The following is a 452,830-nucleotide window of genomic DNA, read 5'->3' on the forward strand; positions in this document are numbered from 1 at the left end:
GGTCACCGACCGTGAGCGCGACTATCTGTGGAACTACTACGCCGAAGACCGCCGTGCCCGCATCAACCTCGGCATCCGCCGGCGTCTGGCGCCGCTGTTGCAGCGTGATCGCCGGCGCATCGAGCTGCTCACCAGTCTGCTGCTGTCGATGCCCGGTACGCCGACCCTGTATTACGGCGATGAGCTGGGCATGGGCGACAACATCTACCTGGGCGACCGCGATGGAGTGCGCACGCCCATGCAGTGGTCGCCGGACCGCAACGGCGGGTTCTCCCGCGCCGACCCGCAGCGCCTGGTGTTGCCGCCGATCATGGACCCGCTCTACGGCTACCAGACCGTCAACGTCGAGGCCCAGTCCCACGACCCGCACTCGCTGCTCAATTGGAACCGCCGCCTGCTGGCCGTGCGCAAGCAGCAAAAGGCCTTTGGTCGCGGCACCCTGAAGATGCTCACCCCCAGCAATCGACGCATTCTCGCTTACTTGCGCGAGTACACCGATGCCGAGGGCAACAGCGAAATCGTCCTGTGCGTGGCCAACGTCTCGCGTGCCGCCCAGGCCGCCGAGCTGGAGCTGTCCGCTTACGCCGACAAGGTGCCGGTGGAGATGCTCGGCGGCAGCGCCTTCCCGCCCATCGGCCAGTTGCCGTTCCTGCTCACGTTGCCACCCTATGGCTTCTATTGGTTCTTGCTGGCCTCGCGGGATCGCATGCCCAGTTGGCATATCGAGCCAAGCGAAGGCCTACCGGAGTTGACGACCCTGGTGCTGCGTAAACGCATGGAAGAGCTGCTCGACGCACCGTCCAGCGACACCCTTGAAACCACCATCCTGCCCCAGTACCTGCCCAAGCGGCGCTGGTTCGCCGGCAAGCAAGGGCCGATCGACCAGGTGCGCCTGAGCTACGGCGTGCGCCTGGCCACGGCCACCACGCCTGTGCTGCTCAGTGAGCTGCAGGTTCACAGCGACGGCGCCGTGCAGCATTACCAGTTGCCGTTCGGCCTGCTGCCCGAGGAGCAAATCAACAGCGCCTTGCCCCAGCAACTGGCGCTCTCGCGGGTGCGCCGTGGCCGGCAGGTGGGGCTTATCACCGATGCCTTCGTGCTCGAGCCGTTCATCCGCGCCGTGCTCAGCAATTGCCAGTCTCGCACCCGTCTGCCGTGTGGTGTGGGTGAGCTGCATTTCGACTGCACCGAGCAACTGGCCAGCCTTGCACTCAATGAAGAAAGCGAAGTGCGTTATCTGAGCGCCGAGCAATCCAACAGCTCGGTGGTGGTGGGCGGCAGCCTGGTGCTCAAGCTGATCCGCCGGGTCAATCCAGGCATTCACCCAGAGCTTGAAATGAGCGCCTACCTCACCGCCGCCGGCTTTGCCAACATCTCTCCGTTGCTGGGCTGGGTCAGCCGGGTTGACGATCAAGGCACGCCGCACCTGTTGATGATTGCCCAGGGCTATCTGAACAACCAGGGCGACGCCTGGGACTGGACCCAGAACACGCTGGAGCGCGCCGTGCGCGACGAGATGGAGCCGGCCAGCGTCGAGCCCGAGGCGCACACCGACGCTTTGGTGGAGCTCACCGGCTTCGCCGCCTTGCTTGGCCAGCGCCTGGGCGAGATGCACCTGCTGCTGGCAGCACCCAGTGATGACGTGGCGTTCGTCCCACAGCCGAGCACTGCCGAGGACTGCGCCCGCTGGAGCACGCAGATCAGCGCGCAACTGGACCATGCCTTGGACCTGCTGACCCGGCACCGCGACAGCCTCGACCGCGACAGCCAGGCCTTGGTCGACGACCTGGCGCAACAACGTGACGGCCTGGCCCAGCACATCGACACCCTGGCCCATCAGGCCCAGGGCGGCCTGCTGATGCGTGTGCATGGCGACCTGCATCTGGGCCAGGTGCTGGTGGTGCAGGGCGATGCCTACCTGATCGATTTCGAAGGCGAGCCTGCGCGGCCGCTGCAGGAGCGCAGGGCCAAGCACAGCCCCTACAAGGATGTCAGCGGCGTGTTGCGCTCCTTCGACTATGCTGCTGCGATGATCTTGCGCAGCGCTTCGGCGGTAGACCTCTCCGACGTTGCTCGCCAGGCTCGGCAGCGAGTCGCCCGGCAGTACTTGCACCAGTCGCGTCATGCCTTCGTCGAAGCCTATGGCCTGGCCACCGCCGCCATGCCCCACGCCTGGGAGCAGGCCGAGGGCGAGCGCGCCGCACTGGAGCTGTTCTGCCTGGAAAAAGCCGCCTACGAAATCACTTACGAAGCCGAGAACCGACCAGGCTGGTTGGCTGTGCCTTTGCATGGGCTACATGGGCTGATCAGTACTTGGGGGGAGGGCTAAGCCTCTTTTGCAGGTGGTAGTCGTCCTCTGTGGGAGCGGTTTTTTATTTCAAACATCAACGGATAGGGGCAGTGAGATGAATGCAACCACGCGTGATAACGGCGGCCTTCGGCAACGGGACCTGGATGCCCTGGCCCGCGCCGAGCACGCCAATCCCTTTGCGGTGCTCGGCCCCCACGCCGATGGCGCAGGCGGGCTGTCCATCCGCGCCTTCCTGCCCAATGCCCTGAGCGTCCATGTGCTGGCGCGCCATGACGGACGTGTGCTGGCCGAAATGGTGCAGGGTAGCCTGCCCGGGCTGTTCACCGCGCACCTGGACGAAGCCCACCCCTACCTGCTGCGCATCGGCTGGGCCGGAGGAGAGCAGATCACCGAAGACCCCTACAGCTTCGGCCCTCAACTGGGTGAGATGGACCTTTACCTGTTCGCCGAAGGCAACCACCGGGATCTTTCAGGGCGTTTCGGCGCCCAGCCGATGCGCGCCGATGGCATCGAGGGGGTGTGCTTCTCGGTGTGGGCGCCCAATGCCCGGCGCGTGTCGGTGGTGGGCGACTTCAACAATTGGGACGGACGCCGCCACCCCATGCGCCTGCGCCATGACGCCGGCGTGTGGGAGCTGTTCGTGCCGCGCCTGGGCGTGGGCGAGGCCTACAAGTTCGAGGTGCTGGGCCATGACGGGGTGCTGCCGCTCAAGGCCGACCCCCTGGCCCGCGCCACCGAGTTGCCACCGAGTACAGCGTCCAAGGTGTCCGGCCCCCTCGCGTACGCCTGGCAGGACCATGACTGGATGCAGCAGCGCGCCGCGCGCCACGCCTACAGCGCGCCGCTGTCGATCTACGAGCTGCACGCCGGCTCCTGGCGCTGCGAGCTGGACGACGCTGGTGAGGTGTCGCGGTTCTACAACTGGCGCGAACTGGCCGAGCGCCTGGTGCCCTATGTCCAGGAACTGGGGTTCACCCACATCGAGCTGCTACCGATCATGGAGCACCCGTTCGGAGGCTCCTGGGGCTATCAGCCACTGTCGTTGTTCGCGCCGACCTCGCGCTACGGCAGTGCAGAAGACTTCGCTGCCTTCGTCGATGCCTGCCACCAAGGGGGCATCGGTGTGCTCCTGGACTGGGTGCCGGCGCATTTCCCCACCGATGAACACGGCCTGGCGCGTTTCGATGGCACCGCCCTGTACGAGTACGACAATCCGCTGGAAGGCTTCCACCAGGACTGGAACACGCTGATCTACAACCTGGGTCGCAATGAAGTGCGCGGTTTCATGATGGCCTCGGCATTGCACTGGCTCAAACACTTCCACATCGATGGCCTGCGGGTCGATGCCGTGGCCTCGATGCTCTATCGCGACTACTCGCGCAAGGCCGGCGAGTGGGTGCCCAATCGCCATGGCGGGCGCGAGAACCTCGAAGCCATCGATTTCATCCGCCATCTCAACGCGGTGGCGGCCGTCGAGGCACCAGGGGCCTTGATCATCGCCGAGGAGTCCACCGCCTGGCCTGGCGTCAGCCAGCCGGTGCAGCAGGGCGGGTTGGGCTTTGCCTACAAATGGAACATGGGCTGGATGCACGACACGCTGCACTACATCCAGAACGATCCAGTGCACCGCGCCTATCACCACAACGAGATGAGCTTCGGTCTGATCTATGCCTACTCCGAGCATTTCATCCTGCCGATTTCCCACGACGAAGTGGTGCATGGCAAGCATTCGCTGATCGACAAGATGCCGGGTGATCGTTGGCAGAAGTTCGCCAACCTGCGCGCCTACCTTACCTTCATGTGGACTCACCCCGGCAAGAAGCTGTTGTTCATGGGCTGCGAGTTCGGCCAGTGGCGCGAGTGGAACCACGATCACCAGCTGGACTGGTACCTGCTGCAGTACCCCGAGCACCAAGGCGTGCAGCGCCTGGTGAGCGACCTCAACCGCCTGTACCGCGAGCTGCCCTCGCTGCACGAACAGGACTGCCAGCCCCAGGGCTTCCAGTGGCTGATCGGTGATGATGCACACAACAGCGTGTATGCCTGGCTGCGCTGGAGCAGCGCCGGGGAGCCGCTGTTGGTGGTGGCCAACTTCACCCCGGTGCCGCGCGAGGGCTACCGCATCGGCGTGCCGTTCGGCGAGCGCTGGCAGGAACTGCTCAACAGCGATGCCGAGCTGTATGCCGGGTCGAACGTGGGCAACCTGGGGGTGGTGACCAGCGAGCAGGTGGCCAGCCATGGGCAGCCGTTGTCGCTGGCCCTGAACCTGCCGCCGTTGGGGGTTCTTGTGATGAAACCGGCCTGAAGCCTGGGGGCTAGCGTTTGAGGGCTTGGGGCTGCTTTGCAGCCCATCGCAGGCTTCGTCAGCTGCCACGAGGCCTGCGATCTGAGGCCTACCGTGCCACCCTTTTCGCAGGTAACCCCCCTCCCACAAGAGCACCGCCGTATCTGCGGGAGCGGGTTCACCCGCGAAGAAGGCCATGCGAATCCGGCCCCTTGCTCTGCGCCAACTGCTGGACCCTGGGGTTGCAAGGCACCCCCGGAGTCTCACCAGCGCATTCTCACGCCCAGGCTGCCGATCAGGCCATTGAGGTCATTGCCGTCCACATCGCTGCTGTAGTCGGCACTGACGAACAGCGCGACTTTCGGCGTCACTCGCGCCACCAATCCCAACCCCAGGTCTACGGTGGTCGAGTACCGTGAGCTGGAGATCTTGTCGACCTGGTCCAGCTTCACCGTGTCCGAGTCGGTGAAGTCGTACCACACGTTGGTGCGCACATAGGGCTCGATGGGCATCCCCCGAACGTTGTAGCGTCCCGACAATTTGGCACCGACCCGGCCGCTCCAACTCGGCTGGCTGTCGAATGCCTGCAAGGTTTCTTCCTGTGCCCGGTTGCCGGGGAAGAACTGCTGGTTGATCAATTGCGCCTGGGGCTCGATCACCCAGCCACCGCCCAGACCGATGGGATAGCCACCTTCTACCGAAAAGGTCATCGCATGGCCGCTGTCGTCCAGGCGCTGGCCGCTCTCCCCACGGCCATTGACGTCGATGCGGGTGCCCATGGCCACGGCATCGACGTGCCAGCCTTGTTCATGGGTCATGCTCCAGTACACCCCCAGGCTCTCGCCGCTGAGGTTGACGGCGTTTTTCTGCTTGTCGCCGAGCAGCCGGCGCATACCGTTGAAGCTGCTTTGCAGGTTGTTGTGACCCACGAAAATCCCCGCCCGATGCACGTTGCCATCGCTGGTTTCACGCACGAACAGGTCCGGGCCGATCGTCAATTGCTGGCTGGGCGCCTCCAGTTGCGCCGGCACCTGGGCGCCGGGTCTCGTGCCGCCAGGGAAGAACTGCGCCCACTGGCTGGCGACCAGATCCGGGGCCGCCTGGTCATGGCGCTCGCTCATGCGTTCGGAGAAGGCGTTGAGGGTACCCAGGCTCAAGCCGCTGGCGCTCACCGGGTCCAGGGAGAGCTGCGGCACGGCCGGCGGCTGCAGCAGGCCGGCGAACGGGGCCTGTTCCTGCAGTTCGAACGCAAAGGTTTCCACCGGGGTTGCCAGGAGCAGCGACGTGGAAACCGCACAGAAAATCGCGTCGAAGCGCCAAGGGTTCGAGGTTCTTTTCATGGCGGATCTCCTCTGTTGTGTTGTTGTGTGTTGGTACAGCCCAAGGACCTGGCCTGATGTCACGAGCTGTACGGCACAAAAACAGAGGGCGACCCAAACCAGCACGCCTAGGCTCGCAGGTACGCACAAAGGTGCGCGCTAGAGGCCCGGCGCGAATTTTTTTCGATGCGTTGTAGAGTTCAGCTAAGGAGACGTCGCCGCTTGCGTCAAGAAAGCGTGAAAGACTTGTCGGTGGATTGGTAAGGCTTGTAACGAATTGATTTTAATGAAAATCAAACTACTCATATCAAGGTTCGTTCTTTGCCGGCGGCGGGCTATGCCGAATCATTGCTAGAGACGCACTTCCACCGCCAGGGGCAGGTGATCGGACAGGTGCGTCCAGGGCTTGTGCCCCAGGATCTGCGGCGCGTGACTCTCGGCGTTGCGCAGGTAGATGCGGTCCAGGCGCAGCAGTGGCAGGCGGGCCGGATAGGTGCGGGCGAGCAGGCCGTGGTGGCGCTCGAACGCTTCGTGCAGGTCACGCTGATCGCCCAGGGTGCGGTTGCCGCGCAACTGCCAGTCGTTGAAGTCGCCCGCGATGATCACCGGGGCGTCGGCCGGCAGGCTGTCGAGCAATCGGCGCAACAGCTGCAGTTGCTGTTGTCGGTGGCTTTCAAGCAACGACAAGTGCACGCAGATGGCATGTACCTGGCGTTGTCCGGGCACGTCGAGAATGCAGTGCAACAGCCCCCGGCGCTCGGGGCCGGTGATGGATACGTCGAGATTGCGGTGTTCGAGAATCGGATACTTCGACAGCAGCGCATTGCCATGGTGGCCATCTGGGTAGACCGCGTTGCGACCATAGGCGAAGTCGCTCCACATGCTGTCGGCGAGGAATTCGTACTGGGATGTCTGTGGCCAGCCGGGGTAACGTGCGGCGTGGCGGTCATGGCTGCCGAGCACTTCCTGGAGAAAAACGATATCGGCCTGGGTACTGCGCACCGCCTCGCGCAACTCCGGCAGGATGAAGCGCCGGTTGAAGGCGGTGAAGCCTTTGTGGGTGTTGACCGTCAGCACCCGCAACCGGTGCACGGCCGGGGCTTGGCTGACGCTGGCGAAACCTGGACTGCCGGCTTCGGGGCTCACGGTCTCTCCTGCTCCGTTGGCTTGCCTGCTCTGCACAGCGTGGTACACCGGCTGTGCCTGTGGGCTTTGTCTTGCACTGGGCCGCAAGGCGGCCCCTGTGCGTCGGTTACAGTCTAGGACCGAACAGCCCGACGCGGGTTCACTCTTCCTCGCGTTGCAACGCCATCAGCAACAACGAGCGCCCCTTGACCTCGAACACGGTATCGAACGCCAGGTGCTGGGCCTTGCGCATCTGTGGCCGGTCGGTGTCGACCAGGCAACTCCAGTAGTCGCCTTCGGGCACCGAAGGGAGCTGGAAAGGTACCGTGTCGTGGTAGGCGTTGACGATCAGCAGCAAGGTCGCCTCGCCGCCGGGGCGGGCGATGCCGCTGACCTGGGCGCGGCCGTCCATGAGCATCCCCAGGCAGCGACCATGGGGGTCTTCCCATTGCTCTACGCTCATCTCGCTGCCGTCCGGTGCCAGCCAGGTGACATCCTTGACCCCGATCGCCTCGTTGTAATCGCCCACCAGGAACCGCGAACGGCGCAGCACCGGATAGGCCAGGCGAAGGCGGGTCAGGCGCTTGACGAAGGCCAACAGCTCGGCGCCTTCCTGGTCCAGGTCCCAATTGATCCAGCCGATCTCGCTGTCCTGGCAGTAGGCGTTGTTGTTGCCGTGCTGGGTGCGGCTGAACTCGTCGCCGGCGACGATCATCGGCGTGCCCTGGGCCAGCAGCAGGGTGGCGAAGAAGTTGCGCATCTGGCGCATGCGCAGGGCATTGACCTGAGGATCGTCCGTGGGGCCCTCGGCACCGCAGTTCCAGGACAGGTTGTTGTCAGTCCCGTCCTGGTTGTTCTCGTCATTGTCCTCGTTATGTTTGTCGTTGTACGACACCAGGTCGCGCAAAGTGAAACCATCGTGGGCGGTGACGAAGTTGACCGAGGCATAGGGCCGCCGGCCCCGGTTGTTGAACAGGTCGCCCGACGCGGTCATGCGTGAGGCGAAGTCCGCCAGTTGGCCTTCATCGCCTTTCCAGAACGCGCGCACGGTGTCGCGAAAACGGTCGTTCCACTCGGCCCAGCCCGGGGCGAAGTTGCCCACCTGGTAGCCGCCGGGGCCGCAGTCCCAGGGCTCGGCGATCAGCTTGACCTGACTGAGCAGCGGGTCCTGGCGGCAGGCCACCAGGAAACTGTGACGCTCGCTGTAGCCATCGTGGTAGCGGCCCAGAATGGTCGCAAGGTCGAAGCGAAAACCATCGACATGCATCTCGCCTGCCCAATAGCGCAGCGAGTCGGTGACCAGTTGCAGCACGCAGGGGTGGCTCAGGTCCAGGGTGTTGCCGGTGCCGGAGTCGTTGATGTAGTAGCGCTTGTCGTCAGGCATCAGCCGGTAGTAGGAGGCGTTGTCGATGCCGCGCATGGACAGCGTCGGCCCCAGCTCGTTGCCCTCAGCGGTGTGGTTGTAGACCACGTCCAGGATCAGCTCCAGGCCGGCATCGTGCAGGTGCGCGACCATTTCCTTGAATTCGGCGATCTTGCCGCTGGCCAGGTACTTGGGGTGAGGCGCGAAGAAAGCAATGCTGTTATAGCCCCAGTAGTTGTTCAGGCCCTTGTGCAGCAGGTGTTGGTCGTTGACGAAGGCGTGGATCGGCAGCAGCTCGATGGACGACACGCCCAGGTCCTTGATGTGCTTGAGCAGCTCGTCGTTGGCCAGGCCCGCGAAGGTGCCGCGCAGGGCTTGCGGCACGCCCGGGTGGCGCATGCTGATACCCCGGGTGTGGGCTTCGTAGAGAATGGTGCGCTCCCAGGGAATCTGCACCCGCTGGTCGCGGCCCCAGGTGAAGGCCGGATCGATGACTTTGCACTTGGGCACAAAGGGCGCGCTGTCGCGCTCATCGAAGGACAGGTCGCCATCGGGGTGGCCGATGGTGTAGCCGAACAGCGCCTCGGACCACTTCAGCCCGCCCACCAGTTGCTTGGCGTAAGGGTCGATCAGCAGCTTGTTGGGGTTGAAGCGGTGGCCATTCTCCGGCGCGTACGGGCCATGGACACGGTAGCCATAGACCAGCCCGGGATGCGCGTCGGGCAGGTAGCCGTGGTAGATCTCGTCGGTGTATTCGGGCAACTCGATGCGTTCGAGCTCATGCTCGCCGCTGGAGTCGAACAGGCACAGCTCGACCTTGGTGGCGTTGGCCGAGAACAGCGCGAAGTTGACGCCCAGGCCGTCCCAGGTGGCACCGAGAGGGAAGGGCATGCCCTCGCGGATGCGTGACGGGGCGACGGAGCGGGTTTTCTTCGGGGTGCGGGGGCTCATGGCTGTCCTCATTGGCCGGATGAAAGGGCGTACCGATGTTTCTGTGCTGGGTTTCTGTGCTGGCCCCTTGGCGAGTAAACCCGTCCCACCTGCTCCGCAACGCCGCTTGGGGGCGGTTTACCCGCGAAGGGGCCCGTCAGGGCTCAGCCAGCGGTCGGCTTCTTCGCGGTTCTTGGCTTCTTGGCCGCAGCCGGCTTGACCCCAGGCAAGGCGGCCACTTTCGGCTCGGCAGGGGCTTTGGGCTCAGCGGACGTCTTGGCGTCAGCCGCGGCCTTGGGCTTGGCGGCTGGCTTCTTGCGCGGTGTTACCTTGGGGGCCAGCGCCTCGGCTTCGGCCAGTTTGCGCGCCATCTCCCAGTGGCGTTCTTCCTGGCCTACGGGTTTTCCCTCCGATTCCCAGATCTGATAGGCGAATTCGCGAATACGTTTTTCATCGGCACTCATCATGACGCTCCTGATGTTCAAGATTGTTGTATCAGCAGGTTGACCGGAAACTCCGCCAGCACAGTGTTCAAATACAGCTCCTTTGAAGGGCTGACAGCGGCACCGGAAAAAAGTCCCACACAAGTGGCAGGCGACAAGGCAAACGGCAGGATCAGCCGGGTATCGTCCCAGTTCTGCGCTGGGATCAACGGGGTAGAGGCCTCGCCAAGCAGGGTGCTGCACAGGCGCGGCACTACCACGATGGCCCGGGCATCCTCGCCCAGGCGGGCGAAGGCCAGCACCTTGTCGGCATGTCGGCCATGCACGGTCAACGGCAGGTAGGCGCCGCGCTGGAATAGCTGCGGATGGGCCTGACGGGCGTCCAGAACCCGGGCGATCAGTGCCTGCTTGATACGGCCATCACGCCAATGCGCCAGCAATTCGGCCAGCGGCACACTGTCATCCAGGCTCGCCCGGCGCGCGGCGTAGTCCACCGGGCGACGGTTGTCCGGGTCGACCAGGCTCAAGTCCCAGTACTCATTGCCTTGATAGAGATCGGGCACACCGGGGGTGGTCATGCGCAGCAGGCATTGGACCAGGCCGTTTAGTGCGCCAGGGCAGGCGATGCGTTGCGCAGCGTCGTGAAGGGAGCGGCGCAACTGTTGGTTCTGTGGCCTGAGCAACAGCTCGTCGAGATAGGTCGCGCAGGCTTGCTCATAGGCTTCGTTCGGCGCGTTCCAACTGCTGCGTAGCTTGGCCTCGCGCAGCGCCTTCTGTTGCCACTGGCGTACACGCTCGGCATAGCGGCCCAAGGCGGTGATGTCCTTCACGTCCAGGTCCAGCGGCCAACTGCCGAGCAGGGTCTGATACAGAAGCAGCTCGTCCCCGGGGCTCGGCGCCAGGCCATCGTTCAACATTTGCAGCAGTGGCGCGGCGAGCTCGCGCCAGTGCTCAACGCGGCTGGCAAGCCACGGGGCGTGTTCGCTCAGCACTGCCAGCCGCGCGCGGCAATCCTCGCCGCGCTTGTGATCGTGGGTGGCAGTGGCCAGCAGGTTGTCCGGAAAGTCCCGCAGGCGCTGCTGGGCCTCGTTGTGGAACCACGCTGCATCGGCGCTGAACCGTTCGGCCTCGAAGCCCACATCATTGCGCGAGAGCAGGCGTCCCGAGCGATAGAACGCGGTGTCCTCCACCGCCTTGGCCGCGCTCGGCGCCGTCAATTGCTGGAAGCGCACGCAGGCATGTCGCAGGTGCTTGCGTGGCAGGCCGCGTGGCAGTTGGCGCCAAGGTTGGCCGCCCAGCCAGTGCCGCAGGTGCTCCAGCAGCGGCCAGTCGGCTTCCGCCAGGCTCTGCCGGGCGCCGGCCAGGGCTTGTTGGAAGAACGCCTCGTCGTCGGCCGGGCGGCCGCAGGCATTGATGTAGGTGCGGTACACCGGGTAGTGCTCGACCAACGCCTGCAACGCACGCCGAATCGCGCCGAGGGTCAGGTCGCGGGTCATCAAATCGCCACGGGCCACCTGCAACAAGGCTTGGGCCACGGACTCGCAGTCGCCGGCCAGGCTGGCATTGAGCACCAGGTGTCGGGCCTGACGTACTTCCTCGGAAAAGTCCGGACGTTCGCTGATGCTGCTCCACAGTTCGGTCAAAGGTGCTTCACCGGCCGGATCGTGCTGTACCAGCGAGACCTGATTCATGAACTCGTAACCGGTGGTGCCGTCGGTGCGCCAGTCCAGATGCAGGCGCTCGCCCGCCCCGAGGATTTTCTCCACATAGATCGGAAAATGCGCCACGGCCGCCTGCACAGGGCGGCGTGCGAGCAGGCCGTCCACCCGTCTTCGCAGCTTGCGGCAGTACTGGCGAGGATCGGCCAGGCCATCGATATGGTCGATGCGCAGACCGTCCACCAGGCCGCGTTCGATCAGCTCGAACAACTTGGCGTGGGTCGCCTCGAACACCACCGCACGTTCCACGCGCAGCCCGCCCAGCTCGTTGATATCGAAAAACCGCCGCCAGTTGATGTCATCGGCAGCGGTGCGCCAGCTGGCCAGACGATAGGTCTGATGCTCCAATAGCAGGTGCAGGCGCTTAAGGCCCGCTTCGGTGCGGCTGTCGAAGGCGGCCAGGGCGTCGTCGAGGCTCGCGCCTTCGCCGACCAGACGGGCCAGCTCGGCCTGCAGGGGCAACGCCTCGGTCACCGGATCGGCGGCCTCGCGCAGGGTACTGAAGCGCTGCGCCAGCGCCCGCACTTGCGGGTGTGCGCTCTGGCCGAGGATGTGCCCGTAGTCCAGCGGGCAGATGGGGAAACGGTGCTCGTAGTGGGCGACTTGCAGCAAACCCTGGTCGCCCGCGAACGTCAGAGGAATCTCACCGTTGTGCAATGCCACGCCGTAGTCATTGCCCAGGAACGGCAGCAGCAGTTGCCCGGCCAGCAGCGGGTCGCTGGAATGCCACTGGATGTCGAAGAATTCTGCATAAGGACTGCGCCGGCCCCAGGCCAGCAGGCTCTGCCACCAGGGGTTGTCGGCACCGCCCACGGCCATGTGATTGGACACCGTGTCCAGAATCAGGCCCATGCCGTGCAGGCGCAGCGCGGCGACCAGGCGTTCGAGCGCCGCTTCCCCGCCCAGCTCCGGGTTGACCTGGGTCGGATCGACCACGTCGTAGCCGTGGCGTGAACCTGCACGGGCCTTGAGGATGGGCGATGCATACAGGTGGCTGACCCCCAGGCGGGCGAAGTAGGGCACGAGCGGCACTGCGTCGTCGAGGGTGAAATCACTGTGCAGTTGCAGGCGCACCGTGGCAGTCAACGGTTTCATCGGTCACGCTCCCAGGCTTGTTCGCGGGCTTGGGCCAACAGCTCCAGGCGCCGGGCGGCGTCCTCGTCGTCGAGCAGCTCGCGCACGGGGCGGGCGAAGCGACGACGCCAGTTGGGGTGGCCGTCGGTGGTGCCGGGCAGGTTGGGTTGCTCGTCGCAGCCCAGCAGATCCTCCAGCGGCACGAGCACCAGCGGGGCGCGTGTATGGCCGACGTAGCGGATCGCCGCATCGATCACCGCGTCGTCGTCGGCCAGGGCGCCGTAGTTGTGCTCCAGCGTGCGGCGCAGGCCATCGCGCTCCAGTTGTCGGGTGTGGCGCCAATGCAATTCGGTGGCCGCGTCCACCCGTTGCAGGCGGTGGCTCCAGTCGATGTCGCGGGCTTGCAGCCAGCCGGCCAGGGGGGCCAGGTCATGGGTGCCGGTGGTGGCCAGGGCGTTGTCCGGCCAGTCGAGGATCGGCCTGAAATGCCCGGGCGGCTGCTGCTCGAACGGCAGCACCCGCATGCCCAGCACGGCCTTGGCCGCCAGGGTTTCGCGCAGGCCGTCGGGCACCGTGCCCAGGTCTTCGCCGAGGATCACGGCCTGGTGGCGCACCGACTCCAGGGCCAGCAGCCGCAGCAGGTCGTCTAGCGGATAGTTCAGGTAGGCACCCTCGCTGGGGCGGGCTCCCCGTGGGATCAACCATAACCTGCGCAGGCCCATGACGTGGTCGATGCGCAAACCGCCGGCATGGGCGAGGTTGGCTCGCAGCATTTCGATGAACGCGCGGTAGCCATTACGTTTGAGACCTTCCGGGGAGAACGCGCAGATGCCCCAGTCCTGGCCATGGTGGTTGAGGATATCGGGCGGCGCGCCGACGTTCAGGTCGGCCAGCAGTTCGTCCTGGCGGCTCCAGGCCTGGCTGCCGGCGCCGTCGGCGCCCACGGCCAGGTCGGCGATCAAGCCCACGGCCATCCCATTGCCGCGCGCGGCTTCCTGGGCGCGCTGTAGGCTGCGCTCGGTGAGCCACTGGCAGAAGGCGTGGAACTCCACCTGGGCCGGATAGGCGCTGGTAAAGGCTTCCACCTCCGGGTGATAGGGGTCGTGCCAGGCTGCTGGCCAGTTGCGCCAGTCCGCGTCGAGGCCTCGGGCCATCGCCTCGGCTTGCAGCAACTGGAACCGGCAGTGGTGCAGCAGGGCCTGGCCACCGGCCTCACGGTAGCTGTCGAAGTCCTTTTGCAGCGGGTGAGCGCCTCGGCTGAAATCCTTGTACAGCGCCTGCAACAGCCGGTGCCGGGCTTCTGCGGCGCGGGGCCAGTCCACCAGCGGCAGTTGTTCCAGCTCATCGAGCAGCGGCTGCAACTGGCACGCCTCGATCGCCATGCGCACCTCCCGTTCGCCCAGCAGTGCGGCAGGGCTGGCGTACAGGGTATTGAGCAGCAGGCGGCTGGAGGGGGAATAAGGGCTGTAGTGGCGCTGGTCTATGGCCGACAAGGCATGGATCGGGCTGATCGCCAGGGCGTCGGCGCCCCGTTCTGCAGCGGCGCGGGCCAGTTGCTCCAGGGCCAGGCAGTCGCCGTAGCCGCCGTCACCGGGGCGGCGCAGGCTATACAGCTGGACTGCCAGCCCCCAGCAGCGGGGCGGTGATTGCTCGGTCGCGTCGTCCAAGGCATGGCAGCGTGGGGGCGCGACTGCCAGTGTGAATGGGCGATCGTCGATGGTCAGTTGGTGATAGCCCAAGGGCAGCTGACCCGGCAACTGCGCCTGGTCATCAAGGGCGAGGGTCAGCGGGTCGCCGTTTTCGAGGGTGCACTGCACCGGGCTGCCGGGCGTGAAGTAACGCGCCAGGTCCAGCGGCACGCCCACGTCGGCAGTGAGCAACGGCGGCAGGTGATCGACATCATCGGCTTCATCGAGCGCCTGCAGGCTGGCGACGATGGCGGTTTCGTCTTCGGCGGGGTGGCCAAGGCCGGCCAGCACATGGCGCAGCACATCATCGCTGACCTGCTGGGGGCGGGCATTGGCGTCGACCCAGTCGCGGGCAAGGCCCACCCGTGCGGCCAGTCGATGCAACGGCAATTCGCTCATGGAGCCTCCTGGTCGGGTGGCAGCAGGCTGACCACGCAACTGTGCGCGGGCAGGGTGGTGTCGAGGTGGGCCGTGTCGCTGCTGTCGAACAACCAGCGCTCGACCGGAGGCAGCGCCGCCGATTGCGGCTCATTGGCCAGGTTGAGGTCGACCCGCAGCTCGCTGCCATCGCCCAGGCGCCAGCGTGCGCTCAGGGCCCGCTCGCCGAGTACCGTGGCGCCCAGGGCGCGGGTGCCTGGCAGGTGGGGGATGACATGCAGCCGGCGCAGGGTCAGCAGACGCTGATACAGCCCGTGCCAGCCGGCCACCACCTCCTGGGCCGCGAGCTGCGAGGCATCGAAGGTGGCCTGGGCGTTGGGATCGGGGATGCGCTCGCGCTGCGCGGGGTCGGCGAATGCGGCGAAATGGGCGAACTCGGCGCGGCGTCCTTCGCGCACCGCGTCGGCCAGCGCATCGTGGTGATCGGTGAAGAACAGAAACGGTCGGCGACTGCCTTCTTCATCGCCCATGAACAGCAATGGGATCATCGGCGCCAGCAGCAGCAAGCCGGTGGCCGCGCGCAGGGCCGGGGGCGGGCAGAGGCGGGTCAGACGTTCGCCCAGGGCGCGATTGCCGATCTGGTCGTGGTTCTGCAGAAACAGCACGAACGCGCTGGGCGCCAGGTGGCCGCTGGGCTCGCCCCGTGGTGTGCCATGGCGGTTGGCCTGGCCCTGGAAGACAAAACCCTCGCCCAGGCTGCGGGCCAGTTTTTCGATCGGGCGGTCCTTGTAGTCGGCGTAGTAGCCTTCTGTTTCGCCGGTCAGCAAGACGTGCAGGGCGTTGTGGCCGTCGTCGTTCCACTGGGCGTCGAAGCCTTGCTCAAGCAGCGAGGCCTGGTTGTGTTCGTTTTCCAGCACCAGCCATACCTGACGACCTGGTGCCACGGCGGCGCGTACGCGCTGGGCCAGCTCGACGAGAAAGTCCGGCTGGTCGATGGCATGCACCGCGTCCAGGCGCAGGCCGTCGAAACGGTAGTCGCACAGCCACATCAGGGCGTTCTGGATGAAATACTCGCGGACCTGGGGCTGGCGAAAATCGATGGCGGCGCCCCAGGGAGTCTGCCGGTCTTCGCGAAAGAACGTGCTGGCGTACTGGTGCAGGTAGTTGCCGTCGGGGCCGAAGTGGTTGTAGACCACATCGAGCAATACCATCAGGCCATGGCCATGGGCCTCGTCGATCAAGCGACACAGCTCGGCCGGACTGCCATAGGTATGTTGTGGGGCGAACGGCAACACACCGTCGTAGCCCCAGTTACGTGTCCCTGGAAACTGCCCCAGCGGCATCAGCTCGATGGCCGTGATGCCCAGCTCGGCCAGACGCGGCAGTTCGTGTATGACCCCGGCATAGCCGCCCAGCAAGCCGACATGCAGCTCCTGGATCACGGCCTCGTGCCAGGGGCGCCCCTGCCACGGGTGGCGCCAGGGGTAGCCGGATATGTCCACTACCTGGCTGGGCCCTTGCACGCCCTCGGGCTGGTAGCGCGACGCAGGGTCAGGCACCTGCAGGGTGCCGTCGATTCGATAACGATAGCGGTCACCGGCCCGGCAAGGTGCCAGGCCGGTGAACCAGCCACCGGCTTCAGGCAGTAGTTCGACCGCGGGTTGTTGCTCCAGCTGCAAGCTCACGCTGCGCGCATCGGGCGCCCAGAGGGCGAAGCGCGCCGACGTGGCGTCCAGCAAGTGTGCGCCATGCCTTTGCATCTTCGGTGCCCTCGCTCAGTAGTGGCCGGCGTGGGCCTGGCAGACCAGTTCCTCGTACAGCTTGGCGTAGGGTTCCACCGCTTGGCACCAGTTGAACGGTTGGGTCATGGACAGGCAGCGCATGGCGTTGAGCAGGTCTTTCTTGCCGTGCACATAGAACGCCCGGGCGAGCGCGGTGCGGTAGCTCTCGACCGTCGATTCGTCGAACAGGAAACCGGTGACACCGTCCTCGATGGTGTCGGCCAGCCCTCCGGTGTTGCGCGCCACCGGCAGCGAGCCGAAGCGCTGCGCGTACATCTGGCTCAGGCCGCAAGGCTCGTAGCGCGACGGCATGAGGAGGAAGTCGCTGCCGGCGAACATGCGTCTTGCATCGGTTTCGTTGAAGCCGATGCGCACGCCGATCCGCCCCGGATAGCGCAGGGCCAGCTCGCGCATGGCCTGTTCTTCCTCGGGTTCGCCCCGGCCGATGATGGCGATCTGGCCGCCCTGTTGGACGATGTAGTCGGCCACCCCGAGGGTCAGGTCCAGGCCTTTTTGATAGACCAGGCGTGAGACCACGGCGAACAACGGCCCGTCCGATGCATCGAGTTGGAACAGCGTGCGCACTTCTTGTGCATTGCGCGCCTTGCCGTCCCAGTCGTTGAGGCTGAAATTGTGCTGCAGGTGCTTGTCGGTGGCCGAATCCCAGCTCTCGTCGATGCCGTTGGGAATGCCGCCAAGCAGACCTTGCTGGGCTTTGCTCGCCAAGAAGCCATCCAGACCGCAGCCGAATTCGGGCGTGGTGATCTCCCGGGCGTAGGTGGCACTCACCGTGGTGATATGGCTGGAGTAGGCCAGGCCCGCCTTGAGGAACGACAATTTGCCGTAGAACTCCATGCCTTCTTGTTGCAAGGCATGGTCGGGGATGGCCAGTTCCGGGCAGCAGCCCCGGCTGAATACGCCCTGGTAGGCGAGGTTGTGGATGGTGAACAAGGTCGGGGTGTTCAGGCCGCGCCAGTGCATGTAGGCCGGAGCCAGGCCTGCCGGCCAGTCATGGGCGTGCACCAGGTCGGGGCGCCAGTGGATCATACCTTCGCCGGCGGCGATTTCCGCAGCGGCCAGGCCCAGGCGGGCGAAGCGGATGTGGTTGTCCGGCCAGTCGCGGCCATTGTTGGCGCCGTAGGGCGTGCCGTCGCGCTCGTACAGTTCGGGGCAGAGCAGGACATAGATGACCAGGCCATCGGCCAGGTCCATGCGCCCGATCTTGCAGGGCGGTAGCGCCGCGTGCCCGCCCAGTTCGCCGACGATATGGATGGGGTTGTCGCTGTCGACCACCTGGCGGTAGCCAGGAATCAGCACTCGGACATCGTGCAGATGGGACAGGGCGCGGGGCAGGGCCGAGGACACATCGCCCAAACCCCCGGTCTTGACCAGGTCGGCGATCTCCGAGGTGACGAACAGGATCTTGCGCTTGTGCTGACTGTGACGGCGCTGGGCGCCAGGTGCCTTGGCTGTCGTGGCGAACGCTGGTGGCAGCGATTCGCGGTTGTCCGGGGTGAATGTGTCTACGTGAGGTTCGACAGCGGCACTGATCATACTTCTCTCCGTCCCTTGTGTCGGGTGGCTGGCACCCTTTGGCGTTATGTCGTGTTGGTTCTCTCTAATTCATATCTTCGTCGTGCGGTCCATGCCCCAGGGTCGTGCGCACAAGCACCGTGCAATCAGCGTTCCAGCCGAAGGCAGTTGAGCTGTTTGGGGTGTGGGTGGGCCGAAGCGGGGAGGTCCCCTGTGCATTGGCCTACTTAGTTCCTGACTCGCCGATTTGTAGGAAAGTTTCTTTTTTTTTCCGTCTGGTTAGCCAGGCGGTTTGGCGGACAGAATCCCGAGTGTAGGGGAGGTTGCGTTACATTTGTGACCCGCTGGTCATTTAAATGATGACCCTGGCATCGCGCAAACGTTGGCGGGTTGTCACAGATGTAAATGTGCGCAATAGAGAGGCCGCCAAGCGCGCGGCCTCAGGACGCGAAAAGGGCGTGATACGCCCTGAGCGATCAATCGATCGGCAAAAGCGACGAATGATGCTGGCTGATCAACCAGCGCTCGCCGTCCCAGCGATAGGTGAAGGTGTAGCGTGCCGCCACCTGCTGGCCGCTGGCAGCGAAATCAAAGGTGTACAACCCTGCCAGGGTCGCCTCGTTGCAGCTTTGGCGCATGTGGTGAGTATCGAGCTTGCCGCTGGGGCGCTTGGCCAGGAATTGCTCGAAGTAATCGATGCGTGCTGCACGGGTCTGGCGAGGCGTCTTGGAAACGGTAGGCAACAGCAGGGCGTCGTCCAGGTAGAGGTTGGCGACTTGATGCGGATCCCCGCTTTTGAGGCTGTCGTTCCATTGTGCGAACAACCCCAGGATTTCATTTTCGCTGGCGGTCTTGCAGGTATTTGCGGTGGCTTGGCTCGACAGGCAGGTAAGCCCGATGAATGTCAGAAACAACCCGTACGTGGGTAAGGTCATGGCAGATCTCCGCTGAAAGCAGGCAACACACGCCTGCGACGCAGCCCACTGTAAAAATGGCGGCAGCAGCGAACCATCAGAATTCGGTACGGGGTGCGAAGGAGGGATCTTGCCGAGTGGGAGCCATTAGCTCCCACGAAGAGCGACGGGGGATCAGAGGCGGATGGATTTGTCGTTGTCGCAGCGGGCCTGTTCGAGCAACTGGTTCAGCTGGGCGACCTGCTGGCGCAGTTGATCGCGTTCATCCTTCAGGCGGCGCAGCTCGTCACGGCGCACGGTGACATAGAGGGTCTGGGTGGGGGTGGCAGGCATCAGGGTACCCATGGAAACACCTCGCGTTTCTGGCTGGTGACAATTTCAAGCGTAGACGCTTGGCGCGGCGGCATTCTGAATTCTTTTCCTGGCCTTGGGAACTTTTTTGTTTATCGTTGTCGCCCCGTTCGTCGGTGAACCCTCGAGCGGGACGCTGGACTAATCTGAAAACCTGAACCGCGTTGTCATCCATTTCATAAGGGGAGCATCGACACATGCAACTGGGAATTGTCGGGCTGGGCCGCATGGGCGGCAACATCGCGAGGCGTCTGATGCTCGCAGGGCATCGGACCGTGGTCCACGACCGCAATCGCGACGCGGTGATGGCGCTGGAAGGCGAGGGCGCCCAAGGGGCCCACGACCTCGGTGCATTGGTACAGAAGCTCAAGGCGCCTCGCGCGGTATGGGTCATGCTGCCCGCCGGCGAACCGACCGAGCAGACCATCGCCCAGCTGGCCGAGCTGCTGGAGCCGGGCGACGCGATCATCGATGGTGGCAACACCTTCTATAAAGACGACATGCGCCGGGCCACCGAGCTGGCCAAGCTTGGCCTGCATTATCTGGACGTCGGCACCTCGGGTGGTGTCTGGGGGCTGGAGCGCGGCTACTGCATGATGATCGGTGGCGAGAAGGACGTGTTCGAACGCCTCGAACCGCTGTTCAAGGCCCTGGCCCCCGGCGTGGGCGATATCCCCCGCACCCAGGGCCGCGAAGGCGAACATGGCCGCGCCGAGCACGGCTACATCCACGCCGGTCCCGCTGGCGCCGGGCACTACGTGAAGATGGTGCACAACGGTATCGAGTACGGCCTGATGCAGGCCTACGCCGAAGGCTTCGACCTGCTGCGTAGCAAAGGCGGCAACGAACTGCCCGAAGACCAGCGCTTTGACCTGGACGTGGCCGAGATCGCCGAAGTGTGGCGTCGGGGCAGTGTGGTCACTTCCTGGCTGCTGGACCTGACCGCCGATGCCCTGGTGGCCGATCCGCAACTGGCCCAGTTCAGTGGCTCGGTATCCGACAGCGGCGAAGGCCGCTGGACCATCGATGCCGCCGTTGAGCAGGCCGTCCCGGTACCGGTGCTTTCCAGTGCACTGTTCGCCCGTTTCCGCTCGCGCCAGCAGCAAGGCACCTATGGCGACAAGATCCTCTCGGCCATGCGCCTGGGCTTTGGCGGCCACGTCGAGAAAGGCAAATGACGACGCAACGCATACCTGCCGCGCCGCCCTGCACGCTGTTCCTGTTCGGCGCCAATGGCGATCTGGTCAAGCGCCTGCTGATGCCGGCGCTGTACAACCTCAGTCGCGATGGTCTGCTGGACCGCAACCTGCGCATCGTCGGCGTCGACCACAATCCAGCCACGGCCGAGGCATTCGCCGAGCGCCTGCATGCCTTCATGGTCGAGCGCGACAAGGGCGGGGAGGGCAGCAACAAGTGCCTGGACGACAAGGTCTGGGCCCGCCTGGCAAAGCGTCTGGACTACCAGACCGGTGACTTCCTGAGCCCGGCCACCTACGAGGCCATCGGCAAGCGCATCGACAAGACCGCCCATGGCAATGCCATCTTCTACCTGGCCACCTCGCCGCGCTTCTTCCCGGAAGTGGCGCAGCGCCTGGGCGATGCCGGCCTGCTCGATGAGTCCGGCGGCGGTTTTCGCCGGGTGGTGGTGGAAAAACCCTTCGGCACCGACCTTGCCAGCGCCGAGGCCCTCAACGCCTGCCTGCTGGGAGTGATGAGCGAGCGGCAGATCTACCGGATCGACCATTACCTGGGCAAGGAGACGGTGCAGAACATCTTGGTCAGCCGGTTCTCCAATGGGCTGTTCGAGTCGTTCTGGAACAACCATTACATCGACCACGTGCAGATCACCGCCGCCGAGACCGTCGGTGTCGAAACCCGGGGTGCCTTCTACGACAACACCGGCGCACTGCGCGACATGGTCCCCAATCATCTGTTCCAACTGCTGGCGATGGTCGCCATGGAGCCACCGGCAGCCTTTGCCGCCGACGCCGTGCGCAGCGAGAAGGCCAAGGTGATCGGCGCCATCCGCCCCTGGTCGCAGAAGATGGCGCTCAAGCACTCCGTGCGCGGCCAGTACGTGGCCGGCAAGCAGGGGCGCAAGCGCCTGGCCGGGTATCGCCAGGAGCCCAACGTCAGCCCTGATAGCCGCACCGAAACCTATGTCGCCCTCAAGGTGATGATCGACAACTGGCGCTGGGCCGGCGTGCCGTTCTACCTGCGCACCGGCAAGCGTATGAGCGTGCGCGACACCGAGATCGCCATCTGCTTCAAGCCCGCGCCTTATGCGCAGTTCCGCGAGTCGGAGCTGGAGCGACCCAAACCCAACTACCTGAAGATCCAGATCCAGCCCAACGAAGGCATGTGGTTCGACCTGCAGGCCAAGCGGCCTGGGCCTGAGCTGGTGATGGAAAACGTCGAGTTCGGTTTTGCCTACAAGGACTTCTTCAAGATGACCCCGGCGACCGGTTACGAGACCTTGATCTACGACTGTCTCACCGGCGACCAGACCCTGTTCCAGCGCGCTGACAACATCGAGAACGGTTGGCGCGCAGTGCAACCGTTCCTGGATGCCTGGGCCAGCGGCGCAGAGGTGCATGAATACCCCGCCGGCGAAGACGGCCCCGCGGCGGGCGATGAGCTGCTCACGCGTGACAAGCGGGAGTGGCACACCTTGGGATGAAAGGCTGCTGCCCAGCCTATCGCAGGCTTCGCCAGCTCCTACAGCGTCGGCGGTGACGCCTGCGACAGGGCGTAAAACAGCCCCAAACCTACAGTCTTGCAGAGGAGCCCCCATGCCAGCCCCGATCGAAGACTACGCCCTGCTCGGCAACTGCCGCAGCGCTGCCCTGGTCAGCCGCGATGGCTCCCTGGACTGGCTGTGCGTCCCACGTTTCGATGCCCCGGCGGTGTTCGCCGCACTGCTGGGCAACGAGGAAAACGGCCGCTGGCGCCTGGCACCCAGCGACCCGGTCGAAACCGTCAGCCGCCGCTACCTCGATGACACTCTGGTGCTCGAAACCACCTACACCACCGCCAGCGGCCGGGCCCGCGTCATCGACTGCATGCCCCTGGGCGAACACAACGCCGTGGTCCGCATCGTCGAAGGTCTGGCCGGCGAAACCGCCTTCGAGATGGACCTGGTGTTGCGTTTCGACTATGGGCGCAGTGTCCCTTGGGTGGAGAGGCTCGATCCGTGCACCCTCAGCGCGGTCGCCGGCCCCGACCGGATGATCCTGCGCAGCACGGAGCCGGTGCACTCGCGCGACTACCACAGCGTCAGCCGATTTCGTGTCTTGGCTGGTCAGCGTCAGGTGTTCAGCCTGCGCCATCAACTTTCTCACCTGCCGCCACAACCGGCCTTCGATGTCGAGCAAGCCCTGGAAAAGACCATCACGCAATGGCAGGCCTTCGCGGCCCGTTGCCCGGATGTGGGCCCCTGGACGCCCTTGGTCCGCCGTTCCTTGCTCACCCTCAAGGCCCTGACCTATGCGCCCACTGGCGGCATGGTCGCCGCCGCGACCACCTCGTTGCCTGAGCGCGTGGGTGGCGAGCGCAACTGGGACTACCGCTATTGCTGGCTGCGCGATGCCACCATGACGCTGCTGGCGCTGATGAACCTCGGCTACTTCGACGAAGCCCAGGCCTGGCGTGAATGGCTGCTGCGCTCGGTGGCGGGCAACCCCGAGCAGATGCAGATCATGTACGGCCTGGCCGGTGAGCGCGACTTGCAGGAGTTCACCCTGCCGTGGCTCAGCGGCTACGAACACTCCCGCCCCGTGCGCATCGGCAACGCCGCCTCGGCGCAACTGCAACTGGATATCTATGGCGAACTCGCCGACGCCATGACCCAGGCCATCCGCGGTGGTCTGCCCCGGCACCCGCGCAGCTCGGCCATTGCCCGCGCGATCCTGCCGTACCTGGAGCGTATCTGGCGCGAGCCGGACGAGGGCATCTGGGAAGTGCGCGGCGGGCGCCAGCATTTCGTGCATTCCAAGGTCATGGCCTGGGTCGCCTTCGACCGGGCTGCAAGCCTGGCCGAAACCACCGAAGAAGACCGCGAACGGAGCCGGCACTACCGGCAAGTGGCCGACCAGATCCATCGCGAAGTCTGCGAACAAGGGCTCGACTCCACGCGCCAATACTTCGTCCAGGCCTATGGATCCCGCGAGATGGATGCAAGCCTGCTGCAGATCGCCCTGACCGGTTTCCTGCCCGCCGACGATCCGCGATTCCTGCGTACCTTGGCCCAGATCGAAAAGCGCCTGCTGCGCAATGGTTTGCTGCTGCGCTATGACAGCGACCGCTGCAGCGACGGCCTGACGCCGGGAGAGGGAACGTTCCTGGTGTGTTCGTTCTGGCTGGCGGACGTGTATGTGCTGCTCGGGCGGCAGCAAGAGGCACAGGCCTTGTATGAACAGTTGGTGGGGCTCTGCAATGACGTGGGCTTGCTGGCCGAGCAATACGACCCGGTGGGCAAGCGGATGCTGGGGAACTTCCCCCAGGCGTTCAGCCATATCGGGATTATCAATACGGCGTTGAATCTGCACCGGGCGCAGTGTCCGGTCAGGGATCGGGCGAGTGGATTGCAGTGAAGTGTCGGTAGAGCACAACGGGTCTTCGCATGACGCCGAAGCGTTCCTTATGCCTGGCACTTACAGTGCATAGGCTTTTAGGGAAATCGGGCAGTGGAAACGCTATGAGTGCGAGGGAACAGTGGTACAGCGTCAGGACGGCACCAAGCTTGAAGTCTTTGTTCCTGACCAGGGGTGTGACAATGGACTCTGGTTCAACGCTGGGGCTGAATGGGCTTATATGGGAGTGATCACGCCGAGAGTTAGGCCCTGTGTCGCAATGGGCTGCAGGGCAGCCCACTTCGATTCACATGGACCGATCAACGCTTCAATCGTGATGCTTGTGCTTCTTGTGCTTGTGTTTCTTGCCGGAGTTGTGGCTGCTGTGGTGGTGATCGTCATCGGCCATGCTGTTGCCGATGGCGCTGCCCGCTGCGCCGCCCAGGCCGGCACCGATGGCACCGCCGGTGGAGCCGCCGACCTTGTTGCCCAATACCTGGCCGCCGGCTGCGCCCAGGCCGCCGCCGATGGCGGCTTCGGTTTTCTTGCCGTCTTTGGCCGACACCGCACCACCTGCCGCGCCGCCGACACCGGCGCCGATCGCGGCACCTGTGCTACCACCGATGGCCTGACCGACCACACTCCCCAGTGCACCGCCGACACCGCCGCCAACAGCGGTGTTGGTGGTTTCGCCAGCGATGGCGTACGAGCTGGCCATCAGGGTGAAGAGTGCGATTACAGGAAATGACTTGCGCATGTTTTACAGATCTCAGGATGAATCAAGAGCGCGAAGTCTGCGGCCCGGCGTGGGCACGGTCAACGAAAAACCGATGGGCTCTGGACCCAGGTCAAGCATTCGATGACAGGCATGGCCGTTGGTCGGCGTGATTCATGCCAGGCGCCCATCGCGCGCCATGTGATAGCGGCGCAAATCCTGCGCCAGGATCAGGTTGCCGCTGTAATGCGCCTGTGCCTCCTGGCGCACATCTTCGATCGATGGGCTGCGCTGCGGGTTGGGTTGGTAGCGGGCGCTGAAGTGGGTGAGCACCAGGTTCTTCACGCCTGCCTGCTCGGCGAAGCGGGCGACTTCAGCGGCGGTGCTGTGACCAAAGGTCATCTGGGTGCGCTCGACGATCGGCTGGGTGAAGGTCGCCTCGTGTACTAATGCATCAGCGCCTTGGGCGACGTTCGCGAGCAGCGAGGGGGTATCGTTATCGCCGCAGACGATGATGCGCCGGGGCGGGCGGGACGGACGCAGGTAGTCCTGGGGGTTGAGTTCACGCCCGTCATGGATGACCGGGATGCCTTGGGCCAGCTCGCCCCACAGCGGGCCGCGGGGAATGCCATCGGCCTCCAGCCTTGGGATGTCCAATCGTGGTTCGGGGTTGATCTCGGTGAACACGTAACCATGGCTGGGCACGCGGTGTGACATCTGCACGGTGCTCACCTGGATATTGTCGTTGTGCCATTTGCCGAGGGTTTCGACTGCCAACAGGCGCAGTTCGAAGCTCAGGTAGGTCTCGCTGACAGCGAGGCTCAGGCGCAGCCAGTCGTGCAGCACGGCGGGCATGATCAGGTCCAAGGGGCGTGTGCGGCCAGACATACCGGCGCTGGCCAACAGGCCCGGCAGGCCGAAGCAGTGGTCGCCATGCACATGGGTGATGAACACGCCGCGCAGGTCGCGGATTGACAGCGACGTGTGCAGCAACTGGTGCTGGGTGGCTTCGCCGCAGTCGACCAGGTACCAGTGGCTACCGGTGGCCTCGATGACGGCGGTGCCGGTGACATTGCGCGCCTTGGTGGGCACACCGGCAGAGGTGCCCAGGAACTGCAGGTCCATTGACTGGCTCCAGTGGAGGGGTACCTGCATTGTCAGTGTGGGCCGTGTTGCGGGGCAAGCCCGTGGCTGGATGTGGGAGCGACTGTCTTGCTCCGTGGCGATCCCTTCGCGGGTAAACCCGCTCCCACAGGGATTGCGTCAGTAAGGCAATTTGAGCTTCTCCAGCACCATGGCATTTCCCACAGGGTTGGCGGTGACTCTCCATCTCTGGGTTGGCCCGCAGCCACAGGGTTGGTGCTGAACCTTGTGGGAGCGGGTTTACCCGCGAATGCGTCAGTACGGCCACCCTCCATTTCGGGGCGAGCCCTCTCTCACCGGCACAGGAGTATGTTCAAGCGCAACACAGAACCTGTGGGTTTACCCGAGAGAGAGGGCGCTGCGCTCCCCGTGAGTTTTAGCCCAGCACTTTCCCTGCCACCTCATCGACCGCCGCCTTGGTGATGGCCACGATGCGCTCGGCATCCTGCTTGTCCAGCACCAGCGGTGGCGCGAAGCCGAGGATGTCGCCATGGGGCATGGCCCGGGCGATCATGCCGCGCTCCAGGCACGCCGCCGAGACCTGCGGGCCGACCTTGAGGGCGGGGTCGAAGGCGGTGCGGGCTTCGCGGTCGGCCATGAACTCCACCGCGCAGAGCATGCCGTCGCCGCGCACTTCGCCCACCAGCGGATGCCCTTCGAGGGTCTCGCGCATGCGTTGGTTGAGGTAGGCGCCCACCACGTCGGCGTTGCCGGTCAGGTTCTCTCGCTCGAGGATGTCGAGGTTGGCCAGCGCCGCGGCCGCGCAGATCGGGTGACCGGAATAGGTCCAGCCATGGCCCATGGGGCCGGCCTTGCGCGAGCCTTCTTCGATCACGTTCCACACTTTCTCACCGACGATCACCGCCGACAGTGGCGCATAGGCGCTGGTCAGGCCCTTGGCGGTGGTGATCAGGTCCGGGCGGATGCCGTAGCGCTGGCTGCCCATCTTCGAACCCAGGCGGCCGAAGGCGCAGACGACTTCGTCGGCGATCAGCAGCACGTCGTAGCGGTCCAGCACGGCCTGGATCGCTGCCCAGTAACCCTTGGGTGGAACGATGATGCCGCCAGTGCCCATCAATGGCTCGCCGATGAAGGCCGCCACGGTCTCCGGGCCTTCGGCGAGGATCAGCTTCTCCAGCTCATCGGCGCAGTACTGCACGAAGGCCTGCTCGTCCATGCCGGCCGGGGCCTTGCGGTACCAGTGCGGGCAGACGGTGTGCCTGACGCCTTCGACCGGCAGGTCGAAGTGCTGATGGAAGCTGGGCAGGCCGGTGAGGCTGCCGGTCATGATGCCCGAGCCGTGATAGCCGCGATCGCGGGAAATGATCTTCTTCTTGTTGGGGCGCCCGAGGATGTTGTTGTAGTAGCGCACCAGCTTGACCTGAGTCTCGTTGGCGTCGGAGCCGGAGAGGCCGTAGTAGACCTTCTTCATGCCCGCCGGCGCCCAGTCGATGATGCGGCTGGAGAGCTCGATGATGGCCTCGGTCGAGTGGCCCACATAGGTGTGGTAGTACGCCAGCTCCTTGGCCTGGCGGTGGATCGCGTCGGCCACCTCGGTGCGCCCGTAGCCGATGTTCACGCAGTACAGGCCGGCGAAGGCATCGATCAGTTCGCTCCCTTCGTGGTCGCGCAGGCGAATGCCTTCGGCACCGGTGATGATCCGCCCCTTGAGCGCGCCGCTGGCATGGTCATGGGCGTGGGTCGAGGGGTGCATGAAGTGGGCACGGTCTTGCTCGAACAGCTGGTTGTATTCTGGGTTCATGGCAAACACTCCTTAGAGTTGACCTTGGTGGTGCAGGCAAAAGTATTTGGTTTCGACGAAGGGCTCGAAGCCTTCGCTGCCGCCTTCGCGGCCCAGGCCCGAGGCCTTCATGCCGCCAAAGGGGATGGGGTGGCCGGTGAATTTCACGCCGTTGACCGCGACCATGGCGTGGTCCAGCCGGCGAATCAGCGGGTGTACTACGTCCAGGCGGTTGGAGCAGATGTACGCGGCCAGTCCGTATTCGGTGTCGTTGGCCATCTCGATGGCCTGCTCCAGGGTGTCGAAGGGCATCACGCCGGCAATCGGTGCGAAGTTCTCTTCCTGGTAGATACGCATGCTTGGGGTCACGTCGGCCAGCACCGTGGGCTGGTAGAACCAGCCGCCCAAGGCGTGGGTTTCACCGCCCACCAGGCGGCGGGCGCCCTGGGTAATGGCATCTTCGACTCGTGCCACCGTGGCGTCGAACGCGCCCTGGTGCATCAGTGGGCCGACGTCGGCCGGGTTTTCCTGGCCGTCGACCATCGCTGGCCCCACCCGCAGCGCCCGCACGGCCTCGGCGAAGCGCGCCAGGAAGGCCTCGTACAACGGGCGCTGGACCATGATCCGGTTGGCCGCGCAGCAATCCTGCCCGGAGGTCTGGAATTTCGCGGCCACGGCCACCTTCACTGCCAGGTCCAGGTCGGTATCGGCGCAGACGATGAACGGGGCATTGCCGCCCAGCTCCAGGGCGACCTTCTTCACATCCTGCGCCGCCGCCTGCAGCACCAGCTTGCCGACCCGGGTGGAGCCGGTGAAGCTGACCGAGCGCACCCGTGGGTCGCGCACCAGTGTCTCCATGGTCATCTGCGGCTCGCCGATCACCACGTTGAACACCCCCGCTGGGAAGCCAGCCGCCTCGGCCAGCTCGGCCAGGGCCAGCGCCGAGTAGGGCGTCTCGTGGGCGGGTTTGACCACCACGGTGCAGCCGGCCGCCAGGGCGGCTGCAGCCTTGCGGGTGATCATCGCGCTGGGGAAGTTCCAAGGGGTGAGCAGGGCGCACACGCCCACCGGCTCCTTCACCGTGCCCAGGTCCGCGCCCGGGATGTGGCTGGGGATGGTCTGGCCATACAGGCGGCGCGCTTCTTCGGCGAACCAGGGGATGAAGCTGGCGGCATAGGCGATCTCACCGCGCGCTTCGGCCAGCGGTTTGCCTTGCTCCTGGCTGAGGATCCGGGCCAGGGCCTCCTGGTGCTCCAGAATCAGCTCGCCCCAGCGGCGCAGCAGAGCCGCACGCTCTTCCAGGCGCAGCGTGCGCCAGGGTTTGAAGGCGCGCTGGGCGGCGTCCACCGCCGCGACGATCTGTTCGTGGTCGAGCAGCGGGACATGGCCGAGGGTCTGGCGGTTGGCCGGATCGAGTACAGCGATGCTGTTGCCACTGGTGCTGTGCAGCCATTGGCCGTCCACGTAGCACAGCGACTTGAATGGGTATTCGTCTGACATGATGTTCTCCCATACCTCTTGTTGTCGTAGCGTGCGCGCCGCCTAGGCCAGCACGTCGGCGATCACCGCCAGGGTGTCGCCGCATTGCACCAGCCCCGGGAAATGCCGGGCGGCCAGCAGGCCGTCGCGACGGGCGCGGTACTCCACCGGCGCGCAGCCGGTGCGGCGGATGTCGTGGATGCGGGCGATCACATCGCCCTGGCGGACCTGCTCGCCGAGGTCGTGGCACATCTCCAGCAGGCCGTCATGCTCGCTGGCGATGAAACAGTCACCGTCGGGCATATCGAGCATGATCGACGCGCCAGGCGTGAGCTCACCCTTGAGAATGCCGGCGTGCACCAGCAGGTTGCGCACGCCGCGCTCGGCCAGGGCCACGCTGCGTGCCGTGGCGGTGCCGCCACCGCCCAGTTCGGTGGTGACGAACACCTTGCCCTGGGCCTCGGCGGCCGTGTCGTACATGGCCTGGGCATCGAGTTCGAGCATGCGCATGGCATAGGGTGCGGCGAACGCCCGCATACCCGCTTCGCAGCGCGCCTGCTGGGCCTTGTCGGGCAGCACGTGGCAGGCGGCGAAGGGCAGGAAGTCCAGGGTGCGGCCACCGGAGTGAATGTCCAGCACCACATCGGCCAACGGCAGCAGGGTACGCCGGAAGTAATCGGCGATCTTCTGCGTGACCGTGCCGTCGGGCCTGCCCGGGAAGCTGCGGTTGAGGTTGCCTTGGTCGATCGGTGAGGTGCGGGTGCCGGCATGAAACGCGGGGGTGTTCATGAACGGCACGATGATCACCCGGCCGCTGACCTCATCGGCGCGCAGTTGCTGGGCCAGCTTGCTCAGCGCCACGGGCCCTTCGTATTCGTCGCCATGGTTGCCGCCGGTGAGCAGCGCGGTCGGGCCGTCGCCGTGCTTGATCACGGTGATCGGGATCATCACCGCGCCCCAGGCCGAGTCGTCGCGCGAATGGGGCAGCTTGAGAAAACCGTGCTGCACGCCATCGCGGGTGAAGTCCACCGTGCTGCTGATCGGGTTGGCCACTTCGGTGTCTGTGAATGCGTTCATGGCATCAATCCTTGACAAACAGCTGGCGTGGCACGTCGCACAGGGTCTGGACCCCGGTCTCGGTGATCAGGATGCTTTCGGTGATCTCCAGGCCCCAGTCGTCCATCCACAGCCCCGGCATGAAGTGGAAGGTCATGCCCGGTTGTAGCACGCTGGTGTCGCTCGGGCGCAGGCTCATGGTGCGCTCGCCCCAATCCGGCGGATAACTGATGCCGATCGGGTAGCCGCAACGGCTGTCCTTGTGGATGCCGAACTTCTCCAGCACCTTGAAGAAGGCCCGGGCGATGTCGCCGGTGGTGTTGCCGGGGCGGGCGGCTTCAAGGCCGGCGGCGATGCCCTCGACCACGGCCTTTTCGCCGTCGAGAAAGTGCTGTGGTGGTTTGCCCAGGTACACCGTGCGTGACAGTGGGCAGTGGTAGCGCTTGTAGCAGCCGGCGATCTCGAAGAAGGTGCCCGCGCCCTGGGTGAAGGGGGAGTCGTCCCAGGTCAGGTGCGGGGCGCTGGCGTCGGCGCCGGTCGGCAGCAGGGGCACGATGGCCGGGTAATCTCCGCCATGGCCGTCCACGCCAAGAATGCCGCTGCTGTAGATCTCAGCCACCAGTTCGTTCTTGCGCATGCCAGGCTCGATGCGTTCGAGGATGCGCGCATGCATCTTCTCGACGATACGGGCGGCGATGCGCATGTACTCGATTTCCTGCGGGGACTTCACCGCCCGCTGCCAGTTGACCAGCCCGGCGGCATCGCTGAAGGTCGCCTGCGGCAAATGGCGGCACAGGGCCTGGTAGGCGGCGGCGCTGAAGTAGTAGTTGTCCATCTCCACGCCGATGCGTAGGGCGCCCCAGCCCTTGGCCAGGATCACCTCCTGGCACAGGTAGTCCATCGGGTGACGCTCGCGCGACTGCACGTAGATGTCCGGGTAGCCGACGATGTTGTCGTGGCCCATGAACACCGTGCGCTTGGCGCCGTTGGCGTCCTGGCCACGGCCGAACCAGATCGGTTCGCCGTCCAGCGCCAGCAACACGCACTGGTGCACGTAGAACGACCAGCCGTCATAGCCGGTGAGCCAGGCCATGTTCGACGGATCGGTGACCAGCAACAGTTCCAGGCCCTGCGCCTGCATGGCGACGCGGGTCTTGGCCAGGCGCTGGGCGTATTCCTGCCGGCTGAACGGCAGGTTGACCACTGACTGAGACATTGCAATGCCCTCTGATGAGTGGGGTGGGTTCAGCTGTTGAATGCCAGGCCTTTGCCTGCGGCGCGTGCGCGCTCGAAGGCGAGGTTGGCGATGGCGGTGTCCTGGGCGCCGGTGCCGGTCAGGTCGCACAGGGTGATTTGCTCGGCACGGGTGCGGCCGGGTTGTTGCCCGGCGATGACCTGGCCGAGTTCGCAGAAGCGGCTCTCGTCTTTCACCACGCCGGCGCGCAGGGCGTGGTGCAGCTCGCCGAGCAGGCGGGTCTGGCCAAGGCGGTCGGCGACGTAGCGCTCGACCTGCGCGAATACGTGAGGGGCGATCTCGTTCTTGTGCTCGGCGTCCGAGCCCATGGCGGTGATGTGCAGGCCTGGGTGGAGGTGCTTGGGGTGGATCAACGGCTCGCGGCTGGGCGTGCAGGTAACGGCGATGTCCGCCCCTTGCATGGCCTGGTCGACGTTGTCGCAGACCACGACCTGCAGCTGGCCGTCGCGGCCCAGCTCATCGCCCAGCGCAGCGGCCTTGGCCGCATCGCGTGCCCACAGCTGCACCCGTTCGATCGGTCGTACCAGGCGCAGTGCCTGCAATTGCAGGCGGGCCTGTTCGCCGCTGCCGATCAGGGCCACGCAGCGGCTGTCTTCGCGGGCCAGCCAGCGCGCCGCCACCGCGCCGGCGGCGGCGGTGCGCACGGCGGTGAGGTAGCCGTTGTCCAGCAACAGCGCATCGAGCAGGCCGGTGCGGGCCGAGAGCAGCATCATCATGCCGTTGAGGCTGGGCAGCCCGAGGCTGGGGTTGTCGAAGAACCCCGGGCTGACCTTGATCGCGAAGCGCTCGATGCCCGGTAGATAGGCGGTTTTCACGTCCACCTCGCCGTTGTGCTCGGGCACGTCCAGCCGCAGGATCGGCGGCATGGCCACTTGGGCCGTGGCCAGCAGGGCGAATGCCTGCTCGACGGTATCGACCGCGGCGTGGTCGAGGGTGATGCAGTCTCGCAGGTCGGCTTCGTTGAGCAAGGTAATGGCAGGCATCGGTGAACCTCCAGTGAGCGAAAAGAACGAATTCAGGCGTTGGCGCCGCTCATCACCCGCAGGTGCTGGGCGGTGTCGACATTGCGTCCGCTGACCACCACCACGATCGGTCCGCGGGCCGGCACCTGCCCCTCGAGCAGGGCGGCGATGCCCACCGCAGCGGCGCCTTCGAGCACCAGGCGTTCCTGCTGGTAGGCGTGGCGCAGGCCATTGGCGATGGCGGCTTCGTCGAGCAGATGGATCTGGTCGAGCAGGCGCTGGGTGAGGGCGAAGGTGTGACGGTTGTCCAGGCCGATGCCGCCGCCGAGGGAGTCGGCCAGGGTCGGCCGTTCTTCCACCTCGACCGGCTGCCCGGCCTGCAGGCTGGCGTGCATGGCAGCGCCGCGACGCATGCTGATGCCATGGGTGGTGATGGCCGGGTTGATGCTCTTGACGGCCAAGGCGACGCCGGCGAACAGGCCGCCACCGGAGAGCGGGATCAGCACCTGGCTGACGTCGGGCAGTTGTTCGAGAATCTCCAACCCCAGGGTGCCTTGGCCGGCGATCACCGCTGGATGGTCGAATGGCGGGATCAGTGACGCACCCAGCTCTTGAGCGTGGCGCAGGGCGGCGTGCTGGGCATCGTCCTGGGACTGGCCGACGATGCACACTTCGGCGCCCAGGTCGCGGATGGCCTGGACCTTGTTGGCGGGCACCAGATGGGACAGGTAGACGGTCGCCGGCACGCCCAGTTGCGAGGCGGCGTAGGCCAGTGCCCGGCCATGGTTGCCGGTGGACGCGGTGACTACCCCCCGGGCCCGTTGTGTCTCAGTCAGGCAGGCGATCGCGTTGCTGGCGCCACGCAGCTTGAAACTGCCGGTGAGCTGCTGGGACTCGAGCTTGAGGTAGACCGGCACGCCAACGTGGCGGCTCAGGGCAGGGGAGTGCTCCAGCGGCGTGCGACGTACGCGCCCCTGGATGCGCTGGTGGGCAAGGTAGATAGCGTGAAGCGAAAGCGCTGACATGACCGTATCCCAACGAGTGACCGTGTGTTGGGCGGAGTCTAAGAGCGGCAAATTGTCGTGATGAATGTACTAGGTCAATTTGCCGGACATTTTTTTGGGCCCCGGTCGAGGCTGCGGTCGCACTACCCTGTGGGCGGGTTTATCGGGTTGTCGGACCGCTGCGAAGCAGACTCCGTGGTGGATGGCACCGGCTTTGCCGGTGTTCGCGGGTGGACCCGCCCCCACAAGGAGCACGTGCTATCGGTATGAGTGGGATTAGCGGCCCCGATTCAGAGTTCGTGGATCTGCGGGTACTGCCCGAACAGCTCATGCATGTCGGCCAGGGCCTGGCGCATCTTGGTGTCCGAGCACTCGGCCCCGACACACAACCTGACCGCCCGTGGCCGCGGCGTGCCGCGCACCAGGAACGGCTCCGGCGGTGTCACGGCGATATGCCGGTGACGCAGGGCCCTGACCAGGCTGTCGACTTCCCAGTGCGCGGGTATTCCCAGCCAGGCCCCCAGCGCCTGCGCCGGATTGCCCAGCAGGTAGTCGCCCAGGTGTTCGCGCACCATCGCTTGGCGGGCGCTGATCAGCTTGCGCTGCAACTCGACCAGGTGCGCCGCACGGCCGTCGTTGATCCAGCGGGTGGCGATCTCCGCCACCAGCGGGGTGGCCATCCAGCTGTTGACCCGCAGGATGCTCTCGGTCCGCAGCGCCAGGCGCTTGGGCATCGCCAGGTAGCCAACCCGCAGCCCGGTGAGCACCGACTTGGTCATGCTGGTGCAATAGAACGACAGCTCCGGTGCGTAGTGGCTGATCGGGCGCGCATGCCGCTCGCCCAGCAGCGGGCCATACACATCGTCCTCGATGATGTGCACGCCAAAGCGCCGGGCGATGGCGGCGATCTCCCGGCGCCGGGCGTCGGGCATCAGGCTGGTGGTGGGGTTGTTGAGGTTGGGCGTGCACACCAGGGCGGTGACTCGCTCGTTGCTGCACAGGTCCTCGAAGTGCTCCGGGTCGATGCCGTCGCGGTCCATCTCCAGGCCCTTGAGGGTGAAGCCCAGCACCTGCGAGTTGCCAATCACGCCGTGGTCGGTCAGCCCCTCGCAGAGCACCACATCGTCGGGCCCGGCCAGCGACGCCAGGGCCAGGAAGATGCCATGGGCCGCCCCGTTGGTGACCAGCACATCGTCGCGCTCCACGTTCATGCCGAGCCCGGCCAGCCAGCGCACCGCCGCCTCGCGGTGGCTCTGGAAACCGGCGATCGGGCGGTAGGCGTGGATCCAGGGTTGATCCTCCTCCAGGCTGAGCTCGGCGCAGGTGTCGCGCCAGATGCGCTCGTGTTCCTGGGTGTGCAGGATGCGCGTGATGGAGAAGTCCACCAGGGTGCGCTCGGGCAGGTCGATGATGTCATCGGCCACCCGGTCGCTCATGCGCCGGCTGACGAAGCTGCCCCGGCCGATCTCGCAACGCACCAGGCCCTGGCGCTCCAGCTCCTTGTAGGCATTGGTCACCGTCTGCACGCTTATCCCCAGAGCATCGGCGACTTGGCGCTGCGGCGGCAGGCGCTGGTCATGCACCAGCTCGCCGCGCTCGATCTCCCCGGCGATGGCCTGCACCAGCAGCTTGTACTTGGACTCGCCGATGCGCGCGGAGTCGAGGACGTTCTTCCAGTTCTTCATGGGTATCGCTTCGCTGACCGGGACTGCGCACAGCATCGCCCGTGCAGGATCTTCGGGCAATTGTCCTAGTGCAATCCCATCGGCTTCGGGGCTTTTGTATGCTCCGGCCCAAGGTCGACACCCGTAAGCAAACAAGACTACGTCGGCCCGCCGGAACGCTCGGGCTGTGCACAGATCGAACGACACACCCGGCCTTCGCTGTTTTGCTCCACTGCCTCCTAAACACAGAGCCGTCGCCGACGGTTTGATAACAAAACAGGAGATTCATTGATGAGCCAGCCTTCCCCCTACGCGGTCTCTCCCTTCAAACGCCTGCTGGTGGCCTGTGCGGCCATTGGTCTGGCGGCCAGCGCCCAGGCGACGACCCTGGACACCATCAAGGAAAACAGCCGTATCCGCATCGGCTATGCCAACGAAACCCCGTTCGCCTTCACCGAGACCGATGGTCGGGTGACGGGTGAGTCGCCGGAGATCGCCAAGGTCATCTTCCAGAAGATGGGCATCAAGCAAGTCGATGGCGTGCTGACCGAATGGGGCTCACTGATCCCCGGCCTGCGAGCGGGGCGTTTCGATGTGATCGCCGCGGGGATGTACATCACCCCGGCGCGCTGCAAGCAGGTGATCTTCACCGACCCACAGTACGCCTTGCCCGATACCTTGCTCGTGGCCGCCGGCAACCCGAAAGGCCTGCACAGCTATGCCGACATCGCCAAGAATCCCGACGTGAAGCTGGCGATCATGGCCGGCACCGTCAACCTCGCCTATGCCCGGGAATCCGGGGTCAAGGACGAGCAGATCCTCCAGGTGCCCGACACCACGGCGCAGTTGCAGGCAGTACGTGCCGGTCGCGCGGACGCTGCCGTGGGTACCCAGCTGACCATGAAGGGCCTGGCGAAGAAGGGCGGCGACAAGGTCCAGGCCATCAGCGACTTCACTGACGACCCAGCCCATACCGGCTACGGCGCCCTGGCGTTTCGCCCCGAGGACAAGGACCTGCGCGATGCGGTCAACGCCGAGCTCAAGCGCTGGCTGGGCAGCGAGGAGCACCTCAAGACCGTGGCTCCGTTCGGTTTCGACCGCGCCAACGTGACCGACAAGACCGCCGCCGAGCTCTGTGCCCAGCAATGAATCGAGGTGGCATGGCGCTTGCCATGCCGTTCCCTGCGTAATCCGATTATTCAGGTCGAACCATGGGTGAATTGATACCGCTGTTACTGCAAGGCGCCTGGATCACGATCCAGGTCACATTCTTCGGCTCGCTGTTGGCCATCGTCGCCGCCATTCTCGCGGCCCTGGGCAGGCGCTCGTCCTGGCGACCCTTGAGCTGGTTCTGCGTGGCATACATCGAACTGTTTCGCGGCACGTCGCTGCTGGTGCAACTGTTCTGGCTGTTCTTCGTCCTGCCGCTGCCGCCGTTCAACCTGGAACTGAGCTCCTACACCGTGGCCATCGTCGGCCTGGGGCTGCACATCGGTGCCTATGGCGCCGAAGTGATGCGCGGGGCCATCGGCTCGGTGGCCAAGGGGCAATATGAAGCCTGCGTCGCCCTGAACATGCCGCCGGCCACGCGTTTTCGCCGGATCATCTTGCCCCAGGCTCTGCTGGCGGCGATCGCACCGGGCACCAACCTGTTGATCGAGCTGCTCAAGAACACCTCGCTGGTGTCGTTGATCACCTTGTCGGACCTGAGCTTTCGTGCCCGCCAACTGGACCAGGCGACCTTCCAGACCCTGGAGATCTTCAGCCTGACCTTGCTGCTGTACTTCGTCCTGGCGCAGGTTATCAACTTCACCATGCGCCGCGTTGAGCGGCGTCTGGGCCGTGGTCGCCTGCGGGGGAGCCTGTCATGAACGTCTGGGACTGGAACTACGTCGCGCAGATCCTGCCGCAGTTGCTGCAGGCTTCGCTCAAGACCCTGGGCATCACCTTGGTGGGCTTTCTGATCGCGATCGTCCTGGGGTTGTTCCTGGCCATCGGCCGGCGCAGTCGGCACAGGGTCATCGCTTGGCCGGTGACCCTGTTGATCGAGTTCATCCGCAGCACGCCGCTGTTGATCCAGGTGTACTTCCTGTACTACGTGCTGCCCAACTATGGCGTGAACATGAGCGCGATGCAGGCGGGCATCCTCGGTATCGGCCTGCACTACGCCTGCTACCTCGCCGAGGTCTATCGCGGTGGCCTGGACGCCGTGCCGCGCAGCCAGTGGGAGGCAGTGGTGGCGCTGAACTTCGCGCCCTGGACGGCCTACCGCACGATCATCCTGCCCCAGGCGGTGCGCCCGATCCTGCCGCCTTTGGGCAACTACCTGATCGCCATGCTCAAGGACACCCCGGTGCTGTCCGCCATCACCGTGGTGGAAATCATGCAGCAGGCCAAGAACGTCGGCTCCGAAAGCTTCCGCTACCTGGAGCCGATCACCCTGGTCGGTCTGTTCTTCCTGGCCTTGAGCGTCGCTCTGGCCTATCTGGTTCGGCGCCTCGAAGTGCGCCTGGAGTTACGCTAATGATCGCGCCTGTCTCGAACCTCGCCACCCTCACCACCAGCCCTCTGCAGCAGGACCACGCCATGCCGGAACCGGCCATCGCCCAGCCGATCGTCGCCTTTCGCGACGTGACCAAGCGCTACGGCAACTTCACCGTGCTCGACGGCCTGAACCTGGAAGTCGCGCCTGGCGAAAAGGTGGCGATCATCGGCCCCAGCGGCTCGGGCAAGTCGACCTTGCTGCGGGTGCTCATGACCCTGGAGGGCATCGACCAGGGCATGATCGATGTGGACGGTGAGTCGCTGACCCACATGCCGGGGCGCAACGGCACTCTGGTGAGCGCCAGTGAGCGCCATGTGCGTCGGGTCCGCTCGAAGATTGGCATGGTGTTCCAGAGCTTCAACCTGTTCCCGCACATGAGTGCCTTGCAGAACGTCATCGAAGCGCCGGTGCAGGTGCTGGGCATCAAGCCTGCCGAAGCCCGCGAGCGCGCCGCCGAATTGTTGGAAATGGTCGGGCTGGGCAACAAGTTCGACCATTACCCCTCGCAGCTTTCCGGTGGTCAGCAACAACGCGTGGCGATCGCCCGGGCCCTGGCCATGCGGCCCAAGGTGATGCTGTTCGACGAAGTGACCTCGGCGCTGGACCCGGAGCTGTGTGGTGAAGTGCTCAATGTCATCCGAAGGCTCGGCAGCGAGCACAACCTGACCATGCTCATGGTCACCCACCAGATGGGCTTTGCCCGCGAGTTCGCGGATCGGGTGTGTTTCTTCTACAAGGGACAGATCCACGAACAGGGCGCGCCCGCCCAGCTGTACGAGCACCCTCAGCAGGAGCGGACCCGGGCGTTCCTGAGCGCGGTCAGGGAAGCCAACTGAGGGCCATCCTGCGCCATTTTCCATGGCCCGTTCGCGGCGTCGAACCGCCGCGAAGCTGGCGGCGCGGTGGAGCAGGGCAATCCGCTCTCACACGCACCGCGCAAGGTGGCTTCAGGTCTCCGTGGCCTGCGCCTCGGCGTGGGTACGTTTGACGGCGGATTTCTTTTCCTGGACGACGATATAGAACTCCTCGCCATGCTTGACCGCGCCATACAGCACGGCCTTTTCGATCAGCTCGGTGCCGCGCAGGTGACGCAGCATCATCGGATCCCGGCGCAGGTCGCGGTACAGCGCCAGGCACAGCAGCACCATCACGATCACGAACGGCAATGCCACGACGATGGTGAGGTTCTGCAGCCCGGTCAGGGCCTCGCCCGGGTTGCCCGGGTCACCGATCGCCAGCATGATCGCCGCCACCGTACCGGTCAGCGTGCCCCAGAAGATCACCGTGGCACGGGACGGCTGCGTGGTGCCGTGCTCCGACAGCGTGCCCATCACCAGGGAGGCGGCATCGGCGCCGGAGACGAAGAAGATGCCCACCAGGATCATGATCAACACCGAGGTCACCGATGCCCACGGGTAGCTTTCCAGCAGCTCGTAGAGGGCGTGGTTGCTGTTCACGGCGCCGTTGACCAGGGTGAAGGTGCCTTCCTGCAGGGCATCGATACCGGCGCCGCCGAAGATGGTGAACCAGATCAGGCTCACCAGGCTCGGCACCAGCAATACACCGGTGACGAACTGGCGAATGGTGCGCCCGCGGCTGATGCGCGCGATGAACATGCCGACGAAGGGCGTCCAGGAGATCCACCAGGCCCAGTAGAACACGGTCCAGCCGGCCAGCCAGTTGTCCATCTGCTCGCCACCGCTGGCGCTGGTGCGCGCCATCATTTCAGGCAGCATCTTGATGTACACGCCGATCGAGGTCGGCAGCAGGTTGAGCATCAGCAGCGTCGGCCCGACCATGAAGGTGAACAGCGCCAGCACCAGGGCCAGCACCATGTTGGTGTTGGACAGCCACTGGATGCCCTTGCCGATGCCGGATACCGCCGAGGCGACGAAGGCTACGGTCAGCAGGGTGATGATCGAGATGTAGAAGATCTTTCCCGGGTGCTCGATCCAGCCGTTGTACTCCAGGCCGCCTGCGATCTGCAGAGCGCCCAGGCCCAGGGAGGCGGCGGAGCCGAACAGGGTGGCGAAGATCGCCATCATATCGATCACACGGCCGATGGGGCCATTGGCGTGGCGGCCGATCAGCGGCCGGAACGCCGTGGAAATCAGCTGCGAGCGCCCGCGGCGGAAGGTGCCGTAGGCGATCACCAGGCCGACGATGGCGTACATGGCCCACGGGTGCAGCGTCCAGTGGAACAAGGTGGTCGCCATGGCCACCTGCATCGCCTCGCTGGTCTGTGCGGTGGCGGTTCCCGGAGGCGGGGAAACATAGTGCGACAGGGGTTCGGCAACGCCGAAGAACATAAGCCCGATGCCCATGCCGGCGCTGAACATCATCGCCACCCAGGACACGGTACGAAACTCGGGCGCTTCGCCGTCCCGCCCCAGCGGGACCTTGCCGTAGCGGCTAGCGGCCAGCCACAGCACGAAAACCACGAACAAGGTCGAGGTGAGAACGAAGAACCAGCCGAAATGGACGATGACCCAGGACTGGGCCGTGGAGGCGCTTTGGGCGAGGCTCGCCTGGCTGACGAAGCCCCAGATGACGAATGCGATTGCGAAGATGCTGGTAATGCCGAAGACAATCCAGTCGACCTTGCCTTCGAGGTGACGATCCTTTTTGGCTTCTTCGGTTTGCGAAGGATCTGTCACGCCAAGGGCGAGTGTTTCAACGTTCTCTTCCTTTGCCATGTGTCGTTATGCCCCTTTTTGGGTGCCTGGCCGCTGCAGGTTTGTTGTTGTTGTGCTTGCCGCTGTGCGACGACGTGCAACCCGAGGTCAGGCCGAGCCGCCAAGGCGCGATTATCCTGCCGAAAAAAGGGGGCTTCCTATTCCCAGACCGTCCTGTCGCGTCCTTGAAACGACCCCCGCTGGGGCTCGGGCGCCGCTTCGCGCTCATCCCGCCGCCTGGATTTTCAGACGGCCTGTCGATTTCGCCCTGCGCCGTTCGACCATGGGGTAGGGAAGGCGTACAGGCCTTTCAATGACTGGAGAACCGATCCATGCGCAAGCTCATCGTCGCGGCTTTCATCTCCCTCGATGGCGTCATGCAGGCCCCGGGCGGGCCGAACGAGGACACCCATGGCGGGTTTCGTTACGGCGGCTGGGTGGTGCCCTATGCCGACGAAGCGTCTGGCCAGGCCATGCAGGTGCTGTTTTCGCAGCCGTTCGAGTTGCTGCTGGGGCGGCGTACCTACGAGATCTTTGCCGGGTACTGGCCACACGTGAATGCAGGGCATCCGATTGCCGACCTGTTCAATGCAGTGCCCAAGCATGTGGCCACGCATCACCCCGAGACCCTCGCCTGGCAGAACAGCCATGGGCTGGGAGGTGACGTGGTGGAGGCGGTCAAGGCACTCAAGCGCCAGGAGGGTGCCGATCTGCTGACCCAGGGCAGTGGCGAACTGGTGCGCCAGTTGCTGGCAGCGGGGTTGGTGGATGAGTTGCGCTTGATGATGCATCCGATCCTGCTCGGCACCGGCACGCGGCTGTTCGGTGACGATGCGCAGGCGGCGGCCTTCAGGCTGGCGAGCTCGACGAGTACGCCAGCGGGGGTGGTGATCGCCCATTATGTGCGCGAGGGTGAAGTGCGCACGGGGACGTTCGAGAACGTGTGCTAGTCAGGGGGTGAGTCCAGTGGGCATGGTCCTGCACCGCATCGCCTGCTTCGCGGCGGTTCGACGCCTCGATAAACCCGCTCCCTCAGGGCCGGTGGTGCCCGGTAGGCATGGCTTGGTCCAGCCGGTGAGCCGTGTGGGAGTGGGTTTACCCGCGAAAAGGCCGGGGCAGTCCAAGATGACTGCCCTGGTGATGACCTGGCTCAGAGCCAGTAGGTCACCGCCCACCAGCCCAGCCCGCCCATGACCACGGTATATGGCAAGGCCATCCACACCATGCGCCCATAGGACAACCGCACCAGCGGCGCGATCGCCGAGGTCAGCAGAAACAGGAACGCCGCCTGCCCATTGGGCGTGGCCACGCTGGGCAGGTTGGTGCCGGTGTTGATCGCCACCGCCAGGGCCTCGAAATGCTCGCGGCTCATGGCACCGTTGAGAAACGCCTGTTTCACCTCGGTGATGTAGATCGTGGCGACGAACACGTTGTCGCTGATCGCCGACAGCAAGCCGTTGGCCAGGTACAGCATGCCCGGCTGCTGGTCGGCCGGCAGGGCCAGGACCCACGTGATCAGCGGGCTGAACAGCTGCTGCTGATGGATCACCGCGACCACCGCGAAGAACACCACCAGCAGCGCAGTGAACGGCATGGCGTCCTGGAACGCACGGCCCAGGCGATGCTCATCGGTGATGCCGGTGAAGGCGGTGATCAGCACGATCACCAGCAGGCCGATCAGGCCGACTTCGGCAACGTGCAGACCCAAGCAGACAATCAGGATCAGCGCGGCGATCCCCTGTACCAGCAAGGCGGCGCGCTGGGCCGAGGTACGCGCGGCGTCGTCCTCGGCCGCGTAGCCGGCCAGCACCTGGCGCACGCGCTCCGGCATCAGTGTGCCGTAACCGAACAACCGTAGCTTTTCCAGCAACATGCAGGTCACCAGGCCTGCCGCCAGCACCGGCATCGACACCGGCGCCACCTTGTGGAAGAAGTCGGCGAAGTGCCAGCCCATTTCGTGGCCGATCAACAGGTTCTGCGGCTCGCCCACCAGGGTGCACACACCGCCCAGGGCAGTGCCCACTGCGCCATGCATCAGCAGGCTGCGCAAGAAGGCGCGGAACTGGTCCAGGTCCTCACGGTGCAATTGCGGCACCTGATTGTCGCTATCGAGCTCGGACTCCTCGCGCGGGTTGGCGCCGGAAGCGACGCGGTGGTAGACCGCGTAGAAACCCACCGCCGCGCTGATGATCACCGCCGTGACGGTCAACGCATCGAGAAACGCCGAAAGAAACGCCGACAGCACGCAGAACAGCAGCGCCAGGATGGCTTTAGAGCGCACCCCCAGGAGGATCTTGGAGAACAGGAACAGCAGCAGTTCCTTCATGAAGTGAATGCCGGCGACCATGAACATCAGCAGCAAGATCACTGGAAAATTGTGCTGCAGCTCTTCGTACAGGGCCTGGGGCGTGGTCATCTCCAGCAACAGTGCCTCGATCAGCAGCAAGCCGCCTGGCATCAATGGATAGCACTTGAGCGCCATCCCCAAGGTGAAGATGAACTCGATCACCAGCACCCAGCCGGTGACCACCGGGCCGAGGGTTGCCAGCAGCAAAGGGTTGAGCACAAGGAACAGGCAGATGACGGCCTTGTACCAGAGCGGCGACTGGCCCAGGAAATTGTGAGCGAGGGCGCCGGTCAGGGAACGGGACATGAATTTGTATCCTTTTGATTCAGCAGTGGCGCAAAGTGCCCGATGCGAGCGCCAGGTGCAAGGCGTTCAGTCCCGCTTTTGGCACAAGCACGGCCTTGAGGGTGCGATATAGTCCGGCGCGTGAACCTTTTACCTACAGGAGTACCGCCCGTGACCGAGTACCGCGCATTCAAGGTTGAACTGACCAATAACATCGCCCATGTGCAGATCAACCGCCCGGAAAAGCTCAACGCCATGAACGGCGACTTCTGGAAGGAAATCATCGATATCTTCCAGTGGGCCGACGACACCGACGCGGTGCGCGTGGTGGTGCTCAGTGCCGCGGGACAGCACTTCAGCGCAGGCATCGACCTGGCCATGCTGGCCCAGTTGGCCGGACAGATGGGCAAAGACGTGGGCCGCAACGCGCGCCTGCTGCGGCGCACCATCCTCGGGCTGCAGGCCTCCTTCAATGCCGTGGACAACTGCCGCAAGCCGGTGCTGGCGGCGATCCAGGGCTATTGCCTGGGCGGCGCGATCGACCTGGTCTCGGCCTGTGACATGCGCTACTGCAGTGCGGACGCGCAATTCTCGATCAAGGAAATCGACATGGGCATGGCCGCCGATGTCGGGACCTTGCAACGTTTGCCGCGTATCATCGGCGACGGTGTGATGCGCGAAATGGCCTACACCGGCCGCCACGTCGCGGCGGACGAGGCCCAGCGTATCGGTCTGGTCAACCAGGTGTTCGACGACCAGGCCGCGCTGCTCGAAGGAGTCTTTGCCTTGGCAGCGCAAATCGCGCAAAAATCGCCGATTGCGGTGAGCGGTACCAAAGAGATGCTCAACTACATGCGCGACCATCGCATCGATGATGGCCTGGAGTACATCGCCACCTGGAACGCCGCCATGTTGCAGTCCGAAGACCTGCGGGTCGCCATGGCGGCCCACATGAGCAAACAGAAACCGACCTTCGCCGACTGACCGGGGCGGGGGGACGCGCTTTTAAGGATCCCGAAATGTCAGCACGTTGGACTACCGCAGTACTCGACCCGCAGATCACTGGTGGCCTGGCCGTCGCCCGTGGCCCGGAAGGGTTCCTGATGGATGACAACGGCGCGCTGTTCCCCCGCGATTGGCTCAAGCGCCAGGACCTGGACGTGCTCTGCGAGCACGGCATCGGGCACCTGGACGGCCAGCCGGTGTTCCTGCTCGAGCTGCGTGGCAGCGCCGACGTGCCCGGCTGCAGTTGGCGCGGCCTGCGTCAGTTCATGCTCGAAGGCGACATGCTGACCTACACGGTCCTGGGCTATGCCGCGCAGATCGGCACCTGGGCCCGCGAGCATCGCTTCTGCGGCAGTTGCGGCCAGCCGATGACCCAGATCCGCTGGGAGCGGGCCATGTACTGCCAGCCGTGCGACCTGCGCAGCTACCCGCGCATCTCACCGAGCATGATCGTGCTGATCACCCGGGGGGATGACGTGCTGCTGGCGCGCTCGCCGCGCTTCGTCACCGGCGTCTACAGCACCCTGGCCGGTTTTGCCGAGCCGGGCGAATCGGCCGAGGACTGCCTGGTGCGCGAGGTGCGCGAGGAAGTGGCGGTGGAGGTGAAGAACATCCAGTACGTGGGCAGCCAGTGCTGGCCGTTCCCGCACTCGATGATGTTGGGCTTCCATGCCGAGTACGCGGGCGGCGAAATCGTCATGCAACCGGACGAGATCGAGGATGCCCAATGGTTCAACGTGCACGATCTGCCACCGTTGCCCGCCGGGCGCTCCATCGCCCGTTACCTGATCGACCTCTATGTGGCGCGTCGCCTGGGTCTACCCGACCCAGTGCTGCCACACTAGGCGCACGGTCAGCGCCAGCACCACGGCGATGAACACCGGGCGGATGAACTTGCTGCCGCCACTGATCGCCGTGCGTGCGCCGAAGAAGGCGCCGACCATCACCGACAGGCCCATGCACAGGCCTACGATGTAATCCACCTGCCCGGAAATGATGAACACCGTCAGCGCCGCGATGTTGCTGACGAAGTTCATGCTGCGCGCCACGCCGCTGGCGCGGACCAGATCGATGGGGTAGAGCAGCAGTGTGCTGACCGTCCAGAACGCCCCGGTGCCCGGGCCGGCCACGCCGTCATAGAAGCCCAGGCCAAAGCCCTGGGGGAGCTGCCACTTCTTCTTGATCGGCACGTCGGCGTCCAAAGGTGCCTTGGGCGTGCCGCCGAACAGCAGATAGACGCCACAGGCGAAGACGATCACCGGCAGCATCTTGTTCAGCCAATCGGCTGGCATGTAGTGGGCGGCCACGGCCCCCAGCAGCGCGCCGACCAAGGTGCCGACCAAGGCCCGGCGCCACTGCGCGGGATGGAACAACTTGCGCCGGTAGTAGGTGAAGCTGGCGGTGGCCGAGCCGAAGGTGGAACTGAGCTTGTTGGTGCCGAGCACCAAGTGAGGTGGCATGCCTGCAGTGAGCAACGCCGGGGTGGTGAGCAGGCCGCCGCCGCCAGCGATGGCATCGATGAAACCGGCGACGAAGGCGACCAGGGCGAGAATGAGTAGGGTGAGCGGTTCTACGGTGAGTTCGAAGGGCATGGGGTTCTGGCAGGCTGGAAGGCGAGGTGCGGGAAAAAGGCCGCGCTACAGGCCGTACATGGTAATCCTCGGCGGGAGGGCGTACCAGTCATGCCTTTGGGAGCAACGGTCTTGTCTCGATCTCCAGGCTTACGCCGGCGCTTTTGGGAGCGGTTTTACCCGCGAACACGGGCCAAGCCCGTGCCATCCACCGCGTTGCCTGCTTCGCGGGTAAACCCACAAGGATCGCCGCAAGCGCTCAACGACATCCATGCCTGGCGCTAGACATAGTCGCGCAACCGGTACCAGGCTTTCGCCGCCGCCTCCAAGGGCGCGGCCATCAGCTCGCCGCCGGGGAAGCGGCCATTGTCGATGCCTTGGTACAGCCCCAGCAGGTCATCGTCGCCGAGGATCGCATCGCTCACCGCCCGGGCCGCGGCCAGGGTCGGCAGCACGCCATGCCCGGAGAAGCCTTGCAGCCAATAGCGTTGGCCCTGGCGGCCGATGTCGGGGGTGCGCTGGATGCTGCAATCCAGATGACCGCCCCAGGCGTAGTCCAGACCCACCCCGGTGAGCTGTGGGAACACGCGCTCCAGGTAAGGACGCGTGGCGCTGGCGACGTCCTTGGGGATACCGCCGAGGTAGGTGCAGCCGCCACCGAACAGCAGGCGATGGTCAGGCGTGAGGCGGAAGTAATCGGGGACGAACTGGTTGTCGATCACACAGCTGTTGCGCGGCAGTAGCGACTGGGCCAAACCCGGGTCCAGGGGCGCGGTGGCGACCTGGTAGGACCCGACCGGCAGCAAGCGGCGTGCAAGATCGCGGTCGAGGCGGTCGATGTAGGCGTTGCACGCCAGCACCAGCACCTGGCTGCGCACTTCGCCAAGGCGTGTGCGGGCGACGAAGCCGCTTGGGCTTTCGTGGTAGTCGAGCACGTGGCTTTGCTCGAAGATCCGTCCGCCAGCGGCCTCGATGGCGGCGGCCAGACCCTGGGCCAGCTTGAGGGGATTGAGGTGGGCGCCGTTGGGATCATACAGAGCGGCCTGGTAGCGGGGGCTGTCGATCCAGTCGGGCAGCTCATCGCGGCCGATCAGGCGCAGGCAGTCGTAGCCCCATTTCTGTTCGGCTTCGTGCTTGGCCTCTTCGAGTATCTTCACGCGGCGAGGCATCACCGCGGTCCACAGGCTGCCGACCCGGTAGTCCACCTCGAAGCCATGGCGCCCGGGCAACTCGCGCATTTCTTCGGCGGCCCAGCGCATGCTGTCCCAGAGGCGGCGGGCGCGTTCCACACCCAGGGCCTTTTCCAGCGGCGGCATGTCGCAGGACCAGCCCAGCAGCGCCTGGCCACCGTTGCGCCCGGAGGCGGCCCATGCCACCCGGCTGGCCTCCAGCACGACCACACGTTTGCCGGCCAGAGCCAGGCGCAGTGCCGTGTGCAAGCCGCTGAAGCCGGCGCCGATGATCAACACGTCGGTGTCCAAGGCGTCTTGCAGGGCAGGGCGCAGGGGGATCGCGGTGGGGTAGGTCTGGGCGTAGTAGCTGGCAATGTGCTGGGCGGATTGCTTGAACATGCGGACCTCGTGAAATTTGTTGTTATTAATTTCATGAAAAAATAACAGAAAAAATTCACGACGCCAGCCCCTTCAGAGGTAAAGGCTTAACGGGAGCTTGAAAATGCCCTATATGATTCGGCTCCGATCATCTCGACCCGCGGAAATACCTCCATGCGCCGCCTGCCTTCCCTGACTGCTTTGCGCACGTTCGAATGCGCCGCCCGCCATGGCCATTTTGGTCGGGCCGCCGCCGAGCTGTGCGTGACCGACAGTGCGGTCAGCCACCAGATTCGCCAACTGGAAGACCAGCTTGGCGTGGCCCTGTTCGAGCGGGCGGGCCGCCAGGTGCGGCCGACCACCGAAGCCGAGCGCCTGTTGCATCACCTGCAGCAGGCCTTCGAGCTGATCGGCAAGGCCTGTGACGAGCTGCGCGACCCTGCCTCCCAGGCTGTGCTGCGGGTCGCGGTCACGGCGGAGTTGGCGCAGAAATGGCTGGTCGCGCGGCTGGCCGACTTCAGCAGCCGATACCCGCACATCACCCTGCATCTGCACGAACAGCCCATCAACGCCGGTGCCCCGGCCCTGGATATCGACATCGCCATCACCTACGGCACCAGCGCGCTGGACGCCAGCACCCACTTCGTGCGCCCTTTGCCGCTGCTGCAGTTCTTCCCCGTGTGCAGCCCAGGACTGTTCAACCAATGTGGGCTCAAGCGCCCGCGGGACCTGGTGCGCCATTGCCTGCTGCACGATGACCAGGACGGGCGCACCTGGACCACCTGGCTGGCCACCCATGCCGAGGACGCCTTGCCCACCCGCCAGTTGTACTTCCCCCACGCCGCGCTGGCTCTGGAAGCGGCGGTGCTGGGGCAGGGGGTGGCGATGGGCGACAACCTGACTTGCCAGGCCGACCTGCAAAGTGGCCGCCTGGTGCGCCCCTTTACCGCTAGCGTGACCGCTCAGGGCCAGTACGCGCTGGTCTGTGAGCGCTTGCGTCTGGAGCGGGGTGCGGTGGCCGAATTCATCGACTGGTTCACCGAACAGATCACCGAACCTTGAATTGAATTCAGCTATTGGCAAGTTTTCATCGTTGGAAGCCTGGACGCGTGCGGCGTAGCGTGCAGTCATCACTCACCGATGACGAGGTTGACCCATGGCACGTTCGCTCACCACCACCCCCAAGGCCGATGGTTTCCGCCTGCCTGGCGAATTCGAGCGCAAGACGCGCTGCTGGCTCGGCTGGCCGGAGCGTCCGGATGTGTGGCGCAATGGCGGCAAGCCTGCGCAGAAGGTCTGGGTCGACATCGTCACCGCCATCGCCTCCAGCGAACCGGTGACCGTCTGCGCCTCCGCTGCCCAGTACGCCAATGCCAGGCGTTTGCTGCCAGCCCATGTGCGGGTGGTGGAAATGACCTGCAACGACACCTGGTTCCGCGACAGCGGCGCGTGCTTCGTGGTCAATGACGGCACCGGCGAGGTGCGTGGCGTGGACTTCGAGTTCAATGCCTACGGTGGCTTGGACGGCGGCCTGTACTACCCCTGGGACAAAGACGACCAGATCGCCCAGAAGATGCTCGAGATCGAAGGCCTGGACCGCTACCGCGCGCCGCTGATCGCCGAACTGGGCGGTATCCAGAGCGATGGCCAGGGCAGCCTGCTGACCACCGAGCAGTGCCTGCTCAACCGCAACCGCAACGCCCACCTGGGCAAGGACGAAGTCACCCGCCGACTTGAGGACTACCTGGGCGCCGAGCAGGTGATCTGGCTGCCGCGTGGTTGCAAGTTCGACGAGACCGATGGCCACGTCGATGACCTGGCCTGCTTCGTGCGGCCAGGGGAGGTGGTGCTGCAATGGACCGATGATCGCAACGATCCGCAGTGGGAAATCTACCAGGAGGCCTACGACATCCTGCGCAGCACCCGTGACAGCCGTGGTCGCGAACTGAAGGTGCACAAACTGCCGCAACCCCAGGTGCTGGAGTGGACCGCCGAGGAAGCGGCCGGGCTGGACCAGGTCGACGGCACCCACCTGCGCCAGGCGGGCACCCGCATCTGCGCGTCCTACATCAACTATTACGCCGGTAACTCGGCGATCGTCGTGCCGCTGTTCGGTGATCGCAACGACAGCGTGGCCCAGGCGACCCTGGCCGAGCTGTTCCCCGACCACCGCATCATCGGCATCGAGAATTCGCGGGAGATCCTGCTCGGCGGTGGTAACGTCGCCTGCATCACCATGCCGCAATACGCTGCGGGAGGTCGCTGATGAAACTCGCCCCGCTGGCCCTGGCGGTCGCCCTGGGTTGCGCAGCGTCGGCGGCCCAGGCAGCCGACGCACAACAGCCGACCGTCAATCTGTACATCTGGGGCGAATACCTCGCCCCGGACACCCTGACCAATTTCGAGAAGCAGACCGGCATCCGCGTGGTGGCCGACCACTTCGACTCGCTGGAAACCGCCGAGACCAAGCTGCTTACCGGCGGCAGTGGCTACGACGTGGTGCTCAGCGCCGGCCAGCACTTGAGCCGGGCGATCGCCAGCGGTGCCCTGCAGCCGCTGGACAAGGACAAACTGCCGCACCTGGCGGGCATCGGCGAGGAGTTTCGCCAGCACATGGCGGTGTTCGACCCCGGTAACCGCTATGCCGGCACCTACGCCTGGGGTACCACGGGCGTTGGCTATCAGCAGCAGGCGGTGGCGGCACGGCTCAAGGAGGCGCCGCGCGACAGCTGGGCGATGCTGCTCGATCCGCAGGTGGTGGCAAAGTTCGCCGATTGCGGTGTGAGCTTCCTCAATGATCCCAACGAGGTGTTCGCCGCGACGATGCGTTACCTGGGGCTGGACATCAACCAGCAGCGCCTGGAGGACCTCAAGACCGCTGAAGCGCACCTGCGCAAGGTCCGTCCGTACATCCGCTACTTTGACAATGACCGCAACATCAATGACCTGGCCAATGGCGAGACCTGCGTGGCCATGTCGTGGAACGGCAACGTGGCCATCGCCCAGGCCCAGGCCGAGCAGGCGGGCAAACCGTTCAGCCTGGACTACAGCATTCCCAAGGAAGGCACGTTGATCTGGCTCGATGCGCTGGTGGTGCCCAAGGATGCGCCGCATCCGGAGGCGGCGTGGAAATTGATGGACTACCTGATGCAGCCGGAGGTGATCGCGCCGATCACCGACACCATTCACTACGCCAACGCGATCACGGCGGCCGACGGATTGGTGGACCCGAAGATCCGCAACGCCCCAGGGACCTATCCGCCAGCCGAGGTGAGGGCGCGGTTGTACAGCAAGAACGACAACGCCAAGGCCTTCAACCGGGAGCTGACCCGGGCGTTCAGCCGGCTCAAGAGCGGGACCTGACAGGAGGGGGCGTTTGCCTGTGTTGGCCCTTTCGCGGGTATAGGTGCTCTTGAAAGCACCGGACGTCCTTGGGAGGGGGTTACCCGCTCAGGTATTCCGATGTTCTTGAGTCCACCGAAGAAACCTGTGGGAGCGGGTTTACCCGCGAAAAGGCCGGCACAGGCGATGCATTAACGGGAGGTCTTGCGCCGTGGTTGCCTCGGCTTGCTGCCTGTTGTTTTGGCGCTGTCGTCAGAAGCCTTGCCTTTTGCGGTACTGCGCCGTTTCTTCTTCCATGGCGCGCCCTTGCCCCCAGCCGGCACAGGCGGTCCGCTGATGGTCAGGCGCATGCCGCTGCAGCGCTGCACCAGCTTGCCCATCCAGGCCGATTGCCGGGCGACGAATTCTTCCAGGCTCATCTCGCCGCTCTGCACCATGTCCAGTGCCTGCTCCCAGATGGCGGTGGTGCCGGGGTCGGCGATAGCGCGGGGCACGGCGTCGATCAGGCTGAAGGCCGCAGGCGTGGCGGACAGGGCCTTGCCGTTCTTGACCAGGTAACCGCGGTCGAGCAGGCCTTGAATGATGCTGGCGCGGGTGGCCTCGGTGCCGATGCCGGTGGTTTCCTTGAGCTTCTGCTTGAGCAGTGGGTCGTCCACCAGCTTGGCGACATTCTTCATCGCCTTGATCAGATCACCCTCGGTGAAGGGTTTGGGGGGCTGGGTCCACAGGTCCTTGAGTTGCAGGTCATGCACCGCGCAGGCCTGGCCTTGGCTCAGCGACGGCAATACCTGAGGAGGTGGCGCTTCGCGGCCTTTGGCCGGGGTCAGCGCCTCGGGCAGGGCGCGGCGCCAGCCAGGTTCGACGATCTGCTTGCCCACCGCGCGCAGGGCATGGCCGGCGCAGTCGAACTCGGCCTGTGTGCGATCGTACTCGTGGTTGGACAGGAACTGCGCCAGGTAGCGGGCGCGGATCAATGTATAGACGGCCTTGTACTTGGGCGGCAGGCGCGAAGGGTCGTTGGCGGCGGCGGTGGGGATGATGCCGTGGTGGGCGCTGACCTTGGCGTCGTTCCAGGCCCGTGAGCGGCGCTGGGGCTCCAGGTGCGGTTGCAAAGGCGCGAGACTGGTGTCGGCACGTTGCAAGGCGGCCAGGATCGCCGGCGCTTCGCCGTGCTGGCTGAGCGGCAGGTAACCGCAGTCGCTGCGCGGGTAGGTGATCAGCTTGTGGGTTTCGTACAGGGCCTGAGCGATATCCAAGGTCTCCTGTGCGCCAAGGCCGAGCTTCTTGGAGCAGACTTCCTGCAGGGTGCCCAGGTCGAAGGGCAGGGGCGCCGCTTCGCGCACGCGTTCGGTGGCCACCTTGGTCACCTGGGCGCTTGCGGTCGCCCTCATGTCGGCGGCAGCCTGCTGGGCCAAGGCCGGGTTCAGGCAACGACCTTGGTCGTCACAGGCATCTTCGGGCGCGCGCCATTGGGCGGTGAAGACGCTACCGCTGCTCTGTAGGTGCACGTCGATGGCCCAATAGGGCACCGGCACGAAGTCGGCGATGCTGCGGTCGCGGTCGACCACCAAGCGCAGGGTCGGCGTCTGTACCCGGCCGACCGGCAGCACGCCTTGGTAGCCGGATTGGCGGCCCAGCAAGGTGAACAGGCGGCTCATGTTCATGCCGATCAGCCAGTCGGCGCGGGAGCGACCGAGGGCCGAATGGTACAGGCTGAAGGTTTCCTGGCCCGGCAGCAGGCGAGCCAGGGCCTTGCGGATCGAGGCGTCGTCCAGCGCCGAGAGCCACAGGCGCTGGATCGGGCCGTGGTAGCGACAGTGTTCCACCAGCTCGCGGGCGATCATCTCGCCCTCGCGATCGGCGTCAGTGGCGATCACCAGCTCCCGGGCTTGGCCAAGCAGGCGTTTGACGGCCTTGAACTGGCTGGCGGTCTTGGGCTTGACCAGCATCTTCCATTTTTCCGGAATGATCGGCAGGTCAGCGAGGTTCCAGCGCTTGTAGCGCTCGTCGTAGCTGTCGGGTGGGGCGGTTTCGAGCAGGTGGCCGATGCACCACGTCACGCAGACGTCGGTGCCTTGCCAGCAGCCGTCGGCCTTGCGGGTGGCACCGAGGACTTTGGCGATGTCCTTGGCCTGGGAGGGTTTTTCGCAGAGGAACAGGCGCATGGCCGGGAACGCTTCATCGCAAATGAGGGCGTTAGGATGCGCAAGCCTGGGCGCGGAAGCAAGCTTTGCCTGGATGGATATACAGCATTTTGTCAGGGTGCGTTTCAGCGTCGTCCCTGACGGTTCGCGGGTAAACCCGCTTCCACAGGTGCATCGCTGAGGCCTGTGGGAGCGGGTTTACCCGCGAATGGGTCCGTCGAATCAGCCTAATTTGTGGGTCAGGCCGGTTCGCAGGAGTCGCGCACCATGTCCACGTGCGGGATGCCGGCTTCGAGGAATTCCTCGCTGACCACCCGGAATCCCAGGCGCTCGTAGAACGGCGTGGCGTGTACCTGGGCGCTGAGCATCTGCTGCTTGAGGTCGCGGTTCTGCGCCTCGACGATCACCGCACGCACCAGGGTGTCGCCGACTTTCAAACCGCGCCAGTCCTTGAGCACCGAGATCCGGCCAATGGTGCCGTCGGGCAGCAGGCGGGCGGTACCGATCGGGTAGTCGCCCTCCAGGGCCAGGAAGTGCAGGGCATCCTGGTCCTCGGCGTCGAACTCTAACTCCGGCGGAATGTGCTGCTCGGCCACGAACACCGCTTCGCGGATGCGGCGGATATCGGCGTTGTCTTTATGCCAGTCGGCGAGGCGAACGCTGATCTTATTCATTGGCAAATCCCAGGCTTCCTTGTTTGACCAGTTGGCACAGCAATGTCAGGCCTTCTTCGTCTTCCAGCCACTGTACAAGGTTTTCGATGTGCAGTGCGTCGGCGGCGCAGACCAGTTTCAGCAGTTCGCGCAGGTGGCCCGAGAGCAGACGGCTCTGGCCGCTGGCGAACAGCAGCAGGTTGTCGTCGACTTCCGACCAGGCCATGCGCGCACTCGGGTTGCGGATCAAAATGGCGCCTTGCTCCAGGCTGTCGATCAGGTCTTCCTCGCTCAGCTCTTCACCGGACACCAGCTCCGGGTAGCGCGGCTCGGTCATGAACTGGCCGAACCAGGTGAGCAGCAGGCGCTCATCGCCCATGTGCTCGGCCAGCAGGGACTTGAGGCGGTCCAGGGCATCGTGCTGGATCTGGTGCGGGTCGGCGGCAGGCTGGGCGTCGGCGTCGCTGTAGCGCTCCTCATCTGGCAGGAACTGGCTGAGGAAGTCGGTGAAGTGGGTCAGCACTTCAGCAGCGCTCGGGGCGCGGAAGCCTACCGAATAGGTCAGGCAGTCGTCTTCGGCCACGCCATAGTGGGCCAGGCGCGGCGGCAGGTAGAGCATGTCGCCGGGCTCCAGGGTCCATTCGCCGCTCTGCTCGAATTCTGCGAGGATGCGCAGGTCGGTGTGCTCCAGCAACGGGCTGTCGCTGTCGCACATCTGGCCGACTTTCCAGTTGCGCTTGCCGTGGCCTTGAAGCAGGAACACGTCATAGTTGTCGAAGTGTGGGCCGACGCTGCCGCCAGGCGCTGCGAAGCTGACCATCACATCATCGATACGCCAGCTCGGCAGGAAGCGGAAGTGCTCCAGCAGCTCGGCCACTTCCGGGACGAACTGGTCCACTGCCTGGACCAGCAGGGTCCAGTCGCGCTCGGGCAGCGTGGCGAAGGTGTCCTCGGCGAAGGGGCCGCGACGCAGCTCCCACGGACGCTCGCCATGCTCGAGCACCAGGCGCGACTCGACTTCCTCTTCCAGGGCAAGGCCGGCCAGCTCGTCAGGGTCGATCGGGCTTTCGAAATCCGGGAAGGCCTGGCGCACCAGCAGGGGCTTCTTCTGCCAGTAGTCGCGAAGGAATTCACGGGCCGTCAGGCCGCCCAGCAGCTGCAGTGGAGTATCAGGATTCATGTTCAACCTATTGAAAAAACGTAATTTTCATCCGGGAATAAAAACGCCCGGCCAGGCCGGGCGTCGATCACGGGGCGCAGGTCAGATGCGTTTGGCCTGGGCCGCCGCGTTGCCGATGTAGGTAGCCGGAGTCAGCTGCTTGAGCTCGGCCTTGGCTTCGGCTGGCATGTCCAGCCCATCGATGAACGCCTGCAGTGCGTCAGGGCTGATGCCCTTGCCGCGGGTGAGCTCCTTGAGCTTCTCGTAGGGGTTCTCGATGTTGTAGCGGCGCATGACGGTCTGGATCGGCTCGGCCAGGACTTCCCAGCAGGCGTCCAGGTCTTCGGCGATGCGGGCGACGTTCACTTCCAGCTTGCCGATGCCCTTGAGGCTGGCTTCATAGGCGATGACGCTATGAGCGAAGCCCACGCCCAGGTTGCGCAGCACGGTGGAGTCGGTCAGGTCACGCTGCCAGCGGGAGATTGGCAGCTTGCTGGCCAGGTGCTGGAACAGCGCATTAGCGATACCCAGGTTGCCTTCGGAGTTCTCGAAATCGATCGGGTTGACCTTGTGCGGCATGGTCGAGGAGCCGATCTCGCCAGCGACGGTCTTCTGCTTGAAGTAGCCCAGGGAGATGTAGCCCCAGACGTCGCGGTCGAAGTCGATGAGGATGGTGTTGAAGCGAGCAATGGCGTCGAACAGCTCGGCGATGTAGTCGTGCGGCTCGATCTGGGTGGTGTAGGGGTTGAACTGCAGGCCCAGCTCGTCTTCGATGAAGGCGCGGGCGTTGGCTTCCCAGTCGATCTGCGAGTAGGCCGACAGGTGGGCGTTGTAGTTGCCCACGGCGCCGTTGATCTTGCCCAGTAGCGGCACGGCGGCGACTTGGGCGATCTGGCGCTCCAGGCGATAGACCACGTTGGCCAGCTCTTTGCCCAGGGTGGTCGGCGAAGCCGGCTGACCGTGGGTGCGCGACAGCATCGGCACGTCGGCATGGGCGTGGGCCAGGGCGCGGATGGCCTGGGCGATCTGACGCATCAGCGGCAGCAGGACTTCGTCACGGCCGGCGCGCAGCATCAGGGCGTGGGACAGGTTGTTGATGTCCTCGCTGGTGCAGGCGAAGTGGATGAACTCGCTGACCTTGGCCAGTTCCGGCAGGGTCGCGGCCTGCTCCTTGAGCAGGTATTCGATGGCCTTGACGTCGTGGTTGGTGGTGCGCTCGATTTCCTTGACGCGCTCGGCGTGCTCGAGCTTGAAGTCGGTGGCCAGGGTGTCCAGCAGGGCGTTGGCTTCGGCGGAGAATGCCGGCACTTCGCCGATCTGCGGGTGGGCGGCCAGACGCTGGAGCCAGCGTACCTCGACCAAGGCGCGGAAACGGATCAGGCCGTACTCGCTGAAGATAGGGCGCAAGGCCTGGGTTTTGCCGGCGTAGCGGCCGTCTACAGGGGAAACCGCAGTGAGCGAGGAGAGCTGCATGGGGTGTTCTCGGACAGTCAGGCTTTTGGAAGGGCGCATATCATACATGAAAAATGCGCCGGAGTCGGGTGGCTGACCAAAGGTCGGGCCTATAACATGGTCGGGTCAAAAAAAGCGTGAAGCGATCCCTGTGGGGGCGGGTTATCCGCGGACAAGGGTGAACCCCTTGCCATGCCTCGCGGTGTTATTTTCGCGGGTAAACCCGCACCCGTAGGGCATGTCGCCGATTTTGGAGTCAGGTACGCATCATGTCGTACAGCTCGTTGAGCAATTTGCGACGGCTGAAAACCAACTGCCAGCGGTGTCCGCCCAACTGGCGCCACAGGCGAGCAGCGCGGATGCCGGAGAGCAGCAGGGCGCGAATCTTCGAGGCGTTGCCGGCCTGCTGAAGGAAGCGCATGTCGCCATGTACCTGGATGCGCTGGCGCAAGGTGCTCAGGGTATCCTGATACAAGGCTCCACTGGAGGCGATGACATTATCGTGAACCAGGCCGAAATGATCGGCCTGGGCCTGGATCTGGGGTAGACGCTTGCCGATGGTGTCGAGCATGTCGTCCCGCTTGGCCAGCTGGCGCTCCAGGCCGAGCATCGACAGGGCATAGCGCAACGGCTCGCGCTGCAGGCTGCTGGGGTCACGCTCCAGGGCGCCGACAAGGGCGCGGTAGCCGTCGCGCAGGTTCAGGTCGTCGCCGCCGAACACCTCCAGGGTGTCCTTGGGGTCGCGTACCAGCAGGCTGCCGAGCATGCAGCCGATATTCGCCTCGCTGGCCTGGCCGGTGCGGGCGATGCGATCGACCAGCACCGCGGCCTGGAACACGCCGCCCAGGGCGACCAGTTGCTCCTGGATGGTATTCATTGACGGGGGCTCCAGGGCTCGGCGGTCTCGATCACGCCGCCGCCAAGGCACACTTCGCCGTCATAGAACACCACCGACTGGCCCGGTGTGACCGCGCGTTGCGGTTCGTCGAACACCGCGCGATAGCCGTGTTCAGTGCGCTCCAGGGTGCACTGCTGGTCGCTCTGGCGGTAGCGCACCTTGGCGGTGAGCCTGCGTGGGCTGCTCAGGTCGATCGGGTTGACCCAGAAGATGTCCGAGGCGAGCAGCGCGCGGGAGAACAGCCAAGGGTGTTCGTTGCCCTGACCGACCACCAGCACGTTGCGGGTCAGGTCCTTGTGCAGCACATACCACGGCTCGTCGCCGGCGTCCTTCAGGCCGCCGATCCCCAGGCCCTGGCGCTGGCCGATGGTGTGGTACATCAGGCCGTGGTGACGGCCGATGACTTCACCGTCGGTGGTCTCGATGTCGCCCGGCTGGGCTGGCAGGTACTGCTTGAGGAAGTCGCTGAAGCGGCGCTCGCCGATGAAGCAGATGCCGGTGGAGTCCTTCTTCTTGGCTGTGGCCAGGCCGTGCTTCTCGGCAATGGCGCGCACTTCGGGCTTTTCCAGCTCGCCGACCGGGAACAGGGTGCGGGCGATTTCCTTGCCGCCGACGGCATGCAGGAAGTAGCTCTGGTCCTTGTTCGGGTCCAGGCCCTTGAGCAGCTCGGTGAGCTCGCCGGTGTCGCGACGACGCACATAGTGGCCGGTGGCGATCAGGTCGGCGCCCAGGGACAGCGCATAGTCGAGGAAGGCTTTGAACTTGATCTCGCGGTTGCAGAGGATGTCCGGGTTCGGCGTGCGGCCGGCCTTGTATTCCTCGAGGAAGTGCTCGAACACGTTGTCCCAGTATTCGGCCGCGAAATTGGCGGTGTGCAGCTTGATGCCGATGCGGTCGCACACGGCCTGGGCGTCGGCCAGGTCTTCGCGAGCGGTGCAGTATTCGGTGCCGTCGTCCTCTTCCCAGTTCTTCATGAACAGACCTTCCACCTGGTAGCCCTGTTCCATGAGCAGAAGGGCGGAGACGGAAGAGTCCACGCCGCCGGACATGCCGACGATAACGCGGGTCTTGGCGGGGTCTTTGAGTGCTGGGCTGGTCATGGCTACCGGTGTGTATCTGGAGGAAAAATTCCGATTCTATCAGGCCCCACGCTGTACGTCAGTCGCGCAGCAGGGCGAGGCTGTGCAAAGGGCCAGCCAGGTAATCGTCGATGCAGCGCGGCACCAGCTCGCTGCGCCAGCGCGCAGGCTCTGTCAGCAGTTGCTCGCGGGTCAGCCAGACGGCACGGACGATGTCGCTGTCCAGCGCTCGGTCGGCATGGTGGCGCACGGGGCGCGCGGCGAAGCAGATGCGCTGGTAGGTCACGCCGTTGCTCGGGGCCGTATAGAGGTAGATGCCGACCACGCCGGTGAGCTCGACCTCCCAGGCGGTTTCCTCCAGGGTTTCGCGCAGGGCGGCCTGGGACAGGGTCTCGTTGGGCTCCAGATGGCCGGCGGGTTGGTTGAAGACATGCTGGCCGGCCTTGAACTCTTCGACGAAGAGGAACTTGCCCTCGTGTTCGACGATGGTGGCGACGGTGATGTGGGGGTGCCAGGTCATGAACAGCTCCGTAAGGGGTAACGCGGGCCCGCTCGCACAGAGGGCGTTGGCCGCCAGAAACAATATCCAGAAAGCACAAACCCCGGTGCGTGGCCGGGGTTTGTGGTGTTACTTCAAGCGAACCTTACAGTGCGGCAATGGCGCTGTTGAGGGTCTGGCTTGGGCGCATGACCTTGGCGGTCAGCTCGGCATCCGGAGCGTAGTAGCCACCGATGTCGGCCGGCTTGCCTTGAACGGCAGCCAGTTCGGCAACGATGGTCGCTTCGTTCTCGGCCAGGGTCTTGGCCAGCGGTGCGAAGCGCGCCTGCAGGGCCGCGTCGTCGCTCTGGGCGGCCAGGGCTTCAGCCCAGTACAGGGTCAGGTAGAAGTGGCTGCCGCGGTTGTCGATACCGCCGACTTTGCGCGATGGCGACTTGTTGGTGTCGAGGAACTTGCCGGTGGCTTGGTCAAGGGTGTTGGCCAGGACCTTGGCGCGCGGGTTGTCGTAGGTGTTGCCCAGGTGCTCCAGGGAAGCGGCCAGGGCCAGGAACTCACCCAGCGAGTCCCAACGCAGGAAGTTCTCTTCGACCAGTTGCTGTACGTGCTTTGGCGCCGAGCCACCGGCACCGGTCTCGAACAGACCGCCGCCGTTCATCAGCGGGACGATCGACAGCATCTTCGCGCTGGTGCCCAGTTCCATGATCGGGAACAGGTCGGTCAGGTAGTCGCGCAGGACGTTGCCGGTCACCGAGATGGTGTCCTTGCCTTCGCGGATGCGAGCCAGGGAGAACTTGATGGCATCGACCGGGGCCAGGATACGGATGTCCAGGCCGCTGGTGTCGTGATCCTTCAGGTACTTCTGAACCTTCTCGATCATTACGCCGTCGTGGGCGCGGGCAGGGTCGAGCCAGAACACCGCCGGGGTGTTGCTCAGGCGGGCACGGTTGACGGCCAGCTTGACCCAATCCTGGATCGGCGCGTCCTTGGTCTGGCACATGCGGAAGATGTCGCCGGCTTCGACGCTCTGCTCCAGCAGCACCTTGCCTTTGCCATCGACCACGCGCACGACGCCGTCGGCCTTGATCTGGAAGGTCTTGTCGTGAGAACCGTACTCTTCGGCTTTCTGAGCCATCAGGCCGACGTTCGGGACGCTGCCCATGGTGGTCGGGTCGAAGGCGCCATTGGCCTTGCAGTCCTCGATCACGGCTTGGTAGATACCGGCATAGCAGCGGTCTGGAATGACGGCCTTGGCATCTTGCAGTTCACCAGCGGTGTTCCACATCTTGCCCGAGTCACGGATCATCGCAGGCATCGAGGCGTCGACGATGACGTCGCTCGGTACGTGCAGGTTGGTGATGCCTTTGTCGGAGTTGACCATGGCCAGGGCCGGGCGAACGGCGTACAGGGCCTGGATGTCGGCTTCGATCTCGGCCTGCTTGTCGGCTGGCAGGTCCTTGATGCGGGCGTACAGGTCGCCGATGCCGTTGTTGGCATTGAAGCCGACTTCGGCCAAGGCGGCGGCGTGCTTGGCCAGCACGTCGTTATAGAACTCTTCGACGATGACGCCGAACATGATCGGGTCGGAGACCTTCATCATGGTGGCTTTCAGGTGGACCGACAGCAGTACGCCGGAGGCCTTGGCATCGGCGATCTGCTCGGCGATGAAAGCTTTGAGGGCCTTGCGGCTCATGGTGGCGCAGTCGATCACCTCAGCGGCTTTGACGGCGGTCTTTTCTTTCAGGACGGTGGTGGAGCCGTCTTTGCCGACCAGCTCGATGCGCAGGCTGTCATCGCCTTCGATCAGTGCGGCTTTTTCGCTGCCGTAGAAGTCGCCTTGGGTCATGTGGGCGACGTGCGACTTGGAGTCGCTGGTCCAGGCACCCATCTTGTGCGGGTGCTTGCGTGCGTAGTTCTTGACCGACAGCGGAGCGCGACGATCGGAGTTGCCTTCGCGCAGGACCGGGTTGACGGCGCTGCCCTTGATGCGGTCGTAGCGGGCGCGGGATTCTTTTTCTTCCGCGGTGCTTGGCTCGTCAGCGTAGTCAGGGATGTTGAAGCCCTTGCCTTGCAGTTCCTTGATCGCGGCCTTGAGCTGCGGTACCGAGGCACTGATGTTCGGCAGCTTGATGATGTTGGCTTCCGGGGTGGTGGCCAGCTGGCCCAGTTCCGCCAGGTGATCGCCTACGCGCTTCTCGGCACCCAGTTGCTCCGGGAACGCCGCGAGGATACGGCCAGCCAGGGAGATGTCGCGGGTTTCGACGGCGATGTCGGCCGAAGCGGTGAAGGCTTCGATGATCGGCAGCAGGGAATAGGTGGCGAGGGCGGGAGCTTCGTCGGTGAAGGTATAGATGATCTTGGAACGGGTGGGCATGCGGGTTAACTCTCTGTTTTGCTGAGCGTGCTCGAAGTCTCGAGATGCGCAGGGTAGGCGCTACGCCCTGGCAGCGCCATGGGCAATTGGTCGAGAGGCTTGCGAGCGGTGATGGTGGATGCATCAGTCGAGCGTCAAACGGCTGGGCGGCGGTAACAGCCCAGGCTTTTTGGCCTTTCTTGGCCGAGGGCGAGCCGCATTTTCCAAGGGTTCGCCCCAATGACCCTACGGTCAGGGCCGGAGTATACCAAACCCTGTGGGCTATGTGATATCGGGCCGCCTATAAGACGAAAGGCGTAAGGGCAATGTGGCGCGATGCCGCAGGTTGCGCCTATGCGTGGCTGGATTTAATGAGGGCTGGTCAATGGCCGCCGCCGATCGGCTTGCAACTTGGTGCTCGAAGCTTGCAGCTCAGGAAAGCTGGTTTAGGCTCATTGGATCGCAGGATGTCCAATCACACCTGGAAAAGCGGAGTAGTGCAGCATGGGATACCAGAAAATCAAGGTTCCGGCAGGCGGCGCCAAGATCACCGTCAATGCAGACCATTCGCTCAACGTTCCCGACAACCCCATCATCCCGTACATAGAGGGCGACGGTATCGGTGTCGATGTTTCGCCGGTGATGATCAAGGTAGTGGATGCCGCCGTGCAGAAGGCCTATGGCGGCAAACGCAAGATCGCCTGGATGGAGGTGTATGCTGGCGAGAAATCCACCCAGGTGTATGACCAGGACACCTGGCTGCCCCAGGAAACCCTCGATGCGGTGCGCGACTACGTGGTGTCGATCAAAGGCCCGCTGACCACGCCGGTCGGTGGTGGCATCCGCTCCTTGAACGTGGCCTTGCGCCAGCAATTGGACCTGTACGTCTGCCTGCGTCCGGTGCTGTGGTTCCAGGGCGTGCCGAGCCCGGTGAAAAAGCCTGGCGACGTAGACATGGTGATCTTCCGTGAGAACTCCGAAGACATCTATGCCGGTATCGAGTGGAAGGCCGGCTCCCCGGAGGCCGACAAGGTGATCAAGTTCCTCAAGGAGGAAATGGGCGTCACCAAGATCCGCTTCGACCAGGATTGCGGCATCGGTGTGAAACCGGTATCCCGGGAAGGTACCAAGCGCCTCGTGCGCAAAGCCTTGCAATACGTGGTGGACAACGACCGCGAGTCGCTGACCCTGGTGCACAAGGGCAACATCATGAAGTTCACCGAGGGGGCCTTCAAAGATTGGGGGTACGAGGTGGCGCGTGACGAGTTCGGCGCCGAGCTGCTCGACGGCGGCCCCTGGATGAAGTTCAAGAACCCCAAGAGCGGTCGCGAAGTCATCGTCAAGGACGCCATCGCCGATGCCATGCTCCAACAGATTCTGCTGCGCCCGGCCGAATACGATGTGATCGCCACCCTCAACCTCAACGGTGACTACCTTTCCGACGCCCTGGCGGCAGAGGTCGGGGGGATCGGCATCGCCCCTGGCGCCAACCTGTCCGATACCGTGGCGATGTTCGAGGCGACCCATGGCACGGCGCCCAAGTATGCGGGGCAAGACAAGGTCAATCCGGGGTCGGTGATTCTGTCGGCGGAAATGATGCTGCGCCACATGGGCTGGACCGAGGCGGCCGACCTGATCATCAAGGGCACCAACGGCGCCATCGCGGCCAAGACCGTGACCTACGACTTCGAGCGTCTGATGGAAGGCGCCAAGCTGGTCAGCAGCTCCGGGTTCGGCGATGAGATGATTAAGCACATGTGAGGGCAATGAAAACCGGCCAGTCCTTGCGGGGCTGGCCGGTTGCTGATGTGCCTGCAGAAGGTAGGGGGAGAATCAGGCCTGGACCGTGCTCTCGACCGGCTGGGCATCGATCTTTGCTGCCGTGGCGCCCGCGCCGCAGATATTGACGGCGTGCAGCCCCTTGGGTCCTTGGACGATGTCGAAGGTCACGGACTGGCCAGCCTTGAGTGTCTTGTAGCCGTCCATCTGGATATGCGAATAATGGGCGAACAGGTCTTCGCTCTTGCCCTCCTCATTGACGAATCCATAGCCCTTGGCATTGTTGAACCACTTGACTTTACCGCTCGCCATCCTCATGTCCCTCTGCAAAGGACTCCATCACTGGAGTATCATCCACGTCATCCGCATACGAACCATGCGAAAAAATCTGGTTGACTGCGCGGATCTTTATCGACCACGGTGGGTTCTTATTGGTTGTAACACCGTTTTGCCGATAGTCAAGGTCAGGCGGCCCCCGCGCCGGCAGCGGCCTACGCGGTCAAACCATCACCTTAACTTGTCGTTATGATGAAATTCTTTCCATGCAACCACTCAGCCAGATTCGACTAACATTCAATCAGGATCGCCCGCAATCTAACGAGGACGACGGCTCCGGTCTGGCGGTACAGGAAGCCAAGCCGATCCTGCAGGCGCCACCGATGTACAAGGTGGTTTTGTTCAACGATGACTACACGCCAATGGATTTCGTCGTCGAAGTGCTCGAGACGTTCTTCAATCTGAACCGCGAGCTGGCGACCAAGATCATGCTGACCGTCCATACCGAAGGGCGGGCAGTGTGCGGATTGTTTACCCGTGACATCGCCGAGACAAAGGCCATGCAGGTCAACCAATACGCCAGGGAAAGCCAGCATCCGCTACTCTGTGAAATCGAGAAGGACGGTTAATCGCCGACCACTTGGGTATGAGGTGAAGCTATGTTAAACCGCGAGCTCGAAGTCACCCTCAATCTGGCCTTCAAGGAGGCTCGTTCGAAGCGTCATGAGTTCATGACCGTCGAGCACCTGCTGCTTGCACTCCTTGACAATGAGGCCGCCGCGACCGTTCTGCGCGCCTGTGGCGCCAATCTCGACAAGCTCAAGCACGACCTGCAAGAGTTCATCGATTCCACCACGCCGCTGATTCCTGTTCATGACGAGGACCGCGAGACCCAGCCGACCCTGGGCTTCCAGCGCGTGCTGCAGCGTGCCGTGTTCCATGTGCAAAGTTCCGGCAAGCGCGAAGTCACCGGCGCCAACGTGTTGGTGGCGATCTTCAGCGAACAGGAAAGCCAGGCCGTGTTCCTGCTCAAGCAGCAGAGCGTGGCGCGTATCGATGTGGTCAACTACATCGCCCATGGCATCTCCAAGGTGCCGGGCCACGGGTCGCACAGCGAAAGCGACCAGGACATGCAGGACGAGGAGGGTGGCGAATCCGCATCCTCGAGCAATCCACTGGATGCCTATGCCAGCAACCTGAACGAGCTGGCTCGCCTGGGTCGTATCGATCCGCTGGTGGGTCGTGAGCAGGAAGTCGAGCGCGTGGCGCAGATTCTTGCCCGTCGGCGCAAGAACAACCCGCTGCTGGTTGGCGAGGCTGGCGTGGGCAAGACTGCCATCGCCGAGGGCCTGGCCAAGCGCATCGTCGACGGCCAAGTGCCAGACCTGCTGGCCCAGAGCGTGGTGTACTCCCTGGACCTCGGCGCATTGCTGGCCGGTACCAAGTACCGCGGCGACTTCGAGAAGCGCTTCAAGGCGCTGCTCGGTGAGCTGCGCAAGCGTCCGCAGGCCATTCTGTTCATCGATGAGATCCACACCATCATCGGCGCGGGTGCTGCATCGGGTGGGGTGATGGACGCCTCCAACCTGCTCAAGCCGCTGCTGTCGTCGGGCGACATCCGCTGCATCGGCTCGACCACGTTCCAGGAGTTTCGTGGCATCTTCGAGAAGGATCGCGCCCTGGCGCGGCGCTTCCAGAAGGTCGACGTCACCGAGCCGTCGGTGGAAGACACCGTGGGCATCCTGCGGGGCCTGAAGGGGCGCTTCGAGAGTCATCACAATATCGAGTACAGCGACGAAGCCCTGCGCGCCGCCGCCGAACTCGCTGCACGCTACATCAATGACCGGCACATGCCGGACAAGGCCATCGACGTAATCGACGAAGCAGGCGCATACCAGCGCCTGCAGCCTGAGGCCAGTCGCGTCAAGCGCATCGATGTGCCACAGGTCGAGGATATCGTCGCCAAGATCGCGCGTATTCCGCCTAAGCACGTCACCAGTTCCGACAAAGAGCTGCTGCGCAACCTCGAACGCGATCTCAAGCTGACCGTGTTCGGTCAGGATGCCGCCATCGATTCGCTGGCCACCGCCATCAAACTGTCCCGTGCCGGGCTCAAGTCGCCGGACAAACCGGTTGGCTCGTTCCTGTTCGCAGGCCCCACCGGCGTGGGCAAGACCGAAGCCGCTCGGCAGTTGGCCAAGGCGCTGGGCGTGGAGTTGGTGCGCTTCGACATGTCCGAGTACATGGAGCGGCATACCGTATCGCGCCTGATCGGTGCGCCTCCAGGCTATGTCGGGTTCGATCAGGGCGGTCTGCTGACCGAGGCGATCACCAAGCAACCGCACTGTGTGCTGTTGCTCGACGAGATCGAGAAGGCCCATCCGGAGGTCTTCAACCTGCTGCTGCAGGTGATGGATCACGGGACCCTGACCGACAACAACGGGCGTAAAGCGGACTTCCGCAACGTGATTCTGATCATGACCACCAACGCCGGTGCCGAAACCGCCGCGCGGGCCTCGATCGGCTTCACTCAGCAGGACCACACCTCCGACGCCATGGAAGTGATCCGCAAGAGCTTCACGCCGGAGTTCCGCAACCGTCTGGACACCATCATCCAGTTCGGCCGCCTGAGTCACGAAACCATCAAGAGCATCGTCGACAAGTTCCTCATCGAACTGCAGGCGCAACTGGAAGACAAGCGCGTGCTGCTGGAGGTCAGTGATGACGCTCGCGGTTGGCTGGCGGCTTCTGGTTATGACGTGCAGATGGGCGCGCGGCCGATGGCGCGGCTCATTCAGGATAAGATCAAGCGGCCGCTGGCCGAGGAGATCCTGTTCGGTGAGTTGTCCGAGCACGGTGGCGTGGTGCACGTCGATCTGCGCGACGGCGAGTTGGTGTTCGACTTCGAGACCACGGCTGAGGTCGCATGACGGTAGGGCTGCTGCGCAGCCCTTTCGTGGTACAAGGCCGCTCCTGCAAGAGGGCGAGTTCCCTCCTGTAGAAGCGGCCTTGTGCTGCGAAAAATCAGCAAGGCGGCGTTCTGCGCATTATGAGCGAGCATAAAAAAGCCCGGCACATTGGCCGGGCTTTTTCATTGGCTGAGACTCAGCGGGCGCGGTAGGTGATGCGGCCCTTGCTCAGGTCATACGGCGTCAGTTCGACGCGGACCTTGTCGCCAGTGAGAATACGGATGTAGTTCTTGCGCATCTTTCCGGAGATGTGCGCGGTTACGACGTGCCCGTTTTCCAACTCCACGCGGAACATGGTGTTGGGCAGGGTGTCGACGACAGTACCTTCCATTTCGAAGCTGTCTTCTTTCGACATGCAGTAAAGCCCTCGGTATCCAGTGATTGGCCCGATACACAACTGCACCGGGCAAAAAAGTGGCGTGGATTATGCCGGAAAACTGTGTTTCAAGCCAATGCTTTCAATTGAGGGTGACCCAGCGCTGATTGATCAACAGTTCGATAGGCCGGTACTGAGTCTTGTAGTTCATTTTCTTGCAGTTCTTGATCCAGTAACCGAGGTAGACCGCGTCGAGGTTTTGGCGCAGGGCTTCGGTGATCTGCCAGAGGATGGCATAGCGCCCGAGGCTGCGGCGCTCCTGCTCGGGTTCGTAGAAGGTATAGACCGCCGAGAGGCCGTTGGGCAGCAGGTCGCTCACGGCCACCGCCACCAGTTTGCCTTCCAGGCGGAACTCATAGAACCAGCAGAACGGCAGGTCGCGTACCAGGAAGGTGGAGAACTGGTCACGGCTTGGTGGATACATGTCACCGTCGGCATGACGTTGCTCGATATAGCGTCGGTAGAGGTCGAAATATTCTTCGCGAAACGTCGGGCGGGCGGCGGTGACGGTCAGGTCGGCATTGCGTTTGAGGATGCGCCGTTGCTGACGGTTAGGAATGAAGCGTGCAGCCGGAATACGCGCAGGCACGCACGCGTTGCAATTCTGACAATGAGGGCGGTACAGGTGATCGCCACTGCGCCGGAAGCCCATTTCCGACAGGTCGGCATACACATGCACATCCATCGGTTGGCTAGGGTCCAGGAACAGCGTAGTGGCCTGTTCCTCCGGCAGGTAGCTGCAGGAGTGGGGTTGAGTGGCATAGAACTTCAACCGCGCCAGCTCTGTCATGATCAACCCCTCGGTAAGACTTTGACTTAAGTGTAAGCCAGCTGGCAGAACTCGCCTAGCGAGCCCAGGTGGCTGTATTGGGGGCGTCGAGATAGCGTGTCAAATGCTCTGCGAAACGGGCTCGGCTGATGGCGCGGGCCCCGAGGCTATGCAGGTGATTGGTCGGCATCTGGCAGTCGATCAGCACGAAGCCGGCAGCCTTCAAATGCTCGACCAAGGCCACGAAGCCAACCTTGGAGGCGTTGTCGGCGCGGCTGAACATCGACTCGCCGAAAAACAGTCGGCCCATGGCCAGGCCATAGAGCCCGCCCACCAGTTCGCCATCCCGACGCACCTCAACGGAGTGGGCGATGCCGCGGCGATGCAGTTCGCAGTAGGCCGCCTGCATGTTGTCGGTGATCCAGGTGCCGTCGGCATAGTCGCGTGGTGCGGCGCAGGCGGCGATGACGGCGGGGAAGTCAGTGTCGAAGCTGACTTGGTAATGGCCCTGGCGGATGAACTTGGCCAGCGAGCGCGACACATGCAGCTCCTGCGGGAACAGCACGGTGCGTGGGTCCGGTGACCACCACAGGATCGGTTGGCCATCCTGGTACCACGGGAAGCAGCCATGGCGATACGCCTGTATCAAGCGCTCAGGCGTCAGGTCGCCGCCCGCGGCCAGCAGACCGTTGGGGTCGTGCAGGGCTTTTTCCAGGGGCGGGAAAGTCAATGAGTCGCGGTTTAGCCAGGTGAGCATGGTCTCTCGGCGGTGGGGGAGGGGAGGGCAATCAGCATGGCGCGGTGCTGGTTTGAGGTCAATGTGTGGCCTTGTGGTGTCAGTTGGCGGCGTATGCAGCGGGCTGTTTAAGGGGCTGACGGCATCCTCTTCGCAGGTAAGCCCACTACTGCTATAGAAACGGGGCTGGCGCTTTGCGAGGTAATTTCCTACACATTCAGGTGTTCATCGGCACCATCCGGCGCATTTGCTGTCATACCTGTGCAAAAACACAGCATAAGCCTTTGTCACAAAAGAAAATGCATGCTCAAATTGCACCCATAGGAAATCCGCGCCGCTCCAGCCTCACCTGGCGTGCCGCCATGGCGGCTGGCGGGCAGTAATGTTAAAAGTAGTGGTTCATTGACCGGACACCGGGTCGATCACTACTGGACGCGCAGCAAGCGCAGGAATAGACGCGTTTTGAAGAAATCCACCGCAACCCCGCCCCCTTTGCCCGTGCCCCTGTGGCGGCAGCAGCTGCACTACCGCCTCAAGGAAGGTGCGCTGATCGCTGTCGGCGCCCTGTGCCTGTACCTATGGATGGCACTGCTGACCTACGACACGTCCGATCCAGGCTTCAGTCACACCAGCAATGCCGAGCAGGTGCAGAACGCCGCTGGCCGCGCCGGTGCCTACTTCGCCGATGTCCTGTTCATGGTGCTGGGCTACTTCGCCTATATCTTCCCGTTGCTGCTGGCGATCAAGACCTGGCAGATCTTCCGCGAGCGTCACCAGCCCTGGCAGTGGAGCGGCTGGCTGTTTTCCTGGCGGCTGATCGGGCTGGTATTCCTAGTGCTGTCGGGCGCGGCGCTGGCGCATATCCATTTCCATCCCCCGGCGAGCATGCCGTTCTCCGCGGGCGGAGCCCTGGGCGAGAGCCTGGGCGATCTCGCCCGCAACCTGCTGAATGTGCAGGGCAGCACCTTGATGTTCATCGCCTTGTTCCTGTTCGGGCTGACCGTCTTCACCGATTTGTCCTGGTTCAAGGTGATGGACATGACCGGCAAGATCACGCTCGATCTGTTCGAGCTAGTGCAAGGTGCGGCCAACCGCTGGTGGGAGGCGCGCAATGAACGCAAGCGTCTGGTGGCGCAACTGCGTGAGGTCGATGAGCCGATCCTCGACGTGGCGCCGATGGCCGCCGAGAAGCGCGAGCCGATCAAGCCGCAACCACGTGAGCGCATCAACGAGCGCGACGAAGCGCCAGCCCGGCCGGTCGTGCAGCGTGAACCGGTGGTGCCACGCGAGCAACCGGTCGCACCGGTGATCATGCCGCCAGCTCCGGTCAAGACGCCTGAGCCGAGCAAGCGCGTGATGAAGGAAAAGCAGGCGCCGCTGTTCGTCGACAGCGCCGTGGAAGGCACCTTGCCCTCGATTTCCATTCTCGACCCGGCCGAGCAGAAGAAGATCGAGTACTCGCCAGAATCCCTGGCCGGGGTCGGTCAGTTGCTGGAGATCAAACTCAAGGAATTCGGCGTTGAAGTCGCGGTGGACTCGATCCACCCGGGCCCTGTGATCACCCGCTACGAAATCCAACCGGCCGCCGGTGTGAAGGTCAGCCGCATCGCCAACCTGGCCAAGGACCTGGCGCGCTCCCTGGCGGTGACCAGTGTGCGTGTGGTGGAAGTCATCCCGGGCAAGACCACCGTCGGTATCGAGATTCCCAACGAAAACAGGCAGATGGTGCGCTTCTCCGAGGTCCTGTCCACGCCGCAGTACGATGAGCAGAAATCCCCGGTCACCCTGGCCCTCGGTCACGACATCGGCGGCAAGCCGGTGATCACCGACCTCGCCAAGATGCCGCACCTGCTGGTGGCCGGTACCACCGGTTCCGGTAAGTCGGTGGGCGTCAATGCCATGATTCTGTCGATCCTGTTCAAGTCGAGCCCTGAAGACGCGCGGCTGATCATGATCGACCCGAAAATGCTCGAGCTGTCGATCTACGAGGGTATTCCGCACCTGCTCTGCCCGGTGGTCACCGACATGAAGGACGCCGCCAATGCCCTGCGCTGGAGCGTGGCCGAGATGGAGCGTCGCTACAAGCTGATGGCCGCCATGGGCGTGCGAAACCTGGCGGGCTTCAACCGCAAGATCAAGGATGCCCAGGAGGCCGGCGAGGTCATCCACGACCCGCTGTACCGCCGTGAGAGCATGGACGACGAGCCGCCGGCGCTGAAGACGCTGCCGACCATCGTGGTGGTCGTCGACGAGTTCGCGGACATGATGATGATCGTCGGCAAGAAGGTCGAAGAACTGATCGCCCGTATCGCCCAGAAGGCGCGGGCCGCCGGTATTCACCTGATTCTTGCTACCCAGCGTCCGTCGGTGGATGTGATCACCGGTCTGATCAAGGCCAACATTCCGACCCGCATGGCGTTCCAGGTATCCAGCAAGATCGACTCGCGAACCATCATCGACCAGGGTGGCGCCGAGCAGTTGCTCGGTCACGGCGACATGCTCTACATGCCACCAGGCACCAGCCTGCCGATTCGTGTGCACGGGGCGTTCGTTTCCGACGATGAAGTGCACCGGGTGGTCGAAGCCTGGAAGCTGCGCGGCGCGCCGGACTACAACGACGACATCCTCAACGGTGTCGAGGAAGCCGGCAGTGGCTTCGAGGGCGGCGGTGGCGGTGGCGGCGATGGCGACGACCCGGAAGCCGATGCGCTGTACGACGAAGCCGTGCAGTTCGTCCTGGAAAGCCGTCGGGCGTCCATTTCCGCGGTACAGCGCAAGCTGAAGATCGGCTACAACCGCGCCGCGCGGATGATCGAGGCAATGGAGATGGCCGGTGTGGTCACCCCCATGAACAGCAACGGCTCGCGGGAAGTGATTGCCCCGGGCGGCCCACGCGATTGATGATCACCTTGCCCGGCGCCGAAGGCGGCGCCTGGCCCATTCACTGTTCAACGAGGATTCCCATGCGCGCGATTCGCATGCTGTTGGTTTCTGCCCTGGCCCTGGGCGCTGTGTCGGCCCAGGCCGATGAGAAGGACGTTGCACGCTTGACCCAGTTGCTGGAGAAGTCGCAGACCATCTCCGCCCGCTTCTCCCAGCTCACCCTCGATGCCGGCGGCACGAGCCTGCAGGAGACCAGCGGCGAGATGTCGGTCAAGCGTCCGGGCCTGTTCTACTGGCACACCGATGCACCCCAGGAGCAGGTGGTGGTGTCCGATGGCCAGAAGGTCACCCTGTGGGACCCTGACCTGGAGCAGGCCACCATCAAGAAGCTCGATGTGCGTTTGAACCAGACCCCGGCGCTGCTGTTGTCCGGTGATGTGTCCAAGATCAGCCAGAGCTTCGATATCACTTCCAAGGAGCAGGGCGAAGTCATGGACTTCACCTTGAAGCCCAAGACCAAGGACACCTTGTTCGACTCCCTGCGGGTGTCGTTCCGTCGCGGTCTGATCAACGACATGCAACTGGTCGACAGCGTGGGCCAGCGCACCAATATCCTGTTCAACGGGGTCAAGGCCAACGAGGCGATCCCGGCGAGCAAGTTCCAGTTCAAGATCCCGGAAGGCGCCGACGTCATCCAGGAGTAACGAGAGCGCATCATGGACCTGTTTCGAAGCGAACCTGTCGCCCAGCCCCTGGCCGCCCGACTGCGCCCGTCCAACCTGGACGAGTACGTCGGCCAGGAGCACCTGCTGGCGCGCGGCAAGCCGCTGCGTGAAGCGCTGGAGCAGGGTGCGCTGCACTCGATGATCTTCTGGGGGCCGCCAGGGGTGGGCAAGACCACTCTGGCGCGGCTGTTGGCGCAGTTCTGCGATGCACACTTCGAGACGGTGTCGGCGGTGCTGGCCGGGGTCAAGGAGATCCGCCAAGCGGTGGAGGTGGCCAAGCAGCAGGCCGGCCAGTATGGCCGCCGGACCATCCTGTTCGTCGACGAGGTGCACCGCTTCAACAAGTCCCAGCAGGATGCCTTCCTGCCGTATGTGGAAGACGGCACGCTGATCTTCATCGGTGCCACCACCGAGAACCCCTCGTTCGAACTGAACAACGCCTTGCTGTCGCGGGCTCGGGTATACGTGCTCAAGAGCCTGGACGAAGCGGCCCTGCGCAAACTGGTCAATCGCGCCCTGACCGAGGAGCGGGGCCTGGGCACGCGTCAGCTGAGTGTCGGCGATGAAGCCTTCAAGATGTTGATGGCGGCGGCCGACGGCGATGGCCGGCGCATGCTCAATTTGCTCGAGAATGCCTCGGACCTTGCCGAGGATGGCGGTGAGATCGGCGTCGATCTGTTGCAGAGCCTGCTTGGCGACAGCCGTCGGCGCTTCGACAAGGGGGGTGAGGCCTTCTACGACCAGATCTCGGCATTGCACAAGTCAGTGCGCGGCTCCAACCCCGATGCGGCCCTGTACTGGTATGCGCGCATGCTCGATGGTGGCTGCGACCCGCTGTACATCGCTCGCCGGGTGGTGCGCATGGCCAGCGAGGACATCGGCAATGCCGACCCGCGCGCCTTGAGCCTGTGCCTGGCGGCCTGGGATGTTCAGGAGCGCTTGGGCAGCCCCGAGGGTGAGTTGGCGGTGGCCCAGGCCATCACCTACATCGCCTGCGCACCGAAGAGCAATGCCGTGTACGTGGGCTTCAAGGCCGCCATGCGCGAGGCTGCCGAGCATGGTTCGCTGGAGGTGCCGCTGCACCTGCGCAACGCCCCCACCAAGCTGATGAAGCAACTGGGGTATGGCGAGGAGTACCGCTACGCCCACGACGAGCCCGATGCTTATGCTGCCGGCGAGGATTACTTCCCTGAAGCGCTCGAACCGCGCCAGTACTACCAGCCCGTGCCGCGAGGCCTGGAGCTGAAGATCGGCGAGAAGCTGCGCCACCTGGCCGAGCTCGACCGCAACAGCCCCCGCCAGCGGAGAAAACCATGATTGCCCTGATTGCCGCGGTCAGCGCGGGTGGTATCGCCGGGACCTTGTTGCGCTTCGCCACCTCGAACTGGGTCGCGGCCCACTGGCCACGGCACTTCTATCTGGGTACGCTGGCGGTCAACCTGGTTGGCTGCCTGCTGATCGGCCTGCTGTACGGCCTGTTCCTGCACAAACCGCTGGCGCCGGTCGAACTGCGCGCCGGCCTGATCGTCGGCTTCCTTGGCGGCCTGACGACGTTTTCCTCCTTCTCGCTCGATACCGTGCGCCTGATGGAAAGTGGGCAAGTGCCCCTCGCCTTGGGCTATACCAGTATCAGCGTGGTGGGCGGGCTTCTGGCCACCTGGGCCGGCCTGTCCCTGACCCGTTTCTGAACCAACACCTACACATAACGAGAGAACGATATGCTCGATTCCAAACTGTTACGCGGCCAACTTCAGGAAGTGGCGGATCGCCTGGCCTCCCGTGGCTTCAGCCTGGATGTCGCGCGCATCGAATCACTGGAAGAGCGCCGCAAGGCGGTGCAGACCCGCACCGAGCAGCTGCAGGCCGAGCGTAATGCCCGTTCCAAGTCGATCGGCCAGGCCAAGGCCAAGGGCGAAGACATCGCCCCGCTGATGGCTGACGTCGAGCGCATGGCCAATGAACTGGCTGCCGGCAAGAGCGAACTGGACGGTATCCAGGCCGAACTGGACAGCATCCTGCTGACCATCCCCAACCTGCCGGACGCCAGCGTGCCGGTCGGTGCCAGCGAAGACGACAACGTCGAAGTGCGCCGCTGGGGCACGCCGACTGCCTTCGATTTCGAGATCAAGGACCACGTCGCCCTGGGCGAAATCAGCGGTGGCCTGGACTTCGAAGCCGCAGCCAAGTTGTCCGGTGCGCGCTTTGCCGTGCTGCGTGGGCCTATCGCCCGCCTGCACCGCGCCCTGGCGCAGTTCATGATCAACCTGCACACCGGCGAGCACGGCTACGAGGAGCACTACACCCCGTACCTGGTACAGGCCCCGGCCCTGCAGGGCACCGGCCAGCTGCCGAAGTTCGAGGAAGATCTGTTCAAGATCACCCGCGAAGGCGAAGCCGACTTCTACCTGATCCCGACGGCCGAAGTGTCGCTGACCAACCTGGTCGCCGAGCAGATCCTCGACGCCAAGCAGCTGCCGCTCAAACTGGTCGCCCACACCCCGTGCTTCCGTAGCGAAGCCGGTGCCTCGGGCCGTGACACCCGCGGCATGATCCGCCAGCACCAGTTCGACAAGGTCGAGATGGTGCAGATTGTCGAGCCGTCCAAGTCGATGGAAGCCCTCGAAGGCCTGACTGCCAACGCCGAACGCGTCCTGCAGGCCCTGGAGCTGCCGTACCGTGTCCTGGCCCTGTGCACCGGTGACATGGGCTTCAGCGCCGTGAAGACCTACGACCTCGAAGTCTGGGTGCCGAGCCAGGGCAAGTACCGCGAGATCAGCTCCTGCTCGAACTGCGGTGACTTCCAGGCCCGCCGCATGCAGGCCCGCTGGCGCAATCCGGAAACCGGTAAGCCTGAGCTGGTGCACACCCTCAACGGTTCCGGCCTGGCCGTAGGCCGTACCCTGGTTGCGGTGCTGGAGAACTACCAGCAGGCCGATGGCTCGATTCGCGTGCCGGACGTGCTCAAGCCCTATATGGGTGGCGTCGAGGTCATCCGCTAAATGGATTACCTGCCGCTGTTCCACAAGCTGCAGGGTGCTCGGGTACTGGTCGTCGGTGGCGGTGAAATCGCCCTGCGCAAGGCGCGTCTGCTGGCCGATGCCGGCGCCGCGCTGCAGGTGGTGGCGCCGGAGGTCGATGGCCAGTTGGCCGCGCTGGCCCGTGAGGGGCGCGGTGAGGTCCTGGTGCGCGGTTACCAGCCTGGCGACCTGGACGGTTGCCGCCTTGTGATCGCCGCCACCGACGACTCTGTGCTCAATGCCCAGGTCTCTGCCGATGCACAGGCGCGCAGTCTGCCGGTCAATGTGGTGGATGCGCCGGCCCTGTGTACGGTGATCTTCCCCGCGATCGTCGACCGTTCGCCCTTGGTGGTGGCCGTCTCCAGCGGCGGTGATGCACCGGTGTTGGCGCGGCTGATCCGGGCGCGTCTTGAGGCCTGGATTCCGGCTGCCTACGGCGAGTTGGCCGGCCTGGCCGCGCGTTTTCGCGACAAGGTCAAGGCGCTGTATCCGGACGTCAACCAACGCCGCGGTTTCTGGGAGGATGTCTTCCAGGGCCCGATCGCCGAACGACAGTTGGCTGGACAGGGCAGTGAAGCCGAGCGCCTGTTGCAGGCCAAGGTCGAGGGCGCGGCGGTGCAGCAAGGGGGAGAGGTGTATCTGGTCGGTGCCGGCCCGGGCGATCCGGATCTGCTGACTTTCCGTGCTTTGCGCCTGATGCAGCAGGCCGATGTGGTGCTGTATGACCGGTTGGTGGCGCCAGCGATCATCGAGATGTGTCGGCGGGATGCCGAGCGCATCTACGTTGGCAAGCGCCGCGCCGATCACGCGGTGCCCCAGGATCAGATCAATCGTCTGCTGGTCGATTTGGCGCGTCAGGGCAAGCGGGTGCTGCGCCTCAAGGGTGGCGATCCGTTCATCTTCGGCCGTGGCGGCGAAGAAATCGAGGAGCTGGCCGAGGAGGGCATCCCGTTCCAGGTGGTGCCGGGCATCACCGCAGCCAGTGGCTGCTCGGCGTATGGCGGTATTCCGCTGACCCACCGGGATTATGCCCAGTCGGTGCGCTTCGTCACTGGGCACCTGAAGGATGGCACCAGCAACCTGCCCTGGGATGATCTGGTAGCGCCTGCTCAGACCCTGGTGTTCTACATGGGGCTGGTCGGCTTGCCGACCATCTGTGCCGAACTGATCCGCCATGGTCGCGCAGCGAGTACCCCGGCGGCCCTGGTGCAGCAGGGGACCACGCGCAATCAGCGGGTATTCACCGGGACCCTGGCGGACCTACCGGAGCTGGTGGCTCGCCATGAAGTGCATGCGCCAACCTTGGTGATCGTCGGGGAAGTGGTGCAACTGCGCGAGAAGCTGAAATGGTTTGAAGGTTCGCAAAACAGCTGAAATCGTTGGCGCCTTTTCGCGGCACAAGGCCGCTCCTACAGTTCAGCGCAAGGCTTGGATCTCGCGTTGTGCATGCAGGAGCGGCCTTGTGCCGCGAAAGGGCTGCAAAGCAGCCCCAGCGTCATCAGCCTTGTCCCCAGATTCCTCGCCCTGGCAACCGCTCCCGGTCATGCGCCAGCCCGAAGTCCTGCAGCGGCCCCTTGGGCACGATGCCGTTCGGGTTGATGGTCTTGTGGCTCATGTAATAGTGCTTCTGGATGTGCTCCATGTTCACGGTCCCGGCCACGCCTGGCCACTGGTACAGCTCGCGTAGCCAGTTGGACAGGTTCGGGTAGTCGGCCAGGCGACGCAGGTTGCACTTGAAGTGGCCGTGGTACACGGCGTCGAAGCGCACCAGGGTGGTGAACAGGCGCACGTCGGCTTCGGTGAGATATTCCCCCGCCAGGAAGCGTTGACGGCCCAACAAGGCTTCGAGGTGGTCCAGCTCGACGAACACTTGGTCGAACGCTGCCTCGTAGGCTTCCTGGGTGGTGGCGAAGCCTGCACGGTACACGCCGTTGTTCACGGCGGGGTAGATGCGTTCGTTGAGTGCATCGATGGTCGCACGCAGCGGCTCGGGATAGAGGTCAAGGCGGTTGCCGGTCAGCTCATCGAATGCGCTGTTGAAGATGCGGATGATCTCTGCTGATTCGTTGTTGACGATGCGCTGTTGCTGTTTGTCCCACAGCACCGGTACTGTCACGCGGCCGGTGTAGTGTGGATCATCCTGGGTATAGCGCTGGTGCAGGTACTGCAGATCGTCCAAGTGGTCGCCCGAGGAGCCGTGTTGCCGATCGAAGGTCCAGCCGTGCTCGCCCATCAGCCAGCTCACCACCGATACATCGATCAGCGGCGCCAGGCCCTTGAGGGCGCGGAAGATCAAGGTGCGATGAGCCCAGGGGCAGGCCAGGGAGACATAGAGGTGGTAGCGCCCGGCTTCGGCCGCTGGCAGCTGATTGCGGCGTTGGGCGTTCTCGCGTTGGAACGCGCCGTCCTTGCTGTTCTGGTACCACTGGTCATGCCAGCGGCCGTCGATCAAAAGGCCCATGGTGAGCTCCTCGGAACAAAGTCGTTTGTCGTTGGAGCTCAGTCTAGGCAAATCTGTTCGAATAAATAGCGCAAAGACTGCGGTGATCAGATCGATTTATTCGATGCTTTTGCGAGTCGCCCAGTAGCTGCGTGCGGTTTCGAAGGCCTGCTCACGGCTGTTGCCAAGTCCGCGCAGGGCCATTGCCATGGTTGCCAGTACGGCGAGTTCGCCGTAGCTGTCCTCGACTTCGCCGCGCCATACCGTCAGCAAGTGCTCAGGTTGCAGGGTGGCCGGTTTGACGTGGCGTTGGGCGCTCAGCGCCGGCCACTCTTCGTCCCAGGCTGCACCGGCGGTGGTGCCGTAGAGATGGCTGATCACATCTGGGTTGACCTCGATTTCCCCACCGTCGCCCTTGATCACCACGGCATGGTCGCCCAGCAGGCGGCTGGCCTCGCGGTGCACCGCCTGGTACCCAGGATGGAAGATGCTTTGCAGGCCGCAGCGGGCCCCCAGCGGATTGAGCACGCGGGCCAGAGAGTGAATCGGTGAGCGCAGCCCCAAGGTGTTACGCAGGTCGATCATCCGTTGCAGTTGCGGGGCCCAGTCCTGCAGCGGTGCGAAAGCCAGGCAGCGCTCGTCCAATGCCTGGGCTACGGCGGGCCAATCGCGGCACAGGGGGATGTCCAGCAGGTCCAGCAATTGTTCGGTATACAGCCGGCCAGCAGTATGCGCACCGCCGCCATGCAGGAGAATGCGCACGCCGTTGCCAGCCAGGCACTTGGCCGCCAGCAGATACCAGGGCAGGTGGCGCTTCTTGCCGGCATAGGTGGGCCAGTCCAGGTCCACGTCGATGGACGGAGCCTGCAGGTGAGCACGCAGGGCTTCGGTGAAGCCGGCAAGTTCCTCGGCGCTTTCTTCCTTGTGTCGCAGCAGCATGAGGAAGGCACCCAACTGGGTGTCCTCGACCTTATCTTCGAGCAGCAGGGTCATGGCCGTGCGAGCTTCTTCACGGGTCAGGCCGCGGGCGCCGCGTTTGCCTTTGCCGAGGATGCGCACGAATTCGGCGAACGGATGTTCGGCCGGGGTTTGCAAGGTAAGTGGGCGAGCGATGGTCATATGCAGTTGGTCGGCTTGGGCAGGCCCGCCAGTTTGGCGGCCAGTTTGGCGGGAGTGCCGTTGAACAGGCGATTGAGGTGCGGGCTGTTGCCTTTTTCCGGGCCCAGCTTGAGGGCGGTGTACTTGATCAGCGGGCGGGTGGCCGGTGACAGTTGATACTCCTCGTAGAACTGGCGCAGCAGCTCTAGCACTTCCCAGTGATCGGCGGTGAGCGGGATGCTTTCGCGCACAGCCAGGGCTTCGGCGACTTCGTGGGACCAGTCTTGCAGGTCGACCAAAAAGCCGTCCTTGTCCAGGGCGATCTGCCGATCGCCGACAGTCAGGTTGCTCATAGCCAGCTGTTGACCTTGTGGTAGTGCAGTGACAGTTCGACGAAGGCCGGGTAGTCCACGGGCTTGGGCAGTGCGCTATCGATGGCGCGGGCCTGCAGATCTTCGGTGAGGGCGTAAAGGCGATTACCCAGGGCGGCGTCTTCAAGCTTACGCTGGGGCTCGCTGCCGGGGCGCAGGGCGTAGACCGCGTCGCCGCACAGCAGCAGGGCGTCGTCTGTGCCCAGCAGGCGCAGGCAGCTGTCCAGGCGGTTGTCGCCGAACGGCGAATGGCTGATTACATGCAAGGTCGTCATCAGAGCGTCACTACCTGGTCAAAACGGGCAATCAGAGCGGTTAGGGCTGCGTCATCCAGCACCTCGACCGGCAGATCCAGCGTGTCGCTGGCCAGACCGCGTTCGGCTAGGCTGTGACCGCAGGCGAACAGTTCCTCAACACCGAACATCGGCAACGCCTGAAGATTGGCGGCGAGATTCTTCTGTTGCAGTGCGCCAGGTTGCTGGCCAGGGGCGAGCTGGAACACGCCGTCATCGAGGAACAGCATGCCCAAGGGCAGGTCGAAGGCGCCGCCGGCGAGGGCGATGTCTAGCGCTTCGCGGGCACCGGGGCCATTCCAGGGCGCCTGGCGGCTGATGATCAGCAGGGACTTGGCCATCTCAATCACCTCCGAAGCAGACCAGGCGGTCGGCGACTTGTGCGGCCTCATGTAACTGGCCGAGGCCCGACAGCTCCCAAGGGGCCGGCAGGTTCACGGCGGGGCGTTGATAGCGGTTGGCTTCGCTTTCATCCAGCACGCCCCGACGCAGGGCTGCGGCGATGCACACCACGGCATCGAGCTGGTGGCTATCGATGAAAGCGCGCCATTGGGCGGCAACGTCCAGCTCATCCTGCGGGGCGACAATATTGGCCGAGGCACTGTGTACCCCGTCCTGGTAGAAGAACAGCCGGGCAATCTCGTGCCCAGCGGCCAGCACTGCCTCGGCGAAGCGCAGGGCGCGACGCGAGGAGGGCGCATGGGCCGGGGAAAAAACCGCGATGGCGAATTTCATGGAAAGCTCGTGCAAGGGAATGGGGCCATGATAAAGCAAAAAAGCCCGCACCTGTCGGTGCGGGCTTTGCGGGCCTACCGTAGCCTGCGTCAGGCCTGGCCCTTGCTCTCCGGCAGGAACCAATTCAGCACCAGGGCGCAGATGCCGCCTGTGGCCACGCCAGACTCCAGTACATTGCGTAGCGCCGCTGGCATGTGCGCCAGGAATTCCGGCACCTGGGCCACACCCAGCCCCAGCGCCAGGGACACCGAGATGATCAGCAGGGCGCGACGGTCCAGGCTGGTGCTGGCCAGGATGTTGATACCCGAGGCGGCCACGGCGCCGAACATCACCATGGCCGCGCCACCAAGCACAGGCTCCGGCACGGCCTGGATCACGCCAGCAACGCTCGGGAACAGACCCAGGAGCACCAGCATCAGGGCAATCCACACGCCGATATGGCGGCTGGCGATGCCGGTCAGCTGAATGACGCCGTTGTTCTGCGCAAAGATCGAGCTGGGGAAGGTGTTGAATACACCGGCCAGCAGCGAGTTGGCACCGTTGACCAGCACGCCACCTTTGATGCGCTGCATCCACAGCGGGCCTTCGACCGGCTGGCGCGAGACCTTGCTGGTGGCTGTGACGTCGCCAATGGCTTCCAACGAAGTCACCAGGTAGATCACCAGCATCGGAATGAACAGTGCCCAAGAGAAGCTAAGGCCAAAGTGCAGTGGCATCGGCACCTGGAACAGCGCGGCCTCATGCATGCCGGTGAAGTCCAGACGGCCGAGGTAGCCGGCCAGGGCATAGCCCACGGCCAGGGCGATGACGATGGCGCAGCTGCGCATCCATACCACTGGAATACGGTTGAGGATCACGATGATCGCCAGCACCACGCCCGACAGCAGCAGGTTCTCGCCATTGGCGAAGGTGCCGTTGCCCATGGCCGTGAAGCCACCGCCCATGCTGATCAGGCCGACCTTGATCAGCGTCAGGCCGATCATCAACACCACGATGCCGGTCACCAGCGGGGTGATCAGGCGTTTGACGAACGGGAGGATGCGCGACACGCCCATTTCTACAAACGAGCCGGCGATTACCACGCCAAAAATGGCGGCCATCACGCTTTCCACTGGCGTGCCTTGCTTGACCATCAGCGCACCGCCGGCGATCAGTGGCCCGACGAAGTTGAAGCTGGTGCCCTGCACGATCAACAGGCCCGCGCCAAACGGCCCGAAGCGCTTGCACTGAACGAAAGTCGCGATGCCGGAAATCACCAGGGACATGGAGACGATCAGGTTGGTATCACGCGGGGAGACCCCCAGTGCCTGACAGATCAGCAGGCCAGGGGTGACGATCGGTACGATGATCGCCAGCAGGTGCTGAAGCGCTGCCAGCAGGCCGATCAGCGGCCGCGGCTTGTCCTCAAGACCGAGGACCAGTTCATTGGCAGGCGCCGCCGCGCCTGGCCCGTGTTCGATGGAACTCATGGGAAGCTGCCCAGGATGAAAAAAGGAGCGCATTCTACGGGGCAAGGCCGGATAGGGGTAGGGGAAAATGCGCGGGGGCAGCGTTGCCGTGCAGGTAGAGTGCACTGCTGGCCGCTCATCGCAGGTCAACGTAGAGCTCACGTATGCGCAAGACCGTGTCGGCGCGGGCTTGTCCCGTGATAGGGGGCGTAGTGGCCCACAAAAAAGCCCGCCGAAGCGGGCTCTTTCTTGTGCCTGTGGCTATCAGTCGTCACGACCCATGATGCCGAACAGCTGCAGCAGGCTGACGAACAGGTTGTAGATCGATACATACAGGCTGATGGTCGCCATGATGTAGTTGCGCTCACCACCGTGGATGATCGCGCTGGTCTGGAACAGGATGCAGACCGACGAGAACAGCACGAAGCCCGCGCTGATCGCCAGTTGCAGGCCGCTGATCTGGAAGAAGAAGCTGGCGACGACAGCGCCCAGCAGCACGAAGAAGCCCGCGGTGATGAAGCCGCTGAGGAAGCTCATGTCCTTGCGGGTGACCAGCACGTAGGCCGACAGACCACCGAATACCAGGGCGGTCATGGCGAAGGCCGAGCTGACCACTTCGGCGCCGCCGCTCATACCCAGATATCGGTTGAGGATCGGGCCGAGGATGAAGCCCATGAAGCCGGTGAGCGCGAAGGTAGAGACCAGGCCCCAGACCGAATCACGCAGTTTGGCGGTGAGGAAGAACAGACCGTAGAAACCGATCAGCACCACGAACACGTTCGGGTAGCCGACCCGCATCTGCTGGGCGATGAACGCCATGATGCCGCTGAAGGCAAGGGTAAGCGCCAGCAGGCTGTAAGTGTTGCGCAGGACGCGGCTGACTTCCTGCTGCTCGGCCTGCTGGCCGTGGTGGACGGCATAATCCTGTTCGCGCATGGCGACACTCCTGTGGTGTGAAACCGATGGTTTCGAAACGAATGGTTGCAATGAGGATACCAGAGCAGCTGCAAGGCGCGACACAGAGAGTTTGACAGCTTGTTTCATTGCGGTATGATTGCCGCCGCAAAATTGATCCTGGAAGCGTGGCCGAGTGGTTTAAGGCAACGGTCTTGAAAACCGTCGATGGGCAACTATCCTAGAGTTCGAATCTCTACGCTTCCGCCATATTTTTTAAGAAAAAGCCCGTCCTAGACGGGCTTTTTCGTTTCTATAGGGCTTTGGTCCCTCATTTCTGTATTGGCTTTGTCGAGCTCTCTGTGGAATTTGACAAGCTCGCAAAAAGCTATAGCGCGATGGTGTCGCTGGCTTGTGTCATGCGGTGTCTACGACACCTTTTTTCAGACAGAACCTAGTCCGCACGGAGATCGCCGCCGGTATCGGCCTTGAAGGACCGAAACGCTGGTTGACGATCGGCTTCACCCGCGATTCGCGGTGGTTGTAGGCTCGAACTCAGCTTTTGACATGTCGATCATGCTCACTGGGCTGCACAGCGCATTGACGACTGATGGCCTGCAGACCGGCCAGGGCAAAATTGTACAAATGGGCGATCAGTTGCTCTTTGGGCATTTGCAAAACCATATGCGCCGGGCCCACCAGGCCGTTACCGGCGACCAACAACATCAGGCATGGCGCCGCTGTGCTGATCAAGCAGCGCAACAGAGCAGGGTCGTTGTTGGCGATGCCGGTTATCTCACTCAGTATTCCCAGGATGACCGAGAGTTTTGGTTGCACCTCTTCGGTGAAGAGCACCTGCATGTTGGACGTCGGGGACAATAGTTCGCGGGCCAATACACCGGAATGCCATCCTCCCCCCGATTGAGCGGCCTCTACCAGGATGGCGAAAAAACCGCGCAGTTTTTCTTCTGCCGGGACGTCGCGCTCGGCAATCTTCAACAGGTCGTTGACATGGATGATGCGCCGGTGCGCTTCGGCAAGCACGGTCTGATAAAGGCCGACGCGACTGCCAAAGTGATAGTTGATCGAGGCCAAGTCCACTTCGGCCTCGATGGCAATAGCCTTGCTGGTCGTTTCCGCGAAGCCGGTCCGGGCGAACAACTTGCCCGCCGTCTCGAGGATACGCGTACGGGTCACTCCGCCGTCGGTTCGACTGCTGCGACTCGATTCGGTCATGGTGCTTCAACTCTTCTGGAACGCTGAGTTGATTTTCACGCGATTCAGATTAAAGTCAATTTAATCTAACCTTTTGGCTGCGCGCTACTGCCTCATTTCTGCTCATGGAATCCGTTCATGAAGAAGCCTGTCATCATCGGTGTACTGGTCGGGGGTGTCATCATCGCTGCGCTGTTGGTGTGGGGCAGCTTTCGTGACGATGACCCGAATACGCTCAAGTTGCATGGCAATGTCGATATTCGCCAGGTGTCGCTGGCCTTCGATGGCAATGGCCGGGTTGCGCAACTGCAGGTCGAAGAAGGCGATGCGGTGAAAGCCGGTCAAGTGCTCGCGCTGATGGACACGCGTACCCTCAGCCTGCAAGCCGAGCAAGCCCGAGCGCAGATCGCCGTGCAGCAAAGCAATCTTTTGCGCATGCGTAATGGATCGCGGCCCGAGGAAATCGCCCAGGCGCGTAGCCGCGTGGCCGCCGCCAATGCTGACATCGCTCTGGCCAGGCAAGACCTGCTGCGTTTGCAGGGCATCGGCGAGAAGACCCAGGGCCGCGGGGTCAGCATGCAGGACCTGGATCGGGCGAAAAGCGCGCTGCAGGTCGCTCGCGCAAAGGGCCGGGAGCAGCAAGAAGCCTTGCGCCTCGCCGAGCTAGGCCCCCGGGCCGAAGATGTCGCCAGCGCCCAGGCACAGCTGCAAGCCTCGCAAGCGCAACTGGCGTTGCTCGAGCATCAGATCGACCTAGGAACATTGATCGCGCCTACCGATGCGGTGGTGCGCTCGCGCCTGCTGGAAGCGGGTGACATGGCCACGCCCCAGCGCCCGGTGTTCGCCCTGGCCTTGACCAAACCCAAGTGGGTCCGGGTGTTCATCGGCGAAGCGGACCTGGGGCGGATCAAACCCGGTATGAGCGCCCAGGTGTTCACCGACAGCCACCCCGATCAACCTGTCGCCGGTAAGGTCGGCTATATCTCCTCCGTCGCGGAGTTCACGCCTAAAGCGGTGCAGACCGAAGAGCTGCGCACCAAGCTGGTCTACGAGGTGCGGGTATGGGTGGAGGACGACAGCGACGTGCTGCGCCTCGGGCAGCCGGCTACCGTCAACCTCACCGTTGGTGATGCGCAGTGAGCGATAGCGGCATCACCGTCAGCGCGCAAGGGCTGAGCAAGTCCTTCCAGGCGCCAGGAGGGAGTCGCTCAACGGCCGTCAACGAGGTGACCTTGACGGTTCGTGCCGGTGAGCTCACGGCGTTGGTTGGCCCGGATGGCGCCGGTAAATCGACCTTGCTACGCATGATGGCGGGCTTGCTGGAGCCGGACGCCGGAAGCCTCTCGGTGCTGGGTGTCGACGTCATTGCCACGCCCCAAGCGGTTCAAGACCGTATCAGCTACATGCCGCAGCGCTTTGGCCTGTATGAAGACCTCAGCGTCCAGGAAAACCTCGATCTCTACGCCGACCTTCACGGCGTGGCCCAGGCCGAGCGCCGTGAGCGTTTCGCCCGCTTGCTGGCAATCACCGACCTGACCCGCTTCACCGATCGGCCCGCCGGAAAGCTTTCCGGTGGTATGAAACAGAAACTTGGTCTGGCCTGCACCTTGGTGCGCTCCCCCGACCTGCTGTTGCTGGATGAACCGAGCGTCGGGGTAGACCCGCTTTCGCGGCGCGACCTGTGGGAAATCGTCCAGCAATTGATCGATGAAGAACACCTGAGCGTGATCGTCAGCACCGCCTACATGGACGAAGCCGAGCGTTGCGCGCAGGTCTACGTCATGAACCAGGGCAGCTTGTTGGCGCAGGGCACACCAGCGTCATTGCGAGCCAAGGCGCGAGGCTTGACCTTCACCGCCAAGCCACCTGCGGGGATGCCTGCGCGTGACTTGCAAGCGCGGTTGATCGATGCCGAGCAACTGATCGTCGACGCGGTACCCAAGGGGGGCGCCGTGCGCTTCATCCTGCAGCCGCGGGAAAGCATCGCATCGGTTGGCGATTTGCTTGGCTCCATCGAGCACCAGTCACGGCCTGAAGAGCTGGAAGACGCGTTCATGATGCTGCTGCGCAAGCATCAGGCGCAGGACAGTCCCGCGTCGGCGGCAACCATGGAGGCTGCAGCACCCGTGGCCACCGACAATGGCCGGGAGCCTGCCATCGTGGTGCATGACCTGGTCAGAAAGTTTGGTGATTTCACGGCGGTCGCCAGCACCTCGTTCGAGGTTGCCAGGGGCGAGATCTTCGGCCTGCTGGGGCCCAATGGTGCGGGCAAGACCACTACCTTTCGCATGCTCTGCGGGTTGCTTCCAGCCACCAGCGGCCAACTGCAGGTCGCCGGCTTGAACCTGCGCCATGCCCGTGCCCAGGCCCGTGCGCGCATTGGCTACGTGTCGCAGAAATTCGCCTTGTACGGCAATCTGAGCGTGCGGGAAAACCTCGAGTTCTTCGGTGGCGCCTATGGTTTGCGCGGGGCGGCGCTGCGGCAGCGGGTGGAGACGGTGCTCGCACAGTTCGAGCTGCAGCCCGCTGCGCGCAGTGGTGAGCTGCCTGCCGGTTACAAACAGCGCTTGGCCATGGCTGCCAGCTTGTTGCACCAGCCGGAAATTCTCTTCCTTGATGAGCCCACCAGCGGTATCGACCCGCTGGCCCGCCGCGCGTTCTGGCGCACCATCACGGCGTTGGCACAAGGCGGTGTGACCATTATCGTCACCACGCATTTCATGGAGGAAGCCGAATACTGTGATCGCATCGCCATCCAGGACGCTGGCCAAATGTTAGCGCTGGGTACGCCGCTGCAGGTGCGTGAACAGGCTGGCGCCGATCATGCCGGGGATATGAACGCGGCGTTCATCGCCATCGTCGAGCATGGCCGGGCCGCCCGCTCGGGCACAGGGGCCGTATCGTGATGGGGACAGGTTTCTCTCGTCGTCTGGTGGCCTTGGTGCGCAAGGAGACCCGGCAGATGCTGCGCGATCGCAGCAACCTGGCGGTGGGGCTTTTGCTGCCGGTGGTGTTGATCCTGCTGTTCGGTTATGGCTTGTCGTTCGACGTGGAGCATGCGCCGGTCGCCGTGGTACTGGAAGATTCTTCACCGCAAGCGCGCGAGCTGCTCGCCGGTATGCAGGATTCGCGCTACCTGGCGCCGCAGTGGGTCACCCACATGCCCGATGCTGAACGGCGCATGCGCCAAGGCGAGGTCAATGCCATCGTCCGCGTGCCGCAGGATTTTTCGCGGCAACTGGCGGCAGGGGAAGGGCGGGTGCAGTTGTTGCTCAATGGCGTCGACTCCAATACCGCCAACGTGGTCGAAAGCTATGTCACCGGCGCGATCGGTACTTGGACGCAGCATCAGCTCGACCGTCAGGGCAACAAGGCCGCGGGTGGTAGCGTGCAGGTCGCACAGCGCATGTGGTTCAACGAAGCGTCGACCAGTACCTGGTATCTGGTCCCAGGGCTGATCGCCTTGGTAATGACCTTGATCGGTGCTTTTCTGACGTCGCTGTTGATCGCCCGGGAGTGGGAGCGTGGCACCCTGGAGGCGCTGTTCGTCACGCCGGTCAGGCCGCTGGAACTGGTCCTGGCGAAGCTTGCGCCCTACATGGTGGTGGGGGCGATCGATCTGGTGTTCTGCCTGCTGGCTGCCAAGTTCCTCTTCGAAGTGCCGATGCGCGGTTCACTGTGGGTGATCATGTTGGCCTCGATGCTGTACTTGACCGTTTCCTTGCTGCTAGGCCTGTTCATCTCCGGCAAGACCCGTAACCAGTTCGAGGCCAGCCAGATGGCGCTGCTGGTCAGTTTCATGCCGGCGATGATGCTGTCGGGCTTCGTCTTCGATCTGCGCAACGTCCCGGTCGTCATCCAGGTAATCAGCCAGCTGTTACCCGCGACCCATTTCATGGGCCTGATCAAGACGCTGTTCATGGCCGGCGATAACTGGCAGATGGCTCTGCGCGACTGTTCGATTCTCTGTCTTTACATCGTCGTGCTCATCGTCGCAGTAAACCGTACGCTAAAGAAGACTCTGGACTGACGCCATGCACGAACTCCGGAACACGCTCCTGGCGATTGGCTTTCTGATCCGCAAGGAGTTGCTCGCCTTGTTCAAGGAACCCTCCAGCCGCATCATCCTGATCGCCCCCGCGTTGATCCAGGCATTGCTGTTTGGCTATGGCGCCACCTACGACCTGACCTACGCGCCCTATGCCGTGCTCGATCAAAGCAAAGGCGCCGGTGCCACCGAATTGTTGGCTCGCATCGACGGCACGGGTGTGTTCAAGCGCGAGCAGGTGTTGCATTCCACCGAGCAAATTGCCGGTGCCATCGATGATGATGGGGTTCTGCTGGTGTTGAGTTTTCCTGCTGATTTCGAGTCGCGCCTGACGGCTGGGCAGGCGGCCCCTTTGCAGGTGATTCTCGACGGCCGCAACTCCTCGACCGCCGGTGCTGCCGCCGGGCAGATCGGCGCCATCGTCGGCGCTTACAACCAGTCTAGGGGCGGTGCGCCGTTGGTGAGTATCGAACGCCGTGCATGGTACAACCCTAACCTGGAGTCGCGCTGGAACTTGATGCCAGCGCTGATCGCCTCGCTCAGTATGCTGCAGACATTGCTGTTGGCCGCCTTGTCGGTCGCGCGGGAACGGGAGCAGGGCACCTTCGATCAACTGCTGGTGACACCGCTGACGCCGATGCAAATCCTGGTGGGCAAGGCGATACCTGCCATTCTGGTCGGGTTGGCGCAGTCCACCATCATCCTGTTGGTGATCCGTTTCTGGTTCCAGATTCCCATGACAGGTTCGCCGGCATTGCTGTACCTGGGGCTTTTCGTGTTCACCGGGGCAGCGGTGGGCATCGGCCTGTCGATCTCGGCGATGTCGCTGAACATGCAGCAGGCGATGCTCTACACCTTCTTGTTGATCATGCCGATGATGCTGCTTTCCGGTCTGCTGACCGCCGTCGACAACATGCCCGAGGCGCTTCGGATCGGCACCTATGTGAACCCACTGCGATTCGCCACTGACCTGGTGCGGCGGGTGTATCTGGAGGGCGCTGGGTTCGAGCAGGTGGCCTTCGACTTCGTGCCCATGCTGCTGGTGGCTGCCGTGACCTTGCCGCTAGCGGCCTGGTTGTTTCGCAATCGACTTTCCTGAGCGTAGGTGCTGGTCATGTTCCCATTTCACAAAGTGAGTCCTCACGCACTGCTCGTGTCGTTCAAGGTCTGCCTGATCAGCTTGGCCGTGGCCGGTTGCGCGGTCGGCCCGGACTTCGAAAAGCCCGAGCCGGCCGCGCCAGCGGACTGGGCCAGCTGGCGCGGTGCAGATGCACAGCTGCAAGTACCTGGCGGCGGCGGTGGGACGCTCCCGGCACAATGGTGGCTGGCGCTCGGAGACCCGGTGCTCGACCAGTTGCAGCGCATGGCCTTCGATACCAGCCCGGATTTGCGCACTGCCGCGTTGCACTATGCCCAGGCTCGCGCGCTACGTAGCACCGTGGCCGCCCAGCGTGGCCCGCAGGTCAACGCGAGTGGAGGTGTCACCCGCCAGCGTCAGAGCGAGTCTGGTTCGGGCACTCGCCTGATCGCCTCCCTTGCCGATAACCCGGATCCATTGGTCAAGGAGTTGAGCGCGCCTTTCGACCTGTACCAAGCCGGCATCGATGTTTCCTGGGAGCTGGACTTGTGGGGCCGTATCGGCCGCTCCATCGAAGCGGCCGATGCCGACATCGATAACCAGCAAGCGCTACTCGATTTGGCGCGCCTGAGCTTGACCTGCGACATCGCCCGTAACTACTTCGAGTTGCGCACTGCGCAACGGCAGATAGCACTCACCCGCGAAGACATCACGGCGCTGGAGGACCGCCTGGGTTTGCTCGAGGCAAGGGTCGAGGGTGGGATGGTTGACCATTTCGACCTAGAGCGTCAGCGTGCCGAGCTCGATGCACTCAAGGCACAGCTCCCGCCGCTGTTGGCCCAGGCAGGCGCGAGCAGCAACCAGCTCACGCTGCTGCTGGGCCAACAGCCAGGCAGCTTGCAGCCCTTGCTCGCCAGCCCGAAGCAGACGATAACCGCAGTGCTGCCTGACCTGCAGTTGGGGCTACCTTCCGAAGTCGCGCTGCGCCGCCCTGATATCCGCGCAGCCGAGGCGCGCCTGCATCGCGCAACCGCCAATATCGGCATCGCCGAAGCTGAGATGTACCCCAGCATCAGTTTGGGCGCTCGATTCGGTTATGAATCCTATCTCAGTGGTGAGTTTTCCGATTGGGGTAGCCGCACCTGGTCCGTTGGCCCCAGCCTCAACTTGCCGCTGTTCGATCGCGGGCGGCGCAAAAGCGTGGTGCAATTACGGGGGGTTGAGCAGCAAGAGGCGGCGGTGAACTATCAGCAAACCGTACTCAGAGCCTGGCAGGAAATCGACGATGCGCTGAGTGCCTACACGGCAGAGCGCCAACGCAATGAAGCGCTCACTGCCAGGGCCCGTAGCACCGAGCAAGCCTATACCTTGGCCCAGGCGCGTTACGAGGGCGGGACCACAGACTTTCTTGCCGTGCTGGATAGCCAGCGTGGCTACTTGCAGGCACGCCGGGATCTGGCCAGCAGCGAGGGGAGTGTTTACGCGCGGTACGTAATGGTCAACAAGGCCATTGGCAACGTTCCGGTGGGGCAACTCTAGGCCCTTACGAAAAGCCTTGATACTCGGTGATGCTGCGTTGAAAACAGCCTCGGAATGCTCATTTACACCCCATAAAGTCGAGCGCAAAAAGTAAATGCCAATTCGCCAAATGGCTAAGTGATATCGTTCGCTATAGCGAACTGAAATATATAACTTTTTTTAGGGGTCAAATACCAAAGGAAGGTGTAGGCTCGAAAGCCGAAGTGTGACATTTATTTCAAAAAAAGGGGCAGTGTGGGTCCGAACCTATCCATTTCAGTGGGGTGGCCGGAGATTTCACATGAACAGTTCCATAACGCCCAGAATGCTGGCGCATGGCGTGATGCTGTCGATTCTTGCGGGTTTCTTTCTTGCTGGCTGTGCACACGATCCTGATATCCGCATGGGGCATGACAATTCCTCGGGCTACACGGGGAAAAATCCATCGGCTTACCTAAGTTGTGTGAAGAGTGAGCTCCCGAGGAGCGCGAAGACCTATACGCAAGAGAATCAAGGCGCGCTTGCGCTCTATGTCGACAGCACCGACCCGAACCTGGCAACAGGTCTAGTCGAAGTTAAAGATTCAGGGCAGCAACATCAGTATTTGGCATATCAGCGAGATGCCTGGTACGACCAGGGTCGGTTACTTGATGCGGCGCTGATGTGTTCAAGAGCCAGCCTTTGAGTATTTTCCTTCTCCTCATCAAGCCCAGCCTGTGCTGGGCTTTTTGTATCGTCCTGCGCAACGTCAGGGCAGTTGCTTTTTCTGAATGAAGAATTTGATGAATATGGCACGTATGCCTTCGACCCCGAGCAGTCCGATCACGCCGCCGAAAAAGGGCGCGGTATCGCTCGTTACGCCAATCAGCGATAGCCCGTGGCTTGCAGCGAGGGCGAGAGCGCCGCACAAAGGGGCTTCGATCAGCACCCGTCGCAGTGAGCCGCCTCCATAGACCACTCGTAACGCTGCGATGATCACGGCCAGTACGCCAGCGTACAGGCCTGGCCAATTGTCTTGAAGCCAGCGTTCGAGCCAGGCCCAGGCCTCAGGTCGGTCAAACATGACGGCGCGCTCCCTCTTGGCAATGCGGTTGTGAGCGATCAAGGGGACCAAGAGCGGCAATGTTGGTTATAAGGGGATTGGCACGGCGGGGCATGGAAGCATCCTTGGTAACGGCGAGATATCGCGTTGATGAAGGCATGGTCTGCAGCAAGATGGAAACCGGCAATCCGCAGATGTTCTAGGACGGGGGCTTCATGGCGCGCTGCACGTCTTTTCGTTTGCCCCCATCGGCGGCACACTCTGCATTCGTTTGCCCTCAGATGAGCCAGCCATGATCGATATTCACAATGTGACCGCCTTCCAGCAGCAGACCCGCGTGCTCGATGGGTTTTCCCTGCACATCGGCGAAGGCGAGAAAGTCGCCATCCTGGGCCCTAACGGTGCCGGCAAGAGCACACTGCTCAAATTGATCACCCGTGAGCTCTATCCGGTAGAGCGTGAAGGCAGCCATTTGCGTTTGTTCGGGAGCGAGACGGTCAACCTATGGGCCTTGCGCAGCCGCATCGGGTTCATCTCCCAGGACCTGCAGGATGATTACACCCCCTATACCCAGGCCCTGGATGTGGTGGTTTCCGGCTTCTTCGGAGCCATCGGCGCCCATGGCCATTTGCAGCCGAGCGATGAGCAGCGCGAGCAGGCGCGTCAGTTGCTGGCAGTGGTCGAGATGGCCGGGTACGAGCAAACCATGTTCCAGCGCCTGTCCACCGGGCAGCGACGCAGGCTTCTGCTGGCGCGGGCATTGGTTCATCGGCCGCGGGCGCTGATTTTAGACGAGCCGGCCAATGGCCTGGACATGGGGGCCAGCCTGGGCATGCTCAAGCTGTTGCGGCGTTTCTGTGGTGAAGACCACGCGATGATCATCACCACCCACCATATCGACGAGATCATTCCGGAGATCGAGCGTGTGGTGTTGCTCGAGAAGGGGCGCATCATCGCCGATGGCCCCAAGGTCGAAGTGCTGACCAGCGAACGCTTGTCCGCGCTCTACCAGACGCAACTGCGCATCAGTGAACAGGATGGCTGGTACCGCTGCTGGCATGCCTGAATCACGCTGACCTATCCTGCCTCGCGCCCTATAGAAGCCGCCCTCTGGCATTCGCTAGAGGGGCGGGGCTTCGCTGCCCCCGTTTTCCCTGTACTCGATAACCGGATAGCCGGTCATTGACTCCCCTGTGCAGAGGACTAATCTCATGGCGTGGGAAATATTCCCACGAAACAAAAAGACGCTGACTGGCTGAGAAAAGGAACGTGCCCAAGTCGCTTGCACTTTCATCACCATGGAGCGGCCGCTGGTTGGCTGGTTGCCCATAGGGCGGCTGGATTCATTGGTTGTTGCGTTCGATTCGAGTATGAAAATGCAATCCTGAAGCGGAGATTCGTCATGCTGCTCAAAAAATGCTTGTTGGCACTGGCCATCGGTGGCGTTCTTTCGGCATCGCTGGTGTTGGTGCCCGACTCGATCAGTGACTTCTCCAGCGCATACGCCAAGGATGGCGGCGGCGGTGGAGGTGGCGGCCATGGTGGAGGCGGTGGTGGTGGTCACGGCGGCGGAGGCGGTGGTCATGGTGGTGGCGGTGGTGGCCACGGCGGCGGCGGTCATGGTGGTGGCGGAGGCGGCCACGGTGGCGGTGGAGGTGGTCATGGCGGTGGCAGCGGCGGTGGCCATGGCGGGAGTGGCGGTGGCGGTCACGGCGGCAGCGGTGGCTCAGGTCACGGAGGTGAGGGTGGCCACAGCGGTAACAGCGGCCATGGCAACTCAGGGCGTGGCAGCGATGATGGTGGCGCCCATGGTCTCGGTCATGGTGCCGATGATGGCGCCAATCATGACGTTGGCGACGATCACGGTGCAGACCGTGGTGCAGATGACGGCCCTGATCATGATGTCGGCGATGATCGTGGCGGTGCCTGACCGCTGAACCTCGGAAGCCGAAACCCGGAGCGATCCGGGTTTCGCGTCGCAGAGGCGGGTAAACTGATCGGCTGTGGTGTGCTGGGCAAGGTGCTGGAATGTGCCGCCCGTGAGCACCGAGCGCTCGCCCCTTGGTTAAGGAAGCTCTGCAATGTCACTGCCCACTTTACCTCCCTCCCTCTTGCCGGCATTGCACGCTGTCATGCGGCCATTGGTGAGATTGATGCTAAGAAAGGGGGTGACCTTCAACAGCTTCGTCAACCTGCTCAAAGAGGTCTTCGTGGAGGTCGCCGAGCGCGAGTTCCGTCTTGACGGAAAATCGCCCAGCGACAGCCGCATCAGCTTGCTGACAGGTGTCCACCGCAAAGATGTCCGGCGTTTGCGGGCCCAGGTGCTGGAGGACGATGCCAGCCTTCCGGAGGCCGTCTCCTTTGGTGCGCACCTGGTGAGCATCTGGCTGAATCACGCACCATTTTGCGAACAACCCGGCCAACCCCGGGCATTGCCACGGCTGGCCAGCGTGGGCGGCGAGCGTTCGTTCGATGCATTGGTTGCGGCGCTGAGCACGGATATTCGCGCCCGGGTCGTGCTGGATGAGTGGCTTCGCCTGGGGGTCGTGAGTGTCGATGAAGAGGATCAGGTCCATTTGCAGACCCGGGCATTCATCCCTCAGCGCGGTTTCGAGGAAAAGATCTCCTATTTCCGGCATAACTTGCATGACCATGCTTGTGCCGCGGTACATAACCTGACCGATGCCGGGGAGCCGTTCTTCGAGCGCAGCGTGCATTACGACCGCTTGTCCCTGGCAGGCGTGCAGCAACTCAGAGACGCCGTGCGGACTGATGGCATGCAAGTACTGCTTGCCATCAACCAACTGGCCGCCGAACTCGAGGAGCGCGATCCACCGTCTGCGGACGCTGGTCAGCGCATGACGGTGGGTCTCTATTTCTACTCTGAACCCAATCCGGCAGAGGCCGCGTCCGCGACCAAGGCCAGTGAACCATGAGCATGACGTCGCGCGTGCTGAGTTCGCTCGCAGCCTTGTGCTGTGCGCTTGTCCTGTCGTCGTCGCTGAGTGCGGCGCCTGCCTGCCTCGAACCGGGTGGTACCGGTGGTACAGGCATGATGGCGCCGGGCGGTGTCGGTGGGACGGGTGCGCCAGGCAATGGCGTCGGCGGGACCGGTGCGCGTCCGGGCGGTGGAGGCATCGGTGGTACCGGTGCACCGCAGGATGAAGGTGGCGTGGGTGGGACCGGCATTGTCGGCACCATCACAGGATTCGGTTCGATCTGCGTCAACGGTGTGGAGGTCCATTTCGATACCAAGGTGGCGCTCAGCGAGAACGGCGTGCCTGCCAGCAGCCAGCGATTGGCGATCGGCCAAGTGGTGGCCGTTGAGGCCCAGCCGTCCCGTCGGGGACTGGAGGCGCGCAGCATCGCCATTCTCCATGCCTATGAAGGGCCTGTGACTGGGCTCGCCTCTGGCGACACGCCGATGCGCGTCATGGGCCAACCGGTGCGTGTGGCGGCAGGCGCCCGGGTGGCGCCGGGCTTGCATATCGGCGAGCCGGTGCGTGTCAGCGGTCTGCGCAATGCACAGGGTGAGGTAGTGGCCAGCCGTGTGGATCGAGCCCCGGGGCTGGCCCAGGCCAGTGCTATCGGCGATATCGGCAAGGCCGGCAATCTGCAGGGCCTGGCCTTGAGCAAGGCGTTACCGGCCACAGGTGAGGTGCTGGTGCGCGGCGCCTGGAATGGCCAGCGACTGAACGTGGCGCAAGCCAGCCGGGATCCGGGCTTCCCCTTCGCTGGGCGGGTGCGCAATGCCTTGGTTGAAGGCCTGGTGCGTGGACAGCAGGGTAATCGCATCGAGGTCGGCGGTTTCACAGCCTTTGTCGACCGCGCCACCCAAGGACAGGCCTCGACGCTTGCCATCGGCCAGCGCATCCGCGTCAGCGGTGTGTTCGACGCTGGGCGCACCATTCACGCGCAGCGGATCGAAGTGGTGCATGAGCATCACGGCGATAGCCACTCCCATGGCATGCGGCCTGCACAATCTCAGGATGACGAGTCTGATGAATCCCGGGAGGTCGAGTCGGGAACATCTGAAGGGGGCGAATCCGGGAAGCGAGGTGGGAGTGGCTCCAGCCATGAGCAAACCCAGACTCGTGAGCGCATTCAAAGCGGCGAAGCCCGGGAAAAGGTAGAGCGTGCAGAGGTCTCCGACTCGGGGGCTGTGGAGCGTCGAGAGCGCATCGAGACGCGCGAATCCGGCGATCGCGTGGAAACCCGCGAGCGCATCGAGTTGTTCGAAAATGGCGTGCGCGTGGAGCGAGTCGAGCGGATCGAGAAGATCGAACGACCAGAGAAAGTCGAGCGTCCTGAGAAGGTGGAGCGGCCGGAAAAAGTCGAGCGCCCTGAGAAGGTGGAGCGCCCTGAAAAGGTCGAGCGACCCGAGAAAGTGGAACGGCCCGAGAAGCCTGAGCGCTCGGAGCATTCGGACTCTCATTAGGCGTCGGTCTGCCAGCGCCCGACTATGCTTCAAGGCATCCAGTCCGGGGGTGTACCGCACCTGATGTGAATGTCCCGATCGCGACGAGGTAGGCATGATTTCGATGCGTGCGCTGTTCCCCTGTCTGATGACCTTGGCCTGGCCTGCGCTGGCGGATGAAGTGACATTGTCCACGGGGGTGGATTACTCACGGGGAGACTACGGCACGGCGGTCACCAGCGAGACTTGGTACGTCCCGGTCATTGGCAAGTATGAAACTGGCCCGATGATCTACAAATTGACCATTCCCTATCTACGTATCACCAATCCTGCGGTTGGGCCGGGTGGTGAACCGTTGGTGGGTGACAACTGCGGCCGCGTCGAGAGCGGGCTTGGTGATACGGTGGCCAGTGCCGATTACGCGCTGCTCGATGGCAGCGACGGCGGCAACCTGCTCGTGGACCTGGTGGGCAAGGTAAAGCTGCCCACCGCCGATGAAGACCATTGCCTGGGTACCGGCAAGACCGATTACTCCGCCCAGATCGACGTGGTGCAGGCATTCGGCGTGGTGAGTGGATTCGCCACGCTGGGTTGGAAGAAGTTCGGCGATCCGGCCGATACGGATTTTCGTGATCCGATCTTCACGTCCATCGGCCTAGTCAGCCGGCTCGCGCCTGCCACTTCGGTAGGGGCGGTATACGACTGGCGGCAGAAAGTGACATCCGACGGCGATGAAATTCAGGAATTCACCCTGTTTCTGACCCAAAAACTCAGCGAGGACTGGAAGGTCCAGCTGTATGCGTTGAAGGGCTTTTCCGATGCGAGCCCCGACTCTGGTGGCGGGCTGCTGCTCAACCATTCGTTTTGATTCGAGGCGGGTGCCACTGCCTCGGGGCTGCTTTCACCTCACGCATCACTGCAGGGTAGGGGTATCCGGCACATCGCGCAGTGTCGCCTCTATGCCAGCGATGGTTCTGGCGAGCTTGTCGGCTTCCTGGTCGCGACCTTGGGATTTGAGCAGGTCGCGCTGTTGGCGCAAATTGAGCAGGGTCTTCTGCAGGGCCAGGGCGGAGGTTCGATAGGGGTCCATGTCGTGCTCGTGCATTCCATGCTGTAGTGGGAGGCCGCGACCGTATCAGCTCGTTCAAGCACGTGAAACTGATGTTTCATACAGCAGCGGCCGGGCTCGTAGTCTCAAGACTACGTGTCAGTCGGAGTACTCCTACATGAAAGGCTGGAGGAGTGTTACAGATGGTGTACCGCCTGTAGCCCTGCACTCAATGTTCATGAGGGTTGCACGGACTGCAGCCCGCTCAGTGCGCCGCTGAGGCGATGCATGGCCAGTGTCGGTCGGCAGAAAAGTTATGTTGCAAATGATGCCGGGTTCGGACTTCGCCCATGGCTTGTCGCTCCAGCCAACTGCGCCATCAGCGCCGCCGCCGATCCCCGCTCGGGGCGCTGGCGAGGTCGGACGGTGGCATCACCCGTTCGGTATAAGGTGCAGGGCGCGGTTGGCACTGACTTGCGCTAGCATGTCCCTCCGTTTTCGTTTTTCGGATTTTGCCCATGAGTACCCCGCTTTTGCGCCAGGCCATCCCTCAGGATGCGGACCGTTGCTACCAGATCGAGATCAGCGCCTATGAAGGCGACGAGGCCGCCACCCGGGAGAAGATCGCCACGCGCATCGCTCAGTACCCGGAAGGATTCCTGGTGCTTGAACTCGATGGGGTGGTGATCGGGTTCATCAACAGTGGCTGTGCCTTTGAGGTGGTGATGTCGGACGAGGCCTTCAAAGAGCTGGTCGGCCATGACGCCCAGGCACCCAATGTGGTGATCATGTCGGTCGTGGTTGACCCGGCATTTCAGGGGCGGGGTTTGGCAGGCTTGCTGATGAGTCACTTTGTCGAGCAGATGCGTCAGCGCGGCAAGGCTACCATTCACCTGATGTGCAAGGATCGGCATGTGGGGCTGTACGAAAAAATGGGGTATCGCTATGTGCAGCCTTCGGCTTCCGACCACGGTGGCATGGCCTGGCATGAAATGGTCATGACGTTGTGATCGTTCGGTGCGGCAGTGCGTTCAGATCTCGTCTGATATGCTTTTTTTACACGAACCTGAATCTGTAACCGTATCAGCTTGGAACAGACAATACCCATCAAGCCCAGCTTTGCGAACCGGCGTGTGCTGGGCAAGCTGCGCTGCACTGCATCAGCACCGGCCAGTCTCGCCGTTTCGTCATTATCTGTAGAGGTTTCGATGGGCAAGCTCGCACTGTTCCTGGGTGGATTCCTGTTGCTGACAATCCTGGTCGGCTTGTTGGGCACCATTCCGCCAAGCTGATGATCTTCGTGGGCCTGCCGATTTCATTTGGCGGGCCTGGCCATTCTTGGGCATGTCCCGCTTACCGACGCTGCAGGGCCTGGCCGTGCAGCGTTGTCGTGCGTGAGATAAGTCGTTCTTTGTGCTGGGAAATCTGTCCACAAAAAACGTGGGTAGGTCTGTGGATAAAATGCTGTAACCCAAGCCGGTGGCGGGCTCTGTTAAATTGAACAGAATTTGAGCAGGGGTGTCTGCGCGGGCGCGGGCGCGAGCGCCAGACAGGGCAGGGATACATTCAGGCAGAGCCTAGCGCTGTGGGCAGGCGTGGCGCACCCTCTGCAGCAACTCGCGCACCCGCACGGGCAGTTCGCCAGCGGGATACACCGCATGCATCTGTGGGTCCTGGCCGGTGCTCGAGGTCAGGCGATAGCTCGTGCATACCCGCACCAGACGCCCACTCTCCACCAAGGGCTCTGCCACCCAGTCGGCCAGGCGGGCAATCCCTGCGCCTGCCAAGGCACTTTGCAGAATCGCGCCTCCAGCGCTCAGACGCAGGCGCGGATGTGGACGCAAGCTGGTGATCTGACCGTCGCGATAAAAATGCCAGGCCTTGAGCACGCGCGGCGCGGTATGCAGGATCAGCGCGTGACCTTCCAATGCCTCGGGGTGTTCGGGTGTGCCCTGGCGGGCCAGGTAGCCTGGGCTGGCGTACAGGTAGCGGCGATAGGGCCACAGGGGATAGCCGATCAGTTCACTGGATTGGGGGAAGGCCCCTCGGATGACGAAGTCGAACTTGCCTTCCAGCGGGTCGAGTGCCTGGTCGCTGAACTGCACATCCAGAGTGACTTGAGGGTACTGCTCAGAGAACGCGGCGAGTACTGCGGGCAGCAGCTGCTGGCCGAGCAGTTCCGGTGCGGCGAAGCGAATCCAGCCTTGGGAGGATCCGCTGAGCGCCGCCAGTTCGTCGACGGCATCCCGTTGCACATCCAGCAAGCGCTCGGCATGGGGCAGCAGGCGTTCACCGGCCTCGGTGAGAGTCACGGTACTGGCGCTTCGGTTGAGCAGCTTGGCCCCGGCGTTGTCTTCCAGCGCCTGCACGGCGCGTGTCACTGCACTGGGCGAGCGGCCCAGGGCGCGGGCGGCGGCCACGAAGCTGCGCTTGTGGGCGACGCTGACGAAGGCCTGGATTTCGCGCAACATGTCCAATGCCATGGAGGGCTCCTGATTGCAGTTTTCGCAACGTCGCATTTCAACATAAGCGCCGTCGTTTGATTAGCCTTGGACGCTCTGCTTTTCGTTCTGGAACTCGCCCCATGATGGACATAGCGCTGCTTTCATTGTTTGCCTTCGCCGCCGGCCTGATCGATGCCGCTGTCGGAGGTGGCGGGTTGATCCAGATTCCAGCGCTGTTCAACGTATTGCCGAACGCGCAACCGGCCGCGCTGCTGGGCAGCAACAAGCTGGCCTCGGTCTGCGGCACCTCGTTCGCTGCGCGTTCGTTCCTGCGCAAGGTACATCTGGATTGGGGGCTGATCGTGCCGGCGGCGGCCAGCGCCTTCGTCATGTCGTTCGCCGGTGCCGCCACGGTTTCGCTGGTGCCGCCCAGTGTGATGCGCCCGGCGGTGTTGGTGCTGATCGTGCTGATGGCCATCTACACCTTCTGCAAGAAGGACTTCGGGACCTTGCACAAACCCGCCCGGATCGGGCGCAGGGAGCAGTGTCTGGCGGTGCTGATCGGCGGCGCGATCGGCTTTTACGATGGCCTGTTCGGTCCGGGTACCGGAAGCTTCCTGATCTTCCTGTTCATTCGCTTCTTCGCTCTGGATTTTCTCCATGCCTCGGCATCGGCCAAGCTTGTGAACATCGCCACCAACCTGGCCGCCCTGGTGTTCTTCATCCCATCGGGCAATGTGCTGTGGGCCATCGCCTTGCCGATGGCTGCCTTCAATATCCTGGGGGCGCTGACGGGCACCTGGCTCGCGGTGCGCAAAGGGGCAGGGTTCGTTCGCGGGTTGTTCCTGGTGCTGTTGTGCGTGCTGATCGCCAAGCTGTCGTGGGACTTGCTGGCCGGTTGACTCAGACGACCTGGCGCTGCGCTTCGGCCTGCTCGACGCGGTTGCGACCTGCGGCCTTGGCGCGGTAGAGCGCCTGGTCTGCCTGGACCAGCAAGCTGTCGAGGCTCGGCGCTAACTGTTGCGCGCGGCAACCGGCCAGGCCAATGCTGACGGTGATCTGCAAGCGCCGCTCGGGTAGCACCACACGAAGGTCCTGCACGGCGCGACGCAGACGCTCGGCAGTGAACGTGGCCTGCTCCGGCGCAAGCCCTGCAACGATGATCACGAACTCTTCTCCTCCGAGGCGGGCGAACAGTTCGCCTTCGTGCAACTGATCCTGGACAGTATGGGAGAACTGACGCAGCACGTGATCGCCCACGGCGTGGCCGTATTGGTCGTTGATGTTCTTGAAATGATCGATGTCCAGCATCATCAAGGTCAGGGGCATGGCTTGGGCATGCTGCTGACGACTCTCGAGCAGGGCATTGGCGCGGCGGGTGAAGGCGCTGCGAGTCAGGGCGCCAGTGAGATGATCGATGGTGGCCTGGTGCGCCAGACGTGCCAGGAGGCTGCGGTTGGCATTGCTCACGCAGGCCACGACCAGCGGGCCGAGCACCAACATGGCAATACCCAGGCGCGCCGACATCAGGGTGTTCACTCCTGGCATGCTTTGCGGAAGACTGAAATGCATGAGGCTCAGCGCCACGGCGACGATCAATGTGGTGCCGATGGTAAAGGTCAGCAGTGACACCATGAACGATGAATACGTCCAGGCGCACCACAGTAGGGCAGCAATGGGGAAGGCGATGGCGCCTGGCCCGCCGAAGGCGATGCTCAGGGCCAAGGACCCGAGCAGGACCAGCAGCGGCATCAGGCGAATCGCCTGACCGCCGCCTCGAATCAACGAGCGCAGGTTCGGTGCAGTGAGCAGCATCGGCAACACCAGCACGTTGGTCGAGAACTGTTCACTGAACCAGGCCAGCCAGGTGGCCTTGAGCGACTCCTGGAACCAGGGCGCGGCCACCACACACGCCATGCTTGCCGCAACGACGGCCCCGGCGGCGCTGGCGCCGAACACGCGCAATACCCCTTGGGGCGTGCGCATGCGACGGTGCACCCGTGGCAAATGCGACAACACCCGCCAGAGGGTGATGATCACGCCCAGGTTGCACAGGTTGAACCACAGCGCAGGCTTCCAGGCGCTACCGGTGGCAAGATCGGCGGTGACCATGGCCAGCCAGACCAGGCCGAACCCTGCGAAGGTGGCCTGGCGTGGATAGCGCAGCAGCACGCCTGCGAGCACCGCATTGACTGGCCAGAACAGCGACAGGGATTCGATCGGCCTGGCGAGAATACCGCCCAGGGTCAGGGCGAGGGACAGGCCGAACAATGCAATAAGAGGAAGCAGGCGCGACTGGGCTGGAAACACCATGGGCTCGACCGGCTAGCGGAGACGGAATCCAGGAAAACGCCTGTAAGCACCTGGGACAAAGAGGCGTCAGTGTGTTTCCTGAACAAGGGGATGTCAATTAGCTGGTGTCTTGGCCGCCTTCAATCTGATAGCGGCCATTTTCGTCGATTTATTGACGGTAGCTACAGGCCGAAGAACCACGGCACCAGGAACACCGTCACCAGCATCACCACCACCGTGAAGGGCACCCCGACTTTGACGAAGTCCGCGAAGCGATACTGGCCAGGGCCGAGGACCAAGGTGTTGACTGGCGAGGACACCGGCGTCATGAAGGCTGCCGAGGCGGCCAGGGCCACCGTCATGGCGAACGGGTAGGGTGACATACCCAGTTGCTGCGCTGTGCTGATCGCCACCGGCGCCATTAAAACCGCCGTGGCGGTGTTGGAAATGAACAGCCCGATCAGCGCGGTGACGGCGAATAGGCAGCCGAGGATCGCATAAGGCCCCGCACCGCCGAGCAGGCTGACCAGGCCGCTCACCGCCAGGTCGATGCCTCCGGTTTTCTGTAGGGCCAGGGCAAAGGGCAGCATGCCCACGATCAGCACCAGGCTTTGCCAGTGGATGGCGCGGTAGGCGCTGTCCATGTCGATGCAGCGCCCGGCGCCCATCAGCACGCAACCGATCAACGCGGCGACGACGTTGGGCACCACACCGCTGACCATCAGGCCGACCATCACCACTAGGCTGATCAATGCGAAGGGAGCTCGGGTCCGGGCGGGTGCCACTTGGTCGATTTCCGCGGGCAGGCTCAGGACCAGAAAGTCCTTCGGCTGGCTTTGCAGTTGGCGTATGGCTTTCCAGGGGCCGACCACCAACAGGGTGTCACCCAGACGGAGTTTTTCTTCTACCAATTGTTCGTCGATGGCGGTCTGTTCTCGGCGCAGGCCGACGACGTTCAAGCCAAAGCGGCTGCGGAACGCCAGCCCCAGGATGCTCTTGCCGAGTAGCTGCGACCCCGGCGGCAGGGAGACTTCCGCCATGCCCAGGTCCTGGGACTGGTCGATGAAGTAGGCAGCTTTGAAGTGCAACGGTTCCAGTTGCATGGTCTGGCACAGGCTGCGCAGGTCGTCGTGGTTGGCGAACAGATCGAGCAGTAGCACATCGCCCTGATGCAGTACGGTGCTCGAATCGGCGACCATGACCCGAGTGGTGAACTTGTGCTGGCGCTCGATGCCGATCACGTTGGCGCCATGGCGGGTACGCAGTTCCAGCTCGCCCAAGGTGTGCCCGATCAGGGGCGAGTGAGGGCGAATGCGCAGGCGACGTTCGCGCCCGTTGAGCTTGTAGTCCAGCACCAGGTCAAGGAGGGTGCGGCGGGTTTCCACGCGGCCATCCTTGCGCACTTCGCCATTGAGCCACTGGCGGGCAAACAACATGTAGCCGATGCCAAGCACCAGTACCACCAGGCCGAACGGGGTGAAGCTGAAGAAGCTGAAGCCCGCCCCGCCATGACGCACCAGTTCGCTGTGCACGACCACGTTCGGCGGCGTTGCCACCAGGCTGAGCATGCCGCTGATCAGGCCGGCGAAGCTCAGCGGCATCATCAGCCGACTTGGGGGTAAGCGAAGGCGTGCAGCGATGCTCAGCACCACCGGGATGAAAATCGCCACCACGCCCGTCGAGCTCATGACCGAGCCCAGACCGGCCACTGAAATCATCAGCAACACCAGCAGACGCGCTTCGCTGTTGCCGGCCCGTTCGCTCATCCATTCGCCGATGCGGTAGGCAATACCGGTGCGTACGAGCCCTTCGCCAATCACGAACAGTGCTGCGATCAGCACCACGTTGGGGTCGCTGAAACCGGCCAGGGCCTGTTCGATGGTGAGAATGCCCGAAAGCGGCAAGGCCAGGATCACCAGCAGGGCGACCACATCCATACGCGGGCGATTGATGACGAAAAGTGTGACGACGATGGCCAGCAGGCCGAGGACCCAGAGCAGCTCATGGTTCATGGGGAGGGGGTGTTCCTTCACTCGAGGGGCACGGTAGAGAGTAGCGCCGAGTGTGGCACCGTGCAGTGAAGGCGGTGTTGATATGTTGCAATGTTTTGATGAACGGAAGGGGCTGCAGGCAGCCCCTGGATGCAGCGGCCCGAATCAGTGGCGGTGACGACGGTGGTGCCTGTGGCCGCCATTGTTGTCGCCCATGTGGTTGCCCAGCGCGCCACCTGCGGCACCGCCCAGGCCTGCGCCAATGGTCGATCCGGTAGAGCCGCCTACCGCGCGGCCCAGGATCGAACCGCCGGCCGAACCCAGACCGCCCCCGATGGCGGCTTCGGTACGATTGCCCTTGCGTGCGCCCACCGCACTGCCGGCCGCGCCGCCCAGGCCTGCGCCGATGGCTGCACCGGTGCCGCCGCCGATCTGTTGGCCAACGATGTTACCAAGGGCGCCACCCAGGCCGCCGCCGATGGCTGCGGTGCCATCGCCGGCAAATGCGCCCTGGCAGAACAGCAGGCCGAGGGCAAGGGAAGGCAGAGTCAGACGCATGATTTGAACCTCAAACGAATCATCAGGGTAAGGTGCCGCGGCACGGGCGGCGGGTCAGGGTTAAAAAGACTTGCTGTGTCAGTCGTCGTCGCGATCACGGTAGTAGCGATCGCGTTGGTGGCGCTCTCGATAGCGATAGCCGTCGTCATCGCGATCGCCACGGTCGCGGTAATAGCGATGGTCCCGGTCACGGTCGCGCCAGCCACCGTCATCGTCGTGGTAGTGGTGGTAGCAGCCACCGAGGGCAAGCACGGTGGCAATCAACGCAAAACTCGCAATGCGCTTCATCACGATATAGGTCCTTGATCCGCAAAGATTTACGGGGTACCTCCTGTGACCTGAAACGCTCGATTTGGTTTCTTGGGCAGGCAAAAATCTGCCGCTCCAGCGATGAGCGGCACGTCGGGCGTTTCTCGATCCGTCTCTTGCATGCGTCGGACAATTCATTTGCCGTGGCCGCAGTGCTAGAGTCGCGTTCTTTTTTGCCTCGAGGATGGAAAAATGCGAGCACTTGTGCCGATGGTCGCCGCTCTGGTGTTGGTCGGTTGCGCCTCAGCGACCATGGATGCTGCACGTAGCAATGCGCCGACCGCGCAGCTCGACTCGCACAAGACCCCGGACATCGTCGCCCAGTGCATTCAGTTCAGTTGGCAGGAAGAGGCGGCATTCGGGGTCGATGCCAGCGGCTATCTGGAACCACGCAAGCAAGGTGGTTTCACCGTCTATACCCGCGAGGCCGAGTCGTTCGCCGACATCTATCCGCAGGCCGGCGGTACGCACGTGGACTACTACGCGCAGAAGAACGACACCATGGCTCTGCGTCGCCGTGCTGCGGCAGCGACCTGCCTGTGATTCAGCGGGGCATGTAGCGAAGCTGCCAGCGCCTGGGAATCTTCAGCGAGGCCAGGCCCAGCAAGGCGGCCAGCAAGGCGCTGGCGAGCAGGGCCGAGCGGTCGAATTGCTGCTCCAGCAATACGCCGGCAATGGCCCCCAGAAACATGCCGAACCAGGGGATCAACTGCACCCGCCAGCCCAGCTTGCGCTGGCCGAGCAGGGCGCGCCCCAGGCCACGGCCGAAGCGCGACAAGGCCCCGGTGACATAGGTCAGGCCGATGGGCAGGCCGTTCACTTCCTCCACCACGGCATTGATCATGCCCATGGCCATGACCGCCGCCAGCAAGGCGGACAGTTGCAGGATCTCGGGCAGCAGGCCAGCCAGGGCCAGCAAGGTGGCGATCAGGCCTAGCAACGGCCAGGGGCGGCGCCCTGTTTTTGCCGCAACGACCACACCCAGGGCATTGCCCAGAATGAAAGCACCGATCACCAAGACCAGGCGCAGCACAGGGCCCAGCTCGGCGCTGCCCAGCGATACCGCCAGGCGTGTGGTGTTGCCACTCATGAACGACACGAAGTCGCCCGTGGCCATGAAGCCGATGGCATCGGTCATGCCGGCCAGCACAGACAGGCCGGCGACGAAATAAAGGCCAACTGTGCCACGGCGCTGCACATGTCGATGGCACCGCCCCTTGGCCGACTGGCTTCCTGGCAGCATCGTCGTCTCCCCAGTTCAGTTCAGACGGGCCTGCAGCCCAGCGATATGGGCTTGCAGGCGCTCATGCTCGTCGCGTTCGGCCGTGATGTCCTCGAACACGCTGATCAGGTGTTCGGGTTGGCCGTCGGGGTGTCGCTGCAGTGAAGTGCGGGCGCGTACCCAGAGGTAGTGGCCGTCCTTGTGACGCACGCGCTTTTCCACTTCGTAGCGGTCGATTTCACCTGCCAGCATGCGGTCGAGCAGTACCAGGTTGTCCGGCAGGTCTTCGGGGTGGGTGAGCTGCTGGAAGGTCATGCCGTACAGCTCCTGCTCGGTGTAGCCGAGCAGTTCGCAGAAGGTGCCGTTGACCCGCTGCCAGCTGCCATCAGGGTCGATGTAGGCCAGGGCGCCCCACGCCAGCTCGAAGATAGTGCGAAAACGCTCCTCGCTCTGGCGCAGCTCCGCTTCGGCGACCTTACGCTCGGTGTCGTCCATGCTGATGCCGACCATCTTCACCGAGCGCCCGGCGCTGTCCTGCAGCACGGTGGCGCGGGATGCGATCCAACGCTGGCTGCCATCCGGGCGGGTGATGCGAAAATCGCACTCGCACGGGGTGCCGGTGGCTACCGCGCGGGTGTACATGGCATGCATCTGCTGGGCGTCTTCGGGAGTCACATGGTCCCAGAAATCCTGATTGCGTCGCACCGGCCAGCCGTACACGGTCTCGACGTTGGGTGAGTAGGTCACCTCGTCACTGACCAGGTTCCACTCCCAGGTGACGATCCGCGCGCCTTCCTGGGCCAGCTTCATGCGCGTCTCGCTCTCCATGATCTCGGCGGTGTAACGCCGGCGCAGGTCGGTCATCGGCAGTTCCACCACCTCGGCGTGCTGCACGCTTTGCAGGGCCTCTTCGCCATAGCGCAGCCAGATCCAGTTGACCTTCAGAAAATTCGCCAGCTTGCGCAGGTTGTCGTAGTCGATCTCGCCGCCACGGGTCCATTTGTGCACGGCCGTTCGCGAAATGCCCAGCGCAGTGCCTACCGCCTGTAACGTCAGTTTGTGGTGTTCGAGCAGTTCCTTGAGGCGAAAGGCGAAGCTGTTTTCCGTCATGTTCAGGGTCCTGGCAGAGACGCGAGCTGCGAGTATACCTGAGCTGTCAACTTGAGGTTGACGCGGTATCGATGGCGAATGGCGCCTGCGCCAAGCGCCGTGGCGCCTACCGCCGAGCTATACCCTGCAGGTGCTCAAATCCTGATCAGGAAAGAAAACCGCCGTCGACGTTGAGCGCGGTACCGGTGGTGTAGCTGGAAGCGTCGCTGGCCAGGTACAGCACTGCTCCGGCCATCTCGCTGGGATCGGCCACGCGCTTGAGGGGTATCTGCTGCAGGGCGGCGTTGCGAATGGCATCGTTCTTGACCAATGCCGAGGCGAACTTGGTATCGGTCAGGCCTGGCAGCAATGCGTTGCAACGGATGCCGAACTGCGCGCACTCCTTGGCAAAGACTTTGGTCATGTTGATCACGGCAGCCTTGGTCACCGAGTAGATGCCTTGGAACAACCCGGGCGACACGCCATTGATCGAGGCGACGTTGATGATGCTGCCGCCACCGTGTTCGCGCATCAGCTTGCCGGCTTCCACCGACATGAAGAAGTAGCCGCGGATGTTCACATCCACTGTTTTCTGGAAAGCGCCTAGGTCGGTGTCCAGGACGTTGCAGAACTGTGGGTTGGTGGCCGCATTGTTGACCAGGATGTCGAGGCGTCCGAACTGTTCACGGATGCTGGCGAACACCTGCTGGATCTGCTCCATTTCACCGATGTGGCAGGCCATGGCGGTGGCCTTGCCGCCTGCGGTGGTGATGGCGTCGGCGACCTGTTGGCAGCCCTCGAGCTTGCGGCTCGAGACGATCACATGGGCACCTTGCTGGGCCAGCAGATGGGCGATGGCCTCGCCGATGCCGCGGCTGGCGCCGGAAACGAAGGCGATCTTGCCGTCGAGGTCGAACAACGTGGTCTTGGACATTGCCGGGTTTTCCTTGTTGTCAGAGTGAGGACTTGTCGATCACTTGCAGGGCCATGTGCTCCAGCAGCCGGTTCATGTGGATGAACTGGGCAAAGCGTTTGTCCTGGGTCTGGCCATGGTGGAAGCGGTAGTAGATCTGCTGGACGATGCCGGCCAGGCGGAACAGGCCATAGCAATAGTAGTAATCGAAGTTGTCCAGGCGGATGCCGGCGCGCTCGGCGTAGTAGTCGACGAACTGGCGGCGAGTCAGCATGCCCGGGGCATTGCTCGGCTGGCGACGCATCAGTTGCACGGGCGGTGGATCGTTGGCTTCGATCCAGTAGGCCAGGCTGTTGCCCAGGTCCATCAAGGGATCGCCCAACGTGGTCATCTCCCAGTCGAGCACACCGATGATGCGCATGGGGTTCTCGGCATCGAGGATGACGTTGTCGAAGCGGTAGTCGTTGTGCACGATGCCAGGGCGCGGGTGGTCGGCGGGCATCTTGTCGTGCAGCCAGGCGATCACTTGTTTCCAGAGCGGTGCATCCGGGGTCAGGGCTTTTTCGTAGCGGCTGGTCCAGCCTTCGATTTGACGTTGCACGTAGCCTTCTGGCTTGCCCAGGTTGCCCAGGCCGCAGGCGGTATAGTCGACTTGGTGCAGTTCCACCAGGCGATCGATGAAACTCTTGCACAGCGCCTCGGTGCGGCTGGCATCCAGACCTAGCGAAGGTGGGATGTCCGAACGCAGGATGATGCCCTTGACCCGCTCCATTACATAGAACTCGCCACCGATCAGCGACTCGTCGGTGCAGTGTGCATAGGCCTTGGGGCAGTACGGGAAGCCGCTGTTGAGTTGATTGAGGATGCGAAACTCCCGACCCATGTCGTGGGCGGACTTGGCCTTGTGGCCGAACGGCGGACGACGCAGGACAAGTTCTCGGTCCGGGTAGGCGACCAGATAGGTGAGGTTCGATGCGCCGCCAGGGAACTGGCTGATTGAGGGCGTCCCCTGCAAGCCTGGAATATGGGCCTTGAGGTAGGGATCGATGACGGCCGGGTCGAGTTCTTCGCCGGGGCGTACCTGGGTGGACTGATCGGTGAGCGTCATGCGTTTTCCTTATTTTCCAGCGCAATCACTATTGGCTAATCTAATTTCGCTAGGTCATTGGCACAAGCGCGCTCAGGGCTTATAGGCAAGGGTGTTGCCGGTGGATCACTCAGCTTGATGGAGCCTTGCGTGAGCGCTGGCAAAAAAAAACCGAAGCCCGTTGGCTTCGGTTTTTCATCGGCAAGCGTTCGAGCCACTCAGGCCGGGAACAGCTCGCTGAGCTTCATCGACAGCATCATGTCACCTTCGACGCGCAGCTTGCCGCTCATGAAGGCCTGCATACCATCAGTGTCACCGCTGACGATGCCTTTGAGGGTTTCGCTGTCCATCACCAGAGTGCAGTTGGCATCCGGGTTCTCGCCTTCCTGCAGGTTGCAGGTACCGTCCTTGACGATCAATGCATAGTGCTTGTCTTCGTCGGTGATGTTGAAACCGAACACCAGGTCCAGGCCGGCGGCAGCGGATGGGTTGAACTTCTCTTGCATCTTCTTGACGGCATCAGCTACGGAGGTCATGGCGCATTCCTTATAGAGTGATATTCACGTCCCCAGTGGGGACAACAGGCCGGGCTCATCGGTAGGTGACAAGCTCCGGCGTCCTCAACAGTTGCACATGGGCTTGACTGTTGAAGGAAGCCAGTGCCACGTCGTCGCCTCGGAACTTCAGGTGGCTGAGCGACGTGTTGATGATCTGCCAGTTCAGCGCGAAGGCTTGGCTGGGGGTGATCCGGGTAATCAGGTGGAGCAGGGCGGCGATGGTGCCGCCGGAGGTAAAGATGGCAATGTTGTCGCATCGGTTCGCGCTTTCGAGCACGCGTGCAAGGCCGTCCTGGACCCGGATAGTGAATGCTTGCCAGGTCTCCAGGCCATCGCTTTGGTGTTCCCCGTCGTACCAGCGTTGCACCATCAGCGCGAACAGGCGTTGGAATTCGCTGCGATGGGTCGTGCCGTTGCGCAGGATATGCAGCGCGTTGGGCTCTTGCGACAGCAGATCAGGAAGCAGTGCACGGATGACGCCGTCGGCATCGAACTCGTTGAACGCGGTGTCGGTCTCAATGGCCGGTGTAGAGCAGCCGTGAGCTTGCATGGCTTGCAGTGTCAGGCGCGCGGTGTCTTGCTGGCGGCGTAGGTCGCCGGCCAGGCACCGATCCAGACGCAGCCCGAGCTGGGCCAGGTGTTCGCCCAGTGCGTGACTCTGGCGCGCGCCCACGGGAGAAAGGACGTCGTAGTCGTCGGCACCGAAGGAGGCTTGGCCATGTCTGATCAGGTAGATATTGCCCACGAAGCGGTCCGGCCCAAGGGAGTTGTTGCGAGGTTAGGATGCGACAGACAGGCTGTCAACGAAAAAACATACAAGCGTTTGAAAAGGTTGTTTGAACTGTGTTGCCAGCGTTTTCCCTGGCTGGCAGCACCACTGGCGCACCGGTATGCTTGGTGCACTTTCGCGCTTTCAGGCGCTGGTCTATCAAGGAGTCAATGTGGAGTTTCTTGCCAACTGTCCTTGATCTCGGGTAAAGCCAAGCAGCACGGGGCTTCCACCCAAAATGACTATCCACACCATTGATTCCAGCGTCACAAATCGTCCCAACGTGTCACAAATCGCAGTGCCCTACGTCTACCGTAGAGCCTCGGGCCGGTATCACCTCCGAGTCCGCCTTAAGGGCTGCCACACATCCTGTACGATCTCGCTCAAGACCACCAATCGACCCGCTGCCATGACCACCGCCAAGCATCTCCTACAGACCCTCAAAGCGTTCCACCTCGACAACCCAGAGGCATCTTGGGAGGAACTACGGGATAACCTTCGGGACATCGCTGAGGAAGCCTTGGGCAATCCTCAAGGGGAAGCCTATGGGCTGGTCCTGTCGGATGTCTCTGAGAACCTCGCTGAGATCGCCGAAACGATGCCCATGAGTCTGCCCCAAGCGCAGGCCGTTCTGATGGCACAGCGAGTCTTGGTGGCTGCGCAGGGTAGACACAGAGGGGACGTGAGGGCGCTGGTCGAGCTGCTTAATGGGGACCTGAAGGCTTCGATAGGTAATGTCAATCAGGATGTCGGCTCCGATAGTCGTGAGCCTGTGCCTGCTTCTATCTGTATTTCGCCCTCAACGGACACCTCAACGACCACCTCCGGTGACACCACCTTCCAGGCCCTCTACGACGCCTTCAAGGCCGAACGGGGCGGGGACAAGTCAGACAACACACTGAAGAACTGGAAGAGCTGCACCAGCACCATCGTCGGGCACCTCAAGGACGCCGATATGGCAAAGCACACGCGGGCAACCTTCGTGGGCCTTCGTGATGCTCTATTGGCCACTGGCGGTAAGGTTGCCTCCGTCAACAAGGTCATTACCCATGCCTCATCTGTCATCGGCTGGGCTGTGGCCACGGGTCTCATTGAACGGGACTTTTCCAAGAAGCTGACCATCACCAAAGGTGCCGAGAGCGACCGCATAGCGTTCTCTCAGGATCACCTCAAGGTTCTACAGGGCTGGGCCGTGAGCAACTTCGGGGAAGACTGGCGAGCCTCTGTCATTGCCCTTGGGGTCGCCACTGGGGCACGCATTGGGGAGGTTCACCAGCTCACCGGCAGCGATATCTACAAGGTCGAGGGTCAATGGGTCGTGGACATCAATGACCGGGACGGCAAGACCTTGAAGAACAAATTCAGTCGTCGCATGGTGCCCTTGCTGGGCATCCCTGAGGACCACCTTGAGAAGCTCTCGCAGACCCAAGGGCGGTTGTTCACTCAGTCCAAGAGTGGTTTCGATCAACTCACCAATCAGATGATCCGAGACCTGCTGGGCACTAAGACTGGGGAAGGGCTGTCGTTCCACTCACTGAGGCATTCGCTGTCATCCGAACTGAAAACCGCTGGCGTGTCGTTGGGCATCCTTCAGGCCATCTTGGGGCACAGCTCTGGGGCGATTGCGTTCGATGTCTATGGGGGCAATGCGGCTGCTTCGAGGGGACTTATGGTCGAGGCGCTGAGGTTGGTCCGCTGAGATTCCTGTGGGCACCGCTGAATCGATCTTGGGACGGGGATGCCGTTGAAGTGGGACGTATGGCCGAGGCTTTGAGTAAAGCGTTCAAGTTTGGATAATCTGACGTTGGAATGTAAATCCAAAGCTCATAACCTCTATAAGGGATCAAGATGGGACAAGTCACAGAGTTACATAAGGCATATCTCGAAGCGTCGTCCAAGTCCGATCATTTTTTGCTGGGTGCGATAGCAGCCGCATGTGCATATCTTGCTCAAAGCAATCCGTATGGGAAAATCGGATTTAATCCAGAAACGCTTTTCCTCATCGACCTTGTAGTGCTTGGGCTGGCAGCGTTCTTTGCTCACAGGCGCATTGAAAATACAATTCAGGTCTTGAAGTTCAATACTACTTTCCTGCAAGGGCGTAATGAGGGCGACCCTGTTTCCTACTACGGAGGTAAGCAGCTCGCAGAGAAGTACGCGAACCGCACTGTATCCAATTACACGTTCAGGAATTTTTTCATGGCCTTGGGATTCATTCTCTATGTCGTGGCAAAGGTCTGGCGAGCCTATTGATACGACAGGGCTACCGTGAAGCTCCAAATTTAGAGCTGGAGAATCGGTGTCGTTAAAAACCCTCACTATGGCTGCACGTTCGCAGCGGCCATTTGAGGACCACTTCCATGACCCTGCTCACCCAACCCGGACCACTGCACCGCCACGTCGATCACGAAACCGGCACCATCCTTCACATTGACCCAATCACTGGCGAGGTCATCCGCCGCAAGGACATGGTCCGACCGGCAACCCTCGAAACCCAGTACCAAGCATGGGCCGCTGAGCGCCGAGCCGATGAGTCCCTCTCCGAGGACCACCAGAAAGCCGCCAAGGGCCTTTCCAGCGAGACCCAAGGGCAACCCCAAGAGACCCCAAGCGATGAGCCTAAGCGAGGCCGTGGACGCCCAAAGACCAGCTTCGCTAACCCTGTCGCAGCCTATATGTACCTCCTTGCGATTCCCGATCCGATGCCATGGGTAGACGACATCGTTACTGGGTCGATCATCACCAGTGCCGGGGTCACCAACGGGAAGATCAACGTCAAAGCCCGAGCGGTCATCGGTGCGTTGTTCCTGTCGGAGATCACAGCGGACGCCTGCAAGACCGATGAGTATTCCTTGAGGACCGCCCAGCGAATCGCTAAGGCTGCCCGACACGCTGCCCATGGGATCGCTTCGTATGTGGAGAGGCACCCTGGCATCAAGGCTGAGATTGTGGCTGAGATAGGCGTAGAGGCTCTATTTCGAGGCTTGGCGACTTAACGCCGGATAATATTAAGATCATCTCCGAGGCCATCGCTTCGCCTGATTGACCAGCTAATCGACCAGCCCAGAGGGAGAGGGGTAATTGTTATTACACCCCTCATCTCTCATTCATCTCAAAGGGCATCTTAGAGAACATCGCAAAGGGGACCTCTCAACATGACCAGCATCATCTGTCCAGCTAACTCACGACTCACCGATCAGGACATAAGCACATTGTCCATGGTCTTCCCTCGACCTGCTCGAATCCAGCTCATCGAACTACGTCGAATCCTCAATGACCACCGTTCAAACTTCAGAACCTATAAGGAAGGACAGGTCACTTTCAACATGGATGGTTTGGCCCAACGGGTCCTCGCTAAGTGTCCCGCCAAGACGCTCGACCGTTTGAACCAGCTACTTGAACAAGGGCTGTGTCTACAAGCTATCGCCTCGACCCATTTGAGGATTCCATTGGGTGGCTCAGAGGGGATCTCACTCATAACTTGAAGGCGTCCGTCAAGCTGTCGTTAAAAACCCTCACTATGGCCAAGACAGGAAGGCCACCAACAAAATTAATTTCCCTCCGTCCTCGCTAACAGCCGTCGCCACGGTTGATCCCTTCGATGCCCTTCAGGCTTGCCATGTCCTGATCCGTCATCAACACCACTCAAATCAAGAACTCATTCGTCAGCCTTGGAAGGTGCCCACGCGGCTCTCTCCTTGCCGTCTTGTCGTGCGCGTCTATGGCGCCAAGGCTGAGCGAATGGGTCGTATACAGGAGACCCACCACCATGAAAATCACTATCACCAAAGTCCTGAAAAACGAAGTGACCATCTGTGGCCAAACCCAGACCCGTGAGTACGTCGAGAACGTAATGCTGCCCTTGCTGATGGCCCAGTGTGGCAAGAACAACGGCGCTAAGTTCAACGTCATCAAAGTCTTCGAGGAAGCGGGCCTGTCCCTCAAGGCCATCCAAGAGGACGCATTGACGTACTTCGAGAGCAAGCGCCGAGAGGCTGAAAAGAAGGCCCGTGAGCAACGCGAAGCCAATGAGCGCGCAGAGCGGTTCCGTGAATGGTCGCCCCGTGAGTTGGCCCAAGCGAAAGCTGAGCGTGATGCCATGTACGCGAAATATCGTGAGCATGGCGACCGTATCCGTGCCACTTCCCGTCGTAACGCTGGTTAAGGCCACCCCACCTACTTTCTAATTCAGGAGATCCATTCAATGAAACCTAACCAATACGAAGTACCGACTACCTCCACCGTTTCGATTATCGATGATGGAACAGAGCACCTCATGGGCTCAATCCAATTCAACGTGTCTGATGTCCGTAAGGATACCCTTGGGGCTACCGATCCAGACGCCTACATTAATGCTCTGGTGAAGGTCACCGATGCTTACCTGAACAGCGACGAGTGGCGTGAGGAAGCCTCTGAGAGAACCCCTTGTGAGTTCCGTCCGGCTGGCTCCGAGGCTACTGGTCAACAGATCATCACCCTGGCTGATCGCACCGTCACCTTCGACCCTCGCAAGAACTGGGACAACCAGACCATTAGCAAAGGCGAAGCACTGGCAGGGTCGGTCATCTTCACCGAGCCAACTGATACCGCTCTGGTCATTAGCCATCGTGTGACCATCCTCGACCACACCATGGTCGCTGGCTTCACTCGGGCGTCTCTGATGCAGACTGCCGACAAGATGATGCGTGACATCGAGCACAGCGCAGCCGGTAAGGTCGCTGCCATCTTGGCGACAGCCCCAAGCACCGAGAGCTTCTCTGAGTCCATGCCAACCGGCAAACCTGTCGAGCAAGCTGAGGACCTCATTGACATCTTGACGACCCACATCAATCAGACCGTGGGTAATGAGCTATCCGACTTCGTGATCCTGCTTCCTGCGAGCCTCATGGCGGTGCTCAACCGTGCCGCTCAACGTGCAGGCGTAGATGACATCGAGGACCTCATTGGGGCCTCCGTGCAGCCTTACACCGGCACCGACCATGGTCTGTTCCTGCTGCCCAAATACTTCACCTCGCTGAGCTACCGTGAGAACCGTGATGGCGACATCTGGAAGGTCCAAGCGACCCGTAACGCTGGCCGTCAAGGCTGGGACTTCGAGGTTGGTACTACCGTGGATATCTTGGCTAACGGTAAGGTCAAGGTAGCTCTCACCGAGGATGGTCTTCAGACCGTTCCTGTGGCGTTCCCGCTGGTCACTCGCATTAGTCTGAGCTGATCGTGATGCACGACTTGACCATCAATTTTGGGGGAGTGACTGCGCCCCCTATCGACTCAACCTTCGGTCTCCCACCAGTCTATTCACTGAGCGCCATTCTGGATGAAGTGCCTGGGGCATCCCTGACACCCGATGCCTATAAGGCGCTGTACTACCCGCCAAAGGTTGTGAGATCCCCAACAGGGTCCCTCATAGAGGCTCTGGGCTACATCAAGATGCTTGTCCCGAATAGCTCCTATGAAGTCATGGATGCGCTTTACGCTGACCTTGAGGCGAAGACCTGGGAGAATTGGGCTGAATGGCAGTCGGAGAACCCCGCCTACTAAGAGATGCCCGTAAGGCCGGACCTGAATAGGGATCGGCAGGGCACCGCTTCAACGGGCTGAGATTTCAGCTTGTTGAGGATTCCCCATATTTGGGGCGTCACCTTTGTGCATGCAGAAATTGCATTCGCAAACCATCCCTGCCCACGCACGGGCATTCAATCCACAGTTCTTCTGTTCGTCCTTTGAGGCCACGCCAGCACCCTTGTCGGGGTCTGTGGGCTGGTCCGTGGGTGCGACTCAGAGGGCGAACAAAAGGAAATCGACAATGAGCATCGCCATCAAACACAAGCATTCCGGCCACGTCATCATCATCGAAGGTCACGCCTTCAAGGCAAACGACCGGGGCCAGTGGGACCTGACTGACATCTGGCGAACCCTGAAGCTGCCCAAGGCGAAAGGTCCGGGCAAGTGGGCAGGTCGCAAAGAGGCTCAGAGATTCATAGCTTCCCAGAAAATGGAAAGCTCGAACGGCACTGGCACATGGGCGACCAAGCAGGCATCCCTGCGCTATGCCGCATGGGTGTCTGAAGGGTTCGAGGATATGGTCTATGACGCCTTCGAGGCGATCCTTGAGATGCCCGAGGTGGCCTCACTGGTAGCCGACAAGATGGCCTCACTGGGCAATGACCATGGCGCAGACATCCTCAAGCGCATGACCTTCAACGACAAGTGCGACTGGAAAGCCCTGAAGGGTCCCCACAAGAACACCCAGAAGGGTCTACGTGCTGCGGTAGCGAAGGGCAACCTGACACCTCAGAGAGCCGCTGAGCTGGGCCTCAAGACCATCTAACCATCATCCCAAGGAGAACCCCATGGACCACCTACAGGCCATCCTCTGGGTCTGTCTGGTCGTCCGTGTGACCCTCTGGCTTTGGTCGCGTGGTCGCCGGTAGTTAGCTGCTCGCCAGCTCACAGCAGGCCCTTTGAGAATCTGACAGAAAAATCTGAATGGTCACCATTACAAGACATCCCGCGCAGGTTCCCCCGTATGCCCTCGCGTGGGTGCCTGTGGGCGCGATAGGGACCCCTCACGGGCAGGCGATAAGGACCCAGAAGGACGCCCGAAAGGTGCGCCGCTGAGCCTGCCTCAAGTGCTTCGGAATGTCACAAGACCGTACCAAAGTGTCACAAGCCATGGTAGCGTAGCCCTTTAATTCCGGGCATTGAGGACTACTGTGGAGTTTCTTGCCGAATACGCAAGCTTTCTCGCCAAAACCGCCACCCTGGTGATCGCCATTCTGGTGGTCCTGTCGGCCATCGCTGGCTTGCGGGGCAAGGGGCGGCGCAAATCGGGCGGGCATTTGCAGGTCACCCGTCTCAATGAGTTTTACAAAGAGTTGCGCGAACGCCTGGAGGCAGGGGTGTTCGACAAGGCCCAGCTCAAAGCCCTGCGCAAGCAGCAGGCCAAGGCGGAAAAACAGCAAAAGAAAGATAAGGCTGACGAGAAGAGCCGCGTGTACGTTCTCGATTTCGACGGCGACATCAAAGCCTCGGCCACCGAGAGCCTGCGCAACGAGATCACCGCACTGTTGAGCCTAGCCACGCCCCGGGACGAGGTCGTGTTGCGCCTCGAGAGCGGTGGTGGCCTGGTGCACAGCTATGGTCTGGCTGCCTCGCAACTGGCGCGCATCCGCCAGGCCGGCATTCCGCTCACCGTCTGCATCGACAAGGTTGCGGCAAGCGGCGGCTACATGATGGCCTGTATCGGCGAGAAGATCGTCAGCGCCCCCTTTGCCGTGCTCGGCTCGATCGGTGTGGTGGCTCAATTGCCCAACGTCAATCGCCTCTTGAAGAAGCACGATATCGATTTTGAAGTGCTCACCGCTGGCGAGTACAAACGCACCCTGACGGTGTTCGGCGAGAACACAGAAAAGGGCAGGGAAAAGTTCCAGGAAGACCTGGATATCACTCACCAGTTGTTCAAGGATTTCGTCTCCCGCTATCGCCCTCAGTTGCACATCGATGAGGTCGCCACCGGCGAGGTCTGGTTGGGTGTTGCCGCGCTGAACCGAAAACTGGTCGATGAACTGCGTACCAGCGATGAATACCTGAGCGAGCGGGCCCGTGACGCGAACCTGTTCCACTTGCGCTTTGCCGAGCGCAAGAGTTTGCAGGAGCGGATCGGCGTGGCGGCCAGCAGTACCGTGGAGAACACGCTGGTCGGTCTCTGGAGCAAACTGGGTCGCCTGCGCTAACACCTTGAGCCCCTTGAAGATTTTTTCTAAACAGGGGGTTGCAAGGAGCAACGAATGTAGACATAATGGCGTCCATCGAAACGCAGCAAGCTTGAAAAGCGCTGAAGTTTCAAGGAGATAGCGAAGCGAAAGCTGCTAGCTCCGAACTTTGAGGCCGAGTAGCAAAGTGGTTATGCTCCGGATTGCAAATCCGTCTACGCCGGTTCGATTCCGACCTCGGCCTCCACCATTCAAAACCCCGCAGATCTAGGTCTGCGGGGTTTTTATTTGTGCGCTGGAAAACCTAATCGTTTCCGCATCAAGCTTCCTACTTGGTCGTATCTGACCGCCGCTCCAGCGCGACGATAAGCGCGCTGTTCAATGCCAGGCCAGCGCCAGGGGTGCCCACCCATCCAGCATGGATGGAAAGCCAGTAGCGACCTCCGTTGGGGCGTAGTACGGTCCGCCTTCAACAAACCACCCGGTTCGTTGCCCAATGCCCACGGACCGGGGCTCTCATGACCTGGGAGGGTCGAATGGAAGTCGCTCGAGAGATCAAACAAGAAGAATTGGATGCAGCCTTGGTGGCGTTTGCCCGCTACAAAATTGGAGAGATCAAGATCTTCGACTTGGAGCAGGCGATGAGCTTCGAAGCAGGCGAAGCTCTATCCAGGAGCGGGCTGGTCCGGTTCGCCATTACGAAGATGGTGTCCGGCCGTTATCGCATCAGTGATGAAGGGGAGAATGCGATCACAGAGGCTGGCCGGGATCGCCTTGAGGTGATCCGAGGATAACGCGGCCTTTCGGCGAATCGCCAGGCAACAAAAAGCCCGCTCAATGGCGGGCTCTCTGCGACGGGTGCTGATCCTTCAGCTTGGTAGGATTGTAGGACGAGTCGGTGACAGAATGCTAGATGAAAAAAAGCCCGCCGTAGCGGGCTGAATGTCCCAACATGAACAAAGCTGACTTTATGGTCAGCTTTGTGAAGAAATCGTGAAAGTTCCCGTTCAAACCTTTTCCAAGAGCCTGCCCTTCGAGCGTGTTCTACCTTCGTGGATTGGTGCCCTTTCGGTGTTGATTGCTAGAATCCATTAGCCACTATGGATCTACTGTAAATGCCTAGATTTCCTATTCTCATCTGCTCAACAGTGTTTGTTGCCTTGGCAGGATGCGCATCGCCAGGTCAGCCGACCGGCAGCAAGCTCACTAGCAAGACGCCTGAAGCCTACGCGGCATGCGTACTGCCCAAATGGCAAGCCATGGCGCCACTTACTACGCAAAAATCCATCTCCAACGGATACCGCATCACAGCACCCAGTGCAGTGACCTCAGATGATGTACTTGAGGTGGTCAAGTATCACGAGGGTAGCCGTGCGACATTCTATAAAGGCAGTTTCTTGTCGACCGACAAGATGCGCACGGCGGCAAGAGAGTGTCTGGATTGATGCGTTAAGCCATAGTCTTACTTTGTGCATCAATACAAAAAAACCGGCGCAGTGCCGGTTTTTCGGTAGACGGGGTCAAGTCCCTTTGACGTGATCAATAATGATCGAGTTGCGTGACGCCAGTATGACAGTGTCTACCCCAATAAGGTCTTCAGACCCTTGTTCATGCTTCATGCTCGCCTGAAGTTTTTCCCCTCGCCCTCAGTGGTTCGGATAACTGACGACGTTTATTCGTGATCTCTCCAGGCAGGTGACTGTTAGCGCCACTCGGGGCCTGCGCGGCCATCCAGTTGGTGCGCCGTGGAGGTGATAGTAAATTAGTGGCATTGCATGGGTTGAAAAAGGAATTTCTAGCAATGCTGAGCAAGCTCATAGCAGCCGGTCTTTGTTTATGGACACTTCAGGCAGCGGCCGCCGACGACAAGACCCGCGTACTGGGAGGCTCGAGGCGTTGGCCCCGCAGAGCGGGTGATCGTGGGCATCAGGGCAGGCGAGTTGGTCAAAGCGCCGCGGAGTCTGGCGAATGCCGCCAGCAATCCGATCTCGGTGATATCTTCTCAAGGCAATGCGCCGCTGCTATGCAGCGTCTATGAATCCATGAGACGAAGCGATGGTGTGACCTACGATGTTTCCGTGGCCCTGACTGCGGAAGGTTTCTATTACAAGGGGCGGTAGTGTATCCGCGCTCGTCCAAAACGGCGTTGACATGGCGCTTGGGGGCTCATGTACGCCAGTACACTGCGCGCGCTAGCCCCCATGTTCGGCTCAGAGCTTCGAAATGTCAGATTTAAGTGCTTCGGCGGGCGTTTCATCTGAGGTCATTGCCTGCGCGGGCAGGTTAGAGAGCGTTACGGCATATTTGCTCAGATCATCTTCCTGACGGCGGAAGTTAATCAATACTTTTTCGCCTTGCCAGGACAGGGTCTCTGTCAGATAAGAGGCGCCCGAGTTCATCTTGATCCAGCGGCTCTCTCTCTGGGTTGGCTGGTCAAACTGGTCGGTCAGCATATCGGTAACCAGATACAGGCTATTGGCATTACCGCTGAAGACCAGCTCTTGCAGTTGTCCGTCCACGAGGTTGGCGACCAGATTGTAGCCAGGAGAAATCGGCAGGTAGGGCAGGCCGTGGATCTCATGGCTATTGGGGTTGCTGGTGGCGACCCGGCAGGGGGTAGCCGGTCTAGCCTCATCGGCGGAGCACTCGGGAACCTGCATTAGGAAGTCACCTTGTAGATCGATACCTAGGAACGAGGTCGGCTCTTGCTCCCAAGCATGGGCAGCCTGGTTGGCGGCCAGGCAAGGAAACGTGGCGAGCAGGCTCACTGAGACAGTCAACAGAGGGAGAAACTTCATGGAGTCCATTCTTCGAAGGAAAGTAAAACTCAGGGCTAGGAGGGAGCTGCGCCTATTGCGCGTTTGATGATGTCAATAGGGTACCACCTGACGTATTAAAGAGGAAATTTCCGAATGAGCCTACTGACAGGATCGGATCGTGACTGAGATCACATCTATGTCGCGAGCGCAGGGCGCCGAAAAAGAAAACCCGCCGGGGTAGGCGGGTTGAAAGAACGTACGAAGCAGTTCCAGTGTGCCCAGTAGATTGTCAGAAATTCGTGAAGCGTCTGTTCACAGAGTGTCGATCGCTCTCAAAGATGGCTCAGTTCCAGGCGGCTGATCACACAAGTCGAACCGTCTTCAGGAGGTGTGGCGTCGGTGAAGTCGATCTGGTTGTACACCCCGCCATGAAAGTTGAAGGTCCGTGTGTTCCACGAGCTCCCCAGCAGAAGTATTGGAGAGCGGCCCGTGCGGCCATTGCAGGTTGCGCCGAGGACAACGGCGCCATTGGATGAGACGTCGATGATGATTTCAAGCACCGAGCCCAGCGGCACATCCGCCAGAAGAGTTGTGGTAGGTGCACTCGCCTGATTGAAGTCTTGGCGAAAGCCGTAGGTGAGCTTGCCCTTGTTCCAGAACACTTTGACCGGTGGGCTGTCGTCGTCCTTCACGTGCAATTGGGAAATCACCACCTTCAGCGCCGAATTGACTTTCTGCAACGTGAACTGCTGATAGTTGCGGTGCACGCTGGCGGCGCCCAAGGCCCAGTAGATGGGTTCTTTCCACTCGCAACGAGTGCGATGGGTGCTTTTGCTGGCGGCGCCTTTGGTGGGGGCGGTCAAGCGGATGGAGCCATCGGGTAGTCGGGCGACAACGTCGCTCAAGGTCGCCAGCGCTACGGCGCCCGTGACTTCCAAGGCCACAGGGTTGGTGTCTGACTTGGGGGCAGGGGTGGTGATGATCAGGTTGTCGATGTTCACGGCCATGCGGGGTCTCTCCTTGTAGAAATGACAGGTCCACACTTGTGCGAGCAACGGAACAGGGGGCAAGGTTCCGACAAAGATGTCGGAGAGGGACGAAGGGGGCATAAAAAGAGCCCGCCGGGATGGGCGGGCAAGAACGTTTGAAGGGAGAGACTCGAGACTAGCGGCTGAGCGGTTAAGCGAGCGTTAAGCGGCCAGCGATTGACCTCAACCGATGATCGGCCTATACAGGCGTGCTTTTACTCTGGGAGCCCAACCATGCACGATGAAGACGACCTGCACGAACCCGAGCACGATCATCTGCTCGACCACGAGTTTCTGGAGGAGGATGTCGATCCGGAAGCTGACGCCCATGGTTTGTTGGACGAAGCCGAGGAAGATGAAGCGTTGCTGGATGATTTCGACGATGAGGAGCATCCCGCCTGGCACGACGACGTCGACGATTGAGTCGCCGCGCCAGCGGCGTGGCTGTCAGCGACGGTCCAGAGAGAAGCGCCCAGCGCCGCTCACCGCCAGCAGCAACAGACCGCCGACGATGCTCATGTTTTTCAGGAACTGGGTCATGTTGGCGCTACGCTCTGGGTCGACCATGTTCCAGAACGGGTGGCCGATCAATGCCGTGCCGAGTACGAACAGGGCGAACAGAAAGGCCAGCGGGCGTGTATAGAAGCCCAGGATCAGTAGGGTGCCCACCGCGAACTCCATGATCACTGCGATCGCGGCCGCGAGCATGGGCGCTGGGGCGCCGAGTGAGTTCATGTAGTTTACCGTTCCCTCGAAGCCGGTCAGTTTGCTCCAGCCGGACAGGATGAACAGAATCATCAGCAGTACGCGGGCAAGCAGGATGATGATGTCGCGTTGGCCTTCGAACAGGGAGTAGCGCATGGTGGTGTTCCAGTGAGCGGGGGACATGTTCCACTGTAGCAGCCGGTACACTTTTTGCCGGGCATGAAAAAAGCGCCGCAAGGGCGCTTTATCAGAAGAAGATGGTGCGAGTGGCGGGACTCGAACCCGCAAGGCTCACGCCGACAGATTTTAAGTCTGCTGTGTATACCAATTCCACCACACTCGCACGCTTGAAAGGGTCGTCACGACCGGCGCGCTTCAAGGCAGAAGGGCCTGACAATCAAGCGCGCTTTATAACCCGCCGTTATAGATAAGTCAACCGCACCTGTCCTTTCAGGGGGTTATCGCCTGGGCGATCTGGCGCAAGGTGCAGGCCGACGATTGCAAGCTCTTGGCATGGCTATCCATCGTCTTGGCCTCGCACCCATGCACGCTGTGGCGAAGGTAACGCGCATGTCCGCAAAGCCCGCGGTAGACGTCTTCCAGCTCGGTGGCGGTACGTTGGAGGTCATCCTGCAGGCGCTGCATGCGCAGATTGGCGAGCATCTTCGTTCCTGGCCGTGAAAAAAACGGGGGCACTATAGGGCAATTGCCAGCTGGCTGTCATTGAGCTACTGCACAGCCGTTTGGGATTCAACGCGTTTCAGCGCCTTGCTATAGGGGAACCAAGATCTGTCCGGGCTTGTCTGTGGCTTACATGGGTGCCGGTCCTTGACTACGCTCAGTGGATGGCCTTGGTAGTGCCTGCGGAGTCTGCATGGTTTCCAATGAGCGTTCCGATCAACCGCAAATGCCGCCCAACCGCTACGAACAGTTGGTTCAGTCGGTGGTGGACTATGCCATCTATATGCTCGACCTTTCAGGCAACGTGGTGTCCTGGAACCCTGGGGCGGAACGGATCAAGGGCTACCGTGCCGAGGAAGTGATCGGTCAGCATTTCTCATTGTTCTTCACCGATCAGGACCGCGCCGAAGGCCGTCCGGAGCGCTTGCTCTGCCAGGCCTTGGAGCAAGGTGTGGCACAAGATGAAGGTTGGCGCGTGCGCAAGGACGGCACGCAGTTCTGGGCCCTGGCAGCGCTGGATGTGGTCCGCGACGAAAAGGGCCAGATCGTCGGATTGGCCAAGGTCACACGGGACATCACCGACCGACGCGAGTCCGCCCTGCAACTGGATGCCATCCGTGCCCAGTTGTTCCAGGCTCAGAAGCTCGAGGCCCTGGGGCAACTCACCGGCGGCCTGGCCCACGACTTCAACAACCTGTTGACCATCATTCTGGGGGCATCCCGGCTCGCCTTGGGCAGCAAGGACCCGCAGCGTATCCGCCGGCTGCTCGAACACATCGTCGATGCCGGCGAACGGGGCACGCAGTTGACCCGGCAACTGCTGACGTTCGCCCGTCATCGTCAATTGAGCGCGACGCGTATCGCGCCCGCTGAACTGATCGAGTCTACCCGTGGTCTTCTGCAGCATGGACTGACCCACACCATCGAGCTTGAGGAGTACCTGCAGCCGGATCTTCCGCCGATCGAAGTGGACGCCGGGCAATTGCAGATGGTGTTGCTCAACCTGCTGTTCAACGCTCGTGATGCCATCGATGGCGAGGGGCTCATTCGCCTGGCTGTCACCTGTGTCGATCTGTCTGGCGAAATAGAGGGGCTGCAGGGGCGTTTCGTGCGGTTCGAGGTGCAGGACACAGGCCAAGGCATCGATCCAGAGGTGATGCCGAGGATCTTCGAACCGTTCTTCACCACCAAGCCCTTCGGCAGAGGCACAGGCTTAGGGCTTAGCCAGGTCTATGGCTTCGCCAGGCAGTGCAACGGCGCTATCTGCGTGGACAGCCGGTTAGGCGAGGGTACCTGCATGAGCCTGTACCTGCCCGCATGCCCGGACGTCACTGAACCCGGGCCACAGTGAGTAACTACCATGGCAGAACCACTCAAGCGGTTGGCGACAGGTATCGACGGACTGGACGTGCTGCTCAAGGGCGGCTTGATCGCTGGGGCTTCGTATATCGTCCAGGGGCCGCCGGGGGCGGGCAAGACCATTCTGGCCAACCAGTTGGCGTGCAATCACGTGCGCAGTGGTGGTCGCGTGCTGGTGGCGACCTTGCTCAGCGAGTCGCATGAAAGGCTGTTTCAATACCTATCGACACTGGAATTTTTCGACCCGGCGTTGGTAGGTGACCCGATCCAGTTCGTCAGCGCCTTCGACACCTTGGAGCAGGAAGGGCTTGATGCGGTGGTCAGGCTGCTGCGCCAGGAAATCGCCCGTCAGCAGGCCAGCCTGCTCATCGTCGATGGGCTGCTCAATGCCCGGGTCCGAGCGGAAACCAGCCTCGATACCAAGAAATTCGTCTCCGAACTGCAAGGGCACGCCGCCTTTGCAGGCTGCACCGTGCTGCTGTTGACCAGCGCCCGGCTGCAGGAAGGCAGCCCGGAGCACACGATGGTCGATGGGGTGATCGAGTTGAGTGAGCAACTGCTGGGCAGTCGGGCTGTGCGGCAGATCCAGTTGCGCAAGACCCGTGGCAGTGGCGCGATGTCCGGATTGCACGAATGCCTGATCGACCAGACCGGTTTGCGGGTGTTTCCTCGCCTTGAGGCGCTGTATAGCCACCCCAGCCAGATGGGCAGCGATACGCTCACGCGGGTCAGCACGGGTATCGTCACGCTGGATGAGATGCTTGGCGGTGGCGTGGCCAAGGGCTCGGTCAGCCTGGTCATGGGGCCTTCCGGGATTGGCAAGACGTCACTGGGCCTGGCGTTTCTCGGGCCGTGCAGCCCCGAGGCACCGGGGCTGCACATTGGTTTCTACGAAACACCGGCCCGCCTGCGCCTGAAGGCGGCCGCGCTGGGGCACGACCTTGGCGAGCGTGAACGAGAAGGCAGCTTGGTGTTCTGTTGGCAGACCACTACCGAAGGCCTGTTGGACCAGCTCGGTGGGCACTTGCTTGAGCGTGTCGAGACCCTCGGCGCCCAGCGGGTGGTGATCGACAGCCTGGGGGCATTCAGTCGCCTGGCGTTTGACCCGGTACGGCTCAATGCCTTCTTCCGTGCCTTGACCGGCGAGTTGCGTGCCCGCGACGTCAGTGTGCTGCTGACCTGGGAGATGCGCGATATCTTCGGCTCGGAAATCACCGCACCCGCACCGGATCTTTCGAGCATCGTCGACAACCTGCTCCTGATGCGTTTCGTCGAACTGGAGTCGCAACTGCGGCGCATGGTGTCGGTGCTCAAGGTGCGCGATAGCCATCACGATCCAGCGCTCCACGAGCTGAGCATCGGCCCTCAGGGGATTGCCTTGCGCAAGGCCTTCGAAGGTGCATGCGGCGTGCTGAGCGGCACGCCCGTGCCCCAGGGGAGCGACTGATGGAATAGGACGATGAACACGATTCTGATCGTCGACGATGAATACCTGATAGCCGATATCCTTGGGTTCGCCCTGGAGGATGAAGGCTTTCTGGTGGAGAAGGCGAGCAATGGCCGCAAGGCGCTGGAGGCGCTCAAGGAAAAGCGGGTGGAGTTGGTGATTACCGACTACATGATGCCGCTGCTCAACGGTGAGGAGCTGGTCAAGGCGATCCGTGATGAATTGCAGCTGCCGGACCTGCCGGTCATTCTCATGAGCGGCGCACAGGCCAACCAGGGACGCATCTGCCCCGAACTGTTCGTCGCGGTCTTCGACAAACCCTTCGACATGGACAGGATGATCGCCAAGGTGCGGGAACTGCTAGACACCTGAGACGTGGCCGCCCGCGTGGGCGGACTGAACGGTCAAGCGCGTCCGTGCGACTTGAAGCAAGGTTGTTCAGTGCTGGTCGTCGTTCTTCTCCGGAGCAGGGTTGCCGGCCTGGATACGCTTGAAGATCTCTTCACGATGAACCTGTACATCCTTTGGCGCATCGATGCCGATCCTCACTTGCATCCCTTTGACTCCCAGAATGGTGACTTTGATGTCATCGTCGATGACGATGCTTTCGCCAACCTTGCGGGTGAGTATCAGCATGTAGTTCTCCTTGGTGATGATGAAATCCGCGCGGCCATTTACCGCAGCGGCGGGAGCTTGTCCCTCTTCCTTCTCATTAAAGACGCTTTCCGCGAAGAGTAATTCCCGCGCAGATAAATTCTGTTATCTGTCTTTAGTCGCAGGTGCCGAAACGACCAAGACGGTCAATCAGCGAAGGTGCTCGGTGGCAAGGATAGGGGGCTTACGCTCAGATGGGAAATTTCTCTGTTTGATAGTTCAAATAGAGACGGGCAATCGTTGATTAATTCCCTATTTCTTGCAGAAAGCGAAGTAAGGCAGCTTCCTCTGCTTCCAGGCCCTGGCGCGCCCTGGCCCTGGGTAGAGCGGCCAGTCGGCCGAGCTGATAATGCTCGAGCACCGCAGGGTGAATGTAGCAGCGCCGGCACACCGCAGGGGTATTGCCCAGGCGCGTGGCGACCTGCCGGACAATGGCGGCAACCTGGCGCCGGGCTTCACTTTCTGGCTGCCAGGCCAGGGGTCGCAACAGATCCAGCGCCAGGGCACTGCCGGCCCAGGTGCGGTAGTCCTTGGCGGTGAAGTCGGCGCCGGTGAGCTGCTGCAGGAATTGATTGACCTCACTCGAACCCACGGCATGTCGCTGGCCCTGCTCGTCCAGGTACTGGAACAGGGTTTGTCCCGGAAGTTCCAGGCAACGCTTGATCAGTCGTGCCAGACGTCGGTCGCGCAGGCTGACGTTATGTTCGACGCCCCGCTTGCCGCGAAACTGAAAGCGCACGGTACTGCCTTCGACCTGTACATGCCGGTTACGCAAGGTGGTCAGGCCGTAGGACTTGTTTTCCCGCAGGTACTGGCGATTGCCGATACGGATCAGCGTGGTGTCGAGCAGGCTGACCACCAAGGCCATGACTTTTTCCCGATCAAGCCCTGGACGCGCCAGATGGCCATCCAGTTGCCGGCGCAATTTGGGCAGCGCCTGGGCAAAGGCCAGCATGCGGTCGTACTTGTGCTGGTCACGCAGTTCGCGCCATTGGGTGTGATAGCGATACTGCTTGCGCCCCCGGCTATCGCGGCCTGTGGCTTGTAGGTGGCCCTGGGGATCGGGGCAGATCCAGACCTCGGTATAGGCAGGGGGGATCACCAGGGCGGCGATACGTGCCAGCGTCTGGGCGTCGCGTATGCGTTTGCCTTCGGTGTCGAAATAATGAAAGCGATCGCGCCAGCGGCGCCGGGTCAGGCCGGGCTGACTGTCGTCGACATAGTGCAGGGCCTGGAGCAGTGGGCAATCGAGCATGGGGCAATGTCCATCGACCGGTCACAGGACAATGGACAACGACCGCCCGGCCAATGCTCAGCTCAGTAGCGCCACTGACTTGATCTGGGCCCACAGGGCCTGGCCTGGATGCAAGTCGAGCTGGTCCGCCGAGTAGCGGGTGATGCGCGCCAGCAACGCATTGCCCGCTGCATCCAGGCTCACCAGCACATGGGCGGGATTGTCGGCGGGGCGCCATTGCAGGACCTGCACCGGCAGGCGGTTGAGGATGCTCGAGGTGCTATCGGCGGTCAGCGCGAGGCTGACATCGCGAGCCTGCACCTTGAGCCTCAGGCTGCTGCCGAGCACCAAGGCAGGGTGGGCGATGCGCAACATAGGGCCGGTATTACCGCTCAGGCGCAGATCGAACAGTTCGTAGTGCGGGTCATGACCGACGACAACTCCCTCGAGCACCACGCCGGCGTCCTCGCCTTGAGCCAGTGGCAGGTCGAGGCGGGTCAGGGTTTCGCTGATCGGGCCGCTGGCAAGTGCCCGGCCCTGTTCGAGCAGTACCAGGTGGTCGGCCAGCCGCGCCACTTCATCCTGAGCGTGGCTGACGTACACCACGGGGATTTCCAGTTCGTCGTGCAAACGCTCCAGGTACGGCAGGATCTCGCGTTTACGTGGGGCATCGAGGGCTGCCAGCGGTTCGTCCATCAATAGCAGGCGCGGGCTGCTGAGCAGGGCGCGGGCGATACCGACCCGTTGGGCCTCGCCACCGGAGAGTGTCGCGGGGCGGCGCTCGAGCAGAGGCGCGATGCCCAGCAGCTCACAGGCGTGCTCCAGGCTGACCCGGCGTTCGGTGTTGAGTATGCGGCGCCAGCCGAACTCCAAGTTGCCGCGCACCGACAGGTGAGGGAACAGGCTGGCCTCCTGGAACACATAACCCACCGGCCGCTTGTGCGCTGCAAGAAAATAGCCTTTGGCGGTGTCCTCCCAGACTTCGCCGTTGACTTCGATGTAGGCATGTCGGGCGCGCTCAAGCCCGGCCAGGCAGCGCAGGCAGGATGTCTTGCCCGAGCCTGAATGGCCGAACAGGGCACTGACGCCGCGACCCGGCAGGTGCAGGTCGACGTCCAGGGTGAACTCGCCGCGCGCCAGGTTCAGGCGCGCCAGGATCGGTGAAGGCATTTCAGCTCCAGCCTGTTTTGCCACGGCGGCCAGCATAGAGCATTAGCAGCACCACGAAGGAGAACACCAGCATGACGCCCGCCAGCCAATGGGCCTGGGGATACGCCATCGCCTCGACATGATCGAAGATCTGCACCGAGACCACGCGCGTCTTGTCGGGAATGTTGCCGCCGATCATCAGCACCACGCCGAACTCTCCGACGGTATGGGCGAAGCCCAGGACACTGGCGGTGACAAAGCCGGGCCGGGCGAGCGGCAATACGACATGAACGAAGGTATCCCAGGGGCTGGCGCGCAAGGTCGCGGCAACTTCCAGCGGACGCTGGCCGATGGCGCTGAAGGCATTTTGCAGCGGCTGGACCACGAAGGGCATGGAATACACCACCGAGCCGATCACCAGCCCGGTGAAGCTGAATACCACGCTGCCCAGCCCCAATGCTTGAGTAGCCTGGCCTATCCAACCGTACGGGCCGAGGACGATCAGCAGGTAGAAGCCGATCACCGTGGGCGGCAGCACCAGCGGCAGGGCTACCACCGCACCGATGGGGCCGCGCAGCCACGAGCGTGTGCGCGCTAACCACCAGGCGATGGGCGTGCCCAACACTAATAGGATCAAGGTGGTCAGGCTGGCCAGCTTGAGGGTCAGCCAGATCGCACCCAGGTCACTGGTGTCCAGTGGCATCAGATTTCGTAACCGTAGGACTTGATCACCGCAGCCGCTTTCGGCCCCTTGAGGTAATCGACCAGGGCCTTGGCGGCAGGGTTGTCCTTGCCTTTTTCGAGGATCACCGCGTCCTGGCGGATCGGTTCGTGCAACTGCGCCGGCACGATCCACGCCGAACCGCTCTGCACCTTGCCATCTTTGTAGATCTGCGACAGGGCGACGAAGCCCAGTTCGGCATTGCCGGTGGAGACGAACTGATAGGCCTGGGTGATGTTCTGGCCTTCGACCCACTTGGCCTGGGTGGCCTCGGTCAGCTTGAGCTTGTCCAGCACTTGGGTGGCGGCCAGGCCATAGGGCGCGGTCTTGGGGTTGGCGATGGCCAGGTGCTGGAAGGTGTTCTGCTTGAGGATCTCGCCTTTGTCGTCGACGTAGCCGGGTTTGGCCGACCACAAGGCCAGGGTGCCGATGGCGTAGGTGAAGCGCGAGCCGGGGACGATGGCCTTTTCCTGTTCGAGCTTGGCCGGTGTGCTGTCGTCGGCGGCGAGGAAGACCTCGAACGGGGCGCCGTTCTTGATCTGCGCGTAGAACTGGCCGGTGGCGCCGTAGGCGGCTACCAGTGTGTGGCCGGTGTCTTTCTCGAAGTCCTGGGCGATGGCCTGGATGGGGGCGGTGAAGTTGGCGGCGACGGCCACCTGGACTTCATCGGCCCAGGCGTTGTTGAGCGTGATCAAGCTGGCCAGGGCGCTGAAGGTCAAGTGAGGCGGGCGGATGCGCATGCAGAAGGGCTCCTCGGGGCAGATTATCGTTATGGTGCTGACTATATAGCGACAAGTGGCCTTACAGGAAGAGCTGGGATGCAGGTGCGGGTATGTCCCGCGATGGCGTCAGTGCGCAAAGCGAAGCGGAACAGCTCAGTGCCCGATCTGTTGCAGTGCCTTGTCGGCAATCTCCCGGGTCAGCTCGCTTGCTGAACGGTGCCGACCCAGGCGTAGCGCCTGCCCGGCCCACAGGTTGCTGAAATCGCTGTTGCCCTGTGGATCGCGAATCGCCCTGAGCGGCATCAAGGCACCGCCTGCGAGCGGAAACCGCGGTGCCAACGGGCTCATCGGCCCCAGTTCGCGCATGATGCGATTGTTGATGCCCCGTGCCGGGCGGCCAGTGAACAGGTTGGTCAGAGCAGTATCGCTGGCTGGCGCGTGGTCCAGTGCCTGGCGATGGGCGGCCGATACCTTGGCCTCCGGGCAGAACAGATAAGCGGTGCCGACCTGCACCGCCGAAGCGCCCAGTGCCAGGGCGGCCACCAGCCCGCGATGATCACCGATGCCGCCTGCGGCGATCACAGGGATGCGCACGGCATCCGCTACCTGGGGCACCAGCGCGAACGTACCGATCTGGCTGGTGATGTCGTCGCTCAGGAACATGCCTCGATGCCCGCCAGCCTCGTAGCCCATGGCGATGATCGCATCGCAGCCGTTGGCCTCGAGCCAGAGGGCTTCTTCTATCGTGGTGGCGCTGGACAGCACCCGGGCACCGGTAGCCTTCACCCGCTGCACCAGCTCGGCCTGGGGCAGGCCGAAATGAAAGCTCACCACCTCGGGACGCAGTTGCTCCACCCACTGGCAACTTTGCTCGTCGAAAGGCGCCCGGTTGGACACTGGTGTCGGCGCCTCGAAGTCCGCCCCGACTTCGTCGTAATAAGGCTTGAGCGCCTGTTTCCAGCGTGCATCGCGCTCCGGGTCAGGCATCGGCGGCTGATGGCAGAAAAAGTTGAGATTCAGTGGGCCCTGGCAACTGGCACGAAAGGCCTGGACTTCGCTGTGGACCTGCTTTGCGGTGAGCATGGCGCAGGGCAGGGCGCCTAGTCCGCCGGCATTGCCGACAGCGATGGCCATGGCCGAGCCGGTGGCTCCGGCCATGGGCGCCTGGAGGATGGGCAACTGGATGCCCAGCAGGTCGAGGATACGACGGTCGGGCCAGGTGCTCATGCGCGACTCCTTGGGCGGTGGGGCGGGGTTACAGGGCCTTGCTGACCTGGATGTCGCTGATCTTCTCGGCGTCGTCGCCGTGGATCCTGCGCAGCGCTTCGAGTGCCTGCTCATGGGAGGCGTCAGGCATCAGGGCGAAGTCCCAACGGCGCTCGCCGTCGAGCTTGTACTTGATCACGTATTTGATGGTTTGGGTCATGACGGGCCTTAGACGAGTTTGGACGACGAGCGGCGGATGATCTTGATCTTGTGGGTGAAGGTCGGCTTGCGTGTTACCGAGATCGGGCGCGGGCTCACGGTGTCGATGGTGATGTTCCAGAAACCGGTGCTGGGTACGGTGATCTTGGCTGGGAACTTGATGAAGTGGCCACCGTGGTAGGTGTGCCGGCCGCCGTTCTTGAAGCTGCGGAAGTTGGCGTCATTCATCAGGCGGATGTTGCAGCGCTGGGAGCAGTCGATGACGACCACGTCGTCCTCGTTCAGGTGCTCGCGCTGGTGTACGAATTTCATGGGGTGCTCCGCAAGGATTGGTTCTGCAAACATGAACGATACCACGATGTCAGGGTAGACTTGCGCGCGAGATGGTCGGGCCCAAGATAAATCTGCCAAAGCAGGGAGCAAATCAGCCTGACGGTGGTCAAAGCGTTTCTCGATGAAGGAAGGGGTAATGCGAATGAAGTGGTTGGTGCCCGCGATGCTGGTGGCATTGGGCGGCTGTGTCAGTGTTTCGGAGCTGGAGCAATCGCGCGAAACCCTGGATGTGATCTCTGGCAAGACGCCGCGCCAATACGCCGATTGCGTCAAGAGCAGGTTGGCCGATAGCCGTGATCCGCTGGTCGAAGAAGCCCGTGGCGATGGCCTGCGTTTGATCGTTCCGCAGAAAGTACCGACAAGTGTCGGTCCTGCCGCGCTGGTGGATATCGACAAGCGTGGCAGTGGCAGCAGCATCAAATTGCATGAGCGGTTGAACAACTTTCCGCTGCGTCTGGGCGATGTGCGTACTGCCGCGACCCAGTGCATCTCCGGCTCTTGATCCAGCTCAGCAAATGAGCAGTTAGCAGGCGCAATGCCATTTTCTTGCCCGGTGAACGTTGTCGGTCCCCGGAGATAGGCCTAGTCTCATTCTAGGCTTATATCGTTTAAGCCTAAGCTTATAACAAGGAAATGGAGCGTCCCGTGAACAAACCGTTGAGTCGTGTCGTGATCGGCAGCCTGCTGATCTTGGCTTGGCCCTCGGCGCATGCCGTCGATGGCCAGAAGATCTTCACCCAAGGCGGGCAGAACCCCGCCGCCATGGCTTGCCTGGGCTGCCATGGCCCGGATGGCAAAGGCATCGCCGCCGCCGGTTTTCCGCGCCTGGCCGGTCTGCCAGCCGGCTACCTCAGCAAGCAACTGATGGATTTTCGCAGTGGCAGCCGCAAGCAGGCGGTCATGGAGCCGCTTGCCAAGGCGTTGGGTGAGGACGAAATCAAAGCTGTCAGCACCTACCTGGCCAGTTTGCCGGCCGACCCCGCCCCAGACCTTCGCCGTCAGCAGATCGCCAACGACCCGGTGTCCCGTCTGGCCCTCTATGGCGACTGGAGCCGGCAGATACCCGGTTGCGTGCAATGCCATGGGCCAGGTGGCGTCGGCGTTGGCGAGCACTTCCCACCGCTGACGGGACAACCCGCCGCCTATCTGACGACACAACTCAATGCCTGGCGTGACGGCAGTCGCAGCAACGACCCCAACCAGTTGATGGTCGGCGTGGCCAAGGCCATGACCGAGGATGAGGTCAAGGCCATCGCCGCATTCTTTGCCCAGCCCGCCCGCCAGGAGGCCAAGCCATGAAGCCGATGATCCCGACTGTGTTGCTGTTGGCCTTAGGCAACGTCCAGGCTGCCCCTATCGCCATGGAAGACCAATCCCAGCTCAAAGTGCCCGGCAGCCAGGCACCTGCGGTGTTCGCGCCGCCCTCAGAGCGTGACCTGCCTGACAACGCGTTCGGCAAGATGGTCCGCGAGGGCCATGCACTGTTCGTCGATACCCGCCGGCTGATGCCTGAAGCGGTCGGTAACGGCATGAACTGCAGCAACTGCCACTTGGACCAAGGGCGTCTGGCGCATTCCGCGCCGCTGTGGGGCGCCTATCCGATGTATCCGGCGTATCGCAAGAAAAACGACAAGGTCAACACCTTCGCCGAACGCATCCAGGGCTGTTTCCAGTTCAGCATGAACGGCACGCCGCCGGCGGCCGACAGCCCACAGATGACCGCCCTCAGCGTGTATGCCTATTGGCTGTCGACCCAGGCGCCGACGGGCGTGGAAACACCAGGGCGTGGTTACCCGGAAGTAGCCCCACCGGCCGGCGGCTATGACTTCAAGCGCGGCGAGCAGGTCTATGGCGAGCAATGTGCGATCTGCCATGGCGAGCAGGGCCAGGGCCAGAAAGTGGCAGGCGAGTATGTGATGCCACCCTTGTGGGGCAAGGACTCCTACAACTGGGGGGCTGGCATGCATCGGATCAATACGGCCGCGTCGTTCATCAAGCACAACATGCCCCTGGGCCGCGCCGGTAGCCTCAGCGACCAACAGGCCTGGGACGTGGCGGCCTGGATCAATCGCCATGAGCGGCCACAGGACCCACGGCTGGTGGACGGCTCGATCGAGAAGACCCGGGTGAAGTTCCATGCCAACGATGGCGTCAACCTGTATGGGCAAAAGGTTGACGGCGTGTTGATTGGGCAGGGCACCGGAGGCTGACACACGCCCCTGTCACACGCGTGACCTCGCGCTGTCACTGCCTTGCAACGGTGCCTGGGGTGCAATGGCCGCAATCTTCGACAAGGGGGCGCGGCCATGGAACTCTGTGTGATCGGAGCGGGGTATGTGGGGTTGGTCACGGCGGCCTGTTTCGCCGAAATGGGCAACCGCGTGGTCTGTCTCGAGCGTGATCAGGCCCGCCTGGCGCAATTACGCCAGGGCCAGTGCCCGATCTACGAGCCCGGCCTGCAAGCGCTGCTGCAGGCCGGCATGGACAGCGGGTCGTTGAGTTTCAGCGACCATTGGGACCAGGCCCTGGCGCGCGCCGAGGTGGTCTTCATCGCCGTCGGTACGCCCAGCCAGGAGGACGGTTCGGCTGACCTGGATTACGTACTGGCGGTTGCCGATAGCCTCGGACGGCACCTTCCGCGCGCGTGCCTGGTGGTGAACAAATCGACGGTCCCGGTGGGCACCGCCGAGCGGGTCGCTCGACACATCGCCAGCGGCTTGCACGCGCGAGGTGCGCGGTTCGGCGTGCAGGTGGCGAGCAATCCGGAGTTTCTCAAGGAAGGCAGCGCCGTCGACGACTTCATGCGTCCGGACCGCGTCATCATCGGCAGCGACAGCGAGCAGGCCAGTCGGTGCCTGCAGCGTCTCTACAGCCCGTTCGTGCGCAACCGCGAGCGCGTGCTGCTGATGTCGCCGCGTGCGGCCGAGTTCAGCAAATATGCGGCAAATGCTTTCCTTGCAACGCGTATTTCATTCATCAACGAACTGGCCGGGCTCTGTGCGCACCTGGATGTGGACATCGAGCAGGTACGCCGTGGTATCGGCAGTGATACGCGTATTGGCAGTCACTTCATCTATGCCGGCTGCGGCTATGGCGGTTCGTGCTTCCCCAAGGACGTGCGCGCCTTGATCCACTGCGCCGAGCAGGCCGGATACCAACCCGCGATCCTGCAGGCAGTGCAGGCGCGTAACGAAGTGCAGAAGACCGTGCTGTTCGAAGCGCTGCATCAGCACTTCGGTGGTTTTCTGCGTGGGCGCACCGTGGCGATCTGGGGGTTGTCCTTCAAGCCCGGTACCGATGATGTGCGCGAGGCGCCCAGCTTGGTGCTGCTCGAGGCATTACTGGCCGCAGGCGTGCGGGTCCAGGCCTGCGACCCGGCGGCGATGGAGAGGGTTGCCGAGCGCTACCGGCACGCGACGGCCAGCGGCCAGTTGCGCCTCACTCAGGACCCCTACGCCTGTGCCGAAGGCGCGGACGCGCTGGTGCTGGTGACGGAATGGAAGCAGTTCCGCCAGCCGGATTTTGCACGTGTGCGAGGGCTGATGCGCATGCCGGTGCTGTTCGATGGCCGCAATATTTACGATCCGTCGGAACTATCTACACTAGGTTATCTCTATCATGGCATCGGTCGGCCAGGGGCAGGGCATTGTAAGGTGACCGCCGCCTGATTAGACTGCGCCGAACTCCACAGGCCCAGCCTTTGTTTAAGGATGTATATGATCAAAAAATGCTTGTTCCCGGCAGCCGGCTACGGCACCCGCTTCCTGCCTGCTACCAAAGCCATGCCCAAGGAAATGCTGCCGGTGGTCAACAAGCCACTGATCCAGTATGGCGTTGAAGAGGCGTTGGATGCAGGTCTGAGCGAGATCTCCATCGTCACCGGCCGCGGCAAGCGCGCCCTGGAAGACCACTTCGACATCAGCTATGAGCTGGAAAACCAGATCAAAGGCACCGACAAGGAAAAATACCTGGTCGGTATCCGCCGCCTGCTGGACGAGTGTTCCTTCTCCTACACCCGTCAGACCGAAATGAAGGGCCTGGGCCACGCCATTCTCACTGGCCGCCCACTGATCGGTGACGAGCCGTTCGCCGTGGTGCTGGCAGACGACCTGTGCGTCAACCCTGAAGGCGACGGCATCCTCACCCAGATGGTCAAGCTGTACAACCAGTTCCGTTGCTCGATCGTCGCCATCCAGGAAGTCGATCCGCAGGAAACCAACAAGTACGGTGTGATCGCGGGCGACATGATTCGCGATGACATCTACCGCGTCACCAACATGGTCGAGAAGCCCAAGCCGGAAGACGCACCGTCCAACCTGGCGATCATCGGTCGCTACATCCTCACCCCGGATATCTTCGACATCATCCAGAGCACCGAGCCAGGCAAAGGCGGCGAAATCCAGATCACCGACGCGCTGATGAAGCAAGCCCAGGACGGCTGCGTGCTGGCCTACAAGTTCAAGGGCAAGCGTTTCGACTGCGGTGGCGCCGAAGGCTACATCGAGGCGACCAACTTCTGCTTCGAGAACTACTACAAGACTGGCAAGGCGTACTGATCCGTCCGTGCTGGTACGAAAGCCACCCCTCGGGGTGGCTTTTTTGTTCCCGGCGAATAACGGCGGTATGCTGGTCGCCAGCCAAGGAGACTGAATACATGGCCTACGATTTTGATCTGTTCGTGATTGGCGCCGGTTCCGGCGGTGTACGCGCGGCGCGTTTCGCCGCAGGCTTCGGTGCCAAGGTGGCCGTGGCCGAAAGTCGCTACCTGGGCGGCACCTGTGTCAACGTCGGTTGCGTACCGAAAAAGCTGCTGGTGTACGGCGCCCATGTGGCCGATGAGCTTGAGCAGGCCGCCGGTTTTGGCTGGACGCTGGAAGAAGGGCACTTCGACTGGGGTACCTTGATCGCCAACAAGAACCGGGAGATCGAGCGCCTCAACGGTATCTACCGCAACCTGCTGGTCAACAGCGGCGTGACCTTGTTGCAAGGGCATGCCTACATCACTGGTGCCCATGAGGTCGAAGTCGAAGGCCAGCGGTACAGCGCCGAACATATTCTCATTGCCACCGGTGGCTGGCCGCAGGTGCCGGACATTCCAGGCAAGGAGCTGGCGATCACCTCCAACGAGGCGTTCTACCTCAAGGAACTGCCGCGTCGCGTGCTGGTGGTCGGCGGCGGCTACATCGCCGTGGAGTTTGCCGGCATCTTCCAAGGCCTGGGCGCCGATACCACGCTGCTGTACCGCGGTGATCTGTTCCTGCGCGGCTTCGATGGCTCGGTGCGTACCCACCTCAAGGAAGAGCTCCAAAAACGTGGCCTGGATCTTCAGTTCAACGCCGATATCCAGCGCATCGACCAGCAGGACGATGGCAGCCTCAAGGCGACCCTCAAGGATGGTCGCGAGCTGATCGCCGATTGCGTGTTCTACGCAACCGGGCGGCGCCCGATGCTGGACAACCTGGGGCTGGAAAACACCGGTGTCGAACTCGATGCCCGTGGCTTCATCCGGGTGGACGAGCAGTACCAGACCACCGAGCCCTCGATCATCGCCATCGGTGATGTGATCGGTCGCGTTCAGCTCACCCCAGTGGCCTTGGCCGAAGGCATGGCGGTGGCACGTCGCCTGTTCAAGCCCGAGCAATACCGAGCGGTGGACTACCAGAACATCCCTACCGCCGTGTTCAGCCAGCCGCCGATCGGCACGGTGGGCCTGACCGAGGAGCAGGCGCTTGAGGCCGGGCACAAGGTTCAGATCTTCGAAAGCCGCTTCCGCGCCATGAAACTGACCCTGACGGACATTCAGGAAAAGACCTTGATGAAACTGGTGGTCGATGCCGAGACCGACAAGGTCCTGGGCTGCCACATGGTCGGGCCGGATGCCGGGGAGATCATCCAAGGCCTGGGTGTGGCCCTGAAAGCCGGCGCAACCAAGCAGCAGTTCGACGAAACCATCGGCGTGCACCCGACGGCCGCCGAAGAGTTCGTGACGATGCGCACGGCAACACGCTGATCGCGCCTTTTCCGTTCCTGCATGGCCTCGCCGCGACGAGGCCATGATTCTTACTTACCAGTTGAGACTTTCATCTACATGACTGGTAAGTCATCCGACATCTTGTTCCTGGGACCTTGCTGATACTGCGCCTACGTCCGGCAACCGGACGCAGCCTGACACGTGTCAGAGCTTTACATCAGCAATCAGAAGGTGATCATGAACAAACTTTCCAAAGCCTTGTGCGCAGCCTGTGGCAGCGCGCTTCTCTATGCCGGCATCGCGCAGGCGGATCACGGCGAAATCAGCTTCAGTGGCCAAGTGCTTGCGCCGACCTGCATCGTCAATGGCGGCAATGGCAACCTGCCGGTCAGCCTGCCGGACGTCAATGCGACGTTGCTCTCTCGGCCTGGGCAGGTGGCCGGGCAAACGTCCTTCCAACTGCGCTTGACCAACTGCGCCCCAACCGTAAGCCGAGTCTCGACCTACTTCGAACCGGGGCCGAGCATCAGTCCTGAAGGCAGGCTCATCGTGGATGCCGGCGGCAGTCGCAATGTCCAGATAGAGCTGCTCAACAGCAGCCTCGCACCGATGGACCTGTTGGCCGCAAAACGCAGCCAGCGCTCCCAGCTGGTGCAGGTCGTCGGTGGCAACGCCACGCTCGACTATCACGCGCGTTACTACGCGACCGGAGCCGCTACGCCAGGGCTGGTTTCCACCCGCGTCCAGTATTCGCTCGATTACCTCTGAGCTTCCTCGGGCAGGCGTCAGCGCCTGCCCTCGCTGCCATTCACAGAAGTAGGCATTCGATGTTCGTTCAACTCAACGCTCTCAGGCGCTGGGCGCTGCTGGCTATATGGCTGTCCTGCGCCGATGCGAGTGCCAGCGTGGTCATTTCCAGTACACGTGTCGTCTATCCGGCCGACCAGACCGAAATCACCCTTAAACTCAGCAATGAAGGGCGCAACCCGTCCCTGGTCCAGGCCTGGATCGATGAGGGGCCTGCCCAGACGGATGCCCAGACGCTACAGGCTCCGTTCAGCCTGGTGCCCTCGCTGTTTCGTCTGGACCCTGGCAAAGGGCAGAGCCTGAGGCTGTTCCATACGGGTGAAACGATGCCCGAGGACCGTGAGAGCCTGTACTGGCTCAATGTGCTCGACGTCCCACCCAAAGGCGCGGGCAACAGTCTTCAGGTTTCCCTACGTACCCGTATCAAGCTGTTCTATCGCCCTACGAAGTTGCCGGGCAATGTCGCAGAAGCGCATCAGACCTTGCGCTGGCGTGTCCTGCGCCATGGGGGCGGCGGGGTATTGCAGGCAGACAACCCCAGCCCGTACTTCGTCAATCTGGCCAAGTTGGAGGTGCACCAGGGGAGTCAGGTGCTCGACCTCGAGCCGGGCCACATAGCCCCTTTCTCGAACACTCGATTCAACGCGCCAGGCTTGAAGGTTGGCGGCGCCGTCGAGGTGCGCTACGCGTTCATCGATGACTACGGTGCGGTTCATGAGCGGCCAGAGGCCGTGAGCCTCGAGTGGACGAACTGAGGTGGGCCCATGAGTCGCGGGACGTTCATCGGCAGCTTGCCCGGGTGCTTGGTTGCCAGCCTGGGGATGGGGCCGGCCACGGCGATCGAGTTTGACGCAGGGTTGCTCAGGCAAGGGTCGTCACTGGACTTGCGCCGTTTCGAGGGGGAAGCCGTCGTTCCGCAAGGGCATTTCACGTTGGATGTTGTACTCAACCAGCAATGGAAAGGTCGGTTACCGGTCTTGTTGAAGAGTCAATCACCCGGTGACCAGGCAACACCTTGCTACAGCGAGGGCTTGTTGGAGCGTCTGGGCCTGGATCTGCAATCCTTGGCCAGCGATACCCTGCAACGCCTCAAGAAGGATGGCGGCTGCCTGGCACTGTCTGAGTTACAAGTGCCCGCCAGCGAGACACTGGATTTTGGCGCATTGCGGTTGGATCTGGTGGTGGCGCAACAGGTTCTAAGCCGTCAATCCGACGGCCACTTTCCTGCGGATCAGTGGGACAGTGGGGTGAGCGCGGGTTTTATCGATTACCGATTCAACCGCTATCAACAGAATGCCTTGCAGCAGGGCGGTCGTACTCGTCAAGAGTTCCTGGGCCTGCGCATGGGGTTGAACACAGGTGATTGGTACTGGCGTCACGAGGGGCGCTGGCAAGGGGGGGACACAGGCGCTTCGTACTACCAGGCGGGTGGATTGTCGGTCAGGCGGGATATCCCAAAGTGGTCGTCGCAAGTGACACTCGGTGATAGCTACAGCCGTGGCGACGTTTTTGATGCCAGTGCGTTACGGGGCGTGTTGTTGAACAATGACGAGCGCATGCTCCCGCACGCCCAGCGCGGTTTTTCCCCCGTGGTCAGCGGTGTGGCCAACAGCACGGCGTTGCTGAGCATCCGCCAGCGCGGTGTGCTGGTGCACGAGTCGACGGTCGCCCCTGGCCCTTTCGAAATCGATGACCTCTACGCCAGCGGTCTGAACGACGATCTTGAGGTCACCCTGCGCGAGGCCGATGGCGATGTGCGTACCTTCTTCGTGCCGAGCCAGGCCGCGCCGCTTGCCTTGCGTCCGGGAAGCAAGCGGTTCGAGTTCGGTGCGGGTGTCTGGCGCGACGAGCTGGGGCAGACAGGGCCAGGTCACCTGCAGGGGAGTTGGCAGCAAGGGCTGAACAATCACCTGAGTCTGCATGGCGGTGGCTGGTTGGCCACCGATTATCTGGCCAGTGCCATGGGGGTCGCGATCAATAGTGGCTTTGGCGCTGTCGGCCTGACCGGCTACCACAGCCGCGTTTCGCTGGACCGGGACGTTGCAGGGCAGGCCTGGCGGATAAGCTGGCGACACAGGCTCGCCGCGTGGGGTACCGACGTTGGCGCGACCTTGATGCAAAGCGAGGGTTACTATCGTTTCGATGATTTTGCTCAGGCGAACCAGGGCCAGTCGCTGGTCTCCGCGCGTCGACGTGTCGGGCTCACCCTCAACCAGCCGCTGGGCTCGCAAGGAGGTCGTCTGGCGCTGACGGCCGGTTGGGGGCAGGGCGCAGACAACCACAACAGCTACAGTCTGGGCTACAACAACCATCTGGGAAAACTCAACTACGGGCTGCGGCTCAGCCGTGAACGGCGACCTTCTGGCCAGGCGCTCGATAGGTTCACGTTCACGGCCAGCCTGCCGCTTGGGGAGCGGCGGCGTGCTTCGTTGAGCAGTGGAATGACGGTGGACTCGCAGGGGCTCGGCCGTTCGAATGTGCGTTGGCGTACAACGGCTGGGGAGCGTGAGCAATGGGGGTATGGCCTGGCCGCCGTGCGTCAGGAAGGGCCTCGGGGTGGGGCGGGGTTCGATGCCAATCTGCTGCATCGTGGCTCGTTTGGCGAACTGAGCGCCTCGTTCGCCGATCGGCACACTCATCGTCAAGCCACGCTGGGCGCCCAAGGGGCGCTGGTTGCCCATCCGGGGGGCTTGTCCCTGGCGCCGCCTTTGGGTGAAAGCTTTGCCATCGTCCATGCGCCGGGCGCGAATGCGGCGCGGCTTCGCCAGCATCCTCAAATACGCCTCGATGAGCGCGGGTTCGCGGTGGTGCCTGCGTTGCTGCCTTATGGCCTGAACACGGTGGAGCTCGACCCGAAGGGTATGTCCACGGATGTCGAACTGCAACTCACTGGCCAGTCGGTGGTGCCTCGGTCAGGTGCGGCGAGTTGGTTGCACTATCCGACCCGTAGCGGTCATCCACTGATGCTGCATGCGCTCAAGGAGGATGGACAGGCACTGCCCTTCGGTGCATTGGTGCTGGATGAGGTAGGCAGTGAGCGAGGCATGGTCGGCCAGGGCAGCCGCCTGCATGTGCGGGGCGACGGGCAGCGAGGCCGGCTCAAGGTGATCTGGGGGGAGGCGAGTGATCAACAGTGCTGGCTGGACTATAGCGCCAATCCCAGTGGGAGGCTCGAAGCGTCGTCATGCGCAACGGTCGGCCCGTCTTAGGAATCAAAGCATCTATTGAGTCCTGAGACTTATAGCCAAAACCAATCACAAGCATGAGGTTTGCCAATGAGCCTTTATCGGAACAGGCGGTTAGGATTCTCTCCGTCAACTGATTTCAACCCATGAAGGAGCGTCTCCATGCCTATCATCAACAGCCAGGTCAAACCGTTCAACGCGACTGCCTACCACAAGGGCGAATTCGTCCAGGTCAGCGAAGCCGACCTCAAAGGCAAGTGGTCTGTCGTGTTCTTCTACCCAGCTGACTTCACTTTCGTTTGCCCGACCGAGCTGGGTGACCTTGCTGACAACTACGCCGAGTTCCAGAAACTGGGCGTGGAAATCTACGGCGTGTCCACCGACACCCACTTCACCCACAAAGCCTGGCACGACACTTCGGACACCATCGGCAAGATCCAGTACCCGCTGATCGGTGACCCGACCCACGTCATCGCCCGCAACTTCGACGTGCTGATCGAAGAAGCCGGTCTGGCTGATCGCGGTACCTTCGTGATCAACCCGGAAGGTCAGATCAAAATCGTCGAAATCAACGACGGCGGCGTAGGCCGTGACGCCAGCGAACTGCTGCGCAAGGTCAAGGCTGCCCAGTACGTCGCTGCTCACCCAGGCGAAGTCTGCCCGGCCAAGTGGAAAGAAGGCGAAGCCACCCTGGCTCCGTCCCTGGACCTGGTCGGCAAGATCTGATTTTCGCCCGATAAGCGCCTGCGCGACGACCATGCTGCGCAGGTACTTCTCGAACGAAAATCCGCCGATGTGCATGTCGTGGGCGGTAGCCAGCCGCCAAAGCTGAAGTAGCAACCGCCCCGTAAAAACGCCCGGGCGCTATCGCCTGGGCGTTTTTGTATCCGAGTTTTGAAAAAGGAATCGCCCGTATGTTGGACGCCACGCTTAAATCGCAACTGAAAACCTACCTGGAGCGGGTCACCCAGCCGATAGAGATCGTTGCTTCCCTCGACGACGGCGCGAAATCCCGCGAATTGCACGACCTGCTGGTGGAAATCGCCGGCTTGTCGAACCTCATTACCTTGCGCGAGGATGGCGCCGACGCCCGTCGCCCCTCGTTCTCGCTCAACCGCCCGGGGGCTGACATCAGCCTGCGCTTCGCCGGCATCCCCATGGGCCACGAATTCACCTCCCTGGTGCTGGCGCTGCTTCAGGTCGGCGGCCATCCCTCCAAGGCCAGCGTCGAGGTAATCGAACAGATCCAGGCTCTGGAAGGCGAATTTACCTTCGAAACCTACTTCTCGCTGTCGTGCCAGAACTGCCCGGACGTCGTCCAGGCTCTGAACCTGATGGCCGTGCTCAACCCCAACGTGCGACATGTGGCTATCGACGGTGCGCTGTTCCAAGATGAAGTCGAATCGCGCAAGGTCATGGCGGTGCCGAGCATCTACCTCAACGGCGAAGTCTTCGGCCAGGGCCGCATGGGCCTGGAGGAAATCCTCGGCAAGATCGACACCAACGCTGGCGCCCGTGAGGCCGAGAAGATCAACGCGAAGGACGCCTTCGATGTGCTAGTGGTTGGCGGTGGTCCCGCAGGCGCTTCGGCAGCCATTTATGCGGCGCGCAAAGGCATCCGTACCGGTGTTGCTGCCGAGCGTTTCGGTGGCCAGGTGCTCGATACCCTGGCGATCGAAAACTTCATTTCCGTACAGGAGACCGAAGGGCCGAAGCTGGCCAGGGCCTTGGAAGAACACGTCAAGCAGTACGATGTGGACATCATGAACCTGCAACGCGGCGAAGCGTTGATCCCGGGCACCAATGGCGCTCTGCACGAGGTGCGTCTGGCCGGCGGCGCCTCGCTCAAGGCCAAGACCGTGATCCTCGCCACGGGTGCCCGCTGGCGCGAAATGAACGTGCCGGGTGAACAGGAGTACCGTGCTCGTGGCGTAGCCTACTGCCCACACTGTGATGGCCCGCTGTTCAAGGGCAAGCGTGTGGCGGTGATCGGAGGGGGCAACTCCGGTGTGGAAGCGGCCATCGACCTGGCCGGCATCGTCGCCCAGGTGACCCTGATCGAGTTCGACAGCCAACTGCGCGCCGATGCCGTGCTGCAACGCAAGCTGCACAGCCTGCCGAACGTGAAGGTCATCACCAGCGCCCTCACCACCGAGGTGCTGGGCAATGGCGAAAAGGTCACGGGCCTGCGCTACAAGGACCGCAACAGCGATGAGCTGCACGACCTGGCGCTTGAAGGCATCTTCGTGCAGATCGGCCTGCTGCCGAACACCGACTGGCTCAAGGGCACGGTCGAGCTGTCGCCGCGTGGTGAGATCATCGTCGACGCCAAGGGGCAGACCAATATTCCCGGCGTGTTCGCTGCCGGCGACGTGACCACGGTGCCGTACAAGCAGATCGTCATCGCCGTGGGCGAAGGGGCCAAGGCTTCACTGGCCGCCTTCGACCACCTGATTCGTACTTCGGCACCGGCCTGAGTCGAACCGTAGCCTGAGAAAACGCCGCCCCCCCTTTGAGAGTGGCGGCGTTTTCATGTGGGGCAGAGCGCTTTGTGGGTACGGGCTTGCTCGCGAACAGGCCGGTACAGGCGGCTCGATACGATCGGTCCTGCAGAGCGCTGCAGCGCAGGTGTCTATTATGAATGACAGATACCTGACGGACCCATGAGCCATGACCCCGATCAGCCGCGAACCCTGGTGGCTAGAGCCACCCAAGCCCGGGCAGAAGGAGCAGGACCTGCACTGGGGTTACCTGGAGATCTACGCCGACGGGCGCACGGTCTTCGTCGACCAGCGCCCCAGCGACCAGGAACTGGCTGAGCGCAAGAGTTGCCGCAACTTCCCTGATGCCGATCAGCCCTGACTCACCCCTCCAATACAGCGAGGCGCGCTTCCAGCGCCGCGACGCGTGCTTCCAGCGCCTCGATCCGCTCATCCGAGACATGGGCGCCGCTGCTGCGTTCGCCGCCACCCTGCTGGCGCGCAGCCAGGATCGCCTCGATTTCCGCTGGGTCGCCCAAAGCGTGGGTGTAGCGGTCTTCGCGTTGACCGGCCTGGCGTGGCAGGTGCAGCGCCAGGCCTCGTGAAATCAGGCGCTCGAGCTGGTGCTGGATCTGGTCGACGTCTTCGAAGTCATGGAGGCGGTTGCTGCGGGTCAGCAGTTCGTTAAGAGTCTGTGGCCCGCGCAGGAACATCAGTCCCATCAGCACCAGTTGTGCTGGCACCAGTTCCAATGCCTTGTCCACCCGTTGCTCCCAGCGATCGGCCCGGCTGCCCATCTGCAGTCGGATCATCTCTTGCCCTTCGAGGGTGCGCAGGGCTTGGCCGACCTGGCCGGGGGAGAGGTTCATCACCGGTTCACGGCTGGTCTTCTGGTTACAGGCCAGCACCAGGGCGTTGAGGGTCAGCGGGTAGGTTTCCGGGCTGGTGGCTTGCTTTTCGATCAGCGAACCGAGCACGCGGATCTCGATGCTGCTGAAACGGCCTTCGCCTGCGGTTTCGTGTTCTGACATGGCCCTGTCTCATTGCGAGGAAAAGGCCACTAGCCTAGGTAAAGCTGCCGCGTTAGGCAATTGGGACCGCTCCCGCAGGAGTATCTGCAGGAGCGATCTTGTGTCACGAAAGGGCCGCATAGCGGCCCCTGCGGACTCAAGCGCTACGACGTTCCTGCCCCAGACACGCCGCCGCGGTGAACAGTACATCGGTCGAGGAGTTGAGCGCGGTCTCGGCTGAATCCTGCAACACCCCAATGATGAAACCGACTGCTACCACCTGCATGGCGATCTCGCTTGGGATCCCGAACAGGCTGCAGGCCAGCGGAATCAACAACAGCGAGCCACCAGCCACGCCTGAGGCGCCGCAGGCGCACACGGCCGCCACCACGCTCAGCAGTACAGCGGTCGGCAGATCCACGGGAATGCCCAGGGTGTGTACGGCGGCCAGGGTCAGCACGGTGATGGTGATCGCCGCGCCCGCCATGTTGATGGTCGCACCCAGTGGGATCGACACCGAATAGGTGTCTTCATGCAACCCAAGCTTCTCCGAGAGCGCCAGGTTGACCGGAATGTTGGCCGCCGAGCTGCGGGTGAAGAACGCTGTGATGCCGCTTTCGCGTAGGCACATGAAGACCAGCGGGTAGGGGTTGCGACGGATTTTCCAGAACACGATCAGCGGATTGACCACCAAGGCCACGAACAGCATGCAGCCGATCAGCACCATCAGCAGATGCAGATAGCCGAGCAGGGCGTCCAGGCCCGACTGGGCCAGGGTCGAGGCGACCAGGCCGAAGATGCCCAAGGGCGCGAAGCGAATGACCACCCGTACGATCAACGTGACGCCGTTGGACAAGTCCTCGACCACGCTGCGGGTGGTTTCTCCAGCATGACGGATGGCTACGCCCAGGCCGATGGCCCACGTCAGAATGCCGATGAAGTTGGCATTGAGCAGTGCATTGACCGGGTTGTCCACGGCGCTCAGGGCCAGGCCTTGCAGCACTTCGCTGATGCCGCCAGGCGCAGTGAGCGAGACATCGCCGGTGCTGAGCACCAGGTTGGACGGGAAGGCCATGCTGGCGACCACTGCCACTACCGAGGCGGCGAAGGTGCCTAGCAGGTACAGCCAGAGGATCGGCCTGATGTGGGTTTCCTGGCCATGTCGGTGGTTGGCGATCGAGGCCATGACCAGGATGAACACCAGCACCGGTGCGACGGCTTTCAGTGCGCTGACGAAGACTTTGCCGAGAAAGGCGAGGTCGCGGGCGATCGCCGGGGCGAGCAGGGCCAGGACAATGCCGGCCACCAGGCCGATGCAGATCTGCGTCACCAGGCCGGTGCGGTTGATGAAACGAAGGACGGGTGTCATGTGCAGCAGAATCTCGTTTTTGTAAAACCGCCAACTTTAACACAGAGCTCTGTAGGCCTGTTCTGAGCTCGGACGTCCGGGCTGCTTCGTCGCCTTCGCAGGTTGCGGCGCCTGCAAGAACGCTGTAGTCACCAATGAAACAGCTCCCGACGCGCCCCTTCGGTAATGGCCACGATGCCCGGGTGGGTCACCTTGCGTTCCACCGAGATGGCATAGAAGGACTCGTTCACCGCCTCGGTCTGCCCGATCAGCTCGACGCCATACTGGCGGCACACTTCTTCGGCGATCACGCTGGGTGCCACGAAAATCCCACTACCGGACTGCCCGAAGGCCTGCATCAAGGCACTGTCATCGAATTCGCCGATGATCCGTGGGTGCAGCTGCTGCTCGGCCAACCAACGTAGCAACCGGCTGCGGACCACGGTCTCCTGGCCCGGGATCAACAGCGGTGCGTCGTCCAGGCAGGCAGGGAACGGTTGGGAATGCTGGCGCGCCAGCGCCGGGGTGGCGAAGAAACTCAGGCCACATTCACCCAGTTTCTGGCTGTAGCCTTTGATGTCCAGGTGGCCGGGCATCGGGCTGTCGGAGATCACCAGGTCGAGGCGCTGGATGGCCAGGTCAGCCAGCAGGCGTTCGAGTTTGTCTTCGCGGCAATTGATGCGCAGCACGTTGTCCAGTTCCATGGTCGGCGCCAGCAGGCGATAGACAATGGACTTGGGCACGACGTCGGCGACACCTACGCGAAACAAGATCTGCTCCTGCGGGCCTGCACGCAGCAGGGCTTCCAGCTCGCTGCCAATCTGGAACATCTGTTCGGCGTAGCCCAGGGTCTGGCGGCCGGTCTCGGTCAGCTCCAGCTGGCGCCCGACACGGTGGAACAGCTCCAGGCCGTAGGTCTGCTCGAGCAGGCTGATCTGCCCGCTGATGGTCTGGGGTGTCAGGTTCAGTTGTTCGCTGGCCCGGGCAATGCTGCCGGTCTTGGCCACCACCCAGAAGTAGTGAAGCTGCCGATAGTTGAGCATGGAAGACGCTTGATATTCGAGAAAACCGAAGTATAACCAGTAAAAATACGAATTTTCCTGAGGTGTCGCGCTCTTTAGAATCGCCACCTATCAGGCGTTACATGCGCCGTCGGAAATTCGAAACAGCGAGGACCCCATGTTGCAACTCAAATCCATCGGCACTCCCTTGGTGCTGGTCTTGGCCCTGTTCAGCCTTGCCGGCTGCGACCAGGCCGAGAAATCTGCCCAGCAGATGCTCGACCAGGCCGCCGAGTCGGCCAAGCAGGCGATCGACAAGACCAACGAAGCTGCTCAGCAGGCCTTGAGCGAGGCCATCGGCTCTGAGGGCGCCAAGCCCAAGGCCGCTGAAGATAAAAGCGGCACCCAGGACATCTGACCAGGACCCGATGCAGGACTAAATCATGGAATATTTGCTGGAACTCGCTGCAAGCCCCGCTGCCTGGGTCGCCCTGGCCACCCTGGTGGCCATGGAGATCGTGCTGGGTATCGACAACCTCATTTTCATCTCGATCCTCACCAACAAGTTACCTGAAGCCTACCGCTCCAAGGCGCGGCGTATCGGTATCAGCATGGCGCTGGTCATGCGTCTGGCGTTGCTCTCGACCGTGGCCTGGATCGTCCAGTTGACCGAGCCTGTGATCGATGTGTTCGGCCACAGCTTCTCCTGGAAAGACATGATTCTCATTGCCGGTGGTCTGTTCCTGCTGTGGAAAGCGACCAAGGAGATCCACGAAAGCGTCGACCCGCATGGCGCCAAGGAAGAAGCCAAGGCTGGCTCGAAGGTGACCCTGGGCTTCGCCGCCGCAATCGGCCAGATCCTGATGCTCGACATCGTCTTCTCGATCGACAGCATCATCACCGCCGTGGGCATGACCGAGCATCTGCCGATCATGATCATCGCTGTGATCAGTGCCGTAGTCGTGATGCTGGTAGCTGCCGACCCGCTGGCCAGGTTCATCAACGACAACCCGACGGTTGTGATGCTGGCGCTGGGCTTCCTGATCATGATCGGCATGACCCTGATCGCCGAAGGCTTCGGTGCCCATGTGCCAAAAGGCTACGTGTACGCCGCGATGGCCTTCTCTACCGCGATCGAAGTGCTCAACATCATGGCGCGCCGGGCGCGGCTCAAGCGCGAAGCTGCCGAGGGCTGATCACTCGGAGCGTAAAGGGAGGGGGCGCAGTGCGCCCCTTCGCTATTCAGGGATCAGGGAAATGGCAGCGAGGGGAGAGCGGTTGCCCTCGCGTGGGCTGCGCCGGCAGGCCTGGGCCGGCCGATCAGTGCGCCTCCAGGTGCCGCCGCGCACGACGCGTCGGCTGGGGCTTGGGCAACGGTTGCGGTGGCAGGTGATGATGAGAGTGCCTGCGCACGATGCGCAGCACCCCCCACAGCATGGCGGCAGCGACGCTCAACCACATCCCCACCAGCATCAGAATCGCCATTGTCAGGCTCATGTGTGCCTCCTTCTCTCAGGCGGACACTGGGCTCGCCTTCCAGACACTGCTTTAGTCTAGCCCGTAGGGCAGGGCGTTCCATTGACCGAAGGTCTATTCCCTTGGGCCGTTTCGTTCCAAGCCAGCGACGGGCTATACCCGAACACGTACCCAGCCTATGATCGGAGCCCAGGGCCGGGCGCTGCCTGCCTGGCGACGGAACAAGCGAGTGCCCATGTTGCAAGAAACCTTCACATCATCGCGCCGGCTGCTGGCTGCGTGCCTGGTCGCGGCCAGCCTGGCCGGTTGCGCCAGTGGTCCGTCGCCGGTCACGAAGGGCCAGGCGCAGCGGGTCGAGATCAGCAGCGTGCCGTTCTATCGCGGCAAGGCCAATCACAGCGGGGCCATGGCACTGGCGGCCCTGCTGTCGCAACAGGGCGTGGTCATCACGCCGGGGTTGCTGGAAAAACCCCTCAATCTGCCACAGGGCGCAGATGCGCTGGACACCGGTATTCCCAAGGTGGCGCGCGAATACGGCATGGTCGTCTATCCCTTGGACAAGCGTCTGGACGCCTTGCTGACCCAGGTGGCGGCAGGCAATCCGGTGCTATTGCGTTACGAAGAAGGTTCGGCCTTTTGGAGTGAGCCGCGCTACGCGGTGCTGATTGGCTATGACAGCTACAAGGGGCGGGTGCTGTTGCGTTCGGGGATGCAGCGTCGGCTGCTGATGGCGTTCGATGATTTCGAGGCCGCCTGGGCGAAGACGGGAAGTTGGGCGGTGCTGGTGCAGCCACCGAAGCAATTGCCGGCGCAGGTGGACCGCCAGCGCTGGCTGCAGGCTGCCGACGAACTGGCTCGGGCAGGCCAGGAGATCGCGGCGAAGCAGGCGGTCCGCAGCCTGGGCCAGTAATGCAATTGCGGGCCAAGCGCGCTCCTGTAGCCGGAAGCGCGCTTGGCCCGCAATAAGGCCGACAAAACCTGGGGCGACGCTTTTGTCGCCCCGGTGCGTCTTAGATGCCCAGGCGGTCGCGCAGGCTGTAGTACCAGGCGCCCAGGGCGCTGAACGGTACGCGCAGCAACTGACCACCCGGGAACGGGTAGTGCGGCAGGCCGGCGAAGGCGTCGAAGCGCTCGGCCTGGCCACGCAGAGCCTCGGCCAGCACCTTGCCCGCCAGGTGGGTGTAGGTCACGCCGTGACCGGAGCAGCCCTGGGAGTAGTAGATGTTGTCGCCGATACGACCCACTTGCGGCAGGCGCGACAGGGTCAGCAGGAAGTTGCCGGTCCAGGCGAAGTCGATCTTCACGTCCTTGAGCTGCGGGAAGGCCTTGAGCATCTTCGGACGGATGATGGCCTCGATGTTGGCCGGGTCGCGAGCACCGTAGACCACGCCACCGCCGAAGATCAGGCGCTTGTCGCTGGTCAGGCGGTAGTAGTCGAGCAGGTAGTTGCAGTCCTCGACGCAGTAGTCTTGTGGCAGCAGGGTACGGGCCAGTTCTTCGCTCAGCGGCTCGGTGGTGATCACCTGGGTGCCGCAGGGCATGGACTTGGCGGCCAGCTCGGGTACCAGGTTGCCCAGGTAGGCGTTACCGGCAACGATGATGAACTTGGCGCGCACCTTGCCTTGCGGGGTGTGCACGACCGGGTTGGCACCGCGCTCGATGCGCACGGCCGGGGTCTGCTCATAGATCACGCCACCCAGCGACTCGACCGCGGCGGCTTCGCCCAGGGCCAGGTTCAGTGGGTGGATGTGGCCGCCGCTCATGTCCAGCATGCCGCCGACATAGTTGTCGCAGGCGACCACTTCGCGGATGCGCTTCTGGTCCATCAGTTCCAGCTGGGTGTGGCCGAAGCGTTCCCACAGGCGCTTTTGCGATTCCAGGTGGCCCATCTGCTTGGCGCTCAGTGCAGCGAACACGCCGCCGTCTTTCAGGTCGCACTGGATGTTGTACTTGGCCACGCGCTCACGAATGATGCGCCCGCCTTCGAAGGCCATCTGACCCAGCAGTTGTGCCTGCTTGGGGCCGACGGTGCGCTCGATGACGTCGATGTCGCGGCTGTAGCTGTTGACGATCTGGCCGCCGTTACGGCCCGATGCGCCGAAGCCGACCTTGGCTGCCTCGACGATGCTCACCTTGAAGCCGTTTTCCAGCAGGAACAGGGCGCTGGAAAGGCCGGTGTAGCCCGCGCCGATGATGCAGATGTCAGTCTCCACCTCACCCTGCAGCGCCGGACGTGGCGGCACCGGGTTGGCCGAGGCGGCGTAGTAGGACTGGGGGTAGGGGGTATTGGCCATGCTCGGGGAACCTCGTGTTTTATATTTTTAACGAATGTACCGATGCTATCAATAATAATAAACACCCGCTAGTCGTCCGTTGAAAATCCTTTACTCCCCCCGTTGTTTCGCTTCGGGTAAATATTTTTAAGATTCAGTGGGTTAGCGCGAAAAAAACAGTTGACAGCGTTTTTGGAGCGCGTAGAATGCGCCCTCATCGACAGGCACATAGCTCAGTTGGTTAGAGCACCACCTTGACATGGTGGGGGTCGTTGGTTCGAGTCCAATTGTGCCTACCAAACAAAAGCCCCGGTTTTCCGGGCACCAAAAAGGGCGATCCGAAAGGGTCGCCCTTTTTGTTTTTGCAAATCGTTTGCAAAATCTCCCACCTGGGTTTTGTCCATTCCGACCTTGCCAGTCATCAGGAGCATGCGCTGCTTTCGAAGCAACCCGCTGCCTGTATGAAATGTGTTCGCGCGCAGGCCAGACAGGGCGAAACGGGGCGAGCCAGCGCAGAGCATCCGCCCCTGAGCCTGCGTGGGAGAAATAGCAATGCTCCCCAGGGGGCAGTCTCGCTGACTGAACATCTAGTCATGTTTGGTATGGGGCGCTGGATGCTGCTCAAGGTTTTTCAGCAGCGACCGGCTGGATAATGGCGGGCTCTGTAGGGGGAAGGCCAGCAGCATGAAGCTTATCGGTAATCTGCTTCGCAAGGGCATGGTACAGAGAAGTCGGAGATATCCATCCAGAAATGGCCGCCGCCATCAGTGTCGCTGCCAGCATGGGAATGGCTAGATCCGGACTGTGTGTCAGCTCAAGCACGATGACCGAGGCGGTCAGTGGGGAGCGGGTTACCCCGGCCAAGTATGCGCCCATTCCGAGCAGTGAGCAGGCTTGCGGGTCAACGTCAGGTAGCATGCTTAAGAGAGGCTCGAATGCCGCGCCGATGCTCAGCGAAGGCGAAAAGAGCCCGCCAGGAATCCCCGAGAGGTACGAGACGACATTGGCCAGAAACTTCCACAGGAGAAAGCTTGAATCCGTGATCGGTTGGCCTTCCAGCAAGGCACGGGTTTCATCGTACCCGGTGCCGAAAACATGATTGCCAGAAACCAGACCCAACGAGGCCAGCAGCAATCCGCAGATCGCAGCAAAACGCACCGGATAGCGCCCGCGTACCGCGCATAGCCGCCCAAGCACGCCCTTGTTAGTGGGCAGTACCAGCTTGGCGTAAAAGCCACCCAGCAGCCCTCCCAGAACTGCGCAGGCAGGTACGATGCTCCAGCCCCAGCCCATCGGCATCCGACCGCTGATTTCTCCAAAATAAGCGTAATGCCCCATCAGCCCCAAGGTGACGACTCCACCAATCAGTACCGCAGTGAGCACCAAGCCGCTGAAGCGTTGCTCGAACGTGCGGCTCAATTCCTCAATGGCAAACACCACCCCCGCCAAAGGTGTGTTGAAGGCCGCCGCGATACCCGCTGCGCCTCCCGCGAGCACCAGGCCCGCAATGGTTCGCCTGCCATGCAGGCCTAAACGCCGGCCAAAGGTATAGAGCACGGCCGCGCCGATGTGGACGGTGGGGCCTTCGCGGCCAACCGAGCCGCCGACCAACAGTGCGCCCAACGTCAGGCTCATGCGTGCCGCAGCCACGGGGAGCGAGAGTAATCGGGCGCGCAGCCGTCGAGAGGGCATTTCCAAGGCGGCTATGACTTGGGGAATGCCGCTGCCCTTGGCATTCTCAAACCATCGCTGCGTCAGATAAGCCAGGAGCGCGAAACCAAGCGGAGTGATGAGCAGAGGTGACCAAGGCGCCCATTCCAGCAAGCGCTTGAACGAAGCGAACGCCGCGTCGGCCAGCCAAGCGAACGCCAGGGCAACGAGCCCCACCAGCAGCGCCCCGACCCAGAATGCCAGTCGCTGACGCCATTCTCGCCAGCGTGAACGGCGAAGGAGGGAAGGTACAGGACGGGTAGGTTCGGACATTGCCCACACATGGCTGACTTGGAAAGCCGTGAGTATGGCGTGTTTTACCGGGCAGGCCTACCCGACACGGGGTGTAGTGGTGCCAGGTGGGGCGATCCACGTGCCCGCTTGCAATGGACCGCCCGTGCGAGGTTGGTGCTAGGTGGTCGAACGTGCCTTGGTAACAGAGGGGGCTTTTCGTATGCTCCACACCCCCCAGACCAAGCCAAGCGCGGCCGCGATCAGCGAAGCGGATAACACGCCTAGTTTGGCTGCCCCTAGCGAGCCTGGGTCGACGAAAGCGAGGTTGGCGATGAAGATTGACATGGTGAATCCGATACCGGCCAGCAGCCCAATCAAGATAATGCCGCGCCAGGTGACCTCGGCGGGAAGCGCGCACCAGCCCAAGCGCACCATCAGCCAACTGACGCTGACGATCCCCAGGGGCTTGCCTGCTACCAGGGCGACAGCGACGGCAAGCATTACCCACTGGGGTGTCTCAGCGGACAGATCGACCCCCGAAAGACTTACCCCAGCATTGGCCAAGGCGAACACCGGCATGATGCCGAAGGCTACCCAGGGGTGCAGGGCACCTTGCATACGTACCACCGGTGGTACCAGTTCGCGCTGCGCCAAGCGCAGTCGTTTCAGAGGGTCCATGAGGTCGCTGGCATCCTGCTCAGGCGCCTTGGCACGCCCTAGCAATTCTCCGGTAAAACGGGTGATTGCATCCAATGGGCGCTCACGCATTGGCATCGCGGTCACAGGTGTCATCAGGCCCAGCACAACGCCTGCGAGGGTCGGGTGGGCTCCGGTCAACAGGATCCCCAGCCAAGTGATCGCGCCAGGAATGACATAGGCGTAGGCAGCACCCACACCGATCTTCTGAAGCCCGATCACCATTAGCAGGCCGATCACCGCAACAACGAAACCGGTGTAATCAAGGCCGCCGGAATAGAAAAACGCGATGATCAGCACTGCGATGATGTCATCAATGATCGCCAGGGCCAGCAGAAACACACGGACGTTCGACGGGATCGACTTGCCGAGCAGCGCCAGTACCCCTACCGCGAAGGCGATATCTGTAGCCGTCGGTACTGCCCAGCCTCGTTGTTCTGCCGACGCGTGACCAAAACTCAGGTAGAGGAGCGCGGGTACCGCTACGCCGCCAATGGCGGCTGCCATGGGTAGCGTGGCTTGGCGCAGACTGGACAGTGCGCCCTCGTGGATCTCGCGACGGATCTCCATGCCTACAACCAGAAAGAAGATGGTCATCAAGCCATCATTGATCCAGAAATGCAGGGATTGCGAATAGATCAGCGAGCCCACGCCGAGCGTCAACGGCGTATGCCAAAGGGCTTCATAACTGTCGGCAGCCGGGGAGTTCGCCCAGATCAGTGCAGCGACAGCGGCAACCAGTAGAACAATGCCGCTGACCGCTTCGATGTGCACAAAGCGTTCAAGGTTGGCGAAGGCGCGCTCGGCCAGTTTGTGGGCGCGAGGCAATTCCTTTGTATGCATAGGCGCAAGTACTCCCGCATGGCGGCCCGACCTGCGCTGTTATTTAACCTGCCTCACTGCGCCGTGCAGCTGGCACCCGTCCGTTAGTCTACCGAACAACCACCCTCAGATGAACGAAAACCATCGAGCCTGGAACTTCACGCCTCAAGCAGTTGGTTTGAGATTTTTTTCTGTGAACGTTACGGTTAGTGGTTCTTTCGAGCATAGAAAGCTTGGCGAACGGGCATTTGTCTGCCTGCTAGCCTTTGGAAATATCGGCGTGCTCCGGCGCGCTGTGCTCATCGCCTTACAAGGAGATCTGCCGCAATGACTGCAGCCCCCAAACCCAGGAGCACCCTCAATCCACCCGTTTTCTTCAGCAGCGCAATACTTATCTTTTTGCTGGTCTTGTACGCCACCGCATTCCAGGAGCATGCCCAGGCGCTGTTCGAGCAAGTCCAGCAATGGATCATCACCAATGCCAGCTGGTTTTATATTCTTGCTGTAGCGCTGGTCTTGATCAGTGTGGTTTTCCTGGCCGTCAGTCGTTACGGCGACATCAAGTTAGGCCCTGACCACAGCGAGCCGGATTATCGAAAGAGCAGCTGGTTCGCCATGCTTTTTTCGGCTGGCATGGGGATCGGCCTCATGTTCTTCGGCGTGGCCGAACCGGTCATGCATTTCACCACCCCGCCCGTAGGCGATCCCGGCACGGTTGTCGCAGCCCGCGAAGCCATGAAAATCACTTTTTTTCATTGGGGCCTACATGCCTGGGCAATCTACGCCATCGTCGCGCTGATCCTGGCCTATTTCAGCTTTCGCCACGGCCTACCGTTAACTTTGCGTTCAGCGCTCTATCCGCTGATCGGTGAACGGATCTATGGCCCAATAGGGCATGCCGTGGATGTGTTCGCCATTCTCGGCACGGTGTTCGGTGTGGCGACCTCGTTGGGGTATGGGGTGCTGCAAATCAACAGTGGTTTTCACCACGTGTTTGGTTTGCCGGTAAATACCACCGTGCAAGTCATCCTCATCGCCGCCACCTGTGCGTTGGCGACGCTTTCGGTGGCTAGCGGCCTGGATAAAGGTATTCGCATCCTGTCCGAGCTTAATCTGAGCCTGGCAGTGATCTTGATGCTGTTCGTGCTGTTACTTGGGCCTACGGTATTTCTGCTGCAGACTTACATACAGAATACTGGCGCCTACCTTTCGGAGATCGTCAATAAAACCTTCAATCTCTATGCATACGAGCCCACTGATTGGATCGGTGGCTGGACCTTGCTGTATTGGGGCTGGTGGTTGTCTTGGTCGCCCTTCGTGGGCCTGTTCATTGCACGTATTTCACGAGGGCGGACCATCCGTGAGTTCGTCTGCGGCGTACTGTTCGTTCCCGCGGGTTTCACTTTGCTGTGGATGACGGTATTCGGCGACTCGGCGATCCATATGATCCTCAACGATGGCGTAAAGGATCTGGCCGCGGTGGTCAATGAAGACAGTTCTCTCGCCTTGTTTGCCTTCCTGGAGCATTTTCCCTTCTCCAGCGTCATTTCGTTGGTCGCGGTGCTCATGGTGGTGGTGTTCTTCGTGACCTCGGCGGACTCTGGTGCGCTGGTGGTGGACATGCTGGCCTCCTCCGGGCAAGGGCATTCACCGCTGTGGCAACGCATCTTCTGGTCAGTCTGCATTGGCGCGGTCGCGATCGCGTTGTTGCTGGCCAACGGTCTCAAGGCGTTGCAGACCGCGACCATTGCGAGCGCTTTGCCGTTCGCCGCCATCCTGCTGATCGCGATTTGGGGTTTGTTCAAGGCGCTTGGTCTTGATGCGACTCGCCGCGGGTTACGTCATCAAGCATTGCCAGGCCTGCGGCATACCCGCCACCCTCATGGCGGTTGGCAGCGGAGATTGCGCAATATCGCAATGATGCCGCGTCGAGCCCATGTGACCCGCTTTATCGCCGAGGTGGTGAAGCCAGCCTGTGAAGAGGTTGCCCTGGAACTGCGTAAGCAAGGCTACGACGTGATGGTGAACGAGCGCGATGATGGGCGGGTATCGCTGGAGCTTTCCCATGCCGGCGAGGGACGTTTCCTCTACGAGGTGCGGCCACGGGCCTTCAATACGCCAAGCTTCATTATGCGTGACACCGAAGACGGTGCTGATGCCCGTAAATATTTCCGTGCGCAAGTGCATCTGCGAGAAGGTGGCCAGGACTATGACATCATGGGGTGGAGTCGTGATGATGTGATTGGCGACATCCTGGATCAGTACGAGCGCCACCTGCATTACTTGCATGTGGTGAGCTGAAAGAGATTCTGTCCAGCCCTTGCACAGTTAGGGCAGGGCGGTTGGCCTGCTGTCCAGGGGCGGGTTTTCACAGGACCAGAAGTCTACTGCAGCAATACGTTCGCTCGGCGGTCCTAACCAATAGGACCGCCCAACTTTGTGGCTGATCTGTTGTGTGACGTCTGGCCTAGAATCGCCAGAAAGCTGGAGAGACGAGTACCAGCACGGTGAGGATTTCGAGCCGTCCAAGCAGCATGCCTACCGTCAGCAGCCATTTCGCAGCGTCCGACAACGAGGCGAAATTACCTGCAGGACCAATAATTCCACCCAGGCCCGGACCAACGTTGCACACGGCGGTGGCGGCCCCGCTCAACGCCGTCGTCCAGTCGAGACCCAGCAGAGAGAGGCCAAGGGCGATGACTGCAATGGTGACCGAGAAAAAGAAGGAAAACGTCAGCAGTGAGCGCACGATCTCTTCATCGATGGGGTGCCCATTGTATTTTTTCGAGATCGTTGCTCTTGGGTGGATCAATTGTTTCAGACTGCTGACTAGCAAGGCCGCAGCTACCTGGAAGCGAAATATCTTCAGACCGCCAGCGGTAGACCCTGAGCAGCCGCCGACAAACGTCAGGTAAAAGAACAGCATGATGGCGAAACTACCCCAGAGCGTGTAATCACCTACGGCAATGCCCGTGGTGGTCACCACCGAGGTCACGTTGACCGCAACGATACGAAACGCATCCCACCAGGAGAGGTCGCTATGCCCGCTCAGCCAGGTCCCGACCGCGACCCACACGAAGACGAGGAAACCCAGGAAGCCGCGGACCTGATGGTCTTTGAGCAGGGCGCGCCGATGGCCACGTAAGGTGGCCACGTATAGGGTGAAGGGCAGGCTGCCGAGGATCATGATGACCACGGCCACCCAATGCACTGCCGGTTGCACCCAATGACCCAGCGAGGCATCCGAAGTGGAGAATCCTCCGGTCGAAATCAGTGACATTGAATGATTGATAGCTTCGAACGGTGTCATGCCGGCAGCCCACAACGCCCATGCTCCCAGCGCTGTAAGGCCCAGATAAACCAGCAGGATCAGCTTGGCCGCCACATGCGAGCGTGGTGTCACTTTGTCGGACCAATCCGAAGACTCGGTCTGGAACAGGCGCATGCCGCCCACGCGCAGCAGTGGGAGGATCGCTACGGCCATGCCGATAAAGCCGATGCCTCCCAGCCAGTGCAGCAGGGAGCGCCAGATCAGTAGCCCCGGCGATGCACTGTCCAGGCCAGTCAGCACCGTCGAGCCGGTGGTGGTGATTCCCGACATGGTTTCGAAGAACGCGTCTGTGTAACTGATGTGTCGAATGAACACCATCGGCAGGGCCGCAAATGCGCACACGATGACCCAGCTCGCCGTCGTGAGGAAATACATGTCCCTGGCCCGCAGTTGCGGTGTGTCGGGTACTCCTCGGGCCACCATGACCAGGCCGGCGCACAGGACGATGAGGCTCGACCAGACGAATGCGCCGAGGTCGTCGCTGCGGTCATGCAGCAGCAGCGTCAGCATCGGGATCACCATGCTGACGGCCAGGGTAATCAGGAATACACCAATAATGAAGGCGATGAAACGCAATGCGGGAAGCGGCATTGAGTGAGCTCGTTTGGACATTGCCGGCAGTATTGCCTGCTGTACGGCAATGTCGAGTAAAAATGGCGTAAAGTCGTGGGAGGGAATTGTCTATCTGATGCGTGCCGCCTATCACACAGGGTTTTCCGCGGCAATCGATGCCGTTATGCTCCCTATTCAAGAGCAGGTTTACCAGGATTGTGAACATGGCTAGACACCTGCTAACGCTGACGGCGGCCTTGCTGTTCTGTACACCGCTATGCGCCCAGCAGATCCAGCGTCAATTGGGTGATTTTGATTTCAAGCTCAGTACCAACGGCTCCCGTTCGATGGCGCAGGGGCTGATTTCTCCCAGTGCGGTCGGCGCCTTCCATGGCGGTGTGGATGTCAGTCATTCCAGTGGTTTGTACCTGGGGCAATACGCACCGAGTTTGGGCCTGTCACCCAACTCGACCCTCAAACTGGACAGTTACTTCGGCTATAAACGCCAATTCGATGACAGCCTGGGCTTCGAAGCCGGGCTTATCCATTACAGCCAGCCGAACCTTGCCAACAGCGACAGCTATGCCCTGTATGGCGGTTTTTCGACTTTCGACAGCCGCTTCGGAGGGGCTTGGAGAAACAACCCCAATAACCGCACAGGCACGTTATTTATCGATTTAGGCCGTTTACCTTTCTTTCAAGTCGACCTCGCGCTGAAAGTTGCGCACCATCGCCTAGGTACCCCTTTTACCATCGGCGATGGTAGCCAGGTGGATCATTTCAATGACTGGTCATTGGCGCTATCTCGCCCATGGCTGGGGGTCGATCTTAACCTCATCTACAGCAGTTCCGACTTGCAGCGCTCCGGCTGCGATGCGTATGCCGGAATTAATAGTTACTGTGAAAGCATGGTGATGTTCAAGGCGCAGCGAAGCTTTTTCTGAATTTCAGCCATCCTTGGCAAAGAGCGCTTAGCCGGCAGTATAAAAAACCTTGAGACCAAGGTCAGGCAAGGCGAAAACAGCCGAGGAACGGTTGGCGCCGCGCTCGGCTTTATGGGTTGCAAATGAGCATTCCGAGGCAGGTTGCGATTGTTGGCCACATTGAAGAGGCTAAACCCAAAGCCACACAGCAGACTCAGTGGGACCAGCATCAGGGCTGAGCCTGTTGTCTGAACCTGTGAAGCGGCGCCGAGCCCGATAGCAAGGCATAGGCCGCCCAACAAACACTGCCCTGTGGTGGGCGCTCGGTCCGCAAGGCGACCCGCGAACGGCGCCGTCAAGGCAACCATCAAGGGCCAGGGCGCCAAGAGTAGCCCCGCCATCCAGGCTCCCAGGCCAAGCGTATGCTGCAGGAAGAACGACAGGGCCACCATGCCTGCCGTTTGGCCCGCGAAGCACAAGATCGAACTGATCACGGACAGGCGCAAGGATCGGCAGGCCAGTAGATCTAACGGGAGCAGTGGTGCTGCCTTGGTCTTTTCTCTTCGCACCAACAGCCACAGTTGAATGAAGGCGCCGGCCAGCAATGCACCCGCAGCCGCCGGGCTGCTGGTGGCGACCCCGGCGGCAGCGATCAGTGCCGCGAAAGCCCCTGCGTTCAACAGCATGCTGATGAAGTCCAGAGCGTGCGATGTGCAGGACGAGTCTGGCAATGCCCTTGAGGCGAACAACACGGCCGCCGCCAGTGGAAGGGGCGCCGCAAAAAGCCAGGGCCACTGCGCAATCGTCAGACGTCCCGCTCCGATCACTGGGCCGGCGGCCGATGACAAGGCAACGGCCAAGGCATTCCAGCCGATGGCGACACCGAGTCGCCGATGCGTGACCACTCGGCGTATTAGCGCCATTCCCAAGGCCATCACCGCAGCCCCGCCCAGACCCTGCAAAAAACGGCCAGCGATGAGGCATGGTAGGGAAGGGGAGAGCGCACAAAGCACGCTGGCGCCGGTGAACAACCACACGCCCCAACCGAATACCCGACGGTAACCAAGACGCTCCCCGAGTGCAGCACAGGGCAGCAGCGCCATCAGCAGCGCTGCCTGGTAGGCGGTCAGTATCCAGGTGGCTCGGGTCAGCCAACTGGTGAACGAGGCCCAGGCGGTCTTGCGCCCGTCTCAGACGCTTGATCTTAAGCGACTGGTTAGAACCTTCACCCTGCGGACCAGCGAGGGCTTCGTGGAGTGTTTCGGACCGGCGCTCATTGCCCGAATTGGCGAGCAAGCCCCCGCTGTGCGCTTGGGCTTGAACGCAAGGTGATGACAATCGTCGGAGGCTTTTCAACCGCAGTGGGGCTAGCCAGGGTGTCCGACCTTATCGCCTGCGTGCCCGAACGCCATACTGCCAACCTACGTCAGGGCATGCACACCTTCACCCTACCAGTACCCACACCAACGTTTACCGTGTCACTGCTCTGGCATCCGCGCTTCGCAGCGGACCCTGCCCACCAGTGGTTGCGCAACGTGTTGCGAGAGATCTGCGCCGAAAACCGTTGAGCGCAGCGTTGTTCCATCTCATCGTGCCTTGGCCAGCGTCAGGTGCGCTGACGGATAAAGCGCAACCGACCCCGTCGTGCAAATACCTTTAACATGGCGCAGGACCGGTCCCCCATCGTTGAAAGAGACTTGTATGGAGTTACGTCAGCTTCGCTATTTCCTGAGTGTATTGGAGTACGGCAGCCTTGGCAGAGCGGCGCTCGAACTCGGGGTCGGCGCTTCTGCATTGAGCCAGCAACTGTCGAAGCTGGAGAGCGAAGTGAGTACGCGGTTGCTGACGCGGTCGAGTACCGGCGTATCGCCGACCGCGGCGGGCCTGGCCTTCGAATACCACGCACGCCTGGCGCTTCGTCAGGCGGAGCATGCGGTCCTTGCGGCGCAAAGTGGTCGTATGAGTGGTTATGCCAGCGTGGGATTGGCGCCGACTACTGCATCGATTCTTGGCCTGGCCTTGATCGACAGGATGCGCGAACGCTATCCCGATATCCGTCTGCATCTGGTGGAAATGCTGTCGGGGTATCTGATGAATCAACTCAATGCCAGGCACCTTGACCTGGCGGTGCTGTTCCAGGCAGAGGCTGGGCCCAGGCTCGATGTCCGGCCGCTTTTGAAGGAGCGGCTGTTCGTCCTGGTTCCCGCCCCGCTGGTCAAAGCCGATTGGGGGGACTCCCTCACGCTGCAACAGATCGCAACGCTTGCGTTGGTGATGCCCAGCACACAGCACGGGTTGCGTACCACATTGCGCTCGATTTTCGAACGTGCCGGGTTGGAGGCCAACATCGTCATGGAAGTCGATGGTCTGTCGCTGTTGATGGATTGTGTCTGTGCAGGTCATGCCGCCACCATTCAGCCTGGCGCGACGGTGGCCCGAGCGCATCAGGCGGGCTTGCGCGTGTTTGCCATCGATCAAGCACAGGCGCAGCGTCGCAATGTGATCGTCAGCCTCGCCGATGACGAACTCTCGCCGGCCGCATTGGCAACGCGCATCGTTCTGCAGGAGGTCGCCCGGGAATTGGTGGAGCAAGGCCAATGGCCTGGCGCCCGGTTGCTGTGAGCCAGGGAGCGGGCCTTCGCCTCAAGCCCCTTTAGAAAAACTGAATGCCTCCCCCCGGCGATCGCGTTTCGCACCCTCCAGCCACTCATTAGAGTCCGTGGTCACGAGGAGCACCCGAACATTCGACTCCTCGTGACCTGGAGGCGAAATGATCGATGTGCTAGTCATCGGAGGGGGCAATGCCGCCCTCTGTGCCGCGCTGATGGCGCGTGAGGCCGGAGCCAGCGTGATGCTGCTCGAGGCTGCACCCCGCGCCTGGCGGGGTGGCAACTCTCAACACACCCGTAACCTGCGGTGCATGCATGATGCCCCGCAAGACGTGCTGGTCGAGGCGTACCCAGAAGAGGAGTTCTGGCAGGACCTGCTGAAGGTCACCGGTGGCCAGACCGACGAAAAGCTCGCGCGGCTGGTAATTCGCGCGTCCTCCAACTGTCGCGGGTGGATGCGTCGCCATGGCGTTCACTTCCAGCCATCGTTATCCGGTGCGCTGCATACCGCCCGAACCAACGCGTTCTTCATGGGTGGCGGCAAGGCGCTGGTCAATGCCTACTTTCGCAGCGCCGAGAACCTGGGCATAAAAATACGCTACGACACCCCCGTCGCCGACATCGAGCTGCAGAACGGACGCTTCGTTGCCGCGCACGTGCCGGCGCGTGAGGTGCAAGGGCGGCACTTGCCCGCCGAGCGCATCGAGGCGCGCAGTTGTGTGCTCGCCGCTGGTGGATTCGAGTCCAACCGTCAGTGGTTGCGCGAGGCTTGGGGGCAGAACGAGCGAGGGGAGTGGCCTTCGGACAACTTCCTGATTCGCGGTACGCGTTTCAATGATGGGGTTTTGTTGCGTCGCATGATCGAACAGGGCGCCGACACGATCGGCGACCCGACACAGGCGCATATGGTGGCGATCGATGCCCGTGCACCGCTGTACGACGGCGGCATCTGTACGCGCATCGATTGTGTGTCGCTGGGCGTAGTGGTCAACCGCGACGCTAAGCGCTTCTACGATGAAGGCGAGGATTTCTGGCCCAAGCGTTATGCCATTTGGGGACGGCTGGTGGCCCAACAGCCCGGGCAGGTGGGCTTCTCGATCATCGACCAGAAAGCCCTTGGCCGCTTCATGCCGCCGGTCTTCCCGGGTGCCACCGCCGATAGTCTGGAAGCCCTGGCCGGCCTTCTCGGCTTACCCGTGCAACCCTTCGTCGACACCGTGCAGGCCTACAACCGAGCCTGTCAGGCGGGCACCTTCGACCACACCCGGCTGGACAACTGCCACACCCTGGGCCTGGAACCTGTGAAAAGTCACTGGGCGCGCCCGATCGATACACCGCCTTACTACGGCTATCCGCTGCGCCCTGGCGTGACCTTCACCTACCTGGGGCTGCGCACCGACGAAACCGCCGCGGTCCATTTCGGTGGACGACCCAGCCCGAACCTGTTCGTCGCCGGCGAGATGATGGCGGGCAATGTGCTGGGCAAGGGCTACACCGCAGGTGTTGGCATGTCCATTGGCACCGCCTTCGGCCGGATCGCCGGGACCAGCGCCGCGGCGGCCACCGGCCATGTATATCCAGAACACGAGAATCGCCATGACTGCGCAACTGCCTGAACCCCGCCAACCTAATGCCGCCCAGCCGGCCCTCGCTCTGATCCCCGTGTTGAACCTTGAGGAACAGGAAGTGGACCGGCAGATGCGCATCTGCAACGCCTGTCGATACTGCGAGGGCTTCTGCGCCGTGTTCCCGGCCATGACCCGCAGGCTGGAGTTCGGCAAGGCCGATATCCATTACTTGGCCAACCTGTGTCACAACTGCGGCGCTTGCCTGCACGCCTGCCAGTATGCCCAACCCCACGAATTCGCCGTCAACGTGCCCCAGGCCATGGCCAAGGTGCGCGGGCAGACCTACGCCGAATACGCCTGGCCGGCCCCCTTCGGGCGGCTGTATCGGCACAACGGCATCTATGTCGCCAGTGCCTTGGCTGTGGCCTTGTCGCTGTTTTTGCTGCTGGCATTGTGGGTCAACGGCACGCTGCAGCCCGGCCGGTTGGCGGGGAATTTCTATGCGGTCTTCCCGCACAACACCTTGGCGCTGATGTTCGGCAGTGTCTTTGCCGCTGCCAGTGTGGCGCTGGCGGTGGCGGTACGTCGTTTCTGGCGCTCGGTCTCGCCTGCTGAAGCGCAGGCGCAACCGGGCAAGGGGGCGGTGCTCGAGGCATCGAGCGCGGCGCTGACCCTGAAGTACCTGGACGGTGGGCATGGCCAGGGCTGCAACAACGCCGACGATCGCTACACCCTCTGGCGCCGGCGCTTCCATCACTTCACCTTCTACGGCTTCATGTTGTGCTTTGCCGCTACGGTGGTCGCCACCGGCTACCACTACCTGCTGGGGTATCCGGCGCCGTACCCACTGCTGAGCGCACCGGTGTTGCTGGGTACCTTGGGTGGACTTGGCTTGATCGTCGGGCCAACTGGGCTGCTGGCGCTGAATTTGCGCAGGGCGCCGGAGCAGGGCGATGTTGCCCAGCGGCCCATGGACCGGGCGTTCATCCTGCTGCTCTTGCTGGTCAGCGCCACGGGTCTTGCACTGCTGGGTCTGCGCGACACCGCTGCGATGGCGATCCTGCTGGCGATCCATTTGGGCACGGTCATGGCGCTGTTCATCACGCTGCCCTACGGCAAGTTCGCCCATGGCCTGTTCCGCAGCGCGGCACTGCTCAAGTTCGCGATCGAAAAGCGCCGGCCCAATGACCTGGGGCTGGGAGGAGAGTGAACCATGAATGCAGCGGGTCTCTCCCCTGTACCGTCTTGCGCGTATCGCTCATCGGTTGGGCCATTTGTCCAACAGGATCGACACGAACTTCTCCGCCGCCGGCGACAGCGACGCCCCTCGGCGATAGACCAACCCCAAGGTGCGAGTCACCTGAGGCTCGATCAGTGGCACGCTGACCAATGTCGGATGGTCCGCGCTGGGCATGGCCAGGCTGGGCATGGCCGACACGCCGAGCCCAGCTTCGACCATGCCCAGCGAGGTGGACAGGTGCTGGACCTCATAGAACCACTTGGGCCGCAGGTTGAGCCCGGACAATGCGTGGTCCAACAGCATCCGGTTGCCGCTCAGGCGGCCTACGCCGATCAGGCGGTAGTCGGCCAGTTCTGTCCAGGTGACGGCATCGCGGTTCGCCAGCTTGTGGTCCCGGCGGCAGGCCAGGACGAATTGCTCCTGCACCAGGGATACGAACTCGATGTCGGGGTGCTGGCCGCTCATCATGTTGATGCCGAAATCGGCCTCGCCCCGCAACACGGCTTCGAGCCCATCGTTGGCGCTGAGGTCCAGCAGGCGAATACGGATCTTCGGGTACTGCTCGTTGTAGTCACGGATCACCGACGGCAGGAAATAGAACGCTGCGGTCGGGATGCAGGCGAGGGTGACCTGGCCGGTCTGTCGTTCGGCGAGTTCTCGAATGCTCAGGATCGAATCCTCGAAGTCATCCAGCAGGCGCCTGGCCTTGGGCAGAAAATCCCTCCCGACGCTGGTGAGGCTGACGCGGCGGGTCGTGCGCTCCAGCAGGGAAGTGCCCAACCCTTCCTCAAGCTTTTTTATCCGCCGGCTCAGGGCAGGCTGCGACAGGTGCAACGCTTCTGCCGCCTCATGGAAACTGCCTAGTTCGGCGATTTTCACGAAAGATCGTATGTCTTGGAGTTCGTATTCCATCTCGAATCGCTCTTTGGCCCAGGCTATGTATTGATTCATCAATCGCAATAATACCTACGATATTTGCATTGGATTGATTTATCTATCCCTGTCAATCTTGTGTCCACAACATCAATGATGTCCATTGATCAACAAGAGTGCGAAATCATGCAACGAATTCCTTGCGTACTCATGCGCGGCGGCACCTCCAAGGGGCCTTTTTTCCACGCATGGGATTTGCCTGCCAATGTGGTCGAACGCGACGAATTGCTGATCAACCTGATGGGTTCCGGGCATGAACTGGAAATCGACGGTATCGGTGGTGGTAGCCCACAAACCAGCAAGGTGGCAATCGTCAGCCCCTCGTTGCATGCCGACGCCGACGTCGACTACCTTTTCGTCCAGGTCATGGTCGCCCAGCGCCGGGTCGATACAGCGCCCAACTGCGGCAACATGTTGTGCGCCGTTGGCCCATTCGCCATCGAGCAGGGGCTGGTCAAGGCCCAGGATGGCAAGACCCTGGTGCGTATCCGTAATTTGAACACCAACACCTTCGTCAATTCGCTGGTGGAAACACCAGGTGGCATTGTGCGTTACGAAGGCCGCACGGCGATCGACGGCGTACCTGGCACCGCTGCTCCGGTGCACCTGACCTTCCTCGACGCTGTGGGCAGCAAGACCGGCAAGCTGTTCCCCACAGGCCAGGCCCAGGACATGATCGATGGCGTGCCGGTGACCTGTATCGACATGGCTATGCCGATGATGATCGTCGAGGCCAGCCAGTTGGGTGTGACCGGCTCCGAGACTCCGGCGCAGCTGGATGCCGACACACGCCTATTGCAGCGTCTGGAGGCTCTGCGCCTGAAGGCCGGCAAGGCGATGGGGTTGGGTGACGTCAGCGGCATGGTGATTCCCAAGCCCGTGCTGGTTTCCCCGCCGTGCTATGACGGCACACTGCAGGTGCGGTACTTCATGCCCCACAACTGTCACCGTGCCCTGGCCATCACCGGTGCGATCGGCCTGGCGACTGCCTGCGTCAGCCCTGGCACCGTGATCATGGACATGCTTGGCGAACAAGCACAGCACCTGGAAGAAGTCCGCCTGGAGCATCCAAGTGGCGGCATCGACGTCGCGCTTTCGCGCAGTGGTCCCGATGGCAAAACGCTCCAGGCCTCTGTGGTGAGAACCGCCCGCCGACTGTTTTCTGGCTTCGTCTACGCCCCAACCTTGCGCAGGCTGGCAGGGTAGGCAGGGCTTGCAGCACATCGGCACCAGCGCATCCGCACAATTTCAACAATGGGTGATGCCTCATGAAACTCGCGAAGTCACTGTATTTCCAGATCCTCTGCGCCGTCCTGCTGGGCGTGGTGGTCGGGCACTTCTGGGCGCAACAGGCCGTTGCGCTCAAGCCACTGGGTGATGCGTTCATCAAACTGATCAAGATGATGATCGCCCCCGTGGTGTTCTGCACCATCGTGACCGGTATCGCCGGCATGACCGACAAGCGCTCTCTGGGGCGGCTGATGAGCAAGACCTTGCTGCTGTTCCTGGTACTGACCGTGATCAGTCTGGTGATCGGCCTGGCTGCGGTGTACCTGTTCCGCCCGGGTGTAGGCATGAACATCGACCCAGCCACCCTTAGCACCGAGGGCCTTGGTCAATACGCCGCGTCTGCGGCGAAGCTCAGCGTGGTCGATTTCTTCATGCACATCATCCCGGACACCTTCATCGGGGCGTTCAACAAAGGTGAAGTGCTGCCGGTACTGTTCATCGCAGTGCTCAGCGGTTTTGCCCTGTCGTCCATGGGCGAAAAGGGCAAGCCGGTACTTGATGTGCTGGAATCGGCCTCGAGCATGGTGTTTCGCATCTTCGGCTATCTGATGCGCTTCGCCCCGGTCGGCGCTTTCGGTGCGCTGGCGTTCACTGTCGGGCAGTACGGCGTGACTTCCCTGGGCGCATTGGCCAAGCTGGTCGGCACGCTCTACATCGCCTGCGCGTTCTTCGTGCTGGTGGTGCTCGGGGGTATCTGCCGTGCGCATGGCTTCAGTCTTTGGAAGCTGCTCCGATATTTCCGCGAGGAGTTTCTGGTGGTGCTCGGCACATCGTCCACCGAGCCCGTTCTGCCGCGCATGCTGGAAAAACTCGAGAAGCTTGGCTGTAAGAAAGGTGTGGTGGGGCTGGTGCTGCCAACCGGCTATTCCTTCAACCTCGACGGTACCGCCATCTACCTGTCGCTGGCAGCGGTTTTCATCGCCCAGACCTGCAACATCGATCTGAGCCTCGGCCAGACGCTGACGATGCTGGCGATCATGCTGTTGTCGTCCAAAGGCGCCGCAGGTGTGACCGGCAGCGGTTTTGTGGCACTGGCCTCGACCCTGACGGTCATTCACGACATCCCCTTGGCCGGCTTGGCCTTGCTGATCGGTATCGATCGCTTCATGTCCGAAGCGCGCGCCCTGACCAGCCTGGCCAGCAATGCCGTGGCCACAGTGGTCATTTCATTGTCGGAAAACGCTTGTGAGCGGGAGACATTGCTGCGCCGCCTGAATGGCGCTCCGGTGGCACCGGACGAGGAGCAAGCGTCTCGGGCGGACTGGTCTGCCGAACCTCGGCATCACAGCTGAAGGTCTCTTTCACTTCCCATTGTTGACTTAGAATCCCACTCGACATCCCAGCGATGTCGAGTGGGGTAGGGGGCCGTCTGCCTTGCCGATGGCCGCAATAGAATAAAAACAAGAGAAATAACCATGCTCGCACTCCTGGGCCTGATCATGGTGGTGACCTTCACCTACCTGATCATGAGTAAACGCCTGTCTCCGATCGTTGCGCTCACCGTGGTACCCATTGCCTTCGCGGTGATCGGTGGTTTTGCCCCCGAGTTGGGCAAGATGATGCTCGATGGCTTGAAGATGGTGGCGCCCTCGGCGGCACTGTTGCTGTTCGCCATTCTGTTCTTTGGCCTGATGATCGATGCCGGTCTGTTCGATCCGCTGATCCGCAAGATCCTCAAGCGTGTCAATGGCGACCCGATCAAGATCGCTATCGGTACGGCACTGCTGTCGCTGCTGGTAGCACTCGACGGTGACGGCACCACCACCTACATGATTACGTGTGCGGCCATGCTGCCGCTGTACAAGCGTATCGGCATGAACCCGATGATCCTGGCCACGGTGTCCATGCTGTCGCTGAGCATCATGAGTGGCATGAGCCCTTGGGGTGGACCGGCAACGCGGGCCATCGCCGCGCTCGGGCTGGACGCGACCGAATATTTCATCCCGATGCTCCCGACTGTGATCGGCGGAGCGGCCTGGGTGGTGTTCACCGCCTACCTGCTGGGCCGCGCCGAGCGTCGGCGCATCGGCAACATCGCCCTGGAGTCTGGTGGCGGCAATTGCTACATCAAGGAAATCCTCGGCGACAACCCGCACAAGCGCCCACGGCTGGCGTACGTGAATCTGGTGCTGGTGATTGCCGTGATGACGGCCTTGGTGATGGGCGTGATGCACTCCGCGCTGTTGTTCATGATCGGTTTCGTCGCAGCGCTGATGATCAACTACCCGCAGCTGGAGCTGCAGAAGGAACGCATCCTCGCCCATTCGGGCAATGCCATGACCGTGGTGTTGCTGGTGTTCGCCGCGGGTATCTTCGCGGGGATCTTCTCCGGCACCAAGATGGTCGATGCCCTGGCGCAGACTCTGGTCGACTGGATTCCCGAGGCCTGGAGCCACTGGTTCCCGCTGGTGGTGGCGCTGACCAGCATGCCGCTGACCTTCGTGCTGTCCAACGACGCCTATTACTTCGGCGTGGTGCCGATCCTGGCCAACGCGGCTGCCGCCTATGGCATCGACCCGGTTGAAATCGCCCGCGCTTCGGTGTTGGGGCAGCCGGTGCACCTGATGAGCCCGTTGGTGGCCTCGACCCTGCTGCTGGTGGGCATGGTCGATCGCGATATCGGCGATTTCCAGAAGGCCACCGTCAAGTGGGCGGTACTGACATCGCTGGTCATCACCGCGCTGGCCTTGGTCACAGGCGCTTTGTCCTTCTTCGTCTGATTTGCATCGGAGCGCTTGCGGCGCCCACCTCTATCCAAGAACAACAACTAGAGTACCGAACATGTCCCGAGCTGTTTTCCGTGGGGCCACCTGTGGCCTGCTCTGCGGCTGGCTGCCTGTGGCCGGCGCTGCCGGATTTATCGACGATGGCAAGCTCAAACTGCAGCTGCGCAACGTCTACTTCAACGAAAACTTCCGCGACGAACAGGGCATGAGCCCCCGTGCCGCCGCCAACGCCAAAAGTGAGCGGGTGGAATGGGCGCAGGGTTTTTTACTCGATTACCAATCAGGGTTTACCCAAGGGCCACTGGGGTTGGGGCTAGATGCCTTGGGGCTCGTAGGCGTTCGGCTCGATTCGGGACGTGGCCGTAGCGGTACCGGCTTGCTGCCGGTCCACGACGATGGCCGTGCCGCAGACGAATTCGCCAGCGCCGGGGTGACGGCCAAGGCGCGCCTGGGGCAGACCGTGGTCAAGCATGGCACCTTGCTGCCCAAGACGCCGGTGCTGGTCTACAACGATGCGCGGTTGTTGCCTCAGACCTACCAGGGCACGCAACTGACCAGTACCGATGTCGAAGGGCTGACCCTGACTGCCGGCCACCTGGATCGCTTCAAGCAGCGGGACTCGTCCGATAGCACGGGCCTGTACCTGGATGGCTATGGTGGCGACGAGTCTGGCGATTTCAGCTTTGCTGGCGCTGACTACGCCATCAACAAGCAACTGCGGGTGAGCTACTTTCACGGCCAGCTCGAACATTTCTACCGCCAGGACTATGCCGGCCTGGTACACGACCTGCCGCTGGCCGGCGGGGTGTTCACCACTGACTTGCGCTACTTCAAAAGCCGCGACAGCGGAGCCGCTTACGGTGGCAAGATCGACAACGACATGTTCAGTGGGCAGGTGTCGTATACCCACTCCGGGCACACCGTCGGTGCCGGTTACCAGGTGCTCGACGGTGATGCTGGGCTGCCATACATCAGCGGTGCGACGGTCTACTCGTTCAGCAACGTGGGCATCGGCAAGTTCATCGAGGAGGAAGAGAAAACCTGGATGGCAAGCTACGCCTACAACTTTGCAGCGGCCGGCATCCCCGGGCTGACCTTCATGGCGCGCTACCTGAGCGGGGACAATGGTCGCTCCGCTGACGCCGAGCTCAACGAATGGGAGCGTGATGTGGAACTCGCCTACGTTGTGCAGTCCGGGCCCGTCAAAGGGTTGGGTGTGAAACTGCGCAACTATGTCTACCGTTCTGATTTCTCCCGCGGTCGCGACAGCAACCGGATCTACCTAACCTACGACATCGCGGTTTGGTGATACAGCGGTGCGAGCAGGCGCGCCTCGGTGCGCGTGCTCGCTCTGGTTCGCCGTTTCGGACTATCCGCCAAAAACGATCTACACGCCGGACGCCTGTGGCTCTTTCTTGCCCAGTCGGATCAGCTCGTTGGAGAAGCACAGCCCAAAGAGAATCAATCCGGCCCCCAGATACAGGGTGTCTGGCGGTACCTCATTGAGCATCACGAACGCCAGCAGTGCAGCGAACAACGGTTCGGTCAGTTCCAGCGCTTGGACCTGCGATGGCTTTAAATACTCGATGGCCTTGGTGGTACAAAAGAAACCCAGGATGGTCGGCAATGCCGCCAACGCCAATAACGCCGTGATCGCCGACAACGACAGTTCGCCCATGATGAAACCATCGGTCGCGGCCGGCATTAGCAGGTAAAGACTTCCGAAAAACAAAAGTTGCCGCGTGAAATGCAGCCCGCCGCAAACCCCCATGCGCTTCATTGCAACCGAAAATGCGCCATAACCGCAGCCGCCAATCGAAGCCAGTATTGCGCCTTGGGGCGTGAAACCTTGGCCCAGGTCTGCGCCGAAAATCACCGCAATACCGGCGATCGTCAAGCCGGCACCTACCGTTGCGTTGACGGTGATGGAGTCACCAAGGACCAGGCGTCCCAGCAGGATCGAGGAAATGGAAGCGCTCGCCATCACAATGACGACCACGCCCGCCGCCGCGTAGTGGCTGTAGGCTGACGTTTCAAAGTGGAACAGCACGAAAATGCCGAGAAAGGCACAAACCGCTGCAGGGATCTACTTGGCCGTGGTCGCGGGCCGCTTGAGCAATAGCAGCATTACCGAGAGCAACAGGCAGCCGAGGACCGTCTTGATCAAGGCGATGCTGCTGGCGCTGAAACCGCTGCTCATCAATACCTTGCTGAGAACGCCGATTGTTGCATTCAGGGCTGCGGCGCCCAGGGCAAAGAGGACGCCTTTGCCGAGATGAGACTGCATGAATACGTTCCTTGTCACGGGGCTTTTGAGTGCCCAAGGCGCTTCTATCGATAGGTACCGGGGCTTGTGGCATGTGCTTGGAGCATGGGCCTACTGTCACAGGTAGTGCTCGGCCCCTCACAACCGGGTTGCCTCAGTGGGGCAAGTAACCTTTGACGTAGCGCACGGTCTTTTCCAGCGTTCGCGCCATGTCGGGGTGTGTGAACTGATACTTGCGCTCCAGATGCTCGCTATGACGCATGTCGAAGCGCTGGGTCTGAATGAAGTCCAACGACTCGGCGCTGATCGCGAGTCGGGCCGCGAGGCCCGGAATCGTCAAAATCCACCTGAGCAGCCCTATCGGTACATGGCGGCGGGGTGCCTTGACCTGCAGCGTTCCTGCGATCTGCGCGAGCATCCCCTGCAGGTTCGGTGTGTGCTCATAGAGCGCCAGGACCTGCCGGTTGGCCATCGAGGGGTCGAACGCCACGCAGGTTATCATCTTCACCAGGTAATCGACGCTGACCAATGGCAGCCAGTGGCTGGCGGAGCCGGGGATCGCTTTGAACCGGCCTTGTGCCAGGTTTCGAATGAGGTCGGCCAGAGGTTGTCCTTGCGGAATATGCCCAGTCTCGCTGTGGCCACATACCGTAGCAGGATGAACGACTGTGTAATCCGCGCCGGCATCCTGCATATAACGGATGACTGCGAAATGGGATTCGATCTTGCTGCCTTCGTAGCCTCCCACACGGGCGTAGACTGCAGGCCAATCTGTGTTTTCAGGGCGCTCGTTATCAACGCCGATACTGGCAAGGTGGGCAAGGTTTTGCAGCATGAAGCCGCCCACCATGAGCAATCGGATGTCCAGGCTCGCCGCAAGCCTGGCGACGCTCAGCGCCCCTTGCACATTCACGGCACGGGCGCGTTCCATCGTCAGTCCCCAGGAAAAATCCGCCGCAAGGTGAAAGACCACCGAGGCCGAAGACACACACTCCTTGTCCGCCTCGCTGAGTCCAAGCTCCTCTAGGCTGATGTCGCCTTGAACGGCATGGACATACGCAGGGTCCCCGCCCAGTCGGCCTACTTGCTCTCTGAGCCGCTCGAGGTTTCCAGGATTGCGCATGAGCACCCAGGTCTTGTGCCCTGTCGCGGTGAGACGAGCCAGCAAATGTTGACCCACAAACCCACTGCCGCCTGTGACGAAGCATTCCACGCTCATGCCTGATTCCTTGTTTGGATGATGGGCGCAGGCTAAGGTGTAGAGCCTGCTCTACAGTCAAGGTTTTTTTACGTGAATATCGGAGAATTGGAGCGCCGAAGTGGGCTGGGCCGCCATGCATTGCGCTATTACGAGCAACTCGGGCTGATCGTCGCCCATCGACAGGCCAACAATTACCGCAGCTACAGCGAGCAGACCGTTATTGACCTGGCGTTCATTCAGAGCGCCCAGGGGGCGGGTTTTTCACTCGCTGAGATTGGGAACATCCTGGCGGCCAAACGGGGTAATTCGATCAACTGCGCGCAAGGCGCAGCCTTGGTCGCCAGCAAGATGGCCGACATTCAAGCGAAGATCGCCACCTTGCAAGCTGCGTATGTTTTTCTGGACGCGGAGCGCGCCAAGCTTGAAGCCAGTGCCATTGCCCAAGGGCTCATGGTTGGGGCGAGCGCGCCCGAGCGACCGTCCGATGCTTGATGGCGTACTCTGCTTGGGTACTGTTTTGAATAGCAGCAGGCATCAGAATGAACAGCCGATAGCCAAAGCGCTTTGCAAGGCAAACCAGAACGTGGCGACGTCGGCGGTATTGTCCAGGGAGCGGCCGCTGATCGCTTCGATACGGCGTACCCGATAGACCAGGGTCTGCTTGTGCACATGCAGGCGTTGCGCGGCGTTGACCCAAGGCCATGGGCCCAGGGGGTGAAGGTATCCAGCGATACCAGGTAGAGGCAGCATTGGATATCTGTCTGAAGGCGCTGGAGCAGCGCGGGTAGCCCCAGGCCCTGAATGCTCAGGCGAGCGCTTTCATAGACTTTGGCCAAGGCCCCGCGCCGTGCGAACTCATCTTGCTGATTGGCATCGATGATCGCGCGGGTCACCGCGGCGAAGGGGACGCCGTATTCGGTGAGGATCACCGGGAACCCCAGCGTTTCGGCCTGCTCGACCAGGGCACTGATGTCCTGCGGAGCCTGCATGTGCTCGCCGATCATCATGCCGGCGATCCCCGCTTGGGCCAGGCGTGTCACATAGGTGTGCTGCTCGGCCGGTACCCGGGGGATGCCCAGGCCGGTGGTCATCAGCACGTCGCCTTCACCCAGCCACTCGGTGGGGTCGGGCAGCTCGCAGACGTGGGCCCAGCGTACCTTGTGGTCCAACCCTTGGGCACCGCTGAGCAGGCGCGAACGAAGTTCCGGTATCGCAATCAGGTCACGAACGCGTTGCAACATGCGCAGGCCGCTCCAGGCGGTGGTCAAGGGTGGGCTCCCATACTGCCTCAAGCGTGCGGCATCACCAACTGGCGGGCAGCATACCCAGCGCCGACAGCACCGCGTACACGCCACTGGAGAGGAAGATCAGCACGATGACGATCTGAATCAGCGGGTGCGCGTACCAGCCACAGGTGAACGCTGGTGCCTGATCGCCTGCCTTGCGTGCCGCGTTGAGCAGCAGGATCGGGATGATGCCCATCAGCACGCCGCCGAAGGTGCCGGCGAAGTACAGCGCGTTAACGAAGCCACTGAAGCCGGAATAGGCCACGAGGATCGGTGGCAGCGTCACCACGGCCAGCACGACTAACCGCTTGCGCTTGTTGCTTTCATCGCCCAGGCGCATCTGGTCGAAAATGTTGGTGAACAGGCATCCGCCCAGCCCCCAATAGGACGTCAGCATGGCCAGCAAGGCAAAGGTATTGGCCACGTAATAGGCCCACTGCCCGAGCGACTTGCCCCAGCTCAAGGTCGCCACTTCGCTCAAATGCTCGGTTCCGACCAGGGCGATGACCGATGCCGGGATGGCCGCCACCAGCACCAGGGTCAGCAGCATGCCGCCGATGATCAGCCCGGGGATGCGCTTGGGCGTTTCCAAGTTGCCCCGCACGATCTCAGGCACCAGGAACTGCGCACCGAACACGAACACCGCCAGGTTGAAGATCGGTACCACGTACTGCCACTGGCTCTGCCACAGGTGGACCAGGGTCGAGTCTTCGTGCAGTACGGTGGCGCCGATCAGCAGGCAGACAATCAGTACCATCCCCGTGCTGATCAGCTTCTCAGCCACACCGAGCGCCTTGAGCCCCAGGTACAGCACCAATGCAGCGGGGATGAAGAACAACAAGCTGCCCTGTTGCCGGCTCAGGCCGTATTGGCCGAAGAAGTCAGCGAGGATATTGCCGCTGCCGCTGATGTAGGCGATGAGTGCGCCATAGCTGTTGGCGGCGACGGCGAAGAAGATCAGCCAGCCGCCGAATGCCCCCAGGTACTTGCGGGACAGGCCACTCAACTGCAGGTTCTGGCGGGTCCGCAGGCAGCTTTCGGCGACGTAGAGCATGGTGATGACGCAGAACAGGCAGGTCACCAGCAGGCAGACCAGCAACGGGATGTAGCCGACCTTGCGGGCGGCGAAGGCCATGCTGAGCACGCCTGCGCCGATGTTGGTGCCAATGATGATGCCAAGCGTTTCGAAGCGCCCCAGTGCATGGGCCTTTAGGCCTGATTCCTGGGGGATCTGTTGTTGTACACCCACTTCTTGTACCTCGTATTGTCTGTGGGAAAGCGTGCGTTAAGTGCGGTCAGTCGAGAATCAGGTAGGTCTTGCGTACGGTCTGGCGGATCACCCAGGTGCCTTGGGTGTTGGCCTCGAAATAGAGCGCGTCGCCTGCCTGGAACTCGATGGCCTCGCCGTGCTCGGGGGTGAAGCTGCCTTCGCCGGCCACGATATAGCTGTATTCGGCCTGGGCGACCTGGCGACGGAAGGTGCCAGGGGTGCACTCCCAGATGCCAGTGGTGCCTTTGCCATCGGGCAGGGCGCGATGCCCAGCGGTTCGCGCCTGGGCGCCATCGTGGCCGAGTGCAGTGAATTCGCTGAAGTCGGGTTGGTCATCCAGACGGATGCGGATCAGGGACATGGGATAACTCCTCAGGCTTTGTCTTCGAGGCCGGCCGGGGCGAACCGGGCCAGGTAACGGTCCAGGATGGCAGGCGGTTGTCCAGCCAGTTCCGAGCGCTCTTTGCGCAATACGGCATTGCGTACCAGCGAGCCGCCCAGATAGCGCACAGGCTCGGGCGGGAAGGTGCGGCAGTTGCGCTCCACCAGTGGGCACTGGCTCCACCGGTCCTGACGACCCAGCGCGAGGCTTGCCAGGATGCGCCCGCCCAGGCGGCTTGGGCCTACGCCGTTGCCGCTCCAGCCGATGCCGTAGTGGATGTTGGCGTGGCCGTCGAGGCGACCGAACACCGGCAGGCTGTCGTAGGTGCGATCGATCGGGCCAGACCAGCGGGCTTCGACGGGAATGCCCTGCAGCATCGGATAGGTCCGGCGCAGGTCGGCTTCGGTCAGTGCAAGGCTCGCATCGTCTTCGCTGAACACCTGGCCGATGCGCGAGCCAAAACTGATGGCCCCGGTGCCCTTGCCAAAGGCGATGCGTCCGTCATGGGTCGTGCGGTAGTAATCGACCATCAGTTGCGAATCGGTGATGGATTCGCCGCCGGTCCAGCCGATTTCGTGCAGGCGCTCAGGCATGGCCCGGGTCGCCACGATCGAACTGTTGACCGGGACGATCAGCTTCGAGAGCGAGGGCAGGGCAGCGGCCCAGGCATTGACCGCCAGCACCACTGAGCGGGCGCGCACGCAGCCTTGGGCCGTCTTCACGCTGGCTGGCTGGCCGGGTTGGATTTGCTGTACCGCCGTGCTTTCATGGATCTCGATACCGCTGGCCAGCGCTACGCGACGCATGCCTTCAACCAGCAGGGCCGGTTGCACGGTGGCATTGCTGCGCTCGAACACGCCCGCCAGGTGGACTGATGAACCCGTGCGCCTGGCGACTTCGCGTGCCTCCAGGCGCTCGAATGGCTGAACGCCCAGCCGCTCGCAAGCGGCCAGCGTCGCGTTCCAGGTATCGACATGCTGCGGCGTGGTGGCCGTCCACAACCAGCCGCTCTGGCGAAAGTGCGCATCGATGCCATGGCGTTCGCAGAAGGTACCGAGCTCCGTGATGGCGTGTTCCGCGCTCTCGCCGAGCATGCGTGCCTGCTCTTCGCTACAGAAGCTGCGCAGGGTACCGATCTTCGGCCACCAGGACATGACGAAGCCACCGTTGCGACCGGATGCGCCACCTCCGCAGACGTGCTGTTCGAGTACCTTCACCCGGGCGTCCGGTTCTTGTTCCTTGAGCGTCAGGGCAGTCCACAGGCCGACGAAGCCGCCACCGATGATCACCACGTCGGCATCGTGGTCGCCTCGCAGCGGCTGCGTGGCCTGTTGCAGCAAGGCGGTCGCCGTCATCCAGTGGCTGGGTTTCAAAGGCGGGGTAGGTGTCAGTTTCATTGTTGGCCCCTGGTGGTTGGTAGAGGGCCTTAGTGTTTCCGCTCACCCACGGGGCGACAATTAGACGCACATAACAATTCGTATTATGGGTTCGTACGTTCGTATGAGGCACTTCACGACATACCGTCGTGGATGACATCAACCTTCAGGCAGGCTTATTCCGCAAACGAAGTCATCCGTGCCCAGGCGGTGCGAGCCATATTCCACGACATAGCCCTCCCCGCGACGCTCGGCCTCGGCCTTGGCGGTTTGCTGGTCGGCATACACATCCACAAAATGCCACGGATGCCGGTCTCTCAGTACACCCCAACCCAGCACACAGCCCGCATTGTCAGGGTCGGCTGGAAGATTCTTGGCCAGACTGCGAATGGTCATATCGCTCTCCTTGAAACGGACACCGCATTCGAGGGCCTGGGGCTGCTGGGCAGCCTATCGCAGGCTTCGCCGGCTCCCACAGGGATTGCGTCGCTCTTAAGACCTACGCAATTCCTGTGGGAGCGGGTTCACCCGCGAACACCGGCAAAGCCGGTGCCATCCACCGCGAAGAAGTCGCCTCAGCCCCGCGCCAAGCGCGCAGAGCGGGATAAGCGAGGGCTAGCCGCGGACAAAGGCCAGCAGGTCAGCATTGATGGTTTCGGCATGGGTGGTTGGCATGCCGTGGGGGAACCCGGCGTAGAGCTTCAGCGTGCTGTTCTGCAGCAACTTCGCCGAGAGCACCCCGGCATTCTCATGGGGCACGATCTGGTCGTCGTCGCCGTGCATGACCAGGACGGGGAGGGTAATGCGCTTGAGGTCCTCGGTGAAATCGGTTTGCGAGAAAGCAACGATGCCATCGTAGTGAGCCTTGGCGCTGCCCATCATGCCTTGGCGCCACCAATTGAGGATGGTGCCTTGCGAGGGCTTCGCGCCCGGGCGGTTGTAGCCATAGAACGGGCCCGAGGGGATGTCGTGGTAGAACTGCGCGCGATTGGCGGCGAGCTGGGCCTGCAGGTCGTCGAAGACCGACTTGGGCAGACCGCCGGGATTGGCATCAGTCTTGACCATCAAGGGCGGCACCGCGCTGATGATGACAGCCTTGGACACGCGATCCTGCCCATGGCGGGCAATGTAGTGCACGACCTCGCCGCCGCCTGTGGAGTGGCCGACATGAACAGCGCCTTGGGTGCCAAGGTGATCGACCACCGCAGCCACATCATCGGCATAATGGTCCATGTCATGGCCATCCCACACCTGGCTCGAGCGCCCATGCCCGCGGCGGTCGTGCGCCACCACACGAAACCCCTGGGCCAGGAAGAAGAGCATCTGGGCATCCCAGTCATCGGCACTGAGCGGCCAGCCATGGTGGAAATGAATGACCTGCGCATCGCGGGGGCCCCAATCCTTGTAGAAGATCTCAACCCCATCTTTGGTGGTGACGTATCCCATGCTCGCATCTCCTGTGTAGGTGAAGTTCGGCACCGCCCATCAACTGTAGGATTAAAATTGAAAGTGAGTTCAACTCATTCGCGGAGGATGCGATGACCATTGATTGGATGGCTTTTACGCCCTGGTCTGCCTTGGCCGGTGGCGCACTGATCGGGCTGGGGGCCGGGCTGTTCGTAGTGGCAAACGGACGCATCGCGGGCATCAGCGGTTTGCTCGGTTCGATGTTTCAGCGCCGTGGTGAGGGGCGTGGCGAGAAACTCGCGTTTCTCCTGGGCCTGCTGGCAGCGCCGCTGTTGTGGATGATGTTTGCCACGCTGCCGCCTGCGCATTTCGCCACCGCCCCTTGGGTGCTCGTGATTGCGGGTCTACTGGTCGGTCTGGGCACGCGTTATGGCAGTGGATGCACCAGTGGCCATGGGGTCTGCGGTATTTCCCGTCTGTCGCCCCGTTCACTGGTGGCCACGCTGTGCTTCATGGCAACGGGGTTTCTCACGGTCTTTGTCGTTCGACACCTTCTTCAAGGAAGCTGACATGTCCCATCTCAGTGGCTTTATCGCAGGGGTTCTGTTCGGCATGGGGTTGTTGCTGGCGGGTATGGCGAATCCTGCCAAGGTGCTTGGGTTTCTCGACCTTGCCGGGCAGTGGGATCCCTCACTGGCGTTGGTGATGGTCGGCGCTATCGGTGTGGCGCTGCTGCCCATGGCCTGGGCGCGCAAGCATGGCGTGGCAGTATTGGGCGGCAAGATGCAACTGCCTGACCGGCGTGATGTGGATCGCCGGCTGGTCGGCGGCAGCCTGCTGTTCGGCATCGGCTGGGGGCTGGCGGGTGTCTGCCCGGGGCCTGCGCTGGTGTTGCTGCCTGCCGGGTATTGGCAGGCTTGGTTGTTCGTGGTTGCGATGCTCGGCGGCATGGCGCTGTTCCAATGGATCGAGGCGCGTCGTGGTAACTGATGACCGGAATGCACCTACACCTTGACCAGAAGGCCCAGCCACATCGCGCCGAGCACCGTCAATTGGCCTGGAGCGAAGTACCGGGTGAAGGGCAGCCCACCGCGGACCAACGCCAGGACGCCTTTGGACAGCGTATTGCCGGTCAGCACCATCATGGCGGGCACCACCAGGCTCGCTATGGTCATTTGGCCGGCTGCCACCAATGATGCAATGGAGGCGGTCGCAGCGTGCGCATCCCCCACACCGCTGATGAAAGCCGCCAGGTTGACGCCCTGTTGGCCCAGGTGCCTCAGCAGGAAGGTGGAAAACAACGCAATGCCGGTAATGGCCAGGGTTATGGCCAGTGCGACCCATAAACTGAAGGCACCATCCGCCAGGTTGGCGGCTGAAGGCGATGACGCCGCATGCCAAGGCGCCAACAGGATGACGCCAGCGCAGAAGGTCGCGACCACCCCCAGGCCGATCGATGGCCAGAACGGGGTTATCAGGCGCGGGTCGACGATGCCAAGGACCAATGCGAACTGGGTGATCGTGGCAAAGTTGGATAGCACAGCCGCTGCCGCGAGCGACCTGGCATTTCGGCTGTCGGTTCGGGCCTGTCGGGCAAGCACTGCGATGGTGGCAGCGCCAGAGGCGAACCCTGAAGCGATGGCGCTTATCGGCAGGCCATAACGAGGCCCCATCACACGCATGGCGATGTGTCCGATCGCTCCGACAGCCATCAACAGCGCTACCAACGTACAGATGACGTGCGGATTCAGTGCGCCATAGGGGCCCATGAACCGATCTGGGGTCAACGGCAGCACGACCAAGCTGATGGTCAGCAAGGTCAACCCGTCCCGAACCTCCGCTTCGCTCAATTGCTGCAGCACGAAATGATGGAGTTCGCGGCGCAGTGTCAACAGTACGGTCAGGACGACCCCCACGGCTGTGGCCAGCCCGGGCTGTTCCAGGCTCAGCGCGCCCAGCACGAGCACCAGCAGCAAGGCCACTTCGCTGGTGATCCCAGGCTCTTTCTCTGCATGCTTGCGGTAGTACATGCACACCAGTAGCGCCAGACAAACGAAGGCGACCGCCGCCAGTAGGGGACCTGCCAGCACCATGCTGAGGTACCCCAGCAACGACGTGATGGCGAAGGTTCTCAGTCCAGCCGCAGTCTGATCCTCGCTACGGGTTTTCTTGCGCTCTCGCTCAAGGCCCACGAGCATGCCGATACCCAGCGCCACCGCGCCATGGGCCAGGGTCGCGGAGTCGAGCATGATGCCTAGGTGACGATGCGACGCTGGGCATCGCCACAGCCCTGTTCCAGGGCCATCAGTGCCGGCATGTCCAGAATCTCGACGAGTCGGCCGTGCAAGTCGACGACACCCTGGGCGCGCAAGCGGGCGACCGAGCGGCAGATGGTTTCCAGGCGCAGTCCCAGGTACGAGGCCATGTCCTCCCGCGACATGCGCAGCATGAAACCGTGGGCTGAATAGCCCCGGCTGACGAAGCGTTTGGACAACCCCAGGAGGAAGCTGGCAAGCCGCTCCTCGGCGGTGAGGTTGCACAGCATCAGTACGCGTTCGTGCTCGCGCACGATTTCCCGGCTCATCAAACGATTCAGGCTTTGCTGCAGGACCGGAAAGTCCCGTGCCAGCGATTGCAACCGCCGATAGGGGATGGGGCAGACTTCGCTGTCTTCCAGGGCGATGGCGTCACAGACATGGAACTCGGTGGCGATCGCGTCGAGCCCCAGCACGTCGCCGGGCATCCAGAAATTGATCACCACGCCCAGGCCTTCGGCATTGTTCAGGCTTGTCTTGAAACTGCCGCAACGCACGGCATACAGGGTATCGAGTGGGGCACTGGCATTGAACAAGGCGGCGCCTTTCTTGATGCGTATGCGCGGCCCCACCAGGCTGCCAAGGCCATTGTCGTCGGCGACCGGCAGACCCGTTGGCAAACACAAGCCACTGACCCGGCACTCCTGGCACGGGGACGCCAGTGGCTTGAGATGGATGGGGGTCGCTTTGCCGGTGGGTTCGGGCTGCTCGAGCATGCGGACACTGATCTGGCTGGTCATCTCAGGCCTCCTTCGCGCATCGCCCGAGCGAAGGCATCGAGTTGTCGGCACGTTGTGCGTTGATGTCAGTCACATGGCCCCAGAGCGAGCAGCTGGCGATCATGTCCAGCGAATGCGGGGCATTGAGCCGAGCGATGAGCCGTTCGACGAACTGCTCGGCCTCATCGGGCGTCCTGAAACCGACCTGCCATTGATCCATGTGTACACACCAGCGGTGCTGGTCGGCGTTTTCCTCGATATAGACGTTCATCGGAACCTCCAGAGCGTGCGTGAGCAAGGACTTGCGTATCGATTCGTCGTGCGCTGGCGTCCTGCCGACGGCCCTGAAGGTCAGGGCGTGATTGCCGCTTTCATGAGCACCATGGCACGCCTGGTTGTTGTCTATGTGGGGGTAGCGTGCGCCGGTAATAGAACGGAGCTTTGATCCGTATCAAGTTTGCGGTTCGTCACCGCAGCCGTTTGTCCGCGGGCTGTTTCAGTTGATAAACATCAAGTCGGGCAGGCGCCGCTGGCAGATGATCAAGGCACGTTTTCCCAACCGCAGAGGTGTGTCATGGACAATCCGCAAAGAATCCTGCTCATCGTGTCGCCCTTGATGCGCCGCTCGCCGGTCTATGACCGGGCAGCCGCGCTGGCCAAGGCCAAGGGCATGCCCCTGCACATCGTGGCCTTCGACTACCTCGAAGGGCTAGCCACGGCCGGGTTGGTCAACGACCAGGCGCTGGCGGTCATGCGCGATGGGTATGTGCAGCAACACCGTGAGTGGCTGGAAACCCAGGCGCTGTCGATGCGGCGTAATGGCGTGACGGTCACCACCGAGGTGGTGTGGGTCCAGAATCCGCTGGATGAGATCCTGGTGCATCTGCGCGAGCAGCCATTCGCCATGCTCATCAAGGCGTTCGAACACGAGCCGTGGTGGGTGCGCGCGATGTTCACCTCACTGGACATCCAGTTGCTGCGCGAAACCAGCATTGCGCTGCACCTGGTGAACAAGGCCAGCCATGCCCTGCCACGCAAGATACTCGCTGCGGTGGACCTGTCCCGGCCAGAAGATCAGATTCAGGGGCTCAACGACCAGATCATCAGTGAAGCCCTCAAGCTGGCCTTGCAATGCAATGCCCAGATCGACCTGTTGTACGTTTATGACCTGGGCTCGATGTATGTCGATGCCGGAGGGGGGCGCGAGCATTCGTTCCTGTTCGACTCGAATCAGCTCAAGACCCTTCACGAAGCCCAGAGCGAGGCGTTTCAAGCCCTGGCCGAGCGCAATGGTATCGCGGTCGAGCACCGTCATATGCGCGTCGGAGACCCGGCCAAAGGCTTGGCGTTGTTCATGGAAAACAACGACATCGACGTACTGGTGATGGGCAGCTATCACCATCATGGTATCGGCTGGTTCATCGGTAGCACCGCCGAGCGGGTGCTGCACCGTCTGGACAGCAGTGTGCTGGTGATCTCGCCAGAACGCTCCCAAGGTTGAAACCAAGGCCCGCAAGGGCCTTGCTTCAAGCGCTGAGGTCCAGCTCGTGGAGGATCTCGCTGACATCGCCCCCCAGGTAACGTGACGTGAAGCCCAGCGCCTTGGTCAGTCGGTGCATGGCGTAGTTGTTTGCCAGGTCCCTGGAAACCATGCAGCGATAGCCATTGCGCCGGGCCGCATCGACAAGGTGCTTGAGCAGCAGCCTGCCCAGGCCCTTGCGTTGCCATTGTTCGCTGACCGCGACCGCGCATTCGCAATTGTGACTGCCGGCGATTCCGGCATAGCGGCTCACCCCGACCTGGCGCAGCTCGCCATCGACATGTGCAAGCGCGACGTATGCCATACGCTGGTGGTAGTCCACCGGCATCAGCCGCGAGTCCAGGTTGGGCAGGCCGCTGCTGAGCCCGGCGATGAAGCGAAAGCGTCGTGATTCATAGGTGATCGTGCTGAGAAAGCGCCTGTCCCGTTCCAGGTCTTCATCGCGCAGCGGACGGATCAGCACCACAGAGTCATCGGCAAGATGCTCTACCCAGTGCTCCTCCACGTCTGGCTGCTTGGCAGGTTGCTTGTTCATGTGGCCTCCGATTGTCCGATCGATACTCTGCGATTCGTTGTACCGCGGCGGCCTGGTTCGGTTCTGACAATCGTCAAGTTCGTGCGGGGCGAGAGATTTTCTGATCTGCATCAAGCGCCGAGCAGGCTGTTCACCGAAGATCGATTGCATCCCCACTCCCGCCGCGCAAGCCCGGAGGTTCGCCATGGGTCAGTATCGACAACTGCTGGTGCTGCTTACCGACATCGATCCGCATTCCTCTGCCTTGCGCAGGGCCCTTGCCCTGGCCCATGTCAGCGGGGCCAGCGTGCATGTGCTGGGGCTGTTCGAGCCCAGCGAAGAGCACTTGCTACGGGAGGAGCGGCTCAACGAGGCGGATATCAAGCGCCAGTTCAACCACTACCGCGAGCGGCTCGTGCAGTTGGTCGACCGGCACCGAGCCAGCGGTGTCGCGCTCACGGTCGACAGCCTTCATGCAGAAGATATTCGCAGCCAGGCCATCGACTACCTCAGAGAAATGCAGCCCGACATGGTCATCAAGGACAGCGAGTCGGCGCCGGCACTGGCACGACTGTTCGGCACGCCGCTGGATTGCGCGCTGATGCGCGGGTTCAACGGAATGGTGCATTACGTGCCTGCGGCGGCGGTGTCGTTGCCCAAACGCATCATGGTCGCCGTGGACACTGCCTTCAGTGATGCCCCTGACGCCCAGGCGCGCTTCAATCACAGGCTAATCCAGGCTGCGCAGGCGTTGGCACTGCAATGCGATGCGCAGTTGCATCTGTTGTCGGCGTACAACCTGGCAGGGGTGTTTGCCTCGGACATGAACGTCACCCAGGCGTGGATCGATGAGATGCTCACGGCCCTGCGCGAGCCGTTCGATAGCCTGGCCGACGCTGAAGGCGTGCCCCTCGATTGCAGGCTTTTCAAGGAGGGTGGGCCGGTGCAGGTCATTCGCGAGCAGGTGGCCGTGCTGGACACTGACGTGGTGGTCATGGGCGTCGTGCAGCCCAAGGGTTTGGACAAGCTGCTGGGCGACACCACCGAGCGCATCGTCAGCCGACCGCCGTGCAGCGTGCTGGCGGTTCACCCCCATGTGATCGAGACCTGGGAGCCGCAGCCATGCAACTGACCTTCCTTGGCGGTACCGGCACGGTGACTGGCAGTAAATTCCTGTTGACCCGCGACAGCACCCGCGTACTGATCGACTGCGGGCTGTTCCAGGGCTACAAGCAATTGCGCCTGCGCAACTGGGAACCGCTGCCCGCACCACTGCGTGCGCTCGATGCGGTGGTGCTGACCCACGCCCACCTTGACCACAGTGGCTACCTGCCGGTGCTGGCACGTGAGGGTTATGCCGGGCCGATCTATGCAACCCCGGCCACCTGCGCCTTGGCTGAAATCCTGTTGCTCGACAGCGCCCGACTGCAGGAAGAACAGGCCGAACATGCCAACCGGCATGGCTATTCCAAGCATTCACCCGCGCGTCCGCTCTACACCGAGGAGGATGCCAAGCGGGCGCTGGCGCTGTTTCGCCCGGTAGAGTTGCACCACAGTACCGTGGTTGCCGAGGGCATGGAGCTTCTGCTGCGTACGGCGGGGCACATACTGGGTGCCGCGACCGTGCAGATCACCGCCGATGGCCAGCGGCTGCTGTTCTCTGGCGACCTTGGGCGCCCGCAGGATCCAATCATGCAGGCGCCCGAACTGGTCAGGACGGCAGACATACTGCTGGTGGAGTCCACCTATGGGGATCGCAAGCATCCTGACGAATCCACCGAACAGTACCTGGCCCAGGTCATCAACCAGACGCTCCTGCGCCATGGCATCACCCTGGTGCCATCCTTCGCCGTAGGCCGTGCCCAGCTGTTGATGTACTACCTGTACAAGCTCAAACGCGATGGGCTGATACCGGACATACCGGTCTACCTCAACAGCCCGATGGCCACCGATGCCACCACCCTGTACCAGCAGTTCAGGAGCGAGCATCGTCTGTCAGCGGCGGAGTGCGCGGCGATATGCAGGGGTACGCACATCATCCGCACCGTCGATGAATCCAGGCACCTGGACCAGTTACGCGAACCGGCGGTGATCATTGCCGCCAGCGGCATGGCCACAGGTGGGCGGGTTCTGCATCACCTCAAGGCGCTGGCGCCCAACCCACGCAACAGCATCCTGTTTTCGGGCTTTCAGGCCGGAGGTACGCGCGGCGCCGATATCGTCGCCGGCGCGCGCAGTGTGCGTGTGCATGGCGAGGATGTCCCCATCCGGGCGCAGGTGTATGCGATGGAGAATCTGTCGGCGCACGCCGATGCCGATGAAATCATGGAGTGGTTGCGCGGCTTCACCCGACCGCCGCGCCAGACCTATGTCATCCATGGTGAGCCGCACGCGGCCGACACCTTGCGCCGGCGTATCAGCATCGAACTCGGATGGCAGGTCTGCGTGCCCGAGCATCAGGAAACCGTTGCCATAGACCCTGTGCGCTAGTCTGGCGCGGGAGGCGGTCGTGGATATACAAGCAAGGGCAAAACTGAAGGCATGGATGCAACGGCCCAGGGGCAGCCTGGGGTGGATCATGGCCATCCTCACCTGGGTGATAGCCGCCTCCGCCTACCAGGCCCTCAGCCCGCCCTGGCGCCTTCCCCTGCGTGATCCCGCTGTCCTGCTGACCTTGCTGGCTTTGAGCATCGCGGTGGGGTGGGCCGTGCAACGCGGCGTGAGACGCACGGTGGGCAAAGCCATTTTCCAGGGGCAGACCACCGGCTGGCAGGCCAGGCTCGCCCTCATCCGCACGGTCGCCCGGGAGTCGAACGTGCTGCTGGGCATGCTGGTGCTCTTGGCCGTGCTCGGCGCCAGCACGCTTTGGCTGGCAGGTCGCTCCGTGGAGCGCATCGTGGATCGGTGCCAGGCCAACCTGCTGGCCCAGGCGCAGGTTCCCGAGGCCGAACCGCTCGCCACGCTGGTGGGCAGGCCCGTGTGCACATGCCTGGCGCAGACCTTTCTGGACCGCAATGGCGTGATTCGACTGGCGATGTTCCAGACGCCGCTGCAGCCAGTGGTTACCTTCCAGGCCTTGACGCCTGCGGACGAACGGCATTGTCTGGCGCAGTTCGACTTGCTGCCGGAAGACGCGGCCTCGACGCGCCCCTGAACGCGCGACGGCCGATCGAATCAACAACCGGTGTCCTGGGTGACGCAGGAGGTTCCTCATGATCCAGAATCTTGCACGGCAGACCACCTTCGCGAACCGCTGCGAAGCAGGTCGAGCCCTGGTGGAGCCGTTGAGCGAATACGCCAACAGGCCTGATGTGATCGTGCTCGCATTACCCCGTGGTGGCGTGCCGGTGGCGTATGAAGTTGCTACGGCCCTCGGGCTTCGCCTGGACCTGCTGGTAGTGCGCAAGCTCGGCGTACCTTCGCATCCGGAGTACGCCATGGGCGCCATTGCCAGCGGGGGCATCAGGATTGTCAATGACGATGCGCTGCAGGCATACCCCATCGACCGCGCCCGTTTCGAGGCCGTGCAGGCCCAGGAAACCCGGGAACTGCTGCGACGGGAAAAGCAGTACCGGGGTAATCGCCCACCCCTGCAGCTCAAGGACCAAGTGGTGATCCTCGTCGACGACGGCCTGGCCACAGGCGCTTCGATGATGGCCGCCGTTCACGCGGTGCGGGCACAGGCGCCTTCGCGCATCGTGGTCGCGGTGCCGGTCTCGCCGCCGGATACGCTCGACGCCTTGTACGCAGAGGTGGAACAGGTCATTTGCCCGCTGGTGCCAGAGCGGATGGTTTCAGTCGGCTATTGGTACCTGGATTTTCCACAGACCACCGACGAAGAAGTCATGGCGCTCATGCACAAGGCAAGCCTAAATGAGGCTGCCTCGGACAGTCCCCGGGAACGTGGAGACGACTGAGCTTTTATCCCGTTCGCTGCCATTGCCGAGTGTCGAACTGCTGGCCGATGTGCGTTCGCCACCCCATGCCCAGGCGTTGGTTGTTTTCGCGCACGGCAGCGGTCGCACAAGCCCACGGGCCCCGTAGATGGCTGATGTCCTCGCGGGGCGTGGGCTGGGTCGCCCATTAAAGGCCTGCAGTCAATCTCAGACACCGAACGGATAGGTGTCGTCCTCTGGCTCCAGGTGTTGTTTTTTCGGTAGAGGCAGTGCAGTGACCGGCTGGGTCTGCTCGATCCAGAGCATGGCATCGAACTGTTCGGCCAGTACCGCCTCGAAGTAATGACTGAGCCGTTCGCTTTGCGGGCGATAGATCACGCCGATCGCCCGTTCCAGCAAGGGTGTGGACAGGACTCTGCGCAGCTCTTTTCGCTGCGGATCTCGCCAGTCGGTCAGGGATGCGGCAACGCCGGCCAAGCGGAACTGATGCTCCCAGCTGTCCGACCGGGCTGGGCGAATGTCCTTGATGTGCATTTCGCCGTCCCAGTCATCGGCGGCGGCCACCTGGCCTCGGTCGGTCGCCATGCCGATCAGCACCGCATCACGACCGAAGGCACCTCGACACAGTTGGCCGATGTTGAACTGGCCTTTCCAGCCCATTTCGGTGGCGCCGGCATTGCCGATATGGGAGTTGTGCGCCCAGACCACGGCCTTGGCGTGCGGTCCCCGGTGTTCGAGCAGTGCGCGCAAGGTATCGAACATGTGCCTGTCACGCAGGTTCCAGGACGCTGTCGCTCCTCGATAGATCGCGCGGTAATACTGCTCGGCTGCGATGATCACTCGAGCGTTCTGGGCGGCATTGAAGAACGCTTCATCCTGGCAGATAAGCCCAGACAGTTGCTCTGCCAGCATGGCATTGAGCTGCTCGACCACTGGCTTTTCGCAAGGCATGACGCCACCGCGCTCCACGAAATGCCCATACAGCGCAGGGTCATCCTGCCAGGGGGTAAGGCAGCCATAGCGTCGCCGGGCTTCAAGGGCCAGGCGCGGGTCTACCCGGTCCAGGTAGGCGAGCACTTCATGAATGGAGTTGCGCAGGCTGTAGACATCCAGGCCACGGAATTCGACGCGACGTTCGGCGCTCAACAGGTGATTGTGCCCGTGTAGCCAGTGAGTGAACGTTTTCACCTCGCTGTTACGCCACATCCAGGTCGGAAATCGGCTGAAGATATGGCGTTTCCAGGCCGAATGCGCCAATCCCCGCACGTATTGATCGACATGACCGGCATCCGGCCAGTCTGCCTCGACGGCGACAATTCTGAATCCATGCTGCTCGATCAATCGTCGGGTAATCGCGGCACGCGCGCGGTAGAACTCGCGGGTGCCATGGCTCGCCTCGCCGATCATCACCACGCGCGCATCGGCAAAGCGATCGAACATTTCAGCGAAGGCGGGGGCGTCCAGGTCCGGCAAAGGTTCGGCGTACTGGCGCAGAACAGGGGCGATATCGGCTCGTTCAACGTGAAACTGCCGGCCGTAGAGTTTTTCCAGCAAGGTGTTCGAAGGTGCGTTCATCAACGTCATCCCTCCAAATGAATAGCCGACGGCGGCCACGGCGGGCCGCCGCGACACACGCTCAAGCCAGCGACAGGCGATGGATGACCTGACTTGCGTCCTCCGGGTCCCGGGTCGTGGTGAAGCCCGTGGCCTTGGCCAGGTCACGCATCGCTACGTTAGAGGCGGCGTCGATCGAATACATCGCCCGCAGGCCTTTAGCGCGGGCGTGGTCGATCAGGTGTTTGAGCAGCAGACGGCCCAAACCGTGGTGTTGCCAGCTGTCGAGGACCGTTACCGCGCATTCGCATTCGTCGTCCTTCGCGCAAGCGGCATAACGGGAAATACCCACTTCCTGCAATTCACCGTCGACGTGGGCAAGCGCGACATAGGCGGCGTGCCGGTCCTGGTCAACATCCATCAGTTGGTTAAGCATTGCCTCGCCAGGCTCCTTGAGCTGGCACAGGAAGCGAAAGTGACGCGATTCTGGCGATAGCCGTTCGATAAAGGCTTTTTCGCGCTGGCGATCCTTGGATTGCAAGGGCCTGATCAGCACATGGGTGCCATTATCGAGTGCTTCGATCCAGTGCTCGCCGGAGGGCACGGGGAACGAGGGGGCGGTGTGCTTAGGGGTCATATCGGCGGTAGCCATGGCAATTTCCTCGGTTGCAAAGCGGGACGATGGAGATTCAGTTTCAACGTTCAGGCTTTGGCCGACTTGATCGTTATCAAGTGCTCGGTTGCCGGTCATCGCAGCTGTTCGACATCCACCTCACGGTCCTTCACGAGCAGGTCCGCCGTTGTTCCCGTGGGAACGATTGCCAGGTGCATGAGGATGACGAGGATTCAAGGGCTTGCCTTGACTTTCCTCAAGTCCTGGCGCGAGGCGGACCCCCCTTGGTCGGCCATGGCGCCAACCCCAGGGGAAGTGGCTAATGTTTATTAATGCCCTGCATGAAAAAGCGGAGGCACCCTCATGTCAGGCTCAGAAGATTTGGGAGCAAGGCCCCAGGTGAAGTGCCTTGCGTGCTCATTGAGTCGGCTTTGCCTGCCCGCCAGCCTCAGCGCTGACGAGGTGGACAAGCTCGAGCGCATCGTGCGCCGGAATCGCCCACTGAAGAAGGGCGAGTACCTGTTCAAGGCCGATGAGCCCATGGATCACGTATTTGCCCTGCGCTCAGGGGCCATCAAGAATTTCCTGCTCGACGCCGAGGGCAACGAGCGGGTCAGCGGATTCATCCTGCCGGGAGAAATGTTGGGCCTGGATGCCATCGGTGCCAGTCATTACCGCAGCTACGCCCTGGCGATGGACGTGTCGTTGGTGTGCTCGATCAAGCTCGATCAACTGGTTGACCTGTCGGGACAGATTCCCGGCTTGCGCTACCAGTTGTTGCACATGCTCAGCCTGGGCATTCAAGGCAAGGATGAACACCTGCGGTGCTGTCATGGGCGTGCCGATCAGCGCCTGGCGATTTTCCTGCTGGGCATGTCGGCTCGCTATCACCAACGGGGCCTGCGCACCGACCTGATCAGGTTGCCCATGTCCCGGAGTGACATCGCCAATTACCTGGACCTCACCCTCGAAACCGTCAGCCGGTTGTTCAGCCGATTCACCCAGGCGGGGCTCATTGAGTGCGTCGGCCGTGAAGTCAGGCTTGTCGACCAACCAGGCCTGGTCAACCTCAGCCGGATGGAGGATGCCGGTTGAGTATCCAGAGCACCCGGTCATAGCGTTGCACCGGCCCCCCCAATGCTGATCGCCAGGCCCCGCCAGGGGGCGCGGCTTGATCCGTACGCAGCCAGATACGCTGTGCAGGTACGCCTTGTTGCCAGCACAGGCGCGCGGCCTGGCGGGCGATTTGCTCCGGCGCGCAGCAGTAGACGGTGTCCGGTCTGAAACGCTCCAGTTGATCCGTAAGTTGTGCCCATCCGCTGCTGTTGCGGGGGAGGGCAGATGACGCTGAGAGCCGGTGAAGGCACTCCGCAGGAAGGCGATCGGAGGGGAAACCCTCATGCGACAGTTGCACGTGCACCCAAGGTAGCCAACAGAGGATCTCATCCAGCGCGCACAGGAGGGCCAGGATCCCTTCGCCCCGGGTGATGGCCAGCAGTCGAGCGCTGTGCAAAGGAATCGGCCAGGCGCTGCCCAGCGGCCCTGAGTAGTCGAGAACATCGCCTGCCTGCCCCAAGGCTTGGGCGCGATGCGTGGTCACGATGAAACGCCTGGCCAGGCCAGGCAGGCTGATGTAGCTGCAGGGCAGGTCCAGTCCGCGGTTGCCCAGCAGGCAGAACTGGCCCGGCATCGCTTCCGTGAGCGGCGAGCCGCACAACTCCAGACGCAAGCACTGCTGGGTGCCTGGGCCCGGTAATGTCTCCAGCAATCGGACACGTCCCCTGTCTTCCCGCCTCATAAGCGCCTCGTGCGTGCGTTTGCATGCTTTCTTCAGGCTAGGCCCCTGCCAGAGGTGCACTTTGATCAGGGTCAAACCGGCACCCGATGGCTTGCTTCTGCCGGTTGATAAAGATCAAGTGCAGCGCCGCCGTGCGGCGGAAGATCAGAGTGTCTCCAAGGGAGGCATCATTCATTCGAGGAGGTCGCCATGTCTGAAGTCGCCAAGAAAGTCCCCGTCACTCCCGTTGCCGCCCAGCCGGCCAAAGCTGCGCCGCCCAGCACAGAGTCGTCCGATCTGTGGCGCCCCTTCCAACAGCTGCGACGCCAGGTCGATAGCCTGTTCGAGGATTTCGGACGGCGGCCACTGCGCATGCCGTTTACCCATACGCCGTTCGACATCGAGCCATTCTGGCGTCGTGAGCTGTTCACCCATGGCATGCCGGCAATGGACATCAGCGAGCTGGCCGACGAGTACCGGATCAGCGCCGAGCTGCCTGGTGTGGACGAGAAGGATATCGAGATCAAACTGGCCAACGGCAACCTGGTGATCCGTGGCGAGAAGCACGAGGAAACTGACGAAAAACGCAAGGAATACCACTTGTCCGAGCGGCACTACGGCAGTTTCGAGCGCGTCTTCCAACTGCCCCGCGAGGTCGACGCTGAAAAGATCAATGCCCAGTTCGCCAAGGGTGTGTTGCTGGTGCGCCTGCCCAAACGCGCCGAGGCGATTCACCCAGAAAAGCTGATCCCGATCAAAAGTGGCAAATGAGTCGAGCCAGCATCAGGAGCAAGGACGCTCCGCCCTCGCTATTTACAGGTAGAACATCATGTCCATTGGTAAATACTGCAACCGGGAGGTCGTCACTGCGCCGCCCACCCTGTCGATCTACGCTGCCGCCCGCAAGATGAGCCAATATCATGTCGGTGACCTGGTACTGGCCGAACCGGTCGACCGCGACCGTTATCGGCCTGTCGGCCTCATCACCGACCGCGACCTTGCGCTCAGGATCATTGCCCGCAATCCTCCCGATCAGGAGGATCTGCAGGCGATCGATGTGGTGCCCCGACCGCTGATCACCGCGAATCAGAACGAAGACCTGTTCGATGTCATTCAGAACATGCGCCGCGCCAACATACGACGGATCCCGGTGGTGGACGATTTCGGTCTGTTGGTCGGGATTGCCACGGCCGATGACCTGGCAGGGTTGTTGATCGACAACCTGCATGAGTTGTCATTGCTGATTCGTCAGCAGAGCCGGCGAGAGGAAGATATCCGCGTCGAGGATCTCTGAACCCATTGGCAGCGGCCGTGCATGTGGTACCGACTGCCGCGCACCGCGAAGCTGGGGACGATCATGAGCGACTTTCCAAGTACCGAAACGCTGGAAGGGCTGGATGCGTATTGGCGCGCTGCCAACTACCTGACCGTGGGGCAGATCTACCTGCAGGCCAACCCGCTGCTCGACAGCCCACTGACGTTGGCCCACATCAAGCCGCGCCTGTTGGGCCATTGGGGAACGTCCCCAGGCCTGAACCTGCTCTATACGCACCTGAACCGCCTCATCCGTGAGCATGACCTGAACATGCTGTTCGTCGCCGGCCCCGGCCATGGAGGGCCGGCCATCGTCGCCCAGACCTACCTGGAGGGTACTTACACCGAACTGTACCCAGCGGTCGAGCGCAATGCGCAGGGCCTGGCCCAGCTGTTCAGGCAGTTTTCCTGGCCTTATGGCATTGGCAGCCATGTCGGGGCCCATGTCCCCGGGTCCATCCATGAAGGTGGCGAGTTGGGTTATGCGTTGGCACATGCGTATGGCGCCGCGCTGGACAACCCGCAGCTCATCGTTGCCTGTGTCATCGGCGACGGTGAGGCGGAAACGGGGGCGCTGGCGGCCAGTTGGCATTGCAACAAGTTCCTCAATCCCGCACGTGACGGCGCGGTACTGCCAATCTTGCACCTCAACGGCTACAAGATCGCCAACCCCACGGTGTTGTCCAGGATCAGCGAGGATGAACTGACCAGCCTGATGTATGGCTACGGCTATGACCCGTACTACGTCGAAGGCGATGAACCCATGGAGGTTCATCGCGCACTGGTCAGGACGCTCGACGTGATCCTTGAAAAGATCCACCAGATCCAGCGTCTGGCCCGGCATGTGGAGGCTGACGAGCCTATCGAGCGGCCACTCTGGCCTGTGCTGGTGCTTCGCACCCCCAAAGGCTGGACGGGGCCGAAGTTCGTCGACGGGCTGCGGGTGGAGGGCACCTGGCGCTCCCATCAATTGCCCCTGGCTGACCTGGATAAGCCACTGCACTTGCAGCAGCTTCAACAATGGCTGGAGAGCTACCGCCCCCATGAACTGTTCGACGCCCAAGGGGCTCTGCTGCCTGAACTGGCCGCGCTGGCACCGCGCGGGCGACGGCGCATGAGTGCCAACCCTCACGCCAACGGGGGCCTGCTGCTGCGTGCGCTGGACCTGCCGCGCTTCGTCGACTACGAAGTGCAGATGGCCGGGCCCGGACGGGTACGTGCGCAGGCGACGCAGGTGCTTGGTCGGTATGTGCGCGATGTAATGAAAAACAGCTTGGTGTCTCGCGACTTCCGGCTCTTCGGACCAGATGAAACCGCCTCCAATCGTCTGGACGCGGTTTTCGAGACGACCGGCAAGGTCTGGCTGGACCCTTGCAGTGTCGATGACAGCCACCTCGCAGCGGATGGCCGGGTCATGGAGATTCTCAGCGAGCAGGTCTGTGAAGGCTGGCTGGAGGGCTACCTGCTGACTGGCCGCCACGGTTTGTTCTCTTGCTATGAAGCCTTCATCCACATCGTCGATTCGATGGTCAACCAGCATGCCAAGTGGCTCAAGACCGCTGCCGAGGTGCCATGGCGCAAGCCGATCGCCTCGCTGAACATCCTGCTCACGTCCCATGTCTGGCGCCAGGATCACAACGGCTTCTCACATCAGGATCCGGGCTTTCTCGACATGCTTGCCAACAAGAAGGCCGATGTGGCGCGCATCTACCTCCCTGCCGATGCCAACTGCCTGTTGTCGGTGGTCGACCATTGCCTGCGCAGCCGCGACTACATCAACGTCATCGTCGCGGGCAAGCAACTGGAGTGGCAATGGCTGGACGGTGAAGCGGCCAACCAGCACTGCCAGGCCGGTATCGGTCGATGGGCTTGGGCCAGCCATGATGACGATGATCCCGATGTGGTCATGGCCTGTGCCGGCGATATACCGACCTTGGAAGTGCTGGCGGCGGTCACGCTGCTTCGCGAGTGCGTCGCCGATTTGCGGGTCAGGGTGGTGAATGTTGTCGACCTGCTGGCGCTGCAGACATCGCATCAGCATCCCCATGGGCTACCCGACAGTGACTTCAATGCGCTGTTCACTCACGAGCGGCCAGTCATCTTTGCGTTCCATGGGTATCCGGCCCTGATTCACCGGCTGATCTACAAGCGCGTGAATCCAGAGCGGTTCCACGTGCGTGGCTTTTGCGAAGAAGGGGCAACCACCACACCGTTCGACATGGCGGTGCTCAACCACCTGGATCGCTATCAGCTGGTACTGGATGTGTTCGAGCGCGTTCCCCGCTTGCAGGGACACGTCGAGCAGGCGCGGTCCCGTTACTGGTCGACCATGGAAAAGCACAAGCTTTATCTGATCGAACATGGCGAGGATCTGCCTGAAGTCGCCCAATGGCACTGGACACCGCCACCAAGCGCCTGACGCCTCGTTACTTGGCTTTCCAGTACTTCTGCATTTCCAGGAACAGGAACGACGCGGTCCAGGTGATCAACACCAGGCCTGTCAGCGCTTGCAGGCCTGTGAGGTACTTGAGGTTGCCGGTGGGGGCGATATCGCCGAAGCCGATGGTGGTGTAGGTGGTGAAGGAGAAGTACACGCAGTCCATGAACGAGCCGTCGAATTGACCAGTGAGCGAGCCCCAGCCCTGGGCATTGTCCATCAGGTAGTAGGCCAGGGCGAAGCACCACACCTCCAGTGCATGGGCCAGCAGCGCCCCGAACACGCCGACCACGATCCGAAAGCGGCTCCATAGCTTGAGCCGTGGCAGCCAGTCGTTCAGGCGCAGAAGGCACTCGTAGTGAATGATCACCACCAGGATCACGACCAGTGTGTTGATCAGCGTGACGGTGAGCATGGCAGGCACCCTGTCTGGAGTCGGGTCATCATTTCGCAGTGCCGACCCACGGGTAGGTCACCGGCTCCTTGAGCTGCGGCTGGAGTGCGGGAAACTCTTCGGGTGTGATGGTTTCTTTGGCCAGCAGCAAGTGCGCGCCAGCGTCCAGGTCTGCGCGGCGTTGTTCGAGCAAGGTCTGGGCTCGCTGGTAGGCCTGTTCGAGCAGCTCACGGATACCGAGATCGATTTCCCGCGCGGTCTGCTCGGAATAGTCCTTGTGTTCCTGACGCAGCAGGGCCTCCCCGAGATAACTGGCCTGCTGGCGCTCCAGCACCGCCTGACCCAACTCCGGGCTCATGCCGAACCGGGTGATCAGTTGTCGGGCGATATCGGTGGCGCGTCCCAGGTCATCGGCGGCCCCGGTGGACACCTGGCCGAATGCCAGGTTTTCGGCCGCGCGTCCGGCCATCAGCACGACGATACGGTCCCTGAGCATCTGCGCGCTGATGAGGAAGCGGTCGTCCGTCGGCCGTTGCAGGGTATAGCCCAGCGAGCCTGCGGCACGGGGGATGATCGACACCTTGTGGACCGGGTCCATCGCCGGCAGGCTGCTGGCAGCCAGGGCATGGCCCATTTCGTGATACGCCACGATCTGGCGTTCGTCTTCACGCAGCACGGTGCTCTTGCGCTCCACGCCGGCGACCAGACGCTCGACCGCTGCGGTGAAGTCCTCCAGCTCGACCCACTGGCTGGCGCGCCGGGTGGCGACGATGGCCGCCTCGTTGACCAGATTGGCCAGGTCGGCGCCGGTCAGGCCTGGGGTGATGTCGGCGATGCGCTCGCAATCCAGGTCGTTCTTGTAGACGATCTTGTGCAGGTGCACTTTCAGGATGGCCAGGCGGCCTTTGCGATCAGGCCGGTCGATCAGGATCTGCCGGTCGAACCGCCCAGCGCGCAGCAACGCCGGGTCCAGGACCTCGGGGCGGTTGGTCGCCGCCAGCAGCACGACGCCTTCGCGAGGATCGAAGCCGTCCAGTTCGGCCAGCAACTGGTTAAGTGTCTGCTCCTTTTCGTCATTGCCGCCCAGGTTGCCGATACCGCGCATCTTGCCCAGGGCGTCCAGTTCATCGATGAAAATGATGCAGGGTGCTGCCTGCCGAGCCTGGTCGAACAGGTCGCGTACCCGGGCGGCGCCTACCCCCACGAACATTTCCACGAACTCTGACCCGGAGATCGAGAAGAAGGGGACGCCCGCTTCCCCGGCGATGGCCTTGGCCACCAGGGTCTTGCCGGTGCCAGGGGGGCCGACCAGCAGTGTGCCTTTGGGGACGTGGGCGCCCAGGCGTGCATACCAAGCCTGGTTTTTCAGGAACGAGACGATTTCGATCAGTTCATCCTTGACGTCATCGATCCCGGCAACGTCGGCGAAGGTGACCTGGATGTCCCGCTGGGCATAGACCCGCGCACGAGACTTGCCGACGCTCATCAAGCCGCCTAGCCCCTGCTTTTCGCCAAACCCTCGGAAGATGAAGAACCAGGCACCGAGCATCACCAGCAGCGGCAGCAACCAGCCCGCCATGTCGGCGATCGTGTTGTCTTCCGCCAGGCCGGTAAAGGCCACGCCGGACTGGCTGAGCTGCGCCGACAGTGCCGGGTCGACGCGCACGGTGGTAAACCGCTCGCGTCCGTCGATGGGCTCCTGCAGCCTGCCCTGGATACGATTGCGCCTGATTTGCAGGTCACTGACTTTCTGCTGTTCGAGCAATTGCAGGAACTGGCTGTAAGGCAGGGTTACGACAGCCGAGCGGTCGAACAGGCTGAACAGCAGGGCGGTGAGCAGCGCCAGCGCGATCGCCAGGTAATACAGTTTCGATGGCTGATCTTTTTTCATGGCCGCAATTCCTCGAGACAAGGGGCTCGGGCCTTCCATTGCTGAGGCGACTTAGGCGCTGTCGATAGGTGCGCAGGCGACATTGCCTTGAGCTGTTTTTACCCGCCAGTGGCCTGGCGCGATTGATAAAGGTCAAGATCGGCGTGCAGCCCCCACGCTACAGGAGCTTGATAAATGTCAGGCCGCTGCCTGCTGCGCTGCGGATACTCAGGCTATCTTCGGCACCTGCGAGGGCATGGACATGCGACGTTATCTGTTTATCGGCTTGTCGAGCGTGCTGGTATTGGTTTCTGGCTGCAGTCCTTGGCGTACCGAGGAACTCGACGCGCGCCTGGAATCGGCCGAGAACAATGCTGCCACTGCGCGGCTGCGCGCCGATCAGGTCTGCTACCGGATCGATCTGGTCGAGCAGACTGCCAACCAGGCGCTGCGTATCGCGACCCAGACCCAGGAAGAGGTCCGACGGTTGCAGCAGGCCAAACAGAAGTAACCGCCATGTCTCGTCGGTGGCTGGACCTGGGCCTGTTGCTCGTCAGTGGCTTGGCCTTGCTGTTCGGCGCAGGTGCCTATGCCGCGCAGCAGCCTGCCTGGGCAGCGCTGATCTGGGCGGGGGGCAGCAGTGTGATGGCCTTGGTGCTGGCGGTGGAAATCGCCAGACGCCTGGTCAGGCGCGAAGCGGGCATCGATCTCATCGCACTGGTGTCGATCCTGGCGGCGCTGTGGCTTGAGCAGATGCTGGTCGGCGCGGTGATCGCGCTGATGCTGGCCACCGGGCGCGCACTGGAAGCACTCAGCCTGCAGCACGCCGAGCGCGAGCTGCGGGCCTTGATCGAGCGGGCACCCCAGCGTGCCTGGATCCAGGAGAACGACGGGCTGCATGAAGTGCCCGTGGACGCGGTTCAGCCCGGTCAAACCGTATTGGTGCGCCTGGGCGAGGTGGTGCCGGTCGACGGTCGCCTGGTCAGCGCTCAGGTGATCCTGGATGAAGCTGCGCTCACCGGTGAATCGCTGCCTGTCACGCGCTACGCGGGCGAACTGCTGCCCAGTGGTGTAACCAACACCGGCGCGCCGGTGCAGGTGTTGGCCATGCGCACGGCGGCGCAGAGTACTTACGCAGGCATCGTGCATCTGGCCGAGGCGGCGCGCCGATCACGCGCGCCTTTCGTTCGATTGGCCGATCGTTACGCCTTGGGCTTCATTGCGCTGACATTGTTGGTCGCAGGGGCCGCCTGGTGGCTCAGTGGTGATATGCAGCGTGTGCTGGCCGTGTTGGTGGTCGCTACACCCTGTCCGCTCATATTGGCGGTGCCCATCGCCATCATTTCTGGTATTTCCAGGGCCGCGCGACGCAATATCCTCATGCGTGATGGCCAGGTTCTGGAAGCGCTCGCCGGGATTCGGCAAGTGTTTCTGGACAAGACCGGCACCTTGACCGGCGGCCACGCCCACGTGCAATCGATCGAGGTCCAGGGCGAGGGTGCGCCGCTGCAAGTCCTGCAATGGGCCGCTTCGTTGGCGCAGGCTTCTTCGCATCCGATCGCTCAGGCCATTGTCCAGGCCGCTCGTGTGCGGGGTGTGTCGCTGATACCGCCGCAGGCTGTAGAGGAGGCTCCCGGGCAGGGGCTTGCCGGCACCGTACAAGGTCATGCCGTGCGCCTGGGCACCGTGGGCTATGTCCAAGATGAAGCACAGACCGATGCCTGGGCTCAGGCGCGTTTGCAGGAACTGGATTACCTGGCCTGCAGTGGCAGCTTCGCCACGATCGACGGCCAGTTGAAGGGGGTGATCAGGCTGGCCGACAACCTGCGTCTGGAGGCGCCCCAGACCCTGCGCTTGCTCCGCGCCCGTGGTATCGAGAAGGTCGCCATGCTCACGGGCGATCGTCTGGAAACCGCGCAGGCGATCGCGCTGACGGCGGGCATCGACGAACTGCATGCTGGCCTGACGCCCGAGGACAAGGTGCGCCTGGTACAGGAAGGCTGCCGTCGTGCGCCGACGTTGATGGTCGGCGATGGCATCAATGATGCGCCCGCCCTGGCCGCCGCCGATGTCGGCGTGGCCATGGGCGCGTCTGGTATCACGGCCTCGGCGCAGGCGGCCGGTGTGGTCCTGCTGGTGGACCGATTCGACCGGCTGGTCGAGGCCTTGGACATTGCCCGACATGCCGTGCACATCGCTCGCCAGGGGGTGTGGGCCGGGATGAGCCTGTCTTTGCTGGCCATGGTCATCGCCGCGGCAGGCTACCTGCCGGCCTTGCTCGGCGCCATCCTGCAGGAAGGGATCGATCTGCTGATCATCGGCAATGCATTGCGCGCGCTAGGGCCCTGGCCTGGTAGACGACGCGCCGGGATCGACGTCGCAGCGATCGACCGGCTCGAGGATGAGCACCGGCAGTTGGATGGGGTGCTGACGGACCTGAGCCAGATGGCCCGGGATTTTTCCAGCCGCCCCCTCGACAAGGCACAGGGCGATTTGCGCAACCTGGTCGCCGCATTGCACAACCTGTTGGAGCGCCACGAGCGCGATGATGAACGCCGGCTCTATCCGCTGCTGAGCCGCTTCATGCCCGGTGAAGATCCGCTGTCGACCATGAGCCATACCCACCGAGAAATCTTTCGGCTCATCCATCTGCTGTCTCGCATGAGCGACGATTTCAGCCAGGCCACACGGCCTCCCAGCGCTGATGAGATACAGCATCAGCTCATTCGCCTGGACACCCTGGCGAAGCTGCATTTCGACCAGGAGGAAGCGCTGTACCGGTATCTGGATCGGCACTGAGCGAGGGGGGCGGACGATTGATGAAAATCGAGCACCCGCGCCCGCGCGGGGCGATGCTGGTCGCAGGAGGAGGTGTGCCCACCCCCGCTCACCGCCCATCATGAGCCATTATCAACGCCTGCTGTTGATCATGCGCCCTGTCCTGCGCCAATCCAGCGCGCCGGATCCCTGCCGTTTTCAAGCAGCAACTCGGCGACCAGAGCGGTCGTGTCGAGGATCTCCAGTTGCCGCTGGCAATGCGCGGGCAGGCGCAAGGGCGGGACACTGTCGGCGACCAGGACACGTTCGAACACGCCGGCCTCGAACAGCTGACCACCGGTGGTGAACAGACCGTGGGTGGCAGCGGCCAATACCCGGCTTGCGCCTGCCTGCAGGCAGGCCTGCCCGGCACGCAGCAGTGTCTGACCGGTACTGATCAGGTCGTCGAAAACGATGACGGTTCTGCCGGCTACGTCACCTACCAGATGCTTGCCCCGCAGCCCTGTCGGGTCACGGTGTTTCTCCATCAAGGCGCCCGATACCGGTTGGGCCAGCAGGCCAGCCAACGCCTCGCGGAAATGTTCGGCACGTTTGGCGCCGCCCAGGTCGGGCGAAACCACTGCAACCGGCTGCTCACCCAGGAGCGTGGCGAAGCGATGGGCGAACACCTGCGTGCATTGCAGGTTCCAGGCTGGGATGCGATAGGCATTGTCGAACGCACTGGGGTTGTGTACATCCAGGGTCACGATCCGATCCACGCCACAGCACTCCATCAGGCGCGCGACATGCCGGGTAATCGTCGAATCCTGGAACTCGACCTTGCGGTCCTTGCGGCCATAACACAGGTAGGGCGCCACCACTGTGACCTGGCATGCACCTGCGTCTTTGAGGGCTGCGCAGAAAAACAGCAGGCGGCACAGCTTGTCATGCGTGCTGCGGTGTTCGTCACCGTACAGCGAGTGGAAGACGACCACCTGGCGACCGTTGGCCGATACGGTTGGCCAGCATTTGTGCTCACCGTCTTCGTAGTCGCGCTCTTCGTGCATTGACACCGTCACGCCTAAACGTCGCGCCACCGCATGGCCATAGGCTTGGCTGCCTTGCAGGGCGAACAACAGTGGACAGGTAGCGTTCATGACCTGCGCTCCGAGCCGGGTTTTCAACTCAACATAAGGGGCGAGCCGCCCCTCGATTTGACCATTGTCAAGTCCAGCATAGGCAGCCCGCAGACACTGGATAGGCCAACGCATGCGCACGCCTGCGATCCTCACACCCTGCACAGCGAGTACGCCAATGGACAAGTATCAGAAAAGCCGCAAGGACAAATTGTTCAAATCGCATCCGCTCGATCCCTATGCCATGCCGCTTCGTCCTGGCGGCAAAGCCCGCTGCCCACAATGCGGCGCTGCCTATCACGATGGCGAGTGGCATTGGCACAGCCCTACCGGGCCAGGGCATGTGGAGTCGACAGTATGTCCAGCATGCCGTCGCATCGAAGACCGTGCCGCAGCCGGCCAAGTCCGGGTTTCGGGCCGGTTCCTGGACAGTCATGAAGATGAGATTCGCCAGCTCATGCAGCACACCGAGCAGCAAGAAAAGCAGACGCACGTGCTCGAGCGCTTGATCGCCATCGACCGTCAACAGAACGAGCTGGTGGCAATGACCACCGGCACCCACTTGGCAAACCGCATCGGCCATGAACTGGAAGCGGCCTACGATGGCCACTGCAGCTACCAGTACAGTGACAGTGAGGTCTACCTGAGCGTCGACTGGCACCGCGACTGAGCGGTGCCGCTGGTCGCCAGGCTGATTCGGGCCCACGCCCGTCCAGTCTGGCGATTCATCGTTCAACTGTGGATGGCCAGAATGCTGGACTGTACTTTGTACAGGGCCTGCTCGGTGGTGCTGCCGACAACCTTGGTGAGCCCTTCATGGTAGAGCGTCCCCATCACCATCACATCGAAGCCGTGCTGATTGGCGTATTCACTGACCACCTTGCTGGCGGGTCCACGCAACAGATGCAAGTGATCTTGTCGGATGCCGTAGTCGGCCCCCAGCTTTGCCATGCGCTCGCGTGCGCGGCCGGTCATTTCCTCGACCAGCGCCTCGGTCCAGGCCACCGGGGCGGCTGCATAGGCAACGAAACTGGGGCTGGGCTCGTATGCCTGAAGCATGTGCAGTTGCGCTTTACAGCGCTGGGCCAGGGCATGGGCCGCTTGCAGGATGCGATCGTTGAGCTTCTGAATCGTCGGGTCGTTCTCGGCCAGTTCCACAGCGGCAATGATGCGTTGCGGCAGTGTGGGCTCGGCATGGGCTACCAGGTGCAGAGGGATCGGGCAACGGCGCAGCAATTGCCAGTCCAGTGGCGTGAGCAAGGCGCGGCTCAAGGCGGTTTCATGCTTGATGTCCTTGATCACCATCTCCACCCGATGCAGTTGGGCCAGGCGGATCAAGTCCTTGAGCGGATCATCCTCGTCCACTGCTTCGGCGTAGGCGGTGATGCCAAGTGCAGCCAACGCCGTGACTTGTTCGGCCAGCCAGGCCTTGCGATGTTCGGCGTCTTGCTTTCGGGCACTGCTGCGCAGCACCTGGTCTAGCGTCGTCAAGCGGTTTGGCAGTTGGCTCAACACCACAAGGTGCAGGGTAGCCCCCATGCCACTGGCCAGGGCTTGCGCGCGGGCCATGGCGGGCGAGGGGTGCAGACCGGGATGGCAGATCAACAGGAGTCGTGAATAGGTAGTCATGATGGCCTCCTCGGCGATGGCTGCCTTGAGCAAGGCGCATCGGTACAGGCCAAGGGTGACCTATCGGGCCTTTCAAGCCTTGATTTTTATCAAGATTGGCCAAGCCCACAGTTCCGATAATGACGGGGCTGCGAGTGTCTACCCTCGCCTCGGGAGGTGACTGATGAGCCCGTACCGTCGGATTCTCGTGATCATGACCAAAACCGAGCCGCGTCCGGCCGCCTTGCGCCGGGCCCTGGCGCTGGCGGACGCGTCGGGTGCTGCGTTGCATGTTCTCGCTGTCCATGAACCCGCTGAGCTGCAATTGCACCATGCGCTGCAGGAACCCGCTGTCTCGACCGCAGCGTTCGCACATTTCAGCGCCGAGCTCAAAGCATTGCTGGACGAGCAGGGCGCCCACCAGACTCGCCCATCGTTCGAGGCCGTTCAGACCCTCGACGCGCGTGATTTCATCCCCGCCTATATCGCGAAGTTCGCACCTGATCTGGTGATCAAGGATTGTCCTGTCAGCTCGATGGTCGACCAGATCGCACAGACCTCCCTCGACTACGCGCTATTGCATGCTGGCCAAGGGGCGTTCCAGTTCGTGCCGGCCAATGCCCCTGCCATGCCGGCTCAGGTGTTGATCGCGGTGGATGTAGCCAGTCCGCAGCCCGCTCAGCAGGCGCTCAACCACCAGTTGGTTGAGGCCGGTCAGCAGCTGGCGCGTCTGTGCAAGGGACAGGCTCACTTGTTGTCGGCCTATGACCTGCCCATGGCCATGCTGGCCAATGCGGCGCTTGCCGAACCATGGGCGCAGGAGGTGCGCGAGTCACTGCGGGTTCCGTTCGATGCCCTGGCCGATGCGCACGGCATTGCCTATTCGCATCGGTACTTCGTCGAGGGGGCACCGCTGCGCACCATCAAGGCACACATCAGCTCGCTGATGATCGATGTGGTCGTGGTGGGGGTGGTGCAGCCCAAACGCTGGGCCAAGCTGATTGGGGACACCACCGACAGACTCCTTGGCAATGCCCCCTGCAGCATTCTGGCGATCAGGCCGAAACCTGCCGGCTGACCGTGGCGGTGCTGTGCGCTTGGCCATGGCGCACCACTTCAATACAAAAGTCGGCTTCATAGGGCGGAACGTGGCACTCGATGATGTCTTGCGCGGCCACCTGCAAATGGACGCCGACAATGTCTGCATGGACTGGTTGGCGGCAGACGTGCCGGTCGACGAGTACGGCGCTCAGTACGCGGCGCGCACCCAACTGAGCCAGGTAGGCACAGGTGCGCAGCAACGAATGCCCTTCATAGAGCACGTCGTCGACCACCAGCAAGGTGGTCTCGGCCAGGTTCAAGGTGTCGAGCGAGGGGTTTTCGATGAGCTGCGTATGGGCATGCAGAAGGGTGAGGTCGTCCGCGTAGCGCTTGACCTTGATAGGGTAAAGCGGCAAGGGAGGCTGCCCGGTCAGTTGCTGGATATGCTCTTGTAGACGACGAGCCAGCGGTTCACCACGGCGCTGTATGCCGATCAGGGCAGCTTGGGACGGCGGCAGGCATGCCGTGGCCTGGCGTGCCATCGCCCGCAGCACGCCCTCGAGGTCGTCTGCATCGTACAGGCGTGTTCTTGAAGGGGCGGGAGAGTTCATCGGGCGTACTCCGAAGCAAAGGGACGTCACGCCTTACCTTAGTCGGCGAAGTCCAGGCTGTTTTGACAAAGGTTAAGTCTTGGGCAGTTCGTCAAACCGGTAGATTGCAGCTGCCAGCGCCCCGGTGTTCACGGAACAGAACGCTGAGGCCCATTTCATCGGGTTCTCGGAGCGTGCCGGTGTGGCGTTGGGCTTGGTGGTTGCGGCGTGCCTGCGTGAAACGGCGCTGGCGCGTTGCGAGCTGAGCGAGCCCGCGCCCACGGAATGGCCTTGATCCCGAGACGCCAGCCTGAAATCGAGCCCGTCACTGCCCCGCACTACCTGCTAGTGCAGGGCAGTGACCCCTTGGGCGTGCCGTGGCAACGCGATTGAAATCAAGGCCGCCAGCAGCACGCAAGCCGAGGAGATCCACAGGCAAGCCACAAGGCCATACGCCTGGAACACCCACCCCGAAAGCAGGGTGCCGACCAGCCGCCCCAGGGCGTTGGACATGTAGTAGAAGCCCACATCCAACGATACGCCGTCCTCCTTGGCATAGCTGACGATCAGGTAGCTGTGCAGCGATGAATTCACCGCGAACAGCACACCGAACAGCATCAAACCGCCGAGTAGCACGGCCTGGGCCGGCACTCCGGCAGTCAGGCCCAAGGCAATCAGTGCGGGCAGCCCGGCCAAGGCAATGGCCCACGTGAAAGCCGCTCGGCCGTCCGGCACATGGCCATGCTTCTTGCCGGTAATGTAGGGGGCAAACGACTGGACGATGCCGTAGCCGATGATCCAGACGGCCAGGAAACCGCCGACCTTCCAGAAATCCCAGCCAAAGGCGGTGCTCAGGTACACCGGTAACGCCACGACGAACCACACATCGCGGGCGCTGAAGAGAAACAAGCGTGCCGCCGAGAGGATGTTGATCGCCCGGCTTTTGGACAGCATGTCGCGGAACTTCGGCTTGGCCTTGGCTTTGCCAAGGTCCTTCTTCAGCAGGACCAGGCTGGCGATCCAGATCAAGGCGAGGACCGCCGCCATGGCCAGCACCGCCAGGGTGAAACCGAGCAGTGCGAGCAGTGCGCCGCCCAGGAAGAAACCCACGCCCTTGAGCGCATTCTTCGAGCCTGTGAGGACGGCCACCCACTTGTAGAGCGTGCCTTGCTGGCTGTCCGGCACCAGAAGCTTGAGGGTGCTTTTGGCACTCATCTTGTTCAGGTCCTTGGCGATGCCGGACAGCGCCTGGGCGGTCATCACCCATGGCACCGTCAGCCAGGCAGCCGGCACCGTGAGCATCAGCAAGGCCAGCACCTGTAGGCCCAGGCCGATGTTCATGGTGCGATTGAGCCCCAGGCGGGCGCCGAGGTAGCCACCCACCAGGTTGGTGATCACGCCGAACACTTCGTAGAACAGGAACAGCGCCGCGATCTGCAGCGGCGTGTAGCCCAGGGTATGGAAATGCAAGACCACCAACATGCGCAGGGCGCCGTCGGTGAGGGTGAAGGCCCAGTAGTTGCCGGTCACCAGCAGGTACTGACGCACTTCCAGAGACAGGGCTGACAGCGCCTTCATGATCGTTGCTTACTCCGCCGCGCCGACCAGCCGTGCCAGTTCCGCTGCGCGGTTGGCGTAGCCCCACTCGTTGTCGTACCAGGCGTAGAGTTTCACCTGGGTACCGTTGACCACCAGGGTGGACAGCGCATCGATGATCGAGGAGCGCGGATCGGTGCGGTAGTCGATGGACACCAGCGGACGCTCTTCGTAGCCCAGGATGTCCTTCAATGGGCCCTCGGCAGCGGCTTTGAGCAGTGCGTTGACCTCTTGGGCCGTGGTCGCACGTTCCACCTCGAACACGCAGTCGGTCAGCGAGGCATTGGCCAGCGGTACGCGCACGGCGTGACCGTTCAGCTTACCGCGCAGTTCGGGGAAGATCTCGGCGATCGCTGTGGCCGAACCGGTGGTGGTCGGGATCAGGCTCATGCCCGAGGCACGGGCGCGGCGCAGGTCCTTGTGCGGCGTGTCGAGAATGCTCTGGGTGTTGGTCAGGTCATGGATGGTGGTGATCGAGCCATGGCGGATGCCCAGGTGCTGGTGAATCACCTTGACCACTGGTGCCAGGCAGTTGGTGGTGCAGGAGGCGGCGGTGACGATGCGGTGCAAGGCCGGGTCGAACAGGTGCTGGTTGACGCCCATCACCACGTTCAGTGCGCCTTTTTCCTTGACCGGGGCACAGACCACCACGCGTTTGACGCCCTGGTCCAGGTAGGCCTGAAGCACGGCCACCGACTTCATCTTGCCGCTGGCTTCGATGACCAGGTCGCAGCCCGACCAATCGGTGTCGGCAATCGCCTTGTTGGCGGTGACCTTGATGCGCTTGCCCTCGATCACCACCGCGTCGCCTTCGGCACTGGCTTCGTGGTGCCAGCGCCCGTGGACCGAGTCGAAGTTGATCAGATGTGCGTGGGTTGCGGCATCACCGGCCGGGTCATTGATCTGGACGAACTCGAATTCTGGCCACGCCCAGGACGCGCGCAGCGCCAGGCGACCGATACGTCCAAAACCATTGATGCCTACTTTGATTGTCATGTGCTTGTGCTCGTAGTGCGGTAAGCCCACCTCCAAGGGAAGTGGGGGAGGTCATGAGGGGCTCAGATAGAACGTTGATTGACGCGCCTGGACAGTTCCTCTGCCGACGCCTTGCGCTCGGAATAGCGCTCGACCAGGTAATCGGCGCGGTCGCGCAGCAGCAGTCCATCAGCAGCAGGAGGCAGCGCGCTGGGGGCGCTCGCCCATGGCATCCAGGCGTCGGGTGCTGGTGCTCAGCCATTCGCGGTTGGCCTCCAGCGTGGTTGCCAGCACTTCACGGACCCAGGTAGGCAATGCGGGATGCAACCGGTAGTAGACCCACTGGCCCTGACGGCGGTCTTCCAGCAGGCCACAGGTGCGAAGTTGCGCCAGGTGGCGTGACACCTTGGGTTGGCTTTCTTCCAAGGCACAGATCAATTCGCACACGCAGAGTTCTTCCTCGCGCGCGATCAGCAGCATCATGCGCACACGGTTCTCGTCGGCGAGGCACTTGAAAACCTGGGTGGGCGACAAGGGGTCAATCATGGCGGCTCTCATGGGCTGATGAGCACAAGTCTCGGTGGATATATGATTTTTTGAATATACGCTTTATCGAATATATCTCAAGCCCCCGCTGATGGAGGGCCACTCAGCGCATGTGCAGGATGATCGGGCTGCTGCTGGCCGGGTCGGTGTGCCCGCGTAGCTTGCCGACCGCCTGAGCCTGCACCGCGCCACCGTGGTTGCCCCAGGCGCTACGCATGAACGTCAGGACATCGGCGATCTGCTGGTCCGACAATTGCTCGCGGAACGCCGGCATCCGGTAGGCGTCCGGTTGGCCTTGGGCGACGACCCGTTGCGAGCCGTTGAGGGTGATGTTGATGGCCGAGGCGTCTTCCTTGGCCAGCGCCGAGGTGGCCCCGGCCAGGGGCGGCATCCATTCGGCCTGGCCCTTGCCATCGAGGCCATGGCAGGAGGCGCAGCGGGTGAGGTAGGTCTGGGCGCCTGGGGAATCCAGGTGCGCCGCGGGCAAGGCCTGGTATTGCCAGGGCGCGCCGTCGCGTTGACGGTCGCCCGGCAAAGACTTCAGATAGCGCGCGATCGCCGTCAGGTCCTCATCGCTCATGAATTGGGTGGAGTTGTTGAAGGCTTCGGTCATCGAGCCGAACACCACGGCATGCGGGTTTCGCCCGGTCTTGAGGAACCGCACGATGTCCGCCTCGCTCCAGCGCCCAAGGCCGGTGTTGTGGTCACCGCGCAGGCTCGGGGCATACCAGCCATCGAGCAGGGCACCGGCCAGGAACGGCGCGCCGCGCTCATCCAGAGCCTTCTCGTTGAAGGCCAGGCCCCGAGGGGTATGGCAACTGCCGCAATGGCCTGGGCCTTGGACGATATAGGCGCCACGGTTCCACAGTGCATCCTGCGCGGGTTTGGCCGCATAGGGGGTGGTGGGCGAGAACAGGCCGTTCCACAGGGCGATGGGCCAGCGCAGGTTCAGCGGCCAGGGAATATCGCTCTGGATGTTGGCCTGGTTGACCGGCTGTACGCCGTGCATGAAGAAGGCATACAGCGCCTTGACGTCGTCGTCGCTGAGCTTGGCGTAGGAAGGGTAGGGCATGGCCGGGTACAACCGTCGGCCTCCCGGGGCGACGCCCTGGCGCACGGCGCGGTCGAAGTCGGCCAGGCTGTAGGAACCGATGCCGGTCTGTCGGTCCGGGGTGATGTTGGTGGCGTGGATCGAGCCCAGCGGCGTGGCCATTTCCAGGCCGCCGGCGAACGGCTTGCCCGTCGGCAGGCTGTGGCACGCGACGCAGTCGCTCAGGCGCGCGACGTACTCGCCACGACTGACCAGCGCTGCGTCGGGCGGCGCCTCGCCGGCCAGGGGCGAGCCGGGCTCACGGGTGACGTACCAGGCCAACAGGCCTGCCGTGACCAGACACGGCAGGGCCAGCCAGCGGGCGGCGGTTGCGAGTCGGCGATTGTGCATGGGTGGCCCCTGCGAGTCAGCTGAAGGTATAGCGACTAAGCGGCATGCTGCGAATGCGCTGGCCGGTCAGCCGCGCCACCGCGTTGGCCACGGCAGGCGCCACCGCCGGTAGCGGTGGCTCGCCGATCCCGCCCATTTTCGCGCCGCTCTCGACGACGCGCACATGCACCCGCGCCATGCGCGAAGGCGGCAGCACCGGATACAGGTCGTAGTTGCGCGCTCGCGGCATGCCGTTGTGCCAGACGGCTTCTTCCAGCAGCACCTGGGACAACCCAAGGGCCACCGCGCCGTTGACCTGGGCTTCGATGATCGCCGGGTTGACGATGCTGCCCGGGTCGATCGCCTGCCAGATGTCGTGCACCTTGACCTGGCCGTTCTCGATCGACACCTCAGCGATCACCGCCGCCTCGGAACCGAACGGCGAGGCCATGGCCACGCCACGGGCGCGCTTACTGCCATCCTCGGCGGTGAAGGGGCCGCGCGTCCAACCGCCGGACAGCTCGCCAACCGCCTGCAGCAGCGTAGTCAGGCGCGCGTTGCCCTGCAGCAGGTGCAGGCGCAACGCGTACGGGTCCTGGCCGCCCTTGTCGGCCAGTTCGTCGAGGAAGGCCTCGTAGAAGAAGTCGTTGAGCGAATTGCCCACCGAGCGCCAGTAGCCGAGCATGGCCGGTCCTTTGACGTAGACCTGGGCGATGCGCGTGTTGGCGATGGCGTAGGCCTTGCCCGACAGCCCTTCGAGTGCGGTGGGGTCCAGTTGCTCGCCCTGCTTGCCGGCGATGGCTTCGGTGGGGCCTTCGGTGGCGCTCACCGCTTCAAGCGCCACCGGCAGGCCTTTGTCATCGAGCCCTGCGCGGAACTTGACCACGGCGACGGGGCGCAGCACATCGCGTAGGAATTCTTCCTCGCGCGTCCAGATCACCTTGACTGGGCGTCCGACCGCCTTGGCCAGCGCGATGGCCTGGGGGTAGGGGTTGGCTGAGTCATAGAGGAAATGCCGGCCGAAGAAGCCGCCGAGCAAGGGCGAATGCAGGGTGATCCTTACAGGGTCGAGCCCGCTGCGCTTGGCGATGTCGTCACGGAACATGTCCGGCGCCTGATTCGGCAGCCACACCTCCAGAGAACCGTCGGGGTTGAAGCGCGCCGTCGCCGATGGCGGTTCCAGTTGGGCATGGTTGAGGTACTGATTGTGGTAGGTGGCCTCGACCGTGGTCTTGGCGCTGGCCAGGGCTGCGGCCACATCGCCGTGCTTTTCGTCATCACGGCCTGGGCCCGGTTGGGCCGCCAGGTGCTCACGCCAGGCATCGCTGGAAAAATCCTTGGGCATGGGCCTTACGGTCGACTCCGGGCCTGGCTCCTGCCAGTCGACCTGAAGTGCCTCCGCCGCGCGCTTGGCGTGCCACCAGCGCTCGGCGACCACCGCGACCGCGCCGGGCAACGTGTGCACCGAATGCACGCCTTTCATGGCCTTGACCTGGTCTTCGTTGCGTAGGGTGCCGACGGTCATCCCCAGGCGTGGTGCATGCTGCACGGCTGCCTGAAGCATGCCGTCGACGTGGGTGTCGATGCTGTACTGGGCCTTGCCGGTGGACTTGTCGTAGGCGTCGACGCGCTTGACGGGCTTGCCGATCCAGCGGAACTGGCTGGGGTCGCGCAGCGTGACGCTGGTCGGGTCCGGCACGGGCAGGTCCATGGCGCGCCCGGCCAGCTCGCCATAGGTGATGCTGCGGCCAGAGGCGCCATGGATGACCTTGCCAGGCTCGGTGGACAGCTCGCCCACCGGAACGCCGAAGTGCTCGGCGCCGGCCTGCAACAGCATGGCGCGGGCCAGGGCTCCGAGGCGGCGCATGGTCGGGTAGCTCATGCGCACCGACATGCTGCCACCGGTGATGCGCATGCCGTTCTCCATCACCACGTAGGCCTCGCCGGGTGGGGCGCTGTCGACCACGAATGTGGCCGGGTCGGCATCCAGTTCCTCGCCGACGATCTGCGCCATGGCGGTGTAGGTGCCTTGGCCACCTTCCATGAACGGGCTGAGCAGGCGCACGGTGTTGTCCGGGCGAATCTCCAGGAAGGCCGGCACCTGGGTGCCGCGCTCAGGGCTGCTGGCGGCGGCCGCCTGGACCCGGGGCGAACCCAGGGGCAGGCCGAACCCCAGCACCAGCGCACCGACGGCGGTGCCGGCGAGAAAGCGCCGACGCGACAGGTTGACGGTTTCGCCGGCCGCCAGGTTGAACAGCTCTTCGGGGGTGTCGAGGGGCGTCTTCATCAGGCTTTACCCCCTTGGGCCAGGTCGTGCATGGCGGCGTGGATGGCGTTGTAGGTGCCGCAGCGGCACAGGTTGACCATCGCCGCGTTGATCTGCTCTTCGCTGGGCTTGGGCGTGTGCTTGAGCAGCGCGGTGGCCGCCATCACCTGGCCGGACTGGCAATAGCCGCACTGGGCCACCTGATGCTCGACCCACGCCGCCACCACGCGCTTGCCCACCTCATCGGCCTCGATCGCCTCGATGGTGGTCACCTCCCGCCCGACCACACCGGCCACCGGCGTGACGCAGGCGCGCACCACGTTGCCGTCTACCAGCACCGAACAGGCGCCGCACTGGGCCAGGCCGCAGCCGTACTTGGTGCCGGTCAGCCCCAAATCGTCGCGGATCACCCACAGCAGCGGCGTGTCGGCTTCGGCATCGACCTGATAGGTCTTTTGGTTGATTTTCAGCTCCATGGCTCACCCGTAATCAGTCGGTTGATGTGTCGATTCTTAGAGGCAGGAGGGCAGGGCACCCAATCAGGAAACGCTAGCACAGACGCAGCGCAGCATAGCCCTACGGCCATCGAAGGCGCTCAAGGTTCACGCCCCATGGCGCACAGGCCGCTGGATTCCAGTCGGCAGTATTAAGCCGATGCCGCATGATCATGAGTCTGATTGCAGGGTAGCCCACCGGTTGTCTGATTCAGTTCTCATTCCTACCCGCTGCGGTTGCTTACCCAGGCGATTTCGATAGGGTGACCCTCTTGGACAGGAGCGTCGCAGGAGGCCGACATGCGTATAAGGGGTAATGTGTTTTGGAACTGGGCGGATGCGACCCTTCATCACCGCACGCACCAGGAAGCGCTCGACGATGGCACCAGTGTCGATGTGCAGGTGAGGTTGTCCCGCACTGGGGCGACGCAATTGTTCGTCGGGGTGTATGCGCGCGGCGGCAAGTCCTTGCACGAAGAGGCCTTCGATGCTCGCCCAGGCGAGACCATGACCCGGGCGCTGGCCTGGGGGGTGGGGCGCGCCAGGTGGATCGCCAGCGAAGGTGTTGCGACACCCGCCTGCGCCAAGTGACCGACGCCACACTTCGCGGCCGGTGCGCTGCCATTTATCGGCCACTGCGAACCGACATCACGGGCGCTGACTCCACACAGGGCAAGTCTTTGTATTCCCATCGACTGATGAGGCCCGACAATGAATGCCATCGAACTGCTGATCCAGGATCATGAAACCGTCAAGAAGCTGCTCGAAGAGCTGTCCGCCACCACCGAGCGCGCCGTGAAAAAGCGCGGGGAACTGCTCGCGCGCATCGAGCACGAGCTGCAGGTCCATACGGCCCTCGAAGAGCAGATCCTCTACCCGGCCATCAAGCAGGCCGGGGGCAAGGAAGAGGAGAAGATGTACTACGAGGCCAAGGAAGAACACCGCACGGTCGATTCGCTGGTCTTGCCCGACTTGCTGCAGACCGACACCGGCACTGTGGAATTCGCAGGCCGGGTCAAGGTGATGAAAGAGCTGCTGGAGCACCATATCGAGGAAGAGGAAGGCGAGCTCTTTCCGACCGCCAAGAAGCTGCTGGGCAAGCAGGCGCTCGAGGAGATGGGCGTCGCCATGCAGGCCCACAAGAAGATGTTAAAGGCCGACCAGAAAGCCGCCTGACGCCCCCTGCGCGACCGGGTAGCCGGTCGCGTCTCATTTTCTCGACAGGAGCGCCATTCATGGCCAGTCATCTGTTTCTGATCAGCTATGAGACCGGATAGTAGTCCGCACCGGCGACCCGCCCGGTCGGCGAGGCGGCGCAGGTCGCGCCAGTTCACGGAAGGGGGGCCAGCGGTCGTTTTCGAGGGCTGGCCACAGTCAGTGAATCTCGAATGAATTTTTTTCCCCTGCGCCTGCTCCATAGGCTTGGAACCACTGAGGAGGCGGGTGATGGCAGGGCAGCAATTGTTTGTGATCGAGTACGAGCTTCATGGCCAATACCGCACGTTCATTATTCGCCTGGAGCGCATGGACAATGCCGAGGCCTGGCACTGGGCCTGTTGCGACGCTGGCGTTGGGATCATCCCGCGGTTCGGCCAGCACACGATCAAGAAGGTCAGCCGGCCCATGGCCGAGCGCTACGGCCTGGCCAACGTGCGTTGGCGTCCAGCGGGGCAGGGGCCCGAGTTCGTCGCCCCGCCCATCGATGTGAAGAAGTTCAACGGCTCGTGAGCCCGAGGGCAAGGATCAATGGCCATCGTCGGACGGATGAGCCGGTATGTGTCCCTTCGCTTGAACGGGGCGTCATGTGTGCAGGTCTTCAGGGAAGAAGCGCCATCCCATGCGCTGCCGATACCCGAACCTTGCCGTCAGAAACGCCGTATGCCTGCAAAGAACACCCGCACAGCCAAAGCCCGCGCCACGATCATCTGTCTACGCAGCGGAAAGGTCCTGCTCGTGCGCAAGAAAGGCGGGAGGTGGAACCTGCCCGGCGGCGTCATCGAGCCGGGCGAGACGCCGGAAGAGGCCGCCATCAGAGAGTTGTGCGAGGAAGCCTCCTTGCGTTGGCAGGGCTTGCATGCGCTATGCATGTTGCCGGTTGGCAATGTGCTTCATCACCTGTTCACGGCTAACCTCGGCGAGCAGGAGCGGGCCATTCCCAGCAACGAAATCGTGGCCTGTAAATGGGTCCGACGCAGCGCGCTGGCTCGCATGGAACTGAGCAGCGCCACTGCAGCCCTGCTGGCCAAGAATCTGCCGGTCTTGTCGGCCACGGTGTGACGGCGGCGATCCACTCATCCGTGCCGAACAAAGCCGTCTGAACTTTGCGCTGCCGCGCGCCTTCCTCTGTTCACACCCTTGGGTTTCTCCAAGCCCGAAAAACGGAGGCGGATATGAGTGATCCTGTCACGTATTTCTGGATCGCCCTGGTGGCGATCATTCTGCTGGTCGATCTCTGGGCCATCGTCAGCGTTTTCCGCAGCGACAAGTCCGACGCCACCAAAGTGCTGTGGTCGTTGCTGCTGGTGCTGTTCCCGGTGATCGGGCTGGCCATCTGGGGCGTTGCCGGGCCGCGCGGCATCAAGCGTGGCACGGGCCCGACCTCGCCTGAACACAGCAAGGGATAGGAGATGACGATGACCGAACCTGTCCGTGAACCCGCCAAGCGCCAGCCCAAAGGTGAGGCCGAGCGCGACAACGATGCCCATCGCCCCGATGGCTCGACCGGCACCGCGCACGACTCCACGGCGCAAAAGGCCGCGCGGGGCAAAGGCAAGCGCCACTGAATCTGGTGATCAGCCGCGGCTAAAGCTCCACCCAGGCCTGGCGCGAGGCCTGCAGCTGGGTCTTGATCCAGTTGGTGAAGGCAAGGACCGCAGGTCGCTCGCATTTCTGCGGATCGGTGACCAGGTAATAGCCCCGGTGGGAATTGATGACGATATCGAAGGGGCGTACCAGCAGGCCCTTGGTCATGGAGTCGCCGCACAACAGGTTGTCCCCCATGGCCACACCTTGGGCCGCGATGCAGGCCGCCTGTGCGCAGTGTGCATCGGAAAACACGATGCCGGTCGCCACGTTGAGCTCCGGGGTGTTCGCTGCCGCCTGCCACACGCGCCAGTCGCTGTAGTCGCTCATGTGCAACAGTGGGAACGCCGCCAGATCCTGCGGCGTCTTGAGCCCGCCCAGGGCGTTGATCAGCCGGGGGCTGCAGACCGGGAAGTAGTTCAGTGCCGCGATCTGCTCGACCTTCATCTCTGGCCAGTCGCCGATGCCGTAGGAAATGAACAGGTCGGCAGTGTGATTGCTGACATCGTCCGCCGACGTCGGCGTGACCATGTGCAGTTGTACCTGGGGATACTCCTTCACGAAGCCGCCGATGTGATGGCACAGCCAGTAGGTCGAAAAGCCTGAGCTGCAACTGACGCACAGCTTGCCGTAGACCTCCTGGTCATCCACTCGTCGCCCGGCATCTTCCAGGTTGGCCAGAAACCGTTGGATTTCCCGCGCGTAGCGTTCACCGCGAAACGTCAGCGAAATGCCCCGGCCCTGGCGCTCGGTCAGGGCGAACCCGAGGGTCTCTTCCATACCGGTGATCTGGTGGCTGATCGCGCTGCGGGTGAGGTTCAGCTCAAGAGCCGCAGCGGTCACGCTGCCCAGTCGGGCAACCGCTTCCAGAGCGCGTAACGCAGGCATCGAGGGCAGACGCATAGGGGGCTCCAAACACTGAATGTTGAACAAATATAAACATTAATGGCGAAATAAATCGATTGTCGTATTTGTGGAGTCAACAATACTAGGCAGGCCCTGCTGGCCTGAGCCGCTCTGCGGGGTCATAAACCAATAAGGAATGCCCTCCATGATCGAGCCCAAGGCTTTTGCCCAGAACTGGGTGGAGCAACAGCACAAGACCCTGTCCGACTGGCACCAGGTGATCTGGCATTACGCCGAGCCGGCCTTTCGTGAATACAAATCCTGCGCCTGGTACGTCGAGTTGCTGCGCAAGGAAGGGTTCGAGGTGGAGCAAGGCAGCGGGGGGATGCCCACGGCGTTCTGCGCGACCTTTCGCAATGGTGACGGCCCGGTGCTGGCGACCTACGCCGAGTACGACGCGGTGCCGGGCAACAACCAGGCGGCGACCACGCGGCGCCAGCCGCGCGAAGGCCTTTCGCGTTTCGCGCCGGGCCATACCGACCCCCATTCGGCGCTCGGCATCAGCGCCCTGGGCGGGCTGTTGGCGGCCAAGGCCGCCATGCTCGAATACGGTATCCAGGGCACGCTGAAGTTCTTCGGGGAGCCTGCGGAAAAGCTGCGCGCCTCCAAGCCTGTGCATGCCGCCAAGGGATACTACGACGACCTGGACGCGGCCATCAGCTTTCATCCCACGTATATGTTGCCGTTGAACAACACCACCACCTGGGACACCCACTGCGGCATCGCCTACGCCTATATCTACACCTTCACCTGCCAGGCGCCGCAGGACTGGATCGCCTCGGACAAGTACAGCCCCATCCCGCAGAACCACCTGGCGGCGCGGGCACCCGGCGCCAACGACGCCCTGGTGCACTTCTACACGCTCAACGAAAGCATGCGTCGCTCCACGCTGCCGTTCACCGGCCTGTGGAGTTTCAACGAGGCGATCCTGACCGCAGGCCAGGCCACGGCCGACAACCTGCCGCCGCATATTGCCCAGATCCAGTACCTGTCCCGTTGCGACTCGATCGAACAGGCAGAAACCATTTCTCAGGTGATGGACAACAATGCCGCCGCCGCAGCGCTGGCCACCGGCTGCCAATGGAAGAAGACCTGGGTGTGCAAGTCCCGTGGCGGGCTGCCCAACCATGTGCTGGCGCAAGCCACCTACGACAATCTGCAGGCCATCGGTGCCCCGACCTGGGACGATGAGGCCATTGCCATTGCCCGGCAAATCCAGGACAACCTAGGGCTCGAGCCCATGGCCCGTCCGTTCTTGCCCGATACCGAAACCTTGATCGACCCGCAGGCCTGCGAGCGCCTGCTGCGCGAGCAGATGCCGGCCTGGCAGAAGCACCTGACCTCCGACGACTACCCCGAATACACCTGGCATTGCCCGACGGTGCGCCTGCTGGTGGCCCGTCCGATGCTCTCGGCGCCGCCTGGCTATACGTACCCGGACTGGGTGCCCAATGCCCTGGGCGGTATCCGCCAGACCATCGACCCGATGATCCAGGTGGCGGCCAAGACCATAGGCGCCACCCTGGTCGAGCTGTTCACGTGCCCCGGTCTGCTGGCCGCCGCCCGCGAAGAATTCATCGAGCGTACTGGCGGCGGCATTGGCGGTACACGCTGGCAAGCCCCGCTGCTGCCCAAGGACTTCAAGGTCCCCCATGACTTCCGTTGGCCCGAATACATCCGCACCGCACGTGGTGAAGAGTGGTGGATTCCCGCTCGGGACGACGAATAGCCGATCGGCGAAGGCGTCTGTGGCGCCTTTTGAACAACGTGGTTTTTTCTTGGACTGGCGCTGATCCCAGCTGCCATAGAAAGGTATTACCTGCAATGAGTGCGATGACCGACTACCGCTCCAGCCATGTGCCTGGCCCCCGTGGCGCCGCCGACCTGGTGTTCCTCAATGGCCGTATCTACACCGTCAATGAAGCCGAGCCCTGGGCTGAGGCCGTGGCCATTCGAAATGGTAGTTTCGTCGCGGTGGGCGCAAACGACGACGTTGCCGAGTTCATCGGGCCTCGCACGCAGGTGGTCGATCTCGATGGCCGTTTCGCTATGCCCGGCATCTATGACATGCACACCCACCCAGACCTGAAGCTTGCGCCCGGCTACTCCGGTTACCTGGAGGTCGGCGTCAGCGACCCGACCCCGGAACAGGTGCGCCAGGCCATCCTCGACTACGCCGCCGAGCACCCAGGCGATGGCTGGGTGTATGGGCAGTACTTCGTGCGTTACACCTTCAAGCAGGCCGGGCTGGTGCCGTCGCGTCAATGGCTGGACAGCGTGCTGCCGGATCGCCCGGTGGCCATCCTCGATCGCTCCTGGGGCTGCATGATGGTCAACTCCCGGGCCCTGGAAATCGCCGGCATCGACGCCGACACTGTCGACCCTCGGCACGGCTACATCGAGCGCGACAGCGTCACCGGCGAGCCGACCGGCATCCTGGTTGACGGCGCCTATGCCCTGATGCACGCCGCCATGCCCCCTACGCCACAGCACGCGTTGAAGCGGGCCTACCGTGAGGGCGTGTGGTTCCAGAGCGGTCATGGTGTGGTCGGCACCAAGTATGTGCATGTGTGCGAGCACCGCTTGAATGCTCTCAAGGCGATCGACCAGGCCGGCGAGCTGTCGGTGCGTGTGGAGGCCGCGATCAGCTGGCAGGACGATATCTTCCCGGTCAAGCGCCGTTGGGAACTGCTGGCCGGGGAGCGTCACTTCTATCGCAGCGCGCGGCTCAACGCCAACGCGGTCAAGTTCCACTTCGACGGCACCCATGAATCGCGCTCCTCCTACCTGTCCACCGCATGGCCGGGCGAGGAGCGTTGGCGCGGCCACCTGAACCTGACCCCCGAGCACATCACCGACATGGTGGTGGACATGGACCGCCGCGGGATCCGCGTCATCGCCCACTGCACCGGCGACGGCGCGTCCGACCTGTTCCTCGATGCCGTGGCCACGGCGCGTCGCAAGAACGGCCCGGATGGCGTGCGCCACCAGTGCGCCCACAGCACCACGTTGCTCGACGGCAACCTGCCGCGCTTCGCCGCGCTCAACGTCACGGCCGAGTTCTCGCCGGTGGGTTGGTTCCCGTCGTCGTTCGCCAATGCCCGTGCGGTGTTCGGCGAGGACCGCATGCAGCGGGCCTACAACTTCAAAGGTGTGTTCGACCACGGCGGCGTTGCGGTAATGGGCACCGACTGGCCGGTCTCGAGCATCAACCCCTGGATCGGTTTCGAAGCGATGGTCACCCGGCAGAACCCGTTCGGCGAGGAGCAGGGCAGCTTCTACGGCGCGCCCATCACGCTGGAACAGGCGATCCGCGTGATGACCATCAATGGCGCCTGGTGCATGGGCATCGAAGACAAGGCCGGGTCCATCGAGACAGGCAAGTCCGCCGACATGATCGTGCTCGATCGCAACCTGTTCGAAGTCGAGCCCAAGGGCAACATCCACAACACCCAAGTGCAGATCACCGTGCTCGAAGGTGAAGTCACCTGGGACCGCAACGGCGAGTTTGACGCCAGTGCCCATGCGGCCACCTGGCGCCGCGAACTCCCCAACTTCTAAAGGCGGGCCGTTTTTCATGAACACGCAGTCTCCCATTCCGGTCACGCTGGTGTCGGGGTTTCTCGGCTCCGGGAAAACCACCTTGCTCAACAAGATCCTCAGCAGCGATCACGGCTTGCGCATGGCGGTGATGGTCAATGACTTCGGTGCGATCAACATCGATAGCGACTTGATCGTCAGCCAGACCCAGACCACGGTCAGCCTGGCCAATGGCTGCATCTGCTGCACGGTCGAAAGCGACTTGATCGAGCAACTGAGTCGCTTGCTGAGCGACCGGCAGAATCGGCCGGAGTACATCCTGATCGAGGCGAGCGGAGTGTCGAGCCCAGGCAAGATCGCCCGCACGCTGAAGTACCCGCAGTTTCGCGAGGCGCTGGCGATCGACAGCATCATCACCGTAGTGGACACCGAGCAATTCGAGCAGCTCGAAGGCGAAATGGCGCAACTGGCCATGGACCAGCTGGATGTAGCGGACATCATCGTGCTGAACAAGGTGGACCGGGTCGAGCCCGACCAGATCGAGGCGCTCAAGCGCCGTTGGCTGTACCCCCGGGCGCGGATTCTCGAATGCCAGTATGGCGACGTTGCGCTGGAACTGATCCTGGGGATAGGGCGGGGCAACCCGCTTGCGCCCTTTACCCAGGTGAAACCGGCATCACCGCTGAGCCTGGACCGAGAGGAGGCGGATCACGCCCGCGTGTTCGAGTCCTGGAGTTTTGCCAGCGACCGGCCGATGGCGCTCGATACCCTGCGCTCGACCTTGGCCCAGTTGCCGACGTCGATCTACCGGGCCAAGGGCACTGTGCACATCGCCGAGGTGCCGGGCACGCGTTTCATCATGCACCTGGTCGGCAGCCGCTGCGAGATCCTGCCCGACCGCGCCTGGGGCGATGACACGCCGCACACTCAACTGGTGTGCATCGGCAAGCGGGGCACCCTGGCCCGTCAGGCGCTCGAGGTGAGCTTCCAGGCCTGTAGGGTCTAGGCAGAATCGCCAATAGCGCGTCAGGGCACATGACGCGCTTCATTCACCTCAGGGGCAATCCCGACCCCGTCCTTCGCGTTCCCCTTCTTGGCGTAGTTGCCGTGCTTTCACGGCACCTGCGCCATCTTCTTCCCCGCCAAGGCCTCTGCGCAGCGAACACACAGGCCTGGTGAATCCTACCTTTCTGACCCTTGGCGACCGCTCTGGCTTGAGCGGTTTCGGCCTGTTAGGTCATTTCACGACTTGATTGGTTTCTGGCGACCTCGGCCGCTCGGGGGAATCGCCTTTTCAGGCGCTTTTGGTATACCGGCGAATGGTGAGCAGATATCAACAATGGGCCAAATTTAATTCGATTGTGGTTGCCCTGCATCTCCTGAAAAATGCCTCGGCGGTCGAGTAAAAATAACAGGAGAAGACCCAATGACCAGTTGTGCTCAGGCGCTCGTCAAACTGCTTGAAGGTTATGGTGTGGACACCGTGTTCGGTATTCCGGGCGTGCACACTGTTGAGTTGTATCGCGGATTGGACGGTAGCCACCTTCGCCACGTCAGCCCCCGCCACGAGCAGGGTGCAGGCTTCATGGCGGATGGATATGCCCGAGCCAGCGGCAAACCGGGTGTGTGCTTTATCATCACAGGGCCCGGCATGACCAACATTCTCACCGCCATGGGCCAGGCCTATGCCGATTCGGTGCCGATGCTGGTGATCTCCACCACCAGCCGGCGCGAGCACCAGCGCCTGGGTCACGGTTACCTGCACGAATTGCCCGACCAGCGGGCGATGATTGCCGGGGTGTGTGCCTTCAGCCATACCCTGCAGCGCCCCCAGGAGTTGCCCGAAGTGATTGCCCGGGCCTTCGCCCTGTTCGGTTGCGCTCGCCCGCGTCCGGTTCATATCGAAATCCCGCTGGATGTGCTCGAGATGCCGGCCGACGGCCTGGACCTGCGCCCACGTGCCCTGCCTTCGGCCAGTGCGCCTGCCGCTTCGGCCATCGAGCAAGCGGCGGCCCTGCTGGGCAAGGCCCGGCGTCCGCTGATCCTTGCCGGCGGCGGCGCGCGAGGTGCCAGTGACGCTCTGCGCACCCTGGCCGAGCGCCTTCAGGCCCCGGTTGCCCTGACCACCAATGCACGTGGGCTGCTGCCGCCGACCCATCCCTTGCTGCTGGACGGCGTCCAGTCCAGCGCCCATGGCCGTGCGCTCTTTGCCCAGGCAGACGTGGTGCTGGCGGTGGGGACCGAGCTGGGTGAGACGGACTACGACTTCTTCGGCCTGGGGCCCTTGGCCCTGGATGTGCCGGTCATTCGCCTGGACATTGACCCGATGCAGATCTTGGGCGTGCAACGCGCGGCCATCGGCCTGCTCGGCGACGCACAGCTTGGGCTGCAAGCCCTGAACGCGGCCCTGCCAGGCACAACCCCTGACAGCGACTGGGCGTCGGTGAGCGTGGCGCAGGTCAATGCCGCCGAGCGGGCCGGTTGGACCGGCAAACAGCAGGCGATGCAAGCAGTGCTGGATACGCTGCGTGACAGCCTGCCTGCGCCGATCCTGGTCGGCGACTCGACGCAACCGGTGTACCAAGGCGCCCTGGGCTATCGCGCCCCTGCGCCTTGCACCTGGTTCAACGCCGGAACCGGTTACGGCACGCTGGGATACGGCTTGCCGGCGGCCATCGGGGCCAAGGTCGCGTTGCCGGAGCGCGCGGTCGTGGCCCTGGTGGGCGATGGTGGCATGCAGTTCTCGAGCGCTGAACTCATCGCGGCCCGGGAGCATGGCATCGGGGTCATCCTGGTGCTGTGGAACAACCAGTGTTATGGCGAGATTCGCGACTACATGACCGCGCGTGAGATCCCGCCCTTGGGCGTGGACATCCTGACGCCGGACTTCGCCGCCTTCGCGCGCTCTTGCCATGTCCAGCATCACACCGCCACCAGCCTGGCTGGCCTACGTGACCTGCTGCAAGGCCTGGACACCCGCGCGCCGCACTTCATCGAACTGAACGCCTCGGACTTCCTGCCCACCTGAGCACACTGCGTGACCCCGCCGCGTGACGCGGCGGCCGCTACTCGGTTGGGTTGATCAACAACAATGGGACATCCAAGAATGATCCACGAAAAAGGGCTGCCAAGCCTGCAGTCCACCCCCGTCGTCGCCATCGATGACCTGCACAAGAGCTATGGCGATCATCATGTCCTGAAAGGGATCTCCCTGCGCGCCCATGAGGGGGACGTGGTGTCCCTGATCGGCTCCAGTGGTTCAGGCAAAAGTACACTGCTGCGCTGCATCAACCTGCTGGAGATCCCCAACGCCGGCACGCTTCGCGTGAATGGCGAAGAGGTCAAGTTCAAGCAAGGGCGCAGTGGCGTGCAGGAGATTGCCGACCTGCGCCAGGTCGAGCGGCTTCGCGCCACCCTGAGCATGGTCTTCCAGAATTTCAATCTGTGGCCCCATCGCACGGTCCTGGAAAACGTGATCGAAGCGCCGGTCCATGTGCTGGGTGAAAAGCGCCAGGATGCGATCGAGCATGCCGAGCAACTGCTGGAGAAGGTCGGGCTTGCGCACAAGCGCCATGACTACCCCTCGTTCCTGTCCGGCGGCCAGCAGCAGCGGGTCGCCATCGCCCGTGCACTGGCGGTGCGTCCGAAGGTGATGCTGTTCGACGAGCCCACCTCGGCGCTGGACCCGGAACTGGTCGGGGAGGTCCTTAAGGTGATCCGTGGCATCGCCGAGGAAGGGCGCACGATGATTCTCGTGACCCATGAGATGGCGTTCGCCCGGGATGTCTCCAGCCAGGTCGTGTATCTGCACCAAGGCCAGATCGAAGAACAGGGCCCGCCCCAGCAGGTGATGCTGAACCCGAACAGCGAGCGTTGCCGACAGTTCGTCATGGCGCAACATAACCGCTGAAAACACACGCATTTCATCCGCCGGGGGCGCGCAGCCCTCGGTATGTCCGCTGCCAAAACCAAACAATAGTTGCAAAAGGACTGTTCAATGAAAAAGACCCTCGTTGCTTTCGTGCAGACATTCATCCTGGCCGGCGCGATCAATGTCGCCCATGCCGACGACAAAGTGGTGTTCGCGATTGCCCAGGAACCCTATCCGCCGTTTTCCTATAAGGACAGCAGCGGCGTCTGGAGTGGTTTCGAGCCTGAGCTGATCACTGAGGTGTGCAAGCGCATGCAGGCCGACTGCACGCTCAAGGAGCTGGCCTGGGACGGCTTGATCCCGGCGCTGCGCTCCAAGCAGGTCGACGTCATCATGAACTCGTTGTCCATCACCCCTGAGCGCGAGCAGGTCGTCGACTTCACCGAGCCCTACATCGAGACCCCGGCATTGTGGGTCGGTGATGCGGCCCTGGCGCTGACGCCAACGCCTGAAGGGCTCGAAGGCAAGACCATCGGCGTCCAGGGTTCGACCAGCCACTCGGCCTACGTGAAGCAGTACTTCGGCAAGACCTCGACCATCCGTTACTACAACGACCAGGACGATCTGCTGGCTGACCTGCGCAGTGGCCGGATCGACATCATGCTCGCCGACAAGATCTCGGTGGAGCCGATGCTGGCGCTGCCCGACAACGCGATGCTCGAAAGCAAGGGCGTCGCCCCGGCCGACCCGCTGTTCGGCAAGGGCATCGGTGCGGCGGTGCGCAAGGGCGACGACGCCCTGCGCGAGAAGCTGAACAAGGCGCTGAAATCCGTGCGTGAAGATGGCACCTACGACGCCATCGGCGCGCGCTATTTCAAGGCCACTGCTTCAGCCTCCCAATGAGACCAGTTGCAATGGACGCGGGTGATCGGGTGCTTGTATGACCATTTCTGATATCTCCAATCTGCTGTTCGCCGAGGGCTGGGTGCAGACCCTGGCCCAAGGCGCGGTCAAAACCCTGGGTATTTCCCTGGGGGCCTTTGCGCTGGGGCTGTGTATCGGCCTGCTGGTCGCGCTGGCCAAGCTCAGGGGGCCGCGCTGGCTGGTCGCCTGCGCCAATTGCTACACCACGCTGTACCGCGCCGTGCCGGAGCTGCTGTTGATCCTGCTGTTGTACTACGCCGGCACCGACCTGCTGAACCTGGCGATGGCTGCCATGGGCCGGCCCAGTGTCGAGGTCAACGGCTTCATGGCGGCGGTCGTGGTGCTGGGGATCGTCCAGGGCGCCTATTCGGGCGAGGTGATTCGCGGAGCGATCGAGGCGATTCCGCCGGGGCTCGTGGAGGCCGGCAGGGCCTACGGTATGTCCCGGCTGAAACTGCTGAGTCGCGTCATCCTGCCGTGCATGTTGCCTTTCGCCATCGCCGGCCTGTCCAACCTGTGGCTGGTGCTGGTCAAGGACAGCGCACTCATCAGCGTGGTGGGCTACAGCGAGCTGTTGACCGCCGGGCGACAGGCTGCCGCCACGACCAAACACTACCTGCTGTTCTACCTGGCGGTCGCGGTGTTCTATTACGTCATCACCTTGGTCTCCAGCATGGTGTTCCGCAAGTTCGAGTCCAGCTTCGAGCGCTGGATGCCCAGGAACGTATAAGGTGACGATCATGGATTTGTCATGGCTGAATAATTTTTCGAGTGAACTGGTGCGGGGCGCCGGCCTGACCGTGCAGTTGCTGCTCTTCTCGGCAGGCTTTGGTTTCCTGTTGGCCATCGCGGTGGCGCTGGGGCGCTTGTCGAACAACCTCGTGCTGTCCAACGCGGCCAGGTTCTTCAGCAGCGTGATCCGCGGCACGCCGCTGCTGGTGCAGATCTACATCCTCTATTACGGGGTGGGCAGTGTCCTGGCCGGGTTCCCGCTGATCAGGGGTGGCGTGTTGTGGCCCTACCTGCGTGAAGGGTTCTGGTATGTCGCCCTGGCCCTGACCCTGAGCGTCGGCGCCTATGTGGGCGAAGTGCTGCGCAGCGGCCTGCGTGCGGTGCCCAAGGGCGAGCTGGAAGCGGCACGGGCCTATGGCATGCGCCGTGGGCAGATCCTGCGCCGGGTCTGGTTGCCGCGTGCCTTGCAGATGGTCCGTCCGACCCTGGCGGGGGAGAGCGTCATGCTGCTGAAGTCCACGGCACTGGCCTCCACCGTTGCGGTGACTGACCTGTTGGGCGCTGCCAACATCGTGCGTTCGCAGACCCTGCGGGTCTATGAGCCGCTGCTGTTGGTGGCAATCACCTACATTGTCCTGGCCCTGGTCATCGAAAAGAGCTTCAAACTGATGGGCAACACCGCCTCGCAGCGTCGAGTCCACTGACTAACGTAATGGCGTGGGTTCGTACGCCAGAAAAGGAATGTTCAATGAAGTATTCATCTTTGGTTCAACGCATCAGCGGCGAGAGCGTGGCCGCCTGGGACATCCACTACGCCGCCTGCCAAGCGCAGGAGCGGGGCGAGAACGCGATCATCCTGAGCATTGGCGATCCGGACTTCGCGACGGACGATGCGATCTGCGAAGCGGCGATCCAGGCCCTCAAGGACGGCGATACCCACTACACGCCCGTGGTGGGTCGGGCCAAGCTGCGCGAAGCCATCGCCGCCAAGCAACGCAAGCTGCTGGGGATGCCGGTGGCCGCCGAGAACATCGCCCTGGTGGCCGGTGCGCAGAACGGCCTGTATGCCGTGGCCATGTGCCTGTTCGAAAGCGGTGACGACGTCCTGGTGCCCGAGCCGATGTACCTCACCTACGCCGCCAGTGTGCAAGCCAGCGGTGCGCGCCTGGTGTGCATCGAGCAGTCTGCCGACAAGGACTTTCGCCTGACCGCCGAAGCGCTCGAGGCCGCGCTGACCCCCAATACCCGGGGCATTGCCCTGGCCACGCCGAACAACCCCACGGGCAACGTCTATACCCGCGAGGAGCTGGAGGCTGTTGCCGAGGTGGCGCGTCGGCACGACCTGTGGGTGATCTCCGACGAGGTCTACTGCCAGCTGACCTATGGCGCACCGCACATCAGCATCGCCAGCATGGACGGCATGGCCGAGCGCACGGTGGTGCTCAACAGCCTGTCGAAATCCCACGCCATGACCGGCTGGCGGGTGGGTTGGATCGTCGCCCCGCAGGATCTGATCCAGCATCTGGACAACCTGCTGCTGTGCATGCTGTACGGCCTGCCGGGGTTCGTGCAGGAGGCGGCGCTCAAGGCCATCGAGCTGGACGACGAAATCGTCGCCTCGGCCCGTGAGGTCTATACCCGTCGACGCAACCTGATCGCCCGCGAGTTGGACGGGGTTCCGTTGATCAAGGGCAAAGTGCCGGAGGCGGGCATGTTCATGCTGCTGGACATTCGTGAAACGGGCTTGTCGGGCGTCGATTTTGCCTGGGCGCTGTTCCGCGAGACCGGTGTTTCGGTGCTCGATGCACAGGCCTTTGGCGCCAGCTGCGCAGGCTTTGTGCGGGTGTCGTTCACCGTCGCCGACAAGGACCTGCTGGACGCTTGCCAGCGGATTCGGCAGTTCATCGAGACGCTGCAGGCCAGCCGCTGAGCCTCGCCTTCGTTCGCGGTGCTTGAAGACCCAGCGCTCGCAAGAGGCTGGGTCTTCAACGTTTCTCATGTCGCTACGTCACTGCGCGCTGCAGGCATTGCAGGGCCGTTGACGCTTGTGGAGTCAATACGATGTTCCATTCTGAATGTTCATCCGAGCTCGTCGCGGGTGTGCTGGTCGGCAACCAATGGCTGGCGGGCGGGCCGCTGCTCGAGGTCTTCAACCCCAGCACCGAGGATCGCCTGGCCACGGTCAGCACCGGTGACAGTCAAACCGTGGACCTTGCCGTGCAAAGCGCCGCGCAGGCCTTCCCGGCGTGGTCGGCCAGCACAGGCGCATTCCGTGGCGCGCTGCTCAGAAGGATCGCCGAAGGCGTTCGGCAGAACAGACAGCAGCTGATGACGCTGCAATCGCGCAACAGCGGCAAGCCCCTGGCCGAGGCCGGGCTCGACGTGGATGACGTGATCGCCACCTTCGAATACTACGCCGACCTGGCCCAGGATCTCGATGCGGCGCAGGACCGTGGCGTTGCGCTGCCCAGCAGCGATTTCGCCGCCCGCTTGCGGCGAGAGCCCTGTGGCGTCGTGGCGCTCATCGTGCCCTGGAACTTCCCCATGGTGACCACCGCCTGGAAGCTGGCGCCGGCCCTGGCGGCTGGCTGCACGGTGGTGCTCAAGCCCTCCGAGGTCACGCCGCTGCCGGAGCTTGCGCTGGCGCGGATCATGCTGGACGCCGGGTTGCCCACCGGAGTGCTGAACGTGGTATGCGGCACGGGCTTGGCCGTGGGCGCGCCGTTGTCGAGCCACCGGCAGGTGGCCAAGATTTCCTTCACTGGCAGCAATGCGGTGGGGGTCCAGGTGATGCAGCGGGCGGCGGAGACCGTGAAGGGTGTGAGCCTGGAGCTTGGCGGCAAGTCCTCGCTCATCGTGCTCGAGGATGCCGATCTTGAGCTTGCCGTGGAGCTGACCTGCGCCGGCGGGTTCTACAACGCAGGCCAGATGTGCTCGGCGACCAGCCGGGTGCTGGTGGCCGAGCACTTGGCCGAGGCCTTCGTGGACAAGGTCAAGGCCCGTGCCCGGGCGATCTGCGTGGGCGACCCCTTCGTCGAAGGCGTGCAGATGGGCCCGTTGGTCAACCGGGCGCAATATGAGCGGGTACTGACCCACATCGCCCGTGGGCTGGCCGCTGGGGCTCGGCTCGAATGCGGCGGTCGGCGGCCCGAGGGGATGGACCGTGGGTTCTACATTGCGCCGACGGTTTTCACCGAGGTCGCCCTGGACAGCAGCGTGTGGAACGAGGAAATCTTCGGCCCGGTGATCTGCATCCGTCGATTCAGCTCAGAGCAAGAAGCCATCGCGCTCGCCAATCAAAGCGACTTTGGTCTGGTGGCGACGGTGGTCAGCAAGGACCATGATGCCGCCAACCGCGTGGCCGACGCCCTGCAGGCTGGCATGGTGTGGATCAACGCGCCGCAGGTGATCTTCCCGCAGACGGCGTGGGGCGGGTACAAGCAAAGCAGTATCGGGCGCGAACTCGGCCCCTGGGGACTGGCCTCGTTCCAGGAGTTGAAGCACGTGGTGCGGGCGGTCTGATCACCCTGGGCCCCAGGATGTACCTGGGGCCTCGGGCTCGCGACCTGCGATAGACGCTACACTTGCATCGTCGAGATAGGCTGGCACGACTGAACCGAGGGCACCCCATGCGCAAGCTTTGTCGACCGATGACCTTGGCACTGGCGTTTTCCCTGCTAGCCCCGACGGCTGCCTGGGCGGCGCAGCCGTGCAAGCGACTGCGGGCAACGGGCAACCCTGAGTACCCGCCCTACTTGTGGCGCGACCCGCAGAACCCGCAACGGCTGATCGGCGCCAACGCCGATCTGCTCAAACGCCTTGGTACCGAACTGGGGCTTGAGATTGAGGTGGTCTATGGCGGGCCCTGGTCGCGTGCGCAGGAGGAGGTCAAGAGCGGGCGGATCGACTTGATCGCCGGTGCCTTTCGGACCGCATTGCGCGAAGTCTCCATGGATTTCATCCCGCCGCCGTTCCTGAACACGCCCAGCGTGGTCTGGGTGCGTCACGACGACCCGTTTTCCTACACCGGCTGGGCCGACCTGCAAGGGCGCAGCGGCGGGACCTTGGTCAACAACAGCTACGGCCAGCAATTTGACGACTACGCCAGTGCCCACCTGAACCTCGAAGCGGTCCCCAGCGCGGCCCAAGCGTTCCGCAAGCTGTTGTTCAAACGCAACGACTACGTCATCTACGAGCTTTACCCCGGTCTGGCGCTGGCCCGGACCCTGGGCATCACCCAGCAGGTCCAGGCCCTGGCCCCTCCGGTTTCCAGTGAGGGGCTGTACCTGACGGTCTCGCATCAATCGCCCTGCAACCAGCCTGAGCTTCGGGCACAACTGGCACAGAAACTGACCGAATTGCTCGACCGTTCCGTGCCCAGGCAACTGCTGGAACAGAACCTCAAGCGCTGGCAGGACCAGCAGCCTCAGCAGGGCGCTGCGGGCAAGCCTTGACGGCGCCTTCACGTGAACCAGTTCAGCGCCCGCGGCTCGCAGTTGAGTAGCACATGTTTGAGTTCGCTGAACTCCTCAAGGCCCGCCGCCGACAGCTCGCGGCCAATGCCGCTGGCCTTGACGCCGCCCCAGGGCGCCTGGGGAAAGGCCAGGTTGTAGTCGTTCACCCACAGTGTCCCGACCCGTAGCCGCCGAGCCAGACGATTGGCACGGCCAAGATCGCAGGTCCAGACGCCGGCCGCCAGGCCATACGGCGTATCGTTGGCAAGCTGCACGGCGTGGTCCTCGTGGGTGAAGCGCTCGACGGTGATCACTGGGCCGAAGATTTCTTCGTGGGCGATGCGCATGTCGGCCTGAACTTCGCTGAGCAGGGTAGGGCGCAGCCAGAACCCCTTGCCCAGGTGCGCTTCTGCGGGGATGTGCCCTCCTGCGCACAGGCGGGCGCCTTCACCCTGCGCCGAGTGAACCAGTGACAGCACGCGATCCCGGTGGGCCGCCGATATCAGCGGCCCCATGCGCGTGCGGCTGTCGAAGCCATCGCCCAGGACGATGGCCTCGATGCGTTCGGCCAAGCGCTCGACGAAGCGGTCATGGATGCTCGCCTCCAGCAACAGGCGCGAGCCGGCCGAGCACACTTGTCCGGCGTTGAAGAACACGGCGTTGAGCGCTTGGTCCAGGGCCACGTCCAGGTCGGCGTCGGCAAACACGATGTTTGGGTTCTTGCCGCCGAGCTCCAGCGCCAGGCGCTTGAAGTTGCCGCTGGCGGCCTGCATGACCTTGGCGCCGGCCATGGCGCCGCCGGTGAAGGACAGCATGTCCACCCGCGCACTGAGCGCCAGGCGATGCCCCACGGCGCCGTCGCCGCAGACGAGGTTGAACACTCCGCGCGGCAGCGCCAGCGTGTCCAAAAGGCCTGCCAGGTGCAGGGCACTGAGCGGCGTCAGTTCGCTGGGCTTGAGAATCACCGTGTTGCCCGCGGCCAGGGCGGGTGCGAGTTTCCAGGCCGTCTGCAGCAGCGGGTAGTTCCACGGCACGATCAGCGCGCAGACGCCTACCGGCTCGTGGCGTGTGACGCTGATGACATGGGCGGGCGCGTGGGGGTGGGCGATATCGGTGCGCGCTTCGAGCAGCCCTGCGTAGTAGCGGAAGGTCGCCACCACGCAGGCCAGGTCGGCCTCGCTTTCGCCGAGGGTCTTGCCCGTGTTGAGGGTTTCCAGGCGGGCCAGGTGGGCGGCCTCGGTTTCGATGGCTGCCGCGATGTGCAGCAGCACTGCGCTGCGCTCACTCGGCGGCAGCTGTGGCCAGGGGCCGTGGTCGAAGGCGTGGCGGGCGGCATCGATCGCGGCCTCGACATCCTCGGTGTTGGCTTCCGGCGCCAGGGCGAGCAGGCTTTCGTCGGCGGGGTTGATGATTTCCCGATAGCGCTTGCTGCGCGGTTCACGCCATTGCCCTGCAATGAAAAGCTGATGGTGCGACATGCTGCGTTTCCTCGTTTGCGTTGGCAATGGCCGCACCATAGCCAGGCGCCTGGGCGCTAACTTGACCGAATGCGACAGACGTCGTCGCGCCGTTCATTCGCGACAAGCCAGGTCGCATCGCATCAAGTCCTCGTTGGCGCGCTCCCTAGACTCGGGAATGTGAATGCGTGCCCGAGGGGCGCGCTCTACGCCTGAGGAGCTGCCATGCACAACCCATCCATCGCCCTGTTAGACGCCCATGCCCAGGGCCGCGTCGAACTCGCCTGCGCGTTTCGCTGGACCGCCCGTCTGGGGATGCACGAGGCCATTGCCAACCATTTCAGCCTGGCCGTGTCCGAGGACGGCCGGCGCTTTCTGATCAATCCCTATGGGCGGCATTTTTCCAGGATCCGCGCCAGTGACCTGCTGCTGCTCGATGCCGATGACCCATCGGCCCTGCAGCGCCCCGGGGCGCCGGACATTACCGCCTGGGCGTTGCACAGCGCCCTGCACCGGCAGCACCCGCACGCGCGCTGCATCCTGCATGTGCATTCCAAGTACGCCACGGCCTTGGCCTGTCTGGCCGATTCACGCCTGCCGCCGATCGAGCAAAACGCCATGCGGTTCTTCGAGCGCGTGGCCATCGACGAGGGCTTCGACGGCATGGGCCTGGGGGATGAAGCGCAGCGGGTGAGCCGTCAGCTGGGCGACAAGCCGATCCTGCTCATGGGCAATCACGGCGTGCTGGTGGCGGCGCCCAGCGTGGCCCAGGCCTTCGACGATCTCTACTACTTCGAGCGCGCCTGCGAGCTTTACCTCACCGCCCTTGCCACTGGGCGCCCGCTGCGCATCGCCAGCGACGCCGTGGCGCGCAAGACCGCCCAGCAATGGCTGGACTACCCGGACTTCGCCGTCCGCCATTTTGCCGCGCTGCAGGACATCCTCGATGAACAGGAACCGGACTACCGCACCTGAAGGGGGCGTCATCGCCCATTGCCATGCCCACCCTCAACCGTTCTGGAGTCGCTCGCATGCCGAAGAAAACAGCCGTATCCGTGCTCGCTGGATCGCTGCTCGCCGCATCCATCGCCACCGCCCAGGCCGGTGAGCCCGCCGCCTGCCAGACCGTGCACTTTGCCGAGGTCGGCTGGGCCGATATTGCCGCCACCACAGGCCTGGCCACCACCGTGCTGCAGGGCCTTGGCTACAAGACCAAGACGCAGATGCTGTCGATTCCGATGGCGTACCAGGCCATGGAAATGAAAACGATCGATGTCTATCTCGGCGCGTGGATGCCCTCGATGGCAGCGATTTCCACGCCGTTTTTGGAAAAAGGCAGCGTCGAGCGGGTGCGCACCAACCTGACCGGTGCCAAATACACCCTGGCGGTGCCCGATTATGCCTACGAGGCCGGGCTCAAGGACTTCAAGGACATCGCCCGGCTCAAGGATTCACTGCAGGGGCGTATCTACGGCATCGAGGCGGGCAACGATGGCAACCAGATCATCCAGGGCCTGATCGACAAGGACCGCTACGGGCTCAAGGATTTTCGCCTGGTCGAATCGAGCGAGGCCGGCATGTTGGTGGAGGTGCGCCGGGCCGTGCGCTCGAAAAAGCCGATCGTGTTCCTGGGCTGGGAGCCGCACCCGATGAATACGCAATTGTCGATGCGCTACCTGAGCGGCGGCGATGCCGACTTCGGGCCCAACTATGGCGCCGCGGTGGTCGATACCCACACCCGAAAAGGTTTTGGCCAGGAGTGCCCGAACGTTGGGGCGCTGTTGTCGCGGATGGAGTTCCAGCTGGGAATGGAGAGCCAGATCATGGGCGCGATCCTCAACGACAAGCAAAAGCCCGCGTTGGCATCGCGTGAGTGGCTCAAGCGCAATCCGCAGGTGTTGGACAGCTGGTTGGCAGGGGTGACGACCTTCGATGGCCAGCCGGGAGCATCGGCGGTACGCAGTTACCTGGGGCTCTAGCGCCAAGCTGCTGGGCCCCCACAGGTACAGCGCCAAGCCGGAGAACGGCGCTGTACCTGTGGGAGCGGATTTACCCGCGAAGAAGGTGCAGCAGCCCCAAAGATCCGCTGCACGCCACGAGACTAGATCGCCAACGGCTGCCGATCATGCCCCAGCGGTTGGCGCATGACCGGTGCGTTCAAGCTTTGCGAACGGTCGTTGCTCGGCGCACAGCCAAACTTGGCGCGGTAGGCGCGGGAGAAGTGCTCCAGCGAGCCGAACCCTGCGCTGGCCGCGACCTGGGCGACGCTCATGCGGGTCTGCTGCAACAGGTTGTGCGCCCGCGCCAGGCGCAGGCTGAGGTAGTACTTCAACGGCGTAAGGCCAGTGTGCTGCATGAATTGGCGCTCCAACTGCCGACGCGACAGCGCCACCCGCTCGGCGATGGCTTCACAGCTCAGAGGCTCTTCCAGGTGCTGCTCCATCAGCTCGATAGCCCGGCCCATCTTGCCCGCCTGGGCATGCAGGCTGCGGCGATAGCCCTCGGCTTGTTGGACCTGCGGTTCGCGTACCTGCTCGATGAGCATGTGCATGGCCACCTCGCGCGCCAGGTTGCCGCCGGCCAGGTTGTCCAGCCAGTTGAGAACCATGTCCAGCACGGCGGTGGCGCCCGCGCAGGTCAGGCGTTTACGCCCCAGCGAGTAGAGTTGCGCGCAGGCCTGGACCTTGGGGTAGCTTTCCTGGAAACCTTGCAGGTTGTCCCAATGCACCGCAGCTGGGTGGCCATCGAGCACACCGGCTGCGGCGAGCAGTTCGGTGCCGGTCTCGATGCCGATCATGATCGCGCCGAACGCGGCCTGGCGCTTGATCCAGGCCTTCAGCGCCGGGTTGCGTGCGTGGCGGTGCACGTCGAAGCTGGCAATCACCGCGCAGGCGTCGAACTCGGTGTGCTCGCCAATGCCGGCCTGGGCGCTGGCCAGCAGGCCGTTGCTGGCGGGCACGGGCTGGCCATCCACCGAGAGCAGGGTCCATTGGAACAGACTACGTTGGGCCAGCCAGTTGGCGATCGAGAGCGGCTCGATCAGCGAGGCCAGGCCGAAGTTGGAGAATGACGGCAACAACAGGATGCCGATGCGCAGGGGAGGGCTGGCAGGGCCCTGCCACTGAAGGCCAAGGGTTTCGGATCGCTTCATGGTTGCACCAGGCTCGACAATGGGCGTCGGCTGCATGGGCCGGCGCCTCGTTCACGGAAAAGGCCCGCTGCGCCTATCCAAGCGCAGCGGGCCGGCTTTGGCAAGCGCGCTTCAGCGCTGACGCTCGCGCCAGTGCGGGTGGATCCATACCGGCGCATCGCTGGCGGGCAACGCGTCATGGCCGCGGATCAGGTCACTGGCCTTCTCGGCGATCATCACCGTGGGCGCATTGGTGTTGCCGCTGACGATCTGCGGCATGATCGAGGCGTCGACCACCCGCAGCCCACGCAGGCCATGCACGCGCAATTGCGGGTCGACCACCGCCTGCGGGTCGTCGGCCGGGCCCATCTTGCACGTGCCGCTGGCGTGATAGCCGGTCTCGGTGACGCGCCGCGCCCAGGCATCGAGCTGCGCATCGCTTACCTGGTCGGCACCGGGGACCAACTCGTCGCCCGCATAGGCACGCATCGCTGGTTGCGCGAGGATCTCGCGCACCAGGCGGGCACCGGCGCGCATGTCGGCGCGGTCGCGTTCCGTGGTGAGGTAGTTGAACAGGATGCGTGGCGGCTGGTGCGGGTCGGCGCTGAGCAGGCTGACGCTGCCCAGGCTGGTGGGACGCATCAGGTCGATGTGCACCTGGAAGGCGTGCTCCGGCACCAGGTCGACGCTGCCTGGCTGTACGGCCAGGGGCATGAACGTCAGCTGCAGGTCGGGAAACTCCACCCCCGCCCGCGAGCGTATGAAGGCGCCGGCTTCGAAATGATTGCTTGCCGCCAGGCCATCGTGGCTGGCGAACCAGCGTGCGCCGATCAGCCATTTGCCCGGCGCCCGCGTCCAGGGGTAGATCGACACCGGCTGCTTGCAGCGGTACTGCACCACGGTGTCGGGATGGTCATTGAGCCGCTGGCCAACCCCGGGCAGGTCGTGCACCACGGGGATGCCCAGGCGCTGCAGATCCTCGGCGGGGCCGACGCCAGAGAGCATCAGCAGTTGGGGTGAGTTGATGGCGCCTGCGCTGAGCAGCACCTCCTGGCGCACGCGCACCTGGTGTACGGCGCCGTCCATTTCGAACTCCACCCCGTAGGCCTGGTCGCCGTCGAAGAGAATCCGCCGGCTCAGCGCCGAGGTGGCGACGGTGACGTTGCCGCCTTGGAGGGCTTCGGCCAGGTAGCCGCGTGCGGTGCTCCAGCGCTTGCCGTCGCGGGTGGTGCGGTCGACCGGACCGAAGCCTTCCTGGCGGTAGCCGTTGAGGTCGGGGCTCGCGCCGTAGCCGGCTTGCAGGCCTGCTTCGATGAAGGCCTGGCACAGCGGTGGCGAGGTGTCGCCGGGGGTCACGTGGAGCAGTCCGGCGCCGCCACGGTAGAGGTCGGCGCCGTCCCGATGGTTTTGCGCACGGATGAAGTACGGCAGCACCTCGCGATAGCTCCAGCCCTGGCAGCCGTGTTCGGCCCAGCCGTCATAGTCGCGGGCATGGCCACGGATGTAGACCATGCCGTTGATCGACGAAGAGCCGCCCAGGGTGCGCCCGCGCGGCGTGCCGATGCGCCGACCGTCCAGGCCCGGCTCCGGTTCGCTGTTGTAGCGCCAGTTGAAACGCGTGCCGCCTACCACGATACCCACGGCCGAGGGCATGTCGATGGTCCAGCTGGCGTCCGGTGGGCCGGACTCCAGCACCAGGATGCGCAGCGCAGGGTTCTCGCCCAGGCGCTTGGCCAACACGCAACCGGCCGAGCCGGCGCCGATGATCACATAATCGTATTCATGCCCGAGCATAAGGCTCTCCCATGACAGCGGTCAGCGGCCTGCGCCGATCCCGTCGAACACCAGCTTGTGGAAGTGATGCACCAGGTGCTCGCTTTCGTTGCTGCGCTCGGCATCGATCATGTAGCGGCCCTGGTCGTAACCCAGCGAGCGCAGGCCTTTCTGCACACTGATGTTGAGCTCGATGTCTTCCGGGCCCAGGTCCTCGTTCATCCACTTCATGCAGGCATGGGAAACCGCCGGGACCTGTTCGTGCGGGCTGTAGTAGCCAAAGCGCAGCAGCGAGCGTTCGGCGTCCAGCGGAATCATGATGAAGGTGCCGAGGAACTCGGAGAACGGGAAGGTATAGAAGGTGTTGTTCGGCCACAGGCCAATGTTGAAGAAACGCTCGTCCGGGTTGCGCGGCCCGCTGAGCTTCACGCCGTAGGCTTCTTCGGCCTGCAGGTTGGCCGGGGCGATGTAGGTCCACCAGTTGTCGCGCTTGGTCAGGCGGTAGCCCTTGAAGTCGATCAGCTTGGCCAGGTCGATGTGGCAAGGACCGGACAGCTTGAAGTGATACCCCTCGATGGAGTTGTCCATGATCACCTTCCAGTTGGCCGGCACGATCACGTCCTGCTCCTCGATCAGGCGCATCTTGCCGAGGTCGGGGAAGACTGCGCGTATCGCTTCGTCGGCGCCGGGGAACAATTCGGCCAGCGAGGGTGCTTCGGCATCGAAGTTGAAGAAGACGAAGCCACCGAGTTCTTCGACGCGGACCTTGGGAATATTGAACTGTTGCTTGTCGAAGGCGATCAGCCGTTCGCTACGTGGAGCGCTGCGCAGGCTGCCGTCCATCTCGTAACACCAGGAGTGGTAGGCGCAGCGCAGCACCCGCGTGTCGCTGCCACGGCGCACGTCCAGCAGGCGATTGCCGCGGTGTTGGCAGACGTTGTGGAAGGCATTGATCTTGCCATCGTTGCCGCAGGCCACCACCACGCTCTGGTCAAAGATGTCGCAAACCACGAATTGCCCGGGCTCTGCGAATTCGTTGCGATGGCCCGCCAGGTGCCAGGCGCTCATGAAGATGCGGTCGCGCTCGGCGGCGAAAATCTGCTCATCGAAGAAGTACCGCGAGGGCAGGGTGAACGCCTGTTCCGCGCGCTGATCGGCCCAATCTGCAACGCAAGTGCTGTGCTTGAACTGTTCGACGGATTGCATGGCTGGTCTCCTCCAGACACTGCCCCTTGGGTTCGGTAAGGGGCTTGCTCGGGAGTTAATCTAGGGGAGGGCACAGGGCTGCTCTTGATGGAAAGCGACAACATTCGCCGATGTTGGCGGGAGCGCTGCACTGACTACCTGGGGCGCTTGTGAGCGCGGTGTTTGCGCGTTGCCTGGCATCGTTCGCAAAGGTTTTGATTTTTTTGAAAAAAACGCTTTACAGGTTGGGGGCGCCCCCTTAATATGCGCGCCACACGACAGGCACATAGCTCAGTTGGTTAGAGCACCACCTTGACATGGTGGGGGTCGTTGGTTCGAGTCCAATTGTGCCTACCAAACAAAGCCCCGGGTTACCGGGCACGAAAAGGGCGATCCGAAAGGGTCGCCCTTTTTCGTTTGCAAAATAGATGCAGAAGCTCTAGGACATCGAAGTGCAGCCGCACGAAAGTCCGAGTCAGCAAATTTCTCTTACCGATCCAGATGTCCGTTCAATGGCCACGAGCCTACCGACTGAGGCAGGCTTCGTAAGTGATGTGGCCGTTGATAGTGGACAAAGACTATGCGCGGAGTCTCTGCGGCACTACGGTGACTGGTGATTCCTTACCGAGTGATGATGCGGAAACTGAAACCAGGCTCGGATACCGAGCTAAATGAAATTACCCGCATGATATCGAGGCTGCCCGCAGGCGGGTAAAATCGCGAAGCACCAATGGACGCTACATCGTCACGACCGAGGACAGCGAGCGCCTGCTTGGTTACGCGCCTTGAGGAAGGCAAGAAACGCCGTACTTCTATGACGGCGCTTCAGTCTCCCGAGTGTTACTTGCGAAACACCACACGAGGAGCTTAGGCATCTCCACGAAATTGAGCGGCGTAGATCTCGCCTAATAAAACCATGGCTTGCGCGAGCTGCGGCAGTTGCGCTTCAAGAGAACGCTGCGGATCTGCCTGCATGGCCACGAAGGCACCATCGAAACCTGCTATGGCAAACTACGTCAGCTGGTCGGCTATGACCTGAGCGACCTCTTGGCCATAAGGGGCGAAGGATGAAGAAATCATCCTGTGCATGTGGGAACGTCCCTCTAGGCGCACCTTGGTTATCAGCGCATCGACACCAGCTGTGGGAAGGACGTTCGCAGGAACAGTTCTATGATGCCGTGCAGTGGTTGTATGGATGGAATATTGATACCTGCCTGAAGCGGTGAGGCAATATCGGCTTCTTCGCGGGTACCTGCGAAGAAGCCGATCCCGCTATCAGCGGAATGCTCATTTACAGTCAGAACCACATCCGAATCCCGGCAACGAAGCGTGCCTCGTCCACATCCCCGTCTTCGTCACGAACCAGGTCTGCGGTCTTGCCATAGGCACGGCTCCAGGTGACGCCGATGTAGGGTGCGAATTGGCGAACGATTTCATAGCGCAGACGCAGACCGACCTCGGTATTGGCAAGACCCGAGCCGACGCCGCGGGCAGGGTCGTTCTTGCCATAGAAGTTGGCCTCGGCGATGGGCTGCAGGATCAGGCGATTGGTCAGCAGAATGTCGTACTCGCCCTCAAGACGCGCGGCCGTTTGACCGTTCTCGCCAATGAACGCAGTGGCTTCGGCTTCGAAGTCGTAGAGCGCCATGCCCTGCACACCGAACGCTGCCCAGGTCTGCGGTGATTCGGGCTTGAAATCCTGGCGAACCCCGGCAACCACGTCCCACCAGGGGCTGATGGCGCGACCGTAGAGCAGTTGCAGCTCGGCATCCTCGGTCACCCCGTTGGTGCGTTCGCCTTCGGAGCGGATCCACAGCCGGTTGATATCACCTCCCATCCACCCCGAGGCATTCCAGGCCAGCGCGCTGCCTTCGTCCGCGTCCTGGTATTCGAGCTGATCCAGCAGGAAGAAGCTGTTGATCGCGCTGTCGTGCATCTTGTGCCCGTCCAGCGGTGGAAACGCAGCCTTGCGGTCGGCGTCGGTGAGGACCGGAATGGGGATTCGACTGGTCGTCCGGGGAGCATCATCGGTGCCAGGGGTCATCGTTGAATGATCCATGGCGCCGTGATCCATCGCCGAATGTTCCATTTCTTCAGCCGCAAAGCTCGGCACCCCGCTCAGTGCGCTGAAGGAGACGGCCAATGCCATGAGCGAGGGCCGTACCCGCCTATTGGCCATCTTGCCCTGCCTTGGCTTTGTCGCTGCCCTGCGATTCCATCATCTTGCGGTGGTCCATGCCTTTCATTGAGTCATGGTTCATGCCTTTCATTGAGTCATGATCCATACCCTTCATCGCGCCGTGGTCCATATCCTTCATGGCATCGTGCTTGCCCGCAGCCTCGGCGGACTTCTGGACCTGCTGCTCAGGGGCATCGCTGGACCATGAGGACGGGGTGTAGGCAGTCAGCAGGCCTGCGAGCGCGGCAGAGAGCACAAAGGCATTTCGTTTCATGGGTTTGCTCATTTCAGATCTCCAGTTCATTCGTCCACACGCACTTCTCGGAACATGCCCCTTTCCATGTGGAACAGCAGGTGACAGTGATAGGCCCAACGGCCCAACGCGTCCGCCGTCACGCGGTAGCTTCGTTTGGCGCCGGGAGGGATATCGATCGTATGTTTTCGGACCATGAAGTTGCCGTGCTCATCCTCCAGGTCGCTCCACATGCCATGCAGGTGGATGGGGTGAGTCATCATGGTGTCGTTGACCAGTGTGATACGAAGCCGCTCGCCATACGTGAGGCGCAGCGGCTCGGCATCGGAGAACTTGATGCCGTCGAAGGACCAGGCGAACTTTTCCATGTGGCCGGTGAGGTGAAGCTCGACGGTTCGCCCCGGCGCTCGACCATCCGGATCGACGAAGGTGCTGCGCAGGTCCGCGTAGGTCAACACGCGGCGGCCGTTGTTGCGCAGGCCAATACCCGGGTCATCGAGCTTTGGTGTCGGCGCCATGGTCTGCATGTCGACCAGGGGGTTGTTGGTTTCCGACGCGGGGTGAGCCTGCATGGCGCCGGCCATTCCGGCCATCGAGCCGTGGTCCATGCCAGCCATGCTGCTGTGGTCCATCCCGGCCATCTGGCTGTGACCCATGCCGCTCATGCTGCCGTGGTCCATGCCCATGTCGCTCATCGAAATGAGCGGGCGGGGATCGACCGCGGGGACGGGCGCCTGCATCCCGTCGCGCACCGCCAAGGTGCCTCTGGCATACCCGGTACGGTCCATGGACTGGGCGAAGAGGGTGTACGCCTGCGCATCCTCGGGCTCGACGATGACATCGTAGGTCTCAGCCACGGCGATGCGGAACTCGTCGACCGAGACGGGATCGACGTACTGACCATCCGCCGCGACCACCGTCATCTTCAAGCCGGGGATCCGCACGTCGAAGTAGGTCATGGCGGAGCCGTTGATGAACCGTAGGCGAATTTTTTCGCCGGGCTTGAAGAGACCGGTCCAGTTACGGTCAGGTGACTGGCCGTTCATGAGGTAGGTGTAGGTGTAGCCGCTCACATCGGCGAGGTCGGTGGGGCTCATCTTCATTTCAGCCCACATCGTGCGATCGGCCATGGTCGCCGACCATCCCATTTCTCTCACGTCGTCGACGAAGTCGCCAACGGTGCGCTTGTGGAAGTTGTAGTAGCCAGACTGTTTCTTGAGCGTGGACAGAACCTGGGCTGGCTCCTCATCGGTCCAATCGCTGAGCATGACCACGTAATCGCGATCATAGGTGAACGGCTCGGGTTCCTTGGCATCGATGACAAGCGCACCGTACACCCCGACCTGCTCCTGCAACCCAGAATGACTGTGGTACCAGTAAGTGCCATTCTGCTGGACCTTGAACCGGTACTCGTACATGCCGTCCGGGGCGATGCCGTGGAAGCTCAACCCCGGTACCCCGTCCATGTTCGCTGGCAGGATGATGCCGTGCCAGTGGATAGAGGTGTCCTGCTTCAAGCGGTTGCGTACACGCAGCGTGACGGTGTCGCCCTCGCGCCAACGAAGCGTGGGGCCGGGCAGTGAGCCGTTGATGGCCATTGCCGTACGTGAGGCCCCTGTGATGTTGACCGGCAGATCGGCGATATACAGATCGAACTCGGTGCCCGTCAGCACGTTGGGTTGGCCGGGGCTGGTCACGGCCCAGACCGGCATGCGCCACATGCCCAAGCCACCCAGCAGTCCGGTCGCGGCCAGGCCTTTGACGAAGGATCGTCTCGTGGTTTTGCTTTGCATGCCGTTGCGTCCAGTCAGTCATATTGTTCGCGGATGGGCAGGCTCTTGGATCCCGTTCTTGGTCCAGATAGCACTCACACACGCGTTATAGGCTTTACGTTAGGCAGACGGCGCTGTCAGAAACCTGAGCTCGGCATTACAGATCTGTCAGGTGTCTGCGAACGGCATCAGGCCCATGCCTGAGGTTGGGTTGGGCCGCTGGACGCGCTGCCACAGGCTGTTGTTCACGATGCATGGGCGTCGTGAGTGAGGCTTGTTCAGCGCATCAACACCCAACACAGCAGACGACCGCGCTGCTGGGGTCATGCTTCCAGCAGGGCGGTCGGGCGGGGATCAAAGTACGAAGAAGGCGATCAGCAGGCTGGCCAAAGCGAGGAGCTCCAGCCGGTGGCCTTGGGTCCGTTTCGCCATCAAGTGGAAGGTCGAACGACCTTCCGGAAGCAACAACCTGTGTTCAAACGGCTTGGGCCTGAAGTGCCGGCACGGACGTTTTCTTGAATTCATCGCCGACGATTTCCTGGACCTTGGAAACGATGTAGGCCCCGATCGGAATGGCTGAGGTGGCCGCCGGGGAGGGCGCATTGCAGACGTTGACGCTACGGGCCGTGTTGACGAACAGGAAGTCATCGATGAGCTTGCCGTCATTGGACACCGCCTGGGCACGCACACCGGCCGGGTAGGGCTTGAGGTGTTTCTTCTCCAGGCTCGGGCAGTACTTTTGCACGGTCTTGAGGTAGGCACCCTTGAGCAGCGAGTTTTTCATCTCGATCAGCCCTGGGCGCAGGTTGTCCTTGAGCACTTTGCGGATGCCCCGGTGCCCCAGCATGCTGCCCAGGTCGCTCAGGGAGACATCGGACTTGCGATAGCCCTCGCGTTTCATGGCCAGCACCGCATTCGGCCCGACCGTGACGGTGCCATCGATCATGCGGGTCAGGTGAACACCCAGGAAGGGCATGGAAGGGTCCGGGATCGGGTAGATCAGGTGGTTGACGATCCGGTTGTGCTCAGGCGGCAGCAGGTAATACTCGCCACGGAACGGGCAGATGGTAAAGCCCGGCTCCACGCCGAGCATGCGCACGACCCGGTCGGCCATCAGGCCGGAGCACGACACCAGGTAGCGGGTCGTGTAGGTGTCTCGGTCAGTCTTGACGACGATCGAGTCCGCCTGTTCGACCAGTCCGGTGACTTCGGTATCGAACTGCAGGGTGCCGCCTTTTTTCTCGAACTGCTTGGCCATCTGGGTGGTCACGGCGGCGTAGTTCACGATGGCGCTGGAGGGCACGAAGATACCGCCCAGGCCAACGATGTTCGGCTCGCGCTCACGCAGCTCGCCAGCCGAGAGCCAGTGGCGCTCCAGGCCATTGGCGGCGGTGCGCTCCCACAAGGCGCGCATGCGCTGCATCTCCAGCTCGTTGGTGGCGACGAGCAGTTTTCCGCAGTTGTCATAGGGAATGGCGTGCTCATCGCAGAAGCGTTTGGTGGCCTTGTTGCCTTCAAGGCAGAACTTTGCCTTCAGGCTGCCGGGGGTGTAGTAGACGCCCGCATGGATCACACCACTGTTATGGCCGGTCTGGTGCTGTGCTGGGCTGCTCTCTTTCTCGAGCAGCAGCAGGCGCGCCCCAGGGTACTGGTCGGCCAGTTGCATGGCCGTCGACATGCCGACGATGCCGCCGCCGATGATCACGAAATCGTACATGAGTCTGTTCCTTGCAGGTGGCCTCGGGCCCTAGGCGCCGAGGCCGCGCTGAGCATCAGTTGGAGGTCTGGCCCCGGTGGTGTTCCATTTTCGGGAAGCTGAAGTAGCCGCGCTGGCGCATCAGCTCCCGACGCAGGCCCGGGTGAGCGACGAAGCGGTCACGGCCATGCAGCCAGAACAGGTTGTTGATCAGCAGGAACGAGCCGACCGGAACCGGAATCGACACCTTGGTGGCGCTGCCTTCGAGCGATTCGCCCAGCTGGAACAGCCAGGTGCCTTCCTCGTAGTTCTCAGGCTGTACGAACTGGTCGATGTAGCGCATGGTCGGGCGGCCCATCGAGTCGGTGTCGAACACGGCATGGAACACATCTTCGCGGGTGTTCTTGCTGGGCGGCGCGGTCCAGCGCATCACGCGACGGGCCAGGGGGTGTTTGTAGAAGGTGTCCAGGTCGGCCCAGTCGTCCAAGTGCTGCAACAGGGAGTTGCCGCCTTCCATGTTCTGCTCATCGATTTTCATCATCAGCACGTAGTCGGTGATCTGGTTCACGAACGTGCCGTCGTTGTGCAGCTCCATCACCCGGTGTGGCTGGCGCAGGTAGCTGTCGGAATTGTCGACGTTCTCGACCACGAAGCGCGCGTAGAACTGGCCGCTCATGGCATCGAAGTTCGAGCGCCCGAGCAGGTGGGCCACTGCGGTGGAGAGTTTCACCATGTCTTCGGCCTGGGTGACGTTGTCCAGGCCTTCGGGGATGACCAACAGGCCGCCGGTGCTGCGATCGAGCAAGGTATTGACGATGACGGGGCGCAAGGTGCCTTGGCACAGGTCGTCGAGGATCTTGCCGAACTGGAAGCGCAGGAACGACTTGTACTCCAGGGCCTGCACCGGCCATTGGGCAACGGCGGCGACGAAGGCATCGACCGTTTCCTTGGCAAAGCGCAGTTCCAGCAGGCGTTCGGACTGGGAGGTCGATTGCAAGGTGAAGCCTTGCAGCAGGGCGGGTTGCTCGAGGGCAGGCATATCGATATGGGCGAGGGCGTTCATGGCGACTCCTTATTGACCGGGCGAATGGTGGAGGACGGATCAGGTCGTGGCGTAAAAATATCGCCGAAATATCAAAATGTCTACATTTTTAACTTTCGTCGTAATTTTCTGTTTTTGTATGCGATCTGCGTGACGTGACGGAGTTCGGTATGATAGGCGCGCCTAGCAAGAGAGCCCTCTGGATGGACCACACAGACCTCGCTGAAACCGCATCAGATGCCGCCTATTCGCGCTTGAAATCCGACATTCTCCGAGGCGTCTTCCGCCCTGGTGAAAAACTCTTGATGAGCGGCTTGAAAGACCGATATGCCGTCGGCGTGGGGCCGATGCGGGAGGTGCTGGCGCGGCTGGTGGGAGAGCGGCTGGTCAGCGCCATCAATCAGAAGGGCTATCGGGTGGCGCCGATGTCGCTGGACGAGATGCTCGACGTCTACACCGCCAGGGCCCATCTGGAGGCCTTGATCGTCGGGCTGGCGGTGGAGAAGGGTGATGAAGCGTGGGAGGCGTCCATCGTGGCGTGCTCGCACACGCTCTCGAAGGTGGTCGAGCTGCACACCCCACAGGAAATGGTCGATATCTGGGATGCCCGGCACAAGGCCTTCCACAATGCCATCGCCAGTGGCTGTGGCTCCAAGAGCCTCCTGCAGGCGCGTGCCTTCCTCCAGGACCAGGCCGAGCGCTACCGACAGATCTGGCTCAAGCGCACAGTGCTGTCCGAAGAGGCGTTGCGGCTCAAGCGTGAAGAGCATGCCGAGCTGGTCAATACCATCCTCGGGCGCGACGCCGCCAAAGCCAGCAAGATGATGTTGGAGCACCTGATGACACCCGTCCCCATCATCACGCGGATCATCGAACGCGAATCCGACGTCTTGTAGCGAAAACAGCAAGCGAGTGCTTCGCACTCGATCGGGCTTCGCCAGCTTCCACAACGCCCGCGTCGAACCGCCGCTCCCACAATGCCGCGTCGATTCGCAAGGCATCGCTGATCTTTCCACGGCCTCAATTCCCTCAGGATGGCCTTGCACCTGGCGTCCCGACCTCATCTGAACATGTCTGCACTTGTGCTGGAGGTAGCAGCCGTTTGCCGCGCTCGGCTTGACGCGTGAAATTTTTCATGTATTTTTTCATGAAAAATAAATCCAATAATTTCACGGCTGCCCCTGAGCGATGAAGATGGACGAAGAAGTTGAAGCCCTGGCGATCCTCATTCATGACCTGCGCAAGTTCAAGAATCTGACGCTGGGCGAACTGGCCGAGCGCATCGACCGTTCGGTTGGTTTTCTTTCCCAGGTGGAACGCGGCGTCTCGCGCCCAACGGTGGCGGACCTTACCGCCATCAGCGAAACACTCGGCGTATCGACCGCGTACTTCTACAACCTGAGCAAACCCCGTGCCGTCAGCTGGGTGACCCGCCCCCATGAGCGGCGCACGCTGTACTTCGGCTCGGGCATCACCGATGTGCTGGCCTCGCCCACGATCTCGGGCGCGTTCTCGATGCTCGACAGCCGCCTCGAGCCTGGCGCGAGCAGTGGCGAACAGCACCTGAGCGATCGTTCGGAGCAGGGCTGCTTCGTGCTCGAGGGCGAACTGACGGTCTGGCTGGAGGACGGCGAGGCCGTGACGCTTCACGCCAACGACAGCTTCCAGCTGCAACCTCACACGAAGTTCCGTTACGCCAACCTGACGGACAGGCTCACCCGCGTGCTCTGGGTCTTCAACTGAATTCGTTTCACCTCACAAGGATAAGAAGATGAGTGTCATCTTTCCGGATCTGCTGACTGAAGTGCGCTCTTTCCGAGCCCAACACCCAGACGTGCGTTACGTCGATCTGATTGCGCTGGATATTCCCGGGCATTTCTATGGCAAGCGCTACCCCATGGACATGCTCGAGAAAGTCGCCGCAGGCGCCCCTTTGAAGCTGCCACAGAACTGTGTGTTGCTGGGTACCCAAGGCGGCCTCTACAAGATTGGTGACTATTGCTTTGCCGATGGTGACCCGGACGCACCGCGACGTTTGGTGCCTGGCACCCTGAAGCCCGTGCGCTGGGAAAAGGAAGTGATCGCCCAGATGATGATCACCTCCGATGGCACCGCCAAGCCGATCGAGTTCGAGCCTCGCGAAGTGCTGGCCCGTGTGCTGCAGCGCCTGGCCAGCCGTGGCATCCGCCCGGTAGTGGCTTTCGAGCTGGAGTTCTACCTGTTCGATCGCACGCTCAAGGACGGCTTGCCACAGTACCCACGCGATACTGCGACCGATGACGAAGACGATCAGCCGAACATGCATATCGAACGGCTGTCGCGGTTCTCGTCCGTGTTGCACGAGATGGTCGATGTGGCGAACGAGCAGGGCGTACCGGCCAACGTCATCACGGCGGAACTTGGCCCTGGTCAATTCGAAATCAACTTCTCCCACAGCGACGATGCGCTGAGCGCGGCGGACTGGTCGGCCTTGTTCTGTCGCAGTACCCGCGGTGTTGCCATGAAACATGGCTATCGCGCCAGCTTCATGAGCAAACCCTACCTGGACGCTCCGGGCAGCGGCATGCATGTGCATGTGAGCCTCTATGATGCGGACGGCAACAACCTTTTGGCCGGTTACGGGCAGCGCAACCTGCGCCATGCCGTGGCCGGTTGCCTGGAGCTGCTGCCCCATTGCATGCCCCTCTTCGCCCCCAACCACAATGCCTATCGTCGCTACGGCGCCATGGTCAACGCCGCGAGCGTGGCGAGTTGGGGCTTCGAGGACCGAGATGCGTGCATTCGCATTCCCGAGTCCGACCCACGCAACCTGCGTATCGAACACCGTCTGGCCGGCGCCGATGCCAACCCCTACCTGGTGCTGGCGGCCATCCTGACCGGGATGGAGCATGGTCTTGATCGCGGCGTCGAACCCATCGCACCGCTCAACGACGACCGCACGAGCGGTATCGACTTCCCCAAGGATGCCCTGAGCGCGCTGGCGGCCATGCGCAATCACCCGGTGGTCAACGAAGGGTTGGGCAGTGAGTTCGTGATGGTCTATTGCGAAAACAAACGCCAGGAACAATTGGATTTCATGAATGCGATCAATGCGCGTGAATATCGCTGGTTCTTGTAAGTTCCAGTCTCACCCGATTGCGCTGCACTTTCTTTCAAAAGTTTGAATATAACTCGCAATAGATTTGCCGGAGGATGATATGCCACGCGTGCCAGTTATCGGCATCACTGCATGCACTCGCATGATTGAACAACATGCGACCCAGACGATCAGTGAGAAGTATGCGCGCGCTGCGGCCAAGGCGGCGTGTGGTTTGCCCATCGTGATTCCCAGTCTCGGTGAGCTGATGGATACCGCCGACATCGTTGACACAGTGGATGGGCTGATCTTCACCGGCTCGCCGTCCAACATCGAACCCTTCCATTACAACGGCCCGGCGAGCGAGCCGGGCACCCATCACGACCCGCTGCGTGATGCCACGACCTTGCCGCTGATGCGTGCGGCGATTGCCGCGGGCGTGCCGGTGCTTGGCATCTGCCGTGGGTTCCAGGAAATGAACGTGGCGCTGGGCGGCACACTGCACCAGAAGGTCCATGAGACCGGCGTGTTCATGGACCACCGCGAAGGCAAGGACGAGCCCGTTGACCAGCAATATGGCCCGCGCCATGCGATGCATATCCAGCCAGGCGGCCTGATGGACCGCATGGGCCTGCCCGCGATCATCGACGTCAACTCCATCCATGGCCAAGGCATCGATGTGCTGGCGCCAGGGCTGAGGGTGGAGGCGCTTGCACCGGACGGGCTGGTGGAAGCGATCTCGGTTGTAGGCAGCAAGAGTTTCGCCTTGGCCGTTCAATGGCATCCGGAGTTTCGGGTACTTGAAAACCCCCATTACCTGACGATCTTCCAATCGTTTGGAAAAGCCTGCCGGCAACGCTCGGTATTGCGTCAGTTGATGCTGAAAACAGCCTGAGCCGTGGCCGTTATTGAAACGTTGAAAGTTTCCCCGCAGCCCGGCTGCGCCTATTAAAGGAGAGCATTAAAAATGAGTGAAAAGAATTCGCAGACGCTTGCCTGGCAAGCCATGAGCCGTGACCATCATCTGGCACCGTTCAGCGACGTCAAGCAACTGGCCGAAAAAGGTCCGCGCATCATTACCTCGGCCAAGGGTGTCTATCTGTGGGACAGCGAAGGCCACAAGATCCTCGATGGCATGGCGGGCCTGTGGTGTGTGGCCGTCGGCTACGGTCGTGACGAGCTGGCCGATGTGGCCGCCCGGCAGATGAAGGAGCTGCCGTACTACAACCTGTTCTTCCAGACCGCGCACCCGCCAGCGCTGGAACTGGCCAAGGCGATCGCCGATGTGGCGCCCGAGGGCATGAACCATGTGTTCTTCACCGGCTCCGGCTCCGAAGGCAACGATACCGTCTTGCGCATGGTTCGCCACTACTGGGCGATCAAGGGCAAGAAGGACAAGAAGGTCATCATCGGCCGCATCAACGGCTACCACGGTTCCACCGTGGCGGGTGCCGGCCTGGGCGGCATGAGCGGTATGCACCAGCAGGGCGGCCAGCTTCCGGATATCGTGCATATCCCGCAGCCGTACTGGTTCGGTGAAGGCGGCGACATGACCGAGGCCGAGTTCGGTGTGTGGGCGGCAGAACAACTGGAGAAGAAGATCCTGGACGTGGGCGAGGACAACGTCGCGGCGTTCATCGCCGAGCCGATCCAGGGCGCGGGCGGTGTGATCATCCCGCCGCAGACCTACTGGCCGAAGATCAAGCAGATCCTGGCCAAGTACGACATTTTGTTCGTGGCCGATGAAGTGATCTGCGGCTTCGGTCGTACCGGCCAGTGGTTCGGTACCGACTACTACGACCTCAAGCCCGACCTGATGACCATCGCCAAGGGCCTGACGTCCGGCTACATCCCCATGGGCGGTGTGATCGTGCGGGACGAAGTGGCCAAGGTGATCAGCGAAGGCGGCGACTTCAACCATGGCTTTACCTACTCCGGCCACCCAGTGGCGGCAGCGGTGGGGCTGGAAAATCTGCGTATTCTGCGCGATGAGAAGATCATCGAGCAGGTGCGCGACGTCACCGCCCCGTACCTGCAGCAGCGTCTGCGTGAGCTGGCCGACCACCCCTTGGTGGGCCAGGTGCGTGGCCTGGGTATGTTGGGCGCGATCGAGCTGGTCAAGGACAAGGCCACGCGGGCCCGCTACGAAGGCAAGGGCATCGGCATGATCTGCCGCCAGCACTGCTTCGACAACGGCCTGATCATGCGTGCCGTGGGCGACACCATGATCATCGCTCCACCGCTGGTGATCAGCATCGAAGAGATCGACGAGCTGGTGGAAAAAGCCCGTAAGTGCCTGGACCTGACCTACCAGGCTGTCCAGTAAGCCCGTGGCCCCTCGGCAGGCTCTCTGCCGAGGGGTGCTTTCTGCCTCCCGCCACCCCAATCCATCCCCTCGATCCTTGATCTTGCCTTGCACGGCCCACTCCAATACCCTCCGTCGACACCATCGCTCCCTACCACCATGACCAAACGATGAAAGTGCACGAAGAAATTGAAGGGCTCGCCATACTCATTCGCGATCTGCGCAAGTTCAAGGGCCTGACCCTGGGCGAGCTCGCGCAACGCATCGGTCGTTCGGTAGGTTTTCTGTCCCAGGTCGAGCGAGGTGTTTCCCGCCCAACCGTGGCGGATCTGACCGCGATCAGCGAGACACTTGGTGTTTCGACGGCCTACTTCTATAGCCTGGAAAAGCCCCGTGCGCTGGACTGGGTCACGCGTCCGGATGAACGCCGCACGCTGCATCTGGGCGGGGGGATTACCGATGTGCTCGTGTCGCCCACCATCGCCGGCGGTTTCTCCATGCTCGACAGCCACCTCGAACCCGGCGCCTCGAGCGGGGAAGAGTATCTGGATGACAGTTCGGAGCAGGGCTGTTTCGTGCTCGAAGGCGAACTGACCGTCTGGCTGGATGAGGGCGATCCGGTGACGCTTTATCCCAATGACAGTTTCCAGCTCCAACCCCATGCCCGTTTCCGTTATGCCAACCTGACGGACAAGCCGACCCGCGTGCTGTGGGTGTTCAACTGAGTTCGCTGCTTCAAGGTACCTGAACCAGGCTGTCAACCAGGCTCTGTTGATCAACTGCGCGTGAAGGCCGGCAGGTCGGCGTCGATGGTTTGCGCGTGGCAATGAACTCCAGCGCGTGATATTTCCGTGCCATCACATTTTACGTACACTCCGCGCACTGACTCGCAAGGGAGTGTGCAACATGCTTCGTGGTGTGCCGTTGGCCGTGATACTGGGGTTGCTGTTCGCGCAGCCCGCGCAGGCGAGTGAGAGCGTCGGCGACCCGCTTTTGGATGCACCGTTGGCTTCCAGCCAGGAGGCAGGGCAAAGCGCCCGTGGCGTCTTGCGGGCGCGTGAGCAAGCGGTACTGTCGAGCGAACTGGCTGGACGTATTGTCGAAATGCCTTACGCCGATGGTGAGGATTTCAAAAAGGGTAGCGTCCTGGCGCGTTTCGACTGCAGCGCCTATCAAGCCCAGCTCAATGCAGCCCAGGCCGCCGTGCGAGCCGCGCGGGAAGAGCTCAATCACAACAAGCAACTGGCCGCACTTAAGTCGGTCGGGCAGTTTGCCGTCTCTTTGGCTGACGCCAAGCAGGCCCAGGCCCAGGCCGAGGCTCAGGTCTATCAGGTCCAGGTCAAGCGCTGTGTCGTCTCCGCGCCATTCGATGGCCGGGTCGTGCAGCGCCGCGCCCAGCCGCATGAGAGTGTCGCCAGCGGTGCGCCGCTGTTGGAAGTGGTGGACAACCGCACGCTGGAAATCCACTTGCTGGTTCCGTCCCGTTGGCTGGGGCAGCTCAAGCCTGGGCAGCCGTTCGTGTTTACCCCCGATGAGACCGGCAAGCCTTTGCAGGCGACGGTCAAGCGTGTGGGGGCGCGGATCGACGAAAGCAGCCAGACGTTGTTGCTGATCGGTGATCTGCCCAAGGACAACCAGGGGCTACTGGCCGGCATGAGTGGCTCGGCCCGCTTTACGGGGCAGCAATGACTGCGGCGGTGAACCACACGGCCGAACACGTTTTCGCGGTGTTCCTGGGGCTGCAGAAACAGGCGCGCGAAGCCGGCACGACATCGCAACTGGCATTTACCATGGTCAATGATGGCCAGGGGCTGTTCGGCTTCCGGCATGCAGCACTGGTGATCGCAGGTAAGGTCAGGGCCCTGACCGGCATCAGCGTGATCGAGGCCCACGCCCCGTTCGTGGCGTTCATCGAACGTGCCGTGGGAGCCTTGCAGGCCAAAGGCGCTCTGTCGTTGCCGGCCAATGTGGAGCCGGCGCAGTTGGATGAACACAGCATCGCCGATTGGCAGGCCTTGTCTGCAGCCCACGCATTCTGGTTGCCGTTGAAGGATCGTCAGGGCGAGGTGTTCGGTGGCCTCTGGGTGGCGCGCGATCAGGTATTCAGCGAGCCTGAACAGGTGCTGTTGGGGCAGCTCGGCGATGCCTATGCGCATGCTTGGTTGGCCTTGAGCCCGCGCAAGCCATGGCGCCTGAGCTGGCCTCGGCGTCGAGTGCTGGCAGTGTCAGCGGCCGCGCTGCTGATGTTGTTGATACCGGTGCGCCAGTCAGTGTTGGCGCCAGCCGAAGTGGTCCCCCTGGGAGGACGGGTGGTCGCCGCACCGTTGGATGGTGTGATTGGTGTGGTACTGGTCAAACCCAACCAGGTGGTCGGGGAGGGTGACGTACTGGTGCGCTTCGACAACACCAGCCTCAAGGCGCAGGCCGACGTGGCTGAGCGTGCCTTGGGTGTGGCAGAGGCTGAGCTCAAGTCCAGCACCCAGCGTGCATTTTCCGATGCCGAGTCCAATGCCCGTTTGGACTTGCTGGCGGCGCGAGTTGAACAGAAGCGTGCTGAACTGGACTATGCCCGCCAACTGCTGGCTCGTAGCGAGGTTCGTGCCGAGCGGGCTGGCATCGCGGTGTTCGCCGATGCCGAACGCTGGACTGGCAAGCCCGTGCAGACCGGGGAGCGTCTGATGCAATTGGCCGACCCGGCTCGGGCGGAGTTGCGCGTCGAGTTACAGGTCGGAGACGCCATTGCCCTGAAGCCTGGTGCTGAAGTCGCACTGTTTCTGGACAGTGATCCGTTACACCGGCATGTCGCGCATCTTGAGCGTTTCGCCTACGAGGCTGAAGCGACGGCGGCAGGGCAATTGGCCTATCGCCTGGACGCCGGCTTCGTCGATGCGCCGCCGCGCATCGGCTTGCGTGGTACTGCAAAGCTCTACGGCGATCGGGTGCCACTGGTCTATTACCTACTGCGCCGGCCATTGGCTGCGGTGCGTCAGGGGCTGGGTTTTTGATGTTGCCGGCGTTGCGCCCGGACCTGCAGTTATCACCGGCGGCACCGGCATTCGATGGCGCCCCCCAATGGACCTTGGCCGACCCGTTGCGTGGTCGCTATTTCAAACTTGGCGCCGGTGCGGTGCGGCTCTTGCGGCACTGGTCATTGGGCGAACCGCAGCAGGTGTTGGCGGCGGCCAATCGTGAACCGGGTGTAGCGCTGGAGCGTTCGTCGCTGGACGCATTGCTGGCATTCTTGCGCGGTCATGACCTGATTGCCGCGAGCGATCGTGAACAACGCGATAGCTACACCCTCAAGGCTGCGGCCAGAGACCAGAGCCTGTGGCAGCGAGTGCTTCATCAATACCTGTTCTTCCGCATTCCCTTATGGCGCCCGGATGCCTTCCTCAATCGCACATGGCCAGTGCTGGCGCGCCATGGGGGCAGGTGGTTGCGTGTGGGGTTGCCGCTGGTATTCGTCCTTGGCCTGTTTCTGGTCATGCGTGACTGGCCTCGTTTCGTCTCGACGTTTCCGCACCTGTTCAGTTTGGGGGGGATGTTGGCCTTTGGCGTGGCATTGACCTTCGCCAAGCTCTGCCATGAATTTGGCCATGCGTTCATGGCCAAACGCGCCGGGTGCCGGGTGCACAGCATGGGCCTGGCCTTCATGGTGTTGCTGCCGATGTTCTACACCGACGTCAGTGACGCCTGGCGGGTCAGCGATCGTCGTTCTCGGTTGCTGATCGATGCCGGCGGTGTGATGGCCGAGCTGGTACTGGCAGTGCTGGCATTGCTGGCCTGGTCGCTGCTGCCTGATGGGCCGGCGCGCACGGCGGCCTTCATGCTGGCCAGTGCCACGTGGATCACTACCTTGCTGATCAATCTCAATCCTTTCATGCGCTTTGACGGTTACTTCCTGGTCAGTGATCTCTGGGGGGTGGAAAACTTGCAGAGCCGTGCCTTTGCCCTGTGTCGATGGCGTTTGCGCGAGGCGCTGTTCGGCTATGGGGAGCCGGCGCCGGAGCCATGGCCTGCGCCGATGCAATGGCGTTTGCTGGTGTGGGGGTATGGCTCGTGGCTCTGGCGGGCGCTGTTGTTCTTCGGTATCGCCTTGGCGGTGTATCACCTGTTCTTCAAGGTGTTGGGCATTTTCCTGATGGGAGTCGAACTGGTGTGGTTCATCGGTATGCCGGTCTGGAAGGAGGCGCGCGAGTGGTGGCGCCGACGTGCGCAGGCCGACTCGCGCAAAATGATGTTCGTGGCCGCAGGCCTGGCGCTGCTGCTGGCCGTGCTGGTGCTGCCTTGGCAGGGGGCGGTGCAGGTGCCTGCAATGCTCGAAGCATCTCGGACGACAGCGTTGCATGCACCGCTGTCGGCTCGAGTGCGGGCGGTGTACGGACGCGATGGTCAAGCGGTGCGTCAGGGCGAGGTGTTACTGGAGCTGGAGTCTCCTGACCTCGATTCGCGGCTGCTAATCGTCCGTCGCGAGATCGACATCCTGCAATTGCTGCTGCGTCGGCAGGCAGGGCGCAGCGAGACCGCAAGCGATGCAGGGGTGCTCGAGCAGCAACTGGCCGAAGCGGTGGCGCAGTTCCGTGGTTTGACGGCCCAACGAGAGCGTCTGCAGGTGCGAGCGCCGCAAAGTGGCGAACTACGGGATTTGCCCATCTACCTGGCGCCGGGGCAATGGGTCAACCCGAGCCAGACCTTGGGGCGTGTAGTGGAGCCTGGGGGGCGTTTGCGGGGCTACCTGGCCGAAGCGTCGCTCTGGCGAGTGCAGGCGGGCAGCGAGGGGCGGTTCATCGCCGACGACCCGGTGCGTGAGGCGATCCCGGTACGCCTCGATCAGGTGGACGCCACGGGGGTCGCCTTTCTGGAGCTGGAAGCCCTGAGTTCCGATCATCATGGCCCGATCGCCATACGCCGTGATGCTCAGTCCCGCGCTGAGCCCGTGCAGGCTCAGTATGGCGTGCGCTTGAGTCCACTGGGCGAGGTTGGCGCTGTCACTCAACCGCTGCGAGGGGTGGTGGTGCTGGAGGGTACCGGGGAGTCGTTGCTCGGCGCCATGTGGCGTCGGTTGGCAGCCCTCGGCGTGCGTGAGAGTGGTTTCTGAACGAGGAATCTCGATGAATGGTCGCGCATTGCCGCTGTGTGCGCGGCTGCCTCATCCTGTCGACCTGCCTGGGTTGCTCCAGGCCCTGGTGCGGATCGACGGTGATGCATGGCAGCCTCATTTCAACCGTGGTTACTACGAAGGCGACTGGAGTGGGGTGGCGCTCGTGGTGGCTGAAGACGCGCCGCTACCCCTCGCGCCCGGGCTGGGGGCGCCCGTGCGTTGTGGCTGGTGGCGGGGAGAGGCCGCCTGGGAGGGCTTGCTGGACAGTTTTCAGGCTGGCGTGCGCGCTGCCAGATTGCTGCGCTTAGGACCAGGAGCACAGATTCACGAACATTGCGACCCCGACCTGGGCCAGCCGGACGGTTGCCTGCGCTTGCATGTGCCATTGTTGAGCCCGCCGGGTGTCGAGTTTCTGGTCGAGGGGTTGCAGGTGCCGATGCAGCCGGGCGAATGCTGGTTCGTCGACCTCTCACGTGCCCATCGGGTGGACAATCCCACCGCGCAGGAACGTATCCACCTCGTGCTCGACTGCGACCCTGCCCCTTGGTTGTTGGCGCTCATCCAGCAAGGGCTGGTGCAGACGCCTGTGTTGCAACAAGGCAAGGCCGAGCGCGCCTTCGCGGCGTTTCGCGAGCATGTGTTGGGCGATCCGATGCTCGCGGCCCATCTCCAAGGTCTGAACGATTCGCGAGCTTTCCAGCGTGAGTCACGACGCCTGGGGGCGCAGCTGGGGTTCGAATTTACCGAGGCGCAGGTTTCAGCCGCCATGCGGCGGGGCAGGCAAGCGTGGAACGATCAATGGCGAACATGATGGACAAGATCGACTTGAACGGCTGGTTGCCTATCCGCGCCTGGCTGCACGAAGGCGACTGGTGGCTGGATTGGTGCTGGTTCGGTACCCAGCGCCTGACCCGGCCCTTCTTACGAAACGATGTCGATGCAGCTTTGCGCCTGCCGTTCAACCAGGCTTTTCGTCACCAGACCCGCTTGCAGACGTTGTTGCAGTGGCACAGCGACAGCCCAGGATTGTCGCCCAATGTGCTGGTGTTCCACGCATCGCGTTGCGGTTCGACGCTGATCGCGCAACTGTTGGCGGGTCTTGAGCGCAACATCGTGTTGTCCGAGCCCCCACCTCTAGACAGCTTGCTGCGAGCCCACCTCTGCGACCCTGGTGCATCTCGTTGGCAGGTCGACGCCGTGGTAGCGCTGCTATCGGCCTATGGCCAGCGGCGGCGGGGCGATGAGCGACAGTTGGTGGTCAAGCTCGACGCCTGGAACGTGTTTGAGGCGCCTATGCTGGCCTCGCTGTATCCCGATACGCCACGCTTGTTTTTGTATCGCGACCCGATAGAGATCGTGGTTTCGCAGTTGCAGCAGGGGGGGATGCAGCGGCTTGCGGGGTTGCTCGGGCCGTCGGTGCTGGATGCGTTGATACCGAACGCCCAAGCAATGCCGGTGCTGGAGTATTGCTGCCGGATGGTCGGGGAGATCCTGCGCGCAGGGCTGGCATTGTGTCGGGATCTGGGCGCGATTGCGGTGAACTACAGCGAGTTGCCCCAGGCGATGTGGGGACGTTTAGGGCCTGTGCTAGGGATCGAGGAGTCGGATAGGTGCCAGTTGCAGGCCATTGCACTGCAAGATGCCAAACACCCGAACATGCCGTTCGCGCAGGATACCCAGCGCAAGCGAGAGGCTGCCACCGAGGCGATGCATGAGGCTGTGCAGCGCTGGGCTTGGGCGCCTTATGCCGCGTTGGAGCGTCTACGTCTGGGCGGTGAGGAATCGGCCGCTACGGGCTTGAAACGCTTGTTTGAATAAATACTTGGGCTTTAGCGTTCTGGGTAGTGGCTATTGGCCTTCAGCTTGCGTTACGCTCTGCCGAATCCCTCATTCGCAGGGAGTTCGCAGCTCCTTTGTCGGAGCCGTTGCAGGGAAGCACTACGCATGCAAACTGTCCAATTGCACCTTCGCCCGATCACGGACACCGACCAGGCCTTCCTGCAACAACTGTATGCCACTACGCGTATCGATGAGTTGGCAGCTGTCCCCTGGGACGAGGCGGCTAAGGTCGCGTTTCTCCTCCAGCAGTTCCAGGCCCAGCACAGTTACTACCAAGCGCATTATCAGGACGCCGACTTTGCGCTGATCTGCCAGGCAGAGCAGCCCATTGGGCGCCTTTATCTGTTCCGTGGCCCCAGCACCTTCAACCTGATCGATATTTCCTTGCTGCCGCCATGGCGTGGGCTTGGTATTGGCAGCGCCTACCTGCGTGAGATCACCCGTGAAGCGGATGCGCAAGGCAAGTCGATTCGCTTGTTCGTCGAGCCGGAAAACCCTGCGCGGCGGTTGTATGAGCGTTTTGGCTTCCAGCAAAGCGGGCGTCGACAACTTTATCTGCAAATGTACCGCGATGCCGGAGCGTGCACCGCGGCGGAGGCTCGAGTATGACGGCGTTTCCAGGTCGCGAGGCCTTTGTGGGGTACCTGCAAAAACCCTGGCAATTGGCGTGGGCCGAAGGAAGCCTTGCCGTTGAGCTGGTGGACGTCAATGAGGGGATCGCGATGAACGCGCGTCATGAGTGTTTCGACCTGGTGTTCGCGTTGCCCAGCGGGTGCCAACTCCCCCAGCACACCTACGACCTGCATGCCCCGGACGGCTGGCATTTGCCTGGCTTGCTGATGACGCCCATCGGGCCTGCAGAGGACGGCGAGCGGCAATTGCTCCAGGCGGTGTTCCATGTGCGCCGCGCCACCCCGAACCCGTGAGTTTGTCCCGCGCAGCGATGCGTAACCTGCCGCACGAAAGCGGCATCTTCGAGGAGCAGTCAAATGAGCGATCCCTTCATTGGTGAGATCCGCATGGTCGGATTCAACTACGCGCCTTACGGCTGGGCGTTTTGCCAGGGCCAGGAGATCAGCATTCAGCAGAACCAGGCGTTGTTTTCCTTGCTGGGTGTGACCTATGGCGGCAATGGCACGACCACATTCAAACTGCCGGACCTGCGCGGGCGCTCGCCTGTAGGGATCGGTGCCGGCAGCCCCTTCACTGCCGTGAACATCGGTGATGTCGGCGGCCAGGAGAGCATGACCCTGACCTCCGCCCAGATGCCTGCGCACACCCATGCCGTGAGCGGTACCTGCAACATGAACGTGGGCGGCACACCCGTGTCGCCTGCCTTGGCGCCCACCAGTGGGAGCAGCGTCCTGGGCGGCTCTCTGAGCGGCTCTGCGCAGGCGGCGGCGATCTGGTCGTCGGAGCTCAAGGACCCGGTACAACTGGGCAACGCGATCACCCCGAACCTTGCGTTGTCCGTCGCCGGTAGCAGCCAGCCCGTCGCTATTCGCAACCCTTTCCTGGGTATCAACTTCGTGATCTCCATGACGGGTGTCTGGCCATCACGTAACTGATAGCCGGTTCGCGGCCGCCCTGCGCTCTGGAGCAAGGCGGCTTTCGACTCCGCAGCAAACGGTACAGGATCAATGTCTGCTCCCCGGTTTCACTTCATTTCCGGCCTGCCGCGCTCAGGTTCCACCCTGCTGGCGGCGCTGTTGCGGCAGAACCCGCGCTTCCATGGTGGCATGACCAGCCCGGTAGGTGGCCTGTTCATGGGCATGCTCAACCAGTTTGGCGCAGGCAGCGAGTTTGGTCCGGTGCTGACGCATGAGCAGCGCAAGCGTTTGCTCTTGGGCTTGTTCCATAGCTATTACGCCGATCAGTTCGACAAAGAGGTGATCTTCGACACCAACCGGCAATGGTGCGCCAAGCTGCCGGCTATCTTGGACCTGTTCCCGAACGCCAAGGTGATCGCCTGTGTGCGCAATGTCGCCTGGGTCATGGACAGCATCGAGCGGCTGTACCGAGGCAATCCCTACGAAACAACCAAGCTGTTCAACGACGAGAGCGAGCGCATTACCGTGTACAGCAGGGTCGATACCCTTGCCCAGCGCAATCGCCTGGTGGGTTACGCCTGGGGGGCGCTCAAGGATGCGTACTACGGTGAGCATGCCCGCGCCTTGCTGGTGATCGACTACGACCTGTTGGTTTCGGCCCCCGAACACGTGTTGCGCCTGGTCTATCAGTTCCTGGGCGAGCCGTGGTTTGAGCACGACTTCGCCCATGTCGAGTACGACGCCCCAGAGTTCGATCAAGGGCTTGGCCTCAAAGGGCTGCACAAGGTGCGCCCGAAAGTCGAGGCCAGCGTGCGCCGCACCGTGCTGCCGCCGGATTTGTTTGAGCAGTACGCGCACCTGGACTTCTGGAAGGACTCGCAGCACAGCGAGGCCAATGTCATCAGGCTCACCCGGCCTGCCCGGAACATCGACAGTGACCGTGCCTGACCCTTTCGGGTCGCGCCAAGAGCAGCATTCAACGAGGAAGAAAGCCATGCGCTGGGGTAAATCCAAGGAAATAGATGCAAGCCAAGGCTTGCCATCGCGGCCGCAGGCACTGATCAGTGCGCTGGAACCTCGCATGATGTTCGACGGCGCCGTGGCGGCGACCGTCGCCAGTGATGTTGCCGTCAGTGAACCGAGTGCTGTTTCCAAGGACCAGCCAGGCCCGACTGCCGAGCACGGGCAGGCCGCGGCGCCCACGCCGGGCAGCGATGCACCCCAGGCTCCGGCCGGGACGTCCGACACTGCCAAGCCTGTCAGTAAGGATGCGGTGGCCGCTCAGCAATTGGCGTTGGCAGGACCGGTCGCCGAGGCGCAAGCGCAGCGCAAGGAGATCGTCTTCGTCGATACCCGTGTGCCGGACTATCAGTCACTGCTCGCCAGCATCGACCCCAGTGCAGAAGTGGTGTTGCTCGCCACTGACCGCGACGGTGTGCAGCAGATTGCCCAAGCCTTGACCGGCCGAACGAACGTCGATGCGATCCATATCATTTCCCATGGGGACGCGGGCGTCCTACTGCTGGGCGATAGCCCGGTCTACCAGGGCAACCTCGCCCAGTACAGCGATCAACTGCAAGCTATTGGTCAGGCACTGACGGCCGAGGGTGATATACAGCTTTATGGTTGTGAAGTCGGGCAAGGCAATGTCGGCAAACAGTTCATCGATCAACTCGCGACCCTGACCGGCGCTGATGTCGCGGCATCGGACGATGTCACCGGCAAAGGGGGCGATTGGGTGCTGGAAATCACCACTGGGGCGATTTCATCCAGTTCGGCCCTGAACCTCTCGCAACTGGCCAATTACGATCACCGGCTGGTGACCACAGCGGTTAGCGACCTGGCAGGGCTCAAGGCCGCTATCAACCTGGGGAACAGCGATGGCGAGGATGACCTGATCACGTTGCTGGGTGATATCACCTTCACGGGCGGTGGCGACACCGTCAGCATCAACGTCACCGATGGCCATACCATGACCATCGTTGGCGGCAACCATACCCTCAATGGCAACAACCAGGCACGTGTGCTGGATGTGGCTACGACTGGCGCGGGTTCCGCAGTGGTCATCGACAGCCTCACCATCAGCAATGGTCTGATCGTTGGCAATGGGGCCAACGAGGGTGCCAGTGCGCAAGACAGCCTGGGCGCTGGCATTCGCAATAGCGGTGTCTTGACCTTGCTCAACAGCACCGTCACCGGTAACAAGGCGTCCGGCGGTGGTGGCGGCGGCGGTGGCGGTGGCTTCTACGGCGGTGGCGGCGGTGGCGGTGGCGGTTTTGGTGGCCACAGCGGTGGTCAGGGCGGGGCCAGCCAAGGGAGCTTGATCGGGGCGACCTCGCCAAACGGCATCATCGGAGGCAATGGCGCGGGGGGGAGTTCCTTGACTGGCGGGCGCGGCGGCGATGCCGTTGGCGGAGCCGGAGGCAGCTACAGCGGTAATGGTGCCAATACCTACGGCTATAGCGCCGGCGGTATGGGCGGCACGGCCAGCAACGGCACGACCAGTATCGGCGGTGGTGGCGGTGGTGTGGGCATCGCCGTGTCCGGTGGCAAGGGCGGCGCCGCGGCAGGCGGCATCTACAACACCGGTACCCTTACGGCCCTGAATAGCAGTATCACCAACAACCTAGGCGCAGGGGGAGGCGGTGGTGGTGGCAGCACGGCGTATGCTCCTGCGTCGCAGCGAGGTGGCGATGGCGGGGCGGGTATCGGCGCGATCTGGAACGCGGGTGGCACCGTGCGCCTGGACAGCAGCACCGCCAGCACCCTTTCAATCGGGAACGCGGGGGCCAGCGGCACAGGTGGCAAGGGGGAAACCATCGGCCTCAACGGCAGTGCGGGGCTTGCCAAGCAGGACTACTACGATACCGGCGGTGGCCAGACCATCCTCGACTACAACCCCAATGCGGCGCCCGTCGTCACGGGCGTGGGCGGCAATACCTTCACTCAAGGGGGCGGGGCGGTTCTGCTCGATCCTACGGGAAGTGCGAGCGTCACCGACAGTGATTCGGCCAATTTCAACGGCGGCAACCTGACCGTATCGATCACGGGCAATGGTGTGACGGGCGAAGACATCCTGTCGATCCGTGACCAGGGTACCGGCGCTGGGCAGGTCGGTATCAACGGCAACAATGTCACGTTCGGCGGTACGGTCATCGGTACTTTCACCGGGGGGAGTCACGGGGCCGCCCTGGTGGTGACGTTCAATGCCAGCGCCACTGCCGCGGCCGCCGAGGCCGTGATACGCAATCTCGCCTACGCCAACAGCAATGTCACGAATGGAATCGGCCAAGCGACCCGCACGATCAGCATCACCGTCAACGATGGCGATGGCGGCACTTCCAATGCTGTGATCGCAAACATTGCCGTGGTGGAGACCATCGCACCGACCTCGACCATCGTCGTGGCCGATAGCGCCTTGCGCGTGGGTGAGACCTCCACGGTGACCATCACGTTCAGCGAGGCGGTGACCGGTTTCGATAACAGCGACCTCACCGTGCAGGGCGGTACCCTGAGCAATGTCTCCAGCAGTGACGGCGGCATCACCTGGACCGCCACCTTCACACCTGCCAGCAATCTACACAGCACCAGCAACGTCATCACGCTCAATGCCAGCGGTGTGACTGACATCGCCGGAAACGCGGGCGTAGGCACCCCGACATCGAACAACTATGCCATCGACACCCAAGCACCGACGGCGAGCATCGTGGTGAGCGACAGCAGCCTGAAGGTGGGCCAAACCTCGACGGTGACCATCACCTTCAGCGAGGCCGTGACAGGCTTCACCACCGCCGACCTGACGGTGGAGAACGGTATGGTGAGCAACCTCAGCAGCGCTGACGGTGGCATCACCTGGACGGCTACCCTCACGCCCTTGGCCAATATCCAGGACAGCAGCAGCGTCATCACCCTGAACAACAGCGGCGTGACCGACCAAGCGGGTAACGTGGTGACGGGCGCTACGGTGTCGAACAACTATGGCGTCGATACCCGGGCGCCGACGGCGACCATCGTGGTGGCCGACAGCAGCTTGAGTGTGGGCGAGACCTCGACGGTGACCATCACCTTCAGTGAGGCGGTGAGCGGTTTCGACAACAGCGACCTGAGTGTGCAGGGCGGCACCCTGAGCCAGGTCACCAGCAGTGATGGCGGCATCACCTGGACCGCCACTTTCACCCCCACGAGCAATCTCCAGAGCACAGGCAACGTCATCACGCTGACCAACAGCGGCGTAACGGACGCTGCCGGCAACAGCGGAGTCGGCACCACAGTGTCGAACAGCATTGCCATCGATACACAGGCGCCGACGGCCACCATCGTCATGAGCGACACCCTCCTGGGTATCGGCCAATCCACCACGGTGACCATCACCTTCAGTGAGGCGGTGAGCGGTTTCGACAACAGCGACCTGGTGGTGCAGGGCGGCAGCCTGAGCCAGGTCACCAGCAGTGACGGTGGCGTCACTTGGACCGCCACCTTCACCCCCACGATCAATCTCCAAAGCACCAGCAACGTCATCACCCTGAACAACAGCGGCGTGATGGACGCTGCTGGCAATGCAGGCAGCAGCACCACCGAATCGAACGCCTATACCGTTGACACCCAGCGCCCTGTCGCGACCATCGTGCTGGACGATATCAGTTTGCGTGCCGGGGAAAGCGCGCAGGTGACCATCACCTTCAGCGAGGCAGTGACCGGTTTCGACTACAGTGACCTCACGGTAAGCAATGGCACCCTGAGCGCACTGAGCAGCAGCGATGGCGGCATCACCTGGACGGCGATCTTCACGCCAGCGGCCAATACCCAGAGCAACAGCAACTTCATCAGCTTGAACAACAGTGGCATCGCCGATGCCGCAGGCAATGCGGGCACAGGCGTCACGCAGTCGGCCAACTATGCCATCGATACCCGGGCGCCGACGTCGACCATCGTAGTGGCCGACAGCAGCCTGAGTGTGGGCGAAACCTCGACGGTGACCATCACCTTCAGCGAGGCGGTGAGCGGTTTCGACAACAGCGACCTGAGTGTACAAGGCGGCACCCTGAGCAATGTCACCAGCAGTGATGGGGGCATCACTTGGACGGCGATCTTCACGCCAACCGCTGCTATCGAGAACACGAGTAACCTCATCACGTTGGACAACAGTGGCGTTACAGGCACGGTCTCCGGCAATGCGGGAGCGGGTACGACAACGTCGAACAGCTATGCCATCGATACCCGGGCACCGACGGCGACCATCGTGGTGACCGACAGCAGCCTGAGTGTGGGCGAAACCTCGACGGTGACCATCACCTTCAACGAGGCGGTGAGCGGTTTCAGTAACAGCGACCTCATCGTGCAGGGCGGTACCCTGAGCAATGTCTCCAGCGGTGACGGCGGCATCACCTGGACTGCCATTTTCACGCCGACTAGCAATTTCCAGGGGACCACCTTCATTACCCTGAACAACAGCGGTGTGACTGACGCTGCCGGTAACACAGGGGCGGGCGCTGCGGTGTCGAACACCATTGCTATCGATACGCAGGCACCGACGGCGAGCGTCGTCGTGGCCGATAGCGCCTTGCGCGTGGGTGAGACCTCCACGGTGACCATCACGTTCAGCGAGGCGGTGACCGGTTTCGATAACAGCGACCTCACCGTGCAGGGCGGTACCCTGAGCAATGTCTCCAGCAGTGACGGCGGCATCACCTGGACCGCCACTTTCACACCTACCAGCAATCTACACAGCACCAGCAACGTCATCACGCTCAATGCCAGCGGTGTGACTGACATCGCCGGAAACGCGGGCGTAGGCACCCCGACATCGAACAGCTATGCCATCGACACCCAAGCACCGACGGCGAGCATCGTGGTGAGCGACAGCAGCCTGAAGGTGGGCCAAACCTCGACGGTGACCATCACCTTCAGCGAGGCCGTGACAGGCTTCACCACCGCCGATCTGACGGTGGAGAACGGTATGCTGAGCAACCTCAGCAGCGCTGACGGTGGCATCACCTGGACGGCCACCCTCACGCCCTTGGCCAATATCCAGGACAGCAGCAGCGTCATCACCCTGAACAACAGCGGCGTGACCGACCAAGCGGGTAACGTGGTGACGGGCGCTACGGTGTCGAACAACTATGGCGTCGATACCCGGGCGCCGACGGCGACCATCGTGGTGGCCGACAGCAGCTTGAGTGTGGGCGAGACCTCGACGGTGACCATCACCTTCAGTGAGGCGGTGAGCGGTTTCGACAACAGCGACCTGAGTGTGCAGGGCGGCACCCTGAGCCAGGTCACCAGCAGTGATGGCGGCATCACCTGGACCGCCACTTTCACCCCCACGAGCAATCTCCAGAGCACAGGCAACGTCATCACGCTGAACAACGGTGGTGTAATCGATGCTGCCGGCAATACGGGAAGCAGTACGACCAACTCGAACACATACACCGTCGACACCCAGGCGCCCACGGCAGCTATCGTGGTGAGCGACGCCAGTCTGCGTGCGGGCCAGACCTCGCAGGTGACCATCACCTTCAGTGAGCCGGTAAGTGGCCTCACGGTCGCCGACCTGATCGTCGAGAACGGAACACTGAGCCACTTGAGCAGCAGTGATGGCGGCATCACCTGGACCGCGACGCTGACACCCAAGGACAACATCTCCGACACCTCGAACGTCATAGAACTGAACGGTCATGGCATTACCGACAGCGCCGGGAATCGGGTAGCCGGTGCGACGATCTCGAACAACTACAGTCTCGATACCCGCCTACCCACTGTCGAGCGTGTCGAGGTACCTGCCGGTGGCCCCTACAAGGTAGGTGAGGTGCTGTCGTTCGTGGTCAGCACCCAGGAAGCTGTGATGGTTCAAGGTGTTCCGCGCCTGGTTCTGGACATCGGCGGGCGTACAGTGTTTGCCAACTACACAACAGGCTCGGGCAGTTCGACGTTGGTGTTCCAGTACACCGTGCAGGCTGGGGACAACGATGCCAACGGCATCGAAGTAGTGGGCCTGACGGCAACCGGTGCAAGCGTCCAGGATGCTGCCGGCAATGCCTTGAACACGACATTGTCGTCGGTTGGTGACACCCGTGAGGTGATCGTCGATACGCATGCCCCGACGATCGAAAGCATCGTGCCCAAGCCATCGAGCACGCCGGGCAGTCTTGGCTTTATCGTGACCTTTGACGAGCGCGTCAATGGCCTGGACTTGTCCGACTTCGACCTGGTGAGCACAGGTAGCGCCAAAGGCAGTCTGCAGTCGCTGATACAAATCGACGCGCGTACTTGGGAAGTCAACGTTACAGGCGTATCGGGGTCAGGTGGTCTGGCGCTTGCGTTCAACGGCTCGGGTGTTAGCGATGTTGCGGGCAATGCCTTTGTCGGCAGCTCCACTGGCCCGGTTCAGGCCCTGGGGTCGAACGATGGCGATCCACAGTTTCGCGTCAGTACACCCGTGTCCGAGCCGCCGCCGCAGAGCACTGTGCAGACGCGGTCACTTTGGTCGGACCCAGCACCTTACCAGTCGCCGCTTGTGCCCCCGCCCTTGTTCGATGTGCCCACCGTGGGCAATGGTATTGCGACCCTCGGCACGATCTTCATCCATAACGGTGCGCTTGCACCGAGCTACATCGCACAGGTCTTCGCCAGAGACCCAGATGCCCTCGGTCATGGCTTCGGTGGTGCCGAGGGGAGCATGTTCGGTAGCAGCAGCCTGGCCAGCATCTTCGCCAAATCGATACCGGACGATGGTGGCCAGTACGAACTCAATGACGGCAAACCTTGGCGCTTGGAGGGGGAGGGCAAGGGGCTGTCAGGGGCGCCGACCCTTGGTCGACAGCTTCAGAGCATCGAAGACAGTAAACAGCGTGAGGCTAGGGATCTTGCAGCAGCGCTTGGGCAGATCATGACGCGAGTACCTCAGGTGTGAGCGAGAACAAAACGAGAACAAACAGTTGTGCCGTACCAAGGGGGCGGCCAGGGATGAGCAAAGCATCTAGGTTTTTTGCGGTAAGTGTTCTGGCATTGGCGGTCACAGGATGTGCGGTCAAGACTCAGCCAATCGACCGGGCTGTCAGCGAGCAGCGTGCGCAGGCGGATCTGTCGAGCATGTTCAAAGGGCAAGAGGCACTGCACGGTCCCCTGACCTTGCACGATGCTATGGCCCGGGCGGTCAAGTACAACCTCGAGGCGCGTCTGAAGGTAATGGAGGAGGCCTTGGCCCAGCGCCAGGTCGACCTGGCCACCTTTGACATGCTGCCACGCATGGCGTTGTCAGCCGGATATGCCGGGCGCAGCAATGTCAGCGCGTCCAGCAGCCAGAGCGTCCTGACCAACACCCAGTCCCTGGAGCCCTCGACCTCCCAGGACCGCGACCGGGATGTGGCGGACCTGACCATGGTCTGGAACGTGCTGGACTTCGGTGTCAGCTATATCAGCGCCAAGCAGCAGGGTGATCAGCGTCTGATCGTCCAGGAGCGTCGTCGCAAGGTCGTTCAGACCATCATCCAGGACGTGCGCTCGGCCTACTGGCGCGCAGTGGCCGCAGAGCGCCTGCTGTCGCAGATCGATGGTCTGATGGCGCGTGTCGACCAGGCCAAACAGAACAGCCAGCGCTTGGGCGAGCAACGTCTAGGTGACCCGATCGAAACCCTGAACTATCAGCGGGCGCTGATCGAAGCCACCCGTCAGTTGGAGGAGCAACGCCGGGCGTTGTCCTTGGCCAAGACAGAGCTGGCCGCGCTGATCAACCTGCCGCCCGGGACAGAGCTCACGCTGGCAGAGAACAATGACTACAGCGTGCCGGAACTCAAGGTAGATATGGGTACACTCGAGCACCAGGCATTGGCCTCGCGCCCTGAGCTACGTGAACAGGACTACCAGGCGCGCATCAGCGCAGCCGAAGTGCGCAAATCCATGTTGCGGATGTTGCCGGGCCTTGAATTTTCCGCTGGTGGGCATTACGACAGCAACAGCTTCCTGACCAACCAGCACTGGGCTGATTATGGCGTGAAGGTCACTTGGAATCTGTTCAACGTCCTTTCGGCCCCTGCATCGATCGACATGGCCAAAGCGGGCGAGCAAGTCGTGGAAGCGCGTCGCCAAGCCATGTCCATGGCCATCCTCGCTCAGTTGTACGTCGCCAACGCCAATTTCAACGAAGCCCGGCGCCAGTTCGCTACCAGCCAGCAACTGGTGTCTCTGGACCAGCAGATCATCGAGCAACTGCGCAACCGCCACCAGGCTCAGGGTATCGGTGAGTTGGAACTGATCCAGGGCGAGTTGAATGCATTGCAAGCCGACCTGCGTCGTGACTTGGCCTACGCCGAGTTGCGCAACAGCTATGGGCAAGTGTTCGCCAGTGCAGGACTGGATCCGCTGCCGAGCAGCTTGCCCTCTGCGCAGTTGTCCGATATCGCCCAGGCATTGGGCAACAACGAGGCGCGCTGGCAGCGGGGCGATATCACCCCAGGCTCCTGATGTGTGACGGGCCTGCTTCGGCAGGCCTTTGCGCTGTGGCGCCCGCGCCTTTGAAAGCGAAGCCCCGGTGCTATCGAGCCGCTGAGGGCGTGGCGGGGCGTAGTGTGCCTGCGTCATGCGTCAGCGGCACGTGTTCTTGCACATAGGCCAACAGCATCGCCGCCGAGGCAGCCAGGGGCATTTGCGTGGTGTCGATCAGAAAATCCGGGTGTGTCGGTGCCTCGTAGGGGGCATCGATCCCGGTAAATGCCTTGATCGCTCCGTTTCGTGCCCGACGATACAACCCCTTGGGGTCACGCGCCTCGCAGGTCGCCAGGTCGGCGTTGACGTGAACCTCATGGAACCCGGCTGCGCAGACCTGTCGTGCGGCGGCACGGTCGGCGCGATAAGGGGAAATGAACGCAACGATGCAGATCATGCCGGCATCGGCGAACAACGCTGCAACATGGCTGGTGCGCCGGACATTCTCACGACGGTCCTCGGGCGAGAATGCCAGATCCGCGTTCAGCCCCGTGCGCAGGACATCGCCATCGAGTACGTAACAGCCATAACCGAGTTCGCGCAGTCGTTGTTCGAGTGCCTTGGCCAGCGAGGATTTGCCAGCGCCAGAAAGGCCCGTCAGCCAGATGACTGCGCCAGTATGGCCTTGGGTCAAGCGGCGTTGCTCGCATCCTGCGTCGTGCATGCGAAGGCTCCTATGAAGAGGTAGCGGGAGTGTACTGTGTCGGAGGCAGGAGCGAACAGAGGGCGGCCTGCAAACACGCACAAGCCCGCACGAGGCGGGCTTGTGCAAGCCTTAGCTGCCTTGTGGCACCTCCCCCTTCGCCAGGCGTGCATTGATGTCGGCGATGACTTCAGGCAGTTCGGCGATGGTGTCGATCAGGTAATGCGGGCGCGAGCCTTCGAACGACTGACCGATGCGCAGGCGTTCCTGTGCCAACCGGTCCGCCGGCAGGGCTTTGTATTGCTCGTAGGTCAGCCCCAGCGCATTGCCCGAGCAGGTGAGGGCGACCGTCCACATGCCGGCACGGCGACCTTCGAGAATGCCCGGCCAGGTGTCGTCGACCTTGACGCACGCCGCGACGTCCTCGATGCCCAGGGCAATCACGTTGGCCAGCGCCTGGGCCGGGTGTGGGCGGCCATTGGGGACTTCATCGGTGGCCACCACATGGTCGGCTTCGTAGCCGTTGGTCTTGGCCAGGGCCACGACCTTTTCCATCACCACCGCCGGATAGCCAGAGCACGAGCCGATCTTCAGGCCTTGCGCGCGCAGCTTCAGGATGGTCTCCAGCGCGCCGGGAATCAGCGCCGAATGCTCGGCGATCTTCTCGATCTGCAACGGCATGAAGCGGTTGTAGATCGCCGTCACGTCCTGGTCAGTTGGGTAGCGGCCGAAGGTCGCGTGATAGCGCGCGGCGATTTGCGGCAGGTCGCACAGGGTGCGGATGTGGTCCCACTTGCCCATGCCCATCGGGCCACGCGCTTCTTCCAGGCTGACCTCGACGCCAAACTCGGCGAACGCCTCGACGAAGATCTGGGTCGGCGCGAAGGAGCCGAAATCGACCACGGTGCCGGCCCAGTCGAGCACGACAGCCTGCAGTTTGCTGGGGATGTGATAGTTCATGGTGTTCTCCAGTGAGTGAAATTCAGGACGAGCGAGGCCAGCCCGCACGCGGCGGGCGGCAAGCAGGACGAAACATCAGTGCGAGTCGAGGGCGGCGCAGACGTCGAACAGTTCGCAGATGATCGGTCGATTGCGGCGAATGCTCAGGCAGCACAGGTAGTAGCTGATGTGGAACGGGTCTTCGACGAAGGCGATCGAGCGCGTGCCGGGGCGGTCGGCGTACTCCACCGCAGAGACGAAGCCAATCCCGATGCCATGGACCACCGCATGCACGATCGCCTCGCGGCTGTTGAGCTGCATCGCACAGTCGAGCGTCACACCATGTGCGTGGCAACCTTCCTCGACCAGCTGGCGCGTGCGAGAGGCCGGCTCGCGCAGCACCACACGTTGGTCGGCGATCTCCTTGACGCTGACCTGCTCGCGGTTGGCCCAAGGATGGTCGTCGCGCACCACCGCAAGGATCGGGCAGGTGCGATACAGCTGCGTACTCAGGCGATGGTCGAACTCCGATAGGGCCAGGATCGCCACGTCGATGTCGAAGTTGTACAGGCGCTCCAGCGTACCGGCTTCGCTGGTGAACGAGGTTTCCAGCTCGATGTCCGGGTACCGCTGCATCAGCGAATAGGTCAGGCTCATGGCAATCGGCGGGGAGACGGCGCCGATGCGCAGCATGCCCTGCTTGCGTTGGGCAAAGCTCTGCAGCAATTGCAGAGCTTCGTCCTCCTGGCCGAACAGTCCCTGCGTGATCTCGTACAACTGCTGGCCGGCAGGGCTGAGCTCGATGAAGCGGCCGCGACGATGGAACAGCTCCACCGAGAAGCGTTTTTCCAGCCCGCTGACCTGCTCGCTGATGGTCGGTTGGCCGATGTTGAGCAGCGTGGCGGCCTGGGTGAAGCTTCCGGTCCTGGCAACGGCATGAAAGGACCGCAACCATTTGTGGTACTGGTACATGGAGCCTCTCGGTCAGGGGCGCGCGGGCAATGACTGGCATGGTCACACCCTCAGCGCCGGATGAACAGGGCCACCAGGGCACTGCAGGCGCAGGCCGTTGTGACGACGATGAAGATCAGCGACGTATTGCCGGTAGTGTCCAGCATACGTCCAATCAACGGTTCGGCCAGGCCCGCGAACAGATAGGACGAGAAATTCATGATGCCCGTGGCGGTGCCAGCACGGCGTGCACCGACCAGGTCCGGGCACAGGGCCCAGAAACTCGACGCTGGGCCATAGACGAAGAACCCGCACAGGAACAGGGCCAGCAGGCCCATCGCGCTATGCGCCGGCAGGCTCCACATCCACAGGCTGGTCAGGGCGCCCAGGACCATGTAGAGCATGATCGCCAGGTAGCGCTTGCTGCCGAACAGCCGGTCCGAGACCCAACCGTTGCTCAATGCCCCCACCGCCATGCCCACCGGCAAGGCGACGGTGATCCACTTCGGGTCGATGAAACTGTCGCCTTTCTGCCAGTTGGCGCCCAGAAAATGCACCGGCACCCAGACGATCAACCCATAGCGCGCAGCATTCTGGAAACCCAGGGACACCGCGGCCACCAGCAGGCGAGGGTTCTTCAATACCGCCAGGTAGCGTTGCCGGGAGGTTTCCTGGTCGGCGTGGTCAGCCTCGTTCCCACGGTCCGCCGCGTTGGCCACGCCGGTGTCCTCCAAGGGCTCGAAGCCCATGTCCTGTGGCCGTTCCCGTGCCACCAGGTAGAACACGATGCCACCGGCCAGCATCAGCAGCACCGGCAGGCGGAAGATCCAGCGCCACTCCAGATGCAGCACATCGATGACCACCACCGAGGTCACATACGACAACACCGAGGCGCATCCCGCGGCGAATACATAGAAGCCGTAGACCTTGCCGCGCTCTCCGGCGCCCCACCAGTTCGACAGCAGACGGCTTCCCGGCGCCCAGCCCAGGGCCTGGAAGTAGCCATTGACGCCCCAGGGCAGGACGAGGCTAAAAAAGCCGCCTGCAAAGCTGGTGACCCAGTTCGCACCGCAAGACAGCACGGCACCCAGGCTCATGATGCGGCGCCCGCCGAACTTGTCGGCGAGATTGCCATTGATGGCTTGGCCGATGGCGTACATCCACAGCATCGCGCTGGAGGCCCAGCCGAGGGTTTCCTTGCTCAGTCCGAACTCGGCCTGGATGCCGGGAATGGCGAAGCCGAAGGTCTGGCGGCCGGTGTAGAAGAACAGGTAGCAGAACATCGCGGCCAACAGCATGCGCCATTGGGCGACGCGAAAAGGCGTGGTAGCGGTCAGCGGGCCAGACAGGGTTTGTGTACGGTTCATGACGGTTTTCCTTCTTGTTCGTAGGCGCCGCCGTGAGGCACGGCGGGTCGGCACTCTTGTTCGGTGCAACAGGGAAGGGCGGTGGATCTGGCCACCGCGGTCTGGACGCGTATCAGGCGGCGTGCGAGCCGATGAAGTTACGGCCGCGTGCGCCCTGCATGGCGAACTCGATCATCGCTTCGGCCTCGGCACCCGTCACGCCGTAATCCTCGAACTCGGTCTTGACCCCGAGGCGATGCAGAAACGTACGCAACCGTTGCTGCGCATCAGCCAGGTCGTTGCCGAACACTTGCTTGAGGGCTTGGTCACGTCCGGCGTCACGCCCCCAGGCAAGACCCAGCACCAAGGGCAAGGTGAAGGAGCAGGCAATGCCATGGGGCAGGCCATGGCGCAGGGTCATTTCATAGGAGATGGAATGGGCCAGGGCAGTCTTGGTGTTGGAGAAGGCCATGCCGGCCTTGAGCGCGGCCAAGGCCATGCGCGCGCGCAGTTCGCGGTTGCCAAGGTCCTGCTGAAGGCGCGGTAGGCACTCGAGGATGTCTTCGATGGCCGAAATGGCGAAGGTGTCGGAAATCGGGTTGGCGTTGTGGTTCCAGATCGACTCCAGCGCGTGGGACAGCGCATCCAGGCCGGTGGAGACTGTCACCGAGGCGGGCACGCTGAGCATCAGGTCAGGGTCGATCAGCGCCACTTTGGGCCAGGTGCACGCCAGGTGCAGCGAGTATTTCTTCTGCGCGCCCGCATCCCATAAGGTCGCCCAAGGGGTCACTTCGCTACCGGTGCCGGCGGTGGTGGGCGCGGCCACCAGAGTCTTGCTGCGTGCCGGGGTGAACGGTTTGCCACTGGCCAGTAGCTCCAGCAGTTCGTCGAAGCGACCCGAGGTGGTACCCACGATCAAGGCCTTGGCCGTGTCGATCGCGCTGCCGCCACCCAACGCAAGCACGGTGTCGCACTCGGCGTTGTCGTGCCAGAAGCGCTCATGGACCGTGCGCAGCCAGGCGACATCCGGGTTGGGCTGGACGTCGTCGATCACACACAGCAGCCGCTCGCCGAGCAGGCCGCGCACGCGTTCGACCAAGCCCAGTTGCGCGGCTTCGGGAAAGGTCACCAGCGCGACCTTGCCAGGGCACAGGGCGGGCAGGCGTTCCAGGCTGCCACTGCCGAACACGGTGGCGACGGGGTTGTGAAAGAGAGCGGGCATGGGCGGTTCCTTGTTTTTGTTGTTGAACGGTGCGCCCATGCTCGGCGGCTTGTGATTTTCGTTCCAATCGATTGATCGCAGGTACCTATCGGGTGGGCCGATAGTGCGTGTATCTCAACGCGGCTCGCGGGTCCCCAATACGTCGCGAATGTTGTCCACGACATTGCTGTCCTTGATCACATCGTTCAGCCAGCCTTCCAGCGGCATGTTGCCCCACTTGATGGCGCGCTCGATCAGGTAGGGGACAGGGCTCTGTGGTTCGCTCTGCTTGAAGAACTGTGCTACGCCCGCCAGCATGGTGAACGCTTCGTCACGGGTCAGGGGCGTGGTGCGCATTGGCGCGGGCACGGCGGGTTGAGCAGGCGTCGTCATGGGGGCACCAGGTTCGGTAGCAGGGGGGATCATGGCACTGGGCTCAGGTATCGCCACGGCGACAGGGTGCAGTTCGACACCACGGTCCTTGAGCAGTTTTTCCGCCAGTTGGCTGGCTCGCGACAGCATGTCGCTGAGGCTGGAAAAGCTCGGCGCCTCGCTGCCGAACAGGCGGTCGGCAGTGGCTTGAAGACGATTGCAGGCCTGAAGGCTGTCAGCAATCTGCAAGGCCTTTGTGCGCAGGTGATCGGTGTCGGTGAGCGCCACCGAACGCTGGAAGATCTCGGCGTTGATCTTGCCTTCGTCCAGCGCGGTCTGCATCGCCTTGGCGTTTTGCAAGGCGAGGTTCTCTACATGGCGTGATTCGTCATAGCGCAGCACGCCAAAATGCTGCCCTTGGGTAATGGGCAATCCACCGGCAATGTCGGTGAGGGTGGTCTTGAGCCAGGACAGTCGCGCCGCGCGCTCGTCCAGGCCGTCTTCGAGCGAGGGGTAGGCTGTGTCCCAGAACGTTTCCAGGATCCGCTCGGCGAGTTCGAGCCCGAAGGTGATGCCCAGGAAATGCTCGCGTTGGGCCAGGCCTTCGCTGAGCCAGGCTACCAGCATCAGGTCCTTGCTCTGGTGTGCAAGCCCTTGGGCCGAGAGGCTGATGGCTTTTTCCCAGTCAGCGGTCTTGAGGTCGGTTTGCCAGTCGCCTTGGGTCAGGTAGTCAGGGTCTGCCCGGCGCGCCTCCTTGATCTGGTCGAACAAGGCGGAGAAGCTCAAGTCTTCGCCGCTGCCACCGTCGATCGGCGCGGCCAGCTCGGCCAGCGAAAGGTCGTTGAGGATTTCAGGCATAAAGCACTCTGATCAGGGAAGGGGGCGTGCCGGCCAGGCCGGCACGCGACGGGACATGGGCCGTTCGCACGGCCCATGACAAGCGAACGCTTAGGCGAACACTTTGTTCGCGGTGCGATCCCAGCCACCGACGATGTTGCCGCCAGCCTGGCCGTCGGTACGGTTCTGCTGGGTGTAGGTGGTCTTGATGCGGGCGAAGTTGAAGCTGATTTCTTCGATCGGCAGGTCGCTGACCGCTTTGTCTTCACCGCCTTGATTGCCACCGGCGACGAAGCGGACCGACGACACCACGACTTCTTCCATGTCGATGGTCAGGTAGGTGACCTTGTCACCCCCGGCGCGGTTGACGTTCAGCTTCAGCTTGGCAATGTGCTTGCCGGTGCAGCAGTGTTCGAACAGCTTGGCCGAGGCCTTGTCGACAGCCTTGCGGATCTTGAAGTCGCTCAGTGCCACGCGCTCGGAGGATGCACCGCCCGAGGAGCTGGCGGTCGCCGAGGTGGCCTGGGTGGCGCCGTACTCGTAGCCCAGCACTTCGATCCAGTCCTTGTGTTTTGCATCCAGCACTTCGCCTGGAATGCCGTCGATTTGGATATACGCGTCAAATGCCATTGTGAAACTCTCCATTTACACCATTTAAAGGGGCGCTCATGCATCCCTTCGTTTTGACCTCCCTGAGCGCGTCAGCAGAGGTAGCTTGCCGCCCCCGAGCCTCCTCCTGTGAGGCCCGGGTGACCGGTTCTTGCGGCGCGGCCTCAGTTGAGACCGCGCACCTCGATTTCCACCCGGCGGTTGGGTTCCAGGCACTTGATCAGCTGTGCCCGCGGTTGCTGCAGGTCGCAGTTGACCAGCGGCTTGCGACTGCCTTCGCCCTGGGCTACCACCAGTTCGGCCGGTACGCCCTTGCCGACCAGGTAGGTGCGGATGGTCTGCGCCCGCTGTTTCGAAACTTGCAGATTGCCTTGGGCGTCACCGAGCTGGTCGGCGTGGCCCGAGATGATGATCTTGCCGATATTGGGGGTGTTCAGCAGTTTGCTGGCGATGGCGCTCAGCTGGCTCTGGCCTTCGTTGCGCAGGCTCTGGAAGTCGGCGCGGCCGAACGCGAACAGGGTGTCGGATTCCAGCGTGATGGTCTCGATCGAGCGCAGCGACTGGGCCTGGAGGCTGTCGATGTAGTTGCGTGAACTGGACGTCAGGAAGGCGTTGTCGAGGATGCGCGGCACATCCGGTTCACGGATCTGGTCGCTGTAGAAGGTGATCTGGCGACTGGCGTACAGGTAGTCCTGGTTGCCGCCGGCATCACCCGCGGTCGCGGCCATGCTCTTGCCCGTATGGCGGGCGATGGCCGGGTACCAGTAGTCCGGCAGGCGTGCCTTGAGAAACCCTGGATCGGCCTTCTCGCGTTGGGCAGGTGAGAGCATCACATAGGTGTCCAGAGCTGCCTTGCCGAAGTTGGCGATCGACTGCGGTCGGTTGTCATGGGGCAACGCCTCGGCCTCGACGCTGTCGACACCGCTCACCGGCTGCAACGTCGTGGTGTTGCGCTGGTAGACCTTGAGTGTGGTCAGCAGGTAGAGGGTACGGGTGAGGTTGTCCGCCGTGGGCTTGAGCATCACCTGCTGCAGGGTGGCGAAGTAGCGGGTGCGCAGCAGTGGCTCCACGGCATGGCCTTGGTACAGCCCCAGGCGCAGTCCCAGCGGCACGCCCTGTTGGTGGTGCTGCTGGTAGTAATGGTCGGTCCAGAAACGCAGGCGGTCGAGGCTGCGCCAGGCGGCGTACTGGCCGCTTGCGCTCCTGTCCTCGGCCTTGGCCTGGGCCAGTTCGCTGGCGAGGGTGTCGAGGGTGCTGCGGTTGTTGAGGTATGACCAGCCCCACAGGCTGCACAGTACCAGGCCCGCCAGGCTGGCGGCGCCCACCCAGGCGGCCTTGCGCCGGCGTTCACGTCGGTTGCTGGTGTACAGCGCCACCAGGTGCTGATCGGGAATGATCACCTTGCGGAACAAACTATTGATGAACAGCGGGGCGGTATGGCTGGCGGTGCCGGTTGTGCCTTGGCCCTGCTCGAGCGCGAAGCGCTCCGCGACATGCTGGCCGTGGCTGCCCCACTGGGCCTCGTCGGCTTCCAGCGCGGCGGTGAAGTAGAACCCGCGCAGCAGTTCGGCGTTCTGGTAGGGATTGGCGCGCAGCAGGCTATCGACGAATTGCTGCAGGCGCGGCTTGAGCGCGGCCAGCTCCAGCGGGAAGCGATAGGCGGCGTTGTTCTGCCGGGTGACCAGGATGTCCTGTTGCACCAATTGCTGGTTCGCCACCTGCTGCCAGTAATCGGTCAGCTCATCCATGGCCTTGCCGAAGCGCTGGCCCCAGTCGGCCTGCTCATAGCCTTTATGGGAGAAGGTCTTGCCCATCACCTCGCCGCGGGCGGCATCGTCCAACTGACGATAGAACGGCGTGAAGCCTGGAATCAGGTCGCACTTGGTGAACACCAGGTAGATAGGCAGGCGCACGTCGAGCAGCGCGCAGCTTTCCTGGATGCGTTCGCGCAGGCGTTTGGCCACCCGCTCGCTGTCTTCGATCGATGTGTTGAGGATGTCGGCGATGCTGACGCTGACGATCAGGCCATTGAGCGGCCTGCGCTGGCGGTGCTGACGCAGCAGTTGCAGGAAGCCGCGCCACTTGCCGGCTTCTTCCGGGCTGTTCATATAGCGCCCTGCGGTATCCAGCAGCACGGCTTCGGAACTGAAGAACCAGTCGCAGTTGCGCGTGCCGCCCAGGCCGGCGACCCGAGCGCCTTCACGTTCGGCATAGGGAAAGTTCAGGCCCGATTGCAGGATCATGGTGCTCTTGCCCGCGGCAGGCTGGCCGATCACCAGATACCAGGGCAGGGCATACAGGGCATCCTTGGCGCAAGTGCCTCGTGGCGTATTGCCGTGCAGGCGCTCGATACTCTGCAACAGACGCTCGCGCAGCAGGCTGACCTCCTCACGGTCCGCCGGTGGGGCGTTGAGCACGGCCTGGTCGGCGTCGTCACGCAATAGCCCTTCGAGGTTGTGGTGCTGGCCGACACCACGGTACAGCAGCAATACATAGCCCGCCGACAGCAGCAGAAACACGCCAATGCCCGCCAGCAAGCTGTGCAATGAAGCGAAGCCCAGGGCACGGCCAATGGCCCAGAGCAGGAAGATCACCAGGAAGAAGGCGACGCCCAGCAGGTAGGGTTGGTAGCGCAGGCAGTAGTATTTGATCTTGTTCATACAGGCGTCGCATCCAGCGCATCGACGAACTGGTCGATGATGTGTTCAAGAGGTCGGTCGTAATCGTGTGAGCGGGTTGCAGCCGCCAAAGGGCTGAGCAGATCCAGATGCTCGCGGCTGTCGGCGCTGGCGCTGAGCAGTCGGTAGGCACTGCCGGCGTGACGTGACGGGAAGCAGTACAGCCGTGGGTGCATGAAGTCATCGGCCAGCAGGCTCACTGCCGGCACGTCGTGGCGGGTGCTCATGCGTGTCAGCCACGTCAGCCACAGGTCGGCGGTGGGGTTCTTCAGGCCTCGTTCGGCAGGCAGGGGCAGTTCGATGCCGCCTTCGAAGTCGCCGTGCAGCGATGCCCAGGCCGCTTGCAGCCGTGCCAGCGCGGTGGCGCTGTCGAACATCGGCCACGAGCCGTGCAGCGCACGCGCCACATCGGCGAAGCTGAAATCATGCAGGAACTTGGCATGCACTCGACGGAACAGGTCCAGGTCCTGGGCTTGCAATGGGCGCAGTGCCTTGATGCGTTCGAACACGCTTGCGCGGTCGGCGCCTTGCACCGCCTGGTGCAGCAAGGGTTTGATCTGCGCGCTGAACAGTTCGCCCAGGGTGAACGGGTTGAGCAGCGCTTCACCGTCCTGGCCCTTGAGCAACTGGAAGATCAAGAACGGGTAGCGCCGTTCGCTGGCATCGCGCGAGCTGAGCAGACCGCCCAGCAGCCAGTTGCCCGTGCGCGCACGGTAACTGAAGAAGCACATCGGCAGCGCGTCGAACAACGCCTGCCAGTCTGCACGGTGGCGCATGGCCGCCAGCGAAGACTGCAGCCAGGCGTCGAACTCGCAGACTTCCTCCGCCGCGCCATGCAGGCTGACGAAATCCGCGCTCGACGGTAGCTTGCCGAAGCAGCCGATCATGGTGCGCCCCTGCCGGTTTCATTGAGGGCGCTCAGTGCCTTGACGTCACCCAGGTCGGTCAGCTTGACCCCGCCGAAGTTGCGTACCACCAGGCTGACCCGGCCATTGGCGGTGTTCCAACTGAACCGCTGCTGGATACCGTCGAGGTCCTCGACCCGGGCGCTTTCGTTCATGCGTAGCAGGCCCCAGCGACCAGGAAAGTCGAACACGGTCACACGCGCACCACTCAGGGTGATCACGTCCAGCCGCGCGCCCGGCGCATTGCTGGTGCCCGGCCAGGCGAAGCGGTTCCAGCTGCTGCGGCCGTTGCGGTAATGCTGCTCCTGGCCATCGAGGGTGAACACGATATCGGTGAAGTTGGCTGAGGGCTCAAGCATGATCTCGAAGCCGTTGTCGCGGTCCGACAGGCTGGCGATCACCTGGCCCACGGAGCTTGCCTTGTCGATGCTTCTGAGCATGCCAGGATTGACCAGGGCCGGCGCCTTGCCGTCGCCCAGGCCCAGGCCTTCACCGCCGGAGAGGTTGCCGATTTCGTTTCGCTTGAACGTTGGCAGCAGGCCGCTATCGGGGTCGACGAAGCGCTGCAGGTCTTTGACCGAGGCCTCGTTGCGACTGCCGGTGGCGATGGGGTAGCGGTGCGCCATGACCTGTTCCCAGGGCTTGGCGATCTGCTGTGCCCAGGCCTTGGCAATCTGCTGGCCAGCCGGGTCGCGCAAGGTTTCCCAGGCGTACTGGATGGGCAGGCTGAACAGCCCCTGCAGCGAGCGCGACAGCCCGTCCTGGCTGGTGTCGACGCTGGTTTCCACGTAGTTGCGTACGGTGGTCACTTCGCTCGGTTGGCCTTCCAGGGTTTCGCTGATCAACTGCTTGCTGCTTTTGCCGACATCCTGGGAGCGCTGGATGTTGTTCATGCGCACCTTGAGCTTGCGCAAGGCTGCCAGGTAGCGGTCCATGATGGTGCTGTCGGCGCCTTCGGCGTTGTTTTCGGCGAATACCCGCGAGACCGGCTCGAAGCGCTTGGCCAGGCTGCCGTCATCGATCGCCGGCAGGACGGGGGCGGCAGTGGCCGGTAGGGCGTCCTTGTCGTCGAACAGGCCGCTGACCTTGCTCCAGAAGCCGTCTTGGCGGGCTATGCCTGGGGTCGGGATCTGCTGCTTGACCGGCAGGTCCCACTGGGTGTTGTCGTTGACCGCCGACAGCAGATTCTTCACGGGCGAGTTCTGCACGTCGCTGAGCAGGCCCAACTGCTGGGTGGCCGAGGGCAGGTCGGCGAAGTGGCGCACGCCGACGCTGCTGACCATCTTGTACCAGGCCTGGGTGTAGTCGCGCTTGTAGCGGGTCATGAACTCACGCACGAAATTGGCTTTCTGCACGATGGCGTCGCCGCCTTCGCCGTCCAATACCCAGTCCGATTCGTTACGCAGGTTGCCCGACACCAGCTTGATCAACTCAGGTTTGACGAAGGTTTCCCAGCCTTGACGGGTGTAGATCGCGGGGACGCCAGCGGAACCGTACAGCAAGGCGCGGCCCGGCTGCGGAACCAAATCGTTGAGGCTCAGTACCGGGAACTGGCGGCTGGCGTCGAGTTGCAGGCGCAGGTATTCGCGGTCAACCAGCGAGCTGGAGATCATGAACGACTTGAGGTTCTGCCGGGTTTCGCTGATCAGTTCTTCATTGCGTGGCAACGATGGCGCCTGACCCTGTTCGAGCAGTTGCACGTACAGCGGGGCGTTTTCTGCGATCACCTCTTCACCTGCCGAGCTGCCTTCACGGGCGGCGTTGGCCCAGGCCTGGGGCAGGCTGGCGGCGATGAAGGCCGGGTCCGGGTGGACCTGGGGCTCGGTCAGCAGCAGGTACAGCTTGAGGGTGTTATAGGCCTCGATGATCGACGCCACCTGCTGTTCGTCCAGGCGTCCGAGCATTTCTTCGGACAGCGACAGCCCCCCGGTGGTCGCGGACAGTTCAGCCGCATCGCTGGCGGTGGCCAGGTCGACCTTGGCCGCATAGGTACCGGCGCGGGTCTTGTTCAGCGCGGCCTGAGCCTTGGCGGCCAGCGCCGGCGCAAGGGCCTTGCCGTTACGGCGCTTTGGCGCCGGTGCCGGGGTGAACGCCAGCGCCTGGTTGACACTGCTGGCAAAGGTATTGAAACCACGCATCTGCACTTGCAGGTTGCGGGCGATCGGCTCCAGAGCCTGGCTGCGCAGTTGGGCCAGGTAGGCGGTACGGGTGACCTGATGGATCGCCTCGCCCTGGTACAGGCCTGCGCCCAATTTCAGAGGCACGCCCTGCAGGCGATGGGTCTCCACGGTCGCCATCTGCTGGCGCAGTACCTCCAGGCCCTTGCCCGCAGCCAACAGTTGTTCGCGGTCGCCCGCTTGCTCGATGCTCGCCAGTTGTGCGCGCAGGCTGTCCAGCCATTGGCGGTTTTGGGTGAACGACAGTGTCTGCCAGGCGACGAACAGCACGCCTGCGGTTGCGGCCAGGCCCAGCAGCAGCGGGCTGAACGCGGCCTGGCGGCCCAGGCGCGACTGGTACAGGGTCAGATCGCGGTCGGGGAAGATCACCCGGCGGAAGGTATCGGTGATGAAGTAGCTGCGGTTGCCTTGTGGCTTGCTCGTGGCCTGGGCGCCTTCGTCGTAGGCGGCCTGCAGGGCGAAGTCCTCGGCGATGGCGTCTTCGTAGACGTGGCCCAGTTGCTGCTCGGTCTGCAGTGCGCTGGTGAAGTACAGGCCGCGCAGCAGCAATGGGGCATTGCCGCGATGGCCGCGGATGAAGTGCTCCAGGAACTGCTCGAGCACCCCGCTGAGTTCGGCGAAGTACTGCGGGAAGTTCAGCAGCGTGCTGTCGGCCTCGGCACCAAGGGCGATCATCTGCGCATCGACGTGCTGGCGAACATGGCTCTGCAGGTTCTTCAGACGGGTTTCGAGCACCTTGTGCAGGCCATTGTTGCGGATCTCGGCCAGGCCGAAGGTCATGCCCAGCGGTTGTTGGCGCTCATGCAGGTCGAGGCCTTCGAACGCCTGGTTGAAGCCCGGCAGTTGGTCGGTCTTGCTCAGCATCAGGTAGACCGGCGGGTTGGCATCCAGGCATTCGGCGTATTCCTCTACCCGCGCCACCAGTTGGGCGGCCAGGGCATCGCGCTCGTCAGCGTTGGCGGCGAGCAGTTCGGGTAGGCTGACCACCAGCACCAGCCCGTTGATCGCAGCCTTGCCGCGCTGTTTGCGCAGCATGCGCAGGAAAGCCGAGAATTCGCTCGCCGACTGGTCGTCGTGCAGGTAGCGGCCGGCGGTGTCGATCATCACAGCGTCGGGGCTGAAGTACCAATCACAGTGCTGGGTGCCGCTTTCGCTGTCGCTGGCCGTGGCGATGCTGGCCGACAGGCCCGAGTGGGTCAGCAGCGAGGTCTTGCCGGCCGCCGACATACCGACGACCAGGTACCACGGCAGGTCGGATAGCGCCGCCTTGCCACCACCGCCGGCGGAGCGGTCGGTACGCAACATGGCGATGGCGTGCTTGAGGCGCTCGCGCAACACCTGTTGGTCACGAAATTCGCCGGTGGCGTTCCACGAGCGGTCGACTTCGATCTGCAGCAGGTTTTCAAGATTGTGCTCGGCGCGGATACGCTGGTATTGGCGCAGGACGATCACCAGCAGGAAACAAGCGCTGATGATAGCCAGCGCCTCCGGAACGTGATTGCGCAGCCATGGCACCCATGGCGCGAACAGCCAGCAGATCAACAGGCTCGTCAGCCACAGCAGTGGCAGGAGAATCCAGAAACTCTTCAACAGACGCAGTATCGTTTTCATGTCTTCCTGACTCGGTTACCTGATGTGTGCTCAGGCACTGAACAGCTGGCGGATTTGTTCGGAAAGGGCGGCGACGTCCTTGTCCAGCAACCAGTCGAGCGTCAGGTACACCCCGACGCAGACCAGTGCGATCAACGCCAGGTACACCCACAGCGGCACCTCGTGGCGCAGCATCTGCGACACCTGGTCCGGCAGGGCCCAGTCCGGCGACAGGGTTTTCGGTGGCTTGCGGTAACGCGAAATGTCCTGGCCCAGCGTGTTGGCCAGGTAGCGCAGTTGGTCTTTCTGGCCGACGCTGAACTTGCCCTCGAAGCCCAGGGCCAGGCACAGGTGATAGACCTCGAGTACGTCGAGGTTCTGTTTGACGTCGGCACGCAGCGCGTCGATTTTCTCGAAGAACCCTTCGCCGGCCAGGTGCACACCGAAGTAGCGGAACTGCAGCGGTTGCAGTTCGAAGTGCCGGCGCAGCTCGTTGTCGCCCGAGCGCAGCACGCTTTCATCGAGGAATGCGCACAGGGCGTATTGGGTGTCCTTGACCTGTTCGACACTGTAATTGGCGGCGCGCGCTTCACGCTCGAGGAGGGTGAAGAAGCGCTCGACGCTGTCCTCGAACGCCTGCACCGACGTGACCTGGCGACCACGGCGCACGATCAGCGCCATGCTGATAAAGTCCCGGACCAGGTCCTTGAGGGTCGACGTGTCGTGGGCGGCCGCGATGGCGCCCTGCTGCAGTACGGCTTCGGTCATTTGAGCACCGCCATCAGTTCGAGCTTGAGGTTGGTAAAGGCGCTGGGCGCATAGAAGCAGACGGTCTGGGCGCTAATCATTCGCTCATAGACAGGGCCGTGTGGCTCGATGGCGAAGTACTGGTTGTCCAGCCGAACCGGAATCGCGTTGGGCAGCCGCGCAGCATGATTGAGGGTGACACCTGGCATGGCACTGTTGACCACCACTTCGATGTCTTCCGGCGAGCCGACCTTGAAGGCTCTGGGCACCAGCTCCAGCAGGCTGGCGCCGGGCATGTCGGCATGCACCGAAATGTAGAAGTCGGCCTCGGCCAGGCGTGGGTCGTGCAGTTGGCCCTGCCAGTAGGACGGCTTGGTCTGGGTGAGGTTGATGACGATGCATTGGTTGGGCACGACGTTGTCGAGCATCACCCGGATCATCTCGTCGAGCTTGACCAGCGAGGCCGCAGGGTCGTGGTGGTCGTACTCGGGGAGGTCGCTGAGTTGGGTGTCCAGGGTAAAGGTCAGCAGGCCGCCGGCCAGATCGGCGAGGAACAGGTACAGGCGCTCGGGGTGCAGGCGTGGATGAGCCAGCAGGTGGGCCAGTTGCGGGTGGGCGCGGTTGACCGTGTTGAGCAGCCAGAACAGGGTGACGTCGCTGGAGCCGAACTCGGCGATCTGGTCGGCACGTTCACGGCGCCGCCCCGACAGCGCCTTGCTCTTGGCCTGCAGAGCTCCGAGCAGGCGTTTGCCGATGCCTGCCAGGGTTTCATGATTGCCCAGGTGCAGGGTCGGGTGGACGAAGTGCGGGTCGAGATTGAAACCGCCCATGCTGTTGCGGGTCAGCTTGGCCAGTGGGCAATGGCTGTAGCCATCGAGGCTGTCGCCATCGACCAGCAGCACCACATTCAGGCGCAGGCTGGTGATTTCGTTTTCCAGCTCGCCTTCGTTGAGGTCGGGCAGGGTGTCGAATTGCTTGCGAAAGCGCCGCGCGGCCTTGTGCTCCTGGCCGTCCTCGACATAGTTGAGGCCGAACGGCTCGGGGAGCTTGAGCGCCGCGTAGACCTTCAGGTCATTGGCCTTGAGCAGGTCCTTGAGGTCGCGGGCTGCCGGCAGCGGGTCGTGCTGCGGCGCGTCGTACAGGCTGCCGTCGGGGAACACCAGCTTCAGGCGCTTGAGTTGCAGCGAGCCGTTGGCCAGGGCGTCCTCGTCCACCTGCAATGCTTGCACGCCCCAGTGGAAGGGGGTGACGCGCAGGGTCGCCTCGGCCAACTGGTGCTGGTGGAACTCATCCTGGTACTGGAAGTGCTGGGGCAGCAGGAACATACCTTCCGACCACATCACCCGGCTCTGCTTGCTCATTTGACGCTATCCACTAAAGAGTTGAAGGTTGAATCCATGGCGTTGCGCGCCGACTGGCCTGCGGCATCGCTGGCCTTGTCGATCACCGCGTCCTGCACTTTGTCGGTAAAGGTCGGTGGTGCGTCCTTGCGCTGCGCGGCGGCCAGTTGCTCGGCAGTGGGCGGTTTGTTCAGCACATCCACGCCACGCATGGCGGTGATCGCGGTGTTGTCCACCAGGATCCGCAGGCCGTCGGAGGAGAACCAGATGCCGTCCTTGCGCAACGAGTTGGCGTCGAAGGCGACCTTCCAGCGGGCGTCTTGTTCATCGCGGAAGAACGCCGCCACGCCCACGTAACGGGCGCTCTTGGCCAGCGGCCACTGGTCGATCTGGCCCATGCCCGGCAGCAGGGTGATCTCGCGGGCCTCCACCAGGGTGTTGCCCAAGGCTTTTCCCGGTGCATCCCAAAGGGTGTCGGCATCGGCCGAGGCGAAGCGTTCGAGGTCGGTCAACTGGTACACGCGCATCACCACCGACAATGGCTTGCCATCGGCACCGGGGTTGAGTTCGTTACCGCCATCGGAGGTCAGGATCACCTTTTCGCTGTCGGCCAGCATGTCGGCTGCCCAGCTGTCCTCCATGCGCTTGCCGATCCGGTCGGTGACCCCGCAGCCAGCGAGCGTCAGCAGCAGGGCCGCGACGGTCAGGCGCTTGAGGGCGGTGTGGTTGTGTTGCATGACGGCTAAACCTCCGGGGACTCGTCAGGCCAGGCGATAGGCAAAATCGCCATCGCTGCCCAGTTCGATCTCGACACGTGTGATCGGCGTGTCCTGGGCCATGCGCTCGAGCACGTGCTGGGCGAGCTCAGGCATCAGGGTTTGGGACAGGATGTTGTCGATGTTGCGCGCACCGCTGTCGACTTCGGTGCAGCGTGCGGCGATGGCCTTGACCAATGCCGGCTCGTAACTGAGCTCGGCCTGATGGTTGCGGGCAATGCGTTTGGCGATGCGGTCGAGCTTGAGGGCGACGATGCGTTCGAGGATCTGGTCCTGCACCGGATAGAACGGCACGATGTTCAGGCGGCCGAGGAACGCGGGCTTGAACACCCGGTTGAGCTCGTCACGCAGGCTGTCGACGATGGCCTCGGGCGTGGGCAACTGCGTGGCGTTCAGGCAGGTCTGCATGATCCGTTCGGTGCCGGTGTTGGAGGTGAGGATGATCACCGTGTTGCGGAAGTTGATCTCGCGGCCTTCACCGTCGTCCAGCACGCCTTTGTCGAACACCTGGAAGAACAGCTCGAGCACGTCGGGGTGGGCTTTTTCCACCTCGTCGAGCAACACCACGCTGTATGGCTTGCGGCGTACGGCCTCGGTCAGCACGCCGCCTTCGCCGTAGCCGACGTAGCCCGGTGGTGAGCCCTTGAGGCTCGAGACGGTGTGGGCTTCCTGGTACTCGGACATATTGATGGTGATCAGGTTGCGCTCACCCCCATACAAGGTATCGGCCAGGGCCAGGGCGGTTTCGGTCTTGCCGACGCCGCTCGGGCCGAGCAGCAGGAACACGCCGATCGGCTTGTTCGGGTCTTCCATGCGTGCCCGGGAGATTTTGATGCGCTTGCCGATCTCCTGCAGGGCGTGATCCTGGCCCAACACGCGCTCACCGAGCAGGGCGGGCAGACGCTGCACGGTGTCGATTTCGTCACGCAGCATCTTGCCCAATGGGATACCGGTCCAGCCGCTGATGACCTGGGCGATGGCGCCGCTGTCGACCAAGGCATGGACCAAGGGCTGGTCGCCTTGCACGCGGACGAGCTCGGCGCGCAGGGCGTTGAGCTGCTGGGCATCGGCGTCGTTGGCGGCATCCAGGGCCTTGAGCTGCTCGACCAGGGCCAGCTCTTGCTGCCACTGCTCGTTCAGTTGTTGTTCGTGTTGCTGCTCGGTCTTGAGTGCGGCCTGCAGCTCGCCCAGGCGGCGGATATGGTCGTGGCCCTTGCCGGCTTCGTGGTCGAGCACGGCGATTTCGGCTTGCAGGTTGTCGATGTGCCGGCGGCAGTCCTCCAGCGCACCGGGCTGCGACGATTGCGCCAGGGCAATACGTGCGCAAGCGGTGTCCAACACGCTGACCGCCTTGTCGGGCAACTGGCGACCAGTGATGTAGCGATTGGACAGGCGCACGGCCTGCACCAGCGCTTCGTCCATCACCGCCACCTTGTGGTGGTCGCGCATCTTGCCAAGCAGGCCACGCAGCATGTGAATGGCTTTGTCTTCGTCAGGCTCTTCGACCTTGACCACCTGGAAGCGGCGGGCGAGGGCGGCGTCTTTTTCGAAGTACTTCTTGTATTCGGCCCAGGTGGTGGCGGCGATGGTACGCAGTTCGCCACGGGCCAATGCTGGCTTGAGCAGGTTGGCGGCGTCGTTCTGTCCGGCCTGGCCACCGGAGCCGATCAGGGTATGGGCTTCGTCGATGAACAGGATGATCGGATGCAAGCTGCGCTTGACCTCCTCGATCACCGCCTTGAGACGGTTCTCGAATTCGCCCTTGACCCCGGCACCGGCCTGCAGCAGGCCCAGGTCGAGGGTGTGCAGGGCGACGTCCTTGAGCACGGCGGGAACGTCACCTTGCGCGATACGCAGGGCCAGGCCTTCGACCACGGCTGTTTTACCGACGCCAGCCTCTCCGGTGAGGATCGGGTTGTTCTGGCGGCGACGGGTGAGGATGTCGACCATCTGCCGCACTTCGAACTCACGGCCCAGCACCGGGTCGATGCGGCCTTCGCGGGCGCTCTGGGTGAGGTTGACGGTGTACTGGTCCAGCGCCGGGGTCTTGCCTGCGGCCTTGGTGCCGCTGCCCACCGGAACTGCCGGGCTGGCCAGTGGGCTGGCCTGCCTGGACTCGGCACTGCCTTCGACCAGGGCAGAGAGGTTCAGACGCAGGTCGTCGGCGTTGATCTTCTCCAGCTCCGGCGCCGAAGCGATGATCACTCGGCGCAGCTCGGCGTCATCGAGCAACGCCTGCAGCAGATGAGCGCTGCGCACCTGGCCGACGCCGTATTCGATCGAGGCGAGCAGCCAGGCCTGTTCGATCATGCGGGTGATATGCGGCGACAGCGCTGGCGTGCGCGTGTTGCCTTTCTTGAACGTGCCCAGGGCGGTGACCAGTTGCGCCTGCAGGCGCTCGGCGACCACGTCGTAGTGACGCAGGATCGGCGCCAGGTCGCTGTCGCTGTTGTCGAGCAATTGCAGCAGCAGGTGCTCCACCTCGACATCATAGTGATGCTCCGACAGGCACAGGGCCGCCGCGCTTTCAGTGGCCATGCGGCTGGTTTCGTTGAGCTTGGCGAACAGAGACTTCAGGTTCACAAGGCGACCCCATCGTAAGGAATGTGGAAGACGGCGCAACGCGAGGGTTCCGCGTCACGGCCAGGGCGTTTGAGCCAGCCCAGCCAGCCCAGGGCGACGTTGCCGCTGCGCCCGAGTTGTGCTCGGGGCACGGCCTCGCGTTTGAGGCGCGGGGCGATTTCGAAGTCGAGCTCGGCACCTATATAGAAGCGCACCAGCTCGACCAGCTTGCGGTAGTCCTCGGTGCCGGGCTGGAAGCGCTGGTAGTCGGCCAATGCCAATGGGCCCAGCTCGATGCGAATGCACGATTGGTAGTCCCACACTCGCTTGCCGGCCACGGCGCTATGGCCCAGTTGCGCATTCTTGCGGCCAAGCTGGGTGCACTGTTCGGGCTGAAGGTTCAGCCAGCGCCCGGCGAACTGCTTGACCTTGATCGGCAACGAGAAATAGAAGCTCAGCATCGCTTCAAGGTTGAGGGCATTGCGTGGTTTCTGGCTGAGCAGCCCGGCGAAGTAGCTGAACAGCTCGCGGCTCAGCGCCGACGGCTGCTGCTCGAACTTCAGTTGCTGCGCCCGTGGGCCCAAGCCCACCAGGTTGAGCAGGTAGCCATCGAAGCCCGATGTACCATTGCGCTCGTGCTCGATATGGAACTTGTATTTTTGCCAGGCCTCGTAGAACAGCGTGGTCATGCGATGCGAGAAGATGTCCAGAAACGCATGGGCGGCATCGTCCCGGTACTGCACGTGACGCTCGAGCAACAGTTCGGTGTAGGGGCGCGGCAACACGCCCGACGGGCCGACCAGGCCCATGAAGGTGACTCGGATTTCCGAAAGCGGCAACCCGGCCGGCGATACCTTGCCGTCGCGCTCGAAGTGCAGGTCGCTGACCTCGCTGGCCGGGAACGCCAGGGACAGCTCGGTACGAAAGCGCAGCGGGTCTTCGTGCGGCCGGGTCGCCAGGTCCATGCGGCCGGTACGGCTGTAATGCAGGCGGAGCAGGCGCACCAATTGAAAGAATTCGAATCGGTGCGGCTCGGCTCTGGCTTGATCGATCAGACCAGGGGCTGATCGCCAGTACGTGCTGGCCATTGGACGACTCTCTTTTCTCGTTGTTGGGTACGCAGGGTCAGTTGGGTGAAGCTGTTCATTGAGCAGTACTGGCCGAAGAAGTGATCCAGCACCATGCCGAACAGGAATACGCCGCTACCGGTGAACTGGCTTTCATCGAAGGTCAGGGTGATGCCGACGCCGCGCACGAAGTTCGGCCGCGGATGACCGATACGGGCGACGACTGGCTCGCTGCTGATGGCCTTGATGCCGTTGATCTGTTTGCGGATGGCCGAGACGTTGCGGTAGTTGTACAGCGACAGCAGCTCGAGCAGCACTTCACGCCCTTGGCTCACCAGCGACAGGTGGTTGAGCGACAAGTGTGCGATCAGACGCCAGATCAGGCCCTTGCCCAGGGGCACGCGCACCGTGGCGGTCGGCTTGCGCAGGCAGCGGATGTCCTTGATCACCGAATTGGCCGGGATGTTGAAGTCCCCGCGTTCGCCGCCGAACGGCAGCATCAGCGGTACATCGCGGTTGCTGCAGGTGAGGCCGATGCTCAGGGTGTCGCTGTTGCCGTCGATCAGCTCCAGGTCGCGGTCGACCACACGTATGCTCATGGCCGTGGCATCACCCTGGTTGCGCCGACGGGCGATCCAGAAACTGGTGTGTGGGTCCTGTTCGCCACGGGGCTCGAAAAATGGCTGGCAGGTGCCGACCTGGTCGATGCCACCGAGCTTGCGCACGCGTCGTACGCGATCGATCGACACCACTTCGGCTGCGTTGTGCAGGCGGATGTCCGGGGTGACCGGGTATTCGTGCTGGGTGTGGGTGAGCTTGATCGGCTCGGCCTGCTGGCGGAACAGGTTGATGATCGGTGTGCAGTTGAGCTTGAAGTTGTTGCGCCCGATGTTCTGGGTCAGCCGCGCCAGGCGCTCGCTCAGGTCGTAATCGGAAAAGTAGAAACTGATCTCGACCTGCTCGACGGCTTTGCCCTGCAGGATGCGCGCAAAACCGCTGAGGTCGAAGAACATGAACTTGTCGGGAAAGGTGAAGTATTCGTGCAGTAGGCGGTAGCCCAGGAACGAGCGCTCGGAGTAGTCCACCAGGCCTTCATCGTGGGCATAGCCCACGGCCTTCAAGGCATCGGCTGGCAGGGTCACTTCGCGGCTGCGGCCTTCGTCCTGAAAACGCAAGGTGGCCTTGGCCAGGTTGTTGAACAGCAGCTCGTAGAGCTGCAGCATCAGGGTCGCTTCACCGTCGAGGAAGAACCGCAGGCGGTCGATTTCCATCTGGCCGAACAGGGCATCGCTGGTGGCTTCCAGGCCGATGCGCAGGCGTGCCACCAAGTCGGCACTGTGGCCGTTGAATGCCGAGCGTTCCATTTCGGCGAACGACGCCTGTTGCACGGCGATCGGCCACAGCTCCACCGGGTAGCAGGTGCGGAACTTGCACACCACGCCTTCCACGGCATTGGCATGCATCTCGGTGTGGCGTGCCACGCGGTAGGCTTCGGTGACTTTCTCCTGCTTGCCCAGGCTCATCTCGGCGATCGACATCGACGGGGTAGGGCGCAGGTAGTGCGGGTACAGCACCTCGAGGAAGGACTCGACGATTTCTGGAAACTCGTCATCGAGTTTTTTGTGCACCCGTGCGGACAGGAACGAGAACGCCTCGATCAGACGCTCGGTGTGCGGGTCTTCGCAGTTGTCGCCTTCGATCAGCAGCCGCGAAGCGATCTTCGGGTACTGCGCGGCGAACTCCTGGCCGAGGAAGCGCAGGTGCGACAGTTCCTTTTCGTAGTAGGGCAGCAATTCGTCGAGCATTAGTTGAGGTTCTGCACTTTGTATTCCTGGGTGTTGACCTGCAGTACGGCGTCGAACGACACCTGCCGGCTGATGTCCTGCAGACGCAACACGGCGTCCACGCGGAAGGTCAACATGCGGTGGCCGTTCTGCTGGGCCAACAGCTGTACACGAACCCGGCGAAAACGTCGGTCGCCGGTAGTGATCGCCCGCTCCAGCTGTTGCTGGATGAGCCGGCGATCATGGGGGTCGAGCACGCTGCGGCTGATGAAGTCGGGCATGCCGTATTCAAGGATGGAACCACCGAGTTGCTTGAAGCCCTCAAGCTCCTCTGCGACCAGGCATTGGCGTGTGTTCACCAGTACTTCAAGATCGCGGACGATGCTCGCCTTGTACTCGGCCAGCGAACAGGTGCGCTGAACGGCTGGCTCGGCCGACTGGTGAGGACGGTCGTCCAGCAGTCGGTCGAGCAGCGAGGGCAGCAGGCGGGCCTGGTTACTCATGTGTCATCCCTGTACACATGGGCTGGTCAGCCGCGGGCGCCTTGCGGCAGCTCGGCGACCAGCCGCAGCGAGGCAGTCAGCTCATCCAGTTGGTAGTGCGGACGCAGGTAGGTCACGGCTTTGTACACGCCTGGCTTGCCAGGGACTTCGAACACCTCGGCGCGGGCTTCGCGTAGCGGGTACTTGGCCTTGGCCTCTTGGCTGGCGGTGTCGTCGAGCAGCACATAGCTGGCCAGCCACTGATTGAGGAAGCGTTCGACGTCCATGCGCGAGGCGAAGCTGCCGATCTTGTCGCGCATGATCGCTTTCATGTAGTGGGCGATGCGCGAGGTGGCGAAGATGTATTGCAGTTGCGCCGACAGACGCGCGTTGGCGTTGGCGATGTCGGTGTTGTACTGCTTCTGCTTCTGGGCCGACTGGGTGCCGAAGAACGCGGCGTAGTCGGTGCCCTTGCAGTGCACCAGCGGGATGAAGCCCAGGTCCGACAGCTCTTTTTCACGGCGGTCGGTGATGGCGATTTCGGTGGGGCACTTGAGGGCGATTTCACCGTCGTCGGTCTTGAAGGTATGGGTCGGCAGGCCTTCGACCAGGCCGCCACCTTCCACGCCGCGAATGGCCACGCACCAGCCATAGCGGGCGAATGCGTCGGTGACACGGGTGCCGAGCGCGTAGGCGGCGTTCATCCACAGGTACTTGTTGTGGTCGCGACCGTCGACGCTTTCGACGAAGTTGAATTCTTCCACCGGGGTCGTGTCCGGACCATAGGGCAGGCGACCGAGCACGTGGGGCAGGGTCAGGCCGACGTAGCGCGAGTCTTCCGAAGCGCGGAACGACTTCCACTTGGCGTACTCGACGGTGTCGAAGATCTTCGCCAGGTCGCGCGGGCCGGACATCTCGGTGAACGAGTCCCAGCCGAACAGTTCGGGCGAAGCCGCTGAAATGAACGGCGCGTGGGCCGCGGCGGCGACGTGCGAGATCTCTTCGAGCAGGTACATGTCTTCGGGGTTGCGCTTGAACTCGTAGTCGCCGATCAGCATGCCGAACGGGGCGCCACCGAAGGTGCCGTACTCTTCTTCGTAGACTTTCTTGAACAGCGCGCTCTGGTCGAACTCGCTGGCGGCCTTGAGGTCGCGCACCAGGTCCTTCTTAGAGGCGTTGAGCAGGTGGATCTTCAGGGTGGTGCTGGTCTCGGTCTGGTCGACCTGGTATTTCAGGCCCCGCCAGGAGGCTTCCAACTGTTGGAATTCGCGGGCGTGCATGATCTCGTTCATCTGCTCGGAGAGCATCGAATCGATTTCGGCGATGCGTGCATCGAGCACGGCGATCAGGTCCTTGCTCGGGGTCATCTCGCCTTCGAGCACCTGGTTGACCAGCTCGCCGATCAGGTCACGGGTGCGGTTGCGCTCGGTGTCGGAGCGGGCCACGCGGCTTTGCGAAATGATGCTGTCGAGCAGGGAGGCCTGAGGGGCGAAGGATTCCACCTCGACCAGGTCGGTATCCTGTTGGGGCAGTGCTTGCTTGTCGGTCATCGTCTGGCTCCTGCTTACTCATTGCCATCGGCGGCGGGGACGGCGGCTTCGCGACCGAATTCCTTGCCCAGTGTTTTCAGCTTCTCGGTGTTTTGCAGCACGTCCATCAGCAATTCTTCGAGTTTGTCGTTGCCGCCCATCTTGTTGCGCAGGTCCGCCAGCTTGTTGCGCACCTCCAGCAGCTTGCGCAGCGGCTCGACCTGCTTGACCACGTTCTGTGGCTCGAAGTCTTCCAGGCTGTTGAAGTTCAGCTCCACGCCCAGTTGGGTGCCGTTCTTGGCCAGGGTGTTGTCGACGCGATAGGTCAGGCGCGGCTTGATGCCTTTGAGCACGCCGTTGAAGTTGTCGCGGTCGATGAACACGAACTTGCGGTCCTTGAGCTTTGGCAGCGGTTCCAGCGGGTTGCCGGAGAAGTCGCCTAGCACGCCGACGACAAAGGGCAGTTCCTTTTTCTCGATCGCATCGCCGATGTCCACGTCATAGGTGATGTGGACCCGAGGCGCGCGAACGCGGTCGAGTTTGTGCTGGGTGCTTTCCTTCTTCGCCATCGTGTTCTCCAATGCGAGCAATTCGCTGCGAATCATTGCGCGGCCCGCGAGCGGGCGCTGCGCGTTACAGTCCTTCGATCGTCAACAGCAGGCGCTGACGGATTTCGTCGTTCATTTCCAGGATGTTGTCGCGGCCCACCAGTTCTTCGAAGCTGGTGTTGCCGGCAATCTGCGTGCTGCTACGGATGACCGAATCGTCGGGAAGTTCCGAGCGCACCGGCGAGCTGATGACGCAGAAGGGCAAATCGCCGAAGCCTTTGAGGCGTTCGAAGCTCAGGCCGTAGCGCAGGCCGTCGAACAACCGCCCCAGGCCAGGCGATTTGCTCAGGCAGTAGAACAACACCAGGTAGTGCACCACGAAGCGGTACAGCTCGGCGCTGCTGCGGTTGGGGTCTTTGATGACGGCGCGAAAACGCGACAGTTCGAACCCCTGGAAGCCAACGATCCAGCGCACAGGGCTGGTGATTCGAATGACCTGGCCGCTCTGCTCGAGGATCTTGTCGTATTCCAGTGGGAAGAGTTCGGGGGTGGTGCTGATCAGGTTGAGCGGCACTTCAAGCTCGCTGACCAGTTGGAATGGGGAGGCCGAGCCGATGCGCTCGTAGAGTTCGATGAGCGACTGGAAGTGGCCTTGGGTTTCGCGCCCGCTGCTGCGTTGCGCCCCCTGCAGGTACTCGCCGAACAGGATCTGTGGACGGATCAAGGGCGTCACGGTGGCGAGGTAATCTGCCGCTTGCGCCCTCAGCGCATCGGAGATCGCTCGCGTCTGGCTACGCAGCTTGATCAGTGCTTCGACATCGAATGTCTGTGTCATCGGTGCATCGTCCATGTGCCTGCTTTTCGTCCTGAACCGCCAATGGCGAGGACCTGAAATCGCGCCTCTCGGCTGCAGCGAAAATACGTGCTGGCACATGAATATCGAGTTGCCAGCAATGCCGAGTAGGGCACCTCGCTGTAAAGGAAGTTCCGGCGAGGGACGGGATTTTTTCCTCGTTTTGTGATGCGCGGTGCGCGTCAAGGTAGTTGTCGTGCCTGGTTTAACCGGTGCGCTTTTGCTCTGGATCTCGCTCGCGATTCAAGTACACATGGTTAGGCAATTTCCAGTTACGGACATCTCGGGCCCATCGTCCTGGATTCTGACGCCGCGCTGCTTCGTATAACTGTTCACGCTGCCTCAGCGAAGCGCCATCTTGACCATGATGTCGCTGCGAGGGGGTGACATATTTGAGCGCGCTATGGCGATGTTCATTGTTGTACCAGGCAGCAAACCGCATTACCCACATACGAGCTTCATCGAGCGATCCAAAAGGCACGCTGGGCCACCGTGAGCAGTACTTAGCTGTTCGAAATAGAGCCTCGGCATAGGCGTTGTCGTTGCTGACCCGCGGGCGGCTGAAAGATGGCAGAACACCAAGGTCACGTAGCGCAGCGAGCATTGTCGCGCCCTTCATCGCACTGCCATTGTCTGAATGAAGCACTAATGTATCCGGGCGAATCCCTTCACGTAGGCAGGCGCGCTCCAGCAGGATACTGGCATGTTCAGCACTTTCTGCCTCGTGTACTTCATTCATGACCAGCTTGCGGCTGTAGATATCTTTGACCATATACCAATAGAAAAAACGTCCTTTGATAGTACTCGGTAACCAAGTGATGTCCCAACACCAAACCTGATTGGGCCCACTCGCCCTATGGGTCGTGAGTGGTCTGGCCTTTGGTCTTCGACTACGCCCACGCCTGTGTGCTTGGCCCGCTGACTTGAGCACTCGATAAAATGTCGATTCCGAGGCTAGGTAGAGGCCTTCATCTGCCAACTTCGGCACGATTTCATGCGGTGTGAGGTCGGCGCAATCAGGGCGATTGGCTGCATCCAAAAGGGCCAAGCGCTCACGTTCGCTGAGCTTGTTGGCTGGCTCAGGGCGGGCTGCGCCAGGCCGCCCATCTTCAGGTTGATGGCGCCATCGTTGCACCGTGCGCTCAGTGAGTCCCAACTCTTCACAGGCAGCACTTTGACGAGCGCCTGCTCTTACAGCGGCGTCAATCAACTGAAGGGCAGTTGTGCGATCTGCAGCACTGGTCATTCGTCCTCGTCCTTGCCCCAGATCGCATCGGCCTTTTTTCGCAGTACCAACAACGCCGCCGTTTCTGCCAAAGCCGCTTCTTTACGCCGTAACTCACGCTCCAGTTGCTCGATACGCTTGACCGACGCGATATCTTTGACGGGTTCTTGCTGGGTTGGAGTATTCGCCTGCTCACAAGCTGTACGCCACAGCACCAGATCCGACGGCAGAATTCCTGCACTTCGGCAGTATTCTGAAATCTCTGCTTCGCTCATTGCAGCCGTCTGAAGCACAGCTCTGAACTTGTCAGCGCTGCTCCAGCGCCCATTGCGTTTACCTGTTCCTGCCATTTGCACTCCCTGGGTCTTGGCTTCATTACGCCAAGCCCGAAGTGTGACAGTAGTAATGCCTGTTTGCTTAGCCAACTCTGTGACCGGACGGCTGAAAGGCGCCGACATTTGCTGCAACGCCCAGGCTTTCTCCTCAGCGGTATAACGGCGTTGTTTCATGAGACAGTCCTACGCCCTCCATCGAATGAGACGGGCGACAACTATCCTGACATGGAGGGTGCGGCGCAATGATGGCTGGTTGCTATCGGGAGGCCCTATGGCGCACGAAAATCAGGGCTTAAGCCCGCTGGGAAAGGGTTTTCGGTGTGCAAGCTGAGCTGAAAATTGGCGTCAAAAAAGTTTTAGAAAAAGTGACCGAGGTCGCATTTTAAGGGGGAAGCCGATATCCCGCCGCCGCTCTGCGGAGCGGGTTTCAATGATGGCAATACGACGGAACATGACGCGCTCGAGCGTGAGCGCGCGAGTAGATTACAGCGGCTTTGCCTCGGCCAAACGACCCTCGAGTGCCCACTCCCTGAGCCACCCGAGCAACGCATGCAGCTCATCGGTGGCCTCCACCGACAGCGCCCCGTTTTCATACAGCATGGCATCGCTGAGCGTGCCCATGCCGCGAGGTATCGCGAAGAAGCACTGGCGAACCTGGTCGGGTTCGTTGTGCAGCCGTAAGTGGTACTCCGTAAATTTTTGCGGCAGTCTTTTTTATTCAATGTTTCGTGAGTACGATTCGCTGTATGTCGGTGTGATTATTTTTGCTATTTCGATATCGATCTATATGGTTTTTTACAGTCGCCATAGTATTGCCTCGCTGCGGGCGCTGAGGCGGCAGGAAGCAAGCGAAGGATGTCGCTATACGTTCATGGATATTGAGGGGATACGGGAAAAGCGCGCAGCGTCTTTGCTCGGAAGGCTCTTCGCGATAAAGCCCAGCCGATAAGGCCTGCCACGTAATAGACGGAAAATGTGCCGGCGACAGCGCTGGTCGGTAACGTCAAGCCGGTGTGCAGTCGGAACGAAAGGGAGGTCAGGACGGGGATGTTGGAGGTTACGATTTTCCTACTGGGTGGAGCAGGGGCTTGCCTGGTTAATTAATTCGGGAGCTGGACTTTCAGGCCGCGGGCCAATTGGATGGCCACGTAATAAGCGCCCTTCAAGGCCCTGGCCAGCTAGGGGGCGTTTTCCTCGAGCATCTTTCGATGCAATGGCACCTCTGTTGAGTTGGTGGAGTTTCGATGTGTCCTGCTCGTGTCCTTCGCATACAGCTTTTATATAGTCGAGCTGGCTAAGTAGCATGGCATAGGGCGGATTGTGAGGGCCGGCCTTGTTCCGCTGTTCTGCGAGGTCGATAGCCTTCTGCACATAGGTGGGGGGTATGGGCCTCATGGCGTCTCCGGTGTTATCAGTTTGTGTATATAGGTGGGGGAACATCGACGACCGATGCAATTGACCCGGAAGTCCCTGTTTGGCTTGAACGTGCTGTCATGGCGTTGGGGCTGGCTAGTGCTTTTGTACTGGCAAGTCCAGTGTTGGTGGTGGCGGGGTTGGCTGGTGGTATTGCGGGCGGAATGGCTGGACATTGGGTAGGCGGCGAGCTATTTGGTGAAGGTTCGGACGGACAGAAACTGATGACATTCGGTGGCGCTCTGCTTGGGGGCAGTATTGGTGCCAAAGGTGGGAAAGCTTTCGATGCACGATATGAGTTTAAGTCTCAGGGGTTTGGCTCTAATCTTGGTAACGTGAAACTTGTAAAAAAACCGGTTCTCCCCCAGAAGTCTGATAAGGTTTCCCCAGAACTATATGGTGAGCTAAGGAGTAAGACTCCCAGTGCTGCAATTCGAAAAGCTGTAAATCAAGATGTTGCTCTTCCCATGAAAGACCCCGCGCTCCCTGGGCTTGAGGTTACGAAGTCTCTACATGCGGATCACGTTGTTCCCATGAAGAAAATTACAGAAATGGAAGGTTTTTCTCGGTTAACTTTCGAAGATCAAGTAAAGGTGTTAAACTACGAGCCAAACTTCCAAGGATTGAGTGAGGTGGCAAATACCTCAAAAGGAGCAAAATCTTTCGCCGAATGGGAGCTGTACAGGAAGGGGAATATTCCTGTTGATCCAGCGTTTCGTTCTGTCATGATGGATAAGGCCTCTAAATTGGACCCGGAATTACAGCAGTATATGAATGGTTTGCTCTCGGGGTATTGAGGTGGTATGAAAATGAATTGGTCTGAGTCTTTAAAGCTGCGTATCGTAAGCGAGCTAAAAGGTTATGATGTATATTTTTCACCTGACGATATCCCTCTTGAGGTCGACTTTCCCGAGCAGTGGCGTGGGTTTGGTTTTCTAGATAGTGAAAAAAAACATATTCCTGCGGAGTGGGCTGATTTTTCTGAGCTTTTGCCTTGGGTGAGCGCGTGGCTCGACAAGTGTGTGTTAGGAACTGTTTTGGCTGTGAGTGATAGGCCATATCTCATGTATGTATATGGCGAGGGTGGCGATTTATATTTCTATATGGGAGGGGCTCCACTAGGTGTTGAAGGGGCGGGCCTCGACGGTTATCCCAGCATTCCTGCGAACCTCAGGCAGTTTTATTCAATATTGCATAATGGGTTTGGGTTTTATATTGGTTGTACTATGGGGCCGTCGAGGTTGGAAGATTTTGTTCCAATCAAGGATTTGTGCGATGAAGATTATCCAGCACTTCCTGATATGCTAGGGATGTTTTCCAGCGGGGCTGGTGATTATTTGGCTTTGGGTGATGGCTCATTCAAAGGCGAGGCTTTTATCTGGTGGCATGAAAAGCCAGAAAGTCCGACAGAAGGAATCGATTTGTGGAGTGTGATGGACTCTTGGATGTCAATTTTTTTGGAGAGCTCCGACTCTAACGAGTATTATCAGGCATGATTTTTTAGTTTTTGTGTGAGAGGATGGGAACGCATATAGTGTATGCGGCTTTTCGCGAAATTTTCAGATCAGGTGACGATTCGAACACTATTTCTCGACTAGCAATTTCCGGTCGATTTCGTTTTCGACATTTTGGCCGCCATAGAGCATGAGGGTGAGCCGGTTATACGGTAACCGCTCGCTAGGTTTCAGTTGTTCATCAATATATTTTTGGCGCCCATGTTGGCGTTTGTCTTGAGTCTGGCTGTCAGCTATAAGCTTTCAAAGCTGGAGCCCCTGTCGTTTTCGCGCTGAGTTGTGTGCCATTTGTTGTCGTTGGCTTTGCTTATGCTATTGCGTGCCACTGGTCGAGTGACCGTCGTGTTCTAAAAATTGTGGGGCCACGTGTTGAGGTGTTGGATGAGGCACCTCCGCACAGCCCATGGCTGGCTTGAGCGCGGCAGTTGGCAGTCTTTTTTATTCAATGTTTCGTGAATACGATTCGCTGTATGTCGGTGTCGAAAGCCCCGGTGACATCTGCATCGACATGATCACCATTTCCCGGTGATTCTGGTCCATCTCCCGGTCCAGTTGGCTGAGTTGGTTCTCACTCACGCTCATGGCGACGCTCCCTGATATTCGGTATGTACTGCCTCACGGCTAAGCGCTGGGAACCTACACCCCGAAAGTCTGCCAGATCAAACCGATGGGCATAAAACATGTCATGGGCGAGGAAACCAGTGAGCAACTGGAGATCGTGCCCATGCAGATTGCAACTTTCACTCGTCCATGTTGATACAAAGTGTTTTGCCATCAACCTGCTTACAGGGCCAGTCGTTTTCCGTGTAGCTGTCTGGCTTGAAGCAGAACCCTGGATGAATGACCCAATAGGTTTGCCAGGCCGAGCCCGACTTTCTAAGTTGAGGGCAACTTGTGTAGTTCAAGGTATTGAGTGCGACAGTGGTAATGACGGCGATCAAAGGGGCAAGCAGGACCAGCACATAAACCGAGGTTTTTATCATGCTCGTCTCGAACCTGGCGAGGCCGGACTTCTTGGGTGGGTTGAATTTTTTCCCCGTCCAGAACGCATAGGCGGCGGCGAGCGAACAACTGAGCATGATGGGCGGCGCCATCAGCAGGCCAAATGCCAGGTAAGGCACTTCGATGGCCGAGGCCCGGCGCCACAGCTGCCCATAAATGGGCAGCACATGAGCGATCAACCAGTAAACGGCGAAAATGCCCACGCCAGCGCAAATAAGAAACGTCAAGCCAGCGCGCAGTCGGAACGAGAGAGCGGTTAGGGCGGGGGGGGTGGAAGTCATCATAGTGCGCTCAAAACTTGGGGAGATTGAAGCTTGGGAGGCGAGGCAGGCTGGGGGCTTTAGGCCAGCTGAAGTCCGTGCCGCGTGGAAGCACCTGGGGGGGCACTTTTTTCAACAGCCATGATTTGGCTTCGTCATAAGCTGTCTCGATAATGGCGTCGGTGAGGCTGTTGATGACGTCATTCTTGTAACGCTCGATGGCGCGTTTATCGATGGATCGGATTTTATCCGTCATCCGCTGAATGTTATCGACGGCATAATTCAAGCTCGCTTTGACCGTTGTTTTTAATTCAAGGTCGCTGTCGATCACGTTCAAGGCAATGCCCACCGCAAAAATGACCGCAGCACCCGCAACCAACGGTGCTGCGGCGCTGGCCGTGACTCCCGCCACGAGCATGGCGGCGGCATAACCAATTGCCGTTCCGATACCCGCTTTCACAAGTTCAACGAAGACACCACCCAAGAGGTCGGCAACCGTGGCTTCGTCGGTAAAAAACCATTCGAGTACTTCGATGGCAACCGCGACATAGCAGGACAACCGAAGGCCGGCGAGGGATGACCCTCTTATTCCGTATTGACCAATCCCTACTTCAACAAGCTGCGCATTACGGATGCCATATCGAGTACCGTTAAGTATTCTTCGAAGTCCAGGGTATCCCGTCAAAATGACATACTGTCGGCCTCTGTAGGTGCTATATCGAATGCGCGTGCCAAAACCGCCAATGTTCCGAAGCAGCATGGTAAGTTGGTAGGTATCGTTCGCGCCCAACAGCGTAGGTACCCCCCAACTGGTATTGACGAAGGGGTGTGCCGTGCTGTTGTACACGGACTGGACTGTACTCCCCCACATGCCATCGAGCATCGAAGTTTGTGAGCGGGTGCACATTTTGGGAGGTTGGCAAGCGCTCTGTTGCATCTCGCCGGTGGCGGTCAGACGCCGTGCGTCCTCAAGGCTCAAGATGACCAATTCAGTTTGATTTTCATCGATTTGCTTATCGATCTGAGCAAGCTGAGAACTATTCAAACTCATCGTCCACTCCCTGTGTAGTCTGCCTTGTTCGGCATGTCTTCCGAGTCGGTAAGGTGCCTTTGGGAAGTCGAAAAGTCAAAAAGGCCTATTGCCATCACTCTCCCGAGCATGCGTGCCCGAAGAATACCGCGACACTATTTTGCGGCAATGACTATAACCGCTCCATTAGGCGTGTGGCGTACTGCCATCATTTGACAGCCCGACGCTGGGACGTTTTCATTGAAAGATTTCCAGCTTGGTGCAGGATGCATTGAATGATTACGGACGCCCTCGAGTCGATACTAATCCAGCATCAACGGCTGATTACCTTCGACTCACCCTTGCCCCCCGAACAAGAGCTGCAATTGCTCAGCTTCGCTGGCCGAGAGGCAATATCTGAGCTGTTCAGTTTCCAGGTAGAGCTCATCTCCCAGGACGCACGCATCGAGCTCAAGAAGCTCATCGGCAAGAAGGTCACGATGGGGATCGCGCTGGCCGATGGCAGCACCAAGTACATCAGCGCGCACGTATCTGACTTTATCCACACAGGTGCCGATGGCGGCATCGCCAACTACACCGCCGAACTCGTGCCTTGGATCTGGATCCTCAGCCGCCGTCGCGACTCGCGCATCTTCCAGGACAAGACCACCGAGCAGATCGTCAAGGAAGTCTTTGCCTACTACCTCACGCTGGCGGACCATGAGTTCCGCCTAAGCCAGCCGCTCAAGCCGATCAGCTATTGCACGCAATACCAGGAATCGGACCTGAACTTCGTGTTGCGCCTGCTGGAGCAGGAAGGGCTGTTCTTCACCTTCCAGCACAGCCAGGAAGGTCATCGCATGATCATCAGCGATGACAGCAGCGTGCTCCCGCAGCTCGAGCGCCAGCCGGTGATCCGTTACCACAGTGCGTCGGTTACCGAGACCGCGGACTCGATCACTGCCTGGTCGTCCAGCCGGCGCTTCCAGCCCACACGGTTGAGCCTGAAGTCGTTCGACTACAAGCAACCCGGCAACCCCCACTTGGTGCAGCTCAACTCGGTCAACCAACAAGGTGAAGTGGGCGAGCTCGAGGTGTTTGAGTACGAGGGGCTGTATGGATATGCCGACGCTGATGAAGGGATGCGCAAGGCGCGTCATCGTCTCGAAGCCATGGAGGTTCAGGGCAAGACGTTCAGTGGCCAGAGCAACTGCCGCGCGATGGAGCCTGGGCATTACTTCGAGCTGTCCCAGCACTACGATCACGACAACGACACGCCTGAAGACCGGCAGTTTCTGCTCCTGTCGGTCAGCCACTGGGGCCGAAACAACTACACCAACGGTGCTGAGGCGGGTTATCAAAACAGCTTCAACTGCATTCGTCGCAAGATCCCCTTCCGGCCTAGCCTGACCACGCCGCGCGGGGTCATCAGCGGGCCACAGACGGCAATTGTCGTCGGCCCGCCAGGCGAGGAGATCTACACCGATGAATTGGGGCGAGTGAAGCTGCAGTTCCATTGGGACCGCAACGGCGAGTTCAATGACCAGAGCTCGTGCTGGGTCCGTAGCGCGCAATCCGGCGCCAGCGGCGGCTTCGGCAGCATCCAGATTCCACGCGTCGGCGACGAAGTGGTGGTGGTGTTCCTCGACGGCAACCCCGACCGCCCGCTGATCATGGGCAGCCTGTACAACAGCACCAATACCCCGCCATGGTCGCTGCCGGCGAACAAGACCCAGAGTGGGTTCCTGACGCGCTCGATGAAAGGCGATGGCGGCACGGCGAATTTCTTCCGCTTCGAAGACAAAGCCGGTGCCGAGCAGGTCATCATGCACGCCGAGCGCAACATGGATACCGAGATCGAGTTGGATGAGACCCACGATGTGGGGAACAACCGGACGATCACGGTGGGGGGCGCGCATACCGAGACGATCAAGAAAGACACCGTCATGAACGTGCAGGAAGGTTCGTTGACGATCCAGGTCGACAACCAGTTCATCCAGGTCAGCGCCAAGCAGCACATCATCCTGCAGGTAGGCGACAGCAGCATTACGCTCACCCCCGAGGGCATCGAGATCAAGGGCAAGGTCATCACCACGACCAGTACCGACACCACGCAGATCACAGGCGCACCCGTGCGGATCAACGATTGAGGTGTTTTCGATGACCAGGACGTCGATCTACGACCGTATTTCCGCCAAGCGTGAAGCGCAGGAGGAAGCCGCCCGCCTCGCAAAACTGGCCGCGGCAGCCAGCGAGCCTGAACCACAGCCCGAACCCGAGCCTGCCGCCTTGCGGGAGACCACCAGCCGCTTCACGTTTGGTGGTTTCGACCTGGTGTTTCCGGACGGTTTTCGTTTTCGCGATATCCAGACCGTCATCGAGCATGAAGGCGAGCCCGTTTCCCTGAGAATCCGTCGCCGTGATGTGCGTGCAAAGCAGTCGCTCGAGCAACTGTTCGACGCTTCGATTCGCGCCTTGCGAGAGACGAGCCCGCAGTTGCGAGTGATCCGCCAACGCGATAGCAGCCTTGCCGGCAATGCTGCGAAGGTTTTGGATTTTCACTTTACGGTGGGTCACGAGCAGCGGCACGGGCGACTGATCGGCGCACTGGTACCGGTCGAGGGCTGTGACGAGGTGCAGTGGCTGGATATTTCATGTGTGATCGACCCCGCCAAACCGAGCCTGAGCCTTTGGCTGGCGGAGTTCGACACCATGCTCGCGGGCCTCATCGGCCATTGATGGCCAACCCCTTTTTGAAATCAGGAATTTTCACCGCATGGACTATCAGTTGCAGGAAGGCGGCATTGCGTTGCCAGAAGGTTTTCAAGATCGCACCGTCAACATGTTCGTATTGGGGGCCAGCATCCCGGCGCCCTTGAGCATCACTGTTTCCAGAGACAACCTGTTGCCCGGCGAGGCGTTGAAGGCCTATGTGGAACGGCAGGTGAAGATGCTATCGTCCAAATTGCGCGGTTACTCGCTGTTGGGCAAAAAAGCGGCGACCTTGTCGGCCACCGCGCCCATCGAAGGCATCCAGATCGATGCCTACTACATGAATGAAGGCCGCCCGTTCTATCAGCGCCAGGCAGCGTTCCTGATGACACCTGAGCGCGCGCTTATTTTCTCCACGACCGCCCAGGCCGACTTCAGCCCCCAGCAGAATCAGGACTGGGAAAGCCTGCTGGCGAGTTTCCAGCCCCGCACCAGCGGTACAGCATCTTCCGAGCCCAGCGAACAGGAGTAACCGCTCATGTTCGAAGCGGCCAGGTTCGAGGACGAGATATCGCACACCAGCGCATTGGGGGGCTTTCTGATTGGCGCCGCCCTGGGGATTGCGCTGGTGGCCACGGTGGCGATTGCCACGTTCACCTGCGGGTTCGGTGTGGCGTTGTTGGCAGGCCTGGCGGCAGGCATTGGCGGGAGTCTGCTGACCGCGGCAGGGGAGGCCATAGGAAGCATGTTTTCCTCCCCCTCAGGGAAGATACGAACCGCATCACCCAATGTCTTCATCAACAGCCGCAAGGCGGCGCGGGTGGAGAAGAGCGTGGCCGAGTGCGACAAGCACCCCGGGCCTGTACAGATCGCAGAAGGCTCGACCAACGTCTTCATCAACAGCTTGGCGGCGACGCGTAAAGGCGACAAGCTGACCTGCGGGGGCAAGATCACCAGCGGCTCGGACAACGTCATCATCGGCGGCGGCACCTACGCTTACCTGCCCGTGGACGATGAAATCCCGGGCTGGTTGCGCACCACGGTCGATGTGCTGATGGCCATTGCCGGCGCGGCGGGCGGTATCGCCCAACTGATCAAGGCCGGTACCCAGGCCGGCATGAAAGCCATCATGCCGTGCGTGGCGAAGTTCACCGCGGGCTTCGTCGCCGGCGAGGTGTCCAGCCGTTATGTGGTCGGGCCGGCCATCGAACGCGCCGTAGGCGGCCTGGTCGGTAACCCGGTTGACCTGACCACCGGCCGCAAGGTCATCCCGGACGAGGTCGATTTCAGCCTTCCGGGCCTGATGCCCATCGAGTGGTCGCGCTTCTACGCCAGTGACCTGAACGTCGATAGCGTGCTCGGCCGCGGCTGGGTGTTGCCCTGGGAGCAGAGCCTGCGCCGCCAGGGTAGCTTCATCTACCTCACCGACAACCAAGGGCGCGAGGTCCCGTTCGTGGCCCTGCAGCCCGGCGAGCGGATCTACAACCCCCACGAGCAGGTCTACCTGGTGTGCACCGAGGGCGGCCATTACCTGCTGCAAACCCTCGACAACCTGTTCTTCTACTTCGGCGAAGTTCCCGACGACAGCAGCGAAACCCCACTGCAACGCATCGAGAACGCCCTCGGCCATTTCCTGCACTTCACCCGCACGCCCGAGGGCACGCTGACCGACATCAGCGCCACCGGTGGCACCCGCGTGCACCTGCATTACGACCACCCGCTGGGCCGTCTGACCGACATCAAGCGCGTGGTGAACAACGAAGCGGTCGAAACGCTCACCCAGTACCGCTATGACGACCATGGCCAGCTGAGCGAGGTGATCAACCGCAACGGCGATTCGGTGCGGCGCTTCAGCTATGCCGAAGGCCTGATGATCAGCCACAGCAACGCCCTGGGCCTGGGCTGCCACTACCGCTGGGAAACCCTGGGCGGCACGCCACGCGTGGTCGAGCACTGGACCAGCGATGGCGAGCATTTCCACTTCCGTTACGACCTGGAGGCCCGCACCAGTTGGGCCACCGATGTGCTGGGCCGTGAGCTGGAGATTCGTTACAACGAAGACCACCGCGTCATCGCCAGCCGCGACTACGGCGGCGAGCGCTACGCCATTGAGTTGGACGAGCACGGCAACATGGTTGGCCTGGGCCTGCCGGACGGCAACCAGCTCGCCTTCAAGTACGACGAGTTCGCCCGCCTGCTCGAAGAAACCGACCCGCTCGGGCGCAAGATCACTTACGAGTACCACCACCTGACCAGGCTGGTGACCCAGGTCACCTACCCGGACGGCAGCACCTGGCAAGCCCGCTACGACGACAAGGGCAACCTGCTCGCCGAAACCGACGCCCTGGGGCAACTGACCGAATACCTCAACAGCGACGACGGCCTGCCGCACACCATCATCGATGCGACCTACAAGTCCAAATATCTGTGGTGGAACACCCTGGCGCAGGTGGAGCGCTACCAGGACTGCTCGGGCAAGAGCACCCACTACCGCTACGACGAACGCCAGCACCTCGTTGCCGTGACCGATGCGCTGAACCAGACCACCACGCTGGAGCGCAAGCCGGATGGCGAAGTGCTGCGCATCAACCACCCGGACGGCACCTCGGAAACGTTCACCTACAACGCCCTCGGCCAAGTGCTCAGCCACACCGACGGCAAAGGCCAGAGCACCCGCCTGCTGCGCACGGCCCGGGGCTTGCCGAGCAGCCGCCAGGACGCCAAAGGCCAGCGGATTCGCTACGAGTACGACCAGGCTATTCGCCTGACGGCGTTGGTCAACGAGAACAATGCCACCTACAGCTTTGCCTACGATGCCTCGGATCGCCTGAGCGAAGAAGTGCGGGTGGATAACCTGACGCGGCGCTTTACCTACAACGAAGGCGGCCATCTCACTCGGCTGCATGAGATCGGTTATGGCGAGCGAGGCGAGCGCCCGGAACGCGAGACGCTGTTTGAACGTGACGCCATCGGCCGCTTGATCGCCAAGATCAACCGCGATGCGAACCAGACCTTTGCGTACGACGACGGCGACCGGCTGCTGAGCATTCAGCGCAGCCCAACCGGTATCGGCAAACAACTTGGGGTAACCGAAGAAAAGCTCGAGTACGCCTACGACCTGTTGGGCCGCCTCACAAAAGAAATCACCCCTGAGGGCATACTCGGCTACGAGTACGACCCGCTCAGCAACCTGACCACGCTGACCCTGCCGGACGGCCGCAAGGTCAACCACCTGTACTACGGCAGCGGCCACCTGCACCAGATCAACCTCGATGGCCAGGTCATCAGCGACATGGAGCGCGATGACCTGCACCGCGAGGTCTACCGGAGCCAGGGCAAACTCACCAGTTGCTTCGGCTACGACGCGATGGGGCGCAAAGCCTGGCAGTTCGCCTCGACGCTGCCAGCGGAAAAACTCTCGCAGGTGCACAACAGCGGCGTTAACACGTCGCTGCTGGTGGACCATGCCTATAACCCGATTCATCGCCGTTATCAGTACGACCCGGCGGGTGAACTGGTCCGCACCCTCGACAAGCTACGTGGCGAGATCAAGTATGAATACGAAGCCAACGGCCAGTTACGCAGCCGCGATACCAGCTCGCTGATTGGGAGCGAAGTATTTCGTTACGACGCGGCGGCCAACCGGCTGGACTTCAACGCGCGGCAGTTCGACAAGGTCAAGGACAACCGGATCAAGCAGTGGCGGGATCAGGAGTATAGCTATGACCCATGGGGTAATTTGATCGAGAAGCGCTCGGGGCATAGCAAGCTGCAGAGCTTTAGCTACGACTGCGAGAACCGGTTGGTCAGGGCGGAAACGCTGGTTAACGGCACGCTGGAGAGTACGGGCGAGTATCGCTACGACAGCCTGGGCCGCCGGGTGGCGAAACAGTCAACCATCAAGAGCGAGGTGGAGCAAAAGCGGTTCCTGTGGCAGGGGTTGCGGATGCTGCGGGAAGAGACGCCCGGGCAGAGCATTCTGTATCTGTACGAGCCGGGGAGTTATGCGCCGCTCGCGCGCGTTGATCGGGCGGAGGGGGAAGGGCAGAAGGTCTACTACTTCCATACTGACCAGATTGGGTCGCCGCTGGAACTGACGGATAGCGAGGGGCAGATCGTTTGGCAGGCGACGTATCGGTCGTGGGGCGAGATAGAACAGCTAACTGTGAATGAAATACAGCAGAATCTACGATTTCAGGGGCAGTATCTAGACTCTGAAACAACTCTGCATTACAACACGTTCAGGTATTACGAGCCGGAATATGGACGATTTATATCTCAAGACCCAATAGGGTTGGAGGGTGGGGTAAATCTCTACAGATATGCACCCAATCCACTTGGCTGGGTAGACCCTAAGGGCCTAGCTAATTTGTTTGAGTTGGGGACTTACGGAAGTCTAAATGGTGAATTGCACGTTGGTGATAGTCTTCAGGCGCATGAGCTGTTGCGGCATGAATACTTAGTGCAGCAAGAGGTGGCAGAGAAGGCTACGCGCCTTTCCGGTAACCCATCCATCGCACTCGATTTAGATCATCATACTCGAGGGCCAGCAAAAGATACACGTGGGGTTGGCGGCGCGCATTGGCATGAGACTCAAATTAGAGCAAGTCAAGGCCTTGGAAAAAATGACTTTGCTCCAAGCCTTAAGCGTGAACTAGATATTACGTCCGGAGCATTGCGAAAAGCTGGGGTTCCAGCAAGCAGGGTAAAAGTTCTGAAGAGACAAGCAAAAAAATTCTATCGCAGCCTTGGAAGTTGCTAAGGGGTATGGCTATGAAAGTCCAGAAAATTGTTTCTGCTTCAGGTGATGAACTACCATTTTACTTTGGTGGTGATAGTGCGCACATTACAAACTGGCCAAAAAATCCAGACGGCCAGGATCTCTTGCTTCTTTTTTCCATTAACTGTAAGGCTGCAAAGCAGCGGCTGGGTCGAACAGATCTCCCAGAGGATGGGGTTATACATGTTTTTTCTACATATGATCAAGACGATTATTTTCTTGATTCGATAACCGTTGACGAACTGCAGCTACAGAGGGGGGCTGCCTCATATACATATGTTGTCCATTCTGAGGGGGTGGACTCAATTAAGTCTCCAAGACCCTCAATCCCTCTTCAAACAGCTGACTTCGAAGAGGTATCCATTGATGAGGGGGAGTTGATAGTCTCCTCGTTAATGTCCCTGACCGCGCCAGCAGGCGCGTTGATCCCTAGGGATCTAGCGACGAACTATAACTTTCTTTGTCAAGTCTACTCGTCTGACTTTCCCTCTCCTTTCCAGGATGTATTGTATATGAGTGACGGTGTAGGCTATCTGTTGATTAGTAAAAAGTTCGGAGGTGAGGAAGTCGACGGTTGCTTTTTTGTGCAGGTTGCGTGAGTTCTATAAAAATAAGTGCGGCCTTCTCCGGTAGGCTCTTTAAAATATTAATATTTTTCGTGGCGGCTAGATTAAAGTCTGGCCGTCTGTTTCTTACTAGACAGTGGTGCGCCATTATTTGCATTTCCTTGATTGGCGTGTTCGCCCTCGTTGTCATAATATTTTTGAAGTCTGCAATTTCGCAGCTGGGATGTTGCAATAAGTGTTTAGATGGATTACGGAGGCGGTCAATTTAGCAGTCTGTCAAAAATTCGTGCCCCCTCTTTCTGATAGTGAGATGCCTCGGATCGCCTGGTCGAAGAAGTGCGGGTAGACAACCTGACGCGGCGGCGGTTTACCTGACCACGCTGACCCTGCCGGACGGCCGCAAGGTCAACCACCTGTACTACGGCAGCGGCCACCTGCACCAGATCAACCTCGATGGCCAGGTCATCAGCGACATGGAGCGCGATGACCTGCACCGCGAGGTCTACCGGAGCCAGGGCAAACTCACCAGTTGCTTCGGCTACGACGCGATGGGGCGTAAAGCCTGGCAGTTCGCCTCGACGCTGCCAGCGGAAAAACTCTCGCAGGTGCACAACAGCGGCGTTAACACGTCGCTGCTGGTGGACCATGCCTATAACCCGATTCATCGCCGTTATCAGTACGACCCGGCGGGTGAACTGGTGCGCACCCTCGACAAGCTACGTGGCGAGATCAAGTACGAATACGAAGCCAACGGCCAGTTACGCAGCCGCGATACCAGCTCGCTGATTGGGAGCGAAGTATTTCGTTACGACGCGGCGGCCAACCGGCTGGACTTCAACGCGCGGCAGTTCGACAAGGTCAAGGACAACCGGATCAAGCAGTGGCGGGATCAGGAGTATAGCTATGACCCATGGGGTAATTTGATCGAGAAGCGCTCGGGGCATAGCAAGCTGCAGAGCTTTAGCTACGACTGCGAGAACCGGTTGGTCAGGGCGGAAACGCTGGTTAACGGCACGCTGGAGAGTACGGGCGAGTATCGCTACGACAGCCTGGGCCGCCGGGTGGCGAAACAGTCAACCATCAAGAGCGAGGTGGAGCAAAAGCGGTTCCTGTGGCAGGGGTTGCGGATGCTGCGGGAAGAGACGCCCGGGCAGAGCATTCTGTATCTGTACGAGCCGGGGAGTTATGCGCCGCTCGCGCGCGTTGATCAGGCGGAGGGGGAAGGGCAGAAGGTCTACTACTTCCATACTGACCAGATCGGTGCGCCGTTGGAGCTGACGGATAGTGAGGGAGCGATCGTTTGGCAGGCAACGTATCGTTCATGGGGTTCAATTGAGCAATTATCTGTCAATAAGATTGAGCAGAACCTGCGCTTTCAAGGTCAGTATTTCGATGGTGAAACAGGGCTTCACTTCAACACCCTGCGGTATTACGACCCCAAAATCGGACGATTCATCACGCAAGACCCCGTAGGTCTGCTGGGTGGTTTCAATCTCTACACTTTTGCAGCAAACCCAGTAAGCTGGAGCGATCCATGGGGTTTGCTTTGCTGGAATACGGCCAGGAAAAATTACTGGAAGAATGAAGCAAAGAGCTCTGTGGCAGGAAAGTATTCTCAACGAAACATTAATAGAATGTTGGCGGGTAAAGCTTCAGTGATGCGAGTGAAAGTCAAGTATAAGGACACAGCTTGGAATAGAGCGCGAGGGCGTGCAGGGCAAGTAGCTGAGATAAATGCACCAATGGAGCTTCATCATCAATATATTCCTCAGCGGATGGGTTCAGGTATCGCTAATGAGAGCTGGAATTTAACAAAGGCTACGCCTTGGGGGCATGCCTCTATGGATGCCTATAGAAACTTGGGGTGGGAGCTTCAAAGTGTCACAAAAACCATTGCGCAATGGTGATTTTTAAAGAGGAATTTATGGCAATTACTGAGTTTAATTATTTTTGTGCTGACGCCATCGCAGTGGCAGAAAAAATCTCTGCCTCGGTAGATGATGAGCAAGCAAGCAAGTTTCTGGAAAGCCTTTACTATGCCTATGAGCAAGAAGGCTCCCCCAAGAATAGGAAAAAGTGGATAGCGGAGAAGATTAAAGATAAGTTTATTTGTATGGCCAGCCCGCCAGTTTGGGTAGGGGAGCCTAGATGGGCGTACTTGGATGATGTGCCTATGGTTTTTCTAAATCAATTTAAAGTTTCAAATATTGAGGGTCGATTGGCTGATCGGTTTAAGTCTGGCGATACTGTTTTTGTTTTTGGAGGGAAAACGCCATCTGTTCCGAAGGAAGGGGACGCATGGAGTGTCGTTTACAAAATGGTTGTTCAAACAGAGGAAGGTGAGGATTTGTATGTCGGTTAATTAATACTTTTCTGCTTGAGGTCTATGAGAGTCTGCCTAAACCAGTCGCTTCTTATGACCTCAGCAATATGCGTGGCCGCAGCTTGGCTTGCCTTGGTCAGGGAATTGCCTAAGGGCGGGAAGGCTTTTGACGCTCGCTATGAAGTCAAAGTTCAAAGTCTAGGATCGGAGCCAGGGCAAACTCACCAGTTGCTTCGGCTACGACGCGATGGGGCGCAAAGCCTGGCAGTTCGCCTCGACGCTGCCAGCGGAAAAACTCTCGCAGGTGCACAACAGCGGCGTTAACACGTCGCTGCTGGTGGACCACGCTTACAACCCGATTCATCGGCGTTATCAGTACGACCCGGCGGGTGAACTGGTCCGCACCCTCGACAAGCTACGTGGCGAGATCAAGTACGAATACGAAGCCAACGGCCAGTTACGCAGCCGCGATACCAGCTCGCTGATTGGGAGCGAAGTATTTCGTTACGACGCGGCGGCCAACCGGCTGGACTTCAACGCGCGGCAGTTCGACTCACTTGGCCGGAGGGGAGCTGTTTGGGGAAGGTTCTGATGGTCAGAAAATTTCCACTCTTGCAGGTGCGCTTATCGGAGGAGGAATTGCAGCTAGGGGCGGGGTTGGATTTGAAAGAAATCATGTCTTTACAAGCAAAGGTCGATGGAGCTGACGACCGGTGTCAATCCAAACTGCGACCGCCGCTTTGCCAATGCCGACAAAGGGTTCCCAGGCGTCGTTGGCAGCTATGAGATGTTCGTCGCCAGGCTGAGCAGGCCTCATGCACCGCCTGATAATCCCGAAATTCATTCAGGAGACGGTCGTGAAGCTGGAAACGCGAAGTATCGAGTTTGTCCCTCACGCTGAACGCTATGGTACACCCAGGCGGTTGTTCACCATCTGGTTCAGCTCCAATTTCCAGGTGACCGCCCTGATGGTCGGCACGTTGGGTGTCGCCTCGGGCTTGAGCTTTGCCTGGACGCTGCTCGGCCTGCTGATCGGTAATCTCATCGGCACCATCTTCATGGCCGCGCATTCGGCCCAAGGGCCGCACCTGGGTGTCCCACAGATGATCCAGAGCCGGGCACAGTTCGGTGTCTACGGCGCGGCGATTCCGTTGCTGGTGATGGTGGTGGCCGCCGTGCTGTTCCTGGCCGCCAGCGGTGTGCTGATGCGCGATGCCCTGAAAGCGCTGCTACCGATCAGCGACGACCAGGCTATCGTCCTGGTCGGTGTACTGACCTTCGTCATCGGCTTCGTCGGCTATGAGCTGATCCACCGCCTGGGCGCCTGGATGAGTTTGCTGTCCACGCTGGTGTTCGGCGGCGCCCTGGTAATGATCCTGCTGCACCCAGGCCAGGCGTCGGCGAATGCCTCGACCACGGGGGCGTTTTCGTGGACGGCCTTCAACCTGGTGGTGGCTCAGGCCGCGTCCTGGACGCTGGGGTATGGCCCCTACGTGGCCGACTACTCGCGCTATCTGCCGGCCAACGTGAACACCCGCACCACGTTCTGGACAACCTACTCGGGCTGCGCGCTGGGCTCTTTCGCCATGATGGCCCTAGGTGCGTTGCTGGCTGTCGCGATACCGGCAGCCCTTGGCCTGAACCCGGCCACTGCGATTGCCACGTTGTTCGGGCCCTGGGCACCGGTGGCGCTGGGTGTGATCGCCCTCGGCGTCATCCAGTACAACGTGCTCTGCCTGTACAGCGCCTACATGTCATCGGTGACGATCTTCGGCGCCTTTGGGGGGCTGCGATATGTCACCCCCGCCGCCAAGGCATTGGTGATGGCGGTGTTGACCCTCGCCGCAACACTGATCGCCATCGCCACCCAGTACCATTTCGATACCTTCTTTGCCGACATCCTGATCGGGCAGCTCTACCTGCTGATCCCTTGGAGCGCGATCAACCTGGCGGACTACTACTGGGTGTGCCGCGGGCACTACGAGGTCGGTGAGCTGTACGACGCCAAGGGCCGCTATGGACGCTTCAATCGCCGGACCCTGGCGGTGTATGCCGTCTCGATCATCGGCACCATTCCGTTCATGAAGCTGTCGTTCTACACAGGCTTCGTCGCGAACTGGCTGGACGCGGACATCAGCTGGGTGGTGGGCCTGGTGCTGGCGGGCGCGCTGTACTGTATGGTCAACAGTCCATCCTCGGCCAGGCAAGGCCAGTTGCAGTCTTCTGTCACTGATTGATGATGCCGCAAACCCTAGGCTTTCAATCGCCATGGACGGCGGACGGTGCTTCAGTTCACCGATGAGCCTCCTGCATCCACTGTCTTCGGCATCAGCGCTGTATGGTGGTTGCCCGCAGCGGATACTTGAAAACGCGGTACTTCCACACACTCGCCCCGCACGCCAACGCCGCAAAGGCCACGCCAGCCCACAGTGCCAGGGACGCGCCCTGGGCTGAATACACCTGGAAGAACCCCGCCACCAGCGCCGCCCCCAGCACCTGCCCGAGCATCCGCATCGTGCTCGACAGCCCGCCTGCACCCCCGCTGCGCTCCGGCGCAATCGACGAAATCATGTCGCGCATGTTGGGCGACTGGAAGAACCCGAACCCCGCGCCGCACACGGCCATGCGCAAGGCGATGTCCCAGGTGGCGGGCGAAGGTGGCAGGGTGCAGAGCAGGACCAGGCCGCTCGCAAGGATGCCCATGCCCACAGCGGTGAGAGTGCCGGTCGCGTATCGGTCCGAGAGCCTCCCGGCGATGGGCGCCATGAGTGCGGCCATGGCCGGCCAGGGCGTGATCAGAAATCCGGTCTCGACTTGGGAGAGCCCCAGCTGGTGCTGCAGCATGAAGGGCAGGGCGACGAACGCCAGGCTCTGCGCCGTGAGGGACGCTGCGGCGCTGGCGGCGGACAGCGCGTAGAGCGGCTGGCGCAACAGGTCCAGGGCAAGGATCGGCGCGGGGTGACCGGCTTGGCGACACAGCAGCAGGCGCAGGCCAAGCCCGGCGAGTATCGCGCTGCCCAGCGTGACGCCCCACGGCGCGCCTTGGGCCAGGCCGTTCACGGCATACACCAGGGCAGCAAGAAACACCGCGCAGAGCCCTGCGGCCACCGCATCGAACGCCCGTGCGCTGGTGGGCGTGGGCGGCAGGGAACGCAGGCCGAGGAACACCCCGAGCAGGCCAACGGGGACATTGATCAGGAACAGCCAATGCCAGCTGGCAAGGCTCAGGATCAGCGAGGCCACGCTCGGTCCGGCGGCCAGTGACGCGCCCACCACCAGTGCATTGACGCCCATGCCACGGCCCAGCATGTGACTGGGGAAGACAAAGCGCGTCATCGCCACCCCCACACCGAGGATCCCGGCGGCGCTCAAGCCTTGCACCAGGCGACCGAGCAGCAGCCACTCGAACGACGGGGCTAGGCCGCACAGCAGCGACGCCAGGATGAACAGCACCAGGCCCGTCATGGAGATGCGCCGATAACCGATGATGTCGCCCAGCGAGGCCAACGGCAGCAGGGCGGCGATCATCGCCAGGTGATAGATGCTCACCACCCAGATCGATTGGGCGTCGGTGGTGCCCAGGTCGGCGGCGATGGTCGGCAGGGCCGTGTTGGCGATCGCCGTTTCCAGGTTGGCCATGGCGATGTTGAGCATGATCGCGATGACGGCGATGAGCCGTTGGGTGCTAGGTACCCCTTCGCCGGGCGGCGACAGGGTGGTCTGCTTGAAGGAGAACACGGCGAGACTCATGGCAGGAGCGGACGGGGAGGCGGCAGAGCGCCTGGCAAATACTAGAAAATGTCACCCTGCGCTAGAAATTAAATATCGGCATCCCTGGCAGTTGGAATTCGAATCGGCCAGGCCTGGAACACGCCTTTGAGCGAGGAGGCACAAGGCTCACCTGGCGTCACTCCAGTGAGCTGATGTCCCGCATTACTCGTTTCAAGTGACCCTCCACGTAGAACGCGGCGGCGTGTTCATCGCCGGTCACGATCGCTTCATAGATCAGCCGATGCTCGGCGGCATACAACTGGATACGTTCGGCGTCGTAGATGCCGTCATCGCGCAGGCGGTTCCAGAGTGGTTGTGCCATTGCCCGTTCGATCTCGTCGGCCATCTTGGCGATCAACGCATCGCCAGTCATCAGCGCAAGGCGGTGGTGGAACTTGCGATCACACTCGCTCCAGAGCGCCTGTTGGCGCGCATCGGTGATGTCCTTCACGCCTGCCATTTGAGCCAGGTGGCGTTCTGCCAGAGGGTCGCGTGTGGCTTTGCGTGCCGCCAGGCGAGCAATCGCCGGCTCCAGCAAGAGCCTGACCTCGAGGGCGCTAATGGGGCTGTAGTCGGCCTCCAATACTGGCGGGGGTAACGGGGGTTGCTCGTCGCCCCGATCGATCACGTAGGTCCCCGAGCCCTGTCGGGTCATGACTCTACCTTCATTCTGAAGGGCGCCGATGGCCTCGCGTACCGCGGGCCGGCTTACCTTCAGTCGATGGGCCAGGTCCCGTTCGGAAGGCAGTCGTGAGCCCGCCGCATAGGTGCCGTTGGCGATACCTTGGCGGATCTGATCGGCTACCTGTTCGTAGATCTGCTTTGGGCGAAATGCAGCTTGTGTGAGGTTTTGGTCTGTCGACATGACCACTGACCTTTGGAAGAGAACAGGCGGGCAGTATACGTCTGGCCTGGATCTGAGGTAACCACTCGCAGTGCTGGTATGGAAAATTGGTCTTTTTTTTAACCGGGTCTTACATTTTTCCGAAAAATCCCATTGTAACCGTGCTTTCTGTGGGCATAGGATCGCTCCTGACTGGGCTATTTTAAGACCAGTTTTTCAAGGTGTCGCCAATTTCTCCAGTCTTTAGTTGGTTGGAGCGTGGCGAGGTGGTCAGTTTCATAACCAAATTTGCCTTGTCCAATGACATCTCAATGCAGAGCCATCCTCTGCGTCACGCCAATGCCCGTGGGAGTCAGACTCGTGAGCGATTCTTCCATCCATCTGCAACCCGTTAGGGTTTGCGATCAAGCCCAAACAGCCGCATTGCTGGATTTCACTGAACTGATCGACGCCATCGCCCGTGCGGCCAAGGAGCTGGACGAGGGAACGCTGCTGAGTCCAGAGCGCATGGTGGTGCCACTCGGCGAGGGCGGTGCATTGCTCAGCATGCCAGCCACTGCCCAGGACATCGCTATCCATAAGCTGGTCAATGTGCAGCCGGGCAACGCTAAGCGCAATCTGCCGACCATCAACGGTACCGTTACAGTCTGCGACGCTGTCACCGGCAAGATCATCTGCCTGCTGGACGGCCCGGAAGTCACCGGACGTCGCACCGCCGCCGTGACACTGCTGGCCATGCGTACCTTTCTCGAACATGCGCCGCAGGACATCCTGTTGGTGGGAACCGGCGCTCAAGCGCGTTACCACGTTCAGGCTATCCATGCACTGTATCCACGCTCGAGGATCTGGGTTCGTGGGCGCGACCTGCCATCCGCTGTCGCGTTCTGCGATTGCAACCGCGCGCTGCACGGCCATCTCGAAGCAGTCGGCGATAGCGCTCCAGATGTCGGCGTTGTCATCACCGTCACCAGCAGTACCGAGCCGGTCTATGACGAGAAGGGCAGGGCCGGCCGTTTGATCATCGGCGTTGGCGCCTTCAAGCCAGAAATGGCGGAGATCGGCAAGGCCACCCTGGATAGCAGTGTCATCTACGTCGACGAGCCTGCAGGCGCCAGGCATGAGGCAGGTGATCTGATCCGTGCCGGTGTCGACGGCTTCAAGGTGAAATCGCTCGCCTGTGCACTCGTGCAGGGTGTCGATACGTCTCGACCTACCGTGTTCAAGAGCGTAGGTACCGCCGCCTGGGATTTGGCTGCCGCCCGTGTTGCCCTCGCAGCCCTGGCCAACAACCCCGCGTGATCGCATTTCGAAGGAGACTCATCCATGCAAGTCACCCGCAGCATCAGCACCGTTGAAGTCCACACTGGTGGCGAGCCGTTCCGTATCGTGACCTCCGGCTTGCCGCGCATGCCGGGCAAAACCATCGTCGAGCGCCGCGCCTGGTTGCTGGAACACGCCGATGACATCCGCCAGGCCTTGATGTTCGAGCCTCGCGGTCATGCCGACATGTATGGCGGCTACCTCACCGAGCCGGTTTCGCCGACGGCGGACTTCGGCATCATCTTCCTGCACAACGAGGGATATAGCGATCACTGTGGTCACGGCACCATCGCACTGGCCACGGCAGCGGTGGAGCTGGGCTGGGTCGAGCGTACCGAGCCGGAAACCCGTGTCGGCATCGATGCGCCTTGCGGCTTCATCGAAGCGTTCGTGAAGTGGGATGGCAAGCACGCCAACGGCGTACGCTTCATCAACGTGCCGTCGTTCATCTACAAGCGCGACGTGACCGTCACCACCCCGAGCTACGGCGATGTCACCGGCGACATCGCCTACGGGGGCGCTTTCTACTTCTACACCAGCGGCGCGCCGTATGGCCTGGAGATCCGCGAGTCCTCGGTGGAGGCGTTGAAGCAGTTCGGCGCCGAGGTGAAGCAGGCGGCCAACGCGGCATTTGCCGTGGCGCATCCGGACATCCCGGAAATCAACCACATCTACGGCACCATCATCGATGGCGCACCGCGTTTCGCGCAATCCACCCAGGCCAACTGTTGCGTCTTCGCCGACCGTGAAGTGGACCGCTCGCCGACCGGCTCCGGTACCAGTGGCCGCATCGCGCAGCTCTACCTGCGCGGGCTGCTGGGCAAGGATGACGTGTTGATCAACGAGTCGGTGATCGGTTCGGTGTTCACCGCCAAGGTCATCAGAGAAACCCTCGTCGGTGACATCCCGGCCGTCGTTCCCGAAGTGTCGGGCAACGCTTACATCTGTGGTTTTTGCAATTGGATCATCGACGATCGCGACCCGCAGAAGCAGGGGTTTCTGGTGCGGTAACGAAAAGGGCCACATTGGCCCCGTGGGGCGTCGAGCCGCTGCTTTCATAGGGGCAGTGGGCTTGCAGCGTGGTAATGTCCAACGCGTCAATCAACAAGGAATCGATCATGGATCTAGGCATCAAGGGCCGCTGGGCCATCGTCTGCGCGGCCAGCCAAGGGCTGGGCAAGGGCTGCGCCGAGGCCTTGGGCGGCGAGGGCGTCAATCTGGTGATCAACGCCCGTACCGCCACCACCCTGGAGCAAACCGCCGTCGAACTGCGCAGCCACTTCCCAGGCATCGAGGTACGCACGGTCGCCGGCGATGTGGCCGAGCCTGCGGTGCGCGAGGCCCTGCTCAGCGCCTGCCCGCAGGTCGATATTCTGGTCAACAACGCCGGCGGCCCGCCGCCGGGTGATTTCCGTAACTGGGGCCGGGAAGACTGGCTCAAGGCCCTGGACGCCAACATGCTCACGCCCATCGAGCTGATCAAGGCGGTGGTCGATGGCATGGCCGAGCGCGGTTTTGGTCGGGTGGTGAACATCACCTCGGGCGCGGTGAAAGCGCCAATAGATATCCTCGGTCTGTCCAATGGTGCGCGCAGCGGGCTGACCGGTTTCATCGCTGGACTCGCCCGTCAGCAGCGTCTGGCCGGGCGCAACGTGACCCTGAACAACCTGCTGCCAGGCGCCTTCGACACCGCTCGCCTGCAAAAGACCTTGCAGGCGGCGAGCCAGGCCAGTGGCGACCTGCAGGCGACCACCCAGGCACGCCGCCAGGCGATTCCCGCGGCTCGGTTCGGCGATGCCAAGGAGTTCGGGGCGTACTGCGCCTTCCTGTGCAGTGCCCACGGCGGGTACATCACCGGGCAGAACCTGCTGATCGACGGCGGTGCCTACCCGGGTACTTTCTGACCGTGCCTGGACGAGGCGGCTGGATCACCCCAGCCGCGTCGGAAATGGCCTGAGGATCGAATAGCGGTAGCTGCGTCCCATGGGCCTGCCTCCCTGGCGGCGACTTTGCTGCCTCGCCCCAAACACAGCCTGTCGCCCGCAACCTGCGGGTATTTGACTAAAGAAATACGGGCTTCGGTCGATCCTGTCGGTACAACAGCGATAAGGATTGCAGATGAACATCAAGCAGAAACTGACCTGGGCCTTCGCCATCATTGCCGGGTTGCCCATCGTTCTGGTGGCCACTTTGGTCGTACTCAACCTGCGCAGTGAGGCCCGTGACGATTTCCTCGACAACAGCAGCCGGGAAATTCGTCAGGTCGGCAATGCCATGAACATCTTCTTCCAGGGCATCGACCAGAACGTGAACTACCTGGCCGCCCAGCCGGTCATCGCAGAGACCGGCGATAACCTCAACAAGTACCTTCAGGCCGATCCCAGCAACGTGTTGGGCGAGCAAGACAAGCAGGTCCTTACCTTTCTTACGCGCCTGGCCGAGACCCATCCGGCCTATGCCTACGTCTCCTACGGCGTAGGCGATGGTGGCTATGTCGGTTGGCCAGCGGGGCAGAAGTTCTCCAACTACGACCCTCGCCAGCGCCCCTGGTACCAACTGGCCATGGCCAACCCTGGGAAGACCGTGCGCACCGGCGCCTACTATTGGGCGGCCGACGATGCGGTGCTGGTCAGTACGGTACGCGCTGTCCCCAACCGTCTGGGCACCACCGGCGGGGTGGTCAACATTGACGTGTCTCTCAATGGCCTCACCGAGATCGTCAAGAAGATCAAGCTGGGCGAAAGCGGCTACCTGATGCTGGTGGAAAGCAACGGCAACGTGATGGTCGACCCACGCGATGCCAGCCATAACTTCAAGCAGCTTTCGAGCTTCGGGGATGGCTATGCCGAGTTGGCCAAGGCTGGCAAGGGTCTGGTCGAAGTGGAGCTGAGCGGCGAGCACTACATGGCCAACGTCTATCCTGACGAGCAGTTGGGCTGGACCTTCATCGGCCTGATCCGCCACGACGAAGTGATGCAAAGCGCCACTCGCCTGAGCTGGCTGATCGGCACCATTGCCTTGGTTCTGGCGGCCGTGTTCGCGGCTGTCGGCACTGCGTTTGCCAAACTGATCGTGCGGCCGATCAACGGTGTCACCAGCGGCCTGGAAGACATCGCCCAAGGCGAGGGCGACCTGACCCGCAGCCTGGAAGTCCGCGGTCGTGATGAAACCGCGCAACTGGCCAACTGGTTCAACCAGTTCCTCGGTGCCATCCGCAGCTTGATCCAGCACATCGGTGCGGCCGCCGGGCAGATCCTGCACACCTCCAGCAGCTCGACCCGTGTCTCCAGCGACATGAGCGAAGCGGCCAGCCGCCAGCGCGAGGCCGTCGACATGGTCTCCACCGCCTTCCACGAAATGGTCGCCACCGCCAACGAAGTGGCCCGCTCCTGCAGCCAGGCCGCGCAGTCGGCCGACAGCGGCCAGCAGCAGGCCCGCGAAGGCCAGCAGCAGATCGATGCGGCGGTGCAGAGCGTGGACCGCCTGAGCCAGGAGATCGAGCAGTCGGCCCAGTCGATCCAGCAGCTGGAGCGCGACAGCAATGCCATCCAGTCGATCCTCGGCACCATCCGCTCGATCGCTGAGCAGACCAACCTGCTGGCCCTGAACGCCGCCATCGAGGCCGCCCGCGCGGGCGAGCAAGGCCGTGGGTTCGCCGTGGTCGCCGACGAAGTCCGCGCCTTGGCCAAACGTACCGCCGACTCCACCGCCGAGATCGATGGCCTGCTCGGCAACCTGGCCTCACGCACCGCTGAGGTCGCCGAGCAGATGCACGCCAGCCTGGAGGTCTCGCAGCAGTCGGTCAGCCGCATCGGCATGGCGCGCGACAGTTTCGGCCAGATCCGCGAGTCGGTGGACATCATTCGCGACATGAACACCCAGATCGCCACCGCAGCCGAAGAGCAGCATCAGGTGGCCGAGGACATCAACCGCCACATCAGCCAGATCCACGGCGATGCCCAGTTGGTGGCCGAGCTGGCTCAGGCCGCGCGTCAGGATTCCGAAAGCCTGGCGGGGCTGTCCAATGAACTGGATGGGCTGGTGCGCAGGTTCCGCACCTGACCGGGCGGGTTGGCTCGCCCGGTTGAGAACGGGCGAGCCCTCGGTGGCCCTCAGAGCTGGGTGCGTACCAGAAGGCTGACAAGTTCTGCCTGGCGCTCGGTATTGGTCTTGTGGAACAGCGCCCGCAATTGGGTGCGCACGGTATTGATCGAGATGTTGAGAGCGTTCGCGCAGTGCTCAGGCGCAAGCCCCTGGGCGAGCAACTCGGCAAGCCGTCGCTCTGCAGGGCTCAATTGAAAAAGCTCCGCCAGCAGATGACTCTGCAAGGTGTTGTCCAGATAGGCGATCAGTACCAGCGGCTTTTGAAACTGATGGTTGAAGGGGGCATCGGCGCTCACCGGTACGATCAAGATCTCTTTGTCCGCGCCTGAAAGACGCAGCCGGCTGGCGTGCCGAGCCTCTGCCTTGCCTGAGGCTTTGTGCCTGTGGTGAACCAGGCGGGCATCATCCCGATGGGCATGCAGGCGGCCGGCGCGCTCATAGAGTTCGAAGGCGCTGGTGCGCATCGCGCGTTCGGCAGCCGCATTGCTGTACAGCACTACGGCCAATTCTCAGCCTCCTAGCTTTGAACCTTCGACGCAAAGTGGCGAGCAAGATCACGTCCAGGCGAAACAAGATCCCTTTGTCTATGCCGAGTCCGTGAACAGCTGTCTTGTCGTGGAAAACAATCCTGCGGGGCCCACACGTCGCAGGGTTCGTAATGCCTGCACCTTCACGATCGATGTGACCTACTGCGATATCACCAACGCGGGGAATGATTGCCAACGGCGTCTTTGGAAACGGGTGATTTTGCGTTCGGGGGCGACGGACCTTGTCTTCGCCACCAACAAGGAGATGAAGTATGTCGCTTGTAGAGAACCGTTCTCCGCAGGCGGAACGATGCGCTATGCGTCAGGGCAGGTCAGTGGCGCCTGCAGAGACGTGCGGTGAGGTGTATGTGCTGTTGACGAACTGGCAGCGTGGGGACGGGAAGTTTGGTAAGGCCGCAGCTCATCGACGCAATGCCGATGATCGCGGCCATACCGGGGGAGAAGTGAATTATGTATACAAGAAATAAAAGTTCTGTTTACATTGCTCCACGCCTACGACATCGGTAATCGCCGGTGCGTATTGCGACGGTCTCAAACCATGCAGCACCCACAACGGCTCGCTCTCCTCGAGCGTCACCCACGAATGTCCTTCAATGCTGACAGTGGCTTCAGCGGCCACCTGAGCGACGCATTCGTCTCTGCTCCATTCGCCCTGCACACCCTCCAGAACATGCCCGACCCCTTGGTACTGGCAGGGGCGGTGTCGACTTCAATGCCCCTGAACATGCGCCGTTGCGCAGGCAGGTCGAGGCCATCCGCCTGGACCGCCGCTGGACGCGCGCGCCGATAGCCCTCCAGACAGCCGTTCTGCGCATGTCGTCCCTTATCAGGACTTCACCGGCATTGAAGCCGGGTGCCTATGAAAACCAAGTTGAATGCAACTCCTAGCGGGAGAGGAACACGTATGCCCAAGACATTGTTGGTCAAGAACGCCGAACTTCTGGTGACGATGGATGGTGAGCGCCGGGAGATCAGGCGCGGCGGCCTTTACATCGAAGACAATGTGATCAAGCAGGTCGGCCCCAGCGAAACGCTGCCGCAGACAGCCGACGAGATTCTGGACATGACCGGAAAAGTGGTCATCCCGGGTTTGGTCAACACCCATCACCACATGTACCAAAGCCTCACCCGCGTGGTCCCGGCGGCGCAGGATGGCGAGCTGTTCAACTGGTTGACCAACCTGTATCCGATCTGGGCGCGGCTGACGCCTGAAATGATCTCGGTGTCCACCCAGACCGCGATGGCGGAGTTGATACTGTCTGGCTGCACCACCTCCAGCGATCACCTGTATATCTATCCCAACGGCTGCAAGCTCGACGACAGCATTCATGCTGCCAAGGAAATCGGTATGCGTTTCCATGCGGCGCGCGGCAGCATGAGCGTGGGGCGCAGCCAGGGGGGCTTGCCGCCCGATTCGGTGGTGGAAAAGGAAAGCGACATCCTCAAGGAGTCCCAGCGCCTGATCGAGGACTACCATGACGCCAGCCATGGTTCGATGCTGCGTGTCGTCGTTGCGCCATGCTCGCCCTTCTCGGTGAGCCGCGACCTGATGCGCGAGGCTGCGGTCCTTGCGCGGGAGTACGGTGTCTCGTTGCACACGCATCTGGCCGAAAACGTCAACGACATCGCCTACAGCCGTGAAAAGTTCGGCATGACTCCCGCCGAGTACGCCGAAGACCTGGGCTGGGTCGGCCACGATGTGTGGCACGCCCACTGCGTCCAGCTCGACCAGCACGGCATAGAGCTGTTCGCCCGTACCGGAACGGGGGTGGCCCATTGCCCTTGTTCGAACATGCGCCTGGCCTCGGGCATCGCGCCGATCCGCAAGATGCGTGATCACGGTGTACCGGTGGGGTTGGGGGTGGACGGTTCGGCATCCAACGATGGCGCCAGCATGATTGGCGAGGTCCGTCAGGCGCTGCTGCTGCAGCGTGTCGGTTTCGGCCCCGATGCGATGACCGCTCGCGAGGCATTGGAAATCGCCACCCTGGGCGGAGCCAAGGTGCTCAACCGTGACGACATCGGCGCCCTGGCGCTCGGGATGTCGGCCGACTTCGTCGCCTTCGACCTCGGCCATGTGGCCTACGCCGGCGCCCTGCACGATCCGCTGGCGGCGCTGGTGTTCTGTACCCCAACCCACGTCGACACCAGCGTGATCAATGGCAAGGTGGTGGTCAAAGATGGCCGTATCACCACCGTCGACCTGCCGCGGGTACTAGAGCGCCACAACCAGCTGGCCCGTCAACTGGTCATTGGTGAATGAGGGTGAGCGATCACCTTGGCTGTTGAGCCGCATGTCAAGAAAAGCCCGCATGATGCGGGCTTTTTCATGCCTGTATTCAGCCCCAGAACGCCTGCCCGCCGTCGAGCGGCAGGGTGGCGCCGGTCAGATACCCCGCCTCGTCGCTGACCAGCCACGCCACGGTTCGACCGATATCGTTTTCGCAATCCCCGACCCGGCGCAGCGGGATGCCCTGCAAGAAGGCCTGGGCTTCTTCCGGGTTGGCCTGCATCCAGCCCTTGAGGCCTGGGGACAAGGCGTGGGGCGCGATCACGTTGACGCGGATGCCCTCGGGCCCCCATTCGCACGCGGCGGCGCGGCTCAGGCAGCGGATGGCTTCCTTGGTTGCTGCGTAGGCCCCATAGCCGCAGGCATCCCAGCGCACCGCGGCGGAGGAGGCCAGGTTGACCACCACGCCACCACCGCGCAGGTACGGGTAGCTGGCACGCATCAGGCGCAGGGTGGCCAGGGGGCCTGAGTCCATGCCTTGTGCGAAGGCTTCGTCGCTGACCTCCAGCAACCGGCCCAGAGGCACGATCTGGGCATTGTTGATCAGGATGTCGAGCCCGCCGAAGGCCTCCACCACCTGAGCCACGCAGCGCTCGATGTCCTGCCGCTGGGTGACGTCGCAGACCACTGCCAGCGCCTCGCCACCGCGTGCGCGGATCTGCGCGCAGGTGGCCTCCAGCGGCGCGAGGGAGCGCCCGGCCACCGCCACGCGGGCGCCTTCGGTGCACAGTGCCAGGGCGATACCTTGGCCTACGCCCTGGCCGCCGCCAGTGACCAAAGCTGTCTTGCCGGTAAGGCGGTTCATGCGTTGTTCTCCGTTCACAGAGGGTATTGGCTGGTGGGCAGCACGCCCAACTGGTCGAAATCGATGAAGCGCTGGCAGCTGTCCATCATCACGGCCAGGTTGTGCTGGAACTTCGCTTCATCGCCCGGTGCATTGAAGAACGCCTGCGGATCGTCCATGGCGGCCGGCGGGAAGCACTCCTCGACGATGGCCGCCAGCGCGATGGCACCGGGAGTGAGCACCTGCACCACCAGGTTCTGCACGTACTGGAAGTTGTCCTGGGTATCGATCGCCACCGGTGTATGGTGGTTCTGCCAGACCTCGAGCCAGGCCTCGTGGGTCAGGCGGGGCGGCCGTTGGAGGAAGGCCAGTTGCGAAAAACCGTAGGTGCGCTGGCCGGGGCGTGCGGGGAATCGTGTGTTGCGCATGGGCACCGACTCGCAGACCAGGTACCCGGCGATGCGCGCGCAGGCCGATTGCAGGGCCTCATCGAAGGGGCGGCGGAACTTGGCGACGGCGCTGTCCAGCCAGAAGCTCAGCACGGCCTGGGGCAGGGGGCCGGCCTGCGCCTGGCGCAAGCCGTTGGCAGCGGCCACATCGGCATCGGCCAGGTTCAGTTGCAGGTGCTGGGCGCCGAGCGTCTGGAGGCGGTCGGCGAGGGGGCCGCTCAAGTGGTGGGAGAATGAGTCGAACGTGTCTTGCTCGGGTTGCCAAAGCAGGTAGATGACTTTCTGCACGGAGCTCTCCTTGACACACGGCGTGGTTGTGGGATGACCTCGGCCATGGTCGATCGCCGCCGCTGCATCGGAATCCTCCAAATGGACTATCTCGTGACCCTGAACAGGCCCGCCTACTTGTTGCCGGGCGAACTTTGCCTATGCTGCGTAGCTAAGGAAGCCAACACGTCACGAGGATCGATACCATGTATTACGTGCAACGCGACGCCGCAGGCCAGTTGTTGCGGGTCGAAGCCGCTCCTTACGCCGACTACACGGAAATACTCCCCGGTGACCATGCCGAGATTCAGGCCTGGTTCGCGGACGATATCGTGGAAAACAGCCTTCGCCAGCTCAAACAGAGCGACCTGGACATGATCCGTGTGCTCGAAGACTTGATCGATGTGCTGACCACCAAAGGCGTGATCAGTATCACGGACCTGCCGCCAGACGCTCAGTCCAAGCTGCTCAACCGTTCCTCGGCGCGCAAGGCGCTCGGCAGCCTGAACAACCTGATCGAGGAAGACGAGGGCGGTGGCCTGATCTGACCCCGTGCGGCATGTCAGCGCCAGGGCGCGGGCTCGCCTACCAGCCGCCCTTGTACGCCCTGCACGCCCATCTCGCGCAATACGTTCAATTCCCCTTCGGACTCGACCCGCTCGGCAATCAGCGGCAGGTCGATGCTGTGTGCCGCCTGCTGGATGGCCTCGATGAACAGGCGTTTGTGCTGCTCCTGGTCGATATGGCGAATGTAGCTACCGTCGATCTTCAGGTAGGCAAGCCCCAGGTTCTCCAGGTTGCCGATCATGCTGAAGCGGCCACCGAAGCGCTGCAGCGCCAGGCCAACGCCCAATGCGCGCAGGCGTCGAGTCAAGTGCTCGAGGGAGGCCTGCCGGGGCAGTTGTTCCTCGCCGATTTCCAGGGTCAGGCGCGCTGCCAGTGCGCTGTGGTGGCCGAGCTGTTCGTAGACTTGGCGCATCGCCCCGTCATCGGCCAGGGTGGCGGCCGAGAGGTTCAGTGCCAGGGAACCATCATGGCGCTCCAGGTGCCCGAGGACCTTCTCCAGCACCAACAGGTCCAGCCGCGGCATCCAGCCAAAACGCTCGAGCCACGGCAGGAAGCGGCCCGCCGCCAGCGGCTCGTCCTGGTCATCGTGCAGGCGCGAAATGACCTTGTAATGCAGGATCCGGCCGGGCGCCTGGCAATCGACCACCGGCTGGAAGAATAGCTCGAACCGCCCTTTGTCCAGGGCCCGATCGAGCCGCGAGTGCCAAGCGTTCTGGCTATCGGGAGCTTGTGTCGCGGCGCCGCGTTGCAGGCACACCCAACCCGGTGAGCCCTGGTGTTCGGCGCGTGCCAGGGCTTCGTCGGCCAGCGTGAGCAGGGTGTCGGGCGCATCGCCTGGTATATAGGGAGCAAGGCCTATGCAGGCCACCGGGGTGACATCGCTGGCCTCGGTCTGGTGCAGGCTGTGCAAGGCGCTCTCCAGGGTGTGCGCCAGATGCTTGGCTTCCTCGAAGTCCAGGCCTGGCGCCAGCACGGCGAACTCACCGCCACGGCTGCGCGCGATCAAGTCGTGGGTCTCGGGATGGCGGTCACAGGCGCGGCGCAGCTGTTCGCCCACGGCCTGGATCAACTGGTCGGTGCGTTGCCCACCCAGGCGCGCGTTGAGGCCGGCAAGGTCCTGGATGCGCAGTAGCAGCAGGTAGCCGGCCCGGCCTTCCTCGATGTTGCTGACCTCGGTGTTGAGCTGCATCTCGAAGTAACGCCGGTTGGCCAACCCCGTGAGGCTGTCCTGATAGGACTCGGCGCGCAACTGCTCGCTGCGCTCGGCCTGTTCGTGAAACAGCGCCTTGAGTTTCTCGACCATCTGGTTCATGGCCTGTACCACGCGGCGCAGCTCAGGCGTGCGCGGTAGATCAGGCAGGCTGAGAAACTCTCGGCGAGCGATGGCATGGGATTGCGCGACCATGTAGTCGAGCGGGCGCAATTGGCGGCGCAGCAGCAGGGCGCCCAACACGGCGCTCAAGGCCCCGCACAGCAGCAGCCAGCCCAGGCTGCCCAAGGCGCCTTGCCATAGCTTGGCCAAGGCGAACATCGGGTGGCTGACCACCTCGACCCGAGCCGCCTGCTGCCAGCCGCGGCTGACGATGGCGTCCCCGCCGGCGGCCTGCAACCCAGCCAGGCGGATGAACCAGGCGGGCACGCCATTGCTGTCGGGTTCGGCGTGGCGCTCCACGAGCACGGCGTTGGACGCCACGTCGATGACCTTGATGCTGGCGTAGTACCCGCTGTCGAACAGCGAACTCACCATCAGCTCGACCATGGCCGGGTCGTCGATGTTTGGCGTCAGCGACAGGGCCAGCGCGGTGGCACCGTCCTGGGCATGGGAGCGCAACTGGTTGACGTACTGGCTACGCGAGCTTTCCAGGCTGACCATGAAGCTGCCGGTGAAGGCCACCACCAGGAACAGGCAAATGGCGAACAGCAATTGTTTGAACAGTGACATCTGCGCTCCTTAGTAGACCGGTTCGGCCGGGAAGCCTTCGGCCTGCATCTTTTTCAGCACGTCCTGCCAGCGCGACAGACGCTTGGTATCGCCGACTTTCTTGTTGCCCGAAGCGCCGGTGAGCCACAGGCCTTCGCCGTTGAAGGCGTAGACCGGCAGCAGGTCGGTGCGCTCGCCCGCCGGCTTGATCGCGTCCATCAGGCTGTCGAGTACCAGCGGCTGAGCCTGCGGGGTCGAATAATAGGTCAGGACCATGTGCGCCCGGTTCTGGCGCAGGGCCTTGACGTAGGTGATGCGCAGTTTTTCGCTGGGAATGCCCATGCGCCGCAGGCTGAAGTACTTGGCGATAGCGTAGTCCTCGCAATCGCCCGCGCCTTTGATCAGTGACTGTATCGGGGTGGCCCAGTAATCGACATCGTGCCACAGGTCGATGTCCTCGACATAGCGCAACTGTTGGTTGAAGAAGAGGTTGACCCGCCGCAGGCGCTCCAGCTCGCTGCCTTGTTTCTGGGTGGCAAGCAGATGCTGCCAGGCATCGATGCGCGCCTGGCCTGGGCCCAGAGGGCCATAGAGCGCCTGGGCACGTCGGCTGATCTGCGAGAAGTCCCAATCGGCCTGCAGGCTGCCCAGCAGCAGAAGTGCCAGCAAAACGGCAAGGCCGAGACGCCACACGACGGTTTCGAGCATCCTGGGTATCGCCACTGCTAAGGCCTATTCAGAACCGATCCATAACAACCGTGGTGCTGTCGTCGGGTGAAAGCGCAGGGCAGGTCACTGCCCGGCGACAACGAGCAGTGTAGATGATCGGCGCCCAGGTATGGCAACGCGCCAGCCAGGGTCTGTATCAGGCCATGAAGTCCGATTCGGCGGGCGGCTCCGCCCGGGCATCCTGTTGCACGGTGTTATGGATAGCAATGCCACACACACCGCACAGGCCAACGCTTGCAAGCATGATGTCGCCCAGGATCATGCCGACGATCAAGAGCAGCAGGCTGGCGCGAAAGAGAGTGGTCATGATTGCCTCCATGGCAATAGACGTGGAGAGAGGGCTAGGGTCTGTACCATAACGTCTTTGGAACCCAGGATGCAGCCAGGTTTTTGGCAGACGGCAGGCTTTGCATCGAAATTGGCAGTTTGGACCTGTCCGGGTGGGCATAGTCCTAACGGCCGATGTCCGTCCAACGCCTGCTGCTGACAATTATTTTCCGGTCGGCCGCACAGGAAACAGCCCCGGAAAGGGCAGTCGTGAACGTCAGATGCAGGGGAGGTACACTGCCAGACAGTTCACGCCCACACCGTGCCAATGCCAACAAGAAAACAGCGGTCATTCCATGCACAACCTCAGTCTCGAGTTGTTCAGTGAGCTCGTCGGCAAGCTTTATCAGGGGCCGCGCGAGCATATTCCCTGGGCCAGTTTCCTCAATCACCTCAATGTGCAGATCAACAGCAAGTACGTCACCTTCATGCTGCGTCCGCCCAGCCATCTGGACCCTGGGCTGATGATCAACACCACAGGCTCCACCGCCGAGATCACCCGTTCCTACAACGAGTACTTCTTTGCCCTGGACCCGTTCGTGGATTTGCCCAACCGCCAGGTGTTCACCAACGGCGAGTTCATCACCGACAACAACTGGCTGAATTCGGAGTTCTACAAGAGCTTTCTGGAGCCCTTGGATGTGTTCCACATCCTGGGGGCGGACATCACCACCTGCGATGGCGTCAAATGCCGGATCCGCATCAGCCGCAGCCGGAACGCGCCGGCTTTCAGCGCGGATGAAAAGGCCCTGCTGGCGCAGTTCATTCCGCACCTTGAGCGTTCGGTGGAGATCCATACGCAGCTCAACCGGATCGCCACCGAGCGCAATCTGTATGCCGATGCGGTCGATCAGATGGAGGTGGGGACCATCATTCTCGATGAGTCCGGCAATGTGCTGCAGACCAACGAGGTCGCCAACCGCCTGATCCAGGAGAAAGACGGCCTCAGGCTGGTCAATGACGTCCTGATGGTGGGCAGCAACAGCGAAACCCAGGCGTTTCGCCGCTTGGTCAAGCGCGCCTTGCTTTCCCAGAAAAGCAACGTGCCCTCGGTGGTCGAGGCCTTGCGGGTGAAGCGCCCGTCCGGGCGGGCGGACTTGGGCATCATCGTGCGCACGGTACCGATGCTGGACTGGAGCGAAGGCAAACAGTGCCCGGCCCTGGTGATTTTCATCAGCGACCCCGAGCAGCAATCCAGTGCGCCGAAAGAAATCGTCAGCACACTGTTCAATCTCACCCCGGCCGAGGCCAGCCTTGCCATGCTCCTGGCCAACGGCCTGACCAAGGACGAGGCCTCCAAGGAACTCGGCATCAGCACCAACACGGCCCGTGCCCACCTGCGCTCGATCTTTTCCAAGACCGGGGTGACGCGCCAGACCATGCTGGTGCGGTTGATCCTGCGCAGTGTGGCCACCTTGGGGTGAGGCGGGGCGGCGGATCATGCAGGGCGACGCGGAACTTAAGGAAGTGGGCCCGGTCGATAGCAGCCCTTGCCTGTCGCGCAAGGGCCCAGCCAGCTTGGACGGCTGCAGACCTGCCCACCGCGCGGCAGCCCCCGGTCCTGTCGAGTTCATTCCTGATGCCAAGCACGCCTGTATGGTCGGCTTTATGCCTGTGTCTGACGGTGGTCGTATCGCAGTACGCGATGGCCGGCGGCCGTACCCCTCAAGCCCGAAGCAACAATGCCTCTACCGCGCTGATCGAAACCGCCTCGCAGCAATATGCCGAAGGTCATCTGGACCAGGCCGCGGCGACATTGGAACGCGCGCTGCACATACAGCCGAACAATCCCGCCACCTTGCATTACTTGGGGGTGTTGCGCCTCCAGCAGGGGCAATACCAGCAAGCCGAGACGTTGGCGGCCCGCTCCAACCTGCGTGTCGGCGCCAACCATGCGTTGCACGCTCGCAATCTGCAGCTGATAACGGCTGCCCGCAACGCTCGGCGTTCGGGGGCACTGCCAGCAGCGGTCAAGGCTTCGGGTGTGGCGAAGGACAGGGTCGGGCGTGATGCTGGCGGCCCTGTCACCGCCGAGCAACTTATCCGCTACTGATTCCGATGCTAGGCCTCTCGCGCAAAGCACAGCACCTTGCTCGTCATGCGCTGCAAGGTCTCTCCCCGCTGGTTGGATGTGATGCATTCGACGATCACCATGCCGCGATCGCGCCGGGTCCGCGAAGGGGTGATGCTCACGATCGTGCTCTGCACGCGCAGCCTGTCGCCCGGCCGGGTGGGCTGCGGCCAGGAAACCTCGGCGGTGGCCCCGATTACCCCACGGGCCAGGGGCAGGCTGCTCACCAACAGCTTCATGGTCAACGCACTGGTCTGCCAACCGCTGGCGGCCAGCCCTTCGAAGAACGTGTCCTTGGCGAGGCTGTCGTCAAGGTGGAACGGCTGCGGATCGTACTCACGCGCGAAGCGGATGATCTGCTCGGCATCCAGGCAGTGCTCGCCGCTGGTGAAGGTATCACCTACGCTCAGGTCTTCAAGATAGATCGGGTCGGTCATGGTGGGCTCCTCTGGAGGCATGGGCTGCAGCGGCGTTCTGCGCTGATCAAAATAGAGCATGGTGGCTTTTCAGGTTCAAGTAGGGCAGCCCATGGATGCAGTAATGCATTGTTACGTTTGCGCTGAGCTGCCAAACTGACGCCGGAGAGGACAAGCACGGATGCTGAGCCTGGACATTGGCGCAGGTCCGTCTTTCGCTCTCGGGACAACGGCAGGTCTCACCCTGTCCCGACTGTTCATGGACTACAAGGAGTTACGAATGAGCGTCACCGAAGGAACTCAGGATATTGCGAACTACAGAGCGAAATGGCAGGAGCGATTTGCGTTTTTCGATGCTCACGGCGCGCCAAACGCACCGGCCTACAAGCCTGCATTGAAGCAACTGCCGTTCAAGAAGAAGATCTTGGTCAACGCCAACATCATTGCCTTCTTCTTCGGCCCCATCTACCTCTTTGTTCTTGGACTTTGGAAAAAGAACCTGGCCTTGCTCGGGATCATGGTGGTCGCCTCCCTCCTGATCGACGTGCTGTTTGGCCTGGCCGGCATGGAATCGCCGAAGCAAGTCGATTTTGCGTTCGGTTTGGCGTTCAACCTGCTCTATGCGCTGACCACCAACTACGCCTACTACCTCAAGGAGCGTAAAGGCGAGCAGGGTTGGAACCCGTTCAAAGGTATGCGCTGGTAAGTGCGTGAGGCAGGCTGTTCGCGAGGTGCTTGCGCATCGGCGGCAGCCTCGCCTGCCTCAGGAGTATCGGGATGTTCAATTTCATCCAACGCTTGAAGGCGCGCTTGGGCAATAAGGCTTCTGTGGACGTGGCGACAGAACCTGATCGGGCAACATCGCAAACCGACCATCGAACACCGTCCCAGGTGCAGCGCAACCTGGCGTGGATACCCGTCTTCGAAGCCCCCAAACCCCTGAACCTTCCTCCGCCCGCCTGCCCGCTATTGGGACCTTCGACGGGGCAGCTGGGCAGTCGCTATACGGCCTACATCGCGCAAGTGGAGCACCTGGATGCGCCCGTGGCCAACGACGCATTGCGCGAAGCGGGGCAGGCATTGGCCCAGGATCTGCTCACCAAAGCCATCGACCTTGGCAGCTCCAAAGCCCACGAGTACTCGGAAGAGATCTACTGGCTGGTGCAGAGTGCGGCGCTCGCTGCATTGTTCGCCCATGGTCCGTGCTCCGACGAGTTCGCGACCTATGTGCAGCACGTTCATGCGTTCAAGGACGGTCCGCGGACCACTGCCCAGGTCTGGGCGTTCGATGTGTATGTCGCAGCACATAGCCCTGACGCCAGAAAGACGATCGATCCGTCTTCGTCACGTTTTCGCGATGAGGTGTGTGACTACCCCGAGCCCGAGCGTGCCGATGTCGAGCAATTGCTGCGTTTTCGTGCGCTGTTGTACCCGGGCGGCATCGCCATCAAGACCTATGAGGTTCGCGAAGGTACGTACTGGCCTGACTATCACGCCGTGGTCATGCAGTTCTACGAGCAGGCGGGAAAGGACTGCTGGACCGATGTCCACTACCTCCGACACGAGGGCGACGCCATGCTGAAGAACCCGTCCTGCATTGCCCAGGCTGACCTGGCGCAGCTCAAGAGCCTGTTGACCTATTGTGTGCGGGGAGAGCGCTTCTGTGATGGCCACTGGGGGGAGATGATCGAACAGGGCCACGTACTGGGCCTGTTGGACCGGTTGGCTGTCTTGCATGGCCAGGCATAGCCAGGCCAGAAGCAGCCACCCAGGCCATCAATAGCAGATGGGGCAGTTGCAGGCCCTCCTGGCGAATCCAATAGCCAAACCACATCCCGCCCAGCGGAACCCAAAAACCGCACTCAACGCCAGGTACTCGAGGTCATCGACATTCTCTGAGGATGGGCGGGGGCGGCCTTGCGTCGTGAAAGCACTGCGAGATCTTCGCTAGGGCTAATACTTCTGTGTATCGGCGGGCGCCTGGCGGGTGGCGCGAGCCGCGAGGAGGTGTGAGGTGAACAAACTATCCATAGTGGGTGCCGGTATGGTGGGCGAGGCGGCGGCGCAGATCATCGCCCGGGAGGAGTCCTGCCGTGAATTGACGTTAATCGATGTTCAGGGGGACCTGGCGCAGGGCAAGGCACTGGATGTCTGGCAGGCAGCCGTCGAGTCAGGCTCCGATACCCGGGTTCAGGGTGGGGGCGACGCCCACTTGCTACAGGATTCCGATTTGGTGGTGATCACCGCAGGCGTGCCACGCAAGCCCGGTCAGTCGCGTCAGGATGTACTGAGCATCAACCTGCCGATACTCGACGGCATCATGCGGGACATCAATCGGTATGCCCCGGCAGCGACGGTATTGGTGGTGTCGAACCCGGTCGATGTGCTGACCTACCGGGCCTGGAGCCTTAGTGAGCTGGGCCGCGACAAGGTGTTCGGGCAGGCGGGGGTGCTGGATACCGCGCGGATGAAGTGTTTCATTGCCGAGCAGACGGGCTTTTCTGCCCGGGATATTTCAGCGCTGGTGCTGGGTGGCCATGGCGACAGCATGGTGCCGCTGATGCGCTACTGCACGGTCGGTTCGGTGCCGCTGTCGCACTTTTTGTCCAGCGAGCAGATCGAGCGGATTGTGCAGCGCACACGTCAGGGGGGCGGCGAGATTCTGGGCTTGAAGAAGCTGGGAAGCGCCTGCGACGCCCCCGGTGTGGCTATCGCGCAGATGGTCGATGCGATCGCCAAGGGTCGTAACCGCATTTTGCCGGCGGTCGCGATCCTTGAGGGCGAGTACGGGCGAACAGACATTGCCATGGGGGTGCCCTGCGTGCTGGCGGAAAATGGCCTGGCGAGTGTGGTCGAACTGCCCCTGGATGCGCAGGAGCAGGCCATGTTCGACCACTCTGCCGATCAGGTGGCGCGTGACATCGCCGAAATGAAAGCGATGTGAGCCCGCGGCCACCGGGATTGCACCGCTCACAAGAGCTGCGCAACCCCGGTGGGCGGGTTTACCCGCGAAGAAGACACCACGTAGCAAGACCGTTGCTCCCACAGAGGCGCATCTGGTCGTCGACGTAGCCGGGCTTGGCCGACCAGAGAGGCGAGCGAAGCGAGGGTTCATGGTGAGGCTCCAGCGTGTCCGATGAGGCGAGGTAAGGGGTTCTCGACGACCAGGTACTGCCCAGAGGGGGCGGCTCGACCCTCCTGGGCTTTACGTGCTAAAGCAACGGCAGGGTGTAGCTGAGGATCAGGCGGTTCTCGTCCTGGTCCCGCTGGCTGGCAGAGCCTGGCGTGCTGGCGGCGGGCAGACCGCTGCGCATGCTGGCGTTCTTCCACGCAAGGCCCAGCCCCTTGAAGGTGCCTTGCGGCACGACATAGCCCAGGGACACATCACGTTCCCACTCGCCTTGGTCGCCTTGGCGGGTGTCGATGTTGTCGGCGTTGAGGTAGAGCACGCTGAAGGTAAGGCCTGGAACACCGACGGCGGCGAAGTCGTAGGCGTAGCGGCCGATCCAGGTGCGTTCACCGGCGCGGTTGAACTTCAACAACTGGGCATCGGAGATCAGGTAGGTACTGGTGCCTTCGCCGTCACCGCGGTTGAGGTAGGGGAAATCGCTGTCGCCTGTCAGGACCTGATAACCGGCGCCGATGCTGTGGCCGCCCAAGGCGTAGGTGAACATCCCGCTGTAGACGTTGTTGTCCACTTCGCCTTTGACGCTGTTACCGCCGTAGTAGCCGCTGCTGACGAAACCGTCGGCGCGGCCGGAGGCGCTGGCGTTCTTGCCGTCGGAGTCGCTGATGAACACGCGGATATCCGATTTCAGGGTGCCTGGGCCAATGCCCCAGTTGTGCACCAGGCCGAGGTAGTGCTGCTGGTAGAAGTTGTCCAGCTCGCCGTAGTAGTACGAGAGGATCAGGTCTTTGGTGGCCTTGTAGTCGCCGCCGGCAAAGTAGAACTTGTTGCTGTCACGGGATTTCGGGCCACTGCCGTTGGCGCCGGCAATGGACATGCTGCGCCAATCGGTGGAGTTACGCCCTTTGGTGTGGGTCAGTTGGCCACCGGTGAGGGTCAGGCCGTCGATATCGGTGGAGGTGAACTGGCCACCTTCGTAGGTCATCGGTAGCAGGCGAGCGTCATTGTTGACCACCACCGGCAGCTTGGGCTGCAGGGTGCCGTATCGGAATTCGGTCTTCGCCACCTTGGCCTTAGCCGTCAGGCCCAGGCTACTGAACTCATCGACCGCGCTGCCGTCGCTCTCCAGGGGGAAAATGGTCCCCGGTTGACGCTCGATGCCGGGCTTGCCGGCCTTGCCGCCACCGTCCAGACGTACCCCCAACAGCCCCAGTGCATCGACGCCGAAGCCCACGCTGCCCTCGGTGAAGCCGGAGGCATAGTTGAGCATGAAACCCTGCCCCCACTCGTTCTGCTTGCTGACCCCAGCGCCGTTGCGGTAGTCGGTGTCGATGTAGAAGTTACGCAAGGTGAGGCTGGCTTTGCTGTCTTCGATGAAGCCCCCAGCATGAGCCGATGAGGTGAGAAGGCCGAGCGAGCTGGCTGCAATGGCGAGCGCCAGGGTGTTTCTGGTCATTCCGTTTGCTCCGATGTGCATTTCTTCTTTTGGTGATTCCAACAGGCCTGTCAGTCAACATGGCTGTATAAAATTATATATAACGGTAGGCCTGATGACATTCCCCCAACGACATTGCGAGGATCGATTGAGACATGGGAATCGTCTTAGGCGGCGTGCATGACGCCAAAATCTGACTAGAAAGTCAAGTTGGCCCTCGCGCGCCGCCCATGAGTCCAGGTAGCGTTATGTTGTTTTTTTAATAACGAATCTTGCTCAGGCCGTGCCGCGGGCCAGCTCCTGGGCAAGATACGGCGCCGTGCGGCTGCCCTGGGCTTGGGCGACCTGGGCGGCGGTGCCGGTCGCCACTACTTGGCCACCGGCCTGGCCTGCACCCGGTCCGATGTCGATCACCCAGTCGGCCTGGGCCACCATGCGCATGTCGTGTTCGATCATCACTACGCTGTTGCCGGCATCGACCAGGCGCTGCAACTGCGCCATCAACCGGTCGGCATCGGCCACGTGCAGGCCGGTGGTCGGCTCGTCGAGCACGTACAGGGTTCGGCCACGCTGGCTGCGCTGCAGCTCGGTGGCCAGCTTGATGCGCTGCGCTTCGCCGCCAGACAGCTCGGTGGCCGGCTGGCCTAGGCGCAGGTAACCCAAGCCGATCTCGCGCAACACCTGCAGCGAGCGTGACACGGCCTGCTCGTCGGCGAAGAAGTCGCAGGCTTCTTCCACCGTCATGCGAAGAACATCGGCGATGTTGCGGCCATTCCAATGCACCGCGAGGGTGTCTTCGTTGTAGCGGGCGCCGTGACAGGCAGGGCAGGGGGCGTAGACGCTGGGCATGAACAGCAGCTCGACACTGACGAAGCCCTCGCCCTCGCAGGTGTCGCAGCGCCCCTTGGCCACGTTGAACGAGAAACGCCCGGCGTCGTAGCGGCGCTTGCGGGCTTCGGTGGTGGCGGCGAACAGCTTGCGCACCGGGTCGAACAGCCCGGTATAGGTCGCCAGGTTGGACCGTGGTGTACGGCCGATCGGCTTTTGATCCACTTGCACGACCCGGTGCACGGCCTGCACGTCGCCGCCCAGGTGGCCGCCTGTGCGTTCGATGATCGTCGGGCCTTCGGTGCTGGTTTCGCTGTCTTCCTCTTCGGGTTCATGCCCCAGGTGCAGCAGCATCAGCTCGGGCAGGGCCTGGGCGATCAGGCTCGACTTGCCGGAGCCGGAAATCCCGGTGACCGCCGTGAGCACCCCCAGCGGCACGCGCACGTCAACGCCGTGCAGGTTATGGCGGCGGATGGCGTTCAGCTCCAGCCAGCCGGCAGGTGTGCGGGCGCGGCTCCCTGGGGCGGGCAGTTGGTCGAACAGGTAGCGGGCGGTGTGCGACTCGGCTACCTGGCGCAGGCCCGCCGGGGCGCCGCTATAGAGTACGCGGCCGCCGCGCTCGCCAGCATCAGGGCCGACGTCCACCAGCCATTGGGCGCGGCGCATGAGCTGCAGGTCGTGCTCGACTACGAACACCGAATTGCCAGCGTCGCGCAGTCGGTCGAGGGCATCGTAGAGCGCCTGGCTGTCGGAAGGGTGCAGCCCGGCCGAAGGCTCGTCGAGCACATAGACCACACCGAACAGCAGGGCGCTCAGTTGTGTGGCCAGGCGCAGTCGCTGAAGCTCGCCGGTCGACAGCGTCGGTGTGGCGCGCTCCAGGGTGAGGTAGCCAAGGCCTAGCTGTTGCAAGGTGCGCAGGCGCGTGAGCACCCCTTCGGCCAGGCGTTGCGCGGCCAGTTGCTTTTCCGTCGAGCGGGTGTCCTGGTCATCGACCTGACCTCGGCTGACCGGTTCGAGCAAGGCCACCACCTGGTCCAGCGGCATCTGGGCGAGGGTACCGATGTCCACCCCGCAGAAGGTCACCGACAACGCCTCGGGCTTGAGGCGCTTGCCATCACACGCCGGGCAGGGGCGGCCTTCCATGAAGCGCGACACACGCTTGCGCATCAGCGCGCTCTGGGTGTTGGCGAAGGTGTGCAGCACGTAGCGCCGGGCCCCGGTGAACGTGCCCATGTAGCTGGGCTCGAGCTTGCGCTTGAGCGCGGTGCGGGTTTCGGCGGGCGTAAGGCCGGCATAGACCGGTACCGTGGGCGCCTCCTCGGTGAACAGGATCCAGTCGCGGTCCTCTTGCGGCAGGTCCTTCCAGGGCCTGTCGACGTCGTAGCCGAGGGTGACCAGGATGTCGCGCAGGTTCTGCCCATGCCAGGCCGGAGGCCAGGCGGCGATGGCCCGGTCGCGGATGCTCAAGGTCGGGTCGGGAACCAGGCTCGCCTCGCTGACCTCATAGACATGCCCCAGGCCATGGCAGGCCGGGCAGGCACCTTGCGGCGTGTTGGCCGAGAAGTCCTCGGCATACAGCATGGGCTGGCCGCTCGGGTAGGTGCCGGCGCGCGAGTACAGCATGCGCACCAGGCTGGAGAGGTTGGTGACGCTGCCGACCGAGGAGCGGGCATTGCTCGCGCCGCGTTGCTGTTGCAGCGCCACCGCCGGGGGCAATCCGTCGATTGCATCGACATCCGGCACACCCACCTGATCGATCAGTCGCCGGGCGTAAGGGGCCACGGATTCGAAGTAGCGGCGCTGCGCCTCGGCATACAGGGTGCCGAAGGCCAGCGATGATTTGCCCGAGCCGGACACCCCGGAAAACACCACCAGCGCATCGCGCGGGATGGCGACATCCACGTCCTTGAGGTTATGTTCGCGTGCGCCACGCACCACCACGTAGCCGTCTTCGGTCTTGAGGTGGACGTGGTCGGTTGGGGCAGGGGTGCGTGTCATGGAGGGGCGGCTCGGCGGTTGGCAAAAGGCTTACGGTAGCCAATGTCTGGCATCAACGCCTACCCCTGGGCGTCAACGAGCGGATGATGCGTGCCTTGCCAGGCGCCAAGGCGGGCCGGCGGCCTGCCTCGACGCCAGGGCGCAGGTCAGGCTTCGCGGTAGGTGCCTTTTTGCTTGGCAGCATGGATGGCCAGGGCGTCCATGAGCACCGGGGACAGGCAGTCGTAGGGCTCCAGGCCCAGTTCGCGCAGGCGTGCGCGGATCGCATCCATCTGCGCTGGCGGGGTCCCGCTTTCGATCACCGAAGACACGAACGCGGCAAAGCCCGGCGCCGACCAGCCGCTCTGCGGAGAGAGCTCGGTATGCACGAAATCCAGGCCGTAGAAGGGGTGGCCGGTGTTCTCGATGCGGCCGAACAGATGCGCGCCACAGTCGCGGCAGGCATGGCGCTGGATCACGGCGTTCGGGTCCACCACCTGCAGTTTCTCGCCATGGGCCTGCACGCTGACCTTGTCGCGTGGCGCCACGGCCACCACCGAGAAGATCGCGCCGGCAGGCTTCCAGCACTTGGTGCAGCCACAGGCATGGTTGTGCAGCGTTTGTGCATTGATGGCGACTTGCACCTTGTCGGTCGGACACAGGCATTGCAGGGTGCCACCGGCGAAACCGGCCTGTTCTGGCCGGATTCCCTGGTCGATCGATGGGTGTAGGTGTAGGGCGTTCATGGTACTGGTCCCTCCTGGCGCGGGTGTGATGGGGCGCGGCCACAGGCCGCGCCCCGGATGTCAATCGAAATGGATGACCGTGCGGATCGACTTGCCTTGGTGCATCAGGTCGAAAGCCTTGTTGATGTCCTCAAGGCCCATCGTGTGGGTGACGAAGGGGGCGAGTTCGATCTCGCCGCGCATGGCTTGCTCCACCATGCCGGGCAGTTGGCTGCGCCCCTTGACGCCACCGAAGGCAGAGCCTTTCCAGCTGCGGCCGGTGACCAGCTGGAACGGCCGGGTGGAAATCTCCTTACCGGCACCCGCCACACCGATGACGATAGACTGGCCCCAGCCACGGTGGGCCGATTCCAGGGCCGCGCGCATCACATTGACGTTGCCGATGCACTCGAAGGTGTGATCGATACCCCAGCCGCTCATCTCCACCAGCACTTGCTGAATTGGTTTGTCGTGGTCGTTCGGGTTGACGCAGTCGGTGGCGCCGAAGGCGCGGGCCAATTCGAACTTGGCCGGGTTGGTGTCGATGGCGATGATGCGTCCGGCCTTGGCTTGGCGCGCCCCCTGGATCACCGCAAGGCCAATGCCGCCCAGCCCGAACACGGCGACCGAGTCTCCCGGCTGCACCTTGGCCGTGTTGTGCACGGCACCGATGCCCGTGGTGACGCCGCAGCCCAGCAGGCAGACATGCTCGTGGTTGGCGTTGGGGTTGATCTTGGCCAGCGAGACTTCGGCTACAACGGTGTACTCGCTGAAGGTCGAGCAGCCCATGTAGTGGAAGATCGGTTGGCCCTTGTAGGAAAAACGCGTCGTCCCGTCCGGCATCAGGCCTTTGCCCTGGGTGGCGCGAACGGCCACGCACAGGTTGGTCTTGCCAGACTTGCAGAACAGGCATTCACCGCATTCGGCGGTGTAGAGCGGGATGACATGGTCGCCGGGCTTGAGGCTGGTCACGCCTTCGCCGACCTCCATGACCACGCCGGCGCCTTCGTGGCCGAGCACGGCAGGGAATACCCCCTCAGGGTCGTCGCCGGAGAGGGTGAAGGCGTCGGTATGGCAGACGCCGGTGTGGGAGATGCGCACCAATACCTCGCCCTTGCGCGGCGGGGCGACGTCAATCTCGACGATTTCAAGGGGTTTGCCTGGCTCGAAGGCGACAGCTGCACGTGATTTCATGATGGGCTCCTCGACGGGTTGCCTTGGCAACGATCCGGTAGCGGTCGTCGATGTATTTTCAGGCGTGAGACATGCGGTGGTTTGAATACCGGACATCTGGTGTGGGGCCAGTGTGGTGTGCAGCGCTAATCCTGTATATGGAATTGTCTGGATTTTATTATTCCTTTAATTGGAATTATAGTCGCGCATCCCTACCTCTGGTCTGACCTCATGAACAACGAACTGGAACTGCTGCGCATCTTCCGTACCGCCGCCGAGCACGCCAGCTTCCGGGAGGCGGCCGTGCGCCTTGGCACTTCTCCCCAGGGGGTCACGCGCGCCGTTCAACGTCTGGAGCGGCACTTTGGCGAACTGCTGTTTCATCGCAATACACGCCAGGTGCGTATCACCGCATTCGGTGAAGACCTCCTGGAGCGCGTGCGACCGGCGCTTGAGCAGTTCGATGAAGTGTGGCGCCCGCCTGGCATGGGGGAAACGGTATGCACGGGCGGCACCGTGCGGGTCAGCGCGCCGCACAGCCTGGGCAACCGAGCGGTGCTGCCGGCGCTGGAGCGTGTTACTGCGCAGCACTTGGGCATCACGCTGGACGTGCGGCTGTCGGATCGCCTGAGCGCCGTGGTCGATGAGCAGATCGATGTCGGCATCCGGGTGGGGTTCCTGCACGACAGCCGCTTCGTGGTGCGCCAGGCTGGTCGCATGCGCCTTCCCATCGTCGCGGCGCCGAGCCTGGTCGCGCGGGTGAAAGCGCCTGAGTGTGTGGAGGACTTGGCCGGTCTGCCGGTCTGCGCATCACTGGACATCAACACCGGTCGGCCATGGCCGTGGTACGTCAAGGCGGGACGACAGTGGACGCCCACGTCGGCGGCATTCGTCGCCGATGACGCCGACATGGAGATGGGCGCGGTACTGGCCGGGGTCGGGTTTGCCCAGTTGGCGGACTACATGGTTGCCCCCCACATCGCCAGCGGCAAGCTCGTGCAGGTCGTGCCGGAGGCCGAGCCGACACCTTGGGGGCTGTATGTCTACCGCCCCCAGCGCGGGCCCGTGCCTGCGCGGGTCAGGGTAGTGTTCGACGCGCTTCACGAGGCCGTGGGCGCGTTGCCACGGCTGGCGTGAGCTACTCGGTGGCTTCAAACGCTTCGTGGTACTTCACAACCCCCGTCGGCAGTGCCCCCTCAAAGGCCAATGCCTGGAAGTACTCAGGTGGAACACCCGGAAGTTCAAGTTCGGGGTGGGCCGCAAACCCGAAGCGGCCATAGTAGCCAGGTTCGCCGAGTACCACGCAGCCGGCGGCGCCCAGGTCTTGCAGTCGGGCAAGCGCGGCCTTGATCAAGGCTGAGCCGATGCCTTGCCCCTGGCGATCCGGCCACACGGACACAGGCCCAAGCCCGTACCAACGTGTTGCGCCCGACGAAAGCGTGACGGGCGAAATGGCAACGTGACCAACGATGGCGTCATCGTCCACCGCGACCAGGGAAACCGTCAGTTGCTCACTGCGGCGCAATGCATCGACGATGAATTGCTCGGTGTGGCTTGAATGCACTTCATTCTTGAACGCCGCGACGGTCAGGCGCGCGATGGCGTCGATGTCGTGGGGACGTTCGGTGCGGATTGTCGTGTTCATGGTGATGTTTTCTCGTGTGCCCTCATCGAGCAGGCGCGAACAGAGGGGCGGCACCCGTGCACCGTTTGCCATACTTCAGGCTGAAGGCGTAATCGAAGCCGGGTGGGTTCTTGCCCTGATTGTGCTGGAGAAATCAGTCAGATTGCACCGCGAAGCAGGCAGGGCGGTGGATGGCACGGGCTTCGCCCGGAGGAGATCAAATGAACCTGCACAAGATCTACACGTCCTTGCTCACCAACGACCTCGCGGCAGCCGAATGTTGGTATACGAAGGTGCTAGGACGTGGACCGGATAACCGGCCCATGGACACGCTGGTGCAGTGGGAGCTTTTCGACCACTGTGGATTGGCGCTTTCAACTGACGATGAAATCGCGGGCGCAGGCGTGCTCTTTCTTTACGTTGAAGATGTTGCGGCCGAGCGCCGCAGACTGCACGACCTGGGGATTGTGCTCGGGGAAGATATTAAAGGCGACTATTCGACACTGGCTCAGGTCCGTGATCCTGACGGCAACTTGCTTACGCTGGCGACGCCACCCTCGCGGCCTTTTCCGCCGGTAGCCGTGCGTCGGAATGCCCCAGGTACCTGATGCGGGCAGCGGTGCTCTCAACAGCGCCGCTGTACCTGTGGGAGCGGGTTCACCCGCGAACACGGGCGAAGCCCGTGCCATCCAGGACGCTGGTGTGCGCGATCGACATTCAGGTTTAATGCCCAATGTTGCGCCACGGTAGGGTGGGCGCAACGTGACCCCGCCAGAGTGAACCATGAACCGTCAGAAAAAGATCAAGCAGCTGCTTAAGGCCCACGCCAAGAAAGCCAGTGCCAAACTCGCGCCGCGCAGCAACAAGCCCAAGTACATCAGCAAGGCCGAGCGGGAAAAACTCGCCGCACAGGCAGCGAGTGAATCCAGCGCAGAGATCGAGCAAATTTCGCACTGAGTACAGGTGGCGTGTCCTACGTTCGGAACTGCGCCATCAATCCGTGCTGATGGCTGGCCAGGTGATTCAGGGCCTGGCTGATCCGAGCAGACTCCTCTGCCTGACCGGATAACGACTCGGTCAGATCGCGGATCGCCGCCACGTCACGGGTGCCGTGCTGCAGGCCGTCGATCACCTGACGGACTTGCTCCACCGAGTCCCGGGTCCACCTGGCCAGGTTGCGCACCTCGTCAGCCACCACGGCGAAACCACGCCCAGCCTCGCCGGCACGTGCCGCCTCGATGGCGGCGTTGAGCGCGAGCAGGTTGGTCTGCTCGGCGATGGCGCGAATCACCTCCAGCACCGAGCCGATTTGCTCGCTGCTGCTCGGCCTGGGCATGCAGGTGCGAGCGGGCTGCCTGGTCGAGCATCTGGCTACTGTCATCCTTCACCAGCGTGGCACTGCGCTGGGATTGGTACTCAGAGGCGCCCACCAGAAGGGTGACGATAGTGAGCAGACATAGGCCAGCCAGCAGGGTGATCTTCCACTGGATGGACAGGCGATTGAACAGCATGAGTGCTTGCTTGGGTCTGGACCTGTTCAAGAGGCGAGAGGCCGCGTGCCGAAGGGGCGGGCCCTGCAAGACAAAGGGGCATTCATTGCCCCGTTGTCTCGATGTCTGGTGGGGTCAATCAACCGCGATATGCAGTTCCGGCAGCTTTACACGGAACGCGCGGGTGACTCCCAGCAGGCAGATGAACCCAAGCCCCATCCAGCCCAGGCCAATCATGAACGACATGCTCGACAGGCTGGTCCACAGCCAGATCGTGCTCAGGAACCCCAGCCCCGGCAGCAGGCCGTACAACAGGTAGTTGCGCATGCCGCGCAGTTTCTGCCCGACCAGATAGTGCTTGACCACCGCCAGGTTCACCGCCGAGAAGGCGAACAGCGCACCGAAGCTGATCATGTTGGCGACGGTATCGAGGGTGATGAACAACGCAATCAGCGACAGGAGGCTGACCACCATGATGGCCGTGGCCGGCACCCGTTTCTTTGACACCAGTTGACCGAACGCGCGCGGCAGCACGCCGTCCCGGCCCATGGCGAACAGCACCCGTGACACGCTCGCCTGGGACACCATCGCCGAGGCGAAGCAACCTGCCACATAGGTGGCGGTGAAGGCGCTCACCAGCAGTTCTCCGCCGACGCGACGCATGACGTCCACCGACGCCGAGTCCGGGTCATGGAAGGTGCTCCATTCCGGAAACACCATCTGGGCGCACCAGGACACCACCAGAAACAGCAAGCCACCGATCATCGTCACGGCCATGATCGCCTGTGGGATCCGACGTTGTGGGTTGGCGGTTTCCTCGGCCATGGTCGATACCGCGTCGAAGCCCAGGAACGACAGGCAAAGCACGGCTGCGCCGGTCATGATCAGGGGCACGCTGAAACCTTCGTGGTGGAAGGGGGCCAGCAGCGAAACGGGCGCCGATTGCTGGTCCAGGTGACTGATCGAAAGCGCGATGAAGACAACGATGAACACCAGTTGGGCAACGACCAGCACCCAGTTGACGCGGGTGATGGACTCGATGCCGATCAGGTTGAGGAAGGTCACCAGCGCGATGGAACCGAGTGCCCAGACCCAAGCATGGACTGCTGGGAAGTATTCGGACATGTAGATGCCGATCAACAGGTAGCTCAGCAGCGGCAGGAAAATATAGTCAAGCAGTAGGGTCCATCCAGCCATGAAGCCGAAGTAGGTGCCGAAGGCCTTGCGGGTGTAGGTGTATACCGAGCCGGAATAGGGGTGGGCCTGGACCATGCGACCATAGCTGTAGGCCGTGAACAGCATGGCGACGAGCGTCAGTATGTAGGCGGTGGGCAGGTGCCCCTGGGTCATCTGGGTGACCAGTCCGTAGGTGGTGAACACCGCCAGCGGGACCATGTAGGCCAGACCGAACAGCACCAGGGAGGTCAGGCTCATGGACTGGCGGAAGCGACTCGAAGAGGCGCTTTGCGACGTTGAATGGTGGGAGGGGGTATCGGCCGTATTTGTTGTTATATTCATTACTGACTCCTGAAAGTTCAGATGCAAGGCACTGGCAATATTTGAGTCGATCTTGACGGGGGTACGTTCGTATCTGCGAGAACACCTCGGCGCGGGCACGTGATGACGTGCGTTGCAATAACGCATTCAGTGGCGACGGCCAGGGCATGACACGTCAAGGGTTGCTACGTCGAAAACTTGCAACTTCACAAGCGATTTACGGCATGAGCGGGGCGGCCTGCGGGCTCGGGTGGCGCCAGGCGATAGCAACAATTTAAAGCCGATCCTTCAGCGGGCTAGAGGGGCCGTCATACTGCGGGCCAACTCCTGTAGTTCATCAAGTCGCTATAACCGTTTAATGTTTTCAAGGCATTTGTATTGCCTTCGAACAATCATCCGATGTCGAATGACAAAGGCGGCGCTCTTTCTCAATGAGATATAAACGCCATGATGAAAAGGCACGAAAAGAGTGCATTGAACGAGTCCATTGTCCAACGTGGTCTCACGGTCTTTGATTCCACCTCTCATGGCATGTCACTCCACCCCAGGAGTGTCCATTCTCTACATCGTCCGTGCTGGGCTATTTTTCCATGGCTGCGCGGGGGCCACCATCACCCTTTTGTGTGAGCTGGCACCGGGCAAGTGCGCCGAACTTGATGTAGACCGCCACAATCCCACCCGAGGCCAGGATAATCCTCGCGTAGGTAATTCAGGACGCTAAGTCTCAGCCTAACTGGCTGATCCTTGGGAAGCCCTGGGCGTTGTGCAGTGGATCGGCATCGTGGCGATCGCCACGGCCTGTGGGGGCGCTGCGTTGGTTGGGCGTGGGGCAGAGAAGGGCGCTTGAGCGCGATGAAATGCAGGGGGGGACTGTCACCGGGGTACCTGGATCGGGCGATGTCCAGGTACCTGGCCGGGTCAGGCGCTCGTTGACGAGCGAGGCCGATCAGCGATCGTTCTTGGTGGACGAGTCAAGCGCGTTGTCCAAGCCCTTGGTGTTATGGGTGCCCGGTGTCGTGTCGGAGATCGCCCGGGACTTGGCCAGACCCCGGGTATCATGCGATTGCGCGACACCGGAGGTTACCGAGCCGTGCCCTTCGCTGTCGTTTCGATCTTGGCCGTAGTGCTTACCGCTCACGCCGTGGTCACGGGTCGCTTTGCCGGCATGCACACCACCATCGTTGGCGCCATTGCTGTTGCTGCCATGGTTGCCACCCAGTCCGCCCTTGCCACCACCGTGACCACCGCCGTTGCCGCCACCGCCACCATGGCCGCCGCCGCCACCCTTGGCATAAACCGAACCAATCGGGGAGAGGTCGGCGGGCAGTAATGCTGTAGCACCAAGCGCGAACGCGCACACTGCTGCAACTACCAGGGTTTTCTTCATGATCGAGTCGCCTCCAGGGGCGGGGGCTGAGATGCTGATACGACATCGCCGAAGTCACGGAGTTCGCGGCCTGCCGACGAAATGCCGGAACGCCGGTGCCACTTTTTTACTGTCAGACCCCGGGCGGTGCGCGCTACGCTCAGTAGCGGCATTCGATGCAAGGAGACAGGTGCAATGTCCAAACTCAACACACTGCTCGCCGCCACGCTGAGTCTCTGCTTGCTGGGCGCAGGCCCGGCACTGGCCGACCCAGGTAACGGCAAGGGCAATGGCCATGGCAAGAACATGCAGCATGGCAATCAAGGCCATCAGAACCCGGGTGGCGGCAACGACTGGCACGGCGGCCCGCAGATCGACCTTGGGGGTGTCCGGGTCATTCTCGATGACAACCGGGGCTACTGGAGCCCGGGGGCTGCGCTGCCCCCGGGCGTGCGGAAAAACCTCGCGCGCGGCAAACCGCTTCCACCGGGCATTGCCAAGAAGCTCGATGGGCGTCTGATTGGCCGGCTGCCTCACTACGACGGCTATGAATGGCGCCAGGCCGGCACGGACTTGCTGCTGGTCACGATTGCCACGGGGCTTATCTATGAAGTGCTGACCAACGTGCTGGATTGAGCCCGTAATTGGACGGCATCACCCGGCACCCCTGATGGGGGTTGACCATCAACATGTCCGGTCCGGCGACAATACGGGGTCGCTATCGGGGTCTTGTTGTCCATTACTCGACGATTAGTGTCCATCAGTCGTTAGACGGGAGCGCGCCAGCTTAGCATCATAGTGGCTCGTCCCCTCGACCTGATGTGCTATCCGTATGAACAGTCCTTCGTCTGATCCGGCTTATTTCTCCCAGGAGGTCGTTGCGCAGTTGAAGCGCATTGCCGACGCTCTGGAACGCGCATTCGCGCCCCCGCCCGTACCTGTCCTCGACCCCGATGCCATCGCCTACCAATGGCAGTACCGAGCCGGTCAAGGTGGCCATCGCGCCACCCTGGTGCCGGTGAGGCGGCCCATGCTCATCGGCTTCGATCAATTGCAGAACATCGACCGGCAAAAGGCGCTGATCCGCCAGAACACCCAGCAGTTCCTCGACGGCAAGCCTGCCAACAATGTGCTATTGACGGGCTCCAGGGGGACAGGCAAGTCCTCCCTGGTCAAGGCGTGCCTCAACGAGTTCCATTCCCGCGGGCTCAAGCTGGTGGAGATCGACAAGGAAAACATCGGCGACCTGCCCGAAGTCATCGACATCGTCAGCCATCAACCTGGGTATTTCATCCTGTTCTGCGATGACTTGTCGTTCGAGGAAGGAGATATCGGTTACAAGCGCCTGAAAACCGCCTTGGACGGTTCGGTGGCCGAGCATTCATCGAATGTGCTGATCTACGCCACATCCAACCGCCGGCACCTGATTGCCGAACGCGCCTCGGACAACCTGTCCATGACCCGTGGCGAGAACGGTGCGCTGCACCCTGGGGAAGAGATAGAGGAGAAAGTGTCGCTGTCCGAGCGCTTCGGGCTGTGGATTTCGTTCTACGGCTTCTCGCCGGACGAATACCTGAATGCGGTGAACCAGTGGCTGGATGTCTACGGAGTGCCGGCACATGCCATCGAGCAGGCCCATGTGCATGCGGTTCGCTGGGCCACCCAGCGCGGCTCGCGTTCCGGACGCATCGCCGCGCAGTTCGCCCGGGACTATGCCGGGCGCTGGAGCCAGGACACGCCCTGATACCAGGGCGTGACGCAGCGCTTAACGGCGGTAATAGCGCTGATCATGCCCGTAGTAGCGCCGATCATGATCGTAGTAGCGACGGTCGTGTTCGTAGCGGGCGCGATAGTGACGGCGTTCCCATTCATGACGACGCTCCGCTTCCCGGCGGGCCTGCTCCCGGCGCCATTGGGCACGGCGCCAGTCGTCCCGGCGGTCGTGCCAGCGGCCGTCTCGCCAATAGCGGTCGTCATCATGGGCAAGCATTGGCGCTTGTTGCTCGCCGGCCATGCTGGCCAGGCTCGGCCAAGGGTTTTCCGCCGCCCGAGGGGCGGTGATCGGGGCGGCAGGCGCTGGGCTTTGCGCCTTCATCGGTGAAGCAGATGCCGAGCCCATCGACGCGAACGCGAACAGGCCAAGGAGCACCATTCGTGGGACGTTGATTTTCATGAGCAAAGACAACCTCTGAAAGACAATGGGATCGCGGGCCATGGGGTTTAAAAGCGGTGGTCCGCGTTTATCGAACTACGCTCCCTCACATAGACCAATAAATAGCGAAAAGTTCTAGGGAACTGACGTTTAAACACCCCATCACCTCAAAGCCCCATGGCAGGAGCAGGCGCGGTGATCCTGCTGAAGCAGCTACGCTCAGTGGGCATAGCGCATGCAGCGTCCAGTGGAGGGTAGGCGAATGATGTTGCCCATGGTTAAACCTCTGTCGTCTTTCATCGGTCTGCAGGGGCTCATCCCGATCATCGTTTTGCTCGCTGTTCTGGCCACGCGCTGCAACGGCGTGATCGTCGCCTATGACGTGCAGCGCGATCAGCTGATTCACTCGTCGCTCGAGGCCAATCGCGCCTACGCGCTCAAGGTGGCGGCGAGCATCGATGAGTTCTTGCTCTCGTTGAATCAGCGCTTGAGCTATAGCAGCCGGTTGCTCGGCAGTGATTTTTCCAACCCACAGCTGCTCAAGACCGAAGCGGTCCGACTGCAGGCCCAGGACTCGGAGCTCAGTGCCGTGCTGATCATGGATGCCCAGGGCTCGATTCTCGAAGCGTTTCCGCGCATGCCGGGCCTTGTCGGCTCGACGATCACTTCTACTGAGTTGAAACAAGCCTTGGTCGAGCGCCGCCCACTGATCAGCGACGCCTACACCGATGCCGATGGGCAACTCGTGGTGTTTGTTTCGCAGCCGATCTTCAATGCAGAGGGGGCATTTCTCGGCATGGTGGGCGGTTCGGTTCACCTGGCGCAGTCGGGCTTGATGTATTTGTTGATCGGCGCTCAGCAGGTCGGTGGTGGGCTGGCATTCGTGGTCGACGACAGCCGTCGTCTGCTGTACCACCCCGATCCCCAGCGCATCGGCATGGTCGAAGACCCAAGCGCGCCCATGGAGGCTGCCTTGCGTGGAGAGTAAGGTCAGCTACAGGCCAAGGATCAAGGCATTCCGATTTTGACCGGTTTCGCCACAGTCGCTGACGCCCATTGGGCCGTGATCGTGCAGCAACCCCGTGCAGAGGCGTTGGCGCCGCTTGGCGACCTCACGCAGGAAATGTTCGTCGAGGTCTTCCCGGTCGCGATGATTGGGCTGGCGCTCATGCTCCTGGGCGGCATGTTGATCGCTCGACCATTGCATCAGTTGGCCAGGCATGCAATGGACCTTTCCGCACCGGACACGACCTTCCATTTGCACCGTATCAATACCTGGTACGCCGAGTCGGCCATCATCCGACAGGCGTTGATCCTGGGCGTGCAGCAGTTGCAGCAGCGGTTGGGTAGCCTGAGCCAGGCTGCGGACAGCGATCCGTTGACGGGCCTGGCCAATCGCCGTGCGATGAATACCGCGTTGAGCGCGCTGGACGAGACGGGCTGTCCCTACTCGGCGTTGGCGCTGGACATCGACCGGTTCAAGTCGGTCAACGACACCTTTGGCCACGATGTCGGTGACGAAGCGCTCAGGCACATTGCTCGATTGATCGTTAGCGGTTCCCGTGCCGGGGACCTGGCTTGTCGAGCCGGGGGTGAAGAGTTCTGGATGTTGTTGCCCAATACCGATTTGCAAACTGCACAAGAGATCGCCGAGCGCATACGGGTAAGCATTTGCTCAACGCCGGTTGATCCGGTCGGTGCGTTGACGATCTCCATCGGCGTAGCGTGCCGCGGGAGCGAAACACCTAACTCGCGAAGCATCCTTAAACAGGCCGATGAGCGCCTGTACAAGGCCAAGGACACGGGGCGCAATCGGGTGGTGGCGAGCTGATGTGTCTCCCTGTCGCCACCTGGGCAAAGCGCCGCGCCGGGGCCTTGGGCGAACTATGCTTTGAGGTTGGGACTTTCTTGCGAGGAGGTGTGCCATGCGTACGTTCACAGGGTGCTGTCTGGGCGTGTTGCTGCTCGCAGGGCCCGTCAGCGCCCAGAGTGTCGTGCCGCTCAACGGTCAGAGCAGCCAACAGATGCAAACCGACATGGACTATTGCAACGGTGTGGCCAGTAACGCGGCCAGCAGTGCCGGCACCTCGTCCAAGGCCCATGTCGGCGGCCGGGTGCGCGGCGCGGCGGCCGGGGCGGCAGCAGGAGCGGTGGGTGCCGAAGTGCGTGGCCGGCAGCACGAAGAACTCTATGACCGGGCCGGCGACAATGCCAAGGAGCAATACCGGCAGAACCGTGCCGGCGAAGTGGCGGCAGCGGGCGCGGCCGTGGGTGGAATGCGCCAGCGTCAGGACCGTCGCCAGGACCGCCGCAGCCAGAATGAAGCCCAGGACTCCGCCCATGCCAACGCCTACAGCAGTTGCCTGCAAGGGCGGGGCTACCAGGTCAGCCCTTGAGGTCAATGGCCGGACGCGGTGAGGCGGTAGGTTTCCGGCTGCCCCGACCAGACGGTCGCCGTGGTCGATGCACGTCTGTAAAACCCTGCGCGGAAAATAAAAACCAGCGGCAAGCAAACGGCCATTAATCACCCATACTCAGTTCCAGCATGGCCGGCGGGACTCAGGCAATCGACTTCGCGCGAGCAGTTGCCTGGCATTCGAGCAAGGGGGAGGGAAATGCCTCATGACGGCAGCCTGTTGCAGGCGACGGTAGTCTTTCTGTTGGCAGTGGTGCTTCTGGTTCCTCTGGTCCAGCGCCTGAAGCTGGGCGCGGTGCCGGGTTATTTGCTCGCCGGCATCGTGATCGGCCCCTCGGTGCTGGGGCTGATCGACAATCCTCACAACGTCGCACGGCTCTCGGAGATGGGGGTCGTGATGCTCTTGTTCATCATCGGCCTCGAGCTGTCGCCGCGTAAATTGTGGACGATGCGCAAGTCGCTGTTCGGCGTTGGCTCGTTGCAGGTGGGCCTGACGGCGCTGGTGCTGGGGGTGATGGCCTTTGTGCTGTTCGGCCAGTCGCCCGCTGCGGCGGTAGTGCTCGGCGTGGGCCTGGCGCTGTCGTCCACCGCGTTTGGCCTGCAGGTATTGGCCGAGCGCAAGGACCTGAACAAGCCCCACGGGCGCCTGGCGGTGGGCATTCTGCTGTTCCAGGACATCGCTGCCATTCCGCTGATTGCCGTGGTGCCGTTGCTGGCCGGTGGCGCCACGCCCACGGCCGAAGGCACACGACCGTTGCTGGCGGTGGCGATCGGTATCGGCATCGTGATCATCGGCGGGCGTTATCTACTGCAGCCGGTGTTTCTCTGGGTAGCCAAGTCGGGGCTGCATGAGCTTTCCACCGCCACCGCGCTGCTGGTGGTGCTGGGGACGGCCTGGGTGATGGAGCAAGTGGGTGTGTCCATGGCGCTGGGGGCCTTCCTGGCCGGGGTGCTGATGGCCGAATCGCCGTTTCGCCATGAACTCGAATCCCAGATCGAACCGCTCAAGGGCCTGCTGCTGGGGCTGTTCTTTGTCGGCGTGGGCATGACCGCCGACCTGCGGCTGTTGCTGGGCATGCCTCTGCAAGTGTTGGCGCTGACCCTGTTGCTGGTGGGCATCAAGCTGCCGGTGCTGTTTGGGCTGGGCCGCTGGACCGGGGGGCTGAGCCGTGCCCAGGCGCTGTGCCTGGCGGTGGTGCTGGCGTCGGGGGGCGAATTCGCCTTTGTGGTGTTCAAGCTGGCGCTGGATCACCAGTTGCTGGCGCAGCAGGTGCACGACCTCTTGGTGTTGGCCATCACCTTGTCGATGGCGGTGGTGCCGCTGGTGATGATGGTGCTGGCGCGTCAACTGCGTGAAGCGCGACCTGTGGCCCCCACGTCGCTGCCGCCGGTAGAGGTGGATCAGGCACCGCAGGTCGTGGTGGCAGGCATGGGCCGCATGGGCCGCGCCATCGCCCGGATGCTGCACGCCGAAGGTGTGCGCTTGGTGGCATTGGATACCTCTATCGAAACCTTCGGGCGCTATGCCGACAAGCAGGGGCCGCCAGTGTTCTATGGCGACCCGTCGCGCTCGCAGATTCTGCGTGCCGCCAAGGTCGGTGAGGCTGAATTGGTGATCGTGGCCGCCGACGATCCGCAGGTCAATCTCAAGACCGTGGACCTGCTGGCCCAGCAGTACCCGCACACCCCGGTCATCGCCTCGGTGCGCGACCATAAAGATGTCCTGCGCCTGCTCGAGCTTGGGGCCAGCCCGGTTCGCGAAACCTTCCATTCCAGCCTTGAAATGGCCCGTCGCGCGTTCATCGCCCTGGGCCAGGACGAAGCCCAGGCCGCCGCCTGGGTGCGGCGTTACCAACGCCAGGAGGCGGATTGGTTGCTGGCGCTGTACCGGCAGGAAACGCCCGGCGAAGGGCGCGAGGACGAAGACGGCTCGGCTGGCGACCACCGACCGCAGGTTTGACGACTTGAATCGCGCCAACCGGCGCGCCGACTGTTCGACCCGCCCAAGGCGGCCCGGAGGTGACTCATGCAGCCGAGTTTCAAGCTGGACAGCGCCCTGTCGCGGGGCTTGCTCGATGTGCTCATCAAGGCAGGGCTGGTGGCGGGGCTGGTGATTTTCGCCTTCCAGGTCTTCCAGCCCTTTCTCGAGCTGATGCTCTGGGCCGTGATCCTCGCGGTCACCCTGTACCCGTTGCAGCAACGGGTCAAGCGTGCCAGCGGCCTGAAGGACGGCCATGCCGCGACGCTGGTGGTGCTGTTGGTCCTGCTGGTGCTTCTGGTGCCGATCTACCTGGTGGTGATGTCCCTCGGCCAGTCGGTCGAGAGCCTGGTGGCGCTGCTCAAGAGCGGTGCGTGGAGCGTCCCGGCACCGCCGGAGTCGGTCGCCACCTGGCCGCTGATAGGGCCACGGGTGTATGCCCTTTGGCTGTCGGCCTCCGAAAGCCTGAGCGGTGTGCTGAACAACCTGATGCCGTACCTCAAGGATGCCGGTCGGATCATGCTCGGAGCCATCGCCAGTGCCGGCGGCGCGTTCTTGCTGTTCATCGCGGCGATCATCATCTCGGGGGTGATCATGGCCTTCGGCGAGCGCGGTGAGTGGGCCGCGCAGCGCATCGCTATGCGGGTTTCCGGGGAAACCCAGGGCAAGCCCATCGCCAGGCTGTGCACCGCCACCATCCGCGCGGTGGCTCAGGGCGTGATCGGCATCGCTTTCATCCAGATGCTGCTGATCGGCGTAGGCTTCGTGATCAAGGGCGTGCCGGGCGCGGGCATCCTGGCCATCGCCATCCTGATGCTGGGCATTGCTCAAGCACCTGCGACGCTGATCACGCTGCCGGTGATCGCCTACATCTTCAGCACCGAAGGCTTCACGGTCGGCACCATCGTTTTTGCCATCTACACCTTCGTCGCCGGGCTGGCCGACAACGTGCTCAAGCCCTTGCTGCTGGGGCGCGGCGTGGATGTGCCGATGCCGGTGGTGCTGATCGGAGCCTTGGGCGGCATGGTGGTCAAGGGCATCATCGGCCTGTTCATCGGCCCGGTGATCCTGGCGGTGACCTACAACCTGTTCTGGCAGTGGGTGGCGCAGCAAGTGCCCGAAACGCGTGCCGACAAGACGTACTGAACCAGGGCGCGCCATGGTCAAACGTGTCTTTTGTTGCGCGCTGAGCCTGGTCGCCTTGGGCGGTTGCACCCAGGTCGGCCCGGACTTCAAACCCGTGCCCACGCCCTGGCTGGATACCTGGAGCACCCCTTCGCTGGGGCAGGCAACCCGGCCGGCGGCGACGCCAGACCTGCGCCAGTGGTGGGCGGTGTTCGCCGACCCGACGCTCGATGCACTGATCGCCGAAGCCGATGCGCACAACACCGACCTGCGCGTGGCTGGGCTGCGCATCGCCGAGGCGCGTGCGCAACTAGCCATCGCCCAGACCGGGCGCTACCCCCAGGTGCAGCAGTTGCGCGGGGAAAGCCTCTATCTGAAGCAGGACCAGTCCGGCACTCCCACCGCCCGGGACTCGGTGTTCTGGCAATCCAGCCTGGGCTTCGACATTGCCTGGGAGGTCGACTTCTGGGGGCGCTTCAGCCGCGCCATCGAATCGGCCGATGCGCTGTACTTCGCCTCCGAGGCCAACTACGCCGATGCCATGGTGCTGTTGCGCGCGCAGGTGGCGGACAGCTATTTCAGCCTGCGCACCGTCGAGGCCCGCCTGGACATCGCCCACGAGAACGCCCTGCGCCAGGCGCGCAGCCTGCAGATCACCGAACGGCTGTTCCGTCATGGCGAGAACGACGAGCTCGACTGGCAGCAGGCCCGCACCCAGTACCTGGCCACCCAGGCCAGCATCCCGGAACTTGAGAACCAGCTCAACGCCCTGCGCAACGTGCTGTGCGCACTACTGGGCCGGCCGCCCGGGCCATTGCCTGAACTGGCGAGCGGTCGCGGGCAGTTGCCGGTGCCCGACCGGGCGATCCTGCAGGAGGTGCCGGCGAGCCTGTTGCAGCGTCGTCCGGACATCCGCGCCGCCGAGCAGGCGGTGGCGGCGCAGTCGGCCCTGGTGGGCGTGGCCGAGGCCGACCTGTATCCGTCGTTGAGCCTGTTGGGCAGCATCGGCTGGACGTTCGTCTCGGCCAGCCACCTGCCTGACAGCTTCCAGCTCGCCGCCGGCCCCAGCCTGATCTGGAGCCCGTTCGACTACGGCCGGCGCAAGAATGCCGTGCGCGTGGAGGATGCGCGCCTTCAGCAGTTGATCGAGTTGTACCAGCGGGATGTACGCGAGGCCGCCCGGGAGGCCGATGACGCAGCCAGCGGGCTGGTGCGCTCGTTGCAAAGTGCCGAGGTTCGCCAGCAAGCCTCCCAGGCCGCGCAACGCTCGTTGGACCTGGCCTCCTCGCAGTACCGCGAAGGCTTCGCCGATTTTCAGCGGGTGCTCGATGCCCAGCAACTGTTGCTGCAACAGCAGGACAGCTATCTGGTCAGCCGCGGCAATGCGGTCGGCAGCCTGGTGACCCTGTACAAAGCCCTCGGCGGTGGCTGGGACCCGCGCCGCGCTCCCATCGACGCTGACACCCGCCAACACATGCAACAACGCACCGACTGGGGGGATCTGCTCGACAACCCCGTCCCAGCCAGCCACGACACAGGTGAGCCGAAATGAGCGATGCCCCAGCCCCTTCGCCCACACCCGCCAAGCCCGACCGGGGCATGCGTTGGATACTGCTGTTGATCGCCGTGAGTCTGCTCTGGTACCTGCTCGCCGACCGTTTCACCCCTTACACCCAGCAGGCCCGGCTGCAGGCCTATGTAGTGCCGGTCAGTGCCGAGGTGGCCGGGCAGGTGAAGCGGGTGGCGGTGGGCAACAACCAGGAGGTGCGCAAGGGCGAGGTGCTGTTCGAGCTGGACCAGGCGCAATACCGCATCGCCCTGGCCCGGGCCGAGGCCGAACTCGACACGGTGCGCCGTCAGATCGGTGCCCATACCGCCGGTATCGATGCCGCCCAGGCTTCGCTGGCCGCCGCCCAGGCCAATGAACGCAAGGCGCGCCAGGACGCCGAGCGCCTGACGCGCCTGTACCAGGAGGACCCTGGCACGGTGTCCGTGCGGCGCCTGGAAGGGGCTCAGGCCAGCCGGGAGCAGGCCAGCAGCCAAGTGGCCGCAGCCCGCGCCGAAGTCGAGCGCGCGCGCGAACAGCAGGGCGGGCAGGAGGCGGACAACGCCCAGGTGCGCAGCGCACTGGCCAACGTCGAGAAGGCCCGGTTGGACCTGGCCCGCACCGAAGTGCGCGCCGATGCCAATGGCTTGATCACCGACCTGCGCACCGATGTCGGCCACTATGTCGGCGCCGGCAGCCCGGTGATGACCCTGATCCCCATCCACGACCTGTGGATCAGCGCCGACATGACCGAAAACAACCTGGGCCACCTGCGCCCAGGCACGCCGGTGCTGGTGGTGCTCGATGCCTTGCCCGGCGAGTTGTTGCGCGGGCGGGTGCGCAGCATCGGCTATGGCGTAAGCGTTGGCCAGAGCCCGCCGCCAGGCTCGCTGCCCCAGATACAGAACAGCCGCGAGTGGCTGCGTTCAGCGCAACGTTTTCCGGTGATCGTCGAGCTGGAGCGCGATGATCGGCTGAGCGTGAGCAACCTGCGGGTTGGCGGCCAGGCCGAGATCATGGCGCTGCCGGGGGAGGGCAACCCGCTGAACCTGCTGGGCCGGGTATTCATGTGGGTGATGAGCTGGTTGTCCTATGCCTATTGAACTGCGTCGCCTGCGGGCGCTGCGCCTGGCCTGGGGCACCGCGCTGTGCCTGGCGGCGAGCTTCGGCCTGGGCATGCCGGTGCCGATCCTGGCGCCGGTGTTCGCCGTGCTGTTGCTGGCCATGCGCAGCCAGGCCCTGGGGCTGCGTGCGGCGCCGGTGCTGGCGCTGTTGGTGCTGCTCAGTTGTGGCAGCGGCCTGTTGCTGATTCCGCTGCTGCGCCATGCGCCGGTGAGCGGGGTCCTGCTGGTGGGCGTTGGCCTGTTCGCGGTGTTCCGCTATGCCTTGCGCGGCGGCAATGGGTTGTTGGCGAACTTGCTGGTGGTTGGCCTGACCATGATCGCCGCGGCAGGTACCAGCGACTTCACATTGGCCTTGTCAGTGGTCGAAGCCTTGGCCAAGGGCATGCTGCTGGCCGTTGTCGGCTGCGCCGTGGTCCATGTGTTGTTCCCTGAACCTGCGGATGCGGCCAGTGCGCAGGCCAAGGCGCCTGAAAGTCCCGAGGCAGTCAACTGGATCGCTCTGCGCGCGACGTTGATCGTCATGCCGGCGTTTCTGCTGGCATTGATCGCACCGGATCGCTTCATGCCGCTGATCATGAAGGCGGTCAGCCTCGGCCAACAGGCCGACCAGACCGATGCCCGCCAGGCTGCGCGTGAACTGATCGGCTCGACGTTGCTGGCCGGTGTGCTGGCGATCTTGCTGTGGAGTGCGCTCAGCCTGTTCGTCCACCTGTGGATGTTCTTCTTGTGGGGGCTGTTGTTCGCCCTGTGGCAGGCCCGGCGGCTCTATGCAGTGGTGGCCAGCCGGCATGGCCCGGCGTTCTGGGTCAGTTGCCTGACGACGATGCTGATCCTGCTGGGGCAATCGGTGCAGGACAGCGTGGCGGGCCAGGACGTGTACCGCGCGTTCGCAGTGCGCATGGCGCTGTTCCTGGCAGTTTCGCTGTATGCCAGTGCCATGCTGGTGTGGATCGACGGTCGGCGTGCGCGACGTGGTAAATCGCAGGTGCAGCGCTACCCTTGATGCACACCGATTTCATGCGGTAGACCGCGTACACGCGCAGCGCAGTCGCAGGCACTGTCGTATTCGGCTAGCCTGCCCGGTGCCAATCGGGCGGGTGAAACCGGGAGTACACTGATGCGCGTGCAGGATGCGGACCTCAAGTCCCTGAGGATCTTCGAGACAGTGGTCAAGTGTGGCGGGTTCTCCGCCGCGCAGCCGGCGCTGAACATCAGCGTGTCGGCGATCAGCGAGCAGATGAGCCTGCTGGAGACCCGCCTGGGCGTGAGGCTCTGCGAGCGCGGTCGCTCGGGGTTTCGCCTGACCGATGAGGGCCAGGTGCTGTACGAGGCGGCGCAGCGCATGCTGACGGCGGTCGAGACGTTCTCCATGGAAGCCGCCACCCTGCGCCGGCAGTTGAGCGGGGCACTGCGGGTGGGGGTGATCGATGCCACCCTGACCGACCCGAGCAGCCCACTGACCTTGGCCATTCGCCGGTTTGGCCAGATGGCGCCGCAGGTCCACCTGCAGATCCACATCGACACCCCCAATGCGCTGGAACAGCGGGTCATGGACGGTCGCCTGCACCTGGCGGTCGGCCCGTTCCCCAGCCGCTTGCCGGGGCTGGACTACACGCCGTTGTACACCGAAGCCCACGGGCTGTTCTGTTCGCGCACCGACCCGCTGTTCGAGCAGGACGACGCCAGCATCACGCCGTTGTTGCTGAGCCAGGCGCGGCTGGCTGCGCGCACCTTCCTTGGCCGCTTCGACCTGGATCAACTCCAGGTGGAGCGGGCCGCTGGCAGCGTGGACAACGTCGAGGCGCGGGCGATGATGATCATCTCTGGCCAATACATCGGTTTCCTGCCGCTGCACTACGCCCAGCCCTGGGTCGACAAGGGCGAAATACGCAGGCTGTGTCCTGGGCAGTTCGCCTCTGATCTGTGCGTTGACGTCATCCTGCGCCATGGCATCAGCCCGCCGCGCACCGTCGAGGCCTTCCAACAGCAATTGCTCGAATGCGCGGGGTTGAACCCATCGGGGGCGATGCTTCGGGAATTGCCGAAGTCAACTTCTTGAACTGGCTATTTTTCCGAAGTATTGGCTTCTCTAGAGTCAGGGGCGAGACAACACAGCCAACCTGATGATTGCCTGACGGCCCGGCACTGGGGCCAGACTGGCAAAGGGAGCAATGCCATGTCCGACCTCAATACCCCGATTTCCCTTGGCTCGCACCTGTCGGTGCAGCCGTTTCGCCAGCGCCGCCTGGGCCACCAGGTGTTCGTCGGTGGCGTCCTGCCGGTGGACGTCACCGGCAGACTTATGGGCGCAGGCGACATCGAAGCCCAGACCCACGCGGTGTTTCGCAATCTCAAGGCCGCCCTGCACGCCGCTGGCCTGGAAATGGCCGACCTGGTGCGCCTGAATACCTACTACGTCTTTGAGGGCGACGAGGCCCAGGCCACGGTCTACTGGGAGAAGATGACCCGCGTGCGCCTGCAGTACTTCCCGGATCCAGGCCCGGCAGCCACGGCCGTGCGTGTGCGTGGCATGGCCTGCTCTGGCGCGCTGATCCAGCTCGAAGCCGAGGCGCTGGCCGTGCCGGCCACGCAACGCCAGCGGATCATGCCGGCCAAGAGCTGGGACTGGAGCATTCCGGTGCCGTTGTCCCAGGGCTGGAAGGCGGGTCGCCAGGTGTGGGTCGGTGGCCAGGTTTCGGCGGACATGAGCGGTAAGGCGGTGGCCCTGGGGGACTTGGCGGGGCAAACCCACAACGTGCTTGAGCACATCCGCCATGTGCTGCTCGATGCCGGCTCAAGCTTTGCCGACCTGACCCAGCTCAAGGTCTGCTACCTGCACGACGGCGACCAGGCCGCCGCCCAGGCAAGGCTCGAGCAGATCCTGGAGGATGTGCGCACGGCCTGTGGTGAACCGCTGCCGCCCGTCACTGCCTTTGGCGTCAACCTGCTCTATGAAGGCCTGTTGCTGGAAATCGACGCCACCGCCCAGGTGGGCGTAGCCCATGACGACGGCGGTGACGGCGGCACGCAAGTGCGTCGTTGTGGCCCGAGCATCCAGGTTGCCGGTCAGAGTGCCGGGCAGGCCGGGATCGAGCAGGCAGCCGATGAGGCGCTGTCGCGCGTGGCCGATCAGTTGCGCAAGGTGGGCAGCTCGCCTCAAGCGATGGGTCATCTGCATGTGCTGGTGGCCGGCGATGAGGCCGACCGCCAACCCGACCGCGTCCTGTCGCTGTTCACCGAGGCCCTGGGCAGACTGTGTGGTGAGTCCGTGCCGCCGTTTACCGTGGTCAGGGTCAACGGGCTGCCCGATGGCGCCTCGATCCAGGTGGATGCGGTCGCTGTCGAGCTGGGTAACCCTGACGCGTCGAGGCAGCCATGAACGCCTGCGAACAGGCGATCGAGCTGACCCGCAAGCTCGTGGCCTTCGACACGACCAATCCGCCGGGCAATGAGCAACCTTGTGCCGCGTTCCTGGCCCAGTTGCTGATCGAGGCGGGCTTTGCCGTCACTCTGCACGAGCTGTCGCCGGGGCGCGCCAGCCTGGTGGCCTACCTGGGGAACGGCCAGGGGCGGCCGCTGTGCTTTACCGGGCATCTGGATACCGTGCCGCTGGGCAAGGCGCCCTGGTCGGTCGACCCGTTCGCCGGGGAAATCCGCGAGGGCCGGTTGTACGGGCGCGGCAGCAGCGACATGAAGGCAGGGGTCGCGGCGTTCATCAGTGCGGCCTTGCAGGAGCGTGCGCTGATCGCTCAACGCGCAGGTGTCGTGCTGGTGCTGACCGCGAGCGAAGAGACCGGCTGCCAAGGCGCGGCGGCGTTGGTACGCGATGGCGTGGATCAGCACCGCGCCGGGGCGATCATCGTGGGTGAGATGACAGCGAACTATCCCTTGATCGGTCACAAGGGCGCGCTTTGGCTCAAGCTGACGGCCCGGGGCAAGAGCGCCCATGGCTCGATGCCCGAGCAAGGCGATAACGCCCTGTACAAAGTGGGCCGTGCCCTGGGCAAGATCGAGCAGTACCAGGTCGCCTCGCCACCCCACCCTGTGCTGGGCGCGACCAGCATCAGCGCCGGGACGTTGCACGCGGGCAGCAGCATCAACGTGGTGCCGGACCTGGCAGAGCTGTGCGTCGACATTCGCAGCTTGCCCGGCACTTCCCATGCCGATGCCCGTGCCGCGTTGCTGGACACCTTGCAGCCGGATATCACCCAGGTCGACGCGGTGCTGGATCTGCCGGCTGTCTTCACCGACCTCGGCGATCCCTGGATCGCGACGGTCTACCGCCTCACCGAACAGGAGACCGGCGTACGCCCCGAACCGCGGGGCGCGAGCTACTTCACCGACGCCTGCGCGTTGCAGCACGCCCACCCGGGTGTGCCCATCGTGATCCTCGGCCCAGGCACGCCGCACATGGCGCACCAGACCGACGAGTATTGCGAAGTCGCCCGCATCGAGGAGGCCGTGCGCCTGTATCGGCGCTTGATCGTCGATTGGTGTGAGGAGGGCACCTGAGGCCGCACCACCCACGCACTTCTATGACCGGCTGCGGACGCTGTTCATCCGCAGCCAAAGGCACACAACAAGATCAATACAGCCGAATAGAAAGGTAACCCATGAAAATTTCCTCAAACGCGAACCCGGCCCTCCCGGATGGCCAGGTTCGCACCCGCAAGGACACCCTGCTGATCGTGGTCAGCGTGGTGTCGATCTTCCTCACAGTGTTTGCCCTGGCCGCTTTCCCCGCGCGCTCCGAGCAGGTCGCCAGCCAGTTGTTCCAGGGCGCCACGGACTTGCTGGCGGCGCCGGTGCTGCTGGTGTTCCTGGCGTTCGTCGTAGGGTCGCTGTTCATCATCTTCAGCAAGTACGGCAACGTTCGCCTGGGCAGTGGCAAGCCGCAGTTCAAGACCCTGCCGTGGGTGTTCATGTTCATCTGTGCAGGGCTCAGTTCAGCGACCCTGTATTGGGGGCTGGTGGAGTGGGCGTTCTACTACAACACGCCGGGGCTGAACATTGCCGCGCGCAGCCCCGAGGCGTTGGACATGAGCATTGCCTACGCCTTCTTCCACTGGGGCTTCGGCACCTGGGCGTGCTATGCCGTCGGGGGCATGGCCATGGCCTATTACTACCACGTGCGCAAGCATGACAAGCTGAGCCTGGCCGGCATCATCGAGGTGGTGACCGGGTTCAGGGCCAGCGGGCCGATCGGTCGCCTGATCGACATCATCTTCTTGATTGGCACGTTCGGCGGGCTGACGGTGACCATGGTGGTGACCACCCAGACCTTCTCCAACAGCTTGTCCAACCTCACCGGCCTGCCCAATACCTTTGCGATGCAGGCGGGCATCGTGCTGGTGATCACCAGTATCTTCTCCCTGAGTTCCTACATCGGCCTGGAAGGCGGTATGCAGCGCCTGGCCAGCATGGTCTGCTGGGGCGCGCTGTTCTGCGCCCTGGCGGTGCTGGTGGTGGGGCCGACGGGGTTCATCGTCAAGAACACGGTCAACGGCGTCGGCCTGATGTTCTCCAACTTCCTGCACATGAGTTTGTTCACCGACCCGGCCGGCGACGGGGAGTTCACCCGCAACTGGACGGTGTTCTACTGGTTCTGGGCGATTTCCTATACCCCGGCCGTGTCGATCTTCGTGGCGCGCGTGTCCCGCGGGCGGACCTTGAAGGAAGTGGCTGCGGCCCTGTTGCTCGGCGGCAGTGTGAGTTGCTGGGCGATCTTCGGCAGCCTCAGTGGCTATGGCATCGACCAGTTGCTCAAGGGCGTGCTGGATGTGCCAGCCGTGGTCGCCAACCAGGGCGGTGAGGTGGCCATCACCCAGTTGCTCAATGGCTTTCCGATGTCGGGCCTGGCCACGGCGTTCTACTTGTTCGTGATGGTGATCTTCCTGGCCTCGCACATCGATGCCTCGGCTTATACCGTCGCGGCGGCCACCACCCGCAATCTGCCGGAAGGCCGCGACCCTTCGCCGTTCCTGCGCCTGTTCTGGTGCGTGATGCTGGCGCTGGTGCCGCTGACCATGATCGCCAATCACCTGTCCCTGAAAACGGTGAAGACCTCGGTCATCCTCACCTCCATTCCGTTCTTCTTCCTGCTGCTGGTGATGGCCTACGGGTTCGTCCGCTGGCTGTACCGGGACTACCGCCATCGCAGTGTCGAGGACATCGAAGCCGAGGCTCGGCAGTTGGGGGGCGAGGGTGCGGATGTAGCGGGGGAGGTGGGTGTGAAGTGGAAGGATGAAGCGATCGTCTGATGTTGCACCCACGGGCCGCTGCGCGGCCCGTAAGGGCAGGGTCAGGCGGATTGATAGCGTTCCAATGTAGCGAAATCGTTCCGTCAGACGTGAGCGTACGGTTCATGACGCCTGCGCACGATTGCTCCGCGCGCAAACGCGCTTTTCCTGGAGCGACTTCATTACATGCCGAACGCGACGGATCCCCCTGGAATGGGCGTTCCAGGGGCTTTTTTTGTCTGGCACAGACCTTGCTCCGGGGGTTGTGTCCAGCCGGGCAAGGCAATGGGTACCTGGCTGAGGCGTTTGAACTTGTGACGTTATAAAAATAATTCGACTTACAAGGTGAAAACGATGAACAACTCGCCGCTGGGTGTCAGCCCGCCTGACCAACAAGCGCACGAACTGCAACGCAACCTCTCCAACCGTCATATCCAATTGATCGCCATTGGCGGCGCCATCGGCACGGGCCTGTTCATGGGTTCGGGCAAGACCATCAGCCTGGCCGGGCCGTCGATCATCTTCGTCTACATGATCATCGGCTTCATGCTGTTCTTCGTCATGCGGGCGATGGGCGAGCTGCTGTTATCGAACTTGAAATACAAGTCCTTCATTGATTTCGCCCACGACCTGCTCGGGCCCTGGGCCGGGTACTTCACCGGCTGGACGTACTGGTTCTGCTGGATCGTGACCGGTATCGCCGACGTCATTGCCATCTCCGCCTATTCGCAGTTCTGGTTCCCGGATATCCCGCAATGGGCGCCGGCGCTGGGCTGCGTGGGGCTGTTGCTGTCGCTCAACCTGATGACCGTGAAGATGTTCGGCGAGCTGGAGTTCTGGTTTGCCATGATCAAGATCGTGGCGATCTGCGCCTTGGTCTGCACCGGCTTCTACATGGTGGCCACGGCCTATCAGTCCTCCACCGGTAGCGTGGCGTCGCTGGCCAACCTGTGGAATGACCAGGGGATGTTCCCTCACGGTGTAATGGGCTTCTTCGCCGGCTTCCAGATCGCTGTGTTCGCCTTTGTCGGTATCGAGCTGGTCGGCACCACTGCGGCGGAAACCAAGAACCCGGAGCGCAACCTGCCACGGGCGATCAACTCGATCCCGCTGCGCATCATCGTCTTCTATGTGCTGGCCCTGATCGCCATCATGGCTGTCACGCCCTGGCGTGATGTGGTGCCGAGCAAGAGCCCATTCGTCGAGCTGTTCGTCCTGGCCGGCCTGCCGGCGGCGGCGGGGATCATCAACTTCGTGGTGCTGACCTCGGCGGCCTCGTCGGCCAACAGTGGTGTGTTCTCCACCAGCCGCATGCTCTACGGCCTGGCGGTGGACGGCGATGCACCGAGCAAGTTCAGTGCACTGTCCAAACGGGCGGTGCCGTCCAACGGCTTGATCTTCTCCTGCACCTGCCTGCTGGGCGGGGCGCTGCTGATCTACCTGGTGCCGAACATGCTTGAGGCGTTCACCTTGATCACCACGGTGTCGGCAATCCTGTTCATGTGCGTGTGGTCGGTGATCCTGCTGTCCTACCTGGCCTACCGCAAGAAGCGCGACGACCTGCACCGCGCCTCGATCTACAAGATGCCCGGCGGCACCACCATGGCCTGGGCGTGCCTGGTGTTCTTCGCCTTCATCACCGCTTTGCTGGCCCTGGAGGATGATACCCGCCAGGCGCTGTACTTCGTGCCGGTGTGGTTCGTGGTGATGGGGCTGTCCTATCGCTCGATCCGCCGCAAGAAGGCTCAGGCTGTGCAGCTTTCCTACGAAGTGGACTGAACCTCGGCGCCACTTCGGTTACCCCAGGGGGGCTGCATTTGCGTGCGGTCCCCTTTTGTCTTTTCAAGAAAAGGGACCCGCGATGCGCATTCACGTGACCTTCATCGACCGCGTCGGCATCACTCAGGAGATCCTGGCCCTGCTGGGCTCACGCAACCTCAACCTGGACGCGGTGGAGATGATCCCGCCCAACGTCTACATCGATGCGCCAGCGCTGTCCCAGGCCGTGCTGGATGAACTGCACGATGCCTTGCTGAGGGTGGTGGGCGTGCAGGCGGTGGAGCTGGTGGACTTTCTGCCAGGCCAGCGCCGACGCCTGCAATTGGAGGCGTTGCTCGCGGCCATGAGCGATCCGGTGCTGGCGGTGGACCCCAACGGCCACGTGCTGCTGGCCACGCCCACGCTGGTCAGGTTGCTGGGGCGTGAGCCTGCCGGCGAGCCGCTGTCGAACCTGTTCACCGAGCCGCATCTAGCACAGAACTTGATCGACAAGGGCTTTCGCCTGCCGATGTGCGAGGTGAGCTTTCAGGGCCAGGCGTTGTTGCTGGAGGCCACGCCCATCAGTGGCGGCGCCGATGCATTGGTAGGCGGTTTGCTCACGTTGTATCCGCCCAGCCGCATCGGCGAGCGCCTGGCCTCGTTGCTGCACGATCCAGGCGAGGGGCTGGACGCCCTGCTGGGCGAGTCGCCAGCGCTCAAGTACCTCAAGACCCGCTTGCACAAGGTCGCCAGCCTGGATGCGCCGATTCTGATCCAGGGCGAGACCGGCACCGGCAAGGAGCTGGTGGCTCGCGCCTGTCATGCGTTGAGCAACCGGCGTGAGGCGTCCTTCCTGGCCCTGAACTGCGCCGCATTGCCCGAGAGCCTGGCTGAAAGCGAGCTGTTCGGTTACTCCGCCGGCGCCTTCACCGGGGCCCAGCGTGGTGGCAAGCCAGGCCTGCTGGAGCTGGCCGATGGCGGTACGGTGTTTCTCGATGAGGTGGGCGAGATGTCGCCCTACCTGCAGGCCAAGCTGCTGCGCTTTCTCAATGACGGAAGCTTCCGCCGCGTCGGTGGCGGGGGCGAGGTGCGGGTGAATGTCCGCGTGCTGTGCGCCACCCACCGCAACCTGGAAAGCATGGTGGTCGAAGGCGGTTTTCGCGAAGACCTCTACTACCGGCTCAACGTGCTCAATTTGGTGGTGCCGCCGCTGCGTGAGCGTGGCACCGATATCCTGCTGCTGGCCGAGCACTTTTTGCACCAGGCCTGCGCGCAGATCCAGCGCTCGCCGTGTCGGCTGGCGCTGACCACTCATCCGCTGCTGCTGGGCAATCGCTGGTCGGGCAACATCCGCCAGTTGCAGAACGTGATCTTCCGCGCCGCGGCGATCAGCGAAGGGGAGGTGATCGACTGCGATGACCTGGAGCTGGCAGGGACGGCGCTCAGCAGCCAGCAGGGCGATGTGATGGAGGTCACCAGCCTGGAAGCCGCGGTGCAGGGCTTCGAGAAATCGCTGTTGGAGAAGTTCTACGCGGCCTATCCCTCGACCCGCCAGTTGGCGGCGCGCTTGCAGACCTCGCACACCGCGGTCGGGCAGCGTCTGCGCAAGTATGGGATTTCCAATCGCGCGTCTTGAAGCGGGCGGTTCGATTTCGCTCCACTGGAGCGGATTTGCTCCGCGTGTCCGTACGCCGTGCTTTACAAGGGATGGACCCAGCCGCGCTACTGCAAGCCTTGCGACCTGGAGCGATTACGCTCCAGGGTGAATACCGCAGAAAACGCCTGAAAATTCCGTAATCCATTGAAAATAAAGAAATTTATAGAGTTGGCATCACCCTTGCTCTTGTAGAAATCAGGTCCTGCAACCAGGGCCCATCCAATAACAAGAGGAAGATCCATGAGCACGTTGCGTTTTACCCCCGAACACGAATGGCTGCGCCTGGAAGCGACCGGCGAACTGACTGTCGGCATCACCGCCTACGCCCAGCAGGCCTTGGGCGATGTGGTGTTCGTGCAGTTGCCGGAGCCGGGCCAGTACGGCGAGGGGAATGAAGTCGCGGTGCTGGAGTCGGTCAAGGCCGCCAGCAACATCACCATGCCGCTCAACGGCCAGGTGGTGGCGGTCAACCAGGCACTGGCCGACGACCCTGAGCTGGTCAACGCCTCGCCCATGGAAGACGGCTGGTTCTTCCGCATCCAGGCGGACAACCTGGCGGACCTCGACACCTTGATGGACCAGGACGGCTACGACCGCTTCCTGGCCGACAACGGCTGAGCCAGGGGGCGCCATGAGTACAGCACCGATTGCCCTGGGCACGGACAACAGCTTCATCGCCCGTCACATCGGCCCAAGCGAGGTCGACATCGAGGCCATGCTGGCGCTGACCGGCCATGGCTCGATCGAGGCCCTGATCGACAGCGTCATCCCCAACAGCATCAAGGGCACCAGTGTGCTCGCGCTGACCCGGGGGCAGGGCGAAAGCGAGGCCTTGGCTGCGATCAAGGCCATCGCCGCGAAAAACCAGCTGTTTCGCAACCACATCGGCCAGGGCTATTACCCGTGCCATACCCCGGCGCCCATCCTGCGCAACCTGCTGGAGAATCCGGCCTGGTACACCGCCTACACACCGTACCAGCCGGAAATCTCCCAAGGCCGCCTGGAAGCGCTGCTGAACTTCCAGACCCTGATCGTCGATCTGACCGGCATGGAGATCGCCAACGCCTCCCTGCTCGATGAGGCCACCGCCGCAGCCGAGGCCATGACCTTCTGCAAGCGTCTGGCCAAGAACAAGGCCCCGGCGTTCTTCGTCTCCAATGCCTGCCACCCACAGACCCTCGATGTGGTGCGCACCCGCGCCGAGCCATTGGGTATCGAAGTGGTGGTGGGTGATGAAGCACAACTGCAAGGGCAAAGCCTGGAGGCTTACTTCGGCCTGCTGCTGCAATACCCGGCCAGCACCGGCGCCATCGGCGATCACCGGGCCCTGGTGGAGCGCGCCCATGACGCGGGCGCCTTGGTGGCGGTGGCGGCCGACCTGCTGGCGCTGACCCTGCTCACCCCGCCGGGTGAATTCGGTGCCGACGTGGTGTTCGGCAGTGCCCAACGCTTCGGCGTACCCCTGGGCTTCGGTGGGCCGCACGCGGCGTTCTTCGCCACCCGCGATGCCTTCAAGCGCGACATGCCGGGCCGTCTGGTGGGGCTGTCCATCGACCGCTTCGGCAAGCCGGCCCTGCGCCTGGCCATGCAGACCCGCGAGCAACACATCCGCCGCGAGAAGGCCACCAGCAACATCTGTACGGCGCAGGTCCTGTTGGCCAACATCGCCAGCATGTATGCGGTCTACCACGGCCCGGAAGGCCTGACGCAGATCGCCCGGCGTGTGCACCGCCTGACCTCGATCCTGGTGCAGGGCTTGCGCCAGCTGGGGCATTCGGTGGAGCAGTCGCACTTCTTCGACACCGTCAGCGTGGTGACCGCGCGCCCCGTGGGTGAGGTCTTGGCCGCTGCCAATGCCCAGCGCCTGAACCTGCGTCCGATCGATTCGGTGCGTGTGGGGCTGTCGCTGGATGAAACCTGCGAGCAGCAGAGCGTCGAGGCCCTGTGGCAGGTGTTCGCGGCGCCGGGCCAGGCCCTGCCGGACTTCGCCGCGCTGGCGGCCTGCGGCATGGATTGCCTGCCGGCACCGTTGCTGCGCGAGAGTGCATTCCTGCAGCACGAGGTGTTCAACCGCTACCACTGCGAAACCGAGCTGATGCGTTACCTGCGTCGCCTGGCCGACAAGGACCTGGCCCTGGACCGCAGCATGATCGCGCTGGGCTCGTGCACCATGAAGCTCAACGCCGCCAGCGAGATGATGCCGATCACCTGGCCGGAGTTCGGCGCCCTGCATCCGTTCGCCCCGGCTGAGCAGGCCCAGGGCTACCGGCAACTGACCGACGAGCTGGAGGCCATGCTCTGCGCGGCGACCGGTTATGACGCCATGTCGTTGCAGCCCAACGCTGGCTCCCAGGGCGAGTACGCAGGCTTGTTGGCGATCCGCGCCTACCATGCCAGCCGTGGCGAATCCGGCCGCGACGTGTGCCTGATCCCATCGTCGGCCCATGGCACCAACCCGGCCACGGCGCAGATGGCTGGCATGCGCGTGGTGGTGGTCAACTGTGACGCGCGTGGCAACGTCGATGTGGCCGACCTGCAGAGCAAGGCTGAGCAGCACAAGGACCGCCTGGCTGCGTTGATGATCACCTACCCCTCGACCCATGGCGTGTTCGAGGACGGCATCACCCGCATCTGCGACATCATCCATGAGCACGGTGGCCAGGTGTACCTGGACGGCGCCAACATGAACGCCATGGTCGGGCTGTGCGCGCCCGGCAAGTTCGGCGGCGACGTCTCGCACCTGAACCTGCACAAGACCTTCTGCATTCCCCACGGTGGTGGCGGCCCAGGTGTCGGCCCGATCGGCGTCAAGGCGCACCTGGCGCCGTTCCTGCCGGGACATGGGCACATGGCGCGCAAGGACGGCGCAGTCAGCGCCGCGCCTTATGGCAGCGCCAGCATCTTGCCAATCACCTGGATGTACATCCGCATGATGGGCGGGGAAGGGCTCAAGCGCGCCTCGCAGGTGGCGATCCTCAGCGCCAACTACATCGCCCGGCGCCTGGAGGAGCACTACCCGGTGCTCTACACCGGCGAGAACGGCCTGGTGGCGCACGAGTGCATCCTCGACCTGCGCCCGCTCAAGGACAGCAGCGGTATCAGCGTCGAGGACGTGGCCAAGCGCCTGATCGACTTCGGCTTCCATGCCCCGACCATGTCCTTCCCGGTGGCCGGGACCTTGATGGTCGAGCCGACCGAGAGCGAGTCCAAGGATGAACTGGACCGCTTCTGCGAGGCGATGATCCGCATTCGCGAAGAGATCCGCGCGGTCGAGAACGGCACCCTGGACAAGCACGACAACCCGCTCAAGAACGCCCCGCACACGGCGGCGGAGCTGGTCGGCGAGTGGGCCCACGGCTATAGCCGGGAGTTGGCGGTGTACCCGCAGGATTCGCTGCGCGACAACAAATACTGGCCGCCGGTGGGACGCGTGGACAACGTCTATGGCGACCGCAACCTGGCCTGCGCCTGTCCACCGATGTCGATCTACCAGGACGCCTGATCGTCAGGGCTGCGCGCGCCCGGTGTGAGCGGATGCACCTGCGAATGCGAGGTTGGCCTGTCGGCCGCCTTCGCGGGTAAACCCGCTCCCACAGGGCCTGCGCCGCCAGAAAGTACACGAGCCTTTGCCTTTGCAGGATGTGTCTTCAACCATAACAACAAGGAAACACACACATGTTCCATAAAAGCCTGACGCTGTCCGATTTCGACCCTGCGCTGTTCGAGGCCATCGCCCGCGAGGCCAAACGCCAGGAAGACCACATCGAGCTGATCGCCTCGGAGAACTACACCAGCCCGCAGGTAATGCAGGCCCAAGGCACCGAGCTGACCAACAAGTACGCCGAAGGCTATCCGGGCAAGCGCTACTACGGCGGTTGCGAGTACGTGGACGTGGTCGAGCAACTGGCCATCGATCGGGCCAAGGCGCTGTTTGGTGCAGGGTACGCCAACGTTCAGCCGCACTCCGGCTCCCAGGCCAACGCTGCGGTGTACCTGGCCCTGTTGCAGCCCGGCGACACCCTGCTGGGCATGAGCCTGGCTCACGGCGGGCACCTGACCCACGGGGCCAAGGTGTCGTCTTCGGGCAAGCTGTACAACGCGGTGCAGTACGGCATCGACGCCAATGGCCTGATCGACTACGACGAGGTCGAGCGCCTGGCGCTCGAACATAAGCCGAAGATGATCGTTGCCGGCTTCTCGGCCTATTCCAAGACCCTGGACTTTGCCCGTTTTCGCGCCATCGCCGACAAAGTCGGTGCCTACCTGTTCGTCGACATGGCCCACGTCGCGGGCCTGGTGGCTGCGGGTGTGTACCCCAATCCACTGCCCTACGCCGATGTGGTCACCACCACCACCCATAAGACGCTGCGCGGTCCGCGTGGCGGTCTGATCCTGGCCAAGGCCGACCCGGAGCTTGAGAAAAAGCTCAACGCAGCGGTGTTCCCGGGAGGGCAGGGCGGCCCGTTGATGCATGTGATCGCGGCCAAGGCGGTGTGCTTCAAGGAAGCGCTGGCGCCTGAATTCAAGGCCTACCAGCAGCAGGTGGTCGCCAACGCCCAGGCCATGGCCGAGATCTTCATGCAGCGCGGCTTCGATGTGGTCTCCGGCGGCACCGACAATCACCTGTTCCTGGTCAGCCTGATCCGCCAGGGCATCACTGGCAAGGACGCCGATGCCGCCTTGGGCCGTGCGCATATCACGGTCAACAAGAACGCCGTGCCCAACGATCCACAATCGCCGTTCGTGACCTCTGGCCTGCGCCTGGGCACGCCGGCTGTCACCACCCGTGGCTTCCAGGCGCCGGAATGCCGCGCCCTGGCGTCGTGGATCTGCGACATCCTCGAGCACCTGGGCGATGCCGAGGTCGAGGCCCAGGTGGCCCGCCAGGTCGGCGAGCTGTGCGCGCGGTTCCCGGTCTATTCGGCCTGAGCCACCGTACTCGCCGCCGTGTGCCTGGAGGCGCGCGGCGGCTTGATCGACAACTTCATCGAATGCCAGGAGTCATCCGTGTCCAACGAACTACTACAAAAAACGCCGCTGCATGCCCTGCATCTGCAACTGGGCGCCCGCATGGTGCCGTTCGCCGGCTACGACATGCCGGTGCAGTACCCGCTGGGGGTGCTCAAGGAGCACCTGCACACCCGTGCACAGGCCGGCCTGTTCGACGTCTCGCACATGGGGCAGATCCGTCTGCATGGTGCCAACGCCGCCAAGGCCCTGGATACCTTGGTGCCGGTCGATATTGTCGACCTTCCGGTGGGCATGCAGCGCTATGCGCTGTTCACCGACGCCCAAGGCGGCATCCTCGATGACCTGATGGTGGCCAACGCCGGGGACTACCTGTTCCTGGTGGTCAACGCCGCGTGCAAGGCGCAGGATTTGCAGCACCTCAAGCAGCATCTGGAAGGGCTGTGCGAGGTCGAGTCGTTGTTCGACAGCCGCGCCTTGCTCGCCCTGCAGGGCCCGGCGGCCGCCACGGTGCTGGCGCGCCTGGCCCCTGAAGTCAAAACCATGACTTTCATGCAGTTCGCTCGCGTGCGGCTGTTAGGTGTCGACTGTTATGTCAGCCGCTCGGGCTACACCGGTGAGGACGGCTACGAGATCTCCGTGCCGACCCAGGACGCCCTGATGCTGGCCCGTTCGTTGCTCGCCGAGCCCGAAGTCGAGGCCATCGGCCTGGGCGCGCGTGACTCGCTGCGTCTGGAGGCCGGGCTGTGCCTGTATGGCCACGACATGGCCCAGCACACCACGCCGGTCGAGGCGAGTCTGAGCTGGGCGATTTCCAAGGCCCGCCGTGCCGACGGCGCGCGCCCGGGTGGCTTCCCCGGTGCTGAACGGATCCTCGCCCAGTTGCGCGATGGCGTGCCGAGCAAGCGGGTCGGGCTGCTGACCCAGGAGCGGGTGCCGGTGCGCGAAGGTGCGCCATTGCTCGATGCCCAAGGTCAGGTGATCGGCCAGGTCACCAGCGGTGGTTTCGGCCCGAGCCTGGGCGGCCCATTGGCGATGGGCTACGTGCAGACCGCATTCGCGGCCCTGGGCACCGAGGTCTTCGCCCAGGTGCGGGGCAAGCGGGTGCCGATGAGCGTGACCCGCACGCCGTTCGTGGCGCACCGTTACTACCGAGGCTGAAGGCCTTCTTGCCGGAGCATGAACATGAACGAAATCCTGCCTGTCGCCCCACGGCCAGCCCCCCTGGAGCCCGGAATCAAGTTGCGCGGCGCCGAGAAGGTGGCGCGGATCCCGGTGAAGATCCTGCCCACCGAGGAGGTGCCGCGCAAACCGGAGTGGATCCGCGTGCAGATCCCGACCACGCCGGAGGTGGCGCGCATCAAAGCCTTGCTGCGCAAACACAAGCTGCACAGCGTGTGTGAGGAGGCCTCCTGCCCGAACCTTGGAGAGTGTTTCTCAGGCGGCACGGCGACGTTCATGATCATGGGCGACATCTGCACGCGCCGTTGCCCGTTCTGCGACGTCGGCCATGGCCGGCCCAAACCGCTGGATGTCGATGAGCCCCGGAACCTGGCGATCGCCATCGCCGAGTTGCGCTTGAAATACGTGGTCATCACCTCGGTCGACCGGGACGATCTGCGCGACGGCGGGGCGCAGCACTTCGTCGATTGCCTGCGCGAGATCCGCCAGCGTTCGCCGGGTATCCAACTGGAAACCCTGGTACCGGATTATCGTGGACGCATGGACGTGGCGCTGGCGATCACCGAGCAGGAGCCGCCGGATGTGTTCAACCACAACCTGGAAACCGTGCCGCGCCTGTACAAGGCGGCACGGCCGGGTTCGGACTTCGAGTGGTCGCTGGATCTCTTGGAAGGTTTCAAACAGCGTATCCCCGGCGTGCCGACCAAGTCAGGGCTGATGCTGGGGCTGGGCGAGACCGACGAAGAGGTGCTTGAAGTGATGCAGCGCATGCGCGAGCATCAGGTCGACATGCTGACCCTGGGGCAGTATCTGCAGCCCTCGCGCAGCCATTTGCCGGTGCAGCGCTTCGTGCACCCGGACACCTTTGCCTGGTTCGCCGAGCAGGCGTTGGCCATGGGCTTCAGCAACGTGGCCTCGGGGCCATTGGTGCGCTCTTCGTACCATGCCGATCAGCAGGTGGCGGCGGTGGCGGCGAGCGTCGGGTAGCAAGACTGGATGCGCAGGCGGTCGAAAGCGTCCGCCCGCGTGTCCAGCGACGCCCTATGTCGAGGCCAGCCCTTGCGCTGGGCTGACGTCCGGGGCGGCCAGCGCCTTGGTGTCGATGCGACGGAACAGGAACTTGCTTTTGTTCTGGTCGAACACATAGATCGCTGCCAGCGGAATGGCCGTGATCAGCACCCCGGTGAGCACATCGGCGACCGCATGATTGAAGAGGTTGAGCAGCGGTACAGGCATGAGTGCCTTGGACAAGGTATTGGCGACATACAGGCCAATCACTGTGGACGCCGTACCGAATAACACCACGGCAATTTTCTCGTACTTCTGTTCCGCCTCGCTGATGAGTACGCGAACGCAGCGCACGGTGGACAGTGTGCACTCCCTGATGATCGACAGAACCAGCGCTGGCAGCTTGACCAGCATGGAAATCAGGATCTGTGGGATTGCACTGAGCACACCCGCCACACCGCCTTCGATACCTGCCTGACGGGCCTGCGCCATGACATTGCGCTCCTCGAAGCGGGCATTGAGTTTGGCGGACAGCTTCTGGCGGCGCTCATCCAGGCCTTTGAGAACGCCTTGTTTATCGGTGATGAGGCCTTGCTGGGTGATGTCCTTGATTTCGTCCACGAAAATATCGACGGTTTCGGCGACGATGACCCCGACGACTTGCTGTGCGGCCATTCTCGCCCCGGCATCGGCAACGGACAGGCCGATCTCCTTGAGCGCCTGAAGCCGGATCGAGGCGAGCTGCGCTTGGGCTTTTTCATACTTCTCCAGCGCATCCTTTTCGCTGATGGTCACCTCCTTGTCGTTGGCGCCAATGACGAACCGGATGATGTCCGGGTTGTCGGGGTCGCGCGTGCCGTATCGATCGATGTAATCGGTCAGGTCCTTGTCGCCCTTGGAACCGTTGAGCGAGTCATCGGCGAAAATGAGGTTTTGCTTGAAGTTGATGGCATCGATGATGCCGTCGTCATCGGTGGCTATCCGCAGCAGCAAATCGTTGTAGATCTGCTTTTTGGGGATGATGTGCTCGATGTCGGTTGACCAGGGATCGAGCGTGTTGTCAGGGCTTGCGTCATAACCATTGGGGAGCCAGCTGAAGGTGTTGCGCCCTTCTAAACGGCTGTCGTTCATGGCCGCAAAGTTTTCATGGTCGTGCAGGTTGTTTTCTTTCTTGAAGTCTTTGTAACTGACTGAGAGGTTGTCGTACTTGGCTTCGTTGCTGCGATCAAGGCCGGCGACGACCGGGGACAAGCAGAAGGCGGCAATGGCTCTGCGCAGGGCTTCCTGCTTGGTTTGTTCGAAGATATGGTCGACATCCCTAGGGCGCGCCGGGAGCTTGTTCTTGACTTCGGAAATGATCTGATCGGTGTCCTTGTCGATTTCCATCGTTCTGGAAAAGTACGAAGACACTTTCTCAGCGCTGAAGCTTGCATAACCTCGGACTTTTTCAGAGGAGCTGGAGTAGAACGCACTGGTGGACGCACTGATCTGTCCGTACTTTTCCTTGGCTTCATCCGACAGCCAGGACAGCTGCTCTTTGCTGGAAACCACCAGGGTGCTGCTGGCGGCCGAGTCAGCGAGGTCGCCGACTTTTTCACAGGTGGCCGAGTACGCGTCGCTTACGCCGTCAGCCAAGCGTTTGGAGTAGTCAACGGTTTTGTCCTTGGTATCGATCAAGGCGTCCTTGCTGCTCGAAACGGCCTCGGAGAGCTTGTTGCCCAGAGACTCGAGTTTCCCTTTGAAAAAACTCATGCAAACGTTCCTTCTTGATACCGAGTAAATGGAGGCAGTATGCCATTGCTCTCAAGAAGTGCCAGCCGTGCGAGGCTGGCGCTGTAGGGATCAGCCACCTCAGAACTTCTTGCTCACACTTGCCACCCAGGGCGCTGCCGGTGTCGTTGGAGTCGTGCAGGGTGACGCCTTCGGGCCGAAGATCCTGGCGGTGTACCCCAGCCATCGGCGGGCGACGGGGAAGCGGCTGGCGTTCATCGAATACCTGGAGCGCACGGAACTGAACGCCTAGCCTTCGATGGCCGGTTCGCTGGCGGCACCCTGCTCGAACACATGGACACGGTTGCGTCCTGCCGCCTTGGCGGCGTACAGCGCATCGTCCGCCAGTGCCAGCAGGCGTGAGAGTTCGTAGCCGGCGGCCTCGCTGGTGACGATGCCGATGCTGACGCTCAGGCTCCCTGGCGTCGGCAGTGCGGCGCTGTGAAAGCGCTGGCGAATGTTCTGCGCGACCAGCGTCGCGATCTGCTCCCCCGCACCGGGCAGGAGGCAGGCGAACTCCTCGCCGCCGATCCGGCCAAACACATCGCCGTGGCGCAGGTTGCGGGTCGCCAGGTGGCTGAAGGCGATCAGCGCCTGGTCGCCTGCCTGGTGGCCGAGGCTGTCGTTCAAGCGCTTGAAGTGGTCCAGGTCGAACAGCAGCAGGGCGATGGGGGTATGGGTACGCTCGGCCTCGGCCAGTATCTGCTCGCCTTGGCTGATGAACGCCCGGCGGTTGCCGATGCCGGTCAGCTCGTCAGTGTTGGCGGCGGTCTTGTACTTCTTCTCGGCCTGCTCCTTGACCATCGCCAAGGTGATATAGGCGATGCCGGTGGCATAGAGCATCGACTCCAACAGCATGACGGCAAAGAACCGCGCGCCGTTGCCGCTGCCGGACAAGGCGGTCTCCAGCGAGAGGCCTTCATCGACGAGGAGGCGCACGATATAGAAGCCGGTGTGCATGCTCATGATCGTCAGTGCCGGCAGATACGCCATGTCCGTGCGTTTACGGCACCGCCACAGCTCGATGATGCCCAGGCCCGAATAGGCTGCGGCCAGGGTCGAATACACCGTGATGCGCAGCGCCAGCGACTCGTAGAACACCGGCGTGAGGCAGAACAACAACCACACCACCATGCCAAGGGCGATGCCGGGCGGGTAGGGCGCGCGCCCGGCCAGGGTGCGCATGGCCGTCCAACCCAGCGCAGCGGACAGCAACAACACGATATTGCCCAGTACCAACGGGACGAGGTCGTAGCCGCGCCCGCGCAGGCTGATCAAGGCGACGCCCAGTGAGGCCAGCAGCAACGTCGCGCCCAGGTACCCCAAAGGCCGTTCACGCTTGCCACGCGCCCAGGTGTGCAGGGTGAGCGTGCCCATCAGCCCGAGCAGGAAGACGGTGACGAGAATGAGGGTGGGGATACTCAAGAGCACGGGAAATCCTTTGGGCTCGGCGGCAGGTCCATCAGTCTTTCCATGTTAAGCGCCAGCGTGGCAATTTGCCAATGCGCAGAAAGTTGCAGGTTTCGGTATTGGCGCGACAGCCATTAGTGTGCCGAGAGTATCTTCAAGTTTGTTATATGGTGGGCGAAAGTATTGTTAAACAACCTGTTTCTTGGGGCGCCAGCGTCGCTCGTCGCGACGAGGCCGCTGCCTGCGATCGGGAGCAGAGCATGCAGGCCCCCGAACGAGGCAAAACCGGTACTGGAGGCGCCCTGCGCGTGGCCTGCCGGACCCAGGGCCAAGGACCGAAAAGCACAAGACTTTCGAGGGGAAAAACCGGATAATGGCGGCCATTTCGTTTTGCTCGTCACGGTATCCCCCGCATGGAAATCAAGGTCAACTTTCTCGACAATCTTCGGCTTGAAGCCAAGTTTGATGACTTCACGGTCGTGGCCGACCAGCCGATTCGCTATAAAGGCGATGGGTCGGCACCGGGGCCGTTCGATTATTTCCTGGCGTCCTCGGCCTTGTGTGCGGCGTACTTTGTAAAGTTGTACTGCACTACGCGAAATATTCCGACCGATAATATTCGACTGTCGCAGAATAATATTGTCGACCCGGAAAACCGCTATAAGCAGATCTTCAAGATTCAAGTGGAATTGCCGGCCGATATCAGCGAAAAAGACCGCCAGGGCATCTTGCGCTCGATCGACCGCTGCACGGTGAAGAAGGTCGTGCAGACCGGGCCTGACTTCGTCATCGAAGAGGTGGAAAACCTCGACGCCGATGCCCAGGCGCTGCTGATGGTGGACAGCGACCCGAACGCGAGCACCTATATCCCTGGCAAGGACCTGCCGCTGGAGCAGACCATCGCCAACATGTCGCAGATCCTGGCCGGTCTGGGCATGAAGATCGAGATCGCTTCGTGGCGCAACATCGTGCCCAACGTGTGGTCGCTGCACGTTCGCGATGCCCATTCGCCGATGTGTTTCACCAACGGCAAGGGCGCGACCAAGGAGAGCGCCCTGGCTTCGGCACTGGGCGAATTCATCGAGCGCCTGAACTGCAACTTCTTCTACAACGACCAGTTCTGGGGTGAGGACATCGCCAACGCCCCGTTCGTGCACTACCCGGACGAGCGCTGGTTCAAGCCGGGCCGCAAAGATGCGCTGCCGGCCGAGATCCTCGACCCGTACTGCCTGGAAATCTACAACCCCGAAGGCGAGCTGCGAGGCTCGCACCTGTACGACACCAACTCCGGCAACGTGGAGCGTGGCATCTGCTCGCTGCCGTATGTGCGCCAGTCCGATGGCGAAGTGGTGTACTTCCCGTCCAACCTGGTCGAGAACCTGTTCCTGAGCAACGGCATGAGCGCTGGCAACACCCTGGCCGAAGCGCAGGTGCAATGCCTGTCGGAAATCTTCGAACGTGCGGTCAAGCGCGAAATCCTCGAAGGCGAGCTGGCGCTGCCGGATGTGCCGCAGCAGGTGTTGGCCAAGTACCCGGCCATCCTGGCCGGTATCCAGGGGCTTGAAGAGCAGGGCTTCCCGGTGCTGGTCAAGGATGCCTCGCTCGGTGGTGAGTTCCCGGTGATGTGCGTCACGTTGATGAACCCGCGCACCGGCGGTGTGTTCGCCTCCTTCGGCGCGCACCCAAGCTTCGAAGTGGCGCTGGAGCGCAGCCTGACCGAGCTGCTGCAGGGCCGTAGCTTCGAGGGCCTGAACGATCTGCCTCAGCCGACCTTCTCCAGCCATGCGGTGACCGAGCCGAACAACTTCGTCGAGCACTTCATCGATTCGAGCGGCGTCGTGTCCTGGCGTTTCTTCAGCGCCAAGGCCGATTTCGAGTTCGTCGAATGGGACTTCTCGGGCCAGGGCGAGGATTCCAATGCCCAAGAGGCCGCCACGTTGTTCGGCATCCTCGAGGACATGGGCAAAGAGGTGTACATGGCGATGTACGAGCACCTCGGTGCAACCGCCTGCCGCATCCTGGTGCCGGGCTATTCGGAAATCTACCCGGTGGATGACCTGATCTGGGACAACACCAACAAGGCCCTGTTCTTCCGCGCCGACATCCTCAACCTGCATCGCCTGGACGACAACGCCCTGGCGGCGCTGGTCGAGCGACTGGAGGAGAGCGAGCTGGATGACTACACCGACATCACCACCTTGATCGGTGTCGAGTTCGACGACAACACGGTCTGGGGCCAGCTGACCATCCTGGAACTCAAGCTGCTGATCTACCTCGCCCTGGAACAGTTCGAGGCGGCCAAGGAGCTGGTGGAGACCTTCCTGCAGTTCAACGACAACACCGTCGAGCGCGGGCTGTTCTACCAGGCCTTGAACGTGGTGCTGGAAGTGGAGCTGGACGAGGACCTGGAGCTGGCTGACTACGAAGCCAACTTCCGCCGCATGTTCGGCGATGCGCGCATGGATGCGGTACTGGGTTCGGTTGACGGCAGTGTGCGTTTCCATGGCCTGACGCCGACGAGCATGAAGCTCGAAGGCCTCGACCGCCACCTGCGCTTGATCGACAGCTACAAGAAGCTGCACAGCGCTCGGGCCAAGGTGACCCTGCGCTGAGCCAGTCGCCAGTCTTGGCGGCTACTTTTTTCGCGGCGTGATCCCACGCCCACCGGATCGGCGCCGATCTGGTGGGCGCGGGTTTACCCGCGAAGAACACGCCGCAGAAGGGCCTGGCCTTATGCGCAGGCGCCGGCCAGCGCCTTGCGTCTGCCCATCAGCCAGTAGTAGCCGAGTGCCGGGAAGACCAGACCGACCGCCCAGGCCAGGTCCACCCCTTGCAGGTGGGTGGCGATGGGGCCGGCGTACATCGAGGTGTTCATGAACGGCACCTCTACCACGATGGTGACCAGGAACACGCCAATCGCGACGCCATTCACCCGGCCATAGATACCGCTCGGCCGGAAGATGTCCTCGATGCGGTACTCCCCTTTGCGCACGACGTAATAGTCGACCAGGTTGATGGCCGTCCAGGGGATCAGGAAGTAGCTCATGAAGAAGATGAAGTTCAGGAAGAACGCGATGAAGTCATCCTGGGCAAGCGTGCACAACCCGGTGGCCGCAGCGGCGATCACCAGCAAAAAGCCCGCCCGCACCCACGCGGTGACCTTGAGCGCGGTGAACGGCTCGATCACGGTCACCGTCGACATGAACGCCCCATATAGATTGAAGACGTTGATGGCGATCTGGCCGTAGAGCACGAAGGCGAACATCAACACCGTGCTGCCACCGAGCAACCCCACAAGATTCAGGCCGACGTTGTCCCCGAATCCGTTCAGCGCCTTGGCCAGCACAGCACCCAGCAACATCATCCAGCTCCCGCCAATCACCGTGCCCAGGTAGCTGTACCAGAACACCTGCCGCGTGGGGGTAGCGGTGGGCAGGTACCGGGAGTAGTCGGCCACGTAAGGCGCATAGGAGAGCTGCCAGGTCACGGCGATGCTCACCGAAGCCAGGAAGGTCGGCAGGCTGAACCCTTCGAGCGACCATTGCCCGGCTGGCAACGGCAAGCTGAGTGCCAACCCGGTCGCGATACCGAATACCCCGAGCGATGCCAGCGTCAGCAGCTTTTGCAGGCGGTGGATCAATTGGTAGCCAAACAGCGCGACCAGGAAGCACACCGCACCCAACACCACGATGTTGCCGCCATTGCCGATCGGGCTGGCGTTGGCGACGGCCTGGGCGGCGAGCAAGGTGTTGCTGACGAAGAAGCCCAGGTAGATCAGCATCACGAACAGCAGCGGCACGATGGCGCCATAGACGCCGAACTGTGCCCGGCTCTGGATCATCTGCGGAATGCCAAGCTTCGGCCCTTGGGCAGAATGCGAGGCCATGAACACGGCGCCGATCAGCGAGCCCAGCAAGATCGACAGCGCACTCCAGAACAGGTTGAGGCCCAGGCTGATGGGCAAGACGCCGGCCGCGACCGTGGTGATGTTGGCATTGGCGCCGAACCACACGAAGAACAGCGAACGTGCCTGACCGTAGCGCTCGTGCTCGGGGATGAAATCGATGCTGCGATTTTCAACTTTCATGACGGGTCTCCACACTCAGCAATCACGGGCAAGACGGTTATCGAAGCGCTGGATCGCTTCGACGAATGCCTCGGGGTGGAAGGCGAGGTGGTCGGGCGTATCGGTACGCACCGAGCCTGCCGGTTGCTGCTGCCAGCGACGTAGCAGCTGTGGGGTGGAGAAGATCTCCAGCCCGTAGATCCAGTTGGAGAGGATCATCAGGGCTGAATAGTGCGCGCCCAGGGTCGTTGCTGCGCAGGCATCGGCGACCAGGCTGAGGGTGAAGTCGTGCTGGTAGGCGTCGAACACGCTGGCCATGACACATACATCGGTCAATACGCCGAGGACCACCAAGTGCTCGATGCCTTGTTCACGGAGTTTCTGCGCCAGGTCTGTGCCATGGAAGGCGCTGTAGCGGTGCTTGTCCAGCACCACGTCGCCGGCCTGTGGCGCCAAGGTGTCGAGGATTTCTATCGCTGGGGTGCCAGCGCGGTAGGTGGTCGGTCGACCGTGCGCGTCCACGGGTTCGCCGGGGGCCAGGTTGTGGCCTTGGGCGTTGTTCACGTGGCGGGTGTAGATCACCGGGACGGCGAGGCGGCGGGCCGCGTCGATGAGGGCGCCGGCATTGCCGACGACCTCATCGAAACGCGCCAGGGGGAAGCCGTCTTCCTGTTGCAGGTCGATCACGAGAAGTGCGCTCTTGCAGGTCATGGTAACTCTCTCGGGTACAGTGCCCCTGACGCCGTCGAAGGAGGCGCCTTGAGGGCGAACGAACAGTCGCAGCGCCCAGGTGAGCCGGGCGCTTTTGGAAAAGGTCGAGACGATGCTCGAAGAGGAGGCTTACGCGACTATCTGCCAGAACCCGTTCTGTTTGGCCGCCACGCAGGCAGGGAGGCGTGGCAAGGTGACCTGAGAGGGGGCTACCCCATGGCGAAGGAAGCCTTGCATGGCGCTGGGCACGGCATGCCTGTCATACCCGGCCACACGCGGGGCAGGGGTAGGACGACAGCCTGTGGTAGTGAAGAAAGTGCCCATGTGGGGTGCCCTGGAACAGTTGAACCAGGGAAAGCAATCTTCAGGCCATGATCAGTATTTTGGCTGTAAGGCGCATTTCACGCGCCTTTCGACAGCCCAGAGGATGAGTCTATTTTGGTATGCCGTAATACTGTGATACCAAAAGTAGCGAAGCGTGCCTGGGATCAACAGGCCGTGAGGTCCAGCACCGCATCCTTGATCCAGACCCGGGCCCCAGCCTCGCCCGCCACCGCTTGGAACGCAGTGCCTGGCGGCAGACGCATCCAGCTCCAGGGGTGCAACGCAAAGTCGTCCCCCCGTAACTGGCCGTCGAGCACGAACAGCTCCAGGCCTCGTGGGTTGGCAATCTCCAGCGTCTCTCCGGGCTCGGCCTGCAGCACCCATACCCGCTCATGGGTGTTGTGCCACAGCGCCTGGCTACCCTGGTCGGGCACCTGCGCGACCACACGCTCGCGATCCTCGGGATGGAACTGGCGCAGGTGCACGAAGATGACGCAGCCCTCGGCCGCCCCCGGCGAGTGTTGGCTGCCGGGCGGGTTGCGTACGTAGCTGCCGGCCGGGTAGTGGCCATGTTCGTCCTCGAAGACCCCCTCTAGCACCAGGAACTCCTCGCCGCCCGGATGGGCGTGGGCATTGAACCGGCTGCCAGGGGCATAGCGCACCAGTGAGGTGGCCCGGGCCTGCTCCTGGCCGATGCGGAACAACAGGCGGCGCTCCACCCCAGCTTGGGGGCTGGGGATCCAAGGCAGGTCATGCCCTTGCACGATTACCGTTTGACGAAGGTCGGCATTGATCAGAGGCGGCATTGCCATCGAAGTCATCTTCCTCTATGCGATCAGCTGATGATCCACCGCCGTCGCTGGAAAATCGAGGGCAAAAAAAGCCCAGCGTGCGCTGGGCTGGGGCTTTACGGTCTCACTGCACGAGACCGTTGTACACCACCGTCGCCACGCCATCCTTCTTGATGGTCAGTTTGTTGCCTTCGGCCAGTGACTCGACGACTTCGGAGCAGCCATCGACTTCCTGCTTGCCGTCCACGTACTCGCCCTTGGTGTCGAAGCTGAAGACATAGGTGGAGGCTGGGCAGGCGTTACCGCCTTCTCCGGTGGACACCACCACGACGTACTTGCTAGGGCCGAACGAATAGGCTTTCTCGATGGTGACATAGCCGGTGGCTTCGGCATCCTCGACGACCGACTCCATGACGTTCACGACGCCGGCGCGCGATGGGTACATCAGCGCGGTACCCAGCTCCATGCTCTGGATGCTGAAGGGGCCTGCGCTGTCGCCGCTGACCAGCAGCGTTTCGTAGGCCATGGTCGGTGCGGCGGGGGCCAGTTCCGGCGCTACCGGGGGCTTGGCGGCGAGCGCTTGCGGGGCCTGCGGGCTGACGCACTGGCCGCTTTCGCAGATGCGATCGCCTTTGCAATCGATATCCTTGGCGCATTGGCCGGCGGGCGCGCTGGCCTGGGTGGGGTTCTGCTCGGCTTTGTCGCAGCCGGCCAGGGCCAGCGCGATCAGGGTGCAGGCAAACAGACGCTTCATGGGGTGAAGTCCTTTTCCAGTCAGTGAGGTGGCACAATAGTATCGCGCAATCGCGCCCGGTTGTCTCAAGCGCTTGATTTCAGAGGCGCATCAGCGGGTGCCCGAGCGCTGTCGCTTGATCCGGTACATGTCGCGGTCGGCATGGCTGAGCAGTGCGTCGGCATCCTCGCCGTCCGCCGGGTAGCAGGCCACGCCGATGCTGCAGGAAGGCATTTTGATTTCGCCGAACTCGGCGCCCAGAGGCTCGGCCATGGCGGCGAGGATCTGCGCGATCTTTTCGGACACCGCGCTCTGCGACGAGGTGTCGGTCAGCAGCACGATGAACTCGTCCCCGCCCATGCGTGCCACGGTGTCGGTCTCGCGCACGCAGGCTTCGAGCCGTCGCGCGACTGTGCACAGCACGCGGTCGCCCGCCGCGTGTCCGTGGACATCATTGATGCCCTTGAAGTCGTTGATGTCCACGAACAGCAGCGCCAGCGTGCGCTGGTGGCGGTGCGCCGTGCGCAGGGCCGACGCCAGCCGGTCGTTGAACAGCGAGCGGTTGGTCAGCTTGGTCAGTGGGTCATGGTGGGCGAGAAAGCGCAGCTCGCTCTCGGCCTGGGCCAGGGCCGTGACGTTGCGCGCGACGCCGATGCGCGCCCCGACCTCATCGGACCAGAAGGCTGCCCACAGGATGTGCACCACCTCGCCATCCTTGCGGATGTAGCGGTTGCGAAAATCCACATGGGGTTGGCCATTCATGATGCGGATGATCGAGGCGCGGGTGGCCTCCAGATCGTCGGGGTGCATGTAGTGGGTGATCGGGGTGCCGACCAACTCGCTGGCCCGATAGCCGAGCAGGGTTTCGCAGGCGTCGCTCACGAAGACGATGTCGTTGTCCCGGTCGACCACAAAGACCGTGTCCAGCATCAGGTGGATCAGTTTTGGGTAAAGCGCTTGGAGGTCGACGGGCATAGGTCACGGAAATCCGGTACAGGGGTGTTCGCGGCGCAAGACAGCATACAAGGGTCATGCCCGTGTCACTACTGGGGTGGGAAAGAAATCCCTCGGTGTCGATGGCCGGCAGATCGTTCAACTTCTTCTAGAGTTTCGCTATGGGGTCGAAATCGTCTGGAGTTACAGGGCCGGGTAGTCGCGGTTGAAATCTTCGGACATACCGGCCAGGCTCTGCAGCTTTTGATCCTGGAGTCAACGAGATGTGGGGAAAACCTGCGCGCCAGAGCCCGTCGTGGGTCTTGTGCACCTTGCTTGCCATCAACTTGGGGTTGGCCGCCGGCTGTAGCAGCAAGGCCAGCACGTCTCGATACGCAGCAGCGGGGTCGAACTGCTATGCCAAGGCGTTGCCGACGGCGGGTGAGGGCGGTCTGGCCTGGGGCGCGAGCATGAGCATTGCCCGGCAGAAGTCCCTTCACAACTGCATGCGCTACGCCAGCCGTTCCGGCGGTACGCCGCATACGTGCCAGGTGGTATTGGCCAAATGCAAGCGCTGATGGCCAGCGCAACCTGAGCGAATGTCTTCATCCTTTTTGTCTATGGCAAAAATTCGTACATCGGCGCGACAAGTTGTCTGCTTGACTTTGCCAGGGGCGTAATCGTTGCGTTAAACTTGACGTCAGGGTCAGTTTTTGTGATTTCCACTCCGACCTTGCTTTCGGAACGTCAATGATTCCGCCCTCCGAGCTCTCAAGTACCAGAATACGTCATGGGCAGACTCGCTCTGCCCAGAGGATGAAGCATGACCAACCGTGATATTTCCCGGCGCGCCTTCCTGCAAGGCGGCGTGATCGCGGGCGTAGGGGTGACCCTCGCGCCGCTCGGCAGCCCAGCCTTTGCCGCCCTGATGGAAAACAGTGTCACCACTTCGCCGCAGAAGTGGATGAGCCATGACGGCAAGACACGTTTTCGCAACGATGCGCTGTCCAAGGTGTGCGGCAACAAGGTGTTCGCCCGCGACATCCGCGCCAAGGACATGCCCGGCTGGCCCCAGCAGCAGGGCCACGCGCTGCTGCTCAAGACCATCAAGGCTGACCGCATCTATGCAGGCCTGGACCTTGCCTGGCTGGGCGCCGACCTGCAGCCGGACCGCGTCGTCACTGCCGAAGACCTGCACAAGGACGGCATCGCCTGGCCCGAGGCTCACTCGCCAGACCCACTGCTGCCGCCTGGCAAGGTGCCGATGTTCATCGGCCACCCCGTCGCGATCCTGATCTGGAACGATTTCGAGCGTTACCGCCAGGCCAAGCTCAAGCTGCAGTTCAACGACAAAGCGATCCGCTATGGCGCCCAGGCGCCGCTGTACCAGGGCGACCCCTATGGCAGCTTCCGTTTCGTGCGGGTGGCGGGCAAGACGCCGTTCGAGGATGACGAGTTCTCCAGCCTGAAGAATTCCATGCTGTTCCCCACCATCCTCAACCGTAAACCGGTCTGGACCAACGAACCCAAGCAGCACGGCACCCTTACCGAGCAAGGGCTGTTCTACGCCAACCGTATGGCCGACCAGCTCAAGCAGGCCCCCGAGGGATGGCTGGTGTTCGACGAGCGCTACAAGACGCCTTCGATCGAGCCGGCGGCGCTGGAGCCGGACAACGGCAATGGCTGGTACGACCCGCAAAGCGGCACGCTGCATTTCGTGGTCGCGACCCAGTGCCCCTTCGAGGTGGCGCAGGAATGCGTGCACATGATCAAGCCGTCGCGCTTTGGCCTCAAGACGCTGAACATGCACCCGGGCTACACGGTCGGCTACGGCTCCAAGGACAACAACATCTTCGTGTTCTACGCCGCCGTCGCCGCCCTGTATGGCAATGGTGTGCCCGTGCGCCTGGCCAATGACCGCTACGAGCAGTTCCAGAGTGGCATCAAGCGCCATCCGTTCGACATCCACTACCAACTGGCGGTGGACAAGAAGGACATGTCGTTCAAGATCTTCCGCGCCGACATGAGTGTCGACGGTGGCGGACGCGCCAACTACAGCGCCTCGGTGGCCGCCGTGGGCGCGACCGCGGCGCAGTCGATCTACTACATGCCGCAGAGCGACCTGGCCGTGACCGCCTACCATTCCCGAGGTGTCGAGGCCGGCTCCATGCGTGGCTACGGCACCCTGCAGACCATGGCCGCGACCGAGATGATGGTCGATGAGATCGCCGGTCGCCTGGGGGTGGATGCCATCGAGCTGCGCCGTGTCAATGCCCTGAAGTCGGGCATGAAGAACACCCAGGGCGCCGTGCCTGCTGGTGCCCTGCGTCTGCACGAGATCCTCGACAAGGCCAGCGCCCACGAGCTGTGGAAGAACCGCGACGCCTACAAAAAGTCCATGGAAGCCAAGGACGCCGACAACTGGTACGGCGTGGGCTTCGCTATCTGCCAGAAAGACTTCGGCACCGGCGCCGAAGCACCCATGGCGAGCATCGAGTTCACCGCCGACGGGCGCATCAGCCTGCGCCATATCGGCACCGAGCTGGGCACGGGCATGTCGACCTCGCAGGCGTTCGTGGTCAGCGACTTCCTGGGGCGTCCGGCCGACGAAGTGAAAACCGCCGAAACCGAGTGGCCGGAGCTGCAACTGGCCACCCACGGCAACCCCTACCTGATGAGCCAGGCCGAGCAGGACGCCGCCCTGCGCGACCCGCGCTGGGTCGGCAAGCTGGCCTCACCATCCTCGGCGACCAACTCGGCGTTCTACTTCAGCCACGCCACGCGCGAAGCTGCACGGGTGCTGTTCAACCACGGCCTGTGGCCGGCCGCGCTGTCGCTCTGGCGCCAGGGCCCGTTCGGCGGGCAGGCCAACCCGTTGGTGGTGCGCCGCGAGAACGCGGTCTGGGTCAACGGTGAACTCACCGGCAATGGCCTGGCACCGATCCCGTTCGCCGAGCTGGCCAAGAAGGCCCACGAGATGGGGCTGGTGACCGGCGTCAGCGTTCACGCGTTCAACCGCTGGAGCTGGGCCGAGTCCGACTTCGTCATCGATGGCGTGCGTGAGCGAGTGCCGCTCGATGCGATGGCCGTCAAGTATGGCGACGGCGCGCCGAACGCGAAGAAAGCGCAGATGAGCAGCGCCAGCTACCACCTGCTGGACCGGCAGAACGCCGCGTACCCGGCCACCCAGTTGAACAACGCCATGGTGACCTACTACAGCCCGGTGGCGACCCTGGTGCAGGTGAAGGTGAACAAGGGCAGCGGCCAGGTGCAAGTGCTCAACCACCACAGTTGGGTGGAGTGCGGTCGTGTGTTGGTGCCCGAACTGGTCAAGGGCCAGCTCGAAGGCGGCATCGCCATGGGTATCGGCCATGCACTGACCGAAGAAATGCCGTTGTACGAAGGTGGCCCGGGCGAGGGCGACTGGAACTTCAACCGCTATCGCTTGCCGATGGCCAAGGACGTGGCGGTGTGGCAGCAGACCTCGGAAATCCTGCCGCCGCTGTCACCGACCGACCCCTCCAAGGGCATCGCCGAAGTGGTGATGATCCCGGTGGTCGGCGCGATCGGCAATGCCGTGGCCCATGCCATCGGCAAGCGTGTTCGCGACCTGCCCATCACCCCCGCCCGCGTCAAGGAGGCCCTCAATGGCTAACCGTCCGCTTCAAATGACCTTGAATGGTCAATCCGTCGGTCCGGCCGAAGTGCCTGAAGACCTGGCGATGATCGACTACCTGCACGAATACCAGAACCTTACCGGCTCCCGCCTGGGCTGTGGCCAGGGCATCTGTCACGCCTGCGTGGTGATCGTCGACAACCCCGATGGCACCAGCGAAGAAGTGCGCACCTGCATCACTGGCGCGCATTACTTCGAAGGCAAGAAGGTGCGCACTATCGAGGGCCACGCCAAGCATGACGAGGCGGGCAACCTGAGCGAGCTGAACCCGATCCAGCAGAAGTTCGTCGACCGCTTTGCCTTCCAGTGCAGCTACTGCGCGCCGGGCTTCGTCAACGCCGCCACCGTGCTGGTGGAAAAGGCCCAGCGCCAGCCGCTGAAAAAGAGCGAGCTCGAAGGCGCCATCGAAGCGAGCCTGGGCCACCACATCTGCCGCTGCACCGGGTACGTGCGTTACTACGACGCCACCCGCGAGGTGCTCAGCGACCTCGGCCTGGTCAAGGAGGGTTGAGCATGAGGCACGTTCTTTCGGGCCTGGCGCTGGCCGTGGGTGCGGCGCTGTCGCTCGGTGTACAGGCGGCCGATCAGGCGCAGGTCAAGCGCGGCGAGTACCTGGCCCGCGCGGCCGACTGCATGGCCTGCCACACGGCCGAAGGCGGCGCGCCGTTCGCCGGCGGCCTGCCGATCCATTCGCCGTTCGGCACCATCTACGGCACCAACATCACCTCGGACAAGCAGTTCGGCATCGGTGACTACAGCAGCGATGAATTCTTCGCCGCCCTCACCGAGGGCAAGCGCAAGGACGGCGCCAACCTGTACCCGGCGATGCCCTACACCTCGTATCACCTGATCAAACGAGAAGATGCCGACGCCATCCACGCTTACCTAATGACCGTGCCGCCGATCAACCGGCCCGCGCCTGAAACCAGCCTGAGCTTCCCGTTCAACGTGCGCATGGGCCTGGCCGGCTGGAACATGCTGTACGGCAAGAGCGTGCAGTTGCAGGCCACCGAGGGCAAGAGCGAGGCCTGGCAGCGCGGGCAGTACATGGTGGAGGTGCTTGGCCACTGCGGCGAATGCCACACCCCGCGTAACCGCATCGGCGCCCTGGAGCAGGACAAGCGCCTGACCGGCGGCCTGCTGGCCGGCTACCTGGCGCCCAGCCTGCTGGCCCAGGATCTGGCCGAGCGCGGCTGGACCCAACCGGACCTGACCACCTTCCTCAAGCACGGCATCAGCGCTCAGGGCAGCATGTTCAACGAGATGTTCCCGGTGGTGCACCATAGCACCCAGCATCTGGACGACGCCGACCTGTCCGCCATGGCCACCTACCTGCTGGGCGACCAGCCGCCCCAGGCCAAGGTGGTGCAGGCCGTGCCGGTGGAACAGCTCGGCGAAAGCGCCAAGCGTGGCCGCCAGCAGTACCTCAATGTCTGCGCCGGCTGCCATGGTGTCGAGGGCGAGGGCAAGCCGCACATCGCGGTGGCCATGCAAGGCAACACCGTGCTGCGCCAAGCCGACTCGCGCAACCTGGCCAAGGTCGTCCTCGAAGGTATCCGCGAGCAGCAGTTCACCGGTTTCGAGCGCATGCAGCCCATGCCGGGCTTTGCCGACAAACTCGACGATGGGCAGGTCACCGACCTGGTCAACTACCTGCGTGAAGCGTGGGGCGGGCTGCCCGGTGACCTGAATACCCAGCAGTTGGCGAACCTTAAGACGGAGTGAGTCGTGCAGCATCTTGATCTGCAAGTGGTGCGACAGGCGCTGCAATGGTCCGGCCAGGGCCAGCGCGTGTGGCTGTGCACCGTGCTCTTCACCTACGGCTCGGCGCCTCGCGCGCCGGGCTCCCTGCTGGCGGTCAACGCGCGCGGGCAATGGGTGGGGTCACTCTCCGGCGGCTGCGTCGAGGAGGATTTCCTGGCGCGGGTGGGCGAGGGCGAGTTTGCAGGCCCGGTCACGGTGGTGCGCTATGGCGATGGCAGCGACAGCCGCGCGAACATTCGCCTGCCCTGCGGGGGCGTGCTCGATGTGCTGGTGGAGAACCTGCCAGCGGATTGCGAAGTGCAGGCGCACTTGCGTGAACTGGAGTCGGCATTGCTCGGCCAGCGCCGGCTGTTGCGCCAAGTGAACCTGCGCGATGGCCAGCGCTGCTTGAGCGATGACGTCGAGCAGGGCCCTCGCGTGGCCTACGACGAGGCCAGCGTTAGCCTGCGGGTGGGCGCGGCCCAGCGTTTGCTGTTGGCGGGGTATTCCAGCGTCGCGCACTTTTGCGCGGAGTTCGGCAAGGGGCTTGGCTTTGAAGTCATCCTCTGCGAGCCCCGCGAGGAGGTGCTCGACGGCGTGGTACTCGAAGGTATCGAGATTCGTCGTGAGCTGCCGTCGGTGTTCATCGCCAACGGCGGCTGCCACCGCGACACGGCGGTCGTCGCCCTGACCCATGACCCCAAGATCGATGACCTGGCCATGCTCGAAGCGGTACGCACCGAGGCGTTCTACATCGGGGTGATGGGCTCGCGCACCACGTCAGAGAAACGCCGCGAGCGTCTGCAACGCATCGGCAGGCTGGATGAGCAGGCGCTGGCGCGGATTCACGCCCCCATCGGCCTGAACCTGGGAAGCAAGACCCCCGCGGAAATCGCCCTGGCGGTGCTTGCGGATGTGCTGCGTACCCGCAGCGGCATCGCCCGCGAGGCGCTGTGACGGTCGTCGCGCTGGTGCTGGCCGCCGGTTGCAGCAGGCGGTTCGGGGGCGACAAGCGCCGCGCGCCTCTAGCCGACGGGCGCAGCCTGTTGGTGCACAGTGTCGAGCGGGCCTTGGCGGTGTTCGACGACGTGCGGGTGGTGCTGCGTGAAGGCGAAACGGCTCAGGGGTTGGGGCTGCCTGCGGGATGCCAGGTGATCCCCAGCCCGGATGCCGCCTTGGGCATGGGCCATAGCCTCGCTGCGGGCGTGGCCGCGCTTCAGGCGGGCAATGCTCATGCGGTCGCCATCTTGTTGGGCGATATGCCCTGGATCTTGCCGGACACCTTGCGGCGGATAGTGCAGGGCGCTTCGGCGTCCAGCATCCTGTTGCCTGTGCATGAGGGCCGGCAAGGGCATCCGGTGGTCTTCGGGCGCGCCTTCTGGCCCGAACTTGAGTGCCTGCACGGTGATGAAGGGGCACGTGCAGTGGTTCGGGCACACCCCGATTGCTGCGTGGCGCTGGAGGTGGACGACGCTGCTGTCTTGCGTGACGTGGATACACCGCACGCGTTGCTCGGAACAGCCTAAGCCCTGGAGCGTCACCCGCGAACACCGGCATAGCCGTTGCCATTCACCACGGTGGCTTCCTCACGAAACCCGCTACCAGCCCAGGCCCGCTCCCACCGGGACTGCGCCGTGCTCACGGCTTACGCCATCCCTGTGGGAGCGGGTTCACCCGCGAACACGGGCGAAGCCCGTGCCATTCACCGCGATGGATTCTTCACGGCGGTTCGACGTCTCGATAGACCCGCTCCGACAGGTTCAACGCTAGGCTTGAAGATGGCGCTGTACCCGTAGAAACGTGGCTTGTCCCGCGATGGGCTACGCCGCCAGGCGCCCGCTGGCAATCGCCTCCGAGGCCGCCAGCATGGCGCGCAGCAACACCGCGCAGCCTGCGGCCAGGTCCTCTGGCGTGGCATTCTCGATTTCGTTGTGGCTGATGCCGCCTTCGCAAGGCACGAAGATCATTCCTGCTGGGCCCAGCTCGGCGAGGAAGATTGCGTCGTGCCCCGCGCCGCTGACGATGTCCATGTGCGCCAGGCCCAGGTTGCGTGCCGAGTCGCGCACGGCATCGACGCAACCACGGTCGAAATACAGGGCAGGGAAGTCCGCGGTCGGTGTCAGCGTGTAGGTCAGGCCATGCCGTTTGCAGGTGCTGTCGATCACTTCGCGGACCTCAGCGATCATCGCATCCAGTTGCTCACCCTCCAGATGGCGGAAATCCAGGGTCATGCGCACTTCACCTGGGATGACGTTGCGCGAACCCGGGTAGGCCTGCAAGCAGCCCACCGTGCCGCAGGCGTGAGGCTGGTGCCCCAGCGCCGTGCGGTTGACCGCCGCCACCACATCGGCGGCCCCCACCAGAGCGTCCTTGCGCAGGTGCATGGGCGTTGGGCCGGCATGGGCCTCGACGCCGCGCAAGGTCAGGTCGAACCACTTCTGGCCCAGGGCACCCAGCACCACGCCGATGGTTTTGGCTTCGTCCTCAAGGATCGGCCCCTGCTCGATGTGCGCCTCGAAATAAGCCCCCACCGGATGACCGAGCACGGCCCGTTGACCGGCATAGCCGATGGCATTGAGCGCTTCGCCGACGGTCACGCCCTGGGCATCGACCTTGGCCAGGGTCTCTTCCAGGGTGAACTTACCGGCAAATACTCCCGAGCCCATCATGCACGGGGCGAAGCGCGAGCCTTCCTCGTTGGTCCATACCACCACCTCCAAGGGCGCTTCTGTCTCAACGCCCAGGTCGTTGAGGGTGCGGATCACCTCAAGGCCAGCCATGACCCCGAAGCAGCCGTCGAACTTGCCACCAGTGGGTTGAGTGTCGATGTGGCTGCCGGTCATCACCGGTGGCAGCTTCGGATTGCGCCCCGGGCGGCGGGCGAAGATGTTGCCGACCCCATCGACACTGACGCTGCATCCGGCGGCCTCGCACCATTGCACGAACAGGTCACGTGCCTGGCGGTCGAGGTCGGTCAGGGCCAGGCGGCAGACGCCACCCTTGGCGGTGGCGCCAAGGCGCGCCAGGTCCATCAGGGATTGCCACAGGCGCGCACTGTCGACGTGGCGCTCGCTCGATTGCAAGACATGCTGGGCGGGAGTGCTCATGGGTATCTCCTTAGGCTGTTGTTATCCGGTCGGGCGCGGGCCCCGCATCAGGGTATGGGTTTGGCCAGGCGGCTGGTCTTGCGCAGCGCCACGCTGCCCAGGGCGTAGTAGAGCGTGCCGCCGAGCAGGGAGCCTGTGAACCAGCCATAGTCGTAGAACCAACTGAAACGGTCATTGCCGATGGCCATGATCGTCAACGCCACGGGCAGGGCGAAGGCGGCAAAACCAGCCCAGTTCCAGGCCGGATAGACATCGTCACGGTAGAGTCCGGCCAGGTCCAGGCGTTGCCGGCGGACCAGGAAGTAGTCCACCACCATGATCCCGGCAATGGGCCCGAGCAGGCTGGAGTAGCCCAGCAGCCAGTTGGAATAGACACTCTCAAGGCTCAGGTCGGAAACGATCCAGCCAAGCTTTTTCAAAAGCTCATGGGCCATCAGGGCCAGGCCGATGAAGCCGGTGAGCCATACGGCGCGGCTGCGGCCGATCAGGCGCGGGGCGATGTTCTGGAAATCGTTGGTCGGCGAGACGATGTTCGCCGCCGTATTGGTCGACAGCGTGGCGATGATGATCAGCGCCATGGCCAGGGCCACCCAGCCTGGGCTCTGTATGTGGCCGATTAGGCTCACGGGGTCCGACACCGTTTGGCCGACCAGCGAAGCCGAGGCCGCCGTCATGATCACGCCCAGGGACGCGAACAGGAACATGGTCAGCGGCAAGCCGAAGATCTGCCCGAGGATCTGGTCCTTCTGGCTTCTGGCGTAGCGGCTGAAGTCCGGGATGTTCAGCGACAACGTCGCCCAGAAACCCACCATCGCCGTGAGCCCCGCGCAGAAGTAACCCACCACGCTGGCGCCTTCCGGACGCTTGGGCGGCTGGGCCAGCAGCTCGGTCATCGACATGTGCGGCAGCGCCCAGATCAGCAAGCCAAAGCCCACCGCCACGAGCAGCGGGGCCGACAGGGTCTCGAGCCATTTGATCGACTCCGCACCGCGCAACACCACCCACAGGTTGAGCGACCAGAACAGCATGAAACCAATCACCTCGCCGGTGCCGCCCAAGGACTTCCAGCCCTCGAACAATGATCCGAGGAACAGGTGGATGGCCAGGCCGCCGAACATCGTCTGGATGCCGAACCAGCCACAGGCGACCACCGCGCGGATCAGGCAGGGCACGTTGGAGCCCAGAATGCCGAAGGAAGCGCGCAGCAGCACAGGGAAGGGGATGCCGTACTTGGTGCCGGGAAAGGCGTTGAGCGTGAGGGGAATCAATACGATCAGGTTGGCCAGCAGGATCGCCAGCAACGCCTCGCCCACGCTCAGGCCGAAGTAGGCGGTGAGTACGCCGCCGAGGGTGTAGGTGGGTACGCAGATGGACATCCCGACCCACAGCGCGGTGATGTGCCACTTGTTCCAGGTCCGTTGATGCACCTGCGTCGGTGCGATGTCGTGGTTGTAGCGGGGGCTGTCCAGGACATCGCTGCCGGCGGACAGCTCAAACAGCCCATCCTGCTCGATCACTTGCGATCTGCTCTGTTGCATGGGGCTCTCCAGGTTTTTCTTGTAGTTGTTCGCTCATCGGGCTAACGCGATGGCCGGAGTACACACACCACCAGTACTGCACCTTCGGTCCGGCCAGGCGGTTGGGGCCGCACTCAATGAACGTGCCGGGTTGGTCCTGGACCTTCCCGGATGGCCGCCGCCGACCGAAGGTAATGCGCTGCAAAGCATCCATCGACAACAACAGCGGGCACCTGCCGCGCCCGCTGTTTTCGTGTTGCTCGGACCAGATTTCAAACAGCTGATTTTGCATGGAAAATCTCGACCAATTTCGCTTCTTGTCAAGTTAGTCAAATTGCTTGGAGGTCGCGCGTTTTTGCTGTTTACGTTTAATTGTCGTTAAAAAACAATTAGATAGTTGTGTTTACGTTTGCCAATTATTTTTTTGACCAAAGTCAGATCAGCAACTAGATTCCAATCTTGTCAGGCCTGACAGGATTTAGTGTTTCCTCCAGGCCTTGGCCACATAACAATTCCAAAAACCGGCCCTGACCGGTCAGCCTGCGAGGAAAACGGCATGTCCCTGTTGATCCGTGGTGCCACCGTGGTTACGCATGAAGAACACTATCGCGCCGATGTCCTGTGCGCCGACGGCCTGATCCGCGCCATCGGTGAACACCTCGACCCACCCGCCGATTGCGAGATCCTCGACGGCAGCGGCCAGTACCTGATGCCAGGTGGCATCGACCCTCATACCCACATGCAGTTGCCGTTCATGGGCACGGTTGCCAGCGAGGACTTCTTCAGCGGCACTGCCGCAGGTCTTGCCGGTGGCACCACTTCGATCATCGACTTCGTCATCCCCAACCCGCAGCAATCGCTGCTGGAGGCCTTCCACACCTGGCGTGGCTGGGCGCAGAAATCCGCCGCCGACTATGGCTTTCATGTCGCCATCACCTGGTGGAGCGAGCAGGTGGCCGAGGAGATGGGCGAGCTGGTCGCTCACCACGGGGTGAACAGCTTCAAGCATTTCATGGCCTACAAGAATGCCATCATGGCGGCCGACGATACCCTGGTGGCCAGCTTCGAGCGTTGCCTGCAACTGGGGGCGGTGCCCACGGTGCATGCCGAGAACGGAGAGCTGGTATTCCATTTGCAGCAGAAGTTGCTTGCCCAAGGCCTGACCGGGCCGGAAGCGCATCCGTTGTCGCGCCCCTCGCAAGTCGAGGGCGAAGCCGCCAGCCGTGCCATTCGCATTGCCGAGACACTCGGGACACCGCTGTACCTGGTGCATGTCTCCAGCCGCGAAGCCCTGGACGAGATCACCTACGCCCGGGCCAAGGGCCAGCCGGTGTACGGCGAGGTGCTGCCGGGCCACCTGCTGATCGACGACAGTGTCTACCGTGACCCGGATTGGGCCACCGCCGCCGGCTATGTGATGAGCCCTCCGTTCCGCCCACGCGAACACCAGGAGGCGCTATGGCGCGGGCTGCAATCGGGCAGTCTGCATACCACGGCGACCGACCATTGCTGTTTCTGCGCCGAGCAGAAGGCCATGGGGCGCAATGACTTCAGCCGCATCCCCAATGGCACCGCCGGCATCGAGGACCGCATGGCGGTGCTGTGGGATGCCGGTGTGAACAGCGGGCGGTTGTCGATGCACGACTTCGTCGCGCTGACGTCCACCAACACCGCCAAGATCTTCAATTTGTTCCCGCGCAAGGGCGCCATCCGCGTCGGAGCCGATGCCGACCTGGTGCTCTGGGATCCACAGGGTACGCGCACGATTTCTGCCCAGACCCACCACCAGCGCGTGGACTTCAACATCTTCGAAGGGCGCACGGTACGTGGCGTGCCCAGCCACACCATCAGCCAGGGCCGCGTGTGCTGGGCCGATGGCGATCTGCGCGCCGAGCCGGGGGCTGGACGCTACGTGGAACGCCCGGCTTACCCTGCGGTGTACGAAGTGTTGGGCCGCCGAGCCGAGCAGCAGCGGCCGACGCCGGTCAGTCGCTGAGCCTGCGGGGCTGCCCTTGCAGCCCCTGTACCACCACGAACTGCCGTTGATTGCCATCCTGAGAACGGCCAGGCGAGTGACCGTCGCCCGGCCAATAAGAAAAGAGAGGCTACAACCGTGATCGATGCCCTGAACCATTTGCCCAAGCCCCGCGCCAGCCGTGAGCAGCTGGCCGAGGCCTTCACCGACCTGGCGCCGCCGCTGACCGCACGCCAGGCCGCCGTTGAAAGCGCTCGCTGCCTGTATTGCTACGACGCCCCTTGCGTCAACGCCTGTCCCAGCGAGATCGACATCCCTTCGTTCATCCACCGCATCGCCGACGAGAACCTGCAGGGCGCCGCCGAGCGCATTCTTTCGGCGAACATCCTCGGTGGCAGCTGCGCCCGCGTCTGTCCGACCGAGATCCTTTGCCAGCAGGCCTGCGTGCGCAACAGCGCCCAGGAGTGCGCGCCGGTGCTGATCGGCCAGTTGCAGCGTTACGCGCTGGATAACGCAGGGTTCACCGAGCACCCATTCCAGCGCTCACCAGCCACCGGCAAGCGCATTGCCGTGATCGGCGCAGGCCCGGCCGGGCTCTCGTGCGCCCATCGCCTGGCCATGCATGGCCACGATGTGGTGATCTTCGAAGCGCGAGAGAAGGCCGGTGGCCTCAATGAGTACGGCATTGCCCGCTACAAGCTGGTGGATGACTTCGCCCAGCGTGAGGTGGAGTTCCTGCTGGGTATCGGTGGCATCGAAATCCGTCATGGCCAGGCGCTGGGCGGCAATCTCACGCTGACGGAGCTGCGTGGTCAGTACGATGCGGTGTTCCTCGGCCTGGGCCTGGGCGCCGTGCGTCAACTGGGCCTGGCGGATGAAGAGGCCCCGGGCATGCTCGCCGCCACCGCCTACATCCGCGAGTTGCGCCAGGCCAGCGACCTGGGGCAATTGCCGCTGGCCGACCGCTGCCTGGTCATCGGCGCGGGCAACACGGCCATCGACATGGCCGTGCAGATGAGCCGCCTGGGTGCACGGGACGTCAACCTGGTGTATCGCCGCGGCCAGGCCGACATGGGCGCGACCGGGCATGAGCAGGACATCGCCAAGGCCAACCAAGTGCGCCTGCACACCTGGGCCCGCCCCGATGCGGTACTGCTCGATGACAATGGCCGGGTGCGCGGCATGCGCTTTGCCCGCACGGCGCTGGTCGACGGACGCCTGAGCGATACCGGGGAAACGTTCGAACTGGCCGCCGATGCCATCTTCAAAGCCATTGGCCAGTGCTTCGATGACGCAAGCCTTGCCGACCCGTTGGCGGCGCAATTGGCGCGTGATGGCGAGCGCATCCGCGTCGATGCGCAGATGCGCACCAGCCTGCCGGGCGTCTACGCCGGTGGCGATTGCACTGCGCTGGGCCAGGACCTGACCGTCCAGGCCGTGCAACATGGCAAGCTGGCTGCCCAAGCCATCCATGCCGAACTCATGCTCAACGTGGAGGCTGCGTAAATGGCCGACTTGTCTATCGTCTTCGCCGGCATCAAGGCGCCCAATCCTTTCTGGCTGGCCTCCGCGCCGCCCACCGACAAGGCCTACAACGTGGTACGCGCCTACGAGGCCGGGTGGGGCGGGGTGGTGTGGAAGACCCTCGGCGAAGACCCTGCGGCGGTCAACGTGTCGTCGCGCTACTCCGCGCACTACGGCCCCAACCGTCAGGTGCAGGGCATCAACAACATCGAGCTGATCACCGACCGTTCGCTGGAGATCAACCTGCGCGAGATCACCCAGGTGAAGAAGGATTGGCCTGACCGCGCATTGATCGTGTCGCTGATGGTGCCGTGCGTCGAGGAGTCCTGGAAATTCATCCTGCCGCTGGTGGAGGCCACCGGCGCCGACGGCATCGAGTTGAATTTCGGCTGCCCCCATGGCATGCCGGAGCGGGGCATGGGCGCGGCGGTCGGCCAGGTGCCGGAGTACGTGGAGATGGTCACCCGCTGGTGCAAGACCCATTGCTCGCTGCCGGTGATCGTCAAGTTGACGCCCAACATCACCGACATCCGACAGTCAGCCCGGGCCGCCCATCGTGGCGGGGCGGACGCGGTGTCGCTGATCAACACCATCAACTCCATCACCAGTGTCGACCTCGACCGGATGGTCGCTCATCCGATCGTGGGCGATCAGAGCACCCATGGCGGTTATTGCGGTTCGGCGGTCAAGCCGATTGCGTTGAACATGGTCGCCGAGATTGCCCGGGATCCGCAGACGCGTGGCCTGCCGATCTGCGGCATCGGCGGTATCGGCACCTGGCGGGACGCTGCGGAGTTCGTTGCCTTGGGCTGTGGCGCGGTGCAGGTGTGCACGGCAGCGATGCTGCATGGTTTCCGGATTGTCGAGGACATGAAGGATGGCCTGTCGCGCTGGATGGACCAGCATGGCTATCACAGCCTGGAGGCCTTCAGTGGCCTGGCGGTGGGGCACACTACCGACTGGAAGTACCTTGACATGAACTACCAAGTGGTGGCGCACATCGACCAGCAGGCCTGCATCGGCTGCGGTCGCTGCCACATCGCGTGCGAGGACACCTCGCACCAGGCCATTGCCAGCACCCTCAAGGCCGACGGCACCCATACCTACAGCGTGATCGATAAGGAATGCGTGGGCTGCAACCTATGCCAGATCACCTGCCCGGTGGAGGGTTGCATCGACATGGTGGCGCAGGACACCGGCAAGCCCTACCTCAACTGGACCCAGGATCCGCGCAACCCCTACCGCGAAGCCAGTTGATCCCAGGTGCCTGGATTTGGGGCTGCTCGACGTAAGGCCCACACCGCCGTAGCGCCAGGGATGGCTTGCTTTTGAATGCTTGCGACGCTCCTTGTGGAGCGGGTTTACCCGCGAAGCTGGCAGCGCGGTGGATGGCACGGGCTTGGCCCGTGTTTGCGGGTAAACCCATTTCTTAAAAGGTCACCGCCAGCCCTGTGGGAGCGGGTTTACCCGCGAAGCAGACGGCGCGGTGGATGGCACCGGCGTTGCCGGTGTTCGCGGGTGAACCCGCTCCCAAAAGGATCACCGCCAGCCTTGCGGGCGTGGTTTACCCGCGAAGCAGATTGCGTGGTGGATGGCACCGGCGTTGCCGGTGTTCGCGGGTGAACCCGCTCCCACAAGGATTACCGCCAGCCTTGCGGGCATGGTTTACCCGCGAAGCAGATTGCGCGGTGGATGGCACCGGCGTTGCCGGTGTTCGCGGGTGAACCCCCACAAGAGCCAACGTAAGCCTGGAGATCGAGACAAGACAGTTGTGCCCAGTTCATGAGCAGGGGCTCAGGGCTCCAGGCCAATACCGCGCAGGATCACGCTGGTGACGGTCTGCACGGCCCGTTCGAAAGCCGGGTCCGAGAGCGGCTCGCCGCCGTTGAGCAGCGTCACTTGGTAGCCGAAGTCCGCATAGTGCTGGGTCGCGGCCCAGATCATGTAAAGCAGGGCCGAGGGTTCCACCGGCAGGATGCGTTTGTCGTCCACCCAGCGGCGGATCTTGGCTTCCTTCATCAGCGCCCAAGGCACCAGATCGTCGTTGAGGCTGGCGCCGAGCAAGGGCGCACCATGCAGGATCTCTTCAGCCCAGACCTTCGACCCCAGCGGTCGTGAACGCGAATGGCCCATCTTGGCGCGAATGTAGCTGGTCAGGACGACCCGCGGATCGTCGAAGCGCTCGAAACACTGGGCGTCCTGTTTCCACACTTCCAGCAGATCCCGCAGCACGGCCTGGTACAGCTCGTCCTTGGTGCTGAAATAGTAATGCAGGTTGGAGCGGGGCAGTTCGGCATGTTCGGCGATATCGCCCATGGAGGTGCCGGCGTAGCCTTTCTCGGCAAATACCTTTTCGGCGGCCTGCAGGATCTTTTCGACATTGCGCCGACGGATCTCGATCTTGTGGTTGGTCATAGCCTGTCCATTGCAACCTTCACCCGCCAAGGCTAACAGCTTTACAGGGCATGGCCCAAAGCGAATGCACCACCGCCAACCCCCTGGCTGGCATCTCTGGCCTCTGTGCACTACCGTTCAAGCAACGGGGCCGGCGCCATTCATAGGCCATCCATCGCTTACTTTCATGCCCAGACCACGGATTAGAGTTGTCAGGACGACGTCACTCGTTTGGCTTACGGAGTAGACAAGCAAATGCAGGATGTCCGTCCAAACCCACGTCTTCCGTTGCCCCACGATGCCGGGCAGCCGATCTTCACGGGGTTTCTGGAGCAGGCTGAGCGCTCGGCGCAGGCGCCTGCCATCGTTTCCCAGGAAGGCACATGCACCTATCGAGCGCTCGAGGCGATCAGCCGGGGTATTGCAGCGTTCCTGATCGAAAGCGGTGTGCGTCAAGGCGATCGCATCGTGATCGTCTCGAGCCGCTGCGCGGGGCTGGTCTATGCCATGCTCGGCGCATCACGGGCCGGAGCGATCTTCACGGTGGCCGACATGGCCTACCCGAAGGCGCGTATCGCCCAGATCATTCGCACGCTGCGACCTGCCTTCATCTTGTTGGGCGGGGCGGCGCAGGTCGAACTCGATGACGCGTCCATTCAGGTGGAAAGGGTGCCAGAACCCGTGGGTGAAGCGCTGTCGCGTTTTGCCCCATATACCCACGCGTTGCCGTCGGTCGATCCGGGGCAACCGGCCTACATCACCTTCACCTCTGGCAGCACTGGCGAGCCCAAGGGCGTGGTGACGACCCACGCGCCGCTGGTGCATTTCATCGGCTGGCACGTCCGCCAGCATGGGTTTTCCCAAGACGACTGTTTCTCTCTGCTCTCCGGGCTGGGCCATGACCCGGTGTACCGGGATGTGTTCACCCCACTGTCCATTGGCGCCAGGGTTGCAATCCCTTCACAAGCGACAGTGATCGACCCGGCGGCGCTGGCGGCCTGGCTTCAAGCCCAAGAGGTTTCGGTGGTTCATCTCACACCGCCTTTGGGCAAGCTGATCGAGACCGGCGCCAGGCTCGAAGGCATCCGGCTCGATGCGCTGCGCTACCTGTTCTGGGGCGGCGAGGCGCTGGGCAGCGCGCTGTACGGGCAGATACGCGAAGTCGCCCCCAATGCCTGCAGCGTCAACTTCTATGGCACCACCGAAACGCCCCAGGCCATGGCCTATCACCGGATCGACCCGGCCGCCGACAACAGCAGGATCCCCCTGGGCAAAGGTATCGACGGTGCGCAGTTGCTGGTCGTGGACGACGCCCATCAGTTGGCCGGGGAGGGGCAGGTCGGGGAAATCCTGATCCGCAGCCCCTACCTGTCCGAGGGGTATTGGGGCGATGCGGCGCAGACTCACCAACGCTACGTGCCTAACCCCTTCACCCAGGCCGAAGACGACGTGTGCTACCGAACCGGTGACCTGGGCAGCTACCGTGCCGATGGCAGCGTCATCTTCCTGGGCCGGGGTGACAGCCAGGTCAAGATTCGAGGGCATCGGATCGAACTGGTCGAGATCGAAGGGGTGCTGGCGCGTCATCCGCAGGTCAAGCAGTGCGTGGTGCTGGCCGACACCGACGGCCCGGCCCTGAAGCTGGTGGCCTATTGCGTTGCCAGTTCACCGGTGGCGTCGCTCACATTGCGCGAGCATGTGGCGAGCCAGTTGCCGGACTACATGGTGCCGGCGTTGTTCGTGATGCTGGAGGCGATCCCCATCACACCGAACGGCAAGGTCGACAAGCGTGCCTTGTTGGCATTGCGCGGCGACACCGATACGGGGCAGGCAAGCGAGGCACTGTCGCCCGTGGCACTGAGGCTGGTGAGTGCCTGGTCGGAAATCCTGCAGACGCCTGATATCGACCCGAATCTGTCGTTTGTCGAACTGGGGGGCGATTCGCTGTCGTTCGTCCAGGCCTCTATGGTGCTAGAGACGCTCATAGGCCCGCTACCGGCGCAGTGGGAGCTCAAGCCGATCCATGAGTTGTGCCAGCTGAGCACGACGCGTCCGACAGCCAAACCGGTGTTCCGTGCCGTGGAAATCCCCGTGTTGTTGCGGGTGCTGTCGATCCTGCTGATCGTCATCGGGCATTTCCACGGCGGCTCGGGGTGGCCGATCGTGGGCGAAACGTCGGTGCTGTTCGCGGTGTCCGGCCTTGCCTTGGCGCGGTTTCAACTCAAGGCCATCGACGAATACGGCAGTGTGCGCACACTGCTCCGTTCGATCGCCGTCATCGTGGTGCCGACGCTGCTCTACACGCTGTTGACCCAGGTCGTGTTCGGCAATGTGCATTGGCAGGCCTTCTTGCTGATCGCCAACTGGTATCCGCCAGCGGTCACGGGCGGGTTTTCGTACTGGTACATAGAACTGCTGGTGCAGATGCTGGCGATCATGGCGGTGGTGCTGTCGTTCGCGCGGGTCAGGGCGGTGATCATGGCGGCGCCGTTTCGCGTGCTGCTGGTCGGCGCCTGTGCGGCGGGCGTGGCGGGCTTTTTGATCAATGCCTATGTCTTTGACGCAAGTGCGCTCTACAACCGCGTGCCCCAGCATTATCTGGCCGTCCTGGTGCTGGGCATGGCGATTCACTTTGCCCGGACCACGCCGCAGAAGTGGCTCGCCAGTGGGGCGGTGGTGCTGGTGCTGGGCGGGCAGCGCGTCGTGGATGTGGTGGTGCTCGGGGTGGACTTCAGTCAATACATCGATGTCGCCATACCGGCCGTGCTGGCGATGATCTGGTGGCGCGCCGTTCCCCTGCCAGACCTCATTGCCCGTGGGGCGGCCGTGATCGCGTCCTCGACGCTGTTCATCTACCTGACCCACTACCAGTTCCAGTCCGTCGCGCGGCGCCTGGGCGATGTGCCTGGGCTCGACGTAGCCCTGGCTGTTGTCGGCGGGATCGTGGTGGCCTATGCCTGGAACAAAGCTGTCCGTTTCGTTTCGATGCGCTGGAACGGAGGCGCCAAGCGCAGCGCGGACAAGCTCGAACGCGTCCTGTGACGGGGCTGTGCGCGGGGCGACCGGCCTGATTTTCATGGCCTTCGCCGCGCGCCTGGCCTTGAGCAGGCGCTGACCGGCGCGGGGCTCAGCGGCGCACGGGGAGTACCACCTGTGCCAGCAACCCGCCGCCTTCGCGATTGCGCAACGTCAGCTCGCCACCCTGTTCGCGAACGATCGCCCGCGCCGCCGAAAGGCCAAGGCCAACGCCGCCGGTGTCCCGGTTGCGCGAGGCCTCCAGGCGAAAGAACGGATCGAACACCTGTTCCAGTGCCGCCTCGGGTATCCCGGGGCCTTCGTCGCTGACGTCGATGCGCACCGCCTGGGCGTCCTGGGCTAGCGTGATGGCGGGCTTTCGCCCGTACTTGATGGCGTTCTCCAGCAAGTTGACGATCACCCGCTTGATGCCCAGCGGGCGGCCCACATGCACCAGGTGGGCAGGGCCCATGAAATCGACGTCGATGTCCTGGTCGCGGTAGTCGTCGACGATGGTGTGCAAGAGTTCGGAGAGATCGAACGCGGTGCTCGGCTCGCGTTGGGTGTCTTCGCGAAAGAACGCCAAGGCCGCGTTGATCATCGACTGCATATCCTCGACATCGCGAATGAGCTTGCGCTGGTGATCCAGGTCTTCCATGAATTCGCTGCGCAGGCGCATGCGTGTCAGCGGGGCGCGCAGGTCGTGGGAGATCGAGGCGAGCATGTGCGTGCGCTCTGCGACGAAATGCTGGATCTGCGCCTGCATGGTGTTGAAGGCGATGATGGCCTGGCGGATTTCCTCAGGGCCTTGCACCTCGATGGGCGGGGCGTGCAGGTCATCGCCGAAGCGCCGGGCCGCGCTGGCGAAGCGTTGCAGAGGGCTGGCCAGTTGGCGCGTGGCGATCCAGGCCACCAGCAGGGTGGCCACCAGCCCCAGGGCGATGATCACCGCGATGCGCACGTTGGCACGCAGGCCCCAACTGCGCTCGGGCGGGGTGAACGACAGCCAGCTGCCGTCCTGGAGCTGCACGAGCGCCACGTAGCGGGCCTGGGCGCTGTCGCTGGGCCAGTCGCCAGGGGTGAGGACGTCGATTTCCCGACCATCGCCGAGCAAACGGTGCAGCACCGGCACCTGGCCCGCATCGAGCCGCGCGCCATCGCTGGGCAGTTTGAAGTCGATGCGCTGTGCCTTCCAGTCCACCAGCAGCATCGGGTTGCTGGCGGCGCTCGCCAGTTGCGTGCGCAGCGGGGCGGGTGCGGCTTCGATCACCCGGGTGGTGGAGGCGATCTGTTCCAGCAGGCCGGTGCGTTCGATAGGGGGGCGCGCCCAGGTACCGGCGACCTGGACGAACAGGGCGTTGAGGGCCAGCGAGGCGAGCATCGCGGCAACGATGGTCAGGGCGATGCGGCGTCTTAGGGTGTCGCGTCGCAGCAGTGGGCCGATCATGAGCGGGTGACCTTGGCCGTGAACAGGTAGCCGCCGTTGCGCACGGTGCGGATCAGTTCCGGGCGCTTGCTGTCTGGCTCGATCTTGCGCCGCAGGCGGCTGACCTGCACGTCGATGCTGCGGTCGAAGGCCTCATGGCCCTGGCCGTGGGCCAAGTCGATCAGTTGCTCGCGGGTGAGAATGCGTTGGGGGTGTTCGAGAAACACTACCAGCAAATCGAACTCGCCACCCGAGAGCGGCACCATCACGCCCTCGGAAGAGCGCAGTTCGCGGCAGGTGATATCCAGGTGCCAACCCGCGAAGCTGATCACTGGCCGTGTCGGTTCGTTCGCCGGGGTGTTTGGCTGACCGGCGCGGCGCTGCAGGGCGCGAACCCGGGCGAGCAACTCGCGCGGAGCGAAGGGTTTGGTCAGGTAATCGTCCGCACCGAGTTCAAGACCCACGATGCGATCGCTCAGCTCGGCCATGGCGGTGAGCATGATGATCGGAATCCCGGTCTGGGCATGGACCTTCTGGCACAGGCTCAGACCGTTCTCGCCTGGCAGCATCAGGTCGAGAATCAGCGTGTCGGGCCGCTGCGCTGCGATCGCTGCCCACATGGCTTCGCCATCAGGCGCGACGTCCACCTCATAGTCGTGCTGAACGAAGAACTTCTTCAGCAGAGTCAGGATTTCCACGTCGTCGTCGACGATCAGCAATCGGCTCACGTTCACAGGATCCAGAGGCTAAAAAGGCGGTATCTAAAACCATTCTGCCGTCTGGGTCATTTATTTCAATCGTGCAACATTCCTGCAGGTCAGACATCAAGCGGACATCCTCTGGCAAAACGCCTCTGGCACCCTGCACGCCTTCGTTTTTGGGGGCTTGCATGAAGGATTTGAGCAACAGGTACACCACCGAGCGGGGCGTTGATGCACGCCCCTTGATCCTGGCCCAGCGCACCACCGCGCCCGCGCAGGATGCACCGATTCTGTTCCAGCAGTCCTGCCTGGGCGTGGCCGAGGATCAGGAGCGCATCGTGCTGCGCCGCTACTTCGAACGCTACAGCCCGGACTGCGGCCACTGGGTGGAATATGTCCATTCCATCCCCACGGCCGACTTCGTCCACTGGATCATGACCCATGGCCAGCTGCGCATCGAATGCTCGGACAACACCCCGGACACCCACGGCCCCGCCTGAGCGGCGCCGGCCATCGAGCAGAACAAGGATTCTTGATTGATGAACAAGCGTGCGTTACCGCTGGTGCTGGCGGCCACCCTGAGCCTTACGGCGTGCAGCAGCAAGACGGTCAACCCCAAGATGTACACGGGGTTTCTGAAGGACTACAGCCAGTTGACACCACACCAGCTGCCTTCGGGGCAGCGTGTGTCGAGTTGGGTCAGCCCGGCGCTTAAGGCCGGTCGCTACAAACAGGTGTACCTGGAGCCCAGCCAGTTCTATCCACGGCCTGAGCCGACCGAGCGGATCCCGCGCAGCACCCTGATCAACGTGACTGGCTACTACGATGCGGCCCTGCGCCTGGAGCTAGGCAAGGTCGTGCCGCTGGCCTCGGGGCCTGGCCCGGATACATTGGTCGTCAGGCCCGCTATCACGCGCATCGCCACCTCGACGCAGGGCTTGCGTTTCTATGAGTGGCTGCCGGTCACGCTGGTGGCCGCCGGCGTGAGCGCGGCCACCGGCATTCGCGATCAGGACAGCGAGATCGCCACCGAGGTGTCGTTCGAAGATGGCGAGACCGGGGCGGTGGTTGCCGAGTTGGTGCGCCAGGGCACGGGGGAGCCGCTGGAGGACGACAAGCAGGTGCTGACTGCCCATAACGTCAAGACGGTGCTCGATGGCTGGGCCGGGGACCTGCGCACGGCGTATTCGACCCTGCAGCGTTGACGAGCCGGTTAGCGGTTGAGCTTGATGGGGTTGCCTTCGATCCGTGTTTCGCCCTGGCTCTCGCTGACGATGGTGTTGGCCTTGAGCGTAATGGCGTCGGGGGTGAGGGTGAGGCTGCTGCCGCCGACTTGCAAGGTGATGCAGGTATTGGCTTGGATCTGGATGTGCTTCTTTTCGACCACCAGGGCGTAGGCGCCTTGCTCGACATGTACCAGAGCGTCCTGTTTGATGGTTTCGACGTGATTGCCGCCCACGGCCAGGGTTCGGTTGTTGCCGACGGTGTGGGTCTCGTCCAGCTCCACTTCGGTATCCATGAAACGCTCGGCATGGATCATCACCTGTTCGGCGCCTTGCTTGTCCTCGAAGCGGATGAAGTTGGCCGCCGCCGCGCCGCTCTGGGTCGAACGGGTGAGAAACCCGCTCTGGGTCTTGTTCTGTGGCAGCGACCAAGGCGGCTGGTTCTGGCTGTTGTAAAGGCTGCCGGTCACCAATGGGCGATCCGGGTTGCCATCGAGGAACGACACCACCACTTCATCGCCCACGCGAGGGATCTGGATGCTGCCGAATCCGCCGCTGGCCCAGGCCTGTGCCACCCGTACCCAACATGAGCTGTGATCGTCGTGCTGACCGTGGCGGTCCCAGTGAAATTGCAGCTTCACCCGTCCAAGACTGTCGGTGAAGATCTCCTCGCCCGGAGGGCCGACGACGATGGCAGTCTGTGGGCCGTGCAGCAGCGGGCGTTTCGTGCTGGGCTGAGGGCGAAAGGGCACCTTGCTGCGGATGCAGGTGAAGTCATTGTCGTAGTGCGCCGATGTGCCGTTGAGGTAGTTGTTGGCGCCTCGATGCTGGATGGCCAGCAACAGGAAGCGACGGTCGTCCAGGGGGCCCAGGTCGTGCTCGTAATGTTGCAACAACTCGAAGGTATGCCCCATGCACATGGCGCGGCAATTGCTCTTGCCGAAGAACACCTTGGCGCGTGCTTCCATGGCCTCCAGGCGGTTGCGCACCAGCCGCTCGCCCTCATCGTAGGTGCCGTGGGTATAGGCGCCGGGGAAATCGAAGATCTCGAATGCTTCGACATCGCCTTGCTCATTGATGCTGTTCATGCTCACCGGCAGCAGATTGCGCGGTTGCTTGTAGTCGAAGGTCTGCACGGCCATGCGCCCTGACTGCAATTCGCGCGAACCACCCCAGTGGGTGATGGCGTCGGCGGTTTCGGTGACCGAGGCGCTGTGGAAGCGGATCTTGGGCTGGGCCGGCAAAGGGTCGAGCAGACTGGAGTTGTCCATCACCACCAGGGTGTGGTGCTCGTGGGTGTGCTCGAAGTAATAGAACAGGCCTTCGCTGTCCAGCAGGCGCTGGACGAAGTTGAAGTCGCTCTCGCGATACTGGGTGATGTAGCTGTGGGCCTTGAGGGGGCGGGTGAGGCGGAACTCGAACCTGGGCAGGGTGCCATAGGCCGAGAACACCTGCGTGAGCACCTGTTCGACGGTCTGGTCCTGGAAAATGCGCGAATCGAAGCGCCGGCTGAGCATCCACAGCCAGGGCTCAAGGGTGGCGGTATACCGCGCCAGGGCGCCATCGCTCCCCTGATTGCCAAAATGTGTGATGTAGCCATGGATGGGTTGCGTATTGCCTTCGGCCAACTCGATTTCCAGCAATACCGGTTTGCCGATCAGCGACTTAAGCGCGATATGAGCGTCCTGGCTGATCAAGGACAGGTCGTAACTGAACAGCGAAGAAAGCCCCTCACTGCCGGCGAACAGGTCGACCAGCAACGGCTGGTCGGATGACAGCGGTGTGGTCAGTTTTATCAGCCGGCGATGTTGCGGGGCGAAGAGGGCGGCGAGGTCATCCATTGGCATGGTGTGCTTCCTGTGCTGAGGCGGTGGAGTCGGTTCTATAGGCATTGGGTGTCAGCGGGGTTTGCTGATGGCGTCGTTCAGGAGAATGAACAGTCGCGCGGCCCAGGAGCGGGCACGGATGGCTTGGATTTCTTCGAGGTTTGAGAAGGTGTAGCGGACGCCTTTGCGTTTTTCTTCTGATTTGAGTTGGGCGAGGCCTGCAAGGGTTCGCCAGGCTGCTAGCACTACAATCGAGGGAAACAGAACTGAGCCGATCAGTACGATTCTAGGATGCTCTTGAAACAGCGGTTCTAAAACGCCTGCGCAACTGGCGGATATGCCGCTCCAGAATACTGCATTGATGGTGGTTGTTCTTCGTGAGGTGAAGTGAACTCGGTTGTCCCGTATTTCATAAGGGGATGGTTTGATTTTAATTTGGCTAACTAGGTGGTGAGTAATGAGTGCTGATAGTAATGAAAGTAGTGATAGTAGACCGCCAGTCTGCCAATTCCATTGTTCTGTTCCGGTTGCAAAGGTGATGGCTCCTGATATCAGAGAGAACATGAGGATCATTTGAAATACGAAATATTTGCAGTAGTGGGTGTAGCTATCGCTTATGTATATGCATTTGCCTCGCTTGATAAATATCAATAAAGTCAGGATCGTTGCTGGTGTTAACCACCATTTGTAGTACAAGCAAGGGAGGTAAAAAAATACAGCGATGACCAAGAAACCATAGCGTGTTGCGTTAAATACAGAGTGAGGGTGAGATGCGATCATGGATTTTGACTGTGTTGCTGAGCTGATCAAGAAGGGCAAGATAATTACGAGAGAAATCGGCAGGCCCATTGATGCCAGAATAAATGTGACTGCGATGCCCACCTCAAACGCCACCGCATTGCCCGACTGGCTATACGCAGACCGCTCAAAAAACTCCCCAATGGAACCGGAAGCCCTGGCATCGGCAACCGCCTGGGGGCCAAACGCCAGTGCGGCACCCACGGCGTTACCACCCACGATCTTCGCGAACCCTTGCTTGCCATACATCCTCGGGTCGAGCCCTAAACGGCTGTTGAGCATACGTTGGGTGCCGTAGGCCGGCACGTGGAGGTGATTGCCCACCTGCAAGGGGCCGAAGTTGTAATAGGCGGCGGCTTGCATCGCGGGAATTTGGAACTTGAGGTTGCCCCGGTCATTCATGCGCGGTTACCCCTGATCTATCGGAGGTTGAGAATGACTTCATACCAATCTACGCATTTACCTGAACCTGGAAGTTTCATGAGGTGAAACTTGGGTGAGCGGGGTTGATTTCGCGTAGGGAAGTAAAAAGATTTGCACTCAGAAACCCGGGGCCTTGAGCACCTTGCCGTAGGCCAGGGTCATGTAGGACGTGGCGGTGATGCCTTGCGCCTTGAGGACAGCGGTGTGGTCAGTTTTATCAGGCGGCGATGTTGCGGGGCGAAGGGTGGCGAGGTCATCCATTGGCATGGTGTGCTTCCTGTGCTGAGGCGGTGGAGTCGGTTCTATAGGCATTGGGTGTCAGCGGGGTTTGCTGATGGCGTCGTTCAGGAGAATGAACAGTCGCGCGGCCCAGGAGCGGGCACGGATGGCTTGGATCTCTTCGAGGTTTGAGAAGGTGTAGCGGACGCCTTTGCGTTTTTCTTCTGATTTGAGTTGGGCGAGGCCTGCAAGGGTTCGCCAAGTACCAAGTGCTATAACAGAGGGGAAGAGAATCGAACCGATCAGTGTTGTTTTAGGAAACTCACCAAACAGCGGGAAAAGAGCTCCGGCTCCACTGGCGGATACTCCGCTCCATACCGCTGCATTGACGGTGGTTTTTTTATGTGACGTGGAGTGGACTCGGTCGTTACGTATCTCATAAGGAGGGGGTGTGATTTTTATACGGCTGATGAGATAAATCGTTATAAAAGTCAAAGCTGGAGAGCATAGGGCTGCTAGGCTACTTGTCTGCCAATCGAAATGCTGCGTTCCAATCGCAAAGGTGAATGCGCCTGAAAGGAGGGAAAACATAAAAAACATTTGAAATGTGAAATATGTGCAATATTGGCTGTAGCTGCGGCTTGTGTATATGCATTTGCTTCGATAGAAAAGTAGCGGCAATGTTAGCGCTGTTGCGGGTATTGACCACCATGTGTAGTTTAAGCAGGGAAGGTAAAGTCCCAGGGCGATGACCAAAAAAACGTAGCGTGTTGCATTGAATGTTGAGTAGGGGTCCGATGCGATCATAGATTTTTCCCCGTGAGTATGTTGCCAAGACTTTTATCTAGGTTGAATTCGCTGAAAAAGTACTGTGCAGCTGTACCGGACAAGTAAGAGGTAATTATCACAAGGACAACTGGAGAGCTTGCTGCTGCCAGCGCAATTGTGACTACCAAACCCACCCCAAACGCCACCGCATTGCCCGATTGGCTATACGCAGACCGCTCAAAAAACTCCCCAATGGAACCGGAAGCCCTGGCATCGGCAACCGCCTGGGGGCCAAACGCCAGTGCGGCACCCACGGCGTTACCACCCACGATCTTCGCGAACCCTTGCTTGCCATACATCTTCGGGTCGAGCCCTAAACGGCTGTTGAGCATGCGTTGGGTGCCGTAGGCCGGCACGTGGAGGTGATGGCCTACCTGCAAGGGGCCGAAATTGTAATAGGCGGCGGCTTGCATCGCGGGAATTTGGAACTTGAGGTTGCCGCCGACATTGACGAGTTTGATTCGTCGCTGGAAGGCCTTGCGTGCCGATCGGCTGCCGCTTTGGCCTCGGGTCGCGGCCCAGGCTTTGAGGTCCTTTTTCAGCGGTTCGGGCAGGTCCAGCAGGTCGATCAGGCGTTTGCTCTTGGTGCTTGCGTAGATCAGGTTGGCAACCATGCCCAGGGTGCTGGGCAGGCTGGTGGACGAAAACCACTGCGGGCCGATTTTCGGAATCGCTTCGGCGCGTTCGCGCAGGGCCTCCAGTGCTTGCACGGACGCCTGGCCGGCGCGCTTGAGCGTGGCGAACAGCTGCAACAGCAAGGCCAATGCCTCGAGGCGTTCCTGCTCGGACAGGCCGTTGTCAGGCAGGGCGAGTTCATTGGCGAGGAACAGCGCTGCGCTGTAGTCGTCGGTGTCGTATTCCCCTTCGATCTCGATCAACGAGGGAAAGGCGCGCGCCGCTACGGCCTCAGGCCAAGGCAACTCGCCGTTGTCGAGCAAGCCCTCGGGATGGCGGCCCCAAGGGTTGGTGCGGGTGCAGAGGGGATACCGGTCATTCATGCGCGGTTACCCCTGATCTATCGGAGGTTGAGAATGACTTCATACCCGTCTACGCATTTACCTGAACCTGGAAGTTTCATGAGGTGAAACTTGAGTGAGCGGGGTTGATTTCGCGTAGGGAAGTAAAAAGATTCGAGCGATTGGCTGTCAATACAGAGATGGGGGAATGGTTTTTATAATTTATTAGTGTGTATTTCGAGTTGCTTGAAGTTGCCGTATTTATTGTGGGAAGTTTCTATTTTTATTTTCTGGCGGGGTTGTTTGTCGGTTGTTTATTGACTGTTTATCGAATCAATGGCTGGCCGTAGCATTTAGGGGGCACTGCGAAACGGCGTAAAAACGCCCACCGTTACTCCGGTGAGCGTGTTTGTGTGCGCCAAGGTATCAGTCCCAGACAGGCGCCAGGCCGTCAGGGCTGACCTCGCGGCCATTGCGCTCGAGCGTGGCGATGCGCGCCATGTCCTCGTCGTCCAGGCGCAGGTCGCGGGCAAGCAGGTTGCTGGCCAGGTTCTCGGGCTTGGTGGAGGAGGGGATGACCGCATAGCCCAGTTGCATCGCCCAGGCCAGCGCGACTTGCGCGACGGTCGCTTTGTGCTTGGCGGCGATGTCGGCCAGTACCGGGTCCTTGAGCACCTTGCCATAGGCCAGGGTCATGTAGGACGTGACGGTGATGCCTTGCGCCTTGAGGAACGCTGCGAGCTGGGTGTTCTGCAGGTACGGGCTGAGTTCGATCTGGTTGGTGGCGATCTCGCCCTTGCCGACCACGTCGATGGCTTGGCGGGTGAGTTCGATGTTGAAGTTGGAGACGCCGATCTGACGCGTCAGACCTTGCTTCTTGGCCTCGGCCAGGGCGGTCATGTACTCGTGCAGTTCAACGCCGTTGCCGGGGGCTGGCCAGTGGATCAGCAGCAGGTCGACATGATCGGTGCGCAGCTTCGCCAGGCTCTCGCGCAAGCTCGGGATCAGCTTGTCGGCGGCATAGTTGTCGACCCAGATCTTGGTTGTGATGAACAACTCGCCACGCGGCACGCCGCTTTCGAAGATCGCCTGGCCTACGTCCGCTTCATTGCCGTAGATCTGCGCGGTGTCGATGACGCGGTAGCCCAGTTCGAGGGCGGACTTGACCGAGTCGATGACGGCTTGGCCGGTCAGACGGAACGTGCCGAGGCCGAAAGAGGGAATGCTCATTGATCTGCTCCTGGTGAGTGTGGCGAGGATCGAATCCAAGAACAGTGTGGCTCGGAGTCGATCACGTTGGACCAGTGTGCGGATTTGCGATGGATTGATTAAGACGCTGGTGGGCCAAGGTCATTTGACGTCATGTCACGAATGGCGCGTGGAGCGTGCATGGGGCAGAGGCAATGAAAGCCTCGGGCGGAAATGAGACGGCCCGCCAAAGGGCGGGCCGGTCGGTGCAGCGTGTGACGATCAGCGGCGGCGGAACAGCGGCAGCGGCTCGTCGGTGGCGCCTTGGTAGGTCACCGAGAAGTCCTTCAGGCTCTGCAGCGCGTCTTCCGGGTCCTTGTCGGCACGGATGGCGAAGGCGTCGAAGCCGCAGCGGGCCATGTAGAACAGCTGGTCGCGCAGGACGTCGCCAATGGCGCGCAGTTCGCCCGTGAACTTGTAGCGGTCACGCAGCAGGCGCGCATTGGAGTAGTTGCGTCCGTCGGTGAAGGCCGGGAAGTTCAAGGCGATGACCTGGAAGTGCTGCACGTCTTCACCGATCTCTTCGGCTTCCTCGTCGCTGTCCAGCCACACGCCCAGGCCGCCGTCGCGGGCCTTGAGGGCATGGGCGTGGTCACGCCACATCTGCAGCGGGACGATGTAGTCGTCGCAGTTGGTCAGCTCGTCGAACGAGGTGTCCTTGGGCAGCAGGTGCCAAGTTTCGTCGACCAGTTGGTTGTTTTTAATGATTCGCTGCATAGACGCGCTCCTTGAAGGGGTCGATGCCAATACGCTGGTAGGTGTCGATGAAGCGCTCGTCTTCGGTGCGTTGTTCCACGTACACGTCGATCAGCTTCTCGATCACATCGGCCATTTCGTCTTGGGCGAAGGAAGGCCCGAGGATCTTGCCCAGGCTCGCATCGCGCGCGGCGTTGCCACCCAGGGAGACCTGGTAGAACTCTTCGCCTTTCTTGTCCACGCCGAGGATGCCGATGTGGCCAACGTGGTGGTGACCGCAGGCGTTCATGCAGCCGGAGATGTTCAGGTCGAGCTCGCCGATGTCGAACAGGTAGTCCAGGTCGTCGAAGCGGCGCTGGATGGATTCGGCGATCGGGATCGACTTGGCGTTGGCCAGCGAGCAGTAGTCGCCACCCGGGCAGCAGATGATGTCGGTCAGCAGGCCGACGTTCGGCGTGGCGAAGCCCTGTTCGCGCAGTTCCAGCCAGAGGGCGTGCAACTGGCGCTGCTCGACGTCGGCCAGAATGATGTTCTGCTCATGGGAGGTGCGCAGGAAGCCGAAGCTGTAACGCTCGGCGAGGTCCGCCACGGCGTCGAGCTGCTTGTCGCTGATGTCGCCCGGGGCAACGCCGGTGGGCTTGAGCGACAGGGTGACGGCGACGTAACCGGGCTTCTTGTGGGCGCGGGTGTTGCGCGAGCGCCAGCGGGCGAAGCCAGGATAGTCCTGATCCAGCGGAGCGTAGTCGACGTTTTCCAGGGCCAGGTAGGCCGGGTCGACGAAATGGCGCGAGACGCGCTGCAGCTCGGCTTCGGTCAGGGTGGTCGGGCCGCCGCGCAGGTGAGCCATCTCGGCCTCGACCTTCTCGGCGAACACTTCCGGGGTCAGCGCCTTGACCAGGATCTTGATCCGCGCCTTGTACTTGTTGTCACGGCGGCCGTAACGGTTGTACACGCGCAGGATCGCGTCCAGGTAGCTGATCAGGTCCTGCCAGGGCAGGAACTCGTTGATGAACGAACCGACCACTGGGGTGCGACCCAGGCCGCCGCCGACCAGCACACGGAAGCCCAGCTCGCCGGCCTCGTTGTACACCGGCTCCAGGCCGATGTCGTGCACTTCGATGGCGGCGCGGTCTTCCTTCGAGCCGTTGATGGCGATCTTGAACTTACGCGGTAGGTAGGCGAATTCCGGGTGGAAGGTGGTCCACTGACGGACGATTTCGCACCATGGGCGTGGGTCGATCACTTCATCGGCGGCAACGCCGGCGAACTGGTCGGTGGTGGTGTTGCGCAGGCAGTTGCCGCTGGTCTGGATCGCGTGCATCTGCACGGTGGCCAGCTCTGCCAGGATGTCCGGGATGTCCTCGAGCGCCGGCCAGTTGTACTGCACATTCTGGCGGGTACTGATGTGGGCATAGCCCTTGTCGTAGTCACGGGCGATCTTCGCCAGTACGCGGACCTGGCCCGCGTTCAGCTGGCCATAGGGCACGGCGACACGCAGCATGGGCGCGAAACGTTGGATATACAGGCCGTTCTGCAGACGCAGAGGGCGGAATTCTTCTTCGCTCAGCTCACCGGCCAGGTAGCGGCGGGTCTGATCCCGGAACTGCTTGACGCGGTCCTCGATGATCCGCTGGTCGTACTCGTCGTATACGTACATATAAGTCCTGTCTCAGGCTGCAGGCAGCTATTCGCGCGCACGGCCGCGCACTCCGCTTCGGAGCCGGAGCACGATATCAGGTTGTGTTTATGCGCTAAAGTGATGTTTTTGCATATGAAAAGAACCAATCGAACTAAGTGAGACCCACTGGCATTTGCTCGCCTGCAGCTGCCATCCGTTTATACTCGCGCGTTTGTTTCGCAACGGATGTAACCGCATGCTCAAGGCCTTGTGCCAGGGCCTGTGCCTGAACCTGCTCCTGACAGCAGCGAGCGCACAGGCCGCCTCCGTGGTGTTCCTCAACCCAGGCTTTTCCAGCGAAGCCTTCTGGGTCGGCTATTCGCGTTTCATGCAGGCGGCCGCCCATGAACTGGGCATGGACCTGCGCATCGAATACAGCGAGCGGCGCACGGACCTGGCCTTGGCCCAGGCCCGCGCGGCATTGGCCGGGCCGCAGCGCCCGGACTACCTGGTCCTGGTCAACGAGCAGTACCTGGCACCGGAAATCATCCGCCTGGCGCGGGGGTTGGGGGTCAAGCTGTTCCTGGTAAACAACGGCTTGACCGAAACCCAGGCACGCAGCATCCAGGCCCAGCCGGACCGCTATGCGCAGGTGCTGGGCACCCTGACCGCCAACGACGAACAGGCCGGCTACCAGATGCTGCGCCAGATGGTCGCCACGCTGCCGCCAGGGTCGGGTCCGGTGGACCTGGTGGCGTTCGCCGGGGTCAAGACCACGCCAGCCTCCCAACTGCGTGAGCAGGGCATGCGCCGGGCCTTGGCGGACTTCCCCCAGGTACGCTTGCGGCAGGTGGTCTATGGCGGTTGGAGCCGCAAGCGCGCCTACGAACAGGCCCAGTTGCTCGCAGAGCGTTATCCGGCTACGCAGTTGGTCTGGGCGGCCAACGACGAGATGGCCTTCGGTGCCATGCAGGCCTTCGAAGAGAAGGGGCGCACACCAGGGCGTGACGTGATCTTCAGTGCCGTCAACAGCTCCCCCGAAGCGCTGCGCGCACGTATCGACGGGCGCCTGAGTGTGCTGATGGGCGGGCATTTCACCTTGGGCGGTTGGGCCATGGTGCTGTTGCACGACGATGCCTCGGGGCTGACGATCAACCGTGACGGCCTGCAGGCGCACACGGTGCCGGTGTTGCAACTGTTCGACCAGGCCAAGGCGCGGCGCTGGCTCAAGTTGCTGGAGACCTGCGATGACATGGGTGTGGATTTTCTGCGCTACAGCGCCGAAGGCCGACCGGCAGATTTTCGTTATCCGTTCCTGACCAAGCCGGTCGACTATTGAAAGACCTGGCTTGAGAGAAGGCCATTGCTGGGCTTAACTGCTGGTTGAAGTGCATTCCCATAAACACTACAAGAGGCAATGCAATGGGAAACTCGACCAAGTTGCGCAAAGCTGACAGCAGCGTCGACGCCTGGGCGATCCTCTGCCTGATCATCCTCGTCGTCGTGGCCGCTGTGTATTGGGTCAGCCACCAGTAACGCCTGTCTTCGGACCTTGAGTGAAACCAGAACCGCCCGCGGAAGGGATATCCGCGGGCGGCTTGCGTTCTAGCGGGCGGTCAGGTGCATGGCCAGTTGCACCAGGCCGACCAATGCCAGGATGAATACCAGGGTGAACAAGGTGCCCAGTGCGATGAAGTGGCTGGCCTTGCCATGGGTGAAATCGCGCGCGCGGTTCTTGCCGCTCTGCACGCCAAAGGCAGCGGCAAGGATGCTCTGCAGCATCTGCCAGAAGGTGGGCGGTTTGCCGGGGTCGTTGTCGTCCATGAAGGGCTCCTGGAAACAAAGACAATCACACGACAGTGTAGACAGGCCTATGGGCACTGCGCGGGTCTATTCGCGGGTAAACCCCCACAAGGATCACTGCTAACCCTGTGGGGCGGGTCTACCCGCGAAAGGGCCGCAAAGCGGCCGCCTTGCAGATCAGCCCTCGTAACCGAGGTTCGGGGCCAGCCAGCGCTCGCTCACGCTGATGTCCTGCCCCTTGCGCGCGCTGTAGCGCTCGACCTGGTCCTTGTCTACCTTGCCCACGGCGAAGTACTGCGCCTGCGGGTGAGCGAAGTACCAACCGCTGACCGCCGCCGCCGGGAACATGGCGAAGTGCTCGGTAAGAAACACCCCGCTCGGGCCGGTCTCGCCGATGGCCGTGCCATCGAGCAGGCGGAACAGCGTGGCTTTTTCGGTGTGGTCCGGGCAGGCCGGATAACCCGGGGCAGGGCGGATGCCGCTGTACTGCTCCTTGATCAGCGCTTCGTTGTCCAGGTGTTCGTCCTTGGCATAACCCCAGTACTGCTTGCGCACCTGCTCGTGCAGCCACTCGGCACAGGCTTCGGCGAGGCGGTCGGCCAGGGCCTTGACCATGATCGAGTTGTAGTCGTCGCCGTTGTCCTGATAGGCCTTGGCCACTTCCTCGGCACCGATGCCGGCGGTGGTGATGAAACCGCCGACGTAATCGGTCAGGCCGCTGTCCTTGGGTGCGACGAAGTCGGCCAGGGAGAAGTTCGGCTTGCCATCGGGCTTGATGGTCTGCTGGCGCAGGTGGTGCAGGGTGGCGAGCTTCTCGCCGTTGTCGCCGTACACCTCGATGTCGTCATGCTCGACCTGGTTGGCTGGCCAGAAGCCGAAGACCGCGCGGGCGCTGATGAGCTTTTCGTCGATCAGTTTGTCGAGCATCTCACGGGCGTCGTTGTACAGCGCGGTAGCCGCCTCGCCGACCACTTCGTCGGTGAGGATGCGCGGGAACTTGCCGGCCAGGTCCCAGGAAATGAAGAACGGTGTCCAGTCGATGTATTCGGCCAGCACGCGCAGGTCGATGTCCTCGAGCACTTTGACGCCGGTGAAGGAGGGCGCCGCCGGAGTGTAGCCGGCCCAGTCGTACTTCGGTTTGGCGGCGATGGCCTGGTCATAGCCCAGGCGCTCGGTTCGGGCGCTGCGATTGGCCGTGCGTTCGCGGACTTCCACGTATTCCTGGCGCGTCTTCTCGACGAAGCCTGGCTTGAGTTCCTTGGACAGCAACTGGGTAGCCACGCCCACAGCACGCGAGGCGTCGGTGACATAGACCACCGCATCGTTGGAGTACTTGGGCTCGATCTTGACCGCCGTGTGCGCCTTGGAGGTGGTGGCCCCGCCGATCATCAGCGGCAGCTCGAAGCCCTGGCGCTGCATTTCGCGGGCGACGTGGACCATCTCGTCCAGCGACGGGGTGATCAGACCGGAGAGGCCGATGATGTCGCACTTCTGTTCGCGGGCGGTCTGCAGGATCTTCTCCGCCGGCACCATCACGCCCAGGTCGACGATGTCATAGCCGTTGCAGCCAAGCACCACGCCGACGATGTTCTTGCCGATGTCGTGCACGTCGCCCTTGACCGTGGCCATGAGGATCTTGCCCTTGGCCTCGGGAGTGTCGCCCTTTTCGGCTTCGATGAACGGAATCAGGTGCGCGACGGCCTGCTTCATCACCCGCGCAGACTTGACCACCTGCGGTAGGAACATCTTGCCGGCGCCGAACAGGTCGCCGACCACGTTCATGCCGCTCATCAGTGGCCCTTCGATGACCTCGATCGGGCGCGCGCACTGCTGGCGGCACTCCTCGGTGTCCTCGACGATGAATGCGGTGATGCCCTTGACCAGCGCGTGCTCCAGGCGTTTTTCCACTGGCAGCGAACGCCACTGTTCGTTTTCCACTTCCTTGGTCGCGCCGCCGCCCTTGTAGTCGTCGGCAATGGCCAGCAAGGCATCGGTGCCGTGCGGGGTGCGGTTGAGCACCACGTCCTCGACCTTCTCGCGCAGCGCGGCCGGGATTTCATCGTAGATCTCCAACTGGCCGGCGTTGACGATACCCATGGTCAGGCCGTTCTTGATGGCGTGGTAGAGGAATACCGAGTGGATCGCCTCGCGCACCGGGTTGTTGCCGCGGAAGGAGAACGACACGTTGGACACACCGCCCGAGCTCAGCGCGTAGGGCAAGTGGTCGCGGATGTAGGCGCAGGCTTCGATGAAGTCCACGGCGTAGTTGTTGTGTTCCTCGATGCCGGTGGCCACGGCGAAGATGTTCGGGTCGAAGATGATGTCTTCCGGCGGGAAGCCCACTTCATTGACCAGGATGTCGTAGCTGCGCTGGCAGATTTCCTTCTTGCGCGCGGCGGTGTCGGCCTGGCCGACCTCGTCGAAGGCCATCACCACCACGGCGGCGCCGTAGCGTTTGCACAGGCGGGCGTGGTGTTTGAACTGCTCGACGCCTTCCTTCATGGAGATCGAGTTGACGATGCCCTTGCCCTGGATGCACTTCAGGCCCGCTTCGATCACCTCCCACTTGGAGGAGTCGATCATGATCGGCACGCGAGAGATGTCCGGCTCGCCCGCGATCAGGTTGAGGAAGCGGACCATGGCAGCCTGCGAATCGAGCATGCCTTCGTCCATGTTGATGTCGATCACCTGGGCGCCGGCCTCGACCTGTTGCAGGGCGACTTCGAGCGCTTCGGTGTAGTTCTCCTCGCGGATCAGGCGGGCGAACTTGGCGGAACCTGTGATGTTGGTGCGCTCGCCGACGTTGACGAACAGCGACTGGCGATCGATGGTGAACGGCTCCAGGCCCGACAGGCGGCAGGCCTTGGGGATGTCCGGAATTTCGCGCGGCTTGTACTTGGCCACGGCCTGGGCAATGGCCTGGATGTGCGGCGGGGTAGTGCCGCAGCAACCGCCGATGATGTTGAGGAACCCGCTGGCTGCGAACTCCTCGACCACGGCGGCCATTTCAGCCGGGGTTTCGTCGTACTCGCCGAAGGCGTTGGGCAGGCCGGCGTTGGGGTGGGCCGAGACGTGGGTGTCGGCCTTGGTCGCCAGCTCTTCGAGGTACGGGCGCAGGTCCTTGGCGCCCAGCGCGCAGTTCAGGCCCACGGAGATCGGCTTGGCGTGGCGCACCGAGTTCCAGAATGCCTCGGTGGTCTGCCCGGACAGGGTGCGACCGGAGGCGTCGGTGATGGTGCCGGAGATCATGATCGGCAGCTCGACGCCGTCTTCTTCGAACACCTGCTGCACGGCGAAAATCGCCGCCTTGGCGTTGAGGGTGTCGAAGATGGTTTCGATCAGCAGCAGGTCGGCGCCGCCTTCGATCAGGCCGCGGGTGGCCTCGGTGTAGTTCTCGACCAGCTCGTCGAAGGTGACGTTGCGATAGCCCGGGTCGTTGACGTCTGGGGAAATCGAGCAGGTGCGGCTGGTTGGGCCGAGCACGCCGGCGACGAAGCGTGGCTTGTCCGGGGTTTCCAGCGTCTTGGCGTCGGCCACCTGGCGGGCGATGCGCGCGCCTTCGACGTTGAGCTCGTACACCAGCGCTTCCATGCCGTAGTCGGCCTGGGAAATCTGCGTGGCGTTGAAGGTGTTGGTCTCGAGGATGTCGGCGCCGGCGTCGAGGTAGGCTTTCTCGATCGAGGCGATGACATCGGGGCGGGTGAGCAACAGCAAATCGTTGTTGCCCTTGACGTCGCTTGGCCAATCGGCGAAGCGCGTGCCACGATAGTCGTGTTCCTCGAGGCGGTAGCTTTGGATCATAGTACCCATGCCGCCGTCGAGGATCAGTATGCGCTCCTTGAGTGCTTGCTGGAGTGCTTGGAAACGAGCGCTGCGGTCGGACATAGGAACTACCTGGTCGGGCGAATTTCAGAAGGTGCTGAATAATAACAAAGCTGCACGGATTTTAGACGTGTCGGCCATTTGCATGAATTTCGTTCATGTTGGCGGCGCGCTAAAGCACCCAAGGACCGGTCAGGCAAATCGTGATGGCTTTCAGGAATCAGGACATTCGGCACATGGTGCATCGTTTACTTGCTGGCGCCTTCGCCCTGCTCATCAGCGGCGTGGCGTTCGGGCAAGCCCCTCAATCGAGCCCGGCGATCTCGTATACCCGGGACATTCAACCGATCTTCACCGAGAAGTGCGTGGCCTGCCACGCGTGCAACGACGCAGCCTGCCAGCTCAAGCTGGAAAGCCCCGAAGGCGCGGTGCGCGGGGCCTCCAAGACCCCGGTGTACCAGGGCGAACGCAGCAAGGCGGTGCCCACCACGCGATTGTTCTATGACGCCCACGACGAACAGGCCTGGCGCAAGATGGGCTTCTACTCGGTGCTCGACAACCAGGGCAGCCAGGCCGCGCTGATGGCGCGCATGCTCGAGCTGGGCCACAAGACCCCGCTGACGCCCAACGCCAAGTTGCCCGAAGAGATCGTGCTGGGGCTCAACCGCAACAACATGTGCCCCTTGCCTCACGAATTCGACGCCTACGCCGGAGCCCACCCGAAGGAGGGCATGCCCCTGGCCGTCACTGGCCTCACCGATGCCGAATACCAGACCCTGCAGCGCTGGCTGGCTGCCGGTGCGCCGGTCGAGTACCAACCGATCCAGCCCAGTGCCGCCGAGGCTCGGCAGATCACCGAATGGGAAGAGCTGCTCAACCGTCCGGGTTCCACCGAAGCGCTGGTGGGCCGCTGGCTGTACGAGCACCTGTTCCTGGCGCACATCTATTTCGCAGGGGGCGAGCCGGGGCATTTCTTCCAGTGGGTCCGTTCGCGCACCCCGAGCGGCAGGCCGGTCGACATCATCGCCACCCGCAGACCGAACGATCCTCCCGGTACCGACTTCTACTACCGGCTGATTCCAGTGCAAGGCGTGATCGTGCACAAGACCCACATCACCTACCCGATGGGGCCGCAGAAGCTCAAGCGCGTCAAGCAGCTGTTCTACAGTGGTGACTGGCATGCCTCCTCGCTGCCCGGCTACGGGCCGCGTCACCGCTCCAATCCGTTCGAGACCTTCGAAGCGATCCCAGCGGTGGCGCGCTATCAGTTCATGCTCGACAACGCCGAATACTTCGTGCGCACCTTCATCCGCGGCCCGGTGTGCCGTGGGCAGATCGCCACCGATGTGATCCGCGACAACTTCTGGGCGCTGTTCCAGGAGCCGGCCCATGACCGCTATATCACCGATGCCGAGTACCGCGGCAAGGCGACGCCGCTGCTGGCGATGCCGGGGCAGATCGACGACGTCGGCAGCGTGCTGAGCCTGTGGCATGCCTATCGCGACAAGCGCAACGAATACGAGAAGCTGCGCCGCGAAGCCTACGCCGAGATGCCTGCGCCGAGTTGGTCGACACTGTGGGCGGGCAACGACAATGCGCTGCTGACCATCTTCCGTCACTTCGACAGCGCAGCGGTGAGCAAGGGCCTGATCGGCGACGTGCCGCTGACCACCTGGCTGTTCGACTATCCGCTGTTCGAGCGCACCTACTACCAGCTGGCGGTGAACTTCGATGTATTCGGCAACGTCTCGCACCAATTGCAGACCCGTCTGTACTTCGACTTGATTCGTAATGGTGCCGAGATCAACTTCCTGCGCCTGATGCCGGCCGACCAGCGTGGGGCGATCCTGAGCGACTGGTACCAGAACAGCGGCAAGGTGAAGATGTGGCTCGACTACGAAGACATCGACACCAGCACGGCGAGCGCGCTGAAGCTGGACAAACACAACCCCAAGCGTGACTTCGGCCTCAAGTTGCTGCAACGCACGGGCAGCCTCAACGCAGCGCCCGATCCGATCAACCGCTGCACAGGAGCCCATTGCTCGCGGCCGCAGATGAGCGCGGAGTTCCAGGATGCCGAGCAGAGCCTCAGCCGTTTGGTCTCGCGGCCGGCTGCCGGGCTCAAGGTGATCAACCAGTTGCCCGAGGCGACCATGCTGCGCATCGAAGGGCAGGGTGGTCAGCGCCAGGTCTACAGCCTGTTGCACAACCGCGCCCACAGCAACGTTGCCTTCCTGCTCGGCGAGGCCTACCGCTACCAGCCGGGCCTGGACACCCTGACCCTTTACCCGGGCGTGCTCAGCAGCTACCCGAACTTCATCTTCAACATCCCGACCAAGGATGTGCCGGAGTTCGTCGAAGACATGGAAGCTGCCCGCGACGATACGGCCAAGTTCGAACGGATCGTCATGCGGTGGGGCGTGCGTCGCAGTCACCCTGAGTTCTGGCGCTACTTCCATGACCTGAACACCTTCATCAAGGAGACCGAGCCGGTGGAAGCGGGTGTGCTGGACATGAACCGCTACGAGAACCTTTGATCGGTCGAGCTGACCTTTCCGGAGACGTTGCGGTCGGACGTGGCGGGTGGTCCTGATCGATTGCAGGGGCTGTAGTGCAGCCCTGAGCGGGTAAACCCGCTGCTACGGGGCCGGCGCAGGTCTTGAAGGGCGGGTTTACCGGCGAACGAGCGCACAGCGCTCGACGCTGCGCGTGATCGGGGCCTCAATGCACCGAAAACCGCAGGAACCGGCATGCTGTATTCGCTTCAGGCTCTCCGGGCATTCGCCGCCTGGGTGGTGGTCTGCCACCACTTCATGCAGATCTTCTTCGACTTCCACGCCTCCGGCCCCATCGGCAGACTGCTCGCCGAACGGGGCGCGGTGGGGGTGGATATCTTCTTCGTCATCAGTGGGCTGGTGATCTATCTTTCGACCCGTGACAAGCCCATCGCGCCCGGGCAGTTTTTGCTCAACCGGGTGCTGCGCATCGTCCCGGCCTATTGGTTCTACACGTTGCTGATGGCCTTGCTGTTGCTGGTGGCCAGCCGCTGGATGCCGCATCAGGTCTTCGATTGGCAGCACCTGCTGCTGTCGCTGTTGTTCATCCCGGCGGAAAACCCAGGTGGCTACGGCTTGTATCCAACGCTCAACGTCGGCTGGACGCTGAACTTCGAGATGTTCTTCTACCTGTTGTTCGGGTTGGCTTTTTTGGTGCGCCGACGTCATCACCTGCTGCTGGTGGCCGGAGCTTTGCTGCTGGTCAGCGAAGTGCTTGGACGCATGGGTGTGCTCAGTCGCTTCTACAGCAATGGCATCATCTATGAATTCCTGCTGGGCATTGGCATCGGCGTGCTGTACCGCCGTGGGCTGGTGAGGGAAGGGCTGTGGTTGCCATTGGTGGTGCTGGGCGTGGCGGGTTACGCCCTGTACCAGTTGGATGCGTCCGTGCGCCTGCTGCACTGGGGCGTGCCGAGTGCGTTGGTGGTGTTGGCGTTCGTCGCGCTGGAGCCGTACTTTCATGGCAACCGGGTGCTCAAGGCGCTCGGCGACTGCTCCTACTCGGTGTACCTGATCCACGTGCTAGTGCTCTACGGCGGCTGGTTCGCCACTCAGCGCCTTGGGCTTAACCCCTATGGGGTGTTCGCCGTCTGCGTGCTGTCCATTGGACTAATGTCGTGGCTGAGCTTCCACTGGCTGGAGCGCGGCCTGTACCGGCGCATGCAGGCCTGGTTGCGTGAAGACAGGGAGCTAGGCCAGGTGTTGGCGCTTTCCCGAGTCAAATACTAGGACTTTGTTCGAAGGCCAGGTTGGCGTACACTTGCCGACAAGTCTGTGAGGAACTTCCATGAGCGCTATAACCATTACCGACGCCGCCCATGATTACCTGGCCGATCTGCTGTCCAAGCAGAATACCCCGGGCATCGGCATCCGCATTTTCATCACCCAGCCGGGCACCCAGTATGCCGAAACCTGCATTGCCTACTGCAAGCCAGGCGAAGAGAAGCCCGACGACACGGCCGTGGGCCTGAAGAGCTTCACCGCGTACATCGATGCGGTCAGCGAGCCGTTCCTCGAGGACGCGCTGGTCGACTACGCCACCGACCGCATGGGTGGCCAGCTCACCATCAAGGCCCCGAACGCCAAGGTGCCGATGGTCAACGAGGACAGCCCGCTCAACGAGCGCATCAACTATTACCTGCAGACCGAGATCAACCCGGGTCTGGCCAGCCACGGCGGCGCCGTGAGCCTGGTGGATGTGGTCGACGACGGCATCGCCGTGCTGCAGTTCGGCGGTGGTTGCCAGGGCTGCGGCCAGGCCGACGTCACGCTCAAGGATGGTATCGAGCGCACCCTGCTCGAACGTATCCCGGAGCTCAAGGGCGTGCGTGACGTGACCGACCACAGCAACAAGGAAAACGCCTACTACTGATCAGCGCCGCCTGGCGTATTTCAATCGGCGTTCTCTTTGCAAGATGTTGCGCTTAGCAACAAAGTGTTACGGAATCAAGCCCTGCGACAACAGGCCGCAGCCCGGATTTCAAGGGCTGCAGGCCGATCCCTCCTTCGTCGGGTAGATGCCCTTGGGGTGTCATGCCAGAATGCCCCGGTTTTTCGTCGGCCCATCCCAGGGGCCGGCACCTTCCCTATAAAGGATGGTTCCATGACTGATCTACTGACCCGGCGTGCTGTCGTCGCCGGGATGGGCGTTCTGGGGCTTGGTCTGCTGGCCGGTTGCAACCCGGCCCGGGGGCTCGAGTTCAAGTACGGCAAGAACATGAGCAACGAAATCCTCGGGCGCAAGTTCCGCCTGAAGGACACCCAAGGCAACGAGCGCACCCTGTCGAGCTTCTACGGCTCGATGCCGATGATCTTCTTCGGTTTCACCCAGTGCCCGGCTGTCTGCCCGACCGCCATGGCGCGCGCGGCGCAAATCAGAAAGCTGCTCAGGGGGCGCGACCGGGACCTGTTCCAGGTGGTGCTCATCACCCTGGATCCGGAGCGCGACACCCCCGAGGTGCTCGATGCCTACGTCAAGGCTTTCGACCCGTCGTTCACCGCCCTGACCGGCACCCCCGAGGAAATCGCCGAGGTGGCCAGGGAATTCAAGGTGTTCTACGAGAAGGTCCCCGCCGGCGACACCTACACGGTTTCTCACTCGTCCACCAGCTACGTCTATGACACGCGTGGCACCCTGCGCCTGAGCCTTGGCCATTCCCTGACCGCCAAGGAATGCGCCGAGGATCTGGTCACCCTGATGGAGATTTGCTAATGGCTGTTTCACTGCAACCTGCCAAACGTGCACTGGCCGCCCTGGCCATGATGGGGCTGGCCCTGCCGGCGCTGGCCCAGACCACCGTGAGCGATGCCTGGGTTCGTGCCAGCGTGCCGCACCAGCAGTCCACCGGCGCTTTCATGACCCTGACCGCCGACAGCGACAGCAAGCTGCTCAGCGTGGCCTCGCCGGTTGCCAAGACCGTGCAGATCCACCAGATGAGCATGAAGGGCGACGTGATGAGCATGGGTGAAGTCAAAGCCGTCGAGCTGCCTGCCGGTAAAGCGGTGACCCTCGACCCCAACGGCTACCACGTGATGCTCATGGGCCTGACCCAGCAGGTCAAGGAAGGCGAGCAGGTGCCGCTGACCCTGACCATCGAAGATGCCAAGGGGACAAAGCAAACCCTGGAAGTCCAGGCACCGGTTCGCCCGCTGGGCGCTGAAGCCGGGCATGATCACGCGCACATGCACTGATCTGTGGCAGGGGCTGCTGAGCAGCCCATCGCGACACAAGGCCGCTCCCATGCTGTGGGCGCGGCCTTTGTCTAGTCCTGAAATAGGTTTACACCTGTTCAGGTAGGCCGACAGGCCTCAAAACGCCCGATGCACAGCATCGGGCGTTTTGTTTTTCAGGGCCATATGAGGCCGTTCTGTGTTGTAGATCTGCACTGCCTCGTCAACCATCTGTCTCGCTTGCTCCAAATCTGCAGGGCTACTCAACAGCAGCTCCATCTTGAGGATTCCGTTGATTCGCTCGGCCAGCGCGTTCTGGTAGCAGTCATACCCATCAGTCATGGAGCACTGAACGCCGTGCCGTTGATGCAGTGACTGGTATAGCGCCGAGCAATATTGGATGCCTCGATCCGAATGGTGGACTAATGGCTGGCGACGACGTCGCTTTCGTAGTGCCTGCTTGAAAGCTTGCGCCACTGACTCGGCATGCAGGCTTTCATGGACGTGGTGGCCAACGATTTTCCTGGAGTACGCATCCGTTATCAGGCTCAGGTATAGCGGGCCGTTACGTGCGGGCAGGTAAGTAATGTCGGCCACCCAGACATGTTCCGGCCTTGTCGGAACAATCTGGCTTGGCCCGGGCTTGAGTAAGTTGGGGTGGCGGTAGAAGCGATGAAAGCTTTGTGTTGTCTTGTGGTAGGCCCGCTTAGGCAGTACGAGCAAACGGCGCTCTCCCAAGACTTGGAACAGCCTATCTCGGCCGATCTGGAGTCGTCTGTCAGGCTGGCAATGCAGCAGATAGTGCAGCTTGCGTGTACCCAGACGAGGCTGGCGCATCCGGACTTGCTGAACAAACTTAACCACCCGGTCTGCCTGGCGCTCTTTGCCATCAGCGGCTCGGTTGCGTTTGTAGTAAGCCTGTCGACTGATGCCTAGAAACTGACAAGCCCTGGCAATGCTCAGTCCTGCGACTTGACCTTGCGAGAGGACTTGCCGGATCGCTTTTTTACGACCGAAACACCATAGTCATTTTTCAGAACATCGACGACCGTCTCGAAGAACTGGGCCTTCTGGCTCATCAGCTCAAGCTGCTGCTCAAGCTCTTTGATCCGCTGCTCTGGAGTGAGCGGTTTGGGGTCAGACATCGCGCAGCTCCTCTCGGCTCGGATCGATGCCCCTTGGCTCCAATCCTGCCGACCGTGCTTACGCAACCATACCAGAACCGTCGATCGACCCTGGATGCCATACCGTTCCTGGGCCTGGCCGTAGGTCATCTCGCCTTTTTCAATCTGATCAACCACCGCCAATTTAAAAGACAGTGAGTAATCTCGCTGTGTGCGCTTTACACCTTGCTCCATCTGACTCTCCGGAAATTCGGGATGGGAGGTGTAAACCTTATTCAGGACGGGACACTTGCTACATAAAAGGGGCGCCAAAGCGCCCCGATCGACATTACGGATACTGCTCAGCTACGAAACCTTGGCAACGGTCGCTCGATGGTCAGCGAGGTCAAGGTCTTGCGTACCTGGGCGTCTTCGGCCTCCAGAGCCTTGAGGCTGGCGCGGATCTTGCCAGCCGCGGGCACATCGCCTTGCCGGTCGATCCAGTCGGCAATCTCCTTGCAGGCACTGCTCAGACAGGCTTGGCGCTGGTTCATCAGCGTCAGGAGGGTGGTGAGCTCTCTATCGGACATGGCAGGATCCTCCGTTCAGCCCTCTCAGTGTAGCAGGGGTTGGGGTTCCTGCCTGACGTGGGGGCTGGGTACCCATTGCGCATCAGTACCCTCACGTATCGCGCGATGCACAACTACTGCTTATCCATTGAATGGCATATAAACACGGCTGGGGTAAGACGGTCTTCATCCTCTCTATATTGGTCTTGATCGGAGTGCGAGGCGTCTGTTGGAGTTGGTGTGGCAGATGTTGTTTACAACATTTTGTGTGTGTGGGAAGTTTCATACAAGTTTGGCTTCATGATATTTCCTGTTACAGGTTAGTTGTGCTCTCATGTTGTTTTCATGGGCTTGTCAAACTACGGTTTATTTGCCCGGTCATTGCTGGGAAAATAAAAATCATCAAGTGCTAGAGAGGATGTTTGACATGAAATCAGCAATTCATATGTTCAAAGTCGATATCGTTGGTGTAATTGGCAATGGCGTCTGCATGTGGTGAATGCAGCAGAGGCGATCATTGATCGCCTCTCTTTTTCTTCAACGGAGGGAGCTCTGGTCATGGAGGATTTCGGTTATCACACGATCTGGGACATCACGGGTGCCAGTTCCGCTGTGTTGCGTGACGAACAGGCGTTGCATCGGTTCTTTCATGCCGTGTTGTTATCGTCAGGCTTTACGGTAATAGACGATCTGGTACACAAATTCGTGTTGGGTGGAGAAGGCGTGACGGGTTTGTTCCTGCTTTCCGAATCTCATCTTTCTTACCATACCTATCCCGAGAATAGTTACATCAGTATCGATGTCTACACCTGTGGCAAGAGCAATGCGTCAATCAATAGAGGTATCAGACGATTCTTTGGCGATCACGTCAATGTCAACTGTCGGACGCTACGGCGCGGGAGTGGTTTGGCGATAGATAAGGAGTGCTGTGATGAGGCTTGTCGATAATGGATTTATCAAGTTTGATTACCAGTTTCCGCTTTATAATTTTTTCTTTCCTTCGCAGGCGTTGAACACTTATTCGCCGTCCCGTCGGCAGTTGGCGACGCTGCTCCAGGGTGCCAATGATCATGCGCGTTCGCGGGCGTTGTACTTCCATATCCCATTCTGCGAGTCGATCTGCACTTTTTGCCCCTTTACCCGTGGCTTGTACAAAGACAGCCAAGCCATCGACCGCTATACCCAAGCGCTTTTACGTGAGCTCGAGTACAAGGCAGAGCTTATGGATTTGCGTGCGATTCCTGTGCGTGCGGTCTTCTTTGGTGGGGGGACGCCGTCGTTACTTTCACCGCGCAATATTTACGAGATCGGCGAGGCGTTGCACCGTCATTTCGACATGGCCGCTGTCGAGGAGTTTTCCTTTGAGTGCCACGTCGGTAGCGTTACCCCCGAACGGGTGAGCGCGCTTGCCGACATCGGTGTGAGCCATGCCCGTGTCGGCCTGCAGACGATCGACCCGCAATGGCGCCGGCTGTTCAATCTGGTGGAAGACATAGGGCAGGTAGAGCAGGCGGTCGGGCGACTGGTCTCAGGCTTCGACCACGTGCTGTGCGACATCCTCTACGGCATGAACGGCAGCAGTGAGCGGCAAACCTTGGCTGACATCGACAAGGCCATCGAGTTGGGAGTGAGCAATCTTGATATTTACCCAATCAACAACGCAGCCACCTCGGTCAAATTACACAAGTCAATCAAGGCGCGCTTTACGGATGTGATGCCGGCTCTGCGCAAGCTGAACATGAAACTCATGTTCGATGAGCACCTGCGGCAAAAAGGCTATGTGCCCTACAACGGCCATGGTTACGTGCGGATGCCAACCGAGCAGGGACAGTTGTTAAGTCGTCGCTACGCGTTCGTCTATCACGAACATGTGTATGGCTATGCAAGCCACGACATACTTGGGTTTGGTGTCAACGCCATCTCTTCGGTGGCGGGAAATGTCATCACGAATACTTCGTTACGAGAGCAATACATTCACCGGATGTTGGCAGGAGAGTGCGTGTGCCGGGTCAGCGAGCACGATCCTGTGCTGGATGCGGTCAAACCACTGGTGCTGCGCTTGCCATACCACGGCAGGGCCGAGAAGTCTTTGATCGAACTTGACCGGATGCCTGCGGGGTTGATGGCGCGGTTGAACGCGTTGATCAATGCCGGCCTCGTCGAGGACCAGCCCCATGCGTATGAACTGACCCGGTTGGGTTGGCTCTGGTATAGCAATCTCATGTTCTATCTGATTCCCGAGAGTGAGCAGAATGTGCTCAAGCGCTTGGTCTACGAGCGTCTCGACACGCCAGGGCGGGACATCAGTGAAGACGAACTGATCTATGTGACGGCTTAGGGAAGGCGAAGCGGCATGCGTGGATTGAACTTGAATGCGGGTACCCGAGCGCTGGCGACCGGCTACTTCTTTTCCAAATGCGGTGAATTTGCCTTCGAAACAGCCTTTGCCGTGGTGGTGGTGTCGATGGTCGACGCAGACCTGCTGTTGATTGGCCTGGTGTACTTCTTTCGCTACCTCCCCAGCATGGTTTTTTCACCGATGGGTGGCTGGTTTGCTGACCATAGTGAACGCAGACGCACCTTAGTGTGGGTGGAGCTCACCAAAGGGGCTTTGGCATTGGTGTTCTTTGCATTGTTCTCCTTTTCCGAGCCGCCATTGGTTGTAGTTACCCTTGCTGCGATGGTCATGACGGCGCTGGATTGCCTCTATGTACCAACGTTTCGTGCCTATTTCCCCGACATCGTCGAGCGGGACGAACTGCCTTCGGTCAACAGCGGCGTACAGGTGGTCGAGGATATGTCGTCGATCCTTGGACCGCTGGTGTTCTCGGCTGTGGCGTTGCTTTACGCCAGTGAGGCGACTTTCCTGTTCTTTGCAGTTTTCCTGCTGTTGTCGGCAGCCAGTCTGGCCAGGTTGCCTGCGGTTGGAAAGCCGAAAGCGGCGGCCTTCGATGGCATGGCGCTGGTGCGTGATGCCGTACGCAGTGTCGGTCATATGCGTGCATGCAATGCACCGCTATATGCAGTGATTTGTTGCACGACCTTTTGCGCGATGTTCGCCACTTCCGTCATACGCTTCATCCTCCCGGCATCGGTACTTGAGCGGTTCTCCTCGGAGGCGGCGGTTGGCTACGTTTTCTCGCTGCTGGCCACGGGTACCGTGCTGGGCGGCCTGCTCTACACCAGGTTCAATCGACACACCTCGGCGCGTCTTGTGTTGCGCTATTGGGGGCTATATGGCGCATTGTTCTTCATCGCTGCCGTGGCGCTTCAGTTCAACACCTGGCTGTTCCTGTTGGTACTGTTCTTTGTGGGGTTCATCGGCGCCTTTGTCGATATTGCCATCGTGACCAATATCCAATGCTTGTCGAACGAGCAGGAGGTCGGGCGCAACTTCTCGCTGTACTACTTCACTGCAGTAATCGGTGATGCCTTTTCAGGGTTGATTGCCAGCGTCGTCTATTTCCTGGTCGGCCCGGCCACCTTCGTTGGGATGACGTTCATGCTGGTTGTCGCGCCCCTGCGCTGGAATATCAAGAAAGGAGCTCCGGATGAGCATCAGGATCGTGCATAGTGCTGTTATCGATACAGCGGGATGGGAAGGCACCGAGGTAACTTGCCTGACAGCGCATGAAAACCTGGCCGGTGCGTCTGCATTGGTCCTGACGCCGAAGGATGCATTGACTGAACAGGTCACGCAGGCGGTAAGGCGGTGGCAACTGCCACTTTTCCTGGTTGGTGAGCCAGATGGTCCAACCTTTGATGATCTTTATAAGGACCTGGAAGCGATTTGGTTGCCACAGCCCTTGTCCATCCACGATCAAAAGCGAGTGAGAGCCTCGGCCGAGGCCTACGAGCAACGGTCGCTGCCACCGTTTACCCGGGCAGTTGCCGCGTTCGGCGCCAGGCGCAGGCCTACGTTCGCCTGTCCTGGGCACCAGGGGGGCAGTGGCCTTGAGTTGCACCCGGCAGGGGTGCGTCTGCGGCGTTTGCTAGGTGACGGTATTTTCAGCGTGGATGTCCCTCACGCCGCACCTGAGCTTGGCGACGTGTTGTGTCATCAGGGGCCGGTCCTTGAAGCGGAGCAATTAGCGGCGAAGGTTTTTGGCGCTGACCACACCTGGTTCGTGCTCAATGGAACCTCGACGGCCAACAAGGTTGTTGCCAGCGCCCTGCTAACGAGCGCGGACTTGGTGCTGATGGACAGGAACAACCATAAATCGGTATTTCTTGGCGCTTTGGTACAGTGCGGGTCGGTGCCTGTCTACCTGGAGAACGTCCGGGACGAGCGGGGCATTCTGGGCGGTTATCGCCCTGGCACACTGGATGAGACGCTTCTGCGGCGCAAGGCGGCAGCCATCGACAAGACGCGGGCCAGACAAGCCCGACCGTTTCGCCTGGCAATTGTCCAGCATGCCACCTGTGATGGGGTGATCGTCGATGCTGCAGCATTGCTGGAGCGCATCGGCCACCTTTGTGACTACGTCCTGTTCGATGCCGCCTGGTCGGGCTATGAGCCTTTCGTTGCGCAGCTGGCCCGACTTTCACCTTTGGCCGTGCCTTTGCGCGAGGACTCACCGGGAATCTTGGTGACGCAGTCGGTGCATAAGCAGATGGCTGGGCTTTCCCAGACCTCGCAGATCCACAAGAAAGACCGCCACTTGCTGGGGCAGCCCCGGTACTGCTCGAACCAGGTTTTCAATAGCGCCTTCATGCAACACGCATCGACCAGCCCTTCGTACCCTCTCTTCATGTCTCTGGAGGTCAACGCGGCAATGTTGGCCGACGGGGAAGGTGAGCGGCAATGGCAGGAGGTGACTCGAGTCGCCGAAGCGTTGCGCTATCAGGTGCTGCGTCAGTGCCGATTGTTCAAGCCCTTATTCTTGCTGGGCAAAGACGATGCACCGCAGCCGTACAGAGGGATGGGTCGCGCCGGTGAGGGGGGGCTGGAGCCGGGTCTACATTATCTGGACCCATGCAAGGTGATCTTCCTGACCCGTGATCAGGTCGGTCCAGGAGGTCCAGGTATCGATGTGCCAGCCTGCATCGTGACTCAGTACCTTCGAGAGAACGACTTTACGCCGGAAAAAGCAGATTTCTACAACTTCACCTTATTAATGTCACCCTCCAGCGTGAGGGCTGATCTGAATAGGTTGGTCCACTGCCTGGAGGCGTTCGAGGCTCATTTGCTTGCCCGCACACCTGTGTGGGATGTGCTGCCATCGTTGCGTGGTGAAGGGGTGCGATATGAAGGAATGTCGTTGAACGGGCTGTGTGAAGCGATCAATAGGCTGTACAGGTCGTTTGAAGTGGAACAACGGCAGGCAGATATTTTCAGCGCCGTTGACCTGGCCATTGCTGACCGCTCTCCCCAGGCGGCGAACCAACAGTTTGTAAGGGGCGAAGCCGTGTTGCAAAAGGTGGCGGATGTGCTCGGAAAGGTCGCGGCCGAAGGTGTCATACCCTATCCGCCAGGTGTGGTCTGCATCGCCCCTGGCGAGCGTTGGACGGCTGCGTTGATCGATTACCTGCTTGCGGTCGAAACCTTGACCAACCTGCATCCCAGTTTTGCGCCACACATACAGGGTGTGCACACAATCGAAAACGCCGACGGAACTATCTCGTTTGGGGTGTTCATTCTTGATTGATATCGATGAAACTTTCGCTCCCTCGGTGCGCAAGTTCATTCATGTCGATATGGATTCGTTCTTTGTCTCGGTGGAGTTGCTTGACGCACCCTGGTTGTCCGCACGTCCGGTTGCGGTGGGTGGTCGGGCGATTGAGCGGGGCGTGATCAGCACGGCCAGCTATATCGCCAGGCAGTTCGGCGTAAAGAGCGGCATGGCGACGGCCACGGCCCAGCGTCTGTGTCCTGAGCTGATATTGCTTCCGGTGCGTTTCGAGCGTTATGAGGAGGTGACGCGCAAGCTGGACGGGATCTTTCGTCGGTATACGTCGAGCGTCGAGTTTCTTTCTCTTGATGAAGCCACGCTGGATGTTTCTGGCCAACCTCATTGCAACGGCTCGGCTACGTACATGGCCGAGCAGATCAGGTCGAGCATTCGGCGTGAACTCGGGCTGACTGCCTCGGCAGGCGTCGCTCCGTTGAAGTATCTGGCCAAGATAGCCTCCGAAATCAACAAGCCCAACGGGCAGTTTGTCATTGCTCCGGAACAGGTGGATGGCTTTCTCGCGACCCTCGACATTCGCAAGATTCCCGGTGTCGGCCCCAAGACATGGGCAATTCTGGAGAGCCTTGGGTGCTATCAATGTGCAGACGTGACTGAGGAGCTGATTCCTTCTTTGTTGCGCTATCTGGGCTTGCATGGCTTTTATGTATGGGAGCGCTGTCAGGGTCGGGAGACGCATGAGGAAAAATCCAGTGAAATTCGTTCACTGGGTGTGGAGCATACCCTGGCAAGTGATTGCGAAGACTTCGCTGCGTGCGCCGATGAGCTCGAGGCGTTGATGAGTGCACTTCGATTACGCCTCGCGGAGTTGGATGAAGGCGACCATATTGTCAAGAACCAGGTCAAGCTCAAGTTCTCCGATTTTTCCATCTCAAGTACCGAAACCCCTGCACAAGGCCTGGAGCCAGAGGTCTTCCTGGGGCTGTGCAGACGGCTTTGGGAGACCAAGCGCCAGGGGCGCGCAGTGCGGTTGGTGGGCATTGCCGTCAAGGTGCGACGCAAGGTATTGACCCGCCTGCAGTTGGAGCTGCCTTTTTGAGCTGTTTGACCGGGTGCTAAACGAACCGACACGCCTGCCGATACGCCCCCGGTGTCACGCCATAGGCCTGCTTGAACTGCCGGCTGAGGTGGCTCTGGTCGGCAAAGCCCAGGGCGAAGGCGACCTCTGAGGCGGGGAGGCCGCTCTTGAGCAGCTCTCGGGCGCGGGACAGGCGGCGCTGCTTGAGCCAGGCGTGGGGCGGCAGGCCGGTGGCCTGGCGGAATACCCGGGCGAAGTGGAAGGGGGAGAGGTTGACCGCTGCGGCCAGGGCTTCGAGCGAGGGCGGGTCGGCCAGCTGGCTTTCGAGCAGTTCGCGAGCGCGGGCCACGGCGAGCGGTTCGTTGCCGGGCAGAGGCGCCTCGGCGATGTGGCCGTGACGTTGTACCAGCGCCAGGACCGCTTGGCGCCACGCGGTTTGTTGCTCCAAGGCGCTGGCGTCGGACTCCGAGAGCTGGTGCAACTGGCTGAACAGGGTGGCCAGGGCAGGGTCCTGGATCACGCTGTCCTTGAAGTGCGGCATGCCATGCCGGCTCAGTTCCAGCTCATCGAGCACGCCAGTGACCCGCTCGTGCTCGGGATAGAAGCCACGATATCGCCAGCCCGCCTCGTGGGCCGTGGCCCCGGTATGCAGCTCGTCCGGGTTGATCAACACCATGCTGCCCACCGGTGCCAGGTGCTCGCTGCCGCGATGCCAGAAGCGCTGGGCGCCGGATTCGATCACGGTGAACACATAGCCTTCGTGCACGTGGGGGGCGAAGCGCTGTTGGAAATACCGCGCGTGCAGCATTTCGACGTCGCCCAGTGCTGGGGCCTGCCAAAGGTGGGTTTGTTCGCGCAGGGGTGTGCTCATGCCAGCCAGCTGCGCAGGATGAAGAAAATCAACATGCTCACCAGCATGCTCAGCAATACGCTGCGGGTCAACAGCACCAGGGCGATGGCCACCAGCGAACCGAGCAGGTAGGGGTTGGTGACGCTCAGGTCCAGCTGATGCCCAGGCAGGAAGATGATCGGCCCGCAGATGGCCGTCAGCATGCCTGGCACCGCGAAACCGAGGAACTGCCGCGCATTGGAGCTCAGGCGCAGGGGCAGGCGGGGTTCCAGGAAGGCGTAGCGGTTGAGGAACACCACCAGGCCCATGGCGAAGATCAGCAACCAGGTCATGGGCGGCCTCCGCTGAGTTTCTGGCATGCGAATCCGGCGGCCATGCCTAGCAGGCCAGCTGCGACCAGGGCAGTTTCCCAATGCCAGTAACTGAACAGCACCGAGCACAGCAGCGATACCGCCACGCACACCACTGTCGGCAGGTTGCGCACCAAGGGTGCGATCAGCGCGACGAAGGTGGCGACAATGGAAAAGTCCAGGCCCAGCTGGTCCAGGTGCGGGATGTTCTGGCCGAGGAGTATCCCGGCCAGGGTGAAGAGGTTCCAGGCCACATAGAACGTCAGGCCGACGCCCAGAGCGTACCAGCGGTTGAACTGTTGTTGGTCGTAGCGGCTGGTCAAGGCGAAGAATTCGTCGGTGAGCAGAAAGCCCAGCCCCAGGCGCCAGCGCAAAGGCTGGCCGGACAGCACCGGGCGCATGGTCAGCCCATAGAGCAGGTGCTGGGAGGTCAGCAGCAAAGTGGTGAGCAGGATCGAGAACAGGTTGGCACCGCCCTTGAGCATGCCGATCGCAACCAGCTGCGCGGCCCCGGCGAAGACGATGGCAGACAGCCCCTGGCCCTCCCAGGCGCTGAGGTTGGCCTCGATGGCCATGGAACCGGCGAGCAAGCCCCAAGGGGCCACGGCCAGGGACAGGGGCATGATGGCGATGGCGCCATGGAGGAAGGCTTGGCGGGCGACAGGTGGGCTGCAGGGCATGGTGGTGACTATGAATCGACAAGGTAGGCCAGCATGCCAGAGCGCAGAGGGCGTGGCTTGAACGTTCTTGCTGCCCGGCCCTCGTTGCCCGCTTGGATCAGCGCTTGCTGGTCAGGTGGCGCTGGGCCGCTGCGCAGCCATTGATGTCCACCGCCTTTTGCAGCAAGGCCCGGCGATGTTGGGGGTCGAGGTCGCCAAGCAGGCGATAGACCTCGGCCTGGTAGTCCCGCTGGCGCCCCCATTGCATTTCCAGACCCTGGGGATGGCTGCGATTGCAGGCCAGCCGTACCGCGGGCTGCGGGTAATAGGCGGCATAGCGAGTGGCCATGCTTGGGATCGCTTCCAGCGCCTGGCGGTAGGCGGGGCTTGCGTTGTAGGGCGGGCACCAGGTCGCGATCGCGGGTGCCGGAGGTGCGAACCCTTGTTGCAGGCTGGCTTCGAGCAGCGGACAGGCCGCGTCGGGGATCTGCGCAGCTGGCAGATAGGTCATGTAGTACAACGCCAAGCGGTACTGGGCGACCGGGTGGTCGAGTGCCACCGATTTTTTCAGCAGGGCCACGGCGGTCGGCAGGGTTCGGGCCATGGCCTGGCCCTGACGGCTGAGCTCCGGGTCGCTGCCGACCGAGGTGCGCAGGGGGCTGGGGTTGTCGTCCTGGAGATCAGCTTGCTCCAGGAGCGGCAGGGCCTGGCGATAGAGCAGATCGGCATGGGGGTCGATCTTTACTTCCAGCGCTTGCGCGTCGAGCGCCAGCACCGCCATGAACAACGGCGACCAGAAGAAGGCTCGGTTCACAGGCGTGCCTCGCAGGCGGACTGGCCAGGGGGGGCAGCCAGATACGGCAGGACGGCTTCGATCATCATGGCAATTACGCATGTACCTCAAGCGAATCAGGAGCGACGACGCCGTATTCTAGCCACCCTACGATACCTGCCGAAAGGCCAATGCTGATTTGTCAGATGAGCCTGACGGGCGGTGTCCGATAATTGGCGTGCTTTTCCTGGGCCAACCCGAGCTTGGCGGTGATGACCTTGGCCAGGGCATTGTTGCCCAGGTCGTTGAAGTGCAGGCGGTCGACGAATAGCGGTTGGTCGAACATCGCGCAACTGCTGAGCATGCAGTTCATGTCATAGCACGGCACATCCGCCGCCTGCTGCTTGATGCGCCGAAAGAAGTCCGTGTGCAACTGGCTGTCGAAGACGTCGGCCAGCAGGCGGTCGAAGTTCGTCGGCTGGCGTTGCAGGCTCTGGAGCATGAGCTGCTCGTCCTGAGGGATGGCCTCCCGGCACCAGGGCAGCAGAGGCTGGAGGATGAACGTAAGGGTGGCATAGCCCCCGCCCAGCAGGCGGTCCCACTGCTGCAGGCTGCGGCCGATGGTGTCGGCCGCGCGGGCCAGGCGTTTGTCCGGGGCGGACAGCGTCCAGGCGGGGGCCGCTGCCTCCCTGCGAGGTGTCAGGGCCTGGCCCAGACGGCGCCAGAGCGAATCGCCGCGTGGTGGATGGGCGGTGTGCACACCTTCGTTGAAACTGTTGAGCAAGTCTTGGTAGGCCAAGGCGTGCCCGTGCTCGTGATCGCCAGCCAGCACTTCGCCCAGCGCCTCATGTGCCACGGTATTCAGGCCACTGAGCACGACCACGTGGCCGACTTCCGTGAAGCGATGCTGGTGGGTCAGGAACATCAGCAGTTCCTGGGTGGCATTGAGGCCGCAGCCGGCCAGGCTCAGCCAGACTTCGCCGGTCAGCGCCGACAGATAGGAAGCGACCGTGTGCTTGTCGGAACTGGCGCCGATGCCCAGGGTGGTCGAACCACCGACCAGCAGGTTGACCCGCTTGACGCCGCTGTGCTCGGTCACCGAGCAGCGTTTGTCGGCGCAATGGCTGTAGCGCATGCCGTGACTGTCGGTGTTGATGGTGCCGGAGCGATAGCCTCGCTCGTGCATGTAAAGGGTATGCGGTGCGCGGCGGCTGCCCAGAAGCAGGAAGCGTTGATAGTCCTGCTGCAGGGGAAGAGGGCTGCCCTGGACGTTCGTGTCATGGTCGATCGGTCTCATGGGCGCTCCTTTGGCACGCGAGGTCGAAGGTGGCGCGGCTCAGCCGGCCAGCTCTTTGATGTTGTACCCCAGCCCGGCGAGGGCGATCAGCAGCAGGGCAACACCCGAGGCGAGGGTGATGATGCGGTTGCTGCGTTGCGAGGCGATCTTGCCGATGGCGAAGATGTATAGGCTGAGCACGGCGAAATCGATGGCGATCCACAGCAGCGACAGCACCACCATGCTCTTGCCGAACGATTCGGTGATCTGGATGAACTGTGGGAAGAAGGAAATGAAGAAGATGATGTCCTTGGGATTGGAGATGCCGACCATGAAACCCTGGAGCAGCCCGCCGCGCCCGGGCTGTTCAGCGGCGGGCGCTGGTGCCTCGGCCGCCGGTGCCTGCAGCGCTTCGCGCAGGGTCGTGATGGCGATGTAGGCGATGAACAGGCAGCCCAGCAGGCTCAGGCCGCTGAGCCAGGCCTTGTCGATGGCGGCGCTGGTCATGATGATCCAGGCAGCGGCGCCGATCAGTACCAGCGAAGCCCAGTTGGTGCCGACGGCAGTGGACAACGCCTTGCGCGAGCCTGAGGCGGCCGCGGTGTTGACGATCAATGCCACGACGGGGCCAGGGGTGGCGATCAGCAGCAGGACGGTAAGGGCGTAAGTGGCGGTGAGTGCGGTGTTCACGGTCAGTTCTCGATCAGGGTTTCAGGTATTGCCTGGGCATGGAACGGGCAACGCGAAGGGTTGAGCGAGCCCGGTTCCTGGAGTTGGTACTGGCGCCATTCGAAGTTGTCGTCTTGGCCGAAGAAGCCAAGGGTGTCGGGAACGATGCCGTCGTTGTAATGGCTAACCCGCTGGCGAATGCGTGCGCGGATGCGCCGGCCACTCTCGGTGGCGGCGCTGGCGACTTCATCGAAGCTTTCCCTGGGGTTGATGACGAAGGCGATGTGCGCGCCAAGGTTGCGGCTTTTCATCTGCCGGTGCGCCGGGAAATTCATGTTGATGAACAGCGGCATGCCCGCGAAGCAGAACGACCAGTCACTGTCGTGAGGATCGGTCGGCACCGTGTGAGGCCAGGGCTGTGGGTCGAGTTCATGGACTTGCTGCAGCACTGACCAAGCCAGCGCCTGCTGTTCTGCCAGCGTGCTACCTGGCAGGGTTTCGAGAAACACCAGCAGCGGGTTGCCGATGCGTTGCCTGAGTGGAATCGGCTCCAGGGTGTTCACGTAATCGGTAAGCCCCCGGGCGATGTCCGCCGCCAGCTGCGTCGCGCGGGCAAACACCAGATGGCAGGTGCCGGCAGCGACGGCCTTGCGTCCAAACAGGCAGGGAAAGTCGGGGTGTGCGAGCAGGGCGCGAAAGTGCGCGATGGTTCGGTATGTCCAATGTTGGTTGTCCTGGATATGTTCAGCGGCCAGCTCTAGCGCATCCAAGCGATAGCAATTTCCATAACCCGTAAACATGGTATCCCCAAGGATTCAATGACATCTGCGCAAGATGTATGCGGTTTCCGTTATAAATTTGTGATTTAACAGCATTTTCTGAGATGCCCCTGACGTTGTAAAACGTGTGGAACTATGACCTACTATTAGTTTCACTCATGCTTAGGGCGCGATCATGTCGGAACGGATTCAAGCACTGCACGCCTTGCGCGCTTTCGAAGTGGCCTCACGCTACGGCTCCTTCACCCGGGCGGCCCAGGAATTGGCCCTGACCCAAGGCGCGGTCAGTCATCACGTCAAGACGCTTGAGGCCATGTTCGGCTGCGACCTGTTCGAACGGCGCGGGCCCAAGCTGCGCCTGACCGAGCACGGTCGATTGTTGGCCCAGGAGCTCAAGGTCGGTTTCAAGATCATCGAAAACGCCTGCGCCTTGTTGCGCCAGGATCGCTATGCGTTGCGCCTGAAGGCGCCCTCGACCCTTACCGTGCGCTGGCTGCTCAGGGCGTTGGATGGTTTCAAGAAGGTCGACAACAGTTGCAGCGTGCAGTTGTCGAGCGTCTGGATGGACATCGATAGCGTGGATTTCTACTCCGAGCCTTATGACTGCGCGATCCTGTTGGGCAATGGCCGCTTTGCCGCCGATGTAGAGAGCCTCAAGCTGTTCGATGAGTGGCTGATTCCGGTGTGTCATCCGGACTATCTGCAGGCAGAGGAGCCGACACTGTCGGCGCTGCAGCATTGCGACCTGCTGCACCCGTCGCCGGATCGGCGCGACTGGCGGCGCTGGCTGGCACGGCTGGACGTCCATGACATCAGCATCGACCAGGGCCAGGTCTTCGATACGCTCGATCAAGGCATTTCGGCCGCCCAGCAGGGCCTGGGCATCTCCGTGGTCGACCTGGTGCTGGTCAGCGCCGACCTGGCGGCAGGCCGGCTGGTGACACCGTTCAAGCACGCCGTGGCCACGGGCGACGGCTATTACATGACCTGGCTCAAGGCCAGCCCCAAGGCGCGGCAGATGCAGCGGCTGCGTGACTTTCTGCTCAGCCAGGTGCCGCCGCTGGCGTACAAGGACATCGACTACCTCTACGGCTGATGATCGGCGTACGCCCCTCCCGCGACGGGCAAAGCCCGTCCACCCATCGCGTCGCCTGTTTCGCGGGTAAACCCGCTCCCACAAGGACCGTGGTGTCCTCAAAGCAACGCAGAACCTCCCACAAGGACCGCGGTATCCTCAAAAGCAACGCAGAACCTGTGGGAGCGGGTTTACCCGCGAATTGGCCTGTGCAAACGACACAAGACCTTGGCTTGCAGGCTGCTCTCAACGGCGCCGCTGCGCCTGCAGGGGCCGTTTATCTGAAACGCCGGGGTTCAGCGGCGCCAAGGTAAGTGGACACGATGCAGGACAGTCGCTCCCGGCACTGTAGAATGACGCTTTGCCAACGAACATCATCGAGGTCGACGCAGTGCAGTTGCAGCAGGGCTTTGTCCTCACCCGCCATTGGCATGACACGCCCGAGGGCACCTGCGTCGAGTTCTGGCTAGCCACCGACCAGGGGCCCCGGCAGTTGCGCCTGGCACCGCAGGTGTCGGTGGCCTTCGTTGCAGCCGAGCAGGCCGAACGGGTCCGGGCGCTGCTGGGGGCCGAACAGGGTGTGGAGCTGCGGCCCTTGGGGTTGCGCGATTTCGACCAGCGCCCGGTACTGGGCCTGTACTGCCGCCAGCATCGCCACCTGATGCAGCTTGAGCAGCGCCTGCGCGGCGCGGGCATCGACGTTTTCGAGGCTGACATCCGCCCACCGGAGCGTTACCTGATGGAGCGCTTCATCACCGCCCCGGTGCTGTTCAGCGGCCTGGCCGATGCCCAGGGTGTGATCTGCGATGCCCACCTCAAACCCGATCCTGACTACCGCCCGGCGCTGCGCCTGGTGTCGCTGGACATCGAGACCAGCGAGCGCGGCGAACTCTACAGCATTGCCCTGGAAGGCTGTGGCCAGCGCCAGGTCTACATGCTCGGCCCAGCCAACGGCGATGCAAGCGCCGTGGACTTCGATCTTGAGTATTGCGACAACCGCGCCCAGTTGCTCGAGCGCCTCAACCAATGGTTCGCTCGCCATGACCCTGACGCGATCATCGGCTGGAGCCTGGTGCAGTTCGACCTGCGCCTGTTGCATGAACATGCCGCGCGCCTGCAAGTGCCGCTGGCCCTGGGGCGCAACGGTGCACCCCTGACCTTGCGCACCCATGGCGGCCGCAACCACGTGTTTGCCGATGCCCCGGGCCGACTGTTGATCGACGGCATCGAGTCGCTGCGCTCGGCCACCTGGAGCTTCCCTTCGTTCAGCCTCGAAAGTGTCGCCCAGACCCTGCTGGGCGAAGGCAAGGCCATCGATTCGCCCTACCAGCGCATGGACGAAATCAATCGCATGTTCGCAGAGGACAAGCCCGCACTTGCGCGCTACAACCTCAAGGACTGCGAGCTGGTCACGCGTATCTTCGCCCACACCCGACTGCTGGAATTCCTCCTGGAACGTGCCACGGTCACCGGCTTGCCGGTCGACCGCAGTGGCGGTTCGGTGGCGGCGTTCTGTCATCTGTACATTCCCCCCATGCACCGGCAGGGCTATGTGGCGCCGAACCTGGGCAGCCGTCCGGAGGAGGCCAGCCCTGGCGGCTTTGTCATGGACTCGCGGCCGGGGTTGTACGACTCGGTGCTGGTGCTCGATTACAAGAGCCTGTATCCCTCGATCATCCGCACGTTCCTGATCGATCCTGTGGGGCTGGTCGAGGGCCTGGCTCAGCCGGACGATGCGCATTCGGTGGAGGGTTTTCGTGGCGCGCGCTTTTCCCGTACCCGGCATAGTCTGCCGGCGATCGTCGAGCGGGTCTGGCAGGGCAGGGAGGCGGCCAAGCGCGCCGGCAATGCGCCGTTGTCTCAGGCGTTGAAGATCATCATGAACGCCTTCTACGGCGTGCTGGGCTCCAGCGGCTGCCGGTTCTTCGACCCTCGGCTGGCGTCGTCGATCACGATGCGCGGCCACCAGATCATGCGTCAGACCCGGGCGCTCATCGAAGCCCGTGGCTTCGATGTGATCTATGGCGACACCGACTCGACGTTCGTCTGGCTCAAGGGGGCGCACAGCGAAGAGGCCGCCGCGCGTATCGGACGCGAGCTGGTGACCGAGGTGAATCACTGGTGGCGCCAGCACCTGAAGGCCACGCTGGGCCTGGACAGTGCCCTGGAGTTGCAGTTCGAAACCCATTACCGGCGCTTTCTCATGCCGACCATCCGTGGCACCGACGAGGGCAGCAAGAAGCGCTACGCCGGCCTGGTACGCCGCGCGCAGGGCCAGGAAGAAATGGTCTACAAGGGCCTGGAGTCGGTGCGCACCGATTGGTCACCGCTGGCGCGGCAGTTCCAGCAGGAGCTCTACGGGCGCATTTTCCGCGGCCAGCCTTACCGGGACTATGTGCGCGACTTTGTGCGCCGTACCCTGGCCGGGGAGCAGGATACGCTGCTGATCTATCGCAAACGCCTGCGGCGCCCGCTGGCCGATTACCAGCGCAACGTGCCCCCTCATGTGCGCGCCGCGCGCCTGGCCGATGAGTACAACAGCCGCCTGGGGCGCCCGCAGCAATACCAGAACGGCGGCTGGATCAGCTACGTCATCACCACGGCCGGTCCCGAGCCCTTGGAAAACCAGCACTCGCCAATCGATCACGAGCACTACCTGTCACGTCAATTGCAGCCGGTGGCCGACGCGATCCTGCCCTTCGTGGGTGATGACTTCGGCACATTGACCGGTCGGCAACTGCTGCTGTTCTGAGGTAGTAGCTATCTAGCGTCCACATGCCAAACCAGGCGCCTAGCCTCGTCGTTCCCAGACAACCAGGAGATGGACATGGACGGCGAGCAAGACAGTCAAGGCGTGAACGAAACAGCGCTACTGCGCGCGGAGCGCGCCTTTCAGGACGGCTTCATCGCCGAACGCCTACCGCAGTGGATGAAGTCGGCAACGCCCCAGCAACTGCGCCTACTCGGTGAGGCGATGGGCAAAAGCATTGCACTGCGTTCGGACCTCAAGCGCGTGCTGGCGCGGATCGAGGCGCTGGACGACTTCATCAAATCCAAGCTGCAGGCGGCCTTGCGAACGCGTTACTCAGCTCAGTTCAACCTTCACCAATGGAGCTTTATCGGCGGGCATCCAGAACCTGTGATCAACACCCAGCCCGTCGGCGTCCACCTGACCAAGCTGCAATACGACAAGCGTTCACTGCTGGAGGCGGCAGTGCGCAATTTCACGGTCGAACAGACCAAAGCGGACGGGCAACCGCGCGGCAATCGCCTGACCAGTGCCAGGCAGGGCGGGATCAAAGCACCGTCTGCAACCGAGTTTGCCACGTTGTGTCGTGAGCTCGATCTTGGCAGCGCCTACCAACAGCATCTAGACCAAGTGCTGAGCGGGCTTGTGACAGATGACAAACCGACGTGGACCGTCCAGTCGTTGCTGGCTGACTGGAGCCGTCATGCCATGCTGCTCGATGCCTATAAGGCCCGGTACAGCGCGGGACTGAATGAGCAAGAGCTGGCGTTGATCGCCAAACTGTGCGCGAACGATCAACCGCAAGACAAGGCTTCACCCGTGAAGCCGCAGCGCCTGAACTGCGGCGGATCTATCCCACCTACACCGACGCTCAGGTCAGCGCCTGGCAAGTGGCAATGCAGCGCACCGGCAGGGATATGGCGGCAGAGGTTCGTCAGCTTCGCCATGAGCTGCAGGCATTGGAGCAGTCGCTCAATACCTGGCTCGCCGCTACCACCGCGCTGTTGGCAAGGTCGGATCGCAGGAGGGTCATGGGGCAATTGCTGGCATGCTGGAAACGCGTCACCGACGACAGCCCGCCACTGAGTCCGCTGGTGGTGGAGTATCGATTGGAACTCAACGGCCTGAGACCGGGGGCCTTGCCGCCGCTGCCTACCCGAAGTTTCTCCCATGTTTCCGAGTTGGCAATTCTGGACATGGATCTGGGGCATGTGCCGGAGTATTTCCTCCAGGCGTTTCCCAACCTTCGGATATTGCGCATCAGCGGCAACCGGCTTTCCCGGCTGCCGGCACGCCTGCATCAGCTGCCGCGCCTGCGCGAGCTGAACCTGTACGACAACCGGGTCGTATTGGATGACGTCCAGATCTCGGAACTGACCCGCTGCTCACGCCTGGAGTACCTCAACCTTTCGCACAATCCGCTGGGTCGCTCGTTTTCCGTCAGTGGCTTCGCCAGGCTCAGGCGACTGCTCCTGCGCAATACCTTCATCGATGTGCTGCCCGCTGGATTGCTGGAGTGCGCGGACTTGGACTATGCGGACCTGAGCGACAATCGAATCAGTCGGATTCCGCCGATATTCCACCAGGCACCGCTGTGGCTCAGGCATCGCGTGCTGTTGATGGGCAATCCGCTGGCCGAGGACGATGTGCAGGCCTTGCGTGTGGCGTTCCAGTCGGTCCGAGGCGCCAATACCCATGCCGTGGCCTGGAGTGGCGCCGCTGCAGGTGCCGACCGGGACCGAATGCTCGAACTGTGGCACTCGATCGAGGCTGTCGAGGGCTCGGGTGGGATGATGACGCTTCTGCGCAGGCTGCTCGATACCGCGGACTTCCAGCAGCAACCGAAGGTACTGGCCATGCGTGTGCTGAACATGCTGCAGAACATGCACGAGCAGGCTGATCTTAGGATGGAGTTGTTCACCCATGCCGACGATGACCTGACCTGCCAGGACAGCGTGGCACTGCGCTTTACCAACCTCGAGGTGCGGATGTTGGCGATCCAGGCCAAGGCCCAGGCTGGCACCGAGCAGGGCGCCACGACGCAGGCATTGCTTGGGCTGGGACGGCGGCTGTGGCGCCTGGCCCAGGTCGAGCATCATGTCTTCAGCTTTCTGCGGGCCCAGGCCGACAGCGGGACCCCGCTTGATGAGGTGGAGGTGATGCTGGGCTATCGACAGGCGTTGCGTGGCTCACTGGATTTGCCCATCGAGGCGAGCGAAATGGCGTTCCCTGAGTATGCCCAGCTGGATCCGGCACGGGTGGACCGGATCCGCACCCAAGTACGCGCCGCAGAACAACAGGAGGCATTGGTCGGGTGGATGGTGGATCAGGATTTCTGGCGCGAACATCTGTTGGTGGTCAATCGCGCGCATTTCGACCAATGCAACGCGCGGCATCATCAGCAGCTCGAGCGGCTGACGGCACAACGGGATGCGCTGACCCAGCGCGATGCCCAGGCGCAGGGGGTGTCGGCCCAGGCGCTGCAACGACAGGTAGAGCAGATCGAAGCCAAGATGAAACAGACCCAGACGCTGCAGAAGGCGGATGAGCGATACGAGATGCGTGTCCTGACCAACCGAGCGCTGGACACGGCCCCGGTCGATACCGCTATCGATGCCCGATGAAACATGCAGTACCAAATGATGGGCTGCGATGCAGCCCTTCGCGGGCGTTGCCAGCGCCTGCGCTGCCTGGGTGGCTTTGGACTATGCTCAGTTCGGGGACCGGCGTTTTCTGCAGAAGTCGCAAGCCTGGTTTGACGCGCTGCTGGTAATGGCCAGTTACCTTTCGCCTTGTCACCTGGCTTGTGAGGTGGTTTAGGCTCGCACGTCGGATCTTTCTCCATGATCTGTAGTCTTTGAATTATCGAGAAATAAGGAGATGCGCATGCTCGTCCGGTCACTGACCCTCGCCACTCTGCTTGTCCTCGCAGGCCCTGTGTTTGCCGCGGACAGTGATGCTCCGTTGGCCAAGGAACTGGGCAAGGCAAGGCCCTTGGTCATCATCGCACCCAGCAGCGCCGACCCGACCTTGCGCGGCTTGAACGAGGCCCTCCAGGACCCCGCCACCCAGGCCGCCTTCAAGGAGCGCAGCCTGGTGCTGTACAGCGTGGCCAACATGATGGGCAAGCGTGAGGACAAGAACCTCGAACAACAGACCACCATGGCCTTGATTCGCGAGCTCAAGCTCGGCGCCAGCAAAGGCACCAAGGTGATCCTGGTGGGCAAGGATGGTGAGCGGCATGTACTCAAGGATGACGACAGCGGCGAGAAGGTCGATCCGCAGACGATCATCAAGGCGGTGGATGAACTGCCTGCCAGCGAGAAGGCCGTCAGCGCGCCGGAGCCGGTGGCCGCCTCCACGCCCGCCGAGCCCAAGTCCAAGGGCAAGGACAGCAAGCCGGCCAAGCCCGCCAAGCCGGCTGCACCGCCCAAGCCGTTGGAGGATTGATCGGCACAGGCAAGGCGCCGGAGGGGGTGGCGCCTTGCCTGTGTGATCCCACGCCATCCAGCCTCATTTCAAATGGCACTAGGGGCTGTATGAAAAGTCTTGAGACGAAGGTCAGGCAAGGCGAGAACAGCCGAGGAACGGTCGGAGTCGCGCTCGACTTTACGGGTTGTAAATGAGCATTCCGAGGCTGTTTTCAACGCAGCATCACCGAGTATCAAGGTTTTTCGTACAGAGCCTAAGCTTCAGCCTGCTTGGGCTGCGCCGAAGCGTCCTGTTTCTTCGCAGGCTTCAGGCGCGTTATGCCATATAGCACCAGCGCCAAGCCCAGCAATTGATACCCTGAGACCTGCTCGCTGAGGATCGCCCACGACGCCAGCATCGTCAGCACCGGCCCCAGGTTGCCCACCGCCGCGGTATGGGTGGGCCCCAGGCGTTGGATCGCCAGGGCTACCCAGTAGATCGGCAGGACCGTGGAAAACACCGCCATCAGCCCCGCGTGCACCCAGATCGTCAGTGGCTGCTGCCACAACTGGCCGATGTCGGCGACCAGCAGGTAGTGCGCCAGCACCATCAAAGACGAGGCGATGCCGCAGAGGCCGGCCAGGCGCATCGAACTCATGCGCTTGAGCATGATGCCGGTGCCCGAGTAATAGAGCGCGTAGCTCACCGCGCTGGCCACCACCCACAACGACCCCAGCACCACCTGCTCGCCGACGCCGGCCACGCTGACGTCGTGCACGAACGCGATGCCCAGGCCCAGGTAGCACAGGCCCATGGCTGTCAGGGTCCGCAGGGTAGGGCGCTCGCGCAGGGCGATGGCCTGGAACACCAGCACGAGCGTGGGATAGGTGAACAGGATCAGCCGCTCGAGCCCGGCACTGATGTACTGCAGGCCATAGAAGTCGAACAGGCTTGCCAGGTAGTAACCCAACAGGCCGAGTCCGGCCACGCGCAGGCCATCCCCAAGACCCAGCTTCGTACCCGACTGGCCACGGCTGAGCCAGGCCAGCCAAGCGAACAACGGCAGCGCCAGCCCCATGCGCATGGCCAACAGGGTGATGGCGTCCACCGGCCCTGCGGCATAGGCCAGCTTGACGAAGATGGCCTTGAAGCTGAATCCCAAGGCCGCCAGCACGGCATAGAGGCCGCCGTTCTGGATCGCTGTCTGAAGGCGAAGGTGCAAACGCGTCATGGCAAAGTCCACGGCAATTGAAGGCAGGCCTTATTCTGTACAGAACGCGATGTGGCTAGAATCGCTTTTTATCGAACATGGCTTTCGCTTTTGGAGAACGCATCGCGCATGCACTTCGACTTGCCCGACCTACGTCTGTTGGCCACCATTGCCGCCACCGGCAGCCTGAGCAAGGCGGCTGCGACCATCCCCGTGGCAGTGTCCGCCGCCAGCACCCGGCTGCGCCTGTTCGAGTCGCGCTGTGGCTTTGCCCTGTTCGTGCGCAAGGCCGACGGGATGCATCTGACCCCCGCTGGCCGCCTGGTACTGGAGGCCGCCCGTGGTGTGCTGGGCGAAGCGCAAAAGCTGCAGGACACCTTGAAGGAGTTGGCTGGCCAGCGGCGCATCACGCTGCACCTGGCGGCGTCCACGGTAAGCAACAGCACGCTGCTGCCGGCAGTGCTCGGGCCGTTTCTGGCCGACTACCCTGAGGTCGACCTGCAACTGGTCGAGCACAAGAGCATCGATGTCCTGCGCGTCGTGCTGGCCGATGAATGCGAAATCGGCGTCTATGACGGCAACCTGATCAACGATGGCATCGTCTCACTGCCGTTTCGCAACGAGCGCTTGGTGATGCTGGTGCCTGTGGATCATCCCCTGGCCGGACGCGAGCAACTGCGCCTGGCCGACGCCCTGGGTTACCCGTTCGTGTGTCTGCCGGCAGAGCGCGCGATGCAGCGTTTCGTCGAGGAACTGGCGATGAACCTGGCCATGCCCCTGAAAGTGCGTGTCCGTGCGCCGAGCTTCGAGGCCATCGCCCAGTTGGTGGCCCAGCGCGCAGGTATCGCCATGCTCCCGGAAACCGCCGCCGTGCGCGCCGAGCAGGAGCTGGCGGTGCGCAGGGTGGTCCTGGAAGAGCGTTGGGCCACCCTGGAGCTACGCATCTGTTTTCGCGACTGGGAGCGCCTGAGCTCCCATGGCCGGCAACTGGTCAGCTACCTCTCGACGCAGTGACCAGGGGTATCAGTGGGCCGGGGCCAGGCGGATGCCCTGGACCTGCACCGGGTCACCCGGTTGGAACGATGCCATGGGGGAACGGAAACGCTCGGTCGAGCCATCCTCCCGGCGAACCAGGTAAGCCTGTTCGCTATGTCCAGTGCCTTCCTGAATCGCCGCGCCGCCAAAGGCTCCGATCGCGGCGCCGGCCAGCGCGCCGAATGGGCCGCCCAGCGCGGCGCCGACCATCAGCCCCGTGACGCCGCCGGCCCCATAGCTTGCAGTGTTGTCCGGGCTTTCGGAAATGACTTCGGCGGCCTGCAATGGCAAGGCGATTGCAAGGCCCATGATCAGGCATGTTGTTTTCATGACAGTGCTCGCAAGGCAGGTGAGAACTGTCATCCATCACGTTTCGTGCCACTGCGCAGGTCAGCTGGATCAGGGCCGGAAAACGGATGGATGTCATTTCGACATGTCGTGGTGAAGTCGTTGTGACTCTTTTGTGGTCGATTGGACCTGGAAATGCTCGCAAGCCCTTATTCATGGGCAATCCGGCCGATGCGCGACCTGCGAAAAAGTCACCCGAACGCTTACAATCCACACCATTCAAACGAATCATTCAGGCTTGTCCGCTCATGGCATTAGACCCTCTCACGCTGTTGACCATCAGCATTGCCCTCGCGGCGGCCGCTGCCTTGTATCTGGCGATCGAGTGGCGCACCGTGCGCGCCACGTCGCTGCTGTTCTGGGCGGCAGGGTTCGCCACCATCAGCGTCGGCTCGACACTGGCCTTGTTGCGCGTCAGTGGCCTGTTGCTCATCGGGGTATGGTTCGCCAATGGCTTGCTGGTGTTGGCGCATTGGTTCTTTCTGGTGGGGGTGTCGCGGTTTACCGAGACGCGGCTCTCCCGTGGCTGGTACCTGATGCCCGCGCTTTGGCTGATGCTGTTGCTGCTGCCCGAAGGCCCGCAGTGGTCGAAGCTGATGCTGCTGGCCAACTCGTTGCTGGTGGCCTTGCCCACCTTGTGGGCCTGTGTGCTGCTGCGTCCCCATGGCAAGTCGCTGCGCGTGGGGGCGGTGCAACTGCGTTACGTGCTGCTGGCCCATGGCATCTTCTACCTGATCAAGATGGTGCCGCCGTTGGTGCCAGGGACGTTGATCGACCTGACGGTCTTTCGTGGCGCGATCATCCAGGTGTCGCTGGTCGAGGGCACGATGGCGATCATGCTCATCGCCCTGTCCATGACCGGTACCGAGCGCCACCGACGCGAACGGCAGATCGCCCGGCTGGCGGCACGTGATCCCTTGACCGCCCTGTACAACCGGCGGGCCCTGGAGGCGCGCGCCCCGCGCCTGCTCGAGGACGTGGCGGTGGACCGCCCCGGTGCGCTGCTGCTGATCGATATCGACAATTTCAAGATGGTCAACGACCTGCACGGTCATACCGCCGGTGATCGCCTGCTCGTCGCCCTGGGCGAGATGATTCGTGGGTTGATCCCGGCCAGTGCTTTGGCCGCCCGACTGGGCGGCGACGAGTTCGTCATCCTGCTGGGCAACGCGACCCGTGAAAAAGTCGAAGCGCTCGGGAGCGCCTTGCGCGAGCAGTTCCAGCGGCTCACCGCGCAGACCTTCACCACACCCGCCGCGGTCACCCTCAGTATCGGCGCCAACCTGTTCGACCAGGCGCCTGCCAACCTGGCGGACCTGATCGAGCAGGGTGACGTTGCGCTGTACGAGTCCAAGCGGGGCGGGCGTGACAGCATCCGCTTGGTCGATCGCACGCGGAGCTAGCGCTACTTATTGTTGATGCATTGGGACTGCACCGAATAGCGGATCGTCTGCAAGCGCCCTTGGCTGTCCTCGAAGGTCATCAGGCGCGGGATGACGTTGCAGGTCCAAGGGTCCTTGGACTGGCGCACGACCTTGGCGATGTCCAGCTTCATGTCATACCGGTAGTCCTGGATGTCCGGCATCGGCTTGGCACGTTTGGCGGCGTAGTCCGCGATCACGTTCTGGTGTTCGGCCAACGATTGCTGGACGCGGTCCTGGGAGTGGGTACTGGCTTGGGCGCTCAGGGAAAGGAGCAGTGCCGCACAGCTGATGGCGAGCGTTTTCATGGGTCGTTACCTGTAGAGGGGATGGCTTCGACATCACCCTAGCGACGGCCAGCCAACGCAGGCATGACGGCAGATTTACAATTTGGCAAGGCAGGGCAACGGCTGTGGTTGCATGACACAAGTGTAATCCTGCGATCACCTCCTCGTTATCTTCGAACGGCAACTCTATGGGCGCGTCCGCACTGTGGGCGCTCATAACAATAACTGCCCATTTCGAAGGACCTGCAGATGCGAAACAGACCCTCTCTCGCCCTGGTTGCGTCGCTCGCTGTATCGAGCGCCGCACCGCTGGCCCTGGCCGATGATGACCAGGCCGATGGCTTCATCGAAGGCAGCCGCCTGAATGTGCTCAACCGCAATTTCTATTTCAATCGCGACAACCGCGACAGCGCAGCGCCCACCTATAACAGCAGCAAGGGGGAGACCAACGGCTATTCCGAAGCCTGGGCCCATGCCGTGATCACGCGGTTCGAGTCTGGCTTCACCCAGGGTACGGTGGGCTTTGGCGTGGACGCCTTCGCCATGGTCGGGCTCAAGCTCGACACCGGCGACGGGCGCAATGGCGGGCGCAGCTCCTTCGACGTATTACCGGTGGACCGCGATGGTCAGGCGCGCGATGAATACACCAAGCTCGGCGGGGCGGCCAAGGTTCGGTTGTTCGATACCGTGGCGCGGGTAGGGGATGTGTTTCCGGCCAACCCGGTGGTGGCTGCCGGCGACTCGCGCCTGCTGCCTGAAAGTTTTCGCGGCCTGACCCTGGAGAACACCAGCTTCAAGGACCTCACGCTGCAAGCGGGGCGCTTGCATGCGATGAGCCAGCCGATGTCCAGCGACCTGCGGGAAAACTTCGTGACGTTCTATGGCGGCCCGGTGGATTCGCCGTGGATTGCCTATGGCGGAGGCGACTATGCGGTCAACGAAAACGTTACGGTGAGCCTGTTCGGCAGCCGTCTGAAGGATGTCTGGAATCAGTACTACGCCGGCACCAGCGTGACCTGGCCGTTGAGCAGCGACCTGGCATTGATCGGTGGATTCAACTACTACAAGGCGGTCGATGAGGGGCGTCAGCGGTTGGGCGCGTTCGACAACGATATCTGGAGCGCCAAGCTCGGCGTGCGCTACGGTGCCCATACCCTGGCGCTGAGCCACCAGCGCAACCAGGGCGATGATGACTTCGATTACCTGCGCCAGTCCGATTCGATCTTCCTCGACAACTCCATCCAGTACAGCGACTTCAACTCGCCCAAGGAGCGCTCCTGGATGCTGCGCTACGACCTGAACATGGCGGCGTATGGTGTCCCCGGGCTCTCGTTCATGACCCGTTACGCCAAGGGTACCGACGCCGACTATTCCAATGCCAACGCCTTCTACATGCGACGCGATGCAGACGGCAATCCGCTGATCGACCAGAAGCGCTGGGAGCGCGACATCGAGGTCAAGTACGTGGTGCAGACCGGCGCCGCCAAGGACCTGTCGCTGCGTGTGCGCCAGGCCACGACCCGGGCCACGGCCTTCGAATCTGACCTGGAAGAGGTGCGCTTGATCGTCGAGTACCCACTGTCGATTCTCTGAAATCCATGCTCTGTATTCACCTGCGTGGTCCTTTGGTTGAGGTGAATACCTTTGCGCCCCGGATGCGCGAATGCTCGTCAGTCGGCCCCAAAGGCGACTGGGCGGCATGCGCCGAGGGGGCGCTTTTTTCAGCCCACCCGCAGCCAGATCGCCGATGCATCGTCGCTCATCTTGAACCGTGGGTAACGCAGGCAGGCGGCGTCGTCTTGCTCGATCTGCCGTAGTTGCAGGGCGAGCGCTGCCAGGCCTCGCTCGCGCAGTTGGGACATGAAAGTGTCGGAGGTGCAGGCCTGGTAGGTATCGAACAGGGCCGCGAAACCATCGCTCATCAGCACCAAGTCATCGCCGCGGCTTACCGGTGCGCGGGTGTATACCGTACCGGCCCTGGCCATCTGGGCATCGACGCTGAGTACGGCCTTGGGGCGCTCACGGGCGATGCGCCGGTCTGCCTGCACGGCGGGTGTGCGCACGCCGTGGGCACCGGCGCCTGGGCCCAGGGCGACGGCCTCGGCGCGCTCGGCTTCGCGGTCAGGCTCGGGTGTGAGGAAGGCAATGCCCTGCGCGCTGCGATGGAGTACGA

398 protein-coding genes, 5 tRNA genes and 10 pseudogenes (2 of these 413 cut by a window edge) are annotated in these 452,830 nt (G+C 62.4%); 215 read left to right on the forward strand and 198 right to left on the reverse strand.

Features of this window, described 5'->3' with window-relative positions; all coding sequences use genetic code 11:
* A protein-coding gene (gene treS / locus IEC33019_RS04485) for a maltose alpha-D-glucosyltransferase (RefSeq protein ID WP_070092705.1) crosses the window boundary here: on the forward strand, positions 1–2,329 show its 3' portion. 983 nt of this gene lie to the left of the window's left edge; 2,329 of the gene's 3,312 nt are visible here — the last part of the coding sequence; the start codon falls outside the window, past its left edge; the stop codon is at positions 2,327–2,329.
* Positions 2,330–2,405: 76 nt separating this feature from the next.
* Entirely contained in the window at positions 2,406–4,616 is a 2,211-nt protein-coding gene (glgB, locus tag IEC33019_RS04490; RefSeq protein WP_070092704.1) for a 1,4-alpha-glucan branching protein GlgB, read from the forward strand.
* A gap of 242 nt (positions 4,617–4,858) precedes the next feature.
* Here glgB and IEC33019_RS04495 read toward each other — a convergent pair whose 3' ends face one another.
* The 10 genes from IEC33019_RS04495 to IEC33019_RS27480 all read right to left on the reverse strand — a co-directional run bounded on the left by IEC33019_RS04495 (position 4,859) and on the right by IEC33019_RS27480 (position 19,206).
* Positions 4,859–5,935: an autotransporter outer membrane beta-barrel domain-containing protein gene (locus IEC33019_RS04495; protein WP_070092703.1), complete on the reverse strand. Its 1,077-nt coding sequence runs from the start codon at positions 5,933–5,935 to the stop codon at positions 4,859–4,861.
* Between the two features lie 330 nt (positions 5,936–6,265).
* Positions 6,266–7,060, reverse strand: a complete 795-nt coding sequence (locus IEC33019_RS04500; RefSeq protein WP_070092702.1) for an endonuclease/exonuclease/phosphatase family protein — start codon at positions 7,058–7,060, stop codon at positions 6,266–6,268.
* Positions 7,061–7,199: 139 nt separating this feature from the next.
* Positions 7,200–9,353, reverse strand: a complete 2,154-nt coding sequence (glgX, locus tag IEC33019_RS04505; RefSeq protein WP_070092701.1) for a glycogen debranching protein GlgX — start codon at positions 9,351–9,353, stop codon at positions 7,200–7,202.
* A gap of 143 nt (positions 9,354–9,496) precedes the next feature.
* Positions 9,497–9,796 (reverse strand): DUF2934 domain-containing protein, encoded by a 300-nt coding sequence (locus IEC33019_RS04510; RefSeq protein WP_372340645.1) that lies wholly within the window; start codon positions 9,794–9,796, stop codon positions 9,497–9,499.
* Positions 9,797–9,813: 17 nt separating this feature from the next.
* Positions 9,814–12,588: a malto-oligosyltrehalose synthase gene (locus tag IEC33019_RS04515; RefSeq protein ID WP_070092699.1), complete on the reverse strand. Its 2,775-nt coding sequence runs from the start codon at positions 12,586–12,588 to the stop codon at positions 9,814–9,816.
* Positions 12,585–14,654: a 4-alpha-glucanotransferase gene (gene malQ / locus IEC33019_RS04520; protein ID WP_070092698.1), complete on the reverse strand. Its 2,070-nt coding sequence runs from the start codon at positions 14,652–14,654 to the stop codon at positions 12,585–12,587. Before malQ ends, IEC33019_RS04515 begins: the two co-directional genes overlap by 4 nt.
* A complete protein-coding gene (gene treZ, locus IEC33019_RS04525; RefSeq protein ID WP_070092697.1) occupies positions 14,651–16,393 on the reverse strand; it encodes a malto-oligosyltrehalose trehalohydrolase in 1,743 nt (580 codons plus the stop codon). Before treZ ends, malQ begins: the two co-directional genes overlap by 4 nt.
* A 15-nt stretch (positions 16,394–16,408) precedes the next feature.
* Positions 16,409–17,968 carry a glycogen synthase GlgA gene (gene glgA / locus IEC33019_RS04530; RefSeq protein ID WP_099593106.1) on the reverse strand — a complete coding sequence of 520 codons (1,560 nt, stop codon included), beginning with the start codon at positions 17,966–17,968 and terminating at the stop codon, positions 16,409–16,411.
* Positions 17,969–18,423: 455 nt separating this feature from the next.
* Entirely contained in the window at positions 18,424–18,882 is a 459-nt protein-coding gene (locus IEC33019_RS04535) for an SgcJ/EcaC family oxidoreductase (RefSeq protein ID WP_070092695.1), read from the reverse strand.
* Between the two features lie 153 nt (positions 18,883–19,035).
* Positions 19,036–19,206 (reverse strand): DUF6026 family protein, encoded by a 171-nt coding sequence (locus IEC33019_RS27480; protein ID WP_170831780.1) that lies wholly within the window; start codon positions 19,204–19,206, stop codon positions 19,036–19,038.
* Between the two features lie 203 nt (positions 19,207–19,409).
* Here IEC33019_RS27480 and gnd point away from each other — a divergent pair, with 203 nt between their 5' ends.
* The 3 genes from gnd (at position 19,410) to IEC33019_RS04550 (ending at position 23,804) form a co-directional block, all read left to right on the forward strand.
* Positions 19,410–20,390: a phosphogluconate dehydrogenase (NAD(+)-dependent, decarboxylating) gene (gnd, locus tag IEC33019_RS04540; protein WP_070092694.1), complete on the forward strand. Its 981-nt coding sequence runs from the start codon at positions 19,410–19,412 to the stop codon at positions 20,388–20,390.
* Complete coding sequence (gene zwf, locus IEC33019_RS04545) at positions 20,387–21,892, forward strand: glucose-6-phosphate dehydrogenase (protein ID WP_070092693.1); 1,506 nt, start codon at positions 20,387–20,389, stop codon at positions 21,890–21,892. The genes gnd and zwf overlap by 4 nt, the downstream gene beginning before the upstream one ends.
* Before the next feature lie 112 nt (positions 21,893–22,004).
* Positions 22,005–23,804, forward strand: coding sequence for a glycoside hydrolase family 15 protein (locus IEC33019_RS04550; RefSeq protein ID WP_070092692.1), 1,800 nt, complete (start codon positions 22,005–22,007; stop codon positions 23,802–23,804).
* A gap of 307 nt (positions 23,805–24,111) precedes the next feature.
* Here the strand turns inward: IEC33019_RS04550 and IEC33019_RS04555 are convergent, their stop codons facing one another.
* The 9 genes from IEC33019_RS04555 to IEC33019_RS04595 all read right to left on the reverse strand — a co-directional run bounded on the left by IEC33019_RS04555 (position 24,112) and on the right by IEC33019_RS04595 (position 34,823).
* Positions 24,112–24,540, reverse strand: coding sequence for a glycine zipper domain-containing protein (locus tag IEC33019_RS04555; protein WP_070092691.1), 429 nt, complete (start codon positions 24,538–24,540; stop codon positions 24,112–24,114).
* A 132-nt stretch (positions 24,541–24,672) separates the two neighbouring features.
* The gene (locus tag IEC33019_RS04560; RefSeq protein ID WP_070092690.1) at positions 24,673–25,623 is read right to left on the reverse strand and encodes an MBL fold metallo-hydrolase; all 951 of its coding nucleotides are present in this window, start codon (positions 25,621–25,623) and stop codon (positions 24,673–24,675) included.
* A 394-nt stretch (positions 25,624–26,017) separates the two neighbouring features.
* On the reverse strand, positions 26,018–27,403 hold the full coding sequence (locus IEC33019_RS04565; protein WP_070092689.1) for an aspartate aminotransferase family protein: 1,386 nt from the start codon (positions 27,401–27,403) through the stop codon (positions 26,018–26,020).
* A 12-nt stretch (positions 27,404–27,415) separates the two neighbouring features.
* A complete protein-coding gene (locus IEC33019_RS04570; protein ID WP_070092688.1) occupies positions 27,416–28,882 on the reverse strand; it encodes an NAD-dependent succinate-semialdehyde dehydrogenase in 1,467 nt (488 codons plus the stop codon).
* A 42-nt stretch (positions 28,883–28,924) separates the two neighbouring features.
* A complete protein-coding gene (doeB, locus tag IEC33019_RS04575) occupies positions 28,925–29,938 on the reverse strand; it encodes a N(2)-acetyl-L-2,4-diaminobutanoate deacetylase DoeB (RefSeq protein ID WP_070092687.1) in 1,014 nt (337 codons plus the stop codon).
* 4 nt (positions 29,939–29,942) lie between these two features.
* Positions 29,943–31,133, reverse strand: coding sequence for an ectoine hydrolase DoeA (gene doeA / locus IEC33019_RS04580; protein WP_070092686.1), 1,191 nt, complete (start codon positions 31,131–31,133; stop codon positions 29,943–29,945).
* A gap of 29 nt (positions 31,134–31,162) precedes the next feature.
* Positions 31,163–32,155: an ectoine utilization protein EutC gene (eutC, locus tag IEC33019_RS04585; RefSeq protein ID WP_070092685.1), complete on the reverse strand. Its 993-nt coding sequence runs from the start codon at positions 32,153–32,155 to the stop codon at positions 31,163–31,165.
* A 32-nt stretch (positions 32,156–32,187) separates the two neighbouring features.
* Positions 32,188–33,159: a hydroxyectoine utilization dehydratase EutB gene (gene eutB / locus IEC33019_RS04590; RefSeq protein ID WP_070092684.1), complete on the reverse strand. Its 972-nt coding sequence runs from the start codon at positions 33,157–33,159 to the stop codon at positions 32,188–32,190.
* A 269-nt stretch (positions 33,160–33,428) separates the two neighbouring features.
* Positions 33,429–34,823 carry a PLP-dependent aminotransferase family protein gene (locus IEC33019_RS04595; RefSeq protein ID WP_070092683.1) on the reverse strand — a complete coding sequence of 465 codons (1,395 nt, stop codon included), beginning with the start codon at positions 34,821–34,823 and terminating at the stop codon, positions 33,429–33,431.
* Between the two features lie 270 nt (positions 34,824–35,093).
* Here IEC33019_RS04595 and ehuB point away from each other — a divergent pair, with 270 nt between their 5' ends.
* The 4 genes from ehuB (at position 35,094) to ehuA (ending at position 38,183) form a co-directional block, all read left to right on the forward strand.
* Positions 35,094–35,951, forward strand: coding sequence for an ectoine/hydroxyectoine ABC transporter substrate-binding protein EhuB (ehuB, locus tag IEC33019_RS04600; protein ID WP_070092682.1), 858 nt, complete (start codon positions 35,094–35,096; stop codon positions 35,949–35,951).
* 62 nt (positions 35,952–36,013) lie between these two features.
* The gene (ehuC, locus tag IEC33019_RS04605; protein WP_070092681.1) at positions 36,014–36,673 is read left to right on the forward strand and encodes an ectoine/hydroxyectoine ABC transporter permease subunit EhuC; all 660 of its coding nucleotides are present in this window, start codon (positions 36,014–36,016) and stop codon (positions 36,671–36,673) included.
* Positions 36,670–37,326 (forward strand): ectoine/hydroxyectoine ABC transporter permease subunit EhuD, encoded by a 657-nt coding sequence (gene ehuD / locus IEC33019_RS04610; RefSeq protein WP_070092680.1) that lies wholly within the window; start codon positions 36,670–36,672, stop codon positions 37,324–37,326. Before ehuC ends, ehuD begins: the two co-directional genes overlap by 4 nt.
* Positions 37,326–38,183: an ectoine/hydroxyectoine ABC transporter ATP-binding protein EhuA gene (gene ehuA / locus IEC33019_RS04615; protein ID WP_081337456.1), complete on the forward strand. Its 858-nt coding sequence runs from the start codon at positions 37,326–37,328 to the stop codon at positions 38,181–38,183. Before ehuD ends, ehuA begins: the two co-directional genes overlap by 1 nt.
* A 111-nt stretch (positions 38,184–38,294) precedes the next feature.
* Here ehuA and IEC33019_RS04620 read toward each other — a convergent pair whose 3' ends face one another.
* Positions 38,295–40,043, reverse strand: a complete 1,749-nt coding sequence (locus IEC33019_RS04620; protein ID WP_070092679.1) for a BCCT family transporter — start codon at positions 40,041–40,043, stop codon at positions 38,295–38,297.
* A gap of 311 nt (positions 40,044–40,354) precedes the next feature.
* Between IEC33019_RS04620 and IEC33019_RS04625 the strand changes: the two genes are divergently transcribed.
* Positions 40,355–40,972 (forward strand): dihydrofolate reductase family protein, encoded by a 618-nt coding sequence (locus IEC33019_RS04625; RefSeq protein ID WP_070092678.1) that lies wholly within the window; start codon positions 40,355–40,357, stop codon positions 40,970–40,972.
* Positions 40,973–41,172: 200 nt separating this feature from the next.
* Here the strand turns inward: IEC33019_RS04625 and nhaB are convergent, their stop codons facing one another.
* Positions 41,173–42,675: a sodium/proton antiporter NhaB gene (gene nhaB, locus IEC33019_RS04630; RefSeq protein WP_070092677.1), complete on the reverse strand. Its 1,503-nt coding sequence runs from the start codon at positions 42,673–42,675 to the stop codon at positions 41,173–41,175.
* Between the two features lie 150 nt (positions 42,676–42,825).
* Between nhaB and IEC33019_RS04635 the strand changes: the two genes are divergently transcribed.
* Together IEC33019_RS04635 and nudC are read left to right on the forward strand one after the other, a co-directional pair.
* The gene (locus tag IEC33019_RS04635; protein ID WP_070092676.1) at positions 42,826–43,638 is read left to right on the forward strand and encodes a crotonase/enoyl-CoA hydratase family protein; all 813 of its coding nucleotides are present in this window, start codon (positions 42,826–42,828) and stop codon (positions 43,636–43,638) included.
* 35 nt (positions 43,639–43,673) lie between these two features.
* A complete protein-coding gene (gene nudC / locus IEC33019_RS04640) occupies positions 43,674–44,504 on the forward strand; it encodes an NAD(+) diphosphatase (RefSeq protein WP_070092675.1) in 831 nt (276 codons plus the stop codon).
* Here the strand turns inward: nudC and IEC33019_RS04645 are convergent.
* Both IEC33019_RS04645 and IEC33019_RS04650 read right to left on the reverse strand, forming a co-directional pair.
* Positions 44,478–45,251, reverse strand: a complete 774-nt coding sequence (locus tag IEC33019_RS04645; protein WP_070092674.1) for a TSUP family transporter — start codon at positions 45,249–45,251, stop codon at positions 44,478–44,480. The genes nudC and IEC33019_RS04645 overlap by 27 nt on opposite strands.
* A gap of 260 nt (positions 45,252–45,511) precedes the next feature.
* The gene (locus IEC33019_RS04650) at positions 45,512–46,801 is read right to left on the reverse strand and encodes an NAD(P)/FAD-dependent oxidoreductase (protein ID WP_070092673.1); all 1,290 of its coding nucleotides are present in this window, start codon (positions 46,799–46,801) and stop codon (positions 45,512–45,514) included.
* Positions 46,802–46,954: 153 nt separating this feature from the next.
* Here IEC33019_RS04650 and IEC33019_RS04655 point away from each other — a divergent pair, with 153 nt between their 5' ends.
* The 3 genes from IEC33019_RS04655 to IEC33019_RS04665 all read left to right on the forward strand — a co-directional run bounded on the left by IEC33019_RS04655 (position 46,955) and on the right by IEC33019_RS04665 (position 50,143).
* Positions 46,955–47,842, forward strand: coding sequence for a LysR substrate-binding domain-containing protein (locus tag IEC33019_RS04655; RefSeq protein ID WP_070092672.1), 888 nt, complete (start codon positions 46,955–46,957; stop codon positions 47,840–47,842).
* Between the two features lie 94 nt (positions 47,843–47,936).
* Positions 47,937–49,046 (forward strand): agmatine deiminase, encoded by a 1,110-nt coding sequence (aguA, locus tag IEC33019_RS04660; RefSeq protein WP_070092671.1) that lies wholly within the window; start codon positions 47,937–47,939, stop codon positions 49,044–49,046.
* Entirely contained in the window at positions 49,046–50,143 is a 1,098-nt protein-coding gene (locus tag IEC33019_RS04665; RefSeq protein ID WP_070092670.1) for an extracellular solute-binding protein, read from the forward strand. Before aguA ends, IEC33019_RS04665 begins: the two co-directional genes overlap by 1 nt.
* Before the next feature lie 170 nt (positions 50,144–50,313).
* Here IEC33019_RS04665 and IEC33019_RS04670 read toward each other — a convergent pair whose 3' ends face one another.
* The 8 genes from IEC33019_RS04670 to IEC33019_RS04705 form a co-directional block, all read right to left on the reverse strand.
* Positions 50,314–52,287: a DNA topoisomerase III gene (locus IEC33019_RS04670; protein WP_099593109.1), complete on the reverse strand. Its 1,974-nt coding sequence runs from the start codon at positions 52,285–52,287 to the stop codon at positions 50,314–50,316.
* A gap of 218 nt (positions 52,288–52,505) precedes the next feature.
* Positions 52,506–52,940, reverse strand: a complete 435-nt coding sequence (locus IEC33019_RS04675) for a GNAT family N-acetyltransferase (protein ID WP_070092668.1) — start codon at positions 52,938–52,940, stop codon at positions 52,506–52,508.
* The gene (locus tag IEC33019_RS04680; protein WP_070092667.1) at positions 52,933–54,099 is read right to left on the reverse strand and encodes a ribosomal protein uL16 3-hydroxylase; all 1,167 of its coding nucleotides are present in this window, start codon (positions 54,097–54,099) and stop codon (positions 52,933–52,935) included. Before IEC33019_RS04680 ends, IEC33019_RS04675 begins: the two co-directional genes overlap by 8 nt.
* A gap of 81 nt (positions 54,100–54,180) precedes the next feature.
* Positions 54,181–55,551 carry an adenylosuccinate lyase gene (gene purB, locus IEC33019_RS04685; protein WP_070092666.1) on the reverse strand — a complete coding sequence of 457 codons (1,371 nt, stop codon included), beginning with the start codon at positions 55,549–55,551 and terminating at the stop codon, positions 54,181–54,183.
* A gap of 235 nt (positions 55,552–55,786) precedes the next feature.
* Positions 55,787–56,407, reverse strand: a complete 621-nt coding sequence (hflD, locus tag IEC33019_RS04690) for a high frequency lysogenization protein HflD (RefSeq protein WP_070092665.1) — start codon at positions 56,405–56,407, stop codon at positions 55,787–55,789.
* Positions 56,404–57,528, reverse strand: coding sequence for a tRNA 2-thiouridine(34) synthase MnmA (gene mnmA, locus IEC33019_RS04695; RefSeq protein WP_070092664.1), 1,125 nt, complete (start codon positions 57,526–57,528; stop codon positions 56,404–56,406). Before mnmA ends, hflD begins: the two co-directional genes overlap by 4 nt.
* A gap of 58 nt (positions 57,529–57,586) precedes the next feature.
* Entirely contained in the window at positions 57,587–58,027 is a 441-nt protein-coding gene (locus tag IEC33019_RS04700; protein WP_070092663.1) for an NUDIX hydrolase, read from the reverse strand.
* Positions 58,028–58,151: 124 nt separating this feature from the next.
* On the reverse strand, positions 58,152–60,377 hold the full coding sequence (locus tag IEC33019_RS04705; protein WP_070092662.1) for an NADP-dependent isocitrate dehydrogenase: 2,226 nt from the start codon (positions 60,375–60,377) through the stop codon (positions 58,152–58,154).
* 483 nt (positions 60,378–60,860) lie between these two features.
* On the opposite strand from IEC33019_RS04705, the gene icd reads away from it, so the two are divergent.
* Positions 60,861–62,117, forward strand: a complete 1,257-nt coding sequence (icd, locus tag IEC33019_RS04710; RefSeq protein WP_070092661.1) for an NADP-dependent isocitrate dehydrogenase — start codon at positions 60,861–60,863, stop codon at positions 62,115–62,117.
* Positions 62,118–62,189: 72 nt separating this feature from the next.
* On the opposite strand, the gene cspD is transcribed toward icd, so the two are convergent.
* Complete coding sequence (cspD, locus tag IEC33019_RS04715; RefSeq protein WP_070092660.1) at positions 62,190–62,447, reverse strand: cold shock domain-containing protein CspD; 258 nt, start codon at positions 62,445–62,447, stop codon at positions 62,190–62,192.
* 230 nt (positions 62,448–62,677) lie between these two features.
* On the opposite strand from cspD, the gene clpS reads away from it, so the two are divergent.
* Together clpS and clpA are read left to right on the forward strand one after the other, a co-directional pair.
* On the forward strand, positions 62,678–63,040 hold the full coding sequence (gene clpS / locus IEC33019_RS04720; protein ID WP_043212233.1) for an ATP-dependent Clp protease adapter ClpS: 363 nt from the start codon (positions 62,678–62,680) through the stop codon (positions 63,038–63,040).
* A 30-nt stretch (positions 63,041–63,070) separates the two neighbouring features.
* Positions 63,071–65,341 (forward strand): ATP-dependent Clp protease ATP-binding subunit ClpA, encoded by a 2,271-nt coding sequence (gene clpA, locus IEC33019_RS04725; RefSeq protein WP_070092659.1) that lies wholly within the window; start codon positions 63,071–63,073, stop codon positions 65,339–65,341.
* Positions 65,342–65,516: 175 nt separating this feature from the next.
* Here the strand turns inward: clpA and infA are convergent, their stop codons facing one another.
* The 3 genes from infA to aat all read right to left on the reverse strand — a co-directional run bounded on the left by infA (position 65,517) and on the right by aat (position 67,282).
* Positions 65,517–65,735 (reverse strand): translation initiation factor IF-1, encoded by a 219-nt coding sequence (gene infA, locus IEC33019_RS04730; protein ID WP_002553999.1) that lies wholly within the window; start codon positions 65,733–65,735, stop codon positions 65,517–65,519.
* 103 nt (positions 65,736–65,838) lie between these two features.
* Complete coding sequence (locus IEC33019_RS04735) at positions 65,839–66,546, reverse strand: arginyltransferase (RefSeq protein WP_070092658.1); 708 nt, start codon at positions 66,544–66,546, stop codon at positions 65,839–65,841.
* Between the two features lie 55 nt (positions 66,547–66,601).
* Positions 66,602–67,282: a leucyl/phenylalanyl-tRNA--protein transferase gene (gene aat / locus IEC33019_RS04740; protein ID WP_070092657.1), complete on the reverse strand. Its 681-nt coding sequence runs from the start codon at positions 67,280–67,282 to the stop codon at positions 66,602–66,604.
* 381 nt (positions 67,283–67,663) lie between these two features.
* Between aat and IEC33019_RS04745 the strand changes: the two genes are divergently transcribed.
* The 6 genes from IEC33019_RS04745 (at position 67,664) to cysG (ending at position 75,260) form a co-directional block, all read left to right on the forward strand.
* Positions 67,664–70,162 carry a DNA translocase FtsK gene (locus IEC33019_RS04745; protein WP_372340644.1) on the forward strand — a complete coding sequence of 833 codons (2,499 nt, stop codon included), beginning with the start codon at positions 67,664–67,666 and terminating at the stop codon, positions 70,160–70,162.
* A 62-nt stretch (positions 70,163–70,224) separates the two neighbouring features.
* Positions 70,225–70,848, forward strand: a complete 624-nt coding sequence (lolA, locus tag IEC33019_RS04750) for an outer membrane lipoprotein chaperone LolA (RefSeq protein ID WP_070092655.1) — start codon at positions 70,225–70,227, stop codon at positions 70,846–70,848.
* Between the two features lie 12 nt (positions 70,849–70,860).
* On the forward strand, positions 70,861–72,186 hold the full coding sequence (locus IEC33019_RS04755; RefSeq protein ID WP_070092654.1) for a replication-associated recombination protein A: 1,326 nt from the start codon (positions 70,861–70,863) through the stop codon (positions 72,184–72,186).
* Entirely contained in the window at positions 72,183–72,557 is a 375-nt protein-coding gene (gene crcB / locus IEC33019_RS04760; RefSeq protein ID WP_070092653.1) for a fluoride efflux transporter CrcB, read from the forward strand. The genes IEC33019_RS04755 and crcB overlap by 4 nt, the downstream gene beginning before the upstream one ends.
* Before the next feature lie 30 nt (positions 72,558–72,587).
* Positions 72,588–73,868: a serine--tRNA ligase gene (serS, locus tag IEC33019_RS04765; RefSeq protein WP_070092652.1), complete on the forward strand. Its 1,281-nt coding sequence runs from the start codon at positions 72,588–72,590 to the stop codon at positions 73,866–73,868.
* Positions 73,869–75,260, forward strand: coding sequence for a siroheme synthase CysG (cysG, locus tag IEC33019_RS04770; RefSeq protein WP_070092651.1), 1,392 nt, complete (start codon positions 73,869–73,871; stop codon positions 75,258–75,260). It abuts the gene before it with no gap.
* Between the two features lie 124 nt (positions 75,261–75,384).
* Here cysG and IEC33019_RS04775 read toward each other — a convergent pair whose 3' ends face one another.
* From IEC33019_RS04775 to IEC33019_RS04810, 8 genes are all read right to left on the reverse strand, one after another.
* Positions 75,385–76,347: a glutathione S-transferase family protein gene (locus IEC33019_RS04775; protein ID WP_070092650.1), complete on the reverse strand. Its 963-nt coding sequence runs from the start codon at positions 76,345–76,347 to the stop codon at positions 75,385–75,387.
* 96 nt (positions 76,348–76,443) lie between these two features.
* Positions 76,444–77,445 (reverse strand): glycosyl transferase family protein, encoded by a 1,002-nt coding sequence (locus IEC33019_RS04780; protein ID WP_070092649.1) that lies wholly within the window; start codon positions 77,443–77,445, stop codon positions 76,444–76,446.
* Entirely contained in the window at positions 77,442–77,777 is a 336-nt protein-coding gene (locus IEC33019_RS04785) for a TusE/DsrC/DsvC family sulfur relay protein (RefSeq protein WP_070092648.1), read from the reverse strand. Before IEC33019_RS04785 ends, IEC33019_RS04780 begins: the two co-directional genes overlap by 4 nt.
* Positions 77,774–78,070, reverse strand: a complete 297-nt coding sequence (gene tusB / locus IEC33019_RS04790) for a sulfurtransferase complex subunit TusB (RefSeq protein ID WP_070092647.1) — start codon at positions 78,068–78,070, stop codon at positions 77,774–77,776. Before tusB ends, IEC33019_RS04785 begins: the two co-directional genes overlap by 4 nt.
* Entirely contained in the window at positions 78,070–78,429 is a 360-nt protein-coding gene (gene tusC / locus IEC33019_RS04795) for a sulfurtransferase complex subunit TusC (RefSeq protein ID WP_070092646.1), read from the reverse strand. Before tusC ends, tusB begins: the two co-directional genes overlap by 1 nt.
* A gap of 1 nt (position 78,430) precedes the next feature.
* Positions 78,431–78,823: a sulfurtransferase complex subunit TusD gene (gene tusD, locus IEC33019_RS04800; RefSeq protein WP_070092645.1), complete on the reverse strand. Its 393-nt coding sequence runs from the start codon at positions 78,821–78,823 to the stop codon at positions 78,431–78,433.
* A gap of 89 nt (positions 78,824–78,912) precedes the next feature.
* Positions 78,913–80,292, reverse strand: coding sequence for a nucleobase:cation symporter-2 family protein (locus tag IEC33019_RS04805; RefSeq protein WP_070092644.1), 1,380 nt, complete (start codon positions 80,290–80,292; stop codon positions 78,913–78,915).
* 243 nt (positions 80,293–80,535) lie between these two features.
* Entirely contained in the window at positions 80,536–81,207 is a 672-nt protein-coding gene (locus IEC33019_RS04810) for a Bax inhibitor-1/YccA family protein (protein ID WP_070092643.1), read from the reverse strand.
* 140 nt (positions 81,208–81,347) lie between these two features.
* On the opposite strand from IEC33019_RS04810, the gene IEC33019_RS04815 reads away from it, so the two are divergent.
* A tRNA-Ser gene (locus tag IEC33019_RS04815) sits at positions 81,348–81,435 on the forward strand.
* Between the two features lie 285 nt (positions 81,436–81,720).
* On the opposite strand, the gene IEC33019_RS04820 is transcribed toward IEC33019_RS04815, so the two are convergent.
* On the reverse strand, positions 81,721–82,401 hold the full coding sequence (locus tag IEC33019_RS04820) for a TetR/AcrR family transcriptional regulator (RefSeq protein ID WP_070092642.1): 681 nt from the start codon (positions 82,399–82,401) through the stop codon (positions 81,721–81,723).
* 117 nt (positions 82,402–82,518) lie between these two features.
* On the opposite strand from IEC33019_RS04820, the gene IEC33019_RS04825 reads away from it, so the two are divergent.
* From IEC33019_RS04825 to IEC33019_RS04850, 7 genes and pseudogenes are all read left to right on the forward strand, one after another.
* Positions 82,519–83,520 (forward strand): HlyD family efflux transporter periplasmic adaptor subunit, encoded by a 1,002-nt coding sequence (locus IEC33019_RS04825; protein ID WP_070092641.1) that lies wholly within the window; start codon positions 82,519–82,521, stop codon positions 83,518–83,520.
* Positions 83,521–83,609: 89 nt separating this feature from the next.
* Positions 83,610–84,017 (forward strand): annotated as a pseudogene (locus IEC33019_RS28130) (ABC transporter ATP-binding protein); the annotation flags it as partial.
* Between the two features lie 471 nt (positions 84,018–84,488).
* Entirely contained in the window at positions 84,489–85,286 is a 798-nt protein-coding gene (locus tag IEC33019_RS28135) for an ABC transporter ATP-binding protein (protein WP_416310211.1), read from the forward strand.
* A complete protein-coding gene (locus IEC33019_RS04835) occupies positions 85,286–86,410 on the forward strand; it encodes an ABC transporter permease (protein WP_070092639.1) in 1,125 nt (374 codons plus the stop codon). Before IEC33019_RS28135 ends, IEC33019_RS04835 begins: the two co-directional genes overlap by 1 nt.
* A gap of 4 nt (positions 86,411–86,414) precedes the next feature.
* Positions 86,415–87,527 carry an ABC transporter permease gene (locus IEC33019_RS04840; protein WP_070092638.1) on the forward strand — a complete coding sequence of 371 codons (1,113 nt, stop codon included), beginning with the start codon at positions 86,415–86,417 and terminating at the stop codon, positions 87,525–87,527.
* A gap of 15 nt (positions 87,528–87,542) precedes the next feature.
* Positions 87,543–89,045, forward strand: coding sequence for an efflux transporter outer membrane subunit (locus IEC33019_RS04845; RefSeq protein WP_070092716.1), 1,503 nt, complete (start codon positions 87,543–87,545; stop codon positions 89,043–89,045).
* Between the two features lie 280 nt (positions 89,046–89,325).
* A complete protein-coding gene (locus IEC33019_RS04850) occupies positions 89,326–89,709 on the forward strand; it encodes a hypothetical protein (protein ID WP_070092637.1) in 384 nt (127 codons plus the stop codon).
* Positions 89,710–89,772: 63 nt separating this feature from the next.
* On the opposite strand, the gene IEC33019_RS04855 is transcribed toward IEC33019_RS04850, so the two are convergent.
* Positions 89,773–90,087, reverse strand: coding sequence for a phage holin, lambda family (locus IEC33019_RS04855; protein ID WP_070092636.1), 315 nt, complete (start codon positions 90,085–90,087; stop codon positions 89,773–89,775).
* 271 nt (positions 90,088–90,358) lie between these two features.
* Here IEC33019_RS04855 and IEC33019_RS04860 point away from each other — a divergent pair, with 271 nt between their 5' ends.
* From IEC33019_RS04860 to IEC33019_RS04880, 5 genes are all read left to right on the forward strand, one after another.
* Positions 90,359–91,132 carry an ABC transporter ATP-binding protein gene (locus tag IEC33019_RS04860; RefSeq protein ID WP_070092635.1) on the forward strand — a complete coding sequence of 258 codons (774 nt, stop codon included), beginning with the start codon at positions 90,359–90,361 and terminating at the stop codon, positions 91,130–91,132.
* 336 nt (positions 91,133–91,468) lie between these two features.
* On the forward strand, positions 91,469–91,996 hold the full coding sequence (locus tag IEC33019_RS27605; RefSeq protein ID WP_081337455.1) for a hypothetical protein: 528 nt from the start codon (positions 91,469–91,471) through the stop codon (positions 91,994–91,996).
* Positions 91,997–92,147: 151 nt separating this feature from the next.
* A complete protein-coding gene (locus tag IEC33019_RS04870) occupies positions 92,148–93,002 on the forward strand; it encodes a DUF6502 family protein (RefSeq protein WP_099593111.1) in 855 nt (284 codons plus the stop codon).
* Positions 92,999–94,504, forward strand: a complete 1,506-nt coding sequence (locus IEC33019_RS04875; protein WP_070092632.1) for a DUF5666 domain-containing protein — start codon at positions 92,999–93,001, stop codon at positions 94,502–94,504. Before IEC33019_RS04870 ends, IEC33019_RS04875 begins: the two co-directional genes overlap by 4 nt.
* 94 nt (positions 94,505–94,598) lie before the next feature.
* A complete protein-coding gene (locus tag IEC33019_RS04880) occupies positions 94,599–95,351 on the forward strand; it encodes a hypothetical protein (protein WP_099593113.1) in 753 nt (250 codons plus the stop codon).
* Between the two features lie 45 nt (positions 95,352–95,396).
* Here IEC33019_RS04880 and IEC33019_RS27485 read toward each other — a convergent pair whose 3' ends face one another.
* On the reverse strand, positions 95,397–95,573 hold the full coding sequence (locus IEC33019_RS27485) for a hypothetical protein (protein ID WP_170831779.1): 177 nt from the start codon (positions 95,571–95,573) through the stop codon (positions 95,397–95,399).
* Between the two features lie 476 nt (positions 95,574–96,049).
* Here IEC33019_RS27485 and IEC33019_RS04890 point away from each other — a divergent pair, with 476 nt between their 5' ends.
* Entirely contained in the window at positions 96,050–96,541 is a 492-nt protein-coding gene (locus IEC33019_RS04890) for a GNAT family N-acetyltransferase (RefSeq protein WP_070092630.1), read from the forward strand.
* Positions 96,542–97,108: 567 nt separating this feature from the next.
* Here the strand turns inward: IEC33019_RS04890 and IEC33019_RS04895 are convergent.
* Entirely contained in the window at positions 97,109–98,014 is a 906-nt protein-coding gene (locus IEC33019_RS04895) for a LysR family transcriptional regulator (protein WP_070092629.1), read from the reverse strand.
* A gap of 101 nt (positions 98,015–98,115) precedes the next feature.
* Between IEC33019_RS04895 and IEC33019_RS04900 the strand changes: the two genes are divergently transcribed.
* The gene (locus IEC33019_RS04900) at positions 98,116–98,877 is read left to right on the forward strand and encodes a sulfite exporter TauE/SafE family protein (protein ID WP_070092628.1); all 762 of its coding nucleotides are present in this window, start codon (positions 98,116–98,118) and stop codon (positions 98,875–98,877) included.
* Between the two features lies 1 nt (position 98,878).
* On the opposite strand, the gene IEC33019_RS04905 is transcribed toward IEC33019_RS04900, so the two are convergent.
* From IEC33019_RS04905 to IEC33019_RS04920, 4 genes are all read right to left on the reverse strand, one after another.
* A complete protein-coding gene (locus IEC33019_RS04905) occupies positions 98,879–100,288 on the reverse strand; it encodes a GGDEF domain-containing protein (protein WP_070092627.1) in 1,410 nt (469 codons plus the stop codon).
* A gap of 161 nt (positions 100,289–100,449) precedes the next feature.
* Entirely contained in the window at positions 100,450–102,279 is a 1,830-nt protein-coding gene (locus IEC33019_RS04910; protein ID WP_070092626.1) for an SLC13 family permease, read from the reverse strand.
* A gap of 144 nt (positions 102,280–102,423) precedes the next feature.
* A complete protein-coding gene (locus tag IEC33019_RS04915) occupies positions 102,424–102,816 on the reverse strand; it encodes a glycine zipper domain-containing protein (protein ID WP_070092625.1) in 393 nt (130 codons plus the stop codon).
* A 78-nt stretch (positions 102,817–102,894) separates the two neighbouring features.
* Positions 102,895–103,104 carry a hypothetical protein gene (locus tag IEC33019_RS04920; protein WP_070092624.1) on the reverse strand — a complete coding sequence of 70 codons (210 nt, stop codon included), beginning with the start codon at positions 103,102–103,104 and terminating at the stop codon, positions 102,895–102,897.
* A 213-nt stretch (positions 103,105–103,317) separates the two neighbouring features.
* Between IEC33019_RS04920 and IEC33019_RS04925 the strand changes: the two genes are divergently transcribed.
* On the forward strand, positions 103,318–103,668 hold the full coding sequence (locus IEC33019_RS04925; RefSeq protein ID WP_070092623.1) for a hypothetical protein: 351 nt from the start codon (positions 103,318–103,320) through the stop codon (positions 103,666–103,668).
* 1 nt (position 103,669) lies between these two features.
* On the opposite strand, the gene IEC33019_RS04930 is transcribed toward IEC33019_RS04925, so the two are convergent.
* The 6 genes from IEC33019_RS04930 to IEC33019_RS04960 form a co-directional block, all read right to left on the reverse strand.
* Positions 103,670–104,368 (reverse strand): YoaK family protein, encoded by a 699-nt coding sequence (locus IEC33019_RS04930; RefSeq protein WP_099593119.1) that lies wholly within the window; start codon positions 104,366–104,368, stop codon positions 103,670–103,672.
* A gap of 15 nt (positions 104,369–104,383) precedes the next feature.
* A complete protein-coding gene (locus IEC33019_RS04935; protein WP_070092621.1) occupies positions 104,384–105,457 on the reverse strand; it encodes a helix-turn-helix domain-containing protein in 1,074 nt (357 codons plus the stop codon).
* Positions 105,458–105,602: 145 nt separating this feature from the next.
* A complete protein-coding gene (locus IEC33019_RS04945; RefSeq protein WP_070092620.1) occupies positions 105,603–106,370 on the reverse strand; it encodes an SDR family oxidoreductase in 768 nt (255 codons plus the stop codon).
* 19 nt (positions 106,371–106,389) lie between these two features.
* Positions 106,390–107,457: a phosphotransferase family protein gene (locus tag IEC33019_RS04950; protein WP_099593121.1), complete on the reverse strand. Its 1,068-nt coding sequence runs from the start codon at positions 107,455–107,457 to the stop codon at positions 106,390–106,392.
* Positions 107,458–107,654: 197 nt separating this feature from the next.
* On the reverse strand, positions 107,655–107,972 hold the full coding sequence (locus tag IEC33019_RS04955; RefSeq protein ID WP_043211712.1) for an SCP2 sterol-binding domain-containing protein: 318 nt from the start codon (positions 107,970–107,972) through the stop codon (positions 107,655–107,657).
* A 55-nt stretch (positions 107,973–108,027) separates the two neighbouring features.
* Positions 108,028–108,738, reverse strand: coding sequence for a histidine phosphatase family protein (locus IEC33019_RS04960; RefSeq protein WP_070092618.1), 711 nt, complete (start codon positions 108,736–108,738; stop codon positions 108,028–108,030).
* Positions 108,739–109,171: 433 nt separating this feature from the next.
* On the opposite strand from IEC33019_RS04960, the gene IEC33019_RS04965 reads away from it, so the two are divergent.
* From IEC33019_RS04965 to IEC33019_RS05015, 11 genes are all read left to right on the forward strand, one after another.
* Positions 109,172–110,461, forward strand: a complete 1,290-nt coding sequence (locus IEC33019_RS04965) for a tyrosine-type recombinase/integrase (protein WP_099593123.1) — start codon at positions 109,172–109,174, stop codon at positions 110,459–110,461.
* Between the two features lie 149 nt (positions 110,462–110,610).
* Positions 110,611–111,015, forward strand: a complete 405-nt coding sequence (locus tag IEC33019_RS04970; RefSeq protein WP_099593126.1) for a hypothetical protein — start codon at positions 110,611–110,613, stop codon at positions 111,013–111,015.
* A 107-nt stretch (positions 111,016–111,122) separates the two neighbouring features.
* Entirely contained in the window at positions 111,123–111,758 is a 636-nt protein-coding gene (locus IEC33019_RS04975; protein ID WP_099593128.1) for a hypothetical protein, read from the forward strand.
* 773 nt (positions 111,759–112,531) lie between these two features.
* Positions 112,532–112,927: a hypothetical protein gene (locus IEC33019_RS04980; protein ID WP_099593130.1), complete on the forward strand. Its 396-nt coding sequence runs from the start codon at positions 112,532–112,534 to the stop codon at positions 112,925–112,927.
* 39 nt (positions 112,928–112,966) lie between these two features.
* On the forward strand, positions 112,967–113,977 hold the full coding sequence (locus tag IEC33019_RS04985) for a hypothetical protein (RefSeq protein WP_099593132.1): 1,011 nt from the start codon (positions 112,967–112,969) through the stop codon (positions 113,975–113,977).
* Between the two features lie 5 nt (positions 113,978–113,982).
* Positions 113,983–114,303, forward strand: a complete 321-nt coding sequence (locus IEC33019_RS04990; RefSeq protein ID WP_157765867.1) for a hypothetical protein — start codon at positions 113,983–113,985, stop codon at positions 114,301–114,303.
* A gap of 265 nt (positions 114,304–114,568) precedes the next feature.
* Positions 114,569–115,093: a KilA-N domain-containing protein gene (locus IEC33019_RS04995; protein WP_099593136.1), complete on the forward strand. Its 525-nt coding sequence runs from the start codon at positions 114,569–114,571 to the stop codon at positions 115,091–115,093.
* Between the two features lie 385 nt (positions 115,094–115,478).
* Positions 115,479–116,498 carry a protease SohB gene (sohB, locus tag IEC33019_RS05000; protein WP_070094272.1) on the forward strand — a complete coding sequence of 340 codons (1,020 nt, stop codon included), beginning with the start codon at positions 115,479–115,481 and terminating at the stop codon, positions 116,496–116,498.
* Positions 116,499–116,650: 152 nt separating this feature from the next.
* Positions 116,651–116,724: transfer RNA gene (locus tag IEC33019_RS05005), tRNA-Cys, on the forward strand.
* A gap of 289 nt (positions 116,725–117,013) precedes the next feature.
* The gene (locus tag IEC33019_RS05010) at positions 117,014–117,271 is read left to right on the forward strand and encodes a hypothetical protein (protein WP_070094273.1); all 258 of its coding nucleotides are present in this window, start codon (positions 117,014–117,016) and stop codon (positions 117,269–117,271) included.
* Between the two features lie 321 nt (positions 117,272–117,592).
* Positions 117,593–117,922: a hypothetical protein gene (locus tag IEC33019_RS05015; protein ID WP_081337517.1), complete on the forward strand. Its 330-nt coding sequence runs from the start codon at positions 117,593–117,595 to the stop codon at positions 117,920–117,922.
* A gap of 765 nt (positions 117,923–118,687) precedes the next feature.
* Here the strand turns inward: IEC33019_RS05015 and IEC33019_RS05020 are convergent.
* Together IEC33019_RS05020 and IEC33019_RS05025 are read right to left on the reverse strand one after the other, a co-directional pair.
* Positions 118,688–119,275, reverse strand: coding sequence for a hypothetical protein (locus tag IEC33019_RS05020; RefSeq protein ID WP_070094274.1), 588 nt, complete (start codon positions 119,273–119,275; stop codon positions 118,688–118,690).
* 293 nt (positions 119,276–119,568) lie between these two features.
* Positions 119,569–120,243 carry a polysaccharide lyase family 7 protein gene (locus tag IEC33019_RS05025; RefSeq protein WP_070094275.1) on the reverse strand — a complete coding sequence of 225 codons (675 nt, stop codon included), beginning with the start codon at positions 120,241–120,243 and terminating at the stop codon, positions 119,569–119,571.
* Positions 120,244–120,498: 255 nt separating this feature from the next.
* On the opposite strand from IEC33019_RS05025, the gene IEC33019_RS05030 reads away from it, so the two are divergent.
* A complete protein-coding gene (locus IEC33019_RS05030) occupies positions 120,499–120,687 on the forward strand; it encodes a hypothetical protein (RefSeq protein ID WP_070094276.1) in 189 nt (62 codons plus the stop codon).
* Positions 120,688–120,711: 24 nt separating this feature from the next.
* Here the strand turns inward: IEC33019_RS05030 and IEC33019_RS05035 are convergent, their stop codons facing one another.
* From IEC33019_RS05035 to IEC33019_RS05045, 3 genes are all read right to left on the reverse strand, one after another.
* Positions 120,712–121,125: a DoxX family protein gene (locus IEC33019_RS05035; protein WP_070094277.1), complete on the reverse strand. Its 414-nt coding sequence runs from the start codon at positions 121,123–121,125 to the stop codon at positions 120,712–120,714.
* A gap of 102 nt (positions 121,126–121,227) precedes the next feature.
* Positions 121,228–121,312, reverse strand: a tRNA-Leu gene (locus tag IEC33019_RS05040).
* A 107-nt stretch (positions 121,313–121,419) separates the two neighbouring features.
* Positions 121,420–121,632 carry a hypothetical protein gene (locus tag IEC33019_RS05045; protein WP_081337410.1) on the reverse strand — a complete coding sequence of 71 codons (213 nt, stop codon included), beginning with the start codon at positions 121,630–121,632 and terminating at the stop codon, positions 121,420–121,422.
* Between the two features lie 211 nt (positions 121,633–121,843).
* Here IEC33019_RS05045 and IEC33019_RS05050 point away from each other — a divergent pair, with 211 nt between their 5' ends.
* Genes IEC33019_RS05050 through IEC33019_RS05060 form a run of 3 tightly spaced genes read left to right on the forward strand, consistent with a single transcriptional unit; the run spans position 121,844 to position 124,828 of the window.
* A complete protein-coding gene (locus tag IEC33019_RS05050; protein ID WP_070091612.1) occupies positions 121,844–123,001 on the forward strand; it encodes a two-component system sensor histidine kinase NtrB in 1,158 nt (385 codons plus the stop codon).
* A gap of 9 nt (positions 123,002–123,010) precedes the next feature.
* A complete protein-coding gene (locus IEC33019_RS05055) occupies positions 123,011–124,456 on the forward strand; it encodes an ATPase domain-containing protein (protein ID WP_070091611.1) in 1,446 nt (481 codons plus the stop codon).
* 12 nt (positions 124,457–124,468) lie between these two features.
* On the forward strand, positions 124,469–124,828 hold the full coding sequence (locus IEC33019_RS05060) for a response regulator (protein ID WP_043211733.1): 360 nt from the start codon (positions 124,469–124,471) through the stop codon (positions 124,826–124,828).
* A gap of 66 nt (positions 124,829–124,894) precedes the next feature.
* Here the strand turns inward: IEC33019_RS05060 and csrA are convergent, their stop codons facing one another.
* From csrA to IEC33019_RS05100, 8 genes are all read right to left on the reverse strand, one after another.
* A complete protein-coding gene (csrA, locus tag IEC33019_RS05065; RefSeq protein ID WP_043211735.1) occupies positions 124,895–125,092 on the reverse strand; it encodes a carbon storage regulator CsrA in 198 nt (65 codons plus the stop codon).
* Between the two features lie 262 nt (positions 125,093–125,354).
* Positions 125,355–126,365 carry a DNA topoisomerase IB gene (locus tag IEC33019_RS05070; protein ID WP_070091610.1) on the reverse strand — a complete coding sequence of 337 codons (1,011 nt, stop codon included), beginning with the start codon at positions 126,363–126,365 and terminating at the stop codon, positions 125,355–125,357.
* A 57-nt stretch (positions 126,366–126,422) separates the two neighbouring features.
* Positions 126,423–127,514 (reverse strand): molybdenum ABC transporter ATP-binding protein, encoded by a 1,092-nt coding sequence (gene modC, locus IEC33019_RS05075; RefSeq protein ID WP_070091609.1) that lies wholly within the window; start codon positions 127,512–127,514, stop codon positions 126,423–126,425.
* 1 nt (position 127,515) lies between these two features.
* Positions 127,516–128,196 (reverse strand): molybdate ABC transporter permease subunit, encoded by a 681-nt coding sequence (gene modB, locus IEC33019_RS05080; RefSeq protein ID WP_070091608.1) that lies wholly within the window; start codon positions 128,194–128,196, stop codon positions 127,516–127,518.
* Positions 128,196–128,954, reverse strand: a complete 759-nt coding sequence (gene modA, locus IEC33019_RS05085) for a molybdate ABC transporter substrate-binding protein (RefSeq protein ID WP_099593138.1) — start codon at positions 128,952–128,954, stop codon at positions 128,196–128,198. The genes modB and modA overlap by 1 nt, the downstream gene beginning before the upstream one ends.
* 135 nt (positions 128,955–129,089) lie before the next feature.
* Complete coding sequence (locus tag IEC33019_RS05090) at positions 129,090–130,163, reverse strand: NAD(P)H-dependent flavin oxidoreductase (RefSeq protein WP_070091606.1); 1,074 nt, start codon at positions 130,161–130,163, stop codon at positions 129,090–129,092.
* Positions 130,164–130,191: 28 nt separating this feature from the next.
* The gene (locus IEC33019_RS27490) at positions 130,192–130,362 is read right to left on the reverse strand and encodes a hypothetical protein (RefSeq protein ID WP_099593139.1); all 171 of its coding nucleotides are present in this window, start codon (positions 130,360–130,362) and stop codon (positions 130,192–130,194) included.
* Positions 130,363–130,370: 8 nt separating this feature from the next.
* Positions 130,371–130,673 (reverse strand): DUF1883 domain-containing protein, encoded by a 303-nt coding sequence (locus IEC33019_RS05100; RefSeq protein ID WP_070091605.1) that lies wholly within the window; start codon positions 130,671–130,673, stop codon positions 130,371–130,373.
* A gap of 163 nt (positions 130,674–130,836) precedes the next feature.
* On the opposite strand from IEC33019_RS05100, the gene IEC33019_RS05105 reads away from it, so the two are divergent.
* From IEC33019_RS05105 to IEC33019_RS05160, 12 genes are all read left to right on the forward strand, one after another.
* Positions 130,837–131,196 carry a hypothetical protein gene (locus tag IEC33019_RS05105; RefSeq protein WP_070091604.1) on the forward strand — a complete coding sequence of 120 codons (360 nt, stop codon included), beginning with the start codon at positions 130,837–130,839 and terminating at the stop codon, positions 131,194–131,196.
* Between the two features lie 131 nt (positions 131,197–131,327).
* The gene (locus tag IEC33019_RS05110; RefSeq protein WP_070091603.1) at positions 131,328–131,993 is read left to right on the forward strand and encodes a c-type cytochrome; all 666 of its coding nucleotides are present in this window, start codon (positions 131,328–131,330) and stop codon (positions 131,991–131,993) included.
* Complete coding sequence (locus IEC33019_RS05115; protein WP_070091602.1) at positions 131,990–132,904, forward strand: c-type cytochrome; 915 nt, start codon at positions 131,990–131,992, stop codon at positions 132,902–132,904. Before IEC33019_RS05110 ends, IEC33019_RS05115 begins: the two co-directional genes overlap by 4 nt.
* 96 nt (positions 132,905–133,000) lie before the next feature.
* Complete coding sequence (locus IEC33019_RS05120; RefSeq protein WP_070091601.1) at positions 133,001–134,362, forward strand: UDP-glucose dehydrogenase family protein; 1,362 nt, start codon at positions 133,001–133,003, stop codon at positions 134,360–134,362.
* Positions 134,363–134,410: 48 nt separating this feature from the next.
* A complete protein-coding gene (galU, locus tag IEC33019_RS05125; protein WP_070091600.1) occupies positions 134,411–135,250 on the forward strand; it encodes a UTP--glucose-1-phosphate uridylyltransferase GalU in 840 nt (279 codons plus the stop codon).
* Positions 135,251–135,348: 98 nt separating this feature from the next.
* Positions 135,349–136,704 carry a glutathione-disulfide reductase gene (gene gorA, locus IEC33019_RS05130; RefSeq protein WP_099593141.1) on the forward strand — a complete coding sequence of 452 codons (1,356 nt, stop codon included), beginning with the start codon at positions 135,349–135,351 and terminating at the stop codon, positions 136,702–136,704.
* Positions 136,705–136,902: 198 nt separating this feature from the next.
* Positions 136,903–137,433 carry a fimbrial protein gene (locus IEC33019_RS05135; protein ID WP_070091598.1) on the forward strand — a complete coding sequence of 177 codons (531 nt, stop codon included), beginning with the start codon at positions 136,903–136,905 and terminating at the stop codon, positions 137,431–137,433.
* 59 nt (positions 137,434–137,492) lie between these two features.
* Positions 137,493–138,227 (forward strand): fimbrial biogenesis chaperone, encoded by a 735-nt coding sequence (locus IEC33019_RS05140; protein ID WP_070091597.1) that lies wholly within the window; start codon positions 137,493–137,495, stop codon positions 138,225–138,227.
* A gap of 9 nt (positions 138,228–138,236) precedes the next feature.
* Positions 138,237–140,681 carry a fimbria/pilus outer membrane usher protein gene (locus IEC33019_RS05145; protein WP_081337409.1) on the forward strand — a complete coding sequence of 815 codons (2,445 nt, stop codon included), beginning with the start codon at positions 138,237–138,239 and terminating at the stop codon, positions 140,679–140,681.
* Between the two features lie 138 nt (positions 140,682–140,819).
* Positions 140,820–141,383 (forward strand): alkyl hydroperoxide reductase subunit C, encoded by a 564-nt coding sequence (gene ahpC / locus IEC33019_RS05150; protein WP_070091596.1) that lies wholly within the window; start codon positions 140,820–140,822, stop codon positions 141,381–141,383.
* A gap of 188 nt (positions 141,384–141,571) precedes the next feature.
* Entirely contained in the window at positions 141,572–143,134 is a 1,563-nt protein-coding gene (gene ahpF, locus IEC33019_RS05155; protein ID WP_070091595.1) for an alkyl hydroperoxide reductase subunit F, read from the forward strand.
* Positions 143,135–143,327: 193 nt separating this feature from the next.
* Positions 143,328–143,519 carry a hypothetical protein gene (locus IEC33019_RS05160; RefSeq protein ID WP_070091594.1) on the forward strand — a complete coding sequence of 64 codons (192 nt, stop codon included), beginning with the start codon at positions 143,328–143,330 and terminating at the stop codon, positions 143,517–143,519.
* Between the two features lies 1 nt (position 143,520).
* Here IEC33019_RS05160 and IEC33019_RS05165 read toward each other — a convergent pair whose 3' ends face one another.
* From IEC33019_RS05165 to nhaR, 3 genes are all read right to left on the reverse strand, one after another.
* Positions 143,521–144,168, reverse strand: a complete 648-nt coding sequence (locus tag IEC33019_RS05165) for a YceH family protein (protein ID WP_070091593.1) — start codon at positions 144,166–144,168, stop codon at positions 143,521–143,523.
* 136 nt (positions 144,169–144,304) lie between these two features.
* Positions 144,305–145,516 (reverse strand): serine/threonine transporter SstT, encoded by a 1,212-nt coding sequence (gene sstT / locus IEC33019_RS05170; RefSeq protein WP_070091592.1) that lies wholly within the window; start codon positions 145,514–145,516, stop codon positions 144,305–144,307.
* Between the two features lie 128 nt (positions 145,517–145,644).
* Complete coding sequence (gene nhaR / locus IEC33019_RS05175; protein ID WP_070091591.1) at positions 145,645–146,538, reverse strand: transcriptional activator NhaR; 894 nt, start codon at positions 146,536–146,538, stop codon at positions 145,645–145,647.
* Between the two features lie 136 nt (positions 146,539–146,674).
* Here nhaR and IEC33019_RS05180 point away from each other — a divergent pair, with 136 nt between their 5' ends.
* Both IEC33019_RS05180 and IEC33019_RS05185 read left to right on the forward strand, forming a co-directional pair.
* Positions 146,675–146,914 (forward strand): hypothetical protein, encoded by a 240-nt coding sequence (locus IEC33019_RS05180; protein WP_070091590.1) that lies wholly within the window; start codon positions 146,675–146,677, stop codon positions 146,912–146,914.
* A 25-nt stretch (positions 146,915–146,939) separates the two neighbouring features.
* Positions 146,940–147,692, forward strand: coding sequence for a TerC family protein (locus tag IEC33019_RS05185; protein WP_070091589.1), 753 nt, complete (start codon positions 146,940–146,942; stop codon positions 147,690–147,692).
* Positions 147,693–147,816: 124 nt separating this feature from the next.
* Here IEC33019_RS05185 and IEC33019_RS27495 read toward each other — a convergent pair whose 3' ends face one another.
* Complete coding sequence (locus IEC33019_RS27495) at positions 147,817–147,993, reverse strand: hypothetical protein (RefSeq protein ID WP_170831744.1); 177 nt, start codon at positions 147,991–147,993, stop codon at positions 147,817–147,819.
* Positions 147,994–148,150: 157 nt separating this feature from the next.
* Between IEC33019_RS27495 and IEC33019_RS05190 the strand changes: the two genes are divergently transcribed.
* Positions 148,151–148,882, forward strand: a complete 732-nt coding sequence (locus IEC33019_RS05190; RefSeq protein WP_070091588.1) for a peptidase C39 family protein — start codon at positions 148,151–148,153, stop codon at positions 148,880–148,882.
* 100 nt (positions 148,883–148,982) lie between these two features.
* Here IEC33019_RS05190 and IEC33019_RS05195 read toward each other — a convergent pair whose 3' ends face one another.
* Entirely contained in the window at positions 148,983–150,266 is a 1,284-nt protein-coding gene (locus tag IEC33019_RS05195) for an NAD(P)/FAD-dependent oxidoreductase (RefSeq protein ID WP_099593145.1), read from the reverse strand.
* Between the two features lie 201 nt (positions 150,267–150,467).
* On the opposite strand from IEC33019_RS05195, the gene IEC33019_RS05200 reads away from it, so the two are divergent.
* A tRNA-Val gene (locus IEC33019_RS05200) sits at positions 150,468–150,544 on the forward strand.
* 322 nt (positions 150,545–150,866) lie between these two features.
* Here IEC33019_RS05200 and IEC33019_RS05210 read toward each other — a convergent pair.
* Positions 150,867–152,228: a chloride channel protein gene (locus IEC33019_RS05210; protein WP_070091585.1), complete on the reverse strand. Its 1,362-nt coding sequence runs from the start codon at positions 152,226–152,228 to the stop codon at positions 150,867–150,869.
* Positions 152,229–152,366: 138 nt separating this feature from the next.
* Positions 152,367–153,728 carry a Na+/H+ antiporter NhaA gene (gene nhaA / locus IEC33019_RS05215; RefSeq protein ID WP_070091584.1) on the reverse strand — a complete coding sequence of 454 codons (1,362 nt, stop codon included), beginning with the start codon at positions 153,726–153,728 and terminating at the stop codon, positions 152,367–152,369.
* 109 nt (positions 153,729–153,837) lie between these two features.
* Between nhaA and IEC33019_RS27265 the strand changes: the two genes are divergently transcribed.
* Both IEC33019_RS27265 and IEC33019_RS05220 read left to right on the forward strand, forming a co-directional pair.
* Positions 153,838–154,038 (forward strand): hypothetical protein, encoded by a 201-nt coding sequence (locus IEC33019_RS27265; protein WP_139139865.1) that lies wholly within the window; start codon positions 153,838–153,840, stop codon positions 154,036–154,038.
* Positions 154,035–156,008: a BCCT family transporter gene (locus tag IEC33019_RS05220; protein WP_099593147.1), complete on the forward strand. Its 1,974-nt coding sequence runs from the start codon at positions 154,035–154,037 to the stop codon at positions 156,006–156,008. The genes IEC33019_RS27265 and IEC33019_RS05220 overlap by 4 nt, the downstream gene beginning before the upstream one ends.
* A 166-nt stretch (positions 156,009–156,174) precedes the next feature.
* On the opposite strand, the gene IEC33019_RS05230 is transcribed toward IEC33019_RS05220, so the two are convergent.
* Positions 156,175–157,629 (reverse strand): TrkH family potassium uptake protein, encoded by a 1,455-nt coding sequence (locus IEC33019_RS05230; protein ID WP_070091582.1) that lies wholly within the window; start codon positions 157,627–157,629, stop codon positions 156,175–156,177.
* Positions 157,630–157,814: 185 nt separating this feature from the next.
* On the opposite strand from IEC33019_RS05230, the gene IEC33019_RS05235 reads away from it, so the two are divergent.
* On the forward strand, positions 157,815–158,534 hold the full coding sequence (locus IEC33019_RS05235) for a TorF family putative porin (protein WP_070091581.1): 720 nt from the start codon (positions 157,815–157,817) through the stop codon (positions 158,532–158,534).
* On the opposite strand, the gene IEC33019_RS05240 is transcribed toward IEC33019_RS05235, so the two are convergent.
* The gene (locus IEC33019_RS05240; RefSeq protein WP_070091580.1) at positions 158,486–159,616 is read right to left on the reverse strand and encodes an MFS transporter; all 1,131 of its coding nucleotides are present in this window, start codon (positions 159,614–159,616) and stop codon (positions 158,486–158,488) included. The genes IEC33019_RS05235 and IEC33019_RS05240 overlap by 49 nt on opposite strands.
* 40 nt (positions 159,617–159,656) lie before the next feature.
* Here IEC33019_RS05240 and IEC33019_RS05245 point away from each other — a divergent pair.
* The 4 genes and pseudogenes from IEC33019_RS05245 to tcuB all read left to right on the forward strand — a co-directional run.
* Positions 159,657–160,081, forward strand: a pseudogene (locus IEC33019_RS05245) (LysR substrate-binding domain-containing protein); the annotation flags it as partial.
* Between the two features lie 133 nt (positions 160,082–160,214).
* Positions 160,215–161,135 carry a LysR family transcriptional regulator gene (locus tag IEC33019_RS05250; RefSeq protein ID WP_070091579.1) on the forward strand — a complete coding sequence of 307 codons (921 nt, stop codon included), beginning with the start codon at positions 160,215–160,217 and terminating at the stop codon, positions 161,133–161,135.
* A 148-nt stretch (positions 161,136–161,283) separates the two neighbouring features.
* Positions 161,284–162,738 (forward strand): FAD-dependent tricarballylate dehydrogenase TcuA, encoded by a 1,455-nt coding sequence (tcuA, locus tag IEC33019_RS05255; protein WP_070091578.1) that lies wholly within the window; start codon positions 161,284–161,286, stop codon positions 162,736–162,738.
* A complete protein-coding gene (gene tcuB, locus IEC33019_RS05260; RefSeq protein WP_070091577.1) occupies positions 162,719–163,900 on the forward strand; it encodes a tricarballylate utilization 4Fe-4S protein TcuB in 1,182 nt (393 codons plus the stop codon). Before tcuA ends, tcuB begins: the two co-directional genes overlap by 20 nt.
* 48 nt (positions 163,901–163,948) lie before the next feature.
* Here the strand turns inward: tcuB and IEC33019_RS05265 are convergent, their stop codons facing one another.
* Complete coding sequence (locus tag IEC33019_RS05265; protein WP_070091576.1) at positions 163,949–164,842, reverse strand: LysR family transcriptional regulator; 894 nt, start codon at positions 164,840–164,842, stop codon at positions 163,949–163,951.
* 147 nt (positions 164,843–164,989) lie between these two features.
* Between IEC33019_RS05265 and IEC33019_RS05270 the strand changes: the two genes are divergently transcribed.
* From IEC33019_RS05270 to IEC33019_RS05285, 4 genes are all read left to right on the forward strand, one after another.
* The gene (locus tag IEC33019_RS05270) at positions 164,990–166,069 is read left to right on the forward strand and encodes a 4-oxalomesaconate tautomerase (RefSeq protein WP_081337406.1); all 1,080 of its coding nucleotides are present in this window, start codon (positions 164,990–164,992) and stop codon (positions 166,067–166,069) included.
* Between the two features lie 62 nt (positions 166,070–166,131).
* On the forward strand, positions 166,132–167,445 hold the full coding sequence (dctA, locus tag IEC33019_RS05275) for a C4-dicarboxylate transporter DctA (RefSeq protein WP_070091574.1): 1,314 nt from the start codon (positions 166,132–166,134) through the stop codon (positions 167,443–167,445).
* Between the two features lie 123 nt (positions 167,446–167,568).
* Complete coding sequence (locus IEC33019_RS05280) at positions 167,569–168,873, forward strand: CitMHS family transporter (RefSeq protein ID WP_070091573.1); 1,305 nt, start codon at positions 167,569–167,571, stop codon at positions 168,871–168,873.
* 61 nt (positions 168,874–168,934) lie between these two features.
* Complete coding sequence (locus IEC33019_RS05285) at positions 168,935–170,188, forward strand: OprD family porin (RefSeq protein WP_070091572.1); 1,254 nt, start codon at positions 168,935–168,937, stop codon at positions 170,186–170,188.
* A 78-nt stretch (positions 170,189–170,266) separates the two neighbouring features.
* Here the strand turns inward: IEC33019_RS05285 and IEC33019_RS05290 are convergent.
* A pseudogene (locus IEC33019_RS05290) lies at positions 170,267–171,166 on the reverse strand (DMT family transporter).
* Positions 171,167–171,299: 133 nt separating this feature from the next.
* Positions 171,300–172,364 carry an SDR family oxidoreductase gene (locus tag IEC33019_RS05295; RefSeq protein ID WP_070091571.1) on the reverse strand — a complete coding sequence of 355 codons (1,065 nt, stop codon included), beginning with the start codon at positions 172,362–172,364 and terminating at the stop codon, positions 171,300–171,302.
* A gap of 72 nt (positions 172,365–172,436) precedes the next feature.
* On the opposite strand from IEC33019_RS05295, the gene IEC33019_RS05300 reads away from it, so the two are divergent.
* Positions 172,437–172,838: a MerR family transcriptional regulator gene (locus IEC33019_RS05300; RefSeq protein WP_070091570.1), complete on the forward strand. Its 402-nt coding sequence runs from the start codon at positions 172,437–172,439 to the stop codon at positions 172,836–172,838.
* Between the two features lie 392 nt (positions 172,839–173,230).
* On the opposite strand, the pseudogene IEC33019_RS27705 reads toward IEC33019_RS05300, so the two are convergent.
* The 6 genes and pseudogenes from IEC33019_RS27705 to IEC33019_RS05335 all read right to left on the reverse strand — a co-directional run.
* Positions 173,231–173,587: pseudogene (locus IEC33019_RS27705) on the reverse strand (PucR family transcriptional regulator ligand-binding domain-containing protein); the annotation flags it as partial.
* A gap of 61 nt (positions 173,588–173,648) precedes the next feature.
* Positions 173,649–174,881, reverse strand: coding sequence for an aromatic amino acid transport family protein (locus IEC33019_RS05315; protein ID WP_070091568.1), 1,233 nt, complete (start codon positions 174,879–174,881; stop codon positions 173,649–173,651).
* Positions 174,882–174,927: 46 nt separating this feature from the next.
* Positions 174,928–175,263 (reverse strand): cupin domain-containing protein, encoded by a 336-nt coding sequence (locus IEC33019_RS05320; RefSeq protein ID WP_070091567.1) that lies wholly within the window; start codon positions 175,261–175,263, stop codon positions 174,928–174,930.
* An 11-nt stretch (positions 175,264–175,274) separates the two neighbouring features.
* On the reverse strand, positions 175,275–176,681 hold the full coding sequence (locus IEC33019_RS05325) for an NAD(P)/FAD-dependent oxidoreductase (protein ID WP_070091566.1): 1,407 nt from the start codon (positions 176,679–176,681) through the stop codon (positions 175,275–175,277).
* A gap of 138 nt (positions 176,682–176,819) precedes the next feature.
* Positions 176,820–177,056, reverse strand: a complete 237-nt coding sequence (locus IEC33019_RS05330) for a hypothetical protein (RefSeq protein ID WP_070091565.1) — start codon at positions 177,054–177,056, stop codon at positions 176,820–176,822.
* 219 nt (positions 177,057–177,275) lie between these two features.
* The gene (locus IEC33019_RS05335; protein ID WP_070091564.1) at positions 177,276–178,106 is read right to left on the reverse strand and encodes an alpha/beta fold hydrolase; all 831 of its coding nucleotides are present in this window, start codon (positions 178,104–178,106) and stop codon (positions 177,276–177,278) included.
* A gap of 92 nt (positions 178,107–178,198) precedes the next feature.
* Here IEC33019_RS05335 and IEC33019_RS05340 point away from each other — a divergent pair, with 92 nt between their 5' ends.
* Positions 178,199–178,636: a YeeE/YedE family protein gene (locus tag IEC33019_RS05340; protein WP_070091563.1), complete on the forward strand. Its 438-nt coding sequence runs from the start codon at positions 178,199–178,201 to the stop codon at positions 178,634–178,636.
* A gap of 1 nt (position 178,637) precedes the next feature.
* The gene (locus IEC33019_RS05345) at positions 178,638–179,057 is read left to right on the forward strand and encodes a DUF6691 family protein (RefSeq protein ID WP_070091562.1); all 420 of its coding nucleotides are present in this window, start codon (positions 178,638–178,640) and stop codon (positions 179,055–179,057) included.
* Positions 179,058–179,071: 14 nt separating this feature from the next.
* Here the strand turns inward: IEC33019_RS05345 and IEC33019_RS05350 are convergent, their stop codons facing one another.
* Genes IEC33019_RS05350 through IEC33019_RS05360 form a run of 3 tightly spaced genes read right to left on the reverse strand, consistent with a single transcriptional unit; the run spans position 179,072 to position 181,372 of the window.
* Positions 179,072–180,316, reverse strand: a complete 1,245-nt coding sequence (locus IEC33019_RS05350) for an MgtC/SapB family protein (protein ID WP_070091561.1) — start codon at positions 180,314–180,316, stop codon at positions 179,072–179,074.
* 5 nt (positions 180,317–180,321) lie between these two features.
* Positions 180,322–181,122, reverse strand: coding sequence for a helix-turn-helix domain-containing protein (locus tag IEC33019_RS05355; RefSeq protein ID WP_070091560.1), 801 nt, complete (start codon positions 181,120–181,122; stop codon positions 180,322–180,324).
* 1 nt (position 181,123) lies between these two features.
* Positions 181,124–181,372, reverse strand: coding sequence for a hypothetical protein (locus IEC33019_RS05360; protein WP_070091559.1), 249 nt, complete (start codon positions 181,370–181,372; stop codon positions 181,124–181,126).
* Positions 181,373–181,675: 303 nt separating this feature from the next.
* On the opposite strand from IEC33019_RS05360, the gene IEC33019_RS05365 reads away from it, so the two are divergent.
* Entirely contained in the window at positions 181,676–182,602 is a 927-nt protein-coding gene (locus tag IEC33019_RS05365; RefSeq protein WP_070091558.1) for a universal stress protein, read from the forward strand.
* A gap of 25 nt (positions 182,603–182,627) precedes the next feature.
* Here IEC33019_RS05365 and IEC33019_RS05370 read toward each other — a convergent pair whose 3' ends face one another.
* Positions 182,628–183,176 (reverse strand): GNAT family N-acetyltransferase, encoded by a 549-nt coding sequence (locus tag IEC33019_RS05370; RefSeq protein WP_070091557.1) that lies wholly within the window; start codon positions 183,174–183,176, stop codon positions 182,628–182,630.
* Positions 183,177–183,360: 184 nt separating this feature from the next.
* Here IEC33019_RS05370 and IEC33019_RS05375 point away from each other — a divergent pair, with 184 nt between their 5' ends.
* From IEC33019_RS05375 to IEC33019_RS05390, 4 genes are read left to right on the forward strand one after another with little or no spacing between them, the layout of a single operon-like run.
* Positions 183,361–184,287: a universal stress protein gene (locus IEC33019_RS05375; RefSeq protein WP_070091556.1), complete on the forward strand. Its 927-nt coding sequence runs from the start codon at positions 183,361–183,363 to the stop codon at positions 184,285–184,287.
* Positions 184,278–185,645: an MBL fold metallo-hydrolase RNA specificity domain-containing protein gene (locus IEC33019_RS05380; protein WP_070091555.1), complete on the forward strand. Its 1,368-nt coding sequence runs from the start codon at positions 184,278–184,280 to the stop codon at positions 185,643–185,645. Before IEC33019_RS05375 ends, IEC33019_RS05380 begins: the two co-directional genes overlap by 10 nt.
* A gap of 55 nt (positions 185,646–185,700) precedes the next feature.
* Entirely contained in the window at positions 185,701–186,309 is a 609-nt protein-coding gene (locus tag IEC33019_RS05385; protein WP_244509706.1) for a hypothetical protein, read from the forward strand.
* A 58-nt stretch (positions 186,310–186,367) separates the two neighbouring features.
* A complete protein-coding gene (locus IEC33019_RS05390; protein ID WP_070091554.1) occupies positions 186,368–187,072 on the forward strand; it encodes a phosphoribosyltransferase in 705 nt (234 codons plus the stop codon).
* A 186-nt stretch (positions 187,073–187,258) separates the two neighbouring features.
* Here the strand turns inward: IEC33019_RS05390 and IEC33019_RS05400 are convergent, their stop codons facing one another.
* Both IEC33019_RS05400 and IEC33019_RS05405 read right to left on the reverse strand, forming a co-directional pair.
* Complete coding sequence (locus IEC33019_RS05400) at positions 187,259–188,626, reverse strand: erythromycin esterase family protein (protein ID WP_070091553.1); 1,368 nt, start codon at positions 188,624–188,626, stop codon at positions 187,259–187,261.
* A 61-nt stretch (positions 188,627–188,687) separates the two neighbouring features.
* Complete coding sequence (locus IEC33019_RS05405; protein ID WP_070091552.1) at positions 188,688–189,257, reverse strand: GNAT family N-acetyltransferase; 570 nt, start codon at positions 189,255–189,257, stop codon at positions 188,688–188,690.
* A gap of 324 nt (positions 189,258–189,581) precedes the next feature.
* Between IEC33019_RS05405 and IEC33019_RS05410 the strand changes: the two genes are divergently transcribed.
* A complete protein-coding gene (locus tag IEC33019_RS05410) occupies positions 189,582–190,313 on the forward strand; it encodes a helix-turn-helix domain-containing protein (protein WP_070091551.1) in 732 nt (243 codons plus the stop codon).
* On the opposite strand, the gene IEC33019_RS05415 is transcribed toward IEC33019_RS05410, so the two are convergent.
* Positions 190,288–190,986 (reverse strand): hypothetical protein, encoded by a 699-nt coding sequence (locus IEC33019_RS05415; RefSeq protein ID WP_244509704.1) that lies wholly within the window; start codon positions 190,984–190,986, stop codon positions 190,288–190,290. The two genes, IEC33019_RS05410 and IEC33019_RS05415, sit on opposite strands and share 26 nt — an antisense overlap.
* A gap of 219 nt (positions 190,987–191,205) precedes the next feature.
* Between IEC33019_RS05415 and IEC33019_RS05420 the strand changes: the two genes are divergently transcribed.
* The 3 genes from IEC33019_RS05420 (at position 191,206) to IEC33019_RS05430 (ending at position 194,728) form a co-directional block, all read left to right on the forward strand.
* On the forward strand, positions 191,206–191,766 hold the full coding sequence (locus tag IEC33019_RS05420; RefSeq protein ID WP_070091549.1) for an Hsp20/alpha crystallin family protein: 561 nt from the start codon (positions 191,206–191,208) through the stop codon (positions 191,764–191,766).
* A 58-nt stretch (positions 191,767–191,824) separates the two neighbouring features.
* The gene (locus IEC33019_RS05425) at positions 191,825–192,289 is read left to right on the forward strand and encodes a CBS domain-containing protein (protein ID WP_070091548.1); all 465 of its coding nucleotides are present in this window, start codon (positions 191,825–191,827) and stop codon (positions 192,287–192,289) included.
* Positions 192,290–192,352: 63 nt separating this feature from the next.
* A complete protein-coding gene (locus IEC33019_RS05430; RefSeq protein ID WP_099594136.1) occupies positions 192,353–194,728 on the forward strand; it encodes a phosphoketolase family protein in 2,376 nt (791 codons plus the stop codon).
* Between the two features lie 7 nt (positions 194,729–194,735).
* Here the strand turns inward: IEC33019_RS05430 and IEC33019_RS05435 are convergent, their stop codons facing one another.
* Both IEC33019_RS05435 and ftsH read right to left on the reverse strand, forming a co-directional pair.
* Entirely contained in the window at positions 194,736–195,161 is a 426-nt protein-coding gene (locus IEC33019_RS05435; protein WP_070091547.1) for a potassium channel family protein, read from the reverse strand.
* 28 nt (positions 195,162–195,189) lie between these two features.
* Positions 195,190–197,031 carry an ATP-dependent zinc metalloprotease FtsH gene (ftsH, locus tag IEC33019_RS05440; protein ID WP_070091546.1) on the reverse strand — a complete coding sequence of 614 codons (1,842 nt, stop codon included), beginning with the start codon at positions 197,029–197,031 and terminating at the stop codon, positions 195,190–195,192.
* Positions 197,032–197,272: 241 nt separating this feature from the next.
* On the opposite strand from ftsH, the gene IEC33019_RS05445 reads away from it, so the two are divergent.
* Both IEC33019_RS05445 and IEC33019_RS05450 read left to right on the forward strand, forming a co-directional pair.
* A complete protein-coding gene (locus IEC33019_RS05445) occupies positions 197,273–197,521 on the forward strand; it encodes an Lpp/OprI family alanine-zipper lipoprotein (RefSeq protein WP_070091620.1) in 249 nt (82 codons plus the stop codon).
* A 5-nt stretch (positions 197,522–197,526) separates the two neighbouring features.
* Complete coding sequence (locus IEC33019_RS05450) at positions 197,527–199,809, forward strand: heavy metal translocating P-type ATPase (RefSeq protein ID WP_070091545.1); 2,283 nt, start codon at positions 197,527–197,529, stop codon at positions 199,807–199,809.
* A gap of 128 nt (positions 199,810–199,937) precedes the next feature.
* Here IEC33019_RS05450 and IEC33019_RS05455 read toward each other — a convergent pair whose 3' ends face one another.
* Positions 199,938–200,924, reverse strand: a complete 987-nt coding sequence (locus IEC33019_RS05455) for a ribose-phosphate diphosphokinase (protein ID WP_070091544.1) — start codon at positions 200,922–200,924, stop codon at positions 199,938–199,940.
* Positions 200,925–201,081: 157 nt separating this feature from the next.
* Between IEC33019_RS05455 and IEC33019_RS05460 the strand changes: the two genes are divergently transcribed.
* Entirely contained in the window at positions 201,082–201,573 is a 492-nt protein-coding gene (locus IEC33019_RS05460; protein ID WP_070091543.1) for a BCAM0308 family protein, read from the forward strand.
* Positions 201,574–201,635: 62 nt separating this feature from the next.
* Here IEC33019_RS05460 and IEC33019_RS05465 read toward each other — a convergent pair whose 3' ends face one another.
* Positions 201,636–202,532, reverse strand: a complete 897-nt coding sequence (locus tag IEC33019_RS05465; RefSeq protein WP_070091542.1) for a universal stress protein — start codon at positions 202,530–202,532, stop codon at positions 201,636–201,638.
* Between the two features lie 163 nt (positions 202,533–202,695).
* Between IEC33019_RS05465 and IEC33019_RS05470 the strand changes: the two genes are divergently transcribed.
* A complete protein-coding gene (locus tag IEC33019_RS05470; protein ID WP_070091541.1) occupies positions 202,696–203,589 on the forward strand; it encodes a universal stress protein in 894 nt (297 codons plus the stop codon).
* Here the strand turns inward: IEC33019_RS05470 and IEC33019_RS05475 are convergent.
* The 8 genes and pseudogenes from IEC33019_RS05475 to IEC33019_RS05510 all read right to left on the reverse strand — a co-directional run bounded on the left by IEC33019_RS05475 (position 203,567) and on the right by IEC33019_RS05510 (position 211,421).
* Positions 203,567–204,163 carry a bifunctional pyr operon transcriptional regulator/uracil phosphoribosyltransferase PyrR gene (locus IEC33019_RS05475; protein ID WP_070091540.1) on the reverse strand — a complete coding sequence of 199 codons (597 nt, stop codon included), beginning with the start codon at positions 204,161–204,163 and terminating at the stop codon, positions 203,567–203,569. The genes IEC33019_RS05470 and IEC33019_RS05475 overlap by 23 nt on opposite strands.
* Positions 204,164–204,487: 324 nt before the next feature.
* Positions 204,488–205,720 (reverse strand): organoarsenical effux MFS transporter ArsJ, encoded by a 1,233-nt coding sequence (gene arsJ, locus IEC33019_RS05480; protein ID WP_070091539.1) that lies wholly within the window; start codon positions 205,718–205,720, stop codon positions 204,488–204,490.
* 9 nt (positions 205,721–205,729) lie between these two features.
* Complete coding sequence (locus tag IEC33019_RS05485; protein ID WP_070091538.1) at positions 205,730–206,734, reverse strand: ArsJ-associated glyceraldehyde-3-phosphate dehydrogenase; 1,005 nt, start codon at positions 206,732–206,734, stop codon at positions 205,730–205,732.
* 62 nt (positions 206,735–206,796) lie between these two features.
* Positions 206,797–206,898: pseudogene (locus IEC33019_RS27710) on the reverse strand (arsenical resistance protein ArsH); the annotation flags it as partial.
* 4 nt (positions 206,899–206,902) lie between these two features.
* Positions 206,903–207,259: a metalloregulator ArsR/SmtB family transcription factor gene (locus IEC33019_RS05495; RefSeq protein WP_070091537.1), complete on the reverse strand. Its 357-nt coding sequence runs from the start codon at positions 207,257–207,259 to the stop codon at positions 206,903–206,905.
* 103 nt (positions 207,260–207,362) lie between these two features.
* On the reverse strand, positions 207,363–208,700 hold the full coding sequence (locus tag IEC33019_RS05500) for a c-type cytochrome (RefSeq protein ID WP_070091536.1): 1,338 nt from the start codon (positions 208,698–208,700) through the stop codon (positions 207,363–207,365).
* Positions 208,701–208,716: 16 nt separating this feature from the next.
* Positions 208,717–210,966, reverse strand: a complete 2,250-nt coding sequence (locus IEC33019_RS05505) for a xanthine dehydrogenase family protein molybdopterin-binding subunit (protein ID WP_099593151.1) — start codon at positions 210,964–210,966, stop codon at positions 208,717–208,719.
* Positions 210,966–211,421: a (2Fe-2S)-binding protein gene (locus IEC33019_RS05510; RefSeq protein ID WP_070091534.1), complete on the reverse strand. Its 456-nt coding sequence runs from the start codon at positions 211,419–211,421 to the stop codon at positions 210,966–210,968. Before IEC33019_RS05510 ends, IEC33019_RS05505 begins: the two co-directional genes overlap by 1 nt.
* A gap of 318 nt (positions 211,422–211,739) precedes the next feature.
* Between IEC33019_RS05510 and IEC33019_RS05515 the strand changes: the two genes are divergently transcribed.
* The 6 genes from IEC33019_RS05515 (at position 211,740) to IEC33019_RS27500 (ending at position 214,222) form a co-directional block, all read left to right on the forward strand.
* On the forward strand, positions 211,740–212,030 hold the full coding sequence (locus tag IEC33019_RS05515; RefSeq protein WP_070091533.1) for a hypothetical protein: 291 nt from the start codon (positions 211,740–211,742) through the stop codon (positions 212,028–212,030).
* A 120-nt stretch (positions 212,031–212,150) separates the two neighbouring features.
* Positions 212,151–212,615: a hemerythrin domain-containing protein gene (locus IEC33019_RS05520; RefSeq protein ID WP_070091532.1), complete on the forward strand. Its 465-nt coding sequence runs from the start codon at positions 212,151–212,153 to the stop codon at positions 212,613–212,615.
* A 270-nt stretch (positions 212,616–212,885) separates the two neighbouring features.
* Entirely contained in the window at positions 212,886–213,167 is a 282-nt protein-coding gene (locus IEC33019_RS05525) for a DUF6555 family protein (RefSeq protein WP_070091531.1), read from the forward strand.
* Between the two features lie 18 nt (positions 213,168–213,185).
* Positions 213,186–213,716 (forward strand): NUDIX hydrolase, encoded by a 531-nt coding sequence (locus IEC33019_RS05530; protein ID WP_244509703.1) that lies wholly within the window; start codon positions 213,186–213,188, stop codon positions 213,714–213,716.
* Between the two features lie 113 nt (positions 213,717–213,829).
* Positions 213,830–214,063, forward strand: coding sequence for a PLD nuclease N-terminal domain-containing protein (locus IEC33019_RS05535; RefSeq protein ID WP_070091529.1), 234 nt, complete (start codon positions 213,830–213,832; stop codon positions 214,061–214,063).
* Positions 214,064–214,072: 9 nt separating this feature from the next.
* Positions 214,073–214,222, forward strand: coding sequence for a hypothetical protein (locus IEC33019_RS27500; protein ID WP_170831741.1), 150 nt, complete (start codon positions 214,073–214,075; stop codon positions 214,220–214,222).
* 19 nt (positions 214,223–214,241) lie between these two features.
* On the opposite strand, the gene IEC33019_RS05540 is transcribed toward IEC33019_RS27500, so the two are convergent.
* Complete coding sequence (locus IEC33019_RS05540) at positions 214,242–215,144, reverse strand: LysR substrate-binding domain-containing protein (RefSeq protein WP_070091528.1); 903 nt, start codon at positions 215,142–215,144, stop codon at positions 214,242–214,244.
* A 148-nt stretch (positions 215,145–215,292) separates the two neighbouring features.
* Here IEC33019_RS05540 and IEC33019_RS05545 point away from each other — a divergent pair, with 148 nt between their 5' ends.
* The 11 genes from IEC33019_RS05545 (at position 215,293) to IEC33019_RS05595 (ending at position 228,668) form a co-directional block, all read left to right on the forward strand.
* A complete protein-coding gene (locus IEC33019_RS05545) occupies positions 215,293–216,876 on the forward strand; it encodes a peptidase M20 (protein ID WP_070091527.1) in 1,584 nt (527 codons plus the stop codon).
* Between the two features lie 95 nt (positions 216,877–216,971).
* On the forward strand, positions 216,972–218,708 hold the full coding sequence (locus IEC33019_RS05550; protein WP_070091526.1) for an amidohydrolase: 1,737 nt from the start codon (positions 216,972–216,974) through the stop codon (positions 218,706–218,708).
* 16 nt (positions 218,709–218,724) lie between these two features.
* Entirely contained in the window at positions 218,725–219,693 is a 969-nt protein-coding gene (locus IEC33019_RS05555; protein ID WP_070091525.1) for a CobW family GTP-binding protein, read from the forward strand.
* Between the two features lie 420 nt (positions 219,694–220,113).
* Complete coding sequence (locus tag IEC33019_RS05560; protein ID WP_070091524.1) at positions 220,114–221,715, forward strand: 5-guanidino-2-oxopentanoate decarboxylase; 1,602 nt, start codon at positions 220,114–220,116, stop codon at positions 221,713–221,715.
* A gap of 78 nt (positions 221,716–221,793) precedes the next feature.
* Entirely contained in the window at positions 221,794–222,597 is an 804-nt protein-coding gene (locus tag IEC33019_RS05565) for an ABC transporter ATP-binding protein (protein WP_070091523.1), read from the forward strand.
* 87 nt (positions 222,598–222,684) lie between these two features.
* Positions 222,685–223,461 carry a transporter substrate-binding domain-containing protein gene (locus tag IEC33019_RS05570; protein ID WP_070091522.1) on the forward strand — a complete coding sequence of 259 codons (777 nt, stop codon included), beginning with the start codon at positions 222,685–222,687 and terminating at the stop codon, positions 223,459–223,461.
* Between the two features lie 37 nt (positions 223,462–223,498).
* Positions 223,499–224,212, forward strand: a complete 714-nt coding sequence (locus IEC33019_RS05575) for an ABC transporter permease (RefSeq protein WP_070091521.1) — start codon at positions 223,499–223,501, stop codon at positions 224,210–224,212.
* A gap of 10 nt (positions 224,213–224,222) precedes the next feature.
* The gene (locus IEC33019_RS05580; protein ID WP_070091619.1) at positions 224,223–224,918 is read left to right on the forward strand and encodes an ABC transporter permease; all 696 of its coding nucleotides are present in this window, start codon (positions 224,223–224,225) and stop codon (positions 224,916–224,918) included.
* Between the two features lie 44 nt (positions 224,919–224,962).
* Complete coding sequence (locus IEC33019_RS05585; RefSeq protein ID WP_070091520.1) at positions 224,963–226,144, forward strand: pyridoxal phosphate-dependent aminotransferase; 1,182 nt, start codon at positions 224,963–224,965, stop codon at positions 226,142–226,144.
* Positions 226,145–226,275: 131 nt separating this feature from the next.
* Entirely contained in the window at positions 226,276–227,736 is a 1,461-nt protein-coding gene (locus IEC33019_RS05590; RefSeq protein WP_070091519.1) for an aldehyde dehydrogenase family protein, read from the forward strand.
* Between the two features lie 107 nt (positions 227,737–227,843).
* Positions 227,844–228,668 (forward strand): substrate-binding periplasmic protein, encoded by an 825-nt coding sequence (locus IEC33019_RS05595; protein WP_070091518.1) that lies wholly within the window; start codon positions 227,844–227,846, stop codon positions 228,666–228,668.
* Positions 228,669–228,676: 8 nt separating this feature from the next.
* Here IEC33019_RS05595 and IEC33019_RS05600 read toward each other — a convergent pair whose 3' ends face one another.
* On the reverse strand, positions 228,677–230,146 hold the full coding sequence (locus IEC33019_RS05600; RefSeq protein WP_070091517.1) for an aldehyde dehydrogenase family protein: 1,470 nt from the start codon (positions 230,144–230,146) through the stop codon (positions 228,677–228,679).
* A 204-nt stretch (positions 230,147–230,350) separates the two neighbouring features.
* Here IEC33019_RS05600 and IEC33019_RS05605 point away from each other — a divergent pair, with 204 nt between their 5' ends.
* Together IEC33019_RS05605 and IEC33019_RS05610 are read left to right on the forward strand one after the other, a co-directional pair.
* Positions 230,351–231,100 carry a class II aldolase and adducin N-terminal domain-containing protein gene (locus IEC33019_RS05605; RefSeq protein ID WP_070091516.1) on the forward strand — a complete coding sequence of 250 codons (750 nt, stop codon included), beginning with the start codon at positions 230,351–230,353 and terminating at the stop codon, positions 231,098–231,100.
* Positions 231,101–231,156: 56 nt separating this feature from the next.
* Positions 231,157–232,104, forward strand: coding sequence for a choline ABC transporter substrate-binding protein (locus tag IEC33019_RS05610; RefSeq protein WP_070091515.1), 948 nt, complete (start codon positions 231,157–231,159; stop codon positions 232,102–232,104).
* Between the two features lie 122 nt (positions 232,105–232,226).
* Here the strand turns inward: IEC33019_RS05610 and IEC33019_RS05615 are convergent, their stop codons facing one another.
* From IEC33019_RS05615 to IEC33019_RS05625, 3 genes are all read right to left on the reverse strand, one after another.
* Positions 232,227–233,276 carry a GlxA family transcriptional regulator gene (locus tag IEC33019_RS05615; protein WP_070091618.1) on the reverse strand — a complete coding sequence of 350 codons (1,050 nt, stop codon included), beginning with the start codon at positions 233,274–233,276 and terminating at the stop codon, positions 232,227–232,229.
* A gap of 111 nt (positions 233,277–233,387) precedes the next feature.
* Positions 233,388–235,049 carry a choline dehydrogenase gene (locus tag IEC33019_RS05620; protein ID WP_070091514.1) on the reverse strand — a complete coding sequence of 554 codons (1,662 nt, stop codon included), beginning with the start codon at positions 235,047–235,049 and terminating at the stop codon, positions 233,388–233,390.
* Between the two features lie 21 nt (positions 235,050–235,070).
* Positions 235,071–236,234, reverse strand: coding sequence for an aromatic ring-hydroxylating oxygenase subunit alpha (locus IEC33019_RS05625; protein WP_099593153.1), 1,164 nt, complete (start codon positions 236,232–236,234; stop codon positions 235,071–235,073).
* Between the two features lie 259 nt (positions 236,235–236,493).
* Here IEC33019_RS05625 and IEC33019_RS05630 point away from each other — a divergent pair.
* Positions 236,494–236,570 (forward strand) — tRNA-Val (locus IEC33019_RS05630).
* A gap of 764 nt (positions 236,571–237,334) precedes the next feature.
* Here IEC33019_RS05630 and IEC33019_RS27270 read toward each other — a convergent pair.
* The 6 genes from IEC33019_RS27270 to glaH form a co-directional block, all read right to left on the reverse strand.
* Positions 237,335–237,520: a hypothetical protein gene (locus IEC33019_RS27270; RefSeq protein ID WP_157765868.1), complete on the reverse strand. Its 186-nt coding sequence runs from the start codon at positions 237,518–237,520 to the stop codon at positions 237,335–237,337.
* Positions 237,511–238,362, reverse strand: coding sequence for a copper resistance protein B (locus tag IEC33019_RS05635; protein WP_437436775.1), 852 nt, complete (start codon positions 238,360–238,362; stop codon positions 237,511–237,513). The genes IEC33019_RS27270 and IEC33019_RS05635 overlap by 10 nt, the downstream gene beginning before the upstream one ends.
* A 19-nt stretch (positions 238,363–238,381) precedes the next feature.
* Entirely contained in the window at positions 238,382–238,678 is a 297-nt protein-coding gene (locus IEC33019_RS05640; RefSeq protein ID WP_244509700.1) for a hypothetical protein, read from the reverse strand.
* A 14-nt stretch (positions 238,679–238,692) separates the two neighbouring features.
* The gene (locus IEC33019_RS05645) at positions 238,693–240,438 is read right to left on the reverse strand and encodes a copper resistance system multicopper oxidase (protein ID WP_070091509.1); all 1,746 of its coding nucleotides are present in this window, start codon (positions 240,436–240,438) and stop codon (positions 238,693–238,695) included.
* Positions 240,439–240,892: 454 nt separating this feature from the next.
* On the reverse strand, positions 240,893–242,134 hold the full coding sequence (gene lhgO, locus IEC33019_RS05650; protein WP_070091508.1) for an L-2-hydroxyglutarate oxidase: 1,242 nt from the start codon (positions 242,132–242,134) through the stop codon (positions 240,893–240,895).
* Positions 242,135–242,189: 55 nt separating this feature from the next.
* Positions 242,190–243,176: a glutarate dioxygenase GlaH gene (gene glaH / locus IEC33019_RS05655; protein ID WP_070091507.1), complete on the reverse strand. Its 987-nt coding sequence runs from the start codon at positions 243,174–243,176 to the stop codon at positions 242,190–242,192.
* A gap of 182 nt (positions 243,177–243,358) precedes the next feature.
* On the opposite strand from glaH, the gene csiR reads away from it, so the two are divergent.
* From csiR to IEC33019_RS05740, 17 genes are all read left to right on the forward strand, one after another.
* Positions 243,359–244,051 (forward strand): DNA-binding transcriptional regulator CsiR, encoded by a 693-nt coding sequence (gene csiR / locus IEC33019_RS05660; RefSeq protein ID WP_070091506.1) that lies wholly within the window; start codon positions 243,359–243,361, stop codon positions 244,049–244,051.
* A 292-nt stretch (positions 244,052–244,343) separates the two neighbouring features.
* Positions 244,344–244,898: a helix-turn-helix domain-containing protein gene (locus tag IEC33019_RS05665; protein ID WP_070091505.1), complete on the forward strand. Its 555-nt coding sequence runs from the start codon at positions 244,344–244,346 to the stop codon at positions 244,896–244,898.
* A 28-nt stretch (positions 244,899–244,926) separates the two neighbouring features.
* A complete protein-coding gene (locus IEC33019_RS05670; protein WP_070091504.1) occupies positions 244,927–246,273 on the forward strand; it encodes a glutamine synthetase family protein in 1,347 nt (448 codons plus the stop codon).
* Between the two features lie 79 nt (positions 246,274–246,352).
* Positions 246,353–247,126, forward strand: a complete 774-nt coding sequence (locus tag IEC33019_RS05675; RefSeq protein WP_070091503.1) for a gamma-glutamyl-gamma-aminobutyrate hydrolase family protein — start codon at positions 246,353–246,355, stop codon at positions 247,124–247,126.
* Between the two features lie 72 nt (positions 247,127–247,198).
* Positions 247,199–248,557, forward strand: coding sequence for an aspartate aminotransferase family protein (locus IEC33019_RS05680; RefSeq protein WP_099593155.1), 1,359 nt, complete (start codon positions 247,199–247,201; stop codon positions 248,555–248,557).
* 149 nt (positions 248,558–248,706) lie between these two features.
* Positions 248,707–249,261, forward strand: a complete 555-nt coding sequence (locus IEC33019_RS05685) for a helix-turn-helix domain-containing protein (RefSeq protein ID WP_070091501.1) — start codon at positions 248,707–248,709, stop codon at positions 249,259–249,261.
* Positions 249,262–249,442: 181 nt separating this feature from the next.
* A complete protein-coding gene (locus IEC33019_RS05690; RefSeq protein WP_070091500.1) occupies positions 249,443–250,225 on the forward strand; it encodes an efflux RND transporter periplasmic adaptor subunit in 783 nt (260 codons plus the stop codon).
* The gene (locus tag IEC33019_RS05695) at positions 250,222–251,541 is read left to right on the forward strand and encodes an efflux RND transporter periplasmic adaptor subunit (protein ID WP_070091499.1); all 1,320 of its coding nucleotides are present in this window, start codon (positions 250,222–250,224) and stop codon (positions 251,539–251,541) included. Before IEC33019_RS05690 ends, IEC33019_RS05695 begins: the two co-directional genes overlap by 4 nt.
* Positions 251,538–253,634 carry a biotin/lipoyl-binding protein gene (locus tag IEC33019_RS05700; protein WP_170831743.1) on the forward strand — a complete coding sequence of 699 codons (2,097 nt, stop codon included), beginning with the start codon at positions 251,538–251,540 and terminating at the stop codon, positions 253,632–253,634. Before IEC33019_RS05695 ends, IEC33019_RS05700 begins: the two co-directional genes overlap by 4 nt.
* 13 nt (positions 253,635–253,647) lie before the next feature.
* The gene (locus tag IEC33019_RS05705) at positions 253,648–254,448 is read left to right on the forward strand and encodes an aspartyl/asparaginyl beta-hydroxylase domain-containing protein (protein WP_070091497.1); all 801 of its coding nucleotides are present in this window, start codon (positions 253,648–253,650) and stop codon (positions 254,446–254,448) included.
* The gene (locus IEC33019_RS05710) at positions 254,436–255,455 is read left to right on the forward strand and encodes a sulfotransferase family protein (protein ID WP_070091496.1); all 1,020 of its coding nucleotides are present in this window, start codon (positions 254,436–254,438) and stop codon (positions 255,453–255,455) included. Before IEC33019_RS05705 ends, IEC33019_RS05710 begins: the two co-directional genes overlap by 13 nt.
* Positions 255,456–255,581: 126 nt before the next feature.
* Positions 255,582–256,085 (forward strand): GNAT family N-acetyltransferase, encoded by a 504-nt coding sequence (locus IEC33019_RS05715; protein WP_070091495.1) that lies wholly within the window; start codon positions 255,582–255,584, stop codon positions 256,083–256,085.
* Positions 256,082–256,402 carry a DUF6916 family protein gene (locus tag IEC33019_RS05720; RefSeq protein WP_070091494.1) on the forward strand — a complete coding sequence of 107 codons (321 nt, stop codon included), beginning with the start codon at positions 256,082–256,084 and terminating at the stop codon, positions 256,400–256,402. The genes IEC33019_RS05715 and IEC33019_RS05720 overlap by 4 nt, the downstream gene beginning before the upstream one ends.
* Before the next feature lie 63 nt (positions 256,403–256,465).
* On the forward strand, positions 256,466–257,044 hold the full coding sequence (locus IEC33019_RS05725; protein WP_070091493.1) for a phage tail protein: 579 nt from the start codon (positions 256,466–256,468) through the stop codon (positions 257,042–257,044).
* 72 nt (positions 257,045–257,116) lie between these two features.
* Complete coding sequence (locus tag IEC33019_RS05730; protein WP_070091492.1) at positions 257,117–257,974, forward strand: sulfotransferase family protein; 858 nt, start codon at positions 257,117–257,119, stop codon at positions 257,972–257,974.
* 46 nt (positions 257,975–258,020) lie between these two features.
* A complete protein-coding gene (locus tag IEC33019_RS05735; RefSeq protein ID WP_099593157.1) occupies positions 258,021–264,935 on the forward strand; it encodes an Ig-like domain-containing protein in 6,915 nt (2,304 codons plus the stop codon).
* A gap of 53 nt (positions 264,936–264,988) precedes the next feature.
* Positions 264,989–266,485 carry a TolC family protein gene (locus IEC33019_RS05740; protein WP_070091486.1) on the forward strand — a complete coding sequence of 499 codons (1,497 nt, stop codon included), beginning with the start codon at positions 264,989–264,991 and terminating at the stop codon, positions 266,483–266,485.
* Between the two features lie 70 nt (positions 266,486–266,555).
* Here IEC33019_RS05740 and cysC read toward each other — a convergent pair whose 3' ends face one another.
* The 23 genes from cysC to IEC33019_RS27505 all read right to left on the reverse strand — a co-directional run bounded on the left by cysC (position 266,556) and on the right by IEC33019_RS27505 (position 295,442).
* On the reverse strand, positions 266,556–267,170 hold the full coding sequence (gene cysC / locus IEC33019_RS05745) for an adenylyl-sulfate kinase (RefSeq protein WP_070091485.1): 615 nt from the start codon (positions 267,168–267,170) through the stop codon (positions 266,556–266,558).
* Between the two features lie 111 nt (positions 267,171–267,281).
* Entirely contained in the window at positions 267,282–268,109 is an 828-nt protein-coding gene (gene phnX, locus IEC33019_RS05750) for a phosphonoacetaldehyde hydrolase (RefSeq protein ID WP_070091484.1), read from the reverse strand.
* 75 nt (positions 268,110–268,184) lie between these two features.
* Positions 268,185–269,060, reverse strand: a complete 876-nt coding sequence (locus IEC33019_RS05755) for a LysR substrate-binding domain-containing protein (RefSeq protein WP_070091483.1) — start codon at positions 269,058–269,060, stop codon at positions 268,185–268,187.
* Positions 269,061–269,110: 50 nt separating this feature from the next.
* Positions 269,111–270,406 (reverse strand): MFS transporter, encoded by a 1,296-nt coding sequence (locus tag IEC33019_RS05760; protein ID WP_099593159.1) that lies wholly within the window; start codon positions 270,404–270,406, stop codon positions 269,111–269,113.
* A 112-nt stretch (positions 270,407–270,518) separates the two neighbouring features.
* On the reverse strand, positions 270,519–271,607 hold the full coding sequence (gene psrA / locus IEC33019_RS05765) for an iron-containing alcohol dehydrogenase PsrA (RefSeq protein WP_070091491.1): 1,089 nt from the start codon (positions 271,605–271,607) through the stop codon (positions 270,519–270,521).
* 114 nt (positions 271,608–271,721) lie between these two features.
* On the reverse strand, positions 271,722–272,816 hold the full coding sequence (tssA, locus tag IEC33019_RS05770) for a type VI secretion system protein TssA (protein WP_070091481.1): 1,095 nt from the start codon (positions 272,814–272,816) through the stop codon (positions 271,722–271,724).
* Positions 272,817–272,906: 90 nt separating this feature from the next.
* Positions 272,907–273,425 carry an Hcp family type VI secretion system effector gene (locus IEC33019_RS05775; RefSeq protein ID WP_070091480.1) on the reverse strand — a complete coding sequence of 173 codons (519 nt, stop codon included), beginning with the start codon at positions 273,423–273,425 and terminating at the stop codon, positions 272,907–272,909.
* Between the two features lie 143 nt (positions 273,426–273,568).
* Positions 273,569–276,064 (reverse strand): type VI secretion system membrane subunit TssM, encoded by a 2,496-nt coding sequence (gene tssM / locus IEC33019_RS05780; RefSeq protein WP_070091479.1) that lies wholly within the window; start codon positions 276,062–276,064, stop codon positions 273,569–273,571.
* Positions 276,061–276,969, reverse strand: a complete 909-nt coding sequence (gene tagF, locus IEC33019_RS05785) for a type VI secretion system-associated protein TagF (RefSeq protein ID WP_070091478.1) — start codon at positions 276,967–276,969, stop codon at positions 276,061–276,063. The genes tssM and tagF overlap by 4 nt, the downstream gene beginning before the upstream one ends.
* Positions 276,966–280,775 (reverse strand): type VI secretion protein IcmF/TssM N-terminal domain-containing protein, encoded by a 3,810-nt coding sequence (locus tag IEC33019_RS05790; RefSeq protein WP_070091477.1) that lies wholly within the window; start codon positions 280,773–280,775, stop codon positions 276,966–276,968. The genes tagF and IEC33019_RS05790 overlap by 4 nt, the downstream gene beginning before the upstream one ends.
* A gap of 30 nt (positions 280,776–280,805) precedes the next feature.
* The gene (gene icmH / locus IEC33019_RS05795) at positions 280,806–281,522 is read right to left on the reverse strand and encodes a type IVB secretion system protein IcmH/DotU (RefSeq protein ID WP_070091476.1); all 717 of its coding nucleotides are present in this window, start codon (positions 281,520–281,522) and stop codon (positions 280,806–280,808) included.
* Positions 281,519–282,862: a type VI secretion system baseplate subunit TssK gene (gene tssK / locus IEC33019_RS05800; protein WP_070091475.1), complete on the reverse strand. Its 1,344-nt coding sequence runs from the start codon at positions 282,860–282,862 to the stop codon at positions 281,519–281,521. Before tssK ends, icmH begins: the two co-directional genes overlap by 4 nt.
* Positions 282,859–283,578, reverse strand: a complete 720-nt coding sequence (gene tssJ, locus IEC33019_RS05805; RefSeq protein WP_099593161.1) for a type VI secretion system lipoprotein TssJ — start codon at positions 283,576–283,578, stop codon at positions 282,859–282,861. Before tssJ ends, tssK begins: the two co-directional genes overlap by 4 nt.
* Positions 283,579–283,602: 24 nt before the next feature.
* The gene (gene tssH / locus IEC33019_RS05810) at positions 283,603–286,200 is read right to left on the reverse strand and encodes a type VI secretion system ATPase TssH (RefSeq protein WP_070091473.1); all 2,598 of its coding nucleotides are present in this window, start codon (positions 286,198–286,200) and stop codon (positions 283,603–283,605) included.
* The gene (gene tssG, locus IEC33019_RS05815; RefSeq protein ID WP_070091472.1) at positions 286,197–287,267 is read right to left on the reverse strand and encodes a type VI secretion system baseplate subunit TssG; all 1,071 of its coding nucleotides are present in this window, start codon (positions 287,265–287,267) and stop codon (positions 286,197–286,199) included. The genes tssH and tssG overlap by 4 nt, the downstream gene beginning before the upstream one ends.
* Complete coding sequence (gene tssF, locus IEC33019_RS05820; RefSeq protein WP_070091471.1) at positions 287,231–289,051, reverse strand: type VI secretion system baseplate subunit TssF; 1,821 nt, start codon at positions 289,049–289,051, stop codon at positions 287,231–287,233. The genes tssG and tssF overlap by 37 nt, the downstream gene beginning before the upstream one ends.
* Positions 289,051–289,533, reverse strand: a complete 483-nt coding sequence (tssE, locus tag IEC33019_RS05825; RefSeq protein ID WP_070091470.1) for a type VI secretion system baseplate subunit TssE — start codon at positions 289,531–289,533, stop codon at positions 289,051–289,053. The genes tssF and tssE overlap by 1 nt, the downstream gene beginning before the upstream one ends.
* Before the next feature lie 26 nt (positions 289,534–289,559).
* A complete protein-coding gene (gene tssC, locus IEC33019_RS05830) occupies positions 289,560–291,062 on the reverse strand; it encodes a type VI secretion system contractile sheath large subunit (RefSeq protein ID WP_070091469.1) in 1,503 nt (500 codons plus the stop codon).
* A 14-nt stretch (positions 291,063–291,076) separates the two neighbouring features.
* Positions 291,077–291,610: a type VI secretion system contractile sheath small subunit gene (gene tssB, locus IEC33019_RS05835; protein ID WP_070091490.1), complete on the reverse strand. Its 534-nt coding sequence runs from the start codon at positions 291,608–291,610 to the stop codon at positions 291,077–291,079.
* Between the two features lie 64 nt (positions 291,611–291,674).
* Complete coding sequence (locus tag IEC33019_RS05840; protein WP_070091489.1) at positions 291,675–292,424, reverse strand: hypothetical protein; 750 nt, start codon at positions 292,422–292,424, stop codon at positions 291,675–291,677.
* A gap of 223 nt (positions 292,425–292,647) precedes the next feature.
* Positions 292,648–294,176 (reverse strand): IS3 family transposase gene (locus IEC33019_RS05845; RefSeq protein WP_372340685.1). Its coding sequence is split into 2 segments (ribosomal slippage): positions 292,648–293,720 and positions 293,720–294,176, totalling 1,530 coding nucleotides; the frame shifts between segments, so codons are not numbered across the junction.
* A 309-nt stretch (positions 294,177–294,485) separates the two neighbouring features.
* Positions 294,486–294,623, reverse strand: coding sequence for a hypothetical protein (locus IEC33019_RS05850; protein WP_212632830.1), 138 nt, complete (start codon positions 294,621–294,623; stop codon positions 294,486–294,488).
* A gap of 447 nt (positions 294,624–295,070) precedes the next feature.
* The gene (locus tag IEC33019_RS27505) at positions 295,071–295,442 is read right to left on the reverse strand and encodes an immunity protein Tsi6 family protein (protein WP_349814608.1); all 372 of its coding nucleotides are present in this window, start codon (positions 295,440–295,442) and stop codon (positions 295,071–295,073) included.
* A gap of 53 nt (positions 295,443–295,495) precedes the next feature.
* Between IEC33019_RS27505 and IEC33019_RS27715 the strand changes: the two genes are divergently transcribed.
* Positions 295,496–296,212 carry a hypothetical protein gene (locus tag IEC33019_RS27715; protein ID WP_253776110.1) on the forward strand — a complete coding sequence of 239 codons (717 nt, stop codon included), beginning with the start codon at positions 295,496–295,498 and terminating at the stop codon, positions 296,210–296,212.
* Positions 296,213–296,218: 6 nt separating this feature from the next.
* On the forward strand, positions 296,219–296,911 hold the full coding sequence (locus IEC33019_RS05870) for a hypothetical protein (RefSeq protein ID WP_081337402.1): 693 nt from the start codon (positions 296,219–296,221) through the stop codon (positions 296,909–296,911).
* A 758-nt stretch (positions 296,912–297,669) separates the two neighbouring features.
* Here the strand turns inward: IEC33019_RS05870 and IEC33019_RS05875 are convergent.
* The gene (locus tag IEC33019_RS05875; protein WP_170831739.1) at positions 297,670–298,215 is read right to left on the reverse strand and encodes a hypothetical protein; all 546 of its coding nucleotides are present in this window, start codon (positions 298,213–298,215) and stop codon (positions 297,670–297,672) included.
* 7 nt (positions 298,216–298,222) lie between these two features.
* Positions 298,223–299,242: a hypothetical protein gene (locus IEC33019_RS05880; protein WP_070091467.1), complete on the reverse strand. Its 1,020-nt coding sequence runs from the start codon at positions 299,240–299,242 to the stop codon at positions 298,223–298,225.
* A gap of 254 nt (positions 299,243–299,496) precedes the next feature.
* Here IEC33019_RS05880 and tssI (IEC33019_RS05885) point away from each other — a divergent pair, with 254 nt between their 5' ends.
* The 9 genes and pseudogenes from tssI (IEC33019_RS05885) (at position 299,497) to IEC33019_RS05925 (ending at position 311,818) form a co-directional block, all read left to right on the forward strand.
* Positions 299,497–301,350 (forward strand): type VI secretion system Vgr family protein, encoded by a 1,854-nt coding sequence (gene tssI, locus IEC33019_RS05885; RefSeq protein ID WP_070091466.1) that lies wholly within the window; start codon positions 299,497–299,499, stop codon positions 301,348–301,350.
* Between the two features lie 10 nt (positions 301,351–301,360).
* Positions 301,361–301,939, forward strand: coding sequence for a DcrB-related protein (locus tag IEC33019_RS05890; RefSeq protein WP_070091465.1), 579 nt, complete (start codon positions 301,361–301,363; stop codon positions 301,937–301,939).
* Between the two features lie 37 nt (positions 301,940–301,976).
* Positions 301,977–302,444: a DcrB-related protein gene (locus tag IEC33019_RS05895; RefSeq protein ID WP_070091464.1), complete on the forward strand. Its 468-nt coding sequence runs from the start codon at positions 301,977–301,979 to the stop codon at positions 302,442–302,444.
* 6 nt (positions 302,445–302,450) lie between these two features.
* Complete coding sequence (locus IEC33019_RS05900) at positions 302,451–306,674, forward strand: RHS repeat-associated core domain-containing protein (protein WP_099593163.1); 4,224 nt, start codon at positions 302,451–302,453, stop codon at positions 306,672–306,674.
* A gap of 11 nt (positions 306,675–306,685) precedes the next feature.
* The gene (locus IEC33019_RS05905) at positions 306,686–307,291 is read left to right on the forward strand and encodes a DUF1963 domain-containing protein (protein ID WP_157765869.1); all 606 of its coding nucleotides are present in this window, start codon (positions 306,686–306,688) and stop codon (positions 307,289–307,291) included.
* 338 nt (positions 307,292–307,629) lie between these two features.
* Positions 307,630–309,165: pseudogene (locus tag IEC33019_RS05910) on the forward strand (RHS repeat-associated core domain-containing protein); the annotation flags it as partial.
* 17 nt (positions 309,166–309,182) lie between these two features.
* Positions 309,183–309,620 (forward strand): hypothetical protein, encoded by a 438-nt coding sequence (locus IEC33019_RS05915; RefSeq protein WP_070093149.1) that lies wholly within the window; start codon positions 309,183–309,185, stop codon positions 309,618–309,620.
* Between the two features lie 166 nt (positions 309,621–309,786).
* Positions 309,787–310,140, forward strand: a pseudogene (locus tag IEC33019_RS05920) (HNH/ENDO VII family nuclease); the annotation flags it as partial.
* A 298-nt stretch (positions 310,141–310,438) separates the two neighbouring features.
* Positions 310,439–311,818 (forward strand): purine-cytosine permease family protein, encoded by a 1,380-nt coding sequence (locus IEC33019_RS05925; protein WP_099593165.1) that lies wholly within the window; start codon positions 310,439–310,441, stop codon positions 311,816–311,818.
* A gap of 91 nt (positions 311,819–311,909) precedes the next feature.
* Here the strand turns inward: IEC33019_RS05925 and IEC33019_RS05930 are convergent, their stop codons facing one another.
* Positions 311,910–313,319 (reverse strand): MFS transporter, encoded by a 1,410-nt coding sequence (locus IEC33019_RS05930; protein WP_070093147.1) that lies wholly within the window; start codon positions 313,317–313,319, stop codon positions 311,910–311,912.
* Positions 313,320–313,488: 169 nt separating this feature from the next.
* Positions 313,489–314,217, reverse strand: coding sequence for a FadR/GntR family transcriptional regulator (locus IEC33019_RS05935; protein WP_070093146.1), 729 nt, complete (start codon positions 314,215–314,217; stop codon positions 313,489–313,491).
* Between the two features lie 339 nt (positions 314,218–314,556).
* Here IEC33019_RS05935 and lhpI point away from each other — a divergent pair, with 339 nt between their 5' ends.
* The 5 genes and pseudogenes from lhpI (at position 314,557) to IEC33019_RS28145 (ending at position 319,578) form a co-directional block, all read left to right on the forward strand.
* Positions 314,557–315,495, forward strand: a complete 939-nt coding sequence (lhpI, locus tag IEC33019_RS05940; protein ID WP_244509777.1) for a bifunctional Delta(1)-pyrroline-2-carboxylate/Delta(1)-piperideine-2-carboxylate reductase — start codon at positions 314,557–314,559, stop codon at positions 315,493–315,495.
* Positions 315,496–315,519: 24 nt separating this feature from the next.
* The gene (gene lhpH / locus IEC33019_RS05945) at positions 315,520–316,527 is read left to right on the forward strand and encodes a trans-3-hydroxy-L-proline dehydratase (protein ID WP_070093144.1); all 1,008 of its coding nucleotides are present in this window, start codon (positions 315,520–315,522) and stop codon (positions 316,525–316,527) included.
* A gap of 107 nt (positions 316,528–316,634) precedes the next feature.
* Positions 316,635–317,420, forward strand: coding sequence for an SDR family oxidoreductase (locus tag IEC33019_RS05950; RefSeq protein WP_070093143.1), 786 nt, complete (start codon positions 316,635–316,637; stop codon positions 317,418–317,420).
* Positions 317,421–317,790: 370 nt separating this feature from the next.
* Positions 317,791–318,720 (forward strand): annotated as a pseudogene (locus IEC33019_RS28140) (HAMP domain-containing protein); the annotation flags it as partial.
* A gap of 129 nt (positions 318,721–318,849) precedes the next feature.
* Positions 318,850–319,578, forward strand: a complete 729-nt coding sequence (locus IEC33019_RS28145) for a methyl-accepting chemotaxis protein (protein ID WP_416310212.1) — start codon at positions 318,850–318,852, stop codon at positions 319,576–319,578.
* A 50-nt stretch (positions 319,579–319,628) separates the two neighbouring features.
* On the opposite strand, the gene IEC33019_RS05960 is transcribed toward IEC33019_RS28145, so the two are convergent.
* Positions 319,629–320,117 carry a helix-turn-helix transcriptional regulator gene (locus tag IEC33019_RS05960; protein WP_244509776.1) on the reverse strand — a complete coding sequence of 163 codons (489 nt, stop codon included), beginning with the start codon at positions 320,115–320,117 and terminating at the stop codon, positions 319,629–319,631.
* A 955-nt stretch (positions 320,118–321,072) separates the two neighbouring features.
* On the opposite strand from IEC33019_RS05960, the gene IEC33019_RS05970 reads away from it, so the two are divergent.
* Positions 321,073–322,431, forward strand: coding sequence for an 8-oxoguanine deaminase (locus IEC33019_RS05970; protein WP_070093135.1), 1,359 nt, complete (start codon positions 321,073–321,075; stop codon positions 322,429–322,431).
* Between the two features lie 76 nt (positions 322,432–322,507).
* On the opposite strand, the gene IEC33019_RS05975 is transcribed toward IEC33019_RS05970, so the two are convergent.
* Together IEC33019_RS05975 and IEC33019_RS05980 are read right to left on the reverse strand one after the other, a co-directional pair.
* Positions 322,508–323,263 (reverse strand): SDR family NAD(P)-dependent oxidoreductase, encoded by a 756-nt coding sequence (locus tag IEC33019_RS05975; RefSeq protein WP_070093134.1) that lies wholly within the window; start codon positions 323,261–323,263, stop codon positions 322,508–322,510.
* Positions 323,264–323,277: 14 nt separating this feature from the next.
* Complete coding sequence (locus IEC33019_RS05980; protein WP_070093133.1) at positions 323,278–323,979, reverse strand: EthD domain-containing protein; 702 nt, start codon at positions 323,977–323,979, stop codon at positions 323,278–323,280.
* A 185-nt stretch (positions 323,980–324,164) separates the two neighbouring features.
* On the opposite strand from IEC33019_RS05980, the gene IEC33019_RS05985 reads away from it, so the two are divergent.
* Positions 324,165–324,506 carry a tryptophan synthase subunit beta gene (locus IEC33019_RS05985; protein ID WP_070093132.1) on the forward strand — a complete coding sequence of 114 codons (342 nt, stop codon included), beginning with the start codon at positions 324,165–324,167 and terminating at the stop codon, positions 324,504–324,506.
* 14 nt (positions 324,507–324,520) lie between these two features.
* On the opposite strand, the gene lapD is transcribed toward IEC33019_RS05985, so the two are convergent.
* The 3 genes from lapD to IEC33019_RS27510 form a co-directional block, all read right to left on the reverse strand.
* On the reverse strand, positions 324,521–326,467 hold the full coding sequence (gene lapD, locus IEC33019_RS05990) for a cyclic di-GMP receptor LapD (RefSeq protein ID WP_070093131.1): 1,947 nt from the start codon (positions 326,465–326,467) through the stop codon (positions 324,521–324,523).
* 9 nt (positions 326,468–326,476) lie between these two features.
* Complete coding sequence (lapG, locus tag IEC33019_RS05995; protein WP_099593170.1) at positions 326,477–327,154, reverse strand: cysteine protease LapG; 678 nt, start codon at positions 327,152–327,154, stop codon at positions 326,477–326,479.
* Between the two features lie 157 nt (positions 327,155–327,311).
* Positions 327,312–327,482, reverse strand: a complete 171-nt coding sequence (locus tag IEC33019_RS27510) for a hypothetical protein (protein ID WP_170831787.1) — start codon at positions 327,480–327,482, stop codon at positions 327,312–327,314.
* A 316-nt stretch (positions 327,483–327,798) separates the two neighbouring features.
* Between IEC33019_RS27510 and IEC33019_RS06000 the strand changes: the two genes are divergently transcribed.
* Both IEC33019_RS06000 and IEC33019_RS06005 read left to right on the forward strand, forming a co-directional pair.
* Positions 327,799–328,926, forward strand: a complete 1,128-nt coding sequence (locus IEC33019_RS06000; RefSeq protein ID WP_070093129.1) for a helix-turn-helix transcriptional regulator — start codon at positions 327,799–327,801, stop codon at positions 328,924–328,926.
* Between the two features lie 155 nt (positions 328,927–329,081).
* The gene (locus IEC33019_RS06005) at positions 329,082–329,555 is read left to right on the forward strand and encodes a tetratricopeptide repeat protein (protein ID WP_081337472.1); all 474 of its coding nucleotides are present in this window, start codon (positions 329,082–329,084) and stop codon (positions 329,553–329,555) included.
* Positions 329,556–329,563: 8 nt separating this feature from the next.
* Here the strand turns inward: IEC33019_RS06005 and IEC33019_RS06010 are convergent, their stop codons facing one another.
* The gene (locus tag IEC33019_RS06010) at positions 329,564–330,010 is read right to left on the reverse strand and encodes a MaoC family dehydratase (RefSeq protein ID WP_099593172.1); all 447 of its coding nucleotides are present in this window, start codon (positions 330,008–330,010) and stop codon (positions 329,564–329,566) included.
* A gap of 259 nt (positions 330,011–330,269) precedes the next feature.
* On the opposite strand from IEC33019_RS06010, the gene IEC33019_RS06015 reads away from it, so the two are divergent.
* The 3 genes from IEC33019_RS06015 (at position 330,270) to IEC33019_RS06025 (ending at position 332,933) form a co-directional block, all read left to right on the forward strand.
* Entirely contained in the window at positions 330,270–330,695 is a 426-nt protein-coding gene (locus IEC33019_RS06015) for a DUF2628 domain-containing protein (RefSeq protein WP_070093128.1), read from the forward strand.
* 71 nt (positions 330,696–330,766) lie between these two features.
* Positions 330,767–331,738 carry a DUF6508 domain-containing protein gene (locus IEC33019_RS27275; RefSeq protein ID WP_070093127.1) on the forward strand — a complete coding sequence of 324 codons (972 nt, stop codon included), beginning with the start codon at positions 330,767–330,769 and terminating at the stop codon, positions 331,736–331,738.
* A gap of 265 nt (positions 331,739–332,003) precedes the next feature.
* Positions 332,004–332,933, forward strand: coding sequence for a malate dehydrogenase (locus IEC33019_RS06025; protein WP_070093126.1), 930 nt, complete (start codon positions 332,004–332,006; stop codon positions 332,931–332,933).
* Positions 332,934–333,201: 268 nt separating this feature from the next.
* Here IEC33019_RS06025 and IEC33019_RS06030 read toward each other — a convergent pair whose 3' ends face one another.
* The 4 genes from IEC33019_RS06030 to IEC33019_RS06045 all read right to left on the reverse strand — a co-directional run bounded on the left by IEC33019_RS06030 (position 333,202) and on the right by IEC33019_RS06045 (position 339,278).
* On the reverse strand, positions 333,202–334,572 hold the full coding sequence (locus IEC33019_RS06030) for an OprD family porin (RefSeq protein ID WP_099593174.1): 1,371 nt from the start codon (positions 334,570–334,572) through the stop codon (positions 333,202–333,204).
* Between the two features lie 255 nt (positions 334,573–334,827).
* On the reverse strand, positions 334,828–337,377 hold the full coding sequence (gene uvrA, locus IEC33019_RS06035) for an excinuclease ABC subunit UvrA (RefSeq protein ID WP_070093125.1): 2,550 nt from the start codon (positions 337,375–337,377) through the stop codon (positions 334,828–334,830).
* A gap of 146 nt (positions 337,378–337,523) precedes the next feature.
* Positions 337,524–338,102 (reverse strand): S-(hydroxymethyl)glutathione synthase, encoded by a 579-nt coding sequence (gene gfa / locus IEC33019_RS06040; protein ID WP_070093124.1) that lies wholly within the window; start codon positions 338,100–338,102, stop codon positions 337,524–337,526.
* Positions 338,103–338,162: 60 nt separating this feature from the next.
* Complete coding sequence (locus tag IEC33019_RS06045) at positions 338,163–339,278, reverse strand: S-(hydroxymethyl)glutathione dehydrogenase/class III alcohol dehydrogenase (protein WP_434091214.1); 1,116 nt, start codon at positions 339,276–339,278, stop codon at positions 338,163–338,165.
* A 207-nt stretch (positions 339,279–339,485) separates the two neighbouring features.
* Between IEC33019_RS06045 and IEC33019_RS06050 the strand changes: the two genes are divergently transcribed.
* Positions 339,486–340,391 (forward strand): LysR family transcriptional regulator, encoded by a 906-nt coding sequence (locus IEC33019_RS06050; protein WP_099593176.1) that lies wholly within the window; start codon positions 339,486–339,488, stop codon positions 340,389–340,391.
* Between the two features lies 1 nt (position 340,392).
* On the opposite strand, the gene IEC33019_RS06055 is transcribed toward IEC33019_RS06050, so the two are convergent.
* Positions 340,393–340,899, reverse strand: coding sequence for a GNAT family N-acetyltransferase (locus tag IEC33019_RS06055; RefSeq protein WP_070093121.1), 507 nt, complete (start codon positions 340,897–340,899; stop codon positions 340,393–340,395).
* A gap of 200 nt (positions 340,900–341,099) precedes the next feature.
* Between IEC33019_RS06055 and IEC33019_RS06065 the strand changes: the two genes are divergently transcribed.
* Positions 341,100–341,486 carry a VOC family protein gene (locus IEC33019_RS06065; RefSeq protein WP_070093120.1) on the forward strand — a complete coding sequence of 129 codons (387 nt, stop codon included), beginning with the start codon at positions 341,100–341,102 and terminating at the stop codon, positions 341,484–341,486.
* A 175-nt stretch (positions 341,487–341,661) separates the two neighbouring features.
* Complete coding sequence (locus tag IEC33019_RS06070; protein ID WP_070093119.1) at positions 341,662–341,835, forward strand: DUF2986 domain-containing protein; 174 nt, start codon at positions 341,662–341,664, stop codon at positions 341,833–341,835.
* A gap of 16 nt (positions 341,836–341,851) precedes the next feature.
* Here IEC33019_RS06070 and IEC33019_RS06075 read toward each other — a convergent pair.
* The 3 genes and pseudogenes from IEC33019_RS06075 to IEC33019_RS06085 all read right to left on the reverse strand — a co-directional run.
* Positions 341,852–342,187, reverse strand: a pseudogene (locus tag IEC33019_RS06075) (methyl-accepting chemotaxis protein); the annotation flags it as partial.
* A 316-nt stretch (positions 342,188–342,503) separates the two neighbouring features.
* Positions 342,504–343,886 (reverse strand): APC family permease, encoded by a 1,383-nt coding sequence (locus IEC33019_RS06080; RefSeq protein ID WP_070093117.1) that lies wholly within the window; start codon positions 343,884–343,886, stop codon positions 342,504–342,506.
* Positions 343,887–344,811: 925 nt separating this feature from the next.
* Positions 344,812–345,252 (reverse strand): hypothetical protein, encoded by a 441-nt coding sequence (locus tag IEC33019_RS06085; RefSeq protein ID WP_070093116.1) that lies wholly within the window; start codon positions 345,250–345,252, stop codon positions 344,812–344,814.
* Between the two features lie 174 nt (positions 345,253–345,426).
* Between IEC33019_RS06085 and IEC33019_RS06090 the strand changes: the two genes are divergently transcribed.
* A complete protein-coding gene (locus tag IEC33019_RS06090) occupies positions 345,427–345,867 on the forward strand; it encodes an anti-virulence regulator CigR family protein (RefSeq protein WP_070093115.1) in 441 nt (146 codons plus the stop codon).
* 196 nt (positions 345,868–346,063) lie between these two features.
* On the forward strand, positions 346,064–346,975 hold the full coding sequence (locus IEC33019_RS06095; RefSeq protein WP_070093114.1) for an ATP-binding protein: 912 nt from the start codon (positions 346,064–346,066) through the stop codon (positions 346,973–346,975).
* Positions 346,976–346,996: 21 nt separating this feature from the next.
* Here IEC33019_RS06095 and IEC33019_RS06100 read toward each other — a convergent pair whose 3' ends face one another.
* Positions 346,997–347,404 (reverse strand): hypothetical protein, encoded by a 408-nt coding sequence (locus tag IEC33019_RS06100; RefSeq protein ID WP_070093113.1) that lies wholly within the window; start codon positions 347,402–347,404, stop codon positions 346,997–346,999.
* A gap of 253 nt (positions 347,405–347,657) precedes the next feature.
* On the opposite strand from IEC33019_RS06100, the gene IEC33019_RS28040 reads away from it, so the two are divergent.
* Positions 347,658–348,371, forward strand: coding sequence for a cache domain-containing protein (locus tag IEC33019_RS28040; RefSeq protein WP_306282543.1), 714 nt, complete (start codon positions 347,658–347,660; stop codon positions 348,369–348,371).
* Positions 348,372–348,377: 6 nt separating this feature from the next.
* On the opposite strand, the gene IEC33019_RS28045 is transcribed toward IEC33019_RS28040, so the two are convergent.
* Positions 348,378–348,605 carry a hypothetical protein gene (locus IEC33019_RS28045; protein ID WP_306282542.1) on the reverse strand — a complete coding sequence of 76 codons (228 nt, stop codon included), beginning with the start codon at positions 348,603–348,605 and terminating at the stop codon, positions 348,378–348,380.
* A 3-nt stretch (positions 348,606–348,608) separates the two neighbouring features.
* Between IEC33019_RS28045 and IEC33019_RS28050 the strand changes: the two genes are divergently transcribed.
* The 18 genes from IEC33019_RS28050 to lipA all read left to right on the forward strand — a co-directional run bounded on the left by IEC33019_RS28050 (position 348,609) and on the right by lipA (position 372,363).
* Positions 348,609–349,214 carry a GGDEF domain-containing protein gene (locus IEC33019_RS28050; protein WP_307553412.1) on the forward strand — a complete coding sequence of 202 codons (606 nt, stop codon included), beginning with the start codon at positions 348,609–348,611 and terminating at the stop codon, positions 349,212–349,214.
* A gap of 94 nt (positions 349,215–349,308) precedes the next feature.
* Complete coding sequence (locus IEC33019_RS06110; RefSeq protein ID WP_070093112.1) at positions 349,309–349,779, forward strand: YMGG-like glycine zipper-containing protein; 471 nt, start codon at positions 349,309–349,311, stop codon at positions 349,777–349,779.
* 219 nt (positions 349,780–349,998) lie between these two features.
* Positions 349,999–351,759 (forward strand): monovalent cation:proton antiporter-2 (CPA2) family protein, encoded by a 1,761-nt coding sequence (locus tag IEC33019_RS06115; protein WP_070093111.1) that lies wholly within the window; start codon positions 349,999–350,001, stop codon positions 351,757–351,759.
* A 66-nt stretch (positions 351,760–351,825) separates the two neighbouring features.
* Positions 351,826–352,923, forward strand: coding sequence for an AI-2E family transporter (locus tag IEC33019_RS06120; protein WP_070093110.1), 1,098 nt, complete (start codon positions 351,826–351,828; stop codon positions 352,921–352,923).
* Positions 352,924–352,936: 13 nt separating this feature from the next.
* Positions 352,937–354,454: an efflux transporter outer membrane subunit gene (locus IEC33019_RS06125; RefSeq protein WP_070093109.1), complete on the forward strand. Its 1,518-nt coding sequence runs from the start codon at positions 352,937–352,939 to the stop codon at positions 354,452–354,454.
* A complete protein-coding gene (locus IEC33019_RS06130) occupies positions 354,451–355,551 on the forward strand; it encodes an HlyD family secretion protein (RefSeq protein WP_070093108.1) in 1,101 nt (366 codons plus the stop codon). Before IEC33019_RS06125 ends, IEC33019_RS06130 begins: the two co-directional genes overlap by 4 nt.
* A complete protein-coding gene (locus IEC33019_RS06135) occupies positions 355,541–356,575 on the forward strand; it encodes a DUF2955 domain-containing protein (RefSeq protein ID WP_070093107.1) in 1,035 nt (344 codons plus the stop codon). Before IEC33019_RS06130 ends, IEC33019_RS06135 begins: the two co-directional genes overlap by 11 nt.
* A 114-nt stretch (positions 356,576–356,689) precedes the next feature.
* On the forward strand, positions 356,690–357,631 hold the full coding sequence (locus IEC33019_RS06140) for a LysR family transcriptional regulator (RefSeq protein ID WP_070093106.1): 942 nt from the start codon (positions 356,690–356,692) through the stop codon (positions 357,629–357,631).
* 117 nt (positions 357,632–357,748) lie between these two features.
* Positions 357,749–358,951: a RidA family protein gene (locus IEC33019_RS06145; protein ID WP_070093105.1), complete on the forward strand. Its 1,203-nt coding sequence runs from the start codon at positions 357,749–357,751 to the stop codon at positions 358,949–358,951.
* Positions 358,948–360,084 carry a M20 family metallopeptidase gene (locus tag IEC33019_RS06150; RefSeq protein ID WP_099593178.1) on the forward strand — a complete coding sequence of 379 codons (1,137 nt, stop codon included), beginning with the start codon at positions 358,948–358,950 and terminating at the stop codon, positions 360,082–360,084. Before IEC33019_RS06145 ends, IEC33019_RS06150 begins: the two co-directional genes overlap by 4 nt.
* 101 nt (positions 360,085–360,185) lie before the next feature.
* Positions 360,186–361,832 (forward strand): BCCT family transporter, encoded by a 1,647-nt coding sequence (locus IEC33019_RS06155; protein ID WP_070093103.1) that lies wholly within the window; start codon positions 360,186–360,188, stop codon positions 361,830–361,832.
* A gap of 333 nt (positions 361,833–362,165) precedes the next feature.
* On the forward strand, positions 362,166–363,590 hold the full coding sequence (gene cycA, locus IEC33019_RS06160) for a D-serine/D-alanine/glycine transporter (protein WP_070093102.1): 1,425 nt from the start codon (positions 362,166–362,168) through the stop codon (positions 363,588–363,590).
* An 82-nt stretch (positions 363,591–363,672) separates the two neighbouring features.
* A complete protein-coding gene (locus IEC33019_RS06165; protein WP_070093101.1) occupies positions 363,673–365,205 on the forward strand; it encodes a sigma-54-dependent transcriptional regulator in 1,533 nt (510 codons plus the stop codon).
* A 261-nt stretch (positions 365,206–365,466) separates the two neighbouring features.
* Complete coding sequence (gcvH, locus tag IEC33019_RS06170) at positions 365,467–365,844, forward strand: glycine cleavage system protein GcvH (protein ID WP_070093100.1); 378 nt, start codon at positions 365,467–365,469, stop codon at positions 365,842–365,844.
* A gap of 13 nt (positions 365,845–365,857) precedes the next feature.
* The gene (gene gcvP, locus IEC33019_RS06175) at positions 365,858–368,728 is read left to right on the forward strand and encodes an aminomethyl-transferring glycine dehydrogenase (RefSeq protein ID WP_099593180.1); all 2,871 of its coding nucleotides are present in this window, start codon (positions 365,858–365,860) and stop codon (positions 368,726–368,728) included.
* Positions 368,729–368,901: 173 nt separating this feature from the next.
* Positions 368,902–370,155: a serine hydroxymethyltransferase gene (gene glyA, locus IEC33019_RS06180; RefSeq protein ID WP_070093098.1), complete on the forward strand. Its 1,254-nt coding sequence runs from the start codon at positions 368,902–368,904 to the stop codon at positions 370,153–370,155.
* A gap of 78 nt (positions 370,156–370,233) precedes the next feature.
* On the forward strand, positions 370,234–371,355 hold the full coding sequence (gene gcvT, locus IEC33019_RS06185; RefSeq protein WP_070093139.1) for a glycine cleavage system aminomethyltransferase GcvT: 1,122 nt from the start codon (positions 370,234–370,236) through the stop codon (positions 371,353–371,355).
* Between the two features lie 24 nt (positions 371,356–371,379).
* Positions 371,380–372,363 (forward strand): lipoyl synthase, encoded by a 984-nt coding sequence (lipA, locus tag IEC33019_RS06190; protein WP_099593183.1) that lies wholly within the window; start codon positions 371,380–371,382, stop codon positions 372,361–372,363.
* Between the two features lie 54 nt (positions 372,364–372,417).
* Here lipA and IEC33019_RS06195 read toward each other — a convergent pair whose 3' ends face one another.
* Entirely contained in the window at positions 372,418–374,136 is a 1,719-nt protein-coding gene (locus IEC33019_RS06195) for a hypothetical protein (protein ID WP_070093096.1), read from the reverse strand.
* A gap of 109 nt (positions 374,137–374,245) precedes the next feature.
* Between IEC33019_RS06195 and IEC33019_RS06200 the strand changes: the two genes are divergently transcribed.
* Positions 374,246–374,407 (forward strand): hypothetical protein, encoded by a 162-nt coding sequence (locus IEC33019_RS06200; protein ID WP_157765870.1) that lies wholly within the window; start codon positions 374,246–374,248, stop codon positions 374,405–374,407.
* On the opposite strand, the gene IEC33019_RS06205 is transcribed toward IEC33019_RS06200, so the two are convergent.
* The gene (locus IEC33019_RS06205) at positions 374,404–375,585 is read right to left on the reverse strand and encodes a GGDEF domain-containing protein (RefSeq protein WP_070093094.1); all 1,182 of its coding nucleotides are present in this window, start codon (positions 375,583–375,585) and stop codon (positions 374,404–374,406) included. The genes IEC33019_RS06200 and IEC33019_RS06205 overlap by 4 nt on opposite strands.
* 392 nt (positions 375,586–375,977) lie before the next feature.
* Here IEC33019_RS06205 and IEC33019_RS06210 point away from each other — a divergent pair, with 392 nt between their 5' ends.
* Positions 375,978–378,176 carry an OsmC domain/YcaO domain-containing protein gene (locus IEC33019_RS06210; protein ID WP_099593185.1) on the forward strand — a complete coding sequence of 733 codons (2,199 nt, stop codon included), beginning with the start codon at positions 375,978–375,980 and terminating at the stop codon, positions 378,174–378,176.
* A gap of 119 nt (positions 378,177–378,295) precedes the next feature.
* Here the strand turns inward: IEC33019_RS06210 and IEC33019_RS06215 are convergent, their stop codons facing one another.
* The 5 genes from IEC33019_RS06215 to IEC33019_RS06240 all read right to left on the reverse strand — a co-directional run bounded on the left by IEC33019_RS06215 (position 378,296) and on the right by IEC33019_RS06240 (position 383,164).
* On the reverse strand, positions 378,296–379,651 hold the full coding sequence (locus tag IEC33019_RS06215) for a purine-cytosine permease family protein (protein ID WP_070093092.1): 1,356 nt from the start codon (positions 379,649–379,651) through the stop codon (positions 378,296–378,298).
* A 15-nt stretch (positions 379,652–379,666) separates the two neighbouring features.
* Positions 379,667–380,341 (reverse strand): cysteine hydrolase family protein, encoded by a 675-nt coding sequence (locus IEC33019_RS06220; protein ID WP_070093091.1) that lies wholly within the window; start codon positions 380,339–380,341, stop codon positions 379,667–379,669.
* Positions 380,342–380,829: 488 nt separating this feature from the next.
* Positions 380,830–381,477 carry a cupin domain-containing protein gene (locus IEC33019_RS06230; protein ID WP_306282538.1) on the reverse strand — a complete coding sequence of 216 codons (648 nt, stop codon included), beginning with the start codon at positions 381,475–381,477 and terminating at the stop codon, positions 380,830–380,832.
* 103 nt (positions 381,478–381,580) lie between these two features.
* Positions 381,581–382,210, reverse strand: a complete 630-nt coding sequence (locus IEC33019_RS06235) for a hypothetical protein (protein ID WP_070093089.1) — start codon at positions 382,208–382,210, stop codon at positions 381,581–381,583.
* 90 nt (positions 382,211–382,300) lie between these two features.
* Positions 382,301–383,164: a sensor domain-containing diguanylate cyclase gene (locus tag IEC33019_RS06240; protein WP_070093088.1), complete on the reverse strand. Its 864-nt coding sequence runs from the start codon at positions 383,162–383,164 to the stop codon at positions 382,301–382,303.
* 242 nt (positions 383,165–383,406) lie between these two features.
* Between IEC33019_RS06240 and IEC33019_RS06245 the strand changes: the two genes are divergently transcribed.
* The 6 genes from IEC33019_RS06245 to IEC33019_RS06270 all read left to right on the forward strand — a co-directional run bounded on the left by IEC33019_RS06245 (position 383,407) and on the right by IEC33019_RS06270 (position 390,067).
* Positions 383,407–383,700 carry a hypothetical protein gene (locus tag IEC33019_RS06245; RefSeq protein WP_070093087.1) on the forward strand — a complete coding sequence of 98 codons (294 nt, stop codon included), beginning with the start codon at positions 383,407–383,409 and terminating at the stop codon, positions 383,698–383,700.
* A gap of 245 nt (positions 383,701–383,945) precedes the next feature.
* On the forward strand, positions 383,946–386,777 hold the full coding sequence (locus IEC33019_RS06250; RefSeq protein WP_070093086.1) for a xanthine dehydrogenase family protein molybdopterin-binding subunit: 2,832 nt from the start codon (positions 383,946–383,948) through the stop codon (positions 386,775–386,777).
* Entirely contained in the window at positions 386,770–387,309 is a 540-nt protein-coding gene (locus IEC33019_RS06255; protein WP_070093085.1) for a (2Fe-2S)-binding protein, read from the forward strand. Before IEC33019_RS06250 ends, IEC33019_RS06255 begins: the two co-directional genes overlap by 8 nt.
* A gap of 2 nt (positions 387,310–387,311) precedes the next feature.
* A complete protein-coding gene (locus IEC33019_RS06260) occupies positions 387,312–388,523 on the forward strand; it encodes a cytochrome c (RefSeq protein ID WP_070093084.1) in 1,212 nt (403 codons plus the stop codon).
* 3 nt (positions 388,524–388,526) lie between these two features.
* On the forward strand, positions 388,527–389,498 hold the full coding sequence (locus IEC33019_RS06265) for an XdhC family protein (protein WP_070093083.1): 972 nt from the start codon (positions 388,527–388,529) through the stop codon (positions 389,496–389,498).
* Positions 389,495–390,067 (forward strand): nucleotidyltransferase family protein, encoded by a 573-nt coding sequence (locus tag IEC33019_RS06270; RefSeq protein ID WP_070093082.1) that lies wholly within the window; start codon positions 389,495–389,497, stop codon positions 390,065–390,067. The genes IEC33019_RS06265 and IEC33019_RS06270 overlap by 4 nt, the downstream gene beginning before the upstream one ends.
* 294 nt (positions 390,068–390,361) lie before the next feature.
* Here IEC33019_RS06270 and IEC33019_RS06275 read toward each other — a convergent pair whose 3' ends face one another.
* From IEC33019_RS06275 to IEC33019_RS27280, 3 genes are read right to left on the reverse strand one after another with little or no spacing between them, the layout of a single operon-like run.
* Entirely contained in the window at positions 390,362–391,648 is a 1,287-nt protein-coding gene (locus tag IEC33019_RS06275; protein ID WP_070093081.1) for a Zn-dependent hydrolase, read from the reverse strand.
* A gap of 47 nt (positions 391,649–391,695) precedes the next feature.
* A complete protein-coding gene (locus tag IEC33019_RS06280; protein WP_070093080.1) occupies positions 391,696–393,186 on the reverse strand; it encodes an NCS1 family nucleobase:cation symporter-1 in 1,491 nt (496 codons plus the stop codon).
* Positions 393,140–393,457 carry a hypothetical protein gene (locus tag IEC33019_RS27280; protein ID WP_139139887.1) on the reverse strand — a complete coding sequence of 106 codons (318 nt, stop codon included), beginning with the start codon at positions 393,455–393,457 and terminating at the stop codon, positions 393,140–393,142. Before IEC33019_RS27280 ends, IEC33019_RS06280 begins: the two co-directional genes overlap by 47 nt.
* A gap of 264 nt (positions 393,458–393,721) precedes the next feature.
* Between IEC33019_RS27280 and hydA the strand changes: the two genes are divergently transcribed.
* The 3 genes from hydA to preA all read left to right on the forward strand — a co-directional run bounded on the left by hydA (position 393,722) and on the right by preA (position 397,921).
* Positions 393,722–395,161 (forward strand): dihydropyrimidinase, encoded by a 1,440-nt coding sequence (gene hydA / locus IEC33019_RS06285; RefSeq protein WP_070093079.1) that lies wholly within the window; start codon positions 393,722–393,724, stop codon positions 395,159–395,161.
* Positions 395,162–395,278: 117 nt separating this feature from the next.
* A complete protein-coding gene (locus IEC33019_RS06290) occupies positions 395,279–396,646 on the forward strand; it encodes an NAD(P)-dependent oxidoreductase (protein ID WP_070093078.1) in 1,368 nt (455 codons plus the stop codon).
* Positions 396,647–397,921, forward strand: coding sequence for an NAD-dependent dihydropyrimidine dehydrogenase subunit PreA (gene preA / locus IEC33019_RS06295; protein ID WP_070093077.1), 1,275 nt, complete (start codon positions 396,647–396,649; stop codon positions 397,919–397,921).
* Positions 397,922–398,458: 537 nt separating this feature from the next.
* Here preA and IEC33019_RS06310 read toward each other — a convergent pair.
* Positions 398,459–399,079, reverse strand: a complete 621-nt coding sequence (locus IEC33019_RS06310; protein WP_070093076.1) for a TetR/AcrR family transcriptional regulator — start codon at positions 399,077–399,079, stop codon at positions 398,459–398,461.
* A 234-nt stretch (positions 399,080–399,313) separates the two neighbouring features.
* On the opposite strand from IEC33019_RS06310, the gene IEC33019_RS06315 reads away from it, so the two are divergent.
* On the forward strand, positions 399,314–402,100 hold the full coding sequence (locus tag IEC33019_RS06315; protein WP_070093075.1) for an amino acid adenylation domain-containing protein: 2,787 nt from the start codon (positions 399,314–399,316) through the stop codon (positions 402,098–402,100).
* Positions 402,101–402,185: 85 nt separating this feature from the next.
* On the opposite strand, the gene IEC33019_RS06320 is transcribed toward IEC33019_RS06315, so the two are convergent.
* Entirely contained in the window at positions 402,186–403,520 is a 1,335-nt protein-coding gene (locus IEC33019_RS06320) for an ATP-binding protein (protein WP_070093074.1), read from the reverse strand.
* On the reverse strand, positions 403,517–404,227 hold the full coding sequence (locus IEC33019_RS06325) for a response regulator (protein ID WP_244509775.1): 711 nt from the start codon (positions 404,225–404,227) through the stop codon (positions 403,517–403,519). Before IEC33019_RS06325 ends, IEC33019_RS06320 begins: the two co-directional genes overlap by 4 nt.
* A gap of 161 nt (positions 404,228–404,388) precedes the next feature.
* Between IEC33019_RS06325 and IEC33019_RS06330 the strand changes: the two genes are divergently transcribed.
* Together IEC33019_RS06330 and IEC33019_RS06335 are read left to right on the forward strand one after the other, a co-directional pair.
* Positions 404,389–404,700: a hypothetical protein gene (locus IEC33019_RS06330; protein WP_070093072.1), complete on the forward strand. Its 312-nt coding sequence runs from the start codon at positions 404,389–404,391 to the stop codon at positions 404,698–404,700.
* A gap of 39 nt (positions 404,701–404,739) precedes the next feature.
* Positions 404,740–405,405 carry a DUF3313 domain-containing protein gene (locus IEC33019_RS06335; RefSeq protein ID WP_070093071.1) on the forward strand — a complete coding sequence of 222 codons (666 nt, stop codon included), beginning with the start codon at positions 404,740–404,742 and terminating at the stop codon, positions 405,403–405,405.
* A gap of 8 nt (positions 405,406–405,413) precedes the next feature.
* Here the strand turns inward: IEC33019_RS06335 and tssI (IEC33019_RS06340) are convergent, their stop codons facing one another.
* From tssI (IEC33019_RS06340) to IEC33019_RS06365, 8 genes and pseudogenes are all read right to left on the reverse strand, one after another.
* Positions 405,414–407,270 (reverse strand): type VI secretion system Vgr family protein, encoded by a 1,857-nt coding sequence (tssI, locus tag IEC33019_RS06340; RefSeq protein ID WP_070093070.1) that lies wholly within the window; start codon positions 407,268–407,270, stop codon positions 405,414–405,416.
* Positions 407,271–407,321: 51 nt separating this feature from the next.
* On the reverse strand, positions 407,322–408,449 hold the full coding sequence (locus tag IEC33019_RS06345; RefSeq protein WP_099593189.1) for a hypothetical protein: 1,128 nt from the start codon (positions 408,447–408,449) through the stop codon (positions 407,322–407,324).
* A 147-nt stretch (positions 408,450–408,596) separates the two neighbouring features.
* Positions 408,597–408,674 (reverse strand): annotated as a pseudogene (locus tag IEC33019_RS28150) (hypothetical protein); the annotation flags it as partial.
* Between the two features lie 114 nt (positions 408,675–408,788).
* Positions 408,789–409,496, reverse strand: coding sequence for a hypothetical protein (locus IEC33019_RS27290; RefSeq protein ID WP_139139886.1), 708 nt, complete (start codon positions 409,494–409,496; stop codon positions 408,789–408,791).
* A complete protein-coding gene (locus tag IEC33019_RS06350; protein ID WP_099593191.1) occupies positions 409,493–410,515 on the reverse strand; it encodes a hypothetical protein in 1,023 nt (340 codons plus the stop codon). Before IEC33019_RS06350 ends, IEC33019_RS27290 begins: the two co-directional genes overlap by 4 nt.
* A 384-nt stretch (positions 410,516–410,899) precedes the next feature.
* Positions 410,900–411,703: a 2,5-didehydrogluconate reductase DkgB gene (gene dkgB, locus IEC33019_RS06355; RefSeq protein WP_070094045.1), complete on the reverse strand. Its 804-nt coding sequence runs from the start codon at positions 411,701–411,703 to the stop codon at positions 410,900–410,902.
* 240 nt (positions 411,704–411,943) lie between these two features.
* Positions 411,944–412,438 carry a DUF934 domain-containing protein gene (locus tag IEC33019_RS06360; protein ID WP_070094044.1) on the reverse strand — a complete coding sequence of 165 codons (495 nt, stop codon included), beginning with the start codon at positions 412,436–412,438 and terminating at the stop codon, positions 411,944–411,946.
* The gene (locus tag IEC33019_RS06365; RefSeq protein ID WP_070094043.1) at positions 412,422–414,074 is read right to left on the reverse strand and encodes a nitrite/sulfite reductase; all 1,653 of its coding nucleotides are present in this window, start codon (positions 414,072–414,074) and stop codon (positions 412,422–412,424) included. Before IEC33019_RS06365 ends, IEC33019_RS06360 begins: the two co-directional genes overlap by 17 nt.
* A gap of 217 nt (positions 414,075–414,291) precedes the next feature.
* Between IEC33019_RS06365 and IEC33019_RS06370 the strand changes: the two genes are divergently transcribed.
* Positions 414,292–415,374, forward strand: a complete 1,083-nt coding sequence (locus tag IEC33019_RS06370; RefSeq protein ID WP_070094042.1) for an ABC transporter substrate-binding protein — start codon at positions 414,292–414,294, stop codon at positions 415,372–415,374.
* A 266-nt stretch (positions 415,375–415,640) separates the two neighbouring features.
* On the opposite strand, the gene IEC33019_RS06375 is transcribed toward IEC33019_RS06370, so the two are convergent.
* Positions 415,641–415,859: a DUF2970 domain-containing protein gene (locus IEC33019_RS06375; RefSeq protein WP_070094041.1), complete on the reverse strand. Its 219-nt coding sequence runs from the start codon at positions 415,857–415,859 to the stop codon at positions 415,641–415,643.
* Between the two features lie 156 nt (positions 415,860–416,015).
* Positions 416,016–419,723 carry a methionine synthase gene (gene metH / locus IEC33019_RS06380; RefSeq protein ID WP_070094040.1) on the reverse strand — a complete coding sequence of 1,236 codons (3,708 nt, stop codon included), beginning with the start codon at positions 419,721–419,723 and terminating at the stop codon, positions 416,016–416,018.
* Between the two features lie 173 nt (positions 419,724–419,896).
* Between metH and IEC33019_RS06385 the strand changes: the two genes are divergently transcribed.
* The 5 genes from IEC33019_RS06385 to IEC33019_RS06405 all read left to right on the forward strand — a co-directional run bounded on the left by IEC33019_RS06385 (position 419,897) and on the right by IEC33019_RS06405 (position 425,407).
* The gene (locus tag IEC33019_RS06385; protein WP_070094039.1) at positions 419,897–422,197 is read left to right on the forward strand and encodes a fatty acid cis/trans isomerase; all 2,301 of its coding nucleotides are present in this window, start codon (positions 419,897–419,899) and stop codon (positions 422,195–422,197) included.
* Between the two features lie 213 nt (positions 422,198–422,410).
* The gene (locus tag IEC33019_RS06390; RefSeq protein ID WP_070094038.1) at positions 422,411–423,445 is read left to right on the forward strand and encodes an acyltransferase family protein; all 1,035 of its coding nucleotides are present in this window, start codon (positions 422,411–422,413) and stop codon (positions 423,443–423,445) included.
* Between the two features lie 58 nt (positions 423,446–423,503).
* The gene (nfuA, locus tag IEC33019_RS06395) at positions 423,504–424,088 is read left to right on the forward strand and encodes a Fe-S biogenesis protein NfuA (protein WP_043206916.1); all 585 of its coding nucleotides are present in this window, start codon (positions 423,504–423,506) and stop codon (positions 424,086–424,088) included.
* A 231-nt stretch (positions 424,089–424,319) separates the two neighbouring features.
* Positions 424,320–424,928: an SCO family protein gene (locus IEC33019_RS06400; RefSeq protein ID WP_070094037.1), complete on the forward strand. Its 609-nt coding sequence runs from the start codon at positions 424,320–424,322 to the stop codon at positions 424,926–424,928.
* Positions 424,928–425,407, forward strand: coding sequence for a copper chaperone PCu(A)C (locus IEC33019_RS06405; protein ID WP_070094036.1), 480 nt, complete (start codon positions 424,928–424,930; stop codon positions 425,405–425,407). Before IEC33019_RS06400 ends, IEC33019_RS06405 begins: the two co-directional genes overlap by 1 nt.
* A 117-nt stretch (positions 425,408–425,524) precedes the next feature.
* Here the strand turns inward: IEC33019_RS06405 and IEC33019_RS06410 are convergent.
* A protein-coding gene (locus IEC33019_RS06410; protein ID WP_099593083.1) for an IS3 family transposase occupies positions 425,525–426,744 on the reverse strand; the annotation gives its coding sequence in 2 pieces (ribosomal slippage) (positions 425,525–426,396 and positions 426,396–426,744; 1,221 coding nt in all).
* 107 nt (positions 426,745–426,851) lie between these two features.
* On the reverse strand, positions 426,852–427,079 hold the full coding sequence (locus tag IEC33019_RS06415) for a hypothetical protein (RefSeq protein WP_043206911.1): 228 nt from the start codon (positions 427,077–427,079) through the stop codon (positions 426,852–426,854).
* A gap of 474 nt (positions 427,080–427,553) precedes the next feature.
* Between IEC33019_RS06415 and speD the strand changes: the two genes are divergently transcribed.
* Genes speD through dinB form a run of 5 tightly spaced genes read left to right on the forward strand, consistent with a single transcriptional unit; the run spans position 427,554 to position 433,787 of the window.
* Entirely contained in the window at positions 427,554–428,006 is a 453-nt protein-coding gene (speD, locus tag IEC33019_RS06420) for an adenosylmethionine decarboxylase (RefSeq protein ID WP_280140322.1), read from the forward strand.
* Positions 427,990–429,396 (forward strand): coproporphyrinogen-III oxidase family protein, encoded by a 1,407-nt coding sequence (locus IEC33019_RS06425; RefSeq protein WP_070094034.1) that lies wholly within the window; start codon positions 427,990–427,992, stop codon positions 429,394–429,396. The genes speD and IEC33019_RS06425 overlap by 17 nt, the downstream gene beginning before the upstream one ends.
* 15 nt (positions 429,397–429,411) lie before the next feature.
* Positions 429,412–430,632 (forward strand): MFS transporter, encoded by a 1,221-nt coding sequence (locus IEC33019_RS06430; protein ID WP_070094033.1) that lies wholly within the window; start codon positions 429,412–429,414, stop codon positions 430,630–430,632.
* Entirely contained in the window at positions 430,610–432,706 is a 2,097-nt protein-coding gene (locus IEC33019_RS06435; protein WP_070094032.1) for an ornithine decarboxylase, read from the forward strand. Before IEC33019_RS06430 ends, IEC33019_RS06435 begins: the two co-directional genes overlap by 23 nt.
* Positions 432,699–433,787 carry a DNA polymerase IV gene (dinB, locus tag IEC33019_RS06440; RefSeq protein WP_244509789.1) on the forward strand — a complete coding sequence of 363 codons (1,089 nt, stop codon included), beginning with the start codon at positions 432,699–432,701 and terminating at the stop codon, positions 433,785–433,787. The genes IEC33019_RS06435 and dinB overlap by 8 nt, the downstream gene beginning before the upstream one ends.
* Before the next feature lie 16 nt (positions 433,788–433,803).
* Here dinB and IEC33019_RS06445 read toward each other — a convergent pair whose 3' ends face one another.
* From IEC33019_RS06445 to IEC33019_RS06475, 7 genes are all read right to left on the reverse strand, one after another.
* Entirely contained in the window at positions 433,804–434,637 is an 834-nt protein-coding gene (locus IEC33019_RS06445) for an AraC family transcriptional regulator (protein WP_070094031.1), read from the reverse strand.
* Complete coding sequence (locus tag IEC33019_RS06450) at positions 434,634–434,948, reverse strand: AzlD domain-containing protein (RefSeq protein WP_070094030.1); 315 nt, start codon at positions 434,946–434,948, stop codon at positions 434,634–434,636. The genes IEC33019_RS06445 and IEC33019_RS06450 overlap by 4 nt, the downstream gene beginning before the upstream one ends.
* Positions 434,945–435,646 (reverse strand): AzlC family ABC transporter permease, encoded by a 702-nt coding sequence (locus IEC33019_RS06455; RefSeq protein WP_070094029.1) that lies wholly within the window; start codon positions 435,644–435,646, stop codon positions 434,945–434,947. Before IEC33019_RS06455 ends, IEC33019_RS06450 begins: the two co-directional genes overlap by 4 nt.
* A 97-nt stretch (positions 435,647–435,743) precedes the next feature.
* Positions 435,744–436,406: a hypothetical protein gene (locus IEC33019_RS06460; protein WP_070094048.1), complete on the reverse strand. Its 663-nt coding sequence runs from the start codon at positions 436,404–436,406 to the stop codon at positions 435,744–435,746.
* 193 nt (positions 436,407–436,599) lie between these two features.
* Complete coding sequence (locus IEC33019_RS06465) at positions 436,600–437,694, reverse strand: hypothetical protein (protein WP_070094028.1); 1,095 nt, start codon at positions 437,692–437,694, stop codon at positions 436,600–436,602.
* 39 nt (positions 437,695–437,733) lie between these two features.
* A complete protein-coding gene (locus IEC33019_RS06470) occupies positions 437,734–438,363 on the reverse strand; it encodes a LysE family translocator (protein ID WP_070094027.1) in 630 nt (209 codons plus the stop codon).
* Between the two features lie 2 nt (positions 438,364–438,365).
* A complete protein-coding gene (locus tag IEC33019_RS06475; RefSeq protein WP_099593193.1) occupies positions 438,366–439,142 on the reverse strand; it encodes a YqcI/YcgG family protein in 777 nt (258 codons plus the stop codon).
* 154 nt (positions 439,143–439,296) lie between these two features.
* On the opposite strand from IEC33019_RS06475, the gene IEC33019_RS06480 reads away from it, so the two are divergent.
* The 5 genes from IEC33019_RS06480 to IEC33019_RS06495 all read left to right on the forward strand — a co-directional run bounded on the left by IEC33019_RS06480 (position 439,297) and on the right by IEC33019_RS06495 (position 446,395).
* Positions 439,297–440,217 (forward strand): LysR substrate-binding domain-containing protein, encoded by a 921-nt coding sequence (locus tag IEC33019_RS06480; RefSeq protein WP_070094025.1) that lies wholly within the window; start codon positions 439,297–439,299, stop codon positions 440,215–440,217.
* Between the two features lie 370 nt (positions 440,218–440,587).
* Positions 440,588–442,948, forward strand: a complete 2,361-nt coding sequence (locus IEC33019_RS06485) for a DNA polymerase II (RefSeq protein ID WP_070094047.1) — start codon at positions 440,588–440,590, stop codon at positions 442,946–442,948.
* Between the two features lie 75 nt (positions 442,949–443,023).
* Complete coding sequence (locus IEC33019_RS27515) at positions 443,024–444,031, forward strand: dermonecrotic toxin domain-containing protein (RefSeq protein ID WP_172959802.1); 1,008 nt, start codon at positions 443,024–443,026, stop codon at positions 444,029–444,031.
* Positions 443,977–445,569: an NEL-type E3 ubiquitin ligase domain-containing protein gene (locus IEC33019_RS06490; protein ID WP_172959803.1), complete on the forward strand. Its 1,593-nt coding sequence runs from the start codon at positions 443,977–443,979 to the stop codon at positions 445,567–445,569. Before IEC33019_RS27515 ends, IEC33019_RS06490 begins: the two co-directional genes overlap by 55 nt.
* 262 nt (positions 445,570–445,831) lie before the next feature.
* A complete protein-coding gene (locus tag IEC33019_RS06495) occupies positions 445,832–446,395 on the forward strand; it encodes a DUF4174 domain-containing protein (protein ID WP_070094023.1) in 564 nt (187 codons plus the stop codon).
* 235 nt (positions 446,396–446,630) lie between these two features.
* Here IEC33019_RS06495 and IEC33019_RS06500 read toward each other — a convergent pair whose 3' ends face one another.
* Entirely contained in the window at positions 446,631–447,587 is a 957-nt protein-coding gene (locus IEC33019_RS06500) for a DMT family transporter (RefSeq protein WP_070094022.1), read from the reverse strand.
* Between the two features lie 108 nt (positions 447,588–447,695).
* Here IEC33019_RS06500 and IEC33019_RS06505 point away from each other — a divergent pair, with 108 nt between their 5' ends.
* The gene (locus IEC33019_RS06505; protein ID WP_070094021.1) at positions 447,696–448,580 is read left to right on the forward strand and encodes a LysR family transcriptional regulator; all 885 of its coding nucleotides are present in this window, start codon (positions 447,696–447,698) and stop codon (positions 448,578–448,580) included.
* Positions 448,581–448,589: 9 nt separating this feature from the next.
* Here the strand turns inward: IEC33019_RS06505 and IEC33019_RS06510 are convergent, their stop codons facing one another.
* Positions 448,590–448,931, reverse strand: a complete 342-nt coding sequence (locus tag IEC33019_RS06510; protein ID WP_070094020.1) for a hypothetical protein — start codon at positions 448,929–448,931, stop codon at positions 448,590–448,592.
* Between the two features lie 266 nt (positions 448,932–449,197).
* On the opposite strand from IEC33019_RS06510, the gene IEC33019_RS06515 reads away from it, so the two are divergent.
* Entirely contained in the window at positions 449,198–450,352 is a 1,155-nt protein-coding gene (locus IEC33019_RS06515; RefSeq protein WP_070094019.1) for a GGDEF domain-containing protein, read from the forward strand.
* A 2-nt stretch (positions 450,353–450,354) separates the two neighbouring features.
* Here the strand turns inward: IEC33019_RS06515 and IEC33019_RS06520 are convergent, their stop codons facing one another.
* A complete protein-coding gene (locus IEC33019_RS06520) occupies positions 450,355–450,678 on the reverse strand; it encodes a DUF2790 domain-containing protein (protein WP_070094018.1) in 324 nt (107 codons plus the stop codon).
* A gap of 228 nt (positions 450,679–450,906) precedes the next feature.
* Between IEC33019_RS06520 and IEC33019_RS06525 the strand changes: the two genes are divergently transcribed.
* Entirely contained in the window at positions 450,907–452,250 is a 1,344-nt protein-coding gene (locus IEC33019_RS06525; RefSeq protein ID WP_099593197.1) for an OprD family porin, read from the forward strand.
* Between the two features lie 128 nt (positions 452,251–452,378).
* Here the strand turns inward: IEC33019_RS06525 and IEC33019_RS06530 are convergent, their stop codons facing one another.
* Positions 452,379–452,830 carry the 3' portion of a protein phosphatase 2C domain-containing protein gene (locus tag IEC33019_RS06530; RefSeq protein WP_070094016.1) on the reverse strand. The gene runs 364 nt beyond the window's last position, so only the last 452 of its 816 coding nucleotides appear in the window; the start codon falls outside the window, past its right edge; its stop codon occupies positions 452,379–452,381.

Origin of the sequence: Pseudomonas putida, assembly GCF_002741075.1 — a bacterium.
GTDB classification, from domain to species: Bacteria; Pseudomonadota; Gammaproteobacteria; order Pseudomonadales; family Pseudomonadaceae; genus Aquipseudomonas; species Aquipseudomonas putida_T.

Excerpts from the sequence above, each read along its gene's own strand:
- glgB (WP_070092704.1), top strand. The coding sequence starts at position 2,406 with ATGAATGCAACCACGCGTGATAACGGCGGCCTTCGGCAACGGGACCTG.
- IEC33019_RS04495 (WP_070092703.1), bottom strand. The coding sequence starts at position 5,935 with ATGAAAAGAACCTCGAACCCTTGGCGCTTCGACGCGATTTTCTGTGCG.
- glgX (WP_070092701.1), bottom strand. The coding sequence starts at position 9,353 with ATGAGCCCCCGCACCCCGAAGAAAACCCGCTCCGTCGCCCCGTCACGC.
- IEC33019_RS04510 (WP_372340645.1), bottom strand. The coding sequence starts at position 9,796 with ATGAGTGCCGATGAAAAACGTATTCGCGAATTCGCCTATCAGATCTGG.
- IEC33019_RS04515 (WP_070092699.1), bottom strand. The coding sequence starts at position 12,588 with ATGAAACCGTTGACTGCCACGGTGCGCCTGCAACTGCACAGTGATTTC.
- malQ (WP_070092698.1), bottom strand. The coding sequence starts at position 14,654 with ATGAGCGAATTGCCGTTGCATCGACTGGCCGCACGGGTGGGCCTTGCC.
- treZ (WP_070092697.1), bottom strand. The coding sequence starts at position 16,393 with ATGCAAAGGCATGGCGCACACTTGCTGGACGCCACGTCGGCGCGCTTC.
- glgA (WP_099593106.1), bottom strand. The coding sequence starts at position 17,968 with ATGATCAGTGCCGCTGTCGAACCTCACGTAGACACATTCACCCCGGAC.
- IEC33019_RS04535 (WP_070092695.1), bottom strand. The coding sequence starts at position 18,882 with ATGACCTTACCCACGTACGGGTTGTTTCTGACATTCATCGGGCTTACC.
- IEC33019_RS27480 (WP_170831780.1), bottom strand. The coding sequence starts at position 19,206 with ATGGGTACCCTGATGCCTGCCACCCCCACCCAGACCCTCTATGTCACC.
- gnd (WP_070092694.1), top strand. The coding sequence starts at position 19,410 with ATGCAACTGGGAATTGTCGGGCTGGGCCGCATGGGCGGCAACATCGCG.
- zwf (WP_070092693.1), top strand. The coding sequence starts at position 20,387 with ATGACGACGCAACGCATACCTGCCGCGCCGCCCTGCACGCTGTTCCTG.
- IEC33019_RS04550 (WP_070092692.1), top strand. The coding sequence starts at position 22,005 with ATGCCAGCCCCGATCGAAGACTACGCCCTGCTCGGCAACTGCCGCAGC.
- IEC33019_RS04555 (WP_070092691.1), bottom strand. The coding sequence starts at position 24,540 with ATGCGCAAGTCATTTCCTGTAATCGCACTCTTCACCCTGATGGCCAGC.
- IEC33019_RS04560 (WP_070092690.1), bottom strand. The coding sequence starts at position 25,623 with ATGGACCTGCAGTTCCTGGGCACCTCTGCCGGTGTGCCCACCAAGGCG.
- IEC33019_RS04565 (WP_070092689.1), bottom strand. The coding sequence starts at position 27,403 with ATGAACCCAGAATACAACCAGCTGTTCGAGCAAGACCGTGCCCACTTC.
- IEC33019_RS04570 (WP_070092688.1), bottom strand. The coding sequence starts at position 28,882 with ATGTCAGACGAATACCCATTCAAGTCGCTGTGCTACGTGGACGGCCAA.
- doeB (WP_070092687.1), bottom strand. The coding sequence starts at position 29,938 with ATGAACGCATTCACAGACACCGAAGTGGCCAACCCGATCAGCAGCACG.
- doeA (WP_070092686.1), bottom strand. The coding sequence starts at position 31,133 with ATGTCTCAGTCAGTGGTCAACCTGCCGTTCAGCCGGCAGGAATACGCC.
- eutC (WP_070092685.1), bottom strand. The coding sequence starts at position 32,155 with ATGCCTGCCATTACCTTGCTCAACGAAGCCGACCTGCGAGACTGCATC.
- eutB (WP_070092684.1), bottom strand. The coding sequence starts at position 33,159 with ATGTCAGCGCTTTCGCTTCACGCTATCTACCTTGCCCACCAGCGCATC.
- IEC33019_RS04595 (WP_070092683.1), bottom strand. The coding sequence starts at position 34,823 with ATGAAGAACTGGAAGAACGTCCTCGACTCCGCGCGCATCGGCGAGTCC.
- ehuB (WP_070092682.1), top strand. The coding sequence starts at position 35,094 with ATGAGCCAGCCTTCCCCCTACGCGGTCTCTCCCTTCAAACGCCTGCTG.
- ehuC (WP_070092681.1), top strand. The coding sequence starts at position 36,014 with ATGGGTGAATTGATACCGCTGTTACTGCAAGGCGCCTGGATCACGATC.
- ehuD (WP_070092680.1), top strand. The coding sequence starts at position 36,670 with ATGAACGTCTGGGACTGGAACTACGTCGCGCAGATCCTGCCGCAGTTG.
- ehuA (WP_081337456.1), top strand. The coding sequence starts at position 37,326 with ATGATCGCGCCTGTCTCGAACCTCGCCACCCTCACCACCAGCCCTCTG.
- IEC33019_RS04620 (WP_070092679.1), bottom strand. The coding sequence starts at position 40,043 with ATGGCAAAGGAAGAGAACGTTGAAACACTCGCCCTTGGCGTGACAGAT.
- IEC33019_RS04625 (WP_070092678.1), top strand. The coding sequence starts at position 40,355 with ATGCGCAAGCTCATCGTCGCGGCTTTCATCTCCCTCGATGGCGTCATG.
- nhaB (WP_070092677.1), bottom strand. The coding sequence starts at position 42,675 with ATGTCCCGTTCCCTGACCGGCGCCCTCGCTCACAATTTCCTGGGCCAG.
- nudC (WP_070092675.1), top strand. The coding sequence starts at position 43,674 with ATGTCAGCACGTTGGACTACCGCAGTACTCGACCCGCAGATCACTGGT.
- IEC33019_RS04645 (WP_070092674.1), bottom strand. The coding sequence starts at position 45,251 with ATGCCCTTCGAACTCACCGTAGAACCGCTCACCCTACTCATTCTCGCC.
- IEC33019_RS04650 (WP_070092673.1), bottom strand. The coding sequence starts at position 46,801 with ATGTTCAAGCAATCCGCCCAGCACATTGCCAGCTACTACGCCCAGACC.
- IEC33019_RS04655 (WP_070092672.1), top strand. The coding sequence starts at position 46,955 with ATGCGCCGCCTGCCTTCCCTGACTGCTTTGCGCACGTTCGAATGCGCC.
- aguA (WP_070092671.1), top strand. The coding sequence starts at position 47,937 with ATGGCACGTTCGCTCACCACCACCCCCAAGGCCGATGGTTTCCGCCTG.
- IEC33019_RS04665 (WP_070092670.1), top strand. The coding sequence starts at position 49,046 with ATGAAACTCGCCCCGCTGGCCCTGGCGGTCGCCCTGGGTTGCGCAGCG.
- IEC33019_RS04670 (WP_099593109.1), bottom strand. The coding sequence starts at position 52,287 with ATGCGCCTGTTCCTCTGCGAAAAACCCTCCCAGGCCAAGGACATCGCC.
- IEC33019_RS04675 (WP_070092668.1), bottom strand. The coding sequence starts at position 52,940 with ATGAATAAGATCAGCGTTCGCCTCGCCGACTGGCATAAAGACAACGCC.
- IEC33019_RS04680 (WP_070092667.1), bottom strand. The coding sequence starts at position 54,099 with ATGAATCCTGATACTCCACTGCAGCTGCTGGGCGGCCTGACGGCCCGT.
- purB (WP_070092666.1), bottom strand. The coding sequence starts at position 55,551 with ATGCAGCTCTCCTCGCTCACTGCGGTTTCCCCTGTAGACGGCCGCTAC.
- hflD (WP_070092665.1), bottom strand. The coding sequence starts at position 56,407 with ATGAATACCATCCAGGAGCAACTGGTCGCCCTGGGCGGCGTGTTCCAG.
- mnmA (WP_070092664.1), bottom strand. The coding sequence starts at position 57,528 with ATGACCAGCCCAGCACTCAAAGACCCCGCCAAGACCCGCGTTATCGTC.
- IEC33019_RS04700 (WP_070092663.1), bottom strand. The coding sequence starts at position 58,027 with ATGACCTGGCACCCCCACATCACCGTCGCCACCATCGTCGAACACGAG.
- IEC33019_RS04705 (WP_070092662.1), bottom strand. The coding sequence starts at position 60,377 with ATGCCCACCCGTTCCAAGATCATCTATACCTTCACCGACGAAGCTCCC.
- icd (WP_070092661.1), top strand. The coding sequence starts at position 60,861 with ATGGGATACCAGAAAATCAAGGTTCCGGCAGGCGGCGCCAAGATCACC.
- cspD (WP_070092660.1), bottom strand. The coding sequence starts at position 62,447 with ATGGCGAGCGGTAAAGTCAAGTGGTTCAACAATGCCAAGGGCTATGGA.
- clpS (WP_043212233.1), top strand. The coding sequence starts at position 62,678 with ATGCAACCACTCAGCCAGATTCGACTAACATTCAATCAGGATCGCCCG.
- clpA (WP_070092659.1), top strand. The coding sequence starts at position 63,071 with ATGTTAAACCGCGAGCTCGAAGTCACCCTCAATCTGGCCTTCAAGGAG.
- infA (WP_002553999.1), bottom strand. The coding sequence starts at position 65,735 with ATGTCGAAAGAAGACAGCTTCGAAATGGAAGGTACTGTCGTCGACACC.
- IEC33019_RS04735 (WP_070092658.1), bottom strand. The coding sequence starts at position 66,546 with ATGACAGAGCTGGCGCGGTTGAAGTTCTATGCCACTCAACCCCACTCC.
- aat (WP_070092657.1), bottom strand. The coding sequence starts at position 67,282 with ATGCTCACCTGGCTAAACCGCGACTCATTGACTTTCCCGCCCCTGGAA.
- lolA (WP_070092655.1), top strand. The coding sequence starts at position 70,225 with ATGCGCGCGATTCGCATGCTGTTGGTTTCTGCCCTGGCCCTGGGCGCT.
- IEC33019_RS04755 (WP_070092654.1), top strand. The coding sequence starts at position 70,861 with ATGGACCTGTTTCGAAGCGAACCTGTCGCCCAGCCCCTGGCCGCCCGA.
- crcB (WP_070092653.1), top strand. The coding sequence starts at position 72,183 with ATGATTGCCCTGATTGCCGCGGTCAGCGCGGGTGGTATCGCCGGGACC.
- serS (WP_070092652.1), top strand. The coding sequence starts at position 72,588 with ATGCTCGATTCCAAACTGTTACGCGGCCAACTTCAGGAAGTGGCGGAT.
- cysG (WP_070092651.1), top strand. The coding sequence starts at position 73,869 with ATGGATTACCTGCCGCTGTTCCACAAGCTGCAGGGTGCTCGGGTACTG.
- IEC33019_RS04775 (WP_070092650.1), bottom strand. The coding sequence starts at position 76,347 with ATGGGCCTTTTGATCGACGGCCGCTGGCATGACCAGTGGTACCAGAAC.
- IEC33019_RS04780 (WP_070092649.1), bottom strand. The coding sequence starts at position 77,445 with ATGACCATCGCTCGCCCACTTACCTTGCAAACCCCGGCCGAACATCCG.
- IEC33019_RS04785 (WP_070092648.1), bottom strand. The coding sequence starts at position 77,777 with ATGAGCAACCTGACTGTCGGCGATCGGCAGATCGCCCTGGACAAGGAC.
- tusB (WP_070092647.1), bottom strand. The coding sequence starts at position 78,070 with ATGACGACCTTGCATGTAATCAGCCATTCGCCGTTCGGCGACAACCGC.
- tusC (WP_070092646.1), bottom strand. The coding sequence starts at position 78,429 with ATGGCCAAGTCCCTGCTGATCATCAGCCGCCAGGCGCCCTGGAATGGC.
- tusD (WP_070092645.1), bottom strand. The coding sequence starts at position 78,823 with ATGAAATTCGCCATCGCGGTTTTTTCCCCGGCCCATGCGCCCTCCTCG.
- IEC33019_RS04805 (WP_070092644.1), bottom strand. The coding sequence starts at position 80,292 with ATGAGTTCCATCGAACACGGGCCAGGCGCGGCGGCGCCTGCCAATGAA.
- IEC33019_RS04810 (WP_070092643.1), bottom strand. The coding sequence starts at position 81,207 with ATGCGCGAACAGGATTATGCCGTCCACCACGGCCAGCAGGCCGAGCAG.
- IEC33019_RS04820 (WP_070092642.1), bottom strand. The coding sequence starts at position 82,401 with ATGACCGAATCGAGTCGCAGCAGTCGAACCGACGGCGGAGTGACCCGT.
- IEC33019_RS04825 (WP_070092641.1), top strand. The coding sequence starts at position 82,519 with ATGAAGAAGCCTGTCATCATCGGTGTACTGGTCGGGGGTGTCATCATC.
- IEC33019_RS28135 (WP_416310211.1), top strand. The coding sequence starts at position 84,489 with ATGGAGGCTGCAGCACCCGTGGCCACCGACAATGGCCGGGAGCCTGCC.
- IEC33019_RS04835 (WP_070092639.1), top strand. The coding sequence starts at position 85,286 with ATGGGGACAGGTTTCTCTCGTCGTCTGGTGGCCTTGGTGCGCAAGGAG.
- IEC33019_RS04840 (WP_070092638.1), top strand. The coding sequence starts at position 86,415 with ATGCACGAACTCCGGAACACGCTCCTGGCGATTGGCTTTCTGATCCGC.
- IEC33019_RS04845 (WP_070092716.1), top strand. The coding sequence starts at position 87,543 with ATGTTCCCATTTCACAAAGTGAGTCCTCACGCACTGCTCGTGTCGTTC.
- IEC33019_RS04850 (WP_070092637.1), top strand. The coding sequence starts at position 89,326 with ATGAACAGTTCCATAACGCCCAGAATGCTGGCGCATGGCGTGATGCTG.
- IEC33019_RS04855 (WP_070092636.1), bottom strand. The coding sequence starts at position 90,087 with ATGTTTGACCGACCTGAGGCCTGGGCCTGGCTCGAACGCTGGCTTCAA.
- IEC33019_RS04860 (WP_070092635.1), top strand. The coding sequence starts at position 90,359 with ATGATCGATATTCACAATGTGACCGCCTTCCAGCAGCAGACCCGCGTG.
- IEC33019_RS27605 (WP_081337455.1), top strand. The coding sequence starts at position 91,469 with ATGCTGCTCAAAAAATGCTTGTTGGCACTGGCCATCGGTGGCGTTCTT.
- IEC33019_RS04870 (WP_099593111.1), top strand. The coding sequence starts at position 92,148 with ATGTCACTGCCCACTTTACCTCCCTCCCTCTTGCCGGCATTGCACGCT.
- IEC33019_RS04875 (WP_070092632.1), top strand. The coding sequence starts at position 92,999 with ATGAGCATGACGTCGCGCGTGCTGAGTTCGCTCGCAGCCTTGTGCTGT.
- IEC33019_RS04880 (WP_099593113.1), top strand. The coding sequence starts at position 94,599 with ATGATTTCGATGCGTGCGCTGTTCCCCTGTCTGATGACCTTGGCCTGG.
- IEC33019_RS27485 (WP_170831779.1), bottom strand. The coding sequence starts at position 95,573 with ATGGACCCCTATCGAACCTCCGCCCTGGCCCTGCAGAAGACCCTGCTC.
- IEC33019_RS04890 (WP_070092630.1), top strand. The coding sequence starts at position 96,050 with ATGAGTACCCCGCTTTTGCGCCAGGCCATCCCTCAGGATGCGGACCGT.
- IEC33019_RS04895 (WP_070092629.1), bottom strand. The coding sequence starts at position 98,014 with ATGGCATTGGACATGTTGCGCGAAATCCAGGCCTTCGTCAGCGTCGCC.
- IEC33019_RS04900 (WP_070092628.1), top strand. The coding sequence starts at position 98,116 with ATGATGGACATAGCGCTGCTTTCATTGTTTGCCTTCGCCGCCGGCCTG.
- IEC33019_RS04905 (WP_070092627.1), bottom strand. The coding sequence starts at position 100,288 with ATGGTGTTTCCAGCCCAGTCGCGCCTGCTTCCTCTTATTGCATTGTTC.
- IEC33019_RS04910 (WP_070092626.1), bottom strand. The coding sequence starts at position 102,279 with ATGAACCATGAGCTGCTCTGGGTCCTCGGCCTGCTGGCCATCGTCGTC.
- IEC33019_RS04915 (WP_070092625.1), bottom strand. The coding sequence starts at position 102,816 with ATGCGTCTGACTCTGCCTTCCCTTGCCCTCGGCCTGCTGTTCTGCCAG.
- IEC33019_RS04920 (WP_070092624.1), bottom strand. The coding sequence starts at position 103,104 with ATGAAGCGCATTGCGAGTTTTGCGTTGATTGCCACCGTGCTTGCCCTC.
- IEC33019_RS04925 (WP_070092623.1), top strand. The coding sequence starts at position 103,318 with ATGCGAGCACTTGTGCCGATGGTCGCCGCTCTGGTGTTGGTCGGTTGC.
- IEC33019_RS04930 (WP_099593119.1), bottom strand. The coding sequence starts at position 104,368 with ATGCTGCCAGGAAGCCAGTCGGCCAAGGGGCGGTGCCATCGACATGTG.
- IEC33019_RS04935 (WP_070092621.1), bottom strand. The coding sequence starts at position 105,457 with ATGACGGAAAACAGCTTCGCCTTTCGCCTCAAGGAACTGCTCGAACAC.
- IEC33019_RS04945 (WP_070092620.1), bottom strand. The coding sequence starts at position 106,370 with ATGTCCAAGACCACGTTGTTCGACCTCGACGGCAAGATCGCCTTCGTT.
- IEC33019_RS04950 (WP_099593121.1), bottom strand. The coding sequence starts at position 107,457 with ATGACGCTCACCGATCAGTCCACCCAGGTACGCCCCGGCGAAGAACTC.
- IEC33019_RS04955 (WP_043211712.1), bottom strand. The coding sequence starts at position 107,972 with ATGACCTCCGTAGCTGATGCCGTCAAGAAGATGCAAGAGAAGTTCAAC.
- IEC33019_RS04965 (WP_099593123.1), top strand. The coding sequence starts at position 109,172 with ATGACCACCGCCAAGCATCTCCTACAGACCCTCAAAGCGTTCCACCTC.
- IEC33019_RS04970 (WP_099593126.1), top strand. The coding sequence starts at position 110,611 with ATGGGACAAGTCACAGAGTTACATAAGGCATATCTCGAAGCGTCGTCC.
- IEC33019_RS04975 (WP_099593128.1), top strand. The coding sequence starts at position 111,123 with ATGACCCTGCTCACCCAACCCGGACCACTGCACCGCCACGTCGATCAC.
- IEC33019_RS04980 (WP_099593130.1), top strand. The coding sequence starts at position 112,532 with ATGAAAATCACTATCACCAAAGTCCTGAAAAACGAAGTGACCATCTGT.
- IEC33019_RS04985 (WP_099593132.1), top strand. The coding sequence starts at position 112,967 with ATGAAACCTAACCAATACGAAGTACCGACTACCTCCACCGTTTCGATT.
- IEC33019_RS04990 (WP_157765867.1), top strand. The coding sequence starts at position 113,983 with ATGCACGACTTGACCATCAATTTTGGGGGAGTGACTGCGCCCCCTATC.
- IEC33019_RS04995 (WP_099593136.1), top strand. The coding sequence starts at position 114,569 with ATGAGCATCGCCATCAAACACAAGCATTCCGGCCACGTCATCATCATC.
- IEC33019_RS05010 (WP_070094273.1), top strand. The coding sequence starts at position 117,014 with ATGGAAGTCGCTCGAGAGATCAAACAAGAAGAATTGGATGCAGCCTTG.
- IEC33019_RS05015 (WP_081337517.1), top strand. The coding sequence starts at position 117,593 with ATGCCTAGATTTCCTATTCTCATCTGCTCAACAGTGTTTGTTGCCTTG.
- IEC33019_RS05020 (WP_070094274.1), bottom strand. The coding sequence starts at position 119,275 with ATGAAGTTTCTCCCTCTGTTGACTGTCTCAGTGAGCCTGCTCGCCACG.
- IEC33019_RS05025 (WP_070094275.1), bottom strand. The coding sequence starts at position 120,243 with ATGGCCGTGAACATCGACAACCTGATCATCACCACCCCTGCCCCCAAG.
- IEC33019_RS05030 (WP_070094276.1), top strand. The coding sequence starts at position 120,499 with ATGCACGATGAAGACGACCTGCACGAACCCGAGCACGATCATCTGCTC.
- IEC33019_RS05035 (WP_070094277.1), bottom strand. The coding sequence starts at position 121,125 with ATGCGCTACTCCCTGTTCGAAGGCCAACGCGACATCATCATCCTGCTT.
- IEC33019_RS05045 (WP_081337410.1), bottom strand. The coding sequence starts at position 121,632 with ATGCTCGCCAATCTGCGCATGCAGCGCCTGCAGGATGACCTCCAACGT.
- IEC33019_RS05050 (WP_070091612.1), top strand. The coding sequence starts at position 121,844 with ATGGTTTCCAATGAGCGTTCCGATCAACCGCAAATGCCGCCCAACCGC.
- IEC33019_RS05055 (WP_070091611.1), top strand. The coding sequence starts at position 123,011 with ATGGCAGAACCACTCAAGCGGTTGGCGACAGGTATCGACGGACTGGAC.
- IEC33019_RS05060 (WP_043211733.1), top strand. The coding sequence starts at position 124,469 with ATGAACACGATTCTGATCGTCGACGATGAATACCTGATAGCCGATATC.
- csrA (WP_043211735.1), bottom strand. The coding sequence starts at position 125,092 with ATGCTGATACTCACCCGCAAGGTTGGCGAAAGCATCGTCATCGACGAT.
- IEC33019_RS05070 (WP_070091610.1), bottom strand. The coding sequence starts at position 126,365 with ATGCTCGATTGCCCACTGCTCCAGGCCCTGCACTATGTCGACGACAGT.
- modC (WP_070091609.1), bottom strand. The coding sequence starts at position 127,514 with ATGCCTTCACCGATCCTGGCGCGCCTGAACCTGGCGCGCGGCGAGTTC.
- modB (WP_070091608.1), bottom strand. The coding sequence starts at position 128,196 with ATGCCACTGGACACCAGTGACCTGGGTGCGATCTGGCTGACCCTCAAG.
- modA (WP_099593138.1), bottom strand. The coding sequence starts at position 128,954 with ATGCGCATCCGCCCGCCTCACTTGACCTTCAGCGCCCTGGCCAGCTTG.
- IEC33019_RS05090 (WP_070091606.1), bottom strand. The coding sequence starts at position 130,163 with ATGAGCACCTGGCCCGACCGTCGTATCCTCGACCTGCTGGGCATCCAG.
- IEC33019_RS27490 (WP_099593139.1), bottom strand. The coding sequence starts at position 130,362 with ATGACCCAAACCATCAAATACGTGATCAAGTACAAGCTCGACGGCGAG.
- IEC33019_RS05100 (WP_070091605.1), bottom strand. The coding sequence starts at position 130,673 with ATGAAATTCGTACACCAGCGCGAGCACCTGAACGAGGACGACGTGGTC.
- IEC33019_RS05105 (WP_070091604.1), top strand. The coding sequence starts at position 130,837 with ATGAAGTGGTTGGTGCCCGCGATGCTGGTGGCATTGGGCGGCTGTGTC.
- IEC33019_RS05110 (WP_070091603.1), top strand. The coding sequence starts at position 131,328 with ATGGAGCGTCCCGTGAACAAACCGTTGAGTCGTGTCGTGATCGGCAGC.
- IEC33019_RS05115 (WP_070091602.1), top strand. The coding sequence starts at position 131,990 with ATGAAGCCGATGATCCCGACTGTGTTGCTGTTGGCCTTAGGCAACGTC.
- IEC33019_RS05120 (WP_070091601.1), top strand. The coding sequence starts at position 133,001 with ATGGAACTCTGTGTGATCGGAGCGGGGTATGTGGGGTTGGTCACGGCG.
- galU (WP_070091600.1), top strand. The coding sequence starts at position 134,411 with ATGATCAAAAAATGCTTGTTCCCGGCAGCCGGCTACGGCACCCGCTTC.
- gorA (WP_099593141.1), top strand. The coding sequence starts at position 135,349 with ATGGCCTACGATTTTGATCTGTTCGTGATTGGCGCCGGTTCCGGCGGT.
- IEC33019_RS05135 (WP_070091598.1), top strand. The coding sequence starts at position 136,903 with ATGAACAAACTTTCCAAAGCCTTGTGCGCAGCCTGTGGCAGCGCGCTT.
- IEC33019_RS05140 (WP_070091597.1), top strand. The coding sequence starts at position 137,493 with ATGTTCGTTCAACTCAACGCTCTCAGGCGCTGGGCGCTGCTGGCTATA.
- IEC33019_RS05145 (WP_081337409.1), top strand. The coding sequence starts at position 138,237 with ATGAGTCGCGGGACGTTCATCGGCAGCTTGCCCGGGTGCTTGGTTGCC.
- ahpC (WP_070091596.1), top strand. The coding sequence starts at position 140,820 with ATGCCTATCATCAACAGCCAGGTCAAACCGTTCAACGCGACTGCCTAC.
- ahpF (WP_070091595.1), top strand. The coding sequence starts at position 141,572 with ATGTTGGACGCCACGCTTAAATCGCAACTGAAAACCTACCTGGAGCGG.
- IEC33019_RS05160 (WP_070091594.1), top strand. The coding sequence starts at position 143,328 with ATGACCCCGATCAGCCGCGAACCCTGGTGGCTAGAGCCACCCAAGCCC.
- IEC33019_RS05165 (WP_070091593.1), bottom strand. The coding sequence starts at position 144,168 with ATGTCAGAACACGAAACCGCAGGCGAAGGCCGTTTCAGCAGCATCGAG.
- sstT (WP_070091592.1), bottom strand. The coding sequence starts at position 145,516 with ATGACACCCGTCCTTCGTTTCATCAACCGCACCGGCCTGGTGACGCAG.
- nhaR (WP_070091591.1), bottom strand. The coding sequence starts at position 146,538 with ATGCTCAACTATCGGCAGCTTCACTACTTCTGGGTGGTGGCCAAGACC.
- IEC33019_RS05180 (WP_070091590.1), top strand. The coding sequence starts at position 146,675 with ATGTTGCAACTCAAATCCATCGGCACTCCCTTGGTGCTGGTCTTGGCC.
- IEC33019_RS05185 (WP_070091589.1), top strand. The coding sequence starts at position 146,940 with ATGGAATATTTGCTGGAACTCGCTGCAAGCCCCGCTGCCTGGGTCGCC.
- IEC33019_RS27495 (WP_170831744.1), bottom strand. The coding sequence starts at position 147,993 with ATGAGCCTGACAATGGCGATTCTGATGCTGGTGGGGATGTGGTTGAGC.
- IEC33019_RS05190 (WP_070091588.1), top strand. The coding sequence starts at position 148,151 with ATGATCGGAGCCCAGGGCCGGGCGCTGCCTGCCTGGCGACGGAACAAG.
- IEC33019_RS05195 (WP_099593145.1), bottom strand. The coding sequence starts at position 150,266 with ATGGCCAATACCCCCTACCCCCAGTCCTACTACGCCGCCTCGGCCAAC.
- IEC33019_RS05210 (WP_070091585.1), bottom strand. The coding sequence starts at position 152,228 with ATGTCCGAACCTACCCGTCCTGTACCTTCCCTCCTTCGCCGTTCACGC.
- nhaA (WP_070091584.1), bottom strand. The coding sequence starts at position 153,728 with ATGCATACAAAGGAATTGCCTCGCGCCCACAAACTGGCCGAGCGCGCC.
- IEC33019_RS27265 (WP_139139865.1), top strand. The coding sequence starts at position 153,838 with ATGAACGAAAACCATCGAGCCTGGAACTTCACGCCTCAAGCAGTTGGT.
- IEC33019_RS05220 (WP_099593147.1), top strand. The coding sequence starts at position 154,035 with ATGACTGCAGCCCCCAAACCCAGGAGCACCCTCAATCCACCCGTTTTC.
- IEC33019_RS05230 (WP_070091582.1), bottom strand. The coding sequence starts at position 157,629 with ATGCCGCTTCCCGCATTGCGTTTCATCGCCTTCATTATTGGTGTATTC.
- IEC33019_RS05235 (WP_070091581.1), top strand. The coding sequence starts at position 157,815 with ATGGCTAGACACCTGCTAACGCTGACGGCGGCCTTGCTGTTCTGTACA.
- IEC33019_RS05240 (WP_070091580.1), bottom strand. The coding sequence starts at position 159,616 with ATGGCGCTGCTGCCCTGTGCTGCACTCGGGGAGCGTCTTGGTTACCGT.
- IEC33019_RS05250 (WP_070091579.1), top strand. The coding sequence starts at position 160,215 with ATGGAGTTACGTCAGCTTCGCTATTTCCTGAGTGTATTGGAGTACGGC.
- tcuA (WP_070091578.1), top strand. The coding sequence starts at position 161,284 with ATGATCGATGTGCTAGTCATCGGAGGGGGCAATGCCGCCCTCTGTGCC.
- tcuB (WP_070091577.1), top strand. The coding sequence starts at position 162,719 with ATGACTGCGCAACTGCCTGAACCCCGCCAACCTAATGCCGCCCAGCCG.
- IEC33019_RS05265 (WP_070091576.1), bottom strand. The coding sequence starts at position 164,842 with ATGGAATACGAACTCCAAGACATACGATCTTTCGTGAAAATCGCCGAA.
- IEC33019_RS05270 (WP_081337406.1), top strand. The coding sequence starts at position 164,990 with ATGCAACGAATTCCTTGCGTACTCATGCGCGGCGGCACCTCCAAGGGG.
- dctA (WP_070091574.1), top strand. The coding sequence starts at position 166,132 with ATGAAACTCGCGAAGTCACTGTATTTCCAGATCCTCTGCGCCGTCCTG.
- IEC33019_RS05280 (WP_070091573.1), top strand. The coding sequence starts at position 167,569 with ATGCTCGCACTCCTGGGCCTGATCATGGTGGTGACCTTCACCTACCTG.
- IEC33019_RS05285 (WP_070091572.1), top strand. The coding sequence starts at position 168,935 with ATGTCCCGAGCTGTTTTCCGTGGGGCCACCTGTGGCCTGCTCTGCGGC.
- IEC33019_RS05295 (WP_070091571.1), bottom strand. The coding sequence starts at position 172,364 with ATGAGCGTGGAATGCTTCGTCACAGGCGGCAGTGGGTTTGTGGGTCAA.
- IEC33019_RS05320 (WP_070091567.1), bottom strand. The coding sequence starts at position 175,263 with ATGTCCCTGATCCGCATCCGTCTGGATGACCAACCCGACTTCAGCGAA.
- IEC33019_RS05325 (WP_070091566.1), bottom strand. The coding sequence starts at position 176,681 with ATGAAACTGACACCTACCCCGCCTTTGAAACCCAGCCACTGGATGACG.
- IEC33019_RS05330 (WP_070091565.1), bottom strand. The coding sequence starts at position 177,056 with ATGACCATTCGCAGTCTGGCCAAGAATCTTCCAGCCGACCCTGACAAT.
- IEC33019_RS05335 (WP_070091564.1), bottom strand. The coding sequence starts at position 178,106 with ATGGGATACGTCACCACCAAAGATGGGGTTGAGATCTTCTACAAGGAT.
- IEC33019_RS05340 (WP_070091563.1), top strand. The coding sequence starts at position 178,199 with ATGACCATTGATTGGATGGCTTTTACGCCCTGGTCTGCCTTGGCCGGT.
- IEC33019_RS05345 (WP_070091562.1), top strand. The coding sequence starts at position 178,638 with ATGTCCCATCTCAGTGGCTTTATCGCAGGGGTTCTGTTCGGCATGGGG.
- IEC33019_RS05350 (WP_070091561.1), bottom strand. The coding sequence starts at position 180,316 with ATGCTCGACTCCGCGACCCTGGCCCATGGCGCGGTGGCGCTGGGTATC.
- IEC33019_RS05355 (WP_070091560.1), bottom strand. The coding sequence starts at position 181,122 with ATGACCAGCCAGATCAGTGTCCGCATGCTCGAGCAGCCCGAACCCACC.
- IEC33019_RS05360 (WP_070091559.1), bottom strand. The coding sequence starts at position 181,372 with ATGAACGTCTATATCGAGGAAAACGCCGACCAGCACCGCTGGTGTGTA.
- IEC33019_RS05365 (WP_070091558.1), top strand. The coding sequence starts at position 181,676 with ATGGACAATCCGCAAAGAATCCTGCTCATCGTGTCGCCCTTGATGCGC.
- IEC33019_RS05370 (WP_070091557.1), bottom strand. The coding sequence starts at position 183,176 with ATGAACAAGCAACCTGCCAAGCAGCCAGACGTGGAGGAGCACTGGGTA.
- IEC33019_RS05375 (WP_070091556.1), top strand. The coding sequence starts at position 183,361 with ATGGGTCAGTATCGACAACTGCTGGTGCTGCTTACCGACATCGATCCG.
- IEC33019_RS05380 (WP_070091555.1), top strand. The coding sequence starts at position 184,278 with ATGCAACTGACCTTCCTTGGCGGTACCGGCACGGTGACTGGCAGTAAA.
- IEC33019_RS05385 (WP_244509706.1), top strand. The coding sequence starts at position 185,701 with ATGCAACGGCCCAGGGGCAGCCTGGGGTGGATCATGGCCATCCTCACC.
- IEC33019_RS05390 (WP_070091554.1), top strand. The coding sequence starts at position 186,368 with ATGATCCAGAATCTTGCACGGCAGACCACCTTCGCGAACCGCTGCGAA.
- IEC33019_RS05400 (WP_070091553.1), bottom strand. The coding sequence starts at position 188,626 with ATGAACGCACCTTCGAACACCTTGCTGGAAAAACTCTACGGCCGGCAG.
- IEC33019_RS05405 (WP_070091552.1), bottom strand. The coding sequence starts at position 189,257 with ATGGCTACCGCCGATATGACCCCTAAGCACACCGCCCCCTCGTTCCCC.
- IEC33019_RS05410 (WP_070091551.1), top strand. The coding sequence starts at position 189,582 with ATGTCAGGCTCAGAAGATTTGGGAGCAAGGCCCCAGGTGAAGTGCCTT.
- IEC33019_RS05420 (WP_070091549.1), top strand. The coding sequence starts at position 191,206 with ATGTCTGAAGTCGCCAAGAAAGTCCCCGTCACTCCCGTTGCCGCCCAG.
- IEC33019_RS05425 (WP_070091548.1), top strand. The coding sequence starts at position 191,825 with ATGTCCATTGGTAAATACTGCAACCGGGAGGTCGTCACTGCGCCGCCC.
- IEC33019_RS05430 (WP_099594136.1), top strand. The coding sequence starts at position 192,353 with ATGAGCGACTTTCCAAGTACCGAAACGCTGGAAGGGCTGGATGCGTAT.
- IEC33019_RS05435 (WP_070091547.1), bottom strand. The coding sequence starts at position 195,161 with ATGCTCACCGTCACGCTGATCAACACACTGGTCGTGATCCTGGTGGTG.
- ftsH (WP_070091546.1), bottom strand. The coding sequence starts at position 197,031 with ATGAAAAAAGATCAGCCATCGAAACTGTATTACCTGGCGATCGCGCTG.
- IEC33019_RS05445 (WP_070091620.1), top strand. The coding sequence starts at position 197,273 with ATGCGACGTTATCTGTTTATCGGCTTGTCGAGCGTGCTGGTATTGGTT.
- IEC33019_RS05450 (WP_070091545.1), top strand. The coding sequence starts at position 197,527 with ATGTCTCGTCGGTGGCTGGACCTGGGCCTGTTGCTCGTCAGTGGCTTG.
- IEC33019_RS05455 (WP_070091544.1), bottom strand. The coding sequence starts at position 200,924 with ATGAACGCTACCTGTCCACTGTTGTTCGCCCTGCAAGGCAGCCAAGCC.
- IEC33019_RS05460 (WP_070091543.1), top strand. The coding sequence starts at position 201,082 with ATGGACAAGTATCAGAAAAGCCGCAAGGACAAATTGTTCAAATCGCAT.
- IEC33019_RS05465 (WP_070091542.1), bottom strand. The coding sequence starts at position 202,532 with ATGACTACCTATTCACGACTCCTGTTGATCTGCCATCCCGGTCTGCAC.
- IEC33019_RS05470 (WP_070091541.1), top strand. The coding sequence starts at position 202,696 with ATGAGCCCGTACCGTCGGATTCTCGTGATCATGACCAAAACCGAGCCG.
- IEC33019_RS05475 (WP_070091540.1), bottom strand. The coding sequence starts at position 204,163 with ATGAACTCTCCCGCCCCTTCAAGAACACGCCTGTACGATGCAGACGAC.
- arsJ (WP_070091539.1), bottom strand. The coding sequence starts at position 205,720 with ATGAAGGCGCTGTCAGCCCTGTCTCTGGAAGTGCGTCAGTACCTGCTG.
- IEC33019_RS05485 (WP_070091538.1), bottom strand. The coding sequence starts at position 206,734 with ATGACAATCAAAGTAGGCATCAATGGTTTTGGACGTATCGGTCGCCTG.
- IEC33019_RS05495 (WP_070091537.1), bottom strand. The coding sequence starts at position 207,259 with ATGATTGACCCCTTGTCGCCCACCCAGGTTTTCAAGTGCCTCGCCGAC.
- IEC33019_RS05500 (WP_070091536.1), bottom strand. The coding sequence starts at position 208,700 with ATGCACAATCGCCGACTCGCAACCGCCGCCCGCTGGCTGGCCCTGCCG.
- IEC33019_RS05505 (WP_099593151.1), bottom strand. The coding sequence starts at position 210,966 with ATGAAGACGCCCCTCGACACCCCCGAAGAGCTGTTCAACCTGGCGGCC.
- IEC33019_RS05510 (WP_070091534.1), bottom strand. The coding sequence starts at position 211,421 with ATGGAGCTGAAAATCAACCAAAAGACCTATCAGGTCGATGCCGAAGCC.
- IEC33019_RS05515 (WP_070091533.1), top strand. The coding sequence starts at position 211,740 with ATGCGTATAAGGGGTAATGTGTTTTGGAACTGGGCGGATGCGACCCTT.
- IEC33019_RS05520 (WP_070091532.1), top strand. The coding sequence starts at position 212,151 with ATGAATGCCATCGAACTGCTGATCCAGGATCATGAAACCGTCAAGAAG.
- IEC33019_RS05525 (WP_070091531.1), top strand. The coding sequence starts at position 212,886 with ATGGCAGGGCAGCAATTGTTTGTGATCGAGTACGAGCTTCATGGCCAA.
- IEC33019_RS05530 (WP_244509703.1), top strand. The coding sequence starts at position 213,186 with ATGGCCATCGTCGGACGGATGAGCCGGTATGTGTCCCTTCGCTTGAAC.
- IEC33019_RS05535 (WP_070091529.1), top strand. The coding sequence starts at position 213,830 with ATGAGTGATCCTGTCACGTATTTCTGGATCGCCCTGGTGGCGATCATT.
- IEC33019_RS27500 (WP_170831741.1), top strand. The coding sequence starts at position 214,073 with ATGACCGAACCTGTCCGTGAACCCGCCAAGCGCCAGCCCAAAGGTGAG.
- IEC33019_RS05540 (WP_070091528.1), bottom strand. The coding sequence starts at position 215,144 with ATGCGTCTGCCCTCGATGCCTGCGTTACGCGCTCTGGAAGCGGTTGCC.
- IEC33019_RS05545 (WP_070091527.1), top strand. The coding sequence starts at position 215,293 with ATGATCGAGCCCAAGGCTTTTGCCCAGAACTGGGTGGAGCAACAGCAC.
- IEC33019_RS05550 (WP_070091526.1), top strand. The coding sequence starts at position 216,972 with ATGAGTGCGATGACCGACTACCGCTCCAGCCATGTGCCTGGCCCCCGT.
- IEC33019_RS05555 (WP_070091525.1), top strand. The coding sequence starts at position 218,725 with ATGAACACGCAGTCTCCCATTCCGGTCACGCTGGTGTCGGGGTTTCTC.
- IEC33019_RS05560 (WP_070091524.1), top strand. The coding sequence starts at position 220,114 with ATGACCAGTTGTGCTCAGGCGCTCGTCAAACTGCTTGAAGGTTATGGT.
- IEC33019_RS05565 (WP_070091523.1), top strand. The coding sequence starts at position 221,794 with ATGATCCACGAAAAAGGGCTGCCAAGCCTGCAGTCCACCCCCGTCGTC.
- IEC33019_RS05570 (WP_070091522.1), top strand. The coding sequence starts at position 222,685 with ATGAAAAAGACCCTCGTTGCTTTCGTGCAGACATTCATCCTGGCCGGC.
- IEC33019_RS05575 (WP_070091521.1), top strand. The coding sequence starts at position 223,499 with ATGACCATTTCTGATATCTCCAATCTGCTGTTCGCCGAGGGCTGGGTG.
- IEC33019_RS05580 (WP_070091619.1), top strand. The coding sequence starts at position 224,223 with ATGGATTTGTCATGGCTGAATAATTTTTCGAGTGAACTGGTGCGGGGC.
- IEC33019_RS05585 (WP_070091520.1), top strand. The coding sequence starts at position 224,963 with ATGAAGTATTCATCTTTGGTTCAACGCATCAGCGGCGAGAGCGTGGCC.
- IEC33019_RS05590 (WP_070091519.1), top strand. The coding sequence starts at position 226,276 with ATGTTCCATTCTGAATGTTCATCCGAGCTCGTCGCGGGTGTGCTGGTC.
- IEC33019_RS05595 (WP_070091518.1), top strand. The coding sequence starts at position 227,844 with ATGCGCAAGCTTTGTCGACCGATGACCTTGGCACTGGCGTTTTCCCTG.
- IEC33019_RS05600 (WP_070091517.1), bottom strand. The coding sequence starts at position 230,146 with ATGTCGCACCATCAGCTTTTCATTGCAGGGCAATGGCGTGAACCGCGC.
- IEC33019_RS05605 (WP_070091516.1), top strand. The coding sequence starts at position 230,351 with ATGCACAACCCATCCATCGCCCTGTTAGACGCCCATGCCCAGGGCCGC.
- IEC33019_RS05610 (WP_070091515.1), top strand. The coding sequence starts at position 231,157 with ATGCCGAAGAAAACAGCCGTATCCGTGCTCGCTGGATCGCTGCTCGCC.
- IEC33019_RS05615 (WP_070091618.1), bottom strand. The coding sequence starts at position 233,276 with ATGAAGCGATCCGAAACCCTTGGCCTTCAGTGGCAGGGCCCTGCCAGC.
- IEC33019_RS05620 (WP_070091514.1), bottom strand. The coding sequence starts at position 235,049 with ATGCTCGGGCATGAATACGATTATGTGATCATCGGCGCCGGCTCGGCC.
- IEC33019_RS05625 (WP_099593153.1), bottom strand. The coding sequence starts at position 236,234 with ATGCAATCCGTCGAACAGTTCAAGCACAGCACTTGCGTTGCAGATTGG.
- IEC33019_RS05635 (WP_437436775.1), bottom strand. The coding sequence starts at position 238,362 with ATGGCATTGGCCGTCTCCTTCAGCGCACTGAGCGGGGTGCCGAGCTTT.
- IEC33019_RS05640 (WP_244509700.1), bottom strand. The coding sequence starts at position 238,678 with ATGAGCAAACCCATGAAACGAAATGCCTTTGTGCTCTCTGCCGCGCTC.
- IEC33019_RS05645 (WP_070091509.1), bottom strand. The coding sequence starts at position 240,438 with ATGCAAAGCAAAACCACGAGACGATCCTTCGTCAAAGGCCTGGCCGCG.
- lhgO (WP_070091508.1), bottom strand. The coding sequence starts at position 242,134 with ATGTACGATTTCGTGATCATCGGCGGCGGCATCGTCGGCATGTCGACG.
- glaH (WP_070091507.1), bottom strand. The coding sequence starts at position 243,176 with ATGAACGCCCTCGCCCATATCGATATGCCTGCCCTCGAGCAACCCGCC.
- csiR (WP_070091506.1), top strand. The coding sequence starts at position 243,359 with ATGGACCACACAGACCTCGCTGAAACCGCATCAGATGCCGCCTATTCG.
- IEC33019_RS05665 (WP_070091505.1), top strand. The coding sequence starts at position 244,344 with ATGAAGATGGACGAAGAAGTTGAAGCCCTGGCGATCCTCATTCATGAC.
- IEC33019_RS05670 (WP_070091504.1), top strand. The coding sequence starts at position 244,927 with ATGAGTGTCATCTTTCCGGATCTGCTGACTGAAGTGCGCTCTTTCCGA.
- IEC33019_RS05675 (WP_070091503.1), top strand. The coding sequence starts at position 246,353 with ATGCCACGCGTGCCAGTTATCGGCATCACTGCATGCACTCGCATGATT.
- IEC33019_RS05680 (WP_099593155.1), top strand. The coding sequence starts at position 247,199 with ATGAGTGAAAAGAATTCGCAGACGCTTGCCTGGCAAGCCATGAGCCGT.
- IEC33019_RS05685 (WP_070091501.1), top strand. The coding sequence starts at position 248,707 with ATGAAAGTGCACGAAGAAATTGAAGGGCTCGCCATACTCATTCGCGAT.
- IEC33019_RS05690 (WP_070091500.1), top strand. The coding sequence starts at position 249,443 with ATGCTTCGTGGTGTGCCGTTGGCCGTGATACTGGGGTTGCTGTTCGCG.
- IEC33019_RS05695 (WP_070091499.1), top strand. The coding sequence starts at position 250,222 with ATGACTGCGGCGGTGAACCACACGGCCGAACACGTTTTCGCGGTGTTC.
- IEC33019_RS05705 (WP_070091497.1), top strand. The coding sequence starts at position 253,648 with ATGAATGGTCGCGCATTGCCGCTGTGTGCGCGGCTGCCTCATCCTGTC.
- IEC33019_RS05710 (WP_070091496.1), top strand. The coding sequence starts at position 254,436 with ATGGCGAACATGATGGACAAGATCGACTTGAACGGCTGGTTGCCTATC.
- IEC33019_RS05715 (WP_070091495.1), top strand. The coding sequence starts at position 255,582 with ATGCAAACTGTCCAATTGCACCTTCGCCCGATCACGGACACCGACCAG.
- IEC33019_RS05720 (WP_070091494.1), top strand. The coding sequence starts at position 256,082 with ATGACGGCGTTTCCAGGTCGCGAGGCCTTTGTGGGGTACCTGCAAAAA.
- IEC33019_RS05725 (WP_070091493.1), top strand. The coding sequence starts at position 256,466 with ATGAGCGATCCCTTCATTGGTGAGATCCGCATGGTCGGATTCAACTAC.
- IEC33019_RS05730 (WP_070091492.1), top strand. The coding sequence starts at position 257,117 with ATGTCTGCTCCCCGGTTTCACTTCATTTCCGGCCTGCCGCGCTCAGGT.
- IEC33019_RS05735 (WP_099593157.1), top strand. The coding sequence starts at position 258,021 with ATGCGCTGGGGTAAATCCAAGGAAATAGATGCAAGCCAAGGCTTGCCA.
- IEC33019_RS05740 (WP_070091486.1), top strand. The coding sequence starts at position 264,989 with ATGAGCAAAGCATCTAGGTTTTTTGCGGTAAGTGTTCTGGCATTGGCG.
- cysC (WP_070091485.1), bottom strand. The coding sequence starts at position 267,170 with ATGCACGACGCAGGATGCGAGCAACGCCGCTTGACCCAAGGCCATACT.
- phnX (WP_070091484.1), bottom strand. The coding sequence starts at position 268,109 with ATGAACTATCACATCCCCAGCAAACTGCAGGCTGTCGTGCTCGACTGG.
- IEC33019_RS05755 (WP_070091483.1), bottom strand. The coding sequence starts at position 269,060 with ATGTACCAGTACCACAAATGGTTGCGGTCCTTTCATGCCGTTGCCAGG.
- IEC33019_RS05760 (WP_099593159.1), bottom strand. The coding sequence starts at position 270,406 with ATGAACCGTACACAAACCCTGTCTGGCCCGCTGACCGCTACCACGCCT.
- psrA (WP_070091491.1), bottom strand. The coding sequence starts at position 271,607 with ATGCCCGCTCTCTTTCACAACCCCGTCGCCACCGTGTTCGGCAGTGGC.
- tssA (WP_070091481.1), bottom strand. The coding sequence starts at position 272,816 with ATGCCTGAAATCCTCAACGACCTTTCGCTGGCCGAGCTGGCCGCGCCG.
- IEC33019_RS05775 (WP_070091480.1), bottom strand. The coding sequence starts at position 273,425 with ATGGCATTTGACGCGTATATCCAAATCGACGGCATTCCAGGCGAAGTG.
- tssM (WP_070091479.1), bottom strand. The coding sequence starts at position 276,064 with ATGAACAAGATCAAATACTACTGCCTGCGCTACCAACCCTACCTGCTG.
- tagF (WP_070091478.1), bottom strand. The coding sequence starts at position 276,969 with ATGATCGGCTGCTTCGGCAAGCTACCGTCGAGCGCGGATTTCGTCAGC.
- IEC33019_RS05790 (WP_070091477.1), bottom strand. The coding sequence starts at position 280,775 with ATGAAAACGATACTGCGTCTGTTGAAGAGTTTCTGGATTCTCCTGCCA.
- icmH (WP_070091476.1), bottom strand. The coding sequence starts at position 281,522 with ATGACCGAAGCCGTACTGCAGCAGGGCGCCATCGCGGCCGCCCACGAC.
- tssK (WP_070091475.1), bottom strand. The coding sequence starts at position 282,862 with ATGAGCAAGCAGAGCCGGGTGATGTGGTCGGAAGGTATGTTCCTGCTG.
- tssJ (WP_099593161.1), bottom strand. The coding sequence starts at position 283,578 with ATGCAACACAACCACACCGCCCTCAAGCGCCTGACCGTCGCGGCCCTG.
- tssG (WP_070091472.1), bottom strand. The coding sequence starts at position 287,267 with ATGGCCAGCACGTACTGGCGATCAGCCCCTGGTCTGATCGATCAAGCC.
- tssF (WP_070091471.1), bottom strand. The coding sequence starts at position 289,051 with ATGCTCGACGAATTGCTGCCCTACTACGAAAAGGAACTGTCGCACCTG.
- tssE (WP_070091470.1), bottom strand. The coding sequence starts at position 289,533 with ATGAGTAACCAGGCCCGCCTGCTGCCCTCGCTGCTCGACCGACTGCTG.
- tssC (WP_070091469.1), bottom strand. The coding sequence starts at position 291,062 with ATGACCGACAAGCAAGCACTGCCCCAACAGGATACCGACCTGGTCGAG.
- tssB (WP_070091490.1), bottom strand. The coding sequence starts at position 291,610 with ATGGCGAAGAAGGAAAGCACCCAGCACAAACTCGACCGCGTTCGCGCG.
- IEC33019_RS05840 (WP_070091489.1), bottom strand. The coding sequence starts at position 292,424 with ATGACACAGACATTCGATGTCGAAGCACTGATCAAGCTGCGTAGCCAG.
- IEC33019_RS05850 (WP_212632830.1), bottom strand. The coding sequence starts at position 294,623 with ATGGGCACGCTCAGCGATGCCATGCTGTATGAAAACGGGGCGCTGTCG.
- IEC33019_RS27505 (WP_349814608.1), bottom strand. The coding sequence starts at position 295,442 with ATGTTCCCCCACCTATATACACAAACTGATAACACCGGAGACGCCATG.
- IEC33019_RS27715 (WP_253776110.1), top strand. The coding sequence starts at position 295,496 with ATGGCGTTGGGGCTGGCTAGTGCTTTTGTACTGGCAAGTCCAGTGTTG.
- IEC33019_RS05870 (WP_081337402.1), top strand. The coding sequence starts at position 296,219 with ATGAAAATGAATTGGTCTGAGTCTTTAAAGCTGCGTATCGTAAGCGAG.
- IEC33019_RS05875 (WP_170831739.1), bottom strand. The coding sequence starts at position 298,215 with ATGATGACTTCCACCCCCCCCGCCCTAACCGCTCTCTCGTTCCGACTG.
- IEC33019_RS05880 (WP_070091467.1), bottom strand. The coding sequence starts at position 299,242 with ATGAGTTTGAATAGTTCTCAGCTTGCTCAGATCGATAAGCAAATCGAT.
- tssI (WP_070091466.1), top strand. The coding sequence starts at position 299,497 with ATGATTACGGACGCCCTCGAGTCGATACTAATCCAGCATCAACGGCTG.
- IEC33019_RS05890 (WP_070091465.1), top strand. The coding sequence starts at position 301,361 with ATGACCAGGACGTCGATCTACGACCGTATTTCCGCCAAGCGTGAAGCG.
- IEC33019_RS05895 (WP_070091464.1), top strand. The coding sequence starts at position 301,977 with ATGGACTATCAGTTGCAGGAAGGCGGCATTGCGTTGCCAGAAGGTTTT.
- IEC33019_RS05900 (WP_099593163.1), top strand. The coding sequence starts at position 302,451 with ATGTTCGAAGCGGCCAGGTTCGAGGACGAGATATCGCACACCAGCGCA.
- IEC33019_RS05905 (WP_157765869.1), top strand. The coding sequence starts at position 306,686 with ATGAAAGTCCAGAAAATTGTTTCTGCTTCAGGTGATGAACTACCATTT.
- IEC33019_RS05915 (WP_070093149.1), top strand. The coding sequence starts at position 309,183 with ATGGCAATTACTGAGTTTAATTATTTTTGTGCTGACGCCATCGCAGTG.
- IEC33019_RS05935 (WP_070093146.1), bottom strand. The coding sequence starts at position 314,217 with ATGTCGACAGACCAAAACCTCACACAAGCTGCATTTCGCCCAAAGCAG.
- lhpH (WP_070093144.1), top strand. The coding sequence starts at position 315,520 with ATGCAAGTCACCCGCAGCATCAGCACCGTTGAAGTCCACACTGGTGGC.
- IEC33019_RS05950 (WP_070093143.1), top strand. The coding sequence starts at position 316,635 with ATGGATCTAGGCATCAAGGGCCGCTGGGCCATCGTCTGCGCGGCCAGC.
- IEC33019_RS28145 (WP_416310212.1), top strand. The coding sequence starts at position 318,850 with ATGGTCTCCACCGCCTTCCACGAAATGGTCGCCACCGCCAACGAAGTG.
- IEC33019_RS05970 (WP_070093135.1), top strand. The coding sequence starts at position 321,073 with ATGCCCAAGACATTGTTGGTCAAGAACGCCGAACTTCTGGTGACGATG.
- IEC33019_RS05975 (WP_070093134.1), bottom strand. The coding sequence starts at position 323,263 with ATGAACCGCCTTACCGGCAAGACAGCTTTGGTCACTGGCGGCGGCCAG.
- IEC33019_RS05985 (WP_070093132.1), top strand. The coding sequence starts at position 324,165 with ATGTATTACGTGCAACGCGACGCCGCAGGCCAGTTGTTGCGGGTCGAA.
- lapD (WP_070093131.1), bottom strand. The coding sequence starts at position 326,467 with ATGTCACTGTTCAAACAATTGCTGTTCGCCATTTGCCTGTTCCTGGTG.
- lapG (WP_099593170.1), bottom strand. The coding sequence starts at position 327,154 with ATGCTCGAAACCGTCGTGTGGCGTCTCGGCCTTGCCGTTTTGCTGGCA.
- IEC33019_RS27510 (WP_170831787.1), bottom strand. The coding sequence starts at position 327,482 with ATGACCACTCTCTTTCGCGCCAGCCTGCTGCTCTTGATCGTCGGCATG.
- IEC33019_RS06000 (WP_070093129.1), top strand. The coding sequence starts at position 327,799 with ATGCACAACCTCAGTCTCGAGTTGTTCAGTGAGCTCGTCGGCAAGCTT.
- IEC33019_RS06005 (WP_081337472.1), top strand. The coding sequence starts at position 329,082 with ATGCCAAGCACGCCTGTATGGTCGGCTTTATGCCTGTGTCTGACGGTG.
- IEC33019_RS06010 (WP_099593172.1), bottom strand. The coding sequence starts at position 330,010 with ATGACCGACCCGATCTATCTTGAAGACCTGAGCGTAGGTGATACCTTC.
- IEC33019_RS06015 (WP_070093128.1), top strand. The coding sequence starts at position 330,270 with ATGAGCGTCACCGAAGGAACTCAGGATATTGCGAACTACAGAGCGAAA.
- IEC33019_RS27275 (WP_070093127.1), top strand. The coding sequence starts at position 330,767 with ATGTTCAATTTCATCCAACGCTTGAAGGCGCGCTTGGGCAATAAGGCT.
- IEC33019_RS06030 (WP_099593174.1), bottom strand. The coding sequence starts at position 334,572 with ATGACCAGAAACACCCTGGCGCTCGCCATTGCAGCCAGCTCGCTCGGC.
- uvrA (WP_070093125.1), bottom strand. The coding sequence starts at position 337,377 with ATGACACGCACCCCTGCCCCAACCGACCACGTCCACCTCAAGACCGAA.
- gfa (WP_070093124.1), bottom strand. The coding sequence starts at position 338,102 with ATGAACGCCCTACACCTACACCCATCGATCGACCAGGGAATCCGGCCA.
- IEC33019_RS06050 (WP_099593176.1), top strand. The coding sequence starts at position 339,486 with ATGAACAACGAACTGGAACTGCTGCGCATCTTCCGTACCGCCGCCGAG.
- IEC33019_RS06055 (WP_070093121.1), bottom strand. The coding sequence starts at position 340,899 with ATGAACACGACAATCCGCACCGAACGTCCCCACGACATCGACGCCATC.
- IEC33019_RS06065 (WP_070093120.1), top strand. The coding sequence starts at position 341,100 with ATGAACCTGCACAAGATCTACACGTCCTTGCTCACCAACGACCTCGCG.
- IEC33019_RS06070 (WP_070093119.1), top strand. The coding sequence starts at position 341,662 with ATGAACCGTCAGAAAAAGATCAAGCAGCTGCTTAAGGCCCACGCCAAG.
- IEC33019_RS06080 (WP_070093117.1), bottom strand. The coding sequence starts at position 343,886 with ATGAATATAACAACAAATACGGCCGATACCCCCTCCCACCATTCAACG.
- IEC33019_RS06085 (WP_070093116.1), bottom strand. The coding sequence starts at position 345,252 with ATGAAGAAAACCCTGGTAGTTGCAGCAGTGTGCGCGTTCGCGCTTGGT.
- IEC33019_RS06090 (WP_070093115.1), top strand. The coding sequence starts at position 345,427 with ATGTCCAAACTCAACACACTGCTCGCCGCCACGCTGAGTCTCTGCTTG.
- IEC33019_RS06095 (WP_070093114.1), top strand. The coding sequence starts at position 346,064 with ATGAACAGTCCTTCGTCTGATCCGGCTTATTTCTCCCAGGAGGTCGTT.
- IEC33019_RS06100 (WP_070093113.1), bottom strand. The coding sequence starts at position 347,404 with ATGAAAATCAACGTCCCACGAATGGTGCTCCTTGGCCTGTTCGCGTTC.
- IEC33019_RS28040 (WP_306282543.1), top strand. The coding sequence starts at position 347,658 with ATGGTTAAACCTCTGTCGTCTTTCATCGGTCTGCAGGGGCTCATCCCG.
- IEC33019_RS28045 (WP_306282542.1), bottom strand. The coding sequence starts at position 348,605 with ATGCCTGGCCAACTGATGCAATGGTCGAGCGATCAACATGCCGCCCAG.
- IEC33019_RS28050 (WP_307553412.1), top strand. The coding sequence starts at position 348,609 with ATGGACCTTTCCGCACCGGACACGACCTTCCATTTGCACCGTATCAAT.
- IEC33019_RS06110 (WP_070093112.1), top strand. The coding sequence starts at position 349,309 with ATGCGTACGTTCACAGGGTGCTGTCTGGGCGTGTTGCTGCTCGCAGGG.
- IEC33019_RS06115 (WP_070093111.1), top strand. The coding sequence starts at position 349,999 with ATGCCTCATGACGGCAGCCTGTTGCAGGCGACGGTAGTCTTTCTGTTG.
- IEC33019_RS06120 (WP_070093110.1), top strand. The coding sequence starts at position 351,826 with ATGCAGCCGAGTTTCAAGCTGGACAGCGCCCTGTCGCGGGGCTTGCTC.
- IEC33019_RS06125 (WP_070093109.1), top strand. The coding sequence starts at position 352,937 with ATGGTCAAACGTGTCTTTTGTTGCGCGCTGAGCCTGGTCGCCTTGGGC.
- IEC33019_RS06130 (WP_070093108.1), top strand. The coding sequence starts at position 354,451 with ATGAGCGATGCCCCAGCCCCTTCGCCCACACCCGCCAAGCCCGACCGG.
- IEC33019_RS06135 (WP_070093107.1), top strand. The coding sequence starts at position 355,541 with ATGCCTATTGAACTGCGTCGCCTGCGGGCGCTGCGCCTGGCCTGGGGC.
- IEC33019_RS06140 (WP_070093106.1), top strand. The coding sequence starts at position 356,690 with ATGCGCGTGCAGGATGCGGACCTCAAGTCCCTGAGGATCTTCGAGACA.
- IEC33019_RS06145 (WP_070093105.1), top strand. The coding sequence starts at position 357,749 with ATGTCCGACCTCAATACCCCGATTTCCCTTGGCTCGCACCTGTCGGTG.
- IEC33019_RS06150 (WP_099593178.1), top strand. The coding sequence starts at position 358,948 with ATGAACGCCTGCGAACAGGCGATCGAGCTGACCCGCAAGCTCGTGGCC.
- IEC33019_RS06155 (WP_070093103.1), top strand. The coding sequence starts at position 360,186 with ATGAAAATTTCCTCAAACGCGAACCCGGCCCTCCCGGATGGCCAGGTT.
- cycA (WP_070093102.1), top strand. The coding sequence starts at position 362,166 with ATGAACAACTCGCCGCTGGGTGTCAGCCCGCCTGACCAACAAGCGCAC.
- IEC33019_RS06165 (WP_070093101.1), top strand. The coding sequence starts at position 363,673 with ATGCGCATTCACGTGACCTTCATCGACCGCGTCGGCATCACTCAGGAG.
- gcvH (WP_070093100.1), top strand. The coding sequence starts at position 365,467 with ATGAGCACGTTGCGTTTTACCCCCGAACACGAATGGCTGCGCCTGGAA.
- gcvP (WP_099593180.1), top strand. The coding sequence starts at position 365,858 with ATGAGTACAGCACCGATTGCCCTGGGCACGGACAACAGCTTCATCGCC.
- glyA (WP_070093098.1), top strand. The coding sequence starts at position 368,902 with ATGTTCCATAAAAGCCTGACGCTGTCCGATTTCGACCCTGCGCTGTTC.
- lipA (WP_099593183.1), top strand. The coding sequence starts at position 371,380 with ATGAACGAAATCCTGCCTGTCGCCCCACGGCCAGCCCCCCTGGAGCCC.
- IEC33019_RS06195 (WP_070093096.1), bottom strand. The coding sequence starts at position 374,136 with ATGAGTTTTTTCAAAGGGAAACTCGAGTCTCTGGGCAACAAGCTCTCC.
- IEC33019_RS06210 (WP_099593185.1), top strand. The coding sequence starts at position 375,978 with ATGGAAATCAAGGTCAACTTTCTCGACAATCTTCGGCTTGAAGCCAAG.
- IEC33019_RS06215 (WP_070093092.1), bottom strand. The coding sequence starts at position 379,651 with ATGAAAGTTGAAAATCGCAGCATCGATTTCATCCCCGAGCACGAGCGC.
- IEC33019_RS06220 (WP_070093091.1), bottom strand. The coding sequence starts at position 380,341 with ATGACCTGCAAGAGCGCACTTCTCGTGATCGACCTGCAACAGGAAGAC.
- IEC33019_RS06230 (WP_306282538.1), bottom strand. The coding sequence starts at position 381,477 with ATGGCAATGCCGCCTCTGATCAATGCCGACCTTCGTCAAACGGTAATC.
- IEC33019_RS06235 (WP_070093089.1), bottom strand. The coding sequence starts at position 382,210 with ATGAAGCGTCTGTTTGCCTGCACCCTGATCGCGCTGGCCCTGGCCGGC.
- IEC33019_RS06240 (WP_070093088.1), bottom strand. The coding sequence starts at position 383,164 with ATGCCCGTCGACCTCCAAGCGCTTTACCCAAAACTGATCCACCTGATG.
- IEC33019_RS06245 (WP_070093087.1), top strand. The coding sequence starts at position 383,407 with ATGTGGGGAAAACCTGCGCGCCAGAGCCCGTCGTGGGTCTTGTGCACC.
- IEC33019_RS06250 (WP_070093086.1), top strand. The coding sequence starts at position 383,946 with ATGACCAACCGTGATATTTCCCGGCGCGCCTTCCTGCAAGGCGGCGTG.
- IEC33019_RS06255 (WP_070093085.1), top strand. The coding sequence starts at position 386,770 with ATGGCTAACCGTCCGCTTCAAATGACCTTGAATGGTCAATCCGTCGGT.
- IEC33019_RS06260 (WP_070093084.1), top strand. The coding sequence starts at position 387,312 with ATGAGGCACGTTCTTTCGGGCCTGGCGCTGGCCGTGGGTGCGGCGCTG.
- IEC33019_RS06275 (WP_070093081.1), bottom strand. The coding sequence starts at position 391,648 with ATGAGCACTCCCGCCCAGCATGTCTTGCAATCGAGCGAGCGCCACGTC.
- IEC33019_RS06280 (WP_070093080.1), bottom strand. The coding sequence starts at position 393,186 with ATGCAACAGAGCAGATCGCAAGTGATCGAGCAGGATGGGCTGTTTGAG.
- IEC33019_RS27280 (WP_139139887.1), bottom strand. The coding sequence starts at position 393,457 with ATGCAAAATCAGCTGTTTGAAATCTGGTCCGAGCAACACGAAAACAGC.
- hydA (WP_070093079.1), top strand. The coding sequence starts at position 393,722 with ATGTCCCTGTTGATCCGTGGTGCCACCGTGGTTACGCATGAAGAACAC.
- preA (WP_070093077.1), top strand. The coding sequence starts at position 396,647 with ATGGCCGACTTGTCTATCGTCTTCGCCGGCATCAAGGCGCCCAATCCT.
- IEC33019_RS06310 (WP_070093076.1), bottom strand. The coding sequence starts at position 399,079 with ATGACCAACCACAAGATCGAGATCCGTCGGCGCAATGTCGAAAAGATC.
- IEC33019_RS06315 (WP_070093075.1), top strand. The coding sequence starts at position 399,314 with ATGCAGGATGTCCGTCCAAACCCACGTCTTCCGTTGCCCCACGATGCC.
- IEC33019_RS06320 (WP_070093074.1), bottom strand. The coding sequence starts at position 403,520 with ATGATCGGCCCACTGCTGCGACGCGACACCCTAAGACGCCGCATCGCC.
- IEC33019_RS06330 (WP_070093072.1), top strand. The coding sequence starts at position 404,389 with ATGAAGGATTTGAGCAACAGGTACACCACCGAGCGGGGCGTTGATGCA.
- IEC33019_RS06335 (WP_070093071.1), top strand. The coding sequence starts at position 404,740 with ATGAACAAGCGTGCGTTACCGCTGGTGCTGGCGGCCACCCTGAGCCTT.
- tssI (WP_070093070.1), bottom strand. The coding sequence starts at position 407,270 with ATGCCAATGGATGACCTCGCCGCCCTCTTCGCCCCGCAACATCGCCGG.
- IEC33019_RS06345 (WP_099593189.1), bottom strand. The coding sequence starts at position 408,449 with ATGAATGACCGGGGCAACCTCAAGTTCCAAATTCCCGCGATGCAAGCC.
- IEC33019_RS27290 (WP_139139886.1), bottom strand. The coding sequence starts at position 409,496 with ATGATCGCATCGGACCCCTACTCAACATTCAATGCAACACGCTACGTT.
- IEC33019_RS06350 (WP_099593191.1), bottom strand. The coding sequence starts at position 410,515 with ATGAATGACCGGTATCCCCTCTGCACCCGCACCAACCCTTGGGGCCGC.
- dkgB (WP_070094045.1), bottom strand. The coding sequence starts at position 411,703 with ATGAGCATTCCCTCTTTCGGCCTCGGCACGTTCCGTCTGACCGGCCAA.
- IEC33019_RS06360 (WP_070094044.1), bottom strand. The coding sequence starts at position 412,438 with ATGCAGCGAATCATTAAAAACAACCAACTGGTCGACGAAACTTGGCAC.
- IEC33019_RS06365 (WP_070094043.1), bottom strand. The coding sequence starts at position 414,074 with ATGTACGTATACGACGAGTACGACCAGCGGATCATCGAGGACCGCGTC.
- IEC33019_RS06370 (WP_070094042.1), top strand. The coding sequence starts at position 414,292 with ATGCTCAAGGCCTTGTGCCAGGGCCTGTGCCTGAACCTGCTCCTGACA.
- IEC33019_RS06375 (WP_070094041.1), bottom strand. The coding sequence starts at position 415,859 with ATGGACGACAACGACCCCGGCAAACCGCCCACCTTCTGGCAGATGCTG.
- metH (WP_070094040.1), bottom strand. The coding sequence starts at position 419,723 with ATGTCCGACCGCAGCGCTCGTTTCCAAGCACTCCAGCAAGCACTCAAG.
- IEC33019_RS06385 (WP_070094039.1), top strand. The coding sequence starts at position 419,897 with ATGGTGCATCGTTTACTTGCTGGCGCCTTCGCCCTGCTCATCAGCGGC.
- IEC33019_RS06390 (WP_070094038.1), top strand. The coding sequence starts at position 422,411 with ATGCTGTATTCGCTTCAGGCTCTCCGGGCATTCGCCGCCTGGGTGGTG.
- nfuA (WP_043206916.1), top strand. The coding sequence starts at position 423,504 with ATGAGCGCTATAACCATTACCGACGCCGCCCATGATTACCTGGCCGAT.
- IEC33019_RS06400 (WP_070094037.1), top strand. The coding sequence starts at position 424,320 with ATGACTGATCTACTGACCCGGCGTGCTGTCGTCGCCGGGATGGGCGTT.
- IEC33019_RS06405 (WP_070094036.1), top strand. The coding sequence starts at position 424,928 with ATGGCTGTTTCACTGCAACCTGCCAAACGTGCACTGGCCGCCCTGGCC.
- IEC33019_RS06415 (WP_043206911.1), bottom strand. The coding sequence starts at position 427,079 with ATGTCCGATAGAGAGCTCACCACCCTCCTGACGCTGATGAACCAGCGC.
- IEC33019_RS06425 (WP_070094034.1), top strand. The coding sequence starts at position 427,990 with ATGAGGCTTGTCGATAATGGATTTATCAAGTTTGATTACCAGTTTCCG.
- IEC33019_RS06430 (WP_070094033.1), top strand. The coding sequence starts at position 429,412 with ATGCGTGGATTGAACTTGAATGCGGGTACCCGAGCGCTGGCGACCGGC.
- IEC33019_RS06435 (WP_070094032.1), top strand. The coding sequence starts at position 430,610 with ATGAGCATCAGGATCGTGCATAGTGCTGTTATCGATACAGCGGGATGG.
- IEC33019_RS06445 (WP_070094031.1), bottom strand. The coding sequence starts at position 434,637 with ATGAGCACACCCCTGCGCGAACAAACCCACCTTTGGCAGGCCCCAGCA.
- IEC33019_RS06450 (WP_070094030.1), bottom strand. The coding sequence starts at position 434,948 with ATGACCTGGTTGCTGATCTTCGCCATGGGCCTGGTGGTGTTCCTCAAC.
- IEC33019_RS06455 (WP_070094029.1), bottom strand. The coding sequence starts at position 435,646 with ATGCCCTGCAGCCCACCTGTCGCCCGCCAAGCCTTCCTCCATGGCGCC.
- IEC33019_RS06460 (WP_070094048.1), bottom strand. The coding sequence starts at position 436,406 with ATGGCGGTGCTGGCGCTCGACGCGCAAGCGCTGGAAGTAAAGATCGAC.
- IEC33019_RS06465 (WP_070094028.1), bottom strand. The coding sequence starts at position 437,694 with ATGAGACCGATCGACCATGACACGAACGTCCAGGGCAGCCCTCTTCCC.
- IEC33019_RS06475 (WP_099593193.1), bottom strand. The coding sequence starts at position 439,142 with ATGTTTACGGGTTATGGAAATTGCTATCGCTTGGATGCGCTAGAGCTG.
- IEC33019_RS06480 (WP_070094025.1), top strand. The coding sequence starts at position 439,297 with ATGTCGGAACGGATTCAAGCACTGCACGCCTTGCGCGCTTTCGAAGTG.
- IEC33019_RS27515 (WP_172959802.1), top strand. The coding sequence starts at position 443,024 with ATGGACGGCGAGCAAGACAGTCAAGGCGTGAACGAAACAGCGCTACTG.
- IEC33019_RS06490 (WP_172959803.1), top strand. The coding sequence starts at position 443,977 with ATGGGGCAATTGCTGGCATGCTGGAAACGCGTCACCGACGACAGCCCG.
- IEC33019_RS06495 (WP_070094023.1), top strand. The coding sequence starts at position 445,832 with ATGCTCGTCCGGTCACTGACCCTCGCCACTCTGCTTGTCCTCGCAGGC.
- IEC33019_RS06500 (WP_070094022.1), bottom strand. The coding sequence starts at position 447,587 with ATGACGCGTTTGCACCTTCGCCTTCAGACAGCGATCCAGAACGGCGGC.
- IEC33019_RS06505 (WP_070094021.1), top strand. The coding sequence starts at position 447,696 with ATGCACTTCGACTTGCCCGACCTACGTCTGTTGGCCACCATTGCCGCC.
- IEC33019_RS06510 (WP_070094020.1), bottom strand. The coding sequence starts at position 448,931 with ATGAAAACAACATGCCTGATCATGGGCCTTGCAATCGCCTTGCCATTG.
- IEC33019_RS06515 (WP_070094019.1), top strand. The coding sequence starts at position 449,198 with ATGGCATTAGACCCTCTCACGCTGTTGACCATCAGCATTGCCCTCGCG.
- IEC33019_RS06520 (WP_070094018.1), bottom strand. The coding sequence starts at position 450,678 with ATGAAAACGCTCGCCATCAGCTGTGCGGCACTGCTCCTTTCCCTGAGC.
- IEC33019_RS06525 (WP_099593197.1), top strand. The coding sequence starts at position 450,907 with ATGCGAAACAGACCCTCTCTCGCCCTGGTTGCGTCGCTCGCTGTATCG.